Origin of the sequence: Sphingopyxis bauzanensis (genome assembly GCF_002205675.1) — a bacterium.
GTDB lineage: Bacteria > Pseudomonadota > Alphaproteobacteria > Sphingomonadales > Sphingomonadaceae > Sphingopyxis > Sphingopyxis bauzanensis.
Genome location: NZ_NISK01000004.1, coordinates 112901 through 561192, shown reverse-complemented (window position 1 = coordinate 561192; position 448292 = coordinate 112901). Strand labels below are relative to the sequence as shown.

Annotated in this window: 452 protein-coding genes, 1 tRNA gene, 5 pseudogenes and 1 riboswitch (2 of these 459 running past the window's edge); of the genes and pseudogenes, 241 read left to right on the top strand and 217 right to left on the bottom strand. The window is 64.7% G+C overall.

The annotated features are described in order from the left end of the window. Positions 1-1129: the 3' portion of an epoxide hydrolase family protein gene (locus tag CDQ92_RS18220; RefSeq protein WP_088443310.1), read on the top strand. The gene continues 14 nt to the left of window position 1, outside the view; the window shows 1129 of its 1143 coding nt (coding positions 15-1143); its start codon lies off the left edge, out of view; its stop codon occupies positions 1127-1129. 7 nt (positions 1130-1136) lie between these two features. On the opposite strand, the gene CDQ92_RS18215 is transcribed toward CDQ92_RS18220, so the two are convergent. The 3 genes from CDQ92_RS18215 to CDQ92_RS18205 all read right to left on the bottom strand — a co-directional run bounded on the left by CDQ92_RS18215 (position 1137) and on the right by CDQ92_RS18205 (position 3559). Further along, a complete protein-coding gene (locus CDQ92_RS18215) occupies positions 1137-1457 on the bottom strand; it encodes an MliC family protein (RefSeq protein ID WP_088443307.1) in 321 nt (106 codons plus the stop codon). A gap of 11 nt (positions 1458-1468) precedes the next feature. Further along, positions 1469-2080 carry a beta/gamma crystallin-related protein gene (locus CDQ92_RS18210; protein WP_088443469.1) on the bottom strand — a complete coding sequence of 204 codons (612 nt, stop codon included), beginning with the start codon at positions 2078-2080 and terminating at the stop codon, positions 1469-1471. Between the two features lie 105 nt (positions 2081-2185). After that, on the bottom strand, positions 2186-3559 hold the full coding sequence (locus CDQ92_RS18205) for a NupC/NupG family nucleoside CNT transporter (protein WP_088443304.1): 1374 nt from the start codon (positions 3557-3559) through the stop codon (positions 2186-2188). 115 nt (positions 3560-3674) lie between these two features. Here CDQ92_RS18205 and CDQ92_RS18200 point away from each other — a divergent pair, with 115 nt between their 5' ends. The 6 genes from CDQ92_RS18200 to CDQ92_RS18175 are packed head-to-tail and all read left to right on the top strand — an operon-like array spanning position 3675 to position 7806. Beyond that, entirely contained in the window at positions 3675-4352 is a 678-nt protein-coding gene (locus tag CDQ92_RS18200; protein ID WP_088443302.1) for a queuosine precursor transporter, read from the top strand. A gap of 5 nt (positions 4353-4357) precedes the next feature. Continuing rightward, positions 4358-5257, top strand: coding sequence for an acetylglutamate kinase (gene argB, locus CDQ92_RS18195; RefSeq protein ID WP_088443466.1), 900 nt, complete (start codon positions 4358-4360; stop codon positions 5255-5257). 44 nt (positions 5258-5301) lie between these two features. Beyond that, positions 5302-5601, top strand: coding sequence for a YggT family protein (locus CDQ92_RS18190; protein WP_088443299.1), 300 nt, complete (start codon positions 5302-5304; stop codon positions 5599-5601). Continuing rightward, positions 5601-6506, top strand: a complete 906-nt coding sequence (folD, locus tag CDQ92_RS18185; RefSeq protein ID WP_088443297.1) for a bifunctional methylenetetrahydrofolate dehydrogenase/methenyltetrahydrofolate cyclohydrolase FolD — start codon at positions 5601-5603, stop codon at positions 6504-6506. The genes CDQ92_RS18190 and folD overlap by 1 nt, the downstream gene beginning before the upstream one ends. Beyond that, complete coding sequence (locus CDQ92_RS18180; protein ID WP_088443295.1) at positions 6506-7180, top strand: hypothetical protein; 675 nt, start codon at positions 6506-6508, stop codon at positions 7178-7180. Before folD ends, CDQ92_RS18180 begins: the two co-directional genes overlap by 1 nt. Further along, a complete protein-coding gene (locus CDQ92_RS18175; protein WP_088443293.1) occupies positions 7177-7806 on the top strand; it encodes a MarC family protein in 630 nt (209 codons plus the stop codon). Before CDQ92_RS18180 ends, CDQ92_RS18175 begins: the two co-directional genes overlap by 4 nt. 53 nt (positions 7807-7859) lie before the next feature. On the opposite strand, the gene CDQ92_RS18170 is transcribed toward CDQ92_RS18175, so the two are convergent. Further along, positions 7860-8549 (bottom strand): YiaD family glycine zipper/OmpA-like lipoprotein, encoded by a 690-nt coding sequence (locus tag CDQ92_RS18170; protein WP_088443291.1) that lies wholly within the window; start codon positions 8547-8549, stop codon positions 7860-7862. Positions 8550-8762: 213 nt separating this feature from the next. Here CDQ92_RS18170 and CDQ92_RS18165 point away from each other — a divergent pair, with 213 nt between their 5' ends. Beyond that, positions 8763-10088, top strand: coding sequence for a hemolysin family protein (locus tag CDQ92_RS18165; RefSeq protein ID WP_088443289.1), 1326 nt, complete (start codon positions 8763-8765; stop codon positions 10086-10088). Between the two features lie 120 nt (positions 10089-10208). Here CDQ92_RS18165 and CDQ92_RS18160 read toward each other — a convergent pair whose 3' ends face one another. After that, a complete protein-coding gene (locus CDQ92_RS18160; RefSeq protein ID WP_088443287.1) occupies positions 10209-10904 on the bottom strand; it encodes a hypothetical protein in 696 nt (231 codons plus the stop codon). Positions 10905-10966: 62 nt separating this feature from the next. Beyond that, positions 10967-12244 (bottom strand): phosphoribosylamine--glycine ligase, encoded by a 1278-nt coding sequence (gene purD / locus CDQ92_RS18155; protein ID WP_088443285.1) that lies wholly within the window; start codon positions 12242-12244, stop codon positions 10967-10969. Here purD and xseA point away from each other — a divergent pair. The 4 genes from xseA (at position 12243) to CDQ92_RS18135 (ending at position 18343) form a co-directional block, all read left to right on the top strand. Beyond that, on the top strand, positions 12243-13667 hold the full coding sequence (xseA, locus tag CDQ92_RS18150) for an exodeoxyribonuclease VII large subunit (protein WP_088443283.1): 1425 nt from the start codon (positions 12243-12245) through the stop codon (positions 13665-13667). The two genes, purD and xseA, sit on opposite strands and share 2 nt — an antisense overlap. Before the next feature lie 76 nt (positions 13668-13743). Next, positions 13744-13956 (top strand): DUF2093 domain-containing protein, encoded by a 213-nt coding sequence (locus CDQ92_RS18145; protein WP_088443281.1) that lies wholly within the window; start codon positions 13744-13746, stop codon positions 13954-13956. Beyond that, positions 13953-14891, top strand: coding sequence for a M23 family metallopeptidase (locus CDQ92_RS18140; RefSeq protein ID WP_088443279.1), 939 nt, complete (start codon positions 13953-13955; stop codon positions 14889-14891). Before CDQ92_RS18145 ends, CDQ92_RS18140 begins: the two co-directional genes overlap by 4 nt. A gap of 266 nt (positions 14892-15157) precedes the next feature. Next, positions 15158-18343 carry a TonB-dependent receptor domain-containing protein gene (locus CDQ92_RS18135; protein WP_088443277.1) on the top strand — a complete coding sequence of 1062 codons (3186 nt, stop codon included), beginning with the start codon at positions 15158-15160 and terminating at the stop codon, positions 18341-18343. Positions 18344-18703: 360 nt separating this feature from the next. Here the strand turns inward: CDQ92_RS18135 and CDQ92_RS18130 are convergent, their stop codons facing one another. Further along, entirely contained in the window at positions 18704-19729 is a 1026-nt protein-coding gene (locus CDQ92_RS18130; RefSeq protein WP_088443463.1) for a hypothetical protein, read from the bottom strand. Positions 19730-19773: 44 nt separating this feature from the next. On the opposite strand from CDQ92_RS18130, the gene CDQ92_RS18125 reads away from it, so the two are divergent. From CDQ92_RS18125 to CDQ92_RS18110, 4 genes are all read left to right on the top strand, one after another. Then, positions 19774-20958 (top strand): aspartyl/asparaginyl beta-hydroxylase domain-containing protein, encoded by a 1185-nt coding sequence (locus CDQ92_RS18125; RefSeq protein WP_088443275.1) that lies wholly within the window; start codon positions 19774-19776, stop codon positions 20956-20958. Positions 20959-21074: 116 nt separating this feature from the next. After that, complete coding sequence (locus CDQ92_RS18120; RefSeq protein WP_088443273.1) at positions 21075-21401, top strand: hypothetical protein; 327 nt, start codon at positions 21075-21077, stop codon at positions 21399-21401. 15 nt (positions 21402-21416) lie between these two features. Continuing rightward, positions 21417-21767, top strand: coding sequence for a hypothetical protein (locus tag CDQ92_RS18115; RefSeq protein WP_088443271.1), 351 nt, complete (start codon positions 21417-21419; stop codon positions 21765-21767). Positions 21768-21783: 16 nt separating this feature from the next. Beyond that, a complete protein-coding gene (locus tag CDQ92_RS18110; protein ID WP_088443269.1) occupies positions 21784-22098 on the top strand; it encodes a hypothetical protein in 315 nt (104 codons plus the stop codon). Positions 22099-22152: 54 nt separating this feature from the next. Here CDQ92_RS18110 and clpB read toward each other — a convergent pair whose 3' ends face one another. Beyond that, complete coding sequence (gene clpB, locus CDQ92_RS18105; RefSeq protein WP_088443267.1) at positions 22153-24732, bottom strand: ATP-dependent chaperone ClpB; 2580 nt, start codon at positions 24730-24732, stop codon at positions 22153-22155. Positions 24733-24901: 169 nt separating this feature from the next. After that, entirely contained in the window at positions 24902-26473 is a 1572-nt protein-coding gene (locus tag CDQ92_RS18100) for a leucyl aminopeptidase (RefSeq protein WP_088443265.1), read from the bottom strand. Positions 26474-26618: 145 nt separating this feature from the next. On the opposite strand from CDQ92_RS18100, the gene CDQ92_RS18095 reads away from it, so the two are divergent. The 4 genes from CDQ92_RS18095 (at position 26619) to CDQ92_RS18080 (ending at position 33455) form a co-directional block, all read left to right on the top strand. Continuing rightward, positions 26619-28775, top strand: coding sequence for an acylase (locus CDQ92_RS18095; RefSeq protein ID WP_188682391.1), 2157 nt, complete (start codon positions 26619-26621; stop codon positions 28773-28775). Between the two features lie 101 nt (positions 28776-28876). Continuing rightward, the gene (locus CDQ92_RS18090) at positions 28877-31762 is read left to right on the top strand and encodes a M16 family metallopeptidase (protein ID WP_088443458.1); all 2886 of its coding nucleotides are present in this window, start codon (positions 28877-28879) and stop codon (positions 31760-31762) included. A gap of 26 nt (positions 31763-31788) precedes the next feature. Next, entirely contained in the window at positions 31789-32088 is a 300-nt protein-coding gene (locus tag CDQ92_RS18085; protein WP_088443263.1) for a hypothetical protein, read from the top strand. A gap of 122 nt (positions 32089-32210) precedes the next feature. Next, positions 32211-33455 (top strand): multidrug effflux MFS transporter, encoded by a 1245-nt coding sequence (locus CDQ92_RS18080; RefSeq protein WP_088443261.1) that lies wholly within the window; start codon positions 32211-32213, stop codon positions 33453-33455. Between the two features lie 95 nt (positions 33456-33550). On the opposite strand, the gene CDQ92_RS18075 is transcribed toward CDQ92_RS18080, so the two are convergent. From CDQ92_RS18075 to CDQ92_RS18055, 5 genes are all read right to left on the bottom strand, one after another. Continuing rightward, a complete protein-coding gene (locus CDQ92_RS18075) occupies positions 33551-35110 on the bottom strand; it encodes an amino acid permease (protein ID WP_088443259.1) in 1560 nt (519 codons plus the stop codon). 104 nt (positions 35111-35214) lie between these two features. After that, complete coding sequence (gene pbpC / locus CDQ92_RS18070) at positions 35215-37344, bottom strand: penicillin-binding protein 1C (RefSeq protein ID WP_088443257.1); 2130 nt, start codon at positions 37342-37344, stop codon at positions 35215-35217. 167 nt (positions 37345-37511) lie between these two features. Beyond that, positions 37512-43355, bottom strand: coding sequence for an alpha-2-macroglobulin family protein (locus tag CDQ92_RS18065; protein ID WP_088443255.1), 5844 nt, complete (start codon positions 43353-43355; stop codon positions 37512-37514). A gap of 139 nt (positions 43356-43494) precedes the next feature. Next, positions 43495-43872 (bottom strand): histidine triad nucleotide-binding protein, encoded by a 378-nt coding sequence (locus CDQ92_RS18060; RefSeq protein ID WP_088443253.1) that lies wholly within the window; start codon positions 43870-43872, stop codon positions 43495-43497. Between the two features lie 8 nt (positions 43873-43880). Then, the gene (locus CDQ92_RS18055; RefSeq protein WP_088443251.1) at positions 43881-44213 is read right to left on the bottom strand and encodes a phosphoribosyl-ATP diphosphatase; all 333 of its coding nucleotides are present in this window, start codon (positions 44211-44213) and stop codon (positions 43881-43883) included. Positions 44214-44386: 173 nt separating this feature from the next. Here CDQ92_RS18055 and CDQ92_RS18050 point away from each other — a divergent pair, with 173 nt between their 5' ends. The 6 genes from CDQ92_RS18050 to CDQ92_RS20945 all read left to right on the top strand — a co-directional run bounded on the left by CDQ92_RS18050 (position 44387) and on the right by CDQ92_RS20945 (position 50079). Further along, positions 44387-47467, top strand: a complete 3081-nt coding sequence (locus tag CDQ92_RS18050) for a TonB-dependent receptor plug domain-containing protein (protein WP_088443249.1) — start codon at positions 44387-44389, stop codon at positions 47465-47467. A 121-nt stretch (positions 47468-47588) separates the two neighbouring features. Beyond that, positions 47589-48302, top strand: coding sequence for a uracil-DNA glycosylase (gene ung / locus CDQ92_RS18045; RefSeq protein WP_088443247.1), 714 nt, complete (start codon positions 47589-47591; stop codon positions 48300-48302). Further along, the gene (locus CDQ92_RS18040) at positions 48299-49057 is read left to right on the top strand and encodes a sulfite exporter TauE/SafE family protein (RefSeq protein ID WP_088443245.1); all 759 of its coding nucleotides are present in this window, start codon (positions 48299-48301) and stop codon (positions 49055-49057) included. Before ung ends, CDQ92_RS18040 begins: the two co-directional genes overlap by 4 nt. A 78-nt stretch (positions 49058-49135) precedes the next feature. Further along, entirely contained in the window at positions 49136-49267 is a 132-nt protein-coding gene (locus CDQ92_RS21860; RefSeq protein ID WP_268239169.1) for a hypothetical protein, read from the top strand. 13 nt (positions 49268-49280) lie between these two features. Next, positions 49281-49736, top strand: a complete 456-nt coding sequence (locus tag CDQ92_RS18035) for a YaiI/YqxD family protein (RefSeq protein ID WP_088443243.1) — start codon at positions 49281-49283, stop codon at positions 49734-49736. A 157-nt stretch (positions 49737-49893) separates the two neighbouring features. Then, complete coding sequence (locus CDQ92_RS20945; protein ID WP_144035819.1) at positions 49894-50079, top strand: hypothetical protein; 186 nt, start codon at positions 49894-49896, stop codon at positions 50077-50079. A gap of 105 nt (positions 50080-50184) precedes the next feature. Here the strand turns inward: CDQ92_RS20945 and CDQ92_RS18025 are convergent, their stop codons facing one another. After that, positions 50185-50406, bottom strand: coding sequence for a hypothetical protein (locus CDQ92_RS18025; RefSeq protein WP_088443239.1), 222 nt, complete (start codon positions 50404-50406; stop codon positions 50185-50187). A gap of 111 nt (positions 50407-50517) precedes the next feature. Between CDQ92_RS18025 and CDQ92_RS18020 the strand changes: the two genes are divergently transcribed. The 3 genes from CDQ92_RS18020 to CDQ92_RS18010 all read left to right on the top strand — a co-directional run bounded on the left by CDQ92_RS18020 (position 50518) and on the right by CDQ92_RS18010 (position 52301). After that, complete coding sequence (locus CDQ92_RS18020; RefSeq protein WP_088443456.1) at positions 50518-50850, top strand: Mpo1-like protein; 333 nt, start codon at positions 50518-50520, stop codon at positions 50848-50850. Positions 50851-50896: 46 nt separating this feature from the next. After that, the gene (locus tag CDQ92_RS18015; protein WP_088443237.1) at positions 50897-51325 is read left to right on the top strand and encodes an OsmC family protein; all 429 of its coding nucleotides are present in this window, start codon (positions 50897-50899) and stop codon (positions 51323-51325) included. Positions 51326-51419: 94 nt separating this feature from the next. After that, the gene (locus CDQ92_RS18010) at positions 51420-52301 is read left to right on the top strand and encodes an arylamine N-acetyltransferase family protein (RefSeq protein ID WP_088443235.1); all 882 of its coding nucleotides are present in this window, start codon (positions 51420-51422) and stop codon (positions 52299-52301) included. Here the strand turns inward: CDQ92_RS18010 and CDQ92_RS18005 are convergent, their stop codons facing one another. Together CDQ92_RS18005 and CDQ92_RS18000 are read right to left on the bottom strand one after the other, a co-directional pair. Next, a complete protein-coding gene (locus tag CDQ92_RS18005; RefSeq protein ID WP_088443233.1) occupies positions 52302-53120 on the bottom strand; it encodes a ThuA domain-containing protein in 819 nt (272 codons plus the stop codon). Between the two features lie 73 nt (positions 53121-53193). Further along, positions 53194-53640, bottom strand: a complete 447-nt coding sequence (locus tag CDQ92_RS18000; RefSeq protein ID WP_088443231.1) for a glycine zipper 2TM domain-containing protein — start codon at positions 53638-53640, stop codon at positions 53194-53196. 175 nt (positions 53641-53815) lie between these two features. On the opposite strand from CDQ92_RS18000, the gene CDQ92_RS17995 reads away from it, so the two are divergent. After that, positions 53816-54532 carry a GGDEF domain-containing protein gene (locus CDQ92_RS17995; protein ID WP_088443229.1) on the top strand — a complete coding sequence of 239 codons (717 nt, stop codon included), beginning with the start codon at positions 53816-53818 and terminating at the stop codon, positions 54530-54532. 95 nt (positions 54533-54627) lie between these two features. Here CDQ92_RS17995 and thiC read toward each other — a convergent pair whose 3' ends face one another. Beyond that, positions 54628-56520 carry a phosphomethylpyrimidine synthase ThiC gene (gene thiC / locus CDQ92_RS17990; RefSeq protein ID WP_088443227.1) on the bottom strand — a complete coding sequence of 631 codons (1893 nt, stop codon included), beginning with the start codon at positions 56518-56520 and terminating at the stop codon, positions 54628-54630. A gap of 45 nt (positions 56521-56565) precedes the next feature. Next, a riboswitch (TPP riboswitch) is annotated at positions 56566-56677 on the bottom strand. 253 nt (positions 56678-56930) lie between these two features. Between thiC and CDQ92_RS17985 the strand changes: the two genes are divergently transcribed. Beyond that, positions 56931-57374, top strand: coding sequence for a DUF6265 family protein (locus tag CDQ92_RS17985; RefSeq protein WP_088443225.1), 444 nt, complete (start codon positions 56931-56933; stop codon positions 57372-57374). Here CDQ92_RS17985 and CDQ92_RS17980 read toward each other — a convergent pair. Genes CDQ92_RS17980 through CDQ92_RS17965 form a run of 4 tightly spaced genes read right to left on the bottom strand, consistent with a single transcriptional unit; the run spans position 57371 to position 59293 of the window. Continuing rightward, positions 57371-57826 carry a DMT family transporter gene (locus CDQ92_RS17980; protein WP_088443223.1) on the bottom strand — a complete coding sequence of 152 codons (456 nt, stop codon included), beginning with the start codon at positions 57824-57826 and terminating at the stop codon, positions 57371-57373. The genes CDQ92_RS17985 and CDQ92_RS17980 overlap by 4 nt on opposite strands. Beyond that, a complete protein-coding gene (locus CDQ92_RS17975; protein ID WP_336596122.1) occupies positions 57823-58035 on the bottom strand; it encodes a tautomerase family protein in 213 nt (70 codons plus the stop codon). The genes CDQ92_RS17980 and CDQ92_RS17975 overlap by 4 nt, the downstream gene beginning before the upstream one ends. Before the next feature lie 20 nt (positions 58036-58055). Beyond that, positions 58056-58664 (bottom strand): glutathione S-transferase family protein, encoded by a 609-nt coding sequence (locus CDQ92_RS17970; RefSeq protein ID WP_158213889.1) that lies wholly within the window; start codon positions 58662-58664, stop codon positions 58056-58058. 2 nt (positions 58665-58666) lie between these two features. Then, on the bottom strand, positions 58667-59293 hold the full coding sequence (locus CDQ92_RS17965) for a pyridoxamine 5'-phosphate oxidase family protein (RefSeq protein WP_088443217.1): 627 nt from the start codon (positions 59291-59293) through the stop codon (positions 58667-58669). 142 nt (positions 59294-59435) lie between these two features. On the opposite strand from CDQ92_RS17965, the gene CDQ92_RS17960 reads away from it, so the two are divergent. Beyond that, positions 59436-60326: a LysR family transcriptional regulator gene (locus CDQ92_RS17960; protein ID WP_088443215.1), complete on the top strand. Its 891-nt coding sequence runs from the start codon at positions 59436-59438 to the stop codon at positions 60324-60326. Positions 60327-60492: 166 nt separating this feature from the next. On the opposite strand, the gene CDQ92_RS17955 is transcribed toward CDQ92_RS17960, so the two are convergent. Then, positions 60493-61518 (bottom strand): MipA/OmpV family protein, encoded by a 1026-nt coding sequence (locus CDQ92_RS17955; RefSeq protein WP_158213888.1) that lies wholly within the window; start codon positions 61516-61518, stop codon positions 60493-60495. 203 nt (positions 61519-61721) lie between these two features. On the opposite strand from CDQ92_RS17955, the gene CDQ92_RS17950 reads away from it, so the two are divergent. Beyond that, positions 61722-61946, top strand: coding sequence for a hypothetical protein (locus CDQ92_RS17950; protein WP_088443211.1), 225 nt, complete (start codon positions 61722-61724; stop codon positions 61944-61946). A gap of 77 nt (positions 61947-62023) precedes the next feature. Next, complete coding sequence (gene dxs / locus CDQ92_RS17945) at positions 62024-63952, top strand: 1-deoxy-D-xylulose-5-phosphate synthase (RefSeq protein ID WP_088443209.1); 1929 nt, start codon at positions 62024-62026, stop codon at positions 63950-63952. Here dxs and CDQ92_RS21465 read toward each other — a convergent pair. From CDQ92_RS21465 to CDQ92_RS17935, 3 genes are all read right to left on the bottom strand, one after another. Next, the gene (locus CDQ92_RS21465; RefSeq protein ID WP_201792072.1) at positions 63949-64041 is read right to left on the bottom strand and encodes a type II toxin-antitoxin system RelE family toxin; all 93 of its coding nucleotides are present in this window, start codon (positions 64039-64041) and stop codon (positions 63949-63951) included. The genes dxs and CDQ92_RS21465 overlap by 4 nt on opposite strands. Before the next feature lies 1 nt (position 64042). After that, entirely contained in the window at positions 64043-64210 is a 168-nt protein-coding gene (locus CDQ92_RS21460; RefSeq protein WP_201792071.1) for a type II toxin-antitoxin system RelE family toxin, read from the bottom strand. Between the two features lie 83 nt (positions 64211-64293). Then, complete coding sequence (locus tag CDQ92_RS17935) at positions 64294-64728, bottom strand: PaaI family thioesterase (RefSeq protein ID WP_188682393.1); 435 nt, start codon at positions 64726-64728, stop codon at positions 64294-64296. A gap of 77 nt (positions 64729-64805) precedes the next feature. Here CDQ92_RS17935 and CDQ92_RS17930 point away from each other — a divergent pair, with 77 nt between their 5' ends. Further along, entirely contained in the window at positions 64806-65165 is a 360-nt protein-coding gene (locus tag CDQ92_RS17930) for a winged helix-turn-helix transcriptional regulator (RefSeq protein ID WP_088443207.1), read from the top strand. A gap of 15 nt (positions 65166-65180) precedes the next feature. On the opposite strand, the gene CDQ92_RS17925 is transcribed toward CDQ92_RS17930, so the two are convergent. The 9 genes from CDQ92_RS17925 to purE all read right to left on the bottom strand — a co-directional run bounded on the left by CDQ92_RS17925 (position 65181) and on the right by purE (position 74810). Then, positions 65181-65600, bottom strand: coding sequence for a DUF3035 domain-containing protein (locus tag CDQ92_RS17925; protein ID WP_088443205.1), 420 nt, complete (start codon positions 65598-65600; stop codon positions 65181-65183). 41 nt (positions 65601-65641) lie between these two features. Then, positions 65642-66163, bottom strand: a complete 522-nt coding sequence (gene lspA / locus CDQ92_RS17920) for a signal peptidase II (RefSeq protein ID WP_088443203.1) — start codon at positions 66161-66163, stop codon at positions 65642-65644. Then, positions 66160-69105, bottom strand: a complete 2946-nt coding sequence (gene ileS / locus CDQ92_RS17915; protein ID WP_088443201.1) for an isoleucine--tRNA ligase — start codon at positions 69103-69105, stop codon at positions 66160-66162. The genes lspA and ileS overlap by 4 nt, the downstream gene beginning before the upstream one ends. Before the next feature lie 155 nt (positions 69106-69260). Continuing rightward, the gene (locus CDQ92_RS17910) at positions 69261-70310 is read right to left on the bottom strand and encodes a glycerophosphodiester phosphodiesterase family protein (protein ID WP_088443199.1); all 1050 of its coding nucleotides are present in this window, start codon (positions 70308-70310) and stop codon (positions 69261-69263) included. A gap of 204 nt (positions 70311-70514) precedes the next feature. After that, complete coding sequence (locus CDQ92_RS17900) at positions 70515-71441, bottom strand: bifunctional riboflavin kinase/FAD synthetase (protein ID WP_088443194.1); 927 nt, start codon at positions 71439-71441, stop codon at positions 70515-70517. A 118-nt stretch (positions 71442-71559) separates the two neighbouring features. After that, the gene (locus tag CDQ92_RS17895; RefSeq protein ID WP_088443193.1) at positions 71560-72741 is read right to left on the bottom strand and encodes a dipeptidase; all 1182 of its coding nucleotides are present in this window, start codon (positions 72739-72741) and stop codon (positions 71560-71562) included. Positions 72742-72745: 4 nt separating this feature from the next. Further along, positions 72746-73237, bottom strand: coding sequence for a dihydrofolate reductase (locus CDQ92_RS17890; protein ID WP_088443189.1), 492 nt, complete (start codon positions 73235-73237; stop codon positions 72746-72748). Continuing rightward, positions 73234-74313, bottom strand: a complete 1080-nt coding sequence (locus CDQ92_RS17885) for a 5-(carboxyamino)imidazole ribonucleotide synthase (protein WP_088443185.1) — start codon at positions 74311-74313, stop codon at positions 73234-73236. Before CDQ92_RS17885 ends, CDQ92_RS17890 begins: the two co-directional genes overlap by 4 nt. Continuing rightward, positions 74313-74810 (bottom strand): 5-(carboxyamino)imidazole ribonucleotide mutase, encoded by a 498-nt coding sequence (purE, locus tag CDQ92_RS17880; RefSeq protein WP_088443451.1) that lies wholly within the window; start codon positions 74808-74810, stop codon positions 74313-74315. The genes CDQ92_RS17885 and purE overlap by 1 nt, the downstream gene beginning before the upstream one ends. A gap of 207 nt (positions 74811-75017) precedes the next feature. Between purE and CDQ92_RS17875 the strand changes: the two genes are divergently transcribed. From CDQ92_RS17875 to CDQ92_RS17860, 4 genes are all read left to right on the top strand, one after another. After that, a complete protein-coding gene (locus tag CDQ92_RS17875) occupies positions 75018-75662 on the top strand; it encodes a GGDEF domain-containing protein (RefSeq protein WP_088443182.1) in 645 nt (214 codons plus the stop codon). A gap of 51 nt (positions 75663-75713) precedes the next feature. Further along, positions 75714-76043 (top strand): hypothetical protein, encoded by a 330-nt coding sequence (locus CDQ92_RS17870; RefSeq protein ID WP_088443179.1) that lies wholly within the window; start codon positions 75714-75716, stop codon positions 76041-76043. Between the two features lie 32 nt (positions 76044-76075). Further along, entirely contained in the window at positions 76076-76645 is a 570-nt protein-coding gene (locus CDQ92_RS17865; RefSeq protein WP_088443175.1) for a TMEM165/GDT1 family protein, read from the top strand. A gap of 115 nt (positions 76646-76760) precedes the next feature. Next, positions 76761-77216, top strand: a complete 456-nt coding sequence (locus CDQ92_RS17860) for a Dps family protein (RefSeq protein ID WP_088443448.1) — start codon at positions 76761-76763, stop codon at positions 77214-77216. A 116-nt stretch (positions 77217-77332) separates the two neighbouring features. Here CDQ92_RS17860 and CDQ92_RS17855 read toward each other — a convergent pair whose 3' ends face one another. After that, positions 77333-77674 carry a hypothetical protein gene (locus CDQ92_RS17855; RefSeq protein WP_088443172.1) on the bottom strand — a complete coding sequence of 114 codons (342 nt, stop codon included), beginning with the start codon at positions 77672-77674 and terminating at the stop codon, positions 77333-77335. Between the two features lie 96 nt (positions 77675-77770). Next, positions 77771-78571: a cold-shock protein gene (locus tag CDQ92_RS21855; protein WP_088443170.1), complete on the bottom strand. Its 801-nt coding sequence runs from the start codon at positions 78569-78571 to the stop codon at positions 77771-77773. Between the two features lie 262 nt (positions 78572-78833). On the opposite strand from CDQ92_RS21855, the gene CDQ92_RS17845 reads away from it, so the two are divergent. The 18 genes from CDQ92_RS17845 to CDQ92_RS17765 all read left to right on the top strand — a co-directional run bounded on the left by CDQ92_RS17845 (position 78834) and on the right by CDQ92_RS17765 (position 95490). Next, positions 78834-79451 (top strand): ribonuclease D, encoded by a 618-nt coding sequence (locus CDQ92_RS17845; protein WP_088443168.1) that lies wholly within the window; start codon positions 78834-78836, stop codon positions 79449-79451. 18 nt (positions 79452-79469) lie between these two features. Then, positions 79470-80108: an LPS export ABC transporter periplasmic protein LptC gene (lptC, locus tag CDQ92_RS17840; RefSeq protein WP_088443165.1), complete on the top strand. Its 639-nt coding sequence runs from the start codon at positions 79470-79472 to the stop codon at positions 80106-80108. Then, the gene (locus CDQ92_RS17835; protein ID WP_088443162.1) at positions 80105-80683 is read left to right on the top strand and encodes an LptA/OstA family protein; all 579 of its coding nucleotides are present in this window, start codon (positions 80105-80107) and stop codon (positions 80681-80683) included. The genes lptC and CDQ92_RS17835 overlap by 4 nt, the downstream gene beginning before the upstream one ends. A 104-nt stretch (positions 80684-80787) precedes the next feature. Next, a complete protein-coding gene (locus CDQ92_RS21235; RefSeq protein ID WP_158213887.1) occupies positions 80788-80937 on the top strand; it encodes a hypothetical protein in 150 nt (49 codons plus the stop codon). A 325-nt stretch (positions 80938-81262) separates the two neighbouring features. Continuing rightward, the gene (locus CDQ92_RS17830) at positions 81263-83077 is read left to right on the top strand and encodes an ABCB family ABC transporter ATP-binding protein/permease (RefSeq protein WP_088443159.1); all 1815 of its coding nucleotides are present in this window, start codon (positions 81263-81265) and stop codon (positions 83075-83077) included. Positions 83078-83186: 109 nt separating this feature from the next. Next, positions 83187-83531 carry an ArsR/SmtB family transcription factor gene (locus tag CDQ92_RS17825; protein ID WP_088443157.1) on the top strand — a complete coding sequence of 115 codons (345 nt, stop codon included), beginning with the start codon at positions 83187-83189 and terminating at the stop codon, positions 83529-83531. Next, entirely contained in the window at positions 83528-84007 is a 480-nt protein-coding gene (locus CDQ92_RS17820; RefSeq protein WP_088443154.1) for an ArsI/CadI family heavy metal resistance metalloenzyme, read from the top strand. Before CDQ92_RS17825 ends, CDQ92_RS17820 begins: the two co-directional genes overlap by 4 nt. A gap of 1 nt (position 84008) precedes the next feature. Continuing rightward, positions 84009-84518 carry an arsenate reductase ArsC gene (locus tag CDQ92_RS17815; protein WP_188682395.1) on the top strand — a complete coding sequence of 170 codons (510 nt, stop codon included), beginning with the start codon at positions 84009-84011 and terminating at the stop codon, positions 84516-84518. 35 nt (positions 84519-84553) lie between these two features. Further along, a complete protein-coding gene (arsB, locus tag CDQ92_RS17810; RefSeq protein WP_088443151.1) occupies positions 84554-85609 on the top strand; it encodes an ACR3 family arsenite efflux transporter in 1056 nt (351 codons plus the stop codon). Between the two features lie 67 nt (positions 85610-85676). After that, on the top strand, positions 85677-87317 hold the full coding sequence (locus CDQ92_RS17805; protein ID WP_088443148.1) for a cation:proton antiporter domain-containing protein: 1641 nt from the start codon (positions 85677-85679) through the stop codon (positions 87315-87317). Between the two features lie 129 nt (positions 87318-87446). Continuing rightward, on the top strand, positions 87447-89228 hold the full coding sequence (gene recQ / locus CDQ92_RS17800) for a DNA helicase RecQ (protein ID WP_088443144.1): 1782 nt from the start codon (positions 87447-87449) through the stop codon (positions 89226-89228). A gap of 147 nt (positions 89229-89375) precedes the next feature. Continuing rightward, positions 89376-89681, top strand: coding sequence for a UrcA family protein (locus CDQ92_RS17795; protein ID WP_158213886.1), 306 nt, complete (start codon positions 89376-89378; stop codon positions 89679-89681). Between the two features lie 70 nt (positions 89682-89751). Then, positions 89752-90822, top strand: a complete 1071-nt coding sequence (locus CDQ92_RS17790) for an AraC family transcriptional regulator (RefSeq protein WP_088443140.1) — start codon at positions 89752-89754, stop codon at positions 90820-90822. A gap of 77 nt (positions 90823-90899) precedes the next feature. Continuing rightward, entirely contained in the window at positions 90900-91712 is an 813-nt protein-coding gene (locus CDQ92_RS17785; RefSeq protein WP_088443138.1) for a sterol desaturase family protein, read from the top strand. 45 nt (positions 91713-91757) lie between these two features. Next, positions 91758-92192, top strand: a complete 435-nt coding sequence (locus CDQ92_RS17780; RefSeq protein WP_088443136.1) for a protein tyrosine phosphatase family protein — start codon at positions 91758-91760, stop codon at positions 92190-92192. Continuing rightward, positions 92189-92596, top strand: coding sequence for a hypothetical protein (locus CDQ92_RS17775; protein WP_088443134.1), 408 nt, complete (start codon positions 92189-92191; stop codon positions 92594-92596). Before CDQ92_RS17780 ends, CDQ92_RS17775 begins: the two co-directional genes overlap by 4 nt. Next, positions 92589-93503, top strand: a complete 915-nt coding sequence (locus CDQ92_RS17770; RefSeq protein ID WP_088443132.1) for a sterol desaturase family protein — start codon at positions 92589-92591, stop codon at positions 93501-93503. The genes CDQ92_RS17775 and CDQ92_RS17770 overlap by 8 nt, the downstream gene beginning before the upstream one ends. Before the next feature lie 400 nt (positions 93504-93903). After that, entirely contained in the window at positions 93904-95490 is a 1587-nt protein-coding gene (locus CDQ92_RS17765) for a GMC family oxidoreductase (RefSeq protein WP_088443130.1), read from the top strand. A 28-nt stretch (positions 95491-95518) separates the two neighbouring features. Here CDQ92_RS17765 and CDQ92_RS17760 read toward each other — a convergent pair whose 3' ends face one another. Beyond that, positions 95519-96061: a winged helix-turn-helix transcriptional regulator gene (locus tag CDQ92_RS17760; protein WP_088443128.1), complete on the bottom strand. Its 543-nt coding sequence runs from the start codon at positions 96059-96061 to the stop codon at positions 95519-95521. Between the two features lie 62 nt (positions 96062-96123). Between CDQ92_RS17760 and CDQ92_RS17755 the strand changes: the two genes are divergently transcribed. Next, positions 96124-96498, top strand: a complete 375-nt coding sequence (locus CDQ92_RS17755; RefSeq protein ID WP_088443126.1) for a VOC family protein — start codon at positions 96124-96126, stop codon at positions 96496-96498. Continuing rightward, positions 96495-96980, top strand: coding sequence for a hypothetical protein (locus CDQ92_RS21230; protein ID WP_088443124.1), 486 nt, complete (start codon positions 96495-96497; stop codon positions 96978-96980). The genes CDQ92_RS17755 and CDQ92_RS21230 overlap by 4 nt, the downstream gene beginning before the upstream one ends. Before the next feature lie 243 nt (positions 96981-97223). On the opposite strand, the gene CDQ92_RS17745 is transcribed toward CDQ92_RS21230, so the two are convergent. The 12 genes from CDQ92_RS17745 to CDQ92_RS17690 form a co-directional block, all read right to left on the bottom strand. Then, positions 97224-99593 carry a TonB-dependent receptor gene (locus CDQ92_RS17745; RefSeq protein ID WP_088443122.1) on the bottom strand — a complete coding sequence of 790 codons (2370 nt, stop codon included), beginning with the start codon at positions 99591-99593 and terminating at the stop codon, positions 97224-97226. Between the two features lie 289 nt (positions 99594-99882). Further along, a complete protein-coding gene (locus CDQ92_RS17740) occupies positions 99883-101247 on the bottom strand; it encodes an ammonium transporter (protein ID WP_088443120.1) in 1365 nt (454 codons plus the stop codon). 17 nt (positions 101248-101264) lie between these two features. Then, on the bottom strand, positions 101265-101603 hold the full coding sequence (locus CDQ92_RS17735; protein WP_003043080.1) for a P-II family nitrogen regulator: 339 nt from the start codon (positions 101601-101603) through the stop codon (positions 101265-101267). A 268-nt stretch (positions 101604-101871) separates the two neighbouring features. Further along, positions 101872-102567: an endonuclease/exonuclease/phosphatase family protein gene (locus CDQ92_RS17730; protein WP_088443118.1), complete on the bottom strand. Its 696-nt coding sequence runs from the start codon at positions 102565-102567 to the stop codon at positions 101872-101874. A 131-nt stretch (positions 102568-102698) separates the two neighbouring features. Continuing rightward, complete coding sequence (locus CDQ92_RS17725; RefSeq protein ID WP_088443116.1) at positions 102699-102911, bottom strand: putative signal transducing protein; 213 nt, start codon at positions 102909-102911, stop codon at positions 102699-102701. Beyond that, entirely contained in the window at positions 102911-103477 is a 567-nt protein-coding gene (locus CDQ92_RS17720; protein WP_088443114.1) for a pyridoxamine 5'-phosphate oxidase family protein, read from the bottom strand. The genes CDQ92_RS17725 and CDQ92_RS17720 overlap by 1 nt, the downstream gene beginning before the upstream one ends. Positions 103478-103511: 34 nt before the next feature. Continuing rightward, positions 103512-104075, bottom strand: coding sequence for a DUF924 family protein (locus CDQ92_RS17715; RefSeq protein WP_088443112.1), 564 nt, complete (start codon positions 104073-104075; stop codon positions 103512-103514). Positions 104076-104197: 122 nt separating this feature from the next. Then, positions 104198-104602 carry a hypothetical protein gene (locus CDQ92_RS17710; RefSeq protein WP_188682397.1) on the bottom strand — a complete coding sequence of 135 codons (405 nt, stop codon included), beginning with the start codon at positions 104600-104602 and terminating at the stop codon, positions 104198-104200. An 81-nt stretch (positions 104603-104683) separates the two neighbouring features. Continuing rightward, on the bottom strand, positions 104684-105910 hold the full coding sequence (locus CDQ92_RS17705) for a hypothetical protein (protein WP_088443108.1): 1227 nt from the start codon (positions 105908-105910) through the stop codon (positions 104684-104686). 209 nt (positions 105911-106119) lie between these two features. Continuing rightward, positions 106120-107562, bottom strand: a complete 1443-nt coding sequence (tldD, locus tag CDQ92_RS17700; RefSeq protein ID WP_088443106.1) for a metalloprotease TldD — start codon at positions 107560-107562, stop codon at positions 106120-106122. Positions 107563-107604: 42 nt separating this feature from the next. After that, positions 107605-108123 (bottom strand): DUF4402 domain-containing protein, encoded by a 519-nt coding sequence (locus CDQ92_RS17695; RefSeq protein ID WP_088443104.1) that lies wholly within the window; start codon positions 108121-108123, stop codon positions 107605-107607. A 157-nt stretch (positions 108124-108280) separates the two neighbouring features. After that, positions 108281-108478 (bottom strand): zinc-finger domain-containing protein, encoded by a 198-nt coding sequence (locus CDQ92_RS17690; protein ID WP_088443102.1) that lies wholly within the window; start codon positions 108476-108478, stop codon positions 108281-108283. 141 nt (positions 108479-108619) lie between these two features. Between CDQ92_RS17690 and CDQ92_RS17685 the strand changes: the two genes are divergently transcribed. Then, positions 108620-109765 carry an ISAs1 family transposase gene (locus CDQ92_RS17685; RefSeq protein WP_088440109.1) on the top strand — a complete coding sequence of 382 codons (1146 nt, stop codon included), beginning with the start codon at positions 108620-108622 and terminating at the stop codon, positions 109763-109765. 118 nt (positions 109766-109883) lie between these two features. On the opposite strand, the gene CDQ92_RS17680 is transcribed toward CDQ92_RS17685, so the two are convergent. Next, complete coding sequence (locus CDQ92_RS17680; protein ID WP_229667650.1) at positions 109884-110444, bottom strand: DUF4402 domain-containing protein; 561 nt, start codon at positions 110442-110444, stop codon at positions 109884-109886. A 112-nt stretch (positions 110445-110556) separates the two neighbouring features. Between CDQ92_RS17680 and CDQ92_RS17675 the strand changes: the two genes are divergently transcribed. From CDQ92_RS17675 to nadB, 3 genes are read left to right on the top strand one after another with little or no spacing between them, the layout of a single operon-like run. Next, on the top strand, positions 110557-111480 hold the full coding sequence (locus CDQ92_RS17675; RefSeq protein WP_088443100.1) for an ABC transporter ATP-binding protein: 924 nt from the start codon (positions 110557-110559) through the stop codon (positions 111478-111480). After that, on the top strand, positions 111473-111787 hold the full coding sequence (locus tag CDQ92_RS17670) for a hypothetical protein (RefSeq protein ID WP_088443098.1): 315 nt from the start codon (positions 111473-111475) through the stop codon (positions 111785-111787). The genes CDQ92_RS17675 and CDQ92_RS17670 overlap by 8 nt, the downstream gene beginning before the upstream one ends. Beyond that, positions 111780-113357, top strand: coding sequence for an L-aspartate oxidase (gene nadB, locus CDQ92_RS17665; RefSeq protein WP_088443097.1), 1578 nt, complete (start codon positions 111780-111782; stop codon positions 113355-113357). The genes CDQ92_RS17670 and nadB overlap by 8 nt, the downstream gene beginning before the upstream one ends. Here the strand turns inward: nadB and CDQ92_RS17660 are convergent. The 3 genes from CDQ92_RS17660 to CDQ92_RS17650 form a co-directional block, all read right to left on the bottom strand. Next, positions 113354-113599, bottom strand: coding sequence for a GlsB/YeaQ/YmgE family stress response membrane protein (locus CDQ92_RS17660; protein WP_088443096.1), 246 nt, complete (start codon positions 113597-113599; stop codon positions 113354-113356). The two genes, nadB and CDQ92_RS17660, sit on opposite strands and share 4 nt — an antisense overlap. After that, entirely contained in the window at positions 113596-114804 is a 1209-nt protein-coding gene (locus CDQ92_RS17655) for a M20 metallopeptidase family protein (protein ID WP_088443094.1), read from the bottom strand. Before CDQ92_RS17655 ends, CDQ92_RS17660 begins: the two co-directional genes overlap by 4 nt. A 78-nt stretch (positions 114805-114882) precedes the next feature. Continuing rightward, positions 114883-115497, bottom strand: coding sequence for a ferric reductase-like transmembrane domain-containing protein (locus CDQ92_RS17650; protein ID WP_088443092.1), 615 nt, complete (start codon positions 115495-115497; stop codon positions 114883-114885). A 74-nt stretch (positions 115498-115571) separates the two neighbouring features. Between CDQ92_RS17650 and CDQ92_RS17645 the strand changes: the two genes are divergently transcribed. Both CDQ92_RS17645 and CDQ92_RS17640 read left to right on the top strand, forming a co-directional pair. Beyond that, on the top strand, positions 115572-115898 hold the full coding sequence (locus CDQ92_RS17645; protein ID WP_088443090.1) for a PadR family transcriptional regulator: 327 nt from the start codon (positions 115572-115574) through the stop codon (positions 115896-115898). Beyond that, a complete protein-coding gene (locus CDQ92_RS17640) occupies positions 115895-116488 on the top strand; it encodes an HAAS signaling domain-containing protein (protein ID WP_088443088.1) in 594 nt (197 codons plus the stop codon). The genes CDQ92_RS17645 and CDQ92_RS17640 overlap by 4 nt, the downstream gene beginning before the upstream one ends. Here CDQ92_RS17640 and CDQ92_RS17635 read toward each other — a convergent pair. Next, positions 116485-117660: an acyl-CoA dehydrogenase family protein gene (locus CDQ92_RS17635; RefSeq protein ID WP_088443086.1), complete on the bottom strand. Its 1176-nt coding sequence runs from the start codon at positions 117658-117660 to the stop codon at positions 116485-116487. The genes CDQ92_RS17640 and CDQ92_RS17635 overlap by 4 nt on opposite strands. 336 nt (positions 117661-117996) lie before the next feature. Here CDQ92_RS17635 and CDQ92_RS17625 point away from each other — a divergent pair, with 336 nt between their 5' ends. Further along, on the top strand, positions 117997-119253 hold the full coding sequence (locus CDQ92_RS17625) for a dipeptidase (RefSeq protein WP_088443440.1): 1257 nt from the start codon (positions 117997-117999) through the stop codon (positions 119251-119253). 21 nt (positions 119254-119274) lie between these two features. Here the strand turns inward: CDQ92_RS17625 and CDQ92_RS17620 are convergent, their stop codons facing one another. Together CDQ92_RS17620 and CDQ92_RS17615 are read right to left on the bottom strand one after the other, a co-directional pair. Continuing rightward, positions 119275-119679, bottom strand: coding sequence for a DoxX family protein (locus CDQ92_RS17620; RefSeq protein WP_088443082.1), 405 nt, complete (start codon positions 119677-119679; stop codon positions 119275-119277). Continuing rightward, the gene (locus CDQ92_RS17615) at positions 119676-120968 is read right to left on the bottom strand and encodes an FAD-dependent oxidoreductase (RefSeq protein WP_088443080.1); all 1293 of its coding nucleotides are present in this window, start codon (positions 120966-120968) and stop codon (positions 119676-119678) included. Before CDQ92_RS17615 ends, CDQ92_RS17620 begins: the two co-directional genes overlap by 4 nt. A 156-nt stretch (positions 120969-121124) precedes the next feature. Between CDQ92_RS17615 and CDQ92_RS17610 the strand changes: the two genes are divergently transcribed. The 10 genes and pseudogenes from CDQ92_RS17610 (at position 121125) to CDQ92_RS17570 (ending at position 127303) form a co-directional block, all read left to right on the top strand. Then, a tRNA-Gln gene (locus CDQ92_RS17610) sits at positions 121125-121198 on the top strand. A gap of 889 nt (positions 121199-122087) precedes the next feature. Next, positions 122088-122411: a hypothetical protein gene (locus CDQ92_RS17605; protein ID WP_088443078.1), complete on the top strand. Its 324-nt coding sequence runs from the start codon at positions 122088-122090 to the stop codon at positions 122409-122411. Positions 122412-122452: 41 nt separating this feature from the next. Beyond that, a complete protein-coding gene (locus CDQ92_RS17600) occupies positions 122453-123112 on the top strand; it encodes a fumarylacetoacetate hydrolase family protein (protein ID WP_229667652.1) in 660 nt (219 codons plus the stop codon). A gap of 79 nt (positions 123113-123191) precedes the next feature. Next, a complete protein-coding gene (locus tag CDQ92_RS17595; protein ID WP_229667653.1) occupies positions 123192-123578 on the top strand; it encodes an aldehyde dehydrogenase family protein in 387 nt (128 codons plus the stop codon). After that, complete coding sequence (gene kynU, locus CDQ92_RS17590; protein WP_088443074.1) at positions 123568-124839, top strand: kynureninase; 1272 nt, start codon at positions 123568-123570, stop codon at positions 124837-124839. Before CDQ92_RS17595 ends, kynU begins: the two co-directional genes overlap by 11 nt. Beyond that, positions 124836-125075 carry a hypothetical protein gene (locus CDQ92_RS21455; RefSeq protein ID WP_188682490.1) on the top strand — a complete coding sequence of 80 codons (240 nt, stop codon included), beginning with the start codon at positions 124836-124838 and terminating at the stop codon, positions 125073-125075. Before kynU ends, CDQ92_RS21455 begins: the two co-directional genes overlap by 4 nt. Next, positions 125041-125388 (top strand): annotated as a pseudogene (locus CDQ92_RS17580) (4-hydroxy-2-oxovalerate aldolase); the annotation flags it as partial. The gene CDQ92_RS21455 and the pseudogene CDQ92_RS17580, both read left to right, overlap by 35 nt. Before the next feature lie 457 nt (positions 125389-125845). Further along, complete coding sequence (locus CDQ92_RS21225; RefSeq protein ID WP_158213885.1) at positions 125846-126448, top strand: hypothetical protein; 603 nt, start codon at positions 125846-125848, stop codon at positions 126446-126448. Then, complete coding sequence (locus CDQ92_RS17575; RefSeq protein WP_268239245.1) at positions 126354-126983, top strand: RNA polymerase sigma factor; 630 nt, start codon at positions 126354-126356, stop codon at positions 126981-126983. The genes CDQ92_RS21225 and CDQ92_RS17575 overlap by 95 nt, the downstream gene beginning before the upstream one ends. Continuing rightward, entirely contained in the window at positions 126980-127303 is a 324-nt protein-coding gene (locus CDQ92_RS17570) for a hypothetical protein (protein WP_088443070.1), read from the top strand. Before CDQ92_RS17575 ends, CDQ92_RS17570 begins: the two co-directional genes overlap by 4 nt. Here CDQ92_RS17570 and CDQ92_RS17565 read toward each other — a convergent pair. Genes CDQ92_RS17565 through CDQ92_RS17555 form a run of 3 tightly spaced genes read right to left on the bottom strand, consistent with a single transcriptional unit; the run spans position 127300 to position 130257 of the window. Further along, on the bottom strand, positions 127300-128019 hold the full coding sequence (locus CDQ92_RS17565; RefSeq protein WP_229667654.1) for a hypothetical protein: 720 nt from the start codon (positions 128017-128019) through the stop codon (positions 127300-127302). The two genes, CDQ92_RS17570 and CDQ92_RS17565, sit on opposite strands and share 4 nt — an antisense overlap. A gap of 2 nt (positions 128020-128021) precedes the next feature. Continuing rightward, complete coding sequence (locus CDQ92_RS17560; protein WP_088443066.1) at positions 128022-129233, bottom strand: toxic anion resistance protein; 1212 nt, start codon at positions 129231-129233, stop codon at positions 128022-128024. A 52-nt stretch (positions 129234-129285) separates the two neighbouring features. Continuing rightward, on the bottom strand, positions 129286-130257 hold the full coding sequence (locus CDQ92_RS17555) for a bile acid:sodium symporter family protein (RefSeq protein WP_088443064.1): 972 nt from the start codon (positions 130255-130257) through the stop codon (positions 129286-129288). Positions 130258-130523: 266 nt separating this feature from the next. On the opposite strand from CDQ92_RS17555, the gene CDQ92_RS17550 reads away from it, so the two are divergent. Next, on the top strand, positions 130524-131174 hold the full coding sequence (locus tag CDQ92_RS17550; RefSeq protein ID WP_088443062.1) for a 5'-methylthioadenosine/S-adenosylhomocysteine nucleosidase family protein: 651 nt from the start codon (positions 130524-130526) through the stop codon (positions 131172-131174). A gap of 25 nt (positions 131175-131199) precedes the next feature. Here CDQ92_RS17550 and CDQ92_RS17545 read toward each other — a convergent pair whose 3' ends face one another. From CDQ92_RS17545 to CDQ92_RS17530, 4 genes are all read right to left on the bottom strand, one after another. Beyond that, positions 131200-131898 (bottom strand): helix-turn-helix domain-containing protein, encoded by a 699-nt coding sequence (locus tag CDQ92_RS17545; protein ID WP_088443060.1) that lies wholly within the window; start codon positions 131896-131898, stop codon positions 131200-131202. A 147-nt stretch (positions 131899-132045) separates the two neighbouring features. Next, complete coding sequence (locus CDQ92_RS17540) at positions 132046-133053, bottom strand: cytochrome d ubiquinol oxidase subunit II (RefSeq protein WP_088443058.1); 1008 nt, start codon at positions 133051-133053, stop codon at positions 132046-132048. Further along, complete coding sequence (locus tag CDQ92_RS17535; protein ID WP_088443056.1) at positions 133050-134435, bottom strand: cytochrome ubiquinol oxidase subunit I; 1386 nt, start codon at positions 134433-134435, stop codon at positions 133050-133052. Before CDQ92_RS17535 ends, CDQ92_RS17540 begins: the two co-directional genes overlap by 4 nt. Next, a complete protein-coding gene (locus tag CDQ92_RS17530) occupies positions 134422-135057 on the bottom strand; it encodes a GbsR/MarR family transcriptional regulator (RefSeq protein ID WP_229667655.1) in 636 nt (211 codons plus the stop codon). The genes CDQ92_RS17535 and CDQ92_RS17530 overlap by 14 nt, the downstream gene beginning before the upstream one ends. 183 nt (positions 135058-135240) lie before the next feature. On the opposite strand from CDQ92_RS17530, the gene typA reads away from it, so the two are divergent. The 7 genes and pseudogenes from typA to CDQ92_RS17495 all read left to right on the top strand — a co-directional run bounded on the left by typA (position 135241) and on the right by CDQ92_RS17495 (position 144050). After that, complete coding sequence (gene typA, locus CDQ92_RS17525) at positions 135241-137073, top strand: translational GTPase TypA (protein ID WP_088443054.1); 1833 nt, start codon at positions 135241-135243, stop codon at positions 137071-137073. An 86-nt stretch (positions 137074-137159) separates the two neighbouring features. After that, a complete protein-coding gene (locus CDQ92_RS17520) occupies positions 137160-138773 on the top strand; it encodes an NAD(P)/FAD-dependent oxidoreductase (RefSeq protein ID WP_088443052.1) in 1614 nt (537 codons plus the stop codon). Between the two features lie 28 nt (positions 138774-138801). Next, positions 138802-139163, top strand: a pseudogene (locus CDQ92_RS17515) (pseudouridine synthase); the annotation flags it as partial. A gap of 160 nt (positions 139164-139323) precedes the next feature. Further along, positions 139324-139752, top strand: coding sequence for a hemerythrin domain-containing protein (locus tag CDQ92_RS17510; protein ID WP_088443050.1), 429 nt, complete (start codon positions 139324-139326; stop codon positions 139750-139752). 122 nt (positions 139753-139874) lie between these two features. Next, positions 139875-142154, top strand: coding sequence for a TonB-dependent receptor (locus CDQ92_RS17505; RefSeq protein WP_088443048.1), 2280 nt, complete (start codon positions 139875-139877; stop codon positions 142152-142154). A gap of 129 nt (positions 142155-142283) precedes the next feature. After that, the gene (locus CDQ92_RS17500) at positions 142284-143309 is read left to right on the top strand and encodes an IS110 family RNA-guided transposase (RefSeq protein WP_088439574.1); all 1026 of its coding nucleotides are present in this window, start codon (positions 142284-142286) and stop codon (positions 143307-143309) included. 453 nt (positions 143310-143762) lie between these two features. Then, positions 143763-144050 (top strand): DUF3297 family protein, encoded by a 288-nt coding sequence (locus tag CDQ92_RS17495; RefSeq protein ID WP_088443046.1) that lies wholly within the window; start codon positions 143763-143765, stop codon positions 144048-144050. A 191-nt stretch (positions 144051-144241) separates the two neighbouring features. Here the strand turns inward: CDQ92_RS17495 and CDQ92_RS17490 are convergent, their stop codons facing one another. From CDQ92_RS17490 to CDQ92_RS17480, 3 genes are all read right to left on the bottom strand, one after another. Continuing rightward, on the bottom strand, positions 144242-144817 hold the full coding sequence (locus CDQ92_RS17490) for a CHAP domain-containing protein (RefSeq protein ID WP_088443044.1): 576 nt from the start codon (positions 144815-144817) through the stop codon (positions 144242-144244). 164 nt (positions 144818-144981) lie between these two features. Next, a complete protein-coding gene (locus tag CDQ92_RS17485; RefSeq protein ID WP_229667548.1) occupies positions 144982-147324 on the bottom strand; it encodes a putative bifunctional diguanylate cyclase/phosphodiesterase in 2343 nt (780 codons plus the stop codon). Between the two features lie 121 nt (positions 147325-147445). After that, the gene (locus tag CDQ92_RS17480; protein ID WP_088443436.1) at positions 147446-149197 is read right to left on the bottom strand and encodes a fatty acyl-AMP ligase; all 1752 of its coding nucleotides are present in this window, start codon (positions 149195-149197) and stop codon (positions 147446-147448) included. A gap of 181 nt (positions 149198-149378) precedes the next feature. Between CDQ92_RS17480 and CDQ92_RS17475 the strand changes: the two genes are divergently transcribed. The 4 genes and pseudogenes from CDQ92_RS17475 to CDQ92_RS21920 all read left to right on the top strand — a co-directional run. Further along, positions 149379-149951 carry a regulatory protein RecX gene (locus CDQ92_RS17475; protein ID WP_088443040.1) on the top strand — a complete coding sequence of 191 codons (573 nt, stop codon included), beginning with the start codon at positions 149379-149381 and terminating at the stop codon, positions 149949-149951. Positions 149952-149997: 46 nt separating this feature from the next. Further along, positions 149998-150447 carry a DUF192 domain-containing protein gene (locus CDQ92_RS17470; protein WP_373289669.1) on the top strand — a complete coding sequence of 150 codons (450 nt, stop codon included), beginning with the start codon at positions 149998-150000 and terminating at the stop codon, positions 150445-150447. A 71-nt stretch (positions 150448-150518) separates the two neighbouring features. Beyond that, complete coding sequence (locus CDQ92_RS17465; RefSeq protein WP_088443036.1) at positions 150519-150902, top strand: NADH:ubiquinone oxidoreductase subunit NDUFA12; 384 nt, start codon at positions 150519-150521, stop codon at positions 150900-150902. Then, positions 150902-151303 (top strand): annotated as a pseudogene (locus tag CDQ92_RS21920) (DUF2155 domain-containing protein); the annotation flags it as partial. The gene CDQ92_RS17465 and the pseudogene CDQ92_RS21920, both read left to right, overlap by 1 nt. A gap of 35 nt (positions 151304-151338) precedes the next feature. Here the strand turns inward: CDQ92_RS21920 and aat are convergent. Then, complete coding sequence (gene aat / locus CDQ92_RS17455; RefSeq protein WP_088443034.1) at positions 151339-152115, bottom strand: leucyl/phenylalanyl-tRNA--protein transferase; 777 nt, start codon at positions 152113-152115, stop codon at positions 151339-151341. Then, positions 152112-152942 (bottom strand): class I SAM-dependent methyltransferase, encoded by an 831-nt coding sequence (locus CDQ92_RS17450; protein ID WP_088443032.1) that lies wholly within the window; start codon positions 152940-152942, stop codon positions 152112-152114. The genes aat and CDQ92_RS17450 overlap by 4 nt, the downstream gene beginning before the upstream one ends. Positions 152943-153010: 68 nt before the next feature. Between CDQ92_RS17450 and CDQ92_RS21385 the strand changes: the two genes are divergently transcribed. Continuing rightward, complete coding sequence (locus CDQ92_RS21385) at positions 153011-153184, top strand: hypothetical protein (protein WP_169714579.1); 174 nt, start codon at positions 153011-153013, stop codon at positions 153182-153184. 88 nt (positions 153185-153272) lie between these two features. On the opposite strand, the gene CDQ92_RS17440 is transcribed toward CDQ92_RS21385, so the two are convergent. The 6 genes from CDQ92_RS17440 to CDQ92_RS17415 all read right to left on the bottom strand — a co-directional run bounded on the left by CDQ92_RS17440 (position 153273) and on the right by CDQ92_RS17415 (position 159909). Further along, positions 153273-154769, bottom strand: a complete 1497-nt coding sequence (locus CDQ92_RS17440) for a TadA family conjugal transfer-associated ATPase (RefSeq protein WP_088443028.1) — start codon at positions 154767-154769, stop codon at positions 153273-153275. Positions 154770-154961: 192 nt separating this feature from the next. Next, the gene (locus CDQ92_RS17435) at positions 154962-155219 is read right to left on the bottom strand and encodes an ATP synthase F1 subunit epsilon (RefSeq protein WP_088443026.1); all 258 of its coding nucleotides are present in this window, start codon (positions 155217-155219) and stop codon (positions 154962-154964) included. A gap of 45 nt (positions 155220-155264) precedes the next feature. Continuing rightward, positions 155265-156803, bottom strand: coding sequence for a F0F1 ATP synthase subunit beta (atpD, locus tag CDQ92_RS17430; protein ID WP_088443024.1), 1539 nt, complete (start codon positions 156801-156803; stop codon positions 155265-155267). A gap of 24 nt (positions 156804-156827) precedes the next feature. Further along, complete coding sequence (locus CDQ92_RS17425) at positions 156828-157703, bottom strand: F0F1 ATP synthase subunit gamma (RefSeq protein WP_088443022.1); 876 nt, start codon at positions 157701-157703, stop codon at positions 156828-156830. A gap of 70 nt (positions 157704-157773) precedes the next feature. Beyond that, positions 157774-159303: a F0F1 ATP synthase subunit alpha gene (gene atpA / locus CDQ92_RS17420; protein WP_088443020.1), complete on the bottom strand. Its 1530-nt coding sequence runs from the start codon at positions 159301-159303 to the stop codon at positions 157774-157776. A 39-nt stretch (positions 159304-159342) separates the two neighbouring features. Next, on the bottom strand, positions 159343-159909 hold the full coding sequence (locus tag CDQ92_RS17415) for a F0F1 ATP synthase subunit delta (RefSeq protein ID WP_088443018.1): 567 nt from the start codon (positions 159907-159909) through the stop codon (positions 159343-159345). Between the two features lie 270 nt (positions 159910-160179). On the opposite strand from CDQ92_RS17415, the gene CDQ92_RS17410 reads away from it, so the two are divergent. Genes CDQ92_RS17410 through CDQ92_RS17400 form a run of 3 tightly spaced genes read left to right on the top strand, consistent with a single transcriptional unit; the run spans position 160180 to position 162188 of the window. Beyond that, positions 160180-160848: a dienelactone hydrolase family protein gene (locus tag CDQ92_RS17410; RefSeq protein WP_088443434.1), complete on the top strand. Its 669-nt coding sequence runs from the start codon at positions 160180-160182 to the stop codon at positions 160846-160848. Further along, positions 160845-161372 carry a P-loop nucleotide/nucleoside kinase family protein gene (locus CDQ92_RS17405; protein WP_088443016.1) on the top strand — a complete coding sequence of 176 codons (528 nt, stop codon included), beginning with the start codon at positions 160845-160847 and terminating at the stop codon, positions 161370-161372. Before CDQ92_RS17410 ends, CDQ92_RS17405 begins: the two co-directional genes overlap by 4 nt. Before the next feature lie 3 nt (positions 161373-161375). After that, on the top strand, positions 161376-162188 hold the full coding sequence (locus CDQ92_RS17400) for an alpha/beta hydrolase (RefSeq protein ID WP_088443014.1): 813 nt from the start codon (positions 161376-161378) through the stop codon (positions 162186-162188). On the opposite strand, the gene CDQ92_RS17395 is transcribed toward CDQ92_RS17400, so the two are convergent. Then, entirely contained in the window at positions 162185-163714 is a 1530-nt protein-coding gene (locus CDQ92_RS17395; RefSeq protein ID WP_088443012.1) for a S1C family serine protease, read from the bottom strand. The genes CDQ92_RS17400 and CDQ92_RS17395 overlap by 4 nt on opposite strands. Positions 163715-163817: 103 nt before the next feature. Between CDQ92_RS17395 and CDQ92_RS17390 the strand changes: the two genes are divergently transcribed. From CDQ92_RS17390 to CDQ92_RS17380, 3 genes are read left to right on the top strand one after another with little or no spacing between them, the layout of a single operon-like run. After that, complete coding sequence (locus CDQ92_RS17390) at positions 163818-164288, top strand: DUF1203 domain-containing protein (RefSeq protein WP_088443010.1); 471 nt, start codon at positions 163818-163820, stop codon at positions 164286-164288. Then, a complete protein-coding gene (gene ada, locus CDQ92_RS17385; RefSeq protein ID WP_088443008.1) occupies positions 164285-165322 on the top strand; it encodes a bifunctional DNA-binding transcriptional regulator/O6-methylguanine-DNA methyltransferase Ada in 1038 nt (345 codons plus the stop codon). The genes CDQ92_RS17390 and ada overlap by 4 nt, the downstream gene beginning before the upstream one ends. Beyond that, the gene (locus CDQ92_RS17380) at positions 165322-166080 is read left to right on the top strand and encodes an isocitrate lyase/PEP mutase family protein (protein WP_088443006.1); all 759 of its coding nucleotides are present in this window, start codon (positions 165322-165324) and stop codon (positions 166078-166080) included. Before ada ends, CDQ92_RS17380 begins: the two co-directional genes overlap by 1 nt. Here the strand turns inward: CDQ92_RS17380 and CDQ92_RS17375 are convergent. The 7 genes from CDQ92_RS17375 to CDQ92_RS17345 all read right to left on the bottom strand — a co-directional run bounded on the left by CDQ92_RS17375 (position 166074) and on the right by CDQ92_RS17345 (position 177407). After that, the gene (locus CDQ92_RS17375; RefSeq protein ID WP_144035817.1) at positions 166074-167618 is read right to left on the bottom strand and encodes a hypothetical protein; all 1545 of its coding nucleotides are present in this window, start codon (positions 167616-167618) and stop codon (positions 166074-166076) included. The two genes, CDQ92_RS17380 and CDQ92_RS17375, sit on opposite strands and share 7 nt — an antisense overlap. A gap of 73 nt (positions 167619-167691) precedes the next feature. Then, positions 167692-169860, bottom strand: a complete 2169-nt coding sequence (locus CDQ92_RS17370) for a primosomal protein N' (RefSeq protein ID WP_088443002.1) — start codon at positions 169858-169860, stop codon at positions 167692-167694. Positions 169861-169904: 44 nt separating this feature from the next. Continuing rightward, positions 169905-170585, bottom strand: a complete 681-nt coding sequence (locus tag CDQ92_RS17365; protein WP_088443000.1) for a response regulator — start codon at positions 170583-170585, stop codon at positions 169905-169907. Next, on the bottom strand, positions 170582-171991 hold the full coding sequence (locus tag CDQ92_RS17360) for a DUF4118 domain-containing protein (protein WP_229667550.1): 1410 nt from the start codon (positions 171989-171991) through the stop codon (positions 170582-170584). The genes CDQ92_RS17365 and CDQ92_RS17360 overlap by 4 nt, the downstream gene beginning before the upstream one ends. A 30-nt stretch (positions 171992-172021) precedes the next feature. Continuing rightward, positions 172022-173920 carry a potassium transporter Kup gene (locus tag CDQ92_RS17355; protein ID WP_088442996.1) on the bottom strand — a complete coding sequence of 633 codons (1899 nt, stop codon included), beginning with the start codon at positions 173918-173920 and terminating at the stop codon, positions 172022-172024. Positions 173921-174028: 108 nt separating this feature from the next. Beyond that, positions 174029-175114, bottom strand: coding sequence for a PepSY-associated TM helix domain-containing protein (locus CDQ92_RS17350; protein WP_088442994.1), 1086 nt, complete (start codon positions 175112-175114; stop codon positions 174029-174031). Positions 175115-175268: 154 nt separating this feature from the next. Further along, positions 175269-177407, bottom strand: a complete 2139-nt coding sequence (locus tag CDQ92_RS17345; protein WP_088442992.1) for a TonB-dependent receptor — start codon at positions 177405-177407, stop codon at positions 175269-175271. A 209-nt stretch (positions 177408-177616) separates the two neighbouring features. Between CDQ92_RS17345 and CDQ92_RS17340 the strand changes: the two genes are divergently transcribed. After that, positions 177617-179920: a patatin-like protein gene (locus CDQ92_RS17340; protein WP_088442990.1), complete on the top strand. Its 2304-nt coding sequence runs from the start codon at positions 177617-177619 to the stop codon at positions 179918-179920. Positions 179921-180027: 107 nt separating this feature from the next. Here the strand turns inward: CDQ92_RS17340 and dnaJ are convergent, their stop codons facing one another. Then, positions 180028-181146 carry a molecular chaperone DnaJ gene (dnaJ, locus tag CDQ92_RS17335; RefSeq protein WP_088442988.1) on the bottom strand — a complete coding sequence of 373 codons (1119 nt, stop codon included), beginning with the start codon at positions 181144-181146 and terminating at the stop codon, positions 180028-180030. Between the two features lie 152 nt (positions 181147-181298). After that, positions 181299-183206: a molecular chaperone DnaK gene (gene dnaK / locus CDQ92_RS17330; protein ID WP_088442986.1), complete on the bottom strand. Its 1908-nt coding sequence runs from the start codon at positions 183204-183206 to the stop codon at positions 181299-181301. 153 nt (positions 183207-183359) lie between these two features. On the opposite strand from dnaK, the gene CDQ92_RS17325 reads away from it, so the two are divergent. The 5 genes from CDQ92_RS17325 (at position 183360) to CDQ92_RS17305 (ending at position 186825) form a co-directional block, all read left to right on the top strand. Then, entirely contained in the window at positions 183360-183890 is a 531-nt protein-coding gene (locus tag CDQ92_RS17325) for a copper chaperone PCu(A)C (protein ID WP_088442984.1), read from the top strand. 6 nt (positions 183891-183896) lie between these two features. Beyond that, on the top strand, positions 183897-184373 hold the full coding sequence (locus CDQ92_RS17320; protein ID WP_088442982.1) for a vgr related protein: 477 nt from the start codon (positions 183897-183899) through the stop codon (positions 184371-184373). Next, positions 184370-184942 (top strand): hypothetical protein, encoded by a 573-nt coding sequence (locus CDQ92_RS17315; protein WP_088442980.1) that lies wholly within the window; start codon positions 184370-184372, stop codon positions 184940-184942. The genes CDQ92_RS17320 and CDQ92_RS17315 overlap by 4 nt, the downstream gene beginning before the upstream one ends. Before the next feature lie 15 nt (positions 184943-184957). After that, positions 184958-185401 (top strand): PH domain-containing protein, encoded by a 444-nt coding sequence (locus tag CDQ92_RS17310; RefSeq protein WP_088442978.1) that lies wholly within the window; start codon positions 184958-184960, stop codon positions 185399-185401. Positions 185402-185469: 68 nt separating this feature from the next. Then, positions 185470-186825, top strand: a complete 1356-nt coding sequence (locus CDQ92_RS17305) for a DNA recombination protein RmuC (RefSeq protein WP_088442976.1) — start codon at positions 185470-185472, stop codon at positions 186823-186825. Positions 186826-186857: 32 nt separating this feature from the next. On the opposite strand, the gene CDQ92_RS17300 is transcribed toward CDQ92_RS17305, so the two are convergent. The 8 genes from CDQ92_RS17300 to CDQ92_RS17265 form a co-directional block, all read right to left on the bottom strand. Further along, positions 186858-187568 (bottom strand): META domain-containing protein, encoded by a 711-nt coding sequence (locus tag CDQ92_RS17300; RefSeq protein WP_088443432.1) that lies wholly within the window; start codon positions 187566-187568, stop codon positions 186858-186860. A gap of 162 nt (positions 187569-187730) precedes the next feature. Then, positions 187731-188543 (bottom strand): TrmH family RNA methyltransferase, encoded by an 813-nt coding sequence (locus CDQ92_RS17295; RefSeq protein ID WP_088442974.1) that lies wholly within the window; start codon positions 188541-188543, stop codon positions 187731-187733. Positions 188544-188547: 4 nt separating this feature from the next. Next, on the bottom strand, positions 188548-188826 hold the full coding sequence (locus tag CDQ92_RS17290; RefSeq protein WP_088442972.1) for an HPr family phosphocarrier protein: 279 nt from the start codon (positions 188824-188826) through the stop codon (positions 188548-188550). Next, positions 188823-189227 carry a PTS sugar transporter subunit IIA gene (locus CDQ92_RS17285; protein WP_088443430.1) on the bottom strand — a complete coding sequence of 135 codons (405 nt, stop codon included), beginning with the start codon at positions 189225-189227 and terminating at the stop codon, positions 188823-188825. Before CDQ92_RS17285 ends, CDQ92_RS17290 begins: the two co-directional genes overlap by 4 nt. Before the next feature lie 38 nt (positions 189228-189265). Next, positions 189266-190204 carry an RNase adapter RapZ gene (gene rapZ / locus CDQ92_RS17280; protein ID WP_088442970.1) on the bottom strand — a complete coding sequence of 313 codons (939 nt, stop codon included), beginning with the start codon at positions 190202-190204 and terminating at the stop codon, positions 189266-189268. Continuing rightward, positions 190201-190647 carry an HPr kinase/phosphorylase gene (locus tag CDQ92_RS17275; RefSeq protein WP_088442968.1) on the bottom strand — a complete coding sequence of 149 codons (447 nt, stop codon included), beginning with the start codon at positions 190645-190647 and terminating at the stop codon, positions 190201-190203. Before CDQ92_RS17275 ends, rapZ begins: the two co-directional genes overlap by 4 nt. Positions 190648-190702: 55 nt before the next feature. Then, positions 190703-192334, bottom strand: a complete 1632-nt coding sequence (locus tag CDQ92_RS17270) for a sensor histidine kinase (RefSeq protein ID WP_088442966.1) — start codon at positions 192332-192334, stop codon at positions 190703-190705. Further along, complete coding sequence (locus CDQ92_RS17265; protein ID WP_088442964.1) at positions 192300-193010, bottom strand: response regulator transcription factor; 711 nt, start codon at positions 193008-193010, stop codon at positions 192300-192302. Before CDQ92_RS17265 ends, CDQ92_RS17270 begins: the two co-directional genes overlap by 35 nt. Positions 193011-193256: 246 nt before the next feature. On the opposite strand from CDQ92_RS17265, the gene CDQ92_RS17260 reads away from it, so the two are divergent. After that, the gene (locus CDQ92_RS17260) at positions 193257-194858 is read left to right on the top strand and encodes a phosphoenolpyruvate carboxykinase (protein ID WP_088442962.1); all 1602 of its coding nucleotides are present in this window, start codon (positions 193257-193259) and stop codon (positions 194856-194858) included. 50 nt (positions 194859-194908) lie between these two features. After that, a complete protein-coding gene (locus tag CDQ92_RS17255) occupies positions 194909-195358 on the top strand; it encodes a hypothetical protein (RefSeq protein ID WP_088442960.1) in 450 nt (149 codons plus the stop codon). Here CDQ92_RS17255 and CDQ92_RS17250 read toward each other — a convergent pair. The 3 genes from CDQ92_RS17250 to CDQ92_RS17240 all read right to left on the bottom strand — a co-directional run bounded on the left by CDQ92_RS17250 (position 195355) and on the right by CDQ92_RS17240 (position 198785). Further along, complete coding sequence (locus CDQ92_RS17250) at positions 195355-196290, bottom strand: DUF2268 domain-containing putative Zn-dependent protease (RefSeq protein WP_088442958.1); 936 nt, start codon at positions 196288-196290, stop codon at positions 195355-195357. The two genes, CDQ92_RS17255 and CDQ92_RS17250, sit on opposite strands and share 4 nt — an antisense overlap. After that, complete coding sequence (locus tag CDQ92_RS17245; RefSeq protein WP_169714583.1) at positions 196290-198131, bottom strand: DUF885 domain-containing protein; 1842 nt, start codon at positions 198129-198131, stop codon at positions 196290-196292. Before CDQ92_RS17245 ends, CDQ92_RS17250 begins: the two co-directional genes overlap by 1 nt. 255 nt (positions 198132-198386) lie before the next feature. After that, positions 198387-198785 (bottom strand): DUF3597 domain-containing protein, encoded by a 399-nt coding sequence (locus tag CDQ92_RS17240; RefSeq protein ID WP_088442954.1) that lies wholly within the window; start codon positions 198783-198785, stop codon positions 198387-198389. 176 nt (positions 198786-198961) lie between these two features. Between CDQ92_RS17240 and CDQ92_RS17235 the strand changes: the two genes are divergently transcribed. Further along, positions 198962-199597 (top strand): DUF937 domain-containing protein, encoded by a 636-nt coding sequence (locus CDQ92_RS17235; RefSeq protein ID WP_088442952.1) that lies wholly within the window; start codon positions 198962-198964, stop codon positions 199595-199597. Between the two features lie 52 nt (positions 199598-199649). Here CDQ92_RS17235 and CDQ92_RS17230 read toward each other — a convergent pair whose 3' ends face one another. The 3 genes from CDQ92_RS17230 to rplU form a co-directional block, all read right to left on the bottom strand. Continuing rightward, a complete protein-coding gene (locus tag CDQ92_RS17230; protein ID WP_088442950.1) occupies positions 199650-200264 on the bottom strand; it encodes a GNAT family N-acetyltransferase in 615 nt (204 codons plus the stop codon). A gap of 237 nt (positions 200265-200501) precedes the next feature. Then, entirely contained in the window at positions 200502-200771 is a 270-nt protein-coding gene (gene rpmA / locus CDQ92_RS17225) for a 50S ribosomal protein L27 (RefSeq protein ID WP_088442948.1), read from the bottom strand. Between the two features lie 48 nt (positions 200772-200819). Then, positions 200820-201341: a 50S ribosomal protein L21 gene (rplU, locus tag CDQ92_RS17220; protein WP_088442946.1), complete on the bottom strand. Its 522-nt coding sequence runs from the start codon at positions 201339-201341 to the stop codon at positions 200820-200822. 229 nt (positions 201342-201570) lie between these two features. On the opposite strand from rplU, the gene CDQ92_RS17215 reads away from it, so the two are divergent. After that, the gene (locus CDQ92_RS17215; RefSeq protein ID WP_088442944.1) at positions 201571-202092 is read left to right on the top strand and encodes a hypothetical protein; all 522 of its coding nucleotides are present in this window, start codon (positions 201571-201573) and stop codon (positions 202090-202092) included. Between the two features lie 98 nt (positions 202093-202190). On the opposite strand, the gene pspF is transcribed toward CDQ92_RS17215, so the two are convergent. Then, on the bottom strand, positions 202191-203228 hold the full coding sequence (pspF, locus tag CDQ92_RS17210; protein WP_088442942.1) for a phage shock protein operon transcriptional activator: 1038 nt from the start codon (positions 203226-203228) through the stop codon (positions 202191-202193). 179 nt (positions 203229-203407) lie between these two features. Between pspF and CDQ92_RS21220 the strand changes: the two genes are divergently transcribed. The 10 genes from CDQ92_RS21220 to CDQ92_RS17165 all read left to right on the top strand — a co-directional run bounded on the left by CDQ92_RS21220 (position 203408) and on the right by CDQ92_RS17165 (position 207023). Then, positions 203408-203578, top strand: a complete 171-nt coding sequence (locus CDQ92_RS21220) for a hypothetical protein (protein ID WP_158213883.1) — start codon at positions 203408-203410, stop codon at positions 203576-203578. Positions 203579-203675: 97 nt separating this feature from the next. Continuing rightward, positions 203676-204341: a phage shock protein PspA gene (gene pspA, locus CDQ92_RS17205; protein ID WP_088442940.1), complete on the top strand. Its 666-nt coding sequence runs from the start codon at positions 203676-203678 to the stop codon at positions 204339-204341. A gap of 12 nt (positions 204342-204353) precedes the next feature. Beyond that, the gene (pspB, locus tag CDQ92_RS17200; protein ID WP_088442938.1) at positions 204354-204629 is read left to right on the top strand and encodes an envelope stress response membrane protein PspB; all 276 of its coding nucleotides are present in this window, start codon (positions 204354-204356) and stop codon (positions 204627-204629) included. 1 nt (position 204630) lies between these two features. Beyond that, complete coding sequence (pspC, locus tag CDQ92_RS17195; RefSeq protein WP_088442936.1) at positions 204631-205011, top strand: envelope stress response membrane protein PspC; 381 nt, start codon at positions 204631-204633, stop codon at positions 205009-205011. Between the two features lie 32 nt (positions 205012-205043). After that, positions 205044-205343, top strand: coding sequence for a hypothetical protein (locus CDQ92_RS17190; RefSeq protein ID WP_088442934.1), 300 nt, complete (start codon positions 205044-205046; stop codon positions 205341-205343). 11 nt (positions 205344-205354) lie between these two features. Beyond that, positions 205355-205672 carry a hypothetical protein gene (locus tag CDQ92_RS17185; RefSeq protein ID WP_088442933.1) on the top strand — a complete coding sequence of 106 codons (318 nt, stop codon included), beginning with the start codon at positions 205355-205357 and terminating at the stop codon, positions 205670-205672. A gap of 11 nt (positions 205673-205683) precedes the next feature. Continuing rightward, the gene (locus CDQ92_RS17180) at positions 205684-205932 is read left to right on the top strand and encodes a hypothetical protein (RefSeq protein WP_088442931.1); all 249 of its coding nucleotides are present in this window, start codon (positions 205684-205686) and stop codon (positions 205930-205932) included. A 38-nt stretch (positions 205933-205970) separates the two neighbouring features. Further along, complete coding sequence (locus CDQ92_RS17175) at positions 205971-206237, top strand: hypothetical protein (protein ID WP_088442929.1); 267 nt, start codon at positions 205971-205973, stop codon at positions 206235-206237. A 27-nt stretch (positions 206238-206264) separates the two neighbouring features. Continuing rightward, positions 206265-206522: a hypothetical protein gene (locus CDQ92_RS17170; RefSeq protein ID WP_229667551.1), complete on the top strand. Its 258-nt coding sequence runs from the start codon at positions 206265-206267 to the stop codon at positions 206520-206522. Positions 206523-206612: 90 nt separating this feature from the next. Continuing rightward, the gene (locus CDQ92_RS17165; protein WP_088442925.1) at positions 206613-207023 is read left to right on the top strand and encodes a SufE family protein; all 411 of its coding nucleotides are present in this window, start codon (positions 206613-206615) and stop codon (positions 207021-207023) included. A gap of 101 nt (positions 207024-207124) precedes the next feature. On the opposite strand, the gene CDQ92_RS17160 is transcribed toward CDQ92_RS17165, so the two are convergent. The 6 genes from CDQ92_RS17160 to CDQ92_RS17135 all read right to left on the bottom strand — a co-directional run bounded on the left by CDQ92_RS17160 (position 207125) and on the right by CDQ92_RS17135 (position 215782). Beyond that, positions 207125-209599: a TonB-dependent receptor gene (locus tag CDQ92_RS17160; RefSeq protein WP_088442923.1), complete on the bottom strand. Its 2475-nt coding sequence runs from the start codon at positions 209597-209599 to the stop codon at positions 207125-207127. A gap of 274 nt (positions 209600-209873) precedes the next feature. After that, complete coding sequence (gene clpX / locus CDQ92_RS17155; protein WP_088442921.1) at positions 209874-211145, bottom strand: ATP-dependent Clp protease ATP-binding subunit ClpX; 1272 nt, start codon at positions 211143-211145, stop codon at positions 209874-209876. 255 nt (positions 211146-211400) lie between these two features. Continuing rightward, entirely contained in the window at positions 211401-212051 is a 651-nt protein-coding gene (locus CDQ92_RS17150; protein ID WP_088442919.1) for an ATP-dependent Clp protease proteolytic subunit, read from the bottom strand. A 151-nt stretch (positions 212052-212202) separates the two neighbouring features. Continuing rightward, positions 212203-212541: a ferredoxin FdxA gene (gene fdxA, locus CDQ92_RS17145; RefSeq protein ID WP_088442917.1), complete on the bottom strand. Its 339-nt coding sequence runs from the start codon at positions 212539-212541 to the stop codon at positions 212203-212205. 113 nt (positions 212542-212654) lie between these two features. After that, complete coding sequence (locus tag CDQ92_RS17140; protein WP_088442915.1) at positions 212655-213014, bottom strand: RNA-binding S4 domain-containing protein; 360 nt, start codon at positions 213012-213014, stop codon at positions 212655-212657. Next, the gene (locus CDQ92_RS17135) at positions 213014-215782 is read right to left on the bottom strand and encodes a helicase-related protein (RefSeq protein WP_088442913.1); all 2769 of its coding nucleotides are present in this window, start codon (positions 215780-215782) and stop codon (positions 213014-213016) included. The genes CDQ92_RS17140 and CDQ92_RS17135 overlap by 1 nt, the downstream gene beginning before the upstream one ends. Before the next feature lie 298 nt (positions 215783-216080). Between CDQ92_RS17135 and CDQ92_RS17130 the strand changes: the two genes are divergently transcribed. The 4 genes from CDQ92_RS17130 to CDQ92_RS17115 all read left to right on the top strand — a co-directional run bounded on the left by CDQ92_RS17130 (position 216081) and on the right by CDQ92_RS17115 (position 221532). Then, the gene (locus tag CDQ92_RS17130) at positions 216081-217595 is read left to right on the top strand and encodes a M23 family metallopeptidase (protein WP_229667552.1); all 1515 of its coding nucleotides are present in this window, start codon (positions 216081-216083) and stop codon (positions 217593-217595) included. A gap of 109 nt (positions 217596-217704) precedes the next feature. Next, positions 217705-218703 carry a porphobilinogen synthase gene (gene hemB, locus CDQ92_RS17125; protein WP_088442911.1) on the top strand — a complete coding sequence of 333 codons (999 nt, stop codon included), beginning with the start codon at positions 217705-217707 and terminating at the stop codon, positions 218701-218703. 22 nt (positions 218704-218725) lie between these two features. Then, positions 218726-220981: a fused MFS/spermidine synthase gene (locus CDQ92_RS17120; RefSeq protein WP_088442909.1), complete on the top strand. Its 2256-nt coding sequence runs from the start codon at positions 218726-218728 to the stop codon at positions 220979-220981. After that, positions 220978-221532 carry a gamma carbonic anhydrase family protein gene (locus CDQ92_RS17115; protein WP_088442907.1) on the top strand — a complete coding sequence of 185 codons (555 nt, stop codon included), beginning with the start codon at positions 220978-220980 and terminating at the stop codon, positions 221530-221532. The genes CDQ92_RS17120 and CDQ92_RS17115 overlap by 4 nt, the downstream gene beginning before the upstream one ends. 88 nt (positions 221533-221620) lie before the next feature. Here CDQ92_RS17115 and CDQ92_RS17110 read toward each other — a convergent pair whose 3' ends face one another. The 6 genes from CDQ92_RS17110 to CDQ92_RS17085 form a co-directional block, all read right to left on the bottom strand. After that, positions 221621-222193, bottom strand: coding sequence for a urate hydroxylase PuuD (locus CDQ92_RS17110; protein WP_088442905.1), 573 nt, complete (start codon positions 222191-222193; stop codon positions 221621-221623). Positions 222194-222271: 78 nt separating this feature from the next. Next, a complete protein-coding gene (locus CDQ92_RS17105) occupies positions 222272-222955 on the bottom strand; it encodes an inner membrane-spanning protein YciB (RefSeq protein ID WP_088442903.1) in 684 nt (227 codons plus the stop codon). Beyond that, positions 222952-223878 (bottom strand): signal recognition particle-docking protein FtsY, encoded by a 927-nt coding sequence (gene ftsY / locus CDQ92_RS17100; protein ID WP_088442901.1) that lies wholly within the window; start codon positions 223876-223878, stop codon positions 222952-222954. The genes CDQ92_RS17105 and ftsY overlap by 4 nt, the downstream gene beginning before the upstream one ends. Then, positions 223875-225197 carry a MiaB/RimO family radical SAM methylthiotransferase gene (locus CDQ92_RS17095; protein ID WP_088442899.1) on the bottom strand — a complete coding sequence of 441 codons (1323 nt, stop codon included), beginning with the start codon at positions 225195-225197 and terminating at the stop codon, positions 223875-223877. Before CDQ92_RS17095 ends, ftsY begins: the two co-directional genes overlap by 4 nt. Beyond that, on the bottom strand, positions 225194-226000 hold the full coding sequence (gene dapF, locus CDQ92_RS17090; RefSeq protein ID WP_088442897.1) for a diaminopimelate epimerase: 807 nt from the start codon (positions 225998-226000) through the stop codon (positions 225194-225196). The genes CDQ92_RS17095 and dapF overlap by 4 nt, the downstream gene beginning before the upstream one ends. 148 nt (positions 226001-226148) lie before the next feature. After that, complete coding sequence (locus CDQ92_RS17085; RefSeq protein WP_088443426.1) at positions 226149-227792, bottom strand: putative bifunctional diguanylate cyclase/phosphodiesterase; 1644 nt, start codon at positions 227790-227792, stop codon at positions 226149-226151. A 248-nt stretch (positions 227793-228040) separates the two neighbouring features. Between CDQ92_RS17085 and ffh the strand changes: the two genes are divergently transcribed. From ffh to CDQ92_RS17065, 4 genes and pseudogenes are all read left to right on the top strand, one after another. Further along, positions 228041-229471, top strand: coding sequence for a signal recognition particle protein (ffh, locus tag CDQ92_RS17080; protein ID WP_188682430.1), 1431 nt, complete (start codon positions 228041-228043; stop codon positions 229469-229471). Positions 229472-229511: 40 nt separating this feature from the next. Further along, positions 229512-229985: pseudogene (gene rpsP, locus CDQ92_RS17075) on the top strand (30S ribosomal protein S16); the annotation flags it as partial. Between the two features lie 204 nt (positions 229986-230189). Further along, complete coding sequence (gene rimM / locus CDQ92_RS17070) at positions 230190-230684, top strand: ribosome maturation factor RimM (RefSeq protein WP_088442891.1); 495 nt, start codon at positions 230190-230192, stop codon at positions 230682-230684. A gap of 77 nt (positions 230685-230761) precedes the next feature. Continuing rightward, a complete protein-coding gene (locus CDQ92_RS17065; RefSeq protein WP_088442889.1) occupies positions 230762-232267 on the top strand; it encodes a serine hydrolase domain-containing protein in 1506 nt (501 codons plus the stop codon). A 9-nt stretch (positions 232268-232276) separates the two neighbouring features. Here CDQ92_RS17065 and CDQ92_RS17060 read toward each other — a convergent pair whose 3' ends face one another. After that, complete coding sequence (locus CDQ92_RS17060; RefSeq protein WP_088442887.1) at positions 232277-233521, bottom strand: GGDEF domain-containing protein; 1245 nt, start codon at positions 233519-233521, stop codon at positions 232277-232279. A gap of 200 nt (positions 233522-233721) precedes the next feature. Next, entirely contained in the window at positions 233722-233901 is a 180-nt protein-coding gene (locus CDQ92_RS17055) for a hypothetical protein (protein WP_088442885.1), read from the bottom strand. 103 nt (positions 233902-234004) lie between these two features. On the opposite strand from CDQ92_RS17055, the gene CDQ92_RS17050 reads away from it, so the two are divergent. The 7 genes from CDQ92_RS17050 (at position 234005) to CDQ92_RS17020 (ending at position 239427) form a co-directional block, all read left to right on the top strand. Continuing rightward, positions 234005-234925 (top strand): LysR substrate-binding domain-containing protein, encoded by a 921-nt coding sequence (locus CDQ92_RS17050; protein WP_088442883.1) that lies wholly within the window; start codon positions 234005-234007, stop codon positions 234923-234925. Continuing rightward, positions 234922-235659, top strand: a complete 738-nt coding sequence (gene trmD, locus CDQ92_RS17045) for a tRNA (guanosine(37)-N1)-methyltransferase TrmD (RefSeq protein WP_088442881.1) — start codon at positions 234922-234924, stop codon at positions 235657-235659. Before CDQ92_RS17050 ends, trmD begins: the two co-directional genes overlap by 4 nt. A 4-nt stretch (positions 235660-235663) precedes the next feature. Then, on the top strand, positions 235664-236041 hold the full coding sequence (gene rplS, locus CDQ92_RS17040; RefSeq protein WP_088442879.1) for a 50S ribosomal protein L19: 378 nt from the start codon (positions 235664-235666) through the stop codon (positions 236039-236041). A 114-nt stretch (positions 236042-236155) separates the two neighbouring features. Continuing rightward, positions 236156-237181, top strand: a complete 1026-nt coding sequence (locus tag CDQ92_RS17035) for an aspartate-semialdehyde dehydrogenase (RefSeq protein WP_088442877.1) — start codon at positions 236156-236158, stop codon at positions 237179-237181. Positions 237182-237289: 108 nt separating this feature from the next. Then, a complete protein-coding gene (locus tag CDQ92_RS17030; protein WP_088442875.1) occupies positions 237290-238072 on the top strand; it encodes a dimethylarginine dimethylaminohydrolase family protein in 783 nt (260 codons plus the stop codon). 125 nt (positions 238073-238197) lie between these two features. Next, entirely contained in the window at positions 238198-238818 is a 621-nt protein-coding gene (locus CDQ92_RS17025) for a DUF2238 domain-containing protein (protein ID WP_088442873.1), read from the top strand. A 3-nt stretch (positions 238819-238821) separates the two neighbouring features. Further along, positions 238822-239427: a hypothetical protein gene (locus tag CDQ92_RS17020; protein ID WP_144035816.1), complete on the top strand. Its 606-nt coding sequence runs from the start codon at positions 238822-238824 to the stop codon at positions 239425-239427. Positions 239428-239724: 297 nt separating this feature from the next. Here CDQ92_RS17020 and CDQ92_RS17015 read toward each other — a convergent pair whose 3' ends face one another. Then, positions 239725-240411, bottom strand: a complete 687-nt coding sequence (locus CDQ92_RS17015) for a hypothetical protein (RefSeq protein WP_229667553.1) — start codon at positions 240409-240411, stop codon at positions 239725-239727. A gap of 267 nt (positions 240412-240678) precedes the next feature. On the opposite strand from CDQ92_RS17015, the gene CDQ92_RS17010 reads away from it, so the two are divergent. Next, on the top strand, positions 240679-241824 hold the full coding sequence (locus CDQ92_RS17010; protein ID WP_088440109.1) for an ISAs1 family transposase: 1146 nt from the start codon (positions 240679-240681) through the stop codon (positions 241822-241824). Between the two features lie 121 nt (positions 241825-241945). On the opposite strand, the gene CDQ92_RS17005 is transcribed toward CDQ92_RS17010, so the two are convergent. From CDQ92_RS17005 to CDQ92_RS16995, 3 genes are read right to left on the bottom strand one after another with little or no spacing between them, the layout of a single operon-like run. Then, positions 241946-243535 carry an MDR family MFS transporter gene (locus tag CDQ92_RS17005; RefSeq protein ID WP_088442869.1) on the bottom strand — a complete coding sequence of 530 codons (1590 nt, stop codon included), beginning with the start codon at positions 243533-243535 and terminating at the stop codon, positions 241946-241948. Between the two features lie 56 nt (positions 243536-243591). Further along, the gene (locus CDQ92_RS17000; RefSeq protein ID WP_088442867.1) at positions 243592-244710 is read right to left on the bottom strand and encodes an HlyD family secretion protein; all 1119 of its coding nucleotides are present in this window, start codon (positions 244708-244710) and stop codon (positions 243592-243594) included. Next, the gene (locus CDQ92_RS16995; protein ID WP_088442865.1) at positions 244710-245159 is read right to left on the bottom strand and encodes a MarR family winged helix-turn-helix transcriptional regulator; all 450 of its coding nucleotides are present in this window, start codon (positions 245157-245159) and stop codon (positions 244710-244712) included. The genes CDQ92_RS17000 and CDQ92_RS16995 overlap by 1 nt, the downstream gene beginning before the upstream one ends. Before the next feature lie 143 nt (positions 245160-245302). Between CDQ92_RS16995 and CDQ92_RS16990 the strand changes: the two genes are divergently transcribed. From CDQ92_RS16990 to CDQ92_RS16975, 4 genes are all read left to right on the top strand, one after another. Continuing rightward, the gene (locus CDQ92_RS16990) at positions 245303-245950 is read left to right on the top strand and encodes a 2-hydroxychromene-2-carboxylate isomerase (protein WP_088442863.1); all 648 of its coding nucleotides are present in this window, start codon (positions 245303-245305) and stop codon (positions 245948-245950) included. A gap of 42 nt (positions 245951-245992) precedes the next feature. After that, entirely contained in the window at positions 245993-246745 is a 753-nt protein-coding gene (locus CDQ92_RS16985) for an alpha/beta fold hydrolase (protein ID WP_088442861.1), read from the top strand. Positions 246746-246821: 76 nt separating this feature from the next. After that, positions 246822-248669, top strand: a complete 1848-nt coding sequence (locus tag CDQ92_RS16980; RefSeq protein WP_088442859.1) for a M2 family metallopeptidase — start codon at positions 246822-246824, stop codon at positions 248667-248669. Next, positions 248666-249502: a hypothetical protein gene (locus CDQ92_RS16975; protein ID WP_144035815.1), complete on the top strand. Its 837-nt coding sequence runs from the start codon at positions 248666-248668 to the stop codon at positions 249500-249502. Before CDQ92_RS16980 ends, CDQ92_RS16975 begins: the two co-directional genes overlap by 4 nt. A 1-nt stretch (position 249503) precedes the next feature. Here the strand turns inward: CDQ92_RS16975 and CDQ92_RS16970 are convergent, their stop codons facing one another. Next, complete coding sequence (locus CDQ92_RS16970; RefSeq protein ID WP_088443422.1) at positions 249504-249830, bottom strand: ArsR/SmtB family transcription factor; 327 nt, start codon at positions 249828-249830, stop codon at positions 249504-249506. 48 nt (positions 249831-249878) lie between these two features. Here CDQ92_RS16970 and CDQ92_RS16965 point away from each other — a divergent pair, with 48 nt between their 5' ends. After that, positions 249879-250361 (top strand): SRPBCC family protein, encoded by a 483-nt coding sequence (locus CDQ92_RS16965; protein ID WP_088442855.1) that lies wholly within the window; start codon positions 249879-249881, stop codon positions 250359-250361. A gap of 100 nt (positions 250362-250461) precedes the next feature. Next, positions 250462-251283 (top strand): hypothetical protein, encoded by an 822-nt coding sequence (locus CDQ92_RS16960; RefSeq protein WP_144035814.1) that lies wholly within the window; start codon positions 250462-250464, stop codon positions 251281-251283. A gap of 134 nt (positions 251284-251417) precedes the next feature. Here CDQ92_RS16960 and CDQ92_RS16955 read toward each other — a convergent pair whose 3' ends face one another. After that, positions 251418-252905 (bottom strand): AMP nucleosidase, encoded by a 1488-nt coding sequence (locus CDQ92_RS16955; RefSeq protein WP_088442851.1) that lies wholly within the window; start codon positions 252903-252905, stop codon positions 251418-251420. Positions 252906-253073: 168 nt separating this feature from the next. Next, a complete protein-coding gene (locus tag CDQ92_RS16950) occupies positions 253074-253556 on the bottom strand; it encodes a peroxiredoxin (protein ID WP_088443420.1) in 483 nt (160 codons plus the stop codon). 236 nt (positions 253557-253792) lie between these two features. Here CDQ92_RS16950 and CDQ92_RS16945 point away from each other — a divergent pair, with 236 nt between their 5' ends. Further along, the gene (locus CDQ92_RS16945; protein ID WP_088443418.1) at positions 253793-254356 is read left to right on the top strand and encodes a YqgE/AlgH family protein; all 564 of its coding nucleotides are present in this window, start codon (positions 253793-253795) and stop codon (positions 254354-254356) included. Here CDQ92_RS16945 and CDQ92_RS16940 read toward each other — a convergent pair. Next, on the bottom strand, positions 254353-254751 hold the full coding sequence (locus CDQ92_RS16940; RefSeq protein WP_088442849.1) for a hypothetical protein: 399 nt from the start codon (positions 254749-254751) through the stop codon (positions 254353-254355). The genes CDQ92_RS16945 and CDQ92_RS16940 overlap by 4 nt on opposite strands. 403 nt (positions 254752-255154) lie before the next feature. Between CDQ92_RS16940 and ahcY the strand changes: the two genes are divergently transcribed. After that, positions 255155-256570: an adenosylhomocysteinase gene (gene ahcY, locus CDQ92_RS16935; RefSeq protein ID WP_088442847.1), complete on the top strand. Its 1416-nt coding sequence runs from the start codon at positions 255155-255157 to the stop codon at positions 256568-256570. A gap of 155 nt (positions 256571-256725) precedes the next feature. Then, positions 256726-259857 carry a TonB-dependent receptor domain-containing protein gene (locus tag CDQ92_RS16930; protein WP_088442845.1) on the top strand — a complete coding sequence of 1044 codons (3132 nt, stop codon included), beginning with the start codon at positions 256726-256728 and terminating at the stop codon, positions 259855-259857. A 59-nt stretch (positions 259858-259916) separates the two neighbouring features. Here the strand turns inward: CDQ92_RS16930 and CDQ92_RS16925 are convergent, their stop codons facing one another. Then, a complete protein-coding gene (locus CDQ92_RS16925) occupies positions 259917-261011 on the bottom strand; it encodes a TIGR03032 family protein (protein WP_229667378.1) in 1095 nt (364 codons plus the stop codon). A 238-nt stretch (positions 261012-261249) separates the two neighbouring features. Between CDQ92_RS16925 and CDQ92_RS16920 the strand changes: the two genes are divergently transcribed. The 7 genes from CDQ92_RS16920 (at position 261250) to trxA (ending at position 272914) form a co-directional block, all read left to right on the top strand. Then, complete coding sequence (locus CDQ92_RS16920) at positions 261250-263607, top strand: PAS domain-containing sensor histidine kinase (protein WP_088442843.1); 2358 nt, start codon at positions 261250-261252, stop codon at positions 263605-263607. 121 nt (positions 263608-263728) lie between these two features. Further along, positions 263729-264178, top strand: coding sequence for a tRNA (adenosine(37)-N6)-threonylcarbamoyltransferase complex ATPase subunit type 1 TsaE (gene tsaE, locus CDQ92_RS16915; RefSeq protein WP_088442841.1), 450 nt, complete (start codon positions 263729-263731; stop codon positions 264176-264178). Next, complete coding sequence (locus CDQ92_RS16910) at positions 264163-265143, top strand: aminoglycoside phosphotransferase family protein (protein WP_373289638.1); 981 nt, start codon at positions 264163-264165, stop codon at positions 265141-265143. Before tsaE ends, CDQ92_RS16910 begins: the two co-directional genes overlap by 16 nt. After that, positions 265143-265862, top strand: coding sequence for a nucleotidyltransferase family protein (locus tag CDQ92_RS16905; RefSeq protein WP_088442839.1), 720 nt, complete (start codon positions 265143-265145; stop codon positions 265860-265862). The genes CDQ92_RS16910 and CDQ92_RS16905 overlap by 1 nt, the downstream gene beginning before the upstream one ends. Positions 265863-266045: 183 nt before the next feature. After that, positions 266046-269060 carry a double-strand break repair protein AddB gene (gene addB / locus CDQ92_RS16900; protein ID WP_088442837.1) on the top strand — a complete coding sequence of 1005 codons (3015 nt, stop codon included), beginning with the start codon at positions 266046-266048 and terminating at the stop codon, positions 269058-269060. Continuing rightward, positions 269057-272530 (top strand): double-strand break repair helicase AddA, encoded by a 3474-nt coding sequence (addA, locus tag CDQ92_RS16895; RefSeq protein WP_088442835.1) that lies wholly within the window; start codon positions 269057-269059, stop codon positions 272528-272530. Before addB ends, addA begins: the two co-directional genes overlap by 4 nt. A gap of 63 nt (positions 272531-272593) precedes the next feature. After that, positions 272594-272914 (top strand): thioredoxin TrxA, encoded by a 321-nt coding sequence (gene trxA / locus CDQ92_RS16890; protein WP_088442833.1) that lies wholly within the window; start codon positions 272594-272596, stop codon positions 272912-272914. Between the two features lie 81 nt (positions 272915-272995). On the opposite strand, the gene argJ is transcribed toward trxA, so the two are convergent. From argJ to CDQ92_RS16865, 5 genes are all read right to left on the bottom strand, one after another. Further along, positions 272996-274222 (bottom strand): bifunctional glutamate N-acetyltransferase/amino-acid acetyltransferase ArgJ, encoded by a 1227-nt coding sequence (argJ, locus tag CDQ92_RS16885; protein WP_088442831.1) that lies wholly within the window; start codon positions 274220-274222, stop codon positions 272996-272998. A gap of 203 nt (positions 274223-274425) precedes the next feature. After that, the gene (locus tag CDQ92_RS16880; protein WP_088442829.1) at positions 274426-275862 is read right to left on the bottom strand and encodes an aldehyde dehydrogenase family protein; all 1437 of its coding nucleotides are present in this window, start codon (positions 275860-275862) and stop codon (positions 274426-274428) included. A 98-nt stretch (positions 275863-275960) separates the two neighbouring features. Then, a complete protein-coding gene (locus tag CDQ92_RS16875) occupies positions 275961-277271 on the bottom strand; it encodes a M20/M25/M40 family metallo-hydrolase (RefSeq protein WP_088442827.1) in 1311 nt (436 codons plus the stop codon). A gap of 56 nt (positions 277272-277327) precedes the next feature. Next, positions 277328-278797 carry a PQQ-dependent sugar dehydrogenase gene (locus tag CDQ92_RS16870; RefSeq protein WP_144035813.1) on the bottom strand — a complete coding sequence of 490 codons (1470 nt, stop codon included), beginning with the start codon at positions 278795-278797 and terminating at the stop codon, positions 277328-277330. Positions 278798-278904: 107 nt separating this feature from the next. After that, positions 278905-279423, bottom strand: coding sequence for a hypothetical protein (locus CDQ92_RS16865; protein ID WP_144035812.1), 519 nt, complete (start codon positions 279421-279423; stop codon positions 278905-278907). A gap of 140 nt (positions 279424-279563) precedes the next feature. Between CDQ92_RS16865 and CDQ92_RS16860 the strand changes: the two genes are divergently transcribed. Further along, complete coding sequence (locus CDQ92_RS16860) at positions 279564-279770, top strand: helix-turn-helix transcriptional regulator (RefSeq protein WP_088442821.1); 207 nt, start codon at positions 279564-279566, stop codon at positions 279768-279770. Between the two features lie 4 nt (positions 279771-279774). Further along, positions 279775-280443, top strand: coding sequence for a hypothetical protein (locus CDQ92_RS16855; protein ID WP_088442819.1), 669 nt, complete (start codon positions 279775-279777; stop codon positions 280441-280443). 83 nt (positions 280444-280526) lie between these two features. On the opposite strand, the gene glnA is transcribed toward CDQ92_RS16855, so the two are convergent. The 6 genes from glnA to CDQ92_RS16825 form a co-directional block, all read right to left on the bottom strand. Continuing rightward, positions 280527-281939 (bottom strand): type I glutamate--ammonia ligase, encoded by a 1413-nt coding sequence (gene glnA, locus CDQ92_RS16850; RefSeq protein WP_088442817.1) that lies wholly within the window; start codon positions 281937-281939, stop codon positions 280527-280529. A gap of 71 nt (positions 281940-282010) precedes the next feature. Next, the gene (locus tag CDQ92_RS16845) at positions 282011-282349 is read right to left on the bottom strand and encodes a P-II family nitrogen regulator (RefSeq protein ID WP_037518110.1); all 339 of its coding nucleotides are present in this window, start codon (positions 282347-282349) and stop codon (positions 282011-282013) included. A gap of 384 nt (positions 282350-282733) precedes the next feature. Next, positions 282734-284917 (bottom strand): PQQ-dependent dehydrogenase, methanol/ethanol family, encoded by a 2184-nt coding sequence (locus CDQ92_RS16840; protein ID WP_088442815.1) that lies wholly within the window; start codon positions 284915-284917, stop codon positions 282734-282736. A 199-nt stretch (positions 284918-285116) separates the two neighbouring features. Beyond that, positions 285117-285956, bottom strand: coding sequence for a type I methionyl aminopeptidase (gene map, locus CDQ92_RS16835; RefSeq protein WP_088442813.1), 840 nt, complete (start codon positions 285954-285956; stop codon positions 285117-285119). 173 nt (positions 285957-286129) lie between these two features. Further along, positions 286130-288481 (bottom strand): ATP-dependent Clp protease ATP-binding subunit ClpA, encoded by a 2352-nt coding sequence (gene clpA / locus CDQ92_RS16830; protein WP_088442811.1) that lies wholly within the window; start codon positions 288479-288481, stop codon positions 286130-286132. A gap of 441 nt (positions 288482-288922) precedes the next feature. After that, positions 288923-289192: a hypothetical protein gene (locus CDQ92_RS16825; RefSeq protein ID WP_088442809.1), complete on the bottom strand. Its 270-nt coding sequence runs from the start codon at positions 289190-289192 to the stop codon at positions 288923-288925. Positions 289193-289433: 241 nt separating this feature from the next. On the opposite strand from CDQ92_RS16825, the gene CDQ92_RS16820 reads away from it, so the two are divergent. Further along, positions 289434-290906 carry a helicase HerA domain-containing protein gene (locus CDQ92_RS16820; protein ID WP_188682359.1) on the top strand — a complete coding sequence of 491 codons (1473 nt, stop codon included), beginning with the start codon at positions 289434-289436 and terminating at the stop codon, positions 290904-290906. A gap of 150 nt (positions 290907-291056) precedes the next feature. Here CDQ92_RS16820 and CDQ92_RS16815 read toward each other — a convergent pair whose 3' ends face one another. Next, the gene (locus tag CDQ92_RS16815) at positions 291057-291254 is read right to left on the bottom strand and encodes a DUF1192 domain-containing protein (RefSeq protein WP_088442805.1); all 198 of its coding nucleotides are present in this window, start codon (positions 291252-291254) and stop codon (positions 291057-291059) included. Between the two features lie 97 nt (positions 291255-291351). Here CDQ92_RS16815 and CDQ92_RS16810 point away from each other — a divergent pair, with 97 nt between their 5' ends. The 4 genes from CDQ92_RS16810 (at position 291352) to CDQ92_RS16795 (ending at position 294946) form a co-directional block, all read left to right on the top strand. Then, on the top strand, positions 291352-292353 hold the full coding sequence (locus tag CDQ92_RS16810; RefSeq protein WP_088442803.1) for an NAD(P)H-quinone oxidoreductase: 1002 nt from the start codon (positions 291352-291354) through the stop codon (positions 292351-292353). A gap of 65 nt (positions 292354-292418) precedes the next feature. After that, positions 292419-292985, top strand: coding sequence for a hypothetical protein (locus CDQ92_RS16805; protein ID WP_088442801.1), 567 nt, complete (start codon positions 292419-292421; stop codon positions 292983-292985). 179 nt (positions 292986-293164) lie between these two features. Further along, on the top strand, positions 293165-293812 hold the full coding sequence (locus CDQ92_RS16800) for a DUF1013 domain-containing protein (RefSeq protein WP_088443412.1): 648 nt from the start codon (positions 293165-293167) through the stop codon (positions 293810-293812). A gap of 3 nt (positions 293813-293815) precedes the next feature. Next, complete coding sequence (locus CDQ92_RS16795) at positions 293816-294946, top strand: MBL fold metallo-hydrolase (protein ID WP_088442799.1); 1131 nt, start codon at positions 293816-293818, stop codon at positions 294944-294946. Between the two features lie 119 nt (positions 294947-295065). On the opposite strand, the gene CDQ92_RS16790 is transcribed toward CDQ92_RS16795, so the two are convergent. After that, complete coding sequence (locus CDQ92_RS16790) at positions 295066-295341, bottom strand: hypothetical protein (RefSeq protein ID WP_088442797.1); 276 nt, start codon at positions 295339-295341, stop codon at positions 295066-295068. A 131-nt stretch (positions 295342-295472) separates the two neighbouring features. Here CDQ92_RS16790 and CDQ92_RS16785 point away from each other — a divergent pair, with 131 nt between their 5' ends. After that, positions 295473-296651 (top strand): DUF481 domain-containing protein, encoded by a 1179-nt coding sequence (locus CDQ92_RS16785; RefSeq protein WP_229667379.1) that lies wholly within the window; start codon positions 295473-295475, stop codon positions 296649-296651. Here CDQ92_RS16785 and CDQ92_RS16780 read toward each other — a convergent pair. From CDQ92_RS16780 to CDQ92_RS16770, 3 genes are read right to left on the bottom strand one after another with little or no spacing between them, the layout of a single operon-like run. Next, positions 296648-297106 carry a VOC family protein gene (locus CDQ92_RS16780; RefSeq protein ID WP_088442795.1) on the bottom strand — a complete coding sequence of 153 codons (459 nt, stop codon included), beginning with the start codon at positions 297104-297106 and terminating at the stop codon, positions 296648-296650. The two genes, CDQ92_RS16785 and CDQ92_RS16780, sit on opposite strands and share 4 nt — an antisense overlap. After that, positions 297103-298650 carry a M20/M25/M40 family metallo-hydrolase gene (locus tag CDQ92_RS16775; protein WP_373289639.1) on the bottom strand — a complete coding sequence of 516 codons (1548 nt, stop codon included), beginning with the start codon at positions 298648-298650 and terminating at the stop codon, positions 297103-297105. The genes CDQ92_RS16780 and CDQ92_RS16775 overlap by 4 nt, the downstream gene beginning before the upstream one ends. After that, positions 298634-299137 (bottom strand): SAM-dependent methyltransferase, encoded by a 504-nt coding sequence (locus CDQ92_RS16770; RefSeq protein WP_088442793.1) that lies wholly within the window; start codon positions 299135-299137, stop codon positions 298634-298636. The genes CDQ92_RS16775 and CDQ92_RS16770 overlap by 17 nt, the downstream gene beginning before the upstream one ends. A 67-nt stretch (positions 299138-299204) precedes the next feature. On the opposite strand from CDQ92_RS16770, the gene CDQ92_RS16765 reads away from it, so the two are divergent. Further along, the gene (locus CDQ92_RS16765; protein WP_088442791.1) at positions 299205-300014 is read left to right on the top strand and encodes an SDR family NAD(P)-dependent oxidoreductase; all 810 of its coding nucleotides are present in this window, start codon (positions 299205-299207) and stop codon (positions 300012-300014) included. A 6-nt stretch (positions 300015-300020) separates the two neighbouring features. Here CDQ92_RS16765 and CDQ92_RS16760 read toward each other — a convergent pair whose 3' ends face one another. The 5 genes from CDQ92_RS16760 to CDQ92_RS16740 all read right to left on the bottom strand — a co-directional run bounded on the left by CDQ92_RS16760 (position 300021) and on the right by CDQ92_RS16740 (position 304002). Next, on the bottom strand, positions 300021-301544 hold the full coding sequence (locus CDQ92_RS16760) for a fumarate hydratase (RefSeq protein WP_088442789.1): 1524 nt from the start codon (positions 301542-301544) through the stop codon (positions 300021-300023). 84 nt (positions 301545-301628) lie between these two features. After that, a complete protein-coding gene (locus tag CDQ92_RS16755; RefSeq protein ID WP_088442787.1) occupies positions 301629-302387 on the bottom strand; it encodes a hypothetical protein in 759 nt (252 codons plus the stop codon). Positions 302388-302421: 34 nt separating this feature from the next. Further along, entirely contained in the window at positions 302422-302886 is a 465-nt protein-coding gene (locus CDQ92_RS16750) for a Fur family transcriptional regulator (RefSeq protein WP_088442785.1), read from the bottom strand. A gap of 139 nt (positions 302887-303025) precedes the next feature. Next, complete coding sequence (locus CDQ92_RS16745) at positions 303026-303478, bottom strand: MerC domain-containing protein (RefSeq protein ID WP_229667380.1); 453 nt, start codon at positions 303476-303478, stop codon at positions 303026-303028. A 62-nt stretch (positions 303479-303540) separates the two neighbouring features. Then, positions 303541-304002, bottom strand: coding sequence for an RrF2 family transcriptional regulator (locus tag CDQ92_RS16740; protein WP_088442781.1), 462 nt, complete (start codon positions 304000-304002; stop codon positions 303541-303543). An 82-nt stretch (positions 304003-304084) separates the two neighbouring features. On the opposite strand from CDQ92_RS16740, the gene CDQ92_RS16735 reads away from it, so the two are divergent. The 3 genes from CDQ92_RS16735 (at position 304085) to CDQ92_RS16725 (ending at position 305305) form a co-directional block, all read left to right on the top strand. After that, entirely contained in the window at positions 304085-304552 is a 468-nt protein-coding gene (locus tag CDQ92_RS16735; protein WP_088442779.1) for a group III truncated hemoglobin, read from the top strand. A gap of 1 nt (position 304553) precedes the next feature. Beyond that, positions 304554-304877, top strand: coding sequence for a hypothetical protein (locus CDQ92_RS16730; RefSeq protein WP_088442777.1), 324 nt, complete (start codon positions 304554-304556; stop codon positions 304875-304877). 104 nt (positions 304878-304981) lie between these two features. Then, entirely contained in the window at positions 304982-305305 is a 324-nt protein-coding gene (locus CDQ92_RS16725) for a TehB-like domain-containing protein (RefSeq protein ID WP_088442775.1), read from the top strand. Here CDQ92_RS16725 and CDQ92_RS16720 read toward each other — a convergent pair. Continuing rightward, a complete protein-coding gene (locus tag CDQ92_RS16720) occupies positions 305295-306977 on the bottom strand; it encodes a long-chain-fatty-acid--CoA ligase (RefSeq protein WP_088442773.1) in 1683 nt (560 codons plus the stop codon). The genes CDQ92_RS16725 and CDQ92_RS16720 overlap by 11 nt on opposite strands. A gap of 137 nt (positions 306978-307114) precedes the next feature. Here CDQ92_RS16720 and CDQ92_RS16715 point away from each other — a divergent pair, with 137 nt between their 5' ends. The 14 genes from CDQ92_RS16715 (at position 307115) to CDQ92_RS16650 (ending at position 322766) form a co-directional block, all read left to right on the top strand. Beyond that, positions 307115-307651 carry a hypothetical protein gene (locus CDQ92_RS16715; RefSeq protein ID WP_088442771.1) on the top strand — a complete coding sequence of 179 codons (537 nt, stop codon included), beginning with the start codon at positions 307115-307117 and terminating at the stop codon, positions 307649-307651. A 35-nt stretch (positions 307652-307686) separates the two neighbouring features. Beyond that, on the top strand, positions 307687-309525 hold the full coding sequence (gene pabB, locus CDQ92_RS16710; RefSeq protein ID WP_188682361.1) for an aminodeoxychorismate synthase component I: 1839 nt from the start codon (positions 307687-307689) through the stop codon (positions 309523-309525). Between the two features lie 133 nt (positions 309526-309658). Next, the gene (locus CDQ92_RS16705; RefSeq protein ID WP_088442769.1) at positions 309659-310870 is read left to right on the top strand and encodes a pyridoxal phosphate-dependent aminotransferase; all 1212 of its coding nucleotides are present in this window, start codon (positions 309659-309661) and stop codon (positions 310868-310870) included. A gap of 333 nt (positions 310871-311203) precedes the next feature. Then, entirely contained in the window at positions 311204-311893 is a 690-nt protein-coding gene (msrA, locus tag CDQ92_RS16700) for a peptide-methionine (S)-S-oxide reductase MsrA (protein WP_229667381.1), read from the top strand. A gap of 127 nt (positions 311894-312020) precedes the next feature. Then, positions 312021-313178 (top strand): serine hydrolase, encoded by a 1158-nt coding sequence (locus CDQ92_RS16695; RefSeq protein ID WP_088442765.1) that lies wholly within the window; start codon positions 312021-312023, stop codon positions 313176-313178. A gap of 6 nt (positions 313179-313184) precedes the next feature. Further along, positions 313185-313490: a hypothetical protein gene (locus tag CDQ92_RS16690; protein WP_088442763.1), complete on the top strand. Its 306-nt coding sequence runs from the start codon at positions 313185-313187 to the stop codon at positions 313488-313490. 102 nt (positions 313491-313592) lie between these two features. Further along, entirely contained in the window at positions 313593-314798 is a 1206-nt protein-coding gene (gene sucC, locus CDQ92_RS16685; protein WP_088442761.1) for an ADP-forming succinate--CoA ligase subunit beta, read from the top strand. Between the two features lie 166 nt (positions 314799-314964). Next, on the top strand, positions 314965-315714 hold the full coding sequence (locus tag CDQ92_RS16680; protein ID WP_088442759.1) for an electron transfer flavoprotein subunit beta/FixA family protein: 750 nt from the start codon (positions 314965-314967) through the stop codon (positions 315712-315714). Beyond that, positions 315711-316640, top strand: a complete 930-nt coding sequence (locus CDQ92_RS16675) for an electron transfer flavoprotein subunit alpha/FixB family protein (RefSeq protein WP_088442757.1) — start codon at positions 315711-315713, stop codon at positions 316638-316640. The genes CDQ92_RS16680 and CDQ92_RS16675 overlap by 4 nt, the downstream gene beginning before the upstream one ends. Before the next feature lie 13 nt (positions 316641-316653). Beyond that, entirely contained in the window at positions 316654-318018 is a 1365-nt protein-coding gene (locus CDQ92_RS16670) for a DUF389 domain-containing protein (protein WP_088442755.1), read from the top strand. A gap of 78 nt (positions 318019-318096) precedes the next feature. Next, entirely contained in the window at positions 318097-319089 is a 993-nt protein-coding gene (locus tag CDQ92_RS16665; protein ID WP_158213882.1) for a cupin-like domain-containing protein, read from the top strand. Positions 319090-319131: 42 nt separating this feature from the next. After that, positions 319132-320043: an energy transducer TonB gene (locus CDQ92_RS16660; protein ID WP_088442751.1), complete on the top strand. Its 912-nt coding sequence runs from the start codon at positions 319132-319134 to the stop codon at positions 320041-320043. A gap of 82 nt (positions 320044-320125) precedes the next feature. Further along, entirely contained in the window at positions 320126-321463 is a 1338-nt protein-coding gene (locus CDQ92_RS16655) for a phosphotransferase family protein (protein ID WP_088442749.1), read from the top strand. A gap of 13 nt (positions 321464-321476) precedes the next feature. After that, positions 321477-322766: an acyl-CoA dehydrogenase family protein gene (locus CDQ92_RS16650; protein WP_088442747.1), complete on the top strand. Its 1290-nt coding sequence runs from the start codon at positions 321477-321479 to the stop codon at positions 322764-322766. A gap of 29 nt (positions 322767-322795) precedes the next feature. Here the strand turns inward: CDQ92_RS16650 and CDQ92_RS16645 are convergent, their stop codons facing one another. Together CDQ92_RS16645 and CDQ92_RS16640 are read right to left on the bottom strand one after the other, a co-directional pair. Next, positions 322796-323101: an alkylphosphonate utilization protein gene (locus CDQ92_RS16645; RefSeq protein ID WP_088442745.1), complete on the bottom strand. Its 306-nt coding sequence runs from the start codon at positions 323099-323101 to the stop codon at positions 322796-322798. Between the two features lie 7 nt (positions 323102-323108). Continuing rightward, positions 323109-323858 carry a class I SAM-dependent methyltransferase gene (locus CDQ92_RS16640; protein ID WP_088443404.1) on the bottom strand — a complete coding sequence of 250 codons (750 nt, stop codon included), beginning with the start codon at positions 323856-323858 and terminating at the stop codon, positions 323109-323111. A gap of 125 nt (positions 323859-323983) precedes the next feature. Here CDQ92_RS16640 and CDQ92_RS16635 point away from each other — a divergent pair, with 125 nt between their 5' ends. Together CDQ92_RS16635 and CDQ92_RS16630 are read left to right on the top strand one after the other, a co-directional pair. Then, positions 323984-325723 carry an N-acyl-D-amino-acid deacylase family protein gene (locus tag CDQ92_RS16635; RefSeq protein WP_088442743.1) on the top strand — a complete coding sequence of 580 codons (1740 nt, stop codon included), beginning with the start codon at positions 323984-323986 and terminating at the stop codon, positions 325721-325723. A 182-nt stretch (positions 325724-325905) separates the two neighbouring features. Next, the gene (locus CDQ92_RS16630; RefSeq protein WP_088442741.1) at positions 325906-326913 is read left to right on the top strand and encodes a zinc-dependent alcohol dehydrogenase family protein; all 1008 of its coding nucleotides are present in this window, start codon (positions 325906-325908) and stop codon (positions 326911-326913) included. A gap of 108 nt (positions 326914-327021) precedes the next feature. On the opposite strand, the gene CDQ92_RS16625 is transcribed toward CDQ92_RS16630, so the two are convergent. The 3 genes from CDQ92_RS16625 to nhaA form a co-directional block, all read right to left on the bottom strand. Continuing rightward, positions 327022-327786, bottom strand: a complete 765-nt coding sequence (locus CDQ92_RS16625) for a tryptophan 2,3-dioxygenase family protein (protein WP_088442739.1) — start codon at positions 327784-327786, stop codon at positions 327022-327024. A 257-nt stretch (positions 327787-328043) separates the two neighbouring features. Next, a complete protein-coding gene (locus tag CDQ92_RS16620) occupies positions 328044-329393 on the bottom strand; it encodes a hypothetical protein (RefSeq protein WP_229667385.1) in 1350 nt (449 codons plus the stop codon). After that, complete coding sequence (gene nhaA, locus CDQ92_RS16615; protein WP_088442735.1) at positions 329390-330676, bottom strand: Na+/H+ antiporter NhaA; 1287 nt, start codon at positions 330674-330676, stop codon at positions 329390-329392. Before nhaA ends, CDQ92_RS16620 begins: the two co-directional genes overlap by 4 nt. Before the next feature lie 178 nt (positions 330677-330854). On the opposite strand from nhaA, the gene CDQ92_RS16610 reads away from it, so the two are divergent. The 5 genes from CDQ92_RS16610 to CDQ92_RS16590 all read left to right on the top strand — a co-directional run bounded on the left by CDQ92_RS16610 (position 330855) and on the right by CDQ92_RS16590 (position 334966). Next, positions 330855-331100: a hypothetical protein gene (locus tag CDQ92_RS16610; RefSeq protein WP_144035811.1), complete on the top strand. Its 246-nt coding sequence runs from the start codon at positions 330855-330857 to the stop codon at positions 331098-331100. 51 nt (positions 331101-331151) lie between these two features. Next, positions 331152-331436: a hypothetical protein gene (locus tag CDQ92_RS16605; RefSeq protein WP_088442731.1), complete on the top strand. Its 285-nt coding sequence runs from the start codon at positions 331152-331154 to the stop codon at positions 331434-331436. A gap of 51 nt (positions 331437-331487) precedes the next feature. Beyond that, complete coding sequence (locus CDQ92_RS16600; protein ID WP_088442729.1) at positions 331488-332396, top strand: sulfite exporter TauE/SafE family protein; 909 nt, start codon at positions 331488-331490, stop codon at positions 332394-332396. Then, positions 332393-333166: a TIGR02186 family protein gene (locus CDQ92_RS16595; protein WP_229667386.1), complete on the top strand. Its 774-nt coding sequence runs from the start codon at positions 332393-332395 to the stop codon at positions 333164-333166. Before CDQ92_RS16600 ends, CDQ92_RS16595 begins: the two co-directional genes overlap by 4 nt. An 87-nt stretch (positions 333167-333253) precedes the next feature. Beyond that, entirely contained in the window at positions 333254-334966 is a 1713-nt protein-coding gene (locus tag CDQ92_RS16590) for an ATP-binding protein (RefSeq protein ID WP_188682363.1), read from the top strand. A 40-nt stretch (positions 334967-335006) separates the two neighbouring features. Here the strand turns inward: CDQ92_RS16590 and CDQ92_RS16585 are convergent, their stop codons facing one another. Continuing rightward, positions 335007-335396 carry a VOC family protein gene (locus CDQ92_RS16585; protein WP_088442727.1) on the bottom strand — a complete coding sequence of 130 codons (390 nt, stop codon included), beginning with the start codon at positions 335394-335396 and terminating at the stop codon, positions 335007-335009. Between the two features lie 43 nt (positions 335397-335439). Continuing rightward, entirely contained in the window at positions 335440-336591 is a 1152-nt protein-coding gene (locus tag CDQ92_RS16580; RefSeq protein WP_229667388.1) for a cell wall hydrolase, read from the bottom strand. A gap of 194 nt (positions 336592-336785) precedes the next feature. Here CDQ92_RS16580 and CDQ92_RS16575 point away from each other — a divergent pair, with 194 nt between their 5' ends. Further along, positions 336786-337283 (top strand): hypothetical protein, encoded by a 498-nt coding sequence (locus tag CDQ92_RS16575; protein ID WP_237246131.1) that lies wholly within the window; start codon positions 336786-336788, stop codon positions 337281-337283. Here CDQ92_RS16575 and CDQ92_RS16570 read toward each other — a convergent pair. The 3 genes from CDQ92_RS16570 to CDQ92_RS16560 all read right to left on the bottom strand — a co-directional run bounded on the left by CDQ92_RS16570 (position 337280) and on the right by CDQ92_RS16560 (position 338592). Next, positions 337280-337483 carry a hypothetical protein gene (locus CDQ92_RS16570; RefSeq protein WP_088442723.1) on the bottom strand — a complete coding sequence of 68 codons (204 nt, stop codon included), beginning with the start codon at positions 337481-337483 and terminating at the stop codon, positions 337280-337282. The two genes, CDQ92_RS16575 and CDQ92_RS16570, sit on opposite strands and share 4 nt — an antisense overlap. Before the next feature lie 92 nt (positions 337484-337575). Continuing rightward, complete coding sequence (locus tag CDQ92_RS16565; RefSeq protein ID WP_088442721.1) at positions 337576-337782, bottom strand: cold-shock protein; 207 nt, start codon at positions 337780-337782, stop codon at positions 337576-337578. A gap of 291 nt (positions 337783-338073) precedes the next feature. Further along, complete coding sequence (locus tag CDQ92_RS16560; RefSeq protein ID WP_088442719.1) at positions 338074-338592, bottom strand: hypothetical protein; 519 nt, start codon at positions 338590-338592, stop codon at positions 338074-338076. Positions 338593-338793: 201 nt separating this feature from the next. Here CDQ92_RS16560 and rimP point away from each other — a divergent pair, with 201 nt between their 5' ends. The 10 genes from rimP to CDQ92_RS16510 all read left to right on the top strand — a co-directional run bounded on the left by rimP (position 338794) and on the right by CDQ92_RS16510 (position 348156). After that, positions 338794-339339, top strand: a complete 546-nt coding sequence (gene rimP / locus CDQ92_RS16555; protein ID WP_088442717.1) for a ribosome maturation protein RimP — start codon at positions 338794-338796, stop codon at positions 339337-339339. Further along, positions 339339-340976 (top strand): transcription termination factor NusA, encoded by a 1638-nt coding sequence (gene nusA, locus CDQ92_RS16550; RefSeq protein WP_088442715.1) that lies wholly within the window; start codon positions 339339-339341, stop codon positions 340974-340976. The genes rimP and nusA overlap by 1 nt, the downstream gene beginning before the upstream one ends. Then, positions 340957-341727 carry a DUF448 domain-containing protein gene (locus CDQ92_RS16545; RefSeq protein ID WP_088442713.1) on the top strand — a complete coding sequence of 257 codons (771 nt, stop codon included), beginning with the start codon at positions 340957-340959 and terminating at the stop codon, positions 341725-341727. Before nusA ends, CDQ92_RS16545 begins: the two co-directional genes overlap by 20 nt. A 17-nt stretch (positions 341728-341744) precedes the next feature. Further along, positions 341745-344285 carry a translation initiation factor IF-2 gene (infB, locus tag CDQ92_RS16540; protein WP_088442711.1) on the top strand — a complete coding sequence of 847 codons (2541 nt, stop codon included), beginning with the start codon at positions 341745-341747 and terminating at the stop codon, positions 344283-344285. Positions 344286-344321: 36 nt separating this feature from the next. Continuing rightward, complete coding sequence (locus CDQ92_RS16535; RefSeq protein ID WP_088442709.1) at positions 344322-344879, top strand: DUF1697 domain-containing protein; 558 nt, start codon at positions 344322-344324, stop codon at positions 344877-344879. After that, entirely contained in the window at positions 344876-345274 is a 399-nt protein-coding gene (gene rbfA / locus CDQ92_RS16530) for a 30S ribosome-binding factor RbfA (RefSeq protein WP_088442707.1), read from the top strand. The genes CDQ92_RS16535 and rbfA overlap by 4 nt, the downstream gene beginning before the upstream one ends. Positions 345275-345641: 367 nt before the next feature. Further along, the gene (locus CDQ92_RS21690; RefSeq protein WP_229667390.1) at positions 345642-345890 is read left to right on the top strand and encodes a hypothetical protein; all 249 of its coding nucleotides are present in this window, start codon (positions 345642-345644) and stop codon (positions 345888-345890) included. Beyond that, positions 345884-346204, top strand: coding sequence for a DUF2793 domain-containing protein (locus CDQ92_RS21995; RefSeq protein ID WP_419722528.1), 321 nt, complete (start codon positions 345884-345886; stop codon positions 346202-346204). The genes CDQ92_RS21690 and CDQ92_RS21995 overlap by 7 nt, the downstream gene beginning before the upstream one ends. A 130-nt stretch (positions 346205-346334) precedes the next feature. Then, positions 346335-347450: an OmpA family protein gene (locus tag CDQ92_RS16515; RefSeq protein ID WP_088442703.1), complete on the top strand. Its 1116-nt coding sequence runs from the start codon at positions 346335-346337 to the stop codon at positions 347448-347450. A 280-nt stretch (positions 347451-347730) separates the two neighbouring features. After that, on the top strand, positions 347731-348156 hold the full coding sequence (locus CDQ92_RS16510) for an ExbD/TolR family protein (RefSeq protein ID WP_088442701.1): 426 nt from the start codon (positions 347731-347733) through the stop codon (positions 348154-348156). A gap of 23 nt (positions 348157-348179) precedes the next feature. On the opposite strand, the gene CDQ92_RS16505 is transcribed toward CDQ92_RS16510, so the two are convergent. Beyond that, on the bottom strand, positions 348180-348716 hold the full coding sequence (locus tag CDQ92_RS16505; RefSeq protein WP_188682367.1) for a DUF1993 domain-containing protein: 537 nt from the start codon (positions 348714-348716) through the stop codon (positions 348180-348182). A 25-nt stretch (positions 348717-348741) separates the two neighbouring features. After that, positions 348742-350541, bottom strand: coding sequence for an ABC transporter transmembrane domain-containing protein (locus tag CDQ92_RS16500; RefSeq protein ID WP_088443395.1), 1800 nt, complete (start codon positions 350539-350541; stop codon positions 348742-348744). Positions 350542-350763: 222 nt separating this feature from the next. On the opposite strand from CDQ92_RS16500, the gene CDQ92_RS16495 reads away from it, so the two are divergent. From CDQ92_RS16495 to CDQ92_RS21215, 4 genes are all read left to right on the top strand, one after another. Then, positions 350764-351984, top strand: a complete 1221-nt coding sequence (locus tag CDQ92_RS16495; protein WP_088442697.1) for a polyhydroxyalkanoate depolymerase — start codon at positions 350764-350766, stop codon at positions 351982-351984. A 58-nt stretch (positions 351985-352042) separates the two neighbouring features. Next, complete coding sequence (locus tag CDQ92_RS16490; protein ID WP_144035810.1) at positions 352043-352222, top strand: hypothetical protein; 180 nt, start codon at positions 352043-352045, stop codon at positions 352220-352222. Then, positions 352222-352422 carry a hypothetical protein gene (locus CDQ92_RS16485; RefSeq protein WP_088442693.1) on the top strand — a complete coding sequence of 67 codons (201 nt, stop codon included), beginning with the start codon at positions 352222-352224 and terminating at the stop codon, positions 352420-352422. Before CDQ92_RS16490 ends, CDQ92_RS16485 begins: the two co-directional genes overlap by 1 nt. Before the next feature lie 82 nt (positions 352423-352504). Further along, a complete protein-coding gene (locus CDQ92_RS21215) occupies positions 352505-352660 on the top strand; it encodes a hypothetical protein (RefSeq protein WP_158213881.1) in 156 nt (51 codons plus the stop codon). A 32-nt stretch (positions 352661-352692) separates the two neighbouring features. Here CDQ92_RS21215 and CDQ92_RS16480 read toward each other — a convergent pair whose 3' ends face one another. After that, a complete protein-coding gene (locus CDQ92_RS16480) occupies positions 352693-353088 on the bottom strand; it encodes a YkvA family protein (RefSeq protein WP_088442691.1) in 396 nt (131 codons plus the stop codon). 24 nt (positions 353089-353112) lie between these two features. Between CDQ92_RS16480 and CDQ92_RS16475 the strand changes: the two genes are divergently transcribed. Then, a complete protein-coding gene (locus CDQ92_RS16475; RefSeq protein ID WP_088442689.1) occupies positions 353113-354105 on the top strand; it encodes a dipeptide epimerase in 993 nt (330 codons plus the stop codon). A gap of 144 nt (positions 354106-354249) precedes the next feature. Here the strand turns inward: CDQ92_RS16475 and CDQ92_RS16470 are convergent, their stop codons facing one another. Both CDQ92_RS16470 and CDQ92_RS16465 read right to left on the bottom strand, forming a co-directional pair. Next, positions 354250-354714: a pyridoxamine 5'-phosphate oxidase family protein gene (locus CDQ92_RS16470; RefSeq protein ID WP_088442687.1), complete on the bottom strand. Its 465-nt coding sequence runs from the start codon at positions 354712-354714 to the stop codon at positions 354250-354252. A gap of 64 nt (positions 354715-354778) precedes the next feature. Continuing rightward, the gene (locus CDQ92_RS16465) at positions 354779-355174 is read right to left on the bottom strand and encodes a VOC family protein (protein ID WP_088442685.1); all 396 of its coding nucleotides are present in this window, start codon (positions 355172-355174) and stop codon (positions 354779-354781) included. 104 nt (positions 355175-355278) lie between these two features. Here CDQ92_RS16465 and soxR point away from each other — a divergent pair, with 104 nt between their 5' ends. Beyond that, entirely contained in the window at positions 355279-355752 is a 474-nt protein-coding gene (gene soxR, locus CDQ92_RS16460; RefSeq protein WP_088442683.1) for a redox-sensitive transcriptional activator SoxR, read from the top strand. 106 nt (positions 355753-355858) lie between these two features. On the opposite strand, the gene CDQ92_RS16455 is transcribed toward soxR, so the two are convergent. From CDQ92_RS16455 to CDQ92_RS16435, 5 genes are all read right to left on the bottom strand, one after another. Next, positions 355859-358021: a S9 family peptidase gene (locus CDQ92_RS16455; RefSeq protein ID WP_088442681.1), complete on the bottom strand. Its 2163-nt coding sequence runs from the start codon at positions 358019-358021 to the stop codon at positions 355859-355861. A 160-nt stretch (positions 358022-358181) separates the two neighbouring features. Beyond that, a complete protein-coding gene (locus tag CDQ92_RS16450; RefSeq protein WP_088442679.1) occupies positions 358182-358685 on the bottom strand; it encodes a hypothetical protein in 504 nt (167 codons plus the stop codon). A 111-nt stretch (positions 358686-358796) separates the two neighbouring features. Further along, positions 358797-359978: a GGDEF domain-containing protein gene (locus tag CDQ92_RS16445; protein WP_088442677.1), complete on the bottom strand. Its 1182-nt coding sequence runs from the start codon at positions 359976-359978 to the stop codon at positions 358797-358799. Positions 359979-360077: 99 nt separating this feature from the next. Then, a complete protein-coding gene (locus CDQ92_RS16440; protein WP_088442675.1) occupies positions 360078-361094 on the bottom strand; it encodes a LacI family DNA-binding transcriptional regulator in 1017 nt (338 codons plus the stop codon). Between the two features lie 61 nt (positions 361095-361155). Further along, on the bottom strand, positions 361156-362793 hold the full coding sequence (locus tag CDQ92_RS16435; protein WP_088442673.1) for a CHASE domain-containing protein: 1638 nt from the start codon (positions 362791-362793) through the stop codon (positions 361156-361158). A 172-nt stretch (positions 362794-362965) separates the two neighbouring features. Between CDQ92_RS16435 and CDQ92_RS16430 the strand changes: the two genes are divergently transcribed. Both CDQ92_RS16430 and CDQ92_RS16425 read left to right on the top strand, forming a co-directional pair. Then, positions 362966-363616 carry a glutathione S-transferase family protein gene (locus tag CDQ92_RS16430; protein ID WP_088442671.1) on the top strand — a complete coding sequence of 217 codons (651 nt, stop codon included), beginning with the start codon at positions 362966-362968 and terminating at the stop codon, positions 363614-363616. Positions 363617-363620: 4 nt separating this feature from the next. Further along, positions 363621-363803 carry a hypothetical protein gene (locus CDQ92_RS16425; protein ID WP_088442669.1) on the top strand — a complete coding sequence of 61 codons (183 nt, stop codon included), beginning with the start codon at positions 363621-363623 and terminating at the stop codon, positions 363801-363803. On the opposite strand, the gene CDQ92_RS16420 is transcribed toward CDQ92_RS16425, so the two are convergent. Further along, positions 363781-364752: a magnesium and cobalt transport protein CorA gene (locus CDQ92_RS16420; RefSeq protein ID WP_088442667.1), complete on the bottom strand. Its 972-nt coding sequence runs from the start codon at positions 364750-364752 to the stop codon at positions 363781-363783. The two genes, CDQ92_RS16425 and CDQ92_RS16420, sit on opposite strands and share 23 nt — an antisense overlap. Positions 364753-364957: 205 nt before the next feature. Between CDQ92_RS16420 and CDQ92_RS16415 the strand changes: the two genes are divergently transcribed. From CDQ92_RS16415 to CDQ92_RS16385, 7 genes are all read left to right on the top strand, one after another. Next, the gene (locus tag CDQ92_RS16415) at positions 364958-365335 is read left to right on the top strand and encodes a BlaI/MecI/CopY family transcriptional regulator (RefSeq protein ID WP_088442665.1); all 378 of its coding nucleotides are present in this window, start codon (positions 364958-364960) and stop codon (positions 365333-365335) included. Next, entirely contained in the window at positions 365332-367047 is a 1716-nt protein-coding gene (locus CDQ92_RS16410; RefSeq protein ID WP_088442663.1) for a M56 family metallopeptidase, read from the top strand. The genes CDQ92_RS16415 and CDQ92_RS16410 overlap by 4 nt, the downstream gene beginning before the upstream one ends. A gap of 111 nt (positions 367048-367158) precedes the next feature. Continuing rightward, entirely contained in the window at positions 367159-367890 is a 732-nt protein-coding gene (locus tag CDQ92_RS16405) for a hypothetical protein (RefSeq protein WP_088442661.1), read from the top strand. After that, entirely contained in the window at positions 367887-369980 is a 2094-nt protein-coding gene (locus CDQ92_RS16400) for a TonB-dependent receptor plug domain-containing protein (RefSeq protein ID WP_229667392.1), read from the top strand. The genes CDQ92_RS16405 and CDQ92_RS16400 overlap by 4 nt, the downstream gene beginning before the upstream one ends. Before the next feature lie 119 nt (positions 369981-370099). Next, a complete protein-coding gene (locus tag CDQ92_RS16395) occupies positions 370100-370474 on the top strand; it encodes a reverse transcriptase-like protein (RefSeq protein WP_088442659.1) in 375 nt (124 codons plus the stop codon). Between the two features lie 95 nt (positions 370475-370569). Beyond that, positions 370570-371046, top strand: coding sequence for a hypothetical protein (locus CDQ92_RS16390; RefSeq protein ID WP_088442657.1), 477 nt, complete (start codon positions 370570-370572; stop codon positions 371044-371046). A gap of 223 nt (positions 371047-371269) precedes the next feature. Further along, positions 371270-372310, top strand: coding sequence for a rod shape-determining protein (locus tag CDQ92_RS16385; RefSeq protein WP_088442655.1), 1041 nt, complete (start codon positions 371270-371272; stop codon positions 372308-372310). Between the two features lie 66 nt (positions 372311-372376). Here the strand turns inward: CDQ92_RS16385 and CDQ92_RS16380 are convergent, their stop codons facing one another. From CDQ92_RS16380 to CDQ92_RS16365, 4 genes are all read right to left on the bottom strand, one after another. Then, entirely contained in the window at positions 372377-373408 is a 1032-nt protein-coding gene (locus CDQ92_RS16380) for an adenosine deaminase (protein WP_088442653.1), read from the bottom strand. Further along, the gene (locus tag CDQ92_RS16375) at positions 373401-373976 is read right to left on the bottom strand and encodes a phosphoribosyltransferase (RefSeq protein WP_088442651.1); all 576 of its coding nucleotides are present in this window, start codon (positions 373974-373976) and stop codon (positions 373401-373403) included. The genes CDQ92_RS16380 and CDQ92_RS16375 overlap by 8 nt, the downstream gene beginning before the upstream one ends. 297 nt (positions 373977-374273) lie before the next feature. Beyond that, a complete protein-coding gene (locus CDQ92_RS16370; RefSeq protein WP_088442649.1) occupies positions 374274-374807 on the bottom strand; it encodes an SRPBCC family protein in 534 nt (177 codons plus the stop codon). Positions 374808-374809: 2 nt separating this feature from the next. Further along, complete coding sequence (locus tag CDQ92_RS16365; RefSeq protein ID WP_088442647.1) at positions 374810-375187, bottom strand: ArsR/SmtB family transcription factor; 378 nt, start codon at positions 375185-375187, stop codon at positions 374810-374812. Between the two features lie 190 nt (positions 375188-375377). Here CDQ92_RS16365 and CDQ92_RS16360 point away from each other — a divergent pair, with 190 nt between their 5' ends. The 12 genes from CDQ92_RS16360 (at position 375378) to phhA (ending at position 388774) form a co-directional block, all read left to right on the top strand. Beyond that, entirely contained in the window at positions 375378-376097 is a 720-nt protein-coding gene (locus CDQ92_RS16360) for a peptidylprolyl isomerase (RefSeq protein ID WP_169714578.1), read from the top strand. Between the two features lie 62 nt (positions 376098-376159). Further along, a complete protein-coding gene (locus CDQ92_RS16355; RefSeq protein ID WP_088442645.1) occupies positions 376160-376951 on the top strand; it encodes an outer membrane protein assembly factor BamD in 792 nt (263 codons plus the stop codon). Positions 376952-376998: 47 nt separating this feature from the next. Continuing rightward, complete coding sequence (gene recN / locus CDQ92_RS16350) at positions 376999-378666, top strand: DNA repair protein RecN (RefSeq protein ID WP_088442643.1); 1668 nt, start codon at positions 376999-377001, stop codon at positions 378664-378666. Further along, positions 378663-379325: a hypothetical protein gene (locus tag CDQ92_RS16345; protein WP_088442641.1), complete on the top strand. Its 663-nt coding sequence runs from the start codon at positions 378663-378665 to the stop codon at positions 379323-379325. Before recN ends, CDQ92_RS16345 begins: the two co-directional genes overlap by 4 nt. 4 nt (positions 379326-379329) lie before the next feature. Then, positions 379330-380016 (top strand): GNAT family N-acetyltransferase, encoded by a 687-nt coding sequence (locus tag CDQ92_RS16340; RefSeq protein WP_088442639.1) that lies wholly within the window; start codon positions 379330-379332, stop codon positions 380014-380016. Next, positions 380013-380414: a putative quinol monooxygenase gene (locus CDQ92_RS16335; RefSeq protein WP_308423617.1), complete on the top strand. Its 402-nt coding sequence runs from the start codon at positions 380013-380015 to the stop codon at positions 380412-380414. The genes CDQ92_RS16340 and CDQ92_RS16335 overlap by 4 nt, the downstream gene beginning before the upstream one ends. Beyond that, a complete protein-coding gene (gene ligA / locus CDQ92_RS16330; protein WP_088442635.1) occupies positions 380411-382540 on the top strand; it encodes an NAD-dependent DNA ligase LigA in 2130 nt (709 codons plus the stop codon). Before CDQ92_RS16335 ends, ligA begins: the two co-directional genes overlap by 4 nt. Before the next feature lie 166 nt (positions 382541-382706). After that, positions 382707-383876, top strand: a complete 1170-nt coding sequence (locus tag CDQ92_RS16325; protein WP_088442633.1) for a sterol desaturase family protein — start codon at positions 382707-382709, stop codon at positions 383874-383876. An 83-nt stretch (positions 383877-383959) separates the two neighbouring features. Further along, positions 383960-384415, top strand: coding sequence for a hypothetical protein (locus tag CDQ92_RS16320; protein WP_144035809.1), 456 nt, complete (start codon positions 383960-383962; stop codon positions 384413-384415). Positions 384416-384486: 71 nt separating this feature from the next. Next, complete coding sequence (locus CDQ92_RS16315; RefSeq protein ID WP_088442629.1) at positions 384487-386496, top strand: TonB-dependent receptor family protein; 2010 nt, start codon at positions 384487-384489, stop codon at positions 386494-386496. A gap of 15 nt (positions 386497-386511) precedes the next feature. Beyond that, a complete protein-coding gene (locus CDQ92_RS16310; protein WP_088442627.1) occupies positions 386512-387864 on the top strand; it encodes a PepSY-associated TM helix domain-containing protein in 1353 nt (450 codons plus the stop codon). 40 nt (positions 387865-387904) lie between these two features. Then, positions 387905-388774, top strand: a complete 870-nt coding sequence (gene phhA / locus CDQ92_RS16305) for a phenylalanine 4-monooxygenase (protein ID WP_088442625.1) — start codon at positions 387905-387907, stop codon at positions 388772-388774. 34 nt (positions 388775-388808) lie between these two features. On the opposite strand, the gene CDQ92_RS16300 is transcribed toward phhA, so the two are convergent. From CDQ92_RS16300 to CDQ92_RS16285, 4 genes are all read right to left on the bottom strand, one after another. Further along, complete coding sequence (locus CDQ92_RS16300; protein WP_088442623.1) at positions 388809-389777, bottom strand: 50S ribosomal protein L11 methyltransferase; 969 nt, start codon at positions 389775-389777, stop codon at positions 388809-388811. 3 nt (positions 389778-389780) lie between these two features. Further along, positions 389781-390473 (bottom strand): SDR family NAD(P)-dependent oxidoreductase, encoded by a 693-nt coding sequence (locus CDQ92_RS16295; protein ID WP_088442621.1) that lies wholly within the window; start codon positions 390471-390473, stop codon positions 389781-389783. Positions 390474-390643: 170 nt separating this feature from the next. Further along, on the bottom strand, positions 390644-391996 hold the full coding sequence (locus tag CDQ92_RS16290; RefSeq protein ID WP_088442619.1) for a methyl-accepting chemotaxis protein: 1353 nt from the start codon (positions 391994-391996) through the stop codon (positions 390644-390646). A gap of 129 nt (positions 391997-392125) precedes the next feature. Then, positions 392126-392596: an Lrp/AsnC family transcriptional regulator gene (locus CDQ92_RS16285; RefSeq protein ID WP_088442617.1), complete on the bottom strand. Its 471-nt coding sequence runs from the start codon at positions 392594-392596 to the stop codon at positions 392126-392128. A 159-nt stretch (positions 392597-392755) separates the two neighbouring features. Here CDQ92_RS16285 and ald point away from each other — a divergent pair, with 159 nt between their 5' ends. The 6 genes from ald to sdhA are packed head-to-tail and all read left to right on the top strand — an operon-like array spanning position 392756 to position 397259. Next, on the top strand, positions 392756-393871 hold the full coding sequence (gene ald / locus CDQ92_RS16280; protein ID WP_088442615.1) for an alanine dehydrogenase: 1116 nt from the start codon (positions 392756-392758) through the stop codon (positions 393869-393871). Positions 393872-393891: 20 nt separating this feature from the next. Next, complete coding sequence (locus CDQ92_RS16275; protein ID WP_088442613.1) at positions 393892-394134, top strand: hypothetical protein; 243 nt, start codon at positions 393892-393894, stop codon at positions 394132-394134. 37 nt (positions 394135-394171) lie between these two features. Next, the gene (locus CDQ92_RS20935; protein ID WP_144035808.1) at positions 394172-394591 is read left to right on the top strand and encodes a hypothetical protein; all 420 of its coding nucleotides are present in this window, start codon (positions 394172-394174) and stop codon (positions 394589-394591) included. Positions 394592-394610: 19 nt separating this feature from the next. Beyond that, the gene (gene sdhC / locus CDQ92_RS16265) at positions 394611-395054 is read left to right on the top strand and encodes a succinate dehydrogenase, cytochrome b556 subunit (protein ID WP_088442609.1); all 444 of its coding nucleotides are present in this window, start codon (positions 394611-394613) and stop codon (positions 395052-395054) included. Continuing rightward, complete coding sequence (gene sdhD, locus CDQ92_RS16260; protein ID WP_088442607.1) at positions 395054-395455, top strand: succinate dehydrogenase, hydrophobic membrane anchor protein; 402 nt, start codon at positions 395054-395056, stop codon at positions 395453-395455. The genes sdhC and sdhD overlap by 1 nt, the downstream gene beginning before the upstream one ends. Before the next feature lies 1 nt (position 395456). Next, on the top strand, positions 395457-397259 hold the full coding sequence (sdhA, locus tag CDQ92_RS16255) for a succinate dehydrogenase flavoprotein subunit (RefSeq protein ID WP_088442605.1): 1803 nt from the start codon (positions 395457-395459) through the stop codon (positions 397257-397259). Positions 397260-397390: 131 nt separating this feature from the next. Here sdhA and CDQ92_RS16250 read toward each other — a convergent pair whose 3' ends face one another. From CDQ92_RS16250 to leuC, 6 genes are all read right to left on the bottom strand, one after another. After that, positions 397391-397678, bottom strand: a complete 288-nt coding sequence (locus CDQ92_RS16250; RefSeq protein WP_088442604.1) for a hypothetical protein — start codon at positions 397676-397678, stop codon at positions 397391-397393. 76 nt (positions 397679-397754) lie between these two features. After that, positions 397755-397964, bottom strand: coding sequence for a DUF167 domain-containing protein (locus CDQ92_RS16245; RefSeq protein WP_088442603.1), 210 nt, complete (start codon positions 397962-397964; stop codon positions 397755-397757). Positions 397965-398032: 68 nt separating this feature from the next. Continuing rightward, a complete protein-coding gene (locus CDQ92_RS16240; protein WP_088443389.1) occupies positions 398033-399028 on the bottom strand; it encodes an NADPH:quinone oxidoreductase family protein in 996 nt (331 codons plus the stop codon). Positions 399029-399038: 10 nt separating this feature from the next. Next, entirely contained in the window at positions 399039-399632 is a 594-nt protein-coding gene (gene leuD, locus CDQ92_RS16235) for a 3-isopropylmalate dehydratase small subunit (RefSeq protein WP_088442601.1), read from the bottom strand. Position 399633: 1 nt separating this feature from the next. Then, entirely contained in the window at positions 399634-400476 is an 843-nt protein-coding gene (locus CDQ92_RS16230) for an N-acyl homoserine lactonase family protein (RefSeq protein WP_088442599.1), read from the bottom strand. 25 nt (positions 400477-400501) lie between these two features. Beyond that, positions 400502-401932, bottom strand: coding sequence for a 3-isopropylmalate dehydratase large subunit (leuC, locus tag CDQ92_RS16225; protein WP_088442597.1), 1431 nt, complete (start codon positions 401930-401932; stop codon positions 400502-400504). A 157-nt stretch (positions 401933-402089) separates the two neighbouring features. Between leuC and CDQ92_RS16220 the strand changes: the two genes are divergently transcribed. Beyond that, positions 402090-402608 carry a sterol desaturase family protein gene (locus CDQ92_RS16220; RefSeq protein ID WP_088442595.1) on the top strand — a complete coding sequence of 173 codons (519 nt, stop codon included), beginning with the start codon at positions 402090-402092 and terminating at the stop codon, positions 402606-402608. A gap of 102 nt (positions 402609-402710) precedes the next feature. Here the strand turns inward: CDQ92_RS16220 and CDQ92_RS16215 are convergent. From CDQ92_RS16215 to CDQ92_RS16185, 7 genes and pseudogenes are all read right to left on the bottom strand, one after another. After that, positions 402711-403393, bottom strand: a pseudogene (locus CDQ92_RS16215) (glutathione S-transferase family protein). Further along, on the bottom strand, positions 403381-404358 hold the full coding sequence (locus CDQ92_RS16210; RefSeq protein ID WP_088442593.1) for an NAD-dependent epimerase/dehydratase family protein: 978 nt from the start codon (positions 404356-404358) through the stop codon (positions 403381-403383). The pseudogene CDQ92_RS16215 and the gene CDQ92_RS16210 overlap by 13 nt, the downstream one beginning before the upstream one ends. Positions 404359-404430: 72 nt before the next feature. Beyond that, on the bottom strand, positions 404431-405738 hold the full coding sequence (locus CDQ92_RS16205) for a serine hydrolase domain-containing protein (protein WP_229667394.1): 1308 nt from the start codon (positions 405736-405738) through the stop codon (positions 404431-404433). A gap of 50 nt (positions 405739-405788) precedes the next feature. Beyond that, a complete protein-coding gene (locus CDQ92_RS16200) occupies positions 405789-406238 on the bottom strand; it encodes a hypothetical protein (protein ID WP_088442589.1) in 450 nt (149 codons plus the stop codon). 4 nt (positions 406239-406242) lie between these two features. Then, a complete protein-coding gene (locus tag CDQ92_RS16195; protein ID WP_088442587.1) occupies positions 406243-406878 on the bottom strand; it encodes a CoA transferase subunit B in 636 nt (211 codons plus the stop codon). Next, on the bottom strand, positions 406878-407756 hold the full coding sequence (locus CDQ92_RS16190; protein WP_229667396.1) for an HAD family acid phosphatase: 879 nt from the start codon (positions 407754-407756) through the stop codon (positions 406878-406880). Before CDQ92_RS16190 ends, CDQ92_RS16195 begins: the two co-directional genes overlap by 1 nt. Next, positions 407756-408466, bottom strand: coding sequence for a CoA transferase subunit A (locus CDQ92_RS16185; RefSeq protein WP_088442583.1), 711 nt, complete (start codon positions 408464-408466; stop codon positions 407756-407758). The genes CDQ92_RS16190 and CDQ92_RS16185 overlap by 1 nt, the downstream gene beginning before the upstream one ends. A 91-nt stretch (positions 408467-408557) precedes the next feature. On the opposite strand from CDQ92_RS16185, the gene CDQ92_RS16180 reads away from it, so the two are divergent. Then, positions 408558-409451 (top strand): LysR family transcriptional regulator, encoded by an 894-nt coding sequence (locus CDQ92_RS16180; RefSeq protein ID WP_088442581.1) that lies wholly within the window; start codon positions 408558-408560, stop codon positions 409449-409451. A 90-nt stretch (positions 409452-409541) separates the two neighbouring features. Here the strand turns inward: CDQ92_RS16180 and CDQ92_RS16175 are convergent, their stop codons facing one another. From CDQ92_RS16175 to CDQ92_RS16165, 3 genes are read right to left on the bottom strand one after another with little or no spacing between them, the layout of a single operon-like run. After that, the gene (locus tag CDQ92_RS16175; protein WP_088442579.1) at positions 409542-410189 is read right to left on the bottom strand and encodes an HAD-IA family hydrolase; all 648 of its coding nucleotides are present in this window, start codon (positions 410187-410189) and stop codon (positions 409542-409544) included. A 16-nt stretch (positions 410190-410205) separates the two neighbouring features. Continuing rightward, positions 410206-410610, bottom strand: coding sequence for a hypothetical protein (locus CDQ92_RS16170; protein ID WP_088442577.1), 405 nt, complete (start codon positions 410608-410610; stop codon positions 410206-410208). A gap of 48 nt (positions 410611-410658) precedes the next feature. Beyond that, complete coding sequence (locus tag CDQ92_RS16165) at positions 410659-411762, bottom strand: DUF2855 family protein (protein ID WP_088442575.1); 1104 nt, start codon at positions 411760-411762, stop codon at positions 410659-410661. A gap of 57 nt (positions 411763-411819) precedes the next feature. Between CDQ92_RS16165 and CDQ92_RS16160 the strand changes: the two genes are divergently transcribed. Next, positions 411820-412128 (top strand): DUF488 domain-containing protein, encoded by a 309-nt coding sequence (locus CDQ92_RS16160; protein ID WP_201792069.1) that lies wholly within the window; start codon positions 411820-411822, stop codon positions 412126-412128. A 70-nt stretch (positions 412129-412198) separates the two neighbouring features. Here the strand turns inward: CDQ92_RS16160 and CDQ92_RS16155 are convergent, their stop codons facing one another. From CDQ92_RS16155 to CDQ92_RS16145, 3 genes are read right to left on the bottom strand one after another with little or no spacing between them, the layout of a single operon-like run. After that, positions 412199-412888, bottom strand: coding sequence for a VIT1/CCC1 transporter family protein (locus CDQ92_RS16155; RefSeq protein WP_088442573.1), 690 nt, complete (start codon positions 412886-412888; stop codon positions 412199-412201). A gap of 12 nt (positions 412889-412900) precedes the next feature. Then, a complete protein-coding gene (locus tag CDQ92_RS16150) occupies positions 412901-413287 on the bottom strand; it encodes a type II toxin-antitoxin system VapC family toxin (RefSeq protein WP_088442571.1) in 387 nt (128 codons plus the stop codon). Then, positions 413284-413541: a type II toxin-antitoxin system Phd/YefM family antitoxin gene (locus CDQ92_RS16145; RefSeq protein WP_088442569.1), complete on the bottom strand. Its 258-nt coding sequence runs from the start codon at positions 413539-413541 to the stop codon at positions 413284-413286. Before CDQ92_RS16145 ends, CDQ92_RS16150 begins: the two co-directional genes overlap by 4 nt. A gap of 143 nt (positions 413542-413684) precedes the next feature. Here CDQ92_RS16145 and CDQ92_RS16140 point away from each other — a divergent pair, with 143 nt between their 5' ends. Further along, positions 413685-414830, top strand: coding sequence for an ISAs1 family transposase (locus CDQ92_RS16140; protein ID WP_088440109.1), 1146 nt, complete (start codon positions 413685-413687; stop codon positions 414828-414830). A 40-nt stretch (positions 414831-414870) separates the two neighbouring features. Here the strand turns inward: CDQ92_RS16140 and CDQ92_RS16135 are convergent, their stop codons facing one another. Both CDQ92_RS16135 and CDQ92_RS16130 read right to left on the bottom strand, forming a co-directional pair. After that, positions 414871-415335: a GlcG/HbpS family heme-binding protein gene (locus CDQ92_RS16135; RefSeq protein ID WP_088442567.1), complete on the bottom strand. Its 465-nt coding sequence runs from the start codon at positions 415333-415335 to the stop codon at positions 414871-414873. Between the two features lie 26 nt (positions 415336-415361). Next, on the bottom strand, positions 415362-416282 hold the full coding sequence (locus CDQ92_RS16130) for an SMP-30/gluconolactonase/LRE family protein (protein ID WP_088442565.1): 921 nt from the start codon (positions 416280-416282) through the stop codon (positions 415362-415364). A gap of 46 nt (positions 416283-416328) precedes the next feature. On the opposite strand from CDQ92_RS16130, the gene CDQ92_RS16125 reads away from it, so the two are divergent. Together CDQ92_RS16125 and CDQ92_RS16120 are read left to right on the top strand one after the other, a co-directional pair. Continuing rightward, a complete protein-coding gene (locus CDQ92_RS16125) occupies positions 416329-416928 on the top strand; it encodes a TIGR02466 family protein (protein WP_088442563.1) in 600 nt (199 codons plus the stop codon). Positions 416929-417053: 125 nt separating this feature from the next. After that, complete coding sequence (locus CDQ92_RS16120) at positions 417054-418487, top strand: NAD-dependent succinate-semialdehyde dehydrogenase (RefSeq protein WP_088442561.1); 1434 nt, start codon at positions 417054-417056, stop codon at positions 418485-418487. Positions 418488-418532: 45 nt separating this feature from the next. Here CDQ92_RS16120 and CDQ92_RS16115 read toward each other — a convergent pair whose 3' ends face one another. Then, positions 418533-419294, bottom strand: a complete 762-nt coding sequence (locus CDQ92_RS16115; protein WP_088442559.1) for an SDR family oxidoreductase — start codon at positions 419292-419294, stop codon at positions 418533-418535. Beyond that, the gene (locus CDQ92_RS16110; protein ID WP_188682379.1) at positions 419291-419662 is read right to left on the bottom strand and encodes a dihydroneopterin aldolase; all 372 of its coding nucleotides are present in this window, start codon (positions 419660-419662) and stop codon (positions 419291-419293) included. Before CDQ92_RS16110 ends, CDQ92_RS16115 begins: the two co-directional genes overlap by 4 nt. 108 nt (positions 419663-419770) lie before the next feature. Here CDQ92_RS16110 and CDQ92_RS16105 point away from each other — a divergent pair, with 108 nt between their 5' ends. The 4 genes from CDQ92_RS16105 to CDQ92_RS16090 all read left to right on the top strand — a co-directional run bounded on the left by CDQ92_RS16105 (position 419771) and on the right by CDQ92_RS16090 (position 422792). Beyond that, positions 419771-420256 (top strand): GNAT family N-acetyltransferase, encoded by a 486-nt coding sequence (locus CDQ92_RS16105; RefSeq protein ID WP_373289650.1) that lies wholly within the window; start codon positions 419771-419773, stop codon positions 420254-420256. Positions 420257-420430: 174 nt separating this feature from the next. Beyond that, positions 420431-421015, top strand: a complete 585-nt coding sequence (locus CDQ92_RS16100) for a DUF1285 domain-containing protein (protein ID WP_088443387.1) — start codon at positions 420431-420433, stop codon at positions 421013-421015. Then, positions 421015-421599: a CoA pyrophosphatase gene (locus CDQ92_RS16095; RefSeq protein WP_088442553.1), complete on the top strand. Its 585-nt coding sequence runs from the start codon at positions 421015-421017 to the stop codon at positions 421597-421599. Before CDQ92_RS16100 ends, CDQ92_RS16095 begins: the two co-directional genes overlap by 1 nt. Beyond that, positions 421596-422792, top strand: a complete 1197-nt coding sequence (locus tag CDQ92_RS16090; protein WP_088442551.1) for a CCA tRNA nucleotidyltransferase — start codon at positions 421596-421598, stop codon at positions 422790-422792. The genes CDQ92_RS16095 and CDQ92_RS16090 overlap by 4 nt, the downstream gene beginning before the upstream one ends. Here the strand turns inward: CDQ92_RS16090 and CDQ92_RS16085 are convergent. Continuing rightward, positions 422765-424447, bottom strand: a complete 1683-nt coding sequence (locus CDQ92_RS16085) for a putative bifunctional diguanylate cyclase/phosphodiesterase (protein ID WP_229667428.1) — start codon at positions 424445-424447, stop codon at positions 422765-422767. The genes CDQ92_RS16090 and CDQ92_RS16085 overlap by 28 nt on opposite strands. 89 nt (positions 424448-424536) lie before the next feature. Then, positions 424537-426837, bottom strand: coding sequence for a DNA topoisomerase IV subunit A (gene parC / locus CDQ92_RS16080; protein ID WP_088443385.1), 2301 nt, complete (start codon positions 426835-426837; stop codon positions 424537-424539). Between the two features lie 99 nt (positions 426838-426936). Between parC and CDQ92_RS16075 the strand changes: the two genes are divergently transcribed. Further along, entirely contained in the window at positions 426937-428274 is a 1338-nt protein-coding gene (locus CDQ92_RS16075; protein WP_088442547.1) for an acyltransferase family protein, read from the top strand. Between the two features lie 216 nt (positions 428275-428490). On the opposite strand, the gene CDQ92_RS16070 is transcribed toward CDQ92_RS16075, so the two are convergent. Then, positions 428491-429897, bottom strand: coding sequence for a M20/M25/M40 family metallo-hydrolase (locus tag CDQ92_RS16070; protein ID WP_088442545.1), 1407 nt, complete (start codon positions 429895-429897; stop codon positions 428491-428493). A 126-nt stretch (positions 429898-430023) separates the two neighbouring features. Between CDQ92_RS16070 and CDQ92_RS16065 the strand changes: the two genes are divergently transcribed. From CDQ92_RS16065 to CDQ92_RS16055, 3 genes are read left to right on the top strand one after another with little or no spacing between them, the layout of a single operon-like run. Further along, positions 430024-430662 (top strand): lysophospholipid acyltransferase family protein, encoded by a 639-nt coding sequence (locus tag CDQ92_RS16065; protein ID WP_088442543.1) that lies wholly within the window; start codon positions 430024-430026, stop codon positions 430660-430662. Continuing rightward, the gene (locus CDQ92_RS16060) at positions 430659-431477 is read left to right on the top strand and encodes a DUF1295 domain-containing protein (RefSeq protein ID WP_088442541.1); all 819 of its coding nucleotides are present in this window, start codon (positions 430659-430661) and stop codon (positions 431475-431477) included. Before CDQ92_RS16065 ends, CDQ92_RS16060 begins: the two co-directional genes overlap by 4 nt. Then, positions 431453-431881, top strand: coding sequence for a ribose-phosphate pyrophosphokinase (locus CDQ92_RS16055; RefSeq protein WP_088442539.1), 429 nt, complete (start codon positions 431453-431455; stop codon positions 431879-431881). The genes CDQ92_RS16060 and CDQ92_RS16055 overlap by 25 nt, the downstream gene beginning before the upstream one ends. On the opposite strand, the gene CDQ92_RS16050 is transcribed toward CDQ92_RS16055, so the two are convergent. Together CDQ92_RS16050 and CDQ92_RS16045 are read right to left on the bottom strand one after the other, a co-directional pair. Beyond that, complete coding sequence (locus CDQ92_RS16050; RefSeq protein WP_158213880.1) at positions 431867-432919, bottom strand: alpha/beta hydrolase family protein; 1053 nt, start codon at positions 432917-432919, stop codon at positions 431867-431869. The two genes, CDQ92_RS16055 and CDQ92_RS16050, sit on opposite strands and share 15 nt — an antisense overlap. 18 nt (positions 432920-432937) lie before the next feature. Further along, entirely contained in the window at positions 432938-433867 is a 930-nt protein-coding gene (locus CDQ92_RS16045) for an isopenicillin N synthase family dioxygenase (protein ID WP_088442535.1), read from the bottom strand. Positions 433868-433991: 124 nt separating this feature from the next. On the opposite strand from CDQ92_RS16045, the gene CDQ92_RS16040 reads away from it, so the two are divergent. Continuing rightward, positions 433992-434417 (top strand): EVE domain-containing protein, encoded by a 426-nt coding sequence (locus CDQ92_RS16040; RefSeq protein WP_088442533.1) that lies wholly within the window; start codon positions 433992-433994, stop codon positions 434415-434417. A gap of 136 nt (positions 434418-434553) precedes the next feature. Here the strand turns inward: CDQ92_RS16040 and CDQ92_RS16035 are convergent, their stop codons facing one another. From CDQ92_RS16035 to CDQ92_RS16005, 8 genes are all read right to left on the bottom strand, one after another. Next, positions 434554-434883: a PilZ domain-containing protein gene (locus tag CDQ92_RS16035; protein ID WP_158213879.1), complete on the bottom strand. Its 330-nt coding sequence runs from the start codon at positions 434881-434883 to the stop codon at positions 434554-434556. A gap of 88 nt (positions 434884-434971) precedes the next feature. Continuing rightward, the gene (locus CDQ92_RS16030) at positions 434972-435562 is read right to left on the bottom strand and encodes an SOS response-associated peptidase family protein (protein WP_088443383.1); all 591 of its coding nucleotides are present in this window, start codon (positions 435560-435562) and stop codon (positions 434972-434974) included. A 51-nt stretch (positions 435563-435613) separates the two neighbouring features. Further along, complete coding sequence (locus CDQ92_RS21210; RefSeq protein ID WP_158213878.1) at positions 435614-435787, bottom strand: hypothetical protein; 174 nt, start codon at positions 435785-435787, stop codon at positions 435614-435616. 57 nt (positions 435788-435844) lie between these two features. Beyond that, a complete protein-coding gene (gene arfB, locus CDQ92_RS16025) occupies positions 435845-436246 on the bottom strand; it encodes an alternative ribosome rescue aminoacyl-tRNA hydrolase ArfB (protein WP_088442529.1) in 402 nt (133 codons plus the stop codon). Continuing rightward, positions 436239-436922 carry an RluA family pseudouridine synthase gene (locus CDQ92_RS16020; protein ID WP_088442527.1) on the bottom strand — a complete coding sequence of 228 codons (684 nt, stop codon included), beginning with the start codon at positions 436920-436922 and terminating at the stop codon, positions 436239-436241. The genes arfB and CDQ92_RS16020 overlap by 8 nt, the downstream gene beginning before the upstream one ends. Positions 436923-436946: 24 nt before the next feature. Then, entirely contained in the window at positions 436947-437753 is an 807-nt protein-coding gene (locus CDQ92_RS16015; RefSeq protein ID WP_088442525.1) for a DODA-type extradiol aromatic ring-opening family dioxygenase, read from the bottom strand. A gap of 1 nt (position 437754) precedes the next feature. Then, complete coding sequence (locus tag CDQ92_RS16010; RefSeq protein WP_088442523.1) at positions 437755-438351, bottom strand: FMN-dependent NADH-azoreductase; 597 nt, start codon at positions 438349-438351, stop codon at positions 437755-437757. Positions 438352-438482: 131 nt separating this feature from the next. Further along, entirely contained in the window at positions 438483-439178 is a 696-nt protein-coding gene (locus tag CDQ92_RS16005; protein ID WP_088442521.1) for a pirin family protein, read from the bottom strand. A 186-nt stretch (positions 439179-439364) separates the two neighbouring features. On the opposite strand from CDQ92_RS16005, the gene CDQ92_RS16000 reads away from it, so the two are divergent. Next, on the top strand, positions 439365-440291 hold the full coding sequence (locus tag CDQ92_RS16000; RefSeq protein WP_088442519.1) for a LysR family transcriptional regulator: 927 nt from the start codon (positions 439365-439367) through the stop codon (positions 440289-440291). 140 nt (positions 440292-440431) lie between these two features. After that, entirely contained in the window at positions 440432-441139 is a 708-nt protein-coding gene (gene ctrA, locus CDQ92_RS15995) for a response regulator transcription factor CtrA (RefSeq protein WP_088443381.1), read from the top strand. 71 nt (positions 441140-441210) lie between these two features. Here the strand turns inward: ctrA and CDQ92_RS15990 are convergent, their stop codons facing one another. The 7 genes from CDQ92_RS15990 to CDQ92_RS15960 form a co-directional block, all read right to left on the bottom strand. Continuing rightward, complete coding sequence (locus tag CDQ92_RS15990; RefSeq protein WP_088442517.1) at positions 441211-441669, bottom strand: PilZ domain-containing protein; 459 nt, start codon at positions 441667-441669, stop codon at positions 441211-441213. A 114-nt stretch (positions 441670-441783) separates the two neighbouring features. Further along, complete coding sequence (locus tag CDQ92_RS15985; protein WP_088442515.1) at positions 441784-443106, bottom strand: M28 family peptidase; 1323 nt, start codon at positions 443104-443106, stop codon at positions 441784-441786. Between the two features lie 67 nt (positions 443107-443173). Beyond that, a complete protein-coding gene (locus tag CDQ92_RS15980) occupies positions 443174-443698 on the bottom strand; it encodes a hypothetical protein (RefSeq protein WP_088442513.1) in 525 nt (174 codons plus the stop codon). 200 nt (positions 443699-443898) lie between these two features. After that, positions 443899-444432 (bottom strand): hypothetical protein, encoded by a 534-nt coding sequence (locus tag CDQ92_RS15975; RefSeq protein WP_088442511.1) that lies wholly within the window; start codon positions 444430-444432, stop codon positions 443899-443901. Between the two features lie 187 nt (positions 444433-444619). Then, positions 444620-445453, bottom strand: coding sequence for a glycine zipper 2TM domain-containing protein (locus CDQ92_RS15970; protein ID WP_088442509.1), 834 nt, complete (start codon positions 445451-445453; stop codon positions 444620-444622). A 261-nt stretch (positions 445454-445714) separates the two neighbouring features. Continuing rightward, complete coding sequence (locus tag CDQ92_RS15965; protein ID WP_088442507.1) at positions 445715-446200, bottom strand: GAF domain-containing protein; 486 nt, start codon at positions 446198-446200, stop codon at positions 445715-445717. Continuing rightward, positions 446200-448292: the 3' portion of a prolyl oligopeptidase family serine peptidase gene (locus CDQ92_RS15960; RefSeq protein ID WP_188682381.1), read on the bottom strand. It continues 58 nt past the right edge of the window; the window shows 2093 of its 2151 coding nt (coding positions 59-2151); the start codon falls outside the window, past its right edge; it ends in the stop codon at positions 446200-446202. Before CDQ92_RS15960 ends, CDQ92_RS15965 begins: the two co-directional genes overlap by 1 nt.

The window sequence follows — 448292 nt, the reverse complement described above, 5'->3', positions numbered from 1 at the left end:
TATCCGTGCGTTCGTCATCGATGTGCCGCAATCGGCGCTCGATGACCTGCAAGACCGCCTGGCGCGGACGCGCTGGCCCGAGAAGGAAACGGTCGACGACTGGGATCAGGGCATCCCGCTCGCCTATGCGCAGGAACTCGCGGCCTATTGGCGCGAGGGTTATAATTGGCGCACCGTCGAAGCGCGGCTGAATGCGTTGCCCAATTATCTCGCGGCGATCGACGGACTCGACGTGCATTTCCTCCATATCCGTTCGGCTAATCCGGCGGCGCGCCCCCTGGTCCTGACCCACGGCTGGCCGGGGTCGGTGCTCGAATTTTTTGACGTCATCGAACCGCTGGCGGCCGACTATCACCTCGTGATCCCCTCGCTGCCGGGCTATGGTTTTTCGGGCAAACCGACCGCCGCGAAGTGGAGCGTCGAGCATATCGGCGCGGCGTGGGACGCGCTGATGGTTGCGCTCGGTTACGAGCGCTATTTCGCGCAAGGCGGTGACTGGGGCAGCGCGGTGACCTGTGCGATCGGGATGAACCACGCCGATCATTGCGCGGGCATCCACGTCAACATGGTCGTCGGTGCGCCACCGCCCGACCTGATGAGCGACCTCACCGATGCCGAGCAGCTCTATCTGGCGCGCTTCGGCTGGTATCAGGCGAAGGACAGCGGTTATTCGACCCAGCATGCCACCCGGCCGCAGACGATCGGATATGCCCTCACCGATTCACCCGTCGGACAGATGGCGTGGATCGCCGAAAAATTCCATGGCTGGACCGATTGCGGGCACCAGCCTGGCGGTCAGTCGATCGGCGGGCACCCCGAAAAGGCGTTATCGAAGGATGCCATGCTCGACACGATCAGCCTGTACTGGCTGACCGCGAGCGCCGCCTCGTCGGCACGGCTCTATTGGCACAGCTTCCGCAATTTCGCCGCAGGCGAGATTTTGGTGCCGACCGGGTGCAGCCTGTTTCCCAGCGAGATCATGCGGCTGTCGCGGCGCTGGGCCGAGCGGCGCTACAAGAATATCGTCCACTGGAACGAGCTGCCGCGCGGTGGCCATTTCGCGGCATGGGAGCAGCCCGAGCTGTTCGCCAGCGAGGTTCGCGCCGCGCTGGCGAAGATGGACCTTTGACCAGGCCCTAGCGCGGCACCACCACCTGGCGACAGGTTTCGGGCGACGAACGCAGCGCGGTGTTCCACATCGCCTCATCGCCCTTGGTATGCAGGCGCCAGCCCGCACGATTTTCATAGATCGCGCCGCTGGCCGCGGGCGTGGAACGCATCGTTTCAGCGCGGCCGCCATTGACGCTCACCAAGGCGCGGTCGCCCATGAAATCGACCTTCAGCCGCGTGCCGCGGTCGCATTCATAATAGGTGCTGACCCCCGGCCCGCCGACCGACATGCAGGCGGGCAGCGCCAGCGCGGCGCCGCCAAGGGCGACGAATTTTATCCTGTCCATCGCAACCTCCCTCAATAGCCCGAACGGACGCACAGCACGTCGGCCAGATAGACCCGGTTGCTGACCGTTTCTATATGCTCGCGCGCCGATCCGTTCCAGCCGATCGAGCGGCAATATTTGTCCGCCGTCTGCGCCGCGCAGTTCGCCGTCGCCGATCCATACTCGCAGGCAAGGACGCGGCGGTTGCCTTGCGCGGGCTGGGTGTGGAATTCGGCAAAATTGCCGCGCGCGACCTGGTCGTTGGCGGGCGGCGCGGGATCCCAGCCGCCGCCGCTGCCGACCGGACGGATCGACTGGATGGTCAGGCCGCGCAGGACGTTGTTGAGCATCGGCGTGTCGCGCTCGACCGTGCGGCAGGTGCCGCGAAAGCGCGTTTTCTGGCACAATTCCCAGCGGCCGCTGGCGACGCGCACCGAATTGACCGGCCATGCCAGACCCAGATTGGATTTCGCCTCGCCGATGAACACTGCGGGGCCGCGATAAGCGGCGTCGCGATAGATCGTCGCTTCGGGCGGCCTCGCCATGCGGTCTTCGGGAGGCTGTGCGCTGGAGGTGGCGAGCATAGCCGCCCCCATCGATACGGCAGCGGCGGCGAGGATCGACACACGATGGGCGATTTTCATGGCAAACTCCCTCTTGGTGAACGCGACCCGGGGTTCGTTATCGTCCAGCAGATTATGCCATTTCAGACCGGCTTGCAAATTCTCCCAAGCGCCGCGTCGGGCCGGTCAGGGGGCTTTGGTTGCTTGGGCCGGGGCCGGGGTTGCTTGGGCCGGGGCCGGGTCGGGGGTCGCTACGGGCGCCTCGGCGGGGGCCGCAACCGCCTCGACTGCGGGCGCAGCAGGCGGCGGCGCGACGGGCGGTGCGATCCCCAGCATCAATCCGGCCAGCGCCGCCGACATCAGGTTCGAGAGGCTGCCCGCGAGCAGCGCCTTCAGGCCCAGCTTGGCGATCATCGGACGCTGGTTGGGGGCAAGTCCGCCGGTCACCGCCATCTGGATCGCGATCGAGCTGAAATTGGCGAAACCGCACAGGGCAAAGGTGGCGATGGCGACCGCGGCCAGCGACATGTCGCCCTGCACCCTGCCGAGGTCAATGAAGGCGACGAATTCGTTGAGCACGATCTTGCTGCCGAACAGCCCGCCGACGACTGCGCTTTCGTCCCACGGCACCCCCATCAGCCACATCACCGGGCGGAACAAGGTGCCGATGATCGCCTGGAACGACAGGTCGGGATAGCCCAGCCAGCCACCGATCCCGCCGAGCAGGCCGTTGGCGAGCGCGACAAGCGCAACGAAAGCGAGCACCATAGCGCCGACCGCGACCGCGAGCTTGACGCCGGTCTGGGCGCCCTGCGCGGCGGCCATGATGATATTGGCGGGCTTTTCGTCGTCATGGCTCGCCTCGGGCATGATCACCGGTTCAATGCCCAGATCCTTGGGATCGTCGGGCATCATGATCTTGGCCATCAAGATGCCGCCTGGCGCCGACATGAAGCTGGCGGCGAGCAGATAGGGCAGCAATTGTTCGCCGATCATGCTGGCATAGGCGCCCAATATGGTGCCCGCGACCCCGGCCATGCCGACGGTCATGATCGTGAACAGCTGCGGCGGGGTCAGCCCGGCGAGATAGGGACGGATGACGAGCGGTGATTCCGACTGGCCGACAAAGATGTTCGCCGCCGCGCCCAGGCTTTCGACCTTGGTGATGCCGGTGATTTTCTGGATGCCGCCGCCAACCCATTTGATCACCAGCTGCATGATGCCGAGGTAGTAGAGGATCGAGATCAGCGAGGCGAAAAAGACGATGACCGGCAGCGCCGCAATCGCAAAGCTGTTGGCGCCGATTTCGGGCGAGGCGAGCGGGCCAAAGATGAAATCGGTCCCCGCCTTGGCATAGCCCAGCAGGTTCGACACCCCGTTCGACATCGCCTGAATGATATTGCGCCCCCACGGGGTGCCGATCACCAGCAAGGCAAAACCGGCCTGGAGCAGGAAAGCGGGAATGACGATGCGCAGGCGAATCCACCGGCGGTTGGAAGAGAATAAAACGGCGATCGCGAGCAGCGCGACGATGCCAACTAAACCAATCAGTCGTTCCATATTCTTGTGCGTCCCCCGCAAATTGTTGCGCCTTGTCTAGCGGGCTTTGGCGGGGGGGCAAGTGTTGCTGCCGCGCGCATCTTTCCACGCTGCGCAAAAGCGACTATCGGGCGGCATGACCGACACCACATCGACGGCGCTGCCGCGCACGCTCTCGCCCTCCCTGTTCCTTTTTACCATCATCTATGGCGGCATGGTCGTGCTCGCCGGGGTGCTGGGGAACAAGCAGGTCGCCCTGTTCGGGGGGCTGGCAGTCGAGGCCGGGATTTTTCCGTTCCTGATCCTTGTCGCGCTGTCGAGCGCCGTGTCCGAAGTGCAGGGCCAATCGACCGCGAACAAACTGGTGCTGTGGGGCTTTGTCCCGCTGGTGATGTCGATCATGCTGACATCGCTTGTCTATGCGCTCCCGGCAGCACCCGAGATGGATCCGGCGCGGCTGGCATCGTTCGAAATGATCCTGGGCCAGACCCCGCGGCTGATGGCGGCGGGGATCGTCGCCTATGGCACCTCGCAATTTTTGAACGTTACGATCTTTAGCAAGCTGCGCGGGCGCGAAGGCGCCGGGACCGGGACGACCTGGCTCGCCATCCGCGGCGCGATCGCCAGCGCGCTCAGCCAGATCGTCGACACCCTGCTGTTCGTCACCATCGCCTTTTACGGCGTCTTCCCGATCGCCAACCTGATGGGCGGACAGATGCTGGCGAAGGTCGCGCTGTCGATCCTGGTCATCCCCTTTGTGATCACCGGCCTCGTCGCGCTCGGCCGAAATCTCGACGCCAAGAACGACGGATGATGACGATGACCGACCCGTCGAAAATGCCCGACCTGCTCGCGAAGGCCGAAACGCTCGTTGAGGCGCTGCCTTATCTGCAGCGCTACGCCGGCGAGACGTTCGTGATCAAATATGGCGGCCACGCGATGGGCGATGCCGAGGCGCAGCGCGATTTCGCCGAGGATATCGTGCTGCTCAAAGCCGTCGGGATCAACCCGGTGGTCGTTCACGGTGGCGGGCCGCAAATTGGGGCGATGCTGAAAAAGCTCGGGATCGAATCCTCCTTTGTCGGGGGACTACGCGTCACCGACGCCGCGACTGCCGAGGTCGCCGAGATGGTGCTGGCGGGCAAGATCAACAAGGAAATCGTCGGCTGGCTCGCCGCGCTCGGCGGGCGTGCGGTCGGCATTTCGGGCAAGGATGCCAATCTGGTGCTTGCCGAAAAGGTGCGGCGGACCCAGCCCGACCCCAATTCGGGGATCGAGCGCCATGTTGACCTCGGCTTTGTCGGCGAGCCGGTGGCGGTCGATCCGACGATCCTGTTCAACCTCACCAAGGATAATTTCATCCCCATCGTCGCCCCGGTCGCGCTAGGCGCCGATGGGGCAACCTACAATATCAATGCCGACACGATGGCGGGCGCGATCGCCGGGGCGCTCGGCGCCAAGCGCTTTTTCCTGCTCACCGACGTCGCCGGGGTGCTCGACAAGGCGGGAGCGCTGCTCACCGACCTCGACCAGACGGCGATCGAGGCGCTGAAGGCCGACGGGACGATCACCGGCGGTATGATCCCCAAGGTCGAAACCTGCGTCGCCGCAGTCGATGCCGGGGTCGAGGCGGCGGTCATCCTCGACGGGCGCGTTCCGCACGCGATGCTGCTGGAAATTTTCACCGCAAGGGGTGCAGGCACGCTCATTCACCGCTAAGAGACGCGGCAACACCCTATTTCGGAGAAATCGCCTTGGTTCTCATGCTCCTCCAGATCGTCCACATCATCCTGACGGTCCTGTGGTGGTTCATCATCGCGCAGGCGGTGATGTCGTGGCTGATCGCGTTCAATGTGATCAACACGCACAATGATTTCGTCAATCAGCTGTGGACCGTGCTCGACCGGATTACCGAGCCATTGTACCGGCCGTTTCGCCGCATCATGCCCGATTTCGGCGGGCTCGACCTGACTCCGATGCTGGTGCTGATCATCATCATCATTCTCGACGGGCCGGTGCTCAATTATCTCGGGCGCCTCGCTTATGCGAACGGCATGGCGTGATGACGGTTGAGACCGCCGCGCAGGTGATCGACGGCAAGGCTTTTGCCGCCGGTCTGCGCGGTCGGATTGCCGACGCTGTCCCCGCCTTTGTCGCCGCAACCGGGCGCGCGCCCGGGCTTGCGGTCGTGCTGGTCGGCGACGATCCGGCGAGCGCGGTCTATGTCGGGTCGAAGGGCAAGGCCACCGTTGCCGCGGGTATGGCAAGTTTCGAGCATCGCTTGCCCGCCACCGCGACGCAGGACGAGGTCGAAGGATTGCTCGCGCGATTGAACGCCGACGATGCGGTCGATGGCATCCTGCTGCAATTGCCGCTTCCCGGTCACCTCGACGAACAGGCGGCGGTCGCGACGATCGACCCCGACAAGGATGTCGACGGGCTGACCCCGGTCAGCGCCGGGCGGCTGGCGCTCGGCATCCCCGGCATGGTGCCGTGCACCCCCTGCGGCTGCTTGCTGCTGCTGCAGGACCGGCTCGGCGACCTGTCGGGCAAGGACGCGATTGTGGTGGGGCGCTCGATCCTGGTCGGCAAGCCGATGGGACAATTGCTGCTCGCCGCCAACGCCACCGTGACGATGGCGCACAGCCGCACCAAGGATTTGCCCGCGCTGGTCCGCCGCGCCGATATCGTGGTGGCGGCGGTCGGGCGCGCCGAAATGGTCAAGGGCGACTGGATCAAGTCCGGCGCGATCGTCATCGACGTGGGGATCAACCGCCTGCCGCCTGCCGACGGCGCAGTGAAGGGGCGATTGGTCGGCGACGTCGACTATGCCGAGGTCGCGGCGGTCGCCGATGCGATCACCCCGGTTCCGGGCGGGGTCGGGCCGATGACGATCGCCTGCCTGCTCCGCAACACCCTCGTCGCCGCGCACCGCCGTGCGGGTCTGGCCGATCCGGAAGGCTTTTGATGCGCATCCTGTTCACCGCTTCGCTCGCCCTTTCGCTGCTCGCCGGTTGTGCCGGTAACCCCAACGACGTCCGCAATCGCCCGCTGGGGCCGAACCCCAGCGCCTTTGTCGCTGCCGAAATCGGCTTTTCCCGGCTGGCGCAAGAGAAAGGTCAGTGGACCGCGTTTCGCGAAACATCGCATCCCGACGCGGTGATGTTTGTGCCGCAGCGGGTAAAAGCGCGCGACTGGCTCAGGACGCAGAAAGACCCCGCCGAAGCGGTAAAGTGGGAACCACATGCGGTTTATGTCAGCTGTGACGGCAACAGCGGTGCGACGACCGGCGCGTGGCAGAAGGGGCCGGCGCACGGCTTTTTCACCACCGTCTGGATGCGCGATCCCAAGAGCGGCAAGACGAACTGGATCCTCGATCATGGTGATGGCCTCGCCGCCCCACGCGAGGCGCCCGAATTTATCGAATCGAAGCAGGCAGTGTGCGGATCGCGCCCCGCCGTTCCAATCGAAGCGGCCGCCGAGGGTGACGATATGGCGGTCGGTCTGTCGCCCGACCAGACCTTGAGCTGGACTTCGACCGTTCGGCCTGATCAGTCGCGCCGTGTGACGATCCGGTTGTGGGACGGCAGCCAGATGGTGACCGCGATCGACGATCAGGTCGCGGCGCCGAAACAGCCATGATTGACCTGTTCATCTCGGCCTTCGTGACGCTGTTCGTGGTCATCGACCCCCCGGGTTGCGCGCCGATCTATGCCAGCCTGACCACCGGCGCCAGCGCGCAGCAGCGCCGGTCGATGGCGATCCGCGCGACGGTGATTGCGGGGTGCATCCTCGTCTTTTTCGCGATGTTCGGTGAAGCTTTGCTCAGCTTCCTGCACATCGACCTCGACAGTTTCCGCATCGCGGGCGGCATCATGCTGTTCATCATCGCGATCGATATGGTATTCGAAAAACGCACCGAGCGCCGCGAACAGCGCGCCGAAAAGGTGATGGCGACCCCCGAGATTGAGGATGTTTCGGTGTTCCCGATGGCGATGCCGATGCTGGCCGGACCGGGGTCGATCGCGTCGGTGATGCTGCTGGTCGCGCAGAATAACGGGCTCGACCGCGCGTTCGTGATCTTCGGCGCGCTGCTGCTGGTGCTGCTGATGACGCTCGGCGCGTTGCTCGCGGCAGGGCCGTTGATGCGCTTTATCGGCAACAAGGGCGAGGCTGTGATCACCCGCCTGCTGGGCGTGTTGCTCGCCGCGCTCGCCGCGCAGTTCGTCATCGACGGCCTCAAGGCGAGCTTCCCCAGCCTGACATAGATAAAGGGCGCCGCCTGCCGGCGACGCCCTTTCCTATTCCACGGGAATGGAATTTAGCGGGCGGAGTTGACGTCCGCCTGCGTCACCGGCGCGATGCGGATCTCGACGCGGCGGTTGCACTGATAATCGGCCTCACCGCGCTCGGGCGAGCATTTCAGCTGCGTTTCGCCATAACCCCTCGTGGCCATACGCGCGCGCTGGATGCCGCGGCCGCCGAGGTAATCGGCGACCGACGACGCACGGCGTTCGGACAAGCCCTGATTATAGCTGTCGCTGCCGGTCGAATCGGTGTGGCCGTACACGTCGATATAGGTGCTGGGATATTCGGCCAGCGTCGAGGCGACATTGTCGAGCGCGCTGCGGAACTGCGATTTCACCAGCGCGCTGTTGTAATCGAAGGTCACGTCGCCGGGCATGTTCAGCACAAGCTGGTCGCCCTGACGCTCGACGTCGATGCCGGTGCCGGCAGTGCGCTCGCGCAGCTTCTTTTCCTGCTCGTCCATGTAATAGCCGACGCCAGCGCCCGCGACCGCGCCGATGCCTGCGCCGACAATCTCCTCGGTGCGGCTGTTCTTGCCGCCGATCAGGTCGCCCAGCAGATAACCGCCGAGCGCGCCGCCGAGACCGCCGATCGCAGCATTCGAAATGCGCTTCTCGCCGGTATTGGGATCGGTCACACAGCCGGTCAGCGCCATAGCGCTGATCGTGGCAAGCGTTGCGAGTTTGATCGTTTTGATATTCATTGGTCGCTCCCTTTGTGGGCGGCCGCAAGGGTTGTGCGCGTACCGCCGTACCTGCCGATAACTTTTGGCTGGCGATCTAGTTCCCGAATCTGGCTGAATGCTCGCTGAGGCGCTTATTCAGCCGCCATTGTGCAATGCCGCGGCTTTGTCCTATAAGCGCCCTATGACCGACGCTGACAGGGGCCGGGCGCCGACGCGCCGCACGACCGCCCAATGACCCCTTTCCCATGGTCCGACGTGGCGATCATCGCTGTCCTGATCCTTTTGAATGGCGTCTTCGCGATGTCCGAACTCGCGATCGTGTCGGCGCGCGCGCCGCGCTTGCAGGCCGCCGAAAAGCGCGGCAGCCGCGGCGCCGCGGTCGCACGCCAATTGACCGCCGATCCAGGGCGCTTCCTGTCGACCGTACAGGTCGGGATCACGCTGATCAGCATTCTGGCCGGCGCCTATTCGGGGGCCAGCCTGGGCGGCCCAGTGGGCGAGCGGCTGCAACTGCTGTTCGGTTTCGACGATGAAACCGCGCTGACGGTCGGGTTTGCGGTCGTGATCGCGGTGACGACCTATTTCTCGCTGATCGTCGGCGAGCTGGTGCCCAAGCAATTTGCGTTGCGCGCGCCTGAACCGATCGCGATCTTCATCGCGCTGCCGATGCTGTGGCTGTCGAAAATCGGCGCGCCGCTGGTGTGGCTGCTCGACCGCAGTTCGGCGCTGGTGTTCCGCATCCTTGGCCTCAACCGCGAATCCGAAGACCGGGTGACCGCCGAAGAATTGCACCTGATCGTCGCCGAGGCGTCGAAATCGGGGCTGATCGAGGAAAGCGAACGCGCGATCATTTCGGGCGTGGTGCGCCTCGCCGACCGCCCAGTGCGCGAAGTGATGACGCCGCGCAAGGACGTCGACTGGATCGACGTATCGCTCGACGCGCAGGGGGTACGCGACAAGCTGGTCGAATCGCCACACAGCCGCTTGCCGGTGGCGCGCGGATCGGTCGACGACATTGTTGGCGTGGTGCAGGCGCGCGACATTGCCGCGGCGCTGTTCCGCGGCGAAGCGCTCGACCTTGCGCAGCTGATGCGATCGGCCAAGGTTATCCACGACCAGATCGATGCGATGGACGCGCTGGAAGCCTTGCGTGTCGCCGACGTGCCGATGCTGTTTGTCCACGACGAATATGGTCATTTTGAAGGCCTGGTCACCCCCGCCGACCTGCTGGCGGCGATCGCGGGCGAATTTGCATCCGATCAGGATATCGGCAGTGAGCCGTTCGTCGTCGAGCGCGACGACGGCAGTCTGCTGATCGCAGGATCGATGCCCGCCGATCAGATGGCCGAACGGTTGGGGATCGAGCTCGACGACGACCGCGACTATGCGACCGCGGCAGGTCATGTTTTGGCAGTTCTCAAGCACCTGCCGAAACTCGGCGAGAAATTCAACGACAAGGGCTGGCGTTTCGAGATCGTCGACATGGACGGGCGCAAGATCGACAAACTGCTGGTGACCGAGATCAGCCGACCAAAGGTTGATGCGGACGCGGGCTGAGGCTGGCGCTACTGTAGAGCAGCAGCTCTCGAGCGACTGGCTGGTGCCGATTTCGAGGTGGGGGGCGGACATAGCCGATCCTCGCCTCGCTGACAGTCGCAGCCGATCGTTAGCGACCGCTCAGAGTTCGCCGCTAAGCGCGCCATATTTCGCTTCGAAGCCCCCCTTGTCGCCGCGCGCCAGATAGCTTGCCTGATCGACGATATTGTCACGCGCGATGCGGCCCTGAAAGGCACCGAGCTGGGGGTCGATGGCGGCGACGTCGGCGTCGGTCCAATTGGCGATCTGCTGAAAGCTGGTGACGCCAAGGCCGCCCAGGAGCGCGACCATCTTTGGCCCAACGCCTTTCAGCAACTGCAGATTGTCGGCTTTGGCTTCGGTGACTTCGGGCGCCGGTGTCGGGGCAGGCTGCGGCGCGGGTGCCGGTTCAGCCGCTGCTGTCGGCGCAATCGGTTCGGCGGCAACAGGCTCCACTGGCGCGGGCGCTGTCGGCTCGGGCGGCGGCGCGGGTTCCGGGGCCGGTTCGGGCTCGGCAACCGGAACGGCGACGGGGGGCGGGGGCGGGGTTTTTGCTATCGGTGGCGGCGTCGGCGTGACAACAGGCGTCGGGGCCGGTTCGATCGGTTTGAAGCGCGCGGGTTCAGCAGCGACAATCTCGGGTTTGACGGGTTCGAGCGGCTTGGCGGGCTTGGCCGGTTCGATCGATGGCGGCGCGATCTCTTCGGGCTTGGCGCGTCCGAACAGCCACCAAAGCAGCACGACCGCGACCACCAGCCCGACAACCGCGATGATCCAATTTTCCTGAAGCCACGTCATGATTGTCTCCCTGATTTCCCGTCAGCCTATTCGGGCTCGCAGCCGATCTCAAGCTTGTCGGCTCACTCAGCTTCGCGCGCGACTTCCCTCCAGCCAATGTCACGGCGACAAAAGCCGGTCGGGAAATCGAGCTTGTCGACAGCGGCATAGGCGCGCATCTGCGCTTCGGTGACGGAGCGGCCGGTGGCGGTGACATTGAGCACCCGCCCGCCCGCGGCGACGATCTGGTCGCCGCCGCGCGCTGTGCCAGCATGGAAAACCCGCACGCCGCCACTTTCAGCATCGGCGATGCCATGGATCGCGCCGCCCTTTTCGGGAGTGGCTGGATAGCCGTTGGCGGCCATGACGACGGTGAGCGCATAGTCACTCGCGAAGGCCGGCGGGGTTGCCGACGCCAGCGCTCCGGTCGATGCCGCATAAAGCAGCGCGGCGAGGTCGCCTGCGTAGCGCATCATCAGCACCTGGCACTCGGGATCACCGAAGCGCGCATTATATTCGATCAGTTTCGGCCCCGCGCCGGTCAGCATCAGTCCGGCGAACAACACCCCGACATAGGGCGTGCCTTCGGCGGCGAGAGTCGCGACGGTCGGACGGATGATGCGGTCCATCACCTGCGCTTCGAGGTCGGGCGTCAGCACGGGCGCCGGGCTGTAGGCGCCCATGCCGCCGGTGTTCGGACCGACATCGCCGTCGCCGACGCGCTTATGATCTTGCGCGCTGCCGAATGCCATGACGTTGCTGCCGTCGGAGAGCGCAAAGAAGCTCGCTTCCTCACCCGACATAAATTCCTCGATCACCACCTCGGCGCCCGCGCTGCCGAACGCACCGTCGAACATGTCCGCTATTGCGGCGTCGGCATCCTCGCGCGTTTCGGCAATCACGACGCCCTTGCCCGCGGCAAGCCCGTCGGCCTTGATCACGACGGGGATGCTAAAGCCGCCCAGGACGGCAAGCGCTTCGTCGGCCGAGGTGCAGCGGACATAAGCGGCCGTCGGGATCCCGGCGCGCGCGCACAGATCCTTGGTAAATCCTTTCGATCCTTCGAGCCGCGCCGCCGCGGCGCCGGGGCCGAAGGTCGCGATGCCCAGCGCGCGCAGGCGGTCGGCGAGTCCGGCGACGAGCGGTGCCTCGGGGCCGACGACGACAAAATCGATGCCGCGTTCGGTGCAAAAGGCGATGAGGCCATCGAGATCGTCGGCGGCAGTCGCGACACATTCGGCATGCGCCTCGATCCCCGGATTGCCGGGTGCGGCATAGAGCTTGGCGCAGCTTGGCGATTGTGCCAACTGCCAGCTGAGCGCATGTTCGCGGCCCCCCGATCCGACCAGCAGGATATTCATGGCAGTCCCTTTTCCCGATCCGGCGTCCGAAACCGACCCCGCGGCGCGCCTGTTAGCCGAGGCGGCGCCGGGCGACAATGTCCCGCCGCTTTCGGTCAGCCAATTGTCGGCGGCGATCAAGCGGACGGTCGAGGACGGCTTTGCCCGCGTTCGCGTGCGCGGCGAGCTGTCGGGCGCGAAGCGCGCGGCGTCGGGGCATTTCTATGCCGCGCTGAAAGACGATAATGCGCTGATCGACATGGTGATGTGGAAGGGGCAGGCGTCACGGCTGGCTTTCCGGCCCGAGGACGGGATCGAGGTGATCGCGACCGGCAAGCTCACCACCTATCCGGGGCGCTCGAAGTACCAACTTGTCGTCGATACGCTCGAGGTGGCGGGCGCGGGCGCGTTGATGCTCCTGTTCGAAAAGCTCAAGGCGCGGCTTGGCGCCGAGGGGCTGTTCGACGGCGAGCGCAAGCAGGAACTGCCGCGCCTGCCGCGGATCATCGGGGTCGTGACCTCGCCGACGGGCGCGGTGATCCGTGATATTCTCCATCGCCTTGCCGATCGTTTTCCCACCCATGTCATCGTCTGGCCGGTGCTGGTGCAGGGCGACGGTGCCGCGGCGCAGGTCGCCAACGCCATTCGCGGTTTCGATGCGATCGAACCGGGTGGCGCGGTGCCACGGCCCGACCTGGTCATCGTCGCGCGCGGCGGCGGCTCGATCGAGGATTTGTGGGCGTTCAACGAGGAAGTGGTCGTACGCGCCATCGCCGAGTGCCGCATCCCGACGATCAGCGCGGTCGGCCATGAAACCGACACGACGTTGGCCGACTATTCTGCTGACCGCCGCGCTCCCACCCCGACCGCGGCTGCGGAAATGGCGGTGCCGGTGCGGGCCGAGCTGCAGGAATTGCTCGCGACGTGGAACGGCCGGATGATCGGCGCCGCGAACCGGCACCAGGCACTGGCAGCCGAGCGACTGATCGCGCTCGCGCGCCATTTGCCGAAGCGCGAGGCGCTCTATGCGCCGCAGCGCCAGCGGCTCGACGACAGCGGCGACCGGCTCGACCGCAGTCAGCGCCAGCGACTGGCGGTGGTTGCCGAGCGGCTGGCGACGCGCGGCGGGTCGCTGCGGCCATCGTTGCTGGCGCGGCGATGGGATCGCGACCGCGCGCGGCTCGAAGGACTGGGGCGGCTGCTCGATAGCCTCGACCCGCGCGCCTTGCTCTCGCGCGGCTATGCGATGGTGCGCGATGCGGGTGGAGCGATCGTCACCACCGCCGCCCGTGCGCACGACGCCGGGCACCTGCGATTGCAATTCGCCGATGGTGAGGTTCCGGTGGCTATTGCGGGCAGCGAGGTTCCGCCGCCTGCCCCGTCCACGCCACCTCCGGCGCGTAAGTCGCCACCGCCCAAAAGAGGGCAGGGAGAGCTGTTCTGAGGTCGCCGGGGCTGGTCCCGTCGCACACGGCTGCTATAGTGGCCGCAATTGCCGACCCTCAGATGGACACCGAATCATGTTGATCGCCAGCCGTAACCGCCTTGCCCGCCTGCAATATGGCCCCAATGGTTTTCGCGTGCTCGAACCCGGCGATCATGTGCTGTGCGCGGTGACGCACGTGGCAATCGGGCTCGACGAGCTGCGATACTGGTCGGTCGCGCGGCAGGAACCCTATGCCACCGCTGCGATTTCGGTGCAGGCCGCACTGGACGCCGCGCGCAGCGAATGACGGGTCGGCGATACCGGGGGCGATTGGCCGCCGCCCTGCCTCTGCTGACCCTTGTCGCAAGCTGCGTTTCACCGGGCGAAGCGCCGGTACGGCCCACCCCATCGGTAGCCACGCCCGAACTGGCTGCACCTGCACCGTCAGTGGCGCACGTGCCGCCCGCGCCATCGCTGCCGCGCGAGTTCGTTCTGCGCGGCACGGCTGAGCAGGGCGGCGTGATGATCGGGCAGGCGCCGGGCGGGACGCAGATGCTGGCGCTGGATGGGCAGGTGATCCCGCTGGACCGGGGCGGCGGCTTTCTGATCGCCTTCGATCGCGATTCCGCGCCGGTCGCGCGGCTGGTAGCTACGGTTACCGATGGGCCAAAACTTGTCCGCGACATCGCGGTTGCACCCGGTGTGTGGCGGATAGAGCGGATTAATGCGCCCTATCGTGGCAGCGCCGCCAACGACGCTGAATTCGCGCGCCGTCGCCCGGCCGAACTAGCGCAGATCGCGGCAGCGCGCGAGATGCCGGTCGAATCGGGCGGCTGGAAACAGCGTTTCCGCTGGCCGGTGACCGGGCGCTTGTCTGGGGTGTTCGGATCGCAGCGCGTCTATCAGGGCAAGCCCGGCAGCTATCACAGCGGCACCGACGTTGCGGTGCCCGCAGGAACCCCCTTCGTCGCACCCGCCGATGGCGTTGTCACGCTGGCGGCAGAAACCCCTTTTACGCTCGAAGGCCATTTGCTGATCGTCGATCATGGCATGGGTCTGAGCAGCGCTTTTCTCCATTGTCAGCAGCTCGACGTGAAGGTTGGTGACAGGGTGAAGCAGGGACAGCTGCTGGGCACGGTCGGACGCACCGGCCGTGCGACGGGGCCGCACATGCACTGGGGGCTTAAATGGCGTGACGCGCGCCTCGACCCGGCAAAACTGGCGGGGGCGATTGGCGGCTAAGGCGAATTTCGCTCGGCACCATCTGGTTTCCAGTGAAACAATATGTCGTCAACGCGGTGTTTAACCATATAGTATTTCAGCAAAAGTCACGGCTGTTGCAAATACGTCACAATGCGTCCTGAAACGGCGGATTGGTTGGCAAATTGCCTTTACTCGCCACCCGCGAAGGATCATTCCGCACGCTATCAGGGTGTTTGCGCGTCGTCCCAAGGGTCGTCGAAGCAGGGGCTCGGGTATCCAATCCACCAGTAGCAAGGGACTGCACTGTGAAGAAAACCCAATTTTCCAAGCTGAAGCTAGGCGCCGCGCCGCTCGTACTGAGCGTGGCCCTGGTTTCTGCTCCTGCCTATGCGCAGGACGCCGAAGATGGCGCGGCAACCGGCGGCGAAATCGTCGTGACCGGTACGCTGATCCGCAATCCGAACCTCGAGCAGTCGACGCCCGTCAACGTGACGACGTCCGACACGATCGAACTGAAGCAGTCGAACACCGCCGAAGAAGTTTTGCGCGAACTGCCTGGCGTCGTCGCCAACATCGGTTCGGCCGTCAATAACGGTAACGGCGGCGCTTCGTACGTCGATCTTCGCGGTCTTGGCTCGACCCGCAACATCGTCCTGTTGAACGGCAATCGCGTCGCTCCGTCGGACGTCAACGGCCGCGTCGACCTTAACAATATTCCGCTCGCGCTGATCGAGCGCGTCGATGCGCTGACCGGCGCTGCCGTGACCACCTATGGTGCCGACGCGATCACCGGCGTCGTCAACTTCGTCACCAAGCGCGATTTCGCAGGTCTCGAAGTCACCGCTTCGCAGCAGATCACCGAACAGGGTGACGGCAACGTGTTCCGCGTCGATGCCACGATCGGGGCAAACTTCGACGACGGCCGTGGCAACGCAGTCCTCAGCGTCGGCTACCAGCAGGCCGATGCCGTTTATCAGGGCGCGCGGCCGTTTTCGGACAATACGCTCGACAGCTATTCGAACACCTTCATTGGCTCGGGCACCTCGGTACCTTCGCGCTTCTCGGGCACCCGCCCGCTCGGCGCTGGCGGTGTTCCGAACACGACGCCCGAATCGATCTTCACCGGTACATTTGATGCCGACGGCAATCCGATTTACGTAGCCAACCCCGGCGGTGCGGCCAATGGCGGCGTGCGCCAGGTCAATGCAGCTGGGCAGGCCGTAGGCACTTTTGCAACCTACAACTTCAACCCGGCCAATATTTTCCAGACGCCATTTGAGCGCTTCAACATCTATGGCCAGGCCAATTATGAAGTGTCGGATGCGATTGAGGTCTATACCCGCGGCATGTTCTCGAAGAACACCGTCTCGACGATCATCGCACCGTCCGGATCGTTCGGTGGTTCGGTGCCTATCAACCTCAACAATCCGTTCCTGCCCGCTGCTCTGCGCAATCAGTTCTGCGCATTCGACGTCAACCCGCGTCCCGACGTTTACACGCCGCGCTTCACGCAGGCGCAGTGCGACGCGGCTGCAGCATCCACGGGCCCCGGTACCCCAGGCTATCAGGTGATCGGCGCTGGCGGTTTTGTTCCTTTCGACACCAATAACGATGGCGTGATCGGCGCTGACGAGGGATATAATCCAAACCCGGCCGTCACCCTCAACCGCCGTACGCCTGAAGTCGGGCCGCGTATCAGCGACTATCAGACGACCTTTTTCGATTACCGCGTCGGCGCGCGCGGCGGCATCACCGACACACTCGAATGGAGCGTCGAGGGTGCTTACGGCGAGTCGGAAAATATCCAGACGATCAAAGGCTACACGCTTCAGTCGCGTTTCCGTGATGCCGCGCTGTCGAATGACGGCGTCACCTGCATCAGCGGCAACGCGGGTTGCGTCCCCGTTAATCTGTTTGGCCCGGAGGGTTCCATCACTCCTGCCGCGGCCGATTATCTTCAGGAAAACAGCACGACGGTGAACCGCACGTCACTGGCGCAGGTTCGCGGGATTATTTCTGGCGATCTCGGCTTCGCGTCGCCAGGTGCCGTTCAGCCGATCGGCTTCGCAATCGGTGGCGAATATCGCAAATACTCGGCGCAGCAGTCTTCGGACCTTCTCGCCAAGACGCCAGGCGAACTTGGTGGCGCAGGCGGTGCCGCACCTGACATCGACGGCCAGTATGACGTTTATGAGGCCTATGCCGAAATCGTCGCACCGCTGATTGAGGACAAGCCCTTCTTCGAAAGCCTGACGCTCGAAGCCGGCGTGCGTTACTCGGATTACAGCATTCGAGGTGCTGGCGGCTACGATACTTGGACCTGGAAAGCCGGCGGTAGCTGGGAACCGGGCGCGGGCGTCAAGTTCCGCGGCAATTACAGCCGCGCGGTTCGCGCACCGAACATCGGTGAATTGTTCACACCGCAGACGGTCGGCCTGACCAACCTGGGTATCGATCCTTGCGCCGGCAGTGCGCCCAATTCGGATGCCAATCTGCGGGCTATCTGTATTGCTCAGGGTGCGCCGTCGGGAACGATTGGCTCGATTACCAATCCGACCGCGGCACAGGCAAATATCACCGTTGGTGGCAACCTCAACCTGCAGCCGGAGAAGGCAGATACCTGGACCTTGGGCGTGGTGTTCCAGCCTGACTTCCTGCCGCGTTTCAACATGTCGCTTGATTATTACAACATCAAGATCAACGACGTGCTGGGCACGCCGTTGCCGGGCGATATCATCAACGCCTGCTTTGGCAGCAACGGAGCGAATAGCGCGACGGATCCTGCCTGTACTTCGATCCGCCGTAACCCGCTGACCGGCGGCCTCGATGGTGACCCGGCGACCACCCCGGGCTTGTTCGGGCTGACCAATAACCTTGGCCGCTTGTACACTGACGGTTTTGATCTGTTGATGAACTACAACGCCGATCTTGGGTTTGGGAACCTTGCCTGGTCGTTTGTCGGCAACTGGACTCGCCACTCGAAGTACAACGCCAATGTCGCCGATCCCGCTTCGCTGAACCGCGAATGCGTTGGCTACTACAGCGTGAACTGCTCGTTTACCGGTTCAATTCAGCCTGAGTTCCAGTTCTCGAACCGCTTCACTCTCGGCCTCGACGCCGTTGACGTGTCGCTGCTCTGGCGCTGGCAGGACGCTGTAACGTTTGAGCCCGCGCAGCTGCAGGCCGATATCGACGCTGCACTGGGTGCGCCCGACGATTGTCCTGATCCGACGGGCGCCGACGCGGGTGGCTGTGTGGTCGATCCGGTATTCCGGAAGATCAAAGCTCAGCATTATTTTGATCTGACGACACGTTTTAACGTCAGCGAAAATCTGGTGTTCACCGCAACCGTCCAGAATCTGCTCGATAACAAGCCGCCGATTGTCGGTAACTCGATCGGTTCGACGACTTACAACAGTGGCAACACCTATCCGTCGTCCTACGACGCGCTGGGCCGCCGTTTTGCGGTGTCGGCAAAGCTGAAGTTCTAGTCCTTCAGTTCAACCGAAAAGAAAACGGGGGCGGGCAGCAATGTCCGCCCCTTTTTCTTTGCGTTCAAGGGCGAGAGTGGGTGGCGGTTTTTGGGTGGGGAGCGGGCATCGCTGGCGGCGGAGTTCTCTTTCCATTATGCGTGGCCATGATCTGGAACATCGTTGATCGAAGAACGCGGCTTTTTCGCTGGAGGGCTGTAAACGCGGTTATCGAAGCCGTTGAAAACGACGATAGTTGTTCCGATGCAGACCAAGCTCCGGAAGCCGGCGTATCGATCGCTCTAAATTAGGAGCAATCGGGGGGCCTGTCGGTCTGGCAAGCCGCAGCTTGGGCCAGCCAACAAAAACGGCCCGTCAGCCTTACCGGGGCAGCAGCGGCTGCGGCAAGGTAAGAGCGATCCCCGCCTGTCCGGCGACCACTTCGGCCCAGCCCACCACCTGCTCGATCTCTTCGCCATAGGCCGCTTCGGCGGCGATAAGATCTCGCTGGCGCTCGCCGGGCGCGAAATCCGCACCCGACTTGCTGTTCCGCCCGAGCGCGGGTTGCGCGGTAAGCCTTGCCGCGTCGACCGCGAGCCCCAGATGCGCCATCGCCGCGCTCGCCGCCGCGACCGGATCGACGGTCAGCGTTTCGCTGTCGAGTGTCGCGATGCGGTCGGGGGCCCAGGCGAGCAACGCCGCGAAGGCCTGTTGTTGCGCCAGCCAGCCGATCGCCGCGACCTGCAGGTCCGACTGGCGGAAATATTCGCGCGGTTCGAACCCCAATTGGACGAAACCGTCGGCAAGATAGCCTTCGAGCAGCTCGCGGCACCACAAGCGGCACCACATGCCTTTGCGCGCCACCGACAGCAGGAAGGCGCGCAGCGGCGCGTGAAGCAGGATGGCGCGGGCTTCGGGACGGAGGGTCAGCACGCCGCGCGCCAGCGGATTGAAGATATTCGACGGCTTGATCACTACCGCCTCGCTCGCCTCGAACCCACGCCCCAGCAGCGCGAGCGCGTCGTCCATCACCCGGGCATGGTCGCCCGGCACGGCGCCGCGCCGCCGCCAGCCGACCATGTCGTTGAGCAGCACGGGTTCGGACAGGCTCGTCGCGACGCCGCGCTGGTCGAGCAGCTGCGCGAGCATGGTCGAGGCGCAATAAGCCGAATGAAAGAGGAAATGCAGCGGCGGCCTGTCGTTGCCCACCGCGGCCCGGCAATCGGTGCGGCGGAGGATGACCGGCGCCTCGTCCTCGCCGAGGTGGAGGTCGGTGAGGAACGGAACAAGGGTGCGGCGGTCGCGCGCGACGCGGCGAAAATGGAAGGCGTCGTGCCCCGGATCGTAGCGGTGCGCGAGCCATTCGGCGTCGCGCACGATGGCCGAAACGGAAGGGGTCTCGCTCATCGATCGACCTTGCCCATTGCCCTTCGCAATGGCAAGCATCGGGCATGGCCACAACCTCTCCACCTGCATCGGCGGTCGAAGCCAATCGGCGCGGCATGGGGGCGCTGCAGGCGGGCGACCCCGCCGCCGCGATCGAGCATTTTTCTGCAGCGGTTGCTGCCGATCCTGCGTCGGGCGCCTTGCAGCGCAACCTTGCCTCGGCTTGGCGCGCGCTCGGCGATGCCGCGGGCGAGCTGGCCGCGCTCGACGCCGCGCTCGCGATCGATCGCCGCGACGTCATCGCCTGGATTCGCAAGGCTGAACGCCACGAAGCACTGGAGGAAAAGGGTGCCGCGCTCGCCGCGTGGAGCGCTGCGGTGGCGCTCGGGCAGCAACTCGATCCATTGCCGACGACGCTTGCGCCGTTGCTCGCGCACGGTCAGGCCTTCGTTGGCGGGGCCACCGACACGATGTTCGCCGTGGTCACCGACGCTCTTACACCGCTGCGCAGCACATTGTCCGAAACCGAGGTCCGCCGCGGCGACGCCTTCGTCGCGAGCGCGCTTGGGCGCCGGCAAATCTATCGCAACGAATGCGCCGGGGTCTGTTACCCCTTCCTGCCTGCCGACGAATTTTTCGACCGCCAACACTTCCCGTGGATGACGGCGATCGAAGCGCAGACCGACGCGATCCGCGCCGAACTGCTCGCGCTTCTGGACGATCCGGGCGAGGCGCTGCGCCCCTATGTGCGGATGGAAGCGGGCACCCCCGATACCATCTGGGCGCCGCTCGACGGCCAGCTCGACTGGGGCGCCTGCTTCCTGTGGGAATATGGCGAGCCGAACCAGCCGGTGCTCGACCGCTGCCCGGCAACCGCCGCAGCACTCGCGGCGATTCCGGGCGCGCGGATTCCGGGGCGGGCGCCAAGCGCCTTTTTCTCGATGCTGAAACCGCGCACGCGCATCCCGCCGCATACGGGGGTCACCAACACACGCGCCATCGTCCATCTGCCGCTAATCGTCCCGTCCGGCTGCGGCTTTCGCGTCGGCGGCGAGACGCGGCAATGGCAGGAGGGAAGCGCTTTCGCCTTCGACGACACGATCGAACATGAGGCGTGGAACGACAGCGATGCGTTGCGCGCGGTCCTGATCTTCGACGTCTGGAACCCGCATCTGAGCGCCGGTGAGCGCGAGCTGCTGACGCGTTATTTTGCCGCCGCCGATGCGTCGGACTTCGCTATCCCGCGGTGAACCGTCGCCGGTCGGCAACCATCGCCATTGCCCGATTTTCCGCTTGGCGAAGGCGGTCGGGAGGACATATGATGCAGCCATGTCGCCGCCCCGTGCCGGGTGGCATGGAGGAACCAATGACCAGAATATTCCCGGCGTTGATCGCCGCCGCCCTGATCGCCGCCCCCGCGGCGGCCGACGATGGCGCGGCCATCGATCGCGCGCCGCCGACCCAGCCGCCCTCGGCGATGACGCCGACAGAGATCAAGGCGTATAACGAGGGGCTGGCGCAGACCCACCCCTATTATATCAAATGCCGCAAGACGTTCGAGATCGGGTCGCTGGTGAAGAAGAACCGCGTCTGCCACACCAACCAGCAGTGGAAGGTGGTGACCGAAAAGGGCAACCAGAACGCCCGCGATACGGCCGAGGCGATGACGAGCAAGGCGGGCAATTCGAACTGAGCCGGGGAGGGGGCGATGCGCAAGACGGTGATGCTTTTGGTGTTGGCGGGGCTGGTCGTGACTCCCGCGCTGGCGCGCGACGATATGCCGCTCGCGCGTACGCCGTCGGAGATGACGGGGGACGAAATCGACGCGCATAACAGCGGCCTTGCAATGTCCGACCCCGGCTATATCCGGTGCCGTCGGATCGAGCAGATCGGCTCGCTCGTCAGGAAGTTGCGCGTGTGCAACACCAACCTCCAGTGGAAGCGGATTGCCGACAAGGGCAACCAGGACGCGCGCGATTCGATGGAGACGCTGGCGCGCGGCTGGAGCAATTCGCAGGAACCCCAGGAACAATTGATGCCGGCGAACCAGCCGCAATAACGAAAGACCTTTCCCGATGCTGCATATCCTGACCGTTCTCGCGCTCGCGGCCACTCCGGCGGCATCCGTCCCGGCCGACGATCGCACGCCGCCCGACAAGGCGCCCTCGTCGATGACGAACAGCGAGATCAAGACGTATAACGAGGGGCTGGCGATGACCCACCCCTACTACATAAAGTGCCGCAAGATCGAGGAAAGCGGCTCTTGGGTGAAAAAGGCGCGCGTGTGCCGCACCAACGAGCAGTGGAAGCAGGCGTGGGCCCAGGGCAATCAGAATGCGCGCGACACCGCCGAAGCGATGACGCGGGCCCCCGTCAATTCGAGCAACTGACCCGACTGGCTGAACCGCGCACCGGCTGATTTTTCAGTCAGCCGGTGCGGATGGTTATTCTGCGATCAGTACCAGGGCGCCGTCGCCTTCATCGACCTTGATCGTCGATCCGTCCTTCACTTCGCCCTTCAGAATGAGGTCGGCGAGCGGGTCCTGCAGATATTTCTGCACCGCGCGCTTGAGCGGGCGCGCGCCATAGACGGGGTCATAGCCGACGCGGCCAAGCCACGCGCGGGCGGCATCGGTCAGGTCGAGCGTGACCTTGCGGTCGGTGAGGAGTTTTTGAACCCGCGCGACCTGGATATCGACGATGCCGCCCATATGTTGCTGCGCGAGGCGGTTGAAGAGCACGATCTCGTCGAGCCGGTTGAGAAACTCAGGCCGAAAATGCGCGCGAACGACTTCCATCACCGCAGGTTCGGCCTGATCGATCGGCGCGTCGTCGGGCAGGGCGGCGATCGCCTGGCTACCGAGGTTCGAGGTCAGAATGATCAGGGTGTTGGTGAAATCGACGGTGCGGCCCTGCCCGTCGGTCAGGCGCCCGTCGTCGAGCACCTGCAGCAGCAGGTTGAAGACGTCGGGATGCGCCTTTTCGACCTCGTCGAACAACACGACCTGATAGGGGCGGCGGCGCACAGCTTCGGTGAGCGTGCCGCCTTCCTCATAGCCGACATAGCCCGGGGGCGCACCGACGAGCCGTGCGACGCTGTGCTTTTCCATGAATTCGGACATGTCGATGCGGACCATCGCATTGTCGTCGTCGAACAGGAACCGCGCGAGCGCCTTGGTCAGCTCGGTCTTACCAACCCCCGTGGGGCCGAGGAAGAGGAAGCTGCCGAGCGGGCGGTTGGGATCCTGCAAGCCCGCGCGCGAGCGACGCACCGCAGTTGAGACGGCATGGACGGCATGGTCCTGGCCGATCACCTGCTTCGCGATCGTGCTTTCCATCGCGAGCAATTTCTCGCGCTCGCCTGCCAGCATGCGATCGACAGGAATGCCGGTCCATTTGCTGACCACCGCTGCGATGTCGTCGGCGGTGACTTCCTCGCGCAGCATCGCATTGCCCGCCGCGGCCTCGGCGTCGGCGAGCTGCTTTTCGAGGCCGGGGATGGTGCCATAGGACAGCTCGCCCGCTTTCGCGAGATCGCCGGCGCGCTGCGCCTGTTCGAGCGCGCTGCGCGCAGCATCGAGCTCTTCCTTGATTTTCGCCTCGGCGTGGATCTTGTCCTTCTCGGCCTGCCATTTCTGGGTGACTTCGGCCGACTGTTGCTCAAGGTTGGCAAGCTCGGCGCGCAAGGTTGCCAGCCGGTCTTTCGACGCGGCGTCGGTTTCTTTGCTCAGCGCCGATTCCTCGATCTTCATCTGGATGATCCGGCGGTCGAGCGTCTCAATCTCTTCGGGCTTCGATTCGACCTCCATGCGAATGCGGCTCGCGGCCTCGTCCATCAGGTCGATCGCCTTGTCGGGGAGGAAGCGGTCGGAGATGTAGCGGTTCGACAGGGTTGCCGCGGCGACGATCGCGGCGTCGGTGATCCGCACCCCGTGGTGCAGTTCGTATTTTTCCTTGAGCCCACGCAGGATCGAGATCGAATCCTCGACCGTCGGCTCGCCGACGAACACTGGCTGGAAGCGCCGCTGGAGCGCGGGGTCTTTTTCGACATGCTTGCGATATTCGTCGAGCGTGGTTGCGCCGATGCAATGCAGCTCACCGCGCGCCAGAGCGGGCTTGAGCAGGTTCGACGCGTCCATCGCGCCCTCGCCCTTGCCGGCGCCAACGAGCGTGTGCATTTCGTCGATGAACAGGATGATCTCGCCCTCGGCGGCCTTCACATCGTCGAGCACGCCCTTCAGCCGCTCTTCGAACTCGCCGCGATATTTGGCCCCTGCAATCAGCGACCCCATGTCGAGCGAGAGCAGGCGGCGATCCTTCAGGCTGTCGGGGACGTCGCCATTGACGATGCGCAGCGCGAGTCCTTCGGCGATCGCGGTCTTGCCGACCCCGGGCTCGCCAATCAGCACCGGATTGTTCTTGGTGCGGCGCGCGAGGATCTGGATCGTGCGGCGGATTTCCTCGTCGCGGCCGATCACCGGGTCGAGCTTGCCCTCGCGCGCGACTTCGGTGAGGTCGCGAGCGAATTTCTTGAGCGCTTCATAGCGGTCTTCGCTGCTCGCAGTGTCCGCAGCGCGGCCGCCGCGCAGGTCGTTGATCGCGGCGTTGAGGGCGTCGGCCTTGAGCCCCGCGTCGGCAAAGGCTTTGCCGACGGGTGTCGCCGCCGACAGCACCATCGCGAGCAGCAGCCGCTCGACGGTGACATAACCGTCGCCCGCCTTGGTCGCGACCTGTTCGGCCTGGTCGAGCAGGCGCACCGCGTCATTGTCGAGGCCGGGGGTGGCCTGCGCACCTGAACCCGATACGGCGGGCACTTTGGCGAGCAGCGCGTCGATGCCAGCGACTGCGCGCGGCGCATCGCCGCCGCTCTTGGCGATCAGGCCCGCGGCCATGCCTTCGCTGTCTTCGAGCAGTGCCTTCGCAATATGCTCGGGCGAAATCCGCTGATGGTTCATGCGGATCGCGATCGTCTGCGCGGCTTGCAGGAAGCCCTTGGCGCGGTCGGTAAATTTTTCGAGGTTCATGGAGGATCAGCCCCTTTCTTGTCTGGCAAGATAGTGTTGCTATTTGGCAACACAAGGGGTTGTTACCCGTTCCCGTTCCCGTTCGCATTGACCGACATCAAGATGTCCGCGGACGCGCGCGCCTTCAGGGTGTCTCGATGTCGCTCGACCCGAACGGGATCGGAGATCGCTATTCCCCGCTGCGCGCCAGTTGATCGAGCAAGCGCACGCCGAAGCCCGTCATGCCTTTCGGCGTCAACGGGTTTGTCTTTTCGCTGCGATTGACTCCGGCGATGTCGAGATGCGCCCACGGCATTGCATCGTCGACGAAGAAGCCGATGAAATGCGCACCGGTACTGGCGCCCGGACCGTCACTGCCGCCATTGCGGATATCGGCGACGTCGGATTTCAGCCGATCGAAAAAATTCTTGTGGAGTGGCATGCGCCATAGTTCCTCGCCGCTTGCAGTACCTGCGGCCAGAAGCTTTGCCGCGAGCGCCTCGTCGCGCGAGAAGAGTCCGGCATATTGATCCGATAGCGCCCCGACGATCGCACCGGTCAGCGTCGCAATGTTGACGATCGCGCGCGGCTTATAGGCTTGCGCGACATATTCGTTGGCATCGGCGAGGACGAGGCGTCCCTCGGCGTCGGTGCTGACGATCTCTACCGTCTTGCCCGACATGGTGCGGATCACATCGGCGGGACGCATGGCGTTGCCGTCGGGCATGTTTTCGGCCAGCGCTGCAACGGCCACGACATGCACCGGCGCGCGCGACTTGGCCAGCGACAGCGCGGCGCCCATTACGGATGCGGCGCCCGACATATCGCCCTTCATATTGCCCATATTCGCCGACGGCTTGATCGAGATGCCGCCGGTATCAAAGGTGATGCCCTTGCCGACCAGCGCCAGCGGCGCGGCGGGAGCGCCGCTGCCGCGATAGCGCACCAGCATCATGCGCGATCCGCGCGGACTGCCCTGGCCGACGCCGACGATATTGCCCATGTTCAACCGCCGCATCGCGGCTTCGTCGAGAACCTCGATGCTGACGCCTGCAACACCGGTGAATGCCTTGCGTACTTCGGCGACGAAGCTTTCGGGATAGATGACGTTGGCGGGCTCGTTGGCAAGGTCGCGCGACAGGCGGACGCCGTCGGCCAGCGGTTTCCACCGCGACGTAAAGGCGGCTTCGGCCGCCGCAGGATCGGCGCCGACCAGGGTGACCGCACCGGTCGGCGGTGCCTTTTTGTCGACGGTCTTGTACCGGTCGAAGCGATACTGACCAAGCGCGAAGCCATAAGCGACGTCGGCGGCTGACGTGTCGCCGAACGCTCCCGCGATCACGACCGGCTGGGCTTCGCTTTTCAGTTCCTGCGCCGCTTTGCCGCCTGCTTCGGCGAGGGCGAGCGATGTCGGGGTGGCGCCAGTGCCGACGAGCAGGATGCGCGAATGCGCGCCGATCCCGCGCAGCGACAGCGTCGATCCGGCCTTGCCGTCAAATGTCGCTGCCGCAATCGCAGCGGCCACGGCCTGGCGCTCGGGGGCGCTGAACGCGACGCCATCGAGCAGCGGCAACGTCGCGTCGGTCATTACGATGACGAGCGCGCCGCTCGCTGGCGCGTTGGCCGCAAAGCCGATCGCGCGTTCGGCGCTGTTAGCGGCGGTCGCCGGAACGACGCCCGACCCGGTCACTGTCTGTGCAAAGGCGGGCGGAGCGAAGGTCAACGACAGGCACGCGGCAAGAAGCAGGCTTTTGTGATTCATGGAAATTTCCCCGTTCAATACGATGACAGGTTGCATAGCCTGCCGACGACAGTTCGCAAATTCTGCTCGACGAACGACAGTCGCTTGCCATCGGACGACATGGCGGTCAGACAGACGCGGATCGGGCGCATGAAGAGGACCAGAGATGCTGCGACGGATTTTGCTGGGAATTCTGCTGTTGCTGATCGTCACCGCCGCGTCGCTGGCGCTGTGGGAGCCGCTGATCGCCGAGGCGCCTGCTGCGCCAGCATATAAGCCGCAGGATGTTCGCATCGCGCGCGACAAGTTCGGGGTGCCGCATATCTTTGGCAAGACCGACGCCGACGTCGCCTATGGCGTCGCCTACGCCCACGCCGAGGATGATTTTGCGACCTTGCAGGAAGTGCTCGCGATGACGCGCGGGCGCGCCGGGGCGATGCTGGGTGAGGATGGCGCGAAGGTCGATTATGCTGCGGCGCTCCTCGATGTCCGCGCGACGACCGCGCGCGACTGGCCGCGCCTGCCCGCCGATGTGAAAGTGCTGTTCACCGCTTATGCGGCGGGACTCAACCGTTACGCCGACAAGCATCCCGGTGAAGTGCGACTGTCGGGGCTGTTCCCGGTGACCGGCGAAGATGTCGTCGCGGGCTTTGTGCTGCGCTCGCCCTTTTTCTTCGGGCTCGATTCGGTGCTCGGATCGCTGGTCGAGGGCAAGCCGCTGAACCGCGAGGGCGGTCCGGCGCTCGACGCGACGGGCAAGATCGTGCCGCGCGCTGACACGCCGGTGGGCAGCGACCCGGCGTCGAACGGATCGAACGCGATGGCAGTGGCGCCAGCGCGCTCGACCGATGGCGCGACCCGGTTGGTGTCGAACTCGCACCAGCCGTGGACCGGCGGCGTCGCCTGGTACGAGCTGGTGGTCCATAGCGAGGAAGGCTGGGATTTCGCGGGCGCGAATTTTCCCGGTTCGCCCTATCCTTTCCTGGGGCATAACAAATATCTCGGCTGGACCAACACGGTCAATCGCCCCGACCTGATCGATGTGTACGAGCTCGTGCTGAATGAGAACGGCGACCAATATCGCTACGACGGCGCGTGGCGGCCGCTGGAGGAAAAGCGCGTCTGGCTGAAGGTGAAATTCGGTCCGTTCGTGCTGCCGATCCCGCGCTCCATCTATCGCTCGGTCCATGGCCCGGTGGTCAAGAATGAGAAGGGTGCCTTTGCGATCCGTTACGCAGGCATCGACCAGTCGGCGATGGTCACCCAATATTACCGGCTGAACAAGGCAAAGGATTTCACCGAATGGCGCGCTGCGATGGCGGGTCAGGGCGTGCCCGCGACCAATTTCATCTACGCCGATGCCAGGGGCAATATCGGCCTGTTCTATAACGCGATGTTCCCCGATCGACCCGACGGGTTCAACTGGCGCGGCGTACTGCCGGGTGACACATCGGCGGCACTATGGACAAAAACGCTGCCGTTCGACCGCGCCCCTGCGCTGGTCAATCCGCGCTCGGGCTATGTGATGAACGCCAACAACACGCCATGGGTCGCAGCGGGACCGGGCGACGAACTTGACGCGGCGGCCTTCTCGCCGCTGCTCGGGGTCGAGGATGACATGACCAATCGCGCGACGCGGCTGATCGACCTGTTCGAAGCATCGGGCCAGATCGACGAGGCGCGATTAAAGGCGATCAAATATGACACCGCTTATGCAAAGACCGGTTACGCGAAGTCGTGGATGGATCGCTTGCTGGCGCTGAACGTCAAGAACGACCCGGCGCTGGTCGACGCGCAAAACCTGCTGCGCCGCTGGGACTGGAACCTCGACGGCAAGGGGAAGGGCGATGCGCTGGCACTGATGGTGCTGCGCCCCGCGAACGGCAGCCATTACCAGCGCCGGGCCGGTCCCGATCCCCGCACAGTGCTGGCCGAGACCGTGACGCATTTGCAGACACATTTTGGCGGGCTCGACCCCAAACTCGGTACCGTCCTGCGGTTGCGCCATGGGGAAGGCGCCTACCGGATCGACCTGCCGCTTGATGGCGGCAATGATACAGTGCGCGCGTCGACCCTGTGGGATGCCGAACCCGACGGCCGGTTGAAGGTACGCCACGGCGACAGCTTCATCATGTTCATGACCTGGGACAAACAGGGGCGGGTCCGCTCGGAATCGATCCAGCCCTTTGGTTCGGCGACGACGCGGCCCGAAAGCCCGCATTATAACGATCAGGCACCGCTGTTCGTGCGCCATCAGGTCAAACCCGTGCTGTTCGATCCAGCGGCGCTGAAAGCCAGCGGGGCGCGCTTCTATCGGCCTTGAAAGCTCCGAAAGCCTGTCCTAGACCGTTGATACAGTGCCGTCCGGCACCCGCTCGTAAGCAGGCCATATCGCGTCTGCCACAATTATCCCAGAGGATGCCCATGCCACGTTTCCATCGTTTCGCCCTTGCTCTGGCGGTGACTACCTCGCTCGTCGCCGCCGGCCCCGCGCTCGCCAAGGCCAAGGCCGCCGATCCGGCGCCGATCGCCGATCTGGTGAAGGCGGTCGACATTCCCTACGAGGCCTTCACCCTCAACAACGGCCTGCGCGTGATCGTGCACGAAGATCGCAAGGCGCCCGTCGTCGCGGTGTCGGTATGGTACCGCGTCGGGTCGAAGCATGAGCCCAAGGGCAAGACGGGCTTTGCTCATCTGTTCGAACATCTGATGTTCAACGGGTCGGAGAACGCCCCCGGCGATTTCTTTGAACCGCTGCAACAGGTCGGCGCGACCGACAGCAACGGCACGACCAGCGTCGACCGCACCAATTATTTCGAGACCGTGCCGACCGGCGCGCTCGACCGCGCGCTGTTCCTCGAAAGCGACCGCATGGGGCATCTGCTCGGCGCGGTGACGCAGGAAAAGCTCGATAACCAGCGCGGCGTCGTCCAGAACGAAAAGCGCCAGGGCGACAACAACCCCTATGGCCTGTTGCGCTACGAGATTTTCGAGAACCTGTTCCCCAAGGGTCATCCCTATCACCACAGCACCATCGGTTCGATGGCCGACCTCAATTCGGCGAGCCTTGACGATGTGAAGAAGTGGTTCACCGATAATTACGGCCCGAACAATGCGGTGCTGGTGCTGGCGGGCGACGTCGACGTCGCCACCGCCAAGGCCAAGGTGGAGGAGTGGTTCGGCGACATCCCGCGCGGTCCCGAAATCACTGCACCCCAGACGACCGTCCCGACCTTGCCCGCGCCGCTGGCGAAGGAGGTCAAGGATCTCATCCCGACCCCGCGCATCTATCGCATGTGGGCGATCCCCGGGCTGAACGATGCCGAAGCCGTGCCGCTCCAGATGGCGACCGCCGTGCTCGGCGGCCTGTCGTCGTCGCGGCTCGACAATGCGATGGTCCGCACCGACCCCGTCGCGGTAAGCGTTGCTGCCTTTGCCCAGCCGTTTGAAGATGCCGGCATCCTGATCATCCAGGCCGATGTGAAGCCCGGAACCGATGTGGCGGCGGTTGGCAAGAAGCTCGACGAAGAAATCGCCAAATTCCTTGCAACCGGCCCGACTGCCGACGAACTGCAGCGCGCCGCTGCGAGCTATCTGGGCGGCACCATCTCGGGGCTCGAATCGGTTGGTGGCTTTGGCGGCAAGGCGGTCACGCTGGCCGAGGGGGCGCTCTATTCGAACGATCCGGGCTATTACAAGGTCGAGCTCGACCGGATGGCCCAATCGACCCCTGAACAGGTCGCAGCGGTGGCGCGCAAATGGATGTCGCGCCCGGCCTTCTCGCTGACCTATACCCCCGGCGAACGCACCGAAGGCGGCGAGAACCGCGGCGGCGCGGTGACGGCGGGTAAGATCACCGAGGCCGTGGCGCCTGATCGGTACTGGAACGCGGCGCTTGGCGATGTCGGCCCCGATACCGGTGTCGGCGCGGCGACCTCGATTGCCGACCGCTCACAACTGCCCGCGGTCGCCGATCTCACTGCGCTCGACTTCCCGGCGATCGAACGCACCAAGCTCAAAAACGGCGTCGAGGTCATCTTCGCCCGCCGTACGACGGTGCCGACGGTCAACGTCGCGGTCAGCTTTGACGCGGGCTATGCTGCCGATCCGCACAGTGCGCTCGGTACCCAATCGCTGATGCTCAGCCTGATGGACGAAGGCACGACCAACCTCAATTCGATCGCCTTTGCTGAAGCGAAGGAACGGCTCGGCGCGCAGATCGATGCGACCGCCAACGCCGACGAAACGGTGTTCAGCCTGTTCGCCTTGAAGCCCAATCTGGGCGCGTCGCTGTCGCTGCTCGCCGACTATATCCGCAACCCGGCGTTCGATGCCAAGGAGCTGGAGCGGGTTCGCGCGCAGCAGCTCAACCGGCTGAAGGCCGAACTCAACAATCCGAACGCCATCGCATCGCGGCTGATGGCGCCGATGCTCTATGGCGCCGAGCATCCTTATGGCATTCCGCCGTCGGGGCTGGGCGACGCCAAGGCTGTCGAAGCGGCGACGCGTGATCAGTTGGCGGCGTTCCATGGTGCGTGGATCCGCCCCGACAATGCGCGGGTCTTCGTCGTCGGCGACACCACGCTGGCCGAGGTGAAGAAGCAGCTCGACGCGACGCTGGGCCAGTGGAAGGCGCCGAAAACGGCGAAACCGGTCAAGAATTTCGACATCGCAATCCCGGCGCCCAAGCCGCGTATCGTGCTCTTCGACCGCCCCAAATCGCCGCAGTCGGTGATCCTGGCGGGCAAGGTGCTCGACGCGAAGGGTGGTGACCAGCTGGAAGTGCTGCGTTCGGCGAACGATATTTTCGGCGGCAATTTCCTGTCGCGCTTCAACACCAATTTGCGCGAGACCAAAGGCTGGTCCTATGGCGTGCGCAGCCGCATTTCGGGTGAAACCGACCGGCTGAGCTGGGTCGCTGTCGCGCCGGTGCAGGCCGACCGGACCGGCGACTCGATCAAGGAACTGCAAAAAGACCTCAAGGGCTTCCTCGCCGACAAGGGGGTGACCAAGGAAGAGCTGGAGCGCACGATCAACGGCAGCGTGCGCGAATTGCCGGGCAGCTTCGAAACTTCGGCCGATGTGCTCGCCGGACTGCGGCAGATCGTCAAATTCGGTCGCCCCGACAATTATTACGAGACGCTGCCCGCCACTTATGAAGCGATGACCACGGCCGAAATCGACGCGGCGGCGCGCAAGGCGCTGAGCACCGACGATCTTGTCTATGTCGTCGTTGGCGATGCGGCGGTGGTCAAACCGCAGCTTGACGGATTGGGTTTGACGGTCGAAACAGCGACTCCGATTAACTAACATTGATTTCAGTAAGGAGAGCTTCGATGTCCGTAGACGGCAGCTATGATTGCGTAACGAAGTCGCCGATGGGCGACCAGAAGTCGGTGTTCACGGTCAAAAGCGATGGCGACAGCTTCACCGGATCGAATGCCGGTGCCATGGGAGCGCTCGACGTCCAGAACGGCAAGGTCGATGGCAACAAGCTGACCTGGACCATGGACATGAAGGTGCCGATGCCGATGACGCTCGAATGCGAAGCGACGATCGACGGTGACGCGCTGACCGGTACGATCAAGGCCGGGGCTTTCGGTTCGATGGCGATGACCGGTACCCGCCAAGGCTGAACCATGCGCTAGAAAAACGCGAGGGGGCCGTTCCGCGAGGAGCGGCCCTTTTGCGTTGCATAGCAATGCTCTTTGCCTTGGGGGGTGTTCAAAGCTCCGGCTTGGGACCATAGGCTGCTGCGATGCACAACCCGGCCCCACCCTCCAAGCGGACCCTGCCGGGCGAACGCGAAATGGTGGTCATGATGGCGATGGTGATGGCGCTGAACGCGCTCGCCATCGACGCGATGCTGCCCGCGCTGCCCGCGATTGGCAAAGGCCTTGGCGTCCTTGTCGCCAACGACCGGCAATATGTCATTTCGATCTATCTGCTCGGGATTGGCTTCGGCTCGCTGATCTACGGCCCGCTCGCTGACCGTTTCGGGCGCAAGGGCGTGCTCGTCCCGGCGCTGTTCGCCTATGTCGTCTTTTCGATCGGTTGCGGGCTGGCGACCAGCTTTCCAATGCTTCTCGCGCTGCGCTTTGGTCACGGGCTGGTCAGCGCCGCGCTCGGCGTGATTGTCGTCGCGGTGATCCGCGACCTGTTTTCGGGCGATGCGATGGCCAAGCGGCTTTCGCTGATCTTCCTCGTGTTCATGATCGTGCCGATCATCGCGCCGACGATCGGTGCCGGGGTGGAAGCGGTCGCCGGCTGGCGCGCGATCTTCATCGTCTTGGCGGTGATGGGCCTCCTCATGGTTGCGTGGCTCCGCCGTCTGCCCGAAACGCTCGAGCCCGCCGACGTCCGCCGGCTCGACTGGCGGACAATGGTCAGCGGCTGGGCTACGGTGACGCGGCATCGGCGCGCCGCGGGATATATGATCGCGTCGGGCATGATGCAGGGCGCGCTCTATGGCTATCTCAACAGCAGCGAGCAGATCATCGACGAGGTGTTTAACGCGCAAAGCTGGTTCCCGCTGATCTTCGCCTGCGTCGCGGTGGGGATCGCGATCGCCAATTTCTCGAACGCCGCGATCGTCGAGCGTTTCGGTGCGCGGCGGGTATCGCAGACCGCGGTCTTTGCCTTCATGGCGACATCAATGGCGCAGATTGCTGCGGCGCTGAGCGGCGCCGAGACTTTATGGATGTTCACTGCGCTGATGATGGTCAATGTCGGGCTGATCGGTTTTATCGGCAGCAATTTCGGATCGATCGCGATGGAAGATTTCGGCCATATGGCCGGGGTTGCTTCGTCGTACCAAAGCTTTGCCAAGACGCTGCTCGCGGCGGTTGTCGGCGCGACGATCGGTCAGCAATATGATGGATCGACCTTGCCGCTTGCCTATGCCTTTCTGATCAGCGCCGTCGTTGGTTTGGTCCTGGTGTTCTGGGCCGAGCGCGGCAAGCTGTTCACCCGGCCGGGAACGGCACCCAGAACGCCGTACTGACGAAAGAGCCGTCGCCCAGACGGGTCAATCCGAATCGAAAAGGGCCGCCGCGGCATCTGCCGCGGCGGCCCTTCTTACTGGTCGATCCGGCCAGATCAGTTGATCGGGCTATGCGGTTCCAATTCATCCTCATGGACTTCGACGATCCCGCGGCCCAGATGGCTGCGGCTGCGACTATAGAGGAAGTAGAAGATCAGGCCGATCACGGCCCAGACGGGGAGCACGATCATCGCTTCAAACGGAAGGTTGAGGAACAGGAACACGGTGCCCGCGATCGTCAGCGGACCGATCAACCACAACACCGGCGTCTTGAAAGCGCGCGGCGTATTTGGCGCGGTTTTGCGCAGGACCATGACGGCAATCGCGACCATCATGAACGCATAAAGCGTTCCCGCATTGGCGATGTCGGCCAGCTTGCCAACCGGCAGGAAGGCCGCCGCAAAGGCAACAGCGACGCCGGTGATCGCGGTGATCACATGCGGGGTTTTCCACTTCGGATGCACCTTGCTCCACGATTCGGGTAGCAGGCCGTCGCGGCTCATCACGAACGCCACGCGGGTCTGGCCGAACAGCAGGATCAGGATGACCGACGGCAGCGCAACGAATGCCGCGATGCCGAGCATGTTGCCAACCCCCGACCAGCCAATCTGGCGCAGCACATGCGCCAACGCCTCGTTCGAGCAGACCAGCGGCAGTTCGTTTGCGGCGAAGGTGGCGCACTGCCGCGCCAGTTCTTCCGAACCGGCGGGGAAGGGTATGCCGTTCGGCCCCATGATCGGCTGACCGCCAACGGTGCCGACTGCGCCCGCAGCAACGAGAATGTAGAAAACGGTACAGAAAAGCAGCGAACCGATCAGGCCGATCGGCACGTTGCGCTGCGGGTTCTTGGTTTCTTCAGCCGCGGTCGAAACCGCGTCGAAACCAACATAGGCGAAGAAGATCGTCGCCGCCGCGCCGACCGCGCCGAGTCCCGAACCAAAACCGCCGAAGACGCCAGCGGGCAGGAAGGGGTTGAAATTGTCGGTCGAGAAAGCCTCGCTCGGCAGCGTCAGGGCAATGAATGCGGTCAGCGCAGTGACCTTGATCGCGACCAGCACGGCATTGACGCGCGCGCTTTCGGTGGTGCCGATCATCAGCAGCCAGGTCATGAGCAATGCGATGAACACCGCAGGCAGGTTAATGATACCACCCTCGATGCCGCCCAGTGCCAGCGGCGCGCCCGCGAGGGCAGCGGGGAATTGAAAGCCGAAAAACTCCATCAACAGTCCGTTGAGATAGCCCGACCACCCGACCGATACGGCGGATGCGGCGACTGCATATTCGAGGACGAGCGCCCACCCGACCGTCCAGGCGAGTACCTCGCCCATCGTCGCATATGTATAGGTGTAGGCGGAGCCAGCGACAGGGATCATCGCGGCGATTTCGGCGTAGCAGAGCGCTGCGACGATGCAGATCAACCCGGCAATGGCGAAGGCGAGCATCAGCCCTGGCCCGGCCTTTTGCGCCCCGGCGGCGGTCAGGACGAAAATCCCGGTGCCGATGACGCAGCCGATGCCGAACAGCATCAATTGAAAGGCACCGAGGGTGCGGTGAAGCGATTTCTTCTCGGCAGTCGCCAAGATGGCGTCGAGCGATTTAACGCGGCCAAATATCATGAATGTTGATCCCCTTGTCGGCGGCTTTGCCGCCATTCTCCTGGCGCGCAGACTAGCCGCTTCGCGCGGCAGCGCAACTTAATTTCAGGGTTGTGACACGCGCTTTATCGCACTGTGAAACGCACCCGGTCGATCATCCGTCCGCCGGGGTCGACGAGCGCGAGCATATGGCTGCCCGGGCGGGGCAGGATCTGTTGTCCGGCGTCGGCGTCGCCGAGCGGTTTCTTGTCGAGGATCAGGCGATATCCGGCGACTGAGCCGCTTACGGTCACCGCCAGCCGCTGGCGATCGATCGGGATGTCGGGGTCGAGTGCATAGACGCTGCCGCTGACCGGGCTGGTGATGCGCGGACGGCGCGCGAATTGCGGCGCGGCCGCCATTTCGGTCTGAGCGGTGCCGCGGAGGAAATATTCGCGGCGCGGCGGTTCGCGGGTGCCGGGGAGCGCGATCTGGCGCGCTTCGACGCCGTCGGGCATCGTCGGCGCCATGCCCGGATTTCCGACATGGAGGGCGAGCATCACGTCGCGCCAGACGGGCGCCGCGCCCGAGGTGCCCGAAACGGCACGCATCGAATCGCCCTCCAGATTTCCGATCCAGACCGCGACGGTGAAGCGGTCGGACCAGCCGATGCACCAATTGTCGCGCATGCCTTTGGAGGTGCCGGTCTTGGCGGCGGCCCAGAAGGGGAGGCGCAGCGCGCTGTCGGCGCCGAAGGCGTCGGTGCGCGCGGCGGCGTCGGCGAGGATGTCGCCGACGATGAAGGCGGCGGCGGGGTTCACAATCTGGCGCGGCGAAAGTTGGCGAAGCTGCCGCGTAGCGTCGAATATGACCGGCGACCACTTTCCGAAATTTGCGAATGTTCTGAAAGCGTTTGCCTGTTCGACGAGTGAAACTTCGGCCGATCCGAGCGCCAGGGAGAAGCCGTAATATTCACCGTCCTCGACGAGGCCGTGATAGCCGAGCGCCCAGAGGCGGTCGCGGAACTGCTGGACGTCGTCGATAACGAGCGCACGGACCGCGGGGACGTTGAGCGACGATGCGAGCGCGTGGCGGACGCTGACCGGGCCTTTGAAGCTGCGGTCGTAGTTTTTCGGGACGTAGAGGCCTGAGGCGGTGTCGAGCTGGACCGGGCTGTCGTCGAGGATCGAGGCGGCGGTGAGCCAGCCATGTTCGATCACCTGCGCATAGAGATGCGGCTTGAGCGTTGACCCGGCCTGCCGCCGCGCATTGGCACCATCGACTTGCGATGCGGTCGATTTAAGGCCGACGCCGCCGACATAGGCGAGGACTTCGCCGGTCGCATTGTCGAGGACGACCACGGCGCCGTCGCGGACGCGGTCGGAACCGAGCCCGGCGAGCTGGCGCCGCAGCGCGACGATCGCGGCGGTCTGGATGCGGCGGTCGATCGTCGTGGTGACGCGCTTGCCGGGTTTGTCGAGCAGGCGGACGGCGAGATGCGGGGCGAGCGCGGGGTCGAGCTGCGCGGCGCGGTCGCCCGAGACGAGCGTCGCGGCGGCGGCGCGGATCGCGGTGCAGTCTCTGGTTCGGGCCACGCGGCAGGCGCGGCGGCCGAGCGCGTCGGCGCTCGCGGTGGGATTGGGGAGCAGGCCGGCGAACAGCGCAGCGTCGGTGCGGGTCATGTCGGCGGGGCGCTTGCCGAACAGCGCGCGGGCGCCCGCGCCGATGCCCTGCGCCTCGCCGCGCAGCGGGACGAGGTTGAAATAGGCCTCGAGCATTTGGTCGTGCGACCAGTCTGCGGCGAGCGCTTGTGCGGCGCGCATCTGGCTAAGCTTGGTGCGCCAGTCGCGCTTGCCGGGTTGGGCGAGGCTTGGGTCGAGGAACGCGGCGAGCTGCATCGCGAGGGTCGAGGCGCCGCGCGAGCGGTCGCCGGTCCAGCGCGCGCGGACGGCGCTGGCGACCGCGAGCCAGTCGACCCCGCCGTGCGACCAGAAGCGGCGGTCTTCGCTTTGTACCACGGCGGCGCGGACGGCGGGGCTGATGGCGTTCAGCGGTACCCACGCGAGGCGGCGGCGCTCGAAATTGACGCGCTCGCTGTCGAGGAGTTGGCCGTCGCGGTCGTAGAGCCACGCTTCGCTGGGCTGCCAGTCGGCGCGGACGGCGGCGTAATCGGGCATGGCAGGCGGCCTGGTGGCGAGGTGGGCGGTGGTGGTGAGGATGAGCAGGGCGAGGGCGAGCCAGGCGAGGATGTCGCGGATGCGGTGTCGGGCGTCCATGGATGGCGAAATCTAATCGATCCTCCCTGTGGCGAAGCCCTGGGGAGGGGGACCATCTGCAGGATGGTGAAGGGGCCGCGACGGCAGCGCAAATGCCCCGCCGTCAACGCTTCGCGCTGCCACCTCCCCATCGCTGCGCGACAGGGAGAATTTTCCGTAGCCGATCGTCACTGCCCCACGCTCGCCACCGTCAGCGTGCCATTCGGCCACTGGCCGCGGATCGCGGGCGAGTACATCGCCTCGACGCGCGTCGGCGGCAGCGAGAAGCGGCCCGAGCCGTTGAGGCGGACGACATATTCGACCGCATGGGTGCCCGCGGGCATCCAGCCGAAATAGCCGCGCCAGCTGTCCTTGCCGCGCTCGACATAGCTCGGCTGCGCGCCCGATCCGCCCGCCTGATCGGCAAGCATTTCGGACTGGCCGCCGAGGTTGCCGACGATCGTCGCGCCGGGGGCGATCGGATCGTTGATCACCACCCAGGTCCGGCCCGCGGCCGCAACGACCTCGATCCGTATCTTGATCACGTCGCCGCGCGTCAGGCGATCCTTGTTCGCCGCCTTGACGATGCTGACCGAGCGCTTGATCCGGTAACCGGCGTTGAGCGGTTCCTTCAAAGGCACCGCGGCCTTGACGCTGACGGTGGCCCAGGGCGCGCCGGTGCCGACGTGCTTCAGGCTCATCGTCGCGGCATTCAGCGCGACGCGCAGCGGCGAGGGCGTTTCGGCGGGAAGCGGCCAGCTTTGCGAAGCGCTGGCGCCCGCGAGGCTGATGTTGGTGATCCCAGTGATCGCGCTTGCCGGATAGAGTTCGGCGAAGCGGCGGACGGTGACCGCGCCCCAAGCGTTGGCGGGGGTGGTGTCCCAATGGCCCTTGCGCTGGCGCTGCGCGACGCCGACCATCAGCTTGCCCGCGTCGTCTTCCCAGCCCTTGCGGCCGAGCACGGCTTCCAATACCTTGATCGCCATTTCGTCGCCGCTGGTCATCATCCACCAGGGCGCCCGCGCGTCATCGACGAGGTCGAGGCGGGTGCCTTCGTAAACGAGCCGCTTGCGCAGCTCGGCTTCGGCCGCGGTGCGCAGCGCGGGGGCTCCGCGGACGCCCGGGGTGCGTTCGATCGCGACCAGCCAGTCGGAGAGCGTGCCGGTGGTCATGTCGATCGGCGCGATGTCGTTGGCGGCGACCAGCTGCGCGCTCGATGCATTATTGCGGGCGAGCGCCGCGAGTGCGGCGATGCGGACCGGGCGGATGTCGTAGGGGCCATACCCTTTGCGGGTGAGCCGTCCTTCGACAGCCGCTTGCAGCGCCGCCACCATCTTCGCCTTGGGCGCATCGGGGATCGCAAAGCCGTTCGCGGCGGTGATGCTGAGCACATAGGCGGTCAGCTCGATCGAGCCTTCGAGCCGCTCGTTCGGCCAGTAGCGGAGCAGGCCGCTGCTATCGAGATAGGTCGGCAGGGCCCCGGCCAGCGCCTGCCAGCGGCCGAGATCGCCGAGCGCGACGGCGCGCGACGTTTCCTGTTCGAAGCAGGTGTAGGGATAGGCGCTCATATAGTCGCGCACCCCGGCGAGCGGCGGCGCGAGCGTTCCCGCGAGCGCGACATCGACATAACCGCCGGGCAGCGCGCCCGCGGGGATGCCGATCGGCAGCGTCGTGCCGGGGCCGACGCGGAACAGGCTGGCGGCCCAGGTTTCGACCGGCACCGCGGGTTCGACCACCTGCGCATAGACCAGCCGGTCGCGCTGCTTGCCGCCCTTCGCCACCGCCTCGACCGTCCATTCGATGGGGCCGGTCTGTTCGGGCGCGGTCATCGACCAGCTGATCGGCACCGCGCCGCCCGCGGGGATGGTGACGGTGAGCGGCGGCGCGGTCGCAACGGCGGGCGACAGCGTCGGGGTCGCGGTGACCTCCATCGCCTGATCGGTGCCGTTGCGCAGCGTGAATCGTGCGTCATAGGTGTCGCCGGTGCGCACCAGTTCGGGCATCCCGGCAAAGATGCCGAGATCCTGCACGGTACGGACGCTGGTTTCGCCGGTGCCGAAAAATTGGGCGCCGTCGGTCGCGATCGCGACGAGGCGGAAGCCCGACAGATTGTCGCTGAGCGGCACGTTGACCGTCGCGCGGCCCTTGGCATCGAGCGGAACATTGCCCTTCCACAGCAGAACCGGACGGAAGTCTTCACGGGTCAGCCCCGACAGGTCACCGCCGCCACCGCCGCCGGGTTCGAGCGCCTTGCGGCCATAATGCCGTTTACCCACCACCTGCATCTGCGCGGTCGAGGTTAGCACGTCGAGGGTGCGTTCGCCCATCATCGCGTCGATCAGCTCCCAGCTTTCGTTGGGCGCGAGCTGGAGCAAGGCTTCGTCGACCGCGGCAAAAGCAACGTCGGCGTTTTTCGGCGCCTTGCCGCCGGGGGTCTTGACCTCGATACTGACCTTGGCGGTCTCGCGAACCGAATATTTTTCCTTGTCGGCCTTGACCTTGACGCCGAGTTGGTGGCCTTCCCAGCCGACCCTGATGCGCGCGATGCCCATGCGGTAGGCGGGTTTGGCGAGGTCGACGAGCGCAGTCGGCGGGGCGCCTTCGCTATTCTCGATCTTGAAACCGACCGCACGCTTCATCTTGCGGAACCAGCTTTCATCGCCGGTCACGCGGCCGCGCACCGCCATCACCGAGACATAGACGTCAGGGGCGTAGGTTGCGGGTAGCTTGACCTTGACGACGGGGTTGGTGCCCTTGAGCGGCACGACAAAGCTGGAGAGCACGCCTTCGCGTTCGACGGTGACCAGCGCGGTCGCTTCGCGGAACGGCATGCGGACCTGGAAGCTGGCGGTGTCGCCTGCGGCGTAGCGCGGCTTTTCGGCGATCACGTCCATACGGTCGCCATTGTCGCCGCCGAACCACCATTCATTGTCGCCCGCGAGCCAGACCGAGCGGACGGCGCGCGCTTCATTGCCATCGGCGTCGAGTGTGGTTGCGACCACCGTCACTTCGCCCGACACGCCGGGCGCCATTGCGCAGCGCGCGCGGCCGAGCTTGTCGGTCGTCGCGGTGCAGCTGGCGGCGAGCTTCGTCGTGCGCATCTGGTTGTCATAGGCGTAGAAGCCGCCGATCAGGCGGCGCCGCGCAGTGATGATCTCGCGGTTGTAGAGCGCGACCGAGACGCGCTGGCCCGAAATCGGCTTGCCGTCAATGTCGAGTGCGATGAAATTGAGCTTGAGGTCGTTGTCGCGCATCAGCCAGCCGTCGGTCTTGAGCCCGAGGCGGACGGCGGAGGGGTAAAGGGTGATGCGGCGGCTGGAGGTCAAAGTTTCGCCATTGGCGTCCTCATAATCCATTTCGGCCGCCATCACCGTCGGTTCGGTGATCGGCTGGTCGACCGCGACGCTGGTCGTGGCAGCGCCATTGGCGTCGAGCTTGAGCGGCACCGAGCGCGCGAGCGGCAGGTCGGCGGCGGGCTCGTCGCCGCTGTCGTCGAGCTGGATCAAGCCTTCCTTGACCGGCTGGCCGTCGAAATCCCAGTCACGGTAATCTTGCGGCGGCGACCAGCTGGAGCGGAAATTGGTGCGCAGTTCGACCGGGATATTGGGGGCGGGGCCCCCCGACAGATAGCCGACGAACAGCGACAGCGGCACCGCGGTCGGGCGCACCGGCGATGTCTTGGGCCCGGTGACGGTCGCCTTCATCGTCGGCAGGCGATATTCGTCGACCTTGACTGACTGGCCCGACCAGATCGTCTTGTCCTCGCCATCCTTGTCCTTGGTGACGAACACCAGTTCATAATCGCCCATCGGCGCCGAGGCGGGGACGTTCCACACGCTGTCGCCGCTGCCGCTCGTGGCGATCGCGAAGGGCATTTCGAATTCGGTGTCCGAGCCGCGGTGGACGAGGCGGAGTTTGCCCGCGAGCGGCTGCGGCGTCATGAAGCCGGTGCCGACCGGGCGGCGCAGGATATGCTTCATATGAACGGTCTCGCCCGCCTTGACGAGTGAGCGGTCGAAGACGGTGTGGAGAATATCCTCGCGTTCCGACCAGCCATAGGGGAGGTCGAAATCATAGGGGCGAATGCCGCTGCCCCAGTCGGTGAGGGTGAAGCTGAAATCGTCTCCCGAGCGCGCCGAGACCATCAGCGCATGGCCCTCGCTCTTGGTCGGATCGGGGGTTTCCTCGCAGCTTGAATAGGTTTCGGGCTGGGGCAGTCCGCCCGCAAAGGCGAGGCGGCCTGCCTTGTCGGCGGTGCCGCGCGCGAGCAGGCGGCCGGTGCAGCTGTCCGAGACGCGTATTTCGGCGCCCGCGACGGGGAGGCCGGTGTCGAGCGCGGTGACCCAGGCGAGCGAGCCTTCGCGGCCCCATTTGAAATGCACCGCCATGTTGGTGACGAGCGCGGCGGTCGCGACATAGCGTGTTGCCTTGCGCCCGAGCAGCGCGGCGCCGAGTTCGGGGCTGGCGATTTCGACGACGTGGAAGCCCTTTGCGGTGAGCGGGATGCCGACGACCTCGAATTCCTTGCCGCCGCCGGGCGGGGTCAGTTGCATGTCGCGTCGCTCGCCGCCCGCGGGGGCATCGGCAAACACCGATTTGGTGCCGGTGTAGTTGACCCGGATATCCTTGCCGGTGCGGTCCTTTTCCTCGCGATAATCGGTGTCGTCGGCGTCATCGACGCGTTTCAGCCAGCGCGCGATCGCCACGTCGTCGTCGCCGACCCGAAGCGCGGTGGCCGGCATCTTGAGGTTCTTGCTGACCATTGTCCCTTCGACCCCGCGCACGGTGACGGGCAGGACGCCGCCCTCGCCGGCCTCGAGGATGCCAAATTCGGCGGCGAATTTGACCAGCGGCGGGGCGCGGTCGATATGGAATTTCAACGGGAAGTTCGACTGGTTCTGTAGTTTGCGGCCGCTCTGGTCGGTGACATCGGCGGGCAGGATCAGCGTCGCGTCGACATTCTGCGGCAGCGGGCCGGTGAAGCGGACGCTGGTGAGGTACGCGTCATTCTTGTCGTCGTCGTCGACCTTTGGCGTCAGCTTCTTGCCGTCAGCGGTATTGAGCGTCGCCGCGAGCACGGTCTCGCGCGCGACCGGTGAGGCGAAGCTGAGCGTGACGTCCTGGACGGGGTTGCAGCCCGCTTGCGGATTGACGCGGCGGCACGACATTTTGGCAGTGAAGGCGGGGCGGACGTCAAAATCGAAGCGCTGGTCGCGCCCGGCGGTGCGGCCGGGGACTCCGGCTTGCGAGATGCGGGCGTCCCAGACGAGCGCCATCTCGCGCCCCGGGGGCAGCGGGCGGCGGCATTTGACCGGGACGACGCGGTCGATCAGTGCCTCGCGGTCGGCGCCCGCGGCGGGGAAGCGCTGCGGCAATCCGGCGTCATAGGTGAAGGACTGGCGCGACCAGTTGTTGTCGCCGAGCCCGGTCAGGATTTCGGTCGCGGTGCCGCGCGGCAGGACGTCGAGCGGGATTTTCTCGCCGATGCCGTCGACCGCGCAATAACCGTAGCGCGCGACCGAGGCGCGCTCGGCGGCGACGTTGGTCGCGACGAGGAAAATCTGCTCTTCCTCAACATCGCCGTTCATCCCGCCCGCGAGGATCGCGCGCGCCGAGGGGCCGCCGGTGTCGAGCGCGAAGCGGTCGTTGCCCGCGACGGTGATGCCGCGCGCGGTTTTGAGGCCATTGCGGAGTTCGACATGGCAGCGCAGCCCGCCGGGGAGCGGTTTGTCGAATTCGAGCACCCAGGTGCGGGTATCGACCCAGCGGGATGACGCGGGGAGTTTGCAGTCGTTGGTCGCGGCGGCCGGGGCGCGGGGATCGCCGAGCGGTACCATGTCTTCGGAAAAGCGCAGCGTGAAGCGGGTGATCGTGCCATCGCCGGTCCCCGAACTGCCCGGGGTGGCGAGCGTCACCTGCGGCACCGTATCAGCGGTTGCGGTCGCCGCCATCGCGAGCGAAAGGGGGAGGATCAGCGCCAGTTTGGCCTTGCCGGCAAACCGTGCCGCGAGCCCCTGCCATCGCATATTCATCGCCCCGTCTCCCCGCTTGAACCCGCGCCGCTATCCTGCTGGAAACAGGGGCTGCTGTCCACCCGTCGCCGCGTACCGGGAACGCTTAGCCGCGTTTCAGGAAAAGGCTGTGCTCGCGGTCATAGACAACGGCCAAACATCAGCGCGCGAGCATCGGGCCGAGCTTTTGGCCGGCGAAGATATGGACGTGGAGGTGCGGGACTTCCTGGTGGCTGTCGAGCCCGGTGTTGGCGAGCAGGCGGTAGCCGGGGGCGACGAGCCCCGCGTCGCGCGCGACCTGACCGACCGCGCGGACAAAACCCGCGATTTCGGCGTCGCTCGCGCGCGCCGAAAAATCGTCCCAGCTGACATAGGCGCCCTTGGGGATCACAAGGATATGGAGCGGCGCCTGCGGGTTGATGTCGTGAAAGGCGAGCGCGAACTCGTCGTCATAGACGGTCTTCGACGGCAACTCGCCGCGCAGGATGCGCGCGAAGATATTGCTGTCGTCATAGGGCTGGGTGGCGTCGATCGGCATTGTGGCTCCTAGGACTGGCGGCTGGCTTTTTCGGTGTGGCCTGAGGTGCCGTGGCGGCGAGCCAGTTCGGCGGCGATGGCGTCCCACGCGATGCCACGTTCGGCGAGCAGGATCGAGAGGTGGAAGACGAGATCGCTCGCTTCGCCGATCAGCGCCGGGTCATCCTCGCTGACCGCGGCGATCACCGCCTCGACGGCCTCCTCACCTAGCTTCTGCGCGATCTTGCCGCGGCCCTTGGCGGCGAGGCTGGCGACGTAGGAGGCTTCGGCCTCGCCCGCGGCGAGCCGGTCGTGGATGACGGCCTCGAGCCGCCCCAGCGCTTCACCCATTGCCTTGCTCATCCGCGCGCTCCCTTTGCGAGCGTGACTAGCGGCGCGGGCGCACGGCGACAAGCTGTGGCGCGAAGGACGCAAATTGAGATTTTTATCCGCCGGTAACCATATCGAAACGGGGTTTGCCGTATCTTTTCCGCGCCGGGGGGCAGGTTCAACGCTAGTAAGTCGGAAAAAATATCATGAAATCAGGCACCCGCCCCCAGGTGTTTCTGGCCGCAACGGCCTCGGTTATCGCCTTGATGGCGGCGCCCGCCGCGGCGCAGAGCGGTGAAGACGACATTGTCGTCACCGGTTCGCGGATCGCGAAGAGCGAATTTACCAGCGCTGACCCGATCCAGATCATCGATCCCGACAGCGCCAAACTGCAGGGACAGGTCCAGCTGGCCGACATCCTGCAATCGACCCCCGCAGCGCAGGGATCGATCCAGATTACCTCGGCGATTTCCAACCGCTTCGTCGCCAATGGCGGCAATGACGTGCAGAGCGTGTCGCTGCGCGGGCTCGGCGCGGAACGGACGCTGGTGCTCATCAACGGCCGCCGCGCGGGGCCAGCGGGGATCCGCGGGTCGGTCGCGCCCTTCGACCTCAACGTGCTGCCCCTGTCGGTGGTGCGCCAGGTCGAGGTGCTGAAGACGGGAGCCTCGTCGATCTATGGCTCGGATGCGGTCGCGGGGGTGGTCAACATCCTGACCCGCAACGAACTCAACGGGTTCGAGGGCGGCGGTTTTTCGTCGATCACCGAACATGGCGGCGGCGAAAGCTATGGCGTCGATGCAAGTTTCGGCAAGACGTTCGACCGCGGGCATATCTTTGCGACGGTCGACTATTTCCGCCAGCAAAACCTCACCCGCCGCGACCGCGGTTTCCTGTTCTGCTCGGAAGAATATCTGAAGCGCGAGGCCGATGGCAGTCGCGCCGACATCGTCGATTTTCGGACCGGGCGGCCCGCGTGCAGCAGTACCGTGGGCAATGCGATCATATTCAGCGACTTTTCGGGGGTTGATCAGGACGGTTTTCCGACCTTTGGCCCCGGGCTGATCGCCCCGAACGGGCAGGCGGTCTTTGCCGGCCAATATGGCGCCGAATTTGCGGCGGTCGGCATCCCGATCAATGCCTATAATCCGATCGGCGTGTTCGGCCCCGATGATTTCTTTGGTGTCAATTTTGACGGCCCATCGGCCGGTGCGCTCAACCAGTTCGAGCCGGTCGAGCAGGATTCGGACGTCTTTTCGGGGGTGAGCCGGATCAGCGCCTTTGCCGACGCGGCCTATGACATCACCGACAGCATCACCCTGTATGGCGAGGGGCTGTTCAGCAATCGCAAGTCGCGGAACAATAGTTTTCAGGTGCTGACGCTCGAGCAGTTTACCGGCGCGTCGATGCTGCCCTTTTTCCTTTGCAACCCGGCAGCAAACAACTGCGACCCGTTCGACATGGGCGATCCGTTCAACGGCGAATTCGGCGGCAACCTCATCCTGCGCCCGCGCGTGCTGGTGAAGTCGCAAAGCCGCGCCGACATCGACTATTACCGCGGCGTGCTCGGGCTGCGCGGCACATTCGGCGGCGGCTGGAAGTGGGACGTCCACGGCCAGCACAGCCGGTCGGACGCCAGCTATACGCAGGATGTCATCTATCAGGATGCGCTCGCGTCGCAGACCTTGCGCACCCGCTCGTGCGTCGGCACCACGACCGCGATCCGCGGCGTGCCGTGCATCGACATCGACTTCACCGATCCGCGCGTGCTGCGCGGCGATTTCACGGCTGCCGAGCGCGCCTTCCTGACGGGGCGCGAAACCGGGCGCACCTTGTTCAAGCAAACCTCGGCCGAGGCGCTGCTGACCGGCAAGCTGTTCGCGCTGCCCGCGGGGCCGGTCGGGGTCGCGCTTGGCGCCAATATCCGCCGCGACGAAATCAACGACACCCCGGGCTCAGCGACGCTGGCGGGCAATGTCGCGAACTTCACGACTTCGGGAATCACCGCCGGCCGCACTGCGTCGAAGGAGCTGTTCGGCGAGGTCGAGGTGCCGTTGCTCGCGGATGTGCCGATGATCGAGCGGCTGACCTTGTCGGGCGCCGCGCGCTATACGCATGTCGACGCGACCCGGCGCGACGGAGTGCAGGATAGTTTCAGCGACGCGACGTGGAAGGTCGGCGCCGACTGGGCGGTGACCGACTGGCTGCGCTTTCGCGGCACCTGGGGCACCTCGTTCCGCGCCCCGGCGCTGTTCGAGCTGTTCCTCGAAAATCAGACCGGTTTCCTTGGCCAGCAGGCGATCGATCCGTGCATCCAGACCGCAGCGCGGCTCGCGGTGGGGGCGATCAGCCAGCGCGTCGCCGACAATTGCGCCGCTGACGGCATCGGACCGAATTTTGCGGGCGGGATCGGCCCGGCGACGATAGTGTCGGGTGGCGGGATTGGCCAGCTCAAGCCCGAAACCTCGACCGCAAAAACCGTGTCGGTGATCCTGACCCCCGATCTGTCGGGGGCGCTGTGGGGCGGGCTGCGGACCAGCCTCGCGGTCGATTATTTCGATATCAAGGTGAAGGACGAGATCACCTTGCTCGGCGCCGGAAACATATTGAGCGGCTGTTATGATTCGGACACCTTTCCCGACGAGCCGCTGTGCGCGCTGTTTACCCGCGCGGCGGCTGGCCCCGACGCACAGAGCGTCGCGGGGGTCACCGACCGCTATGTCAACATCAGCCGCCAGCGCAATCGCGGCGTCGATCTGTCGCTGGCGATCGAACAGGATCTCGGCAAATTCGGAGCGCTGGCGTTCCGCGCCCAGATGACCTGGCAGATCGAAGACAAGGTCGCGTTGTTCCCCGGCACGGTGATCGATGACAATGGCAAGATCGGCAATCCGAAATGGGTCGGCGATTTCAACCTCGGCTGGATGAAGGGCGGCTGGACCTTGTTCTACGGGCTGGACGTCACCGGCGGCGCGTCGAACATGGCCGATTTGCTGCGCGCGCAGGGCGGCGATCCGTGCCGCACGTCGAGCTTCCGCCCCGGCGGGCGCTTCTGCCCCGATGTCAGCGTACCCGCGACCTTCTATCATTCGCTGTCGCTGAGCCGCGATGTTGCCGAGCGGTTCCGGATTACTTTGGGGCTTGCGAACCTGTTCGATACGCCGCCGCCGCGGGTGTCGACGGTCGTGACGGCCACCCCGCCGGTGATCGGGCAGGCGCCGGCGTTCGGGACGCAATATGATTATCTGGGACGGCGGGTGTTTTTGAGCGTGCGGGGGAAGATGTAGGGGGCAGTCGTTGCCAATCCTCCCCATCGCAAGTCGATGGGGAGGATTGTTTTTGGTATCGGCCGGTTGACGTCAGACCAACGGGCTGGACAAGCCCGCGCCCCTCTGGTGAAGCGCCGACATGACCGAGGTCAAACTGCATCCCGATTGGCTCGCGCGCATCGGCGGCGAATTCGCGCAGCCCTATATGGCGGCGCTCAAGGCTTTCCTTGCTGCCGAGCGCGACAAGGGCAAGACCATCTATCCGCGCCCGCGCGACTGGTTTGCGGCGCTGGATGCGACACTGCCGCATGATGTCCGTGTCGTCATATTGGGGCAGGATCCCTATCATGGGCCGGGGCAGGCGCATGGGCTGTGCTTTTCGGTCCAGCCGGGGGTGCGGGTGCCGCCGAGCCTGGTCAATATCTACAAGGAAATGCAGAGCGATCTGGGCATTCCCCGCGCATCGCACGGGTACCTCAAGCATTGGGCAAGCCAAGGCGTGCTGCTGCTCAACAATTGCCTGACGGTCGAGGCGGGGATGGCGGCGTCGCATCAGAAGCGGGGTTGGGAGACCTTCACCGACGCGGTGGTCGCGGCGGCCGCCGCCGATCCGGCGCCGAAGGTGTTCATCCTGTGGGGCAGCCATGCACAAAAGAAGGCGGCCAATGTCGCGGGGCTGGGTGCGGGCAGTCCGCACCTGATTCTGCGCGCGCCGCATCCTTCGCCGCTGTCGGCGCACAACGGCTTTTTCGGGTCGCGGCCGTTCAGCCAGACGAACGAATTTCTGGCGGCGCAGGGGCGCGGGACGATCGACTGGGCGTTGCCGGAACATCCGGAAGCAGGCGCCGCATGAGTTTTTTGAGCGATCCGCTGACGCTCGCGGTGCTGGCGCTCGCGGTGATATTGCTCGGACTGGCCAAAGGCGGCCTCTCGGGGGTTGGCGCGCTCGCGACCCCGATCGTCGCGCTGGTGCTGCCGCCGACGCTCGCCGCGGCGCTGCTTTTGCCGATCCTGATCGTGCAGGATGTCGTCAGCGTGTGGTCGTTCCGCAAGACGTGGGACGGGTGGATCATCGGCTGGATGCTGCCCGGCGCCGCGGTCGGCATCGCCGCGGGTTATTTTTTCGCCGAGCAGGTCGATGAGGCGAAGCTGATGGCAGCGCTCGGCGCGATCACGCTGGCGTTCGGGTTGTACCGGCTGTGGGTTGAGCGCGGCGGGCGCGTCGTCGCAGCATCGACGTCGCCGGGATGGGTCGGCAGTCTGTTCGGGGTCGCGACGGGTTTCACCAGCCAGATCGCGCATGCGGGCGGCCCGCCGTTCCAGATGTGGGTGACGCCGCGCCGCCTGCCGCATCTGGTCTTCGTCGGCACCAGTTCGGTGCTGTTCGCTGCGATCAACTGGATCAAGGTGCCCGCCTATATCGCGCTCGGCGCCTTTCCGCACGAGGTGCTGGTCGCCGCGGCACTGCTGATGCCGCTCGCGATCGTTTCGACCTTGCTGACGGTGCGCTGGCTGAAACGGATCGACGGCGCGCGTTTCTATGTCCTGATTTATCTGCTCATGGTGTTGCTCGGCGCGAAGCTGATGTGGGACGGGCTGGCGGGATAAGGGGCGACTTGCGGCGCCAAAAGGCGTAGGCTGCGCCGCGACGGGCACAGGCGTCCGCCCCCTTTCAAGGTATTGACCATGGCCAAAGGCCAAAAGAAGACGAGCCGCGAAGTCCGCAAGCCCAAGGCCGAAAAGCCCAAGAAGCCGAACGCCAGCAATCCGTCGACCAAGGTCGGGGTGGTCGCCGGCCTCGATAATATGAAGAAGTAACCGCAACGCCGCTATGCCTACCCTGACGATATTGGTCGATGCCGACGCCTGTCCGGTGAAGGACGAAATTTATCGCGTCGCGTGGCGGCACGAAGTGCCGGTGAAGGTGGTGAGCAACAGCCGGTTGCGCGTTCCCGAGCATCCGCTGATCGAGCGGGTGGTGGTGTCGGATGGCTTCGACGCCGCCGACGACTGGATCGCCGAAGCGGCGGATGCGGCGGGCGTGGTGATCACCGCCGACATCTTGCTCGCCGACCGCGCGCTCAAGGCGGGAGCGATCGTGCTTGGCCCCAATGGCAAGCCCTTTACAATGGCGTCGATCGGCCCCGCGATCGCGACGCGCGCGATCATGGCCGATCTGCGCGCCGGGGGCGACCAGATCGGCGGCCCACCGCCGTTCACCAAGGCCGATCGCTCGCAATTTTTGCAGGCGCTCGACAGCGCCTTGGTACGGCTGAAGCGCGGGTAGCGTTTTTCTTTCATTTCATTTCAACGCGTTGTGAATTTTTTCGTGGCCAGTGACGGAGATCACGGCGGCGCTCGGCATCGCGCGCCATAACTCGGTGCATCGGGAGCGTCCCGAACGAAATTCAAAACGGAATGACAGCAATCGAAAGGAAGAGACGATGACCAGGAAGATGCTTCTCGCCCCCGCGTTCGCGCTGACCCTCGCGCTGACGGCGACCCCGGCAATGGCGCAGTCGGCGCAGCCCGCGCAGGGCAGCATGACGATCGCGACCAATCCGGTGCAGATCCTGATCGGCCTGCTGCTGCCCGCAGTGCAGAAGGTCCGCGAAGCCGCGGCGCGCTGAACCGACGGAATATTCATCTCCGGACCGGCGCACCACGCCGGACCGGCACCAACCCTTCCGCCGAAGCGACCCCGGCGGGAGGGTTGCTGTTTTATGCGGTTTGCGTCAGTTGCCGGCGCGGCGGTGCACGACGAAAGCGAGCAGCAGCACCGCGGTGACGACGCCGACGATCATGCCTGCGGTCGTGGTAATCATGCTGATCGATGCCGCAGGATCGGGCGCGATCCATGCTCCGCTGCGCGTCTGTTCGACCACCCACCAAGCGCCGATAATCACGGCAAGGTCGAGACCGATCATGCCGACCAGCGCACGCGTCGATTTTTTCATGGCTCCACCCCCTTGTCGCCTGGCGCGCCAGCCTATCACCATGCGCCGCCGACCAAAGTCAAAATCGCGCCGCGTCTTGACCGTGCCGCTCGCGCGCCGCATCTTCCCTCGATGCCGCGACTCTACACCAGCTTTGCCGAATTCTGGCCCTTTTACCTCCGCGAGCATAGCAAGGCGTCGACGCGGGCGCTGCACTATGTCGGGACCAGCCTGGTCGTGTTGATCGCGGTGGCCGCGGTGGTGAGCGGGCGGTGGGGGTGGCTGATCTTCCTGCCGTTGGCGGGCTATGCCTTTGCGTGGGCGGCGCATTTCGGGGTCGAAAAGAACCGGCCCGCGACCTTTACCTATCCGCTGTGGAGCCTGGCGGCCGATTTCAAAATGTGGGGGCTGTGGCTGACTGGGCGCCTCGGCTCCGAGCTCGACAAGGCGGGGGTGGCGCGTTGACGTCCCAACGTTTGATTTCTTCATTTCCAGCCAAGGAGACACCAGCATGACCGTCAACCGCGCATCCGCCCGCTACGAAGGTTTCGGCAAGGAGGGCAAAGGGTCGATCACGACCAAGTCGGGGGTGCTCGACAAGCAGCCCTATGGGTTCGGGACTCGGTTCGAGGGGCTGCCGGGAACCAACCCCGAGGAGCTGATCGCGGCGGCGCACGCGGCGTGCTTCACGATGGCGCTGTCGTTCGGGCTGGCGCGCGCGGGCTATGCGGGCGACACGCTGGAGACGAGCGCGGCGGTGACCCTGGATCAGATCGACGGCGGGTTTGAGATCAGCCAGTCGGCACTCACGCTGGTCGCCAAAGTGCCGGGGATCGGCGCCGACAAATTCGCCGCGATCGCCAAGGAAGCCGAAATGAACTGCCCGGTGTCGAAGCTGCTCGATTGCGAAATCACGCTGGAGCACAGCCTGGAAAGCTGAGCGTGGCGGTGGCGAGCGCGATTGGTGCTTGATCTCAACCGCGCTTGAGCTTTCATAAGTGTCGGCAGTTGATTCGTGAACGGAGTCCTTGCCGATGTTGCACTATCCCGCTGCTCCCTCTTACAGCGCCGACGATGGCGATCCCGCGCCGTCCGAGCGAGCTCCGCTGCTGACGCGCTATCTGGCGCGGATCGGGTACACCGGTCCGGTGGCGCCGACGCTGGAGGTGCTGGCGGCGTTGCAGGCGGCGCATATCGCTGCGATTCCGTTCGAAGCGATCGATGCGCTGACCGGCACCGGGATCGACATCGGCGCCGACGCGGTCGAGGCGAAGCTGATCGACCGGCGGCGCGGCGGTTATTGCTTCGAACAGAACGGCCTGTTCCTGCGCGTCTTGCAGGCGATCGGATTCGAGGCCGAAGCGATGCTGGGGCGGGTGCGCTGGATGCTGGCCGACGATGCCCCCGCGACCCCGCGCACGCACCAGGTGGTGCTGGTGACGCTCGATGGGCGGCCCTGGCTCGCCGATGTCGGGTTCGGTGCCGCGGTGCCGCCGCAGCCGCTGGCGATGGACAGCGAGGCACCGCAGCCGACGCGGCACGAAAGCTATCGCGTGCGGCGCGGCGGTTTCGGATGGGAAGTCGAGGCGCAGATCGGCGACGAGTGGAAGCCGCTGTACCGGCTCGACGATGCCGCGGCGCCGCCGGTCGATTGCGTCGTCGGCAATTGGTACACATCGACGCACCCGGAGTCGCATTTCCGCCACCAGCTGATCGCGGCGCGCACGACCGCCGAGGCGCGGTATGGGCTGCGCGACAACCGGTTGACGACGCGGCTGGCCGACGGACGGATCGACCGGCGCTATTTGACTGCCGACGAGATCGAGCGGACGTTGGCCGAGATTTTCCTGCTGCCCGTACAGCGCAGCTGGCGTTCCGCAATCGAGCGCGCGGCGACGGCGGAGATTGCGAATTAGCTAATCGCAGCCGGTGCCTTCCTGCCGCGCAGCCCAGCCGATGGCGCCGTCCAGCATTGTCAGGTGTGCGGGATCAGCCCATGCCTCGGCCCGATGGCCCAGCGCGGAATAAAAGATGCGCGCGCGGCCTTCGCAGCGCCACCAGATCAGCGCATGATCGCCGCCCATCTGCAGCTTGGGCTCCAGCCGTAGGCTCGCTTCGTCAAGCTTTGCCAGCACGCGCGCGTCGGCAGTCGGCGGGGCGTCCCAGCTGTAATATTCGTCGGTCCAGCGCCAGCGTTCGGGCAAATGCGCGGTCGCGGGGTGGGTGCGGTCGGTGACGACCAGGTCGCCGGCCTGAAACTGGTCGGCGCCGCCGGGATGGCCGGTGAAATTGCCGTTGCCGCGCATACGGACAAACCAGCTGGGGTGGCTGCCGTCGCCTGCGCTATGCAGCCCGACGAAGCCGCCGCCGTTTGCGAGCCACGCCCGAAAGGCGGCGCGCTGATCGGGGGTATAGATGTCGCCGCTGGCATTGGCGAATACGACCACGTCGAATTGGGCAAGTTGTCGCGGGTTAAAGACCGCGGCGTTTTCGGTGGCAAAGCTGCGCCACCCGCGCACTTTTACCAGCCTCTCGATCGCGGGTACCGCTTGGGCGATGCTGTCGTGGCGATAGCCGTTGGTCTTGCTGACGATCAGCACCGCAGGACGCGTCAGCGCGGGCAGTTTGGGCGCCACATTGTCGAGCGTCGGCGTCGGCCGCCGCGGATCGGGGGCGGCCTGCGCCGCCCCCAAAGTCAGCAGAAGCGCGGCGGCAAGTTTGGCGGCGGCGATCATGACAATCTCCCGATCATTCTCGGTCGATTGCTAATGACCGTCGGCACCGTACACAAGCCGCCGTGCGATTCGTTTAGCGGCAGCGCACGTCGTTGTTGTTACCACTGCGTTCGATTGCGCGTCCGGCAACGGCGCCGCCGATCGCGCCGAGGATGGTGCCCAGCGTTTCCGACCCGCCCGGCGCGATGACGTTGCCCGCCACGCCGCCAGCGATACCGCCGACAATCAGCCCGGTCGAACCATCGTTGCGGCGGCAGTAAAATTTGCCGTCGCGGCCGCGATAGACGCGGTCATTGTTCGACAGGCGACGTTCGCGGTAACGGCGGTCGGAGCGGTAATAATTGTCGGCATAATAGCCGCCGTGGCGCGGATCGGGACGGTTGTAGTCATAGTTGCCGTACTGGGTGTAGGTGTTGCGATCATAATAGCCATAGCCGCCGTCGTCATAACTGCCGGTCGAGGTGCAGCCGCCCGCGAGCGCGGTCACGGCAGCGAGGGGGATCATCATCATCTTTTTCATCGAAGTCTCTCCAATGGGGCCGCGTGCCAGGCACGCCGGGTCGTATGTTTACCCCTCTGGTAGATAGACACCCGGTGGCGCGCATGGTTCCGCGCAGGCGCGAGCGTTGCGGGCGTTGAAGGGCGCGACCAATTTCGCTTAATAGAAATTTACTACGCTCCGTTATAGCGGGTTGATGGACGTTCCCCGCAAAAACCCTGCCACGCGCCTGATCATGGGCGGCCTGCTGGTCGTCGGCGGATCGGTCGCGGCGTCGATGCTGTTCACCCATCTGAGCTTCGTGCAGTTTGGTGACTTGGAATATCGCGGCGCGATGTGGGCGGCGGCGATCGTGCCGCTGCTGGTCGCGCCGACCGCCTATGGCTGGGTCGCGCTGCTGAGCTGGCGGCTGCACCTGGCGAATGACGCGCTCGACACGCTGGCGCGGCGCGACGCGCTGACCGGGCTGGACAATCGCCGCGCCTTTGTAGAGGCGGCGCGCGCGCGGCTGGCGGCGGGCGAGCCGCTGCAATTGCTGGTCGCCGACATCGACCATTTCAAGCGGATCAACGACAGCATGGGGCATGCCGCGGGCGACGAGGCGCTGGTCCATGCCGCGGGGGTGCTGACACAGGCGGCGCCGCACGGCAGCATCGTGGCGCGGATCGGCGGCGAGGAATTTGCGCTGCTGGTCCCCGCCGCAACCGACCCCACGGCGCTGGTGGCCCGGATCGCCGCCGAACTGGCGCATATGCCGGCACCCTCCGCCGCGGGGCTGAAACGGATGACGTGCAGTTTCGGGGTCGCGGCGGCGCACCCTGGCGAACGGCTGGACAGCCTGCTGTCGCGCGCCGACGCCGCGCTTTACGCGGCAAAGGACGGTGGCCGCGACCGGATGGCGCTGGCAAGCTGAACCGCTCGCTGCCGCGGCGGCGGCGGCGAATTTGTCAAACTTGTCACTCTATCGACCCCGCAAAATCGGGCGGAAAGCTGCGTTCCTTCCGCTCATCAGTCATGTTCGCGCCCGCCGGAGCCGAGATAGAGTTCGCGGCCCGATTCCTCATAAACTTCGCTCATCTGCGCCATGCCTTTTTCGGCTTCCTCGACGGCGATGAAGCCTTCGGTGTCCTGATTTTGCAAGCGGGCGAACTCGCGCACTTCCTGGCTGATCTTCATCGAGCAGAACTTCGGGCCGCACATGCTGCAGAAATGCGCGGTCTTGGCTCCCTCCGCGGGCAAGGTCTGGTCGTGGTACTGCTCCGCCGTGTCGGGGTCGAGCGAAAGGTTGAACTGGTCGCGCCAGCGGAATTCGAAGCGCGCTTTCGATAACGCGTCGTCGCGGACCTGCGCGGCGGGGTGGCCTTTGGCGAGGTCGGCGGCGTGGGCGGCGAGCTTGTAGGTGACGACGCCGACCTTCACATCGTCGCGGTCGGGCAGGCCGAGATGCTCCTTGGGCGTGACGTAGCAAAGCATCGCGGTGCCGTACCAGCCGATCTGCGCGGCGCCGATGCCGCTGGTGATATGGTCATAGCCCGGCGCGATGTCGGTGGTGAGCGGCCCCAAGGTGTAGAAGGGCGCCTCGCCGCATGCTTCCAGCTGCTTTTCCATATTCTCCTTGATCTTGTGCATCGGGACGTGGCCCGGGCCCTCGATCATCACCTGGACATCCTGCGCCCAGGCGCGCTTGGTGAGTTCGCCCAGCGTGTAGAGCTCGGCGAACTGCGCCTCGTCGTTCGCGTCATAGATGCTGCCGGGGCGGAGGCCATCGCCGAGGGAGTAGGCGACGTCATAGGCCTTCATGATCTCGGTAATCTCGTCGAAGCGTTCGTAGAGGAAGCTTTCCTTGTGATGCGCGAGGCACCATTTTGCCATGATGCTGCCGCCGCGCGACACGATGCCGGTCATGCGCTTGGCCGCGAGGGGGACGTAGGGCAGGCGAACCCCGGCGTGGATGGTGAAATAGTCGACGCCCTGTTCGGCCTGTTCGATCAAAGTGTCGGCAAAGATTTCCCAGGTCAGGTCTTCGGCGACGCCGCCGACCTTTTCCAGCGCCTGATAGATGGGGACGGTGCCGATCGGGACGGGCGAATTACGGATGATCCATTCGCGGGTGTCGTGGATGTTGCGCCCGGTCGACAGGTCCATGACGGTGTCGGCGCCCCAGCGGATCGACCAGACCATCTTGTCGACCTCGGCCGCGACGTCGCTGGCGACCGCGCTGTTGCCGATATTGGCGTTGATCTTGACCAGGAAATTGCGGCCGATCGCCATCGGTTCCGATTCGGGGTGGTTGATATTGCTGGGGATGATCGCACGGCCGCGGGCGACCTCGTCGCGGACGAATTCGGGGGTGACATAGTCGGGAATGCTGGCGCCAAAGCTTTCGCCGTCGCGCTTGTACTCGGCGAGGCGCGCGCGGCCGAGATTCTCGCGCTCGGCGACATATTCCATCTCGGGCGTGATGATGCCGCGCCGGGCGTAATGCATCTGGCTGACGTTGTGCCCCGGCTTGGCGCGGAGCACCTGGCGGCGGACGTTGGGGAAGGCGGGGACGCCGCCTGAGCGATCCGGGCCGAGCTGGCCGTTATCCTCAGGCTTTACCTCGCGCTGGGTGACCTCTTCGACGTCGCCGCGGCCGCGGATCCACTGGCTGCGGATCTCGGGCAGGCCAGCATTGATGTCGATCGTCGCGTTGGCGTCGGTGTAGGGGCCGCTGGTGTCATAGACGCGGACGGGGGGCTCGCCGCTGTGCGGGTCGAGGTCGATCTCGCGCATCGCGACGCGGATGCCGCTCCCGGTCTGGGTTGCGACGTGGATCTTGCGGCTGCCGCGGATCGGACCGGTGGTGACGCCGATGGGCTGGGCTTGCGCCTTTTCGAGGCGGGATTCGATGTCGGCCATGTGCAGTCGCTCCGTTGGTTATCGGAGCGAAAGACGGTTTCCCGGTTGGGGAACGCCGACCCTCCCTCCGCCGGTATTATCCGGATCAGGTTCAACGGGTCGCGGTGTATTCCGCTCTCAACCTGCGTTTGCGCGGCAGGCTCCCCGGGGATGACAAAGGTGTAGCGGGCCGTAGCGTCGCTGTCGAGCGGCGCGGCACCATTTCGCTGCGGCAGCGAGGAAGTCGTGCACGAACTGGCCGGCGACGCGGCTGTCGTAGCTGCGCTGCTCCTAGAAGCGGCGCTTGCCGGCGCCATAACTGTGGCGGCGGGGTCTCGCGATAATCCATCGCTGCGGTTAGACGATGATTGTCGCGTCGGTTCAAGACAACATGCCGCGATGTTGGCAGGCGGGGGTTGCAGGAGGCGGGTATGAAAGCAATTTTGGCGATGGCCGCGGCCGCGGTACTGCTCGCGGCCAGTCCGGCGGCGACGGTCGATGATCTGGCGTGGCTGGCGGGGCGGTGGAGCCGCGAGGAGAGCGAGCGCTGGACCGAGGAAAGCTGGACGGCGCCGCGCGGCGGGGTGATGCTGGGGCATAGCCGGTCGGGGCGCGGCGACAGCTTGCGCGACTTCGAGTTTCTGCGGGTGCAGGCGGGTGCCGACGGCATCCCCGCCTATATCGCGCAGCCGGGTGGGGGCGCACCGGTGGCGTTCCGGCTGGTGCGGCGCGATGATACGAGCGCGACGTTCGAGAACGCTTCGCATGATTATCCGCAGCGCATCCAATATGCCCGCGATGGCGAGACGCTGACCGCGACGATTTCGCTGATCGACGGGTCGAAACAGATGCGCTGGGTTTACCGGCGCCGCTAGCCCGTCCGGCGCGCCAGATACACCCCCGCGACCATCAGCGCGATGCCGGCGAGGCGCTTCGCGTCGACCGGAAAAGGCATCGATCCGAACAGCGCGAAATGGTCGATTACGGCGGCGCTGACCAGCTGGCCGACGAGGACGAAAAAGATCGCGTTGCCGACCCCGAATTTGGGCGCGATGAAGGTCACCGCGATCACATAGAAAGCAACGAACAGCCCGCCGAAGTAGAAGTGAAACGGGATGTCGCTGGTGAAGCGGATCTGGCCGACCGACCCGGTGACGAGCGCGCCGGTGGTGGCGATCAGAAAGGCGAGGCCGAACAGGATCATCGACGCCGCCATCGGGCTGCCAAGCCGCCCGCCAAGCCCGCCGTTGAGCGCGGCGAGGATCGGGATGCCTATGCCGGTCAGCAGCATGATGATCGCAAAGGTCGGGGCGTTGTTCGCGGTCATTGCGGCGGCGCTTTTGCAGCCTGCGCGGCGCGAAATTCGGCGACCGGCAGCCCGCCGATGCCCCAATTGTCGAGATCGACCTCGTCGATGGTCACGACGGTTGTCGCGGGGTTCTTGCCCAAGATGCGCTGGAGCAATTCGGTGACGCCGCCGATCAGCTCGGCCTTTTGTTCGGGCGTCGCGCCTTCGCGGGTAATCTTGATGTTCACATAGGGCAATGGTGGGCTCCTTAGCTGGCGGTTTGCGCGGGCCAGCCCGGCATCGCGGGAAATCTCGGCAGCGCGGCGATTCGGTCTGTCCATTCGCCGATTGCCGGCCAGCGGGCAAGATCGATGTCGGCCTCGCCCGCCAGCGCCAGATAGGGGCTGGCGGCGAGGTCGGCGATGGTCAGCCGGTCGCCGACGAGCCAGCGGTGGTCGGACAGGTGAGCGTTGATCACCGGCAGGATGCGCGCGGTGACTGCCTGCGCCTGCGCCTCGGCGATAACCGCGCCGAACTGGCGCGCGAGGCGCAGCATAGCCGGGCCGTTCGCGATTTCGTTGGCGGCATGCGACAGCCAGAGCGCGATTTCGCTGCGTTCCTCGGGCCTATGGCCGTCCCAGTCGCCGGGGCGGTGGCGCGCCGCGAGATAGGTCAGGATCGCCTGGCTGTCGCGCAGCTTGCGGTCGGCTTCGACATAGACGGGGATCTGGCGCATCGGGGTGATCGCGGCGAAAGCGTCGGACTGGCGCGCGGCGGCGTCGGTCAGCTGCTCGTCCCACGGCAGGTCGAGGAAGGCGAGCGCCATGCGGACCTTGTGGGTATTACCCGACCGCGGGCTGCCATAAAGCTGGATCATCGTCATTCTCCGGAAAGCTGGGTACGAAGCGCGGCGTTTTCGGCGCGCAATTGGTTGAGTTCGGCAGCTATCGGCTGGATCGCGGCGGAAATTTCGGCCTCGGTAAAGCGCGGGGTGATGTGCTGCGAGCAATTCCACTCCCAGCCGATCACGTCGATCAGGAAGGCGCGTTCGGGGACGGCGCGATAACCCTCGGGCATCAGCGACGTCACGAGCGCGGGATCATCGGCGAGTTCGATGCTGTGCGCGTGGCCAACGAGCTTCAAACGGTCCTTGTTCGGATAATCCATCAGGAACAGCGAGACGCGGTCGTTACCGGCAAGGTTCGCTGTGCTGATATATTGTTTGTTGCCGCGATAGTCGGCGAAACCGATGCGGTTGCCCTCGATATGACGCAGGAAGCCCGCGGGGCCGCCGCGATGCTGCATATAGGGCCAGCCGTCGGCGTTGACGCTGGCCATGTAAAAGCTGTCGCGCAGTGCGATGTAGCCCAGTTCCTTGGCGGTGAGCGTGTCGGGGGTGCCATCGGCGCCCGCGTCCATCTTGAGATAGGCGGCGCGCGAGCCGTGACGTTCCTGCAGGACCTTGACCGCGTCGTTGAACAGGGTGTGACGGTAGTTGCGCGCCATGATGCCGATCCTTTGCAAAGGGAGCGAACGAAGGCCGAGAGGGGGGACATACCTCCGTTCGCCAGACCGCATTTAGATCGTTGTGCTGAATGTGATAACAAGCGAAGATTGAACAACTCTGTTCCTATAAGTGGAATAATCAATGGACCGGTTGCTGACCCTGGAAATGTTCGTCGCGGTGGCGAGCGAAGGTGGGTTCGCTGCGGCGGCGCGTAAGCTGGGCAGCTCGCCGCCCGCGGTGACGCGCGGGATCGCGGCGCTCGAGGCGCGGCTCGGGACGGTGCTGTTCCATCGTTCGACGCGCGCGGTGGCGCTGACCGATGCGGGGGCGGCGTTTCTCGAGCAGGCGCGGCGCATCCTGGCCGACCTCGCCGGGGCCGAGCGCGAGCTCCGCGGCGCAGCGGCGGAGCCGCGGGGGCAGCTGTATGTGACTGCCCCGGTGATGTTCGGGCGATTGCATGTGCTGCCCGTCGTCGGCGCGCTGATGGCCGAGCATCGCGAGCTGATGGTGCGGATGATGCTGATCGACCGCAATGTGCGGATCGTCGAAGAGGGTATCGACGTCGCGGTGCGGATCGGCGCGCTCGCCGATTCGGGGCTGAAGGCGGTGCGGATCGGCTGGGTGCGCCAGATGCTCGTCGCCAGCCCGGCCTATCTGGCGCGCCGCGGGGCGCCGCAGACGATCGCCGAGCTGGCGGGGCACGACCTGATCGGAACGATGGGGCCGCGCGCGGCGGGCGAGTGGCAGCTGGCGAGCGCCCGGTGGCGACTCGACCCGCGGCCGCGGCTGGTGCTCAACACGGTTGACGGGGCGCTGGCGGCAGCGGAGGCGGGGCTGGGGATCGCCAATCTGCTGAGCTACCAGCTCGCCGATGCGCTGGCGGCGGGGCGGTTGATCGCGTTGCTGTCAGGGGAAAAGCCGCCCGCGTTCCCGGTCCACCTGCTGTTCGAGTCGTCGCGCGCCGGGTTGCCCGCGGTGCGGTCGTTTGTCGAGGCGATGAAGGGGCGCGCGCGGGTGGCGGGGCTGGGATGATCCCGTCAGATCCAGCGCAGCAAGTAAACAATCCTCTCCGTGGCGAAGCCATGGGGAGGTGGCAGCGCGAAGCGCTGACGGAGGGGCGTTGGCGCCGACGTCGCGGCCCCTCCACCCCTCCCCATGGCTTCGCCACAGGGAGGATCAACGCTCGCAGCGCAACCGCTTAGAACTGATACGCCAGCCCGCCACCCAGCAGCCATTGGTTCGCGCTGCCGACGTCCTTGATGATCGGCGAATCGGCGTAGCGCGACCCCATGCGGGCATATTGGGCGCCGCCGATCAGCACGAAGCCCTTGCGCAGGTCGCCCGACAGCGCATAGGCGCCCGCCAGCCCGAGCGTATATTTGCCCGCGGTCGCCTTGCGCCCGGCGCCGGTATAGACGGGCAGGCCACTCGCGGCGCTGCCCAGCGCATCAATGTCGTAATAATAACGGCCGAAACCCTTGCCGTAAAAATTCACCGACGCCGATACGCCCAGATAGGCGCGTTTCGACAGCGGGGTGCCATAATCGATCGTCGGCGATGCGGCCCAGCTGCCGTGGCGTCCCGACACGTCTTTCAGCGCGACAAAGCGAAAGCCGATCTGGTCGTAATCGCTGGTGATGACCCCGGTGTGGGTGACCCCGGTGAAAAAGCCGACTTCGACCGCGAGCTTCTTTTCGCCGAGCGCCTCGACCTGCGGATCCTTGATGCCGCTGGTGCGGTCGCCGCGCAGGTTGATGATCGGGCCGAACTTATAGTCGGTCGTCTGGCCGCGGCGATGGCGGATCAGGTCGACCTGAAAATTGGTGCCGCGGGTCGAGAAGGAATAGCCGTCGTAGCGGCCGCGCACATAGAAAGCGGGCAGGAGGCGGCGCTCGTCGGAGCCGTTGTAGCTGGGGGTGCTGAGCACGCCGGCGGCGACCGAGATATAGTTGCGCGACCATTTGCGGTCGGGATCGTCATCGTCGTCGCGCGCCGCGGGGAGCAGGATGTCGTCGTCGATGTCGCTGACGTCCTGCATATATTGCGCGGGCTGTTCGGCGCCGGGGGCCAGCTCTTCAAAGCCGTTCGCGACCGGAGCAGCGGGGACCGCCGCCTCTTTGGCCGCCGCTGGTGCTGCAGCGAAGCCGATGAAGGCCAGCGCGGCGAGAAGCGAAAACGAACACTTCGGACGAACAGGGCGGAAAAGCGGGGTTAACGTGGGCATGTTCGTCCTATAATTTTGCCCCTCTTGCCGAGGTTTAAGCGATGGTCCGGGCATTGCAAAGGCTTCGCCTTGCCCAAAGATGGTTTTGGCCGCATCGTGCTTTTCATGCATCACCGCTGCCTTGCCGCTTCCCTATCGCGCCGCTTCGCCATTGGTTCCCGGCGAAGCGCTATCCTGTTTGTCCAACCCATGCTGTCACAGGCATGAACCGCACGCCGCGCCTGATCGGTTACGCGCTGATGGCGACCGCAGCGGCGCTCGCCTTGGCGCTGCGGCGCGGGGCGATCGACAGCATCGGGCCGTTTCCGGTCGCCGCGGCCGCGCTGCTGGTCGGGATGGTCGGGGTGATGCTGGTGTTCACCGACCTGATGGTGCGCGGGCTTTACGCGCAGGTGGACGCGGCAAAACGCGACGAGGAGGATGACTAGCTCCCCTCCCGCTTGCGGGAAGGGATAAGATTGGCTTTTCATTCGACAGTATCGCGGGTTACCATTATGACCGTGCGATGACCGATCGACCGTCAACGCCGCTGCTCGACACGGTGGATGTCCCCGCCGACCTCCGCAAGCTGAAGCCCGAAGACCTCCGCCAGTTCGCCGACGAGCTGCGCGCCGAGATGATTTCGGCGGTCGGGACGACCGGCGGGCATCTGGGCAGCGGGCTCGGGGTCGTCGAACTGACCACCGCGCTCCACTATGTGTTCGACACCCCGCGCGACAAGATCGTGTGGGACGTCGGGCACCAATGCTATCCGCACAAGATCATCACTGGGCGCCGCGACCGCATCCGCACCCTGCGTACCGGCGGCGGCCTGTCGGGCTTCACCAAGCGCAGTGAGAGCGAGTACGACCCGTTCGGTGCTGCGCACAGCTCCACCTCGATCAGCGCCGCACTGGGCTTTGCGATCGCCAACAAGCTGAAGGACCAGCCCGGCCGCGCGATCGCCGTGATCGGCGACGGCTCGATGTCGGCGGGCATGGCCTATGAGGCGATGAACAATGCGAAGCAGGCGGGCAATCGGCTGATCGTTATCCTGAACGACAATGACATGTCGATCGCGCCGCCGGTCGGCGGATTGTCGGCGTATCTCGCCAAGCTGGTGTCGTCGCGGCCGTTCATTGAGCTGCGCGAAATTGCTCGGCGCTTTGCGCGCAAATTGCCCGAGCCGCTGCACAAGGCGGCGAAAAAGACCGACGAGTTCGCGCGCGGCATGGCAATGGGCGGGACGCTGTTCGAGGAGCTCGGCTTTTATTATGTCGGGCCGATCGACGGGCATAACCTCGACCATCTGATCCCGATCCTGGAAAATGTCCGCGACAGCGACCATGGCCCGGTGCTGATCCATGCTGTGACGATGAAAGGCAAGGGCTATGCCCCCGCCGAGGCCGCCGCCGACAAATATCATGGCGTGCAGAAATTCGATGTCATCACGGGCGAACAGGCGAAAGCGCCGCCGGGACCGCCGGCGTATCAGAATGTGTTCGGCGAGACGCTGGCGAAGCTGGCCGACACCGACCCGCGCATCGTCGCGATCACCGCGGCGATGCCGTCGGGGACGGGCGTGGACAAGTTCGCCAAGGCGCATCCGACACGCAGCTTCGACGTCGGCATCGCCGAACAGCATGCGGTGACTTTTGCCGCGGGGCTGGCGGCGCAGGGGATGCGGCCGTTCTGCGCGATCTATTCGACCTTCCTCCAGCGAGCCTATGATCAGGTCGTGCATGACGTGGCGATACAGAACCTCCCGGTGCGCTTTGCAATCGACCGCGCCGGGCTGGTCGGCGCCGATGGATCGACGCATGCGGGGTCGTTCGACGTTACTTATTTGGCGACGCTGCCCAATATGGTGGTGATGGCGGCGGCCGACGAGGCCGAGCTGGTCCATATGACCTATACCGCCGCCGAATATGACGCGGGGCCGATCGCTTTCCGCTATCCGCGCGGCAATGGCACCGGGGTGGCGCTACCCGAGGTTCCGGTGAAGCTGGAGATCGGCAAGGGGCGCGTTGTGCGCAGCGGCAAGACCGTCGCGATCTTCTCGCTCGGCACACGGCTCGCCGAGGCGCTGAAAGCCGCCGAAACGCTGGAGGCGCGCGGTCTGTCGACGAGCGTCATCGATTTGCGCTTTGCCAAGCCGCTCGACGAGGAGTTGATCCGCAAGACGCTGGCCAGCCACGAAGTGTGTGTGACGGTCGAGGAAGGCAGCGTTGGCGGCCTCGGCGCGCATGTGCTGACCCTCGCGAGCGACGAGGGGCTGATCGATGCGGGGCTGAAGCTGCGCACTTTGCGCCTGCCCGATATGTTCCAGGATCAGGACAAGCCCGAACTGCAATATGACGCCGCGGGGTTGAACGCGCCGCAGATCGTCGATTGCGTTCTGAAAGCGTTGCGGCACAACAGCGCGGGTGTGGAAGAGGCCGGGGCGCGGGCTTAGCGATAGACTTCGCGGCGATGGGTGAGCGTGAGAACGAGAACCACCAGCTGCTCGTCGTAGATATGCACGACGATACGATAGTCTTCCAACCTATACCGCCAAAGCCGTTTGACTTCCAGTCAGCGCTTTGCCGCGCTGTCGCGGGTCATCGAGGGTGGTGAGTTCCTCCAGATAGCTCGTGATGCGATCGGCCTGTTCGCGAGCAATCTTGCGGAAGGCGCGGCGCGCGCCGTCGTCGAGCTCAATCGTCCAAGCCACCGGATACTGGCGCGCCGCGGGCCATGCGTCGCGGGCGATGGTCGAGGCGCTGGTGCTGTTTACCGCGGTGTCGCTGCTCTTCGTTAGCCAACAGGGACGATCGTCGCCTGCGCGATCGCGCAACGGCGCGGTTCTTCGCCCTCGCTTTCGGCCCAGACATCGGCGCGGACGATCGCCTGCCGCCTGCCCGCCTTAATCACCGTTCCGCGCGATCGCAAATGGCTGCCCATCGCGGGGGCGAGGAAGTTGATCGTATAACTTCCGGTGACGACATCGCCGATTACGCTGCTGGCGGCCCAGGCGCAGGCGTTGTCGGCCATCAGCCCGACAATCGCACCATGGGCATAGCCGTGATGTTGGGTCATGTCGGGGCGCAGCGCGAGTAGCAGTTCGGCCTCACCCTGGAAACAGCGCAGCGGTTCGACGCCGAGGAAGGCGGTGAAGCCCGACGCATCGACCGCGACGCTTTTCATAAAGGCGACGGCTTCGTCGTTGCTGGCGAAGGTCTGACCGCGCATGTGCTATCCTTTTAAGTCTGCATTGCAGACTAAATACTGCTTGCGCCGGGCAGCCGTCAAGTCTTAAATCCAGACCTGTGAAAGATTATACCGCCTCTCGCTCGCCCTGCGCCGTCGGCCGCGCGTCGCGCCTGCTCGGTGACCGCTGGGTCTTGCTGATCCTGCGCGAGGCGTTTCTGGGCTTTGACCGCTTCGAGGATTTTGTCGCGCGGCTCGACATATCGCGCGCGGCGTTGACCTCGCGGATCGGTTGGCTGGTCGATGCCGGGGTGATGGAGCGAGTGCCGCCCGATGCGAAGCGTGCGGCCTATCGGCTGACCGATGCGGGGCAGGCGCTGCGCCCGACATATGATGCGATCAAGGCGTGGGGCGACGAATGGCTGCCGCGCGCGCCCAAAGAAAACGGCCCGGGCGATGCCGGGCCGGGGATTTATTGACCTGGAAACGCTAGCTTAAGCGCCGGGAATGGCTGCCTGTGCGTCGCGGCCGTCGCCTTCGGGGGCGGCCAGGATATCGCGGACGACCAGACCCTTGTCGACGACCTGGGTGTCGGGGCTGCCGACCTGGCTGCGGATGCCGGGGTCGGCGCGGGCGCCGTCGGCGCTGCTGATCACCGCCGCTTCGTTGGGGCTGCGGGCCGAGGGGCCGCCGAACAGCGCGCGCAGCGTCTGCTCCGCGGTCGTTTCCCCGCCGGGACGTGCGGTGCCGGGGGCGGGCGGGGTCAGCGAAAAGTCTGGCGGCACGACGAGCGGCGCCTGACGCGACACCGCAAATTCATCGGGCCGGTCGCGGTTGAACAGATTGTTCGACCCGCAGGCCGACAGTGTGGTTGCGAAAATCGAGGCGGCCAGGATGGCGGTGGTCCGGTTCACTTGAATATTCTCCTATGCGCCCCGTTAATCGGCGCCCCCGTTTAGTCGGTGGACGGCTGACCGTCCGTGCTGGCTGCCTTTTCGCCGAAGAGCAGCGCGCGCGCAACCAGCAAAAGCACCCCGAGCGTGATGCAGGCATCGGCGACGTTAAAGATCATAAAGGGGCGGAAATCGCCAAAATGCAGGTCGGCAAAATCGACGACATAGCCATAGCGCACCCGGTCGACGATATTGCCGAGCGCGCCGCCCAGGATCAGCGCAAGCGCAATGACGTCGCCCCTTGCCTGTTCGCGCGTCATCCAGATGCCGACCGCCCCCGCGACCAGCGCGGTGACCGCCACCAGCGTCCAGCGCGTCGTATCGGTGCAGTTGGCGAACATCGAGAGCGAAATGCCGCAATTTTCGGCCCAGCGAAGGTCGAAGATGCCGACGATCTCGACCACCCGCTTCGCTTCCAGCGACAGCGGGGTGATGATGACCCATTTGGTGACCTGATCGAGCAGGAAGGCGAAGGCGGCAATCAACAGGCCGAAACGCAGGTGCGGCGAACGAGAGCTTGTCATGCGGGTTTCAATACTGTTTCGCAGCGATTGCACAAGTTGCCGTCCTCGGTAACTTCGGGGAGGTGACGCCAGCAGCGGCCGCATTTGTGGTCGGTGGTGGGGCTGACGGTTACGCTTTCGCCGCCGTAGGTAACGGCAGCGGTAATGGCGATTTCGGCCATGGCTTGTTCGCTTAGATTTGGTACCGCTGGCATCGAAACTTTCGCTTCGAGGCTCGAACGAACGATCTTTTCGCGGCGCAGCGGCTCGATGGCCGCCGTCACGACTTCACGATGCGCGCGGGCCTTGTCCCAACGGGCGGCGAGTTCACCGTCGATAAGCGCACCGACGTCAAGCTCCGGCCACTCGAGCAAGTGGACCGATGATGCGTCGGGATAGCGCGTGCCCCAAACCTCTTCGCTCGTGAACACCAAGACCGGCGCGGCATAGCGAACGAGAGCTTGGAAAATCGTGTCTAGGACCGTGCGATAGGCGGCGCGCTCCGCAGTTTGCACCCCGGTCGCGAGATTGATGTCGCAATAGAGTCGGTCCTTGCGGATATCAAAGTAGAAGGCCGATAGGTCTTCGTTGCAAAAATCGGCGAGCAGACGCGTATAGCTGTTGAAGTCGAAATCATCGACCGCCTCGCGCAGATGCTGGTCGAGATGCGCAAGTTGATTGAGCATATAGCGCTCCAGCTCGGGCATCTTCGACACGTCTTCGATACGCTCTTCATCGGTGAAGCCCTCGAGCGCGCCCAAGAGATAGCGGAAGGTGTTTCGCAGCTTGCGATACTGGTCGGCGACTCCGGTCAGGATTTCCTTGCCGATGCGGTGGTCTTCGGTGAAATCGACGCTCAATGCCCACAGGCGCAGGATGTCGGCGCCATAGTCGCGCATCAGGTCGATCGGGCTGATCGTGTTGCCGAGCGACTTCGACATTTTGAAGCCCTTGGAATCCATCGTGAAGCCGTGGGTCAGCACCGCCTTGTACGGCGCCTGTCCGCGCGTGCCGCAGCTTTCGAGCAGCGACGACTGGAACCAGCCGCGATGCTGGTCGCTGCCTTCGAGGTAAAGGTCGGCGCTGTGAGTGCCGCCGTCGTGGCGGACGAGCGCGGGCCAGCGGCCGCTTTCCAGGACGAAGGCGTGGGTGCAGCCCGAATCGAACCAGACGTCGAGAATGTCGACGATGCGTTCGTAGTCGGCGGCGTCATAGGCGTCGCCTAGATATTCCGGCGCGCGCGCGTCGCTCCATGCGTCGACGCCGCCTGCCTTTACCGCCGCGACGATGCGGTCGTTGACGATCGGGTCGTTAAGATATTGGCCGGTCTTGCGGTCGACGAACAGCGTGATCGGCACGCCCCACGCGCGCTGGCGGCTCAGCACCCAGTCAGGGCGGTCCTTGACCATGCTGCTGATGCGGTTGCGGCCCTTTTCGGGGACGAAGCGCGTCTCGTCGATCGCCTGCATCGCTGCCTGCCGCAGCGTCGGCGCGGCGCAGAGATCCTCTTCATGCGGGTTGATTGCGCCGCCCTCATTCTCCCAGCGCTTTTCGCGCGGGGTCTTGGGCTCGATGTGGGTCATCACCCGGTCCATCGGTACGAACCATTGCGGGGTGCAGCGATAGATGACCTTCGCCTTCGAGCGCCAGCTGTGCGGATAGCTGTGCTTGTAGTCGGCCGAGGCCGCAAGCAGGCCACCGGCTTCGCGCAGGTCGGTGCAGATCGGGCCGTCGGGGGCATTGAACTTGGGGTTGATGACAGATCCCTGACCGCCCAGCCAACCCCAGTCCTCGCGATATTTGCCGTCGCCCTCGACCGCGAACACGGGGTCGATGCCGTTCGCCTTGCAGAGGTCGAAATCATCCTCGCCATGGTCGGGCGACATATGGACGAGCCCGGTGCCGCTGTCGGTGGTGACGAAATCGCCGGGCAGGAAGGGGCGCGGGCGCGCGAAGAAGCCGCCGAGCGCGTGCATCGGATGGCGGGCGATGGTACCGGCGAGGTCGGCGCCTTTGATGGGGTCGCTGACCTTGGTTTGAAGGACGAAGCCACCGCGGCGCATGAACTCGCCGAGTAGAGGTTCGGCGACCAAGAATTCGCGGAATGATGCGCCTTCGTCCACTTCGCTCTGTGTTGCGGCCTCTACGAGAACATAGTCGACATCCGGCCCATAGGCCAAAGCCTGGTTGACCGGGATCGTCCACGGCGTTGTCGTCCAGATCACCGCTTTCGCGCCGACCAGCTCGGGGATGGGACTCTCGACGATCTCGAACGCGACATCGATCTGGGTCGAGACGATATCCTCATATTCGATCTCGGCCTCGGCGAGCGCGGTCTTTTCGACCGGCGACCACATCACCGGTTTGGCGCCGCGATAGAGCATGTCGTTGGCGGCGAATTTGAGCAGTTCGCGGACGATCGTCGCTTCGGCCTCATAATCCATCGTCAGATAGGGATGGTCCCAGTCGCCGCCGATACCGAGGCGCTTGAGCTGCTCGCGCTGGGTGTCGACCCAATGCTGGGCATAGGCGCGGCATTCGGCGCGGAATTCCTCGACCGGAACCTCGTCCTTGTTGAGCTTCTTCTTGCGATATTGCTCCTCGACCTTCCACTCGATCGGCAGGCCGTGGCAGTCCCAGCCGGGGACGTAAGGCGCATCCTTGCCCTTCAGCGTCTGGGTGCGGACGACCATGTCCTTGAGGATATGGTTGAGCGCATGGCCGATGTGCATGTCGCCATTGGCGTAGGGCGGGCCGTCGTGGAGGATGAACTGGTCGCGGCCGGCGCGGCTGGCGCGAATCTGGCCTTCGAGATTGCCCTCGAGCCATTTGGCGAGAATCAGCGGCTCCTTCTGCGGCAGGCCGGCCTTCATCGGGAAGTCGGTCTTGGGCAGGAAGACGGTATCGCGGTAATCGCCAGTATCTTTGGCGCGCGTTTCGGCGGCGGAGGGCGTATCGGTCATGGGGGCGGCGCTTAGCGTAACAAAAGGGGATTTTCACCTTTTAAGTGGTGCGTCCCGTTTGAGGTGATTTTGTGCCGCATGGGCCCCGGCTTCCGCCGGGGAGCAATTACGGTTCACGCCAAAACTGTTCCCCGGCGAAAGCCGGGGCCCATCACTCACCGTTGCCGCGGCCGCAACGCCGGGCCCACCGCGCGGATGTCTTCGACCCAGATATAGCCGTTGAAGCTGGCGGGGATTTTGGCGAGTTGCTGGGGGGTGGAGAGGCCTTCGTTCGATTTGCCGCTTTCGTAAGGGCCGAAGACGATGACGCGCGCGCCGACGCTGTCCATGCGGGCAACCAGGCGGTTGGGCCAGCCCGAGAACGCCCATTGATAGTTGATCGGGATCGCGATCACGCCGTTGCGGCAGCTTTCGGGGACGATGCCGGTCCAGCCGTAGGTCACATACTCCTTGGAGCAGGCCAGCGCCTCGCGCTTGAGGTCGAACGACCAGTTGTCGGGGAGCAATTCGCGCATCCGTTTGACAGGACGTTCGGCGCCGTAAAAGGCGTCGCCGAGTTTCTTGCTGTCGCGGCCCGAGACTTTGAGGATCGCGAACAGCTGGTCGGCCTCGCGCGGGTTTTTCGATTTGAAGTTGAACAGGATCGGGTGGACGGGCAGCGCCGCGAGTCCTTCCTCTACGGTCGGCAGCTTGCCCACGCCCTTGCCGCGCAGCGGGAAGGTTTTCCCGCCATCGGCGGTGTAGCCGTAACCGATGTCGAGCGCTTTCAGTTCGGCCAATGTCAGGTCGCGGGTCTCGCCCTCGCCGTCGGTGCGGCAATCGACGGTCCAGTCGTGGAATAACACCATCCGGCCGTCCTTCGTCGGCGCGACGTCGATCTCGACCATATTGGCGCCGAGCCCGACCGCCCAGCGCATCGACTCGGGGGTGTTTTCGAACACGTCATGTTCGGGCGGATAGGCGTGAACGGCGGTGCAGGTGTCGCGGCCGACTGCGGCGCGCTTGTCATAGAGGTGATAGACGCCGCGGTGGGCGATAAGTTTGGGTTTGCCTTCGGGTGCGGGGGCGAGCCAGCTGGCGTTGCTGAGGGTGAGCCAAGCGATGAGCGCGGCGAAGAGCCACAGCGCGATTTTGGTGCGGCGCTTCATCGGCTTTTTCTCAGGGCCTTCGAGCGCGTCGGCCCAGTCGGTGTTTGCCTCGGTCACGGTGTTTCGATCACCCCCAGAAAGTCGTGGTCAAAAACACGCGGAGACGCGGAGTCGCGGAGGAAGAAAGACGATCGGGTTCGCGCAGAGACGCAAAGTTCGCAGAGGAAGCGGGAGAAGGGCGGCAAAGCCGCCAATCTTTCTTCTCCGCGGCTCCGCATCTCCGCGTGAACCGATTTCCTCGGCGCCGCCGCGCGCATCATTCTAAACCCCGGCCAGCAGCGCCTTCGCGGCGTCGCAATCCTTGGCAATCTGCGCCATCAGCGCGTCCATGCTGTCATATTTCGCCTCGGGCCGGACGAAGGCGTGGAAGGCGACGTCGATTTCCTGGCCATAAAGATCCTCGGCAAAATCGAAAAAATGCGGTTCGAGCAATTCCTTTGGCGGGTCGAAGCTGGGGCGGATGCCGAGGTTCGCGGCGCCTTTGCGTTCGCGTCCGTCGGGCAGGCGGCCGGTCACCGCGTAGATGCCGTAACGCGGGCGGAGGTAGTTGCCCATGTCGATATTGGCGGTCGGAAAGCCGAGCAGGCGGCCGTTCTTGTCGCCATGCTCGACGCGGCCGCGCACGGTGAAGGGGCGGGTGAGCAGGCGTGCGGCGGTCTTGCAATCGCCCGCGTGCAGCGCCTCGCGGATGCGGCTCGATGAGATGACGGCATCGTCCTCGACCGGGGCGACCATTTCGGTGAAGAAGCCAAGGCGGCGGGCATGGTCGGCCAGCGTGACGACATCGCCGCCGCGGCCCTTTCCGAAGACGAAGTCGCTACCTGTGACGACCCCCGCGGCGCCGTAGCGTGTCAGCAGCAGGCCGGTGATGAAATCCTCCGCCGTCGTCCCCGCGAGCGCGGCGTCGAAGGGCAGGACGAGCATCGCGTCGGCGCCCGCCGCGGCGAACAATTCCTGGCGCTGGTCGAGCGTGGTGAGGCGGAAGGGCGGGACGTCGGGCTTGAAAAAGCGCACCGGATGCGGATCGAAGGTCGCGACGATCGCCGGGCGGCCTTCATCGCGGGCATGGCGGACGGCGCGGCCGACCACCGCCTGATGCCCGGCGTGGAAACCGTCGAAATTGCCGAGCGCGATGACCCCGCCGCGTAGCGGGTCGGGGATGCGGGCGTGGCCGTCGAGGCGGATCATCTCCGCCCCCTCTTCCGTTCGTGCTGAGCTTGTCGAAGCGCTGTTCTTCTTTCTTGCGAAGCCAATCGAAAGAACGGCCCTTCGACAAGCTCACGGCAAACGGGCTGGAAGACACGCTTCATGGCGCTGGCGGCGTCAGCGGGACCAGCCCCGCCTTGAGTACACGAACCGCATTGCCGCCCATCGCGGCACGGATTTCGTCGTCGCTGAAGCCCGCGTCGATCAGCGCCTGCGTCACTTGCGCTAGCTTCGACGTATCAAAGCGGACGGTGGTGGCGCCGTCATAATCGCTGCCGAGCGCGACATACTCGATGCCGACGAGGTCGCGCACATGCTTCATCGCCTTCGCGATGCTGGCGGGCGAGGTGTCGCAGATCGCGGCGTCCCAATAGCCGATGCCGACAAGGCCGCCGGTCGCCGCGACGCCGCGGATTTGTTCGTCGCTGAGGTTGCGGTTGACCTTGCACGTCGCCTGCACGCCGCCATGGCTGGAGACCACGGGGCGGCGCGCCAGTCTGAGGATGTCGGCGACGCACGCCTCGCTGCAATGCGCGAGGTCGACGATCATGCCCTTCGCCTCCATCGCCAAGACGACCTGCCGCCCGAACGGCGTTAGTCCGCCTTTCTTGAGGCCGTGCATCGATCCGGCGAGATCATTGTCGAAGAAATGGGCGAGCCCCGCCATGCGGAAGCCCGCGGCGTAGAGCTTGTCGAGATTGGCGATCTTGCCTTCGAGCGGGTGCAGGCCTTCGATGCTGAGCAGGGCGCCGGTGGTCAGCGGCTTGCCCTTGCGCGCCGTAAGCAGCGCGTCGAGATCGGCGGCGGTGGCGACCGCGCGCAGCTTGCCGTCTGATGCCGCGACCGCGCGGTGTAGCTTTTCGGCATGCCAGAGCGAGCGTTCGAGCAGCGAGTTCCACGTGCGGACCGGCTGGAGCTGCGCGATCACCAGACTGGTGATATTGTCGGTATCGCCGCTGTTGGCGTCGTAATTCTGCCCCTTGGGCGATTTGGTCGTGCTGGCAAGGATCTGCAGCGCGACATTGCCGTCCCGGAGTCGCGGCAGGTCCATATGGCCGCGTGTCGCGCGGTCGAGGATGTCGCGTTTCCAAAGCAAGGTGTCGCTGTGCAGGTCGACGATGGTCAGCGTCGCGTGCAGCGCCTTGGCGCGTCCGCTGACCGCGGGGAGCGGCTTGCCGTCGATCTGGTTGGTGCCGCGCTCGATGATGCCCGGGGCGAAAGCGAAAAAGGCGAGCGCGACGAGGGCGATAACAAGCAGGATAGCGATCAGCCAGCGGCGCATGCGTCTAAACCCTTGTCAGCGTGACGAAGCTGTACGCTGGGCGCCCGGCGTCATCGGCGGGATGATCCTCGCGCGCCGCCTCGCGCCACGCGGCGGGGTCGGGGTAATCGATCACCGCGTCGCCTTTGGGTTCGAGTCCGACTTCGGTCAGTTCGACGCGGTCTGCGAGGGGCAGGAACAGGCGATAGATTTCGGCGCCGCCGATCACCATCACATGCGGGGCGTTGGCGCGTTTCAGCGCCGCCTCGACGCTCGCGACGGGTTCGGCGCCCTCATCCTGCCAGTCGGCATCGCGGGTGAGGACGATATGGCGGCGCCCTTCGAGCACCGCGGGCAGGCTGTCGAAGGTCTTGCGCCCCATGATCATCGGGCGCCCCATCGTCAGCTGCTTGAATCGGCGGAGATCCGCGGGCAGATGCCAGGGCATCTTGCCGCCGGCGCCGATCACGCCATTGGCGGCGCGCGCGAGGATCAGGGTGATTTCGGGGTGGTTCATGCGGGGTTGGTTCCCACCCACGTCGCGTGGCCGAGCTTGCGGCCGGCGCGGACGTCGGTCTTGCCATAATGGTGAACGTGGCACGCGCCGTCGGCGAGCAGCGCAGGCACGGTGGTGATATCGGAGCCGATCAGGTTGCGCATGGTGACGGGGAGTGCAGTGGTCGCGGTGCTGCCGAGCGGAAGGCCCGCGACGGCGCGGATATGGTTTTCGAACTGGCTGGCCACCGCGCCTTCGATCGTCCAATGGCCGCTGTTGTGGACGCGGGGTGCCATCTCGTTGAAAATCGGGCCATCTTGGCAAGCGAAAAATTCGCCGGTGAGGACGCCGACATAGTCAAGATCGTCGGCGATCCGCGCCATCAGCGCGCGCGCTTCATCCTGCTGGTCGCGGATGATCTGCGGCGGGGGAAGCGCCGAGGTCGCGAGAATTCCGTCCTTGTGGACATTGACGCTGCTGTCCCAGAAGCGCGTCTCGCCGTCGATGCCGCGCACCAGCAGCACCGAAAATTCATGCGCGAAGGTGACGAAGCCTTCGAGGATCGCGGCGTGGCGGTCGATCGCCTCCCATGCCGCATCGGCGTCGGCGGGGGTGGCGAGGCGCGCCTGCCCCTTGCCATCATAGCCCATGCGCAACGTTTTCAGGATCGCGGGGGCGCCGATGGCGGCGAGCGCGGTGTCGAGCGCGGCGCGGTCGGGAACTGCGGCAAAGGGGGCGGGGCGGCCGCCGAGTCCAGTGACGAACTGCTTTTCGGTCAGCCGGTCCTGCGCGATTTCGAGCGCCTGCGCGCCGGGGCGCACCGCGACATGCCCCGACAGGAAGCGCACCGTATCGACGGGGACGTTTTCGAACTCGATCGTGACCCTGTCGCACGCCGCGGCAAAGGCGGCGAGTCGCGATTCGTCGTCCCACGCCGCCTGGACATGATGCGCCGCGACCTGCGCCGCGACACTCTCACGCTCGGGGGCGTAGCTGTGCACCTGATATCCGAGCTGCGCCGCGGCGACCGCGAGCATGCGGCCGAGCTGGCCGCCGCCCAGGATACCGATCGTCGAACCGGGTGCGAGCAACGCGATCAGCCCTCGCGCACGGGGTGGGGGGCGACGCTGTTGGTCTGTTCGGCGCGCCAGGTGTCCAGTTTTTGCGCCAGATCGGAGTCATTGTTGGCGAGCAGCGCGGCGGCGAACAGGCCCGCGTTGGTTGCCCCCGCCTTGCCGATGGCAAAGGTTGCGACGGGGACGCCGCCGGGCATCTGAACGATCGAATAGAGACTGTCGATGCCGCTGAGCGCCGCCGACTGGACGGGAACGCCGAGCACCGGCACCCGCGTCATCGCGGCGACCATGCCGGGCAGGTGCGCCGCGCCGCCAGCACCAGCGATGATTGCCTGTAGCCCCCGCTCCGCAGCGCTTTTGGCATAAGCGACCAGGCGGTCGGGGGTGCGGTGGGCCGAGACGATCTGCACCTCGTGTGCGATGCCGAATTGTTCGAGGATCTGGACCGCATGCGCCATCGTCGGCCAGTCGGACTGGCTGCCCATGATAACCCCGACCTGCGGCGCGCTGTCGCCCATCACCAAACCCTCCACAAAGCGGCTGCGGTTCACCAAGTGAATCGCCGCCGCACCTCCCCTAGCGACTGCACCGTGCGCGGGCAACGCCGCCCGTTGTGCGATACTGACTCGGGCGTTTACCGATTGGTATCAAGTCGCAGCTAGGGTTGCCGCGCAATATCCGTCGGCATTGGGCCGATGATTAAGGTTCGTGTGCGGGGACGTTGAATGGATAGCGTAGGGGGGGCACGGATCGCGGTCGACCAGTTCGGCTCCGTCGCCGTTGACTCCATCGAAGACCAGCTGCGGGAAATCCGCCGGGAACGCGACGCGCTGCGCCGCGAGAACCGCGTATTGAAGATCGCCGTCGCCGAGCTGGAGCGCGTGTCCGAACGCGACACGCTGACCCCATTGTTCAACCGCCGCTATTTCCTGACCGCCATCCATCACCGGATGGCGCGGTTCGAGCGCCACGCCGAACGCGCGGCGGTCGTCTTTGTCGACGTCAACCAGCTGAAATTGATCAACGACAGCTTTGGCCATGCCGCGGGCGACTTTGCGCTGATGGAGATTGCCAAGCGGCTGGCCGAATCGATCCGCGCGACCGACGTTGCTGCGCGTATCGGCGGTGACGAATTCGGGCTGATCCTTGATCAGTCGTGCGAAGATGGCGCCCGCGCGCAGATCGCGCGGCTTGGCGATGTGCTGACCGCGGCGCCAGCCGACTATGACGGGCATCAGATCGCGCTGTCCGCCTGTTTCGGGATTGCGATGCTCCAGTCGGGGATGACCGAATCGGACATTTTGGCCGCCGCCGACCGCGATATGTATCGCAACAAGCAAGGGCAGGGTTCGGCCCCCGGCCACCGCTAACCCACCATTAACCAAATGAGCGCATCGTCCCCAAAGGACAGGGGGTGAGTGATGCGTACCCAAGCCGACCCATATCATGACATTCAGGACCGGATCACCGGCCAGATCGGCGCACTCGCCGAAGCGCTGCCGCATTGCGCGCTGGCGCAGATCGTCCAGGGCATCGACGACATCCGCTGTCTGGCGCGCGACAACGGCTTTGCCGCGGTCGAAACGCTGGCGAGCCGGCTCGAATCGGCGGTCGCGGGCGGCGGCTATCGCGCCGCGATCCTGACCTATCTCGATGCGATGAGCGACGCTGCGAGCGTGCCGCGCGGACCGCTGCCCGCCGCCACGCACGAAGCCTGGCTGGCCTCGGTCGCCATGCGCTTGGGGCATTGACCGCCTCCGTCTGACGATCCAGACCAGTTTCCATGGATGCGATCATGCTTGCGCTGGTGGCGGTGCTGCTCGCCAATGCCGACGGGCGTAGCGGGATATTGCTGTCGCGGCTGCTGAGCGCGCGGCCGGACCGGCGAATGGTCGTCGGCATCGCCTTTGGCGCCTTCCTTATCAACGCCATCATTGCCGCCACAGCGGGGGCGATCGCGAACCGGATGATCGGGCAGGGGGTCGCAGCATTGCTCGTGGCGCTGGCGATGCTGTCGGCGGCCGGGGCGCTGTTGTGGCGCGGGCAGCCCTCGCTGTTCGATGACAAGGTGCTGACCGCGACCCCGACGATGCTGGCGGGACGGATGCTGGTCGCGCAGTTTGGCGACCGCAGCCATTTCCTGATCGGGGCGCTCGCGGCGACGAGCGGCGCCGGGCAATGGGCCGCTGCAGGCGCACTGGTCGGCTGGACGCTGGCGATGCTGCCGCTTCTGGCATTCGGTCCGGTGCTTGCCGATCGGCGCGCGGCGCATATGCTGCGCTGGGCCAGCGCGGCCATCTTGGCGATGTGGGGCATTGTCACCGCGATGGGGGCATTTGGCTTGGTCGCTTGAATCTTCCGAACTTGCGCAGAACCATCGTTTTTGTCGATGACAGCGACCGACAGCTTTCATGGGCAAAACTTGTCGCGACGCGCTATATGGTGGCGAAGCAGAAAGGATATTTCTCATGTCCCAGAAGAACCAGCCCGCCGTCGCCGATGCGCTCAACGCGCTGCTCGCCGACAGTTTCGCGCTCTATTTGAAGACCAAAAACTATCATTGGCACGTCCAGGGGCCGCGCTTTCGCGAGCTCCACCTGCTGTTCGACGAACAGGCGGCGCAGATTTTCGCGACCACCGATCTGATCGCCGAGCGGGTGCGCAAAAATGGCGCGCGGACGCTGCAATCGATCGGCGACATTGGCCGCCGGGCGTCGATCCGCGACGATGATGCGGCGGGCGCCGATGCCGAGGCGATGATCCGGGCGTTGGCCGACGACAACAAGACGTTGCTCGGACAGCTCAAAGAAGTGAAGGCGGCGGCCGAAGCCGACGGCGACATCGCGACGAGCGGGCTGGTCGATGGATGGGCTGACGAGACACAGCAGCGGATCTGGTTTCTGGAAGCGACGCTGGGGTATTGAGGCGGCCGAAATCGCTCACGGCGTGAGCGTGATATGGTGTGACGCGGATATACACGTCGCCCGACGACGGCACGGGCCCCGAGCCGCCCTTGTCGTTTTCCGGTTGTCCTGCCTGCTCAGCGCTGCTTCTTCGCCGTGGTTGCGTTGAAATCGGGGTCTTTTTTGGCCACCCAATCCACGAATTTGCGCACATTGGGGTTGGCGAGCAGGCCTTCGACATCCATCCCATGACGCTGCAGTTCCGAATTGGTGAAATTGGCGATCAGCGTTTGCTGGCAAATGGGGTGCATCGGCACGACGTCGCGCCCGCCCCGGCTCTTGGGTATGGGATGATGCCAGACAATCGTCTTGCCGGTGGGCCGGGCGCACAGCCAGCACGGCGGCACGGGGATCGCCGGAGCCTCGTCCTCGCGATGCCGGTCGCCATAGGGATCATGCTTCGAATGTTTGCGGGCCATGCTGCTACCTGAATTGCCGGAGATTGGGCGCGCGTCGATTGCCAAATAAAAAGGGCGGCCCGAAAGCCGCCCTTTTCCTTTTTGCTGTCCTGCCGATCAGTCCTGATGCGGCTGAATGTTCACCGCGGCGAACTTGCCGCGGTCGTCGACTTCGATGTCGAAGGCGACGCGGTCCCCTTCGTCGAGGCCGGTCATGCCGGCGCGCTGCACCGCGCTGATGTGGACAAAGGCATCGGCCTGTCCATCGTCTCGCGCGATAAAGCCGAAGCCCTTCGTCGTGTTGAAGAATTTGACCGTACCCGACGTGCGTTCGCCGGTCAGCTGACGCCGACCGCGCGCACCGCCGGGGGCCGCGCCGGGCGCGCCACGATCGTCGCGGCGCGGGCCGCTGTCTTCGATCGGCATCGGCTCGCCCTCGATCTTGATATCGATCGCCGACACTTTGCCGTTGCGTTCGACGAGGGTGAAACCGAGCGGCTGGCCCGAAGCGAGACCCTGCAGTCCTGCCTGTTCGACCGCGCTGATGTGAACGAACACATCTTCGCCGCCATCGTCGCGCGCGACAAAGCCGAAGCCCTTCGCCGCGTTGAAGAATTTCACGGTGCCATTGCCTTCGCCAACGACCTGCGCCGGCATGCCGCCGCCGCGTCCGCCGCCGAAGCCACCGCCGCGATCACCGCCGCCAAAGCCGCCACCACGATCACCGCCGCCGAAGCCGCCGCCGGGGCGGTCACCACCGCCGAAGCCGCCGCCGGGGCGGTCGCCGAAACCGCCACCGCGGTTACCGCCGCCATAGCTGTCGCCGCCATAAGGTGCAGGTTCGAAGCTGTCGAAATTGCCGAAATCATCGCGCTTGCCGCGCCCCCGCTGGCCGCGGCGATCCTTGTTGAAACTCATTGTCTAATAGTCGCTTTCGGTTCGTCCATACCCCATTCGATCGGCGCCTTGCGTCGGACGGGGACGCACTTCACCACGGGCACAGACTCGCCCCATGCCGCTAACGACGCAATATATAGCTTAAAGCGCTTTCATCTGCGAACGGAAAATTCAAAACGGCGATGCGGTCTGTCGCAGAGTTTTTGCCATGGCGGCGGCGTGCCGGCCGGGACCGCGAAAACCAGTCATTGAGCGGCAAGGCCGCTTCGCCTAAGGCGAGCGGATGACCGTATATTTCCACGAAGAAGATTTGCCCGCGGGCGCGCTGGGCCCTGGCGCCGTCGCCGTCGACACCGAAACCATGGGCCTGAACCCGCTGCGTGACCGGCTGTGCCTGGTGCAGATCAGCGACGGTTCGGGCGACGAGCATCTCGTCCGCTTTGCACCTGGCAGCCTCTATGACGCACCGGTGCTAAAGGCGATATTGTCCGATCCTAACAGGTTGAAATTGTTCCATTTTGCGCGGTTCGACATTGCGGCCTTGCAACAGGCGCTCGGCGTTGTGACCGCGCCCGTCTATTGCACCAAGATTGCCTCGAAGCTGATCCGCACTTACACCGACCGCCACGGCCTCAAGGAACTGGTGCGCGAATTGCTGGGGCAGGACGTGTCGAAACAGCAGCAGTCGAGCGACTGGGGCGCTGCCGAACTGAGCGACGCGCAGCGCGATTATGCTGCGAGCGACGTGCGCTTCCTGCACGCGATGAAAGACATTCTCGACATGCGGCTGGCGCGCGAGGGGCGCACCGAATTGGCGCAGGCCTGTTTCGATTTCCTGCCAACGCGCGCCGCGCTCGACCTGGCCGGGTGGCCCGAGGTCGATATTTTCGCGCACAGCTGAGGGGCGATTCGCAGCAGCATGTCCGAACGCGCCGATCTTGACCGCACGATGCGCCGCCTCTGGGCGGCGAGCGGGTCGAGTCACGACCGCGTCGTGCGCATCCTGCGCTTCGGCCTGCCGCTTGTGATCGGGGTGGTCGCCGCGGTGCTGGTCTTTTCGCCCTTTACCCAGCGTTCGGAAATCAGCTTCCTGCTCGCCAAGGACAAGGTCGATATGGCGACCGAGCGGATGAAGGTCACCCGCGCCGAATATCGCGGCCAGGATGCCAAGGGCCAGCCCTTCGCGCTGCTCGCGGGCAGCGCGGTGCAGAAAAGCTCGGCCGAACCGATCGTGCGGATGACAGACCTGTCGGGGGCGATCCGCCTGACCGACGGACCGGCGACGATCGTCGCCCGCGACAGCGCCTATAATATGGAGACCGAAAAGGTCGCGGTGCCGGGATTGGTGCAGGTCAAAGGCGCCAACGGTTACCGCATTGACGCCAGCAATGTGTCGATCGACCTCAAGACCCGTACCTTGACCGGGCAGGGCGGCGTCGACGGGACGTTGAACATCGGCAATTTTTCGGCCAACCAGCTGCGCGCCGATCTCGACCAACGGATCGTGCGCTTGCAGGGCAATGCGCGGCTGCGGATCAATCAGGGAGTGATCAAATGAACCGCCTTTGGACCATGAAAAGCATGGCGTTGGCCGGTGCAGGCTTTGCATTCACCAGCCTGGCTTTGTTGTCGACCGGTACCGGCGGCGACGCCGCGCAGGCACAAGCGCTCGCCAATCACAACAGCAATGCCCCGGTCGATTTTGCTGCGAACAGCATCGAAGTGCAGGATCGCGCCGACCGGGTCGTGATTTCGGGCAATGTCCGTGTGACGCAGGCAGGCATGACTTTGACCGCGGCGCGGATGACCGTCGCCTATAGCCGTCAGGGCGGCACCGACGTGAACCGGCTCGACGCGACCGGCGGCGTGGTGGTGACCAAGGGTGACGAGCGCGCGTCGGGCAATGTCGCGATCTATGACCTCGACCGCCGCCTGATCACGATGGTCGGCAATGTCGAGCTCCGCCAGCGCGGCAATAATCTGCGCGGCGGGCGGATGGTGATCGACCTCAACAGCGGTCGCGCGACCGTCGACGGGCGCGGCGCGGCGCGCGGTCCCGACGGCAATCCGATCGCAGGCGGCACCGGCGGGCGCGTCACCGGCACCTTCACGGTACCGGAAAGAAATCAGTAACCAGCGCTTTAAACCATTCTGCAACCATGCGCCTTCACCATGGGCGCAGGGACCAGAACCAGTGCGGTGCCGGGGGGTGACGCCGCGTTACGAAAGTACGCCCCATGCGCTTCTCCCCGCTTGTTCCACCGCGCCGCCCGCTGTTCGGGCGCCGTATTGAGCCGCCCGCGGCGATCATCCCGACCCCGACATCCGAAGAACGGCGCCTGATCGAGCGGATCGTGCGGCATGTGAACCCAGGTGAGCGGCGTTAGAAAAGAATATCTCACGCAAAGGCGCAAAGGCGCGAAGAAGAGAGAGATATTCTCGCACAAAGACACAAAGAGGTCGGCGCGCGCCACAGGCGCAGCCTGAGGCTAGCGCGAGGCGCAATTGGATGGGTACCTGCGGCGGCAGGCGGATGCCAGCCGACCCGGTGCAGCCCTTTTGTGTCTTTGTGCGCGTCTCCTTCTTCTTTCTTCTTTGCGGCTTTGCGCCATTGCGTGAGATCAAATCGGCGCCGCGCACGAAGGCATCACCCAGTCCGTCGTCATTAAGCCCGCTTGGCCTTCCGCCCCCGCGCCCCTACATGGGGCGCGCATGCCGCCTGATACCCTCACTTCCGCCGACGCGGCCAAAGAACCGCCCGTTCTCGATACGCTGAGGCGTTTCCTGCCCTATTTGTGGCCTGCGGGGCACAGGGGGCACAAGGTCCGCATCGCCGGGGCGGGGCTGATTGTGCTGGCGTCGAAGGGCGTCCAGCTGTCGATGGGTTTCCTTTATGGTGCCGCGATCGACGCGATGGTGCCGGGGATGGAAGAAGGCGTCGCGCTCGCCATTGGCCTTGTCCTCGCTTACGCTGGCGCGCGATTTTCCGGGGTGCTGTTCGATAATTTGCGCAACGTCGTGTTCGAACGCGTCGGGCAGGATGCGACGCGTGAGCTGGCGATCGCGACCTTCAGCCACCTGCACGCGCTGAGTCTGCGCTTCCACCTCGCGCGGCGGACGGGCGAAGTGACCAAGGTGATCGAGCGCGGGACCAAGAGCATCGACACAATGCTCTATTTTCTGTTGTTCAACATTGCGCCGACGATCATCGAATTGCTCGCGGTGCTGATCATCTTCTGGACCAAATTCAGCTTCGGTCTCGCCAGCGCGACCGCGCTGATGGTCGTCGTCTATATCATCTTTACCCGCAAGGTGACCGACTGGCGCAACGCGCTGCGCACGCAGATGAACGACCTCGACACGCTGACCATCGGGCGCAGCGTCGACAGCCTGCTCAATTACGAAACGGTCAAATATTTCGGCGCCGAAGACCGCGAGGCGGCGCGTTACCGCGACGTTGCCGATCGTTATGCGCGCGCCGCGGTGAAGAGCGAGAATAGCCTGGCTTGGCTGAACATCGGGCAGAGCCTGATCACCAACGCCGCGCTGGCGGGCGCCATGGCCTACACCGTGTGGGGCTGGTCGACGGGCGAATATAAGATCGGCGACGTGGTGCTGGTAAACACCTTGCTCGCGCAGCTGTTCCGCCCGCTCGACATGCTCGGCATGGTCTATCGCGTCATCCGCCAGGGGCTGATCGACATGGAGGCGATGTTCCGCCTGATCGACACTCCGCCGGAGATTTCTGACGCGCCGGGCGCGGAGCCACTGGTGGTCAACGGCGGCGCGGTGGCGTTCGACAATGTCGTGTTTGGTTACGAGCCCGACCGGTCGATCCTGAACGGCGTCAGCTTCGCGGTTGGCGCGGGCGAGACGCTGGCGATCGTCGGGCCGTCGGGGGCGGGCAAATCGACGATCGCGCGGCTGCTGTTCCGTTTCTACGACCCGCAGGGCGGGCGGATCACGATCGACGAGCAGGATATTGCCGCAGTGACGCAGGCCAGCCTGCGCGGCGCGATCGGCATCGTGCCGCAGGACACGGTGCTGTTCAACGACAGCATTGGCTACAACATCGCCTATGGCCGCGAGGGCGCGGGCGCCGACGAAGTGGCGGCCGCGGCGGAAGGTGCGGCAATCGACGGCTTCATCGCCATCCTTCCGCAGGGGTACGACACCGAGGTCGGCGAGCGCGGGCTCAAGCTGTCGGGCGGCGAGAAACAGCGCGTCGCCATTGCGCGGACGTTGCTCAAGAACCCGCCGGTGCTAATCCTCGACGAAGCGACGAGCGCGCTCGACAGCCGCACCGAGGCGGCGATCCAGGACACGCTCGAACGCATCGCCGAACGCCGCACGACCTTGGTGATCGCGCACCGCCTGTCGACGGTGACTGGGGCGGACCGGATCATCGTGCTCGATCATGGCCGGGTGGCGGAGACGGGGACGCACGACCAGCTGCTCGCGATGCGCGGGCTCTACGCCGATATGTGGGCGCGGCAGCAGGCGGAGAAGGAAGAGGGGACCGTTTAAGACCGGCCCAATGACGAGGCGCAAAATCATTTCGAATATTATCGAAATATCTGTTGACGCCTCATTCTAATTTCCATATTTCGACAATCATCGAATCACGGAGGTGGCGATGGAGTCGGAAACGGTTGTTCGCGCGCTGAGCGCGCTGGCGCAGGAGCATCGACTGGCGCTGTTTCGGCTGCTGGTGCAGGCGGGGCCGGATGGGCTGGCTGCGGGCGCGATTGCGGAGTCGCTGGGGGTGCCAGCGTCGTCGCTCAGCTTCCACCTCGCGCAACTGACCAACGCCGGCCTGATCGCGCAGCGGCGCGACGGGCGGTCGCTGATCTATACCGCCGACTATGGCGCGATGACCGCGCTGCTCGGCTTTCTGATGGAAAATTGTTGCGGCGGGGCGGTGTGCGTGCCTGCCGCGCCCGGTGACACCAAAGACAAGAATGAAAGGACTGCAGCATGAGCCGTTTTCACATGCACGTCGGGGTCAGCGACCTCGACAAATCGATCGCCTTTTACGCGGGGCTGTTCGGCACTCCGCCGAGCGTGACCAAGCCCGATTATGCCAAATGGATGCTCGACGATCCGCGCATCAATTTCGCGATTTCAGTGCGCGAGGGCGCGCATCGCGGGATCGAACATGTCGGCTTGCAGGTCGAGGATGAAGCCGAGCTCGCGGCGGTCTATGGGCGTCTGAAAGATGCCGGGGCGCCGGTGCTGGAGGAAGGCGCGACGACCTGCTGTTACGCCAAGTCCGAAAAGAGCTGGATCGCCGACCCCGACGGCGTCGTCTGGGAAGCCTTCCTGACCAATGGCGAATCGACGGTGTATGGCGATAGCCCTGATTTTGCGCCGCTGGCGTCGGACAATGCCGCCGAGGGCGCGTGCTGCGTTCCGACAATGCCGCAGGCCGCGCCCGTCAAGGTCGGCTGCTGCTGACATGACCGTGGGGGAGGGGCTGAACATATTGGTGCTGTGCACCGGCAATTCGGCGCGCAGCATTTTGGGCGAAGCGCTGATCGCCCGCAAGGGCGCCGACCGGGTCCGCGCGTTCAGCGCGGGCAGCCAGCCGAAAGGCGTGCCGCACCCCGGCGCTCTCCGCCTGCTGGAGCGCGAGGGCTATGACATTTCGGCTTTCCGCTCGAAAAGCTGGGACGAATTCGCGGCGCCCGATGCGCCGCGCATCGACATTGCGATCACCGTGTGCGGCAATGCGGCGGGCGAAACCTGCCCGCTGTTCATCGGCGCGCCGGTGCGCGCGCATTGGGGGCTACCCGATCCCGCCGATGTCGTAGGCGACGAGGCGGCGGTCGATGCGGCCTTTGCCGAAACATACCGCCTGCTCGATTTGCGGGTGCGCGCGATGTTGACGCTGCCGCTCGAAGCCATGACTCCGGCGGAGCGGCGCGATGCGTTGAACGCCATTGGCGCGATGGCGGGCGCGGCCTGACTGCCCCCGCCGATTTCCAACCAAGGACCGACCCCATGCAACGCAGCCGCCTCGGCTTTCTCGACCGCTTTCTGACGCTGTGGATTTTCCTTGCGATGGCGCTGGGCGTCGCGCTGGGCACGCTGTTTCCAGCGCTGCCGGCGGGGATCGATGCGATGAGCGTCGGTACGACCAACCTGCCGATCGCGATCGGCCTCATCCTGATGATGTACCCGCCGCTGGCGCGGGTGCGATACGCTGCGCTGCCGCAGGTGTTCGAGGATCGGCGGGTGCTTATGCTGTCGCTGGTCCAGAACTGGCTGATCGGGCCGGTGCTGATGTTCGTGCTCGCGGTGACCTTCCTGCGCGACGAGCCCGCTTACATGACCGGGGTCATCCTGATCGGGCTGGCGCGCTGCATCGCGATGGTGCTGGTTTGGAACCAGCTGGCGAAGGGCGACAATCAATATGTCGCGGCGCTGGTCGCGTTCAATTCGCTGTTCCAGATCCTGTTTTTCAGCGCCTATGCGTGGTTTTTCCTGACCTTCCTGCCGCCGCTGCTCGGGCTGGAGGGCCAGTTGATCGCGATCGATACCTGGATGATTGCCGAGGCGGTGCTGATCTATCTGGGCATCCCGTTCCTCGCCGGGTTCCTGACCCGTACCCTGCTGGTCCGGACCAAGGGCGAAGATTGGTACGAAAGGCGCTTCCTGCCGCGTATCGCGCCGATCACGCTGGTCGCGCTGCTGTTCACCATCGCGGCGATGTTCAGCCTGAAGGGCGGCGAAATCCTGACGCTGCCGTTCGACGCGCTGCGCATCGCGGTGCCGCTGACGATCTATTTTGTCCTGCAATTTGTGATCAGCTTTGCGATGGGTAAGTGGATTGACGCCGATTATCCGCGCACCACCGCGGTCGCCTTTACCGCGGCGGGCAATAATTTCGAGCTGGCGATTGCGGTCGCGATTGCGGCGTTCGGGCTGGCGTCACCGGTGGCCTTTGCCGCGGTAATCGGCCCGCTGGTCGAGGTGCCGGTACTGATCCTGCTCGTCAACCTGGCCTTCTGGTTCGGGCGGCGCTGGTTTCCGGAAAGCGTGCCGCGCGATAGCTGAGGCTTTTCACAACGAAACTGATTGGGTTGGGTTGACCCGCCGCGTGCCCGCCCCCTAGGCATGAACCATGCCGCATGACACCACACTGATCGGTACCATCGTGGCCGGGCTTGGAGTTGCGTTCCTGATGGGGGCGCTGGCGCACCGGCTGCGGATTTCGCCGATTGCGGGCTATTTGCTCGCCGGGGTGCTGGTCGGACCGTTCACGCCGGGGTTTGTTGCCGACACCGGGCTGGCGATGCAGCTCGCCGAGATTGGCGTCATCCTGCTGATGTTCGGGGTCGGCCTGCATTTTTCGATGAAAGACCTGCTGTCGGTGCGTAAGATCGCGGTGCCGGGGGCGATTGCGCAAATTGTGGTGGCGTGGGCGCTCGGGATCATGCTCGGGCTGTGGCTCGGCTGGACGATCGAGGGCAGTGCCGTGTTCGGGCTGGCGCTGTCGGTCGCGAGTACCGTCGTGCTGCTGCGCGCGCTGCAGGCGCGGGATATGGTCGAGACCGAAAAGGGGCGGATCGCGGTCGGCTGGCTGATCGTCGAGGATCTGGTGATGGTGCTCGCGCTCGTGCTGCTGCCCGCGATGTTCGGCAATCGCGGCGATGAGGGCGGCAGCGCCGGACTGCTCCAATCGGCGGCGATCGTCCTGCTCAAGGTCGTCGGCTTCGTCGCCTTCATGTTCGTGGTCGCGCGCCGCATCCTGCCGTGGGTGCTGCACTGGGCCGCGCATACCGGATCGCGCGAGCTGTTCCGGCTCGCGGTGCTGGCGATCGCGCTGGGGGTGGCATTCGGCGCCGCGGTGATTTTCGACGTATCGTTTGCGTTAGGCGCGTTTTTTGCGGGCATGATACTCGGCGAAACGCAGCTCAGCCGCCGCGCCGCCGAAGAGACGCTGCCGCTGCGCGATGCGTTCGCGGTGCTGTTCTTCGTGTCCGTCGGCATGTTGTTCGACCCCAATGTGCTGGTCGAGCAACCGGGACCAGTGCTGGCGACGGTGGCGATCATCGTCGTCGGCAAATCGCTTGCCGCCTTTGCGTTGGTCCGCGCCTTTGGTCACACGTCGCAGACGGCGCTGACGGTGTCGGTCAGCCTGGCGCAGATCGGCGAATTTTCGTTCATTTTGGCGGGGCTGGGGGTCGGCTTGGGTGTATTGCCCGAAACGGGGCGTGACCTGATCCTGGCCGGTGCCTTGCTGTCGATCCTGGTCAACCCGATCCTGTTTACGCTGGCGGTGCGGCGCATCCGTGCCGACGCGGGACCCGAACCGGTCGACACGGCAAGCGAGGAGGCTGCCGCGCTGTGCAACGCGGGCGTGGTGCTGATTGGCTATGGTCGCGTCGGCAGCCATATCGGCGGCCTGATCTGCGGGCGTGGCGAGGGGTTGACGGTGATCGAGGACCAAAAGGATATGGCGGCAGCCGCCCGCGCCGCGGGCGCGACGGTGATTGTCGGTGATGCGACCAAGGAAAGCATTTTGCGGCAGGCGGGACTCGACACCGCATCAACCTTGCTGATCGCGATTCCCGAGGGCGTCGAGGCGGGGGCGATCGTGCGGCGGGCGCGGGCGATCAATCCGAAGCTGGTGATCGTCGCGCGCGCACATTCGGACGAAGAAGTCGACGATCTGGTGCGACGCGGCGCTGACCATGTCGTGATGGCCGAGCGCGAGACGGCATCGCGGATGGCGGAGCGGGCGATGCTGGTGCGGGCTTAGCCTGGCGTTGCCCCCGTGAAGGCGGGGGGGCGCTGGAAAGCCGGTGCCAGGCCGACGGCGGTCCTCGCCTTCGCGGGGGCGAGGATGGGGCTTCCCTCCCCTTGCCATCTTCCCTATCGCCCCCTCACAATGTCCGCCGACGCCCTCCTCCCCCTCCTCAAATCCACCTTCGGTTTCGACCATTTCCGTGGCCGTCAAAGCGACGTCGTCGACCGCGTCATGGCGCGCGAGCGGACGCTGGCAGTGATGCCGACGGGCGCGGGCAAGTCGTTGACGTACCAGCTGCCCGCGGTCGCGCTCGATGGCTGCGTCGTTGTCGTGTCGCCGCTGATCGCGCTGATGCACGACCAGCTGCGCGGCGCCCGCGCGGCGGGGATTCGCGCAGCGAGCCTGACCAGCGTCGATGCCGATGGCGCCGAGACGCGGCAGCGGTACCGCGACGGCGAGCTCGACCTGCTCTATGTGGCGCCCGAGCGCGCGACGGGCGAGGGGTTTCGCGCGTTGCTCGAGGCCAAGACCCCGGCGCTGTTCGCGATCGATGAGGCGCATTGCGTCAGCGAATGGGGGCATGACTTCCGCCCCGATTACCGCCTGCTGCGCCCGTTGCTCGATGCCTTTCCGGTGGTACCGCGGCTCGCGCTGACCGCCACTGCCGACAAGCACACACGCGAAGATATCCTTTTCCAGCTCGGCATTCCCGACGACGGGCTGATCCTTGCGGGCTTCGACCGGCCGAACATCCGCTACGCGATTCGCCCGCGGGTGACCGCGGCGCGCCAGCTGGTCGAATTCATCGCTGCCAATCCGGGGCCGGGGATTGTCTATTGCCCGACGCGCAGCGGCACCGAGCGGCTGGCGGAGCAATTGGCGAAGGCGACGGGGCGGCGGGTCGCGGCCTATCATGCCGGACTCGATGCCGAGGTGCGGTCGCGCGTCCAGCATGATTTTGTCGCGTCGGAGGACGGCATCGTCACCGCGACGGTCGCGTTCGGGATGGGGATCGACAAGCCCGACGTGCGCTTTGTCGCGCACGCCGCGCTGCCCAAATCGATCGAAAGCTATTATCAGGAAACCGGGCGCGCCGGGCGCGACGGTGACCCCGCCGAGGCGATGATGTTGTGGGGCGCCGACGATTTCGCCAAGGCGCGGATGCGATTGTCCGAATTGCCCGAGGCGCGAGTGCCCGGCGAGCGGGTGCGGCTCAACGCGCTGGCGGCGCTGGTCGAAACGGTCGAGTGCCGCCGCGCGCAGTTGCTGCGCCATTTCGGCGAAAGTCCGCCGGGCCGCTGCGGCAATTGCGACAATTGCCTCGACCCCGCGGCGCAGGTCGACGCGACGGTGCTCGCGCAAAAATTGCTCTCGGCGGTCTATCGCACCGGCCAAAGCTATGGCGCGGGGCATATCGAGGCGGTGCTGACCGGGCGCAGCGACGAACGGATCGTGGGGCGTGGCCACGACAAATTGTCGGTGTTCGGGATTGTCGCCGGCGACGAGGCACGGCTGATCAAGCCGCTGGTGCGCACGCTGGTGGCGCGCGAGGCGCTCGAGACGACCGAGCATGGCGGGCTGATGCTTGGCCCCAGCGCGCGCGCGATGATGAAGGGCGAGGCGCCGGTGCTGATCGCCGAGCCGCCGGTCAAGCGCACCAAGCGCGAGGCGCGCGGCGGCGCTGGTGCCGGGGCCGCCAACCCGATCGGCGATCCGCTGTTCGACGCGCTGCGTAGCGTCCGGCGCGAGTTGGCGGCCGAAGCCAATGTGCCGCCCTATGTGATCTTTCACGACGCGGTGCTGCGCGCCATGGCGATCGAAAAGCCCGCGACGCTGGACGCGATGGGAACGATTCCGGGGGTTGGCGCCAAGAAGCTGGAGGCGTGGGGCGATGCGTTTCTGTCGGTAATCCGTCACTTCTGACCCTGCGGGCTGCCGCGCGGCTGGTCGATTTCGCAAATGGCTAGTCGAATTCGGAACGCGGCGCGACCGGCGCTGCCGTTGTCGCCACGTCGCCTTTCATCGGGCCGCTTCGCCTTTGCGGTGCCGATCAATGAAAGGATTATGACCATGAGCTCTCCCCTCATCCGCGCGCTTGTCGCGGCCTGTCTTGCCGCGCTGCCGATGACCGCACAGGCGTCCGACGCTCACACGAGCGTCCGCGTCGATGTGCGCGCGCTCGATCTCAGCGCGCCCTCCGACGTGACGACCGCGCAGCGCCGGATCGCGCGCGCCGCGAAGGCGGCGTGCCGCAACGATGTCGAACATCTGACGGTCAAGGCGCGCCGCGCGGCGCGTGAATGCCGCGACACGATGCGCGGGCTGGCGCTGCAAAAGCTGCGCGCCCGCCAGCAGCAGCAACTCGCTTCGCAATGAGCCCCGCTGCCCGATGGCGGACGCGTCGTCGACGGTGGCGCGCCAGCATCGGTTGCAGTAGCAAGATGTGATGACGGCGTTGCTGATCCTCGATCCGATGATTCGCGGCGGCGCCATCGCGCTGTTCCTGCTGTGGATCGCTATCCTGGCGCGCGATCATCATGATGTGCTGGCCGCGCGCGTCGCCATCGCGATGAACCTGTCGATCATTGCCTATCTGCTGGTGCCGATCTTCCGGATCGATGATGCCGCGCGGTTGCCCTATGCGATCTGCGATGCGCTGTCGGTGATGGTGCCCGCCTGGTTCTGGCTGTTCGTGCGGCTGTGGTTCGACGACCAGCAGCGGATTGGCTGGCGCAGCTGGTTGCTCGTTGCCGCCTTTGGAATGCTGCCGTTGATCCAGATTGCGTTGGTCGCTAGCCTGGACTGGTTCAGCGTCGAACTCTGGGTGCTGGTGCGCATCGGCATGTTCGCCTTTGCGGTGGCGGGCATGTGGATCGCATGGCGCGGGCGCGCCAATGATTTGATCGAGGCGCGGCGGGGGTTTCGCGTGGCGCTCGTCTGCGCGATTGGCGGCTTCATCCTGCTCGCGACCTTTATCGAGATGTTTCACAACCGCGACGCCAGTCCCGACCTCGGGCGATCATTGATCCTAATTGCGATCGTGATCGCCACCTTCATCGTATCGGTCGGACTGTATCGCTTTCGGCTGGCCGAACTGTTTGCTGCGCCGGGGCCGCAGCCCAAACGCGCCGAACCGGCCGCAGCACCGTCGCCGCTCGCGCAGCGGCTGCGCGCGGTAATGGCCGAGGAGCGTGCTTACCGGGCCGAAGGCTTTTCGATCGCGATGCTCGCGGCGCGGCTGGGCGAGCCCGAATACCGCGTCCGCCGCGCGATCAATGGCGAGATGGGGTTTCGCAATTTCACCGCCTTTCTGAACGGCTTTCGCCTCGACGAGATCCGTGCGGCGCTGGCGGATCCGGCGCAGCGCGAGGTGCCGATCCTGACCATCGCGCTCGACGCGGGCTTCGGCTCACTTGGCCCGTTCAACCGCGCCTTTCGCGATGCCGAAGGAATGACCCCGACCGATTATCGCGCCCGGGCCGCCGCGGCGCGACTGGGCGATTCCGAAATCGGCTAGCTGATTTCTACCATTGCGGAGCGGGGACGCGGCGGGCGTGCTCAACCGCAGCATCCGCCACCGACAGGATTACCCCGATGCTCGACGCCCTTCCTCCGCTTCACATCCTGCTGACCAAGGGGCCGTTTGTCTTTGCGTTCGACTTCGGGCGCTATCTGATTGCGGCCGCGGCCGTCGCGGCGATCGTGTGGGGGCTGCGCCGCACGACGCTTCGAACGCGCAAGATCCAGGCGCGCGAGGCGACGCTGGCCGACCAACGCCGCGAATTTGCGCAGTCGGTGCAGACGGTGGGAGTCTATACATTGGTGTCGGCGTTCATCATCTGGGGCGTCGACACCGGGGTGCTGCACCGGTTCGAGGGCAGCTATGGCTGGGCCGGCGATCTGGCGCTGCTCGCGGCGATTATCGTCGCGCACGACGCCTATTTCTATTGGGTTCACCGCGCGATGCACCATCCGCGCTTGTTCAAGACCTTTCACCGCGCGCATCATCGCTCGATCACCCCGACGCCATGGGCCGCGTACAGCTTCGCCGTTCCCGAAGCCTTTGTGATGATCGCCTTCGTGCCGATCTGGCTATTCTTCGTCGCGACTCCGGGGTGGGTGATGCTGACGTGGATATTGTTCCAGATCGTTCGCAACGCGATGGGGCATGCCGGGTTCGAGCTGCACCCGCGCTGGTGGCTGTCGACTCCGCTGACCCGCTGGATCAACACGACGACGCACCACGACCTGCACCACAGCGGCGGCTTCAACCGCAATTACGGCCTCTATTTCACCTGGTGGGACCGGATGATGGGGACCGAGCATCCGCATTATGTCGAGCGCTTTCACGCGGTCGTGGCGGAGTCGGCGATGCGTGATAGCGAGGCAGCGCCCGCGGCCGCATAGCTTTCACGCTTGTCAGTCAAACCGCGCGTCCTATACATCGCGGCCATGAGCGATTTTCGTACCCTGTCCGCCGACTATAGCGTCGCCCCGCAGATTTCCTTTGAGGATGTGGTCGAGGCGAAGGCCGCGGGCTTTGCGATGATCGTCAACAACCGCCCCGATGGCGAGGAGCCCGACGCGCCGCAGGGTGACGATATTGCCGGGGCTGCCGCTGCCGAAGGGCTGGCCTATGCCGCGATCCCGATCGGCCATGCAGGATTCAGCCATCCGCAGCTCGATGCGCTCGACGCGGTGCTGGCGGGGGCGACGGGGCCGGTGCTGGCCTATTGCCGCTCGGGGACACGCTCGACGCATCTGTGGGCGCTGACCCGCGCGCGCGCGGGCGACGATGTCGATGCGATTTGCGAGGCCGCGGCGAACGCGGGTTATGACTTGTCGGGACTGCGCCCGATGCTCGACGCGCTGGCGGGCGAGCGGTGACCCTCGCCGAACTGGCCCAGCTCGGCGGATCGGTAGCCGCGGTGCTGTTTATCGTGTGGCTGGTTAAGCGGATGGGGCTGGGCGCAGATCCACGGATCGAGGATGACGCGCATGCGATCCGGCTTGCCGAAGAGGCGGAGGCGGGCTTTCGCGGCATCGAGGTGGCGCGCGACCGTGCGGGCTTTGCCGCGATCGTCCGAAATGCCGCGGGGCGTCAGATCTTGGTGCGCGCGCATGGCAATCATTTCGCGGCACGGCCGATCGACGCCAGTGTGATGGGGCGGCTCGACAAGGATTTCCTGACCCTGACGATGCCCGAAAAGACGTTTGGCGCGGTGACGCTGCACCTGGGCAAGGAAGCCGGCCTGTGGGCGAGCCGGATGCGGGATCTGAATTGTGGATAAGCTGCCCGATCCCGTCACCTATGCAGTGCCCGCTTTCATCCTGCTGCTGATCGCCGAGATGATCATCTCGCTGCGCGCCGACAAAAGCCGGTACGAGACGCGCGATACGCTGACCTCGCTGATGCTCGGCACCGGCAGCCAGGTCGCGGGGGCGCTGGTCGGCGCCGGGGTGATCGCGGCGTCGGTGTGGGTGTATCAGTTCCACTTGTTCGACATCGGCATTGAATTTTCCAACTGGTGGTGGGCGTGGATCCTCTGCTTCTTCCTCGACGATCTGGCCTATTATGCCTTTCACCGCAGCGCGCACCGGGTCCGCTGGTTCTGGGCGAGTCATGTCATCCACCATTCGAGCCAGCATTATAATCTGTCGACGGCGCTGCGGCAGACATGGACGGGCTTTTTCAGCCTGACCTTCCTGTTCCGCCTGCCGCTGTTCCTTATCGGCTTTCCGCCCGCGATGGTGTTCTTCTGTGCGGGGCTGAACCTGATCTATCAATTCTGGATCCATACCGAGGCGATCAAGCGGCTGCCCAAATGGTTCGAGGCGGTGATGAACACCCCGTCACACCACCGCGTCCATCACGGGGTGAACCCGCGTTATCTCGATGCCAATTATGCCGGAGTGTTCATCATCTGGGACAAGATGTTCGGCAGTTTCGTTCCCGAACGCGACGACGAACCGGTGCGCTATGGGATCGTCAAGCAGCTCGGCAGCTTCAACATCTTGTGGGCGGCGGTGCATGAATGGGTCGGGATCGCGAAGGATGTGTGGGCGGCGCCGTGGAAGCACAAGCTGTCCTATATTTGGCGCGAACCGGGTTGGAGCCACGACGGCAGCCGCGCGACGAGTGCTATGATCAAGGACCGCTGGGCGGCCGGGCGAGCGAGTGAGGACGCGGCCGAGTGAGCCTGCGGTCGGCGCTAAGCCGCGCTGCGTGTTCCAAATATTGGGACGTAGTTGCTTTCGTCGCGGGCAGTATTCCGCCGGTCCTCCTTCTGGTTGCTTATTATGGCGGCAAGCCTTTGAGCGGGCTGTCGGGACCGGTCGTTCTGGCTGCCGCGCCACTTTAGCTACTGAGCGCCACTCTTGCTTGGCGGCGCGGTGACGGACGGCTGATCGCCGGGGGCTGCGCGATGCTGATGATCGCGCTCATTTTGATCCTGCCCGTCATTCTGGCGTCGGCGTTTCTCTTGGCCACATGCTTCACAGGCGATTGTGTCTGACACGCATACCCCTTGCCACGTCGCTTAATGACATTCATGTAAGTCCCGATTGACCACCGAACGGGTGGCGAGGGGAGCGGGACATGGATCAGTTCGACATCATCGTTATCGGCGGCGGCAGTGCGGGGAGCGCCGCGGCGGGAAGGCTCGCCGAGGATGGGAGGCGGACGGTGTGCCTGGTCGAGGCGGGCGGGACCAATGACATTGTCCGGGTCAAGACGCCGGGGTTCATGCCCTTCATCCCGAAATCGTCCAACTATCGTTATGACACGCTGCCGCAAAAGGGGCTGAACGGGCGCACGGGATACCAGCCGCGCGGACGCGGGCTGGGCGGGTCGAGCGCGATCAACGCGATGGTCTATATCCGCGGCCACCAATTCGATTACGACCAGTGGGCGGCGCTCGGTGCGACGGGGTGGAGCTATGCCGATGTGTTGCCGTACTTCAAACGCAGCGAAGGCAATGAGCGTGGCGGCGACGCATTTCATGGCGGCGACGGACCGCTCAATGTGATGGACCAGCGCTGGCCCAATGTAACGAGCCGGCGTTTCATCGAGAGCGCTGCGGCGCTGCAATTGCCGCGCACTGCCGATTTCAATAAGCCGAACAATGAGGGCTTCGGGCTGTATCAGGTGACGCAAAAGGCCGGCGAACGCTGGTCGGCGGCGCGCGCCTATGTTGAACCGCTGCGCGGGCGCGCCAACCTCGACATTCGCACGAAGGCATTGGTTGAAACAATTTTGGTCGAGGATGGGCGCGCCACCGGAGTCGTGATCCGCCGCGGTTCGCAGCGCGAAACATTGCGCGCGCGCGGCGGCGTGGTGCTGTCCGCGGGGGCGTTCGGGTCGCCGCAGATCCTTCAGCTATCGGGCATCGGTCCGGGGACGCATTTGCAGGACATGGGGATCGACGTTGCCCTCGACCGCGCCGCAGTCGGCGACAATCTGCAGGACCATATCGACTATGTGTCGAGCTGGGAAACGCGCTCGGGCGATCCGCTCGGCGACAGCCTTGCCGGCACCTGGCGAATGGTGAAGGCGATCTTCGAACATCGCACCAAGCAGACGGGGATCATGACGACCTGTTTCGCCGAGGCGGGGGGCTTCTGGAAATCACACCCCGACTTGCCCGCGCCCGACATCCAATATCATTTTGTCCCCGCGATGCTCGAGGATCATGGCCGGACCAAGGTCAAGGGCCACGGCTTTTCGTGCCACGCCTGCGTGCTGCGCCCCGAAAGCCGCGGCACCGTGCGGCTGGCGTCGGGGGACGCGGCGGCGGCACCCGCGATCGATCCGGGCTTTTTGACCGACGATCGCGACATCGCGACGTTAAGGGCTGGCGTGCGGATGATGCACCGCATCGTCGCGGCGCCGCCGCTCAGCGACTATGCGGGGAGCGACCGGCATCCGGTCGATCTCGATGACGATGCCGCGCTCGACGCGCTGATCCGTAGCCGCGCCGACACCGTCTATCATCCCGTCGGCACGTGCCGGATGGGCAGCGACGCCGATGCGGTGGTCGATCCGACGCTGAAACTGAACGGCGTCGACGGGATGTGGGTTGCGGACGCGAGCATCATGCCGCGGCTGGTGTCGGGCAACACCAATGCGCCGAGCATCATGATCGGCGAACGCGCGGCGGATTTTGTGAAGGCGGCGTTGGCCTAGGTTCGCCCTCCTCCGAAGGGAAGGGGCTTTAGACTGCGCAAGCCTCCGCCAGCAATTTCCCGCTCCGCGTCAGGTCATAGCGACTCGTCGGCGGCCGCATATCGATCACCTCGCGCCGCACCAACCCGCACTTGCCGAGCGCCGACAGCCCCTGCGACAACGCGCGCGGCGTGGCGGGGACGAGCAACCGTGAGAGCGCGTTGAAGCGGTCGTGCCCCGCGCCGATCCCTGCCACCAGCGGCAGGCTCCAGCGCGTCGCGGCGCCCGGGGGCAGGCCGATCGCGGTTTGCGCCGTAGCAATTTTCGCCGCGCGCGCGGCCGCGGCGGCGCCGGTTTCCGTGAGGATATATTCGGGGCGCAGCGGGTGGCCGTGGCCGGGGTTGCGCAGCACCCAGCCGATCGTCGCTGCGGCTTCCAGCGTGCGCGTCAGGCTGTCGCGCGGCAGCCCCAGCCGATGGATCAGCTCGACAAAGCGCGCGCCGCGATGCGCCGCCAGATCGGCGAGCAACGGCACCAGCCAGCGGTGGCTGCCGAGCTGGAGCAGGAGCGGATCGGGCTGGCTTGACGGCATTTGCAAGTAACTATACAAACCAGACTATTGATGCAAGGGCGTTGACAAAGAGGGGCTGCGAGATGGCATTGGAAATCGGATCCGAACTCACCTGTTCGATGGGGGTGACCGACATGACCGCGGCGATCGCCTGGTACGAGCGCGTGATGCACTGCAAACTGCTCTACCGCGTTGACGAGATCGGCTGGTGCGAACTCGCGACCCCGATGGCGGGGGTCAATATCGGCCTCAGCCAGGTCGAGAGCGTGGTGCCGGGCGGCGGCGCGACCAATGTGTTCGAGGTTGCCGACATCGACGCGGCCAAAGCCCATCTCGACGCCGAGGGGGTACGGCAGGATGGCGAAATCCAGCATATCCCCGGCATGGTGAAACTGATCACCTTTTACGATCCCGACGGCAACGCCTTCATGTTCTCGCGCTCGGAAATGGCCGCATGACGGCGCGGTGGGGGATCGCGGCGCTGCTGGCGATCGCGGCCCCCGCTGCGGCGGAAGATCCGGCGCTATCGCTCGCCGCCTGGCTGGGGACATGGACCGGCGAGGGGTTCGCGTTCGGCAAAGCGGCGACCGCGACGCTGGTGATCGTCGCAGCGCCCGATGGCAGCGCGACGACGCTTGCCTATCGGCTGGCGGTGCCGGGAACGCCGCCGATCAACTATGCGGCCGAGGCGATTTACCACGTCAATGGCAAGGGCCGGGTGCGCGGCAGCTGGACCGACAACAGCGGCCGGACGCGGCCGATTGGCGGGCGTGTCACCGGGTCGGAATGGCATAATCTTTGGGGCAGCGCCGATGTCGAAATCGGTCGATCGACCTATGTGCTGGAAGCGCCCAATCGGATGATCGTCACCGATTCGGTGCTAAAGGATGATGGTAGCTGGCGCGTCTTTGCGGCGCTGCGCTTTCAACGAAAGCCCTGAAATCAGGCGCTTTTTTGCGGAGCCTATATTGCGCACAAAAAAAGAGGGCCGGGACTTGCGTCCCGGCCCAGCCTTTCAGGCTCTCCCCTCCTGAAACTGTTGACGCAATGAATGCCATATTAATGTCATGTTGGGAAGGCCTAAATTTGCGGCAAGCCTGCCTAATTGTTGTGCAGTGCAGCGTGCAGCAAAAAGGGGCCGGTTCGTCGCCGAACCGACCCCTCCTTTTGCTCCTGTTGACGATCAGAAGGTCTTGCGCGCGGTAATGCCAAAGGTGCGCGGCTGGCCGACCGTATAGCCGAGCCGCGCCCGCCCGCCGCGTTCGCGATCGAACGACAGCAGCGCATTTTCGTCGAACAGGTTGTTGACGTAAGCGATCAGCGACAGGCCATTGTCGAAATCGACCCCGGCGCTGAGATTGACCAGCTGGTAGTCGGGCAATTGCAGGTCGACGGTCGTGGACGAACCCGCCGGAGCGCCGCCGAACGGCAGGCCATGGACGAATGTGCGCGGGTTGTTTTCCTGGTCGGCGGGCTGGGTAAAGCGGGTGCCGACATGCTGCACCGACGCTGCAACATACATGTTCGCGGTATCGCCGATCGGCCATTCATAACTGCCCGAAGCCGACAACTGGAATTTCGGCACCGACGGCAGTCGATTGCCTTCGCGGATACCGGTCGTGGCAGCCAGCACGCCAGGCAGCGTCGAATCGAATTCGGCCTCGATGAGGCTGCCCGACAGGTTGAGGTCGAGACCGTCGGTCGGCGATAAGCCGAGTTCGAATTCGACGCCCATCGAATGCGCCTTCGGCACGTTGAATACGACACGCGACGAACAGCTTCCGGCATCGAGCGTAACCTGCAGGTTCTTGATGTCGTTGTAGAAGCCCGCAGCATTGAATGTGAAACCGCGGCCCTGCGATTTTACGCCGAGTTCGTAGTTCCACAGCGTTTCGTCGTCATAGTCCTGGAAACCGCCGAACAATGCGGCATCGGCGGGCGAACAGAGCGGCAGGTTGAGCGGGTCGTTGACCCCGCCGAGGCGGAAGCCCTTCGATGCCTGCGCATTGACCGTCACCGCATCGCTGAGGTCGTAGGACAGCAAGAAGCGCGGGGTGAAACCGCTCGACTTGGTGCTGTCGGTGCGGTTGTCGCCATTGGCGAACAGCCCGCCCGAGACGAAGCTGCGCGTTTCTTTGAAGTCGTAATAGCGCCCGCCCGCGGTCGCGGTGAAGGCGTCGCTGAGGTCATAGCTGACCTCCCCGAACAGCGCGAACTGCTTGATGTCGTAGGGCAAGAAAGCGTTGTATGGCGAATTGGCGCCAAAGCCGTTGGCGACCGCCGCCGACGTTCCGGCGCCGAGCGTCGCATCGGTGACCGCGTCATAACCGGGGGTCGGCAGTGTCTGCGTATAGACGCGGTCGACCTTGGAATAAAAACCGCCGATCACCCACTGGAACGGGCTGTCATTGTCCGACGCCAGCCGCAGCTCCTGCGACCAGGTTTCGAGGTCGGTTGTGTCGACCAGGTTCGACGGCAGCAACACCCCGGCATCGGGATAGCCCAAGTCGACCGACACCGATCCGGTCAGCGCGCTGGCGTCGCGGCTGACCAAAATGTCGCGGTTGATATAGCTCGTCACCGACGTCAGCTTGGCACCGCCCAGTCCGACATTGAGGTTGAGGTCGGCGATCAGCGTTTCATCCTCGAACCCTTCGCGTAGCAGCAGATACTGCTCGCGCTCGTCATAGGTGACCTGCGGGCGCGTCGTCGTGAACTGGTTGCCGTAGAGGTTATAGATGTCCTGGCGGTTGAAGCCGTCGGCGGTGACCTTTTGATAGACGACGCGCGGGGTGATCGAGAAATTGTCGCTAGGTTCAAAGGTCAGCGCGAGGCGACCGCCATAGCGTTCGCCGCTGTTGACGTCGTCGCCGCCCGCCGGGCCGACGGCGTTGATGAAGCCGCCATAACGGGTGTAATAGCCGACCGCCCGGATCGCCGCGGTGTCGCCCATCGGGATGTTGACCGCACCCTTCAAATGGCCGCCAATGTCGTCGCCGTCGACGAGGTTGAGGTTGGCCTCGACGCTGCCCTCCATCACCCCGATCTTGGGCTGGTTGGTGATGTAGCGGATCGTCCCGCCGACCGAACCCGACCCGAACAGGGTGCCCTGTGGCCCGCGCAGCGTTTCGACCCGGTTGAGGTCGTACAGGTCGATGTCGGGGGTGAACAGCGAGAGCGAGATGACGCTTTCGTCGAGGTAGACCCCGACCTGTTCCTTGACCCCGGGCTGGTCGCGGACGACCTGCCCCGCGGAGACGCCGCGCACCGACACCTGGCTCTGCCCCGGCCCGAGGTTCTGGACCGACAGGCCGGCAACGTTGCGCGACAGATCTTCGAGCGTCACGGCGCCCGATTTCCGGATATCCTCGGCCGTCTGGGCGTTGATCGAAAAGGGAATGTCCTGAAGATTGGCGTCGCGTTTCGTCGCGGTGACGATGATGATGTTGCTGTCGTCTTCGGCGGCGCCGGCCTCCTGGGCGAGCGCGGGCGTGGCAACAGGAACCAGCGCGAGCGTGGAAAGCCCGGCCAGCAGCATAGTGCGAACATGCATGGTGATATCCTCTCTTGTAACGCGCGTGGCTATGTTGCCGCGTCGCGCCGCAAAAGCTGCCTCTTTTGTCACAAATCCGCAATGACGCATGAATCTTGCGCGACGAATCGCAGCGTTATGTTGCGCGACGGCCACAGTCCGGAAGCGCTCGGGCAAAGGGGCACCACCAAAAAAATGGCCGGGACAAATATGTCCCGGCCAGTGGTTCGCAGGAGGAACCTGGTGAGGATCCCGCCGCCGTCTTTTGAAAGGAGAGAGACGTGCGGCGACGGGTATCCTGTCTCGTGGATCAATAGTTGTAGGCGCGCTCTCCATGCTCGCCGAGGTCGAGGCCTTCGCGTTCGACCTCTGCCGAGACGCGGCCGCCGGTGACGGCTTTGGCGATGTAGAAGGCGATGGCCGAACCAACCGCCGACCAGAGGACGGCGACGCCGACCGACTTGATCTGGATCCACAGCTGGCTGCCAAGGACATAGTCCTCGCCGGCCGGACCGCCGAGCGCGGGCAGCATGGTGACCGCGGTCAGGATCGAACCGATCAGGCCGCCGACGCCATGGATGCCGAACACGTCGAGCGAGTCGTCAAAGCCGAGCTTGGCTTTCAGCTTCATCACGACCCAGCAGCAGACGACACCCGCGACGGCGCCGAGCAGGATCGCACCGAACGGACCCGAATTGCCCGCTGCCGGAGTGACCGCAACCAGACCGGCGATCGCCCCCGAACAGGCGCCGAGCAGCGACCCCTTATGACCGAGAGCGCGTTCGGTGAGCATCCAGAACAGGATACCGGCGGCGGTGGCGGTGAAGGTGTTGATCAGTGCGAGGCCGGCCGAGCCATTGGCTTCGAGCGCCGACCCGGCGTTGAAACCGAACCAGCCCACCCACAGCAGACCGGTACCGATCAGGGTCATGGTCAGCGAGTGCGGCGCCATGACGTCTTTCTGATAGCCGTTGCGCTTGCCGATGATCAGGCAGCCGACCAGCGCCGCAACGCCCGCGTTGATGTGGACGACGGTACCGCCGGCAAAGTCGAGCGCGCCCCAGCCGAAGATCAGGCCGGTGGCTTCGTCGGTGCCGCCCAGATACCAGACCATGTGCGCGATCGGGTAATAGACGATCGACAGCCAGACGATCGCAAAGACCATCACTGCCGAGAATTTCATGCGCTCGACAAGCCCGCCAAGGACCAGCGCGACGGTGATTGCCGAGAAGGTCATCTGGAAGGCGATGAAGACGAATTCGGGGATGACAACGCCGTCGGTAAAGGTTGCGACGGTCGAATCCGCCGTAACCCCGGCCAGGAAGAGTTTGCCCGCCGATACGAACTGGTTGGCGTCGCCGCCAAAGGCGAGGCTGTAACCGAACATCACCCACATGATCATCGCGAGTGCGGCGACCGCGATAATTTGTGTGAGGACTGACAGCATATTCTTGGTGCGGACGAGGCCGCCATAGAACAGCGCGAGGCCGGGGACGATCATCGCCATGACCAGCACGGTCGCGGTCATCATCCATGCGGTGTCGCCCTTGTCGGGCGTCGGCGCTGCGGCTTCGGCGACGGCGGGCGCCGCTTCCTGCGCCCAAGCGGGCAGTGCGGCGAACAGCGAAAGGCCCACGGCCCCGGCGCCCGCCGCAAATTTATTTGCGAACGTCATAATTTCCCCCTTCGTCATTACAGTGCCGCCTCGCCGGTCTCGCCGGTGCGGATGCGCACGGCCTGACCCACGTCGAGAACGAAAATCTTGCCATCGCCGATCGACCCGGTTCCAGCGCTTTGCTGGAGCGTTTCGACCACCCGCGGTGCGAGCGCGTCGTCGCAGACGAGCTCGATTTTTACCTTCGGCACCATGTTGGTCGCATATTCGGCGCCGCGATAGATTTCGGTCTGCCCCTTTTGCCGACCGAACCCCTTGACCTCGGTCACGGTCATGCCAGCGATACCCAAGCCCGTAAGCGCTTCGCGCACCTCGTCGAGCTTGAATGGTTTAATGATTGCCAGGATCAATTTCATGATGCCCCCTTTTGCCCAATAGCATCATGCTGCACTGCAACAGCCGTGCCAGATTGCGCGGGGGCCGGAAAAGTTAACATTTTGTGACGGTCTGAGGCGCACACGGCGAATATTCGGTCGTTTTCTGGGCAGAGGAGGCAGGGGGGCTGCCTAAATTTTGGGCAGGTTAACGCTCGCCGCCCCCGCGACGACGGGGGCCGCCAGAGGCTAAGCCTGCCCCGATGCAGAACGATGACAACGGCCCCCACCTTCGCGGCGGCGACGGTTCTTATCCCGCCGTTTTAAACCGTGCCCAGATCGGCAGGTGGTCCGACGCCCGCGCCGCCAGCGCGCTGCGGTGCACCCCGGCGTCAACGGCTTCAAGGTCGGGCGACGCGAAAATGCGGTCGAGTTTCGCAACTGGACGGCGGCTGTGAAAGCTGTGACCGGTATCGACCAGCCGGTGGCGCTCGCCGAAGTCGTGCAGGCAGCCGCCCTGGTTGCGCCATTCGTTGCAGTCGCCCATCAGGATCGTCGGCAGATCCTCGCCCTCGGCGACATGGTTCAGGATCGCTCGCGCCTGATGGCGGCGGCGCAGCCCCGAAATGTCGAGGTGCATGCCGACAACGCGCAGCCTTGTGTCACCGATGCGGATCGTCGCCGCGACCGCGCCGCGCGGCTCGAGCGTCGGCAGGTGCAGCGCATGGCTTTCCTCGACCTCGGCGCCCTTGCGGACCAGTAGCGCGTTGCCGTGCCAGCCGATGCTGTGCGGGCGATTGTCGAGGGTGACCGCGACATAGTCGCTATGTTCTTCCAGCATATGCGGCGGGATCGCACTGGCGCGGGTGCCGAATCGGCGGTCGGCCTCCTGCAAAGCGACGATGTCGGCGTCGAGTTCGCCGAGCACCGACAGCACTCGCCCGGGATCGCGGCGCCGGTCGAGCCCGATGCCCTTGCGCATATTGTAGCTGGCGACTTTGATCATGGGAGCGTTCGAATACAACCTATCTGCCGTTCGTGCTGAACTTGTCGAAGCACCGTTCTTGTCTAACCGATTAAGTGGAAAAACAGTCCATCAACACGCTCAGGACGAACGGATGCGGGGTTGGGTTGCAGCTAGCCCGCCTCAAATTCCGCCAGCAACGCCCGTGCTTCTTCCAGATCCTCGTCGAGCACCATGATCCGCACCGGGATCATCAACCCGACGCTTTCGGCGATGTTCATGCCGGCGTCGAAACACACCGCATGGACGCCGGCGCTTTCGATCCGCCCGCGCAGCAGTTCGGCTTCGGCGCCGTTCGGGATTCGCACCAGTTCGACCAGCGGCATCAGGCGGACTCGCCTTCGATGAAGCGGTCGGTCGGGCGCGTCGGCAGGCCGTCGATGCTCTTGGTGCGCCCCAAAGTCTTTTCGACCCACAGCGTGGGGTCGGCTTGGCGGTGATATTTTTGCAGCGTGTCGCGTTCGTGCTGCAGGTCCATCATCGGCACCCCCCAGCCGCAGCTGGTTTGGACGCTCTCAACGTCAATGACGAAAATCTGGCGGGTACCCGGCAGCAGGGTGAAATGTGCCGCGAGCGCGTCCCAGTCGGCGTCCTGGGGCAGCACCGGGCGCCCGCGGCCATAGATGCGCAGGATAAGCGCGCTGCGGTCGAAAGCGCAGAACATGATGGTGATGCGCCCATCGGCGGCGAGATGTGCGTGGGTCTCGTTGCCCGATCCGGCGAGGTCGAGATAGGCCACCTGGCTTTCGGACAGAACGCGAAAGCTGTCGGCATAGCCCTTGGGTGACAGGTTGATCCGCGCATCGGCGGCGGCGGTGGCGGTGAAATAGACCGGCTGCCTTTCGATAAAGGCGATGTGCTTTTCGGTCAGTGTGTCGGTGAAGTCGGCCATGGCTGCGCTCCGCGGATGGAATGCGCCCGCCCTATCACCAATTCTTCCCTTCCTCCACCGCCGCTTCTTCCTCGGCGCGCGTTACCCGGCCCAGCGCGGCGTTGCGGTGCGGAAAGCGACCGAAACGGTCGATGATGTCGAAATGCTGCTGCGCATAATCGTGGAACATCGGATCGGCGAGTTGGGTCATCAGCCGCAGCGATTCGCGCTGGTCGGCGATGTCTTCGCTATGCTCGAACGGCAGATAGGCGAACTGGCGCCGTTCGTCGGGCCATTGCTGTTCCCAACCCTTCTCGACGATGCCGCGCGCAATGGCGCGGGCAAGGCTGTCGGTGGCAAAGGCATCGGCATGGCCGCGAAAGCTGTTGCGCGGCACCTGATCGAACAGGATCGCCGCGGCGAGCGCGGTATCGGGATCGGTGAGGAAGGTTTCGGCGGGCTGCGCGCGCAGTGCTTCGTGCCAGCCCTCCGCAAGGTCGCGCACCTCGGCGTCGAAATCGGCGCCGCCACCGTACCAGTCGTTGATGCCATGCGCGTCGAACCAGAAGCTCAGTAACCGCTGCGGCCAGTTAATGGGCGGAGTGTGGTTTTGCGTCACGCGCGATCAAATCCTCAGCCAGAAACATTCGTCATCCCGGCGAAATCCGGGAACTCAACCCAACGCATGGGCGCGCCGGCGAGATCCCGGCCTGCGCCGGGATGACGGATGCGAGGATCCGGCTATTCGCCCTTAACGCGCCGATACGGCACAAATTTGCCGAGCGAGACAAAGCCGCTGTACATATGACTGCTGCGATCGTGCAGCTGCACCGCGTCGATGCTGCACAGCTGGCTGCCCGACAATTTGGTGACCAGGATGTCATCGTCGTCGAGCGACGACGCGCCGCCCTCGGGCCGGTTGACCCACAGGGTGCTGCCGACGCGATAGACGATGGCGGTCTTGTCGATCACCTGGCTGCTGCGCGCCATCGACAACGGGATGCAATTTTGCGGTTCGCCCGCGACGCGGCCCTCCAGCAGCTTGGCCAGCTGATCTTCGGGCGCAAGTTTTTCACGCGCGCTGGCGGTAGCGGGGATTGCGGCCAGCGCCGCAACGGCAAAAATCATTGGAATGTGCAGACGCATGGTTCGACTCCTGTCTTCAACATACCCTACCCGCCGCTCCTATGCGCGCGCCCGCGTGAACAGAGCCTGACCGGGCGCCGATCAGCACGCCCCGTCGGGCAGTGGGATACCGAGCGGGCCTTTGCACTTCTTCTTTTTCGCCGGTTCCGCCGGTTTGGTGCTGGCACCCGATCCGCCCATGCCGCCGAAATCGGCACCGATCAGCAGGCTGGTGTGCGAGCGGAAGCGGACTTTTGCAGTCCAGTCGATATTCCACACCGTATTGCCCGCGGGCTTGGGCGGATAAGAGAAATTGGCCTCGGGGCCGAAGGCGTTGAGGTTGCCGAACATCATCTCGCCCGACGCTTTTTTGACCTCGGCCGGGATCGCGCAACTCGTCTGCGCGGGCGGCATCACGACCTTTTTCGCCACAAGCCCCGCGACCGTCGACGGAGGTAGCCAGTCCCACAGCCCGCCGCCGAACTCGCGCGCGTTGCTGCTCGTCCACCACACCATGTCGCCGTTCCCGCCGCCGCGGTCCATGCCGCCGAACGCCCAGGCGACATAGCCGGTCGCCGGAACCAGCTGGTTCCAGCGGATCATCACCGAGCCGTCGCCCTGCATCGTCGTCGATGCGTTGAGCCCGGGCATATAATCCTGCGCGAGGGTGAAATTGATCTCCGGCCCGACATTGCCCGCAATCCGGTGCGTGCCGAGCAGCGAGGATCCCGACGAAGGCTGTTTCGACGATTTGCTGTTCGGCCAGTCGGCATAGGATTTGCTATTGGTCGTCATCACCTCGCGGATGCGCGGCACGGTGGTGGTGTAAAGGTTCGGCGGCATCTGCCCCGCAGCGAGTTTCGCGAAATCGATGATCACCGGCTGCCCCGGCCCGGCCTTCGCGCCGCAGCCCCAGAACAAGAGCAGGCGGCCCTTGGGACGCTCGAAATCCTTGGGCATTTCATTGCCGTCTTCGCGCTCGCGCGGCTTGCCGGGTTCGGGGCCGAGCAGCGGTACCGATTTGCCGAGCTTGGCCTGCGGCAGGAAGAAATGATCGGCCTTCACCGGCGGCGCGGTCGGCGCCTGCGTCGATCCCAGCCGCAGTTCCAGCGTGTGCGCGACCTTGCCCTCGGGTCCGCCGCCGAACATCATCCCCATCATGTTGCCGACCCCGCGCCCGCCCGCCGCCATCGCGGCAAAGCCGGACGCGGTCGCGACGTCCATTTCATAGCGTTCGACAGGACCGGTGGTTTTTTGCGCCGAACCCGGCACGGCGGCGAGCATCGCGGCGATGGCGGCGACGGAGATGAAACGCAGACTCGAACGCATGAATATCCTCCCTGTTGCCGGGGAAGACCCGGCGGACAATGCGGCCCGATTTCTTTTCTGTTTGGCAGACTATAGGCGCGGGAAAGCGGCTCGCCAAGTGAGGTAGGTCACAGGTTTTTCGTCATTGCGAGCGAAGCGAAGCAATCCAGGGTGGCGTAACCCGCTCTGGATTGCTTCGCTTCACTCGCAATGACGCGTGTATTAAGGCGCTACGCCGTCCCGCCCACCGTCAGCCCGCTCACCAGTAGGGTCGGCTGGCCGACGCCCGCGGGGACACTCTGGCCGCCCTTGCCGCAGATGCCGATGCCTTCGTCGATCGCCATGTCGTTGCCGATGCCCATGACCTTGGTCAGCACGCTCGGCCCGTCGCCGATCAGCGTCGCGCCCTTGATCGAATCGCCCAGCTTGCCATTCTCGATCTTGTACGCCTCGGTGCAGCTGAACACGAATTTTCCCGACACGATATCGACCTGTCCGCCGCCGAAGCTTTTCGCGAAAATGCCGTTCTTGACGCGCGACAACAGCTCGGCGGGATTGTCACTGCCACCCTTCATGAAGGTGTTGGTCATCCGCGGCATCGGCGCGTGCGCGAAGCTTTCGCGGCGCCCATTGCCGGTCGGTTCGACCCCCATCAGGCGGGCGTTGAGGCGGTCCTGCATATAGCCTTTGAGAATGCCATCCTCGATCAGCACCGTCTCGCCGGTCGGGGTGCCTTCGTCGTCGATGCTGAGCGAACCGCGACGGCCGCCGCCGACCGGGCTGTCCATCGCGCCGTCGTCAACCACGGTGACGCCGGGCGCGGCGACGCGTTGACCGATGCGGCCCGAAAAAGCGCTGGTGCCCTTGCGGTTGAAATCGCCCTCGAGCCCATGGCCGATCGCCTCATGCAGCAGCACCCCGGGCCAGCCGGGGCCAAGCAGCACGGTGAATTCGCCCGCCGGGGCATCGACCGCGCGCAGATTGACGAGCGCCTGCGCCAGCGCTTCGTCGATCGCGCGGTTCCACTGCGCGGCTTCGAAAAGATGGTCGTACATATACCGCCCGCCGAGGCCGAACACCCCGGTTTCGCGGCGGCCATTCTCCTCGACGACGATGCTGACATTGAGCCGGACGAGCGGGCGGATGTCGGTCGCGAGGAAACCGTCGGCGCGGACGATCTCGACCACCGACCAGCTGCCCGCAAGGCTCACGGACACCTGTGCGATGCGGGGGTCGCGCGCGCGCGCCGCGGCGTCGATTTCCTGGCACAGCGCGACCTTTTTCGCGAAGGGGATCAGGTCGAGCGGGTTTGCTTCGTCATACAGATGGCGGTTGGTGCGCGGCGGCGGCGCGGCGTGCGGCTGGCTGGCGGGATCGAGCAAGGCGAGCGTTTCGGCGGCGCGGCGGATCGCCCCGGCGCTGATGTCGCTGGCATGGGCAAAGCCCGTCATCTCGCCAGACACGGCGCGCAGGCCGAAACCGGCATCGGTCGAATAATCGGCGGTCTTGAGCCGCCCGTCGTCGAACCCGAAGCTCTCGGTCGCGCGATACTGCAGGTAAAGTTCGCCGTCGTCGGCTTTCGCCAGCGCTTCGCGCGCGAGTGCCTGCGCGAGGTCGGGATCGAGCGCGTCGGCGCGATAGAGGAAGCGGCGGGGGTCGGTGGGACTGGTCATCCGCCCGATATAGGCACGGCACGCCACACGCGCAAACCGCTGTCAGAGATAATTGACGGTGAGGGTAAAGGTGCCGCTGTAATCGCCCGCGGGCTGGTTCGCCGGGACGGAGAGAGTGCCGCCGATATAATAGGTCTGCAAGCCGCTGGGGAGCAGTGTTGCGTTGATCAGAGTGACGCCACCGCCACCCGTGCTTGCAGCGCGGGTTAGACTGGCGGTCATGTTGGGTGAGCCGCCCCCGGAGCGCGTCAGCGTCACCGACGTGCTGCCCGAAACGAAGATCAGAAAGATACCGCCCGTTCCCAGAAATTCGGCGCGGCGCGCACTGCTGCCGACCATAGTCACGCCGCCGCCCGACGTGCGCGCATTGGTCACCGGGTTGACCGTCACGGTGCCGCCGGTCGCACCGCTGATCAGCGATCCGAAATCGAGATCATCGGTCTTGATCAGCGTGTTGGGGCGAACAATCGCGGCATTGGCGGTCACATTGGTGTCGGCCGCATGAACCGGCGCGCATAGCATCGCGCTCGCCGTCGCGACGGCGATGGTCAGGGCGCGCAATGCATCCCGACAGTGTCCGGTCCCTCGAATCCCCACAGATTCTGCTCCTGTCTGGCAAATCTATGCCAGCGGGGCGTGAGTCGAAGATGCATGGGCGTGGTAAAGCGGCTGTTTACGTCTGACCGAAGTCAGGCCCGATCGGTGGCTCCGCCACCGCTTAACTTTTGTCGGCCACTCCGCCGATCAGAATGAAACGCCGGTCGCAATAGCCGCAATCGGCGAACCCCGCGTCGGGGTCGATTTCCAGCCACACGCGCGGGTGGCCGAGCGCGGCATCGGCAAGGCCGTCGCCGGTGCCGTCGCAGGCGATGCGGGTTTTGGGGGTGCGGATGGTTTCGGGCGAAGGCTGGGTCATCGACCGCGCCCATAGCAAGCGCGCGGGATGGGAGCAATCCGGGTCTGCGCCGCCCAGGGCAATCGGGTGAAAGAAGAGGCGACAAACGCGTGAATTGCTGAATCTATGCAAATCCTCAGATTTGGACGCGGGGATATTGTGATGGACAGTGGTGATCAGTCGAGCGGAGCGCTTGGCGAGGCGGTGGTTTTTCTGGATCATTTCCGTGAGTTGGTCGATGGTCGCCAACTGGCGAAGGTGATGTATCCGCTTGAGGAGATATTGCTTTTGGCGCTGCTGGGCGTTTTGGCGGGTGCGGAGACATTCGTCGACATCGCCCGCTTTGGAGAGAAAAAGCTGGATTTTCTGCAGCGATTTCGTCCCTTTGCTGCCGGCACGCCCTCGCACGATCACCTTGGTGACATCTTCGCGACGCTCGATGCCGAACAGTTCCAGCAGTGCTTTGTGAAGTGGGTCGCCTCGCTCACCGGGACCTGTGCCGAGGTCATTGCAATCGACGGCAAGACATCGCGTCGTTCGCACGACAAGGCGGGCGGCAAGGCAGCGATCCATATGGTCTCGGCATTTGCCGCTCGCCAACGGTTAGTGCTGGGCCAGGTCAAGATCGACGAGAAGTCGAACGAGATCACTGCTATCCCCCGATTACTGGCCATGATGGATATCGAGGGTGCCGTCGTGACAATCGACGCTATGGGCTGCCAACGCGTGATTGCTCAGACGATCCTCGACAAGAAGGCCGAGTATGTCCTGGCGCTCAAGGGGAACCAGGCGGCTCTGCACGAGGATGTCGCGCTGTTCGTAGCCGAGCAGAAAGAGCGCAACTTCCATGAGTGCAAGATCAGCCAAAACACGACGGTCGATGGCGACCATGGCCGCATCGAGACCAGGGCGACCACCGTCATCCACAATCTCGACTGGCTTCCCAAGGACCATGGATGGCCCGGCCTGAAGGCCGTCGTCATCGTCGACAGTATCCGCGAGACAGGCGACAAAGCCACCCACGAAACCCGCCTCTACCTAACCTCGGTGCAGCTGCCCGCCGAGCAGCTTGGTGCCATCGTGCGCCATCACTGGGCGATCGAAAACAGTCTCCATTGGGTTATGGATATGGTCTTTCGCGATGACGAATGCCGGGTGCGCACGGAGCATGCACCTGCAAACTTCACCACCATAAAGCACATGGCGCACAATCTACTGCGATCCGCTCCGGGAAAAGACTCGATGCGGCTCAGAAGAAAAGTCGCAGCTTGGGATGATGACTTCCTCGCCGCAATTATCTCACGATGACTTGTTCACCCGATTCCCCTGGCGCCGCCGGGTGAGCGGGTGGGGTCATGCGGCACCGGCAAGCATTCACATGAATACAGGTGGTCATCCGGTGCCGCTTCTTCCCCCCACAGAAGCTCTAAAGATAGTTGAGTGTGATCGTGAACGTACCGCTGTAGTCGCCCGGCGCCTGGTTGGCGCCAACCTCGAGCGTCGCGCCGACCGGAAAATTATAGTTGCCGAGCGGCGCGGTAATCCGGAAGCGTGTCGGCGATGTCGACAGCAGCGCGGTCGGGGTGCTGCCGATTTCAAAGGTGCGGGCGCGCATTCGCACTCCCGGCCCGGTTAGCCAGATCGTGTTCGACCCTAGCGAGATATTGACCTGACGGTTGAAGCTGCCGAGCCCGGCAAAGCGCGCCGGTTCGCCGCCGTTGCCGACCAGCGTGACGCCGCCGGTGCGCGTGCGCGACCCATCGGGTTCCAGCGTCACCGTTCCCGCCGCGTTCGACGGGATGATGTCGCCAAAACTCAGGTCGTTGACCTTGAAGAAAGAGAGCGGGCGCAGCACGATGGCTTCGCTTTGCGCCTGCGCCGTTTGCTGGGCATGGGCCGGCGCTGCGATGGCCGGGGCCATCATCAGCGCGCAGGCGGTGATGCCGCGCAGCAGGGGCTGCGGGTTTTGGGTGTGTCTGGTCCTCACACCCCTGGTCCTAGCGGTGAATTTCCAACATAGCGTTAACGGGGTGCTGGGCAAAAGGCGGCGCGTTGATGGGGGCTTTTACACGCGCTGGCGCGCGTCTATGGCACGGGCCATGACAGAAGCCGCCATCCGTATCGACGCCGTCTCGAAAACCTATGCCGGCGGCAAGCAGGCGCTCGACAATGTCAGTTTCGACGTGCCGCGCGGCCAGATTTTCGGGCTGCTCGGGCCGAACGGCGCGGGCAAATCGACGCTGATCAATATCCTTGCGGGGCTGGTCAACAAGACCGCCGGGTCGGCGCGCATCTGGGGCTTCGACATCGACGCCGACCCGCGCAACGCCAAATATTCGATCGGCATCGTGCCGCAGGAAATTGTCTTCGACCCCTTTTTCACGCCCTATGAGACGCTCGAGAATCAGGCGGGGCTATATGGCGTGCCGCGGGCCAAGCGCATTTCGGACGACCTGCTCGCGGCGGTGCATCTGACCGACAAGCGCGACGCTTATGCGCGCACCCTGTCGGGGGGCATGAAGCGCCGCCTCTTGGTCGCCAAGGCGATGGTCCACTCGCCGCCGATCATTGTTCTCGACGAGCCAACCGCCGGGGTCGACATCGAACTGCGCCAGCAGCTCTGGTCCTATGTCCAGTCGCTCAACGACCGCGGCGTAACGGTTGTGCTGACGACGCATTATCTCGAAGAGGCCGAAGAGCTGTGCGACCGGATTGCGATCATCAACCATGGCAAGCTGATCGCGAACAAGCCGACGCGCGAGCTGGTCGACATGGCGCGCGAGAAGATCGTCGTCGTGACCTTGGACGAAGACATCACCGACCTGCCGACCCACCCCGCCTTCGACAAGATCGAGCGCGAGGGGACGCGCGGGCTTGCGATCAGTTACAACAAGGACCGCATGAACGCAGGCGAAGTGCTCGCCGCGGTGAATGCGATGGGCCACGGCATCGTCGATGTGTCGACGCGCGAGGCCGACCTGGAGGATGTGTTCCTGAATCTGACGCGCGCGGCGAATGGTTGAACCGAACGACCCGCAGGAAGGGATGGCGTTCAATGAACGGCATTTTGCCCGGGGTCTGTTCGATCGCTTCGACGCGGCGCGGGCCAGCCGAAATCGCGACGCGTTGCGGCTGATTTTGACCGAAATCGAAATCTTTGATGTTGAAGGGACGATCGACAGGCTTTTCGATCCGCCGCCATCGGTCGCCGGCGATCGGGCTCCGCCGCCCAAGCCCGGCTTTATTCATGACGACAATTCCCCTTGGCGGCGGCCATCGATCCCCCCTGTCACGGGGCGCCATGCTGTGCGACAGAGGCGCCATGAGTGAATATGATGTCATCATTGTCGGGTCCGGCGCCGCCGGGCTGACCGCAGCGATCGCGCTGGCCGACCATTGCAAAGTGTTGGTACTGGCCAAAGGCGAGCTGACCGGCGGATCGACCGCCTGGGCGCAGGGCGGAATTGCCGCGGTGCTCGACGCGGGCGACACCTTCGAAAATCATATCGACGACACGATGGTCGCGGGCGCCGGGCTCAACCGGCGCGAGACGGTCGAGTTTGTCGTCGAGAATGCGCCCGCCTCGATCGAGCGGCTGGTCGAAATGGGTGTCCCGTTCAACAAGGATGCCGAGGCGTTGCACCTGACGCGCGAGGGCGGGCATTCGCACCGCCGCATCGTCCATGTCGACGACGCGACCGGCTGGGCGGTGCAGGCGGCGCTGCTCAAGACCGCCGATGCGCATCCCAACATCACCCTGTTGCCGGGGCAGGCGTGCGTCGACCTGATCACCGGGCGGCACGAGGAGCGCTATTCAGGCTCGGGCCGCGTGTGGGGCGTCTATGCGCTCGACGAAAAAACCGGCACGGTTCACGCGCATGTCGGCCGCGCGACGATCCTGGCAAGCGGCGGGGCGGGGCGCGTCTATCAGTTTTCGACGGCCCCCAGAGGCGCGACCGGGGACGGCATCGCGATGGCGTGGCGCGCCGGCTGCCGCGTGTCGAACATGGAAATGATGCAGTTCCATCCGACCTGCCTGTTCAACCTCGATGTCAAGAATTTCCTGATCACTGAGGCGGTGCGCGGCGAGGGGGGCATATTGAGGCATCCCGAGACCGGGCACCGTTACATGCCCGATTATGACGCGCGCGCCGAACTCGCGCCGCGCGATGTCGTGGCGCGCGCCAACGACGACCAGATCAAGCGTTCGGGGCTCGATTATGTCCATCTCGACATCAGCCACCTCGCCCCCGATTTCGTCGCGGGGCATTTCCCGAACATCCATGAAAAGCTGCTGACGCTGGGCATCGACATGACCAATCAGCCGATCCCGGTGGTTCCGGCGCAGCATTATACCTGCGGCGGCATATTGATCGACCTTGCCGGGCGCACCGACCTGCCGGGGCTATATGCCGCGGGCGAATGCACCGAAAGCGGGCTGCACGGCGCGAACCGCCTCGCGTCGAACAGCCTGCTCGAATGTTTCGTGTTCGGCGAAGCGGCGGCAAAGGACATCATCGCGCGCTGGGACCAGCTCGAACCGCCCCCCGCGATCCGTCCATGGGACGAAAGCCGCGTCACCGACTCCGACGAAGAGGTGATCATCAAGCAGAACTGGACCGAGATCCGTCGCTTCATGTGGAATTATGTCGGCATCGTGCGCACGACCAAAAGGCTGGAGCGCGCCCAGCACCGGATCAACATGATGACGGGGGAGGTCGAAGATTATTACGGCCATTTCCGCGTCACCACCGACCTGATCGAACTGCGCAACCTGCTGCAATGCGCCGACCTGATCGTGAAAAGCGCCCTGCACCGCAAGGAAAGCCGCGGGCTGCACTACACGCTCGATTATCCCGAGATGTTGCCGCAGGCGGTGGATACGGTGCTGGTGCCCTAGCTGCCGACGCCCAGCAAACGCCCAACCAAGATCAATATAATCGCGCCGATCACCGATGCCAGACACCCCGCGCGGTGGAAGTCGCCGCGGCCGCGCGAGGTCGCCAGGCCTGCCAGCAGCGAACCGCCGATGCCGAGCAGGATCGTCGCGATCCACCCCATTTGCACTGCGCCGGGATAAAAGAAACGCGCGAGTGCGCCGATGATCAGGCCCGAGATGATCGCGCCGATAATGTTGATCATGTGCCAAATCCTTCATGCAAAAACCGCTCCGCCAGCGCCGCGTGCAGCGCCGCGCCGCGCGCCATCACCTTTTCGTCGAGCACCATGCGATTACTGTGCAGCCCGCAGCAGGCGCGCCAGTCGCTGCCCTCGGCGCTCGCGCCGAGCCAGAACATCGCGCCGGGGACTTTTTCGAGCACGTAGGAGAAATCCTCGGCACCCATCACCGGATGGTCCATCGTCAGCCAGGCCGCCTCACCGAAAGTCTCTTCGACGACCGACTGGCCGAACGCGACCGCGCGGCTGTCGCAGATGGTGACGGGGAAACCCTCGTCGATCTGGACCTCGGCGCTGCAGCCATGCGCCTCGGCGATCGCGGGCGCGAGGCGTTTCAGTTCGCGCGCTACCATTGTGCGCCGCTCCGGAGAGAGCGTGCGAATTGTGCCAAGCAGTTCGGCGGTTTCCGGAATGATATTGTTCGTCGTCCCCGCGCTGATCTTTGCGATGGTAACGACGGCGGGGTCGAAGACCGAGACGCGCCTCGTCACCATCGTCTGGATTGCGGTCACAATGGCGCAGGCGACCGGAATCGGATCGACCGCATCATGCGGCATCGACGCATGGCCGCCCGCCCCCTTGACGATAATCGACAGCACGTCGGACGAGGCGAGCAGCGGCCCCGCGCGCGACGCGAAAATCCCGTGCGGCGCATTGGGCATGATGTGCAGCGCGAACGCTGCATCGGGCAGCGGGTCGATGATCCCGTCGTCGAGCATGAAGCGCGCGCCATGATGCCCCTCCTCGCCCGGCTGGAACATAAACATCACCGTACCGGGCAAACGGTCGCGCGCCGCGCACAGCAGCTTCGCCGCGCCGACGAGCATCGCGACATGGGTGTCATGCCCGCACGCGTGCATTGCGCCGCTGGTTTCAGAGGTGAATTCGAGCCCGGTATCCTCGACGAGCGGCAGCGCGTCCATGTCGCCACGCAGCAGCACGGTGCGCCCGTTGGCCGGGCCGCGCAGGATAGCGATCAGGCCCGTCGTCGACGGCCCCTCACGAAATTCGAGCGGCAGGCCGGCCAGTGCGTCCTTGATCTTCGCCAGTGTCTTGGGATTTTGCAGGCCCAGTTCCGGCTCGCGGTGAATCGCGCGGCGCAGGTCGACAAGGTCGTCGAGCAGCGTTTCGGCCTCGGCGGGCCAGATACTGGTGGTGGTAAGCGTCATACGCGGCCTCTCGTTCGCGGGAGTGGCCTGCACCCTGCCGCCGATCCGCCGCGAAGTCGAGGGGGCCGCCGCCGTGCGTTAGGCCAGCGCCGCCGCCCGGCGCTGTTTCCGCCCCGCCATCATCCGCAGCACGATCACGGCAACGACCAGCGCGACCGGCAGTGCGTACCAGCCGCTCACCGGGATGCGCTTGCCGTTGGTGAAGATGAAACTGAGTGCGACGATCCACACGCCCCACCAGTGCAGCCGACCCCACGCTTTCAGGCCGAGCGCCTTGACCATGCGGTCGAACGAGGTCGCGGCGAGCAGCACGATGAACAGATAGGCGGTGCCGCCGGTGACGATCGATTTGGGGTCGGTCAGCACCCAGAAGACGCCGGGGTCGGTCTGCCACAGCGCGATGATCGCCAGCGCATGGACGAAGTGCGACATCGCAAAGCCCAGCCCAAGCTGGCGCCGGTTGCGGCGCAGCCAGCGGGTGAAGGGGGTGGGCCACAGTTTGAAGGCGGCGGACGCGGCGAAGGCGGCGAGGAACAGGACGAGCGAGGTGCGTGCGGTGGCGCGGATCACCATGCGATAACCGTCGGTGTCCCAGCCAAGGACGAAGAGGAAGCCGAGCGACATCGCCGCCAGCGTCAATGTCAGCGTCCAGAACAGCCCCCAGCCCTCGGTCCAGCCTGTTGTCGCGGTCATCACATCCTCCGTTTAAGCCTAGTGATGCTAGGTATAACTTGCATACCTAGCATTGCAAAGCTAAATCGACGAGCATGTCTGCCGAAATGCTCAAAGGGCACCTCGATGCCGTGCTGCTCGCCACCATCGGCGACGAGGCCTTGCACGGCTATGCGATCATTGAGGCAATCCGCGCGCGCAGCGGCGGCCATTTCGATTTGCCCGAAGGGACGATCTATCCGGCGCTGCACCGGCTCGAACTCGCGGGGCTGCTCGCCAGCCGCTGGGTCCAGCCCGACGGCGGACGCAAACGCCGCGTCTATACGCTGACCGACAGCGGCCGGCGGTCGCTGGTCGAGCGGCGCGCCGGCTGGCAAAGCTTTGCCAGCGGCATCGATCTGGTGCTGGGGTCGCGCGCATGAGCGGACCGATCGCCACCTATCTCGACGAACTCGACGATGTGCTGGCGTTCGATCCGCGCCTGTCGCGGCGGGTGCGCGACGAGATCGAATCGCATTTGTGCGACACCGCCGCGCAGGTGGGTGAAGCCGCTGCAGTGCGGCGCTTCGGGCGCCCCGCCGAAATCGCACGCGCTTATGCCGAGGCGGCGCTGCCCGACCGGCTGCGGCGCTCGTGCGTCGCCGCGGCGCTACTCGGTGGCGCGACCCTGTTGCTGATGCAGCTGCGGTCGGTCATCCTCGACATTCCGGGCGGCACCGATCCGCTGACCTGGTTCGATCGCGTCGGACTGGTCGCGGCGCTGGTGTGCATTGGCGCCGCGTGGCGAATGGCATCGCATGGTCAGATCGCGGCGGTGCGGCGCTGGCTGCATTTTGCCGCTGGCAGCCTGGCATTGTCGGTCGGTGCCAGCCTGCTGCGCGCTTACGCCGCCAGCGGCGATGCGGCCTTTGTCCTGATCGGTGGCAGTGCGCTGGTCGAACTGCTGCTGCTCGGCGGCTTGATGGCGCAGCTGGCCAGACTCGACCGCTATGCTCGCCGGCTGGCGGTTTAGCGCTTGCCCCCGAACAATTGCCGCCCCGCCAGGTCGAGCATGATCTCCTCGCTGCCCCCGCCGATCGCATTGACGCGCACCTCGCGGTAGATGCGTTCGACCTTGCTGCCGGTGATATAGGACGCGCCGCCCAGCACCTGCGCCGCCTCGCGCGCCACGGCCTCCAGCATCCGCGTCGCCTGCACCTTCAGCATCGCGAAGTCGGCGGGGCGGTCCTTGCCGTTTTTGACCTGCCAGGCGCACAGGTCGACCCACGCCTGCGTTGCCTCGATCTGGCGCTCCATGTCGGCGAGCTTGATGCGGATCGACTGGTGGCCGACGAGTGGCTTGCCAAAAGTCTCGCGGTTCTGCGCCCACTCCGCCGCCTCGGCCATCGCGACGCGGGCATAGGCGCAGCAGCCCATCGCCATGCCGAGTCGTGCGCTGTTGAAATTGCGCATGATACCGATGAAGCCGCCGTTTTCTGGCCCGATCAGGTTGGCGGTGGGGACGCGCACGTCGCTGAAGTGGATCGCTGCGGTATCGCTGCACCGCCAGCCCATCTTGTCGAGCCTTGTGCGTTCGACGCCGGGGCTGTCCATGTCGATCAGCAGCAACGAGATGCCCGCCGCGCCCGGCCCGCCGGTGCGCACCGCGCAGGTCAGCCAGTCGGCTCGCATGCCCGACGTGATGAACATCTTGCCGCCGTTGACCACATAGTGGTCGCCATTCCTGACCGCGGTCGTCTTGAGGTTCGCGACGTCGCTGCCGCCGCCCGCCTCGGTGATGCCGAGCGCTATGATCTTGTCGCCCGCGAGCACCGGCGGCGCGACGCGCTGTTTCAGCTCGTCGGAGCCGAGCGCGAGGATCGGCGGCAGCCCGATACCATGCGTCATCAGCGACGCACCCAGCCCGCCCGCGCCGACCGCGGCGAGTTCCTCGGTCAGCACCAGCCCGTGGAAATTGTCGAAGCCTTCACTGTGCCCGCCATATTGTTCGGGGTAGCGCAGCCCGAGGATCCCCGCCTCGGCGGCCTTTTTGTGCAACTCGCGTGGCAGTTCGCCGTCGGCCTCCCAGCGGTCGATATGCGGCGCGATCTCGCGGCTGACGAAACGGCGGACGCTCTGCGCCAGCGCCTCATGGGTTTCGTCATAATAGGGCGAACGGGCGCGCCAGTCGTCAAAGGCTGTCATGGCGAGGATGCTGCGCGTGGTTGACGTAAACGTCAAGCCGGGTTTCGGACGCCGCGAAGCCGAAAGAAAGTCTCACGCAAAACTGCGAAGGCGCGAAGAAGACACCCAGCCCCTTCGTGCTGAGCTTGTCCAAACCCCGCTCTTTTTTTGTGGCGCCCAAAAACAAGAGCAGCCCCCTTCGACTGTCTTGCAGGCGCTCCGGACAGGCTTCGACAAGCTCAGAGCAATTGGTTTGGCAAAGATCTTCGCGCCTTTGCGCCTTTGCGTGAAACAATATGGCGCGACCTCGCGGCCTCATGCTTGCGCTGCGCGAACAAGCGGTTAGGGTCGCGCGCCATGCACAAACCTTCCCTGCTCGCCGGCCTCGCCGCTCTCGCCCTCGTCGTCACCCCCGCTGCGGCGCAGAAATCGCCCGAGGCGGTCGCCGAAGCGGCGCTCCAGCGCGCGCCGGTGTTCGATGGCCATAATGACGTACCGTGGGAACTCCGCGGGCAAGTTGGCAATGTGATCAACGACTTCGACTTTCGCGACACCACCAAACCGAAGCCCGACGGAACGGTGATGCACACCGACATCCAGCGGCTACGCAAGGGCCGCGTCGGGGCGCAATTCTGGTCGGTCTATGTTCCGTCGAACACCAATGAGGCCCAATCGATCCAGCAGACGATCGAACAGATCGACGTCGCGAAGCGGCTGATCGCGCGTTACCCTGCCGACCTGTCGTTGGCGTATAACTCGGCCGAACTGCAAAGCCAGATGAAGGCGGGCAAGGTCGCCGGGATGCTGGGGATCGAGGGCGGCCAGTCGATCGGCTCGTCGCTCGCCGTGCTGCGCGAGATGTTCGGCATGGGGGTGCGCTATATGACGCTGACCCATGGCAAGAACGTCCCCTGGGCCGACAGCGCCACCGACGCGCCGAAGCACGACGGGCTCACCGATTTCGGACGCCAGGTTGTGCAGGAAATGAACCGCCTCGGCATGATCGTCGACCTCAGTCACGTCAGCGAAGCGACGATGAAGGATGCGCTGGAGGCGACCAAGGCGCCCGTGATGTTCAGCCATTCGGGGGTGCGCGCGGTCAACGACCATCCGCGCAATGTGCCCGATTCGGTGCTGCCCGCGGTCAAGGCTAACGGCGGCGTGATCATGGTGGTATTCTATGCCGCCTTCGTCGATCCCAATTTGCGCGAGCATGGGCTGAAGCGGACGGCGGAACGGGCGCGCCTCGATGCGCTGTATCTCGGCAATCCGGCGGGCGGCGCCGCAGCGCTGAAGGCGTGGGATGCCGCCAACCCGCCGCCGTCGACCCCGCTCGGGCTCGCCGCCGACCATATCGACCATATCAAAAAGACGATCGGCGTCGATCATATCGGGATCGGCGGCGATTATGATGGCATGGACGCGACCCCCGTCGGGCTTGAGGATGTCACCGGCTATCCGGCGCTGTTCACCGAACTGGCGCGCCGCGGCTATACGCAGGCCGAGCTGGAAAAGATTTCGAGCGGCAACATGCTGCGGGTGCTGAAGGCGGCGGAATTTTATTCGGCGAGTCAGAAGGGGCAGCCGCCGATCGAGACGCCGGTGGTGAAGTAGCCCCGGCTTCGCGGGGCGACGCTATTTGTCGCGCTCGCCAAACGGCCATTCCACCGCTCCGCTCGACCATAGCGCCCACCAGATGATCACGGGCTGCAACGCCAGCCGTGGCCCATGATACCACCAGCTCAGCGTCTCGCCGCCGATCGCGATATTGGCGAAGGCATGGTGGATATTCGCGGGCCACACGCACAGCGCATAGAGCGCCAGTCCCCAGCCCGCCACTTTGCGTGTCGCGGGGATCAGCAGCCCGATCGCGCCCAGCAATTCGGCAACACCCGTCGCCGCGACGACCAACTCGGGCTGCGTCACCCACGGCGGCGTGATCGCGAGAAAGGCCGCCGGGCGCACCAGGTGCAGATACCCCGCATAGCCATAGGCGAGCGCGAGCAGCCAGCGCAGCACAGTCTGGATGCCGTCCTTCAACGCCCGATGGCTTCGAGCATCGCCTCAACGCTAACGAACTTCTCACGCGGGTTGCCGTCGAGCGCGGCGGCGACCTCGGCCGCCTCGATCCGGCGCCAGTCGGCGAAAGTCACCGGCGCCACCCCACGGCTCGCCAGCAAAGCGTCGAGCCCCGGCCGCCCCGCCTTGCCCGCGCCGCGCCCGACGTCCTCCAACACCATCTCGGCGATCCTTGCGCCGTCGGGCTTGTTCGTGCCGATCGTCCCCGACGGGCCGCGCCGCGCCCAACCGACGCAATACAGTCCGGGCAGGATCCGCCCGTCGTCATTGGCGAACCGTCCGCGCCCATGCTCATAGGGAACGCCGGGGATTGGCGGCGTCTGATAGCCGATGCAGCTGATCACCAGCCCAGCGTCAATCGCATAGGTTTCGCCGGTGCCATGGCTGCGCAGCTCGGCATCGAGCGTCGTGCGTTCGACGATGATCCGCTGGGCATGTCCCTCGCCCTCGATCGCCACCGGCATCGCGAAAAAGTCGAAATCGATCGTCACCGGCTTGGCGACCGGGTTGGCGGCAAAACTGCGCAAATGCGTCACCGACTTGCGCATCCCGGGTTCGAGCAGCGCGTCGTCGCCCTCGGGGGGCAGGTCGGCAGGATCGACGCGCGGGCTGGCGCGTTCGAGATGGCCAAGCTCGCCGAGCTCCTTCGGGGTCATCGCGATCTGGTGCGGGCCGCGGCGACCGAGGATATGGATATGCCGCACTGCGCTGCCCGCAAGCTGCTCGCGCGCATGCGCGACGATGTCGCTGCCGGTGAATTCTTGCGCCGTCTTGGCCAGAATGCGTGCGACGTCGAGCGCGACATTGCCATTGCCGATCACCGCCACGCCGGCGGCGCCCAGCGGCGGATTCAGATCGGCGAAATCGGGATGGCCATTGTACCAGCCGACAAAGGCGGCGCTGCCGATCACCCCGGGCAGCTCGGCGCCGGGAATGTCCAGCGGCCGGTCGTTCGGTGCCCCGGTTGCCAGCACCACCGCGTCGTATAATTCGATCAGCTCGTCGATCGACACATCGGTGCCGACCGACACATGGCCGACAAAGCGGACGTTGTCGGCCAATGCAGTCCCCTCATAGCGCCGCGACACCGCTTTGATCGATTGATGATCGGGCGCGACCCCGGTGCGGATCAAGCCATAAGGGACGGGCAGGCGGTCGATGACATCGACCGCAATATCATCGGCTTTCTGCAGTGTTTCGGCGGTGTAATAGCCCGCGGGGCCGGACCCGACGATCGCGACGTGACGCATCAACCCACTCCTCCGGGTGTCCGCGCGGGCGCGCGGCCCCTTGTCTGTTATGCCGCGATGCTAGCGGCGAAATGCGGCAGGGCAAGCGACCTTGTGCGGACAGCACGGCGGCCTTGACAGCGCGGCCTCGCAATCATATTGCGCCCGCCTCACGATTGCCCTGTCGTCTAATGGTAAGACTGCGGTTTCTGATACCGCCTATCGAGGTTCGAATCCTCGCGGGGCATCCAAATTTACCAACTAAAGCGTTGATTTAGTTGAATAATATCAGCTTCTGGTGAAGCTCCTCCCCCATTTCCTCCCTCAGTTGGTTCCGCCAGTCATGGCGTAGAAAAGCGGCCATTCGGCAAGGATTTCCGGCATTCCGGCAGAATCTCGGTCGATCCTTCGTGATCTGGCGACGAGATCAAGCACGGTGCCGCCCCAGCCAGCCGGTGCTTCCAGAGCGTCCCAAGGACGCTCGGCACGTCTCTATCAACTCAATGAAAACAATGAGTTATTTTGAGACGGAATCGCGCTTTGGCTCAGGCGCTCCCCTTGTAGCTCGGCCCATTTTTGCCCAAATTGTTGGTAGCAATTTTGCTCCTACCAACAAATTTCAGCGCTCAGGATCCGAACCCGTTCACGTGGGGAAAGGGTACCAACATGCTTACCAACATCGCAATCAAGGCGCTCAAGACTGCGAGCAAGGGTCGTGTCCCACGAGGTGGTGTAACTGGGGGGGGTGAGGTGGCCACGGTGATTTTCGGATAGATTTGGGTTGCAAGACTCGAACCTGACGGAAGAAATCACGATGACCGATCCGATGATGTACATTACGATATTCCCGACCGGGAAGATCTAGACCAATTTGGTGCTTTCTCAGATTATTATTCCCCTGGCACTAGACATAGCTGTGCGGGCAACGGCTGTAAGCGAAGACTTGGCCGAGACCGGTTGCGATCCAAACATCCTTAGCGCGTTGGTGGCGATTGTTGAAGGTCGCGCGGCCCTAATTCGCAGTGCTCTTTAGCAGGCTGTTGAAAAAGTGTTAGCGCGAGGGCTCATCGCGATTCACTTTCCGGGAGCTGAGAGACCGTCGCGATCATCGGCGATGTCGAACAACGCGGCGCCGCGGCGGTGGCTGACGTCAGCGGCGTCTATTCACACGAATATGGACCGATCATGCTGCGCCAGCGTGGCATCGAAATATGGGGCTGCTACAACAGCGGCCTCGGCACGCTGCGCGGCACGCTGTTCGGCCGGATCATGCGGCTCGCCTGGTTCTCGAACGAGGAGGGCAGCATCGGTGCCGAAACGCTGGTCGCGGCGAACGACAAGCTCTACGGCTTTTGGTATCGGCCCGAGGACAAGATGGGTAGCCCGCGGAACGCCGACAAGCAAAGCGGCATCGATGGTACCGATCTGGGCAAGTGCCGCGCGGTGCTCTATCCGCCGGTCTGAACTTTAGAGGGCGCATCATGAATCCCGTTTTTCCCGTCGCAATGCCATCCGCCGAAATTGCCGGCAGCGATCAGCGTTTTCCGATCCGGCGTATATTCTGCGTCGGCAAGAATTACGCCGATCATGCGCGCGAAATGGGCGGCGACCCCGACCGCGAACCGCCCTTCTTTTTTTCCAAGCCCGCCGATGCAGTCATTACAGGGACGGCCGATATTGTAATGCCGCCGCGCACGACCAACCTGCATCACGAGATCGAGCTGGTCGTGGCGCTGGGCGGCGGCGGCACCAATATCGGCGAGGATGACGCGCTGGCGGCGGTGTTCGGTTATGCGGTTGGTAACGACCTGACCCGCCGCGACCTGCAAGCCGACGCCAAGGCCGGCGGGCGACCATGGGATATGGCCAAGGGTTTCGACCATAGTGCGATCCTGTCGCCGATCCTCCCGGTGGTCGACGTCGGCCATCCTTCGTCCGCGCGCATCTGGCTGTCGGTGAATGACGAGCTGCGCCAGGACGGCGACATCGCCGATATGATCTGGCCGGTGGCGGACATCATCGCCGAACTGTCGACCTATGTCGAACTGAAGGCGGGCGATGTGATCTATACCGGCACCCCGGCGGGCGTCGGCCGGATCGTCGCTGGCGACCGGGTTGCGGGCGGCATCGACGGCATTGGCACGATCGCCAATCGCTTCGTCTGATTCAGACTATATAACTTCTGGCTGTTGCTCGCGGCGGGGCTACCCGACGGCGCATTGCAGCTGCTGACCGGGCGCGACCTTGCGACCGGCCGGTGAACGCGCGGGATCGCTGGTACGCCCAACCTTGCTGGCGAATGTCGCCGATACTGCGCGCGTCGCCTGTCACGAAGCCTTTGGGCCGGTCGCCAGCCTGTTTCGTTTCACCGAACTCGACGCGGCCATCGACGCCGCCAACCGCGCCGATTATGCCATTCACGCAGCGTTCTTCACCGAATCGATCAGTCACGCGCGCCACGCGGCGCGGCGCTTGCGGGTCGCCGGGGTGATGATCAATGATTCGACCGACTACCGGCTCGACGCCATGCTGTTTGGTGGCGCCGGGCGGGGCAATATGGGGCGTGAAGGCGTGCGCTTTGCGATGCGCGAAATGTCCCAGACAAAGGTGATATGTTTCCATGACGCTTGATGCCGCCACGATAGAAATTCCCGCAACACCCGGCCGCGCCTGGTGCGAAGACATGGACCGCGCCGACGCGCTGGCGCCGATGCGCGACCAGTTCGACCTGCCCGACGGGATGATCTATCTCGACGGCAACTCGCTGGGTGCGATGCCAAAGGCGGCGAGCGCGCGGGCGCAGACGGTTGTGACGCACGAATGGGGCACCGATCTGATCAAGAGCTGGAACAGCGCCGGCTGGTTCGACCTGCCGGTGCGGCTGGGCGACAAGCTGGCGCCGCTGATCGGTGCCGATGCGGGCGAGGCGATCGTCTGCGATTCGACAAGTCAGAATTTGTTCAAGGTCTTGTCGGCGGCGGTGGCGATGCGGCCCGATCGCAGCGTGCTGATCCTTGAGGGCAGCAATTTTCCGACCAACAATTATATCGCCGAAGGCGTCGCCGCGGCGACCAGTGGGCGCGTGTCAGTGCGATTGTGCGAAAAGGACGAGATTGCGGACGCGATCGACGAAAACACCGTCGCGGTCGCGATCACCCATGTCCATTACAAGAGCGGGCATGTCCATGACATGGCGGCGATCACCGCCCGCGCTCACGCCGCGGGGGCGCTCGCGATCTGGGATCTGTGCCACAGCGCGGGGGCGATGCCGGTCGACCTGAATCGCTGCAATGCCGATTTTGCGGTCGGCTGCACCTATAAATATCTCAACGGCGGCCCCGGTTCGCCCGCCTTCTTATTTGCGGCCAAGCGGCATCAGGGGCAGGCGCTGCAGCCTGTGACGGGATGGTGGGGCCATGCCGCGCCCTTTGCCTTCGAGCCGGGTTACCGCCCGCAGCCGGGGCTGCGCCAGTTTCTGATCGGCACCCAGCCGATCCTGTCGATGGCGCTCGTCGAAACCGGGCTTGATATTCATTTGCAGGCCGACATGGCGGCGATCCGCACCAAGTCGATGGCGCTGACCGATCTGTTCATCCACCTGGTCGAGCAGCGTTGCGCCGGACACGGCTTTACGCTGGCTTCGCCGCGCGAAGCGGCCGAACGCGGCAGCCAGGTGTCGTTTGCGCACGCCGAGGGTTATCCGATCATGCGCGCGCTGATCGCCGCCGGGGTGATCGGCGATTTCCGCGCCCCTGACACGGTGCGCTTCGGCTTTACCCCGCTCTACGTTGGCTATGCTGATGTCTGGGATGCCGTCGACCGGCTGGTGACGATCATGGATCAGGGCGTCTGGAAACGACCCGAACATCAGGAACGCGACGCCGTCACATGACCGACAGGCAGGGGGAAATGGCGATGGACGAACAGGCCTATCTGGACCTTGAGGCGGCGCTTGAGCGCGGCTTGACCAAGGCGCCGATCATCACGATCGGCTTGGGCGGGGCGATCAGCACCGGCCTGTTCATTGGGTCGGGGTGTAGGACTGTACGGACTCGCGGGACATCTTTCATATTGCCGATAGGGAACCGGATGGATGGATCAGTATGCGGCGCGGTTTGCGGCCTATGACCGTGTCCGGACGCCTGAGACCTAGCGCCGCGTTCACGCCCACCACAACCTTAGCCTCGGCATCGCGAACAGCATCGTCGCGGTGCAAAATGGCGCGATCCGCGTCGATGCCAGCCTTGCCGGGATGGGGGCAGGGGCGGGCAACGCCCCGCTCGAAGTCTTCATCGCCGCCGCCGCCGACCATGGGCTCGACTCCCGCGCGATCCTCGTCGAGCTCGGCTGGCGCAAGATGGTGGGCGGGCAGGAAGACATGATCGTCGACGTCGCGCTCGACATGCTGGCGGCGGAACATCGAAAGAGTAAGCGAATATAGAATGTCGTCGCAGCAACATCTCGTCTCGTTGTTCGTCCATTCGTGAACAAACAACCGGATCGGCGATCAATTCATATTTGAGCAGGAGATTTGCTGGATCTCCAGAGGGGGGAGCGGGGGCCGCGGCCAGCGCCGCCGGTGATAAATCCGCCCCCTTGATCGAGCAATATCCGGCGCATCTCAAGAAAAGTTGCGCGCTGACAGACTTTGACAACCTCGTCGCCGTTGCGATGCGACGAACCGCGTCTTTTTGCGGGCCCGCGCAAATTTTCTCGTCGCCATGCATCTATACACCACCGCCGCGCCGTCTAGCTGATGATCGGCCCTTGCGCCGGTCCGGGCGGCGGCTTCGCGCGGCGGTTGATATGTGCTCCCCGGTGCAGTTCATCCCCGCCTTGCGGGAAGCCGTCGCCTGTGGTTTCACCATGCCGGTGCGGTATGACGGAGAGATATGTCGATGGATTTTTTGATTGCCGCCGCGGCCGCTGCCGCCACCGTGCCCGCCCCCGCGGCGACGCCGCCCGCCCCCACGACAGTATCGGTTCCGGTCGCGGAATCGATCAGCGCCGAAGATATCGCGGCCTATATCAGCCCGCGCGAAATCGCATCCTATATCCCGGCGCCGCCGCCGACGACCGAACTGGTTGCGATCAGCGACCAGTTGTTCAGCCTGCTGGAAAATTTAACGGTCGTCGCGCTGTTTGTCGTCGGCTTCTTCCTGCTCGCACGGCTGCTCCACGCGTGGATGCTCCATCGTTCGATCCGCCGCGCGCTCGAAGCCAAGTCGGATTCGGTCGGCCCGCTGATCGAAAAGCTCAACAAGCCATATGAGCATGTCGGCGGCAGCCGCGAGGCTGAGGCGCCGGGTGATGACCGCAATGCCCTTGTCTTGTTGGCGATCGGCCTCGCGATGGCGGGCTTCGGGCTGATCCAGGGCAATGAACAGATCATCCGCACCGCTGCGGGTGCGTCACTCTTCCCGATCTTTGTCGGCATCGCCTTGCTCGTCCGCCGCCGCCTCGCGCGCGCCGCGGCTGCCGAGGAGCGCGCCGCTGCGTGATGGTGGGAGCGCCGATGAAGATTGGGCTCTCAACCAGCGGGTTGCCGGGGGGGATCGTGCCGCTTTCCAGCTCCTCGTGCTGCGGCACGAAGGGCGGTTGCGGGCATTCCTTGCGCGCGCCGCGGGATGCGACGCCGACGATCTGGCGCAGGAAGCCTTCGTCCGCGCGTGGCAACGCGCCGACGATTATCGGGGGCAGGGGAGTTATGCGGCCTGGATCATGGGGATCGGCTGGCGGTTGTTTCTCGACCAGCGGCGCACCGCGCGGCGGCGCGAGGGACTGGCGGGCCGCGATGACGACGCGCCGACGTCGACCGATCCGCGCGGCGCAAGCGATGCGGCGATCGACGCCGACCGCTTGCTCGCCGTACTCTCGCCGCAGGAACGCGCTGCGCTCACTTTGTGCTTCGGCCATGGCTGGTCGCACGGTGAGGCGGCCGAGATCATGGGGGTGCCGCTCGGCACGCTCAAATCCCTGGTCTTGCGCGGGCGCGCCAAGGCGCAGAAGATGATCGGCGAAGGAGCGGACGCATGACGGCCTCGAATCAGACGGACATCGATGCGATGCTGACCGCGATGTTGGCACCGCCGACGCGTCCGGGCGACCGCGCCTTTACGCTTCAGGTCGAACGCGCGAACGACGCGCAGGCCGCCTACGCCCGCGCCCGCGCGCGCTTCTGGCGCAGTTTTGCGTTCGAAGCGCTGGCGGTCGGCGCGCTGCTCGCGGCGCTATGGCTGCTGTCGTCGGCACCGCTGCTCGCGCCGCTGGCCGGATCAACGCATTGGGGCCTCGCGCCGCCGCTGCTGCTCATCCTGCTGCTGTGGTTCGGGGTGCAACGCTGGCGGAGCGCCTAGCTGGCGGGCGAATCCTCGCCGTCGATGCCCTGATATTTGAGCTGGAGATAGCGTTCGCGCGTTGCCAGTTTGTCGAGTTCGCCCGCGGCCAGGCTGCGCGCCGCGCTGCCAATCTCGGCCTCCAGCATCTTGAGCCCGCCGACCAGCGTCTCGTCGGGAGTCCGACCGGCATGGGCTTCGCCGCGCAGCCCCGTGGGGATGCGCTGGTAACCCGCGACGAGTTCGGGCAAATCCTCGCCGACCAGCTTGCGGATATTCGCCGCCGCGGGTTCGCTGGGGTCGAGGGTCTGGAGCTGCGGCGCGAGCAGGTCGAGCTGGACGCCGATGCCGTCGACCAGCGTGCGTGCGGGTGCGGGAAGCGCGGGACGCTGCGCTTCCAGCCAGATTTCGGTGCGCCCCGCGAGCTGCTTCAAATCGGTCTTGGGCAAATCGGCCTGACGTGGTTCGGGAAAGGGCGAGCGGCCGAACAGCACTGCGACGCCGATCAGCAGCACGAACAGCGCCAGCAGCCCGGTGAAGCCGAGCGGCTGAATCAGCGCGCCGAACAGCGCGGCGCCGAGCAACACGATACCCCCCGCGATCAGCACCCGGCCCAGCTTTTTGTACAGATGCTGGCGGCGCAGCGCGACGCTCTTGGTCCCGATCGGGCGGCGGCGCTCGCGCGATCGTTCGATCGCTGATGCCGCGGACATCCGGACCTTGTCGACCTCGCTCATCGTCATCCTTCGAGCGACGCGAGCGGGCTGTCGGCGCCACCGACGCTCGCCTGCGCCTGGCTCGCACCCTCGGCGCGCGCGATATAGCCTTTCGACTTGGCGACCTCGCCCTCCAGCGTGTTGACCGTCGTCTTCATGCTGTCGAGCGCTTTGAGCTTGAAGGTGTCGATCGCGTCCATCGTGTCATAGATATTCTGGAACGCACGCTGCAGCGTCTCCATCGGGATCGTGCTCGACGCCGCCTGTTCGTGGATGCGCGCAGTATTGTCCTTCAGCATCTTCGACGTGCCGTCGATGATGTTCGCGGTCGTCGTGTTGAGCGCGGTGATCTGTTCTAGCACCAGCTTCTGGTTGGTCATCGCCTGCGCGACGGTGATCGCGGTTTTCAGCGCGCCGACGGTGGTCGTGCTGGCGCGGTCGACCCCCTTTACCAGCTCGACATTGTTCTTTTTGACGAGGTCGAGCGCGAGATAGCCCTGCACCGTCACCGCCATTTGGGTGAGCAGATCCTGCGTCCGCTGGCGCGCATAGAAGAGCGCATTTTCGCGCAGCACCTTGGCTTTCGCCGGGTCGCTACTGTCGAGTTCTTCGGCTTTTGCTTCGAGTTTGGCATCGAGCGTCTGGGCGATATGGACCATCTGCTCCAGCTTGCCCATCGCCTCCCACAGCTTGCGGCGTTCGACGTCGATGGCGGCATTGTCCATCAACAGCTCGTCCTTGCCGTTTGCCAGCGCGTTGAGCACTCCCGAGATATGCGACTGGGCGCTGCGATATTTGGCGAAATAATTGGTGACGCTGCTGCCGAACAATTTGTCGAGGATGCCGCGTTTCGACATCAGCTTGCCGTTCGATGACGGGTCGAGCCGCTCGACGGTGTTGCGCAATTCGATCAGGTTCAGGCCGATGTCGCTGTCGCGGTCCATCGCCTTGATCGGGCGGTCGAGGAAGCGGTTCGACTGGTTAGCCGCCTCCAGCATTTCCTTGCGGCCCATGTTGGTGATCTGGTCGACCTTTTGCCCGAACGCGGGCGAGTTGACGTCCTGCGCGACCAGGTCGTCGATAAAGCCGTCAACGCGTTCTTCCAGCTTCGACTTCTGCTCGGTCGACAGCGGGACCAGCCCGGCGGCTTTTTCGGGCGACACCGCCGGCACCGGGTCGGGCGGGGTCAGCTTCAGTTCGTCAGTTGCGGTCGCAGTGGCCGTCACTTCGCTCATTCGTCTTCCTTCCAACCCCGTGCCGCCTGTCTATATGGCATGCAGCTCTGTGTTATTCAAGCACTACACCTGTCGGTTGCCGAACCAAAGCCGGTGCGATCCACGCCGACAGGATCAGCTGCGCCATATGATAGACGAGGATCGGGACCAGCACCATGCCCGCGGTGGCGGGCGGGAACAGCGTCGCGGCAAGCGGCGCCCCGACCGCGATGCTTTTCTGCGCGCCCGCGAACAGCAGGGTGATGCGGTCGGGCCGTGCGAGCTTCAGCAGCGCGCCAAAGGCCCACGCACCGCCGAACGACAGCGTCAGCAGGATCGCAACGGCGCCGAACACGATGCCGATCTCGCGCCCGTCAAGCTGGTCCCAGATCCCCGCGACCACCGCGGCGGAAAAAGCGACATAGACGGCGACGGCGATCGCGGTCCGGTCCATCGCGGTTGTCAGTCCCTTGTGCATCAGCACCCAGGGCCGCAGCCAGTTCTGCGCGAGCTGGCCGACGATGAAGGGTAAAAGCAGGATCGCGACGATCCGCAAGGCGGCGGCCCCGCTGATCTCGCCCGCGCTGCCCGCGAGGGCGGCGAACAGCAGCGGCGCGGCGATCACGCCCACCAGGTTGAGCAGCGCCGCGGCGACGACGCTGGCGGCGACATTGCCTCCTGCCATCGAACTCGCCGCGGTCGCCGACTGGACGGTCGAGGGGAGGATGCCAAGGAAGAGAAAACCGAGCGCGAGCGTCGCGGGCAGCAGCGCCACGGCCGCGAGCTGCGCGCCGAGCCCCAGTAACGCCATGACGCCAAAGCAGAACATCAACGCGCTGCCCTGCAATTTCCAGTTGCGGATGCCATGCAGGACTTCGCCCCGCGGCAAGCGGACACCGTTGAGAAAGAACAGCAGCACGATCGCCGCGGTCGATACCCCTTGCGCCACCGGCACCGCCGCGCCGCGCACCGGCAGAAAGCTGGCGAGCAGGATCGTCGCGAGCAGGATTGGGACGAAGCGGTCGGGGAAAATGCGGGCGAGCATAATGGGGAGCGATGGCGGGGTGAGGGTGGTTTGGCAAGATTATCGTCGCCCCGCGAAGGCGGGGGCCGCCATCGGTTTACGCAGCGGCGTAGGATAATTGCGGCAGCGGCCACCGCCTTCGCGGGGGCGACGAACTTGATTCCGTTCGCATCGAGCGCAGTCGAGATGCCCCTCGGTGGAGCTTACCCTCACGGTGTCTCCACCGCCTCGACGGGCTCGGGATAGACTTCGCTCGACACGAACGAGGGGGGAGCTAGATAGCAGGCATGCCCAACCTCCTCATCCTCGCCGCGCTTCCCGAAGAGGCCGACGCCTTGTTCCCCAACACCGGCACCCGCGACGCTGGTCCAATCCCGCTCCGCCACCTAACCACCCAAAACCATAATCTAACCATCGCTACCTGCGGTCTCGGCAAGGTCAACGCCGCGCTCGCTGCCGGCCTGTTCGGCGCCTCCGCCGACCTCATCCTGATGACCGGCACTTGCGGCGCGCTCGGCGCTGCACCCGGCGCCTACTGGATCGCCGAGGCGCTCCAGCATGACTATGGCGCGGTCCACCCCGGCACCTTCCGCCGCTACCGCGCGGGCGACTGGCCGATGGGCGAAGCGGCAGAGGCGCATTTCACCGCCATGCCCGACCCCGGCCTCGGCCTGCCGCATGCGCGCATCGCCAGCGGCGACAGCTTTATCGCCTGCCCGCAAGCTGCCGTCGACCTGCAATCGCTCGGCGCGACGCTCGTAGATATGGAGGTCGGCGCGGTGGCGCAGGCCGCGGCGCGGCTCGGCAAGCCATGGGCGGCGATCAAGGCGGTGACCGACGAGGCCAATGACGCCAGCGGCGGCGATTTTCAGGCAAACTTGCTACGCGCTGCGCGAAGTGCGGCGGTCGATATCGAACGGTTCTTGTTGATGCTGTGACGCCTGACCGACGGCGATTGAACCGCTAATAGTCGATGGTGATCCGGACCCGGTCGGGGCTGACCCCAGCGGCATGGGCAATCTGTTCGCGGCTGCGGTCGACAAGCTCCTGAAATTCCTCGGGCGCCGCATGATCGAGTAGATCAGAGGTCGGGACACGCAGAATGGCGGCGAGCTTCACGACCCGGCCGCGCGTCGGGCGCGCCCGACCCTTTTCCCAGCCGGACACCGACGGCGCGCTGACACCCATGCGTTTGGCAACCTCGGCCAGGCTGAGCCCGGCGCTGGTGCGAAGCCGCTGCAACCGGTCGCCAAAGGCTTCATCGCTCGCCGGATCCGCGTCAACTTCGTTCATGCCGGGCGGCGGCGCGATGGCCGGCATGGGTTCGGGCGTTGGGGCCACCGCGCTCTTCAGCTCGACCGCGCTCAGCGTCGCCGGTGAAACCGGACCTTCGAACTGGCAACCGAACAGCCGCCCGCTGGCCCAGATGACGACCGCCGTGATGTCGCCGGCATGCGGCAGTTCGATTTCGATCCTGTCGCACGCCGCCAGCTTGATGTCGCTTTCGAACAGCAGGCCCGTTCCGGAGATATTGTGGATCTGCACCTCGATACCGGTGCCATCATGCTGCACGCCCTTGGCAAGCAGGCTGAGCTTCCGGCGCGCGTCCTGACGCTGGTCGGTGCCCGGCGCCGCTGGCAGAAAATGTCCAAAAACAGCCATAGGCTGTTGTGGGAGTCCGCTGGTTAAAAGAAGGTTAGCGCGGGCCGCGAAAGATGACGCGGGCGAGGGGGTGGAGGCCGTCAGAAGTAATCCTCCCCCAACGGGGAGGATCGGCTCCGTCCACTACCTATGCCAAACGGTCCTCATTCACTCATAACTTAAATGCGTCGCCTTCCCCCGGAAGATCCAGTGCGACAGGATCGAATATCCCAAAATCACCGGCAGCACGAACAGCGCCCCGATCAGGATGATGCTCAGCGCCTCGGGGCTCGCCGCCGCCTGCCAGATGTCGAGCCGGTCGGCGATCAGATAGGGGTAAAAGCTGTACGCGATACCGACAAACCCCAGCGCGAAAAGGATGCCCGCGGTCGCCAGCGGCACCCATGACAGTTCGTCTTTCGCCCGCAAGGGGCGACGCAGGAAGATTGCGAGGCCGATAAACAAAGTCGCGGCGGCGATCGGAATCGGCAGCAGCGCGATGATCTCGGGCAGGCGGAACCAGCGGTCGAAGATGCGCTCCGACAAGAGCGGCGTCGCGATCGAGATGATCGCCATAGCCAGCGCGGTCGCCCACAGGCTGACCTCGGCCCAGCGCACCGCGCGTTTCTGCAAATCGCCCTCGACCTTGTAGATCAGCCAGCAGGCGCCGACGAAGACATAGCCCGCGACCAACCCGAGCGCCGCGAGCAGGCAGAACAGCACCGCCGCGAAGCTCTGGTCGAACCCCAGCACATAGGCGCCGAGCATATAGCCCTGGCAGAGCGCGGTCAGCAGCGACCCCGCGAAGAACGCATGGTCCCAGCGCTGTTTGTGCTCTGGCGCCGCCTTGGCGCGAAATTCGAAACTGACCCCGCGCAGGATCAGCGCGACCAGCATGAGCACGACGGGCAGGTATAGCTGGGTCAGGATCAGCCCGTGCGCGAGCGGAAAGGCGACGAGCAGCAGTCCGATGCCGAGCACCAGCCACGTTTCGTTCGCGTCCCAGAACGGCCCGATTGACGCGACCATCAGGTCGCGATTCTCGTCCTTCTCCAGCCGCGTCAGCATCCCGACGCCAAGGTCATAGCCATCGAGGATGACGTAGAGCAGGATCGACAGCCCCATCAGCCCGGCAAAAATGACTGGCAGCCACCAGGGATCGATGAAGGCGGTCATGCCGGTTCTTCCTGCGGGGCGGCGGGGCCGGGGGCGATGGTCGGTACCGGGAACATCGGCTTGTCGTTCGGCGCTGCCTTGCCGAGCCGCGCGAGGCGGTACAGCACCGCGATATAGGCGGTCAGCAGCACCGCATAGACGATCAGATACAGCGTCAGCGAACTCGCGACCATCGCACTGCCAACCGGGCCGACCGCATCGGCGGTCTTGAGCACGCCGGTCACCAGCCACGGCTGGCGGCCGATCTCGGTGACATACCAGCCCGCGAGCGTCGCAATCCAGCCGCTGAAGGTCATCGCGACCAGTCCATAAGCCAACCAGCGCGGCATCGCATCGACCCCGCGGCGGCGGATCGTCCATGCCGCGAACCACGCCAGCGCCAGCATCGCGACCCCGATCCCGACCATGATCCGGAAGCCCCAGAACAGCGGCGCGACCGGCGGGTGGTTGCCTTGGTAATCGTTGAGACCGGGGACGACGCCCGCCGCCTCATGCTTCAGGATCAGGCTGGCGCCCGAGGGAATGGCCACTTCCAGATGATTGGTGCGCGCGTCTTCATCGGGGATCGCGAACAGCACGAGCGGAACATTGCCGCGCGTTTCCCAATTCGCCTCCATCGCCGCAACCTTTTGCGGCTGATGCTCCAGGGTGTTGAGCCCGTGCATGTCGCCGACAAATATCTGCACCGGGATCAGTAGCGCGGCTGCATAGACCGCGGCCTTCAAGGTGCGCCGCACCCCTTCGCCGCCGCCATCCTTCAGCCAGCGCCATGCCGACATGCCCGCGATCAGGAAGGCGACAGTCAGCGCCGAAGCGATCAGCATATGGATCAGCCGGTACGGCATCGACGGGTTGAAGATGATTGCCCACCAGTCGGTGGCATGGACGACGCCGTCGCGGATTTCATAACCGACCGGGGTCTGCATCCAGCTGTTCAGGACAATGATCCAGAAGGCCGACAAGGTCGTGCCGCCTGCGACCAGCAGCGTCGCGGTCGTGTGGACCCAGTTCGGCACCCGGCTGAACCCGAACAACATGATGCCCAGGAACACCGCTTCCAGGAAAAAGGCGGTGAGCACTTCATAAGCGAGCAGCGGCCCCGCGATATTGCCGACCTTTTCCATATAGCCCGGCCAGTTGGTGCCGAACTGGAAGCTCATCGTGATGCCCGACACGACCCCCATCGCAAAGCTCAGCGCAAACACTTTCACCCACAGGCGATACGCGTCCATCCACGCCCCGTCCTTGGTGCGGTTATACGCGAGCTTGAAGCCGAGCAGCGCCCAGCCGAGCGCGATCGTGATCGTCGGGAACAGGATGTGGAAACTGATGTTCGCGGCAAACTGGATGCGCGCAAGGATCAGCGGATCAAGTGCGTCCATTGTCGTTCTCCGTCGCGGCCGGGGTCTTGCCGCGGCCGAGCATGCGGTCCTTGAACTCGAGTGCTTTTACTACCCGTTCGCCGAGACGCAAAAGCTGGAGCAGCCGCTCATTGTCGAGCCGCCGCATCTCGGCATACCAGTCGGTGAGCAGCTCGATCTGCTCGTGCATCGCGCCGATCCGTTCCTGCGCGAAGCGGTCCGACGCATCGGTCGCGGGTTCCATCAACAGGGTGCGCAGCTTCGTCAGCGTCGGGTCGATCTCGCGCTTCTTGCGCTCTTCGACCAAGGTACGAAAGATCGCCCACACATCGCGCGGCGTTTCATAATAATCGCGTCGGTCGCCCGGAACATGACGCAACTGCACAAGGTTCCAGCTCGCCAGCTCCTTCAGCCCCATCGACACGCTGCCGCGCGACAGGGAAAGCGCCTCGCTGATCTCCTCAGCGTGCCGCGGCGCGTCGGCCAGAAACAGCATTGCGTAAATCTGTCCGACCGTCCGGTTGATCCCCCAGCGGCTCCCCATCTCGCCGAAATGCAGGACAAAGGCCTGCGCAAGCGGGGAGAGCCGGAACGGCGGGGACGGCGAAGCCGCTGGAGAATCGGGGGCGAGGGACATATCCATGGCCGCGCCATACGCTCTAATTTCTGAAGTTTCAATAATTATTGAAACTTCAATAGGCAGAGGTCGACCCAGTGACAACTTTGCCAACTTCGGCAATCATGTTGCGCCGCAGCACCCATTCTGTTAGGGGCGCGGCGTTTCGCGGCGCTCCCGGCGCTGCCCCCTCCCATCAAGGCTCTCCGCATGTCTTTGCGCAATATTGCGATCATCGCCCACGTCGATCATGGAAAAACCACCCTCGTTGACCAGCTGTTCCGTCAGTCGGGCACCTTCCGAGACAACCAGCGCGTCGAAGAGCGCGCGATGGATTCCAATGACCTGGAAAAGGAACGCGGGATCACCATCCTGGCGAAATGTACCTCGGTCGAGTGGGGCGAGGGAGCCGATCTGACGCGGATCAACATCGTCGATACCCCGGGTCACGCCGATTTCGGCGGCGAGGTCGAGCGGATCCTGAGCATGGTCGACGGCGTCATCCTGCTCGTCGATGCCGCCGAAGGTCCGATGCCGCAGACCAAGTTCGTCACCGGCAAGGCGCTCGCGCTTGGCCTGAAGCCGATCGTCGTCGTCAACAAGATCGACCGCAGCGACGCGCGCGCCGCAGAGGTGCTCGACGAAGTGTTCGAACTGTTCCTGACGCTTGAAGCCAATGACGAACAGCTTGATTTCCCGATCCTTTATGCGTCGGGCCGCGGCGGTTACGCGTCGGAAGATCCCGAAGCGCGCGAAGGCACGCTGGAACCGCTGTTCAAGACCATCGTGTCGCACGTCCCGACCCCTGGCCTGCCCGAAGACGGTCCGTTCACCTTCCTCGCCACCCTGCTCGACCGCGACAATTTCATCGGCCGCATCCTGACCGGGCGCGTCCAGTCGGGGACGATCAAGGTCAACCAGCCGATCCACGCGATCGACATGGACGGCAAGGTCATCGAAACCGGCCGCGCGTCCAAGCTCCTGGCGTTCCGCGGGCTCGAGCGCGTTCCCGTCGAGGAAGCGCGCGCCGGCGACATCGTTGCGATCGCCGGCCTGGCGCTGGCGACCGTCGCCAACACCATCGCTGACACCAGCGTCACCGAGCCGATCGCCGCGCAGCCGATCGATCCGCCGACGCTGTCGATGCGCTTTGCCGTCAACGATTCGCCGATGGCGGGCCGCGAGGGTAGCAAGGTCACCAGCCGCATGATCCGCGACCGCCTGTTCCGCGAAAGCGAAACCAATGTCGCGATCCGCGTTACCGAAAGCGCCGACAAGGACAGTTTCGAAGTCGCCGGCCGCGGCGAGCTTCAGCTGGGCGTGCTCATCGAAACGATGCGCCGCGAAGGCTTCGAACTCGGCATCAGCCGCCCGCGCGTGCTGTATGGCGAGGACGAGAATGGCAAGCGCACCGAACCCTATGAAACCGTCGTCATCGACGTCGACGACGAACATAGCGGCACGGTGGTCGAGAAGATGCAGGTCCGCAAGGCCGACCTGACCGACATGCGCCCGTCGGGCGGCGGCAAGACGCGCATCACCTTCAGCGGCCCGTCGCGTGGCCTGATCGGCTATCACGGCGAATTCCTGTCCGACACGCGCGGCACCGGGATCATGAACCGCCTGTTCGAAAAATATGGCCCGTACAAAGGCAATATCGCGGGCCGCCAGAACGGCGTGCTGATCAGCAACGGCAATGGCGAAGCCGTCGCCTATGCGCTTGGCCCGCTCGAAGAGCGCGGCATCCTGTTCGTGTCGCCCGGCGAAGCGCTGTACGAGGGCATGATCATTGGTGAAAATGCCAAGCCCGACGACCTGGAAGTTAACCCCATGAAGTCGAAGCAGCTGACGAACTTCCGTTCGACCGGCAAGGACGACGCGATCCGCCTGACCCCGCCGCGCCGCATGACGCTGGAACAGGCGATCGCCTATATCGACGACGACGAAATGGTCGAAGTGACCCCGAAAAACATCCGCATCCGCAAGGCGCTGCTCGATCCGCACGAGCGCAAGAAGGCGTCGCGCAAGAAGGAAGCGGCCTAAAGATCAGGGGGGCGGTCAGCGGTGACCGTCCCCTTTTCTTTTCGAACAGCGTTCCCCCCGGCTGGGTTGGGCCGTAAAGGCGTCCCATGCTTCGCCTGACCGAACTCACGCTGCCGCTGCACCATGCGCCGGAAGAGCTGCCCGCCGCGATCTGCAAGCGGCTGCGGATCACCCCGCGCGAGCTGGTCCGGCATGTCATCGCGCGACGTGCGCATGATGCGCGTGACAAGACCAATATCCAGCTCGTCTATTCGGTCGACGTCAATGTGAAGGACGAGGGCGCGGTGCTGGCGCGCTTTCGCAAGGACCGCAATGTCCAGCAGACCCCGAACACCAGCTATAAATTGATTACCCAGGCGCCGAAGGGGATCAAGCGCCCCGTCGTCGTCGGCGCCGGGCCGTGCGGACTGTTCGTCGGGCTGATCCTCGCACAGATGGGGTTCCGGCCGATCATCCTCGACCGCGGCAAAGTGGTGCGCGAGCGGACCAAGGATACGTGGGATCTGTGGCGGCGCGGGGTGCTCCACCCCGAATCGAACGTCCAGTTCGGCGAGGGCGGCGCGGGCACCTTTTCCGACGGCAAGCTTTACAGCCGGATCAAAGATCCCCGCCACCTTGACCGCAAGGTGCTGACCGAATTCGTGAAGGCGGGCGCCCCGCCGGAAATCCTGACCGAAGCGCATCCGCATATCGGCACCTTCCGGTTGGTGACAATGGTCGAAAGCCTGCGCGAAACGATCGAGGGGCTGGGCGGCGAATATCGCTGGCAGCACAAGGTCGACGGGATCGATATAGCCACCGACGGCGCGGGCAAACGCCGCGTTCAGGGGCTGCACCTGACGGGTGGCGGCTATATCGAGGCCGACCGCGTCGTGCTGGCGGTGGGCCACAGCGCGCGCGATACCTTTGCAATGCTCCACGCCGCGGGGGTGCATGTCGAGGCAAAGCCCTTTTCGATCGGCGTCCGCATCGAGCATCCGCAATCGTGGATCGACACGTCGCGTTTTGGCGCCGATGCGGGCAACCCGATCCTTGGCGCCGCCGAATATCATATCTCGCATCACTGCAAGAATGGGCGCACCGTTTACAGTTTCTGCATGTGTCCCGGCGGCACTGTCGTTGCCGCGACGTCGGAGGAGGGGCGCGTCGCGACCAACGGCATGAGCCAATATTCGCGCAACGAACGCAACGCCAATTCGGGCTTCGTCGTCGCGATCGATCCCGAACGCGACTATCCCGGCGACCCGCTCGCGGGCCTCGCGTTTCAGCGGCACTGGGAATCGCTCGCCTATGTTGCGGGCGGATCGAACTATCGCGCCCCCGCGCAGCGCGTCGGCGATTTTCTGGCGGGACGTCCCTCGACCGCGCTGGGTAGCGTCACCCCGTCGTACCGCCCCGGCGTGACCCCGACCGACCTCGCGGCCTGCCTGCCCGATTTCGCGGTCGAGGCGATGCGTGAGGCGATCCCGATGTTCGGACGCCAGATCAAGGGATATGACCATCCCGACGTCGTGATGACCGGGGTCGAGACGCGCACCTCGTCCCCCGTGCGCTTCACCCGCGGCGAGGATTTTCAGAGCCTGAACACCGCCGGCCTGTTCCCAGCGGGCGAGGGCGCGGGTTACGCCGGGGGCATTTTGTCGGCGGCGGTCGACGGGATCAAGGTCGCCGAGGCGGTGGCGCGGAGCTTGATGCCGTGACGGTGATCCTGCTCAACAACCCTGCGGCGTGCTCAGCCAGTTCACCGATCGCGGCACGCTTGCTGGGGGCGGGGAGGCGCGCGCGACGCTGTCCGACTATATCGACGTCCCCGGCGCCTGTCCGGCGGGGCGGCTCGATCGTGACAGCGATGGCCTGCTGATCCTGACCGATGATGGCGCGCTGCAGGGGCGCATTTCGTCGCCAAAGCACACGACGCCCCAAACCTATCTGGCGCAGGTCGAGGGCGAACCCAACGTCGCGAGCCTCGACCGCCTGGGTGCCGGGGTCATGCTCAATGACGGCCCGACCCGCCCCGCAACCGTCCGCCGCATCGACCCGCCCAGACGTGGGACCGCGACCCGCCGGTGCGATACCGCCAGAGCGTGCCCGGCAAGCATGGATCGAGCCGTCGCGTTATCGCGCCAATATGGCCTAATCCGCCATCTCGGCGTGCAGACGGGGCCAATCAAGGCTAATGGGCGTTTACCGTCTTTTCACGCCCGGTGCCTATGGCAGCGATGAAGGGACCGAATTTTAGAGAGGCGACCCATGCCTATTGGTCCCGAGATGCGGCGGCTGCGCGCCGAACATGCCGCGCTCACCACGCTGTCACAGCTTTTGCTGGACCTGATCCGCACCCCCGAACGGCCGCGTCCGACCGAGCTTGAATCGGTGCGCGGGATGCTGCGCGATACGCTGCTGCGCCATTTGAAGTGCGAGGACTGGATCCTCTATCCGCGCTTGAAGGCGAGCGGCAATGCCGAGGTCGTCGCGATGGCGAGCGAGTTTGTGCGCGAGATGGGGCATATCGCGCAGGATTTTGCGGCTTACGACGCGAAATGGACCGCCGAACGGATCGCCGACGACTGGCCGGGCTTTTGTAGCGAAACCGAGGTTGTGCTCGACGTATTGGGATTGCGGATCGAGCGTGAAAATTGCGATCTTTATCCGGTCGCCGAGCAACTCGATCTGGCGTGACGCCGAAGCTTCTTTTTATCGTCATCGCTGCGTCACCCCTTCGCCGCAGCGCAGCAATATCGCCTCCCTAAAGCCCCCGCGACCACCGCGCCATTTCGGCGACGGGACAAGGGGGATTGACGATGACAAGCAAGTTCAGGAACCGGCTGCGGACCGGGGCCGCTTTGATGGTGGCATTTGCTGCGACGCCGGTGTTTGCTACCGAAACCGCGGTCGATGCAGCGGTCGACGGGGGCGATGTCGCAGAGATTGTCGTGCTCGGCCAGGGGCAGGCGCGGCAGGTGCAGGAAATTGGCGCCGCCGACATCGCGCTCGAAGTCGCGGGGATCAGCCCGCTTAAAGCCATCGACAAGCTGCCTGGGGTGAATTTCCAGTCGGCCGATCCGTTCGGCACCTATGAATGGTCGTCGCGCATCTCGATCCGCGGCTTTTCACAGCAGCAATTGGGCTTCACCCTCGACGGCGTGCCGCTCGGCGACATGAGCTATGGCAACCACAACGGGCTGCACATCAGCCGCGCGATCATCAGCGAAAATGTCGGCCGGGTCGAAGTTGCCCAGGGCGCGGGTTCGCTGTCGGCGGCCTCGACGAGCAATTTGGGCGGGACGATCGAATTTTCGGCGCGCGAACCCGCCGAGACGTTCGAGGTTGAAGCGTCGGGAACCTACGGCAGCGAAGACACCAAGCGCGCGTTCGTGCGGATCGACAGCGGTGAAATTGCCCCCGGCGGTCCGCGCCTCGCGCTGAGCTATGCGTGGCAGGATGGCGACAAGTGGAAAGGCGACGGGGTCCAGCGCCAGCATCAGTTCAACGGCCGTATCGTCCAGCCGGTCGGCGACGGCCAGTTCTTCGGCTTCGTCAACTATTCGGACCGCCGCGAGAATGACTATCAGGATCTGAGCCAGGCCATGATCGATCGGCTGGGTTATGACTGGGACAATTTCGCCAAGGATTGGGATCTGGCAGTGCGCGTTGCGCATATCGCGCACAATCGCGGCGACACCGGCGTTGCGCCGACCAACCCCGCGGCCGGTACGGTCTATCCGACCCCGATCCAAACCGTCGACGATGCCTATTATGACGCCGCCGGTCTGCGCAAGGACTGGCTGGCCGGGGTCGGGGTCGAGGCGCCGTTGAACGCGTTCTGGACTCTGAACGCGATGGGATATTACCACGGCAACGAGGGGCGCGGCATGTGGTTCACCCCCTATGTCGCAACCCCGGGCGGCGCACCGATGGCGCTGCGCACGACCGAATATGAAATCGAGCGGTACGGCATCGTCGCCAACAGCTTGTTCACGCTGGGCGCGAACCGCGTCGAAATCGGCATGTGGTACGAAGACAATGATTTCAATCAGGCGCGCCGCTTTTACGGTCTGGGCAACACCGCCGGCGCACCCGATCGCAGCAGCCTGAAATTCCCCACCGATCCGCTGCTCACCCAATGGGAATTCGATTTCAACACCCAGACGCTGCAATATCACGTGCAGGACACGCTCGATCTGGGGCAGGTCCAGATCAACGCGGGGTGGAAGGGACTGCGCGTCACCAACCTGGCGACGCCGATCGTGCGCGGCAGTCTGGCGGCGGGGCGGACCGAGGCGAAGGACTGGTTTTTGCCGCAGGCGGGACTCCTCTTTCGTCTGAGCGACGATAATGAGGCGTTCGCGAGCTACACCCAGAATATGCGCGCGTTCGAAAGTTCGGCGACCGGCGGGCCGTTCGCGACGACGCAGGCGGGTTTCGACGCGCTCGACCTGAAACCCGAAACCTCGACTACCTATGAACTCGGCTTCCGCACCAAATCGCCGCGCTTTCAGGGGGTGATCGCAGGCTATTATGTCGATTTCAAGGATCGCATCATCGCCTTTGCCAATGGCTCGGGCATCCAGGGCAATCCGGCGATCCTGCAGAATGTCGGCGACGTGCGTTCGTGGGGCGTCGAGGCGGCGGGGACGTTCCGTGTTACGACTGACCTGTCGCTGTTTGCCTCCTACGCGTACAACGACTCCGAATATCAGGACGATGTTGTCAACGCTGCGGGCACGATCATCGCGGCGACCGCGGGCAAGACCGTGGTCAATTCGCCGCGCCATCTGGCCAAGGGTGAAATCACCTGGGACACCGGCAGCTTCTTTGCGCGCGTCGGCGCCAACTACACCTCGAAGCGCTATTATTCGTTCGAAAATGACGCCGAGGTCGGCGGCTTTGTCATTGTCGACGCGAGCATCGGTTACCGGTTCAACGAGCGGATCTCGGTGCAAGCCAATGCGACCAATTTGTTCGACAGGGACTATGTATCGACGATCGGCACCAACGGTTTTGCCAACCGCGGCGACAGCCAGACCTTGCTGGCGGGGGCGCCGCAGCAGTTCTTTGTGACGGTGAAAGCCGGGTTCTAAAACATAGGGTAATCGCGGGGCGGTGATCACCGTTGCGGTTGCGATGCGTAGGCAGGGTGGTTGCCCCCCGATAGGTTGAAAAACGGGCTCACGATTGACACCGGGCCCAGCAACAAACGGGAGACAACCATGAAGCAGTTTATCGGCCTCGACGTATCTTTGAAAGACACATTTGTATCGGTGCGTGAAGACGGCGAACGGATCTGGCGCGGCAAATGCCCGTCTGATCCCAAATTGATAGCAGAGCTTGTCCGCAAGCGAGCTGCGAATGTGGAGCGTGTCGTGTTCGAGACGGGGCCTCTGTCTGTCTGGTTCTATCATGCGCTGAGACAGGAAGGATTGCCCGCTATCTGCATTGATGCCCGCCATGCCAAAGCGGCGCTCGATATGGCCCGAAACAAGACCGATGCGAATGATGCGGACGGCCTGGCGCATCTTGCGGAGGTTGGCTTTTACCGCGAGGTACGCGTGAAGAGCTTTGACAGCATGCTGACCCGCACGCTGATTGCGGCGCGCAATCAGCTGCTGAAGGCGACGACCCAGATGTTGAACCAAATCCGTGGTCTGATGAAGACGTTCGGCCTGATTGTTCCCAAGGGGGCTGGCCGTGTGTTCGAGGGCCATGTGCGCAGCCTGCTGGCGAGCAACGCAGGGCTCGAACAGATCCTCCTGCCGGTTCTTGAGGCCTGGCGAGGCATGCGCGCCCGCGCTGCAGAGTTGAGCAAGCAGCTCGTTGCATCCGCTCGCGCGAGCGAGCAATGCCAATTGCTTTCGTCGATTCCGGGGGTCGGCACGGTGACCGCCTCTTCGTTCGTTGCGGCAATCGAGGACCCGAAAAACTTTCGGAAGTCGCGTTCGGTTGGTGCTTGGGTCGGCTTGACGACCAGGCGTTACCAGTCGGGCGAAGTCGATTATGACGGTCATATATCCCGGCGCGGCGACAGTCATCTGCGCGGGCTGCTGTACGAGGCGGCAGTCGTGATCCTCACGCGCACCACGGCGGACAGCGCGCTGCGGATCTGGGGCCTCAAACTCAAGGAAAAGATCGGCTTCAAGCGCGCGGCCGTCGCGGTCGCGCGCAAGCTCGCTGTCATCATGCATACTATGCTTCGTACGGGTGAACTGTTCGACCGTTCGATCGCTGCCGAGGTCTGACATGAGCAATATGACAGCAAGGACCATTATCCGATAAGCTGAACTTCCCTATCGTTTGCGCCCATGCTGTGGGCGCGCCGATCCGTCCCTGTCGGGACGCGGACAGAATCATTCCGTTAATGAGGCTGCACCGCCATCATCTCAATGGCGCAGTGCGTCTAAAACATTGGAAGATTCCGGCCCACGAAGACCTATCCTGCGGCGGGCATGACTCGACCGCGTAAACGACCCTGTACCCGACAAACGGAATGACCGGCGCGGCCGAAGCTGAAGGCTCTGACAACTTCTCTCACTATATCACCTGCGATGACCTCATCGCAGATCGAAGATTTGTGTTCAAAATTATACTTGACCGGGGCGCGATTAAACGACCCCTAAGTCCAATCGCCTTTCCGTTGACGATGGTGGCGCGGTCCCGCTAGGGCCGCGCCATCATTTTATGGGAATATAGTTATGACCGATACCCCCCCCGACCATATGTCGACCAACCCGCGCTCGCCTCATTTCGACATGGAGGTGCTGCAGCGCGGCATCGGCATCCGCTTCAAGGGCAAGGAGCGCACCGACGTCGAGGAATATTCGATTTCCGAAGGCTGGATCCGCGTCGCGGCGGGCAAGTCAAAGGACCGCTTTGGCCAGCCGATGACGATCAAGCTGTCGGGCGAGGTCGAGGCGTGGTTCGAGGATACGGCCGCGGCCGGCGAGGGTGAAGCGCCCAAGGATGCGGGCGACGAAGCCTAGAAAGTCGCGCGCTAAATTTCCCGTTTGTGCTGAGCGTGTCGAAGCACCGTCCTTCTTTCTTCGACGCTGGAAAGAAAGAACGGCCCTTCGACAAGCTCGGGGCGAACGGATTTAGGGGGCGGCAGTCGCTACGCGGCTTCGCGCCGACGGCACCAATTCCTTACGACTCTAACGGGGATTGAATTGTCGGTTTACTGGCCGAGCGACGCGGCCACGACTTCGAGGCCGTTGCCGGGCTTCCAGTCGTTCTGCGCCCACACCGGCGCCTTGAAGCTCGGCGCCTTGTTCGGGGTGCCGCCGGCATAGATGAAACCTTGGACCGGGTTGGCGCGCAGCCCGAGGTCGCCGATCGGGGCGTACCACACGCGGACCATGCTCCAGTCGCCGGCATCGCTGACATCGACGACGCGGACATTGCGCTCGATCTGGCCGCGGCGGCCGTTGATCGGCGACCAGTTGGCGTGGTCGATACGGATTTCGCGGTCGCTGACGATTTTCTTGACCACTGCGACATGGCCCATCGGCATGCCGCGGGTACCGGCAAACGCCATCACCGCGCCCTCGCGCGGTTCGCCGCCGCGGGCATAGTCGCTGGCGGCCTGCGCCCACCAGGTCTTGGCATTGCCGCGAATGTCGACGCCCGATTCGGCGCGGGCAAAAGGCACGCATTGGAGATAGGCCTGCGCTGCGGCGGGGGCGCTGACGAGCAGACCGGTGAGCGTCAGTACGGACGCGATGGCGGCAGTCAGAAAGCGACGATAGAGCATGAAATGCGACCCCCAATGCTTGTGTTCAAGCGTTGCAGCGTCATTGCCATGGATTTTCCGCGCCACCACCCACCGCGCGACGAGTCGCGCCGACGCTGCGGTGAGCGGCGGAACCTTTTGTTAAGCCTGTCAATTCGTCGTGTGAGCGGTTCGACTGGTCGCGGTCAGGCGGCGGCGCTGGCCGACGAATCGGTCGCGCGAAACAGCGTCCGCACGTCGGTGGCAGGCATCGGGCGGCCATAATAATAGCCCTGGATGTTGCTGCATCCCATGTTGCGCAGCGTTTCGACCTCGAGCTCGGTTTCGGCACCTTCAGCCGTGGTCGACATGCCCAGGCTGTCGGCGAGTGCGACGACGGCGCGGATGATCGCGATCGATTCGATGCTGCCCTTGGCGGCGCCGACAACGAAGCTGCGGTCGACCTTGATCGTCGAAAATTGCGTCTTGCGCAGATAGCCGAGTGACGAATAGCCGGTGCCGAAATCGTCGAGCGACAGGCGGATGCCGAGCCCGATCAGCTGATCGAGCAATTGCGCCGCGCCGCCGCCGTCGCGCAGAAACACGCTTTCGGTAACTTCGATCTCCAGCCGTTGTGGCGGCAGCCCGCTTTGCGCCAGCGCCGAGACGACAACCGAGGCGAAATTGGGATCGGTCAGCTGGTCGGCCGACACGTTGATCGCGACCTTCAAATTCGATGGCCATTTCATCGCTTCGTGGCACGCGGTGCGCAGCACCCATTCGCCGATCGGCGAGATCAGCCGCGCATCCTCTGCCAAGGGAATGAACCGTCCCGGCGACACATTGCCGAGCTTTTGGTTCTGCCAGCGGATCAGCGCTTCGAAGCCGTTGAGCGTACCGTCGGCGGCGGTGACTACCGGCTGGTAATAGAGTTCGAATTCGCGGCGTTCGAGCGCGCCGCGCAATTCCTGTTCCATAACGCGGCGCTCTTCGGCTTGCGCGTGCAGCGAGGCGACATAGCCGGCGACGACGTTGCCGCCCTTGTCCTTGGACTTGTAGAGCGCAAGGTCGGCGTTGCGGGTCAGTGTTTCGACGGTCGCGCCGTCTTGCGGCCCGATCGCAAAACCGATGCTGGCGCCGACGAACAATTGGTGGTTGTCGACCACATAGGGGCGGCTGATCGTGGCGATCAGCCGTTTCGCCAGATCCTCTGCCGAATCGGCGGACGCGACGTTGTGCAGCACGACGGCAAATTCGTCGCCGCCGAGGCGCCCGCAGGTCATGCCGCGCTCCATCAGCCCTTTGAGCCGCGCGGCAACCTGCGCCAGCAGCTTGTCGCCGACGGGATGGCCAAGCGTATCATTGACCGCCTTGAAGCGGTCGAGGTCGATGATCAACAGCGCGCAGCGTGCCTTGGCATCGAGCGCGTGGGCCAGCGCGCGCGCCAGATCCTCGTTGAGGCTGAGGCGATTGGGCAGACCGGTGAGGTTGTCGAAGCGCGCCATTTTGGCGATCTGTTCGGCGGTCGCGCGCTGTTCGGTGACGTCCGAACCAACGCCGCGGAAGCCGAGGAACTTGCCCGCTTCGTCGAGGCGCGGCGACGCCGACAGCTCCCACCAGCGCGGCGCGCCACCGATCGTCACGGGGACGATCAGGTTCGAAAAGCTTTCGCGCCGCTTCATCCGTTCGGCCATTTCGTGCAGACTTTTCGGGAACAGCCCGGTGTCCCACGCATCGCCCGACAGCGCCTGCAGCAACGGGACGCCTTCGAGCGCGTCGGCCGGGGCGCCGAGCGCATAGGCCAGTCGCGGCGAGACATGGACCAGGCGGCGGCTGTTGTCGGTCTGCCAAAGCCAGTCGGCCGAGGTTTCTTCGAATTCACGCAGCAGCAGGCTTACCGTCTCGGTCTTTTCGTGCAGCGTTTCTTCGGCATGGCGGAACCGGATATGGCTTTGCGCAAAGCGGACGCAGAAATTGCAGAGCAAGAGGCCCGCAACCACCGCGACCGCCGCGAGTTGGGGCGCGTCGGCGCGCACCAGCGCAGCGGCTGCCGACAGGGTGACGGGGGCGATGAACAGGATGCATGCCATCGGAACGCTGTGAGCGACGATCGCCAGTGTGACCATCATCAACACCGCGATCGTCCACATCGACAGGACATGGTCGAGCGGCGGCGACAACCCGTGGAGCCAGAACGGCGTGCTCCAGAACAGCGCCGAATAGAGCGCGTGGCGATTGCACATCCGATACTCGGTGATTCCCGACAATTTGGGATCGCCCAGCGGTAGGCGGCGGAACTGGCTGTACGACCACAGGCTGAAGACCAGGCCGGCGCCGAGCCAGCCGCTGGCGATCGCGAGCGGGACGCTGAGAATCATCGTGAATGTGGCGACCAGCGCCATGCCGAGCCCCATGAACAAGCGCAGCGATCCCTGACCGCGTAACGGCGCAAGCTGCAATTGGCGGAGGTTGCCGGTGTCGGCATCGCGCGGCCCCAGCCCCAACAGGGTCCGCGCAGGAATCTCTGCGGCAACGATCTGGTCAGTCAACAGGCTTTTCACCGTGCCTGTTTAGCGGCGGGGTGTTACCCGAAGGTAACCAGCGCCTTCATTTGGCGTGTTATTTGTCCAGCAGCGGGACAAAATTTGCGGGCAAGGTCGCTGCCTCGTGTCAGGCGGCCATCGCAAAGGGTTGAATTTCCCCGGCAAGATATTGCGCGCGCGCTTTCGAGCGGCTGAGCTTGCCCGAACTGGTGCGCGGCAGGGTGCGCGGCGGGATCAGCTCGATCAGGCAATTCATGCCGGTAATCGCGCGGACGCGGTCGCGAATCGTTTCACGCAGGGCGATGCGTTCGGCCTCGTCGCTAGTGCGGCACTGGACGAGCACCGCGGGGGTTTCCTCGCCCCCCGGTGCAGTGATCGCGAACGCCGCAATGTCGCCCGATTTGAACCCTGGCAATTGCTCGACCGCCCATTCGATATCCTGCGGCCAGTGGTTCTTGCCATTGATGATGATCATGTCCTTGGCGCGGCCAACGATGTAAATGTAACCATCGGACAAATAACCCATATCGCCGGTGTCGAGCCAGCCGTCGACGAGGCAGGCGGCGGTTGATTCGGGGTCGCGATAATAGCCGGTCATCAGCGACGGACCGCTGCACCAAACCTTGCCGACGGTCTGGTCGGGCAGCGCATTGCCGAGTTCGTCGCGCACCTCGATCACCATGTCGCGCGCGGCGCGGCCGCAGTTGACGATGGCGCGGTATCGCGTCGGGCGGCCCGCATCATTGGCGGCGCCCGACAATTCGGTTTCCTCGACCAATTCGACAACGATCCCCTCACCCGGGGGCATGATGCTGACCGCGAGCGTCGCTTCAGCAAGGCCATAGCTCGGCAGGAAGGCGCTGGCGCTGAAACCCGCGTCGGCAAAGGCATCGACAAAGCTTTGCATCACATCGGGGCGGATCATGTCGGCGCCGTTGCCGGCGACGCGCCAGCGCGACAGGTCGAAACGGTCGGCGACATGCGTCTGGCTCGACACCCGGCGGGCGCAGATGTCGTAGCCAAAGGTCGGCGAATAGCTGAGCGTCGTTCCCTCGTTGCGGCTGATCAGGTCGAGCCAGGCGAGCGGGCGGCGCGCAAAATCTTCGGTCTTGAGATAATCGACCGACACCTGGTTCGCGACCGGCGAGAGCAGGCAGCCGACGAGGCCCATGTCGTGATACCAGGGCAGCCACGAGACGCAGCGATCGCTGTCCTGCACTTCCATGCCGTGTGAATGCGCGGCGAGGTTGTTGAGCAAAGCGGCGTGGGTGACCGCGACGCCGTGCGGGAAGCGCGTCGAACCGCTGCTGTACTGAAGATAGCAGGTTTCGTTCGACTGCTGCGCGGGCAGGTCGGTCACCGGCGCGGGTTTGGCGGCAAATTCGCTCCAGTCGACCGGCAGCACATTCTGCGCTTCGGCGGCTTCCACGGCCATGGCGGCGATTTCGGGCGGGAAGAACAGCATCGTCGGGTCGCAGCTGGTGAGCTGGACGACGAGCTGGCCGACATAGCTATCGCGGCCGCCAAAGCTGGTCGGCAGCGGCAGTGGGACGGGCCAGGCGCCGGCGTAGATGGTGCCAAAGAACAGCGCAGCGAATTCGGCGCCGGTTTCGGCGATCAGCGCGATGCGGTCGCCTGGTTTTACCCCCGCCGCGATCAGCCGATAGGCGGTCAGGAGGGCGTCGTCGCGCAGCTCGCGATACGGATAGGGGCGCACCAGCTTGCCGCGCGGATCGTGGAAATTGAGCCCGCGCGTCCCATTGGCGGCATAATCGAGCGCTTCGCCGACGGTGGCGAAGTCCGAAAAGCGGCGGGGCTGGGCGCAGAAGGTCGGCGTCGGCTGGAGCTCGTCCGCCGGAACGGCAATATTATCGGTCATAAGGGGTGCGACATCCCGCGAAACGGGCCGCGCGGCAACAAGCATGTCATCTTTGCGTGTCATGGTGCCTGGCGCGATCCCTGAGCAGTTGGAACAAATTCGCCCGTTTTCGGGCTATATTGCCCGATATGGCGGCGCTGATCGTTCTCAATCAGGCCCGACTGTGGCATAAACATGGCACATGCCCAAGCATCGCGCTCCACCCGACCGTACAAAAAGACCTTTGGGCGCGGCGCGGCTAGACGAGCTGGCGCTGGCTTATGTGGCGCGGTTCGCGACCAGCCGCGCCAAGCTGACGCGCTATCTGTCTCGAAAAATTCGCGAATCCGAGTGGACCGACGAGGTTGACGCGGTGGCGGCGTGCGAAGCGGTGGCCGACCGGATGGAGCGGTTGCAGTTCCTCGACGATCGCCAATATGCCGTGATGCGCGCGGGGGCGATGACGCGCCGGGGGCTCGGGGTGCGTCGGGTCAAGGCGCAGCTGTATGTCGACGGCATCGCCGCGGCGGACAGCGGCGAGGCGATCGAGACCGCTGAGGCGTCGGCCGAGGCATCGGCGGTCGGCTTCGCGCGGCGGCGGCGGTTCGGGCCGTTTGCGAGGCGTCCCGCCGACGATCCAAAACTGCGCGAGCGGCAGATTGCTGCGTTTCTGCGCGCCGGGCACAGCATGACGCTGGCGCGGCGGATCCTGGCGATTACGCCGGGGGACGAGGCGGCGCTGGCGGCGCTGGACGATGATGCGGGGCTGGACTAGGGCTGGCCCAAATTGCCGGAATGAGGATCTACCGATGCGTGCTATTTTGACCGCTCTTGCCCTGACGCTGGCCGTGCCGATGGCGGGGTGCAACCAGGACGCCAGCGAGGTGGAGAGCGTCGCGACGATCCCGGTGACGATCACCGCCAAGGACCAGACGCACCGGTTCAACGTCGAAGTCGCGCGGACCGATGCCGAGCAGGACAAGGGGCTAATGTTCCGCACCAGCCTGCCCGCCGATAGCGGCATGTTGTTTCCGTTCGACAAGCCGCGGATCGGCAGTTTCTGGATGAAGAACACGTTGATCCCGCTCGACATAATCTTCATTCGCGCCGACGGCAGCATCGACCGGATTGCGGAAAACACGATCCCCGAATCGCTTGAGCCGGTGGTCAGCGGGGGTGAGGTCAGCGCGGTGCTGGAACTTGCGGGTGGCACCGCAGCGCGGCTCGGGATTGACGAGACTGCCAAGGTGGCGTGGAAAGATGGGAAATAGCGCCGCGAAAGCGGGGCGATCGACCGTTTGACGCTTGCGAAGCGCGCACCCTTGGCTGTAAACGCCTCGCCATGAGTATCCTCGGCAAGATTTTCACCTGGTGGGACGGTGCGACCGTCGGCACGCTGCTGAACAGCTGGAAAACCGGCGAAAAGGTTGGCGAGGACGGCCTTGGCAACACGTATCATCGGGCGCGCAAGGGCAATCGCCGCTGGGTGATCTACAACGGATCGAACGATGCGAGCCGGGTCCCGCCCGAATGGCACGGCTGGTTGCACTGCACTTTCGACGAACTGCCGACCGATATGCTGCCCGCGCCGCGCACGTGGGAAAAAGAACCGACCGCCAACTTGACCGGCAGCACCGGCGCGTACCGCCCTGCCGGGGCGCTCGAGCGCGGCGGCCAGCGGGCTGCGGCGACCGGCGATTATGAGGCCTGGCGGCCCGGCGAATAATGTCGCGCCGAATTTCGACCGCGCTGTTCGCGCTGCTGGCCGCGACCGCGCTGACCGCCTGCGATCGGACGCCGTCCAAGGGCAATGGCAGCGCGACAGTGCCGACCGTCGCCAAATCCGAACGCGTCCCGCAGGAAGTCGGCGGCATCGAGGGCGCGACCCCGATGGCGGAGCGCGTCGCGATTGTCGGCCTGCTCAATAAGCGGAATGGGCTGGTCCGCGAACTCGAAATGAAGCCCGGCGAATCTTCGCGCGTCGGGCGCGCGATCGTCCGACTGCGTGCGTGCGAGCAAACCGCACCGTGGGAAGACCCGCCTGAAACGGGCGCGTTCGTGCAACTGACGGTTCAGGATCAACGCGACGACAAATGGCGCCGCGTCTTTTCGGGCTGGATTTTCCGCGAGCGGCCCGACCGCAACATCATCCAGCACCCGATTTATGATGTCTTCGTCAAAAGCTGTGCGATGACATATCCCGGCGGCGAGCCGGTGGCCCCCGCGGCGACGAAATCGGGTGCGGCGGCGGTGCCCAAAGCGTCGAGCACGCCCCAGTCGCCCGCGACAAACGGCGGCGAAGGCGGCGATACGCCCGCCGCGCCTGCTCCTGCGCCCGCCGCTGCACCGTCGCCGCCCGCCAACACCGAATAGAGCCGCGCCAGATAGTCGGCCTGGCGGATTTCGATCGCGCCGAGGCTGGCGAGGTGCGGGGTGATGAACTGGCAGTCGAGCAATTTCCACCCCCCCGCGCGCAAGCGCGCGACGAGGTGCGCGAGCGCAACCTTGGACGCATCGCGCGCCCGGCTGACCATCGATTCGCCGAAAAAGGCGCTGCCGAGCGAGACGCCGTAGAGGCCGCCGACCAGTTCGCCATCCTGCCAGCATTCCACGCTATGCGCGTGGCCGATCTGGAACAGCCGGTCGTAACTCGCCTTGATCACCGGATTGATCCACGTCGTGGGCCGGTCGCGCGCGGGCTCGGCACACAGCGCGACCATGTCGGCAAATGCGCGGTCGGTGGTGACGCGAAAACGATCGGCGACGATCGTCTTTTTCAGGCTATGCGACAGCCGGAAGCCATCCAATGGCAGGATCGCCCGCAGCCGCGGCTCAACCCAATGGACCGACGGGTCATCCGCCCCGTCGGCCATCGGGAAAATACCCTGCGCATAAGCACTGAGCAGCAGCGCAGGGTCGATGGTTTCAAAATGCTTCAGGACGCGGGCTTCACGAACTTCAGCGTCATCCGGTCCGATTCGCCGATTGCGACATATTTGGCGCGATCGGTTTCGCCTTCGCGCAGCGCCGGCGGCAGGGTCCAGACGCCCTTTTCATAATCCTTCGTATCCTGGGGATTGGCGTTGATCTCGCTGCGGCCCGCCAGCTTGAAGCCCGCGGCCTCGGCAAAGGCGATGATCGAGCTTTCCTTCATATAGCCAGATTTTTCTTCCTTCGCGGCATCGTCGCTTTCGTTCAGCCGGTGCTCGACGACGCCCAGCGTGCCGCCGGGCTTGAGCATCGCGAAAATCTGTTTGAAGGCATTGGCGGTGTTGTCGGCGCCGCCAAAGCGCCAGTTGTGGACGTTACGGAACGTCAGCACGACGTCGGCGCTGGCGTCGGGGACTTTGGGGTTGGTCCCGGCATTGGGGAATTCGGCGAGCTTGATGCCGCCATAAAGGTCGGCGTTTGCGCCTTGCCATTCCTTGATGCGGTTGAGACCGCGCTCCCAAGGCGCGGCGGCGTAGAGCGTGCCGCGACCTGCCTTTGCCAGCGGCGCGAGGACTTCGGTGTACCAGCCGCCGCCGGGCCACAGTTCGACCACCGTGTCACCAGGCTTGACGCCAAAGAAGGCGAGCGTTTCGGCGGGATGGCGATATTGGTCGCGCGCGATGTTGGCGGGGGTGCGGGTCGGTGCGGCTACGGCCGCGGCGATCGCTTCTTGCTCCTTATGCGCGGCATGACCGCCGCCATGATGGTCGGCAAAGGCCGCTGCGGGGACGGTGAGGGCAAGCGCAGTACTTGCAACAATCAATAACGGACGCATATGGGCAACCTCTCTCTTGGGGGGACGTCCCCCTGTTTGCGAAGGTGTGCGCCTCAATGCAAGGGTCGATGCTGATTGTCAGTGTTGCGGGCGCCGCGGTTGCCGTCGCCGCCGAGGTCGCCGACTATCGCCGCCGCAACCGGCGCGACGTCGACGCGGTCGGGTTCATGCCGTGGCGCGGGATCGCGCTGGTCGGAGTGGCGGTCGCGGTTTTGGCGGCAGCGCTGGCGTTGAAGCCTTGAGTTGACCATCGCCCCCGCGAAGGCGGGGCTGCCAGAGATGTTGCGCGAGGCCGACAGCGGCCCTCGCCTTCGCGGGCGCGACGAAAGGTTACAGACACGCCTCAAGATACGGCTGATCGAACCCGTATTGCCTCGCTTTTTCCAGCGTGTACGGGCGCAGACCCATGGCGCGATATTCGCCGACGATCTTGCCGTCCTTGTCCTCGTCGAGATATTCGAACTTGAACAATTCCTGGGTGACGATGACGTCGCCTTCCATACCGATCACCTCGGTGACGTTGGTGACGCGGCGCGACCCGTCGCGTAGGCGCTTGATCTGGATAACCATGTCGACCGAATCGGCGATCTGTTTCGAAATCGCTTCCTTCGGTATCTTTACGTCGCCCATCAGCACCATATTTTCCATACGGCCCAGGCACTCGCGCGGGCTGTTGCTGTGCAGCGTACACATCGATCCGTCGTGACCGGTGTTCATCGCGGCGAGCAGATCGAAACACTCGGCGCCGCGGACCTCACCCATGATGATGCGGTCGGGGCGCATACGCAGCGCGTTCTTGACGAGGTCGCCCATGTGGATCGCGCCATTGCCTTCGAGGTTCGCGGGGCGCGTTTCGAGCGGCAGCCAGTGCGGCTGTTGCAGGCGAAGTTCGGCGGCGTCTTCGATGGTCAGCACGCGCTCGCCGGGGTCGATCATTTTCGACAAGGCGTTGAGCATCGTCGTCTTACCCGAACCGGTACCGCCCGAGATGACGATGTTGAAGCGGCTGGCGCCCGCGATTTTCAGCGCGGTACACATCTTCTGGCTCATCGCGCCCCATTGGCACAGCATGTCGAGTGTGATCGGCTTGGCCGAGAATTTACGAATCGAGATCGCGGTGCCGCGCAAGGACAGCGGCGGGACGATCACATTGACGCGGCTGCCGTCCTTGAGGCGGGCGTCGGCGAGCGGGGTGGTCTGGTCGACGCGGCGGCCGACGAGGTTGCAGATGCGCTGCGCGATCTGGAAAAGATGCTGTTCGTCACGGAACTGGATCGGTGCGAGGACCAGCTGGCCCTTTTTTTCGATATAGGTTTGGTACGGGCCGTTGACCATGATGTCCGAAATGTCGGGGTCGGCGAGCAATTCTTCGAGCGGGCCGAAACCGAGCAGTTCGTCGACCAGCACCTTTTCGAGCGCAAATTGTTCGCGGCGGTTCAGCGTGATGCGCAGCTCGGCGAGCACTTCGAGGATGATCGGGCGGAATTCTTCGGTCAGCTCGTCCTTCGACAGCGTCGCCGCGGCTTCGGGATCGACGCGTTCGAGCAGGCGCGGCAGCACCTGTTCCTTGATCTTATGAACGCTGGCTTCGAACCCTTGCGCCTTTTCGGGCTCGGCCATATCGGCGGTCGAGCGCAGGTTCAGCCGCTCCATCGCCTCTTCTTCGGGCGACAGGTGCGACGGCATTTGCGGGATTTCGATCGCGGGCGGCGTGTCGATGGCTGGGAATTGCGCGCCGCCACCCATGCCCGATCCACCCTGCATCGGCTTGGCCACGCCAAAAGCGGGGCGGCCAGCGGTTCCGGGTCGGCGTCCGAATGCACTCATTCGCTTTGTCCTGTTTTCCAAATCCTGTCAAAGGCATCGCCGCCAATGGCTGACGCACCCCCATCCGACACGGTGAATAAAGTGGAAACTTTGACATTGTCCTAATGCGCGGGGTGATTGTGACGCGGACATAAAAAAGCCCGCATCCGATGGAGATGCGGGCTTTGCTTCTGCCGTGGACGGCGGAAAGGATCAGCTGGCGATATGCTCGGCGAGGACGGTCAGACCCGACTCGTTGACCTCGGCAAAGCCGCCTTCGACTTCGATCACCTCGGGCGCGGCGCCTTGCGTGGCATAGATGGTCAGCGGCGCGTTGCGCAGCGTTGCCATGAACGGTGCATGGCCTTCGAGCACCGAAAAATCGCCCTCGGCGCCGGGCACGGTGACCATATAAACCTCGATCGACCGCTCGAGGCGGGCCGGGGTGACGAGTTCGAACTTCAGAGCCATGATATGTCCTTAAACCCCTCCCGCGCGGGGAGGGGTGTAGGTTTGTTACGCGTCTTCGGCGAGCTTTGCGGCCTTGGCGACCGCTTCGTCGATGCCGCCGACCATGTAGAAGGCCGCTTCCGGCAGATGGTCATATTCGCCGTCGACCACCGCCTTGAACGACTTCACCGTGTCTTCGATCGCCACGAACTTGCCGGGGATGTTGGTGAAGACTTCGGCGACGTGGAACGGCTGGCTGAGGAAGCGCTGGATCTTGCGCGCGCGGGCGACAACCAGCTTATCTTCTTCCGAAAGCTCGTCCATGCCGAGAATGGCGATGATGTCCTGCAGCGACTTGTACTTCTGCAGCGTTTCCTGAACGCGGCGGGCGGTTTCATAATGCTCCTGCCCGACGATCGCGGCGGTCAGCACGCGGCTGGTCGAATCGAGCGGATCGACCGCCGGATAGATGCCAAGTTCCGAAATCGCGCGGTTCAGCGTCGTCGTCGCGTCCAAGTGAGCGAACGAGGTCGCAGGCGCCGGGTCGGTCAAGTCATCCGCGGGAACGTAAATGGCCTGCACCGAGGTGATCGAGCCCTTGTTGGTCGAGGTGATGCGTTCCTGCAGCGCGCCCATGTCGGTCGACAGGGTCGGCTGATAACCCACGGCCGAGGGAATACGGCCGAGCAGCGCCGACACTTCCGAACCCGCCTGGGTGAAGCGGAAGATGTTGTCGACGAAGAACAGCACGTCCTGGCCTTCGACGTCGCGGAAATATTCGGCGATCGTCAGGCCCGACAGCGCGACGCGGGCGCGGGCGCCCGGGGGTTCGTTCATCTGGCCGAATACCAGCGCCACCTTCGAACCCTCGGGGGTCGGGTTGCCATCGGCGTCCTTGGCGATAACGCCGGCATCGAGGAATTCGTGATAAAGGTCGTTGCCTTCGCGGGTGCGTTCACCGACGCCCGCGAACACCGACGTACCACCATGGCCCTTGGCGATGTTGTTGATCAGTTCCTGAATGAGAACGGTCTTGCCGACCCCGGCGCCGCCGAACAGGCCGATCTTGCCGCCCTTGGCGTAAGGCGCGATCAGGTCGATGACCTTGATGCCGGTGACGAGGATGCTCGATTCGGTAGACTGGTCGACGAACTCAGGCGCCTTGGCATGGATCGGCGAGCGGAGGTCGGTGACGACCGGACCGCGTTCGTCGATCGGCTCGCCGATGACGTTGAGGATGCGGCCGAGCGTCTGCGGGCCGACGGGTACCGAAATCTGCGCGCCGGTGTCGCGAACCGGCTGGCCACGGGTCAGGCCGTCGGTGGCGTCCATCGCGATGGTGCGAACGGTGTTTTCACCGAGGTGCTGTGCGACTTCGAGAACGAGGCGGTTGCCGTTGTTGTCAGTTTCCAGCGCGTTCAGAATCGCGGGCAGGGTGCCGGTGAACTGCACGTCGACGACGGCGCCGATGACCTGCGCGATGCGGCCGGTGGCGATGCCGATGCTGGCGGTTTTGGGCGCAGCAGCCTTCTTCGGCGCAGCAGCCTTGGGCGCGGCGGCCTTCTTGGCCGGAGCCTTCTTCTCGGGAGCGGGAGCGGTTGCCATGGTCTTCTTCCTTGGGTTGATCGATTAGAGCGCTTCGGCGCCCGCGATGATTTCAATCAGTTCAGTGGTAATCGCCGCCTGACGCGTGCGGTTGTAAATGATGGTCAGCTTGTTGATCAGGTCGCCCGCGTTGCGCGTCGCATTGTCCATCGCGGTCATCGACGCGCCCTGTTCGGACGCGGCGTTTTCCAGCAGACCCTTGAAGATCTGGATCGTGATATTGCGCGGCAACAGGTCGGCGAGGATCGCTTCCTCGTCGGGTTCATATTCGACCGCGGCGCCGCTCGATGCCGGAACATCGACGGGGGCGGGAACCGGGATCAGCTGCTGGCCGGTCGCTTCCTGCAGCAGCGCCGACCGGAACTTGGAATAGAAGAGATGCGCGACATCGAATGCGCCAGCTTCGTACATCTCCATCACCTTGGCGGCGATGTCCTGCGCCTGTGCAAAGCCGATGTCGCGGATGCCGGTCGTCTCGTACTGCTCGACGATTTGGCCCGCGAACAGGCGCGCGATGACCGGACGGCCCTTGCGGCCGACGAGGAAGAAAAGGACTTTCTTGCCCTGGGCTTGCAGGTCGAGCGCCTTGTCGCGCGCGGCGCGGACGATGTTCGAGTTGAACGCGCCCGCGAGGCCGCGGTCGCTGTTGAGCACGACGAGCAGATGCGTGTCGCTCTTGCCGGTGCCCGCGAGCAATTGCGGCGCCGAATCGGACCCGCCGACCTTCGACGCTAGGCTTGCAACGACGCCCTCAAGCCGTTCGGCATAGGGGCGCGCGGCTTCGGCGGCCGCCTGCGCGCGGCGCAGCTTGGCCGCGGCGACCATTTTCTTGGCCTTGGTGATCTTCTGGGTCGATTTGACCGAGCCGATCCGCCCTTTGAGTTCCTTCAGACTGGCCATGAAGCCCTATCCTTGTGTCCCGGCGAAAGCCGGGATCTCTGTGGGCCCCGGCTTGCGCCGGGGAACAGTTTTAAGCGAAAATCTTGCCGAACGCTTCGAGCGCCCCGACCAGACCCTTTTTGGCGTCGTCGCCCAGATCCTTGGTGTCGCGGATCGTCTTGAGCACATCGGCGTGGTCGCTGCGCAGATAGGCGAGCATCGCCTGTTCGTAGCGGTTGACGTCGGTGGTCGCGACATTGTCGAGGAAGCCGTTGGTGCCGGCAAAGATCGACGCGGTCTGCTCTTCGAACGGCATCGGCTGGAACTGCGCCTGCTTGAGCAGCTGGGTCAGGCGCGCGCCGCGGTTGAGCAGCTTCTGCGTCGACGCATCAAGATCCGAACCGAACTGGGCAAAGGCTTCCATTTCGCGATATTGCGCGAGCTCGAGCTTGATCGAGCCCGACACCTTTTTCATCGCCTTGGTCTGCGCGGCCGAGCCGACGCGGCTCACCGACAGGCCGACGTTGATCGCCGGGCGGATACCGGCATTGAACAGGCCGGTTTCGAGGAAGATCTGGCCGTCGGTGATCGAAATCACGTTGGTCGGGATATACGCCGAAACGTCGCCTGCCTGCGTTTCGATGATCGGCAGCGCGGTGAGCGAACCCGAACCATTGTCGCTGTTCATCTTTGCGGCACGCTCGAGCAGGCGGCTGTGCAGATAGAAAACGTCGCCCGGATAGGCTTCGCGGCCCGGCGGGCGGCGCAGCAGCAGCGACATCTGGCGATAGGCGACGGCTTGCTTCGACAGATCGTCATAGACGATGACGGCGTGCATGCCGTTATCGCGGAAAAATTCACCCATCGTGCAGCCGGTATAGGGCGCGAGGAACTGCAGCGGGGCGGGTTCCGACGCGGTCGCGGCGACGACGATCGAATATTCCATCGCGCCATTTTCTTCGAGCTGGCGGACGATCTGCGCGACGGTCGAGCGCTTCTGGCCGACGGCGACATAGATGCAATACAGCTTCTTCGACTCATCATCGCCCGCGTTGGCGGCCTTCTGGTTGATGAAGGTGTCGATCGCGACGGCGGTCTTGCCGGTCTGGCGATCGCCGATGATCAGTTCGCGCTGGCCGCGGCCGACGGGGACGAGGGCGTCGAGCGCCTTCAGGCCGGTCTGGACGGGTTCGTGAACCGAGGTGCGCGGGATGATCCCCGGTGCCTTCACTTCGACGCGCATGCGCTTGTCAGCCTTGATCGGGCCCTTGCCGTCGATCGGGTTGCCGAGGCCATCGACGACGCGGCCGAGCAGGCCTTTGCCGACGGGGACGTCGACGATCGTGCCGGTGCGCTTCACCTGGTCGCCTTCCTTGATCTCGGCGTCGCTGCCGAAGATCACGATGCCGACGTTGTCGGCTTCGAGGTTGAGGGCCATGCCCTGCACGCCATTGGCGAATTCGACCATTTCACCGGCCTGGACATTGTCGAGCCCGTGAACGCGGGCGATGCCGTCGCCGACCGACAGCACCTGACCAATTTCGCTGACCGTGGCGTCGGTGCCGAAATTGGCGATCTGGTCCTTGATGACCTTGCTGATTTCAGCGGCGCGGATTTCCATTGTTTAGCCTTTCATCGGGGCAATTGGGCGTACGGGCTTTCAGCCCTTCATCGCCTGGGCGAAACTATTGAGACGGGTACGGATGCTGCCGTCGATCAGCTGGCTGCCCAGCTGGACGACGAGGCCGCCGAGGATGGCGGGATCGACGGTCGTCGCGACGGAAACGTCGCGCCCGACACGGGATTTGAGGTTCGCGGTCAGCTCTTTGAGCTGCGCGGCGGAAAGCGGGTGCGCGCTGGTGACCTTGGCGGTCACTTCGCCGCGATGGTTCGCGACGATCGCGTCGAACGCGTCGATCATCTTGGGCAGGTCAGCCAGACGGCGATTCTCGGCGAGCACGCCGAGAAATTTGGCGGTCAGCGAATCGATCTGCATCGCTTTTGCAACGGCGCCGATGGCATTGGCGGCATCGGTGCGTCCGACAACCGGGCTGGCGATCAGCGCCGACAGGTCAGCCGATTCGGCGAGGCCTGCGCGCAGGTCGCTGAGGCTTTTGGCGACCGCGTCGATCGCGTTCGATTCGCGCGCTAGATCGAACAAAGCGACCGCATAGCGGCCCGCGAGGCCCGCCGTGATGTTGCCTTGAATGCCGCCGGAATTCTCCACGCGTGAAAGTCCTTTGCTACGATCCCGTGGGGGATGGGCCGCGCGGGTTTTAAGCGGATATTCGGAAATATCCCCCGCAGCGAAGTCGCGGCGCGCCTAGCAACGATTTTGTTGCAATGCAAGGCGGGGGTGGGGCGAATCAGAGTCCGTCCCCAAAGCCGTTTGCCCTGAGCTTGTCGAAGGGCCGCTCTTTCTCCAAAAGGCGCCCAAGAAGGACTGCGCTTCGACAAGCTCAGCGCGAACGGACGAGGGGTGAAGCCTGTGGGTGAAATGATTCGGATGACGATGGACGATGGCGCCGAAATCGCGGTCTATCATGCCCGGCCGACCGGCGAGCGCTGCGGCGGGCTCGTGCTGGTGCAGGAAATCTTCGGGGTCACCGATCATATCCGCGAGCTGTGCGACGAATATGCCGCCGACGGTTATGAGGTGCTGTCCCCCGCACTGTTCGACCGCGAACATCCCGGGTTCGAGAGCGATTATTCGGGGCCGCAGTTCCAGCGTGCGGTCCAGCTGGCGCGCGAGTTGCACCCGTTCGAGCAGAGCCTGAAGGATGCGCAGACGTGTGTCGACGCGCTGAAATCGAAAGGGCCAGTGTTTATCACCGGCTTTTGCTATGGCGGATCGGTCGCGTGGCGGATGGCGCAGATCAGCCCCGATGTCGCCGCGGCCAGCGCCTATTACGGCAGCCTGGTCCCGACGATGTTCAAGGACGAGGCGCCGCGCTGCGCCGCGATCGCCCATTTCGGCCGCTTCGACGGCGGCATCCCGATGGAGGGGGTCGAGGCGCTGATCGCGAAGGAGCATCCGACCGCGCAGATCTTCGTTTACGAGGCGGGCCACGGTTTCAACAGCGACCGGCGCAAGGATTATCACGAACCAAGCGCCGAACTGGCACGCGAGTGCACGCTGATGCTGTTCAAAGCGTGCGGCGGATGAGGCTTGTCTTCATCCACGGCCCCGCAGCGAGCGGCAAGCTGACGGTAGCGCGCGAGCTCGCTGCTCTCACCGGACTACCGCTATTCCACAATCACCTTGTCGTGGATGCGCTACTCGCGGTCTTTCCGTTCGGGAGCGATACCTTCATCCAATTGCGCGAGGCGATGTGGCTCGATGTCTTCCGCGCGGCAGCGACGGAGAAGCGCTCGCTGATCTTTACCTTCCATCCCGAAGCCAGTGTTGCTTCTGATTTTCCGCAGCACGTCGCAGCGCTGGTCGAGGCTGCGGGTGGGCGGGTCGATTTCGTGGGCTTGCGCTGCGCGCCCGAAGTCGTCGAATCGCGGATCGAAGCAGAGTCGCGGCAGGCGAGCGGCAAGTTGTCGTCGCTGACTTTGCTGCGCGACCTAGAGGCAAAGGGCGCCTTCACCTATCCGCCGATCGCTGCGGCAATCGAGATCGACACAGGGGTTGTCGCGCCCGCGGATGCGGCGGTCCACATCCGCGATGGCCTCGGCCTTCGATAACAAATGAAGAGCGCAATCAGACTGCTGGTTTTCGCGCTCATTCTCATGATTGCTGCGACGGCGCTGCTCTACACGCAGCAGCGGCGGCTGATCTTTCCGGCGCCGAGCCAATATCCGCAGGCGCCGCCGCCGGGTTTCCGGCTGGTCCACACGCAGACCGGCGACGGGTTGCGGCTTTCCGCATTCCACCGCCCCGCGCAGCCGGGCCAGCGCACCATCCTCTTCTTCCATGGCAATGGCGACAATCTGCTCGGCGCGATCGAGGCGACGCGCGGGCTTGCGGCGAACGGCAACGGGCTGATGCTCGTCGAATATCGCGGCTATGGCGGCAATCCCGGATCGCCGGGGGAGGCGGGGCTGTATCGTGACGGCGACGCCGCGATACGCTGGCTGTCGGCGCAGCGGATCGCGGCGCGCGACGTCATTATCGTCGGCAATTCGATCGGGTCGGGACCGGCGACCGAAATGGCGCTGCGCCACGATGTTGCGGCGCTGATGCTGGTGTCGGGCTTTTCCAGCCTGCCCGACGTTGTCGGGGAGGCGATGCCTTTCGTCCCGCGATGGCTGGTGCGCGACCGCTTTGACAATGTCGGCAAGCTGGCGCGGGTGAAGGTGCCTGTGTTCCTGATGCACGGCGACGGCGATACGCTGGTCAGGCCCGCCAATCTGGCGAGGCTGCGACGCGCGCGGCCCGATGCGACGGTGGCCTTGGTCGCGGGCGTTGGGCATGAGCTGGCCTACTCTGCGGCGGCGCAGGCAATCTTTGCCGACTGGGTCAACGCGTTGACCGACCGCCCGCTACGCTCGGGAGACTAACTTCCCACGCCGCCGCGCGCCGCGGGCTGGCAACGATAGACGAGCCGTTCGTTCGGGCTGGCAGGCAGCGCGCTGCGGATGGCGTCCTGTTGTGCGGCGAGGCCTGCGAGCGCGTCGGGGTCGGCGGTGCAGCTTTTGAGCGTTACCCCGGCGCGGATCTCGCGCGCCTTGGTCATCGCTTCGGCATCGAGCAGATAGCGGTCGACGCGATAATCGCGCCCGGTCGCATCGATCGACGCGACAGTGACGGTCGCTTCCTCATTGGGGACCAGAATGCGCTGCCAGCGGTCGTCGGCGCCCTTGGTATATTGGGTGCGGTCGTTAACGCAGCCCCCCGCGCCAATCGTCACCGGCACGTCGGTGGTTGCCGACACGGTGATCCGGCTGCGATCGGTGCGGATCGTGCAGAGAAAATTGCCCTCGGCCAGCCTGGGTTCGGTAGTAGCGGGCGGCGACGTGCTGTCCGCCGCAAGCTCGGCGCGTGCGTCGGGGCGGGTGACGAACAGCATCGCGGCGCCGAGCATCAGCACCGCCCCTGCGCCGCCTGCGATTTTCGCATTGCGCATATTCTGCTGGCTATAGAAAAGCAGCCCGGCACCCGCTGCCAGCGCGCCGATCACGAACATTACTCCGGCAAGCGCAATGCGGTTCTCGCGCGACGCCAGGGCTTCTTCCTCGGCGCGCGCCTGTTTCAGGTCACGGTCGAGTTTTGCGGCGGCATCCTTGGCGGCGTTGGCCTCGGCGCTCGCGCGCTGTTCAGCGTCCATCGCGGCGCGGTCGCGCGCATCGGCCTCGGCAAGCGACAGGCAGGGGGTGCCGACGCTGGTATATGGCTGGTTTGCGTCGGTCAGGAAGCGGGTGAGCTCGCGCCCCGCGATCGCAAAGGCAAAGGGCGAATCGCCATCGTCGGCGCGGGTGATCGCGGTGTTGATCCCGGTGATCCGCCCGCACGCATCGACGAGCGGGCCGCCCGAATTGCCGCGTGAGATCTTGGCGGTGTGGATCAGCATCGCGACCCCGTCGACGCTCTGCGTGTTCGACAGATTGCCCTCGCTGCGCGTCGGGGTGCGCGGGGTGATATAGTCGTTGGCGCTGCGCGCGGTCGCGAGATCGACATTGCCCGGATAGCCGAGCGCGACGATATCGGCGCCCGATTCGAGCGGGCCGGTGTAGATCGCGGCGGCAGGCAGGCGGGCCTCGGTGATTTCGATCAGCGCCAAGTCGCGCGCCGTGTCGATCGCGATCAGTTTCGCGGCATAGCTTTTCTGCCCCTCCGACGGGACGACGCCGAGCGCGACATTGTTTGGATATTTGACCGCCGATTCGACGACATGCGCGTTGGTGACGATGCGTGTCGGCGAAATTGCGATGCCACTGCCATGGCCGAAACCGACGACCTCGCCGTCGACCATCGCGACGGTGACGACGCGCACGACGCTGCGCGACGCAGCGCTGATGTCGTCGGCGGCGTGCGCGGGAACGGTGACGGTCAGAAGGGCGAGCAGCAACGCGAGGAGGCGGGTCATGGCGCGCACCCTAGCCCCGCCAACTTTGAACGCAAGCATCGGGACGCACCAGTGGGCGCGGTGGTGGCAAGACTGCGGCGACCGCAGAAGAAGGAAAGACCCGATGACCTATTCGATCCAGGGACTCAGCCCCGACGGCTTTGCCCCGCTGTTCGCGCTCGATGACGCCGAACTCGCCGCGATCAACGCGCGCCGCGTCACTGCAACCGCTAACAGCGGCTTTCCGTGCCGGATCAGCCTGCAGGATGCGCGTGCCGGAGAGGAGCTGATCCTGCTCCACCACACCAGCCACGATGTCGAAACGCCGTATCGCAGCGCCTATGCGATCTATGTGCGGCCGAGCGTCGACGCGGCAAGCTATCGCGATACCGTACCGCCGGTGTTCGAGGGTCGGCCCATCGCGCTGCGTGCGTTCGCTGCCGACGGCATGCTGCAAACCGCGCGGCTCGCGGGTCCGGGCGAGGCCGATGGCGCGATCCGCGACCTGTTCGCCGACGCTGGCATCGCCTATATCGACGCGCACAACGCCGCGCATGGCTGTTTCGCGGCGCGGATCGAGAGGGACGGGGTATGAGCGCCGCCGAGACCATGACCGACGATGCGCGCTGGGCGGCGGTGCTCCGCCGCGACCGCGCGCTCGACGGGCGGTTCGTCACCGGGGTGCTGACCACCGGTATCTATTGTCGGCCGAGCTGCGCGGCGCGCCACCCGCTGCGCGACAATGTCCGCTTCTTTGCCGATGGCGCCGCGGCGCGCGCGACCGGCCTGCGCCCGTGCAAGCGCTGCCTGCCCGACGATGTCGCGCGCGACGAAGGCGCGGTGCTCGCGGCGATCCACGCGATCAAGGCAAGCGAGGAGCCGCTCGCGCTCGCCGATCTGGCGGGGCGCACCGGCTATTCGCCGACGCATTTCCAGCGCGTCTTTACGCGCCATACCGGCCTGTCGCCCGCCGCTTATGCCCGCGCACTGCGCGAGGAACGCGCGCGGCAGGCGCTGAGCGAGGGCGGCCGGGTGACCGACGCGATTTACGACGCGGGCTTTTCGGGGCCATCGCGATTCTATGACAATATGGAGGGACGGATGGGGATGACCGCTTCGGCTTGGGTGAACGGCGGCAAGGGGGTGACGATCCACTGGGCGGTGGTGCCGACGAGCCTGGGCGATATGCTGGTCGCCGCGACCGACAAGGGGGTGTGCCGCCTGTCGTTCGCTGAAGGCCGCGAGGCGCTTGAAGAACGCTTCTCCGCCGCCGATCTGGTCGAGGGAGGCGACGAGTTTTCGGCGCTGCTGAAGCAGGTCGTCGCGGCGGTCGAAGCCCCTACCGACGGGTTCGACCATATCCCGATCGACGTCAAAGGGACGGCCTTTCAGGAAGCGGTGTGGCGCGAGCTGCGCAAGATCCCCGCGGGCGAGACGCGCAGCTATGCCGATATCGCCGCCGCGGTCGGCAAGCCGAAGGCGGTGCGCGCCGCGGGCAGCGCCAATGGCGCCAATAATGTCGCGGTACTGATCCCGTGCCACCGGGTGGTGCGCAGCGACGGGACGCTCGGCGGCTATGCCTATGGCCTGACGATCAAGGAAGAGTTGCTGAAAAGGGAGAGCTTTTGATGTCCGACAAAATTGCGGAGTTCCGCGCACTGCATGTCCCCGGCGACCCGTTGATCCTCGTCAACATCTGGGACGCGGGGAGTGCCAAGGCGGTCGCCGCGGCGGGCGCCAAAGCGATCGCGACGGGCAGCTTCGGCGTCGCGGGCGCGCAGGGCCGCGCCGATGGCGAGGATTTTCCGCTCGAAGATGTGTTCGAGAACCTCTCGCGCATCCTGGCGGTCACCGACCTGCCGGTCACCATCGACATGGAATCGGGCTATGGTGCCGACCCGGCGGCGGTCGGCGCGTCGGTCGGGCGCGCAAAGGATGCGGGTGCGGCGGGGATCAATATCGAAGACCGGCTGCCCGGCCAATCGGCCCTGCTGCCCGTTGCCGAAGCCATCGCGCGTTACCGCGCCGCGACCGATACCGGCATCTTCGTCAACGCCCGCTGTGATATCTTTCGCGGCGCCGATGGCGCGCAGCACGGCGAGGCGCTCGTCGCCGCAACGATTGAGCGCGCGCATGCCTACGCCGACGCGGGCGCAGGGTCGCTGTTCGTGCCCTTCTTGCTCGACCCCAAATGCATCGCCGCGATCTGCGACGCCTCTCCGCTGCCGGTGAACATCCTGCGCGGCAAGGGCGGGCCAACGCACCGTGAGCTGGCGAACCTCGGCGTCGCGCGGATCAGTCATGGGCATCAGCCGTGGGCCGCGGCGATGGCGTGGGTCACGGGGCAGGCCGAACAGGTGCTGGGCGGCGCCGAACCCGATTATTGATTGGCGTCGGCCTCTTCCGACGCGTCGTCGCCTTCGCTGGCGGCGGCATCGTCCGCTTTGCGCATTGACTCGATCTGGGCGAGGATATGTTCGCCCTGTCCACTGTCGTGCGGATCGAACGCCACGACTTTGGCGAGCCGCGCGGCACGATCGAAGTCGCCGTTGCGCGCGAGTGCGAAAGCATAGGCGATGCGCGCGCTGGCGCTTTCGGGACCGAGCGCGAAAGCGCGTTCGAGCCCGGTGACGGCAATTGCGGGCGGCGTGATGCCTTGCTGGAGAAAGCTGTTATAATAAGCGTAAAGCGGGACGGGATCGTCCGGATCAGTGCGGTTGGCGAGGATGATCGGCTGGCGCGCGGCTGTCCAGTCCGCGCTCGTGACCGTGTCGCGCTTGCCGAGGTCGTGGATCATCATTTCGCCCAATACTATATTGGCGCGAACATGCTTCGGCTCGATGGCCAGAACCTTGTCGGCCGAGAAGCGCGCCGCCGCGGCGTCGCGCTTCTCGTCGCCCAGATCCCATTCCGCGCGTGCCAGTTCGTACCAGACTTGGGCGTTGTCGGGATATTCGGCAGCGAGCCTTTTCAATCCGTCCCGCACCTCTGTCAAATGTTCGCCGCCGCGCGCGCTCCGTCGTTTGAGTTGCCATTGTACTAGCGCATCCTCGGCATGGGGAAGCGGCGTTATCGTGATCGATCCTGGGATAGGGATGGGGTTTACCGAGGTTAGATAGCTGAGCGGACGGCCAAGATAGCGCTGGAGGTCGCGGTCGAGCGCAGGCAGGTCGCCGAAAGCCGCGACCGCCGCCTCTTCGCCGTTTTCGCCACGATTGATGGCTTCGATATAGGCGGTGAGCTGTCCCGCGCGATCGGAATTATAATAGAGCATATGCGTCAGCAGCCACGCGCGGCCGTAATAAACGTCCATCTGGCCCGAGGACCGCATCTCGCGCGGTTGTTGCAGGAGCAGCTTCTCGACCGGAATGCGGGGCATGTTGATCAACCCGTGTGCCCGGAAATAGGCAGGACGGCCCACCTGCGACTGGCCTTTGCCCGTGAAGTCGGTCGTCGAGTAAAATTCGGCGAATCCCTCGATGAACCACGCCGGAAACGCCGCGCCGAAATAGCGTTTCATGAAATGATGGGTATATTCATGAAACAGCGTTTGCTGGGATGAGGACGCCCCTTTGAATTCGATCACCTCGCGATGTGACACCGCATAGCTGCCGTCGAGGTCGGCGCTGTAGAATCCGGCGATCGACGACCCGGCCTTGCCCGTCGCCAACCGCCCCGCATCGGCCGCGCGGGGGACCAGATAGATGGTCAGCCGGTTCGGTTCCTTGCCGCCCGGCACCGCGAGCCGCAAGCGCAGGGTGGCGTCGAAGCGCTGCAAATTTTCCGCGAAGCTGCGCAGCGACCGTTCGCTGCTTTCGCTGTAGATGATGAAATTATCGGTGTCGGCACGCAGCCATTTGGCGTGCGCCGGGCTAACCATCGCGGCCAGCGTAACCGCAATTGTAAACAGGCGAATTCTGTGCATGCCGCTGCTCCCCCGGTTGGCATCGTGCCTCCTTGCTGCCAGCGCTTCGGCTTACAGTAAAGGTCTGTCAGACCTATACAAAGCTATATGGATCAATATCGATCGCCAGCCGCGCCTTGCTGGGCCAGTCGATGCTGGCGACCCAGTCGCGGATTGTGCCTTGCAGGTCGAAACTGCGCGGCGCGTGGAGGAGCAGGCGGAAACGGTGGCGGCCGCGCAGCATCGCGAGCGGGGCGGGGGCGGGGCCATAGACCGCAAGCCCTTCTGCAACCGGGGCTTTCGCCCCAAGCCGCTGGGCGACGCCGCGGGCGACTTCGATGTCTTCGGAAGAGATGACGAGCGCGGCGAAGCGGCCATAGGGCGGGGCGCCCGCCTGTTTGCGCGCCGCGGCTTCGGCGGCGTAGAAACCGTCGCGGTCGTTGGCGACCAGCGCCGCCATGACGGGCGCATCGGGCACGCGCGTCTGGATCAGAACTTCGCCGGGCTTGACCCCGCGCCCGGCCCGCCCCGCGACCTGCGCGATCTGCTGAAAGGTGCGCTCGGACGCACGCAGATCGCCACCGTCGAGGCCGAGGTCGGCATCGACCACCCCGACGAGGGTGAGGTTGGGGAAATGATAGCCTTTGGTGACGAGCTGGGTGCCGATGATGATGTCGACCAGCCCGCCCTCGACATTGTCGACAAACTCGGCGGCTTTCGCGGGCGACCAGAGCGTGTCCGAGGTGACGATGGCGACGCGCGCCTCGGGAAAGCGCAGCGCGATCTCGTCGGCGACGCGCTCGACCCCTGGCCCGCAGGCGACCAGGCTGTCCTCGTCCTCGCACTCGGGGCACAGCCGCGGCGGCGGCATGACATGGCCGCAATGATGGCAGGCGAGGCGGTGGACGAGGCGGTGTTCGACCATCCACGCGGTGCAATTCGGGCACTGAATGCGGTGGCCGCAGGTGCGGCAGAGCGTCAGCGGCGCAAAGCCGCGGCGGTTGAGGAACAGCAGGCTCTGCTCGCCCTTGGCGAGGCGGTCGGCGAGTGCGTCGACGAGCGGCGGGGCGAGCCAGCGGCCGCGGTCGGGCGGGTCGCTGCGCATGTCGATTGCGGCGAGGTCGGGCAGGGTGGCGCCGCCGAAGCGCGCGGGCAGGACAATGTGGCGATAGCGCCCCGCCTCGACCATCGCGAGGCTTTCGAGCGCCGGGGTCGCGCTCGCCAGCACCACCGGCAGCCCCTCGAAATGCCCGCGCATCACGGCAACGTCCCGCGCGTGATAATGGACGCCGTCCTCCTGCTTGAAGCTCGTCTCATGCGCCTCGTCGACGACGATGACGCCGAGCCGGGCATAGGGGAGGAACAGCGCCGAGCGCGCGCCGACGATGATCTTCGCCTCACCCGCGGCAATCGCGTGCCAGGCGCGGCGGCGCTCCGTCGAGCGGAGGCCCGAGTGCCAGGCCACCGGTTCGCAGCCGAAGCGCGCGGCGAAGCGCGTCAGCATCGGTTCGGTCAGCGCGATTTCGGGCAGCAGGACAAGCGCCTGCTTGTCTGCGTCGATCGCGGCGGCGATCGCCTCCATATAGACTTCGGTCTTGCCCGACCCGGTGACCCCGTCGAGCAGCAGCGTCTCGAACTTCTCTGCGGCGACCGCATCGGTCAGCTGCGCGGCGGCGGCGGTCTGTTCGGCGGACAGGTCGGGCGGCGCGAACGCGGGATCAGGGTGGGGGTATGGCTGATCAGCCGATACCGTCACCGCTTCGAGCGCGCCGGTGGTCACGAGGCCGCGGATCACTGCGTCGCTGACCTCGGCGAGCGCGGCGAGTTCGCGCACCATGCCCTGCCGGACGCCGATCTTTTCGAGCGCGACGCTACGCTGCGGAGTCATGCGCGCGGGCAATTCGCCGGTGGCGCGATATTCGACAATCGGGCGCCTGGCGTCGGCAAAGGCGACCCCGGGCAGCACCATCCGCAGCACCGACCCCGGCGGGGCGAGATAATAGTCGCTGGTCCATTCGACGAGGCGGCGTAGCGCCGCGCCGATCGGCGGGACGGCGACGATTTCGTAAAGATTGCGCAGGCGATTGTCGCCGACTGCCTCGGGCGCGCCGAAACTCGCATCCTCCCACACCACCCCGCCCATCCGCCGCGGCCCCAGCGGCGCGATCACGACGCTGCCGAGCGGCGCGTCGCTGCCCTGCGGGACGCGATAATCGAGCGGGCCGAGGGCGGCGGTCAGGAGGAGGACGCGGGCGCGGGTCATGGACTGCGCAGGATATAGGGCGGCGGGTAAAATAGGAAAGCGCGCTAAACCTCGCCGAGCCGATACCCGATGCCGGGTTCGTTGCGGATCAAGGTCGGCGCCGACGGATCGGCTTCCAGCTTCAGCCGCAAAGCCCGGACGACGACGCGCAAATAATCGCTGTCGCCGACATGTGCCGGTCCCCACACGCGGCGCAGCAGGTCGGCATGGGTGACAAGGCGGCCGCCCGCGGCGATCAGCGCCTCCATCACCGCAAATTCGCGCGGGGTCAGCGTCACCCGCTCACCCCCCAGCCGCAAGTCATGCCGCGCCGGGTCGATTGCGAGCGCGCCGTGACGCAGCACGCCGTCGGCGGCGATCGCGCGCCCGGCGCGGCGCAGCGCCGCGCGCAGCCGCGCGAGCAGCTCGTCGCCTTCGAACGGCTTGGTGACATAATCGTCGGCGCCCAGGTCGAGCGCCGCGATCTTGTCGCTGGTCGCTTCGCGCGCGGTCAGCACGATCAGTGGCCCGGTCATCCGCTGGCGCAGCGCCGCGACCAGCTCGACACCATCCATGTCGGGCAGGCCGAGATCGATCACGGCGGCGTCGGGCGCGGCGCGATCGGCTTCGGCCAGCGCGGCCCGCGCGCTTGAGACCGCGACCGGGGTGAACCCACCGCGATCGAGGACTGCTGCGACCAGCCGCAGGATGGCAGCCTCGTCATCGACGATCAGGACGCGGGTCATGCGGTCACGACCTGCCGCTCGGGCAGGAAGAGCGTGAAGCGCGCGCCGCCTTCTGGCGCGCGGTGCGCTGCAACGCCCAGTGCCATTGCGTCGGCAAAACCCTTGACGATGGCGAGACCCAGCCCAGTGCCGCCGTCACGGTCGCTGCCCGCCCCGCGCGCGAACCGGTCGAAAATCCTCTGGTGCAGATCGTCGGCAATGCCGGGGCCATCGTCGTCGATGTGCAGCGAGATCCGGCCCTTGTCGGTGGTGGCCGAGATCGCGATCCGCGTTCTGGCATGGCGCGCGGCATTGCCGATCAGGTTGACGAGGATGTGGGTCAGCAGCACCGGATCGGCAGCAACCAGCGGCAGGTCGGCGGGCAGCGCCCGTTCGACCTGATGGGCAGCGAGGGCGCTCGCCAGCCGAGCGCACGCGGCGTCGATGCAATCGACCAGGTCGACCGCTTCGATCTGCGGGTCGAGCGCGCCGCCCTCGATTCGGGCCGCGCCGACCAGATCGTCCATCATCGCACTAAGCCGGTGAACCTGGGCGAGCGCGCAATCCTTTGCCGCCAGATCTCCATCCAGCGCCGCCACTTCCCCCGTCAACACGGTCAGCGGGGTACGAAAATCATGCGCCATTGCTGCGAGCAGCGTCCGGCGCAACGCATCGCGATCCTCCAGCCGCTCGCGGCTCTGGCGTTCGTCCGCCAGCGCCAGCCGGTCGCGCGCCTGCCCGATCAGTCGCGCCAGCGCTTGTAGCTGGGTCATTTCCTCCGGCCTTCGTGTCGTGCCCGACATCGGTCGGGCTACCGCGAGCATCCCGCTGCCGCCCGGATGCCCCGGCGCAAAGGGCAGAAAGCTCCAGTCGCTCGCCGGCATGGTGTCGCTGCCATGTCCTGCCGCTTCGGCCCCCTGCAGCGCCCAGCCCGCAGCCGAAAGGTCAAGGCTGGACAACGCCGGATCCTCGGAGGGCATGGCGTCGCGGTCGATCAGCCGCGCGGCGCCGTATCGCGCCGTGATCCACGCGAGCGCCCGCGTCAGCACGTCGGGGGTGTCGCCGGAGAGCAGGGCGGCGAATTCGGCCTGTTCGGCGTTCGCCGCGGCGCGGGCATTGGCCTCGGCCTCGCGGGCGCGCAGCTCGGCGGCCAACCGGCTCGTCACCAGCGCGACGGCCAGGAACACGGCGACCGAAACGACATGGTCGAACCCGTCGATGCGAAAAGTGAAACGCGGCGGCAGCAACAAAAAGTTGAAGGCGAGCGCGCCGCTGGCCGCCGCGACCAGCGCCGGACCGGTGCCGAAGCGGACCGACGCTGCGAGCACCGGCAGCAGGAACAGCAGCGCCGCCGAGGCAAGCCCCAGGTGCGCGAGCGCCATATGGGTGACTAGTGCGACCAGCGCGACCCCGATGAGGGCGATCATGTATCCGGCAAAGCTGACGCGCATGGCCCGCTATAGCTCGATTTGCGACCCAAGTTCCACCACGCGGTTCGCCGGGATACCGAAGAAGGCGGTCGGATCGGCGGCGTTGCGGTGGAGGAAGCGAAAGATCAAGAGCGGGATCAGCGGCATCCCCGGCCGGGTCGCGGCACGTATCGCGTTGCGCCCGACGAAGAAGGACGCGCCGCCCGTTCCCGCGAGCAACCCCGCGGCGCCGAGGTCGCTCGGCACGTCGATGCGGTCCATATAGCCATAGGTCAGCCTTGCCGCTACGAAACCGCCGGTCAGCGGGAGCTGCTCCAGGCGCTCGGTTGGCGGTACATGCGGATCGGATGCGGTGGTGACGGTCAACAGGATGTTCCGGGCGTGCAGCACCTTGTTGTGCTTGAGATTGTGGAGCAGCGCCGACGGTGCATGGTCATTGTCCTGCGTCAGATAGATGGCGGTACCTTCGACCGTCTGCGGCGGACGCTTCGCGAGCGAGGGGGCGAGGTCGGCCATGACGATCCCCTGCTCGCCGCTGCGCCGCTGGGCCACCGCGCGCCCGCGCCGCCATGTTGCGATCAGCGCGATAATCGCCACCCCGATCAGCAACGGTACCCAGCCGCCCTCGATCACCCGCAGGATATTGGCACCAAAGAAGATCAGGTCGATCGCAACGAAGGGCAGGAACAACAGCGAAGTCCACACCGGCTCCCATTTCCAGCCGCGCCACGCGACGATGAAGGCCAGCATCGTCGTCACCACCATCGTGCCGGTCACTGCGATACCATAAGCGGCGGCCATGCGGCTGCTGCTCTGGAAACCGAAGACGAGCAGCAGCACCCCGGCGAGCAGCAGCCAGTTGATTACGGGCATATAGATTTGCCCGCGCTGGTCGGCCGACGTCTGGCGGATCGTCATGCGTGGGAACAGCCCGAGCGCGATCCCCTGTTGCGCCAGCGAGAAGGCGCCGGTGATGACGGCCTGACTCGCGATGATCGTTGCCAGCGTGGCCAGGATGACGAGCGGTGCGCGCAAGGCATCGGGCGCCATGATGAAGAACCAGTCGGCGTTGACGAAAGGCTGTCCGGACGCCTCTGCTGTGGCCAACGTCTTGAGCGCCAGCGCTCCTTGGCCCAGATAATTCAGCGAGAGGGACGGCCAGACAAAGCCCAGCCAGCCAAGCTGGATCGGCTTTCGCCCGAAATGGCCCATGTCGGCGATCAGTGCCTCGGCTCCGGTTACCGTCAGGAACACCGCGCCGAGCACGAACAGCCCGGTGGTGCCATGGCCGGCCAGATATTGCGCGGCATAAAAGGGGTTGAAGGCGAGCAGGATCTGCGGCGCGCCGGCGATATGGTAAAGCCCTAGCGCGGCGAGTGTCACAAACCACAAGGCACAGACCGGGCCGAACAGCCCGGCGACGCGCGCGGTCCCGCGCGACTGGATCGCGAACAGCGCGACGAGGATGGCGAGTGCCAGTCCCAGAATGACCGGCAGCGTCATCAGCGGCCCGACCCCCGGCACGGTTTTTAGCCCCTCGACCGCCGACAACACCGACAGCGCGGGGGTGATGATCGCATCACCAAAGAACAGCGCGGCGCCGATAGCCCCCAAGATCAACACGATTGGCCAGCGCCCGTCGGTCGCGCGGTGCGCCAATGCCATCAGCGACAGCACGCCGCCCTCGCCATGATTGTCGGCCCGCGTCAGGAATAGTACATATTTCAGCGTCACGACGATGATCAGCGCCCACAGCGCCAGCGACAGCACGCCGATGATATCGCTCGCGCCGATGTCGCTGCCGTTCTGGGTCAGCGCCTCGCGAAACGCGTACAGCGGGCTGGTACCGATATCGCCATAGACGATCCCGAGCGCGCCGAGGGTCAGCGCAGCAAGGGTGGCGTTCTTTGCAGTGGTTGCGGTCATGCGGAAAATCCTGTCGCGAGAGAGGATCCGGCATGTGCGGCGGCGGCGCATTACGGCGCCATGTTGATCGGGGGTTAGCGCCGTTAAATCAGCATTAAAATCATGCCGTCAGGTTGCCGCGAGCGACGGTCGTGCGAACCGTTTTGCGGGATTTGGCCGCCGGAACCAGAAGGTCCACATCGTCAAGCTGCCGAGCAATGCCAGCGCCAATCCCGACGCGGTCAGCAAAAGGCGATACGGCAGGCCGCCGACTTTCCCGGCATGCAGCGGATAGGCCATGTTGAACGCCTGCGCCCCCGCAGGCATCGTCAGCGCGTCGCGCGCGCCGAGCAATTTGCCCGTTTCGGCATCGAACCACAGAGTGGAGCGTCCGTTGGGCAGCCATTCGCCGCGCTGTTTCATCCGCAGGCTGATCGGGTCGCCGGGCTGGCGTGGTTTGCTGAGGATGCGGAATTCGGCATCGGGAAAGCGCGCGCGGGCAGTGTTCAGCATTGCGGTCCAGTCAGGATCGGCGGCCAGCGGCCCACCCCTATATTTCGGCGGCTCGAGCGCCTTGGCCGTCTCCGCAACCGGGGCGAACGGCGCGACGACGATCGCAGCAAAGGGTCGGAAGATCATCATCGTCCCGGTGACGACCGACAGCAGCAGGAGCGGCGCGACAACGATGCCGAAGTCGCGGTGCTGCGTGACGATCGCCGGGCGGGTCATCCGTTTCGGCCACAGCCGCAGTTTGAAGGTCTTGCGGGTGCGCCACCACAGGATCACCCCCGAGATGACAAAGAACAGCCCGGCGAGGCCCGCGATCCCGATCACCCATTCGCCCGCATCGCCGGTGAACAGATGGTGGTGGAAATCGAACAGCCAGATTTCGGGGCGCTCCCACTGGCTCGCCCAGCGCGCCACGACCTCGCCCGACTGGCTGGCGTAAAGCCCGGCGCCCTCGTCGAACCGCATCTGGTGCAGCCCGAGACGCTGGCTGGCATAGATGATTCCCTGCGGATCGCCGGGCATCGCCATCAGCTTTTCGGTCGTCGCCGCAACGGTCGCGAGATCGGTGACCTGCGCGTCGCGCGCATGTGGCAGGCCGATCCACTCTTCCTTATGAACGAGGATCGCGCCCGACAGGCCGAGCAGCGCAAGCACGAGGCCAATCAGACCCCCGGCCCAGCGGTGCAGCGTGTCGAGCAGTTTCATCACTTTGCCAGTACTATTGTAGCATCATAAACCGCCCGTTCCCCCGCGAAGGCGGGGGTCCATTTCCGGTCGGCACCATGTCGTGCCGACCGGTGACGGGTTCCCGCCTTCACGGGAACACGCGCCTCTATTGATGGCTGGCTTAGCGGCATCATCAGAAGCGAGAATCCCAGCCGAGCGTAAACGTCCGTCCGCGGCCGGCGAAATTAAAGAAATTATCGGTCGGGCGCTGGGTGTCGCTCGCGTAGCTGACATACTGTTTGTCGAACAGATTCTGCACCGCCAGGCTGATGCCACCGATGCCGGTCTGGTAGCGGACGATCGCGTCGGTCAGATTATAACCGCCGAAGTCGTTGCGCGGGTCGCGGTTCGGGCCTTCGAAGCTGCGCGACAGATAAAACTGCGTCTGGACGCGCGACGATAGCGGCCCGTTAACATAGGATGCGGCAAGGTTCAGGCGATCAGGCGAGATGTTGGCGCCGTCGAGGTCGGTTTCAACCACACCATCACCATCGTCGTCAAAGCGCCCGACGATATGGGCGTAGCCCGCCGACAGCGTCAGCCCGTCGATCGGCATCTTGACCGCCAGGTTGATTTCCAGCCCCTCGATCTCGACGCGCTGGCGCACGACGTCGAAAATGCCGTCGGGGCGGGCGATGAGCAATTGTCCCTTGGTGCTCGACGACCAGAAATAGCTGGCGCTGGCATCGAGCGGACCGCGCTTGACCTCGAACCCCAGTTCGCGATTGTTGGAAATGATCGGTGAGATGTCGAGGAAATTGTCGATATCGACCCCGGGGGTGCGCACTGCGCGCGTGATGCGGCCGACGTCGGGGACGGTGTAGCCTTCGGCATAACTGGCGTAGGCGCGGATCCCCTTGATCGGCTCGACGATGACGCCGCCGTTAAGCAGGATATCGTCAAAGGTCGGGCTGCCGCCCGCGACAAAAGTGCTGCCCGACGAGGCGAGCGTCGTATAATCGTCGATAGTGATCTTCACATTTTCGTAGCGCGCGCCGCCGGCAAGACGGACGAGGCCATCGAACAATTTCAGGTTCGCCTGCCCGAACGGCGCGAGGCTGCGGAAATCGGTCGGCGGCACCCAGGCGCGATCAGTCGCGATCAGCCGTTGTTCGGTCGTGTCCCACAGCGCATCGAAGCCGGCGATCAGCGTCAGCGCCTCGAACCCCGGCATTTCGCGTTCGTAGCTAAGCTTGCCGCCGATCTTGCGGCTGCGATTTTGCGACTGGTCGAACAGCGTGCCGACGGGCGCGATCGAGGCGTCCTGAAAGGTCGCGATCGGGTTGGGTTCGCCGCCAAAGGTATCGCGGCTGCGGTTCCAGAAAATCTGGCTGACCAGATTGCCGCCGCCCAAATCGGGGTCGGTCAGCGACAGCGCAATGCTTTCGGTGCGGCCTGTCGCGGGGATGCCCGGCGGGGTGCCGCGGCGCTGGCTGGTCGGCAGCCCGGTCGCACGGCTGCCCGAGACGACCTCGTAATTGCCGTCGCCTTCCAGTTCGAAGCGGCTGGCGATCAGGTCGAGCCGCATCGTGTCGGTCACTTCATAGCCGAAGCGCCCGAACAGCGAGAGCGTTTTTGAATCCATGGTCTCGCCCTGCGTCAGGTTGATCCCGACCGGGCGTCCCTCACCATCGCGAAAAATGCCGCGCAGTTCGTAGGTTGCGCCGACCGAGGCGTCGAAGCGCCCCGCCTTATACTGGACCAGCCCCGCGAGCTTGCCGCCCATACCCGCCTTGGAGAAATCATTGTCGGCGGTACCCTGCAGCAACGTCCGCCCGCTGATGCCTTCCTGGGTCGGTGCGCCAACCGTGACCTGGTTGACGATGCCGCCGGTGCCGCCGATCCCCTGCAGTGCGTTCGACCCGAAGATCAGCTCGACGCGGTCGACGAAAAAGCCGTCGATGGTGAAGCCGTCGCGGCTGCCGTCGCGCAGCGGGGTCGATTGCGCGATGCCGTTGATCGCATAAAGCGGCGAACGCCCGCGCAGCGTCTCGCCCGCGCCCGAAAGCTTCTGGCGCGTCGGCGAAAAGCTGGGGGAAAGCGTCGCCACCGCGTCGGTGACCGATCCGGAAATCGCGAGCTGCTGGTCGAGCGCATCCTTGTCGATGATGTCGATCGTCAGCGGCAATGCGCTCGGCGGCAAGATGGTGCGCGCCGCAGTGACGATGATCGTGCTCTCGCCGGTGGTGGCGTAATCGGCGCCTTCCTGCGCAAAGGCGGGGGCGGACAGCGCGGTGGAAGCCAGCGTAGCGACGAGCAATTTGCGAATCATTCTTAACTCCTGTTCGGAGCGCCGCTAATGCGAGCGATTTGCATATGCAAGAGCTTTCGTGCCAAAGCTGGGCGCTAGCCGTATCGGTTGACGAAGCTTATCCACTTCGCTCGACACGAACGGAAATTGAGGGCGACGCTTTTACTTCCAGCCAGACTTCTCGGCGGAGAGGGTGACGTCGCACCCCAAACCGCGCTATCACCGCTCGCATGCGGGAAAAGGAACTGCGCTTCGCCCTGATTTGCTACGGCGGAATCAGCCTCGCCGTCTATATGCACGGCATCACCAAGGAAGTGTGGCGCCTCGCCGCGGCGTCGCGGGCCTTTCATGACGGCGCCCCCCAACAAGGCTCGGGCGCGGTCTATGGCGAACTGCTGACCGCTATCGCCGCGCGCAGCAATGTCCGGCTGCGCGTCCTTGCCGACATCGTCGCGGGGGCGAGCGCGGGCGGGATCAACGGCATTTTTCTCGCGCGCGCGCTCGCGAACGGGCAGTCGCTCGACCCGCTCACCGACCTGTGGCTGGACAGCGCCGACGTCGACAAGCTGATCGACCCCGACGCGCGGCCGCTGTCGGCGGCGACCAAATTCTGGGCGGTGCCGATCGCTGGCTGGATGATGAAAAAGCGCGGCAATGTCATCGACCGCACCGTCGGGCATGGCGCGCAGGACGAGGTGCGCGCGAAGCTGTCGCGCTTCGTGCGCGCGCGCTGGTTTGAGCCACCGTTCGGCGGCGAGACCTTTGCGAACCTGCTGCTCGATGCCTTCGACGCGATGGAGCAGGGCCCGCGCGGGCCGGTGCTGGTGCCCGATGGCCAGCCGGTCGACCTGTTCGTGTCGGTCACCGATTTTGCCGGGCACAGCGTGCCGTTGGCGCTCAACAGCCCGGCGCGGGTAACGGAGGACGAACATCGGCTGATGCTGCACTTTCGCGAGGACAGCCGCACCGGCGCGCGGCTTGATGATGTGCCTGGACTGACCGCCGCGGCGCGCGCGACCGCCAGCTTTCCAGGTGCCTTTCCGCCCTTCACGCTGCGCGAGCTCGACAGGGTGCTGGCCAAGCGGGAGATTGACTGGCCGGGCCGCGATACCTTCATCCGCACCCAGCTACCCGCGACGGCCGAGGGCGATCCTGCCGACCGGGTGCTGATCGACGGCTCGGTGCTCGCTAATGCGCCCTTCCGTCCCGCCATCGCGGCGCTGAAACAGCGCCCGGCGCGGCGCGAGATCGATCGGCGTTTCGTCTATATCGACCCCAAGCCCGATTATCGCTCGATCAGCTTCGGCAAGCCCGCAGCGACCGAAGAGGCACGGCTGCCGGGTTTCCTGCCGACGATCCTCGGCGCGCTCTCCGAAATCCCTCGCGAACAGCCGATCCGCGAGAATGTCGAAGCGATCGAAGGCATGTCGCGCCGCATCCGCCGCATGCAGCATATCGTCGACGCGATGAAGGTCGAGGTCGAGGAACAGGTCGCGGCGCTGTTCGGCAGCACCTTCTTTCTCGATACGCCGACGGTGGCACGGCTCGAAAAATGGCGGGCGAAAGCGCAGGATCAGGCTGCGGCGCGCGCGGGCTTTGCCTATGCGCCTTATGGCCATCTCAAGCTGTCGGCGGTTATCGAGGAACTGGCCTCCCTGATCGACCGGCTGCTCCCGCCCGAGGGCGCGGTGCATCAGGCGAACCGGCGGCTGGCCTTATGGGACGAGGCGCGGGCGCGCGGGCTCGACCGGATCTCGGGCAAGAAGGGCGCGGGGGCAAGCGGCGATGCCATCGCCTTTTTCCGCACCCATGACCTCGGTTTCCGCATCCGCCGCCTGCGCTTCCTGGCGCGCGAACTCGATACCTCGGTCGAGGCGACGCGCGATGGCCGCGATCCGGTGTGCGAGGATATGCGCGAGGCGATCTTTACTGCGCTCGGGCTCTATCTCGATCGGCAGGGCGATGCGTGGCTCGCGGGTCTCGACCTGCCCGCCGACGCGGGGCCAGGCGACTGGATCGACGCGGTCGCGGCGCGGCGCGACCTGACCGCGATCGACGGCCAAGCCGATACGCTGATCGCCGCCGCGCTGGCGGCGATGCCGAAGGATGATCGGCGGACGCTGCTGCTCGCCTATCTTGGCTACCCCTTTTACGATATCGCGACCTTGCCTTTGCTGCAGGGCGAGGGGTTCGACGAATATGACCCGATCAAGATCGACCGCATCTCGCCATCCGATGCGACCGCGATCCGTACCGGCGGCGCCGCGGCGATGCTCAAGGGCATCGAGTTCAACAGCTTCGGGGCTTTCTTCAGCCGTGCCTACCGCGAGAATGACTATCTGTGGGGCCGCCTGCACGGCGCCGACCGGCTGATCGACATCGTCGCGAGCAGTGTAGGCGGCGACAAGGGGTTGTCGGCGGAAGAGTTGAAGGCAATCAAGCGCCGTGCGTTTCACGCGATACTAGATGAGGAGGAGGGGCGGCTGCCGAAGGTTGCGGGGTTGATCGCGGAGTTGAGGGGAGAGATTGGGTAGCGTATCCCGTCATTGCGAGCGGAGCGAAGCAAACCAGAGCGGTTTACGCCTACTCTGGATTGCCGCGTCGCTTCGCTCCTCGCAGCGTTAAGGGAGCGACGAGCTACCTAATCCCGTAAATCGTCCCACATATCCTTGATTCGCCCGAAAAAGCCCTGGCTCGCCGGGCATTCGTCGCCGGTCTCGGTCTCGCGAAATTCGGCGAGCAATTCCTTTTGGCGGGCGCTGAGCTTCGTGGGGGTTTCCACATCGACCTGCACGACCAGATCGCCATGGCCGCGGCCATTGAGCACCGGCATCCCGGCGCCGCGCTGGCGCAATTGCTTGCCCGACTGGATGCCCGCGGGAATGTTGATGTCGTGCTTGGCACCGTCGAGGCCGGGAATGCTGATCTCGCCCCCCAAGGCCGCCGTGGTGAAGCTGATCGGCGCGCGGGTGAAGAGCGTGGTGCCTTCGCGCTCGAACACCTTGTGCCGCGCCATGTGCAGGAAAATATAAAGGTCGCCCGGCGCCGCGCCGCGCGCGCCGCTCTCCCCTTCGCCTGACAGGCGGATGCGGGTGCCTTCGTCGACCCCTGCGGGGATGTTGACGGTCAGCGTCTTGCGCCGGTCGACGCGGCCTTCGCCATGGCATGAGTTGCAAGGGTCGGCGATGACCTCGCCCGCGCCCTGACAGGTCGGGCAGGTGCGCTCGACCATGAAGAAACCCTGTTGCGCGCGGACCTTGCCGTGACCGGCGCAGGTCGCGCAGCGGCTGGTCTGGGTGCCGGGCTTGGCGCCTGATCCGTCGCACGCGTCGCAGCGCGCCGCGACATCGACCTGGATCTCGCGGGTGATCCCGGTGAAGGCATCCTCCAGCCGGATTTCCATGTCGTAGCGCAGGTCAGCGCCGCGCGCGGGACCGCGTTGCTGCCGCCCGCCGCCGAACGCCGAGCCGAAGATCGATTCGAAAATATCGCCAATGTCGCCGAAATCGCCCCCGGCCCCCGGCCCGCCGCCGCGCACGCCATCCTTGCCGAACCGGTCATAGGCGGCGCGCTTTTGAGGATCACGCAGGCAGTCATAGGCTTCGCTGATCGCCTTGAATCGGGCTTCGCTGTCTTTGCACCCTGGATTCTTGTCGGGGTGAAATTTCATGGCCAGCTTGCGGTAGCTGGTCTTCAGCGTTGCTTCGTCGGCGGTGCGATCGCATTCGAGCAGTTCGTAATAGTCGATGTCGAGACTCATGGTCGGCTCATGCCCCTGAGGGTGCAGCCCTTCGAGACGGGCCTTGGACTTCGCTCAGTCCCTCCTCAGGGCGAACGGATAAAGATACACCGTTCGCCCTGAGGAGCCATTGAGCTTGTCGAAATGGCGTCTCGAAGGGCATGCCCTAACGCTTATTTCTTGTCGTCTTCGACTTCGGAGAATTCGGCATCGACGACATCTTCGTCGGTCTTTGCCTCGCCAGCATCGTCGGCGCCGGGGGACGCGGCGGCCTGCTGTTCCTTCTCGTAAATCGCCTGGCCCAGCTTCATCGCGACCTGCGCAAGTGCCTGGCTCTTTTCGGTCATCGCGGCGCTGTCGCCGCCTTCGACCGCGGTCTTGGCTTCGGCCACCGCCGCTTCGATTTCGGCCTTCAGCGCAGCGTCAACCTTGTCGCCATGCTCGACGAGCTGGCGTTCGGTCGAGTGGATCAGGCTTTCGGCGTTGTTCTTCGCTTCGGCAGCTTCGCGGCGCACCTTGTCCTCTTCGGCGAACTGCTCGGCGTCCTTGACCATCTGGTCGATGTCCGCGTCACTGAGGCCGCCGCTGGCCTGGATCTTGATCTGCTGTTCCTTGCCGGTGCCCTTGTCCTTGGCGTGAACCGACACGATGCCATTGGCGTCGATGTCGAAGGTCACTTCGATCTGCGGCACGCCGCGCGGGGCGGGGGGAATGCCGACCAGGTCGAACTGGCCGAGCATCTTGTTGTCCTGCGCCATTTCGCGCTCGCCTTGGAACACGCGGATCGTCACCGCCGACTGGTTGTCGTCAGCGGTCGAATAGACCTGCGACTTTTTAGTCGGGATCGTCGTGTTGCGGTCGATCATCTTGGTCATGATGCCGCCCAGCGTCTCGATACCCAACGACAGCGGGGTCACGTCGAGCAGCAGCACGTCCTTGACGTCGCCCTGCAGCACGCCGGCCTGGATCGCGGCGCCGATTGCGACGACTTCATCGGGGTTCACGCCGGTGTGTGGTTCCTTGCCAAAGAAGTCCTTCACGACTTCGCGCACCCGCGGCATGCGGGTCATGCCGCCGACGAGCACCACTTCGTCGATCGCGCTCGCCGAAATGCCGGCGTCCTTGATCGCCTTCTTGCAGGGTTCCAGCGTGCGCTTGACCAGCTCTTCGACCAGCTTTTCGAGGTCGGCGCGCGTGATCGTCTTGACCAGATGCTTCGGCCCGTTGGCGTCGGCGGTGATGAAGGGCAGGTTGACCTCGGTCGTTGCCGCCGACGACAGCTCGATCTTCGCCTTTTCGGCGGCTTCCTTCAGGCGCTGGAGCGCGAGCTTGTCGCCGCGCAGGTCAATGCCTTCGTCTTTCTTGAAGGTATCGGCGAGGAATTCGACGACCTTGCTGTCGAAATCTTCGCCGCCCAGGAAGGTGTCGCCGTTGGTCGACTTCACTTCGAACACGCCATCACCCACCTCGAGGATCGAGATGTCGAAGGTGCCGCCGCCGAGGTCATAGACCGCGATCGTTTTGTTCTCGGTCTTGTCGAGGCCGTAGGCGAGCGCTGCCGCGGTCGGCTCGTTGATGATGCGCAGGACTTCAAGGCCGGCGATCTTGCCGGCATCCTTGGTCGCCTGCCGCTGCGCGTCGTTGAAGTAGGCGGGAACAGTGATCACCGCCTGCGTCACGGTTTCGCCCAGATAGCTCTCGGCGGTTTCCTTCATCTTCTGCAGGATGAAGGCGGAAATCTGCGAAGGCGAATAATCCTCGCCGCCTGCCTTGACCCACGCGTCGCCGTTGGTGCCCTTGACGATCGTGTAAGGGACGAGCTCGGTGTCCTTCTTGGTGATCGGATCGTCGAAGCGGCGGCCGATCAGGCGCTTCACTGCGAACACGGTGTTTTCGGGGTTGGTGACCGCCTGGCGCTTGGCCGGCTGGCCGATCAGGCGTTCGCCATCCTTGGCAAAGGCCACGATCGACGGCGTCGTCCGCGTGCCTTCGACATTTTCGATAACCTTGGGCTTGCCGCCTTCCATCACCGCGACACAGCTGTTGGTGGTGCCGAGGTCGATCCCGATCACTTTTGCCATTTGTTACTCGTCCTTGTTGCTTCTGCGGCGCCCTGAAAAGGCACGCCTGACATGGGGTTCTGGGCGCGATATAGGTGCGCTAATCCTTGGCACAAGGGCTTTGAAGGCTTATCGGGGATGCGAAATCATGCACCGTCACGGAGTCCTCCCGAAATGAAACCTTTTGCCATTGCCGCCCTCGCCGCTACCGCGCTCACTATGACGGCGTGCGGGGAAAAGCTGGGCGCGGCCAAGCCGCTCAATGTCGTCAGCGGCCATATCGTGATGGGTGCCACCCCTGATCGCCCCGCCGTCGGCTATTTCCGGGTTCAGGGCGGGCCGCAGCCGGTCGAACTGGTCGCGGTGACCGCCGACCTCGCGCAGCGGGTCGAAATGCACGAAAGCGTGCGCGAAAACGGCATGATGACGATGAAGCCACTGGCACGCGCCGCTGTCCCGGCCAAGGGCGAGCTGGTGTTCAAGCAGGGCGGCAAGCATCTAATGATCTGGGGCATCAACGGCGCTGCGGTACGTGCAGGCAAGCTGCCGATGGCGTTTGTGTTCACCAACAACAACAATGAACGCATCCTGTTCGACATGGTGATCAAGCCGGCCGATGGCGCGGCGGGTGGCGAAGCGGCGATGGACCATGACGCAATGGGGCATGGCGAAGACAAGGCGGCGCCGGACGCAGCCAAGAAGTAAGCGCGGGTGCCGCGCACCTCGCGCCCCCTGACCAGCGGCGAAATAGCGCTCGCCCGGACCGTGTTCGGCGACGCGATTGCTTATGACCTCGTCCGCATCTGCCATCACAAATGGATATTCTTCCAGCCGCGCGGCGTTGTGATGGCGCCGATGGGCAGCCTGCATTTCAACCCGCATGGCGAGCTCTATTGCGACGATTTCAGCGCCGCGTCGCAGCGGCTGCAAGGGCTGTTCGTCCACGAAATGACGCATGTCTGGCAGGCGCAAACGCGTGGGCGCTGGTATCTGGTGCTGATGCGCCACCCGTTCGCGACGTACAGCTACAGCCTCAAGCCCGGCTGGCTGCTCGAACGATACGGACTGGAGCAACAGGCCGAGATCGTCCGCCACTACTGGCTGCTGACACAGGGCATGGTCGTCGGCGGCGGTCCGGGGGTCGAGGCGTATCGCGCAATATTGCCCGAGGAATGGGGCACAGCATGAGCGATTTTGAATTCGTCTTCGTGCTTTACAGCCTGCTGCTCGGCCTCTCGATGGTCGAGCTGCTCGGCGGATTGGGCCGCGCGCTCGAGGTGCGCTTTGCGGCGCAGGCGGAGCGCGAGACGTTTTCGATCGGCTGGCTGACACCGCTGCTCGCGATCTTTGTGATGCTCGACCTCCTGTCCTTCTGGAGCGCGGCGTGGGTCGCGCGCACCAGCATCGCGGTGTCGACCACCACGCTGATGGCGGTCGCCGCCTTTGCCAGCGTGTATTTCCTCGCGGCGCGCTTGGTCTTTCCCTCGCATCCCGAAGGGTTTGGCAATCTCGACGTCCATTATTTCCGCGTCCGGCGGATCGTGCTGGGGTTGTTGCTCGTGCTGCTGGTGGCGCAGCTGGGCTACTATCTGTCGCTCCCCGATCTGGCGGCAAGTCTGGCGCGCCCGATCGCGTGGATCATGACCCTCGTTCTCGTGGCGCTGATGGCGGCCGCGATGGTCGTGAAGGATCGCCGCTGGAGTATCGCGATCCTGTCGCTGCTGGTCGCGCGCTATGTTGTGATCTATCTCATCTGAACGAAGGAGACGCCCATGCCTGAAGTCCTCGACCGCTTTCGTTCCTCGACCTGGGGCTGGCTGCGCGGAACGCTGCTCGGGTGGCTGACCTTGCTCCTGTGCCTCGTCGGCATCGGCTTCCTGATCATACTCGTCCAGTGGATCCGCTTTCTCGACGTCACCTATGAATTGACCGAGGACCGGCTGATCCTGCGCAAGGGCATTTTCGTCAAAAGCATCGACGAAATCGAGCTGTACCGCGTCAAGGACGTGCGGATGGATTTCACCATGATCAGCCAATGGGCTGGGATCGGTACGGTCGGCATCGATTCGAGCGACGAGACGACGCGCAAGGGCGCGCTGGTCATGCCCTATATCGAGCGCGCCGCCGAGCGCCGCGAGGAGATGCGGCGGCTGGTAGATGCGGCGCGGCAAAAACGCCGGGTGCGCGAACTCGATGTTTCGAGCGATTTGCTCTGACCGGGCAATTGGCGGCGCGGGCAATTACGGGCTAGCCAGCGGGGCGGCGTTCGTCCTATGTTCCGCTGATGGATGGAATGTCGCTTCTCATCGCCCTTGTCGCCCTCGCCATCGGCAGTCTGATCGGCTGGCTTTTCGCCGGTCGCCAATCGGGCGCGCTCAAGGCTGAACGCGACGGGTTGTCCGAGCGGTTCAAGGTTGCGGTCACCGACCTGACCGCCGAGGCCGAGGCACGCAAGGCAGCCGACATCCAGCTCGCCTCGCTGCTCAGCGAACAGCGCGCGCGCGACGCCGCGCATGACGCCCAGATCGCGCAACTGAAGGATGCACAGGCGGCGCTCACGACGCAGTTCCGCGAAGTCGGGCAGGTGATGCTCGACGGCGCGCAAAAGGCGTTCCTCGAACGTGCCGAGGCACGCTTCAAGGAAAGCGAAGCGACCGCCGGACAGAATCTGAAGGCGCTGCTGTCGCCCGTCCACGAGCGGCTCCAGAAATATGAGGAAGCGGTCGGCAAGGTCGAGGCCGAGCGGCGCGACGCTTTTGGCCTGCTCCACGGCCAGATCGCGGCGATGCGCGAAGGCACCGAACGCGTGTCGAGCGAGGCGGCGAAGCTGGTCAACGCGCTGCGCAACGCGCCCAAGGCGCGCGGGCGCTGGGGCGAGCAGCAGCTCAAGAACGTCCTCGAAAGCTGCGGCCTGTCCGAACATGCCGATTTCCAGACCGAGGTCAGCGTGACCGATGGCGACGGCGGCCGACTGCGCCCCGATGTCGTCGTCAAGGTGCCGGGCGGGCAGAGCTTGGTGATTGACGCCAAAGTATCGCTCAACGCCTATCAGGATGCGTTCGGCGCGGTCGAGGAGCGCGAGAAAGCGCTGCATCTCGTCGCCCACGCGACGGCAATGAAGGCGCATGTCAACACGCTGGGCGCCAAGGCCTATTGGAACCAGTTCGACGACACCCCCGATTTTGTCGTGATGTTTGTGCCGGGCGAACATTTCCTCGCCGCGGCGCTCGATCAGGATCCGACGCTGTGGGACTATGCGTTCGAGCGCAAGGTGCTGCTCGCGACCCCGACCAACCTTATCGCAATAGCGCGAACCGTCGCGGCGGTGTGGCGGCAGGAAAAGCTCGCCAATCAGGCGCGCGAGATCGCCGCTCTCGGCAAGGAGCTGTACGCGCGCATGTCGGTGATGGGGTCGCACATCGCCAAGGTCGGGCGCAATCTCGACCAGGCGACCGGCGCGTACAACGCCTTTGTCGGCAGCTTCGAATCGCAGGTGCTGACGCAGGCGAAGCGATTCGAGGCGCTCGATATCGAGACGGGCGACAAGGAAATTGCCGTGCTGCCGGTCGTCGAACAGGCGGCGCGCCCGCTCGCGAAGCTGGCGGCGGCGCCGGCGGCGGTCAACGACGCGGGTGAGTAACCGAACCCACGAACAGAATAAATGGACGGGCTTTAGATCACCCGCTTCAAGACCGCCGTCCGCCCTTCGCTCCCGGTCAAGATCAGCGACCCGTCATCGGTAAAAGTCAGGCTGACCGGCGCCGCCATCAATAGGAAGAACGTCGCTTCCTGCGTCATGCCCGGACCGGGACAGGCCATCTCGGTTGCCATCAGCGGCCCCGCGGTCAGATTGCCGTCCGCGGCCGCATAACCCCCCGAAAAGCGGTTGCACCCCGCGCTACCGCTCAGCCGCGCGCCGTCAAACTGGAGAGACGTCGGCCGATCCTTCGCCACCGCGACCCCGCCGATCGACACAAAGATCCAGCTCGTTCCGGCGAGCGTGTTGGGGGGCAGGATCTTGCCGCCGCAGCCTTGCAGCGTCTTGCCGCCGGCAACGACGCGCACCGTATCGGCAAAGCGGCGATCGCTCATCCCGTCGCTGCACGGCGCGGTCTTGATCACCACCGATAGCCGGTCGGTAACATAGGTGCGGCCGTTCAGCGACGGTTTGGCGCCAGGGTTCGGCACCATGATCTTGGTCGAGCCATAGTCGCCGTCATAGTTGAGCCGCGCCGGGGTGATCTCGAGCGTCCAGCCCGGCTCGGTGCCGAGCGCCAGATAGGCGGCGGCGGGAGCTCCGCCGGGGCTCTGCGGCGGCGATTGGGTCGCGGGCGCGCAGGCGGCGAGCGCGGGAAGGGTGAGCAGGGGCAACATGCGGATCATCACAAGCTCCTTTACTCCGTTCGTGTCGAGCGAAGTCGAGACACCCGTCGGCATCGTGCAAGGTCGAAAGGCAACTCGACGTCGCTCGATGCGAACAGGAAGAGAGGGTTTTGATAATAGCATGATGTTGGCGGGCGGCTGAACAGAAATGCCGTCCACGGTTCAGCGTCGTCGCTGGTTCAGCACCTCATACGCCATCACCGCAGTCGCGACCGCAGCGTTCAGGCTGTCGGCCTTGCCCAGCATGGGCATCTTCACGCGCACGTCGGCGGCGGCAGCATAGGCGGGCGGCATTCCTTGCGATTCATTGCCGGTGAGGATGAAGGTCGGCGCCGTATAGCGCACCGCCTGATAATCCTGCGTGTCATCGCCGAGCCACGTCGCGACGAGCTGCCCTGGCTCCTGCCGCAGCCAGGGCAGGAACTCGTCCCAGCGCGCCTGCACCAGCGCTTGCGTAAAGATTGCCCCCATGCTCGCGCGCACCGCCTCGACCGCATAGGGATCGGTGCTCTCGTCGAGCAGGATCAGCCCGCCCGCGCCGACCGCATCGCCGGTGCGCAGCATCGTACCGAGATTGCCGGGGTCGCGCAGGCGCTCGGCAACGAGCCAGATCGGTGCGGTGCTGCGGTCGAGATCGGCGAGAGTGGTTTTGGGTTCGGCGTAGATGCCGACAACGGTCTGGGCATTGTCCTTGCCCGACAATTTGGAGAGGATCGCGGGGGTCGTGTCGATCGCTTCGCCGCCCGCGGACAGCGTGTCGGCAACCAGCGCCGCGGCGAGCGGATGTGCGTCGCCTTCCGGCCCGAGAAACAGCCACAACGGCAGAACCCCCGCCTCGCGCGCCTCGGTCGCGATGCGCAGCCCTTCGGCCAGGAACAGTCCCTCGGCGCGGCGATGGCGTTTCTCGCGCAACAAGCGCATCCGCTTGATCAGCGGGTTGGAGAGACTTTCGATTTGGGAGCGGCGACCGGTCATCCGGTCAATCCTCGCCGAAGCTGTCCTTGACCAGCCCGACCAGCTTGAGCAGCGCGGCATCGGCGCCGTCGCCGCTGGTGTGGATCGTTATCGTATCGCCTTTCGCGGCGCCCAGCATCATCAGGCCCATGATCGATGTGCCGTTGACGCGCGATCCGCCCTTTTCGACCTCGACCGCCACCGTTTCGGGCAGGCGGCTGACAAAGGTGACGAATTTGGCGCTGGCGCGCGCGTGGAGGCCGCGCTGGTTGGTGATCTCGACGGTCTCCGAAACCGCGGTCACGAACCAACCCCCAGCATTTCGGAGGCAACCGAAATATATTTCTGCCCGGCTTCCTTCGCCGCGATCACCGCGGCGCGCAGTTCCATCGACTTGCGCGCGCTTTCCAGCCGGATCAGCATCGGCAGATTGACCCCGGCGATCACTTCGGTGCGCCCCGATTCGAGCAGGCTGATGGCCAGGTTCGACGGGGTGCCGCCGAACAGGTCGGTCAGCATGACGACGCCGCGGCCTTCATCGACCTGGCGAATCGAGTCAGCAATTTCCTTGCGGCGCATTTCCATATTGTCGTTGGGGCCGATGCAGACGGTCGCGATCGCGCGCTGCGGCCCGACGACATGCTCCATCGCACGCACCATCTCCTCGGCCAGACGGCCGTGGGTGACAAGGACCATTCCCAGCAACGGCAAGGCTTTATCGGTGGGCATGAACTGCGAGACCCTTATGTTTTTCCAGTCGCTGCGGAAGGCGCAGGCGGGGGCTTGCCCTCAAGCCCATCTTGCGGGGCAGAGTCAAGGTTGCGGTGGGTGAGCACTGGCTCATATCCGGACGCGCGCAGCTTTTGGGCCACACGCGCGGCGACATGGACCGAGCGGTGGCGGCCGCCGGTGCAACCGAACGCTATCGTCACATAGCTTTTGCCCTCGACGCGGTAGCGCGGCAGCAACGTCAGGATCAGCTTTTCGATCTGGGCGACGCTGTTTTCATAGGCCGGATCGGCCATCACATAGGCGGCGACGTCGGCATCGAGCCCGGTGCCGGGTTTCAATTTCGCGTCCCAATGCGGGTTGCGCAGATAACGCATGTCGAACACCAGGTCGGCATTGCGCGGCAGTCCGCGCGCGAAACCAAAGCTCAGGATGTTGAGCACCGGCTCATCATGATTGCTATCGCCAAAGCGCTGGCGGACTTCTTGTTGCAAGTCGTTGCTGCTGTAGTTGGTCGTGTCGATGACATGCTCGGCCCAGCGGCGCAGCGGCTCCATCATCTCGCGCTCGCGCGCGATGCCGTCGGCAGCGGGGCGATCCTCGGCCATCGGATGGCGGCGGCGCGTTTCGGAAAAGCGGCGTTCGAGCTCTGCCCCCGCGCAGTCGAGGAACAGCGTCTGGACGTCGCGCCCGCCGATCTCGCGCAGCGCCTTGATCCGCTGCACCAGCAATGCGGGACGAAACCCCCGGCTCCGGCTGTCGATCCCGACAGCCAGCGGACGCCCAGCCTCGCTGCGCTTCACCGGCGCGTCGATCAGCGTTTCGAGCAGCGCGAGCGGCAGATTGTCGACGACTTCCCAGCCCAAATCCTCAAGCACCTTGAGCACGGTCGATTTGCCCGCACCCGACAGGCCGGTGACCAAGAGCAGCCGCGGATCGGCTGCGTCCTTCATGCCCCGTTCGCCAGCCGGTCGAGCGCCAGCATGACCTTGATCGGCGCCGAACCCTCGAAGGCCGACAGCGTGACCGACGGCAAGTCGTGCCCGGCAATCCTTTCGGCCGCGCGTTCGGGGGGCATGCGTTCATACCGATCGGCAAGGCGCACCGCGATTGCCAACGGCACCGGCGCGACCCATGCCTTCTCGACGATCCCCAGCCCGCGCACTTCCAGCTTGCCCGCCAGCTCGGCGGGCGGGCGGCACCACAAACGGTCGCGTTCGAACCAGATGTCGCAGCGATCGTCGGCGACCAGCCGCGCACCGCGATCGATCAGCCGCAGCGCCAGGTCGGACTTGCCCTGTCCCGACACGCCAAGCAACAAAATGCCGCGGCTGCCCGCGGCGACGCAGCTCGCGTGGATATTGACGATATCGGGTCTGGTCCGGCTGGGCAGCATCGGCGCAGGCTTACCGGCGACGGGGCGGTGCTGCAAGGCGATAGGCTGCGCGGCCTCAACTGTCGGTCGTACCATTCTCGTGTGCGGGCAGCGTGATCAGCAGGCTCGCCCCGGATCGGCCGTCGTCGCGGTCCTTGGCGCTGATCGTGCCGTTATGGCCCTCGATGATTGTGCGGGCGATTGCGAGACCCAGTCCGCTGTGGCGACCAAAGGCCTCGCCCGGGGGACGTTCGCTGTGAAAGCGGCGGAAAATCGCCTCGCGCTGGGCAGGTTCGATCCCCGGGCCGTCGTCGTCGACCCGAACATGCACCTCGTCGCCCAGCCGCGTTGCGGCGATACAGACCAGCCCCGCTGCTGGCGAGAAGCTGATCGCATTGTCGATCACATTGTCGATGGCGCGTTCCAGCCGGTGACCGTCGCCCATCACCAATGTCGTGCCTTTGCGCGGGCGGGCAAAGGCGAGGCGCGGGTGCGGCATGTCGGCGTCGATGCGCGCCTGGCGCGCGGCGAGCATCGATTCGATCATCATCCCGACGTCGATCGGTTCGAACAGGGTGCGCGACAATTGGGCATCGACGCGGCTCGCCTCGCTAATGTCGTTGACCAACCGGTCGAGTCGCCGCACATCCTCGTCGGCGATCGCCAGCAATTGTGCGCGCTGCTCGTGATTGCCGACGCGCCCCAATCCCTCGATTGCCGACCGCACCGACGCTATCGGGTTCTTGAGTTCGTGGGTGACGTCGGCGGCGAAATGTTCGCCTGCGTCGATCCGCTGCCGCAATGCCTGCGTCATGTCCGACAGCGCGCGCGCCAACGTGCCGATCTCGTCGCGGCGGCTTGGCAGGCGCGGGACAACGACCTCGCGCGCCCGGCCCAGACGCACGCGCACCGCTGCGCGGGCCAGACGGCGCAGCGGCTGGACGATCGTGCGGGCGAGGAACAGCGACAGCAGGATCGAGGTGATAAGGACCATCGCGACGACCACGGCCAGGCGGAATCGTTCAGCGCGCACGGTACGCGTGATGTCGCGGGCGTTGAGCGTCATCAACATGACCTGTTGCGTGTCCAGATCGAGCAAGGCCGCGGCGCTCAGCAGCGGGGTCCGTTCGGGTGCGTAGCGGAAGCGTGCCGCTACCTTGCCACGTTGTTGCGCCTCAATGACTTCAGGCCATGCCGCAGCGCGGTCGATCGCGGGTTCGCGAAAGTCGGGATAGGACGGCGCGCCGACGATCCAGTCGATGCCGCGGTCCATCGCGCGCGCAGCGTCGCGCTGCCACGCCTGCAAATTGGGATCGCGGAGCGTATAGGTCGCGGGGCCGGTCGCAAAGCTGTCCGAAAGCAGCCGACCGTCGGCAGCATAGAAACGCAGGCGCGATTCGGTCGCCGCCGTGAATTCGGCGATCAGCCGGTCGCGCTGGTCGGGGCGTGCGGCCTCGAGCGCGCTATCGAGGAGCGCGAGCTGGTCCGTCATCACCTCGATGCGCGTATCGACGAGGCGGCTGCGATAGGTGTCGAGATAATAAAAGCCGCCCGCGAGCAGCGCGACCGCGAGGATATTGACCGCGAGGATGCGCGTCGTAAGCGACCATCGCGCCGACCAGACGAGCGGCGATTCCTCCTGCTCGGCGATGCTCGCGTCGGGTTTGAGGGTGTCAACTGTCGTCGGCAAAACGATACCCCGCACCATAGAGGGTCGCGATCGCGTCGAATTCGGGATCGACCTCGCGAAACTTGCGGCGCAGGCGTTTGATGTGGCTGTCGATCGTGCGGTCGTCGATATAGACATCGTCCTGATAGGCGGCGTCCATCAACTGGTTGCGGCTGCGCACGATGCCGGGGCGTGCGGCGAGCGTTTCGAGGATCAGGAATTCGGTGACGGTCAAGGTCACACCCTTGCCGTCCCACGCGACCTTGTGCCGCGCTGGGTCCATGCTCAGCCGCCCGCGGGTGATCGGCTCGGCCACCGGCTCGTCGTCAGCTGCGGGCGCATTCTGGTTCAGCTCGACGCGGCGCAGGATCGCCCGGATGCGCGCGATCACTAAGCGCTGGGAAAAGGGTTTGGCGATATAGTCGTCGGCGCCCATCGCCAGCCCCAGCGCCTCGTCGATCTCGTCGTCCTTGCTGGTCAGGAAGATAACGGGAAGCTGGCTTTTTTCGCGCAGGCGGCGGAGCAGTTCGAGCCCGTCCATGCGCGGCATCTTGATGTCGAACACGGCGAGGTCGGGGGGATTGTCGAGCAGCGGCTTCAGCGCCGCCTCGCCATCCGAATAGACGCGCGTTACAAACCCCTCGGCCTGGAGCGCGATGGAGAGCGATTGCAGGATGTTGCGGTCGTCGTCGACCAGCGCGATTGTTGCCGTCATGCTCTTTCCGTTGGGCGGGGCCGGGTGCAGAGCTAGCCTATCCCGCCGCGACCGACAACCGTCACAGAACGGCACGGGCGCGCGCGGGAATCTTTTGACCTCGTCCGGCATCCTCGCTAACGCGACCCTTAATTTACGGAATCGGCGTCACGTCGGCACCCATGGTAATGCGGGCCTGCCCTTATGCGCGGCATCCTCTGCATACCTATGCAATCGGGGCCGACGGACATGGGAAAGGCTTGAACGATGACACAGGTGGCGATCGGCAATCAGACCGTCGAAACGCAGGCGGAGGTCGCCGAAAACTGGGGTACCTCGGCGCTGATCGAGGATGCCATTCGGCACGGCGAAGGCCTGCTCGCCAAGGATGGCCCGTTGGTCGTCGAAACCGGCAAGCACACCGGCCGGTCGGCGAAAGACAAGTTCATCGTCCAGGACGACGAGACGGCAGGCACCATCTGGTGGGGCAAGACCAACGTCCCGATGACCCCCGATCATTTCGCCGCGCTCAAAGCCGATTTCTTCGCGCACATGGCGGCGCGCCCGCGACTGTTCCGCCAGCAGCTGTTCGGCGGTTCGCAGCCCGAGCACCGCGTCGCGGTGCAGGTCGTCACCGAATTCGCCTGGCACAGCCAGTTCATCCGCACCTTGCTCGTCCGCCCGAGTGCCGCGGAGCTGGCGGCGTTCGCGGCCGAATATACGATCATCGACCTGCCGAGCTTCCGCGCCGATCCGGCGAAGCACGGCACGCGCACCGAAACCGTGGTTGCGGTGAACTTCACCGAAAAGCTCGTGCTGATCGGCGGCACCGCTTATGCCGGCGAAATGAAGAAGTCGGTGTTCGGCATCCTCAACTATCTGCTCCCTGTAAAAGGCGTGATGCCGATGCATTGCTCGGCGAATATGGGTCCGAACGGCGACACCGCGGTATTCTTCGGCTTGTCGGGTACCGGCAAGACGACGCTGTCGGCCGATGCGTCGCGCACGCTGATCGGTGATGACGAGCATGGCTGGTCGGACACCGCGGTCTTCAACTTCGAAGGCGGCTGTTATGCCAAGATGATCCGCCTGTCGCCCGAGGCCGAGCCCGAGATTTTCGCGACGACGAAGCGTTTCGGCACTGTGTTGGAAAATGTCGTGATCGACCCGGTCACGCGCGAGCTCGATTTCGACGATGCCAGCCTCGCCGAGAACAGCCGCGGTTCGTACCCGATCGACTTCATTCCGAACACGTCGGAACAGAATATGGGTCCGGTGCCGCAGAATATCATCATGCTGACCGCCGATGCCTATGGCGTGCTACCCCCGATCGCGAAGCTGACTCCCGATCAGGCGATGTATCACTTCCTGTCGGGCTACACCGCGCGCGTGGCCGGGACCGAAATCGGCGTGACCGAGCCCGAGGCGACCTTCTCGACCTGCTTCGGTGCGCCGTTCATGCCGCGTCATCCGTCGGTGTACGGCAATCTGCTGAAGGAACGCATCGCCAAGGGCGGCGTCCAGTGCTGGCTGGTCAACACCGGCTGGACCGGCGGCATGGCGACGATGGACGGCATCAAGCGGATGCCGATCAAGGCGACCCGTGCGCTGCTCAACGCCGCGATCGAGGGCAGCCTCAACGACGCCGAATTCCGCAAGGATCCGAACTTTGGCTTCATGGTTCCGGTCGCGGTGCCGGGGGTCGACAGCGCGCTGCTCGACCCGCGTGAGGCGTGGGCCGACAAGGCCGCCTATGATCGCACCGCGCAGGTGCTGGTCGGCCAATTCATCGACAATTTCGCGCAATTTGCGGACCATGTCGACGAAGGCGTCCGCCAGGCGGCACCGCAGGCCGCGGTCGCCGCGTAACTTGCCCGGAAAACTTCCGGGTGCTCAATCACCCGGAAGGACCGGACCAAATGACCACCGACTATTCACCGCGCCTGTTCGAGCGCGACACCGACATCCGCGCGCTGGGCGAAAGCCTGCTCGCCTGTACCCTGCCGCGCGAAGCGTGGACGCACGAGGCGCATCTGGGCGCGTGCCTGTGGCTGCTCAGCGAGCGGACCGACATCGATGTCGATGCCCAGATCGGCACCATCATCGGCCGCTTCAACGAGAGCGTCGGCGGGGTCAACGACGACACGCAGGGTTATCATGACAGCATCACGCGCGCGTATGTCGCGGGGGTGCGATTGTTCCTGTCGGAGACGGAGGAGACCGAACTGGCGGCGCGCGTCAACGCAATGTTGCGGTCCGATGTCGGAAGGCGGGACTGGCCGCTGCGCTTCTACAGCCGCGATCTGCTGTTTTCGATCGCGGCGCGGCGGCGGTTCGTTGACCCCGACCTCGCGCCGCTCCCCGCCTAAAGCTTCATTCCCGGCGTCCAGCCGCTTGCCGCGAGGAAAGCGGCTGGATCGCGCATTTCGATGATCGCCTTGAGCGCCGCCGCCTTGTCGGGCGCGCGGCTGTAATAGCTTTTGACGATCCGGTAGCCGACCCAATAGCCTAGGTCTCCCGGCCAATCCGGGGTGCCGAGCTGGTTGTAAACCCAGCGCGAATCATTCGCCTTGCCGTCCTTTTCCGCCGAAAAATCGCGTTCGACCGCGGCCTCGCGCCCCGCAGCCCAGCGGTGCAGATGGGTGTAAGCGACCCAACCGCCGATCTGTTCGGCAACAAATTCGGCGGCGCCCTCGACGAGCGAGGCGTGGAGCACGCTGTCGCTATCGCTTTCGACCTGCGCGAGCGGTTGCTGGGCATGGACATATTCGTGCGCGATGACATGGACGAACCGGTCTTCGTCATCGGCTTCGAAGAATTTCGCCGCGCATAGCGCTTCAAGCGAGACGTACAACCCCTTGCCATCCGCCGCCGCGACAGGCGTGCCGCGGCTCATTGCGATGGTGATCGGCGGAAAAATCGCCGGCGGATAGAGTTCCGCCAGCCGATCGGTCGCGGCGGTCAGTCGGCCCCGGACATTGCCGAGCGTTTTGGCGCAACCCCGCGCGTCGCGATAAAGATCGGGCTTCTCGCGCAGGGCCTTTGCCACGCGTTCGGGCGTGATCCGGCGCATCGCCATGAACTCGATCAGCCCCGGTGACGCATCGGCGAGGTAGCGCGTCGCCAGCACATCGGGCTGCGCGGCGATCGCTGGGTCGTCGTACAAGGCATAGAAGCGATCGACGTCCGACGTCACGATCGCGACGCGTGCGCTTCCCGGGGCCGGGGCGTCCGCGGCATGGCCGCCGCTGCTCGCTAGCAGCGCCGCACCTAGTGTCGACAAGGCGATCCGCCACCGCATCAGCCCTTATTCTCCGCCACATAGGCGGCAACATTCTGCGCCAGCACGTCGAGCGGCACATTGCCGCCCTCGACGACGACATTGTTGAAATCGCGCAGGTCATATTTCGTCCCCAGCGCCGCCTGCGCCAGCCCGCGCTGGCGGACGATCTCGCTGTGGCCGACCTTGTATCCACATGCTTGCCCGGCCCAGCTGCAATAACGATCGACCTCGCTCGCGACCTCGAGCGGGTTCGAGCCGTTTTCCTTGACGAAAAACTCGACTCCCTGCTCGCGCGTCCAGCGTTTCGCATGCAGGCCGGTGTCGACGACAAGGCGGCAGGCGCGGAAGGCGAGTGACTGGAGGTAACCGAGCCGCCCGACCTCGAAATCATCGAAGAGGCCGAGCTCGTCGGCAAGCTGCTCGGCATACAGCGCCCACCCTTCAGAATAGGCATTGAACGCCAGCATCGTGCGGATCAGCGGCATCTGGTTGGCATATTCGCCCTGCCACACATGCCCCGGGATCGCCTCGTGAAAGGTCAGGTCGGGCAGCGAATATTTGCTGTGCAGGTCGGTGGTGTGCAGGTTTATCCAGAATTTGCCGGGAATGCTGCCGTCGATCGACCCGGCGCCGCCATAGGCCGCAGGCGCGCCCGGTTCCTCGGCCAGCGGCAGTCGTTTCACCTCGACATTGCCGCGGACCAGGGTGCGAAAGGCGCGCGGCATTTCAGCGCGGATCTTGCCGAGCCAGGTCTGGATATAGGCCATGATCTCCGCGCGGCCCGTGTCATTGTTCGGAAACTGGAAGCGCGGATCCTTGGCCAGCGCGTTCATCCGGTCGCCGACCGACCCCTGCGTATAGCCAAGCCGCTTCAGGATCGGGTCCATCTGTCCCTGCAACTCGGCCAGTTCCGCGCGCCCCATGCGGTGGATTTCGTCAGGGGTCATCCGCGTTGTGGTGCTGGCGCGCAGGCCCCACGCATACCATTCGTCGCCGCCGGGCCGCGCCCACATCCCTGCGTCCATCGTGGCGCGGGGGCGCTGTGTCTTCAGTTCGGCGATCTGGCGTGCGAGCGCCGCGCTGACCGGACCGCGGGCAATGGCGCCCGCACGGGCGCCCCAGTCGCCCGCCAGCCCCGCGTCGCGCGCTTTCGTCGCCAGCGCGTCGGCCAGACTGCCGCCGCCGCGGGCGTCGGCCAGCGTTGCCTCGATCTGCGGCAGCGCCTTGTCGATCAGGAAGGCGGGGGCGATCATTCCCTGTGCGCCCCCCGCCTTGAGCCGCTCGGTTTCGCCATCGAGGACGCCGGCAAATGCCCCAAGTCGCGCCAGATAGGCCTCAGCATCGGCGCTCGTTTTCACCGGCTGGTCGCTGGTCAGCAGGCGGGGCACGTCGAGATAGGCGCCGACATTCTGGATCACGACATAGGGCGTGTTGCGCCAGCCGCCGACCGCGACATCGCCATAGGGCAGGGCGAAGCCGTCGAGCGCGACGCCATAGGCGCTCTCGACAACCGCCAGGCTGGTGCGCGTCTTGTGATCGATGCGGTCGACGCCGCCCGCTTCCGTAAAGGTGCGGACGCGTGCGACGTCGGCCTTCAGCGTGTTTGCGACGGCTTGTTGTCCGGCGGCCGAGCGGTCGGACAGCTTGCCGCGCTCGGCGGCGCGTGCGCCGGTATCGATGCCGAGCGAGGTCGCGCCCTCGGGCGACAGCGCGAGCAGATTGTCGGCGATCGACGCTAGCAGCGCCTCGGCAGCGGCCTGCGGCGTAGCAGTGGCTGACGACAGGGCTGCGATCCCTGCTGGCCCGCGGCTGCACGCGGTCAGCGCAAGGCTCGCCGCGCCGGTACCGAGCGTGGCCATCGTTTGGCGGCGGGTGAACGGGGTGGACAGGTTCTGATGCACGCGGCGGCTCCCTTGCGACTTTGTTTCTTCTGAAACCTGTCTAAGCGGCGCGGCGTTACGGTCAATGGGAACCATATCCGCCCTGCGGCGAGGCCGTGGGGAGGGGGACATCCGAAGGATGGTGGAGGGGCAGCGACGACGCTTCATGGCCCCTCCGTCAGCCCTGAGGGCTGCCACCTCCTCATGGCTTCGCTACAGGGAGGATCGACGATGTCAGTCGGTCAGGTCGGCGGGCACCTTGCCGCCGTTCGCGGCGAGTTCGCGCATCACCGCCTTGTGCAGCCAGATGTTCATCTCGGCGCTGCCGTCGAGCTCGCCAGTATAGCCGAGTTCGGTCGCCAGCTCCTTGCGGTTGGCAAGGCTCGAATCGATACCGAGCAGTTTCATAAGGTCGACGATCGAGGTGCGCCAGTTGAGGTCTTTGCCCGCCGCTTCGGCGGTCAGGATCGCGTCGACATCGACTTCGGCAGGCGGAGCCGTGGCGGCGGCCGCCATCGCGCTGGTCGCGGCGTCGAGCGCGCTGCCGACCGGGTTCGGCGCTGCCGGTGCGGGCTCTGCCGCGACCGCCTTCTTGCCGAAAATCGCGTCTTTGATGCTACTGAAAATGCCCATGATTTTACTCCCACTACGGCGCGGCCCAACCCGGAAAGGGTGAGTCGGTTGTTCGCAGGCTAGGACTATGCATCTGAAAATGACAGCCAAATGAACGACTCGTCCTCCGCGCCCGCACTGTTATAGTCACGCGGGTGGGCGTAGTCCGATCTGCGCCGGAGTGGGAGATTAGCGACATGAACCTGACCGACATTTTGGCGCAGGCCGGCGGCATCGAATCGATGGCAAAAGACCTGGGCATTCCACCCGCCATGGCCAAGCAGGGCGCCGAGGCGCTGCTGCCCGCGATCCTGGGCGGGTTCAAGAAACAGGCGCAATCGGGCGGGATCGAAGGGCTGGGCGGGCTGCTCGGCCAGCTTGGCGGTGGCGGTCTGCTCGATTCGGTGCTGGGATCGCAGCCGACCCCGGTGGCACCCGGCAACGAGGTGCTCGGCCAGATTTTCGGATCGAAGGACGTCAGCCGCACCGTCGCCGGACAGGCGGCGACCCAGTCAGGGCTCGATTCGGGGTTGCTCAAAAAAATGCTGCCGATCCTCGCGATGATGGTCGCGGGCTATATGGCCAAGCAGAGCGGCCAGGCGCAGGGCGGCGGCGGTCTGGGTGACCTGATCGGCGGCGTGCTCGGTGGTTCGGGCGGCAGTGGCGGCCTCGGCGGGATGCTCGGTAATGTGCTGGGCGGCGCAGTCGGCGGCGGCGCAGCACCGGCGGCGGCCGGCGGCGGGCTGGGCGGCCTTGCCAACATGCTCGACCTGAACGGCGACGGCAATCCGCTCGACGACATCATGGGCATGGCGAGCAAGCTGGGACGCTGAGGCGCTCAGCTCAGCAGCCCCTCGGTATCCGAGGGGCTGCGGCTGCGCCTGTTCACGCCGCCTGCAATCGCCAGTCGTCGCGCATTTCGGCGGGCCATCGCGGTTTGCCTAGCGTGGCGACCGGGTCGTCGGCGTCATCCTTGTCATTTCCCGGCGCAGCGATGGAGCGCGCATATTCGATCGTCGGGGCAGGCGTGCCGCGCCCCCGGCTGGCGCGAACGATTTCGCGTCCGGTCGGCCGAAAGCCGAGCTTGCGGAGCACCGATCCTGAGGCCGGGTTGTCGACGAAATGCGACGCCATCAGATTGCGGATGCCCATGGTGCGCGCCAGATCGATCATGTGCCGACCGGCCTCGGTCGCATAGCCGAGCCCCCAGAACGGCCGCGCGACCCAATAGCCGAGCTCGACCAAGCCATCCTCCATATGGTCCATGCCAATGCAGCCGATGATGCGCGGGCTGCTGGCGGTGCGCTGGACCATCAGAAAGCGGCTGGGGTTGGCGCTCGACCACCCCGCCAGGAACGTCCGGGCATCGTCCTCGCTATAGGGCCAGGGCGCGCTGGCGAGGTTGCGGACGATCATCTCGTCGCCGATCGCACGGGCCAGCGCCGGGGCATCTTCCTGCCAGCCGGGCCGCAGCAACAATCTTTCGGTACGCGCAAACATCTTATCACTCCCAATTGTCGTCGCCATGGCGCCAGATGGTGACGCTTTGACGACATTCGATATGGAGGGAGATGGATGGCCCGATTTTCACGCCTGCCCGCCAAGTCGCGGACAATGGGCGAGAAAAAAGGGAGTCCGGGGATGACCCGTCTCCCTCTTTTCGAACTTTTTTTCCGCCTCAAGCGGAAAGGACCGTTCCGGGTCATCCCTTGCTGGGCGACCCGTGCAGATCGCTCTTTATTCGGCTGCTTCCGCCATGACGTCGACCGACACAAATTTGCGGCCAAGCTTACCGTCGTGGAATCGCACATGGCCTTCGGCGGTTGCGAACAGCGTGTGGTCCTTGCCCATGCCGACGTTGGCGCCCGGGTACACCTTGGTGCCGCGCTGGCGCACGATAATGTTACCGCCGATCACTTCCTGACCGCCGAACTTCTTCACGCCAAGGCGGCGGCCGGCTGAGTCGCGACCGTTGCGCGATGAACCGCCTGCTTTCTTATGTGCCATGACTGATGCTCCTTAATTCGTTTCAGGGGCCGAGCCGCGTTGCCGCGCTCAGGCGTCCTTCTTGGGGGCTGCCTTCTTGGCAGCGGGCTTCTTGGCGGGGGCGGCCTTCTCGGCAGCTTCGGCCTTGGGCGCAGCAGCCTTCTTCGGTGCGGCTTCCTTGGCGGGTGCGGCCTTGGCCGGTGCTTCCTTGGCGGGCGCAGCAGCCTTGGCTTCGGTCGCCGGAGCGGCTTCGGCCTTCGGTGCAGCTTCCTTCTTCGGCGTCGCCTTCTTGGCTTCGCCGACGGCCAGAATGCGCAGCAGCGTCAGCGACTGACGATGACCATTGCGACGGCGATAATTGTGCCGACGGCGCTTCTTGAACACGATGACCTTTTCGCCGCGCGTCTGCGCGATGATTTCGGCCGAAACCACGAGCCCATCGGCGCTCTTCACCTCGCCGCCGTCACCGGCCAGCAGGATGTCGCCCAGCGACACGGTGTCGCCAGCTTCGCCGTCGATCTTTTCAACGGCGATCTTGTCTCCGGCGGCGACGCGATACTGCTTGCCGCCCGTGCGCACGATTGCGAACATGGTCTTCCATCCAATCAAAAAACTAAATCACCCGCGCACCAGTCACCCACCAAGGCAGGCGATTTTTCCGGCATGCGGGAAAGTCAGCGCCACTAGCGAGCCAGCGCTTCGCTGTCAACCGCCAAATCCCGTGCTTTTCGAGCGAAAAGCGGGTCAGAAGCCGAATGACACGGCGCACCGCCGATTCGGTACTTGCTGCCTTGCGCCCGCACCCATATCAGAGGCGGCGATGAAGCGCACCCTTCTTACTCTGTCATTGGCCGTTGCCGCCTCCTTGTCGCTGTCGGCCTGCGCCGCGGCGCAGAATACAGGCGCGCCGTCGCTCGCCAAACGGCCGGTCGAGGGGCGATTCGACGTGGCGCCGCCCGCGGTGGTTGTTGCCCCGCCGGGGCCGCTCCCTGCCGACCTTGGCGGACGCCTCGCGCGCTGGGAAGCGGACGCTGCGGGTGCGCAGCAGGCCTTTGCCGCCGAGCGCAACGCGACTGCGTTGCTTGTGTCTGCTGCCGCAGGCGCCCCGGTCGCCAGCGAGCGCTGGGTCGTCGCGCAGCAGGCGATCTCGCGCCTCACCGCCACCCGCGCGCCGCTCACCGCCGCGCTCGCCGATATCGACCGGCTCTATCTTGACCGCAGCGTCGAGAATGCGATCGACGGCCTGCCCGAAATCTACGCGCTGCGCGACCGGCTCGCGGATACCGTATCGACGCAGGATGGCGTGCTGGAGGCGCTGAACGATCAGTTGCCGGGGCAGTAATCACGTCGCCCCCGCGAAGGCGGGGGCCGTTTGCAGCCTAGAACCGCCGCGTCGTAATATGCCGATTGCGGCCCCCGCCTTCGCGGGGGCGACGATGACTATTGCTGATTCAGCCCATGTTTCTTCAACGCGTGGCGGATCTGGTCGTAGCTCAGCCCCAGTGCCTCGGCCGCGACCTTCTGGTTGAAACGGCAGCGGGCCATCGTGTCGGACAATATCTGCCGCTCATAGGAGTCGACCGCCGCGCGCAGGTCGCTTACCGGGCCGGTGGGCATCGCGGTCGATTTGGCCGAAGGCTCGGCGGGCGCGGCCGATGCGGCGCCATCGGCCACCTTCGCCGCCAATTTGCGCACCGCCGGCTGCCAGGGGCTGGCGAACGGATCAAAGCTGAGGGCATCCACGGGCTTTTCCGAGTCGGCCCAGCGATAGATCGCGCGCTCGATGACGTTGCGCAGTTCGCGGACATTGCCCGGCCAGTCATGGCCTTCCATCGCGGCGAGCGCGCGCGGGCCGAAGCCCGGCCATTCTTCCCAGCCGAGGACGGTCGCCATCCGCTGCCCGAAATAGGTGGCGAGCACTTCGATATCGCCCTCGCGCGCGCGCAACGGGGGCAGGGTGATGACCTCGAACGAAAGGCGGTCGAGCAAGTCGGCGCGGAAGCGGTTTTCGTCGACCAGCGCGGGCAGATGTTCGTTGGTGGCCGCGACGATGCGGACATCGACGCGGATCGGGCGCGACGATCCGACGCGGGTGACCTCGCCATATTCGACCGCGCGCAGCAACCGTTCCTGCGCGCCCATCGACATCGTTGCCAGCTCGTCGAGGAACAAGGTGCCACCGTCGGCCTCCTCGAAGCGCCCCGCTCGGGTGCGCGTCGCGCCAGTGAAGGCGCCCGCCTCGTGCCCGAACAATTCCGACTCGATCAGCGTCTCGGGCATCGCGGCACAGTTCAGGATGACATAGGGGCGGTCCCAGCGCGTCGACAGGCGGTGGAGGCGTTCGGCGATCAGTTCCTTGCCGGTGCCGCGCTCGCCGATCACCAGCACCGGCCGGTCAAGCGATGCGGCGAGGCTCGCGCGTTCGACCGCGTCCTGAAACGCCGCTGACTGGCCGATAAATTGGGTCTCGCGCTCCATTCCCAATCATTGGCAAATTTTCCCGCTCGATGGCAAGTCAATTCGAGCGCGGAAGCGCTTTGCGCGTGAAGTTGCGCGGATTTGCGTGGCTTGGCGCAACTGGCACGGTGTCTGCATTGTTGGATACGAACCGGGCAAAATTGTTCCGGTGCAGCGAAAGACCACAGGAAGGTTAGACCATGAAGTCGATGATTGCCCAAGCCGCCACTTTCGTGCTGAGCACGGCCGGAGCGCTGGCCATTCTCGTCGGAGCGATCGACCAGCCGCAGGTTGCGGCCAGTGCCACCGGCGTCCACGCCGGCCCGCTGGTTGCCGCTGTCATGTCCCCGGCGGTCAGCGCTTTGGCCTGACCGGCACTGGTGCCGGGGCACTCTCCCCCTTGCCCCGCCCCGGCACCAGCCTTTTATAAAAGACCAAGGTCTCCAGATTTCGACAGGAGTTTTTCAAATGGGTATTTTTTCACGCACCCGCGACATCATCGCCGCCAACGTCACCGACCTGCTCGACCGAGCCGAAGATCCCGAAAAGATGATCCGTCAGATCATCTTCGAGATGAACGAAACGCTCGTCGAAGTCCGCGCTTCCGCCGCCCGCACGATCGCGGACCAAAAGGAAATGCGCCGCCACATCGCCAAGCTGGAAAGCCTTCAGGACAGCTGGAAGGAAAAGGCCGAACTCGCGCTGTCGAAGGACCGCGAAGACCTTGCCACCGCCGCGCTGGTCGAAAAGCAGAAAGCCGGCGACATGGCCGAGCGTCTGAAGGCTGAAATCGCCGTCCTTGACGACGCGCTCAAGGGCTATGAAGACGACATCGCTAAGCTGCAGAAAAAACTCAGCGAAGCGCGCGCCCGCCAGTCGAACGTCTCGACCCGCCTCGAAAGCGCCGAGAACAAGTTTAAGCTGCGCGAAATGACCAACGGCGACCGCGTCGAAGATGCCTTCTCGCGCTTCGACATCCTCGAACGCCGCGTCGACGAAGCCGAAGGCCGCGCCGATGCACTGAGCCTGGGCTACAAAAAGTCGCTCGACGAAGAGATCGCCGAACTCCAGGCCGCCGACAAGGTCGCCGACGAGCTTGCCGCGCTCAAGGCCGCGCACGCCAGCAAGCAATAAGGAGCCAGACCGATGGAAGAAATCATCATCGTCCCGATCGTTATCGGAACGCTCTTCCTCGGTCTGCCCTGGCTGATCCTCCACTACATCACCAAGTGGAAGCAGGCCAAGACGCTGACCGGAGAAGACGAGCAGCTGCTCGACGAACTGTACGACACCGCGCGCCGGCTGGAAGGCCGCCTGCACACCGTCGAACGCATCATCAGCGCCGACCATCCCGACTTCCGCCCTGCGGTGCGTAGCGATGAAGAACTGGCGCAACTCGAAAATACCAGCCGGAGGAACTGAGATGTCTGCCAGCCGCACGAAATTCTACCTCGACAAGCAGAACGCCAAATGGAGCGGCGTATGTGCCGGGATTGCCGATTACAGCGGCGTCGACGTCCTCTGGGTCCGCGTTGGCGCGGTGCTGCTGACGCTGATGGGAGGCTTCCCCTGGACGCTGATCGCGTACTGGATGGTCGCGTGGATGGGCACGCCGAAACCCTTCGCGCTCTATGGCTCGAACGAAGAAGCGAAATTCTGGCAGGGGGTGCGCAGCAATCCGACCGCATCGACCCGCGATATCAAGTCGCGCTTTCGCGACATCGATCGCCGCCTTGCCGACATCGAACTCTACTACACCAGCCACAACCGTCGGCTCGCCGACGAGATTGAAAGCCTGCGCTGAGCGGCGGCTGACACGCAACAGGGAGAAGACAGATGAATTTCGGTGGTACCGGTTTCGTCCTCGCCATTATCGCATTGTCGATCGGCGGCTGGATGTTCACCACCTGGATCCGCGCCAAGCACGGCTATCCGGTTGAAAATGAATGGGGTGGTACGGTTCATCGAACCGACCCCGACGCTGATCGAAAAATCGCGCTGCTGACCGACGACAATGCCAAGCTGGCAGGCCAGGTCAGCCGTCTCGAAGAACGAATTTCGGTTCTCGAACGCATCGCGACCGAAACCAACGGTCAGGCGGCGCAGCTCGCCGACCAGATCGACCGCCTGCGCTGAGGGGAATAATCATGAATTTCGACACCATCAACGCCCTCGCTCCCGTCGCCGCCATCATCGGCATCATGGCGGTCGGTGGCTGGGTCTTCACCACTTGGCTCCGTGTCAAAAACGGCTATCCGCTCGACGGTGCCTGGGGTCAGGCGGTCTATCCCAAAAGCAGCGATGAGGCGATGGAACGCGTCAAGCTGATCAGCCAGGAAAATGCCCAGCTGCGCGCCGAACTCGGTTCGGTGAAAGATCGCCTCGCGGTGGTCGAACGCATCGTCACCGACGAGGGCAGTCGGCTCAGCCACGAGATCGAGGCGCTGCGGCGCCCGGCGAACTGAGGAGACCTGTCATGGGCGATACCATCTGGATTCTGATCCCACTGGCCCCCTTCCTGCTCGCCGGTTTCATCTTCTGGTCGAAGCATCAGCAAAAGATGATCGAGAAACAGTCCGAAATGACCGCCGAGAAGGCCGCCCAATATGCGGCAGCGACCGAACGACTGGAGCAGCGGGTGCGCGTTCTGGAACGGATCGTTACCGACAAGGGAATTGACGTCGCCAACGAGATCGAAAAACTGCGCGACACTCCGCTGAACTGAATTGAAGCAACGATAAGAAAATACGGAAGGATCCCCCCATGAACCCGTTTGAAATGGTTATCGGCATCGTCCTGATCGTCACCATCGGCAGCGTCGTCCGCGCCAAATATGGTGTCCGCCGCGACAACAAGGGCAACGAGTTTTTCGCTGCCCCCGCCGACAATGCCGAGACCAAGGCGCTGCAATCCGAAATCCGCGCGCTCAAGGACCGCATCCAGGTGCTCGAACGCATCGCTACCGACCACAACCGTGCCGTGACGCTCGATGAGGAAATCGAACGGCTGCGCGACCGGTCGCCCTCCTGACGACCGTGACGAAGAAGGAGCCGCATCATGGCCACCATTACGTCTGACCTTGCCTCCAACCTGATGGTCAGTGCCGTCGCGCTGACCGCCCTGACCATCATGAGTCTGGCCGCACTGCGCGGCTGGCGCGACTGGATCCAGCTCAAGCGTGAAGAACTCGCTGCAGGGCATGTCGCCGTCACCCACGACGCCACCGTCCCCCACGCTGGGTCGCGGATCGAGATTGCCGATCTGAAAGAACGACTGCGCAAGCTTGAGGCGATCGCTGCTGGGGTGGATCTATAAGATTCCGTCGCCATCGTGAAGGCGGGGGCGACGAAAGGAGGGAGGCTCCACCCCCTTCCAACCATTGGCAAAATCTGCCACTGCGCCGCCATGCGCAGCCTGACCGACATCCACGACGAATATGACTTCCTCGACGGCGACGATCGTTATCGCCTGCTGATCGAGTTGGGGCGCGAGCTGGAGTCGATGCCCGACGCGCTCAAGACTGACGCGACGCTGGTCCGCGGTTGCAGCGCCAGCGTCTGGGTCTATCCGGTGCCGCAGGCCGATGGCTGCCTGCACTTCCTCGCTGACAGCAACGCCGCGATCACCAAGGGCATCGTCGCACTGGTGCTGGCCGCAGTGCAGGACAGGCCCGCCTCCGAGGTCGCCGCGATGAACGTTGCAGCCGCGCTGGCACCGTTTGAGCTGACGCGCCAGCTGTCATCGAACCGCACCCAGGGCGTTCCCAACATGATCGCGTTGGTCCAGGACACCGCAAGGCGCATCGCCGCGGGCTGACCCGCGGGCGGGCATTCTACGGCGCACCATATTTCGAACGCCCACGAATAAGGGCGCAGGAGTTACCTCCCGCGCCCTGTTTTCGTTTTTGATCGTGCGCCTTAGAAGCCGACGGTCAGCGTACCGCTGATCGTGCGCGGCGCACCGATCTGGGCGTTCGGTGCCGACGTACCTTGCGACAACGACGAGTTAAAGTTGCCGACATAGAGCGCGTCGAACAGGTTGTAGACGTTGACCTGGAAGAAGGTCTTGTCGTTCAGCCCGAGGAACTCGAGGCTCATCCGAGCGTCCAAGTTGACCAGCCAGTAGGCATTTGTCTTGGCCGGATAGACTTGCGAACCGCCAAAGACCAAGGGCAGATTGGTGTCATAGAGATACCGGCCGCCCGTGCGCTTGGCCGTCACACCCAGTTCAACAGGACCGAGCGTACCGCGCGCTGAACCGCCGAAGGTGTAGGCGGGAGCACCGCCTTCACGCTTGCCGGCAGTGGGCAGGAACGCGTTGGCGCCCGACTGCACGTCATTCTTGATTTCCGATTCCAGATAGGAGCCGAAGACATAGAGCGCGAGCTCGGGGATCGGCTGATAGGCGATGCTGCCGTCGATGCCATATTTGTCGACCCGGCCGAGGTTGCGATACAGAGTGCGCTGCGTTTCTTCATCGAAAGCCGAAGCAAGACGGTCCTGATAGCGAGTATACCAGGTCGAAACCTGCGCCTGAACCTTGCTGGAACGATAGCGAATGCCGAGGTCGAAGTTGTTGGTCGTTTCGGGGCTCGGGCGCGCCGAGGGGGTATTGGCCGGGAAGAAGAACGCGTTGTACAGTGCGTCCGTACCCGGAACCTGCAAACCCTTCGAATAGTTACCGAACACCGAGATCTGGTTGCTGATCTTGTACAGCAGGCCGACGTTCGGCAGAATTTCGTCATATTTCAGCACGCGCTGCTGCGGACCCTGAACGGTGGGATTTGCAGCTTGATAGGTGGCATTGCGCGGATCATCCTTGCCGAAGCAGTCAACGAAGCCCGTGTCGCTGGTGGTGAAGCAATAATTGTTCAGGTCGCGCTTGAAGAAAGGCGCGCGAATGCCGAGCGTCGTGACGAGGCTGCCGTCCAGGAATTCGCCGCGATATTCGCCCGATACCTGCGACAGAATTGCGTAGGAGAGACGATCACGTTTTTGCAGAACGGCTCCGGTGACATCGGTCTGCGGGTCGTTGACTGGGAACACGTCGAAAGGCTCGCCGTTAAACTGGAGCAGGCCGACTTCACCGGTCTGCCGGTGGCGGGCGCGGTCATAGGTGAAGCCGACGCGCACGGTATGGTTGTCGGCGATATCCCAGCGCAGGTTGGCGATCACGCCATAACGATGCGTCTGCGTCTGGCTGGGGGCCAACATCGAGACTTCGTCCAGCAGATCGCCGTCGCCATTGAGGTCCATACCGAAATAGGGACGGCCGCCGATATAGCCCGAAAGTCCATTCTGAAGCCGTTCGCGAACGTTAACCGTGCCGCCGCCATTCGCTTTGACATATTGATAGCTTGGATCAACCGTCAGGACGACTCCTTCGGTCAGCGTGAACTTCGACGCGCCGCGGATGTTGCCCGTGTTCGACGGGTTGTAGCGGCGGTCGAACTCGGTGCCGCAGCCGTTGGTCAGCTGTGCACCGGGACCCGATGCGGTGCTGACCGTGCAAGGGAAGTTGATCAGGTACTCGCGTTCATCATTGTCGAGCGGGAAGCGATTGCCCGGACCCGAACCGACGACACGGTTGGCATCGAGACGCAGCGGCACCGAACCGAAGAAATTGTTGCGGTTTTCGTTGTAATGACCGGCGACTGAAATGAAGTCGCCATTGTCGCCGAGGGGTTGCCACACGCGGCCGTTGAATTGCTTCTTACGAACGCGGCCATAATTGTTGAACGGATTGTTGTTGGATGCCGTCGAGGCCGCGAAAAAGGCGCGGGTGCCAAAAGGCGTGAATTCGCCGGTATTCACCATGCCGAAGATACGGAAAAATTCGAACTCGCCAGCCGAACCCGACAGGTTGACGCCGAATTCTTCGGTTGGGACCATAGTACGATAGTTGACGGTCGAACCCGTCGCTGCGGCGGTCGGGCTGTCGACGTCGGTGGTGCCAAGGTTGACGTTGACCTGTTCGATCAGTTCGGGGTCGAGCTGCTGGTTCGAATAGATGGCATAGTTACCCGAGTCATTCAGCGGCACGCCGTCGAAGGTTAGGCTGATGCGGTCCGCCGAAAAGCCGCGGATAGTGAGCTGGCCACCCGACGAACCATAGGCGTCGTTGTTCGTGAAGCTCACACCCGGCACCAGATTGATCGTGTCGAGGATCGTCTGGCCAGGGTTCTGGCGAGCGATCACTTCCTGACCAAGAACCGACTTCGCTTTCGAGGTGTCGGGCGACTGGATGCCGGCCACGTCGGTGGCGCGCGCGCCGGTTACGACGATTTCATCGTCAAAATCGACCGACCCGGTCGACTGGGCAAAGGCAGGCGCGGAAAGCAGCGCGACCGGGATCAGCGCGCAGCTGGCGGCAAGCGTGTGACGGAAGTTCATGTCAGGATGTCCCCTTGGTGTGATGTCGTTCGGCAGGCGCGCAAAAATGGGGCGCGCAAGTCCTGCGAGCGCCCCTGAAGCCCGCGTGTGGCACGATTGTGACAGCAAATGTGACAGTGCAAGCGGCGCGCGCAAAAAGTGGGACGCAAAGATCAGAAAAGCGCGGATTTCCGTAACGCTGCGCTATTTATCCACGGGCTGAGTTGCGTTTTTCTCGGCAACTGTTGCTGCAATGCAACATTAAAGAGTCGCGCGCGCCGCGCGCGACTCGGGGTCAGGCTGCGTCGCCTGCCACTTCCTTTGCCTTGTCGGCATAGACGCGGACTGGATCCTTGCGGCCCTCGACGACATCCTTGTCGACGACGATCTCGACCACATCGGTCAGATCGGGCAGGTCGAACATCGTGTCGAGCAGGATCGCCTCGACGATCGAGCGCAGCCCGCGGGCGCCGGTCTTGCGTTCGATGGCTTTCTTGGCGACCGCGACCAGCGCATCGTCGGTAAAGGTCAGCACGACCTCTTCCAGATCGAACAGCTTGCGATACTGCTTCACCAGCGCGTTCTTGGGCTCGCCCAAAATCTTGACCAGCGCATCGATGTCGAGATCCTCGAGCGTCGCGATGACGGGCAGACGGCCGACGAATTCGGGGATCAGGCCGAATTTAAGCAGATCCTCGGGCTCGATGCTTTTCAGCACTTCGCCCATGCGGCGTTCGTCCGGTCCCGCAACATGCGCGCCGAAACCGATCGACTTGCCCTGCAAGCGGTCGCCGATGATCTTTTCGAGGCCCGAAAACGCGCCGCCCGCGATGAACAGGATGTTCGTCGTGTCGACCTGCAGGAATTCCTGCTGCGGATGCTTGCGGCCGCCCTGCGGCGGAACGCTCGCAGTCGTGCCTTCCATCAGCTTGAGCAGCGCCTGCTGCACGCCTTCGCCCGACACGTCGCGAGTGATCGACGGATTTTCGGCCTTGCGGCTGATCTTGTCGATCTCGTCGATGTAAACGATGCCACGCTGCGCCTTCTCGACATTATAGTCGGACGACTGGAGCAGCTTGAGGATGATGTTCTCGACGTCCTCGCCGACGTAACCGGCCTCGGTCAGCGTTGTCGCGTCAGCCATGGTGAAGGGCACGTCGAGGAAGCGTGCGAGCGTCTGCGCCAGCAACGTCTTGCCGCTGCCCGTCGGGCCGACCAGCAGGATGTTCGACTTCGCCAGTTCGACCTCGTCACCGCGGCCGCTGTTTGCAAGGCGCTTGTAATGATTGTGGACCGCGACCGACAGCACCCGCTTGGCCTTGTTCTGGCCGATCACATAGGCGTCGAGATGCTGGCAGATCTCCAGTGGCGTCGGCACCGCGCCATCCTTGCGCGCGGCAACCCCGCCCTTGATCTCTTCGCGGATGATGTCGTTGCACAGTTCGACGCATTCGTCGCAGATGAACACGGTCGGGCCGGCAATCAGCTTGCGGACTTCGTGCTGCGACTTGCCGCAGAAGGAGCAATAGAGGGTGCTCTTGCTGTCTGAGCCGCTCAATTTCGTCATATTACTTCCTTTGGCAGGCGCCGAAATGGCGGTGCCGTTCTTATCCTAGCCCGCAGACACCCAATTACAATATGGCAATTGGGTGACATCGCGGCAATGTCCCGCCTAGCATCAAGACGCCAAGCGGGCGTCAACAAATGCGGTTACCAATCCCGTCTTTCGTCATGCCGGATTTGACCCGGCATCCATCGTCGCTTTGTGACAACGGACCCCGGATCAAGTCTGGGGTGACGATCTTTGGGATCGGCAGCGCAATCAGGGCGTCGGCCCTTCGCCGAGATCCTTCGCGGCATCGCCTTCGACCGCGCCGGGGCGGCGGTCATAGACATGATCGACCAGCCCGAATGCCTTCGCTTCGTCGGCCTCAAGGAAGGTGTCGCGGTCCATGGCCTTTTCAATGTCTTTCAGCGACTTGCCGGTATATTTGACATAGAGGTCGTTCATCCGCTTGCGGATGCGCAGGATTTCGCGCGCCTGGATTTCAATGTCCGACGCCATGCCGCGCGCGCCGCCCGACGGCTGGTGGACCATGACCCGCGCGTTGGTCAGCGCAACGCGCATTCCGGGCTCGCCCGCGGCAAGCAGGAAGCTGCCCATCGAAGCGGCCTGGCCGATGCACACGGTGCCGACGCGGGGACGGATGTACTGCATGGTATCGTGGATCGCCATGCCCGCCGTCACGACGCCGCCCGGCGAGTTGATGTACATGTAAATGTCCTTCTTCGGATTCTCCGATTCGAGGAACAGCAGCTGGGCCGTGATCAGCGACGCCATATTATCCTCGACCTCACCGGTGACAAAGATGATCCGTTCGCGCAGCAGGCGTGAGAAAATGTCAAAGCTGCGTTCGCCGCGGCTCGTCTGTTCGACGACGACGGGGACAAGAGCGGCGAGCGGGTCGATCATTGGGAATGCGTCCTTATGCTGTTGGAGCGCCGCGCCGAGAACCGGCGGGCTGGCCCCTCGGTCACCTACATCGTCGCCAAGCGAGAGGGATTCAAGGGGGCAAAAGAAAGGGGCGGGAAAGTCCCGCCCCACTAATTTGTCAGATTTGGGATCAGTCGCCGGTGCCAGGCTCGGGCGAAAACAGCGTCTCGAACTTACCTTCGACGCCCTTATATTCGTCGGCGTCGGCGGGGCTTTCCTTCTTCACCGTAATGTTCGGCCATTCGGCGCTGAACTTGGTGTTCACTTCCAGCCATTTTTCGAGGCCGCTTTCGGTGTCGGGCAGGATCGCTTCGGCGGGGCATTCCGGCTCGCACACGCCGCAGTCGATGCATTCGTTCGGGTTGATGACGAGCATATTCTCGCCCTCATAGAAACAGTCGACGGGGCACACCTCGACACAGTCCATATATTTGCACCGTACACAGGCATCGGTGACGACATAGGTCATGGTTTCTGGCTCCCTCAGGTGACGACAACCGGGCCGTCAATCTCTCACTTGGCTCGCCTCTATGCCGCCGGACGGCGGTGCGTCAACGGCTAGCGAGCAGTTGCGAATCACTCTCATTGGATAGGGCCCGGCGCTCGATTTGGATGCACAGCTTTTCCATCGCCGCTGATAGCCGAAATGCCGATGACGGGCGAACCGGGATCGAGATTCCGATAGCAGGCCCGCGCTTCGCTCGCCGATCCACGGCGGACGGGCAGCGCCAGCAGCCGCACCACCTCGATCCGCTCGCCGACGGGCAGCACCAGTGTCTGCCCGACGTGGACCGCGCACGAGGGCCGCGAAACGCGCCGCCCGTCGAGCCGGATATGCCCCGCCGCGACCACCGCCTGCGCCAGGCTGCGGGAGCGCGCAAAGCGCAGGAACCACAGCAGCTTGTCGAGCCGGATGCTGCCCGCGGCGCCGGGGCTCGCCATCAGTCTTTGCGGCTTTCGGCGAGCAGCGCGGCAAGACCAGCAAACGGGCTGTTCGGCGACGGGCTGCGCCGCGCCGAGCGATCCGCGCGCGGGGGATCGGCGCGGGGTTTGTCGGCCCGCGGCTTACCCGGCGCGCCGCGTTTGCCCTTGGCCTGATGGACCGGCGTCCGCCGGACGTCGCCGTTCGCCACAGCGCGCGGCGGGCTGTCGGCGCTCTTGCGCGGCGGTTTACGGCGCGGGCGCTTGTCGGGCTTGCGCAGCCCCAACCAGCGCCAGCGTTGCAGCGCGGGCTCGCCAACGCTGCGGAACCCGAAGCTGCCGAGCAGCCCGCGCCGTGTTTCTTCGTCGAGCCCGAGCGAGGTAGCGAGCGCGGGGTCGATCACAAAGCCGGGCGGTGCCGCAATGTCGGCTTCCGCGCCGATCGGATGGTCGTGATGATGATCGTCGCTGCCTGCGATCGGCGCGGTTGGCGGCGCCGACGCCTGCATCCGGGCGGAATGCGCCTGCCGAGCAAGCTTTTCGGCCATGTCGATGCGCAGCCAGCCGGTGGCGCAGCGACGGAATCCGGCGATTGTCAGTCCGGTGTGGCTGCCCGTTTTTTGCAGCACCGCGCCGTGCGGCGGCAGCGCCGGAACCGGCACGCCCTGCTGCGCCGCGATCAGCGCCGCGCGCCAGCGCACCGCCTCGGGCTTCAGCAACGTCGGATGGAAGACGTCGAGCGAGCCAATGGTGAAGCCCAGTTTGCGCAGCTGCGGTCGCTCGTCGACGGCGAGCGCGTTCAGCTGATCCTCGACCGCAGCGCGGCCGATCATGCCGCTGTTGTCGGTCAGCGCCGCGAGCAGCGCGCGGACGCGCGGCGGGGTGAATAGGTCGCCCGCCGCCTCGCCCATCGCGGCGAGCGGGCCGGCGTGACGCGCCAGTTGCGAGGCGATGAAGCGGTGCAGCCGCTCGGTAATCGCCTGCACCTGGACGGGTTCGAGCCGCCGCAGCGACGGGTCGACCTGGATCATCGGCTGGACCAGCGTCGGCCCCTTGGCGAGCGTCGCAATAGGATGGCCGTGCCAGGCGAGTCGGGGCGCCGCGCCCGGTTCGGCAATCAGCGACAAGGCACTGTCGTCGCCCTCTGCCAGCGCGGTGGCGCGGCGCGCCAGCTCGGCGCGCAGATGTTTTTCAGCGGCGGCGAGCAGCATCCGGTGGTCGCTCGCCTTGGCGACCGGATCGACCTTGAACTGAAAACCCTTGAGCGTGCCGATCGCTTCGCCATCGACCGCGACCGTCCCGTCGGGTCCGACCGCCACCGGCAGCGCGGCGTGCCGCTGCCCGGCGTCACGCAGCAGCAGCGCGAGCCGCCGGTCGACGAAGCGCTGCGCCAGCGCCACGTGCAGCGCGTCGGACAGGCGCGATTCGAGCACCTGCGTCGCTTCGGTCCACCCCGCCGCGCCCGCGATCCAGTCGCCGCGCTGCGCGATGAAGCACAGGGTCCGCACAGCGGCGATGCGGCTCGCGAGCTGATCGATATCGCCCTCGACGTCGTTAAGCTTCGCCAGCCGCCGCGAAAACCAGTCGGGGTCGATCATTCCGTCGCCGCTGGTGCGCCATTGCCACAGTTTGAAAATCGTCCGGCTGTGATGCTCGGCGCCCAATTGCTCGAAATCGGGCAGCCCGCAAATGTCCCACAGGCGCTGGACCGCGTCGAAATCGCCGCCGAGCGCGCGCACCTCCATGTCCCCTGCCAGATGCTTGAGCACTGCGATGTCGACCGCTTCCGGGGCGGGGCGCAGCACCGGCTGCGTCGGCGGCTGCGCCAGGTCGGACAGCAGCTGGTCGAGCGAGCCGAAACCGGGGGTCGGATTGCGCCAGAACATGCTGGGCAGCGGCGGGAAATGATGCCCCTCGATCGCCGCGACTTCCTCGGGGGTGAAACCACCCTGCGGCAAGCCAACGGTGCCGAAGCTGCCGTCCTGCTGATGCCGCCCGGCGCGCCCGGCGATCTGCGCCATTTCGGAAATCGTCAGACGGCGGAGTCGTCGCCCGTCGAATTTCTGCAAACTGGCAAAGGCGACATGCTGGACGTCGAGGTTCAGCCCCATGCCGATCGCGTCGGTGGCGACAAGGTAGTCGACCTCGCCCGCCTCGAACATCGCGACCTGCGAATTGCGCGTCTTGGGGCTCAGCGCCCCCATCACCACCGCGGCGCCGCCCGAAAAACGGCGCAGCATTTCGGCGATTGCGTAAACCTCCTCGGCCGAGAAAGCGACGATCGCCGAGCGTTTGGGCAGGCGCGACAGTTTGGATGACCCGGCGTAGCTCAGGGTCGAGAAGCGCGGCCGGGTGACAATCTCGGCTTCGGGTACCAGCGCTTTCACCAGCCCGCGGATGCTCGCCGATCCCAGGATCATCGTCTCGTCGCGGCCCCGCGCGCGCAGCAGGCGGTCGGTGAAGACATGGCCGCGCTCGGGGTCCGCGCCCAGCTGGGCTTCGTCGATCCCGACAAAGGCGACGTCGCGCTCGATCGGCAGCGCTTCCATCGTGCCGAGCAGGTAGCGCGCGTCGGGCGGGATGATCCGTTCCTCGCCGGTGACCAGCGCGACCTGCGGCGCCCCCTTGATCGCGACGACGCGGTCGTAAACTTCGCGCGCCAGCAAGCGGAGCGGAAAGCCGATCATGCCGCTCGAATGGGCGGTCAAACGCTCGACCGCCAAATGGGTTTTGCCGGTGTTGGTGGGGCCAAGGACAGCCTTGACCGGCTGGGAAGAGGATGACGTCATTATCTTGGGCACCAAGCTGGCATGGCGGCGAGCGCTGCGCAACTGTCGATCGTCGAACGGTGGAGCAGCGGCTCATTTTTCCGTACGGCTTGCACAATATCCCACCCTCACCACGGCTTGCCGCAGCCGATGGCAGCAAAACCGCCATTAAATTGACTTTAACGAACTTTCTTTACAGACAGGTGGTCGAATATCATTCGGCGGCCGGGTTTTGGGAGGTCCGTCGAGCGGGGGTGGCAGTTTGTTTCAGCGTCATGAACCCATCGCGGGGATGTCCGGCAATGCGGCTGCGCTTGCGATGTCGCAGGCGATCCCGCTGCGGCGCGCCGATGCCGATTTGCACTTGCTTGGCTGGCGTGACCGGCTGGCGCAGCTCGATCTGGTTTCCGACCTTGGCGGCAATATCGGCTCGGTCGAATGGTGGCGCGGGCTGGCGACATTAACCTTGCTCTGCGGCACCGCCATAGCTTCTTTCCCCGGAATTCAGCCGCTTAGTGTCGGCGGCGCCACGGCGCTCGACACCGCCGATTTCAACGAAGCGCGCGCGCAGATGATCGTTCCGCTCGCGCTCGGCGGCGACACCGGGCGGCATATGGCGGCGACCGACGCAGTGCGTCCGCTGACCCAGACCCCCGAGCGCCCGCAGATCGAACTCACCGCGACGTTGGGCCGCGGCGACAGCTTTGCGCGCCTGCTTGAACGCTCGGGCGTCGGCAGCGGCGAGGCGCAAGCGCTGGCGAATCAGGTATCGAGCGCAGTGCCGCTCGCCGACATCGCACCCGGAACGCGAATTGACCTTATTCTCGGACGCCGCGCCGCGCGCACGATGCCCCGCCCCGTCGACGCGCTGGCGATGCGCGCGCGCTTTGATCTGCGCATCGAAATGGAGCGCGAGGGCGACCGGCTGGTAATGCGGCGCATCCCGATCGCGGTCGACAATACACCGCTGCGCATCCGCGGCCGCGTTGGCGACAGTCTTTACCGCTCGGCGCGTGCCGCCGGGGCCCCCGCAACCGCGATCCAATCTTATCTGCGGGTGATCGGCCGCCAGATTTCGGTCGGCAGCGACATTCGCGCCAATGACGAGTTCGACATCATCGTCGACTACCGCCGCGCCGAGACCGGCGAGAGCGAAACCGGCAAGCTGCTCTTCGCGGGGCTGGTCCGCGGCGGCAAACCCAGGCTGTCGATGCTCGAATGGAATGTCGATGGCCGCACCCAATGGTTCGAAGCATCCGGCGTCGGCGAACAGCGCGGCGGCATGGCGCGGCCGACCAATGGCCGCATCACCTCGACCTTCGGGATGCGGCGGCACCCGATCCTCGGCTATCGCCGCATGCACAGCGGTATCGATTTCGGCGGCGGTTATGGCGCGCCGATCTATGCGGTGACCGATGGTGTCGTGTCGATCGCCGGGCGCCACGGCGGTTACGGCAATTTCGTCAAGCTCAACCACGGCAATGGCCTCGGCACCGGCTATGGTCATATGAGCCGCATCGCGGTCCGCCCCGGCCAGCGCGTCAATCGCGGCCAGGTGATCGGCTATATCGGCTCGACCGGCCTCTCGACCGGGCCGCACCTCCATTACGAACTCTATCGCAACGGCCGCGCGGTGAACCCGTCGTCGGTGACTTTCGTCACCCGCGCGCTGCTCGAGGGCAAGCCGCTCGCCGACTTCCGCGCGCGCATCCGGACGCTGACTGCGGTCGCGCCCGGCGCGGCACTGACCCCGATTGCCGCGAAACAGGTCGAGGGGCCCAAGCTCGGCAGCCTCGCCGATGTGGCATCGAAACGCGCCGAGGGCGGGATATAACTCCCTCGAGCGAGCATCCCCTAAATCCGGTCGTGTCGAGCGTAGTTGGGCTTGCTTGAATCCGCCAATATCCATTTGCCCCGCGCTCGCGCCCCGCTATGCACGCCGCATGACCCAAGCTGCCTTTCCCGACCTCCGCCTCCGCCGTACCCGCCGCACCGGCTGGAGCCGCGCCATGGTGCGCGAAACGACGCTGTCGCCTTCGAACCTTATTTGGCCGCTGTTCGTGTGCGACGGTGCGGGCGCCGAAGAACCAATTTCGAGCCTGCCCGGCGTGTCGCGCTGGTCGGTCGACCGCATCGTCGATCGCGCCCGCGATGCCGTGGCGGCGGGCATCCCCTGCCTTGCGCTCTTTCCTTATACGCAAGCCGACCGCCGGACCGAGGATGGCAGCGAGGCGCTCAATCCCGACAATCTCATGTGCCGCGCCACCGCCGCGATCAAGCAGGCGCTCGGTGACGATATCGGAGTGCTCACCGATGTCGCGCTCGATCCTTATACCAGCCACGGGCAGGACGGGCTGATCGATGCGACCGGCTATGTCCTCAACGACGAAACGGTCGATGTGCTCGTCGGACAGGCGCTCAATCAGGCGCGCGCGGGCGCCGACATCATCGCGCCCAGCGACATGATGGACGGCCGCATCGGTGCGATCCGCGAAGCGCTGGAGGTCGAAGGCTTTTGCCACGTCCAGATCATGAGCTATGCCGCCAAATATGCGTCGGCCTTTTACGGCCCCTTCCGCGATGCGGTCGGCTCGCGCGGGCTGCTCAAGGGCGACAAGAAGACCTATCAGATGGACCCCGCCAACGCCGAAGAAGCGCTGCGCGAAGTCGCGCAGGATCTGGCCGAGGGTGCCGACAGCGTGATGGTCAAGCCGGGACTGCCCTATCTCGACATCGTCCGCGCGGTTAAGGATCATTTTGCGGTGCCGGTCTATGCGTATCAGGTGTCGGGGGAATATGCGATGATTGAAGCTGCCGTGGCAGCGGGCGCGGGCGACCGCGACGCGCTGGTGCTCGAAACCCTGCTGGCGTTCCGCCGCGCCGGGGCATCGGGGGTTTTGACCTATCATGCGCTGCACGCGGCGCGGCTGCTGAACGAATAATCGGATAAGGGGTGGGCGTTTTATGACTGCGTTGCCGCGGCGCTGGCTGTTTGTGCTGACCATCCTGGTCGGCAGTTTCCTGCTTTTTCAAGTCCAGCCGATGGTGGCGCGGATGGTGCTGCCGAAACTCGGCGGCGCCCCAGCGGTGTGGAACAGCGCGATGCTGGTCTATCAGGCACTGCTGCTTGCGGGCTATGCCTATGCCCATTGGCTCGGCCGGTTCACGGTGCAGCGGCAGGCGATGATCCACATCGCGCTGTTTCTGGCCGCCGCTTTATGGCTCCCGATCGGCATCGCGCAAATCGCGGCGCCTGGCCCTGGCCAAGAGGCGCTGTGGGTGCCGTTGCTGCTGCTCGCGTCGATCGGCCCTGTATTCTTTGTGGTCTCGGCGCAGGCGCCGCTGATGCAGCGCTGGTTCGCGGCCGACACGCGCGCGGGCGATCCCTATTATCTCTACGCCGCATCCAACCTTGGCAGTTTTGCCGGGTTGATCAGCTACCCCGCGCTGGTGGAACCGAACTTACCGCTGGCGGCGCAAAGCTGGGGCTGGACTGCGGGCTATGCGCTGCTCGTGCTGCTGGTGGCGGCGAGCGCCGCGGCGCGCTGGCATGGCCGCGCGGTTGATACGGCGGGCGAAGCCGCTGTCGCCGACGAACCGCGCCCGTCCTGGCGGCGCCAGCTTCACTGGCTGCTCATCGCGGCGGTGCCGTCGGGGCTGATGCTGTCGACGACGACGCACCTCACCACCGATATCGTCGCGATGCCACTGCTCTGGGTGCTGCCGCTCGGCCTCTATCTGCTCAGCTTCGTGATCGCCTTTTCGACGATGAGCCGGTTGACCGAGGCTTTTGTTTTCATCGCGCCGACAGTGTTGCTGATGGTCGGTGCGCTGGCGCTGCTCAGTTCGGGCGGCGGGTCATTGATGGTCGCGCTCGCCAGTCTCGCGATGCTGTTTGTCGTCGCGACCGCGCTCCACGGCTATCTGTACCATCTTCGCCCCGCGCCGCAGCATTTGACGCTGTTCTACCTCATCATGTCCGCGGGCGGGGTGCTCGGCGGACTGTTCGCGGCGTTGCTCGCACCGCTGGTGTTCGACTGGGTTTACGAACATCCATTGCTCACCCTCGGGGCGGCGATGCTGCTGCCGCTTCCCACGCTGCTGCCGTGGGACAAATGGCTGAAACTGCCGAGGACAACCGCGCGGCTGGTTGTCGGGCTGCTCGTGGTAATCGCCGCCTTTGCCAGCTGGCGCATGGTCAGCGGATGGTCGGGTCGGCTCGATGGCGATGTGGCGATATGGGGTTTCGCCATCCTTGTGATCGGGTTGCTGGTGATCGGCTGGCGCTGGGCCTATGTCGCCGTACTCGCACTGCTGATGATCGGGGTGGGAGGCTGGAATACCGTGCAGAACAGCTTTACCGGCGACCGCGTGCGCAGCTATTTCGGCGTCTATACCGTCACCGATTATCCGGCCCAGGGACAGCGGCGGCTGGCGCACGGCACCACGCTCCACGGCCTGCAACGCACCGATCCCGCGCACCGGCGCGAGGCGACAACCTATTATGGCCCGAAATCGGGCGTCGGGTTGGCGCTCGACAAGGCGGAAGTGCTGGCCGGACCGAATGCGGCGGTCGGCATCGTCGGGCTGGGGGCGGGGACGCTCGCCTGTTACCGGAAACCCGGCCAGCAATGGACGATCTTCGAAATCGATCCCGTGATGGTCGACATCGCCCGCGATCCCGCCAAATTCACCTTCCTGTCCGATTGCGCTGCCGACGCCCCGATCGTGATCGGTGATGCCCGGCTCAAGCTCGCCGAGCAGCCGCCGGGGCGTTTCGACGTCCTTGTCATCGACGCCTTCTCGTCCGACGCGATCCCGCTCCATCTGCTGACCGAGGAAGCGATCGGCATTTACGCCCGCGCGCTGAAACCCGATGGCATTTTGCTGATCCATATCTCGAACCGCTTCTTCGGGCTCGAACCGGTGCTGGCTGAAGAGGCCAGGGCGCGCGGCTGGACGGCGGCGATCCGGCTCGATCCGGGGCCGCCCGAAGAAGGCATCGACGACCTCACCCCATCGAACTGGGTTGCGCTGACCGCGACGCCGCAGCGGATGGCGCAATTGACTGGCGGCCTGCGTCCGCGCGAAAAGTCCGGCGAAGATAATGCCTGGGTCGCGCTTCGATCGACCGCGGGCTTCGAACGCTGGACAGACGATTATGCCTCCACCCTGCCCGTGCTCATGTGGGGCAGCCTGATCGGAAAGCGTGCAGAATGACTCATAGCGACGTCAGCATAATCACGGTCAACGGCAAGACGCCGACGATCCACCCCAGCGCCTTCATCGCGCCGGGGTGCCGGATCATCGGCGATGTAACGATTGGCCCCGACGTCAGCATCTGGTATAATTGCGTGCTGCGCGCCGATGTCAGCCATATCATCGTCGGCGCCCGCTCGAACATCCAGGACGGCAGTATCGTGCACTGCGATGGCCCGATGCCGCACCGTCCCGAGGGCTTTCCGACGATCATCGGCGAAGATGTGCTCATCGGCCATATGGCGATGGTGCATGGCTGCACATTGGCCGACCGTGCATTCGTCGGGTTGAAAGCAACCGTGATGAACGGCTGCCGCATCGGCAGCGACGCGATGCTCGCCGCGGGCGCGTTGCTGACCGAGAACAAGGAAATCCCCGACCGCGAATTATGGGCGGGCGCCCCCGCACGGCGGGTGCGCGACATCGACGATGCACAGGCGGCGGGGATGCAGATGGGCGTCGCGCACTATGTGATGAACGGACGACTGCACAAGACGGCGGTGGAGGGTTAATTACCAAGCCGACCTACGACACGAACGGCAAATGAAAAGGGCGCCCCGGTTTCCCGGCGCGCCCCTTTTCTAAACGTCGCTGGCTAACTTAGCTGAAGTTCACCATGGCATAGAGCATCGGAATCGACAGCAAGGTGTTGGTGCGCGAAAAGATCATCGCGGTCTTGGCTGCCTTGGCCTTGGTCGCATCGTCGGCCTCGACGATGCCGAGCGCCTTCTTCTGGTTCGGCCAAATCACGAACCATACATTGAACGCCATGATCAGCCCGAGCCACATGCCGACACCGATCAGCTTGTACGGATCCTGCAGTCCCAGCGCAGGCGCCAGATATTGCGCATGGCCCGCGATCGCGACGCCTAGCACAACGGTCGCCAGCGCCGCCCAGCGGAACCAGAACAGCGCGGCGGGGGCGATATGCTTGCCGACCGCGGGTTTCAGTTCGGCCGGGATTTTCGGCATCGTCGGAATCTGGACGAAGTTGAAATAATAAAGCAGGCCGATCCACAGCACGCCAAAGAAGGTGTGCAGCCAGCGCATCACCGCATTGGCGGCGGCCATGCCGTCCTCGAAATTCTGGCCGTTCAAACCCAGCATCAGGACGATCGAAAGCACCAGCCCTACGCCCAGCACCGCGTGCAGATTGCCGAAAAATTTATCCATATTCATTCCCCCTCGTTATCCGGCAGGGCCGCGACCCCGAACCGATGGCGCCCGCTATGCCAGCGTTGGGGGTCGGACTCAACTTTTGTCGGTCGCCGGTTCGTCGGGGATGGCGAGCCCGTTCTTCAGCATCACCGGCACCTGGGTCAGCGTGAACAGGAACGACAGCGCGGTGATCCCCCACACCTTGACCGTCAGCCACAGGTCAAAACTCATCTGCTTCGCCTGGATCATCTCGTACATCACATGATTGACGACGCCGAGCGCGGCAAAGAACAGACCCCAATTGCGCGACAGCAGCAACCAGCCGCGGTCGGTCAAACCCTCCAGCGCCGATTGCAGCAGATATTTGAGCATCGGTTTCTTGAACCACCAACCGCCCAGCAACAGCACGGCAAAGGCGCCATAGATGATCGTCGGTTTCATCACGATAAAGCGTTCATCGTGAAACCAGATCGTCAGCGCGCCAAAGCCGATGACGAGGATGCTCGACATCCACAGCATCGGCGAAATCTTGCCCAGCTTCCACTTCGACACCACCATCGCGATGACGATCGCGACCATGAAGGCGACCGTCCCCTTGATCGCCGCGGCGGTCGCGGCAAAGGCGCCTTCGCCGTCCGACGAGAATTTATAGGCGAGGAAAAAGACGAGCAGCGGCCCGAAGTCGATCACGAAATTCAGCCAGCCATGCTTGGCGGGCGGCGCTACGGGGATCGCCTCGGGGCCGCTTGGGGGAATGTCGACGGGGGCGGCGGTCATCGGATGTTTCCTGCAATAATGGCGGCGATCTCGTTCGCATCGAACGGACGAAGGTCGTCGATGGTTTCACCGATGCCGATCGCGTGGATGGGAAGGCCATGCTGCTCGGCCGCCGAAACGAGCACCCCGCCGCGCGCGGTGCCGTCGAGCTTGGTCATCACCAGCCCCGTGACCCCCGCGACCTCGCGGAACACGTCGATCTGCGCCAGCGCATTCTGCCCCGTCGTCGCGTCGAGCACCAGCACGACATCGTGCGGCGCGGCGGGATTGAGCCGCCCGAGCACGCGCTTGATCTTGGCGAGCTCGTCCATCAACTCGCGCTTGTTCTGAAGCCGCCCGGCGGTATCAACGATCAGGACGTCGATGCCGGTTGCGGTCGCCTTTTTTACCGCGTCGAACACGATCCCGGCGCTGTCCCCGCCCTCCGGCCCGGTCATGATGGGCACGCCCAGCCGTTCGGCCCACACTTTCAGCTGGCCGATCGCCGCGGCGCGAAACGTGTCGCCCGCGACCAGCATGACGCCATAATCCTGTTCCTGGAACAGGTGCGCCAGCTTGGCGATGGTGGTGGTCTTGCCCGACCCGTTGACCCCGATCACCAGGATGACCTGCGGACGCGGAAAGGCGTCGATGTCGAGCGGTTCGGCCACCGGGCGCAGCACCGCGGCGATTTCTTCGGCGACGATCTTGCGCAACTCCTCGACCCCGCCCGCCACCGCATCGCGCCGCGCGGTGAGGCGCTCGCGGATACGGGCCGCCATGGCGGGGCCAAGGTCGGCGGTGATCAGCGCTTCCTCGATGCGGTCGAGATCATCCTCGTCGAGCCGCGCCTTGCCGGTCAGCCCGGCAAGATTCTCGCCCAGCCGCTCCGACGTGCGTTTGAAGCCGCCAAGCAGCCGGTCGCTCCAGCTTTGCCCGCTCATGCTGCAATCTCCGTGGCGGTCAGCCGGTCGCCCTCGCGCGCCCCGATTTGAACCGGAACGATCATACCCGCGGCAGCAGGCGCACTCAGCGTCAGCGCGGCAAAATTCGCGGCATGACCGCTCAGCCCGTCGCGTTCGACCAGCATGCTCGCCGTCGTTCCCGCTTGGGCGTCAAGCCAGGCGTGGCGCCGCCGCATATTGGATGCCCGCAGTATGGCCGCCCGGTCGCGCGCCACCGCCCGGCCGACCTGCGGCATGCGCGCGGCCGCGGTTCCGGCGCGCGCGCTGTACGGAAAGATATGGCCAAAGACGATGTCGCAATCGTCGATCAGGGCCAGCGAATTGGCGAACATGGCATCATCCTCGGTCGGAAATCCGGCGATCAGGTCGGCGCCAATCGCAATTTCGGGCCTTGCGGCTTTCAGCCGCCCGACGAGCGCCACGGCGTCGGCGCGGCGGTGCCGGCGCTTCATGCGGGTCAGCACCATATCGTCGCCCGCCTGCAGCGACAGGTGGACGTGCGGCATCAGGCGCAGTTCCTGCGTCAGCAGCGCGAACAGGCGGTCGTTGATGCGATTCGGGTCGAGTGACGACAGTCGCAGGCGCTCGATCGGCAGGGCGAGCAACGCTTCGACCAGCGCCGCCAGCGTTGTACCGCTGTCGTCGCCATAGCTCGCCAGATCAACCCCGGTCAGGATGATTTCACGCTGGCCGCGGTCGATCGCGATGCGCGCGGCATCAGCCACCGCGTGAACCGTCGCCGACCGCGCGGTCCCGCGCGCCATGACGGTCGCGCAAAAGGTGCAGCTGTGCGAGCAGCCCGTCTGGACGCCAAGAAAGGCGCGGGCGTGGGCGGCGCCGGAGAGCGCGGGCGTGTAAGGCAAGCTGCGCCCCTGCGAAGGCAGGGGCCGATCGCCTACGCTCTCGTCTACCCGTCGCCCTTCGTTTGCTGACGCGATGGCAGGAGATGGACCCCCGCCTTCGCGGGGGAACGGGGGAGAAGTGGGAAGATAGCTCTCAACCAATCCCTTGGCATCGTTGCGCACAACCCGCGCGTCCATGTCCGCAAAGCGCCCAGCCTCCAGCTCCGCCGCACACCCCGTCACGACCACATCCGCGCCGGGGCGCTCACGCAAGGCCCGCCGCACCGCCTGCCGCGCCTGCCGCACCGCTTCGTCGGTCACCGCGCAGCTGTTAAAGATAATCGTATCGCGCGCTCCAGCTTCACGCGCCGCGCCGAGGATCGCCTCGCCCTCGGCAATGTTCAACCGGCAACCAAAATTGACGACTTCAACGCCGTCGATGACCGCAGCGCTCATCCGAACTGCGCCCAGTCGGTTTCGCCCTCATACACCCGCGTCGCCGCGCCGCTCATCACGATTGGCTCGCCCGGCGCCCAGCGGATGACCAGGTCGCCGCCGGGCAACGCCACGGTGACCGGCGATTCGACCAGTCCGGCGCGGATCGCGGCGACCGCGGTGGCGCAGGCGCCGGTCCCGCAAGCTTGCGTCAGCCCAACGCCGCGCTCCCACACGCGCAGTTGCAACTGGTTGTCACCGTCGAGGCTGGCGACATTGACGTTGACACGCTCGGGGAACAGCGGGTCGGTCTCGATCCGCGGACCCAGCTCGTCGAGCGCGACGGCGTCGGCCTCGGGGACAAAAAACACAATGTGCGGATTGCCGACATTGACCGCGGCGCCATGCTCCAGCTCGTCCCAAGCCACGGGCATGTCGCGCGTATCCATTGGCATCGCGAGCGGAATCAGCTCCCAGTCGAACATCGGTTCGCCCAGTACGACCTCGGCGCCGCCGTCCGCCGGGGTGACACGGAGCATGCCGCCCAGCGTTTCGATCACCGCGGGCTGGCCGATCAGCGTTGCGACACAGCGCGTCGCATTGCCGCACGCTTCGACCTCGCCGCCGTCGGCGTTGAAGATGCGCATCCGCACATCGGCCTTGGTCGATGGTTCGAGCAGGATCAGCTGGTCGCACCCGATGCCATGACGCCGGTCGGCGATCGCATGCGCGCGCGCCGGGGTCATCTCGACCGCGCTGGTGCGCGCGTCGATGACGACAAAATCATTGCCGAGGCCATGCATCTTGGTGAAGCGGTCCGCCATATCCCGCGCATGTAAGGGGGCAGGGCAGGGAAGTCTAGCGAGGCCGTTTCCGTCGCCCCCGCGCAGGCGGGGGCCGCTAGAGGGTTACGTAGCCACGTAGGGTAAGGCCGACAGCGGCCCTCGCCTGCGCGGGGGGCGGCGGTGCGAGCTAAGCCGTCTTGCGCAGCGGTTCTGCGCCCCCCGTGTCCGACCCCGTGTCGGGGCTCGTCGGCGGCAGCATCGACGTGCGGAGCAGCCCCCGGTCGGCGAGCAGGCGTTCGGTGTCGGCGGCGGACGCGGCGCGGCCGAAATACCAGCCCTGGCCCTTGGCGCAACCGAGCCGGGTCAGTTCGATCGCGGTTGCTTCGTCCTCGACGCCCTCGGCGGTGATCGGCATCGCCAGGCTTTCGCCCAGCCGCACGATCGCGACGACGATCGCCTGCGCATCGGGGCTGCCGCGCATCGCGGCGACAAAGCTGCGGTCGATCTTGATCCGGTCGAACGGCAGCGCGCGCAAGTGCGACAGCGAGCTATAGCCGGTGCCGAAATCGTCGAGGCTCAGCGATACGCCCTGATTCTTCAGGCTGGTGACGATCGAGCGGACGAGCGGCAGATTCTCGAACAGCGAACTTTCGGTAATCTCGACCTCAAGCTGGCTCGCCGGAAAACCGACCTCGACCAGCAGCTTGGTCAGCTTCTGGCTGAACCACGGGTCTTTCAACTGCTGCGGCGAAATATTGACGGCAAGCAGGATCGACGGATCCCAGCTTTTGGCGATCTCCATCGCATGCCGGATAACCTGCAGCGACAATTCGCCAATCAGGCCGCTTTCCTCCGCGACCGGGATGAAACGCTCGGGCGGAATCATGCCATATTCAAGCGATTCCCAACGCATCAGCATCTCAAAACCGACCAGACGGCCACTGGCGATGTCGACCTGAGGTTCGAAATGCGGCACGAATTCACCGCGCGGCATGCCCTCGCGGATGCCGGTTTCGATCTGGTTGCGGACCTGCACCGCCATTTCCATGCCGGGTTCGAACCAGCAGAAGCGGTTCCGCCCTTCGTCCTTGCAATTGTACATTGCGATGTCAGCCTGGCGCACCATGGTCTCCATCGTCACGCTGGCATCGTCGGCGAGCGCGATGCCGAGCGAGGCGCCAATGCGAATTTGCTGTGCATCGTGGGTCACCGAAGTTTCGAGCGCGGCGACCAGTTCGGCGGCAAGCGCGTCGATCGTTGCGCGGGCTGATGGTTCGAACGCCAGCATCGCGACGAACTCGTCGCCACCCAGCCGCGCCTTGGTCGCATTGGGCGGCAGGATCGCCGACATGCGCTCGGCGGCCACCTGCAGCACGCGGTCGCCGGCGGCATGGCCGTGGATGTCGTTGACCGTCTTGAAATGGTCGAGGTCGAGCAGGAACAGCGCGACGTGGCGCTTGTCGGCAATCGCCTTTGCGATCTGCTGCTGACCGGTGGCGAGCAGCGACCGGCGATTGAGAAAGCCGGTCAGTGGATCGGTATCGGCCAGATAGCGCGCCCGCTGTTCGGCTTCGGTGCGCTCGCGGATCTCGCGGTTCAGGTCTTCGTAACGGCGCCAGCCGAACAGGATCAGCGCGACATTGAGCACCATCGCCGCGGCCAGCGCGCGATCGGGTCCGCCGCCGATCCCGATCATCGTATTGACGACCGCCTGCATGACCGTGCTGCCGGTGCCGACGAACAGCAGGATCGCGGCGACCACGATGCCGCCGGCGACGACGTCGCGCTTGGCTCCGGTGCTGCGGTCCGACTGTTTGAGCGTTTCGATCATTTGGCTTTTCCCCACCATCGACGCCCTCATGCACGCCAAGCGGTGAAATTTGGGTTAAGTCGGCGCCGGTTTCGCTCGCTTGCCTTTACCGGGGGATCGGTGTAATGGCGCCCCGTTCGGCCGCATCTTGCGAACGAACATATCGATATCCGCGACGGAAGTTGTGTCCACGGATAACCGCTGGTTGGCGAGGTTTCGCTCACCGGCGTGTTTTGCGTTGCGGGCGTCGAAACAAAGGATTTGTGGCGGTGTTCGATAGTCTGAGCAATCGGCTGGGCGATGTTTTCGGAAAGCTCCGCGGTCGCGGCGCGCTGACCGAGGCCGACGTGCGCGCCGCGATGCGCGAAGTACGAATCGCGCTGCTCGAGGCCGACGTCGCGCTGCCCGTTGTGCGCAGCTTCGTCGATCAGGTCACCGACCTCGCAATCGGCCAGAACGTCCTGCGCTCGGTCACCCCGGGGCAGCAGGTCGTCAAGATCGTCAGCGACGCGCTGACCGAAATGCTCGGCTCCGAAACCGCCGAGCTCGACCTCAACGTCGCGCCCCCGGCGGTCATCATGATGGTCGGCCTGCAGGGCTCGGGCAAAACCACGACCACCGCCAAGATCGCGAAGCGGCTCAAGGAAAAAGAGCGCAAAAAGGTGCTGATGGCGTCCCTCGACGTCAATCGTCCCGCCGCGCAGGAACAGCTCGCCGTCCTCGGCACCCAGATCGACGTCGCGACTTTGCCGATCATCGCGGGCCAGGGCCCGGTCGAGATCGCCCAGCGCGCGATGCAGGCCGCTAAGCTGCAGGGTTTCGACGTTCTGATGCTCGACACCGCGGGCCGTCTTCACGTCGACCAGCAGCTGATGGACGAGATGCAGGCGGTGTCGCGCGCCTCGACGCCGACCGAAACCCTGCTCGTCGTCGACAGCCTGACCGGGCAGGACGCGGTGCAGGTCGCGCAGCGGTTCAGCGATCAGGTGCCGCTCACCGGCGTCGTGCTCACCCGCATGGACGGCGACGCGCGCGGGGGCGCGGCGCTGTCGATGCGCGCTGTAACCGGTAAACCGATCAAATTTGCGGGTACGGGCGAGAAGCTCGACGGGCTCGAACTCTTCCAGCCTTCGCGCATCGCCGGCCGCATCCTGGGCATGGGCGACGTCGTCAGCCTCGTCGAGCGCGCCGCCGAAACGATCCAGGCCGACGAGGCCGAGGCGATGGCGGCGAAGATGGCCAAGGGCCAGTTCGACCTCAACGACCTCAGAACCCAGCTCAACCAGATGCGCCGCATGGGCGGCCTCGGCGCGCTCGCGGGCATGATCCCGGGGATCAAAAAGGCGCAAGTCGCGATGGCGCAGGGCGCCGCCGACGACAAAATGCTCATCCATTTCGATGCGATCATGGGGTCGATGACCCCCAAGGAACGCGCGAAGCCCGAAATCCTGACCGCGAAGCGCAAGATCCGCATCGCCAACGGCTCGGGCACCACGGTGCAACAGGTCAACAAGGTGCTGAAGATGCACCAGGAAATGGCCGGCGCGATGAAAAAGATCCGCAAGATGGGCGGGCTGAAAGGCCTCGGCGCACTGTTCGGCAAGGGCGGCGGCATTCCCGGCATGGGCGGCATGCCTGGCCTTGGCGGCGGCGGATCCATTCCGCCAGAACTTGCGAATTTTATGAATAAAAAGAAGTAATTACACCCAAATTTAGGTTTACAGACAAAAGGAAAATATCATGGCTACTGCTATTCGCCTTGCACGCGGCGGTTCGAAAAAACGTCCTTATTACAAGATCGTTGTTGCTGACTCGCGCAGCCCGCGCGACGGCCGCTTCATCGAACGCATCGGCAGCTACAACCCGCTGCTTGCCAAGGACAATCCCGAGCGTATCAAGCTCGACACCGATCGCGCGAAGCATTGGCTGAGCGTCGGCGCCCAGCCCAGTGACCGCGTCGCCCGATTCCTCGACGCCGCTGGTGTCCAGGAACGCGCCGCGCGCAACAACCCGAACAAGGCTGTCCCCGGCGAAAAGGCCAAGGAACGCGCCGAAGAAAAGGCGCAGAAGCTGGCTGACGCCGAAGAAGCCGCCGCTGCAGCTGCCGCCGCTCCGGCACCCGAACCGGAAGCGGTTGAGGAAGCTGCTCCGGCTGAAGAGGCTGCTGCCGAAGCGCCCGCCGCTGAAGAAGCTGCTCCCGAAGCTGCTGAATCGGATGCGACCGGTTCGGTGAAGAGCGAAGACACTGCCGAAGCCGTTGCCGAAGCCGTGGCTGACGACGTTCCCGCCGACGCGACCGCCGAAGACGCGACCGCGATCGCCGAAGAAGTTTCGGAAGGCGGCCCGGTTGCCGAAGAAGCTGCTACCGAAGAAGCGCCCGCTGAAGAAGCTGGCGAAGAAGCAGCCAAGGCCTAAGCCTTGGCCAACGCTGACCGCCCCGTCACCCTTGCCGCCATCGCCGGCGCGCACGGGGTGCGGGGCGAGGTCCGCCTCAAGCTATTCGGTGAAGGCGCGGAAACCCTCCGCGCCTTTTCCGTTTTTGCGGCGGGCGACCGCAAGCTGACCCTGAAGTCGATCCGCCCCGCCAATCAGGGCGCGGTCGCCACCTTTGCCGAAATCACGGACCGCAGCGGCGCCGAGGCGCTGCGCGGTACAGTGCTGACCGTGCCGCGCTCGGCGCTGCCACCGCTGGGCGAGGGCGAATATTACCATCACGACCTGCTCGGGCTGCCGTGCGTGTCGACCGATGGCAGCGCGATCGGCGAAGTCGTCGCGATCGACAATTTCGGCGCCGGCGACATCCTCGAAATCGCCAGACCTGACGGCAAGCGCTTCATGGTGCCGATGAATGTGCGCGCGGTGCCGATATGGACCGACGACGGCGTGACGATCGACGCCGCGTTCGTCGAATAAACCAACCGGCATCTTATCGCCCGTTGTCGCTGCTTTGGCGCGCTGATAGCATCCTCGCATCCTAGGGGAGGCAGAATATGCGTTGGACATTGGGCTTGGCTTTGACATTGTTGCTGGCGCCGCTTCCGGCGCAGGCTGAGGATCCTGCGCCCAAAACGCTCGACCAGATCGCCCCCGAAATCGACGCGCTGTTCGCGAAATATCAGGCCGACGCGCATATCCCCGGCATGGTTTATGGCGTCGTCAAGGACGGCAAGCTCGCCTATGTGAAAGGCGTCGGCCTCCAGGATCTGACCGAAAAGCGCGCGGTCACGGCCGACAGCCGGTTTCGCATCGCGTCGATGACCAAGGCGTTCACCGCGCTGGCGATTCTCAAGCTGCGCGACGACGGCAAGCTGCGCCTCGACGACCTCGCCGAACAGCATGCCCCTGAAATGGAGCGCTGGGTCTATCCGACCAAGGACAGCCCGCGCATCCGCGTCCGCGACCTGCTCCACCACCTCGGCGGACTCGTCACCGACGACCCATGGGGCGACCGGCAACAGATTTTGTCGCAGCAGGACTTCACAAAAATGATCGCCGCCGGGGTGCCGTTCAGCCGCGCGCCGCAGTCTGCGTTCGAATATTCCAACTATGGCTATGCGCTGCTCGGGCGGATTATCGCCAATGCTTCGGGCATGGCTTATGCGGACTATGTCCGGCAGGCGATCCTGACCCCGCTCGGCATGACGAGCAGCGGCTTCGATGTGACCAAAACCCCGAAGGCCCATTACGCCCGCGGCTATCGCTGGGAAAATGATGCCTGGGCGCCCGAGCCCGAGATGATCGACGGCGCGTTCAACGCGATGGGCGGGATGCAGGTCAGCGCGAATGACTATGCCAAATGGGTCGCCTTCCTGCTCTCGGCCTGGCCGGCGCGCGACGACACCGACACGGGTCCGGTCAAGCGTGCGACGGTACGCGAAATGGTGCAGGGGCTTAATTTCATGGCGGTGGCGAACCGCATCGGTGCGAGCGGCGCCGCTGCGTGCAAGCAGGCGGCGGCCTATGCGATGGGCTGGCGCGTCGCGCAGGATTGCGACCTCGGGCTGACGCTGGCGCATGGCGGCGGCTATCCCGGCTATGGCAGCCATGTGATGCTGATGCCTGATCATGGCGTCGGCGTATTTGCATTGTCGAACCGCACCTATGCCGGGCCGTCAGCGCCCGCGTGGGACAGTGCCGTGGCGATGGACAAGGCGGGGTTGCTGACCGGCCGCGCGGAGCGGCTGACGCCCGCTGTGACAGATGCTTTTGCCGCGATCCGCGCTGCTTACGACACCGGGACGCTCGTCCCCCTCGACGGCAAGCTGGCGATGAATTTCCTGCTGGACCGATCGGCGGAAAGTTGGGCGGCCGAACTGGCAAAGCTGAAAGCCGAAGTCGGCGATTGCCCAATCGCCGAACCGCTGGCGCCGACCGGCGCGCTGTCGGCGGCGTTTCGCCTCAATTGCGCGAAGGGCAAACTCGACGGGTTGTTGTTGTTGGCGCCGACGACTCCGGCGACCATTCAGGCGCTGCGCCTCCGCGTTGCGGTACCCTGATGTCCGCCCTCAAGCCGCCTCGATAAACACCACCCGATTGCGCCCGCTTTCCTTGGCGGCGTACAGGTTGATGTCGGCCGACTTCATCGCGGCGCCGAAACTCGTGTCGCGGCCGATATGGACCAGTCCCATGCTCGCGGTCACCGGACGTTCCAGCAGCGGCACCATCTGTTTGACATAGGCGCTGATCCGCTGGCGCAGCCGTTCGGCCTCGATCGCGACGGCGGCTGGCGCGCCGCGGAACAGTAACGCAAATTCCTCGCCGCCAACCCGCGCCGCCAGCGCCGATCCCGATCCCAGCGCCACCCCGGCGGCAAAGATCACCCGGTCGCCGACGTCATGGCCATGATGATCGTTGATCGCCTTGAAATGGTCGAGGTCGACCAGCGCAATCGCGACCGGCGGTTCGTCGTTGTAGCTTTCTTCGATTGCCCGCCGATTGGGCAGCCCGGTCAGCGGATCGGTGTGCGCGATGATCCGCATCGCCTCGGCCTGCGCGCGCGCCTCCTGCCGCTCGCGGCGCAAGCGCATCAGGCGATCGAGGATGCCGAACGCGGTGAGCATCACTTCCAGCCCGAGCGCCGGGAACAGTAAGAACAGAAAACTGTCGAACGGCTGCCCCAACACGATGTCGTAGAACAGGCTGACACCATAAACCCCGCCAATGCCGCTCCACGCTGCCGCCTGATAGCGTGCGGTGCGGCTGCCGCGCTTCAGCGCGATCACGACCGCCGCCGCGCACAGCGCCAGCATCGCGACCAGCACGGCACTGCGCAGCATCATATAGGTGTCCGCGTCGGGCATGACCGTCGCCGGGGTCGTCAGCAGGATCAGGGCGGGCGGCCAGCCGAGCCAGCGATAAAGCCGCGGGCCGACCATCCCCGGCTCGAGATAGGATCGCAGAAATACGCCCGATACGACCAGGCTCAGGTCAAAGAAGATGGTGATCCACACTTGGCGCGCAAAACTGTCGGGCGCCAGCCACGGCCCCATCGCCAGCGGCGACAGCGCGACCGTGAGCGCAAAATAGGACAGCGCGCGCACGCTCTGCCAGATCAGGAAGCGTTCGCGCAGCAGGCGATAGAATACCGCATTATAGGCAAGCGAGAACAGCAGCAGGCCCAGGAAGATGCCGGTGAGCACTCCGTCCCAGGTCATGCTGGTCGCATCGGCGAACGAAGATTGCGCACGCGCTGGCGCAGCGGCGGCCAACAGCCCCGCGCCCAACGCCAAAATTCGCGCACCTTCCGCCATGCGACCCCCGTCATGTTTAACGGCGGACGCTAGGCGCGCAGCGGCTGATTTTTGGTTAACGGTGCGTTGGGGAAATGGGCTTGATGCCAAACCATAGCCGCGAGCTGGTCGAAGGGCGCCCAGGGGGCGGGGACTCCCTTCGACCAGCTTGCGGCTATGGCTTGTCCGTTTTCATTATTAACTGGCCTTGTGGTACAGGGTCATGTTGCATCGCGCTGGGTCACCGGCAAAGGCATCGTTTCCGCAACGGGGGCAGGTCGCGCAATCCGGACACCGATACGCCGGAACCGGGCGACCAGCCACAACAGGCCATAGTGCAAATCATCGCTGAAACGGGGATGGCCCTCGGCCCAGGTCCGCATCCAAAGTTCGTCTTTCATCACACATCTCCTGCTGATCCGATGCTTGCCAGATGCGCCTTTGCCGTGCGCTCCGCCAACAAAAGCTTTGCGTCATATCATAAGTTAAGCTTATAGACTGGCGATGCCGAAGCTGCCGCCCCTCGCTGCGATCCGGACCTTCGAAGCCGCGGGAAGACTGGAAAACTTCTCGCGCGCCGCCGAGGAGCTTGGGCTGACGCAGGCGGCGGTCAGTTATCAGGTGCGCCAATTGGAAGATCGGCTTGGCCGCGCCTTGTTCGTGCGCGCCAAGGGGCGGGTGCGGCTGTCCGAAACCGGCAAGCGGCTGCTTCCTGCAATCTCCGGCGCCTTTGGCGCGATGGGCGACGCGTTTGCCGCGCTGGGCAATGACGAGGCCGATGTGCTGACGATCAGCGCGATGACGACCTTTGGCGGCACTTGGCTCAGCGCGCGGATCGGCGGGTTCCAGCTGGCCTATCCCGACCTTGCAGTGCGCATGCTGATGAACAATGATTTGGTCGATTTCAACGCCACCAATGTCGATGTCGCAATTCGGGTGGGCCTTGGCGGATGGTCCGGCCTGCGGGCCAATTTTCTCTACCGCAGCCATGTGACCCCGATCTGCGCGCCTGGCTTTCTGAACGTCAATCACATCGCGTCGCCCGCCGATTTGCTGAACGTCGACCGACTGGCGCCCAACGACCCTTGGTGGGCGGGCTGGTTCGCCGCCGCGGGCGTCGCTACCGTGCCGCCGCCTCAGCGCAGTGGCATCGAACTCGACAGCCAGTTGCAGGAGGCGAGCGCGGTGCAGAGCGGTTACGGTATCGCGATGATGACGCCGCTGCTGTGGCGCGTCGAACTCGACGCCGGGCGACTGGTCCAGCCGTTCGACACGCTCTTTCTGCCCGGCACCGCGCATTATCTCGTCCACCGCGAAAACCGCGTCGGCGTCCGCAAGATCGAACGCTTCCGCGAATGGCTGCGCGTCGAACTCGCGAAGGATCGTCATCTGTTGCCCGAGGCGCTATGGCATCCGCTGCCATGACCTTCACTGTCGTTCCCCTTACGCTTTATCCCGATATCTTCCCCGGCCCGCTGGGACACAGCATGGCGGGGCGCGCGCTCGAGAGCAGGACGTGGGCGTGCGCACCGGTGCAGATCCGCGATTTTTCGACCGACAAGCACCGCACCGTCGACGACACGCCCGCGGGCGGCGGAGCGGGGATGGTGCTCAAGGCCGATGTGCTGGCGGCGGCGCTCGACCATGCGGTCGCGGCGCATCCGGGCCTCCCGATCCTCGCCATGACTCCCCGCGGCACGCCGATCACCCAGCGCCGCGTGCGCGACCTCGCGGTCGGGCCGGGGGCGATCATCCTCTGCGGCCGGTTCGAGGGTTTCGACGAGCGCATCTTCGACGCGCGGCCGATCGAACAGGTGTCGATGGGCGACATCATCCTATCGGGCGGCGAGATGGGGGCGCTGTTGCTGCTCGACGCTTGCATTCGGCTGCTTCCCGGCGTAATGGGCGCGGCTTCTAGCGGGGACGATGAGTCGTTTGAAAACGGCTTGCTCGAATATCCGCACTATACCCGGCCCGTCGAATGGGAAGGGCGCACGATCCCCGAAGTGCTGCGATCGGGGGATCATGCGAAGATCGCGGCCTGGCGGAAACAACAGGCGGAAGATCACACACGGTTACGCAGGCCGGACCTTTGGGAGCGTCATATCGATGCTCGGGCCCGACCTGCCTCTGGCGCGCGGCGAAAAGAAAAGGACTAGAGGCATGAACCTCATCCAGACGATCGAAGCCGAAGAAATTGCCAAAGCGGCAAAAACCATTCCGACCTTCCGCCCCGGCGACACGCTGAAAGTCGGCGTGAAAGTGGTCGAAGGCGAACGCACTCGCGTCCAGAATTTCGAAGGCGTGTGCATCGCGCGCTCGAACAAGGGCATGGGCTCCAACTTCACCGTGCGCAAAATGTCGTTCGGCGAAGGTGTCGAGCGCGTGTTCCCGCTGTACTCGCCCAACCTCGACAGCATTACTGTCATCCGCAAGGGTGCCGTGCGTCGTGCGAAGCTTTATTATCTTCGTGGCCGCACTGGTAAATCGGCGCGTATTGCGGAGCGCCGCGACTACCGGCCGGAAGCCAGCGAGGGCTAAGGGAGACTTTCCCAACCCCAAGCGAAAACAGCTTTCCAAAACGACCGGTTCCGCCAAAGCGCAGAACCGGTCGTTTTTCGTTTCAGCACATCATCTTCAGAACGGGATTTCATCATGGGTTATCGGATCGTTGTCGCCGGCGCGACGGGCAATGTCGGGCGCGAAGTGCTCGCCATCCTTACCGAGCGCGAATTCCCGATCGACGAACTGGCGGTCGTCGCCTCGTCGCGCAGTCAGGGGACCGACGTCGAAATCGGTGACACTGGCCGTACGCTGAAATGCCAGAATATCGACAATTTCGACTGGGCCGGCTGGGACATGGCGATCTTTGCGATCGGCAGCGAAGCGACGAAGGTCCACGCACCCAAGGCCGCGGCGGCAGGCTGCGTCGTGATCGACAATAGCTCGCTGTACCGCATGGACCCCGACGTGCCGCTGATCGTGCCCGAGGTGAACCCCGACGCGATCGACGGCTATACCAAGCGCAACATCATCGCCAACCCCAACTGCTCGACCGCACAGATGGTCGTCGCGCTGAAGCCGCTCCACGACGCCGCCACGATCACCCGCGTCGTCGTCTCGACCTATCAGTCGGTCAGCGGCGCCGGCAAGGCGGGCATGGATGAACTGTGGAACCAGACGCGCCAGATCTTCGTCGGCGACGAAAAGGACATCCAGAAGTTCACCAAGCAGATCGCCTTCAACGTCATCCCGCACATCGACAGCTTCCTCGACGACGGGTCGACCAAGGAAGAGTGGAAGATGGTCGTCGAGACCAAGAAGATTCTCGATCCCAAGATCAAGGTCACCGCGACCTGCGTCCGCGTCCCCGTCTTTGTCGGCCATTCGGAAGCAATCAACATCGAGATGGAGCGCGAACTGTCGGCCGAGGACGCCCAGCGCATCCTGCGCGAAGCCCCCGGCGTCGTCCTCCACGACAAGCGTGAGGACGGCGGCTACATCACCCCCGTCGAATGCGTCGGCGACTTCGCGACCTTCGTATCGCGCGTTCGCGAGGATCCGACGGTCGAGAACGGCCTCAACCTGTGGTGCGTCTCGGACAACCTCCGCAAGGGCGCGGCGCTCAACGCGGTGCAGATCGCGGAATTGCTGGGGCGGCGGCATCTGAAAAAGGGCTAATCCCCCTTCCGAATTCCGTTCGTGTCGAGCGAAGTCGAGACACCCATCGTCGGTGCGCGCCCTCGCGGCATCTCGACTTCGCTCGATGCGAACGACTAAGGGAGGCAGATGAATTCTGCCCCCTGCATATTCACCCACGCGCTCTGCCGCGCCCCCGCCCCCTCGGCGATCCACGGCATCCGTGCCGACGGCGGCCCCGATCCCGTCTTCGCGGGTCTCGCCGCCGAGCATGCCGCCTATGTCGCGACCCTGCGCGACCTCGGCCTGACCGTCGACGTCCTCCCGCCGCTCGATGACTTCCCCGACGCGCTCTTCACCGAAGACGTCGCGCTGACTTTTCCGGAGGGCGCGATCCTGCTCCGCCCCGGTGCCCCCACTCGCGCGGGCGAGGTCGCGCATATCCGCGCCGCGCTCGGCTTCCATCATGCACAGCTGCTCGAAATGACCGGCCCCGGCTACGCCGACGGCGGCGACGTGCTGCGCCTCGCCGACCGGGTGATCATCGGCCTGTCCGACCGCACCGACCGCTCGGGCGCGACCGAACTGGCAAAGCTGCTCGAAACGCTCGACTACCGCGCCGAAATCGCCGAAACACCGCCCGGCGTCCTCCACTTCAAGACGGGCTGCGGCCTGATCGACGCAAACACGATCCTCGCGGTCCCCGAAATGGCGAGCTGCCCGCAATTCGCTGGGCTCGAAGTCGTGCTCACCCCGCTTGGCGAAAACCCCGCCGCCAATATCCTGCGCGTCTGCAGCACCGTTCTCGTCGGCGCCCGCTGGCGCGCAACGCGCGCGATGCTCACAGCGCGCGGCATCGATTGCCGTCCGCTCCCGACCGACCAGATTGCGCGCATCGATGCCGGGCTCAGCTGCATGTCGCTGCGCTGGTGACCGCCTATAAACTCCTGCTCAGCTCTCAAATTCCCTTTGCACCGAGCGAAATCGACATGCGTCCCGTTCGTGCTAGTCTTCACGGAGTCTCGACTTCGCTCGACACGAACGGATAGGGGGACGGGATGACCGAAGCCGCTTCCACGACCCAGCGCGCCCAGCGCCGCCTGCTCGGCGTCCTCCTTATCCTGCTGCTGCTCGTGCAAATCGAGCAACCCTATCCCGAAATCGCGCTACTCCAGCATATTCCGACAATGCTGCTGCTCGTCGCCGCCCCTGCGCTGCTCCGCAGCTGGCCGCTATCCACCCCCGCAGTTGCTTGCATCGTCGCCTTCATGGCGCTCCATACCCTCGGCGGCCGCTATGCCTACAGCAGTGTCCCTTACGACGCCTGGTCGCGGGCATTGACCGGCACCAGCCTGTCCGACGCCTTCGGCTGGACCCGCAACCATTATGACCGCCTCGTCCATTTCGCCTTTGGCGCGCTGTCGGTGATCCCGGTGGCGGAGATCGCGCGGCGGTGGGGCGGGCTCGGCAAGCGCGGCGCCGCGTTAACCGTGCTGGGTTGGGTCTTGTCCACTTCCTGCCTTTACGAAATCTTCGAATGGCTGCTGACCATCGTCGCCGCAGGCGAGACTGCCGACCGCTACAATGGCCAGCAGGGCGACATCTGGGACGCGCAAAAGGATATGGCGCTGGCAGTGCTGGGTGCGATATTGGTGCTGCTGGTCCGGCGGAGGAGATAGGCGATGCGTAGTATGATGACCCTCGCGATGGTGGCGCTGCTCGCCGCCTGCAAACCGGCGCCTGAAAAGACCCCCGCCGCGAGCGAGATCACCGCGCCCCCGGTCCCCGAAGCGAAAGCCGACGGCCCCGCCGCCGCAACCACCGCGGTCAGCCTTGATGGCGAGGGGCTGCGCTTTATCGACAAGACCAGCGGCAAGGCCAGCCTGCTCGCATTCGGCGTCCCGCGCGCGCAGGCCGAGGCGGCGCTGGCGAATGTTGCGGGCAAGGAAGACGATCGCAGCACCAATGACGAATGCGGCGCCGGCCCGATGCAATTCACCCGCTATGACGCGATGACGCTGAATTTTCAGGACGACAAATTCGCCGGTTGGTTCCTCGGCAACGAACCCGGCGCAGCCGCCTATTCGACGGCGAGCGGCATCGCCATCGGCACGACGCGCGCCAAGGCGGGCGAGTCGGTGTCGATCATCGCCGTCGAGGACAGCACGCTGGGCGAGGAATTCAGCATCGGCACCGGCGAGAATGTCGTCGGCGGCATATTCGCCTCGCCGGGCGACGCGGCAAAGATCGATGCACTGTTCGCGGGCGTGAATTGTTTCTTTCGGTGACGAGCGGACGCGGGCCTCTCTTCTCCCCTCCATACTAGGGAGGGGCTTGGGGTAGGTAGCCCCCGAAGGTGGAGCTCTGCCTCGGCTCGCTATCGCTCGCACCCACCCCTCACCCCAACCCCTCCCTCTCAGGGGCCCCTTTGGAGAGGGTTGGGTGAGGGTGTTTGCAGTTAGTTTTTTTAGACGATGGGTGATCCCCTCACCCAACTTCGGCTAAATTGCTGCGGAACCAAGCCTTCGTATCCCTCTCCCGACGGGAGAATGGCAAGATCGCTCCCCGGCTTCAATCAGCTCTAACTACCGCCGCCGGAGCCCATAATCGATCCGGATCCGAACCCACGCCCCCACCATCGGCTTCCCGCCCAGCCGCGGCGGCCGGACCCGGAATTGCCAGGCCGCGGCGAGCACCGCGCGCATGATCCGCGATCCGGTCGGATATTCGTCCAGCCCGACGCAATCCTCGACGCGGAAATCGGGCGCGGTTCGGCAGGCGATCAGGCCCCAGCCGGGGCCGTCGGCGGTCGATAAATAGCCGCGCAATTCGTCGTTGCTCGGCTCGCGGTACCAGGCGGCGGCATAGAGCGGCTCGCCATTCGGCGCCGTCCCCACCCGTTCGGTGTCGCGAGAGGATGAGGACGTCCCCCCTGTATTGGGCGGTCCGTAGACCTGCCCGCCCGGCGGGCGGGCCCCGATCCGGGGGACCGTCGTCGGCGGCAGTGGGGGCTGGGGCGGTGCGGGCGGTTGCGGTGCAGTGAGCGGCTCGGCGGCTTTTGGCGGCACCGGTTCGTTGGGCGTTGGTGGCTCAGGCAGAGGCTCGGTCTCGGCTCGCTGGCTCTCGCGCGGGCTCGCTTCGGCGGCCTCTTCGGCCGCCTGCGGCGCGGCGATGCTGACCACACTGACCCACTCCTCCTTGACCACCGGCGGCTCTTCCACGCCAAAGGTCAGCAGCATCAACAGCAGCAGCGCCGGGATCAGGACAGACAAGCCGATGGCAAGCGAACGCCGCCCCGCCCCGATGCTGAGCTGTTCGACATAGGGCGTGGCTGGGAGAGGGCTCAGCGGAAGCGATCTTTGGTGGCGGCACCCGGCAGCGGGCACCCGAAGGCACGGTTCGCGGGGATAGGGGGAGGCCGGGTCTTTGACAAGGGCGGGGGCATAGAAGGGCAGGGCAATCGGGTGAAAGAAGAGGCGACAAACGCGTGAATTGCTGAATCTATGCAAATCCTCAGATTTGGACGCGGGGATATTGTGATGGACAGTGGTGATCAGTCGAGCGGAGCGCTTGGCGAGGCGGTGGTTTTTCTGGATCATTTCCGTGAGTTGGTCGATGGTCGCCAACTGGCGAAGGTGATGTATCCGCTTGAGGAGATATTGCTTTTGGCGCTGCTGGGCGTTTTGGCGGGTGCGGAGACATTCGTCGACATCGCCCGCTTTGGAGAGAAAAAGCTGGATTTTCTGCAGCGATTTCGTCCCTTTGCTGCCGGCACGCCCTCGCACGATCACCTTGGTGACATCTTCGCGACGCTCGATGCCGAACAGTTCCAGCAGTGCTTTGTGAAGTGGGTCGCCTCGCTCACCGGGACCTGTGCCGAGGTCATTGCAATCGACGGCAAGACATCGCGTCGTTCGCACGACAAGGCGGGCGGCAAGGCAGCGATCCATATGGTCTCGGCATTTGCCGCTCGCCAACGGTTAGTGCTGGGCCAGGTCAAGATCGACGAGAAGTCGAACGAGATCACTGCTATCCCCCGATTACTGGCCATGATGGATATCGAGGGTGCCGTCGTGACAATCGACGCTATGGGCTGCCAACGCGTGATTGCTCAGACGATCCTCGACAAGAAGGCCGAGTATGTCCTGGCGCTCAAGGGGAACCAGGCGGCTCTGCACGAGGATGTCGCGCTGTTCGTAGCCGAGCAGAAAGAGCGCAACTTCCATGAGTGCAAGATCAGCCAAAACACGACGGTCGATGGCGACCATGGCCGCATCGAGACCAGGGCGACCACCGTCATCCACAATCTCGACTGGCTTCCCAAGGACCATGGATGGCCCGGCCTGAAGGCCGTCGTCATCGTCGACAGTATCCGCGAGACAGGCGACAAAGCCACCCACGAAACCCGCCTCTACCTAACCTCGGTGCAGCTGCCCGCCGAGCAGCTTGGTGCCATCGTGCGCCATCACTGGGCGATCGAAAACAGTCTCCATTGGGTTATGGATATGGTCTTTCGCGATGACGAATGCCGGGTGCGCACGGAGCATGCACCTGCAAACTTCACCACCATAAAGCACATGGCGCACAATCTACTGCGATCCGCTCCGGGAAAAGACTCGATGCGGCTCAGAAGAAAAGTCGCAGCTTGGGATGATGACTTCCTCGCCGCAATTATCTCACGATGACTTGTTCACCCGATTCCCCTGCATAGAAGGGTAGCGACCGATTGCGGACATGGCCGATCCTCCCCTCCCCGTTCCGGGGAGGATCGGCTACGCTGGCTTCCCACCCCAAAGCAGCCTCAACCTAATGCCCCAAATCCGCCACCGACGCCACCGGCCCACCCGGCCTCGGCGGCCGCAGCAACAGCACCAGTGGCACCGCCGCCAGCGTCATCCACATCATCGCCCAGAAGTTGTCGATATAGGCGACCATCGCCGCCTGCCGGTTGATCTCGGCATTGACCATCGCCAGCGCTGTTTCGCCCGCGATGCCGAACCGGTCGGCGGTCGACGGGTCGAGTATGCTGACCGAACTGTTGGTGACATGCGCCGACAGGTCGGCGTGGCTCGTCTGGATATTCGACCCCAGCAGGGTGGTGACGATCGAGATGCCGATCGACGCGCCCAGGCTGCGGAACAGGTTGAGCAGGCTCGATCCGTCGGTGCGATATTGCGGCGCGATCGTCGCGAACGCCATCGTGTTGAGCGGGATGAAGATCAGCCCCATGCCCAGCCCCTGCACCAGCCCGCTGACGATCACCGGTTCCATGCCCATCGCCAGCGACCAGTGGCTCATCTGCCACAACGAAAATGCGGCGATCGCGAGGCCGGTACCGACCAGCCAGCGCGGATCGACCTTGCCGAGCAGGCGCCCGGCAACCGCCATGCTCATCAAAATGCCGATGCCGCGCACCGCCAGCGCCAGCCCGGTGTCGATCACCGGCCAGCCGAACAGATTCTGCAACATCGGCGGCAACAGCGCCATCGACGCGAACATCACCACCCCGACGACGACCATGAATCCCATCGCGGTGACCAGATTGCGGTCGGCCAGCATCGCGCGACTGAACAGCGGCGCGTGCGCGGTAAACATATGCACCACGAACATCCACAAGCACGCGACCGCGACGCCGCATTCGATCCAGATTTCGACGCTGTCGAACCAGTCGGCATGCGCGCCGCGGTCGAGCATCAATTGCAGCGCCGCCAGCCCGAGCGCGAGCATCGAAAAGCCGAACAGGTCGAACCGGCGGCTCGTCTTTTTCGTCGCCGGCAGCAGCGCCCACATCAGCGCCAGCGTCAGCAGTCCGAACGGCAGGTTGACATAAAAGACCCAGCGCCAGCTCGCCTGCTCGGTCAGCCAGCCGCCCAGAACGGGGCCGACGATCGGCCCGATCATGATTCCCATGCCCCAGATCGACATCGCGCGCGCATGGCGCTCGGGTGGGTTGATGTCGAGCATTACCGCCTGCGACAGCGGCCCGATAAAGGCCGCAAAAACGCCCTGCAAAAAGCGAAACGCGACCATCTGGTCCAGCGACTGTGCCGCGCCGCAGGCCATCGACGCGACGATGAAGCCGAAAATCGCGATCAGGAACAGCTCGCGCCGCCCGATCCGATCGGCCAGCCAGCCCGTGATCGGCATCGCGACCGCGCTCGCCAAAATATAGCTGGTGAGCACCCACGTCACCGTCTCGCTCGTCGCGCCCAGCGCCGATTGCATATGAGGGATCGCGACATTGGCGATCGTCGTGTCGAGGATCTGCATGACCGACGCCCCCATGACCGCGACGGTCAACAGCGCGCGGTGGCGGACACGTTCGTGAAGCGGGATGCTGTCGTCGGCGGGCAGCGCGGTCGCGGCGGGGCGGTGTAGGAGAGAGCGCGAGGCCATGGCCGACTCAACCCCTGAAGGGGAGGGATGCGGTTGCGTAAAGCTGCACGGGCACCCTACTTCCCCGCCACCGCACCACTGCTGGTAAACACCCGAACATCCGCCGACAGCCCCGCGATCATCTCGCGCGCTGGCTTCTCGTCGAACGCGATCCGCACCGGCACCCGCTGCGTTACCTTGACCCAGTTGCCGGTCGCATTCTGCGCCGGCAGCACTGAAAACTCGCTGCCCGTCCCGGCGCCGATCGTCAGCACATGCCCGCGCACGTTCAGCCCCGGATAGGCGTCGAAGCTCACCTCGGCGCGCTGGCCGACGCGCATGTTGGCGAGGTCGGTTTCCTTGAAATTCGCCTCAACCCACGGGTGCGCGGTGTCGACCAGCGTCACCGCGGGCAGCCCCGCGACCATCATCTGGCCGACCTGCAACCGGTCCGATTGCGCGACGCGCCCGGCACTTGGCGCGCGGACGGTGGTGCGGGCGAGGTTCACTTGCGCTTGCGACCGCTGAACCCGCGCCGCCTCGACCTGCGGGTTGACCCCGCTCGCCGGACCCGTGGCCAGCTTGGTACGCGCTTCGACCGCGGCGGCCTCGGCCTGCCGCACCCGCTCGCGCGCCTGCGCGACCGCGTGGCGCGACGCGTCATAGGCGGCCCGGGTGGTGAAACCTTTTTCCATCAGCGCGGCCTGCCGTTCGAAATTGACCTGAGCGAACGCGACATCCTCGCGCGCCGCGGCAATGTCGACGCTCGACGTATTTGCGCTCGCCGACAGATTGCCGACCTCGACCTGCGCCGCGTCGATCGCCGCGGTCGCCTGCGCGACGTTCAGCGCATAGGGTTCGCCGTCGATGCGGAACAGCAATTGCCCCGCGGCGACCTGCTGGCCGTCGCGCACGGCCACTTCGGTGATCCGGCCGCCCACTTCGGCGGCGACCGACACCTTGTCCATCTGGACATAGGCATTGTCGGTCGACACCGACCCGCCGCTGGTCAGCCAATAATATCCGCCGACTGCGATCAGGATCGCGGGCAGCCCGAACATTAGCAGGCGGGTGCGCCACTTCGGCGCGTCCTTTTGCTCGGTCGCGGTCGCCGGACTGAAGGGCGGCAGCGGATCGGCCTTGGGCGCGGCTATTGAATTGTCGGCCGCGGGGCGGGTGGGGGACAGCTGGTCCATCAGGCGGCCTCTTCTTTTTCTTTCTGGCAGATGCGGCGCGACAGATTAGCGCGCACGCGCTCGACCAGGTCGTTCAGCTGCTCGCGCTCGGCGGCGCTCAGCCCTTCGGTCGCTTCGGCGGTCAGCGCATCGATCGTGCCGCGCATCCCGTTGAGCAGCTCAGCCGCGCGCGGCGCCAGATACAGCTGCCAGGCGCGGCGGTCGGTCGGGTCGGCGCGGCGCTCGACCAGATCGGCCTCGACCAGCCGGTCGATCATCCGCGACAGCGTGATCGGCTCGACCTCGATCAGCTCAGCCATCGGCCCCTGCCGAATCCCCTCGTTGCGCCGGAGATAGGTGATCAGCCGCCATTGCAGCGCGGTGATCCCCGTGTCGCGGGTGCGCGCGTTGAACGCGCGGCGGAACAGCCGCGCGCTGTCGTTAAGCAGGAATCCGATCGTTTCACTCATGGCATTCGATATAATAGCAATAGCTACTACCTGCAAGGGATCGACCTGATGGCAACTTTGCCAACTTCCGCAAATCCATCCAGCTTGGTGAAAACTCCCCCGACAAAGCTTGCAAAGCGGCGCCATTTCCGCAGGATGACGTCATGACATTGACCGCAGACCTCTTCTGGTCGTTCCGCTCGCCCTACAGCTATCTCGCCATCGCCCGCTACCGCGCGCTCGCGGCGAGCCACGACCTGTCGATCAACCTCCGCCCTGTCTATCCGCTCGCGATCCGCCAGCCCGATTTTTTCGACCGCAACCACCCCAATTGGCTCAGCTACACGATGCGCGACATGATCCGCGTCGCGCAATTCCACGGCATCCCGTTTGGCCCGCCGCGCCCCGATCCGATCGTGCAGGATATCATGACGCGCGAGATCGCTGCCGAGCAGCCCTATATCTATCGCCTCACCCGACTCGGACAGGCGGCATCGCGGCGCGGGAAGAGCCTGGCGTTCGCACATGAAGCGGCACAACTGATCTGGGGCGGCGCGCGCGACTGGCATCTCGGCGACCATCTGGCGGGCGCGGCGCAGCGCGCCGGACTCGATCTCGCCGAGCTGGACGCCGAAGCCGTGAAGGATGCCCAGACGCTCGACAATGAAATCGCCGCTAACCAAATCGCGTTGGAGATGGCCGGGCATTGGGGGGTGCCGACTTTGGTTTTCGAGGGCGAACCTTTCTTCGGGCAGGACCGGATCGAGATGGCGAAGTGGCGGATGGAGCAAAAGGGGCTGCGCCCGCGCTGAACATCCTTGCCCAATCGGCCGCCGCGCGGGCATAGCGTGAATATGACGAGCGAACCCCAATATTTCGAGGCGCGCGACGGCGTGCGGCTGGCGTGGCGCGAAACCGGCGAGGGCAGGCCGCTTGTGCTGCTCCACGGCCTGTTTTCTAGTGGTGAAGTCAACTGGATCAAGTTCGGTACCGCGGTGCGCATCGCCGCTGAGGGCTATCGCATTATCATGCCCGACCTGCGCGTCCACGGGTCGAGCGAAGCGCCGCACGAGGCAGAATTTTATCCGCCCGACGTGTTGGTGCGCGACCTCGAGGATCTGGTCGCGCATCTCGGCCTGGCTGACTACGACCTCGGCGGTTTTTCGCTCGGCGCGCGGACGAGCGTGCGCGCGGTCGTCGCCGGGATGGCCCCGCGCCGGTTGATCCTGGGCGGCATGGGGCTGGCTGGCCTCGCCGGCTGGCAGCGACGCGGGGCGTTCTTCCGGCGCGCGATTGCCGAATATGAATCCGCTAAACGCGGCGACGACACTTGGCTGTCGATCCAGTTCATGAAGACGATGAAGGTCGACCGCATTGCCGCGGGGCATTTGCTGAACAGCTTCACTGACACCCCGCCTGAGGCGCTTGCGGCGCTGACGATGCCCGTGCTCGTCGTGTGCGGCGCAGACGATCACGACAATGGTTCGGCGCCCGAGCTGGTCGCCGCGCTTGCCGATGCCGAGCTCGCGACGATTCCCGGCACCCATATGTCAAGCGTGACCCAGCCCGAGCTGGGTGAGGCGATCGCGGCGTTCCTGATCGCTTGACCCTGCCGCTACCGCGCGCCAAGCTATCTTCATTGCGCCAAAGTGCGCCATGAGAACAATCCAGAGGACGCACCCCATGAAAGTCATGATCTCTAGCCTGTCGCTTGCCCTTTCGCTCGCCGTCGCCGGCCCCGCCGTCGCGGCGGAGCAGAAGCCCGCAGCCTCCACCGCAAAAGCAGCGAAGCCCACCGCCGCCGACGCCGAAGCCTTTATCGCGGCCGCCGAAAAAGACCTGTTCGACTATACGGTCGAGGCGAGCCAGGTGAACTGGGTCAACAGCACCTATCTGACCGAAGACACCGACGCGATGGCGGCGCGGATCAACGCCGTTGGCACCGAAAAATCGGTCAAATATGCGCTCGAAGCCGCGAAGTATAAGGATGTTCCGGGGCTGAGCGCCGACGCCATGCGCAAGCTCGACATCTTGCGCACCGGCCTCGTCCTGCCCGCGCCGACCAAGCCCGGTGCCGCGACCGAACTCAATCAGATCGCGACCGACCTGCAGTCGCAATATGGCAAGGGCCGCGGCACGCTGAATGGCAAGGAAATCTCAGGCTCCGACATCGAGGAGCAGATGGGCAATATCGAGCGGACGCCCACCGAACTCGCTGAAATGTGGACCAGCTGGCACGACAATGTCGGTGCGCCGATGAAGGACGACTATGCGCGAATGGTCGGGATCGCCAACGAGGGCGCCAAGGAGCTCGGTTTTGCGAACACCGGCGCGATGTGGCGTTCGGGGTACGACATGTCGCCCGAAGATTTCGCCAAGACGACCGAGCGTTTGTGGCAGGAAGTGAAGCCGCTCTATATGGCGCTGCACACTTACACGCGCTGGAAACTGAACGAGAAATATGGCGATGCGGTGCAGCCGAAGACCGGGCCGATCCGCGCCGACCTGCTCGGCAATATGTGGGCGCAGGAATGGGGCAATATCTACCCGCTCGTCGCGCCCGCGGGGTCGGGCGACCTGGGCTATGACGTCGGCGAGCTGCTGACCGCGCAGGGCAAGTCACCGCTCGATATGGTCAAGATCGGCGAAAATTTCTATTCGTCGCTCGGCATGGCGCCGCTGCCCGACACCTTCTGGAAGCGGAGCATGTTCACCAAGCCCGCCGACCGCGAAGTCGTGTGCCACGCGTCGGCATGGGACGTGGACAACAAGGACGACATCCGCATCAAGATGTGCATCAAGGTCAACGCCGACGACTTCACGACGATCCACCACGAGCTGGGCCACAATTATTATCAGCGCGCCTATAACAAGCAGCCGTTCCTCTATCTGAACGGCGCCAACGATGGTTTCCACGAAGCAATCGGCGATTTCGTCGCGCTGTCGATCACCCCACAATATCTGGTCGATATTGGCCTGCTCGACACGGCGAAGGTGCCGAGCGCGGACAAGGACACCGGGCTGCTTTTGCGGCAGGCGATGGACAAGGTTGCCTTTCTGCCCTTCGGCCTGCTCGTTGACCGCTGGCGTTGGGGTGTCTTCGATGGCACGATCAAGCCTGCCGATTACAACAAAGCGTGGACCCAGCTACGTACTCAATACCAGGGTATCGTGCCGCCGGGTGATCGACCGGCGAACGCCTTTGACGCGGGCGCGAAGTTTCATATCCCCGGCAACACCCCCTACACACGCTATTTCCTCGCTCGCATCCTGCAGTTCCAGTTTTATGAGGCAGCGTGCAAGCAGGCGGGCTGGACCGGGCCGCTCCACCGCTGTTCCTTCTATGGCAACAAGGAGGTCGGCGCGAAGCTGAACGCGATGCTCGAAATGGGCGCGTCGAAACCCTGGCCCGAAGCGCTGGAGGCCTTTACCGGCAGTCGCGAAATGTCGGGCAAGGCGATGGCGGAATATTTCGCGCCGCTGAAGACGTGGCTGGACGAGCAGAACAAGGGCAAACCGCAGGGTTGGTGAGGCGCGGCGCCCTGATGCTGTTGGCGTGCGGGGCGGCGGCGGTTTCGTCCGCCGCTGCCCCACCACCACCGCCGGTCTATCCAGATGATTTGCCGCGGATGCTCGACGGTTACGACTTGGGCGTCGTCTATTCGCGATACAGCTTCTGGATCGAAGGGCAGAAGGGTACGGTGATCGATGCGATCATGGCTGAGCCGACCGAGGTGGCCGGTTATCGGCCGCAGTTCGCGGCGCCCATCAGCTTCAGGACATTTTCCGATTATGGGCATGTCCAGTCGGGCGATATCCGAAGCTATTGCCGGACGGTGAGTGCGACGCAGGTGGACCGCAGCGACTGCCGGTTCGTTTTCAGGTCTGTCACGATTCCCGCTGCCGCAATCAACCGCACCGGTCCTGTCGGATCCTTCATGCGGGAAACTTTCGATCCGGCCGCCGTGGTTGCGAACATGAAAGCGAACGGCGTCGCCCCCGATGCCGATATGTGGCGGATCGAGGGTCACCGGATATTTGCAACCCTGCCGTCGCCGACCAAGCTGCTGCGCGACAATGCAAAGGTCGACACGATTGATTCGCACCAGTGTCCAGCGATGCGACGTGCGCTTGGTGCCATCGAGGGGCAGGCGCTGCCGCAGCGGATCGATATTCCGCTCATCGGCGAAGACGGGTGGGTGCCACCGCCCCGGCCCCATGCCGCCCAACGCGAAGACAAGCTGAACTTTGTCGCGGACGGAGGTGCCATGACCTTGACCGGTTGGCGCTTGCTCCAACCGCTGCTCGGACCGGTTTATGCGGCTGCCGATGCCTGCATGAGCGGGCGCTTGATGTCCGGATAGACTATTTCGTTTCGGCCGACTGTTTGAACCGCGCCAGCCGCGCGCTTGCTGCGGCCGCGTGCGGGCCGATCCAGCGGTCGTGGATGTCCTGAATCGGCATCGCGTTGAGGTGGTTCCAGCGTTCCCGGCCGCGACGTTCGGCGATGATCAGCCCGGCGTCCTCCAGCACCTTCAGATGTTGCATCACGGTGCAGCGGTCGATGTTGGCGAAGTTGCCGCACAGCGTGCCTGTGGTCAGCGGCTGATCCTTCAGATTATCGAGAATCTGACGGCGGATGTGCGACGCCAGTGCTTTGAAAATCTTGTCATATTCGGCGTGGATTGACATGTTATAAATATATAACATAATGACAGGCGAATCAAGCGGAGAGGGTCAATGGAGCTTAAGTTTCGAGTGGCGGCGCGGATCGCGAAGCCGGTCCACCGTGTATTCGAGGCGGTTGTCGACCCCGCGCAGCTGTCGGAATATTTCACGACTGGGGGCGCGCAGGGGCGACTGCAGGCGGGGGCTACGGTGACGTGGGACTTCCACGACTTCCCCGGTATCTTCCCGGTATATGTGATCGAGGTTGTCCAGGATGAGAAGATCGTCCTCGAATGGCAGGCGAGCGAAGGCGAGGCGCCGAACGTCGCGGACGGCGAGCTGGCGGAAGCCGATTACCGCACCCGGGTAACGATGAGCTTCACCGCGCTCGACGATGGTCGGACGCTGGTCGAAATCGCCGAGGAGGGCTGGCGCGAAAATCAGGGGGCGCTGGGTGCCAGCTATGGCAATTGCCAGGGCTGGTCGCAGATGCTGTGCGCACTGAAAGTATGGATCGAGCATGGCATCCACTTGCGCAACGACATGTATCGCTGAACGGGCGTGTCGGCGACGAGATACCCGGTACATCTTTGCGGTGGCATTCGGCCATCGGGGCGGCAATGAAACGCGTTCCGATGCAACGAAAGGCAACCGTGTGAAGCGCGTATTCCTGGCCGTCTCTGGCCTGCTTCTGGGCGCCGGGACGGCGCAAGCAGCGACGTGCGAAGATAGTTTTGTCAAAAAAGGCAATCCCCTCACCGGGTTGCGCTTTGTCGCGACGACCACCGTGCCGAACATGAGCAAGAAAAGCGCAATCGGGCAGCTCAACGGCATCATCGCTTCCAAAGGCTATGCGATCCTGGCCGTCGAGCCCGATGGCGGCGCAATGCTGGTCGAACCGCCGCCGACCGGAAAGTCGCGACCCTTTCCGATCGAGATTGCCGCCGACGGTGCAGGGACGGTGCGCATGGAGGCCAAGCTGCGCGCCGGGATGGGCATTCCCGATGCCGCGGCCAAGGCCGAAATGTGCGGCATCCTGACCCAGCTGAAAGGCGGAAAAGCGGGCGACGCGCTCGCGGCGAAGGGGCTGGGCGCGACCAGCGCTCCCGGCGCCCCGGTTCGCATGAGCGTGCTGCGGTTCTCGCAGGACATCACCGGGCAGGCCGACAAGAATAATGCCGCGGTTCAGAAGCGTTATGAGGGGCGGCAATTCACCCTTTACGGGCCGGTGTCCTATGTCGGACTGGTCGGCGACAGCTACCGCGTCGAATGGAAACTGCTCGCCAATGTGCTGACCGACATCATCCCTGGTCGTGCGTCGGCGGGCCTTTCGGTCAACTGCGTCCTGGCCAAGGGGCAGGGGGCGTATGCATTGCAGTTGAAGCCCAACAAGCATGTTGAGCTGACCGGGACGTTCGATCAGCTGGATTACGGCCTGTCGTCGGTGTGGCTCAAGGATTGCCGACCGGTGAAATAGGGCGCTGGGGCGCGAACATTAGCTGCACCGAAACAAATTCGGCGCCCCCGTGGAGGCGGGGGCCACGAGCGGCTCCTTCCCGCGTCGCCGCGTAAGCCGACAGCGGCCCCCGCTTCGCGGGGGCGGCGAATCGATTAGCGGAACGGGGGCTCGTTGAACGCGCGTAATTTGCGGCTATGCAGCTTGGCGCCCTCGTCGCGCATCGTCTCGCACGCGCGTATGCCGATCTGGAGGTGCGCGGCGATCGCTTCTTCGTAGAAGCGGTTTGCCTGTCCGGGCAGCTTGAGTTCGCCGTGCAGCGGTTTGTCGCTGACGCAGAGGAGCGTCCCATAGGGGACGCGGAAGCGGTAACCCTGCGCGGCGATCGTCGCCGATTCCATGTCGATGCCGATCGCGCGCGATTGCGAGAAGCGCAGCGCGCTGTCGGTGTAGCGCAGTTCCCAGTTGCGGTCGTCGGTGGTGACGACGGTGCCGGTCCGCATGCGTTTTTTAAGGTCGGCGCCGGTCGCGCCGGAGACCGACTCTGCGGCGCTCGCCAAAGCCTGTTGGACCTCGGCGATCGGCGGGATCGGGATGGCCACCGGCAGCACCGCGTCGAGGATATGGTCGTCGCGCAGATAGGCGTGGGCGAGGACATAGTCGCCGATCCGCTGGCTGGGGCGCAGCCCACCGCAGTGACCGATCATCAGCCACGCCTCGGGCCGCAGCACCGCAAGATGGTCGCAGATCGTCTTGGCGTTTGACGGGCCGACGCCGATGTTGACGAGCGTGATGCCGCCGCCGTCGGGGGCGATCAGGTGGTAGGCGGGCATCTGGTGCCGTCGCCAGGCGCTGTCGGCAACAAGCGCGCTGGCGTTGACGCCGGGCTGGTCGACGTAAAGCCCCGCCGCGCCCGCGAGCGCGATGTAGCGCCCTTGCCCGACCTGCGCCCCCGCCCAGGCGACGAATTCGTCGACATAGCGGTGGTAGTTGGTGAACAAGATGTAGCGCTGGAAATGTTCGGGCGCGGTGCCGGTGTAGTGGCGGAGGCGCGCGAGCGAAAAGTCGGTGCGCAGCGCGTCGAACAGTGCGAGCGGCTGCGACGCGGTTGGATCGGCGCCGAACAAGCCGTCAGCGAGCTCGTCGCCGATGTCGGCAAGCTCGGTGGTCGGGAAGTGGCGCGCGAGTTCGAGCGGGGTGACCCCGCCCATGTCCGACCCATCGCTGGCGTCAAGCACATAGGGGAAGGGGATCTGCTGCCCGGTGCGCGTGACCTCCAGCGTGATGTCATAATGACGCGCGAGCAGACCGAGCTGGTCGCGCAAATAATCGGCGAACAGGTCGGGGCGCGTCACGGTGGTGACAAATACGCCCGCGCGCTCGAACTGGCCAAAGGCGAGGTTATGCCCCTTCTGCCCTTCGCGCTGTTCGCCGGTGGTGGTCAGGCGGATCGCCGGATAGTCGAACAGCCCGGTGGCTGCGGCATCGGCTGGCGGCAAGGTGCGATCGCGGACATAGGCGGCGATGGCGGATTTGAGGTTGGAGACCGAGGCGCGGAACCTGTCTTGCAGTTCGGCGATGACCTCTTCGACGAGAGCAGTGGGGTCAGCGATGTCGGATGGGTGCGATGCGTCTGATGTCATCGCGACGCTGTTGCACGAAATTGTGACAAAAGGGAAGGGGTGGGCATAAATCTCCCCTCCCTCTCAGGGAGGGGCTGGGGGTGGGTGGCCCCGTCAGGCGCCGGGCCCGTGCTCGCTTCGCTCGCACCCACCCCTAACCTCTCCCTGGAAGGGAGGGGGATTATCGACTTACAGCTGCTCGAGCATATGGTCCGCGCTCGATACCTTGAATTCGCCGGGCGCCTCGACGTTGAGCTGTTCGACGACGCCGTCGTTGACGATCATCGAGAAACGCTGGCCACGCTTGCCCATGCCAAATGCCTTGCCGTCCATGGTCAGCCCTACCGCTTCGGCGAAATCACCGTTGCCGTCGGCGAGCATGGTGACGGCGTCGCCAGCATTGCCGCTCTTGCCCCACGCGCCCATCACGAACGCGTCGTTGACCGCGGTGCAGACGATTTCGTCGACGCCCTTCGCCTTCAGCTCGTCGGCCTTTTCAACGAAGCCCGGCAGATGCTTGGCCGAGCAGGTAGGGGTGAAGGCGCCGGGGACCGAAAACAGCGCAACCTTGCGGCCCTTGAAATAATCGGCGGTGCTGACCTGCTCGGGACCGTTTTCGGTGACCTTTACAAAGGTGGCGTCGGGCAGCTTGTCGCCGGGCTGGATCGTCATGGTCGGCATCCTTTTCGTTGAGGGGATTTCTAGTCAGCGAGACATTGGGTCGGGCGGGGCGGGAGTCAAGGTTGGTAAGAGGGGTGGGGGTAGGATTTTGGGAGGAAAGAGCCGCTTGCGGCCCACGCCTTAGCGGGGGCGACGTTAGGGGACGAATGACAGCTCCCCACCCCAAAGGCGTGTCCCGCTCGCCAAAGGTGCTGGACCGCCCCGTCCCGCCGCTGCATGATGGCGCGATGGAGACAGACCCCATTTGGTTCACCGGCCAGTTGCTGCTCGCGCTGCCCGGGATCGGCGATCCCCGCTTCGAGCATTCGGTGATCGCGATGATCAGCCATGACGAGGAAGGCGCGATGGGGATCGGGATTTCCGACCCGATGGCCGGGATGACCGTGGGCGCGGTGCTCGATCAGCTCGACATCGCGCACGACGATCCGCTCGAACAGCCGGTTTTCGTGGGCGGACCGGTCGAGCCCTCGCGCGGGTTCGTGCTGCACAGCATGGATTGGGGCGGGCAGGAGGCGGTGCAGGTCAGCGATCGCTGGATGGTATCGAGCTCGCACGACATTTTGCGCGCGATCGGCGAAGGGCGCGGGCCGTCACGCTGGCTGGTGGCGCTGGGCTATGCAGGATGGTCGGCGGGGCAGCTCGAGGGCGAGATGGTGCGCCACGGGTGGCACGTCACGCCGGGCAGCGACGCCTTGTTGTTCGACACGCCGCCCGCCAAACGCTGGCAGGCTGCGTTTGCCGAAGCGGGAGTGGACGCCCGCTTGCTGACAACCGAGGGTGGCGAGGCTTAGCGCGCCAGCGCCAGCTGCGGACGCCCCGCCGCGAGGTTCGCACGCGCGGTGCGGGCGGCCCAGCGCGAATCGACATAACGCCCATCGGCGAGTTCGAGGTCGTAGCGGATCGGGCTGGCGAGGGCCGCGTCATAGGCGGCGGCGGCGTCACTGGTGCGACCCAGACGAGCATAAGCGGTGCCGAGGTTGATCAGCCGCGACGGGTCACGGGCGTCGAGATCGGTATCGCCGGTCAGCTTGGCGACCGCGGCGTGATTTTCACCAGCGCGCAGCTCGGCATAGGCGACGGGCAGCGCCGTCGACTCGGCTTGCGGTCCGGTCACGACGATGATCGATTGCGCAGCAGCCGGGGTCGCAAAAGCCAATGCGATCAGCGGCAGCAATATTTTTTTCATCTCTCTATCTCCCAGAAAACTTTAGCCGATTTTCTGCTCCATCAGCTGGAAAGTCAATGTTTTCGGTATATTGTAACACTCGTGTCACAATAGCTAATTATGCTCTTCGCATGGCGCATTATAAGTCAAGACTTTCAGAATCTTGGCTTGGCCGACTCGGTGTCACAATTTTGCGGCCCCGACTGTCACAATTACGCCCGTTGAAAATAAATTTTCGCCCCGGTGCATTTTGCGCCTGCAATTCGCGCGTTCGCGGCCCCCGGCGGAGCGCCCGGCAATTGCGATATAAAGAAAAGTTTATATTTGATCCGAAGAGCGCTTTGAGCTAGGGCGCGCAACATAATTACCTGACTTTTCGTGGCCGCTCGCCTGCGGCCGATACTCGCCTACAGGAGATTTAGCCGTGGCCACTCTCGCCGCCGATACCCGTGATTATGTCGTTGCTGACATTGCGCTTGCCGACTTCGGTCGCAAGGAAATCAACATCGCCGAAACCGAAATGCCCGGCCTGATGGCGCTGCGCGCAGAGTTTGGCGCGTCGCAGCCGCTGAAGGGTGCGAAGATTGTCGGTTCGCTGCACATGACGATCCAGACCGCGGTGCTGATCGAGACGCTGACCGCATTGGGCGCCGAGGTCCGCTGGGCGACGTGCAACATCTTTTCGACGCAGGACCATGCCGCAGCCGCGATCGCCGCGACGGGTGTGCCGGTGTTCGCGGTGAAGGGTGAAAGCCTCGCCGATTACTGGGACTATGTCGGCCGCATCTTCGACTGGGGCATCGAAGCGGGGGAAACCTGCAACCTGATCCTTGACGACGGCGGCGACGCGACGATGTTCGCGCTGTGGGGCGCGAAGCTCGAAGCCGGACAGGAGATGCCCGCGCCCGAGAATGAAGAAGAGATCGAGATGCAGCGCGCGCTGAAGGCGTTTGTTGCCGCGAACCCCGGCTACCTGACCAAGACGGTCAAGGCGATCAAGGGCGTGTCGGAGGAAACGACGACCGGCGTCCACCGCCTCTACCACATCGCCAAGAAGGGCGAGCTGCCCTTCCCCGCGATCAACGTCAACGACAGCGTCACCAAGTCGAAGTTCGACAACCTCTATGGCTGTAAAGAGTCGCTCGTCGACGCGATCCGCCGCGGCACCGACGTGATGCTCGCGGGCAAGGTTGCCACGGTTGCGGGCTTCGGCGACGTCGGCAAGGGCAGCGCCCAGTCGCTCCGCAACGGCGGCGCGCGCGTCCTCGTCACCGAAATCGACCCGATCTGTGCCTTGCAGGCGGCGATGGAAGGCTTCGAGGTCGTGACGATGGACGAAGCCGTCAAGCGTTCGGACATCTTTGTCACGGCGACCGGCAATGCCGATGTGATCACCGCCGAACATATGGCGGCGATGAAGAATATGGCGATCGTCTGCAACATCGGCCATTTCGACAGCGAGATCCAGATCGCGGCGCTCGCGAATTACAAGTGGACCGAAGTGAAGCCGCAGGTCGACCTGGTCGAATTCCCCGACGGCAAGCAGATCATCATCCTGTCGAAGGGCCGCCTCGTGAACCTCGGCAACGCGACGGGTCACCCGAGCTTTGTGATGTCGGCGAGCTTCACCAACCAGACGCTGGCGCAGATCGAGCTGTGGACGCGCGCCGAGCAGTACGGCAACGACGTGTACGTCCTGCCCAAGCACCTCGATGAAAAGGTTGCAGCGCTGCACCTGGACAAGCTGGGCGTGAAGTTGAGCCAGCTGAGCCAGAAGCAGGCCGATTATATCGGCGTGCCGGTGGCGGGGCCGTTCAAGCCTGACCATTATCGGTATTGATCATCTGCATGGCTTGCGGCGGCGGCAGTGTCGTCGCCGCAACACTTGCGCAGAAAGAGACGGGGCGAGTGACTTTTTAATAGAAACTTGGGCTTTGAGTCCTATTCTGGCCGGAAGGGTGGGTTTAAACTCCTAGACAACCGGGGAATATTACGATGATCAAAGTCTCGAAAGCCGCTTTCAGCGTCTGTGTATCCACGCTCGCGTTAACCATATCGGCCACGGCAGCCCAAGCGCAGGAAAGTGGCGCAGCGGACGGCAGCGTCGCGCCGCAAGAGGTCGCCGCAGCAGATGATGGCAGCGCGATCATCGTGACCGGATCTCGAATCTCGCGCGCCAATTTCGATACCGTCGAACCCTCGGTCGTCATCAGCGGCGACCAGATTGAATCGCGGGGCTTTGAGACGCTCGGGCAAGCACTCAATGAACTGCCGGCCTTTGGTGTTCCGGGAAGCAGCCCGGTTGGTGCGCAGTCGAGCTTCGGCCCCGGGCAAAGTTTCGTCAACTTTTTGGGTCTTGGGTCGGAACGCACCCTGACATTGGTCAACGGGCGCCGCTTCGTCGGTTCGAACACCGCATCGATTTTTGGCCCGACGGGTCAGGGTGGCAACCAGGTCGACCTGAACGTCATTCCGACCAAGCTTATCGATCGCGTCGAAACGATCGTCATCGGCGGTGCGCCGATCTATGGTTCGGACGCGATCGCGGGTACGGTAAACGTCGTTCTGAAGCGCGACTATGAAGGCCTCGAGATTGACGGCCAATATGGCATTTCCAGCCGCGGCGACGCGGCCAACTATCGTTTCCGCGGCCTCGCCGGCAAAAACTTCCTCGATGGCCGAGCAAACATCACGATCTCGGGCGAATATAACAAGGGCGAGGGGCTGCTACAGACCGCCCGCCCACGCCTTTACGATGGCGGTTTTTATGGTCGGCCCAACGATCCGGATTCGCCGTTCGACAATGTCATCTTTCGTGATCGCCGTATTCCGACGATTTCCGAATTCGGTATCCCGACCATATTCGATTTCATCCCGGTCAGTCAGGGGCAGGCGAATAATCTTGGCTTCCCGCAAGGCGGTTTTGTTGATGCCCAGGGCAATGCTCTGCGCTTCGATGCGACGGGCAATCTGATTCCGATCGATTTTGGGACGTCGTTTGGCCCGCTTGATGAAAATGGCGATCCGACCTCATTCAGCATCGATGCGTCGGGCGGCAACGGCTTCAGCCTTGTGCCGCTGTCCAACCTGCTGACGGAAACCGAACGCTATAGCGGCAACTTGCTGCTGAGCTTTGACCTCACCGACAAAATTCGTTTGTTCGGCGAGGGCTGGTACAGCCGTAGCCGCGGCGTCAATCTTCGCGATCAGCCGGAGTACAATAGCTATTTGTTCGGCTATGCCGGCGACCCCGCAGGCGCGATTGTGATGAGCACTGACAATCCGTTCCTGACACCGCAGGCGCGAGCGATCATTCAGGCGCAGGCGATCGACGACACCTTCCTGTTGCAGCGTGCCAATACCGATGTGATATCGGGGCGCGCGACCGGTAATGTGGAAATTCAGCGTTATGTGTTGGGCCTCGATGGCAAGTTCGACGGGCTCGGTGGCCGCGAATGGTCCTTCGAAATCGTCGGAAACTATGGTCGATCAAAGACGACCGGCAAGGTGCCCGCGATCGCTACGCAGAATTTCTTCAACGCCGTGGACGCGGTCGACGAAGGCTTGTTCAATGGCGGGGCGGCGAATGGCAATATCATCTGCCGTCCAGGTGCGGTGAATTCGCCGGCGGAAACGATTAGCTCGACCTGTGCCCCGCTCAACCTCTTCGGGATGCAGACCTCGCAGGCGGCGCGTGATTATGTCACTGCGATCACGCGGCCGGTGTCGGTCAACAAGCAAAAGATCTTCACGGCTTCGCTGGCGGGGCCGCTGTTTGCGTTGCCCGGTGGCGATCTCTCATTTGCGATCGGTTACGAGCATCGCGCCGAATCGCAGGATTTCGATCCCGGTGCATTCCTTGCTGGTGGCGACGATCCCGATCCGCTGACCGATGCTGACGGTGATGGCGATCCGACAAACGATCGCGTTGCCTTTGGGCAGTCGGTGGTCATCCAGCCGCTCAACGGCAAGTATAACACCGACGAGATATTCGGCGAACTCCGGGCTGGGCTGGTGAGTCCGTCCAACAATGTGCCGCTGATCTACTCGCTCGAGTTGCAGGCGGCCGCGCGTTATGTCGATCATTCGACGGCAGGCGGTGATCTGACCTGGACGCTCGGCGGCAGTTGGCAGCCGATCCGCGATATCACGCTCCGCGGCAATTATACCCGAGCGATCCGTGCGCCGTTCATCACCGAGGCGTTCAACCCGTCGAGCAGCTTCTTTGGGTTTGCCGAAGATCCCTGCGACCAGTTCAATCAGGATGAAGGACCGGCTCCCGCCACGCGCGCTGCCAATTGCGCGGCGGACGGAATTCCAGCCAATTTTGATGCGACCTCGGATGATGCCAGCATCCTTCAGGCCGTCGTGGGCAATCCGAACCTGCGGAACGAAAAGTCGAACGCTTTCACAATCGGTGCGGTGCTGCGGCCCAGCTTCATTCCGAGGTTCTCGCTGTCGGTCGACTATGTCGACATCAAGGTGAAGGACGTCATCACCCAGTTGGCGTCGGACGATATCGTCGAGAATTGTTATGATTCAGCCGATTTCCCCAATTCGCCGTTCTGCGAGCTGTTTACGCGCGATGCCACCAATCAGCTCGATTTCATCTCCACCGGTTATTTCAACGCCGCAGAGTTGCGGTACAAGGGCATCCTGGCCGCGCTCGATTTCCGCACAGCAACGCCTTTCCTTGGGGCGGATTCGAATATCGGGTTGAATGCCAGCTATCAGTATCTCGATACGCTGACGTCGCGCGCCGATGCCAATTCTGCGATTGAGACCGACAATGGCGAGGTGGGATATTCGCGGCATCAGGCGGTTGGGACGATTGATTATAACAACAAGGGCTTCAGCACCTTCCTGCAGGTCAATTACACCGGACCGGCAAAGTTCGATGCCGATGCCACGCCAACGGCTCGAAATCCGAATGGGGTCGGCAGCTTCGTCTATTTCAACACGGGTATGACCTACCGCATCGACAAGAGCTTCAGCGTCCGCTTTGTGGTCGATAACCTGTTCGACCGTAAGCCGCCGTTCCCCTCGCCGACCGGCGGCGGAACGCTCACCTATTTCCCGGGTGTGCTGGGCCGCTACTTCCGCGTCGGGGCCAGCGTCGGCTTCTGATCGCCGACAAATCGAATAGCATGGGGTCGCGTCGGCAACGGCGCGACCTCTTTTTTTGGCTAAATTTCGTCGCCGATGCTGACGGCGCCAATCATCTCGACCGTTGCAGGTCCAATAGTCATCGGGTTGCGCACCCCGGGAAGGATCGCGACGTCAAACATTTCGGTGAATTTCCCGCCCAGCAGGATGGAATGAACCGTCTGCCCGGTGCGCGTATCGACGATCAGGATGCCACATTGAGCTTCCAGATGACGCTCCTCCAACCCCGCCTGAATCGCAAGATCTTTGAACTTGTCTTCGCGTGCCATGGATACAGTAACGATGGCAAAATTATTGTGAAATGCGAGACCGCGGAGGAAGCCGGGACAAAAGGCGATATCTTCGCGGTTCCCGCTGCCAATATCGACGCGGACAATCTGGCCGCGTCCCGAATCGAGCAGCCAAAGCGCGCCGTCATGCACGCGCGGGCTGTGGGGCATTGTCAGGCCGCTGACGACCACCTCATCGCTGACAATGTCGATCACCGCCCCGCCACCCTGGCGATCGGCGCGCCAGCCATCTTTTTCATCCGATATGCCAGCGACAGTCACAAAGCGGGGTACGCCGCAATCCATCGCCAGACCGTTGAGATGGCAGCGATCCTCGGGCGCCAGCGCTGAAATAAAGCGGGGCCGCCAAACGGGTCGAAAGCTGTGAACCTCGTCGATCGTCGCCAGGCAGGAATATCGTGAATTGATGAAGATGATCCGATCATCGGCGTCGAAGGCAAGCTCGTGCGTATCGACGTAGCCCACGGTGTGCGCGGTGCGGGGTACCAAGGCCATGTCAAAGGCATTGTTGGCATAATGGCCGGGGCGCAGCATGTTTTCCAAGCGCCATATCTGAAACATTGACCCAACCAGCAAACGTCCGCGGTCGTAAAAGAGGCCAGTCGCGCGGGCATATTGCTGCTGGTTAAAGGACAGGCGCATGTCCGGACCGACTCCGGCGACGATCAATTGGCCTGTCTGATAAGAGGTAAAGGCAAGCGAGATACCTTGCGCCAGCAACCAATCGGCCAAACCGGCCGATATCGAAATTGGCGCGTCGCCGGGGTCGTGGCCTGCGGGGTCGTCTAAGGCGGCAGCCAAGGCCAAAAGCTTCTTGTCCTGCACGCGACCTCCTCAAGGCGATGGAGCTGTCCGGTCACACATCCATTCCAAGTGTCGAACTACTTCAGGGCCGCAGCCGCTGCAAAGGATTATGGACCCAAGCCATGCCTACCGTCGCGGCGGGGCCACCGATCGGCGCCCCCCGACGCCTAGCGATTGAAACCCTCGGGGACAGTCGATAGGGCGGGCTGATGGCCCACCGCCCCTCCCTTCATTCCCCGCACGGCGCGGCGTTCGCCTGATGACGCTGTCGTCAGGCGCGCTCTTTGCTCTGGGTCTGTTCTCTGCGCTTTGGCTGCTCGCCGGATTGTGGGCGGTCGGGCGCGGCATAGCGATGCAGCGGCGTGCGGCGTTTGTTGCGGGGCAGGCCGAACGGCTTGGCAGTCTTGTCGAGGCGTCGCCGCAACTGCCGGTGATCGTCCGCGCCGACTGGCGGATCGAGGCGAGCGAGAAATTGGGGCGCTGGCTGGGCCTGGAGCAAGGGCCGCGCAATTTCGACGAGCTGCGCGGGCTGGGCAGCGGGCTCGATCTCGACGGCCATGACGCGCTGCGTCAGGCGATCCTCGGCGCGCAGCGCGGCGCCAAACCCTTTACGCTGAGCCTGAAACCGCAGGGGAGCCAGCGCACGATCATCCTGCACGGCGCCCCGGCGCCGCAGGCGGTCGGCGGGCCGGGCAGCGTGCTGCTGTGGCTGAGCGATGCGACCGACGGCCAGCACGCACTGGCGCAGGCGCGCAGCGAGCGCGACGAGGCGATGGCGGCGTTCGAGGCGCTGTCGGGGCTGATCGAAGCCGCGCCCTTCCCGATGTGGTTCCGCGACACCGACCTCAATCTCGCGCTCGTCAACAGCGCCTATGTTCGCGCGGTCGAGGCGAAGAGTGCGGTGGCGGTAATCGATGGCGGCATTGAGCTGTGCGAAACCGTCGCCGGGGTCAGCGCCGCCGAAGCCGCCGACGAAGCGCGCATTGCGGGTTCGGCGCAAATCCGCACGATCCCGGTGACGATCGAGGGTGAGCGCCGGATCATGCGCGTCGTCGATGTGCCGCTGGCGCCGACCGGCGGGCGGGTGATCGGCATCGCGGGCTATGCGATCGACATTCAGGAACTGGAGAGCGAACGCGGCGCGCACCGCCGCTTTGTCGACACGCAGCGCGAACTGCTCGACCGATTGTCGGCGGCGGTGGCGCAATTTGGACCTGATCAGGGGCTGGCCTTTGCCAATCTGCCGTTCCGCCGCCTGTTTGCGCTCGAGGCCGAGGATGTAAGCGAGGCGCGCGCTTTCGCGCGGCTGCTCGATGCCTGGCGTGAGGGCGGGCGGACGCCCGAGGTGCGCGACTATCCCGAATGGCGGCAAGTGCATGTCGACTGGTTCGCGCAGGCGGGGGCGAGCGAAGAGGATTGGCTGCTGCGCGACGGCACTCACCTGCATGTGGTGGCGCAGCCGACCCCCGATGGCGGACTGCTGCTTATCGCCGAGGACAAGACCGAACAGGTGCAATTGGCGGGCGCGCGCGATACCCTGCTGCGTGTCCGCACCGCGACCTTTGACAATCTGTTTGAGGCGATCGCGGTGTTCGCCCCCGACGGGCGGCTGCATCTGTGGAACCAGCGCTTCCGCCGCCTGTGGGGGATCGAAGAGGGGACGCTGGCGGCGCATCCGCGCGTCGATGCGCTGATGGGTGGGCTGGCCGACCGGTTGGTGAAACCGAACCAGATCAGCATCGTCCAGGAAGTTATCCGCGCCGCGACCCTGGAACGGCAACAGCGCGGCGGCGAAATCGGCTTTGCCGATGGGCGTTATTTCGATTTCGCGTCGATCCCGCTGCCCGACGGCAATGCGCTGCTCATCATGCTCGACATCACCCCGAGCCGGAAGATGGAAGGCGCGCTGCGCGAACGCAACGAGGCGCTGGAGGCTGCGGACAAGGTCAAGACCGCGTTCCTGTCGCGGATGAGCTACGAACTGCGCACGCCGCTGACCTCGATCGGCGGGTTCGGCGAGATGTTGCAGGCGGGCTATGCCGGCAAGCTGAGCGAGCAACAGCAGGGCTATGTCGACGCGATCATGGATTCGGTCGCGGTGCTGGGGCGCCAGATCGACAATGTTCTCGACCTGGCGCAGGGCGAAGCGGGGTCACTGGTGGTCGAGCGGGCGCCGGTCGATGTGCGCAAGCTGCTCGACGGCGCGCTGACAGACGCCAGAGCGATTGCCGCGGCCGAGAAGGTCGAGCTGGTCGGCAATATTTCCCCCGATCTGGGCCGCATCGACGGCGATGCGCCGCGGCTGTCGCGGCTGGTCGCGGGGCTGCTCGACAATGCGGTCCGCTACACTGCGCCGACCCGCAAATCGGGCGGCCGCGTGCTGCTGCATGCGACGGGTGACGCGCACGGGATCGACATCATCGTGTCGGACAATGGCCCGGGAATGCCCGAGGCGGTCGCCGCGGTGACCAAGGGGCAACAGGCGGGGACCGCGTCGGGCGGCATCGGCCTCGCGCTCGCACGCCAGCTCGTCGCCGCACATGGCGGGTCGATGGAGGTGCTGAGCGAGGCTGGGCAAGGGACGCTGGTGCGGATCAGTTTGCCGCGGCGCGTATGACGACGCTGGTCGCCATCTTTTTTGCTTGTTTCCCTGCGAAGGCAGGGATCCATCTTCCGACACCTCAACATGGCACTGACCGGAGATACTCCCCTGCCTCCGCAGGGGCGCGGCGATTTATATGAATTTCACTTGTTCCTACAATCTCACCGCGGCCGACCGCATTGGCGCGGCGATTGGCGCGGCGTTGATGCCGGGTGATGTCGTCCTGCTGTCGGGGGATCTTGGCGCGGGCAAGACGACGCTGGCGCGCGCGATGCTGAAGGCGCGCGGACTGGTCGGCGAGGCGCCGAGCCCGACCTTTGCAATCGTCCAGCCCTATGCGCCGCCCGAGGTCGACCTGCCGATCGCGCATGTCGATCTGTACCGGATCGAGGAGGAAGACGAGCTCATCGAGCTCGGCCTCGACGATTATCTGTACGACGGTGTGCTGCTGATCGAGTGGCCCGAACGGCTGGGATCGCAGGGTTGGCCCGACGCGCTGTCGATCACGATTTCGGAGAGCGGCGACGCGCGCGTCTTGACAGCCGACGTGCCGACGTCTTGGGGGAGCCGATGGCCGCTCCGATGATTCCGCCCGCCCATGCCCCGGCGTTCCTTGCCGCGCATGGCTGGGGCGATGCCCAGATTTTGCCGCTTGCCGGCGATGCGTCGTTCCGGCGCTATTTCCGCGTCGTCGACGGCGCGCGGCAGGCGGTGCTGATGGACGCGCCGCCGCCGCACGAGGATCCGCGCCCATTCATCGCGGTGGCCGAATATCTGTGCGAGCAGGAGCTGACCGCGCCGACGATCTTTGCCCGCGACCTGGCGCAAGGGCTGCTGCTGATCGAGGATTTCGGCAATGTCCGCCTGCGCGAAACCGCCGATGCGGCGCTGCACCGCGAGGTGGATTTATATGCCGGGGTGACCGACCTGCTCGTCCACCTCCACACGCGCCCGCCGATGCCCGGACTGCCGGTGCTGGGGCTGGAGCAGTGGCTCGACGAGGTGATGCTGTTCAGCGACTGGTATTGCCCAACGCAGGGCATCGACGTTGACCGTGATGCCTTTCGCGGCGCCTGGGAAGCGGTGCTGACCGCGGTGGAGCATGACGGCCTGCCGCGCGTCACCGTGCTGCGCGATTATCATGCCGAAAATATCATGCTGGTGCCGGGCAAGGCGGGGGTGGCCCATTATGGCCTGCTCGATTTCCAGGATGCGCTGATCGGGCACCCGGCCTATGACCTCGCCTCGGTGCTCGAGGATGCGCGGCGCGATGTCACCCCGGCGGTCGAGGCGGCGATGTTGGCGCGTTATCAGGGCGCGACGGGGCACGACATCGAAAATGCCTATTGGGCGCTCGCGGCGCAGCGCAACACGCGCATCCTGGGGGTGTTCGTGCGATTGTGGAAACGCGATGGCAAGCCGGGGTATCGCCAGTTCCAGCCGCGGATGTGGGGGCTGCTCGAACGCGATCTGGCGCATCCGGGGCTCGCGCCGGTGCGCGCATGGTTCGACGCAAATATCCCCGCCGATAAACGCGCGGCAGCGTGGTGATGGACGCCAGGATCGACAGCGCGATGGTGATGGCGGCGGGGCTGGGCAAGCGCATGCGCCCGCTCACCGCCACACGGCCCAAGCCGCTGGTGCGCGTTGCTGGCAAGCCGCTGATCGACCATAGCCTCGACCGCATCGAAGCGGCGGGGATCGGGCATGTCGTCGTCAACGTCCATTATCTGGCCGACGCCCTCGAAGCGCATCTCGCGGCGCAAAAGCGGTCATTCACGATCGGCATTTCGGACGAGCGCGACCTGTTACTCGAAACCGGCGGCGGGATGGTCAAGGCTTTGCCGCAGCTCAGCGGCGATCCCATCCTGATCGTCAACAGCGACAACATCTGGACCGACGGGCCGCAGGACAGCATCCGGCACCTGGCGCGGCACTGGGACGGGGCGCGGATGGACGCACTGTTGCTGCTGATCCGGCAAGCGAGCGCGACCGGCCATGGCGGACGCGGCGATTTCCATATGGACCCGTCGGGATTGTTGTCGCGGCGCAAGCCCGGTCGCATCGCGCCGTTCGTCTATACCGGCGTCCAGCTGATCTCGCCGCGCCTGCTTGACGATGCGCCCGCGGGACCGTTCTCGACCAACATCCTGTGGGACCGCGCGATTGCGGCGGGGCGGTTGTTTGGTCTGTCGCATATGGGGCAGTGGTTCGATGTCGGATCGCCCGCGAGTATTGCGCCGACCGAAGCGGCGCTGGGTGAGGTTTAAACGCTTGATCCTCCCTGTCGCGCAGCGATGGGGAGGGGGACCCCCGCCGCAGGCGGTGGTGGAGGGGCAGCAACCTCGCGTCATGGCCCCTCGGTCAGCGCTTCGCGCTGCCACCTCCCCATGGCTACGCCACAGGGAGGAGCGGCTTGCGTATCTTTGGCAAGCCTTGAATAACCAGTCGGCATGACCGCGCATCCCACCGTCTTTTCGATCCCCGTCCAACGGGCGTTTGCTGACGCGCTCGCCGCTGGCCTGATCGACCGCTTTGCCGATGGCGCACTTGGGCTCGCCGAAGGGCTGATCCTGCTGCCGAGCAACCGCGCGCGCAGCGCGGTGCAGGCGGCGTTTGTGCGCGCCAGCGGGGCGGGGTTGCTGATGCCGCGGCTCGCGGTGATCGGCGACGCCGACCTTGATGAAAGCGTCGCGCTGGCGCTCGATGCGATCGACGCTGCCGACCCGATCCCGCCCGCGATCGACGCATTGCGGCGGCGGCTGATGCTGGCGGCGCTGATCGAGCGGCACAATCCGGCGGGCGAGGAAGCGATCACCGGCGCCGCGGCGTTCCAGCTGGCCGAAGGGCTGGGGCGGGTGATTGACCAGCTGCATTATGAGGAGATTGCCCCCGCGCGGCTCGGCGACATCGAAGCCGCGCTCGGTGATCTTGCCGGGCATTGGCAGGCATCTTGGCAGCGCCTGCGCCTGCTTATCGACCATTGGCCCGCGATGCTGGCCGCGACGGGGCATATCGACCGCGCCGACCGGCGCAACCGCCTGCTCGCGCGCGTCAGCGATGGATGGCGCGCCGCACCGCCAGCGCGCTTTGTTGTCGCGGCGGGGGTGAGCACCGCGGCCCCCGCGATCGCGCGGCTTCTGCGCACCGTCGCCCACCTGCCACAAGGGATGGTGGTGCTGCCGGGGCTCGACTTGAGCATGGCCGCGGAGGAATGGGACGCGCTGGGTCCGGTCAAGCCCGATCCCGATAAACCGGGCGAGCGCCCGCTCGAAACGCATCCGCAATATCATCTGAAACTGCTGCTTGGCCGCATGGGCATCGCGCGTGCAGAGGTCGGCGCATGGGCCGCGGCGTCGCCGTTCGACGGCCCCGATGCGCGTGGGCCCTTTCTGTCGCTGCTGTTCGCGCCCGCCGCCTATACCGCGCGTTGGCAGGCGGCGGACGATGTTGCGCCCAGCCTGATCGGGGTCAGCGCCGCAACCTTCGCCGATGACGGGCAGGAGGCGCAGGGCATCGCGCTGATGATGCGGCGAATGCTGGACGAGCCGGGACGCACCGCCGCGCTGGTGACCCCCGATCGTTTGCTCGCCGAACGTGTCGCCGCGGCGCTCGCGCGCTGGGACATTGCGGTCGATGACAGCGCCGGGCAGCCGCTGGGGCAGACCCCGCCGGGCGCGCTGCTGTTGCTGCTCGCCGACTTTGCCGCGGCGATCGATCCGGTGCGGCTGATCGCGTTGCTCGGGCATCCGCTGGTGCGGGCGGGCGAGGGTCGGCTGGACTGGCTCGATCAAGTGCGGCGGCTCGATCTGGTGCTGCGCGGGCCGGGGCTGGTACCGGGCTGGGCGGGGGTGTCGGCGCGGATTGACGAGATTGCGACCGACAGCGATCGGCGCGGACATGGCGCGGCGGTGGCGATTGGAGATTGGTGGGCTGAGGTGGCGGCGGGGCTGAGCACCGCGCTCGCGCCCTTCGCCGCGGGTGTGTCGGCGCCGCCGTCGATGCTGCTCGGTGCGTTGCAAGACGCGCTCGGCTGGCTGACCGGCGAGGGCGCATGGACCGGGCATGCGGGCCGCGCGATGTCCGACCTGTTCGACCGCTGGGCGATGGCGAAGGGTGACGGCCCGGCGCTGGTCGCGCCCGCCGATTTCCCCACCATGCTCGCCGACCTGATGAGCGGCGAGAGCATCCGGCCACCCTATGGCGGGCATCCGAGGCTGTTCATCTGGGGCTTGCTGGAGGCGCGTTTGCAGCGCGCCGACCTGATGATTTTGGGCGGTCTCGACGAAGGGCGCTGGCCGCCGCAGCAAAGCCCCGACCCCTGGCTGGCTCCCGGCATCCGGCGGATGCTCGGCCTCGCGGCGCCCGAGCGCCAGCAGGGGATGGCGGCGCATGATTTTGCCGGCGCCTTTGCCGCGCGCGAGGTAGTGGTAACGCGCGCGATGCGCAGCGGCGGCGACCCGGCGGTGGCATCGCGCTTCTGGCTGCGGCTGGCGGCGCTGGCGGGCGAATTGCCCGCAGCGACGCTCGACGGCCAGCCGGTGACCGCGCTCGCGGCAACGCTCGATGTCCCGCCGGGGAGGAGCGAGCCCGCCGACAAGCCGCGTCCCGCCCCGCCACAGGCGGCACGTCCCAACCAGATTAGCGTCACCGGGGTCGACCAACTGGCGCGCGATCCCTTTGCCTTTTACGCGGCGAAGATCCTGCGGCTGAGCGAACTCGAGCCGCTAAGCAGCGGTCCCGACGCCAAATGGTTCGGGACGCGGGTGCATAAATTCCTGCAGGACTGGCAGGCGGCGGGGCTGACCGAGGCGGCCTTTGCAGCGGAACTCGCCGCTTTGCGCGCCGATCCGGCGCTCGATTCATTGGGTCGTGCCTTCTGGTTGCCGCGGGTCGAGCCGTCGCTGCGCTGGGCGGCAGAGCGGGTGTGGGCGGCGCGCGACGAACGCTGGCCGGTCGCCAATGAAGTGAGCGGCAAGCTGCTGACAGGCGGCATCATGCTGCGCGGCACCGCCGATCGCGTCGATCAGGCCGCCGACGGGACGCTGGCAATCGTCGATTACAAGACCGGCGCGGCGCCGTCGGCCAAATCGGCGGGCGAGGGGCTGAACAGCCAGCTCGGTTTGCTGGGGCTGATCGCCGAGGAAGCGGGGCTGGGCGATCTGGCGCCCGAGCCGGTCGGGGCGTTCGAATATTGGGAATTGAAGCGCGACCGCAAAAAGGGCGTCGATGGCGCGGTCAAGCCGATCAAAGGGCAAAAGCCGAAGCCATCGACCGCAGCAGCGGTGATCGAACGCGCGCGCGAAGCACTGGCGGAGCTGAGCGCGCGCTTCCTGCTCGGGCAGGAGCCATTCGCCCCCGGCGACAGCGCCAAACGCTACGCCGATTTCGACCAGCTGATGCGCCGCGACGAATGGTTCGGGCGCGGCGACCCCGATCCGGGCATGACTGATGGGGGTTCGGCATGATCGATCCCGACAAGCTGCTCAAGACGCTCGACGGCGGGCAACGCGCCGCGGCGCAGCCGCACGATCATGTCTGGCTGGGTGCGTCGGCGGGGACGGGCAAGACGCAGGTGCTGTCGGCGCGCGTGCTCCGCCTGATGCTGACGGGTGTGTCGCCCGAGGCGATCCTGTGCATCACCTTTACCAAGGCGGGCGCCGCCGAAATGGCGCATCGTATTCACGAGCGGCTGGCGATGTGGGTGCGGATGGCCGACGGTGACCTGCGGCTCGACCTTGCCGCGCTGGGCGCCGACTGGGGCGAGCCGGGCACCCTAGACCGCGCGCGGTCGCTGTTTGCCACGGTGATCGACAGCGCCGGCGGCGCGGTGCGGGTGCAGACGATCCACAGTTTCTGCCAGACTTTGCTCGCGAGCTTTCCGCTTGAAGCGAAGATCTTGCCGGGATTCCGCGCGCTGGAGGACAGCGAGGCGAGCGCGTTGCAGCGCGAGGTGCTGGGCCAGTTGCTGGCGCGCGGCGATGCCGACGGCGATGCGATGCGGACGATCGCGGCGATGCTGTCGCAGCGCCTGGGGCAGGATGCGGCGAGCGCTTTCCTGACGCGCTGCGCGAGTAGTTTCACCGCCGCGAATGCGCCGCGCCTTGCGCCTAAAGGCCATGATCTGCGAACCGAACTGGGCCTGCCGCAGGGCGACCCGCTGACCTGGCAGGCGACGGCGCTGGCCGGTGGTGCGGTTGCCGATGCCGACATCACGGCGGTCGCCGCCAGCGGGCGCGGCTGGGGGACCAAGACCGGCGACGGCCGCGCCGACATCATGGACGACTGGTTTCGCGCCGACGCGCATGGCCGCGCGGCGATGCTTGCGGCGGTGCGAGGCTGTTTTCTGACCGGCACCGGCGATATGCGCACCGATTACACCAAGGACAAGGGCGGCATGCGCAGCTGCCTCGCCGCCGCCGAACGCATCGTCGCCGCGGCCGATGACCTGCTCGCGACCGCCACCGCGATGGCGGTCGCAGACGATCTTGCGGCGGCGTGGGATCTGGGCAGCCGCTTCGCCGAGGCGTATGCGCTGGCCAAGCGCGAGCGCGGGCTAGCCGATTTCGACGATCTGATCAGCATCGCGGGGCATCTGCTGGCGCAGGGCGATTTTGGCTACTGGGTGCGCTTCAAGCTCGACCAGCGCATCGACCATATATTGGTCGACGAGGCGCAGGATACGAACACGCGGCAGTGGGCGATCGTCGCCTCGCTGGCGGGCGAATTTTTCGCCGGGGTGGGTGCCAAGGACGACCGGGTCCGCACGATGTTCACTGTCGGAGACCGAAAACAGGCGATCTTCGGCTTTCAGGGTACCGAGCCCGCGGCGTTCGAAGCCGCGCGGCTGAGTTTTGCCAAACGGGCAGCGGAGGGCGACAGGCCGTTCGAGGATGTCGATCTCGACACCAATTACCGCTCGAGCCCCGCGGTGCTCGACGTCGTTGATGCGTGGATCGCGGCGGGCGCGCCCGAACTGATGGGGCTGGAGAGCGACGAGCCGCCGCACATCCCCGCCGAGTTCAACCGCGATCGCGCCGGGCGCGTCGAACTGTGGCAGCCGTTGCCGGTCGGCAAGGCGCTTGAGGCTGACGCGGACGATGAAAGCGGTGCCGAAGGTGACGACGGTGATGAGGGAGCCGGACCGCGCGACACCTCCGCCGCGGCAAGCGACCCCGCCAGCCTGCGGCTGTCGCGCGCGATCGCCGACGAGGTGCAGGACTGGATCGCGCACGGCAAGGACGGGCGCAGCGTCGCGCCGGGTGACATCTTGATCCTCGTCCGCCGCCGCCGCGATCTGGCGGCGCGGATCGTCGCGCGGTTGCAGTCGCTGCACGTCCCGGTCGCGGGGGTCGACCGCTTTTCGCTGACCCAGTCGCTCGCGGTGCAGGATCTGCTCGCGGCGATGCGCTTTGCGGTGCAACCGCTCGACGATCTCAATCTCGCCAGCTTGCTGGTGTCGCCGCTGTTTGGCTGGACGCAGGAGAATCTGTTCGCCTTTGCCAATGGGCGCCAGAAACGCGCGCTGTGGGAGCAATTGCGCGCGCGAGCGGAAGAGGCGAAGCCCGAGACGATGGCAGCGCTGCGCGCCCTGCTCGGCATGGGCGATTTCACAACGCCGTTCCGGTTTCTGGAGCGTATCTTGTCTGGCCCGCTTGATGGGCGGCGCAAGCTGTATCACCGGCTGGGGCGCGAGGCGCGCGACCCGATCGACGAACTGCTCGCGCAGGCGCTGGCGTTCGAGCGGCAGGAAGCACCGTCGCTGCTCGGCTTCCTCTCACACATCGCCGCGAGTACGGCGGAGATCAAGCGCCAGAGCGAAGCGCGCAGCGATGTCGTGCGGGTGATGACGGTGCATGGGTCGAAAGGCTTGCAGGCGCCGATCGTGATCCTGGCGGACGCGACCGACGATCCCAGGCCGGGGCGGGTTAGCTTTGGCCTGTCCATGGGCAATTGGGAGAAGTTGCCGGTGTTTGCGCTCGGCAAGGACGAGCGGCATGGCGCGATCGCGAATGCGCACGACGCCAAGGAACGCGCCGAGCGCGAGGAGCATTGGCGATTGCTCTACGTGGCGATGACGCGCGCCGAGGAACTGCTCATCGTCACCGGGACGCGGAAGGCGGACGAGCTTCCCGAGGGCAACTGGCACAGCGCGGTCGATGCGGTGATGGCCGATATGGGCGCCGAATGGCAGGACGCCGGGCCGCGCTGGGGGCAGAAGCGCGTCCATGCGGTGACCGGCAAGGCACGCGCGGCGAAGGACAAGGCGCGGCCCGTCGCTCCGCCGGTGGTCGTGCCCGCGTGGGCGCGGCAGGCTGCGCCCGAAGAAGCGCGCCCACCGCGTCCGCTCGCGCCCTCGGCGCTGGGCGAAGATGACGTCGCGGCGGCGCCGCAGGGCGCTGCGCGGGCGGCGGCGGTGAACCGTGGGCTGCTGCTCCATGCGCTGTTCGAGCGGCTGCCGCCGGTGGCGCCGGAGCTTCGGCGCGCGGCGGCGCTGCGCTGGCTGGGGGTCCAGGCAGCCGATTTCGAAGCGGCGGCGCGCGGTGCGATGGTCGACGAGGTCCTCAGCGTGCTCAACGATACCGCACATGCGGCACTGTTCGGGCCGGGGTCGCTTGCCGAGGTACCGCTTTCGGCAGTGGTCGACGGGACGGTCGTCGCGGGAATCGTCGACCGGCTACTGGTCACCGCCGACGCGGTGACGGTGATCGATTACAAGACGGGGCGGCATGTGCCGGAGAGTGCCGCCGCCGTGCAGCCCGCCTATCTGCGCCAGATGGCGGCATATCGCGGCGCTCTGGCGGCGATTTTTCCTGGGAGGCGGATCGATGCGGCGCTGCTCTATACCGCCGGGCCGCGGCTGATCGGGCTGGGCGATGCGCTGCTCGATGCGCACAAGCCGGGCTTGGCGGCAACCAAGGCGAATTTGGGCGGTTGAGGTCTTGAGCCGGAGGCTATGACGTCTTAGCTTGAGGACAACCGAATTTCAGGAGTTTGTAACATGGGTACCAAGGCCATCACCGACGACAGCTTTCAGGCTGACGTCCTCGACAGCGACACCCCCGTGCTTGTCGATTTCTGGGCTGAATGGTGCGGCCCGTGCAAGATGATCGGCCCGTCGCTCGAAGAAATCGCCAATGAGCTGGGTGAAAAGGTCGTGATCGCGAAGCTGAACATCGATGATCACCCGAACGCCCCCGCCAAATATGGCGTGCGCGGTATCCCGACGATGATCCTGTTCAAGAACGGCGAGGTCGCCGACACCAAGGTCGGCGCGGCACCGAAGAGTGCTCTCAAGGGCTGGCTCGAAGGCGCGCTTTAAAGAACCCATTCCCCGGCGAAAGCCGGGGACCATTCCAGCGCCATGGGCCCCGGCTTTCGTCGGGGAACAACAAGCTAGCTCCTAGCTTCGATAATCGGCGTTGATGCTGATGTAGCCGTGCGTAAGATCACACGTCCAGACGGTCGCGCGGCCTTCACCGAGGCCGAGGTCCGCGCCGACCCGGATTTCCGGACCCTTTAGATGCGCCGCGACCGGCGCTTCGTCGTAACCGTCGACGGGCAGGCCATCCTTGGCCACCCAATGATCGCCGAAGCGGATCGCGAGCCGGTCGCGGTCCGCGGGTTCGCCCGCTTTGCCCACCGCCATCACGACGCGGCCCCAGTTGGCGTCTTCGCCCGCGATCGCTGTTTTCACCAGCGGCGAATTGGCGATCGCCAGCGCGACGCGCTTCGCGCTGTCGTCGCTGACCGCGCCTGACACCTGTATCTCGATGAATTTCGACGCGCCTTCGCCATCGCGCACGACCTGCTGCGCGAGGTCGAGCGCAACCTGGCGGATTGCGGCGTAAAGGGCATCGGCGCCGGGATCGTCGCGGGTGGTCAGCGAGGCGTTGCCCGCCTGTCCGGTCGCAAAGAGCAGTACGGTGTCGCTGGTCGAGGTGTCGCTATCGACGGTGATGCTGTTGAACGTGCCGCCAGTCGCCTCGCTCAGCATATTTTGGAGCAGCGCGGGGGCGACCGCGGCGTCGGTGAAGATATAGCCGAGCATTGTCGCCATGTCGGGGGCGATCATGCCAGAGCCTTTGACGATGCCTGCAACATGGACGGTGCGGTCGCCCACAATTGCGCTGGCGGCCGAGCCTTTGGCGAAGGTGTCGGTTGTGCAGATCGTTTCGGCGACGGCTTCCCATGAACAGGGCTGTGCGGTCAGCGCCGCGGAGACCCCGGCGCGTGCCTTGTCTTTGGGAAGGGGAACCCCGATGACGCCGGTCGAGCTGACGAACACTTCGCTGGCATCGCAGCCGAGATGCTCCGCGACCTGCGCCATGATTTGCTCGACCGCTTCGCGCCCGCGATAGCCGGTGAAGGCGTTGCTGTTGCCCGCGTTGACGATCAGCGCGCGACCCGCGCCGCCCTTGACCTGCTCGCGGCCGAGCTCGACTTCGGAGGAGCAGCAGACATTGCGGGTGAAGACGCCCGCGACCGTCGTCCCAAGCGCCAGCTCGACATAGGTGAGGTCGCAGCGATCCCAATTCTTGTACTGCGCGCGCGCGACGCGGCGCGTCACCCCGGCGATGTCCGGGAGGGTGGGGAAGGCGGCGGGAGCGAGAGGGGAGCGGGTGGTCATGGGGGTGCGCATAATCGCTATCGGCTCAAAGCAAAACCCCCCCGCAAGCGAGAGGGGCCTTTGATCCTCCCCGTCGCGAAGCGATGGGGAGGTGTCAGCGCGGAGCGCTGACGGAGCGGCAATGGCGCAACGTCGCTGCTCCTCCACCACCGCTTCGCGGCGGTCCCCCTCCCCATGGCTTCGCCACAGGGAGGGTTTGGATATCAGCCCGGAATGCCGCTGATCGACTTCACTTCCATGAAATCCTTCAACCCGAACACGCCGCCTTCGCGGCCGTTGCCCGATGCCTTGTAGCCGCCGAATGCCGCGCCCGGTCCTGGCCCCCAGGCGTTGACCGCGACCATTCCGGCGCGCAGCTTCGGTGCCAGCCCGGCGGCTTGCGCCGGATCGCCCGAGATTACCGCCGACAGGCCATATTCGGTGTCGTTGGCAATATCGACCGCCTCGTCGAGGTCGCCATAGGCCATGATCGTCGCGACCGGACCGAAAATTTCTTCGTTGGCGATCCGCATGTCGCGTGTGACGCCCGAGAACACCGTCGGCTTGATGTAATAGCCGCGATTGACGTTGCTCGGTAAGCCGGTGCCGCCGGTTTCCAGCGTCGCGCCTTCGTCGATCGCCGACTGGATCAGACCCTGGATCTTGTCGAACTGCGCCTTGTTGACGACGGGGCCGATATGGCCGCCTTCGCTCATCGGGTCGCCGACCGCCGTTCCGTCGAACATCGCCTTGATGACGCCGACCGCTTCGGCCTGACGCTCTTTCTGGACCAGAATGCGCGTCGGGGCGATGCAGCTCTGCCCGGTGTTGACCAGCACGCCCTGCACCGTCGGCGGCAGCACCGCGGCGAAATCGGCGTCGGGCAGGACGATGTTCGGCGACTTGCCGCCGAGTTCCTGATGGACGCGTTTGACGGTGTCGGCGGCGGCCTTGGCAACAAGAATTCCGGCGCGGGTCGAGCCGGTGAAGCTGACCATTTCGATGCCGGGGTGCGCGCTGATCGCGTTGCCGACGGTCGGGCCATCTCCCTGAACGAGGTTGAACACGCCCGGCGGGACGCCCGCGGCGTCGAGGATTTCGGCAAAGATCGTCGCGTTGCCGGGGCATTCTTCGGAGGGCTTGAGAACCATCGTGTTACCCGCGGCGAGCGCCGGAGCGACCTTCAGCGCGATCTGGTTGAGGGGCCAGTTCCACGGCGTGATCATGCCGACGACGCCGATCGGTTCGTAAGCGATGACGCCCGCGGCATATTTTTCGGTGAAGTTGAAGTCTTTCAGCGCGGCGATCGTGCCAAGAAAACCGCCGATGCCCGCTCCGACCTGTGCGGTGCCCGCGAAGCTGACCGGGGCACCCATTTCGCTTGCCATTGACTTGGCAAGATCGGGCGCGCGCCTCTTATATTCCTCGACGATGCGATTGAGCAGGTCGAGGCGCTCTTCGCGCGTCGTCTGCGACCAGCTTTTCAGCGCCTCGCGTGCTGCGGCGACGGCATCGTCAACGTCGGCGGCGGTGCCGAGAACGATCGTCGAGGCGGCTTCTTCGGTCGCCGGGTTAATGACGTCGTGCGGCTTGCCGCCCTTGCTGTCGACCCACTGGCCGCCGATATAATTCTGCTTGAGGTGCGTTGCGGTGTCGCTCATTTTTTCTCTCCCAATCGGCGTGTCTGAATACGTCTCGGATTGCTACCTAATCACTGTGGCGGATGAATCAAGCAACGCCAACTGACAAAGGTGACGGCTCAGCGTTTTTCAGCACTCAGCCGTGACATCAATATGGCAGCGCGCGTCGCTTGCCGCGCGATGCTGGGCAGGTCGACGGTCTCTTCGGGGCCATGATCGCCGGTGCTGTAAGCGCCAAGACCCGCGAGTGAATCGACGAAGGGGGCGACAAAGCTGATGTCGGCGGCCCCACGCTTCAGCGGGTCGAGCGCTGCCATTTCGGGCAGGTCAAGGTCGCGGTTTACCGCGTTCAGCCGGACGAGAAGCGCGCGGTTGCCATCGGTCGGCGCCATCGCGGGATAGCCGCCGGGGTCGAAGTCAAGGGTCGCTGAAGTTCCGGGTGCATGGTCGGCGATGATCGCCGCCATCTTGTCCTTCACCCGCGTTGCCTGTTCGCCCGACAGCGTGCGAAGGTCGCCACGCGCGACGGCAGTGGCGGCGATTATATTGGTCTTGCCGGTGGCATTGGCGCGGATTTTGCCCTCATCGAGTATCGCCTGCTCGCCGCCTGCGACCAGTCCGACGTTGAAGGTCAGATTGGGTTCGGGCAGCTCGGTGCGGAAACGGTGGATGATCCGCGCCAGTTCATAGATCGCGCCGTCGCCGGTATTAGCGCTGAAAATGCCCGAGCTGTGCCCGGCCTTGCCGGTGGCGGTGACAGTCCAGCTTTCGGACGAGCGGCGTGCGATCGAACTCATGTCGGCGCCCGCATCGCGGATCAGCCCTTCGAAACATAGCGCGACATCGCTGCGCTTGCCCGCGGCGATCAGGTCGGCGCGTGCGATCTCGATCGGGTCTCCCGCATCCTCCTCGTCGCCGGTCATGTGAAATTCGATATTGGCGTCCTTCAGCGTCCCCGTCGCGTGCATCGCGCGCAGCGCCGCGAGCGCGACGACCATCCCGCCCTTATCGTCACCCGCCCCCGGTCCCTTGGCGACGTCGCCCCTGCGCTCGAAGCGCTGGAACGGCGAATCGGGTTCGAAGACCGTGTCGAGATGCGCGATGAGGAGCAGGCGCTTGCCGTCCCGCTTGCCCTTGTGCGTCGCAATCAGGTGCCCGGCGCGGCCGGTCTCGCGCATCGGTTTCCAGGTCACCGTGAAGCCCAGCGGTTCGAGCTCGGCGCGCATCATCGCCCCGACCTTTTCGACGCCCTCGAGGTTGAGCGAGCCGCTGTTCTGGTTGACCAGCTTTTCAAGCAGCGCGATCGAGCGCGGTTGCTCGGCCTCGATCATTTTTGCCATCGCGCTTTCGGCCATGCTAAGCTCTGCCTGAGCCGCAGGTGCGAGTGCGAGTTGAAGCGCGATCAGGGCGGCAAATGTCAGCGATTTCATGGAGGACTCCTCTGGACGTCCCCATTGTGCCGCTTGCACGGACTGCGGGCAAGCGATCAGCCGGGGCGGACCATGAAAATGCTGCCGCCGATGCTGACGATGAACAGATTGCCCGCGCTGTCTTCGCCGAACGAGGCGATCGAACTGAGCGTCCCGGCGTCGGGGGAGAAATCCTCGTTGCGCCGCGCGAAGCGCGACGACGGGAGCGTCTGTCCGGCGATCATGCTGGAAAAAGGCACCGACCAGATATTACCAGAGATAAAGTCGCCAAAAACATACTGACCCTGTAGCGATGTCACCGGGCCGCGATAGACATAGCCGCCGGTGACGGTCCGGCCCTGCCTTGGGCCGCTGCCATGGCCATATTCGAGCACGGGATTGGTCAGCCCCGCGGGGGCGGTGCCGGTATAGGGCTGGGTGCCCTCGAGGAAGCGCCAGCCGAAGTTCAGCCCCGGCTGAGAGGTTGTCACCATGTCGACTTCTTCGACCGCGCTTTGGCCGACGTCGCCGATCAGCAGCGTTGAGCCCGAAAAGGAAGCGCGGAACGGGTTACGGAGGCCAAAGGCAAAGACATAGGGGTCGCCGCCGCTCGTGATAAATGGATTACCGGGTGCAGGAGCAAAGCTGCTGCCGCCTGCGCCGACGGCAAAGCGCAGGATCTTGCCAAGCTGCACATTGCGGTTCTGTGCATTGTTGTTGGGATCGCCGCCGCCGCCGCCGTCGCCGACTGCGACATAGACATGACCGTCGGGACCAAAGCCGATCCAGCCGCCATTATGATTGTCGAACCCGGGGTGCGGGATGTCGAGCACGGTATCGTAACTGGTCGAGCTGTTCGGCTGCCCCAGCGTATAGCGCCGCACCTGGATATTGCCGTTGGTCGCGGTGGCGACCGCGAACACGCGCTGCGACGTCGCATGGTCGGGATAGGCGGCGAGGCCGAGCAGGCCGCGCTCGCCGCTGGTCGAAATGTCGGAGATGTCGAGCACGAGCGTACGGCTGCCATTGGCGGGATCGAAGCGATAGACGTTGCCGCCCTTTTCGACGACGTAGACGCTGCTGCTGCCGGGTATCGGGGCGACATAGAGCGGCTGGCTGAAGCCGGTGCCGACGCGCGCTACCGATATGCCCTCGCGGCTGTTGGTGACCGTGATGTTGACCGCCTGCGTCACGCTCGCCTGACCGTCGCTGACGCGCAGCACAACCGCATAGACATTGTCGCCGTCGGCGTCCCCGGGCAGATCGAAATCGGGCGCCGCGCCAAAGCTGAGTGCGCCAGCACCTGTGATCGCAAAACGCGCCGCGTCGGGGCCGCCGTCGATCGTGAAGGTCAGGGTGTTGCCATCGGGATCGGTCGCGGTCGCCTGATAGGCGGCGGTGCTGTTTTCGGCGACGCTCACGGTTTGCAGCGAGGTGAAGCTGGGCGGGGTATTGGCCGCGGGCGGGGTGCCGCCGCCGCTACTGCCACCGCCACCGCATGACGCGAGCAACAGGGACGTGAGGAGGAGGGAGACGCGCTTCCGCATGGCCAAACTGCCTTTCGCGATCAAAGCCACCCCGCTCGCAACCTGCCACGGGTCGATTGCGGCGGCAACCCCGGCGGTTTACCATAGAGTCCTTGCGCCGGGCGGCGTCAGTCGGGCTCTTTGGCCTCGTCGAAATCGTTGAGCTTGCCCAGTGCCTCTTGCGCGATTTTTCGCAGGACCACACGATTGACTGTCAAGCCTTTCGCACCGTCGCCGGCCAGGTCGTCGATGGCAAAATCGACGCGGGTGCGATCGGGCGCCAGCTCTTCGAAGGTGAATTTGAGCCCCGTTATAAGCGCGCCGTCATCGACGTTGTAGATCAGATGCGCTTCGCGGGGGATTTCCATCGCGACCGCTATCTTGATCTTATAGGCGTCGGGCCGCTCATCGGGGACCATCTTCTCGAAACCCGGATCGCGCTTTTCGGCGACCAACTCATAGAGGCGCGTCGATCCGCCGTTGGTCACCAGCGGCATCCCGGTAAAGGCGCTGCCATCGCCAAACATTTTCGCAAACACCTCTTCGCGTGGCGCCGCGACCGTGCGAGTCTGGTTTGCCAGCTCGGCTATTTTGCCGCAGCTCGCGGTCAGCAGCATGAAGGCAACCAAGACTGTGGAGCGTAGCATCGGGATCCCCCTGAAAAGCGGAGTCAGTATAGCGATGGCGATTTACCAAAGCGTCAATGGCTGCCGCTTTCGCATGTAAAGAGTGTTTGACAGGCCAGGCGCCTCGCTGTAAAGAGCTCTTGACAGGCAAGGGAGTGGCTGTGGAAAATCGGGTCCGCGAATATCGCGAAGCGGCGGGGTGGAGCCAGGGCGAATTGGCCCGGCGCCTGGGGGTATCGCGCCAGACGATCAACGCGGTCGAAACCGACAAATACGATCCCAGCCTGCCGCTCGCGCTCCGCATGGCGGGGCTGTTCGCCCTCGAAGTGCGCGAGCTGTTTATCGATCATTGGACGGCGAAGGAGTAGCGGGATGACGACGCAGGCAAGCAAGGCCGCCGGATGGCGCAAGATGGCGATGCAGGCGGCAATCGGCGCGGCGGCGGGCGCCGGAGGCATGTTCGCGGGGTTGCAGCTGGTCGAGGGGCAGGGCGGTTTCGACTGGACGGGATCGTCGATCATCCTGTTCGGCATCGGGCTGGTTTATGCACTGATGGGGGTGTTCGTCGGGATCGGAACGGTAGCGCCGCGTCTGTTCGGCCAGCGGCTGCTCAACGTCGCCGATGCCGAAGAAATCGTCGAGGAGCGCGCGAACATGGCTGGCAGCGCTGTCGGCTGCCTGATTCTGGGCGCAGCGGTCATGTTGCTGGCGCATGCGGCGGCGGCTGACGCCGCGGGCGTTGCGGCGCTGGTCACCCCAGCGCTCGCTTTCTGCATTCTGCTGACGGTTCTGGTCGGCTTTACGGCGATATCGGTGTGGATGTGGCGGGGTTTTGACGAGCTGTGGCGCCAGTTGATGGTCGAAATATCCGCGATCACCGGCAATCTTCTTCTGTTGATCGCGATCATCTGGGGCGGCGCCGCCGCGGTGGGGCTGGCCGCCGGGCCGCACCCGCTCGATCTGGTGTCGGTCGCATTCGGATCGCTCCTGTTCGCCTGTTTTGCAGGCGCGGGATGGCGCGGGATGATGGCGCCGCGCTAGCGCTTTCGTTGGACGAAGGAACAAAAAAGGCGCCCGGTTCCCCCGAACCTGGCGCCTTCCTTGGCGTCGCTGACCCTTGCGGATCAGGCGCTGTAGTACATGTCGAATTCGACCGGGCTCGGGGTCTGTTCGACGCGATATACTTCGTCCCACTTCAGCTCGACATAGGCTTCGATCTGATCCTTGGTGAACACGTCGCCCTTGAGCAGGAAGTCATGGTCGGCAAGCAGCGCGTCGAGCGCCTCGCGCAAGCTGCCGCAGACGGTCGGGACTTCGGCAAGTTCTTCGGGCGGCAGGTCATAGAGGTTCTTGTCCATCGGATCGCCCGGGTGGATCTTGTTCTGGATGCCGTCGAGGCCCGCCATCAGCAGCGCCGAGTAGCAGAGGTACGGATTGGCCATCGCGTCGGGGAAACGGAATTCGACGCGCTTCGCCTTGGCGCCCGCACCATAAGGGATACGGCACGAGGCCGAGCGGTTGCGGCTCGAATAGGCGAGCAGAACCGGCGCTTCGAAACCGGGGACGAGACGCTTGTAGCTGTTCGTGGTCGGGTTGGTGAAGGCGTTGAGCGCCTTCGCATGCTTGACGACGCCGCCGATGAAATAGAGGCACATGTCGCTAAGGCCCGCATAGCCGTTACCCGCGAACAGCGGCTTGCCCTTTTCCCAGATCGAGATGTGGGTGTGCATGCCGCTGCCGTTATCGTCTTTGATCGGCTTGGGCATGAAGGTCGCGGTCTTGCCATAAGCATGTGCGACCTGATGCACGACATATTTGTAGATCTGCATGCGGTCGGCGGTCTGCGTCAGCGTGCCGAAGGTCAGGCCAAGCTCATGCTGCGCGGCGGCGACTTCGTGGTGGTGCTTGTCGCAGGGCAGGCCCATTTCGAGCATCGTCGACACCATCTCGGCGCGGATGTCGACGGCGCTGTCGACCGGCGCGACGGGGAAATAGCCGCCCTTGGCGCGCGGGCGGTGGGCGAGGTTGCCGCCTTCATAGCTGCGGCCGGTGTTGGTCGGCAGTTCGATGTCGTCGATCTCGAACCCCGACTTGTTGTAGCCGGTCTCGAATCGAACATCGTCGAACATGAAGAATTCGGCTTCGGGGCCGACATAAACGGTGTCGCCGACGCCGGTCGAGGCAACATAGGCCTCGGCGCGCTTGGCCGTCGTGCGCGGATCGCGGGCATAGCCTTCGCCGGTCGACGGCTCGACAATGTCGCAAAAGATGACAAGCATCGGGGTCGCCGAGAAGGGATCGTCATAGACCGCGTCGAGGTCGGGCATCAGGATCATGTCGGACTCGTTGATCGCCTTCCAGCCCTCGATCGACGAGCCGTCGAACATCAGGCCGTCTTCGAGCGCGTCTTCGTCGATTACACCGGCGCACATCGTCAGATGCTGCCACTTGCCCTTGGGATCGGTGAAGCGCAGGTCGACCCACTCGATGTCGTTTTCCTTGATCCGGGCGATGATATCCTTGGGCTTCGTAGCCATGGTCTGAACTTCCTTCTTGCGATGATGACCGGCTCGGCCGGTTTCGTTGAACAGGGTGGGGAGCGGATGTCTTAAAGGGCGTCCTCGTTGCGCTCGCCGGTGCGGATGCGCAGCGCGGTTTCGACCGGGATGACGAAAATTTTGCCGTCGCCGATGCGACCGGTCTGCGCGGCGGCGGCGATCGCCTCGACGACGCGTTCGGCCATGCTGTCCTCGACGATGACTTCCAGCTTCACCTTGGGCAGGAAATCGACGACATATTCGGCACCGCGATACAGTTCGGTATGGCCTTTTTGCCGGCCAAAGCCCTTGGCTTCGGTGACGGTAATGCCGCTGACGCCGACTTCGTGCAGCGCTTCCTTGACCTCGTCGAGCTTGAACGGCTTGATGATCGCCTCAATCTTCTTCACGCTTTTCGTCCCCCTTGGGCATTTCCTATCGCTCGCAGCCAGAGCCGGATCAGGCCTGCCTGTCCGGTTCGCACCCGTGAGTCGCTGCGAGGCCCCGTCATCTTGCACCAATCAAGAGCCGTGCCAATTGGCGAATCGCAAGCTTTCGGTAAGATTTGTGACACGATGTTGCGCGGTTGCTTAAGGGGTGAGCAACGGGTGCGATGCAGTGCCTAAAAAAGTGGCAGGTTCGTACCATATCCTTCCTTGTCGCGCAGCGATGGGGAGCGGGACTGTCGCCGCAGGCGCTGGCGGAGGGGCCGCGACGTCACGCCATGGCCCACTCCGCCAGCGGCTACGCCGCTGCCACCTCCCCATGACGTCCTCACAGGGAGGATCGGGATATTACCGGCCCATCGGCGCCGCGCTGTGGGCGAGATTCGCCTTGGTCCAGTTCGACCGTTCGATGACATAGGCGCGGATCGCTTCGGCGTCCTGCGGCGTGAGCACTTTCGCGAAGCTGACCATGCCGCGATCCTTCAGCGCGCCCTCGATCACCACGCCCTTCCATGCCATGGCATTGGCCAGCGTGCCCGAGACGCGGAGGTCGGGGGTGAAGCCGTTGCCGATCGCGCTGTCGCCGTGGCAGACCATGCAATAGCGCCCGAACTGCGCCTTGCCCGCCATGACTTGCGTCGCGCTGGCGGTCATCGGCGGCGGGTCCCACGCCAGCGTTGTCGTTGTGGGCGGCGCAGGCAGTTTGCCGGTGCCGCCAATCGTGAGCACCACCAGCCGCGGGATGTTCGGGATCTTGCGCGTGGCACCGCCTGCAACCCCGGCGACGAGCGGGAAAGCGCCGCCTTTGCTCGTCATGAAGGCGACGTACTGGATGCCGTCGACGCGAAAGGTCGAGGGCGCGCTGACGATGCCCGACTGCATGTCGAGGTCGAGCAATTGCTTGCCGGTGTCGGCGGTGTAGGCGCGGAAGCGGCCGAGGCTGGTACCCTGGAACACCAGATTGCCCGCGGTCGTCATCGTGCCGCCATTCCACGCCGCGGGATGATCGACCGCCCAGGCGACCTTACCGGTGCGCGGGTCGAAGGCGACGAGGCGCCCGGTGGTCGCGGCGACCGCGGCGCGGAAGGCCGCCTTGTCGTCGGGGAGCAGCGTGCCGGTGAGCGAGGTCCCCACGTTGAAGCCGAGCACCTTGCGCTTGTCGAGCTCATTCATGTCGGCGAGATAGCCCTGCGGGATCTGCTGCGCCGGAATATAGACCAGCCCGGTCGCTGGATTATAGCTCATCGGGTGCCAGTTATGCGCGCCGAGCGCCCCGGGGATCGCGATGAAGGGCTTGCCGGTCTTGTAGAAACGCGCCTCAGGATTTTCGATCGGGCGCCCGGTGGCGAGGTCGTAGCCCGTGGCCCAGTTGATCCCGTCGACGAAGGGCTTGGCGTCGATCAGCTTGCCGTTGGTGCGGTCGATGGTGAAGAAAAAGCCATTCTTCGGCGCATGGTACAGCACCTTGGTCGGGGTGCCGTTCACGGCCTGCTCGGCGAGGATGATCGGCTGGGTCGCGGTGTAATCCCACGTCTCGCCCGGCGTTTCCTGATAGTGCCATTTATAGGCGCCGGTCGAGGCGTCGAGCGCGACGATCGACGAGAGGAACCAGTTGTCGCCTTCGCCGTTCGAGCGCGTGCCGTGGTTCCACGGATTGCCGTTGCCGACACCCAGATAGACCTGATCGAGATCCTTGTCGTACACGATGGCGTCCCACACGGTGCCGCCGCCGCCGGAGGTCTGCCACTCGCCCGTGTCGGACCAGGTGGCGTTGGCCTTGGTCGCAAAGATTTCGTCCGACGCGGCGCCGTCCTTCGCTTTGGTCGGGTTCGGCGCGGTGTAGAAGCGCCAGCGTTCCTTGCCGGTATCGGCTTCGTAAGCGGTGACATAACCGCGCACCCCGAATTCGGCGCCGCCGTTGCCGATCAGCACCATGTCCTTCACAACGCGCGGCGCGCCGGTGATCGTGTAGGGCTTTGCGGGGTCGACGGTGAGCGTCGACCACACCTCCGTGCCGGTCTTGCGGTCGAGTGCGATCAGGCGGCCGTCGATCGTCCCGACGAAAACCTTTTCGCCCCACAGCGCAACGCCGCGGTTGACGACGTCGCAGCAGGCATTGACCGCGCTCTCACCGGGGACTTTGGGGTCAAATTTCCACAGCGGCTTGCCGGTCGCGGCATCCCAGGCGCTGACCTTTGACCAGGCGTGGGTGACATACATCACGCCGTCGACGACGACGGGGGTGGCTTCCTGCCCGCGTGCGTCTTCTAGGTCGGCGGTCCAGGCAATGCCGAGTTCGCCCACATTCTTTTCGCTGATGTCGGTGAGCGGACTGAAGCGTTGTTCGTCGTAATTGAAACCGATCGCGCCCCAGTCGTCGCCATTGCCACCGGTCTTGAGCAGGGTCTCGCTGGCCTTTTCGGCATCGTCGAGCGATCCGCCGGTGATGCTCTCATTCTTCGATGCGTTGCACGCCGCCAATGCCAGCGCCGCGCAGCTCAGCAGCGCGGCCTTCAAGACCCGTTTCGCCATTCATGCTCTCCCGTTCGACGCCTATGCTTGACGTTAACGTCAAGTCTGCGCGCGATAGGGCGCGCGTGCAAGGGAGAATGTGGGCTCCCTCTTATCGTCACCCCGGACTTGATCCAAGGTGCACCAAGGCCAGCGCGGCATCGGAAGTCGTGGTTCCGGGATCAAGTCCGGGATGACGAAGTGTAAACCGCTGTTTCGATCAGGCCCAAGGTGGCGCGTTCAAGCCCTTCGGACTCGCGGTGAAAATCTCGCAGCCGGTTTCGGTGATCCCGATGCTGTGCTCGAATTGCGCCGATAGCGAACGGTCGCGGGTCACCGCGGTCCAGCCGTCGGGCAGCATCTTCACCGCAAATTTTCCGGTGTTGATCATCGGCTCGATCGTGAAAAACATGCCGGGGCGTAGCTCGGGTCCGGTGCCGGGGCGCCCGGCGTGGACGACTTCGGGGGCGTCGTGGAACATCTGTCCCAGTCCGTGGCCGCAGAAATCGCGGACGACCGAATAGCGATGGCGTTCGGCGTGGGTCTGGATCGCGTGCGCGACGTCGCCCATGCGGTTGCCGGGTTTTGCCTGCTCGATACCGAGCATCAGGCATTCATAGGTAACCTCGACGAGGCGCTTCGCCTTGATCGGCACATCACCGACCAGATACATGCGGCTGGTGTCGCCGTGCCAGCCGTCGATGATCGTCGTCACGTCGATATTGACGATGTCGCCCTCGCGCACCGGCTTGTCGTCGGGGATGCCGTGGCACACGACATGATTGATGCTGGTGCAGCAGCTGTGCGTGAAGCCGCGATAGCCGAGCGTCGCGGGGATTCCGCCGCCGTCGAGCATCATCGTGCGGACAAGATCGTCGATCGCCGCGGTGGTCACGCCGGGCTGGACGAAGGGGACCAGCGCGTCGAGGATTTCGGCCGACAGACGGCCTGCTTTGCGCATGCCGGCAAAGCCCGCCTCGTCGTGCAGCTTGATGGTGCCGTCGCGGACGGGGGTGGGGGCGCCAGCGTCGGCGGTGGTTACGGAGACATAGTCGTACATCAGACCAATATACTCACTGGAGGCCGAAAAAGCGAGGGGCGGTTAAAATCCCTCCCGCTTGCGGGAGGAGTTTGGGGAGGGGCTGTAGCCTTGCCAAGCCCTGCCCGCTGCGACCAGCGGGCAAGCCCGCAAGTCTCGCTGCCCCTCCCGCGCAGGCGGGAGGGGAGCACGTTCTATTCCGCCGCCTTCTTCGCCTTGTCGGCCTTGGGTGGCTTCGCCTTGCCCTTGCCCGCTTTCGGCGGTGCCGAGACGATTTCGAACGCCAGCGGATTGCCGACCTTGGCGTCGTCGCCGGTCTTCATCTTCACCTTGACCTCGCCGCCATGGACCAGCTTGCCGAACAGCAGTTCCTCAGCGAGCGGCTGCTTGATCTTTTCCTGGATCAAGCGGCCCATCGGGCGGGCGCCGTACAGCTTGTCATAGCCCTTGCCGGTCAGCCACTCGCGCGCCGCATCGTCGAGCTGGATGTGGACGTTGCGGTCGGCAAGCTGCAATTCGAGTTCAAGGATGAACTTGTCAACGACGCGCGCGACAACCTCGGGCGGCAGATAGCCGAAGGGGACGATTGCATCGAGGCGGTTGCGGAATTCGGGGGTGAACATGCGCTTCACCGCCTCTTCCTGCACATCCTCGCGCGTCGACTGGCCGAAACCGATCGACTCGCGCGCCATGTCACTGGCGCCCGCGTTGGTCGTCATGATCAGGATGACGTTGCGGAAATCGACCGTCTTGCCGTGGTGGTCGGTCAGGCGGCCATTGTCCATCACCTGCAGCAGGATGTTGAACAGGTCGGGGTGCGCCTTTTCGATTTCGTCGAGCAGCAGCACGCAATGCGGGTTCTGGTCGATCGCATCGGTGAGCAGCCCGCCCTGATCATAACCAACATAGCCCGGGGGCGCGCCGATCAGGCGGCTGACCGAGTGGCGCTCCATATATTCGGACATGTCGAAGCGCTGGAGCGGGATGCCCATGATCGACGCGAGCTGTTTGGCGACCTCGGTCTTGCCGACGCCGGTCGGGCCGCTGAACAGATAGTTGCCGATCGGCTTTTCGGGATCGCGCAGCCCGGCACGGCTCAGCTTGATTGCGGAAGACAACACTTCGATCGCGGTGTTCTGGCCGAACACGACGCGCTTGAGGTCGGTCTCCAGGCTGGCGAGGGTCGCCTTGTCGTCGCTCGACACCGATTTGGGCGGGATGCGCGCCATCGTTGCGATCACGGCCTCGATTTCCTTGGCGGTGATCGTCTTCTTACGCTTCGAGGGGGCGACGAGCATCTGCATCGCGCCGACCTCGTCGATCACGTCGATCGCCTTGTCGGGCAATTTGCGGTCGTTGATGTAGCGCGCTGACAGCTCGACCGCGGCATTGATCGCATCGGGGGTGTAACGCACCTGATGATGCGCCTCGAACGCGCTGCGCAGACCCGCGAGGATCTTCTTCGTGTCCTCCAGCGTCGGTTCGACCACGTCGATCTTCTGGAACCGGCGCAGCAGTGCGCGGTCCTTTTCGAAATGGTTGCGGAACTCCTTGTACGTCGTCGAGCCGATGCAGCGGATGACCCCGCCTGACAAGGCGGGCTTGAGCAGGTTCGACGCATCCATGGCGCCGCCTGAAGTGGCACCCGCGCCGATGACGGTGTGGATTTCGTCGATGAACAGGATCGCGTGCGGCAGCCCTTCGAGTTCGGTCACGACCTGTTTCAGCCGTTCCTCGAAATCGCCGCGATAACGCGTGCCCGCCAGCAGTGCGCCCATGTCGAGCGAATAGATGACCGCGGGCAGCAGCACCTCGGGCACGTCGCCCTCGATAATCTTGCGCGCGAGGCCTTCGGCGATTGCGGTCTTGCCGACGCCGGGATCACCGACATAGAGCGGATTGTTCTTTGACCGGCGGCAGAGGATCTGGATTGTGCGATCGACCTCGGCACCGCGGCCGATCAGCGGGTCGACCTTACCGATCTTGGCTTTCTCGTTGAGGTTGACGGTGAACTGGTCGAGCGCAGTTTCTTTCTTGTTCTTGCCGCCGCTGTCCTTGTCCTTCGTCTCTTCCTTTTCCTCGGGCTCGGCCTGCGGCGAGGGTTTGCCGCCCTTGCCGACGCCGTGGCTGAGGTAGGAGACCGCGTCGAGGCGGGTCAGATCCTGCTGCTGGAGGAAATAGACCGCATAGGATTCGCGTTCGGAGAAGAGTGCGACGAGAACGTTGGCGCCGGTCACCTCATCCTTGCCCGACGACTGGACGTGCAGGATCGCGCGCTGGACGACGCGCTGGAAGCCGCTGGTCGGCGACGGATCGCTGTGCCCTTCGACCTTCAGGCTGTCGAGTTCGGTATCGAGATAGTGAACGACCGCCGATTGCAGGTCGTCGACCGCAACACCGCAGGCGCGCATGACTTCGGCCGCATGGTCGTCGTCGATCAGCGCGAAGAGCAGATGCTCCAAAGTCGCATATTCGTGGTGACGCTCCGATGCGGCTTTCAGCGCATTGTGCAGAGTCTTTTCGAGGCTCTCCGAAAAGGACGGCATGGACTTTTCTCCTTGCGAGGCCCGCCGGGGGAGAGAGGCGGCCCCTAGGAACACAAGGTGGCGATGCCGCCGCCGCCCTGCAAGGGAAAAGCGGATGGCGTTTGTGAAATTACGATGACGGGGTTGCAGTATGGTTAAGGGAAAGTTGATATTTTCGTTCGCGCTCGCGCAGCTTTCATCCGAAGTTGTCAAACTTATCGATACAACGACCCCGCATGGGGGCGGGGATGCGCGTCGGCGGAAGATCGGTGATCTATGACTGTGGCAGCCTTTGCGGGTGTAATTTTGTAGGAAAGCGCTTTTTTGATTTCGGCTTCCGGGTGGATGAAGGTCATCACCAATAGTCGTCGCCGTCGCGAAGGCGGGGCCGTCATCAGCCTCTTTCTGCGTCGTAGCGTAGACCGCAGCGGCCCCTGCCTGCGCGGCGGCTAGTTTTGGTCGTTAGCCGCCGTCCCCTTCACCCGCTTTATCCACCATATCCATGAAGTCGCGCGCGGTGTTGCGCTCGCCTTCATCCTTGAACGCGACATCGAGAGCGGGCGCCACGCCGAGCATGTACATCAGCGTCCATAAAGCGAAGCGGCGGCCGGGGTTGGCCTCTAAGCCGAAGTCGACGCGCATGCGTTCGGTGCCTGAAGCGTGCGCCTCGGGGTGGATCGCCGACAGGTCGGCGGTGCCAAAATAGCGGCGGAGTTGGTCGTCGAAATCCATGGAGGTTCTTTTGGCTTGATTTGCTCGATTGGCAAGTTGTCCCGTCGAACACATCCCCAGACCCGTTCGTGCTGAGCTTGTCGAAGCACCGTTCTTCTTCCTGCGACGCCGAGAGAAAGAGCGGCCCTTCGACAAGCTCAGGGCAAACGACTTATGGGTTTGCAATATGCCTGAGGAAAAATCGGCTCGCCCGAACCCGGCTCGGTTGTCATTCATACGGTCGCCCGATAGGGCGGCGCCTGTGAAGACCAGCATCGACATCGGGACCGACGCCGCGGGGCAGAGCGTGCGCATCGACGTGCAGGAGCTGCTGGCGACACGGCTGCTTGTCCAGGGCAATTCAGGGTCGGGCAAGTCGCATCTGCTGCGCCGCATCCTAGAGGAAAGCGCCGTGCTGGTTCAGCAGATCGTGATCGATCCCGAGGGCGATTTCGTGACGCTGGCCGATGCGTACAGCCATGTCGTGATCAACGGCGGCGATTATAATGAGCGCGAGATTGCGGCGATGGGGGCGCGCATTCGCGAACATCGCGCGTCGATCGTGCTCAGCCTCGAATCGCTCGACATCGAGGCGCAGATGACCTGCGCCGCGGCGTTCCTGAACGCGCTGTTCGATGCGCCGCGCGAGCATTGGTTTCCGGCGCTGGTGGTGGTTGACGAGGCGCAGATGTTTGCGCCGAGCGTCGCGGGCGACGTGTCCGACACCGTCCGCCGCGCCAGCCTGTCGGCGATGACGAACCTGATGTGCCGCGGGCGCAAGCGCGGGCTGGCGGGGGCGATCGCGACGCAGCGACTGGCGAAACTGGCGAAGAATGTCGCGGCCGAGGCGAGCAATTTCCTGATGGGGCGCACGTTCCTGGACATCGACATGGCGCGCGCCGCCGACCTGCTCGGCATGGAGCGGCGGCAGGCCGAGGCGATCCGCGATCTGGAGCGCGGGCATTTCCTGGGGCTCGGTCCGGCGATTTCGCGCCGCCCACTCAGCATCCGTATCGGCGCGACGCAGACCGCGACGCGGATGGGGACGCACAGCCTGATGCCGCTGCCGGTGGCGGGCGGCGCCGACATGCGATCGATGCTGTTCACCGAGATGGAAGCACCGGTGGCGCCGCGGATGTTCGCGCCCGAGCCCGAGCCGGTCGCGGCGAGCGAGGTGCTCGATCGCATTGCAGCGGTCGAGGGACTGCACGAAGACCGCGACGCCCCGGTGGTGCTCGACATCGTCGCCGCGGTCCAAGAGGCCGAGCAGAGCGACGCGGTGGTGGTCGCGATGCTCGCAGAGATGCTGGCCGACCCCGACAGCGCGTTTCAGCCCGAAGCCTTTTTGTATCAGGATTTTTCGGTGCGCTGCCGGATGGCGAAGCTGAAGAAGGTGCCGCTCGATCTCGCGGCGTTTCGGCGCCGCTTTGCGCTGGCCAAGGGCGGGGTGTTCGACCCGGCGGAGCCACGCTGGGCGGAGGCATTGCGCGTCGCCGAGCGGCTGCCCGACGATATGCTCGCGCCGTTTTTACAGATTGCGCGTGCGGCGATCGACGGCGAACCCTGTCCCGACGACGATGTGCTGGGGCGTGCTTATGGCAGTCACTCGCCGGGGCGCATCCGGCGGCTGGTGGAATATATGGAAAAGCAGGGCGCGATCGTGGTGCGATCCGATTTCGGGGGGCGGCGGTCGATCGGTATTCCCGAGTTGGGGCTGAGTACCGAGGCGGAATAGGCGATCCTCTCGTCGCCGCGGCTGTCATTTAAACCGTTCGTGCTGAGTTTATCGAAGCACCGTCCTTCTTCCCGACGCGGAAGGGAAAGAACGGCCCTTCGACAAGCTCAGGTCGAACGGATGAGCGGAACGGGCGTCAAGTGCGCCGCCTTACCCCTTTTTGAACAGCGCGTCCGCGATCGCCTTGTGGCTCGTCGCGGCGGCGCGGTGCGCCTTGATACGTTCGATTTCGGTCTCGAGCGTCGCGATACGGTCATCGAGTTCGCTCACCGACAGCGGGTCGAGCGGTTGCCGGGTCAGCGCCGCGAGAACATCGTCGCGGCGGCGGGGAAGGTCGTCATCGTCCATGGCGGTTCCTCCTGAACAGCCTCGCGACTGTTGACCCGGTGCGCCACGCTGTCAATAAGGTGGCCGTAGGGCGAAGTAAAATGTGGGGAAAATCAACGTGACCAGCCTGCCAGCGAGCATGACCGCGATCGCCATCAGTGCACCCGGCGGACCCGAAGTCCTGGTGCCGCAGCAGCGCCCGGTTCCGCAGCCGGGGCCGGGCGAGGTGCTGATCCGCGTCGCCGCCGCGGGGGTCAACCGCCCCGATGTGCTGCAACGTATGGGTTTTTATCCGCCGCCGCCGGGGGCATCCGACCTGCCGGGGCTAGAGATCGCGGGGACGATTGTCGCGGTCGGCCCGGGCGGCGATCACGAATTGCTGGGGCAGGCGATGTGTGCGCTGGTCGCGGGCGGTGGCTACGCCGAATATTGCACCGCGCCGGTGGGCAGCTGCCTGCCGGTGCCGAAGGGCTTTTCGATGGTCGAGGCGGCGGCGCTGCCCGAAACGGTGTTCACCGTGTGGCACAATCTGTTCGAACGCGCGTGGATCGCTGAGGGAGAGACGGTGCTGGTCCACGGCGGCACTAGCGGCATCGGCACCACCGCGATCGGTTTGTGCAAGCTGTTCGACATCAAGATCATCGTGACGTGCGGCAGTGCCGCTAAATGTGCTGCTGCTACGGCGCTCGGCGCCGATCTGGCGGTCGATTATTCGAGCGAGGATTATGTCGGAGCGGTCAAGGCGTTCACGGGCGGCGAGGGCGTTGATGCGGTGCTCGACATGGTCGGAGGCGATTATGTGCGCCGCAACCTGGACTGTCTTGCCGAAGATGGCCGCCACGTCACCATCGCGTTCCAGCGCGGCGCGAAGGTCGAGATCGACATCAGCCAGCTGATGCGGCGGCGGCTGACGATGACCGGATCGACGCTGCGGGCGCGCAGCACCGACTTTAAGGCGGCGCTGGCGGACGAAATCCACCGCACCTTGTGGCCGCGGCTGGCCGAGGGCGGGTGGAAGCCGGCGATGGACCAGATTTTCCCGCTCGCCGACGCCAGCGCCGCGCACGCGCGCATGCAGGCGGGCGAGCATGTCGGGAAGATTGTGCTGGCGGTCAGGTGATCGGCGGAACGAAAGAGGGGCCTGGCGGTTTGCTAAGCAAGCTGACCATAAGGATATTCCCTCAAATGAATTTGCCGAACCCCATGCGGGCGTTGTTCGTTCCTGTTGCCGCCATCGCATTTTCTCTGGCCGCTTGTTCATCGCCGTCGGACAATGAGGCATCGACGGCGACGTCCGACAAAAGCAGCGGTGCGGCCGCCAATGGCGGACTGCCCCAAATCCAGCCGGCCGACGAGCCGACGCGCGGTGGTGACGGGACGCCCATCGAGCTGGCGGCGCTTGGCGAAGCCGATTTGGTCGGCGCGCGGCTGAAGGGCGAGCTGGGGTGCAGCTTTGCCGCCGATGCGGCGACGCCGCCGATCCTGTTCGCCAAGGGCAATGTCGCGACGCAAGACCCGGCGCGCGGAATCGTCAAGGTTGGCGATACGATCGCACCGATTGCGGTGACCGGCGGCTATGATGCGATGGTCGATGGCGCCAATTTTTTCTCCGAAGGCCTGCAGCTTCGCGTGGCGCTGACCGGTGCGGCGCAAGGTGGCGGCGAATCGCCGCCGCGTCCCGCAACGCTGACGCTGAATCGGGCCGACGGCGCGCGGCGTGTCATCGCCGGGCTGTGGCAGTGCGGTCCGTAACGCTGGCCGCGTGATACCCAGCCGGATCCCCCGGCAATGAACCCCTGAGATTCCGCCTCTTGCCCTTGTGCGCAGCAGGGTTTACAGCCGCGTCCAATGTCTGGCCGCCCCGCGAGGGGCGGCCCTTATTATTTCCGCTTGGAGAAATCGCCATGGCCACCGCCGACGCCACCCCGCTGATGCCGCATGCGACCGCCGCTTGGCTGGTCGACAACACCGGCCTGACCTTTATCCAGATCGCCGAATATTGCGGCATCCACATCCTGGAAGTGCAGGCGATCGCCGACGAGACCGCCGCGACCAAATATACCGGCCGCGATCCCGTCCGCGCGCACGAACTGTCGATGGAAGAAATCGAAAAGGGTCAGAACGACCCGAACTACAAGCTCAAGATGAGCAAGCAGGCGCAGGACACGATCCGCCGCACCCGCGGTCCGCGCTACACCCCGGTCAGCAAGCGCCAGGACAAGCCCGATGGCATCGCGTGGATCCTGAAGAACCACCCCGAGGTTTCGGACGGCGCGATCGGCAAGCTGATCGGCACCACCCGCAACACGATCGGCGCGATCCGCGACCGCAGCCATTGGAATAGCGCCAATATCGTCGCCAAGGATCCGGTGACGCTGGGCCTGTGCTCGCAGCGCGAACTCGACGCGCTGGTCGCCAAGGCGGCGAAAAAGGCAGGGATTGAAGCGCCGACCGACAACCGCTTCGAAGGCGACCGCGAAGCGTTGCTCGAAGAGCTGCGCGCCGAACGTACCGCCGCGAACGAAGCGCGTGCGGCCGAAGAGGCGGCTGAAACCGCAAGCGACGCGGCGGCAGACTGACGCGTGGTATCGGGGCAGGATGACGACAATATACCGGCAGCCAGCGGCTCGCCGGACGCCTCGCTGACCCAGGACGACAGTTTTACCGCGACCAGCCATGCCGGCCTGACCTACCCGTGGGGCGACGCCGCGCCGGGGGCGGGCGAGACGATCCGCATTGCGGGTGGGATCAGCTGGGCGCGCATCCCGATGCCGGGGTCGCTGGGGCATATCAACAGCTGGCTGCTCGACGACGCGGACGATGGCGTCGCGATTGTCGATACCGGCATATGCCTCACTATGTGTTCCGACGCGTGGAAGGCGCTCTATGCCGGGGCGCTGAACGGCAAGCGCATCACGCGGGTCATCGGCACCCACCTCCACCCGGACCATATCGGGCTGGCCGGCTGGATCGCCAAAAAGCAGGGCGTGAAGCTGTGGATGACGCGCGGCGAGATGCTGACGGCGCGGGCGATCGTGGCCGATTCATCCGAAACCGCCCCCGACGAGGTGCTGGCGCAATCGCGCGCCGCAGGCTGGGACGAGGGGGCGATCGAGGCGCAGCGGTCGCGCGGCTGGAATATGTTCCAGCGGATGATCTTCACCCTGCCGCGCAGCTATGTGCGGATCGAGGATGGCGACCGGCTCGGTTTTGGTGTGCATCAATGGCGCGTCGTGGTGGGGTCGGGGCATAGCCCCGAACATGCGTGCCTGTGGAACGAGCGCGAGGGCGTGCTGGTGTCGGGCGATCAGGTGCTGCCGCGGATCAGTTCGAACGTGTCGGTCAACATCACCGAACCCGACGCCGATCCGCTGGGCGAATGGCTGGCGTCGATCGACAAATTGCTCGCGACGGTTCCCGCCGACGTCACCGTCTGCCCCGCGCATGGCGAGCCGTTCAAGGGGCTCCACGTCCGGCTGATGGCGCTGCGCGACGAGCATCGCATGCGGCTCTATAATCTGGCCGAGGCCGCGGCGAAGGCGCCGATGCGCGCGGTCGACAGTTTTCCGCTGCTGTTCAACCGACCGATCGGCGAGCATAATCAGGGGCTGGCGACCGGCGAAGCGCTGGCGCATCTGAAGCGGCTGGAGGTCGAGGGCCGGGTGCAGCGCGAGAACCGCGACGGCGTCTGGTGGTTCCACGGGGCGGCGTGAAGCCCGCCTTGCCAATGTCGGCTTTGGGGTCGTGGGTTCAACTGGTCATCGCAACACTTTAGTCTTTCAGGAAAGATGGAGTGCAAGCCATGGCCGAAGCTGGCCGAAAGTGGCTCCCCTCAATCCCGCCGTTGCATGATCCAGCTGAACGCCATCGCGTTGAACATCGTGTAGAGCCCATAGAGCATCAGCGCGGTGAACCAGCCGCGCGTCGCGATCGCCATCGCGCCGACCAGCAGCAGGAATTCGAAGATGTATGTGATGTGCGGCCCCGCCTTGTCGGCGAGCGGTTTAACCATCTGCTGGATCAGCGGGTCGTCGCTTTCCATGAAGGCGCGGTGCATCGCGAAATTGCCGACGCCGGCGCAAAAAATGGCGATGAGGGCTATAACCATAGGTTTGCAAATGGGGGAGGCAGGGTGGAAATGCCAGCCTCTTTCGGGCTATAGCGAGGCATCGGACGCGCCAGGGCGGCGCCAATGATCGAACGAACCCGGCTTCTGCCTCCCCAGAGAAGGACTCTTCGATGGCATCTTTCCCCCGCTCGGCGGCCATCGGCCTGCTAGCCCTCGTAATTCAGCCTGCGCACGCCGCGCAGGAACCGGCGAACCCGCCGCAGCCCAACCCCGCGCTCGCCGATCCGGTGCTGGCCAATCCGGTTCCCACCTTCCAGGTGCCGCTCGATCCGCCGTTGCCAGACGCGGTGCGCGCAATGATCGACGCCGCTTTTGCAAGCGGTCAGAACGACGATGTCGAAGCCGTCGCCAAGTTCGCGCGAATGACCCACCCGCGCAATGTCGGGGAAATCGACGCGATGCTGGCCTTTTATCGCAGCGGGCATCCGCCGATCGTGCCGGCCGACCCGGTGCGCAACATGCTCGCCGCCGCGATCGCCAGCGGCAAGGATGCCGACGTCGAGGCGGTGGCCAAGCTGGCGATGGATACCCACCCCCATGACGCGGCGGAAATCGAGGCGCGGCTGGTCGCCTATCGCGCCGAACGCCAGCGGCTGAGGGACGAAGCGGCGGCGGCGGCGCGCGCGAAGCTGGCGGCGGCCAAAATCTGGGAGAACTGGAAGGGTGAAGGCCAGATCGGCGCGTCGCAGAGCAGCGGCAACACAAAATCGGCGGGGCTGAGCGCGGGGCTGGCCTTGTCGCGCCAGGGGATCGACTGGACGCATAAATTGCGGGCGCAGGCCGATTATCAACGCACCAACGGGCGGACGTCGGTCGAACGCTATCTGGTCGAGCTTGAGCCGCAGTACCGGATCAGCGACCGCGCCTTTGGCTTTGGCTTCGGACGGTGGGAGCATGACCGGATACTGGGGTATGACACGCGCTGGAACGTGTCGGGTGGGCTAGGCTACAAGGTGATCGACGGCAAGACGATGTCGCTGAGCCTGAAGGGCGGCCCGGCGTGGCGCCAGACCGATTTCATCAGCGGCGCGCGCGACAGCGAACTGACCGCGCTGGGCGGGCTCGATTTTGGATGGCAATTGTCGCCGACCCTGCGGCTGACGCAGGTCGCCTCGACGATCATCGGTGAAGCGAACAGCTCGACCAACTCCCTGACCGCTCTCAACGCCAAGCTTAGCGGAGCGCTATCGGCGCGCATCGCCTATTCGGCGCAGATCGACACCACCCCGCCGCCGGGCATCGAAAGCGTCGATACGCAGACACGGTTTACATTGGTGTATGGGTTTTAGTCAAAGGCGTCAGCGCCGCCGATGTCCTGCCCGTCGACGAGCAAGCCACTCCCCGGGACATGGTTGAACTCGATCCGAATGCCGTCGGGGTCTTCGAACAGCACCGAATAATAGCCTGGCGCCCAGGGCTCCTCCTGCGGCGGGTGGACGATTTGGATGTCGGTGCGCTTCGCCAGAAAGGCATGGACGGCATCGACTGCGGCGCGGTCGCGCATCCGGAAGCAGGCGTGGTGCAGTCCCGGCGCGCCCTGGTCGAAGCGTTTGCCGACATTCTCTGCGCTCGGGGTACGGATCCCGATCGCCGTGCGCCCACCGACGCCATAGAGCATCGCGTCGCTGTCGAGCACGAGCTTGAGGCCCAGGTAGCCGATCATGTCGCGCCAGAAGGCGGTCGAGCTGGCAAAATTCCCCGCGGTCAGGATGACATGCGCGACCCCGTTGAGGCCGCCCGTCATTTGATCGCCGCCAGCGTGTAGAGAAATTCGGCAAAGCCCATCGTCGCGTCGACCAGCCCTGCGACTTTGGGATTGGTCGAATCGACCAGATAATATTCGTCGGGTGCGTGCGCGCCCGACCCGTGGCCGATGCCGAAATGCGCCGCGGGGATCGACACCGGCGGCGCGGTGAAGGTCGCGCCCGGCCAGCTGCCCGCCATGCGCGGGTTGAGGCTGGTCGCGATGCCGAGCTGTTCGTAGGTCGCGAGTTCGGAGCGGACGAGGCGGCTGTCCTCGGCGACCTCGGTCGGGTCGTAGCCGCCCGAAACATTCACCCCGACGTCCTTGAAGCCATGTTTGTCGAGATGCGCGCGCAATTTCTGTTCGGCCTCGGCGCGGGTCTGGTCGGGGACGAGACGGAGGTCGAGCTTGGCGACCGCGCGACCGGGCAGGATCGTCTTTCCGCCGGGGCCGGTGTAGCCGGCGACCAGCCCCTCGATATTCACCGTCGGTTCCTGCGCCAGCCGGATCAGGGCGTCGTCATAGGCCAGGTTGTCGATCCAGTGGGTGACGCCGAGCGCGGCCTTTTGCTGCGCCTCGTCGCCAGCCTTCGCCGCTTCGCGGATCAGCGTCTTCTCTCGCTCGGTCAGCGGGCGGACATTTTCGAACCAGCCCTCGATCGCGGGCTTATTGCCGTCGGGGGTGACCAAAGTCTGGAGCGCCTGGACCAGCCGCCAGGCGGGCGAATCGACCATCGCCTTCAGGCTGGAGTGGACGTCGCCCTTGGGCCCGCGGCCCCATTTTTCGCCGCTCGCGACGAGTTCGAGTTCGATGATGCCTTTCGAGCCGAGGTTGACGGTGACGTTGCCGGTCCTGCCCTGCGAGGCGAAGGGGATGAAGATGCCTTCGCACTTCCTGAGCGCGGCGAGCACATTCGGCTTGGTCGCGATCTGGCGGAAATGCGGCGAGCCGATCTCCTCTTCGCCCTCACAGACGAGGACGATGTTGACCGGCAATTTCGCTTTGGCGGCGCGGATCGCGTGGAGCGCGGCGAGGAAGGCGGCTTCCGGTCCCTTCTGGTTTACCGCACCGCGGCCCATGATTGCCTGGCCGAAGCCGGGGCGTTCGACCATCCGCCCTTCGAGCGGCGGCGACGACCATTCGGCCGGGTCGAACTGTTTGACATCGTACATGAAATAGATGCCGAGGGTGCGCGGCGCGCCGACGTCGATCGTCCCGAACACGCCGGGATGGCCGTCGGTGGGGACAATCTCGACATTGCTGAACCCTGCGTCGCGCGCGAGATCGGCCATATAGGCCGCGCCCTCGGCCATATTGCGGTTTTCGGCGGCGATCGAGGGGAGCGCGATCCAGTCGCGGATGCGTTTGATCGATGCGTCCTTGCCCGCCTCGGCGGCTTTGCGGATCGCGGCGGACTGGCTGCTCGCGGCGAGGACGGGGAGGGGGCTCATCACCGCCGCGCCCGCGCCGAGCATGGCAGCGCCGCGCAGCAGACGGCGCCGTTCGAGCATCATCTGAAAAGCCTGATCATCGTTGCGCATCATAAACCCCTTTTGGTTGTTGCGGACTTTCCCAATATCCTTGCATCAATTCGCGCGACCAATCGGGTTGTCGCACCTGCCCTCGCGGAAGAAACTCCACCATCACGGGCTTGATGTCGAGTACCGGGGTGCCGTCAATCGCATCGAGTCCCTCAACCTCGACATTCAGACCATTGACTGCGACGATCCGGCAGGTGGTAAGGCCAATGCGGTTGGGGCGGTTCTTGCCACGCTGCGCGAAAATGCCGACGAGTGGCCAGTCGGCGCGATTGCGCGGGTGACGAGCCCCGGTCTCGATCTTCGCGTCAGGTACCTTGTCGAAGAGGAAGATCACCTCGGCATGGCTGAAATCGGCGAGGCCTGCGAGCGCGTCGCCGGAGAATTTTGCGGCGTCGAGCATGATTGTCGCGCGGCTTGCGCCCCAGTCGTCGTCGATCGCGTCGACGCGGCCACCACGGACATGGCCGATCGGGGTGAGGGTAAAGGTCATTGATGTCCCCTGCTGCGTTGACGCTGATGGCGCAGCGCGCCTAGCCTTGCAAGGAAGGAGAGGGGCCATGGACTTTCGAGGCAAGAGCGTCGTCATAACTGGCGGCGCGACGGGGATTGGTTTTGCGCTCGCGAAACGGATCGGCGCCACTGGCGCGCGGATCATCCTGTTCGAACCGCGCGAGAAGAAGCTGGCCGAAGCGGTCGGTGCGCTGGGCGCGCTCGGGATCGATGCAAGCTCGTTCGCAGGCAACGTCACCGACGGGGCGGCCGTCGAAGCTCTTGCCGATTTCGCCTGGCGTCAACATGGCCGCGCCGACGTCATCATCGCCAACGCGGGAGTGGGCGGTGTCCGCACCGAGATACTCGACACCGACGATGACGCGGCGCGCGCGCTGATGGAGGTGAATGTCTGGGGCGTGTGGAATTGCATCCGAACCTTCGGGCGGCGCTTTCGCGACGACGGACGGCCGTCGGCGATCTATGCGACGGCGTCGGAGAATGGCCTGTTTAACGCTGTGCGCCGGAATGGCGGCATCTATGTCGCGAGCAAACACGCGGTGGTCGGCCTGATGGACACGCTACGTAACGAGGCTCCGGCAACTATCGAGGTGGGTGTTATCATCCCCGGCTGGGTGAAGTCCGACATGACGCGCCATGCCGACGCCGCGATGGACGCCGATACCTTTGCGAACCGCATCGTGCCGCAAATGGAGGCGGGGCAATTCTACCTCGTCAGCCACCCCTACAATGTCGTGCGGATGGAAGAGCGCTGGGCCGAGGCATATGCGGCCTTTGCCAGCTATGCGCCGCGCGAGCCCGGCGACGAGGCGATGGACGTCGCGCTGTTCGTCGAACGGATGCGTGCCGAACGCTGACGTCGGCTACGCCTTCTCGAGCAACCCCTCGTCCCTGATCCGCTTTTGCCACAGCATCGGCGCGGTGACGTGGACGTTTTGGCCTTCGCTGTCGACCGCGACGGTTACCGGGAAATCCTGCACCTCGAACTCGTAGATTGCTTCCATGCCGAGATCGGCAAAACCGACGACCTCGCTGCCCTTGATCGCCCGCGACACGAGGTACGCGGCGCCGCCGACCGCCATCAGATAGGCGCTCTTGTGCCTGGAGATCGATTGCGTCGCGGCGGGGCCGCGTTCGGCCTTGCCGACGCAAGCGAGCAGGCCCTGGTCCAGCATCATGTCCATGAACTTGTCCATGCGCGTGGCGGTGGTCGGGCCGGCGGGGCCGACGATTTCCTCGCCGACCGGATCGACCGGGCCGACATAATAGATGACGCGGTCGCGAAAGCTGACGGGCAGCTCCTCGCCCTTGGCGAGCATCTCGGCGATGCGCTTGTGCGCGGCGTCGCGGCCGGTGAGCATCTTGCCGTTCAGGAGGAGTCGGTCGCCCTGTTTCCAGCTCGCGACGACGTCCGGGGTCAGAGTGTCCAGGTCGACGCGGATCGCGGCCTGATCGGGTTTCCAGTCGATCTGCGGGTAATCGGAGAGCACCGGCGGTTCGAGGAAGGCCGGGCCGCTGCCGTCGAGCGTCACATGCGCGTGGCGGGTCGCGGCGCAGTTCGGGATCATCGCGACGGGCTTCGACGCGGCGTGGGTCGGCCAGTCGGCGATCTTGACGTCGAGCACGGTAGCGAGGCCGCCCAATCCCTGCGCGCCGATACCGAGCGCGTTGACTTTTTCATAAAGCTCGATGCGCAGCTCTTCGGTCGGGTTCGACGGCCCGCGCGCGAGCAGTTCGGTCATGTCGATCGGGTCCATCAGCGATTGCTTGGCGAGCAGCATCGCCTTTTCGGCGGTGCCGCCGATGCCGATGCCCAGCATCCCGGGCGGGCACCAGCCGGCGCCCATCTGCGGCACCATGTCGAGCACCCATTCGACGATGCTGTCGGACGGGTTCATCATCTTGAACTTCGACTTATTCTCGCTGCCGCCGCCTTTCGCGGCCACGTCGATCACGACCTTGTTGCCGGGGACCATCTCAACATTGAGAACCGAGGGAGTGTTGTCCTTGGTGTTGACGCGGCTGAACGCGGGGTCGGCGAGGATCGAGGCGCGGAGCTTGTTTTCGGGGTGGAGATAGGCGCGGCGCACGCCTTCATCGACGACCTGTTGCAGGCTGCGCGGGCTGTCGAGGCGGCAATCCATGCCCCATTTGATAAAAACGGTGACGATACCGGTGTCCTGACAGATCGGGCGATGCCCCTCGGCGCACATGCGGCTGTTCGACAGGATCTGCGCCATCGCGTCCTTGGCGGCGGGCGAGACCTCGCGCTCATAGGCAGCGGCGAGCGCGCGGATATAGTCCATTGGGTGGAAATAGCTGATGTACTGGAGCGCGTCGGCGATGGTTTCGACCAAATCGTCCTCGCGAATGATGACGCTATTCATGGGTGCAGCCTTTCGCCCTGTTTGCGGGATTCGGGGTTTCCCTAGACCCGCATCGCCGGAGTGGGAAGGGGGTCAGGCGTGGCCTTAATCGACGAGCGGGCGTTTCTGGACCAGCGCGCGCCAGCTTCCCGTTGCGGCCAGCGCGAGCAGCAACAGCCAGCCGCCTGCCGCGGAGGGGATCAGCGCCCAAGCGAAGGCGGCGGGGGTGATCAGCGCCATAACGGTCGGGATCGCAGCGAGGATCGCGATCGTACCGAACAGCGCCCACCAGCGGCCCAGCTGCGTCGCCGCGGCGCCGATGACGACATTGGTTACGGCAAGGAGCAGGAATTTCGCCGCGACCGGATAGGGCAGGCTGGCCATCGCGGGCGAATAGTCGCCCGCGGTAAAGGCGGCCTGGATGTCGAAGAGCAGCCGATTTTCATAAGCATCGCACAGCGCCGCGGCGACTGGGAGCGCCGCCGCGGCGAGCAGCGGGCGCAGGCGAAGCTCGCGCCACAGGGCGAGACAGCCGCTGGCGAGGAAACCCGCGTAGAGCAGCATATAGAGATAATCCTGCTCGTTACCGGCGCGCATCGCCGCGAGGCGGGTGCCCTGCTGCGGGTCGGTAAAAAAGCCGAAGACCGCTTCAAGATCGGTTTGACTGCCTGCGAATTCGAAGGCGAGGACGGGCGGCCCATAGCCGGGGGCGACGTCATACCCGGTTTGTGGGAAGACCTGCCCGAGATAGAGGCCGAACAGCACCACGGCGATGCCAAAGAGCAAGGTGGCGACCCACCAGCGCGTCGGTGCCGGCGGGCGCTCGCGCTGCGCTTCAATCCAATGCTGAAGCCCCCCGACCATTTTCTAGCGGTCCGGTGGAGCGCGCTCACTCACCTTATTGGCACTCGGAGCATTTGCCGCGCACTTCGATCACCGGCCGCTCGGCAGCAAAGCCGGTGGCGTTGGCGGCGGCGCGGACACCGGTCGACAATTTGTCGTCATCGACATGCACCGCGCTGCCGCAGCTGTCACAGATCAGGAAGATGCAGTCGTGGAGGCAGCCGGGGTGGCTGTTGGCAACAAAGGCGTTCGCGCTTTCGACGCGGCGCACCAGGTTGTTGGCGACGAACAGGTCGAGGATGCGATAGACGCTGTTCGGCGCGACGCGCTTGCCGCGCGCTTTCGACACCATATCGGCGATTTCATAGGCGCTGGCGGGCTTGCCGATGGCGGCAACGGCGTCGAAAATCTGCGCGCGCATGTCGGTCCACGCTTCGCCCGCGCCCTCGAGCGCGGTCTGCGCTGCCTTGGCGAGCGAGGCGCCGCTGGCCTCGACGTGCGGATGATCATGCTTGCCCATTGGCTGTTCCTCGCGCGCGGGAAATCCCGCGCCAACTATCATCGCAATGTAGGCTGTTTACCGGATGTCCGCAAGTTGCGGACCCGTCCATTCCGGCGCCGGCATCACATCAGTGGCGTCTTCAGTGTCTGGCGCGGCTTCAGTGTCTGGCGCGGCGGTTGAGGTCGTGGCCGAGTGCGACGACGGCGACGCCGATCATGGTCGCCAGCACTTCGCTGCCATCATGTGGCTGCGACAGTGCGCCCGCCATCATGCCGAGCCCGAAGCTGCCCACCGCGAACGGCATCATATAGCCGTGGCTGAGCACGCCCGAGACGAGGGTGATCAGTGCAAAGCCGATTGCAATGATCAGGCCGATTTCGTGGAACAGATGATTATCGAATGCGACCCCGACCGAAGCGATTGAGGCAAACAGCACCGTGCTGGCGAGGCAATGGACGAGGCACAGCCCCGACAGGCCCATCGCCAGCTGGTCGCCCGACAGCGATGTAAGTGGCCGCGAATCGCGCGCAGCCCGAAACATCGCGGCCCACCGCCCCAAGAAAGGGATGGCGCGCGTTGATACATGGGCAGGGCTGGCGACTTGGGTCACCCGATTCTCCGTTGGGGCAATTGCGGTTGTAGATATGGCATAACATGACAGAGGTTACAACATTACATTGCCCGCGATGGTCGCTTTACGGCGATGTCCCGGGCGAGCCGCGCGGCAAAAAGCTGGCGATTGGGGACCAGATCTGCCAGCGAATAGCCGTCGAGGCGGTTCAGGAAGTCACCGAGCGCCAGCGACAGCGCGCCTTGCAAACCACAAGCCCCTGCCACTGCGCAGCTGTTGGTTTTAGGGTCGAAGCATTCGACGAAGACGTCGAAAGCCTCGATCGAGCGCACGACCGATCCGATGTTAATCTCTGCGGCGGGTCGCGCGAGCGTCAGTCCGCCGCCGCGCCCGCGGCGCGCGACGACATAGCCAAGCTCCGCCAGCTTGCCCGCCACCTTCATCAGATGATGCCGCGAAATTCCGTAGGCATTGGCGATCTCGTCGACCGAGATCTGACCGCCCCGGGTGGCCAACATCATCAAGGTGCGAAGGGCGTAGTCGGTTTGGAGGTTGAGCCGCATTAAAACGGCATATGAAATATTGCTTTAAAAGGCAAAGCGCTTTAAACGGTATTATAAATACCACTAATAGGGCCAATGCGCGATGATTTCCAATCCCCACGCCGCCGCGGCGCGCCAATCGAAGCGCGAGGCGGCTGAGGCGTTGAAAATCGACCCACTCTTCATCCGGCAGATGGTCGAAGAATTTTACGCCGCGATCCGCGGCGACGACCGGCTCGGCCCGATTTTTGCCGCGCGCATCGCCAACTGGGATGAACATCTGGACCGCATGACCGCCTTCTGGTCGTCGGTGCTGCACGAAAGCGGCGGCTTTCGCGGCAATCCGATGGCCAAGCACATCGCGATCCCGGGCATCGAGCGCGATGATTTCCTCCATTGGTTGGCGCTGTTTGGCGCGACGCTCGACCGGCTCGAACGCGACCCCGCCGCGACCCGGCTGATAATCGAGCGCGCGCGAATGATTGCCGACAGCCTGTTGACCGGCATCCGCATCCACCGCGACGGACGCACCGATCTTGGCGCCATGAGAGGATTGGACGAGGCTGGATGAAATGAATCTGTATGCCGCGATCGAAGCGCCGGGGCATGGCGATAGCGACACGGCCGAGCGCCGATCGCTATCGATCCCGGCCCATCCGGCGCATAACGCATTGCAGGTTCCGGCGTCGATCTGGCGCGTGATGTCTGGCTGGTACGGCATTTTTCTGGGCGGGCTGCTCTGTGCCACCGGACGCGATGGCGAGGCGCTGTTCATGATCGCGATCAGCGTGGCCTACATCATCCTATATTTCGGATTGAGCGGGGTGCTGATCGGGCTCGATGGCCATGGCGCGCGTGATGGCCGGATTGGTACAGGCGGCGATCTCGACACCTAGACCGGGCCGATGTCGCCCGGCGCGGTGGCGGCGCTAATCCTGACCAATCCGATCTGTCTAGCCTTCTTTGGCGTTGCAGTCGCCGTGATCCGGGGGCTGGTCGGATGAGAGGCGCGCGCCTGCCAGATGATTGCGCAGCCTATCGGCGGCTCGGCCCCTTTACCACGGCGACGCTGCCGCCGGGACTGCTCCGCGCGCACGCGCTGAAGCCAGGGTGCTGCGGTTTGGCGACGATCGCGGCGGGTCATATCGGCATTGTCTGGGAGGATGCGCCCGACAGGTCGATCCGGCTTGGCGCGGGCGACAATATCGTGATCGCACCCGAACGGCGTCACCACATCGCCGTCGATGGCGAATTCACGCTGGAGATTGGCCTGAACCGGCAATCGGAATCGGCGGTGGTGGAGTCCGCCGCTGCTAAGGCGTAGCAGAGGCACCGTCTTCCTCCGCCCGCAAAGCCTTGCGATCCAGCTTGCCGATCATGGTCTTGGGCAGGTTCAGCCGCACTTCGACCGCATTGACCCGTTCATGCTTGCCGAGCTGGGGGTTGAGCCACGCGGCGAGCGCTTCGCCGGAAATCTCGAAGCCTTCCTCCAGCGTCACAAAGGCCTTCGGCGCCTCGCCGCGATAGGCATCGGGGATGCCGAGCACGATCGCTTCCTTCACCGCAGGATGCTCGTAGAGGTGCGCCTCGATGACGCTCGGATAGACTTTGAAACCGCCGACCGCGATCATGTCCTTCAACCGGTCGACGATGCGGATATAGCCGCCGTCCTCGACCACCGCGACGTCGCCGGTGCGCAGCCAGCCGTCAGTGGTAAAGCTGTCGAGATCGGCGTCGGGGCGGTTCCAATAGCCCTGCATGATTTGCGGCCCCTTAACCGCCAGCTCGCCGGGGTCACCCGCCGGGGCGGCCTTCGTCGGGTCTTCCTTGTCGAGCAGGCGGATGTGGGTCGCGGGAAGCGGCTGGCCGATCGTGCCGGGGCGGACGGGGCCGTCATAGGGGTTGGTCGCGACGACCCCCGAGCTTTCGGTGAGGCCATAGCCTTCGACAAGCGAGGCGCCGGTCGCCGCAGTGAATTTTTCGCGCAGTTCGGCCGGCATCGGCGCGCCGCCCGAAATGCAGATGCGCAGCGAAGAGAAATCAGTCTTGGCCAGATCGGGATGGTCGAGCAGCGCCTGATACATCGTCGGCACGCCGGGCAGTGCGGTCGTCTTGGTGCGGGTGATCGCTGCAAGTGCCTGCTTCGCATCGAAGCGCGGCAGCATTGTGATCGTGCCGCCGTTCAGCACGGTGCGGTTGAGGACGCAGGTGTTGGCGAAAACGTGGAAGAAAGGCAGCACGCCGAGGATGCGGTCGTCGGCGTCATGGTCGGGATCGATCGCATTCACCTGCCGCGCGTTTGCGGTCAGGTTCTGGTGGGTGAGCTTCGCGCCCTTGGGGGTGCCGGTGGTGCCGCCGGTGTACTGGATCAGCGCGACGTCTTTTTCGGGATCGATCGCGACGGCTTCCGGGCGTCCGTCGTTGGCGATCAGCGCCGAGAAGCGGATGACGCGCGAGTCGTCAGGGATCGGTGCGATTTCGGCATGTTTGAACAGCCGGTAGAGGAGCGCCTTGTGGCAAGCCAGCCCGCCCGCCACCGAGCCGACCACGAGCCGCCGGAGGCTCGACCCATCGAGTACCTTGAGCGCGGTGGGCAGCAGCGCCGCGGCGCTGACGGTGAACAGCGTGTCGGTACCCGAATCCTCGACCTGATCTTCCAGTTCGTGCGCGGTGTAGAGCGGCGAGAAATTGACCACCGTCGCGCCGATCACGAGCGCGCCATAATAGGCCGCGACATAATGCGGGACGTTGGGGAGGAACAGGCCAACGCGGCTGCCCTTGCCCAGCCCGAGCTGCTGGAGCCCGCGCGCCACCCGCGCCGCGCCGCGGGTGACTTCGGCATAGGAAAAGCGGCGGCCCATGAAATCGAGCATCGCCGCATCGCCGCGTTGTGCAGCGCTATCGGCGAGCATATCGGGGAGCGACAGCGGCGCGAAACACTGATCCCAGGCCGTTGGGTGCTGATAATCGGTCGACCAGGAAAATTCGCTGTCCATCGCGGTGGCTTGATCCTTTTGTGCAGGTGCGGGTTCCTGACACTAGGGTCAGTAAGCCGACATCGCAACCGGGCCGCGCTTGCGGCGTGCGGCCGCCGCCGCTAGGCAGGGCCATCTTTCTCGCCAGGGGTTTTATCATGTTGCAACTGTCGTCGCGCGTCGCCGTCCCGCTTGCCCTTCTTGCCTGCGTCGTTGCAGCGCCGGCTGCGGCAAAGGATAAAGATGCACCGGTCCGGCCGGCACAAATTCAGGAGCTATATGCGTGTCGGGACATCGCCGATCCCGCCGCGCGCCTCGCCTGTTTCGACCGCGAGGTCGGCGAGTTGTCGGCGGCCGATACAGCGCGCGAGATCACTTTTACCGACAGGGAGACCGCCAAAAAGGCGCGGCGCGGCCTGTTCGGTTTTTCCTTTCCCAAGCTTGGCGGCATATTTGGCGGTGACGAGGACGAGGTCAAAGAAATTGAAACCACGATCCGCTCCGCCAGCGTCGATCGATCAGGCAAATATACGCTGGTGATGGAAGATGACGCGGTCTGGGTCCAGATCGATACGACCAGACTGCCGCGCCAGCCCAAACCGGGTCAGAAGGTCAAGATCAAGGTCGCAACGATGGGCAGCTATTTTGCCACGATCGACGGCGGTCGCACGATCCGCATGAAGCGCGACCGCTGATCTCGGCGCGCCGCGGCGCACGCGAGCCGTCGAGTATGACAGCCAAAGCTGCGATACCGGGGGCGGCGGTGGGGTCGCCGCCGTTTGTGCTGCTTGACGATGCACGCATAAATGATGCCGCGGCGGCGCGGCTGTTCGTCGATCCGGTGGACACGCTGGTCGCACGGTCGGCGGCCGAAGTTCCGGACTTGCTGACGGCGGTCGAAGCAGCGACGGCGCGCGGGCTCCAGGCGGCGGGCTATCTGACCTATGAAGCGGGGCGGGGCATGCCCTCGGCATGGCGAGGGCCGATCGAAGAAGCAGCCGACCGCGAGCGTGGAGCGCCTGCCGGTTGGTTCGGCTTGTTCGAGACCGTCGAGCGGATTGACGCCGATGCGGTTGCGGACCTGCTGCCCGATCCGGCAAGCGCGTGGGTCGGTCCGGTGGCCCCGCGGATCACGCGCGCTGATTATATCGCTGCGGTCGAGGCGGTGCTCGCCTATATCGCGGCGGGCGACATCTATCAGGCGAATTTGACCTTTCGTGCCGAGGTGCCGGTGCTGGGCAATCCGCTGGCAATCCACGCGCGGCTGCGGCAAACCGCGCGCGCGGGCTATGGCGGGTTGATCTGGACCGGCGAACAGGCGATTGTGTCGCATTCGCCCGAGTTGTTCTTTGCGCTGCGCGATGGTCAGGTGATGGCACGGCCGATGAAGGGCACCGCGGCGCGGCTGGCTGATACTGAAGCTGACGCGGCGGCGGCGCGCGCGCTTGCCGACGATCCCAAACAGCGCGCCGAAAATCTGATGATCGTCGACCTGATCCGCAACGACCTTTCGCGCGTTGCGGTGCCGGGGTCGGTCGCAGTGCCCGACCTCTTTCGTGTCGAGAGCTTTCCGACGATCCACCAGCTCGTTTCCGACGTCAGCGCGCGGCTGCCCGATGGCGTCGGCGCGGTCGACGTGCTGCGCGCCGCCTTTCCCTGCGGCTCGATCACCGGGGCTCCCAAGGTGCGGGCGATGGAAATCATCGACGAAATGGAAGCCGATGCGCGGGGGATTTACACCGGATCGATCGGTTTCATCGAACCCGGGGGCGACGCGGCGTTCAATGTTGCGATCCGCACGCTGGTGCTTCCGCGCGCCAACGGCTTGCAACGCGGCGCAAATCGCGCCACGCTGGGATTGGGTTCGGGAATTGTCGCCGACAGCCAACCGGCTGACGAATGGCGCGAATGTCTGGCGAAGGGGGAGTTTGTGGGGGCAGCGGGGGCGCGTTTCGACCTGATCGAAACCATGTTCTTTGATCCCGTCGAGGGAGTCCAGCGGCTGGAGGGGCATCTGGCGCGGATGAAGGCGAGCGCCGAAACGCTCGGATTTGCGTTCGACCGGCACGGCGCGCGAAACAGTTTGCAATCGGCGACCTTCCGCTTGCGCCACGCGGCGCGGGTGCGGATGCGGCTCGCGCCGTCGGGCGCGCTCGCGGTCGAGGTCTCGCCAATGCCGCGGCTGGCTGAACTGCCGGTGCCCGTCGCGGTCCGCCCTGCGCCGATGACGGCGGACGATTTTCGCCTGGCGCACAAGACCAGCCAGCGCGCCGGCTATGACGCGGCGCGTCTGGACAGCGGCGCGGCCGAGGTGGTGTTCGTCGACGAGCCGGGCTTTGTTACCGAGGGCAGCTGGAGCAACATCTTTGTCGAACGCGACGGCCAGTTGCTGACCCCGCCGCTGGCGCTAGGGCTGCTGCCCGGGGTGCTGCGCGCCGAGCTGATCGACAAGGGCCGCGCGGTCGAATCGCATCTGCGGCTCGCCGATCTGGCGGACGGTTTCTTTATCGGCAATTCGCTGCGCGGGCTGATCCCTGCACGGTTGCTCGACGCTACGGCAACGGGATAGCCTGACCTGCACGCTGCATAGGTAAATTATCTCCACAGCCGCTTGCGAAGATCGAGCGGAGGCTTTAGGCGCGGCCCCGCGCAATTTCCTGTCAGATCGCCGCCTGTCCGCGCAAGCCACGGAAAGTAGTCCCATGTCGCTGAAGCCGCATATCTCCGCCGCCCTCAACCGCATCCAGCCGTCGGCGACGCTCGCGATGACCGCGCGCGTTTCGGCGCTGAAAGCCGCGGGCGTCGATGTGATTGGGCTCAGCGCTGGCGAGCCCGATTTCGACACCCCCGATTTCGTCAAGGAAGCGGCAATCGAGGCGATCCGTAATGGCCAGACCAAATATACTTTGGTCGACGGCACGGTGGCGTTGAAAGAAGCGATCCGCGGCAAGTTTCGCCGCGACAACGGGCTCGATTTCGGGCTCGACCAGATCACGGTCAATGTCGGCGGCAAGCACACCTTGTTCAACGCGCTCGTCGCGACGGTGGACAAGGGCGACGAGGTCATCATCCCGGCGCCCTATTGGGTGAGCTATCCCGACATCGTCGCCTTCGCGGGCGGCACCCCGGTGGTCATCGAGGGCAGTGCGGCGCAGAATTACAAGATTACCCCCGTACAGCTTGATGCGGCGATCACGCCGAAAACGCGCTGGGTGATGCTCAATTCGCCGTCGAACCCCTCGGGCGCCGCCTATTCGGGCGAAGAGCTCGATGCGCTGGGCGAAGTCATCCGCCGTCACCCGCATGTGATGGTGATGACCGACGATATGTACGAGCATGTCTGGTACGCCGATTTCGAATTTTCGACCTTCGCGCAGCGCTGCCCCGACCTGATCGATCGCATCCTGACAGTGAACGGCTGTTCGAAAGCCTATGCAATGACGGGATGGCGGATCGGCTATGCGGGTGGTCCGGCTTGGCTGATCAAGGCGATGGGCAAGCTCCAGTCGCAATCGACGTCGAACCCCTGTTCGATCGCTCAGGCCGCCGCCGCCGCCGCGCTCGGCGGACCGCAGCAATTCCTCGACGATCGCAACGCGGCATTCAAAAAGCGCCGCGACAAGGTCGTCGCCATGCTCAACGATGCGCCGGGGCTGAACTGCCCGACCCCCGATGGTGCCTTTTATGTCTATCCCGATGCCAGCGGCTGCATGGGCAAGACCACTCCCGACGGCCTGCTGATCGACACTGATGAAAAGCTGATCGACTATTTCCTCGACAGCGCGAAGGTCGCGGCAGTGCATGGCGCGGCCTTTGGGCTGTCGCCCGCGTTCCGCGTTTCTTATGCAACATCGGAGGCGGTGCTGAAAGAAGCGTGCGTGCGTATCCAGCAGGCGTGCGCGGCGCTACGTTAAAGCGTCACTCGCCCCGCGCATAGGAATTCTGTACCGACCGGTCTTGTAATGCCGGCGGTGGAACCTATCTGGACCTGAACGGCGGTTAAGCGCCCGGTTCACCGGATAGTAAGCCATCCTGTTTAGGGTGACGGTCATCACTGCACGGTTGGTCGGGGCGCGCCATATCGTCGGTGTAACCAAAGCGGTTTTGGCCGCGAACCATAACAGATGAAAAAAGAGGCTCCCCATGCTCAACCTTTTCCGCTCCGACTGGTTTTTGTCGATGCTCGCCGGTTTCGCGATTGGCGCGACCTATATCGTGCTCAACCAGCCCGCGCTGCCGATCCCCGCGTGACACAAGTCCGCGGCGCACCGTTCAGCCGTATCATCGCGACAATCGTCGCGGGGGCGATCGTGGCGCAATGCACCCCGGCGCAGGCCGAAAGTGTCGTCAAGCTGCCCGCCGCCGCCGTTGATCCGGCGGTCAAGGCGAAGCGCGCGACAGCGGTGCTTGCCGGCGGCTGTTTCTGGGGTGTCGAGGGCGTCTTTGCCAATGTGAAGGGCGTGATCTCGGTCGAATCGGGCTATCATGGCGGGAGCGCCGCGACCGCCAAATATGAGCTGACACACGACGGCAAGTCGGGCCATGCGGAGGCGGTGCGGATCGTTTATGATCCGACGCAGGTCAGCTATGGCACCTTGCTCCGTGTCCTGTTTTCGGTAGTCGCCGATCCAACCTTGAAGAATCGTCAGGGGCCGGACGTCGGGTCGCAATATCGCGCTGCGATCGTCCCGCTCGACGCAACCCAGCGCCAGGTCGCGACGAGCTATCTGGCGCAGATCGGCAAGGGCAAATATTTCGCGCGGCCGATCGTCGTCCCGGTCGAAAGCTACAAGCGCTTTTACCGCGCCGAGGCCAATCACCAGGATTTCATGCGCCGCAATCCGTCGAACGGCTATATCGTCCGCTGGGACGCGCCGAAGCTCGCGGCGTTCAAGCGGCTGTTCCCGGCGATGGTGCGCGCGACCCCGGCACCCTGACGGTTTCACCCTTCCCCCACTCGTCGCGCCTGAGGAATCATTCGTCGCAAACTGCTGGTCCCCCCAGCCCACGTGCGAGAGCAGATGGCTCGGGGATTTTGTACAAGTCGAAGGTTGCGGGGTTTTCATGAAGTTTGCGTTATCGGGCCGGCCGCTCCTCGCCATCACGATGAGCGCCGCCGTGCTCGCGGGTTGCGTCAGCAGCGCCGCGGTCGTCCCGACGCCGCGCACGCAGACCGCGACGCCGCGCCCCGCCGTTCTGCCGCGACCCGCGGGATCGGTGACCGTCCCGATCGGCCAGCCGGTACGATCGACGATGCCGCGCCCCGCCGGCCCGCTCGATCCCGGCTTTCGCCGCCCCCCAGCCGGGCTCAGCGAGCGCATCCATTTCCTGTGGCGCGCCTTTCCGGGCAAAACCGGCATCGCTGTGCAGCGCATCGACGGCGAATGGGCGCTTGCCGAGCGCGGCGGCGACCTTTTCCCGCAGCAGAGCGTGTCGAAATTTTGGGTCGCGCTGACCGCGCTCGATGCGGTCGATCAGGGTCGGCTGCGGCTCGACCAACAAGTGCGGATCGGTCCCGAAGATCTGACCTTGTTTTACCAGCCGCTCGCCGCGCGCGTCCGTGCGCAGGGGTCGGTGACCATGACCGTGCGCAGCCTGATCGAAACCGCGATCACGCAAAGCGACAATACCGCTAACGACAGCCTGCTGCGCACCATCGGCGGGCCGGGTGCAGTGCGCGCCTATCTGTCCAAGAAAGATCTGGGCGCGATCCGTTTCGGCCCCGGCGAACGCTTGCTGCAAAGCGGCATCGCCGGAATGTCGTGGCAGCAAAGCTATTCGGTCGGCCGCAATTTCGAGGCTGCGCGGTCGGCGCTGTCCCCCGCGACCCGCCGCGCCGCGATGGACAATTATCTCGCCAATCCGATCGATGGCGCAAGCCCGACGGCGATCGCCAGCGCGCTTGCGCGGCTGGCGCGCGGGACGTTGCTCTCACCCGAATCGACCGAATACCTGCTCGATGTGATGAGCCGGACCAAAAGCGGGCCGAGGCGGCTCAAGGCCGGTCTGCCGCCCGGCTGGAAATTCCTGCACAAGACCGGGACGGGGCAGAATCTGGGCGGGATGACCGCGGGTTATAACGACATCGGCATCGCCACCGCGCCCGACGGCACCCGCTATGCGATCGTCGTGATGTTGGGGACTACCACCTCGCCAATCCCCGCGCGGATGGCGTTGATGCAGGCGGTGTCGAGCGCGGTTGCCGAATTTCATGGAAGATAATCTCTGATGCGGATCGCTGTTCTGTCGTTGCCGCTACTCGCGCTGGTAGCCTGTGCGACCCCCGAAGCGCGGCTGCGCACCGGTCTGGTCAATGCAGGCCTGTCCCAATCGATCGCATCGTGCATGGCCGAACGGATGGTCGACCGGCTGTCGCTGGTCCAGCTGCGCCGCCTCGGCTCGCTGTCGAGCCTGAAGGACAAGCGGATGAGCGATTTGTCGCTCAACCAGTTCCTCCACAAGGTCCGCGCGCTCAAAGACCCCGAGATATTGACGGTGACGACCAGCTCGGCGGCGCTCTGCGCTTTTCGCTAGTCAAGAATATCTGGGGCGCTGCGGGGTAGCCTTGCCCGCCAACTTGTGCTTAGGCGGCGGCAATTCTCCCCGCCCCAAGACTCGAAAGGCCCGGCAGACCTCATGAACATCCACGAATATCAGGCGAAAGAACTGCTCGCGAAATATGGCGTCGCGGTGCCCAAGGGCATTGCCGCGATGAGCGTCGAAGAAGCCGTCGCCGCGGCAAAGCAGCTCCCCGGGCCGCTTTACGTCGTGAAATCGCAGATCCATGCAGGTGGTCGCGGCAAGGGCAAGTTCAAGGAGCTCGGTCCCGATGCGAAGGGGGGCGTCAGGCTCGCCAAGACCATCGAAGAGGTCGAAGCGCACGCGAAAGACATGCTCGGCAACACGCTGGTGACGATTCAGACGGGCGAAGCGGGCAAGCAGGTCAATCGGCTTTACATTACCGATGGCGCCGACATTAAGCAGGAATTCTACCTTGCCCTGCTCGTCGATCGCGGTTCGAGCCGCGTGGCGGTCGTCGCGTCGACCGAGGGCGGCATGGACATCGAAACCGTCGCGCACGACACGCCGGAAAAGATTCACACGATCACCATCGACCCCGCCACCGGGCTCCAGCCGCACCATGGCCGCAGCGTCGCCGCGGCGCTTGGCTTGTCGGGCGATCTGGCGAAACAGGCCGCCAAGGTTCTGGCCGGTTTGTACGCCGCATTCCTGGGAACCGATGCCGAACAGATCGAAATCAACCCGCTCGCCGTGTGCGAGGGCAAGGACGGCGACGAGCTGCTTGTGCTCGACGCCAAGGTCGCGTTCGATGGCAATGCGATGTTCCGCCACAAGGATCTGGCCGAGCTGCGCGACCTGACCGAAGAAGACCCGGCCGAGGTCGAGGCGTCGGAATATGACCTGGCGTATATCAAGCTCGACGGCAACATCGGCTGCATGGTCAATGGCGCGGGCCTTGCGATGGCGACGATGGACATCATCAAACTGAACGGCGAATTCCCTGCCAACTTCCTCGACGTCGGCGGCGGCGCGAGCAAGGAAAAGGTCACTGCGGCGTTCAAGATCATTCTGAAAGACCCCGCGGTGAAGGGCATCCTCGTCAACATCTTTGGCGGGATCATGAAGTGCGACATCATCGCCGACGGCATCGTCGCGGCGGCGAAGGAAGTGAATCTGTCGGTGCCGCTGGTTGTTCGCCTCGAAGGCACAAATGTGCAGCAGGGCAAGGACATCCTGGCCAATTCGGGGCTGCCGATCGTCGCGGCAAACGATCTGGGTGATGCGGCGAAGAAGATTGTCGCCGAAGTCCGCGCGGCTTGATGTATCTCCCTCTCCCCTTGGGGAAAGGGCTGCGAAGACTTGCGGACAGGCAGCAAGCTGCCAAGTCTCCCTGTCCTCTCCCCCCAGGAGAGAAGAGCCAGGTTGACGTTTACGTAAAGCGCAATTATGGCGCAGTGCACAATTTGCTGAGAGGAGCCAAGAGCCCATGAAAATCCTCGTCCCCGTGAAGCGGGTGCTCGATTATAATGTGAAGCCGCGGGTCAAATCCGACGGCACCGGCGTCGATCTGGCGAACGTCAAAATGTCGATGAACCCGTTCGACGAGATCGGTATCGAAGAAGCGATCCGCCTGAAGGAAAAGGGCGTCGCGACCGAGGTTGTGGCGATCAGCGTCGGCCCGCAAAAGGCACAGGAAACGCTGCGTACCGCGCTTGCTATGGGCGCCGACCGCGCGATCCTGGTCCAGACCGACGACGACGTCGAACCGCTCGCGCTCGCCAAGATTTTCAAAGCCATTGCCGACGCCGAAGCGCCGGGCCTTGTCATCCTTGGCAAGCAGGCGATCGACGGCGACAACAACCAGACCGGCCAGATGCTCGCTGCGCTCACCGGCTGGGCGCAGGGCACCTTTGCCAGCGCGGTCAACGTTGATGGTGACCATGTGTCGGTCACCCGCGAAGTCGACGGCGGTCTCGAGACGGTGAAGCTGAAGCTTCCCGCGATCGTCACCACCGACCTCCGCCTCAACGAGCCGCGCTATGCGTCGCTGCCCAACATCATGAAGGCGAAGTCGAAGCCGCTCGATACCAAGACCCCCGCCGATTACGGCGTCGATACGACGCCGCGGGTCAAGACGGTCAAGGTTTCGGAGCCGCCGGTCCGCTCGGCGGGCGTCAAGGTCGCCGATGTCGATGAACTGGTTGGCAAGCTCAAGGCTATGGGAGTGCATTCATGAAAACGCTCGTTTGGGTCGAACATGACGGCAAGGCCGTCAAGGACGCCACGCTCGCAGTAGTCACCGCCGCGTCGAAACTCGGCGAAGTCCATCTTCTCGTCGCTGGTAGCGGCGTCGATGCGGTCGCCAAGGAAGCCGCGCAGATTGCCGGTGTGGGCAAGGTGCATGTCGCCGACAACGCCGCCTTCGATCATAATCTGCCCGAAAATGTCGCGCCGCTCGTCGCCGAGCTGATGGCGTCGCACGACGCGTTCCTCGCGCCCGCGACGACGACCGGCAAGAATATCGCGCCGCGCGTCGCGGCGCTGCTCGACGTGATGCAGATTAGCGAGATCCTGTCGGTCGAGGGTCCGAAGACCTTCACCCGCCCGATCTACGCCGGTAATGCGATCGCGACCGTCGAAAGCTCGGACGCGAAGCTGGTCCTCACCGTTCGCGGCACCGCGTTCGACAAGGCGGCGACCAGCGGTGGTTCGGGTACGGTCGAAGCCGTGGGCGCGGGCAGCGATGCCGGAATCTCGAGCTTCGTCGGCGCCGAAATCGCCAAGTCGGAGCGACCCGAGCTGACCTCGGCGAAGATCATCGTGTCGGGCGGCCGCGCGCTGGGCTCATCTGAGAAGTATCAGGAAGTGATCGTCCCGCTCGCTGACAAGCTGAACGCCGCGCTCGGTGCCAGCCGCGCTGCGGTCGATGCCGGCTATGTCCCCAACGACTATCAGGTCGGTCAGACCGGCAAGATCGTTGCGCCGCAGGTCTATTTTGCGATCGGGATCTCGGGCGCGATCCAGCATCTTGCGGGCATGAAGGATTCGAAGACGATCGTCGCGATCAACAAGGACGAAGACGCGCCGATCTTCCAGGTCGCCGACTTCGGCCTCGTCGCCGACCTGTTCAATGCCGTCCCCGAACTGACCGGCAAGATCTAAAACGGTCCTGTCGGTGGCCGGCAACCATCCTGGAGTCCCCGGCCTCGGCGACGCCCCGTTCAATGCCGGGGGTCGCCGGTCGGCGCGTCCGGGGATAGGCCTCGAAGTCGACGACGACGAGGATGATGGCGCCGCGGAAGACGTCCATGGCCGCGCGCTGGTCCTCGCCAGCGTCGCGCGCGATGCGCGGCTCAACCAGAAATTCCTGCTGCTGATTACCCTGTCGTCGGCGATCGCGACACTGGGCCTGCTGCAAGGCTCGGCGGCGGTGGTGATCGGCGCGATGCTCGTGTCGCCGCTGCTCGGTCCGATCATGGGGGTTGGCTTCGGGTTAGCGACGCTCGAAAGCAATTTGATCAAACGGTCGCTGGTGACGATGGCGGCCGGGATGGCGGTCGCGATCATCGTTGCGATGCTGATCATCTGGGTGTCGCCGATCCAGGATGTCACACCCGAATTGCGCGCGCGCACCCAGCCGACGCTGCTCGACCTGGGGGTCGCGGTCGTCGGCGGGATCGCCGGGGTCTATGCGATCATGCGCAAGCTGTCGGGGGTGATGGTGGGCGTTGCGATTGCAACCGCATTGGTGCCGCCGTTGTCGACAATCGGTTTTGGTCTGGCAACGGGCCGCTTCGACTTCGCATTGGGTGCGGCGCTGCTGTTCCTCACCAATACGCTGGCAATTGCGTTTGCGGCGACCGGCATCGCACGGCTCAACCGTTTCGGGCCGTCGCTGACGCCGCAGCACACGGCGATGCAGGTGATCGGGATCATCGTCACCCTGGGCATCCTGTCGATCCCGCTCGCGCTGTCGCTGAATAACATCGCGCGCGAGCTGCGCGCGCGCACGACGGTGCAGGCGAAACTCGATAGCCTGCTGGGTGAGGGCGATCGCATCGATACGCTGACCGTGCGCGTCGAAAATGACGACATCGCCGTGGACGGCGTCGTGCTTGTCGATCAATATGCTTCGCAGCTCAATCAACGGCTGGCGCGCAATGTCCGCAGTGAACTCGACCGCAATGTGCGCGTCAATATCGTCCAGCTGCGCCAGCAGACCAACGCTGCGGTGCAGTTTGAGGAGCGGTTGAACCAGCGTATCGCAACGCTGGAGCAGCGCGAAGCCGACAGCGGCACGATCTTGGCCAGCTTGACCGTCGGCGAGCTGGTACGCCGCGACCGCGTGTTGATCGACGCGCAGGCGCGCCGCGTCGTCGTCCAGCGCGACCGCGAGGCCGAGGGCGACCAGGTTGCGGCGGCGGTCGACCGGATTATGGCATCGGTGCAGGCGGACCACCCGCAATGGCTGATTCAGAACGGCGCGCTGACCGCGGCGGAGGCATCGGAGCCGGAAACGGAAGCCGCAGACGCGCCTTAGTCACCGTGGCGTGGGGCGCGCCGATATTGTCATTCTTTTGACATCATGATGCCCTTGAGCAGGTGCAAGGAGTCGATCATGCCCCAAGCCGACAAACGCACCTTGCTGGCCGAAGGCCTGGCGGCCGGTGATGATGACGCAGCGCTGCACGCGCGGCTGGTGACGGCGGGGATATCGGCGGCGGCGGCGAAATATGAAATTGACCGGTTGGCCAAGGACCCGATGGCGGCCCAACTGCGTCGTCAGGCGGCGCGCATGGCCAAGCAGCGCTGGCTGTTTGCCAATCTGAAGCGGTTGGCCCTGGAAGCAGACGAGGGTTTTTCCCTTAACACGCTCGGCGCGCCCGATCCCGATCATTTCTATCGCCATTATTATGAAGCGAACCGACCGGCCAAAATGGCCGGGATCGTCGATCATTGGCCGGCGCTGACCCGCTGGTCGCTCGATCATTTTGCCTCCGTTGCGGGCGATGCCGTCGTCGAAGCGCAGGTCGAGCGTAACCGCGATCCCGATTATGAAATGGCCAAGGACGATCACCGCCGCCTCGTTCATTTCGGCGAATTGCTCGACTGGCTGCGCAAGGACGAGGCGAGCAACGACATTTACCTGACCGCCTACAACAGCGGCACCAACGCCGCGGCGCTCGCCCCGCTGTGGGACGATATGGCGCCGATCGCGCTGCTCGACGACAGCCGGCCTCGCGACGGTTTTTTCTGGCTGGGGCCGCGCGGCACACTGACCCCGTGGCATCACGACCTGACAAACAATCTGCTGGTCCAGGTGATCGGCCGCAAGCGGGTAAGCCTGGCGCCGCCCTGGGCCTCTGCCCGGATGCGCAACAGTCGCCATTGCTTCTCCGATTGGGGCAATGCGGCACTACCTGCGGGACCCGGCGATGACGACACGCCGCCGACGCTCGAAACGATTATCGGCCCCGGCGAAGCGATCTTCCTGCCAGTCGGCTGGTGGCACCAGGTCGAAGCGCTCGACCTGTCGGCGAGCATGAGCTTTACCAGTTTTCGGCGATCGAACGCGCATGTGGAGGATTATGGATCTTATGGGTCATTGTAACGTTTGCTTGCATGGTCATGCGTCGCAGGTAACATTCGGCCAATGAAAACAACGGTGCGCAACGCGGTGATGGCAGCCCTTGGGATAGCCTGTGCATCGTCGGGCACCGTCGTAGCCAAAGAGCCGATCCGGCTGGCGCCGAGTTCCAAATGGAACGTCCATTATGGTAACGACAATTGCAGCATGGGCCGCAGTTTTGGCGAAGGCGATCACAAGGTCGTGCTGGTCGCCAATCGTTATCAGCCGGGCGATCCATTGCGGTTGAGCTTTACGGGCAAGCCCGCCTACACCAGCCGCAGCGACGGGTCCGTTCAGATCCGGTTCGGCCCGGCCGAGGCGGCGCAGGAGGTCGAGTTTTTTCCCGCGGCGACGGCCGACAAGACGCCGGCGCTGATCATTCGCGACGCGGTGCGCATTGCGGCGCGCTCACCAGAAGAGGTGGCGGCTTATGAGGCCGCGCTCAAGGCGGGCAACTATTCTTTCAAATTTTCCAACATCACCCCCGAACAGGAAGCCGCGGCAGCCTATGTCGAGGTGACCAAAGGTCTCCGCCAACCCTTTATCCTGGAAACCGGACCGTTGAGCGGGCCGCTGGCGGCGATGCGAAAATGCACCGACGAACTGCTCTATCATTGGGGGATCGATGTCGCAAAACACGCCAATCTGACGCGAGCGGCGACGCCGAAATCCGATCCGCGCCAATGGGTCAAACCGCGCGATTATCCGCCTGCCATGATCATGGACGGCAAGCGTGCGATCGTTCATTTCCGGTTGAACGTTGGAACCGACGGCCAACCCACCGCATGTCATATCCAGCAATCGACACGGCCCAAAGCGTTCGACGATGCCGTCTGCAAAGCGATTATGCGCAATGCCGAGTTCGAATCGGCGCTGGATGCGGATGGAACGCCCGTTGCCTCCTATTGGCTGAACACCGTAACATTCATCTTATAATCCGCCGTAGAAGCTTAGCTTTCTTAGCAATGAAGAAATTGGCGGGTTGCACTACCCGTTTTTCACCCGCATCGGTCTTTGAATGACCGAACTTGCTGCGCCATTGTCCACGTTCATGGCCAAAGCCGTCGGCCCCGGCGACCTGTCGGGCCTCACCCGCCTGTCGGGCGGTGCAAATATGGAAAGCTGGGCGTTCGATTGGGCGGGCGGCGCTTATGTGCTGCGCCGCGCGCCGTCGGCGGATTATATGGTGGGGCGACCCTATGGCCATGCTGACGAGGCGGCGCTGGTGATCGCGGCGCATGGCGCGGGGGTGAGAGCGCCCGAGGTTGTTGGAGTACTCGCGGATAACGACGGCATAGGTACCGGCTATGTGATGCGGCGGGTGATTGCCGAAGTGAATCCGGCGAAGATATTGGCCGATCCGCCGCCGTCGATGCTGGCCGATCTCGGGCGCGAGCTGGCGCGTATTCATGCCATTCCGGCCGCGACGATTCCTGCCGCGATCCCGTTGATGGATACCGCTGCGGCGCTGGCCGAGCTCAAGACGCGGTTTCTGGACTACGGCGGCGATCGGCCGGTCATCGCGCTGGCGATCAAATGGTGTGAAGAGCATCTGCCGACGCCTGCCGAGCCGGTGCTGGTGCATGGCGATTACCGCATGGGCAATATCATGGTCGATGCGGACGGGCTGGCCGTCGTGCTCGACTGGGAGCTTGCGCATCGCGGCGATGCGCATGAGGATCTGGCGTTCGGGTGCATGACGGTGTGGCGGTTCGGGCGGATCGATCACCCCGCGTTCGGCGTCGGCAGCCTCGACGATTATTTCGCGGCCTATGAAGCAGCTGGCGGTGCGAAGGTCGACCGCGAGCGCTTTCATTTTTGGCTCGTCTATCGCACTCTGTGGTGGGCGCTCGGCTGTTTGCAGATGGGGCAGGCGTGGCGAAGCGGCGCCGATCCGACGGTCGAACGCGTCGTCGTGGGGCGGCGGACGGCCGAGCAGGAGCTTGACCTGCTGTTGCTGCTTGAGGCCGAAGCGCCAGCGGCCGAGCGCGATCGCGCGCTGCCGTCGCCGTCTTCTGTTGCTCCGGCGCCAATCGGCGAGCCGACCAACGGCGAGATAGTGCAGGCGGTGCGCGACTGGCTGGCGGATGCGATCAAGCCCGACGCCGAGGGTCATGCGAAGTTTCAGGTTGCGGTGGCGATGAACGCGCTGGGGATCGTGAAGCGCGATCTCGACGCCGGTGTGCGCGCCGAGCACCGAGCTTTGGCTGATGCCCTGCTAAGCGGCGCGACCACCCTCGCTCAGCCCGGCCTGATCGCGAAACTGCGGCGCGCGGTGCTCGACAAATGCGCGGTCGACAGCCCCAAATATGCTGCGCTCGCCCGCGCCCGAGAAACGTGGGGCGGTCAAGAATAACAGGGAGAGAGACATGGATTTTGCGATGCCCGCCGACTTGCAAGCGTATCTGCATGAACTCGATGCGTTTATCGAGGCCGAGATCAAGCCGCTCGAGGACGCCGACGACAATATCCGCTTCTTCGACCATCGCCGCGAACATGCGCGCACCGACTGGGACAATCAGGGGTTGCCGCGGCACGAGTGGGAGCAATTGCTGCGCGAAGCCACGCGCAAGGCCGATGCCGCGGGGCACTGGCGTTTCTCGGCGCCGAAGAAATATGGCGGGCAGGACGGGTCGAACCTATGGATGGCGGTGATCCGCGAGCATTTCGCCGCCAAGGGGCTGGGGCTGCACAACGACCTGCAGAATGAGCATAGCATCGTCGGCAATTTCCCCTTCGTCGAGATGTTCGAACAATTCGCCACGAGCGAGGAGCAGAAGCAGGAGTTCATCCTCGGCGGATTCGAGGGCAAGCGGCGCACCGCGTTCGGCCTGACCGAACCCGACCATGGATCGGACGCGACGCATATGGAAACGCGCGGGGTGCGCAAAACGCGCGACGGCGTCGACGGCTGGCGGATCGACGGGCGCAAGATGTGGATCACTGGCATGCACGTCGCGACCCACTGCGCGACCTTTTGCCGCACCGATGGCCAGGACGGCGATGCGAAGGGGATCACCTGCCTGCTCGTGCCGACGGGGACGCCGGGGATGACGGTCGACGAATATATGTGGACCTTCAACATGCCGACCGACCATCCGCGGATGACCTTCGACAATGTGTGGGTACCCGACAGCGCGCGGCTCGGTCCGGTTGGCGGCGGGCTGTCGATCGCGCAGAGTTTCGTCCACCAGAACCGCATCCGGCAGGCGGCGTCGTCGCTGGGCGCCGCGGTCTTCTGTATCGAGGAAAGCGTCAAATATGCCCGCCAGCGCAAGCCGTTCGGCGAGGCGCTAGCGCGCAATCAGGCGATCCAGTTCCCGCTCGTCGAGCTGGCGACGCAGGCGGAGATGCTGCGGCTGCTGATCCGCAAGACCGCGTGGGACATGGACAACACGCCGCACAAGGAGATCGAGCACACGCTGTCCGACAAGGTGAGCATGTGCAACTATTGGGCGAACCGGCTGTGCTGCGAAGCCGCCGACCGCGCGATGCAGGTGCATGGGGGCATCGGTTATTCGCGCCACAAGCCGTTCGAGCATATCTATCGCCACCACCGGCGGTACCGGATCACCGAGGGGGCGGAGGAGATCCAGATGCGCAAGGTGGGCGCGTATCTGTTCGGGTATCTGGGGCCAAGGCGGGGGACGCTAGGGTAAGCTTCCCCTCCCTTGCAGGGAGGGGAGGGCTACCGCTTTCTTACAAACTCCGCCCGCAGCACCAGCCCCTTGATCCCCTCGTGACGACAGTCGATTTCCTGATCGTCGCCGGTCAGGCGGATCGACTTGATCACCGTGCCGACCTTCAATGTCTGCCCCGCGCCTTTGACGGTCAGATCCTTGACCAGCACCACGCTGTCGCCGTCCGTGAGCAGATTGCCGACCGCGTCGCGCACCTCGGGTCCGGCGGCATCGGCGGCATCGCGCGCAGCGATGTCGCCCGCCGCCATCCATTCGCCGCTCGCCTCGTCATAGACATAATCATCGTCGGCCATGCTGGTCCTAACTCGGTTTGCGGAAGCGCAAAGTGAACTGGTCCGTCTTGCTGCGGATTGCGGGATCGAAGACGTTCGTCGTGCGCGGATCGTCGGCGAGACGGTAGAGATCGCTTTCGGCTTCAAGTTTGAATCCGGCCTTGGTCAGCGCCGCGACCACCGCCGCCTTGTCGATGCGGTGCAGGCTGTCGGCCTGCGTCGTGCCGGTGCCGTCGGCGGCGCTATGATCGACGATCACCAGCGTCCCGCCGGGTTTCAGCGCCGCGAACAGCGCCGCACTCGCCTTGTCGCCGGTGCCTTCGGGAAAGGGTTTCAGATAGAGGTCGTGGAAATTCTGCACTGTGATGATCGTGTCGAGCGGTGTGGCAAAGGCGGGTGCGGCGAACGGACTGGCGACGGCATCGACATTGGCATAGGCGGCGTCGACCGCGGCCTGATCATCGCCATATTGTTTGCGAAAGGTGATGAACTCGGCGGGCTGGAAGGCGTGGACCTTGCCCGTCGGGCCGACCGCCGCGGCGAGCAGGCGCGTGACATAACCACCGCCCATCACAAAATCGCCGACCTGTTCACCCGGCGCGATCTGCGCGAACGCCAGCAGCTCGGCGGGCTTGCGCGCCGCATCGCGTTCGCGGTCGGCGGCGGGGCGCGCCGGATCGGCGAGCGCTGCGGCATAGTCCGTCGGCGCGGCAACTTTGGCGGCTAGTGGGGTCGCCGACAGGGCGAGCAGCAGGGCGAGGGTAAGCGGACGGATCATGGCATCGACTCCCGTGGTGTATCGCATCGGTATAACAGCATCGCAGCGGCTTCGCCCGTTTATTTGCATATCGCAATTTTGATGATAGGTTTCTCCGTGAAACTAAAAAGATCGGGAGAGTCGGGATGTTTGATCTGGTGATACGCGGCGGCACTGTCGTCGATGGTTCGGGCGGCACCCCCTTTGTCGCGGATGTCGCGGTCGATGGCGATCGCATCGTCGCGGTGGGCGAAAATCTCGGCGCCGGGCGCGACGAAATCGACGCGAGCGGCAAGATCGTCACCCCCGGCTTCGTCGACGTCCACACGCACTATGATGGCCAGGCGACATGGGACGCCGAAATGGCACCATCGAGTTGGCACGGTGTCACGACCGTCGTCATGGGCAATTGCGGCGTCGGCTTCGCGCCCGCCAAGCCCGACCGCCACGAATGGCTGATCAGCTTAATGGAAGGCGTTGAAGACATCCCCGGCACTGCGCTCGCCGAGGGTATGGCGTGGGACTGGGAGACTTTCCCCGAATATATGGACGCGCTGGAGAAACTGCCGCGCACCGTCGACGTCGCGTGCCACGTCCCGCACGGCGCAGTGCGCGCCTATGTGCTCGGCGACCGCGAGAAACCCGGCGCGATCCCGACCGAAGCCGACATCGCCGAAATGTCGCGCATCGTCGAGGAGGGCATCCGCGCCGGTGCGCTCGGTTTTTCGACCAGCCGGACCGTGCTCCACAAATCGATCGACGGCGAACTCGTCCCCGGCACCACCGCGACCGCCGAGGAACTGATAGCGATTGGCCGCGCGATGGGGCGCGTCGGTTATGGTGTGTTCGAAATGGCGAGCGACCTGAAGCGCGAGTGGAACGAATTTCAGTGGATGGGCGATCTCAGCCGCGAAACCGGGCTGCCGGTGACCTTCGCCGCGCTCCAGTCGATCGCCAAGGAACTGCCGCTAGAGGAGCAAATCGAGGAAATGCGCCGCCAGAATGCGACCGGTGCCAACATCGTCGCGCAGATCGCGCTGCGCGGCAACGGCATCATCATGGCGTGGCAGGGGACGGTCCACCCGTTCCGCTTCAAGCCGGCATGGAACGAAATCATCGACCTGCCGTGGGAGCAGCAGCTCGCAAAGCTGCGCGATCCGGCGTTCAAGGCGCGCATGATCGCTGAGAAGAATGTCTGGCCCGAAAGCGACATCATCGACTTCCTGAAAATCGTCGCGCTCGGCTGGCCGGTGCAGTTCGAAATGGACCCCGACTTCAATTACGAGCCGAAGATGGACGAAAGCATCATGGCGCGCGCCACCGCGGCGGGCGTTTCGCCCGACGAATATGCCTATAACCTGCTGATGAAGGACGAGGGCAAGGGCTTCATCTATTTCCCGATCCTCAATTACCGCGACGGCAACCTCAATTTCCTCGAGGATTTGCAGCATGCCGACGACACGGTGAATAGCCTGTCCGATGGCGGCGCGCATTGCGGGACGATATGTGACGCGGCCTCGCCGACCTTCATGCTCCAGCATTGGGTGCGCGACCGCGCGGGCAAGCGGATTGCACTCGAACATGCGGTCAAGCGCCAGTGCCGCGACACCGCCTTGCTCTACGGGCTTGAGGACCGCGGTGTGCTCGCGCCCGGCTATCTCGCCGATCTCAATGTCATCGACATGGACGCGATCAAGCTTGGCAAGCCGTGGCTGGCGTTCGACCTGCCCGCGGGCGGCAAGCGCCTGCTGCAAAAGGCCGACGGCTATGTCGCCACGATCAAGTCGGGCGAAGTGACCTTCCGCGACGGCGCAATGCAAGGACCAACCCCTGGCGGGGTGATCCGCGGACCGCAGCGCGTCGAAATGGCGATGGCGGCGGAATAGGTTGGCTGAACCAAAGCTTCATTCCCGCTTCGTCATGCTGGACTTGTTTCAGCATCCATGACCCGAACTATCGGCCTGTGCTGCGCCGGTTTCGAGGGCAGGCCATGGACCCTGAATCATCTTCAGGGTGACGAGATTTGGGCGGAGGGTCCGCCGCACGCAACTCACTGAAGGAAAATGCCATGAAAGCAATGCGACTGCGCGCCCCCGCCTCGCTCGACAATCTGACGCTGACCGATCTGGCCGACCCCGGTGATCCCGGGCCGGGCGAGATCCGCGTCCGGCTGAGCGCGTCGTCGCTCAATTTTCACGACTATGCCGTCGTCGTCGGGATGATCCCCGCCGCCGACGGACGCATCCCGATGTCCGATGGCGCCGGGACGGTCGAGGCGGTGGGCGAGAGGGTCACGCAGTTCAAACCGGGCGACACGGTGGTGTCGATCTTCTTCCCCGACTGGATCGACGGCGCCCCGCCCGCGACCGCGTTTCGTGGCGTTCCGGGCGATGGCATCGACGGTTATGCGCGCGAAGTGGTGGTAACCCCGCAGCATTGGTTCACGCGCACCCCGCGGGGGTATAGCGCCGCCGCGGCTGCGACTTTGACCTGCGCGGGGCTGACCGCATGGCGCGCGCTGTTCGTCGATGGCTCAACCCAGCCGGGATCGACGGTGCTGGTGCAGGGCAGCGGCGGGGTGTCGGTGTTCGCGCTGCAATTCGCCAAGGCTGCGGGCGCGCAGGTGATCGCGACCAGCTCGTCCGACGCCAAACTCGAGCGGCTGAAAGCACTCGGCGCCGACGAACTGATCAACTACAAGGAGGTGCCCGCGTGGGGTGCCAAGGCGCTTGAGCTCACGGGCGGGGCCGGGGTCGATACCGTCGTCGAAATCGGCGGCGCGGGAACGCTCGACCAGTCGATGATGGCCACCCGCGTCGGCGGCCATGTTGCGCTGATCGGCGTCCTCGCGGGCTTCGCCGGACCGGTCCAGACCGGTCTGCTGATGGCGAAGAACCTGCGCGTGCAGGGTCTGACCGTGGGCAGCCGCCGGCAACAGCTCGACATGATCGCCGGGATCGAGGCGAACGGCATCCGCCCGATCATCAGCGACCATTTCCCGCTCGACTGCCTCGCCGATGCGTTTCGGCATCAGGCCGCGAACGGGCATTTCGGGAAGATTGTCGTCGATATCTGACCCTCGTCCTTGCGAGCACAGCGACGCAATCCAGAGCCTGCGTAAACCGTCCTGGATTGCTTCTCCCGGCTTTCGCCGGGATCGCAACGACAACTACTTGGCGAGTCTCTAAACCCCGCTGCCATGCCCCGCGTCGCCGTGACGGATGCTGTCGCGCTTGACGCCATATTCGGCGCCCCAGCGGTCGGTCATCTGGGCGCGGATGGCCCATAGTTCGGGGAAGAAGCGATGCCGTGCGCCGGCATCGAGCAGGTCGACGGCGCGCCCGCTGATCGCTTTCGATCCCATGCCGATCGAGCGATGGACGAGGTAGATGTGGTGGGCGCGGAATTTCTGGAACAGCTCGTCGAATTCGATCAGCGCCTCGGCGACCATATAGGCTTCGTCGTGGGTATAGCCGGTGTCGTAGATATCGGTGAGGGCGCGGCCCTGTGGCTCGAGATATTTGGCGCGATAGGTGTCCCATAGCCCGGCGGGCAGCGTCAGTAGCAACTGGAACCCCGGGCTTTCCTGCCCCGATCCGTTGCCCAGTTGGAGCCGGATCGCCTGATAGTCATAGGGGCTCATCGTCTCGATCAGCGCCAGCTGGTCGGTCATCATGCGCAGCAGCATATGGACTCGCCCGAACAGGGTGATGGCGCGCATTATCTGGCCGCCGCGCAGATGCTCGTCAACTTCCGCGAGCGTGAAGGCAGCGAGCTTCATCCACAATTCCTCGACCTGATGGACGATCTGGAATTGCAGCTCGTCGGGGGTGACAAGGTCGGCGAGCGGCTTCTGGCAGGCGAGCAGGCGATCGACCGCGAGGTAAACGCCATAGTCCTTGAGGACCGGGGCTTCGAGACGGCTGTGGATATCGGATTTGTCGAGCATGGTTTTGCTCCTTGTCGGGTTTGACGCGGCAAGCCCCTCTCCTTCAGGGGAGGGGCAGTGAGACTTGGTCCGGCTTTTGCCAGGCTTTGGTCGAGCGGGGTGGGAGCCAGCGGCCTTGCGCAATCTCGCCAGCCCCGACCCCAACCCCTCCCCTGAAGGGGAGGGGCCTTTTTTTGCTCAACCCCGCGGGTACACTCCCGCGGGCGGACGCCGCGGCGATCCTGACTGGCCGAGCCACAAGAGCGTCGCGGCCATGGTCACCGTGCGAGCAGGTCCGATGGCAGCGTCGGTTCGCTGACCAGCTTCGCCATCCGCCGCCACATCTCGTCGCGGCTGGGCTTTCCGCGTTCGACATGCGCACGGACCATCGTTTCGCCGAGGCCGTAGTTGATGACATAGCTGCGATATTGATCGGTGAAGCTGACCGATTGTTCGGCGCGCTTTCCCGACACCAGCAGATATTTCTGGGTCAGCGCCACTGCGGTCGGCCGGTCAATCACGCCGTCGAGATATTGCTGCGCGATCGTCAGTCGTGCGCCGCCCAGCGCATCGATCGCTTTGAGCAGCTGCCAGTAGCGATCGTCCGACGGCACCGCGATTTCGGCGAGCGGCATCAGCACGTCGCGTTCGGTCTCGGCCTTGCTGGCTTCAGGGAAAGCGAGGTCGATGCCGTAATTGGCGGTTCCTTCGGCGATCAGGCTTTGCGGGCTGTAGAGCGGATAAACGCTGAATTCGGTCCAGCCACGCTCTTTGACCAGCTTTTCCTCAAGCTTCATGTTGAGCAGATGGTGGCCCGGATAGCCTTCGTGGCAGCCAAGATCGAGCGCGCGCGACAGACGGATCGGCAGGTCGGTGTTGACCTGGATCAGACTGTGATACGCGCCCTGATAATAATTATAGCCGCTCCAGCTTTTGCCGGTGACGAACTCGAGCCGGAAGCTCTCGCCGTCGGGCATCGGGATATGCGCGAGGCTGCGACCGCGGCAGCGCGCGATCGCGACGTCGAACACCTTTTGCAACCGATCCTTGGGGATGGTGAAGGCGTCGAGATAGGCCTCGACGCGCGTCGCCAGCGGGCCGTCGCCGGGGACGAGCGCCTCGACCGCGGCGAGGTGCCGGTCGTAGCTGGCGAAGGGTTTGAGCTGCGGGCGGACGCCGAACAGGCGTTCGGCCTCGTCGGCGAAGGTGAAGCGGGTGCCCTCCATCATCATCAGCCGCGTTTCGGCAGCGCGCAGCTGGGCGCTGAGGAAGGCGGCGCGGCGGCGGTCGAGCGGGTCGGACAGGCGGCGCGCGGTCGCGTTGAGCCGGGCGGTCAGGTCGCGCGTCGCGGCGAGCAAGGTGGGCTTGTCGCGCGGGGCCGCCTCGGCTGCAGTCTTGAGTTCGGACGGGCCATAATAGGCGTCGATATAGCCGTCTTCATGGGTGCCGATTTCGAGTGTCAGCCGGAGGTACGTCGCGGCAATGTCGTTCAGCGCCTGCGCCGAGGCCGGGGCGCGGCGCACGTCAATGGCGGCGACGTCGGCCGTGCCGCGCACAGTTTGGTTCGCCGCGCAGCCCGACAATATGGAGGCGGCCGCCAGCACCAAGATTATCGACCGGAGCATCATGCGGTAACCGGATCGTCGTCTTCGGAGGTGTCCTCGACATCGCCGTCAGCGGCGATTTCGGCGGCGGATTCGCGTTCGACAGCATCATGCTGGTGATGGAGCGGGGCGAAGCGTAGCACGGCAAAGCCGACCAGCGCCGCGGCGAGCGATCCCATCAGGACGCCGATCTTGGCCTCTTCGATCAGCAGCGCATTGCCGGGGAAGGCGAGGCCGCCGATGAATAGGCTCATCGTGAAGCCGATCCCGCACAGCATCGCAATACCATAGATCTGGAGCCAGGTCGCGCCGCGCAGTTTGCCGGCGATGCCGAATTTGACCGCGAGCCAGACGCTGCCGAAAATCCCGATCTGTTTGCCGAAGAAGAGGCCGGCCGCGATACCCAGCGGCAGTGGCGCGAAAATCTGTTCGATCGTCAGCGCGCCAATATCGACCCCGGCGTTGGCGAAGCCAAACAGCGGCACGATGGCAAAGGCGACCCAGGGATGGAGACCGTGTTCGAGCCGGTGAAGCGGCGAGGTCTGGCTGTCGGGGGTTCCAGGGGTGCGCTCGAACGGGATCGCCATCGCAGCCAGCACCCCGGCGATCGTGGCGTGGACGCCCGAGAGCAGCATCGCGTACCACAGGAACAGGAACATCAGCACGTAGAGCGGCAGGCTTTTCACCCCTTGCCGGTTCATGACGAACATCGCGCCCAGGATCGCGGCAGCGGCGGCGAGGGCCATCATGTTGATCTCGGCCGTATAGAAGAGCGCGATGATCGCGACCGCGCCCATGTCATCGACAATGGCAACGGTGACGAGGAAGAGTTTGAGCGACGTCGGCGCGCGCTTGCCGAGGAGCGCCAGCACGCCCATCGCAAAGGCAATGTCGGTCGCGGCCGGGATCGCCCAGCCTTGCGCCAGTCCCGGCGTCGACCCGGCGAATATTAGGTAAAGTGCAGCGGGTACCGCCATCCCTGCTGCCGCCGCGATAAAGGGCAAGCGCCGCCGGTCCCAACTCGCCAGCCGTCCGTCGACAAACTCACGCTTGATTTCAAGCCCGACGAGCAGGAAAAATACCGCCATCAACCCGTCGTTGATCCATAGATGAACCGTCATCGGGCCGAGCTTGTCGGTGAGCACAGGTCCGGTCACCGCATGGATTAGATGGTGATAATCATCGCCCAACGCCGAATTGGCGATAATCATCGCCATTATGGCGGCGAAAATCAGCAGCATTCCTCCGGCGCTTTCGCTCTCTAGAAAGTCGCGCAGCGCGGAACGGGGCGGATTTCTGCCGGTCATGGGTCGGTGATTCCTCTTGTTGCCCAGGGATGGCCGGTGTCCTAGCTCTATGCGCTCAGCTTTACAAATCCGCCTTGCGTCCTAGCAATATCGGGGGGGCTGGCGCGATATCACGGTGGCACGAGGCTGGTGGGTGGCGCTATCGACCGCATGGCTGGGGCGGGACTACGGCTGGGCTGTGGCTTTGGCGATACGGGCCGCGCGCGCCTATCGTCGCGCGACGATCGCGGTGCGGCGTCCCGCGCAGCGCGAGCTGGCCCTTGGTCTCGCATTCGCCCCGCTGGCGCATTGGCCGGTCGACGTCGCTGTCGAGCAGCGGGTTGCCGTGGGGAGAGCGGGGCGCATGGCGCTTGCCGCGATGGTCAGCGGCGGGGTCGGCGACGTTGCGCTGCCGCACGGGTTCCGGCTCGAAGCCTATGGGTAGGCCGGTATCGTCGGGGCGCGGCGGCACGACAGGTTTGCCGATGGGGCGATTGTGATCGACCACAGGGTCGGTGCTGACGATAGTTCGCCGCTGCGGGTCGGCGCGCTGGCGGCAGGCGCTGTGCAGCCGGGTGCGGCGCGCGTCAATGTCGGACCGCGGTTGTCTTTGCGCCTGCCCGATGTCAGCGAAGGCAGCCGGATCGTGCTCGATCGGCGCCAGCGCATCGCGGGCGACGCGCGTCCCGCCAGCGGGCTTGCGCAGACGCTCGCGAGCGACTTTCAAACCGCGGCAAAAATAGCGGTTCAGCCGATTCCCCGCCCCGGAAAAATGGTCTAGGGTCAAGGGACTCGGCGCAGTTTTACGCCGCAGACGCATGTTTTGAGGCCCATGGACCTTTACCTTCCTGTCGCCAATCTGTCGGTCAATGCACTGGTCATCGTCTTGTTGGGCGGCGGCGTCGGCTTTTTGTCGGGCATGTTCGGGGTCGGCGGCGGGTTCCTGACCACGCCGCTGCTGATCTTTTACGGCATTCCGCCGACCGTTGCGGCGGCATCGGCGGCGACGCAGGTCACCGGCGCGAGCGTATCGGGGGTGATGGCGCATCTTGAACGCGACGGGGTTGATCTGCGCATGGGGGCGGTGCTCGTCGCGGGCGGCCTGCTCGGGTCGTTGATTGGCGCCGGATTGTTCGAACTGCTCACCGCCTGGGGCCAGATCGATACGGTGATTTCGATCCTTTACGTGGCGCTGCTCGGCACCGTCGGCACGTTCATGGGCCGCGAGGCGTGGGGCAGCTTTCGCGCCGCGCAGGCCGGATTGCCCGCCCCGGCGCGCAAACGGCGCCACCATCCGATGGTCGCCAACCTGCCGCTGCGCTGGCGCTTCTATCGTTCGGGTCTGTACATCTCGCCGCTCGCGCCGCTGCTGCTCGGGATGATCGGCGGGGTGCTGACGATGCTGCTCGGGGTCGGCGGCGGGTTCATCATGGTCCCCGCGATGCTTTACCTGCTTGGCATGGGGACGCAGGTCGTTGTCGGCACGTCGCTGTTCCAGATCCTGTTCGTGACGATCGCGACAACGATGGTGCATGCGCTGACGACGGGGGCGGTCGACATCGTGCTCGCGGCGCTGCTGCTCCTGGGTAGCGTGGTGGGAGCGCAGTTCGGGGCGCGCTTTGCGCAAAAGGCGCGGCCAGAATATCTGCGGCTGGCGCTGGCGGTGATCGTGCTGTTGGTGGCGCTACAAATGGCGGTCGGGTTGTTCATCCGCCCCGATGAAATTTACTCGGTGCAATGACCGGTTGGCGCGCCTCGGTTCTGATGCTCGTCGCGCTGATCTTCGCGCCGGTCACGGTGCAGGCGGCCGATCCGCGGCTGGTTCCCGATGTGTCGAGCCGCGCGATCGACATCCAATACAGCTTTACCGGCGAGGAATTGCTGTTGTTCGGCGCGATCCTCTATCCCGGCCAGCGGCTGCCCGACGACCGTGCGGACATCGTCGTGGTGCTGAAAGGGCCGGTGCGCCCGATCGTGCTGCGCGAAAAGCGCCGCGTTGCCGGGATCTGGGTCAACGCCAGCAGCATCCGTTTGCGCACCTCGCCGGGATTCTATGCGATCGGATCGTCGCGCCCGATTGACAAGCTGGTCGACGAACGCACCGCAGCGATCTTCGAACTTGGGCTCGCCAATCTGTCGATGTCGCCGACCGAGTTTTCCGAAGCGAGCAAGCTCGAACGCTTCGAAGCCGGGCTGACCGACCTCTATCGCCGCCTTGGCCTGTTCTATGAAAATCCGGCGGCGGTCGAGATTACCGAGGGGGTGCTTTATCGCGCGCGCATCCCGGTACCCGCGCGCGTTCCGGTCGGTACCTATCGCGCCGAAACCTTTTTGATCAGCCGCGGCCGCGTGCTCGCGGTCGCGTCGCGCGACGTCCAGATCCGCAAGGCAGGGTTTGAGCGTTTTGTCGCGCTGGCGGCGGAGCGTCACGGCTTTCTCTATGGCCTGACCGCGGTGATCCTATCGTTGCTGCTCGGCTATGCCGCATCGGCGATTTTCCGCCGTCGTTGACCCAAGTTCCGGGGCGGACGCCTTTAGCCAATATTTACCCTGACCTGCGATACCGAAGTACGGGACAATTTTAGGCGGGGCATTTTGATGGATATGCAGGGTGGCGGATTTCCCGCCGGTGATTCGACCGCGGCGCAGCATGTTCGGCTCGCCGGTGGCGGCGTGGCCGCTTCGGTGGCGCCGGTGATCAATCATCATCGTGACGATCTGATGATCGGCGAAGTGATCGATATTTCGGGTTCGGCCTCGCGCATCCTGCTTGATGCGGTGACGATCGGCAAATTGTCGGCGTCGACCGATGCCGCCGTCGCCATGGCCGGGCAGGTCGGGGCGCAGGTCAAGGTTCGCGTCGGCAATATCTGGCTGATCGCCAGCATCCGCGACCAGCAATTGCACGAGCGCGGCGAAGGGCTGATCGTTGCGACGATCGACTTCCTGGGCGAAGGCGAAGAAGAAAAAATCACCGGCCGGATTTCGAATTTCCGCCGCGGCGTCACCCGTTATCCAATCCCGGGCAGCCAGGTGTTCGCGGCGACCAGCGCCGACCTCAAACAGATTTATGCTGCTGACGAGCGCGCGCATGTCGAAATCGGCACCGTCTATCCCACTAAGGATATCCGCGGCTCGCTCTATGTCGATGCGATGCTCGGCAAGCATTTTGCGCTGCTGGGGTCGACCGGTACCGGTAAATCGACCAGCGCGGCGCTGATCCTGCACAAGATCTGCGAACTGGCGCCGCAGGGTCATATCGTGATGATCGATCCGCACGGCGAATATTCTGCGGCGTTCAAGGGCATCGGCGCGCTGTTCGACGTCGACAACCTCGCTATGCCCTATTGGCTGATGAACTTCGAGGAACATTGCGAAGTGTTCGTCACCGCTGAAGGCCGCGACCGCCAGTCCGACTGCGACGTGCTGTCGCGCTGTCTGTTGCAGGCGCGGACGAAGAACCGGCTCGCCGAAGGCATGACCAAGATCACGGTCGATTCGCCGATCCCCTATCTGCTGTCCGACCTGCTGAACATCCTGACCAACGAGATGGGCAAGCTCGACAAGGCGACGTCGAGCGCGCCGTTCATGCGCATCAAGGGCAAGATCGAGGAAATGCGCGCCGATCCGCGCTATAATTTCATGTTCTCGGGCATGCTGGTCGCCGACACGATGGCGACCTTTCTCGGCAAGATTTTCCGTCTGCCTTCCGACGGGCGCCCGATTTCTATCATCGACGTGTCGGGGGTGCCGTCGGACATCACCGGGGTTGTCGTCGCGGTCCTGTCGCGACTGACGTTCGACTATGCGATCTGGTCGCGCGGCGAGCCGCAGCGCCCGATCCTGCTCGTCTGCGAAGAAGCTCACCGCTACATCCCGTCGAAAGACACGGGGCAGGGCCAGGCGGTGCGCAAGATCCTGGAACGGATCGCCAAGGAAGGCCGCAAATATGGCGTGTCGCTGGGGCTGATCACCCAGCGCCCCTCCGATCTGGCCGAAGGCGTGCTGTCGCAGTGCGGCACGATCATTTCGATGCGTCTGAACAATGAGCGCGACCAGCATTTCGTGAAAGCCGCGATGCCCGAAGGCGCGCGCGGTTTCATCGATTCGATCCCGGCGCTGCGTAACCGCGAATGTATCGTCTGCGGCGAAGGCGTGTCTATCCCGATCCGCGTCTATCTCGATACGCTGGAGGAAGATAAGCGGCCCGCGTCGAGCGATCCGCTGTTCTCGAAGCTGTGGCGCGAAACCGGCGGCGAGGCGGAGATTCTGGAGCGCGTGGTTAAGCGCTGGCGTAGCCAGGGGCGGTGAGATTTCTCCCCTCCCTGCAAGGGACGGGAGAAAAACGGGGCTATTTGGTCGCGGGCGGTTCCCACAGCTCGATCGGATTGCCTTCGGGGTCGTGGACGCGCGCGAACCGGCCGGTCGCGGGGTCGTTCCATTCTTCCTTGATGATCACATCGTCGCCCGCCGCATAAAATGGGGCGAGCACGGCTTCAAGATCGTCGACGCGCAGGTTGATCATATATTGGCGGTCGGCGGCGAAATAGTCGGTGTCGGCCTTGAACGGCGCGAACACCACCGGACCCGCGGCGACATTCCATGTCCATTCGTCGATCGGGCCGGTGTCGTCGGCGTTGCACCCGGCTCCGATGCCCAGCCGTTCCTTGTACCAGGCGTTGAGCGCGTCGGGATCGCGCGCCCGAAAAAATAGCCCGCCGATGCCTTTGACATGTCCCATATCCGCCTCCTTGCCGCGTGGCAGGCAGGCTAGCCCGATTGGCTCAGCGTTTCCACTCTCCGCTGCCGCGGAATTCTTCGCGGATCTGACCCGACTGGTTTAGCCGGGGGTCGGTGTAGGTCGGCGCCGGAATCGGGGCGGCTACGGGCGATGATATGACAGGAGCGGTCGGTGCCATGGTGCTAGGTAGCGGCGCGGCGGCGACATCGGGGAGCGGGGCGCCGACGCCGCCGAGCATCGGGGCCGGACCCGCACCGGGCGGCAGGCCCTGACCTTTCAGGATCGCGAGTTGCTGCGCCAGCGGCAGATAGGGCCCGGGGACTGGCTCGCGGCCGAGGTACGGGGCGCGGAACGCGTCGGGCATGCCCCAGCGACCGCGCCAGCGGTGGAAGATATGCGCGCCGACGATATTGGTCATCACCAGGCTCTTGCCCCAGCGCGGCCAAATCGCCTGGGTGTGATAATGGGTCGCGAGGCCGACCTTGGGGAACACGAATCCGCCGAGAGCTGCCGAAGCGACACGGCTGGCGCGCAGCCAGTTGGGCTTGCTCGGCGCCCGCGCCATCGCGCCGTCGCAGCTGAAGGTGAACTGGCAGACCCCGGCGCGCTGCGACCCCTGAAACACAACGCCGCACACGGTGTTGGGGAAACTCGGGTGGCGGACGCGGTTGATGACCGTCTGCGCGACGCCGCGCATGCCGTCGTCAGTCTCCGACGCTGCCTCGTAGTAGATGGCCGACGTCAGGCAATAATGCGCGCGTTCGCGGTCGAGCGCGGTGACGCCGCGAAAGACATAGGGTTTGGCGGGCGGCCCGACAAAGGCTTCGTCGCGCAGCAAGGCCGGGTCGGCGGGAGGCAGCGCCGCAGCGTCGCCAAAGCCGATGCTGGCCGGATCGGGCAGCGTCGGGTCGATCTTGAGCGCTTCCTCATAATCCTCGGCATTCATGATCGCCCAGCGCGCGGGGTCATAGGCGCGAAAATCGAGCGGTACCGAGACGCTGTAGGGGCCGAACACGGCGGGCGGGCGAAGCTGCCCGCTCGACAGCAGAAACGCCAGACACGCGACGGCCATCACCGCAACGATCGCCGCCCAAAAGGCACGCCCCGGCCCCGCCGGTTTTTCCGGCGCCGGGTCGCGCCAGGTCGAGCGGGCGGTCAGGTTGAGTTCGGGCTTCATCAATCGCCAAATTCCCATCGCCGCGCCCGCGCCGATTCGCGCGATCGGGGTGCCAATCTGCCTTATACGGCAAACGCCAATAAAATGTTGCAGTGCGCGCGCGCTGTGCCGCGGCGCCACGGGCAGGGCGGTGGGGACTGACCCGGAAAGGCCAACGAGCGGCCGTTAGCGACCTGTTGACGCCGTTCGGGTAAAGCCTTGCCATGACCGACGTGGGAATTCCAACCTACCGCCGCAGCGCGCGCACCGATTGGCGCATGTGGTTGCTGCTGGCTTTTGGGCTGGTGTTTCTGTGGGCCGGATCGGTCATCGATCCGGCCGACAATTGCAGCGATGACGGCCGCGAATGTGCGCCGTGGCTGGTGCCGCTGGCGCAGGGGTTCGGAGCGCTGGTCGCGCTGGGCGCGGGGCTCAACATGCTTGCCAATCCGAACCGCGGCAGCTTCATCGATCCGGCTACGGGCGAGCTGGTGTGGTGGCAAGGGCGCATCGGACGCAGCGGCGGCGACGAAGGGCGCATCCATCCCTCACAAATAGCCAAAGTGCGCATCGTGCGGCAGGAGGATAGCGATGACGAAGTGCATCTTTACGATCGCGCTGGCGCGCGGCTGTTCTGGCTCGATCAGGAAGTGATTCCGTGGCCCTATGAGCGCTGGGCCGGACGGCTGAAGGCGCGCTGGCCGCATATCGTCGTCGAAAGGGTCGACTAACCGATCTTGGGCGTCTCGGAATGCGGGGGGCCGGCGAAATATTGGCGCATGCCGCGCTTGGCGCGATAGGCATCGATGCGCTGGGCGTAATGGCCGGGCAGGTCGAAACGCGCATGGCGGGCGCTGGCGCCGCGGCCGCGCGGCTGGCCCGATGCCATCAAGGCCATCTGGTGATGGTAGAAAAGCTCGTTCATATCCATCGGGCAGTCCCTTGGCGCTGGAGCGAGCTGGATGCCGAATGATCGGCGAATGGTCCGGCCCGGCGCCCCAGGGACGCCAGGCCGGAGTTCATTCATGCAGGCTGAAGATTGACAGCCGAGGTCTTGCCGCGCTGGTCGGTTTCCAGCTCGTAAGAAACGCGCTGTTCCTTGTTCAGCGTCGACATGCCGGCGCGCTCGACGGCAGTGATGTGGACGAAGCTGTCGCCCGAACCATCTTCATTGGCAATGAAACCATAGCCTTTGTCGCTGTTGAAGAATTTTACGGTGCCGATAGGCATAAGATGTTTCCTTTCACGAAAACAGATAATCAACCGGCAAAAGCGCCGGAGGAGCTGGTAGCGCGTGAAGGGAAGTCTCAGCCGTAGGCATCAAATTTCCGTCGCAGGCGACGTTAGCAATGGTAGATTGCAACAAATTGGCAAAAAGTCAAGCTTTTGCGCAATTCGTCCGACGGCGGGTGCGTCGGCTGTCGGGGCGAGAGCGACTTTAGGTGAAGCGCGGGAACCTCGATGCGAACGCGCTGTGCTGGCTCGACGAGGTAAGGATTCCGTGACCCAATGAGCGCCGGACTATTGCTGGTCGTTGCCGACGGGCGATTGTGGTGCGCGCACGACGGGCGTCTGGCGGGGACGGTGGATCTTGTCCGCGTCCTTTTCTCCGCAATCATTTTCGAGTTGCCCGTCGGCCGGTTCGGCCATGATATGGGCCCGGGTGGCTTCAAGTGCATCGGCAGGAATGGCCTTGCCGACGTCCTCTCCGGCCGTGCAGCGAAAGGTATAGACCACGCGCGCGCATCTGCGGCCCGACCCGCGCCGCGTTTTGAACCATTGAACGTCGCGGCGAACGGCGTAACGAAATCCCGTGCACAGCGACCCGGCCGCGGATTGCATACGCGCGAACTCCCAGCTCGAAACGCGCATCTGGGCCGGCGTGAAATAGCCGATGCTGGCAACATAGCCATATTGATCGGCCATCGCATGCCAATCGGCGGCCAGATTGTAGGGCGGAGCAGGGAGCGACGTGCAGGATGTGGCGAGCGACGCCGTGGCGCAGGTGCAGACGAGCGAGATAAGCCTATTCTGGCGCATGCTGGTTTCTAGGAGCAAATGGGTTAACAAGGGGATGTGCGCCCACATCGTCCGTCGATCGGCATTCCCCCTTGCCGACTCACCCGGTGCGGCCTATATGCGGCCTACTTCTTGACATGGTTAGCCAGTTGGGACGTCGGGGCCGCGGGCCGCGGCGGCTATACCCACTTGCTTGCCGGTCATCCGATTTGAAAGACTGACTTGGCCGATCTTGACGTCCTCAATGCGATCATCGCGCCCGAAGCCGAGGCGATGGGCCTGTTGCTCGTGCGCGTCGCCTTTTTTGGTGGTGAGAGTGATCCGACCTTGCAGGTGATGGCCGAGCGCCCCGAAACGCGCCAGCTGACGATCGACGATTGCGCCGACCTGTCGCGCCGCATTTCGGTGCAGCTCGACGCGCTGGAGGAAGCGGGCAAGGATCCGATCGAGCAGGCGTATCGGCTGGAAGTATCGTCGCCGGGGATCGACCGGCCGCTGACCCGCCGCAGCGACTTCGCCGACTGGGCGGGGCATGAGGCGAAGGTCGCGCTGAAGGAAAAACTCAACGGCCGCCAGCGCTTTAACGGCCTCTTGGTCGGGATCGACGGCGATGTCGTCACGATTTTAGACAAGGAAGAGGCCCTGCATAAGCTGCCGTTCGACGCGATCGATACGGCGAAGCTGGTGCTCACCGACAAACTCATTGCTGCAACCGTCCCGCTTTCAGCCGAAGGCGCCGACGAACTGGAAGAAGAAGGACAGGACTGATGGCCACTGCCATTTCTGCCAACCGCGCCGAACTGCTGGCGATTGCCAACAGCGTCGCCAGCGAGAAGATGATCGACAAGACGATCGTCATCGAGGCGATCGAAGAAGCGATCCAGCGTGCGGCGCGCGCCCGTTATGGCGCCGAGAACGACATTCGCGCCAAGCTGGACGTCCAGACCGGCGACCTGCGCCTGTGGCGCGTCGTCGAGGTGGTCGAGACGGTTGAGGATTATTTCAAGCAGGTCGACCTGGCCGCGGGTCAGAAATTGCAGAAGGACGCTCAGCTGGGCGACTTCATCGTCGATCCGCTGCCCGCCGTGGATCTGGGCCGCATCGACGCGCAGTCGGCGAAACAGGTGATTTTCCAGAAAGTCCGCGAAGCCGACCGGGCGCGGCAGTTTGAAGAATTCAAGGACCGCTCGGGCGAACTGATCACCGGTGTCGTCAAATCGGTCGAATTCGGCCATATCGTCGTCAACCTCGGCCGCGCCGAGGGGGTCATCCGCCGCGACCAGCAGATCCCGCGCGAACTGATGCGCGTCGGCGACCGCGTCCGGGCGCTGATCCTGTCGGTGCGCAGCGAAACGCGCGGGCCGCAGATTTTCCTGTCGCGCGCCCACCCCGACTTCATGAAAAAGCTGTTCGCGCAGGAAGTCCCCGAGATTTACGACGGCATCATCGAGATCAAGGCCGCTGCCCGTGACCCGGGTTCGCGCGCCAAGATTGGTGTCATCAGCTATGACGGCAGCATCGACCCGGTCGGCGCCTGCGTCGGCATGAAGGGCAGCCGCGTCCAGGCGGTTGTGCAGGAAATGCAGGGCGAAAAGATCGACATCATCCCCTGGTCCGAAGACACCGCGACCTTTGTCGTCAACGCGCTCCAGCCGGCAACGGTCCAGCGCGTCGTCATCGACGAAGATGACAGCCGCATCGAAGTCGTCGTTCCCGACGACCAGCTGTCGCTCGCCATCGGTCGCCGCGGCCAGAATGTCCGTCTAGCAAGCCAGCTCACCGGCAGCCAGATCGACATCATGACCGAGGCTGACGCGAGCGAAAAGCGCCAGCGCGAATTTGTCGAGCGCTCGACGATGTTCCAGGAAGAGCTGGACGTCGACGAAACGCTGGCGCAGCTGCTGGTCGCCGAGGGCTTCACCGAACTTGAAGAAGTCGCTTATGTCGGCATCGAGGAACTCGCCGGGATCGAAGGGTTCGACGAGGAACTGGCGCAGGAACTGCAGAGCCGCGCGCTCGAGGGGCTGGAGCGCCGCGAAGAAGCATCGCGCGCCGAACGCCGCGAACTGGGCGTCGAAGACGATCTGGCTGCGATACCGCACTTGACCGAAGCGATGCTGGTCGTGCTGGGCAAGGCGGGGATCAAGACGCTCGACGATCTTGCCGACCTCGCCACTGACGAGCTGATCGCCAAGAAGCGCACCGATAACCGCCGCGGCCCGCCGCGCAGCGAGCGCGCCGAGGACAGGGGCGGCGTGCTGGGCGAATATGGCCTGAGCGAAGAGCAGGGCAACGAGATCATCATGGCGGCACGCGCCCACTGGTTCGACGACGAAGAGTCGAGCGAACCGGTGGAAACCGCACCGCAAGCCGGGGAGGCCGCTGATGCGGACCCCGCACAATGATCAGCTGAGCGAACCAGACCGCGCTGGTCGGCGCGGCCAGCATGTGCCTGAACGGCGCTGCGTCATCACCGGCGAGGTTTCGCCGGCCGAAAGGCTTGTGCGCCTGGCGCTCAGCCCTGACGGAGGTATTGCGCCCGACGTGCTCGGCAAAGCGCCGGGGCGCGGAGCGTGGATCGGCGTCGACCGCGCGACGCTCGAAGCGGCCCAAACGAAGGGCAAGCTGAAGAGCGGACTCGCGCGGGCGTTGCAGGACGGCAATTTTACCATCCCCGACGATCTGGGCGCGCGCATCGAAGCGCAGCTGGCGCGGGCGACGCTCGACCGGCTGGGGCTGGAATCGCGGTCGGGCACCTTGCTGAGCGGCAATGAAAAGATCGAAACCGCGGCGCGCAAGGGACAGGTTCGCTTGCTCCTCCACGCCAGCGATGCCGGCGAGGATGGCCGCAAGAAACTGGCGCAGGCCTGGCGCGTCGGCGAAGATGCGGAAGGCTCGGGGCGCGAGGGACTGGTCTTGCCGGTGGACCGCAGCACCCTATCTATGGCATTGGGCCGCGAGAATGCGGTGCATCTGGCGTTGACCGACGCCCGCGCTGCGGCGCGGGTGCTGGCGCATTTGAGCCGCTGGCAGTTTTTTACAGGATGGAGTAGGGACGCGGCCAACCGCGATTCCGACCCGCATGCCCCGCCGCTTGCTGGCGAGGACAAAATTGGGGCGGCGCCGACAGGCTCCGCCGCTTCGGACGCGTTTTGAAGGAATGATGAGTTTCGATGAGTGACGAACAGGACAAACCGACCCTGACCCGCAAGCCCCTGGGGCTGAAGCGGACGGTCGAGGCCGGACAGGTGCAGCAGCAATTCAGCCATGGTCGCCGCAATACTGTGGTGGTCGAGGTGAAGCGTCGCCGCGTGCTCGGTCGTCCCGGCGATCCTGCGCCCGAACCGGTGGTGGAAGAGGTCGAGGCCGCTCCGGCGCCCGCGCCCGTTGCTGCTCCTCCGCCCGCGCCGAAACCCGCAGCGCCGCGCGTGAGTGAGAATGACAGCCTGATGTCGCGCCAGGAGCGCCAGGCGCAATTGCTGCGCGAGGCCGAAGAGGCGCGCATGTCGTCGCTCGAGGACAATCGCCGCCGCGAAGAGGCTGCACGCGCCCGCGCTGCCGAAGAAGAAAAGCAGCGTGCCGAACAGGCGGCCGCCAAGCCCGCCAAGCCCGCCGAGCCGACGCCCGCACCGGCGCCTGCCGCCGCTGCCGAGCCGGTTGCCGAGGCTCCCGCAGCCGAGGCGCCGCAGCCCGCAGCCGCCCCGCGCGCGCCAACCAGCGCCGCTCCGGCGCCGCGCCGCTTTACCCCGGTCGAGGCACCCAAGCGCCCCGAGCCGAAGCGTCCCGAGCCCAAGCCGAGCCGCGGTGGCGATACGCGTCGCCAGTCGGGCAAGCTGACCGTCACGCGGGCGCTCAACGAAGATGAAGGCGCCCGCGCCCGCAGCCTGGCGGCGCTGAAGCGCGCTCGCGAAAAGGAAAAGCGTTCGCACACCGCATCGTCGGGACCGCGCGAAAAGCAGGTCCGCGAAGTCGTGGTGCCCGAAAGCATCACGGTTGCCGAACTCGCGAACCGCATGGCCGAAAAGACCGGCGACCTGGTCAAGGCGCTGTTCAGGATGGGCAGCCCGTCGGCGAGCACGGATACGATCGATCAGGACATCGCCGAACTGCTGGTCACCGAATTCGGGCATGAGATCATCCGCGTCAGCGAAGGCGATGTCGATATTCGTCACGACGAAGATATCGACGACGCCGAACATCTGAAGCCGCGCGCGCCGGTGGTCACGATCATGGGCCATGTCGATCACGGCAAGACCAGCCTGCTCGACGCGCTGCGCGGCGCCAATGTCGTTGCGGGCGAGGCCGGCGGCATCACCCAGCATATCGGCGCCTATCAGGTGAAGACCCCCGACGGGTCGCTGGTCACCTTCCTCGATACGCCGGGCCACGAAGCCTTTACCGAGATGCGTCAGCGCGGTGCCAATGTCACCGACATCGTCATCCTGGTGGTGGCGGCCGACGACGGGCTGAAACCGCAGTCGATCGAGGCGATCGCGCATGCGAAGGCGGCGGGCGTGCCGATCATCGTTGCGATCAACAAGATCGACAAGGAAGGCGCCAATGCCCAGCGCGTCCGCGAACGCCTGCTCGAACATGAGTTGGTGGTCGAGGAAATGGGCGGCGACGTGCAGAATGTCGAAGTGTCGGCGCTGAAGAAGACCGGGCTCGACAAGCTGCTCGACGCGATCGCGGTGCAAGCCGAAATCATGGAGCTGAAAGCCAACCCCGACCGCGCCGCCGAAGGCACGGTGGTCGAGGCAAAGCTGGACAAGGGCCGCGGCCCGGTGGCGACGATCCTCGTTCGCCGCGGGACGCTCAAGGTTGGCGACATCTTTGTCTGCGGCGCCGAAAGCGGCCGCGTTCGCGCGCTGATCGACGATCAGGGCAAGCAGATCAAGTCGGCGACCCCGTCGATGCCGGTCGAAGTCCTCGGTCTGGGCGGTGTCCCGATGGCGGGCGATACGCTCACCGTCGTCGAAAATGAAGCGCGCGCCCGCGAAGTCGCGACCTATCGTCAGGAACAGGCGACGCGCAAGCGCACCGTGCAGGCGCCGGTCAGCCTGGAAGGGATGTTCGAGGCGCTGGCCGACAAGACCAACGTCATCCAGTTCCCGGTGATCATCAAGGGCGATGTGCAGGGTTCGGTCGAAGCGATCGTGAACGCCCTGAACAAGCTGTCGACCGACGAGATCCGCGTCCGCGTGCTCCAGTCGGGCGCCGGGGCAATCACCGAAAGCGATGTGACGCTGGCGGCGGCAACCAAGGCGCCGATCATCGGCTTTAACGTCCGTCCGAATCCGAAGGCGCGCGACATCGCGAAGCGCGAAAATGTGCGCTTCATGTACCATGACGTGATCTATCACCTAACCGACGAAATCCGGAAGGAAATGGCGGGCGAGCTGGGTCCGGAGCGGATCGAAACCGTTGTCGGGCGTGCCGAGGTCAAGGACGTATTCCCGGCCGGCAAGCGCGACAAGGCCGCGGGTCTGCTCGTGCTCGAAGGCATCATCCGCAAGGGGCTGCATGCACGCCTTACGCGCGACGATGTCATCGTGTCGGCAACGACCATCGCGTCGCTGCGCCGCTTCAAGGACGACGTCGCTGAAGTGCGCGCCGGGTTGGAATGCGGTGTCGTGTTGTCGGATACCAACGACATCAAGGCAGGCGACAATCTGGAAGTCTTCGAAGTCGAAATGCGCGAACGGACGCTGTAACAGGCGTTCGCCGAGCGCGGATCAGGAGGCGTCGGCATGGCTCGCTATGTGGCCTTATTCGGCAGCATCAATGTCGGCGGCAACCGATTGACGATGGCCGATCTGCGCGCGGCGTTCGCGGCCGAGGGGTTCGCCGATGTCGAGACGGTGGTGGCCAGCGGCAATGTCATTTTCTCGCACCCCGCGCGGCCGACGCGCGGGCTGGAGGAAAAGCTGACGTTGATGGTCGATGACCGGTTTGACATGCAGTGCGCGGCGCTGGTGCGCGATCGTGACGAGCTTGCCGCGGCGATCGTCGACAATCCGTTTGCGGGAACCAATGAGGATAAATTTGTCCATACTATGTTCCTCGACGGGCAGCCAACGCAGGCGCAGTTTGATGCGCTGGCGGCCGACAAATGGATCAAGCCGAACGAGCGCCTCGCGCTCGGCGACCGTGCACTCTATATCGATTATGGGGACGGCGTGGGCGAAAGCAAATTGACTGCACGCCTGATCGAGCGGCGGCTGGAGCATAAGGGTACGGCGCGCAACTTGCGCTCGATCGCGCGGATTGTCGCGAAGCTGGATGAATTGGAGATGGGTGCGGCATGAAAGCGGCAGACACCAAGGGCCCCACGGTCCGCGCGCTGCGCGTTGGCGAACAGGTGCGCCATATCCTGTCCGAAATCCTCGCGCGCGGCGACGTGCATGACGATCAGCTGACCAAGCACCCGGTGAGCGTCACCGAGGTTCGCATGTCGTCGGATCTGCGCCATGCGACGGTGTTCGTAAAGTCGCTGCTCGGCAAGGAAGAAGAAGCGGTGCTGAAGGCGCTGCGCACCAACACTGCCTGGCTGCAAAAGAGCGTCGCCGAACGGATGGCGATGAAATATGCCGCGAAGCTGAAATTCCTGTCGGATGAGAGCTTTGACGAGGCGAGCCATATCGAAAAACTGCTGCGGGATCCCAAGGTCGCGCGCGACCTGGCGGGCGGCGAGAGCGAGTGAGCGCGCAGTTCAAGATTTGGTGAGATAGCCATATAGGTTATATCTTTTGATACCTTGACGCTGATATGGCACAAGTTCCACATCATGAAGAATTGCGAGTCGGGCCGGTGGCCTTCCGTTTGGCGGAAGGCTGTTCCGGCCCAACTGGCGTTTGGGGAGGTCGGTCCATGGCGCAGATCGGCAAGGCGGCGACCCGGGATGCGCGCAGCGTGCGTCCGGGGGCCGCGCAGATGACCCTGTATCTGGAATCGATGGCGGAGTCTTCGAACGTCGCCGCATCGGCGCGCGCGGCGGAGGTGACGGGCAATGCGATGTATCGGGAACGGCGGCGCAGGGCCGGATTCTCGGCGGGCCGGCGCGAGGCGCTGTGCGAAGGGATCGCGCGGCTGACCATGTCGACCTGCCGATCGCGGGGCAGGAGGCGTGGCGGATCACCTTGTCACCGCCGGTCCCCGGTTTTGCGCCTTGGGAACGCACGAGCCCGGATTTGCATATCGCGGCCGCTGCTCTGGCGGCGCTGCCGCCCGATACGATGATAGCGATTCGCCAGGTCGGCGACTTTGGACTGTCGCTGTCCTTGTCGTTGTCCATGCCACGGTCGAAGACGGGCTGCTGAACGATCCGCCCGCGGAACCGGAAGCGGGGCAATGCTGGCTCGTTGGCGAGGCCCCGACGAGCGATTGGTCCGGGCAGGGGAATGTAATCGCGATCTGGACGGCCGGCGACTGGCGATTTGTCGCGCCACAAGTCGGGATGGTGGTCGTGCGGCTGGCCGTTGGGGCGAGGCTCCGATTCGACGACGGCGAATGGGTTGCACCGGTAACCATCGTCGCCCCATCTGGCAGCTCGACAATCGATGCCGAAGCGCGTAGCGCGCTAGGTGCGTTGATCCAGCACCTAGTGGCGCAGGGTCTTCTGATTTCAGGCTGAATTTCCTCTCGTTGGTTTTAAAAGTGCGACTTTTTGGCAACAGATTAGCGATTTGTTCACTTGCACGGAACCAAAGCGGCGAGTAGGACGTCTGCCGAGACGTATATCTCAATTTGAAAGGGGAATTACTATGAGGAAGCTTGCCTTAGCTGTGGCGTTAGCCTCCACTGCCCTGGCGTCGCCCGCTCTGGCCCGCGATGGCTCGTGGTACGTTGGCGTCGGCGGCGGTGTGATGATCGTCGAAGATCTGGATCTCGACATCGGGACCTTTAACAATGCCGCATCGTTGGACCATCGCACCGGTTATGATTTCGAAGGTACGGTTGGTTATGATTTCGGCGGTTTCCGCGCAGAAGTCGAAGTCGGCTATCGCGAAGCCGACATCAAGTCGGGTCGCTTCGGCGTTCCGGGCATTCCGCAGTCTGCGTCAGGAGCCGGTGCGCTCTACACGGGCGGCACGGCGCTTAACGGCGATACTAATGCGCTGAGCTTCATGGTCAACGGCATGCTCGACTTCGGCGACGACGACGGCCTGCAGGGCTTTGTCGGCGGTGGTGCCGGTGTCGCCCGCGTGTCGGTCGAACCCGTCTTCGCTGGTGCGTTCCTCGACGATTCGGACACGGGCTTTGCCTGGCAGGCGATTGCCGGCGTTCGCGCGCCGCTCAGCAGCAACTGGGATGCCGGTCTGAAGTATCGTTTCTTCAACGTCGACAATATCGATCTGGTTGATCAGGTCGGCCGTGACGTTTCGACGCGCTTCCGCTCGCACTCGATCCTGGGTACGCTGACGTACAACTTCGGTGGTGCACCGGAGCCGGTTGTGGCGCCGCCGCCCCCGCCGCCCCCGCCGCCCCCGCCGCCCCCGCCGCCTCCCCCGCCGCCGCCGGTGGTGTGTGAGCCCGGACCGTACATCGTGTACTTCGACTGGGATCAGTCGAACATCACGCCGGAAGCGGCTTCGACGCTCGACAACGCGATCAGCGCCTACAACCGTGGTTGCACGGGTACGCAGGTCATGCTGGCCGGTCACGCCGACCGTTCGGGTGCGGCCACGTACAACGTCGGCCTGTCGAACCGTCGTAACGACGCAGTTCGCAGCTATCTGACCGCTCGCGGTATCTCGGATAGCTCGATCGGCGCTGAAGGTTTCGGCGAAAGCCGTCCGGCCGTTGCTACCGCCGATGGCGTCCGCAACGACCAGAACCGTCGCGTGGAAATCACTTACGGTCCGAACTCGGGCATGTAAGACCGGTTTCCGCTCCCGATCGGGACTGGAAGAAACAAGTGAGGGCGGTACCGCAAGGTGCCGCCCTTTCTTTTCGGGACGTGTCGATCCCGGCCTTGCTCGCGCAAGACGCAGACGATTCTAAACGCGCGAGTTTTGCTTGCCAGATCAGAAGAATGTTATATTATCACATAACGATTGTGCGGTCGCCTGATCGAGGCAGGGCGCAAGGTCGCAACATGCGCCGCTGTTTGCCGGTCAGGAAAGACAGCATCGGCTGCGCCCTATGGGGAGAAAGACTATGCGCCGACGCCGCAGCATTTTTCGCACCGATCCCAATGCCAGTCCGCTGATCAATACGACGCCGCTGATCGATGTCATGCTGGTGATGCTGGTAATGTTTATCATCACCATTCCGCCGCCGACGCATAGTGTCGATGTGACTTTGGCGGGCGTTGACGCTGGCCCCGCCGAGGTGCGCGAGGAGAACCGCATCACCATCGACACTGCAGACGTGATCCGCTGGAATGGTCAGGCGATCGACCTCGCACAGCTTGGCGAACTGGTGAAGGTGGCATCAGGGCAGCGCGATCCGGCGACGCTGATGTTCGAGCCAGAAGCCCGGGCGCGGTACCTACGCGTCGATCAGGCCATCGGTGAAATCCGGCGCAACGGGGGCTCAGCCATCGCTTTTCCAGGTATCGAGCGATATGCCGTGACCATCTGATCGCTAGCTGCTCCCAGCCCCGTTCAGACAGACGGCGTGGTACCGGGGCGGAGATACGCCATCATATAGCCAACATAGTCGACTTTGCCGAGCGGGATGCCCATGTGGCGCAGGATCGAATAGGCCGCGACAAGGTGGAAGTAAAATTGCGGCTGCGCCCAGTCGCGGACATAGGTGCGCGCGGTCATGTCGAAGGCCATGCCGTTGGGCAGATCGAAGCTGACAGCCCGGTCCGGGTCGGCGTCTAGGGTGGCCGCGTCGACGGTGTCGAGCCATGTCAGTGTTGCAGCAATCTGTGCCTGAAGGCCTGCGAAGTCGGTCGCGTCGTCGGTCAGCGTGGGCGCGCCGATTGCGCCGAGACGCGTCGGCGGCTGGATGGCCTGGAGGCAGCTGAAGCGAACCTGCGAGGCGAGGGGAAACATGTCGGGCGCGAGCCGCGCGACGATCAGCTGCATTTCGCCGACGCCGTTCTCCGCGCCCCTTGCGAGCGCCTTGTCGAGCTGCGCGGACAGCGCGCCCAAGCCGTTCTTATAGGCCGGAACGGTCATATCATAGAGCATCGTCATATCCTTTGAGGGCGGGCGATCAGGCGGGAGCGAGATTGTCCTGGAACTGCAGGCGGGCGAGGCGGGCATAGAGTCCATCGGCGGCGACGAGCACGTCGTGTTTGCCCTCCTCGACGATACGGCCGTTATCCATGACGATGATGCGGTCGGCGGCACGCACGGTCGCGAGCCGATGCGCGATGACGATCGTCGTGCGGTCGTGCATCAAGGTTTCGAGCGCGTCCTGCACCAGCTTTTCGGATTCGGCGTCGAGCGCCGAGGTTGCTTCGTCGAGCAGCAATAGCGGCGAACGGCGGAGCAGCGCGCGGGCGATGGCGACGCGCTGGCGCTGGCCGCCCGACAGGCGGGCACCGCCTTCGCCCATGAAGGTGTCGAGACCGTCGGGCAGCTTGCGGAGGAATTCCTCGGCATTGGCGGCACGCGCGGCGTCCCACAGTTGCTCGTCGCTGGCGTCCCAGTTTCCATACCGCAGATTGTCGCGCGCCGAGGCGGCGAAGATCACCGTTTCCTGAGGCACCATGGCGATGCGGGTGCGGATGTCGGCGGGGTCGGCTTCAACGAGCGGGACGCCGTCGAGCAGGATCTGCCCCGCCTGTGGATCGTAAAAACGCTCGGCAAGCTGGAACAGCGTCGATTTGCCGGCGCCCGAGGGGCCGACGATTGCAACGGTTTCGCGCGGCTGAATCGCGAGGCTGAAATTGTGAAGGGCCGGGGCGTCGGGGCGCGTCGGATAATGGAACTCGACGTTCGCGAATTCGAGCGTACCGCGTGGCGGTTCGGGGAACGCGCGCGGCTGCGCGGGCGGGGCGATGCTCGCTTCCGCATTGAGCAGTTCGCTGAGCCGCTCGGCGGCGCCTGCGGCGCGTAGCAGGTCGCCATAGACTTCGGTCAGCGCGCCGAACGCGCCCGCGACGAGCCCGCCGGTGAGGACGAAGGCAGCAATGGTGCCGCCGGTGATCGTTCCCGCGGCAACCCCCTCGGCCCCATACCAGAGCAGAGTGGTGATCGCGCCGAATAGCAGCCCGATGACGATCGCGGTCATGATCGCGCGCAGGCGGATGCGGCGTTTGGCGGTCGCAAAGGTCGCTTCAACCGCGCTCGAGAAGCGCGCTGCTTCACGGTCTTCCTGGCCGAATGCCTGGACGATCTTCATGGCGCCCAATTGCTCCGACGTCGTCGCGCCGATGTCGGCGACGCGATCCTGGCTCGTCCGCGAGACATTTTGCAGGCGGCGACCGAGCAGGACGATCGGCATGATGATCACCGGGATACCGAGCAGGATGCCGCCGGTGAGCTTGGGCGACAGGGTGAAGAGGTAGGCAATGCCGCCGATTCCCATGACCATGTTGCGCAGCGCTACCGATACCGTCGTGCCGACGACCTGTTCGATGATCGTCGTGTCCGACGTCATTCGCGAGGCGATCTCGGACGGGCGGTTTTCCTCGAAAAAACCCGGTGCGAGGCGGAGCAGGTTGCGCTGTACCGCCTGGCGGATGTCAGCGACGGTGCGCTCGCCCAGCCAGCTGACGAAATAGAAGCGCAGCGCGGTGGCCAGCGCCAGCGTCAGCACAATGCCGTAGAACAAGCGGAAATGCGGCGCGACATCGCCGCCACCGGCGACAAAGCCGCTGTCGATCATTTCCTTAAACTGCCACGGGATTGCCAAGGTCGCGAGCGCTGCGACGCCGAGCGCGACCGCGGCGATGACCAGCTGCAGCGGGTAGCGGCTGGCATAATGCCAGATCATCCGCAGGCTGCCGAGCTTGCGGCGGGGTTCGGTGGGAGCTTTCGCAGCGGAAAGGTCGGGGGTGCTGGCCATCGCAGCGGCCCTAGCAGTGGTGGCGCCCGCGCTCAACGGCGCAGAATTGCGCTCTGCTTCATGGATTATGAAGCCGGACTGCATAGTTGGACGCATAATTTCGGACAAAGATGAGGGCGATCTGCGTTTATGACGCATTGCACAATAGATTGGATGCCCTAGACTGGCGCTAACGAACAGACGCCCAAAGAGCGTCGGGGCTTGCCAAGGAACGTATCGATCATGCTGTATCACGCCTTTGAAATGCAAAAGAGCTGGCTGGCGGGCGCGAGCGCGCTGGCGACCGCGGGGGCGCAGGTGATGCAGCACCCGGCAAACCCGCTGGGCTATTTTGGCGGCAGTCCGCAATTTGCATCGGCGCTGGAAGTATTCGCGCATGCCGCGGCGCCGCGCGGCAAGCCCGCGTTCGACCTTTACGAGACCGCCGTCGGTGGCCAAGTGGTGCCGGTGACCGAGGTCGTTGAGGCGCGCAAACCGTTCGGGCAGCTCAAGCATTTCAAGCATAAGGGTACGAAAGACGCGCCCAAGCTGCTCATCGTCGCACCGATGTCGGGCCATTATGCGACCTTGCTGCGCGGCACGGTCGAGCGAATGCTGCCCGGGCATGATGTGTGGATCACCGACTGGCGCGATGCGCGCAACGTGCCGCTTGAGGCGGGCAAGTTCGACCTCGACGATTATATCGATTATCTGATCGGCTGGATGGAGCATATCGGCCCCGACGCGCATATGCTGGCGGTGTGCCAGCCGTCCGTTCCGGCGCTTGCCGCTGCGGCGATCATGGCCGCCGACAAGAATAAATGCCGTCCCAAAACGCTGACGATGATGGGCGGCCCGATCGATACGCGCAAGGCGCCGACCGCGGTCAACCAGCATGCGATGACGCGCCCGCATGCGTGGTTCCAGGAAAATGTCATCGCGACGGTCCCGGCCTATTATCCGGGCGCCGGTCGGCGTGTCTATCCGGGGTTTTTGCAACTCGCGGGCTTCATGTCGATGAACCTTGGCAATCACATGATGAGTCACTGGTCGATGTTCAAACATCTGGTCGACGGCGACGGCGAAGAGGCCGACAAGACGAAGGAATTCTACGACGAATATCGCTCGGTATGCGATATGACCGCCGAATTCTATCTGCAGACCGTCGATGTCGTGTTCCAGCGCCACGCGCTGCCCAAAGGCGAGATGCTGCATCGCGGCAAGCCGGTGGACCTGAATGCGATCGAGGATATTGCCCTGCTTGCGATCGAAGGCGAGCGTGACGATATTTCGGGGATCGGCCAGACGAAAGCGGCGCTGACGCTGGCGAAGAACCTGCCGGCCGAACAGAAGAAATATCTGATGGCGAAGACAGTCGGTCACTACGGGATCTTCAACGGCCGCAAATGGCGCGAGGATATTGCGCCGGTGGTCGAAAAATGGATACGGAGCAACGGCGGATAACGTCCGCCGCCATCGGCATGGGCCTTTATCGCGGCCGATTCGAGCAGGAATGATCCAAGTGACCAACCGCATCGGGGCCACCTTGGCTGCTGCAATGCGCGCGGCGAGCGACCAATGGCTGTCGATCGGCGTCGGCGCGGACGCGTGGATGTTCGTGACGCTGGCCAGCGCGGCTCAAGGCCAGCGTTTTGCAACCTATCACGGCCGCGAACCAGCATCGAAAGCCCCTATATCCTGATGGGCCATCCGCAGCCGGTCAATGAGACGGGTCTCGCGTTCGGATACAATGGTGCGCCGAGCAGCTTGGAGCAGGCGGTGAATTATGCATTTATCCAGCTTGGGGCCGGCGCGGTGCGGGCCACCGTCGATGATTTGTTGCGCTTGATGCGGCGCGCAGCGCCGGAAAGATCGTTTCGCGCCGGTCGCTCGAAGACATGATGCGGATACCTGCGGACCGGCCGGAGAGCGGGGTCAAGGCGATGAGCATGGCGTCTTCGTTGGCGAAGTGTCTGGAGTCAAGATGCACGGCCATACCGGCGGGACCAACGGGTATATCAGCGATTTCAAACGCTATGCCGACGACGACGCCATGCTCATCGCCTTGACCGACCGCGGTTTTGTCAAGACGCGATGGCTTCGCGAGGCGGTGGCAAAAATGCTCTACGAGGCGCGCTGACCGACCGTGGCGATTGCGACGTTGCCCCGGCCCTAGTGCCAAGGAGAAGTGCGCACGCTCCAATAGGCGACATAGAGCAGCCCCGCCCATAACAGCAGGATGAACGCCATACCGGCGCGGCTCGACGGGCGTTCGCTTGCGGCCTCGGCCGCGGCGTGGAGTTCGGTCCAGAGCGGCGCAGGGATCAGGCGGCGCACGAGGATCAGCCCGAGCGGGACGATGATCAGGTCATCGAGCCAGCCCAGCACCGGAATGAAATCGGGGATCAGGTCGATCGGCGACAAAGCATAGGCGGCGACTGCGATCGCAAGGATGCGCGCAAGGATCGGCACGCGTGGGTCGCGGGCAGCGAGCCACGCGGCGTGCGCCTCGACCGCGAGGCGGCGGCCAAGGTCGCCGATGCGTTCGGAAAGGGATTTGCCGGTCATGCTTTGCACCCTTACTATCCCCGCATGGCTATCCAACTGAAAAGCGCGCGGGTCGAGCGTTGGGCGGTGGCGGGATCATTTGTGATCGCGCGCGGCGCGAAGACTTATGTCGATGTCGTGGCGGCAGAAGTTGAGAGCGAGGGCGCGATCGGGCGCGGCGAAGGCACGCCGGTCTATTATCTGGGCGAGGATGCAGCGAGGTGCCGCGATCAGATATTGCTGGCGGCGCCGCATATCGCCGACCTGGATGCCGCCGCCGCGCGGGCGTTGGTGCAGGAATTAATGGCGCCGGGCGCCGCGCGCAACGCGCTCGACTGCGCGCTATGGGATCTGGAGGCGAAGCAGCGCGGGCTGCGGCTTTGGCAGCTGGCGGGCTGCGATGGCGCGCCGACGGCGCGGGTCACCGCCTTTACCATTTCGCTTGGATCGCCGGGGGCGATGGCAGAGCAGGCCGCGACCGCCGAGGCCGACGGCTATCGCCTGCTCAAGATCAAGCTGACCGGCGAGGATGATCGGCTGCGCGTTGCCGCGGTGCGCACAGGCGCGCCCGAAGCGCGGCTAATCGTCGATGCCAATGAAAGCTGGGGGCAGCTCGACATATTGGCTGAGGCCGAAGCACTTGCCGATTTCGGGGTCGAGATGATCGAGCAGCCGGTCGCGGTCGGCACTGACGCGTTGCTCGATCCGATTTATGCACCGATCCCGTTCGTTGCCGACGAAAGCTGCCAGACCGCCGCCGACGTCGCGCGGATCGGCGCCTTCTACGATGGGGTGAACATCAAGCTCGACAAGGCGGGCGGGCTGACCGAGGCGTTGCGTATCGCCGATGCTGCCGACGCCGCCGGGCTGTCGATCATGGTCGGATGCATGTTGTCGACCAGCCTAGCGATCGCACCGGCGTTCGTACTGGCGCAGCGGGCGCGATGGGTCGACCTCGACGGCCCCGCACTGCTGGCGCGGGACCGTGAGGGTGGGTTCGAGTTTCGCGAGGGACGGATTGGGCCGCCGGTCCTTTGACAAATCCTCCCTGTCGCGCAGCGATGGGAAGGGGGACCGCTCATCGCAGATGAGCGGTGGCGGGGCGGCAGCGTTTCGCCATAGCCTCCGCCAGCCCTTCGGGCTGCCACCTCCCCATGCCTGCGGCACGGGGAGGAACTGGAGTTACAGCGCCACCTCGGCGTGCTTGCCGAGATCGCCTTCGTTCATCTTCATGCCGGTCATCAGTTTGAAAACGCCCTTTATCCCTGGATCGGCGGTCCAGATTTCGGCATCAGCCAGATCGAAGCGCAGCAGAACAAGTTTGGGATCATCCTTGCCGCCGTCATACCACGCCGCGACGCCGTTGCTCCACAGCCTGTCGAGCACGGCGCGGTCGTTTTCGACCACCAGCGTTCCTGCGATGCAGGCGAACAGCTCGTGGCCCTTGGACGCGAACTGCGCCATCGCTGGACCGCCATTTGCAAGGCGGTTGTCGGTCGAGGTAAAGAACCAGAAAGCGCTGTTGGCATCCTTGTCGAGTTGCGCGTTCATCGGGATGTGATGCTCGCGGCTGCCGGTGGTGCCGACCATCACATAGGGGCTGTCGGCGAGGGCTTTCCAGAACTGCTTTTTGATATCGTCGCTCATCGGGGGGGGGCTCCTTTTCTCTTGATGAGTCACCAACGCGGCAGCCGCTCCATTGTTGCCCGGCTTAGCGTCGCTGCGGCTCGACATAGCTGACGACCTCATATTCGATGCCGTCGGGATCGAAGAAATAGAAGCGGCGGCCGGGGTCATAATCGTCGTGGTTGAAGGGGGTGAGGCCAGCCGCTTTTACGCGCCCTTCAATGGCGTCAAGATCGTCGACCTGCACCCCGACATGGTTCAGCGGCTCGCCCTTGGGATAGCGGATGCCTGCATGCTGTCCGTCCGGCCCGGTGTAGAGCGCGACATAGGCGGCATCGCTGCCAAGGTGGATCGTGCGGCCGCCGTCGCGCGCCGGGCCGCGCCAACGCTCGTGCCAGCCAAAGATGGCAGCGAGAAGTGTGGCGGTGCGATCGGGATCGCTGACTGTCAGATTGATATGCTCGATAAAGGGATACGTCACGGATTGGCTCCTGATTCGGGTTGACGCAGCGATTTATGAAAGCTGAAGTAAGGTTTAGGTCAAGCGACGATCATACGGATGGTGATCGAGCAGGGGAGGGCGCGTTGAAGCAACGGACGGATTTTATCGCCATCGGCGAACTCGCGGCGCGCACCGGCGTCGCAGTGTCGGCGATCCGCTTCTATGAAGCGAAGGGGCTGCTCGATGCGCTGCGCACCGGCGGCGGCCAGCGCCGCTTCCTGCGCGCCGACATCCGCCGCGTGTCGTTCATCCTGATCGCGCAACAGATGGGATTAAGCCTGGAGGAAATCGCCGCCGAACTGGCGCGCCTGCCCGCCGGACGGACCCCGAATGCCGCTGACTGGACGCGGATCAGCACCGGGCTGCGCGCGCGCATCGACGCGCAGATCGCGGCGCTGACCCGGACGCGCGGCTTGCTCGACCAGTGTATCGGCTGCGGTTGCCTGAGCCTGAAAAAATGCGGGCTGTACAACGCGCAGGACAAGGCCGCGCAGCGCGGCGCGGGGCCGCGTTACGTGCTGGGCGACCGGGCAGGAGATATTGCGGAGGTTGGGTAAGGCGCGCGAGTGTGTTTCGGCTTTGGGGTCGTTAGCGGGCGCTCCAGCCAACGAGGAAAACTATGCGCCGGAAAAACCGCCGGTGGACTCGCGACGCCGCCGCGCGTCAGTCGGACGGGCGCGGGGCGGCGGCACGGGTCCAGCCTTTGCGATATTTGGCGAACCAGGCGAGGATCGCGGCGGCCTTGGCGGCTGATTGCGACGGGCGCGCGGCGATGCCGCCGTGACTGGCGCCGGGGATGGTGACGAGCGCGGTGGGGACGCCGCGCAGGCGGAGCGCGGTGTAATATTGTTCGGATTCGCTGACCGGGGTGCGATAATCCTCGGCGCCGACGACGACCAGGGTCGGGGTTTCGACATTCCCGACAAGCGACAGCGGCGACAGAGACCAGTAAAGTTCTGGCTTTTCCCACGGCATCGCGCCGAGCCAGTAGGGGCCGAAAAAGGCGGGGCCGTCGGCGGTGAGTGCCTGCGTGGTCCAGTTGATCACCGGTTTCTGGGTGACCGCGGCCTTGAAGCGGCTGGTCTTGCCCACGATCCAGCTGGTGAGCACGCCGCCACCCGAGCCGCCGGTGACGAACAGCGCGTCGGGATCGGCGACGCCGAGTGCGATGGCGCGGTCGACGATGCTGATCAGGTCGAAATAATCATTGCCCGGATAGGCCTTGTCAATTTCCTGCGCGAACGCCTCGCCATAGCTGGTCGAGCCACGCGGGTTGGCCGAGAGGACGGCGTAGCCGCCCGCGGCATAAAGCTGGTTGTCAGTTGAAAAATGCGGACCATAGGCGGTGAAGGGGCCGCCGTGGATTTCGAGGATCAGCGGCACGCGTTGACCCTCGACATAGCCGGGGGGTAGGGTCAGCCAGCCTTCGATCTCTTTGCCGTCATGGCTGGAGGGGGTGGTGATCTTGCGAACTTCGCCGAACGCTTTGACTTCACGAAGCGAGCGGTTGAGATCGGTGAGGATGCGCGCCGATCCGCCCCGCGCGAGCTGAACCTCGGCTGGGCGGGTGGCGGTGCCGCCAGTGAAGGCAATCGCGTCGCCGTCGGACACGGTGAAGCTGCCGCCGGTATAGGGGCGGTCCATGCCACCGCCCGACAGCCCCTTGGCGACGTCGCGGACCGATCCGTCGAGGCCGATGCGCGCGATTTTGGTTTCGCCATGATCGTCATATTGCGCGTAGAGCGCGCGGCCGCCGTCACCCCATAGGATCGCGTCGACGCTGTAATCCCAATTTTCGGTGAGGTTGCGGCGGCCTGAGCCGTCGCGGTTCATCACGTAGAGGTGGGTGTTTTCATAGGCGCGCCCGGCGTCGTCGAACCCGAGATACGCGATCTTGCTGCCGTCGGGCGAGACGAGCGGGTTCGCGTCGGGACCGTTGCGGTCGGTGAGCGCGGTGATGCGGCCGCTGGCGACGTCGAGCGCGTGGACCTCGCTTTCGAGCGGGTCGGTTTCCCAGTCGGGCTTGCGATTGGCGGCGAAATACAGCGTGCGGCCGTCGCGCGACCAGCTGAGCGGGCCATTGTCGTGATAGGGGCCAAAGGTTAGCTGGCGCGGGGCGCCGCCGGTGGCGGGGACGAGGAAGATTTTTTCGAAGCCCGGTTCGACATAGCCCTGTCCGTCGGCGCGATAGGTGAGGAGGTCGCGGACTTCGAGCGGTTCGGCCCAGGTCGCGCCCTTCGGCTTGTTGGCGGGCGCCTCGCCGAGCTTGAGCCCCTCATCCTTGACCAGCATCGTGTAGGCGATCGAACGGCCGTCGGGCGCCCAGGCGAGCGATGAGGGCGCGGTCGGCAGGCCGGTCAGCCGCACCGCCTCGCCGCCCTGCATCCAGCGCACCCACAGCTGGGCGCTGCCGCCGTCGGTCGAGGCATAGGCAAGGCGCTTGCCGTCGGGCGACCAGCGCGGGGCAAAGGCGCCGCCTTGCCGTCCCGCCAGCGGGGTTTCTTCGCCGGTCGCAGTGTCGATCAGCCATATCGAGCTGACCGCTCGGTCGGTCATGATGTCGTTCTGGCGCCTGACATAGGCGATGTGGCGGCCGTCGGGGCTGATCTGCGGATCGGCGGCGATAGCGAGATCGAACAGGTCGGCGCCCGTCAGCCGGCGTTCGGGCGCTGTGCGCGCGCTGCCGACCGCCGATCCGGGTGTTGCGGCGGGGGTGGGGGTGGCGGTTTCTTGCGTCGCTGGCGCGGGGGACGGCATATCCTGCGCAAAAGTCAGATGCGAAGAAAGTGCGAGCAGGCTCGCACCGAGAATTACCAGTTTGCGCATGAAAACCGTCCCTTTTTTTGCCAGACGGTGCAGGTCTGTCGCTTTCGGGACGGCGCGTCAACTACGTCCGGTTGCGTGCGGCGGACTGCGCACGACCGCTATCCCGCAGCGATCTCGGCGGCCGGATAATCCTCTGCCGCCGATGGGCAGTCGCCTTGTTTCATCGCGGGCGACTGGCCGGGATGTGCCAGGTCGCGAACCACAGTTCGGGATCGTCGACGACGGCTTCGAAAATGCACACCTCGCCCTTCATCCCTTCTGGGGCAATGACCACCGCCCGGTTATAGCGGTCTTCGGCGCGGCGGGCGCCGCGCCAGGTGAGGATGCGCCCGCCCGTGACGCGGACGATCGGCACGCCGAGGACATTGTCGGCAAAGACGACCTGCGCGCGAGCGTCAGAGCCGGCGATCGCTGCGGCGATCGCGGCCTTAACTGCGGGATGATCGAGGAAGCGGTGGCCACCCACGACTTCGAACGGATATTTGCCGATGTACGGCGTCAGGTCGACCGGGCGGCGATAAGCTTCCTTGACGTTGACCGGGATGGATGGGCTGATTTTGGGTTCACTGGCGACGGCTCTGGCTGGTTCGGCGTTCGGGGTTTCAGCCTCGGCGCACGCTGACAGGGGGAGCCGCGCGACGAGCGTGGCGGCGACCAATTTCATATCTTCCCCTGTTCCTTGAAGGTCATAGCCGCGCCCAGCGACGCCGTCGGCGATGTGAACCCGCTATCGCACCGATGCCATTGCCGCGGTGACCGGGATCAAAAAATTGCGTCAGCCGCCGCCTGCGGCCTGTCGAACCGATATTGGGGTGAAGGTGCGGACGCGGTTGCGGCCGGTACGCTTGGCCTCGTAGAGCGCCTGATCGGCCTCGTGCATCAGCGCCGACAGATTGGCGCCGGGGGTGCCGATGGTCAGTCCGATGCTGGTCGTTGGCACGAGGGTGGACGGGATGCGGTCGGCGGCGGCGGGGGCGAGGCCGATGCGCACCGCTTCGGCAAATTGGCGCGCCGTCTCAATCCCCGCGCTTGAGATGAGAAGCGCAAATTCCTCGCCGCCGATGCGGCCGGCGATCATTTCGGCGGGGCCGATGGCGCGAACATGCGCGCCGAACGCCGCAATGATCGCGTCGCCGACCGCGTGGCCATAGCTGTCGTTGATCTGTTTGAAGCGGTCGAGGTCGGCGATCATCAGCGCCACCGGGCGATCGTCGTCGAGATAGCGGCGGAGCGCCGATCCGGCCTTTGCCTCGAACCCGCGGCGGTTAAGCAGGCCCGAGAGTTTATCGTCATCGACTTGGCGGCGCAGCTCGCTGATCTGGTCGATTGCGACCGCGACCATCAGGCTGATCGCCGCCGTGATTGACACCATCGCCTGGGTAAACTGCACCGTTGTCCAATAGACGGACTGCTGGAAACCGTCATAGCTGTCGAAGCCGCCGCCGAGCGACATCAGCACAATCGGCCGCGCGATCAGATTGAGCGCGGAGAGCGCCGCGACCCAGAACAGCACCCGGTCGATAACATAGCGTTTCTTGATCGGCCATAGCGCGCGGACGACCATCGCCGCGATGATCCCGGCGCCAATGCTGATCGACAGGATACGGCCGCCGATGCTGAGCGAGCCGAGCAGGAACCACAGGAAGAATGCCATCGAAACCGCGCTGGTCACCGCCATCGCGCGCCAGGGGACCGGCAATCCGTAACGCCGGATGATCGCCGCCGCGAACAGCGCGCCGGTGGCGAGGAAGCCGATATTGGCGGGGATGCGGTGAAGCTCGTAGGGCAGCGCGGGGCCGACGTCGAGGATCAGGAAGGCGATCGCCGAGGCCGTATAGGCGCCCGCGGCATAAGCGACATAGCGGTCGCGGCGGTTCAACCACAGCAGGAAAAAGGCGACCGCGAACAACAGGCCGATGCCCGGATTTAGCAACTGGATGAAAAACTGACCCGACAAAATGCTCGCCTCTCGGCCCCCGAAGGTAGCAGCGCTATGGATAACGAATTGTTACTTTTCTGTGCGTTAGGTCACAGTAGATTTAAAAGGCACGAACCGTCAGGCGGTTCCGCGTACGACCAGATGCACCGGGATCCGCGTGCCACTGCGGGTGCGTTCGTCATCCTCGAGCGCCATCGCGACGAGCGCCTCTCCGGCGGCGTCGAGATCGGGTTCGAGAGTGGTGAGCGCGGGGTCGGCAAGGGTGCCGGCACGGATGCCGTCGAAGCCGATCAGCGCGACGTCCTGCGGCACGCGGCGCCCGGCGTCCTTGAGCCCTTGCAACACGCCGAGCGCGAGCATGTCGCTGGCGGCGAAGATCGCATCGGTGTCGGGGTGATCGGCGAGCAGCGCATGGGCCGCGGCAACGCCCTGCGCGTGGCGGTCGACGGCGGCGGGAGGCTCGGCGATGATCGGCGTCAGCCCGTGCGCGGCCAGTGTCGCGGTGAAGCCGTCGCGGCGCTCGTCGAACTGGCGCTGCGGCGATTGCTGCGGCCCGACAAAGGTGATGCGGCGGCGGCCGAGTTTGACGAGATGTTCGGCGGCAAGCTGGCCGCCCTCGTCATTTTCGCTGCGCATCCAGTGGAAGGGGCTGCCTGGGCTGCCCCAGCAGACGAAGTCGAGGCCCGACGATTGCGCCGCGGCGAAATAGTCCCATGCGGCGTGGTTGCTGGTGGTGCCGATGACGATCATCGCGTCCGCTAGCCCCGACGCGACAAAATCGGCGCGGAAATTTGCTTCGCTTTCTTGGAACGAGACGAGCAGGTTGAAGCCGCGCGCGGAGGTCGCGGCGGCGATGCTGCCGAGCAGCGCGAAATAGAAAGGGTTGATCGCGCTGCGGTCTTCGCCGGGGCGGCAGATAGTGACGAGGGCGATCGTCTCGCTGCTCTTGAGGCGCAGTGACGAGGCGTGGCGGTCGACGACATAGCCAAGCTCGCGCGCTGCCGCCGAGACGCGGGCGCGGGTTTCGGCGTTGACCCCGGGGGAGTTGCGCAGCGCGCGCGAGACGGTCGATTGCGACACCCCGGCGCGCTCGGCGACGTCGAACGATGTCGGGCGCAGCATCTTTGCGGTCATGACGGCCTCTCTCCCCTCGGCGCGTTCTCTCGCCGGGGGGGCGGGGGTTGTCAATCGGATGCTACGGAAGGCTGCGTTGCGGGTCAGTGTTTCGACGGTCGGGCCAGCGGATGGTGATGCAAAGGCGGTGGTCGGCGGCGCTGCGGTCCCAGCTGCCTTTCAACTGGCGCTCGATCAGGGTGCGGATGAATTGGGTGCCAAAGCTTTCGCTGTCGATCTGCGGGGTGGCGGGCAGATTGCTTTCGGTCCAGTTCAGTTCGATGTCGCCCTCGTCGCGGCGCCAGCTGACCGCCAGGTCGCCGTGTCCTGAGAGAACGCCATATTTGATGCTGTTGGTGACGAATTCGTGGATCGCGAGCGACAGCGCCTGCGCGCCTTCGTCGTCGAGGCGGACGTTGGGACCGGTCACCGCGGCCATCTGTTCGGGCGAGCGTCCGGCGAGTTCAAGTTCGCGGCGGACGATCTTGCCAAGTTCGACGCTGTCGACCGCGCCGGTGACCAGCATCTGCTTGGCGTCGGACAGCGCGCGCATGCGGCCGTCGAATTTGGTCTCGAATTCGTCGAGGCTGGCTGATTCGCGCAGGGTGATGCGCGCGAGCGCGCCGATGCGCGCAAAGGCGTTTTTCATTCGGTGCGCCATTTCGCCGATCATCAGCTCGCGGTCCTCGGCATGGCGCGCCTTTTCGGCGGCGAGCGCCTGAAAGGCGTCGATGCGCCGCCGCTGGACGCGGTGAAGCTGGGTCGCGAGCAGCGCGACGGCGATCCCGAAAATCATGATGGCGAGCGGCCGCCCGAGCCGTTCGAGCAGGCGGCCATAGGATATGCGCATCGTCCATTGCCGGTCGGCGACGCGTAGCACCTGTTCCTGTGCGTCCCAGCCCATCTTTCCCTTGCGAAAGACGAGCGGCGCCGCCGGGCCTTCGCCGGCGTAGATTTCGATGCCGTCGATCGTGTCGAGCTGCGTTCCGAGCACGGCTTTGATCATGTCCGCCGAACGGAAAGGCGCATAGACGAAGGCTTCGACTGCGCGGGTTCCGGGCGCGGTGGCAAGCGTATCGGGAGTCGCGCCGAATGCGGTGCGGGCGTAAACGGGCAGGTAGATCAGAAAGCCCGGCTGTTTTGTTGCCACGCCCTTTTCCTGGGCGAGCTGGACGATGCCGCTCGCCGCGGGCTGACCCGTCTGCCAGGCGCGGCGCATCGCGGCGCGGCGGGTCGGCTCGCTGTACATATCGAAACCGAGCGCGGCATTGCGGCGCGGGGTGTAAGGTTCGACGAGGACGATGGGAAAGCCGATCGGCTGGTCGGTTGCGGGCCACACCTTGATGTCGCGGCCGTAATTTTCGCGCAGCTTGGCCTCGACTGCGGCGGGGGTATCGGCGCGCATTGCGGCGGCGATACCGACCCCCTCCATCCCGGGCGCCTGCACCTGCGGCTGGAGCGCGGCGAGATAGGCGCGAATGCCCGGGCCGCTGGCGGCGGCGTCCGATTGATAGAGCGCGCGTACACCCTTGAGCACCGCGACATGATCGTGCAGGCGCATGTTGACCTGCGCCGCGACGCGCCCGGCGCGGTCGGCCTCTTCCGATTGATTATACAGGAAACTTGCAGTGGCGGCGGCGAGCGTTGCCAAGAGGATGACCAGCCCGACAAACCGGACCAGCAGCGCCAACAGCCGATCTGCCCAAGAATTAGGGCGCATTCATACTTCCTGCCTGCTGGCTGCCGCAGCAGCACCCCCCTCGCGCTCCGGATGTTCCACGCGGCGCGGGCGTTGGCAAGAATATTTCGCGGGGCGGCGATATTGCGGCGAATGGGTTGCGGAGCGCAACCTTTCGCTTATGCTGCGAGCGCAAGAATAGGAGCGTGGCGGGATGATTATTTACGGGTCTTTGGTGTCGCCGTTCGTGCGCAAATTGCTGGCGTATCTGGGCGAAAAGGGGATTGATTTCGAACTGAAGGGTGTCGGGATCGGCGATCCTGATCCAGGATTCCGCGCGGCGTCGCCGCTGGGCAAGATGCCGGCGATGGAGGACGACGGCTTCACCCTCGCCGATTCGAGCGCGATCATCCATTATCTGGAGGCCAAATATCCCGACCCGCCGCTGATCCCGACCGACGCGCAAGACCGCGGGCGGGTGATCTGGTGGGACGAGTTTGGTGACACGGTGCTGGCGGCTTGCGGCGGCAAGATGTTCTTCAACCGCATCGTCGCGCCGAAATTCCTCGGGCGCGAGGGCGATCTGGCGGCGGCAGCGCTGGCGGAGAGCGAGGAACTGCCCAAGCTACTGGCGTATCTGGAAAGCGCGGTCCCAGCGTCGGGGTATCTGGTCGGCGACCGGCTGACGCTGGCCGACCTGGCGGTCGCGTCGCCGCTGATGAACCTGCGCCATTGCGGATGCGGCGTCGATGCAGCCGCCTATCCCAAGGCCGCGGCGTGGAGCGAGGCGATCCTGTCGCGCCCGAGCATTGCGCCGTGGATTGCGAAGGAAGAGCGGATGATTGCCAAGGTAATGGCGAGCTGACGCCATGCGGACGCGGCAGAGCGTCTGCGCGCGCAAGGCGCGCTATGCGTCGGCCGCTGTGGCACTCGATGCGGCAAAGGTCGCCGGGCTGGCGCTACGGCCCTATCGCTGCGACCGCTGCTGGCAATTTCATCTGACCAGCCGGACAAAGGGCAAATGGATGCCTATAACCAGCCTATACTCTTGAAACGCCAGAAGATGAGCGCCGAGCCGCCGAAGATCAGGGTCAGCGCGAAGGGATAACCGAGCGCCCAGTCGAGTTCGGGCATGAAGTCGAAATTCATGCCGTAAATACCTGCGATGGCGGTCGGCACCGCGAGGATCGCGGCCCAGGCGGCGAGCTGACGGGTGATGACGCCCTGGCGTTGCTGTTCGAGCATGCCGTTGGTTTCGATCACCGATGCGGCGACATCGCGCAGGCCGGTGAGGCGGAATTCGGCGCGCTGGACATGGTCCCACACGTCGCGGAAAAAGGGGCGTACTGCGGGGTCGATGCACGGCAGGTCATCCTCTCCGGCGAGGCGCCCGGCGACGTCCTTCATCAATCCGGCGAGCCGCTGGAAGCGGATGACTTCGTGGCGCTGGGCATAAAGCTGGCGGATGGAGGCGGCGTCGAGCGGGGTGTCCATGACGCTGTCCTCGACCAGCAGCATGCGGTCCTCGATCGCGTCGATCAGCGGGAAATAGCCGTCGACGATGAAATCGAGGATCGCATAGAGGACGTAGTCGGGGCCGTGCGCGAGCTTGGCCGGCAAGGTTTCGAGCCGCGCGCGCACCTCACTGTGGGTGCGCGCCGAGCCGTGGCGGACGGTGACGATGAAATGGCGCCCGACAAAGATCGCGGTCTCGCCCGACTGGATCGTCCCCGCCCCCAGATTGCCCGTGCTGGCGATGATGAACAGCTGGTCGCCATAGACTTCGACTTTGGGCAGCTGTTTCGCCTTGGTCGCATCCTCGACAGCGAGTGGATGGAGGCCGAAGCGTTTGGCGATCCCTTCGAGTTCGCCGGGGGTTGGCTCGTAGAGCCCGAGCCAGAAGAAATCTCCCTCGGCGCAATCGTCAGGTAGCTCCTCATTGGGACCGATATCGCGGACGAGCCTGCCATCATGATAAACGCGGGCGGCCATAATCGGCATTGGCGGAAACTCCTTCTGGCTGGGCACAGGGGCCAGCGCCGCTATAATCGGGGCAGCGGGGAAGGGAAATCAATGTCGCGGGTTTGGGCATCGGCGCCAGTCGCGAGGCTGCGCCTGCCCGACTGTGTTATCCCAACAAAACCCTCTTGCCAAACCCGCGCTACAAATGTAGCACGCTACAAATGTAGCGCATGAGGTGAGTCGCATGTTGTCCAGTTTGCCGCCGCGGGAACGCGAGATTGTCGATATTCTCTATGAGCGCGGCGCGTCGACGGTGACCGAGATCGGCGAGGCGCTGTCCGACGAATTGTCGGGGTCGGCAATCCGCGCGATGCTCAAACGGCTGGAGGCGAAGGGTTTCGTCGTGCGCGAAGCGTCGGAGAACGGCTTTGTCTATGCGCCGAGTGTGTCGGACAAGACCGCGCGGAAATCGGCGTTGAGCCAGGTGGTGCGGGTGTTTTTCAACGGATCGGCGACGAGCGCCGCCGCGGCGTTGCTCGGCATGCAGGATGAGATGAGCGCGGACGAACTCGACGAGCTGGAAAAGCTGATCGGGCAGGCGCGCGAAGGGAGAGCGAAATGATGATCACCACGGCCTTGCTGATCGGGCTCGCTTGGAAATCGGCGCTGATCGCCGGACTGACGCTGGGATTGCTGCGGTTGGCGCGGACGCGTTCGGCGGGCGAGCGATCGCTGGTCGCCCATGTCGGCCTGCTCGCGCTGCTCGTGCTGCCGGTTGCTTCGCTGGTGCTGCCGCAGTGGCAGCCGCTGCCCGCAAGCTGGGTTGCCGAGGAGGCGCCGAAGGCCGCCGCCATCACCGATACAGGGGGATCGGCGGTCGATCCGAACGTTGCCGCGGCTTCAGTCCCTGCCGTGGCCGACACCGCCGGATCGCCGCCGATCAGCCTGTCGGAGGGGGCCGACCTTGCCCCCTTTCTCTATCTTGTCCCGCTCGCGCTGCTGTTTGGAGTGATGCTGCTCGCGGTGCTGCGGTTGTTCGCGATGCGCGGGCGTGCCGAGGTGCTGGTCGAAGGATCGTGGTTGTCGGCGCTGGCCGAGGCGCAGCGGCGGATGGGGTTCAAACATGGCACCGCATTGCTGGTCAGCGACGAATTGCGCTCACCGATCAGCTGGGGTCTGCTGCGCTCGACGATCGTGCTGAGCCCGAAAGCGGTGCAGGCGGTTGGTGAGGCCGAGGCGATTATTGCGCATGAACTGGCGCATATTGCGCGGCTCGACTGGGCGAAGCTGCTCGCGTCGCGCGTCGCTTGCGCGGTCTTCTGGTTCAATCCCCTGGTATGGATGCTCGCGCGCGAGAGCCATCAATTGCGCGAGGAAGCCGCCGACGATGCAGTGCTGATGGCCGATATCGACGGTCCCGATTATGCGACATTGCTTGTGGGTGCGGCGCGGCATGACAATAAGGCGGCGCTGATGGCGGCGCACGGCGTCGCGCCGTCGAAGAATAGCCTGAAGCGCCGGATCACCCGTGTCCTCGATGCCAGCCTGAAGCGCGGGCCGGCGAGCGCGAGCTGGGTGTTGATGAGCCTGGTCGTGCTGGCGGGGGTGACCGCGCCGCTCGCAGCCTTCTCGGCCACCGCGGCGGAAGAGAAGATGACCGCGAAAGCGGCGCCGGCCGCCGCCATTGCCGCGCAAAAGTCGGCGATCGCGTCAGCCCGGTCGGCGACGGCAACCAAAGCGCAAGGGCAAGCGGCGGATGACGTCGCCGCCACATCGACGACCCGGCAGCTGAGCGCCGAGCAGTTGATCAGCCTGCGCGCGGTCGGGGTGACCGCCGAATATGCCGCCGAGATGCGCGCCGAGGGTGCGTCAATGGATGCGGACAAGCTGATGTCAGCGCGGGCGAGCGGGGTCGATCCGGCCTATATCCGGTCGATGCGGCAAATCTTCCCGGGGGTCGATATCGACGAATTGATCGGCGCGTCGGCACTGCACATCGAGCCCAACTTTGCCCGCGACATGAAATCGCACTTCCCCGACATCGGCATCGACGACGTTGTCGCATTGCGCGCGATGGGGGTCGACTGCGACTTCGTCACTGACATGCAAAAGGCGGGCGTGAAGATGCGCAGTGCCGATGACGCGATCGAACTGCGCGCCACCGGGATGTTCCGTCCGGCCGCAAAGCCGAAACCCGCGGCCGCGAGGTCGCAGCATGGCGCGGCGGTCCGCATCGGCCCCGGTGGGGTGATGGAAGCGCGCAGCGGCGATGGCCGCGTCGCGCGAATCGAGTTTACCGAACCACCGGAACCGCCGGTGCCGCCGACGAACTGACGTTCGGACGCTCGTCCAAGCCTGAATATCGTTGATCGAACCATAGTTTCGAAACGCCGCTGCGGGGGCGAGCGATGACGCTCGTCCGGCGCCGGCACCAGGAGTGACTTCATGAAAACCCCCATGATCGCCGCGGCCGCCGCGCTGCTGACCGTTATTGCCTGCGCCGCGCCGAGCAATGCTGCCGACCCGTTGGTGATGACCGATATCGAATGGAAGGCGACCCCGGGCAAAAACCAGCCGCATTTTCGGGTGAGCCACAAGAGATCGAGCAGCGCTCTGTCGCTCGATAGCGCCCGCGCCGCGCTGGCGCCGGCCCGCACCGCGCTACGGGGCGATGCCGGGCCGGTGGCGTTCACCGTGGTACATGAGACGGGAACGCTCGCCTGCACCGGAACGCTGATGCGTGCGCTCGAAGGGACGGGCCGCTGCCGCTTCACGTCCGACCCCGCGTTCGAGGCGGCGCTGGCGGCGCGCGGGCTGGCGCCCGAGCGGCGCAGCGACGTGCTGGCGATGCTGCTGGTCGATGCGACGGTCGCGTTGGCCGACGGGCTGACCGATGCGGGGGTGAAGCCCGATGACGCCGACGATCTGATTTCGGCGGCAGCGCTGGAGGTGACGCCGGCCTATGTCCGCGAGTTGCAATCCGAAGCGCTGGTGCTGACCGACGTCGAGGACGTGATCGCGTGCAAGGCGCTCGGCGTCGACGGCGCCTATGTGCGCGGGCTGGCGGCAGCGGGGTATCGCAAGCTGAGCGCCGATGATGTCGTCGGAATGAAAGCACTGGGGGTCACCGGCGAGTACGCCGTGGCGATGAACCGCGCGACGCAGGGAAGCGAATGATGCGGCTGATCAGCCTTTTCGCGCTTTCCGCCGCGATCGCGCTACCGGCGCTGGCGCAGGAATCGCCGGCCACCGGTGAAGCGCCGCTGCCAGCTGCGACTGAGGGTGCGGCAAGCGGCAACAGCGCCGGGCGGCAAGTCTTTACTCCCGCCGATTTTGCCCGCTATGCGCCGACAAACGCCTATGACATGCTCAATCAAGTCCCCGGCTTTTCGATCCGCGACAATGAAAATCTGCGCGGGTTGGGGCAGGCGACGGGCAATGTGTTGTTCAACGGCGAACGCCCGTCGAACAAGGGCGACACGATGTATACCCAATTGTCGCGCATCCCCGCGGGCAATGTCGAGCGGATCGAGATCGTCGACGGCGCGACGCTGGACATTCCGGGATTGTCGGGGCAGGTCGCCAATATTGTCTATCGTGCCGCCGCCGTTTCGGGGCAGTTTTCGTGGAAACCCGAATTTCGCGCCCATTATACCGACCCGCTGCTGACCCGCGGCGATGTGTCGGTTCGCGGGCGGTCGGGCAAAATCGAATATGAGGCAGCGCTGAGCAACGACGATTCGGCGCGCAGCGGCGCGGGCGGGCCGACGCTGATCAGCGATGGCGCGGGCAATATCATCGAGCGCCGTGAGGATAGCTGGAACACCCATTATGACACCCCGAAACTGTCGGGCCGGATCACTTGGGATCCCGCGGGCGATAGCGTCGCCAATCTGGGCGGGCATTATCAGCGCAAATATGACCGCTATTATGAGGATGGCGTCCGGGTCTCGCCCGGCCAGCCCGACCGGGCGCGGACCTTTTACGAAGATGCCGACAGCTGGAACTACGAGATCAGCGGCGATTACCAGTTCCGCGCTGGACCAGGCAAGCTGAAGCTGATCGGGCTGCGGCGGTTCAGCCACGAGCCCTACAAGCAGGAAACGGTCACGACGCCAGTAGGCGGCATCGCGACGGGTGACCGCTTCGCGCAGACCGGCGATCTGGGTGAAACGATCGGGCGCGGCGAATATCAGTGGAAGATGCTTGGCGGCGACTGGCAGCTGTCGGGTGAGGCGGCGTTCAACACCTTAGACAATGTCGCGTCGATCGCTGTGCTCGACCCGAGCGGCGTGTTCGTCGACCAGCCATTCGCGGGCGGCACTGGCGGGGTCAGCGAGGATCGCTACGAAGGGCTGCTGAGCTTTGGCCGCAAGCTGACCGACAAGCTGAATTTCCAGATCATCGCCGGCGCCGAACATTCGACGATTACCCAGACCGGGATGAACGGGCTGACGCGGAGCTTTTTCCGGCCGAAGGGGTCACTCTCGCTGGCCTGGACCCCGTCGGCCAATTTCGATGTTTCCTTCAAATTGCGTCGCCGGGTGCTGCAACTGTCCTTCTATGATTTTTTGGCGCGCGCTTTCCTGAACGACGGCAACCAGAATGAGAGCAACAACGACCTGCGCCCGCAGCAGGACTGGAGCTATGAGGCCGAGATCAACAGGAAGTTCGGTGCGTGGGGGTCGACCAAGCTGATCCTGATCTATCGCGACGTCGAGGACCGCGTCGATGTCGTGCCGGTCGGCGCCAATGGCGAAGCGGTTGGCAACATCGCAAAGGCGAAAGCGGGGGCGATCGACTGGACTGCGACGATCAACCTCGATCCCGCGGGGATCAAGGGGATGAAGGTCGAAACGCGCGCGTTGCTCCAGAAATCGTCGCTGCGCGATCCGTTTACCGGCGAGAAGCGGCAGTGGAGCGGCTTCACCGACACGGTGATCGAGGCGAGTGTGCGCCACGATATTGCAGGCAGCGAATGGGCGTGGGGCCTTGGCGGCAACTATGCCCACTACCAGCCCGGTTATCGCCGCAGCCAGGTCGACAAGCTCTGGGAAGGGCCGGTGTTCGCCAATGTCTATGCCGAGCACAAGAATGTGAAGGGCCTGACGGTCCGCGCCACCATTCGCAACATCGCCAATGCGCGATCGAAGCGTGACCGCGTCGTTTACACCGGACTACGCGGCGAAAGTCCGATTGCCTTTGTCGAAGCGCGCAATCGGATGATCGGGCCGATTTTCTCGCTTTCGGTGCGTGGAACGTTTTGATCTGCGCAACTCTGCTCCACGGCGAAAGCCGGAGTCCAGGACGCAAAGGCACGGCGTCGGTCATGTGACGCCCTGGCCTCTGGCTTTCGCCGGGGAACGGGATCGGGCATAGCGGCACTATGAAGCCCCGCCGGACCAAAATCTATTTCGATGGCGGATGCCGCCCCAACCCCGGCGCGATGGAGATTGCCGTGGTGATCGGTGGGGTCGCGACCATCGACCACGAGGCGGGGACGGGCAGCAGCATGGATGCCGAATGGCTGGCGCTGATCGCGGCGCTGCGGCTGGCGCAGGCGCGTGGGATCACCGATTTTGTCCTGCTCGGCGACGCGGCGGCGGTGGTGGCGCAGGCCAATGGTGAAATGGCGGCGCGCGGTCGTGCAAGCGCGCATTTGGAAAGCTTTCGGGTGCTGGTAGGCGCCAGTCCAGCGCCGCGCGTGCGGCATATCAAGCGTACCCAGAATCTGGCGGGAATTGCGCTGGCACGCCGCTGACGGCAACGAGGTTGTTCGTCGGGTTGCAAGTCTGTACTAGTCCTTGCAGAGAGTGGCGCAGCTATCTCCATGCAATATAACGAAAGACCGGTGCGTTGAAACCGACCCATCCCTTGCCCGTCCACCACAGCTGGCCGCTGTACGAGCGCGAACGCTATTTCGAGCTGGGGCAGCTGCACGGGGCCGGCACGCTCGATGCCGTGGCCGACATGACCGACCTAGTCGCGCATGGCCGATCGGTGCGTGCGCAGGCGGGCTGGTGGGAATGCGACCTCGAAAACAACAACCGGCTGAGCTGGTCGAGCGAAGTCTATGATATTTTCAGCTTGCCGCGCGGGGCCGCAGTGACGCGTGAGGAAACCGTCGCGCTGTACGAAGATGGGTCGCGCGCGGCGATGGAAAAGTTGCGCGCCTATGCGATCAAACACCGCCGCGGATTTACGCTCGATGTCGAAATCCGACCTCCCAGCGAGGCGCCGCGCTGGATGCGCCTGATTGCCGAGCCGCTGTGCGTAGATGACAAGATCGTCAAATTACAGGGCCTGAAATTTGTTGTTCCGGAACGCGAGTAACGAAGCGCGCGCTGTCGATGAATGGCGGCTCCAGACGGCGAACCGTTCGTTAGCGGCGGTAAATGACGCCTCTGGCTCGACCGGGCCTGATAAACCAACGGTCTGCGCCACCGCCGTTGACGCGATTTAACCATCGTCACAAGCCGAAATCCAAGGGTGTTGCGGGCGTCGATCACGCGCGTCCCCGATTCTCCATCAGCATGACTAGGGGCGTTCGGCGCATATGAAATTCTTTAATCGGTTCGGTTCGGCCGCGCACGACATGGCCATCGATCTGGGTACCGTCAACACCGTCGTCTATGTCCGCGATAAGGGCATCGTCCTGAACGAACCCTCGGTCGTCGCGCTGGAAACGCGCGACGGGGTACGGCGCGTTAAGGTCGTCGGCAACGAGGCCAAGCTGATGATGGGCAAGACGCCGAGCAACATCCAGGCAATCCGTCCGCTGCGCGACGGGGTGATCGCCGACATCGACGTCGCCGAACAGATGATCAAGCATTTTATCGACAAGGCGCTCGGCGGGCCGAGCCGCCTGCGCCAGCGCAGCAACGTCGTGATTTGTGTGCCGTCGGGATCGACGATGGTCGAACGCCGCGCGATCCGCGACGCCGCGTCGAACGCTGGCGCAGTTTCGGTACAACTGATCGAGGAATCGCTCGCCGCCGCGATCGGCGCCGGGTTACAGGTCACCGCGCCGATGGGCGCCATGGTGGTCGACATCGGCGGCGGCACGACCGAGGTCGCGATCCTGTCGCTCGGCGGCATCGCCTACAGCAATTCGGTGCGGGTTGGCGGCGACAAGATGGACGAGATGATTTCGTCCTACATTCGCCGCAAACATAATCTGATGATCGGCGAAATGACCGCCGAACGCGTCAAGCTGGCGATTGGCTGCGCAGTGGCGCCCGAGGGCGACGGCATGATCATCGGCGTCAAGGGGCGCGACCTGGTCAACGGCCGCCCGTCGGAGGTCCAGGTGTCGGAGGCCGAGATCGCCGAGGCGCTGGCCGAGCCGGTCGGACAGATCGTTGCGTCGGTACGCGCCGCGCTGGAACAGACGCCGCCCGAATTGTCTGCGGACATTATTGACGAGGGGATCACGCTGACCGGCGGCGGCGCGCTCCTGCGCCGCATGGACGTCGCGATCGCCGAGGCGACGGGATTGTCCGTGCGGGTGGCGGAAAATGCGCTGATTTGCGTCGCGATGGGCGCCGGGTTGGCGTTTGAGGACCGGACCTATCATGGGGTGCTGATCGCGGCGTGAGTTTCAGTTGAGCGGGTGACCGGTAATAGTGGGTGCGGTCACCCCCTATCGTCGCCCCTGCGACGGTTAGCGCTGCGTGTAAGCGTCGATCGTCGCGAGCTGCTTTGCCTTAGCGGCATCGTCCAAAAAAGAGCCGGTGAAGCTGTTCCGGGCAAGGGTGAGCAGCTCGGCTTTCGACAGGTCGAGCGCGTCGGCGACAGCCTGGTAGTTGGCGTTGACATACCCTCCGAAATAGCTGGGATCGTCGCTGTTCACCGTGGCGTGAAGCCTTGCGCTCAGCATGATTTTCAGCGGATGCGCCGCCATGTCGTCGACGACGCACAGCTTCAGGTTCGACAGCGGACAGACGGTGAGCGTCATGCCCGCAGCGGCGAGGCGCGCGACGAGGGCAGGGTCTTCGAGGCTGCGGTTGCCATGGTCGATGCGGTCGACTTTGAGCAGATCGAGCGCTTCATAGACATAGGCCGGCGGGCCTTCCTCGCCGGCGTGCGCGACGATTTTCAGGTCGAGGCTGCGGGCGCGGGCAAAGACGCGCTCGAACTTGGACGGCGGGTGGCCGACTTCGGAGCTGTCGAGGCCGACGCCGTCGATGCGGCCCAGATACGGCAGGGCTTCGTCGAGCGTTGCGTCGGCTTCGGCTTCGCTGAGGTGGCGGAGGAAACACATGATGAGTTTCGAGGTGATGCCATAGCGCGCTAGCGCATCATCAAGTGCGCGGCTGATGCCGAGGACCACGGTCGCGAACGCGATGCCGCGTTCGGTATGCCCTTGGGGATCGAAGAAGATTTCGACGTGGCGCACCGCGTCGGCGTGCGCGCGGGCGAGATAGGCGGTGGTGAGGTCGAAGAAATCCTGCTCGGTGTGGAGGACGCCCATCCCCTGATAATAAATGTCGAGGAAATCCTGGAGGTTCGAGAAGGCGTAGGCGGCGCGGACCTCTTCGACATTGGCGAATGGGATTGCGACATTGTTGCGCTGCGCCAGCTCGAACATCAGTTCGGGTTCGAGCGAGCCTTCGATATGCAGGTGCAGCTCGGCCTTGGGTAGCGCGGCGATGAAGGTAGCGCGGTCGTCGGCCGAGGCGAAACCATCATGCATCGCCGGTGCCTTCTTCGCGCAGGATGATCACCGCCTCGGGCTTGTGCTCGCGGATCTCGTCGATCGTCAGCCCGTCGATTTCGTGCGGGAAAATTAGCCACTGGTCGGTTTCATGGACGAAGAAATCGGGGCGCAGGTCGGTGACGTTGCGCCCGGGCTTGAACCAGACAGTCGCGATGCGGATGTCGCGCGGCATATTGTGGCGGCAGCGCGCCTTCAATTCGGCGATGAAGGCGCGGATGCTGCGGCCGCTGTCGAACACATCATCGATGATCAGCAGCCGATCGTCGGGATCGAGCGTGTCGATCAGATAACCGAGCGCAAACACCTTTACCTCGGGATCCTGTCGGTCAATGCCGTGATAGGACGAAGTGCGGATCGCGATGTGATCGCAATGCTGGCCATGATAATCGAGCAATTCCTGCACCGCGATACCGACCGGCGCCCCACCGCGCCAGATGCCGACGAGGTGGGTCGGTTTGAAACCGCTGTCGATCACCTGCATGCCCAGCCGCAGCGAATCGGCAAGAAGGTCGTTGGCGCTGATGAAGATTTTGTCCGCGGGCATGCGGAAGGGGTAATCGGGTGCGGGGGGGATCGCAAGTTGATGGGTGGATGGGGCGTTGCGGTAGGAAGCTGCCGAAGCCGATCCTCCTTGTGGCGAAACGATGGAGAGCGGGACCGTCGCCGCAGGCGATGGTGGAGGGGCGGCGACGTTGCGCCATGGCCCCTCCGTCAGCGGCTAGGCCGCTGCCACCTCCCCATGGCTTCGCCAAAGGGAGGATAAACGGCTAGAACCGGTCGCCGCCAGAAGTCGGTAAGGGGCCACTCGCGCCGCCCCCACCGTCCTTTCGCAATGGCTCGATCAGCCCTTTAGCCGAGCCGCATATTCACCGCGCAGGCGCACAAAATTGTCCCAGTGCGGCGTGGGTGAGGTACCGCGCAGCGTTGCCTCCAGCACATCGACATGCGAATGCCAGCCGGCGCTGACGTTCAGCAGCACCGTGGCATCGGCGACGCGGCGGTGGGTGATGGTCAGCAACACATGGGCACCCTGCTCGCGCAGCGTGAAGGTCACGCCGCCGGTGCTGCCCCAGCTGATCGCCAGCCGGTGCGGGGCGTCGAATTCGAGGACTTCGCACGTCATGCGATGCTCTTCGTCCATGCCGTCGGGGCGAGTGCCGGGCGGGTCGGTCAGTTCGTCGTTGCGCCAGACCAGGTCGACCGGGGCGCCGACCCGTTGCTCCATCGCGCCCGCAGCGAGCCACTGGCGGCGCAGATCGCTGTTGACAAGATACGACCAGATGCGGTCGATCGGCCCGGGCAGCAGGCGTTCGAGCGTTAGGGTCGCGTCCTCGCTGACCACGCCATATTTGTCGGCCGTCGTCATGAAATTCATCGTCATTCTCCTTCTTTTCTGGGGAGGGTTGGCTTGGGGGGCGGCGGTGCGGCGTCGTCGGCGCGCAGCAGCTGTTCGAGGGTATCGAGGCGGTCGGTCCAGAAGCGGCGATAGACGCCGAGCCACTCGTCGGCGGACATCAGCGGAGCGGGGTCGAGGCTACAGACATGCGTGCGACCGCGGATGTCGCGACGGATCAGTCCCGCAGCTTCAAGCACCTTGATATGTTTCGAGGCCGCCGCCAGCGACATCGCGAAGGGCTGGGCGAGCTCGCCCACCGTGCGTTCTCCGGCGGCAAGGTCGCCGAGCATGGTGCGCCGCGTGGCGTCGCCAAGGGCGTGGAAGATAGTGTCGAGTGCGTGCGAATCATGTTCAACCATGTGGTTTAATATGATCCATCGGCGAATATTGTCAACCTTATGGTTGAATTATTTTCTCGGGCGTCGCGTTGCAACGACCCGCAAGGTTGGCATCGAACGTGTGGAACTGGTTCGCTTTGGTGGCACCTGGCAATGGCGTGCCGAAAATTCCGGCTTTCTTGGGCGTAAGGAGCGGGTCATAAGCAGAGCCATGCTGACCCTGATCCTCTCGCTCGCCCTGGCAGCCCAGGCCGCTCCGGCCTCGCCGCCCACTACCCCCTCGCCACCGCGGCCGCGACCGACCTTTGCGCCACCACCACCACCCCCGCCGCTGCCGGTGCCACCCGATGCCGCGACGACCGACCCGCGCCCGCATGTCGCGCTGGTTACTGACCTGGGCACGATCGTGGTGCGGCTGGAAAACGAGCGGGCGCCGGTGACGGCGGCCAATTTCCTGCGTTATGTCGATGCCAAGCAGATGGACGGGTTCAAATTTTATCGCTCGACCAAAAGCTGGGGGCCCGGCAATCAGCTGATCCAGGCGGGCAATCGCGGCGATGCGCGCAGGAATTTTCCGCCGATCGCGCACGAGCCGACGAAGGCGAGCGGGCTGACCAATTGCAAGGGCGCATTGTCGATGGCGCGGCTGAACCCCGGCGATGCGACGACCGATTTTTTCCTGCTGCTCTCCGATATCAAGGGGTTCGACAGCGATTCGCCGGGCGGTGACGGTGCAGGCTTTGCGGTGTTTGGCGAATTGGTTGCGGGCACCGCGGTAGCTGAGGCGATCTTCAATGCGCCCGTCTCGCCGACCGCGGGGCAGGGCGTGATGGTCGGCCAGATGCTCGAGCCGCAGGTGACGATCAAGACCGCGCGCCGCGTTCCCGCGCCCGCGGATGCGCCCAAGGGGTGTGTGGTGAAGGCGCCGTAAATCTGCGCTGAGCCGTCCATCATTTATTTTGCGTTCATCCCCGCTGTGGCTATACCGCGCGCATGACTCAGCGTTTTCCCTCGCGCGCCATGACGCGCCTGCTCGCCGCCGCCCTGATTATCACGCCGCTCGCGGCTTGCGCCGGCGGTGGCGGGTCAAAGCCCGATACGCGCTATGTCGCGCGCGACGTCAACACACTGTACCGCGCGGCGCAGGACCGGCTCGATCGCCAGCAATATGGCATTGCGGCGGCGCTGTTCGACGAGGTCGAGCGCCAGCATCCCTATTCGCCCTGGGCGCGCCGCGCGCAGCTGATGAGCTCGTTCAGTTACTATATGGACCGCGAATATACCCCGGCGATCGAAGCCGCGCAGCGGTTCCTGGCGATCCATCCGGGCAACAAGGATGCGCCCTATGCTTATTATCTGATCGGTCTCAGCTATTATGAGCAGATCAGCGACGTCACTCGCGACCAGAAAATCACCCAGCAGGCGTCCAACGCGCTCGGTGAAGTGATCCGCCGCTATCCCGACAGCCGCTATGCGTCGGACGCGCGGCTAAAGGTCGATCTGGTGCAGGACCATCTGGCGGGCAAGGAAATGGAAATCGGCCGCTTCTATCAGCGCAGCTCGAACTGGCTGGCGGCATCGATCCGTTTCCGCGAGGTGGTCGACAAATATCAAACGACGAGCCATGCGCCCGAAGCGCTTTACCGCCTGACGGAATCCTATCTCGCGCTGGGCATTCCCGTCGAAGCGAAGAAGTCGGCCGCGGTGCTGGGTGCCAACTATCCGGGTAACGAATGGTATGACCGCGCCTACAAGCTGATGCAGAAGCACGCGCCGAGCGTCTGATCGCGCCGGGAATAGATTCTGCCTTTGTTCTGCGGTAAGGACGGCTCGTGCTAACCGCTTTATCCATCGCCAATATCGTTCTGATCGAACGGCTCGACCTTGATTTCGCGGCCGGATTGGGTGTGCTCACCGGCGAGACAGGAGCGGGCAAGTCGATCCTGCTCGACGCGCTGGGGCTCGCGCTGGGTGCGCGCGCCGACAGCGCATTGGTGCGGCAGGGTAGCGGGCAGGCGCAGGTGACCGCGAGTTTTGACGCGCCGGTGGCGGGTACACCGCTCGCCGCGCTGCTCGCCGGCAACGAGATCGCGCTGGAGCCGGGCGAGCCGCTGCTGGTGCGCCGCACGCTCAAGGCCGACGGCGGCAGCCGCGCGTTCCTGAATGACCAGCCCTGTTCGGCGGCGCTGCTGCGCGAGGTTGGTGGGCATCTGGTCGAGATCCATGGTCAGCACGACGATCGCGGGTTGCTCGCGCCGGCGGGGCATCGCGCTTTGCTCGACGCCTTTGCGCGCGCCGACACGGGCGCAGTGGCAGCGGCGCATATGGCGTGGCGCGGCGCCGAAACAAAGCTGGCGGCGGCGCGCAGCGCGCTCGATGAGGCGACGCGCGACCGCGAATGGCTGGAACATTGCGTCGCCGAACTGCAGGCGCTCAGCCCGCAGCCTGGCGAGGATACCGAGCTGTCCGAAGCGCGCGCGGCGATGCAGAAGGGCGAAAAGATCGCGGGCGATTTGGGCACGATCCTGGAGGCGTTCGAGGGCAGCGACAGCGGTCCGGCGCTGTTGCGCGGCGCGGCGCGGCGGCTCGACCGGGTCGCGGGCGATCACCCGCTGCTTGCCGAAGCGCTCGCCGGGCTCGATCGGGCGATTATCGAGGCCGACGAGGCCGAGACGCGGCTGCGCGAAGCCGCGCGGGCGATGGAATATGACCCCGAACGGCTTGACGCGACCGAGACGCGCCTGTTCGAACTGCGGGCGATGGCGCGCAAGCACAATGTCCAGCCCGACGAGCTCACGAAGCTCAGCGGCACGCTCGCGGCCCGGCTCGATGCGATCGAGGGCGGCAGCGCCGGGCTCGCGAAGCTGGAGGCCGCAGTGGCGGAAACCGCCGCCGCCTACACCCATACTGCGAGCGCGCTGTCGGACCTGCGCACCAAGGCCGCGGCGCGGCTCGATGCCGCGGTGGCGGGCGAACTGGTGCCGCTGAAGCTCGACGCGGCGCGGTTCCAGACGCTTGTCGAGCGCTTGCCCGCCGAACGCTGGGGGCCGGATGGCATCGACCGCGTCGAATATCTGATTTCGACCAACCCCGGCGCGCCCTTTGCGCCGCTGGCGAAGATCGCGTCGGGGGGCGAATTGTCGCGCTTCATCCTCGCGCTCAAGGTCGCGCTCGCCGAAGAGGGTGGAGCAGACACGATCATCTTTGACGAAATCGACCGCGGCGTGGGCGGCGCGGTCGCGTCGGCGATCGGCGAGCGGCTGGCAAGGCTGGCGGGCGCGGGCAAGCAATTGCTGGCGGTGACGCACAGCCCCCAGGTCGCGGCTAAGGGCGTAGGGCATTTCGTCATCGCCAAGTCGAGCGAGGGCGTGGTGACGCGCACGAGCGTTCACGTGCTTGACGAAGCGGGCCGCCGCGAGGAAATCGCGCGGATGCTGTCGGGCGCCGAGGTGACCGCCGAAGCGCGGGCGCAGGCGGAAAGGCTGCTGGAGACGATATGACCGACGACCGGAGACAGGATTACCGCGAACAGGGTTATCTTGCGTTGCCGGGGTTTGTCCCGGCCGATGTGACGCACGCCTTCCTCGCGACGCTGAAATCCGACCTGATTCGCGGCGGGGTGTCGTTCGACGCGCTGAAACGAGGCTCTGCGTTGCTCAAGACCGAGGCGGTCGAGGTGTATGGCCAGCAATATCCGCCGATGGCGACGTTCCTGTGGGGGATGACTCCCGCGATCAGCACGCTGGTCGGCCATGACCTGCGCCCGACCTATTGCTATTTCCGTATGTACCGCGCGGGCGATATCTGCCGTGTCCATTCGGATCGCCACGCGTGCGAACATAGCTTGTCGCTGCTGCTTGCGGCGAGCGACGATAAGGCCTGGCCGCTCGAGGTCGGGTCGCAGCATATCGAAACACCGCGCGAACGTGCCGATGCCGATTTTGGCGACGAAGCCTATGGGTCGGTGCCCATGCTGGCCGGCGATGCGGTGCTGTATCAGGGCGTTCACCGCCTGCACGGGCGGATGATGCCCAATCCCAACCGCTGGTCGGCGCATCTGTTCCTGCACTGGGTCGATCCCGCCGGACCTTATGCGGCGCAGGCGTTCGAGGGGATGCAGATCCCCGCGACCGAGGCGCTGGCGATGGAAGGGCGCTGAGCCCATGACCGCGCACCCGCTCGACCGGCCAGTGTGGAGCATGCTCACCGGACGGCAGGCGCATCTGGCGGAGGGGGATGCGCGCGCGCTGCGGCTCGACCGCGGTTATGGCGTGTTTGGGGTCGCCGCCGATACTGGCGCCGAGGCGCAGGCCGCGCTCGCGGCGCTGATTCCCCAAGGTAAGGACTTGTGGATCGTCGAGGGCGAGCGCTGGCCGGTGCCCGCCGGGGTGCGCGAGGTGAAGCGTGCGGTGCTGACGCAGATGGTCGCCGAAGGGGCGCCGCCGACGGCGCGCGACGGCGAACCCGCGATCATCGGTCTGGGCGAGGCGGATGCGCCGGAGATGGCGGCGCTGGCCGACCACGCCAAGCCCGGGCCATGGGGGCCTAAAACGCATCGCTATGGGCCGTTCTTCGGGATTTGCGACGATGATGGCCGCCTGCTCGCGATGGCAGGGCAGCGGATGCTGATGCCCGGCATGGCCGAAGTGAGCGGGGTCTCGACCTGGGCCGATTGCCGCGGCCGCGGCTATGCCCGGTCGCTGATCGGCCATGTGATGCGCGACATGGTGGCGCGCGGCGAACAGCCGTTTTTACACAGCTATGCCGACAACGCCGGGGCGATCGCGCTGTATGAATCGCTGGGCTTTCGTATCCGGCGTGCGGTGCATGTGCTGGTCATTGCGGAATGATGGATCGGCGTGCGCATCTGGCCGGGTTGCTGGCGATGGCGGCGATGGTGCTGCCTGCGCGGCAATCGCAAGCAATGGAGGATGTTATGGCGGACAAGATCGTTCCCCAATATGGCGTGATCGGGCAGATGAACGCCAAGCCGGGTCAGCGTGCCGCGCTTGCCGCGATCTTGCAGGAAGGCACGGCGGACATGCCCGGAAACCTGGGTTATCTGGTCGGCAACGATATGGCGAATGCGGACGCCTTGTGGATCGTCGAATTCTGGACGGACAAGGATGCGCACGCGGCGTCGCTTGCCTTGCCGCAGGTACGAGCGGCGATCACCAAGGCGCGCCCGATCATCGCCGGCTTTGGCACTCGCGCCGAGTTTAAACCCCTGTTCGACGAGAGCGAATGACCGACATTTCAGACTTGACCGAGGCCGATGCTGCCAACGAACTGATGCGGCTGGCGAAGGCCATCGCGTATCACAACCGGCTGTATCATGCCGATGACAGTCCAGAGATTTCGGACGCGGATTATGACGCGCTGGTGCGCCGCAACAATGCGCTGGAAGACGCTTTCCCGCACCTGATCCGCGCCGACAGCCCGAACAAGCTGGTGGGCGCCGCAGTCGAGGCGTCGCCGCTCGCCAAGGTCACCCACGCCCAGCGGATGATGAGCCTCGACAATGCGTTCGGCGACGAGGATGTCGCCGAATTTGTCGCGCGGGTGCGGCGGTTCCTGAACCTGTCCGAAGACGCCGCGGTTGCGCTGACCGCGGAGGACAAGATTGACGGGCTGTCCTGCTCGCTGCGCTATGAGCAGGGCGTGCTGGTGCAGGCGGCGACGCGCGGGGACGGGAATGTTGGCGAGGATGTGACGCCGAATGTCCGCACCATATCGGATGTACCGGAAAAGCTGGCCGGAAACGTGCCGGACGTGTTCGAAATCCGCGGCGAAATCTATATGGCCAAAGCGGATTTTGCTGCACTCAATGCTGCGCAGCAAAAAGCCGAGGCGAAGGTCTTTGCCAACCCGCGCAACGCTGCCGCCGGATCGCTGCGGCAGAAGGATGCGAGCGTCACCGCGGCGCGACCGCTGCGCTTTCTGGCGCATGGCTGGGGCGAGGTCAGCGAGGTGCCTGCGGCAACGCAACATGGCATGATGCGGTTGATCGAAAGCTGGGGGGTGCCGGTGTCGTCGCTGCTCGGTCGTTTCGACAGCGTGGCCGACGTGTTGGCGCATTATCGCGATATCGAGGCGCGGCGCGCCGAGCTGCCTTACGACATCGACGGCGTGGTCTATAAGGTCGATCGGCTCGACTGGCAGACGCGGCTGGGGTTCGTGGCGAAGGCGCCGCGCTGGGCCATCGCGCATAAGTTTCCCGCCGAACGCGCGCAGACGACGTTGGAGGCGATCGACATCCAGGTCGGGCGCACCGGCAAGCTAACCCCAGTCGGGCGGTTGACTCCGGTGACGGTTGGCGGGGTGGTGGTGTCGAACGTCACGTTGCACAACCGCGACGAGATTGGGCGGCTGGGCGTGCGCCCGGGCGATCGGGTGGTCGTGCAGCGCGCGGGCGATGTGATCCCGCAGTTGGTTGCGAATCTGACCCGCGATGAGGCACGCGACGCCTATGTCTTTCCCGATCATTGCCCGGTGTGCGGCAGCGAAGCGGTCGCCGAAGAGGGCGAGGTCGATGTGCGCTGCACCGGCGGGCTGATCTGCGCGGCGCAAAAGTTCGAGCGATTGCGTCATTTCGTCAGCCGCGGGGCGCTCGATATCGAGGGACTGGGCGAGAAAAGCATCGCCGAATTTCTGGAGCTCGGCTGGCTCGACAAGGGGCCGGCGGATATTTTCCGGCTGCATCGGCACCGCGACGAACTGCTGGCGCGCGAGGGGTGGAAGGAAAAGTCGGTCGACAATCTTTTCGCCGCGATCGAGGCGAAACGCGCGCCCGACGCGGCGCGACTGCTGTTCGGGCTGGGCATCCGTCACATCGGTGCGGTGACCGCGCGCGATCTGTTGAAAGGTGTGGGTGACATCACGCTGCTTCCCGCCAGGGCAACCGAGATCAACGCTTATGTCGAGGCAAACCCGCGCGGCGAGGGCGAATCCGACGGCAAATATGTGACGCGCAAGATGGAGGCGGTCAAGACGATCCTCGACGTCCGCGCCGACGGTATCGGCCCTGCGGTCGCCGAGGCGCTCGGCGATTTCTTCCACGAACCGCACAACCGCGCGCTGTGGGACGATTTATTCTCCGAGGTGTCGCCTCCGCCCTTTGTCGTCGAAACGCGCGCGAGCGAAGTGTCGGGGATGACGGTGGTGTTCACCGGCAAGCTGGAGACTATGAGCCGCGACGAGGCGAAGGCGCAGGCGGAGGCATTGGGCGCCAAGGCGGCGGGATCGGTGAGCGCGAAGACCGACCTGGTCGTCGCGGGGCCGGGGGCGGGGTCGAAGCTGAAGCAGGCGGCGGCGCTGGGAATACGGGTGATTGACGAGGCCGCGTGGGCGGCAATTGTCGTGGCGGCAGGGTAGGATGATCCTCCCCACTTGTGGGGAGGTGGCAAGCCGCAGGCTTGACGGTGGGGGTTTGCTTCATCAAGCCTCGCTTTCAGGACGAAAGCCCCCTCCACCATGCTTCGCATGGGCCCCTCCCCGCAAGCGGGGAGGATTTGGGCGGGGCAAATGGGGTGGGGACCATATGGCGAAACGCGACTATCTGAACCATCTGATGCGCGATCTGGAATCGCATACCGAGGTGCGGCGGTTCGGTAGCGGGTGGTTGTCAGGTTTTTTCGCCTTGCTGTTCGCGATCGTCGGGTTCGGGATGGTGATCGCGTTGCGCTTTCCCGACTGGTTTGCGACGCCCGAACTCGCAATCATCAAGGATTGGGGCGGGTTTCGCGGGGTGGTGCATCTGGTGCTGCTCGCGAGTTACGGGCTTGCGCTGCTCAGCCTGTTGCTCCGCCCCCGCAAGGTGCTGGGCGCGACTGCGCTTATCATCGCACTGGCCGCGACGCTGATCGGCGGCGCCAATGTCCAGCCCGCTGAGACGCGCAGCTGGGGGATTTTCTTCGGGCTCGACTTTTTTGTCGTCAATCTGCTGATCACCGGTTTCATGTTCGCGCCGCTCGAACGGCTGTTCCCGCATCGCCGCGCGCAGCGCCTGTTCCGCACCGAATGGCGCGAGGATCTATTCTATTACCTCGTCAGCACGATGTTTGTGCAGGTGCTGGGCTTCCTGGCGCTCGCGCCGTCGACGATCATCAATGAGAATACGTCGAACTGGCAGGCATTTCGCGCCGGGATCGCGTCGCTGCCCTGGCTCGTCCAGTTCGCGATCGTGCTCGTCGCGTCGGATCTCGCCCAATATTGGTATCACCGGTTGTTCCACAAAGTGCCGTTCCTGTGGGGGTTCCACGCGATCCACCACAGCGCGAAGTCGATGGACTGGCTGGCGGGATCGCGGATGCATTTTGTCGAGATCATCCTGCTGCGCTCGATCACCTCACTGCCGCTGTTCACTCTGGGTTTCAGCCCGTCGGTGATGCAGGCCTATATCGGCTTTGTGTACGTGTGGTCATCATTGCTCCACGCGAATGTCGGGGGAAATTTCAACCAGCTGGGCCACTGGATCGCGACGCCGCGTTTTCACCATTGGCACCATGGGCTGGAACGCGAGGCGTTTGATGTCAATTTTGCGATCCATTTCCCATGGCTCGACAAGATATTCGGGACGTTCCATCTGCCGAAGGACCGCTGGCCCGAGAATTACGGGATTCCCGAGGATGTGCCGAAACACTACTGGGGGCAGTTCCTGTATCCGTGGAAACGCACCGGCAAGAAGATCGACGAGACGCCGACAGAGTAAACACCGTCATTGCGAGGAGCCGAAGGCGACGCGGCAATCCAGAGTGTGCGTAAAACGCTCCCGATTGCGTCACTTCGCTCGCAATGACGAGTGGGTGGAACGATGTCAGCTTGTCAGTTGGCGTAGTGCGCCATAAAGCCCGCGGCGTGAGCCTGCTCGCCGCCTTTCGCCGTCCCGGCATTATGCTGCTGTTGCCGCTGCTCCTCGCCCTCGGCGCGCGGGTGCTGGTCGCGCCGGGGTGGATGATCGAGAGCGATGCGGGCGGGTCGATCACCGTGCGCATCTGTTCGGACCCGACCGATCCCGGCAAGACGGTAACCGTCCCGCTGGAAAAAGCGGGCATCCACGACGCGGGCGAGACGCAGCAGCATTGCCCGTGGGGCGCGCTCGCCAATGCGCCGATCGTCCCCGCTGAACCCGTGTTGCTTGCCGCACCGATGGTTGCGGTGGCGACCCCGGTTGCGGTGCTGTCGCTGGGCTATGCGCCGGGTATTGCGTCACCACTGCCGCCCAGTACCGGACCGCCCGCTTTCGCCTGAACCAGATTAAACGGCCGCCCGCGCAGATGCGCGGCGCGGCGCTTTGCTGACTTCACGCGAAAGATTGAACCATGATACCTCACGCCTATCGGGCGGCGCCCTTGCTGGCGCTCGCCTTCTCGCTCGTCCCTGTCGCGGCGCACGCCGCCGAGGCCGAAGCCGATCCGACGATCATCGTCACCGCGCCCGAACTGACCAACGACGCCGAAGCGCGCGTCGCCAAGACCGCGGGCGGTGCCGATGTCGTCAGCCATCAGGATTATGCCGACAAGTCGATCGTCAGCTTGCGCGATACGCTCGCCTTTTCGCCCGGCGTCTATCTCCAGCCGCGCTATGGGCAGGAGGTCCGCATCTCGATCCGCGGATCGGGGCTGTCGCGCGGGTTCCACATGCGCGGGCTGACGCTGCTCCAGGACGGGGTGCCGATCAACCTGGCCGACGACAATGGCGATTTCCAGGAACTCGAGCCGATCTTTTTCGACCATCTCGAAGTGTATCGTGGCGCGAATGCACTGCGCTTCGGGTCGGGGACTTTGGGTGGCGCGGTCAATGGCGTGACGCCGACCGGGCGGACGGCCGAAGGCTTTTACCTGCGCGGCGATGTCGGCAGTTTCGACAGCTATCGCGGGCTGGTGTCGGCGGGCGTTGCCAGTGAGCGCGTCGATGCGTGGGCGGCGGTCAGCGCCGACACGTCGAGCGGCAACCGCGATCATGTGAACCGGCGCAGCTTTCGCTTTCACGGCAATGTCGGGCTGAAGCTGAGCGACGTCGTTTCGACGCGATTCCATGCCAGCTATAATGACCTCAGGCAAGAAATCCCCGGGGCGCTGACCTTCGATCAAGCGCTGACCACGCCGCGCGTCGCCAGCGCGGCAGCCGTCGCGGGCGATCAGGCGCGCGACATCGTGTCGCTGCGGCTCCAGAACCGCACCACGTTCGACTGGGGCGCGTTCAAGCTTGATGTGGGCGGCTTCGTCAATGCGAAGTCGCTCTATCACCCGATCTTTCAGGTGATCGATCAGGACTCGCTCGATCTTGGCGGCTTTTTCCGCGCCGACTATGCCGCGGGGCCGCTCGAGGCCACGCTCGGCGGCGAGCTGCGTCGCGGCAGCACCGACGCGCGGCAATATGTCAATGTCGCGGGGCGGCGCGGCGCGCTCGTGTTCGATGTCGACCAGACCGCGCGCACCGCCAATATCTATGGCGAGGTGCGCGTGCGACCGGTCGAGCAGCTGACCTTGATCGCGGGCGGCGTCTCTGCCGACGGCTTCCGCAAGCGGCGGGTCAATGTCTCGACGTCGCGCGACGGCCGGATCGAATTCGACTCCTTTTCACCCAAGGCCGGCGTGCTGTTCGAGCCGAACGAAAATGTGCAATTCGTCGCCAATTATAGCCGCTCGGCCGAGTTTCCCGGTTTTGGTGAAGTGTTCCAGACCATCGGCACTCCGCCGATCAGCCAGGTCGTCTTGGCCATCCGCCCCCAGCGCGCGTGGACGGCCGAGGTCGGAACGCGCGGCAAGACCGGGATCGTCAGCTGGGATCTCGCGCTCTACCGCTCGACGCTGAAGGGCGAATTGCTGCAATTCACCACCAATGTCAGCATTCCGGCAGCGACCTTCAACGCCGACCGCACGCTGCATCAGGGGATTGAGGCAGCGCTGGAAATCGCGCCGACCGACTGGCTGCGGCTACGGCAGGTCTTTACTTACAGCGACTTCCGCTTTCGCGGCGACGCTAGCTACGGCGACAACCGCCTGCCGGTGGTGCCAAAGCATGTCTATCGGGTCGAGGTGCGGATCGGGAGCGACGCGCTGCATATCGCGCCGAATGTCGAGTGGGTGCCCAACGGTCCCTACGCCGATTACCGCAATCTGGTGCAAACGCCGGGCTATGCTTTGCTGGGCGTGACCGGCGGGGCGCGGATTGCCGAAGGGATCGACGCCTTTGTCGACGTCCGTAACGTCACGGGCAAGAAGGCGATCGGCGACATCAGCGCCGTGATCGCCGCCATGCCGTCATCGGCAATTTTTTATCCGGTTGAGCGCCGCGCGGTATCCGCGGGCATTCGCTCGCGCTTCTAAGCGAAAGGACAGGGGATGACCGACATCAACCGGATTCCGCTCTATCGCACGATCTGGCGCTGGCATTTCTATGCCGGGCTGTTCGTCATCCCCTTCATCCTCATGCTGTCGGTGACGGGGGGGGCGTATCTGTTCAAGCCGCAGCTCGACCGGTGGCAGGAAAGCGCGTGGCGCGACCTGCCGACCGCCGAGCGGGTCGATGCCGACGCGCAGGTGAAGGCAGCACTGACCGCCTTTCCCGGCGCGAGATTTCATTATTACCGCGTGCCGGAGGCGCCCGGCGATGCGGCGATCGTTCACGTCGGTCTGCCGAGTGGCGGGATGCGCGACGTCGCGGTGTCGCCGCGGGGTGAGGTGATCGGCAGCGCCAATCCTGACGACCGCATTTCGGCGTGGCTGGCGAAGATCCACGGCAGCCTGTTGATCGGCAAAGCGGGCGGGATTATCGTTGAGCTAGCAGCGAGCTGGGCGATCGTGATGATCCTGACCGGGCTGTATCTGTGGTGGCCGCGCGGGCGCGGGATCACCGGGGTGATTTGGCCGCGGCTGGGGCTGGGCGGACGGATTGCGCTGCGCGATTTGCATGCGGTGACCGGATTCTGGGTGTCGGGGCTGGCGCTGGTGCTGCTGCTCACCGCGCTGCCGTGGACTGATGTCTGGGCGCAGGGCTTTCGCGCCGTGCGCGCCGAGATGGGGTGGGTACAGGGCGCGCAGGACTGGAAAAGCGGTGCGGCGGATCATCATGCGGCGCATGATCATAGTGCGATGGCCAAGGCGATGCCCGGGCCGGTCGCGGTCGGCGATGCGCCGCGCGTCCTGCTCGACCGCATCGTGCTGCGCGCGCGGAACGAGAATTTGCCCGCGCCGGTAATCATCCAGCCGCCGGGGGCGCCGAACATGTTCGGGCCGCCCAGTGGCGACACCTGGACGCTGACCACCCAGACGCAGAACCGGCCGCTGGTGCGCAAGGTGAGTTATGACGTCGTCACCGGGATCGAGGTGTCGCGCAGCGGCTTTGCCGACAAACATGTGATCGACCGCGTCGTCGGGATCGGCGTCGCTTGGCATGAGGGGGCCTTGTTCGGGATCGTCAGCCAGCTGATCGGGGTGCTCACCGCGTTGATGCTGATGATTCTCGCCGTCTCCGGATTTCTGATGTGGCGCCGCCGCAAGCCCGACGATGCGCTGGGCGCCCCGCCGCTGCCGCGCGATCCGGCGAAGCTTAAAGGGGTTGCGGCGATCATCTTGGCGCTGGCTGCGCTGCTGCCGTTGCTCGCGGCCTCGCTGATCTTGCTATGGATCGTCGATCGGCTCATCATCCCGCGCCTGCCGCGCGCCGCGCGTTGGTTGGGAATGGCGCGCGCGTAAGTGGTTTCTTTTGAAACCAGTTCATGTTAGGTCGCAGCTTATGAAAGACGGCTTTACCCATGTCCACGCAACGCCGCCGCCGGGTGCCGCGGCCGACTGGACGATTTCGCAAAATTGGGACGCGTTTACCGCCGCCGAACATGCGATGTGGGACAAGCTGTTCGCGCGCCAGTCGGCGATGCTGCCCGGACGCGCGTCGGACGCGTTCCTGCGCGGGATCGACGTGCTGAAGCTCGAAAAGCCGGGGATTCCGGACTATCGCGAGCTCAACGCGCGGCTGATGGCGGCGACGGGGTGGCAGGTGGTGGCAGTGCCGGGACTGGTTCCCGACGATGTGTTTTTTGACCATCTGGCGAACCGGCGCTTTCCCGCGGGAAATTTCATCCGCACGCCCGAGCAGCTCGACTATTTACAGGAACCCGACGTGTTCCACGACGTGTTCGGCCATGTCCCGATGCTCGCCGATCCGGTCTTCGCCGATTATATGGTCGCTTATGGCGAAGGCGGACTGCGCAGCCTGAAGTTCGACGCGCTGAAACAGCTGGCGCGGCTTTACTGGTACACAGTCGAATTCGGGCTGATTCGCGAGGCGGGCGGCCTGCGCATCTATGGCGCTGGGATCGTATCCTCCTATGCAGAAAGTGTGTTCGCGCTGGACAGCGACAGCCCGAACCGGATCGGGTTCGACCTCGCGCGGGTGATGCGGACCGATTACCGGATCGACGATTTTCAGCAAAATTACTTCGTCATCGACAGTCTGGACCAGCTGCTCGACACGACGGTGAACACCGATTTTGCGCCGCTTTACGCCGCCAATGACGCGCTGCCGCCGATTGCGATTGCGGATATCTTGCCGGATGACGAAGTCGTCACGCGTGGCACGCAGGATTACGCGACGGCGAAAGCCTGACGAACCATCTCCTCCCGCAAGGGGGAGCGGAATGCTACCAGCTCCCGAAACTCGCATCCGCCGGGTCGGCGCGGTGGAAAGCGCGTTCCTTGCGGCGCCAGCCATAGCGGCGGCGTTTGACCAGCAGCAGGCATGGCCATTCGGAGCTGCCGCCGCGCGCGGCGAGGCGGAAACCTTGCGTCCGGTAGGCCGCGAGTACCGGTTCCATCTGGCGCGCTATCAGTCCGGCGAGAATCGCATGGCCGCCGGGCGCGGTGGCGACCGCAATGTCAGGGGCGAGGGTGATCAGCGGTCCGGCGAGGATATTGGCGATGACGAGATCATAGGGCGCGCGATGGCGGATCGCTGGATGGTCGGTCCCCGGCGCAACCGCGAGCGTCAGCGCGCCGCTGCCGCGGCCGAGCGGCATACGGTTGATCGCGGCGTTATCGCGGGTGACGAAGATGCTGGCGGGATCGATGTCCGATGCGATCGTTCGCGCGCTGGGCCATAAGGCCATTGCCGCAAAGGCGAGTAGCCCGGTGCCGGTGCCGATGTCGGCGATATTGCGCGGGGTCGTGCCTTTGCGCTTCACTCGGTCGAGCATCTCGAGGCAGCCGGCGGTGGTGTCGTGGCCGCCGGTGCCAAACGCCTGACTCGCGTCGATCAGGAACGGGGTCGTACCCGGAGGGATGCGGTCGGCATAGCTGCTGGTGTGGACGAAAAAGCGGCCCGCCTGCACCGGTTCGAGCCCTTGCTGGCTCAACGTGACCCAATCCTGCTCGACCAGCTCGTCGACGGTTGGCTGCTTGCCCTTGGCGCTTGGCACCAGCGCGTGGATCATGGTCAGCAGCGCGGGTGCGGGCTTGTCGTCGACATAGGCGTCGAGCTGCCACAGCCCGGCATCCTGGTCGATTTCGCGCGTCACCACCACCGGTGGTTCAGCGAGCGCGTCGAGCGCCGATCCGTTCGACACGGCTTCTGCCTCGGCGCGGGTGCAGGGGAGCGAGACGATCCAGCTCATCGATCAGCGCACATAGCTGGCGCCATTGACGTCGAGAACCGCGCCGGTCATCGACGGCGGCGCATCGAGCGCGCACCAGCGCGCCATCTCGGCGACCTCGGTGGGCATCGCGACGCGGCCGAGCGGAATGTCGGCGAGCAGCTTGTCGCCGCCGCGGCTGGCGAGATAGTCGTCGGCCATGCCGGTCATTGTGAAGCCGGGGCAGATAGCAAAGGCGAGGATGTTATCTGCGGCATAGGCGCGCGCGATCGTTTTGGTCATCGCGACCATGCCCGCTTTGGAAGCAGCATAATGCCAGTGCGCGGGGCTGTCGCCGCGGTGCGCGGCGCGGCTGGCGATGTTGACGATGCGGCCTGGGGCTATGCGATCCTGCCAGTGCAGGACGGCGCGGCGGCAGAGGTCGGCGCTGGCGGTCAGATTGATCTGCTGCGTGCGGTTCCAGTTCGTGAGCCAATCGGCGTCCGCGCCATCGAGCGGGTTGGCCTCGAATACCCCGGCGTTGTTGATCAGCACGTCGATGCAACCGTCGAGTTGGTCGAGGCTGTGCTGCCACAGGCGGACCGGGGTCGTCGGGTCAGCGAGGTCGCCGTCGGCGCTGGACAAGGCGACAATTCTTGTGGCGTCCGAGGTCAGCGCGGCGGCGATCGCGGCGCCGATGCCGCGGCTGGCGCCGGTGATCAGGATGTTCTTTGACATACGACGGCTCTAGCGAGACTGAGGCGTCAGTCCAACCGCCAAACCTTCCCAAATAGCGGGAGAAGATTCCTCATTCCGTTCGTGTTGAGCAAAGTCGAGACATCCATCTCGGTAACGCAGTCCTTACAGGTGTCTCGACTTCGCGCGACACGAACGGGTCAGGGGCATGTTTACGCCACCCGGCGGCTAAACTCGCTCGCGGCCTGTTCCAGCTGCTGCAAACGCCCGCCCATCTTGCCGAATTCCTGGCTGAGTACGCTGATTTCGCTCGCGACCATGCCCGAATCGTTGCGGATGCTGGCGATTGTCGACGACATCGAATCGGCGGCGAGCGCGGTTTCGTCTACGGCGGCGGTGATCGAGGTTACCGTCTGTGCCTGCGCATCCATCGCGTCGCGAATGCGCTGCGCCGATTGCTGGACCTCGACGATCGTCGCCTGGATCGACTGGTTGGCCGAAACCGACCCGCGCGTCGCTTGCTGGATCGCGGTGATCTTGCCCGCAATGTCGTCGGTCGCGCGGGCGGTTTCGTTGGCGAGGCTTTTGACTTCCTGCGCGACGACAGCAAAGCCGCGGCCCGACTCGCCCGCGCGGGCGGCCTCGATCGTGGCGTTCAGCGCGAGCAGGTTGGTCTGGCCCGCGATCTCGCGGATCAGGCCCAGGATCGATTCGATCGATTCGGCGTGGTGCGACAGCGTCTCCGACATCGCGACCGCTTCGCCTGCTTGTTCGGAGGCGCGGGTGGCGACGCTCGCCGATGCCTCGACCTCGCTGCGTGCATCCTCGATCGCGCGGATCAGTCCGGCGGCGGTCGAGGCGGCTTCGCGCATCGCCATCGCCGATTGTTCGGATGCGGCGGCGACTTCGCTCGTCTTGGCGATCATGCCTTTCGCCGCCTGGTCGGCGGAGGCGGCCTGTTTGGCGAGCTGTTCGCGCACCCCGTCGGTGTCCTGCACCAGCGAGGCGATCGAGCGGTCGAAATCGCCCGCAAGCGACTGGCGTTCGCTGGAGATCACTGCGCGGTCGAGCTTTTCAGCATAACGCTGCATGATGTCGAATTCGAGCAAGGCCAGCCGGTTGACCGCGCTGGTCAGCCGCGTCAGGCGCGCCGCATCGTCGATGCAGGCGGCAACAACATATTCGATGGTCAGGCGCTGGCTTTCGGCAATGCACGACATGACCGAGGCAAGCGGCAATTTGACCCGCCGCGCCATATGCGCGTTCTGGCACGCGATCGTTGCGACTTCCTGTCCGGCGGCGTCGGCATATTTGACTTCGGAGTGGCGCGCGCTGCCGCGCACATAGGATTCGAGCAGTTCGCCTTCGACTGCGCGTTCGACACTGGGCAGCGCATTGAACGCGTCCCAATAGGCACGGGCGACGGCTTCTTCGCGTCCGGCGATGATCGTGTAGATCTCGGCGGCATTGGCGGCAAGCTGGCCGTCGAGGTCGTAATAGGGAAAGCGGTCGGCCATCGAAATCGGATCGATTTGCTGCTTATGAATCGGATTTTCCTTCACCATGATCCTGCTTCCCTGATCAATCCCGACGCACGAGTCTGGCGCCCGCCTGTCGTCCGCAAAACATATGACCCGGCTATGCGATGCTTTTGGTAAATTGCGCGTTAACCAGCGCCGCGTTTTTCGCGGCTATTACGCCTCGCCCGCAGGAACCGGATAGCCCTCGAACGCCTTGATCGTGCGCAATGCAAAGGCGCTGTGCATTGCCGCGACCCCGGGCAGGCGCGAAAGGCAGTGGCGGTGCAGCCGGTCGAAATCGGCGACGTTTCGCGCCGCGACGCGCAGGCGGTAATCGGACGCGCCCGACAAAAGCTGGCATTCGAGGATCTCGTCGAAGCTTTTGACCGCGCTTTCGAACGCGGTCAGCGCCTCTTCGCTCTGCGACGTCAGGCTGATGTCGACGAACACATCAAGCCCGAGCCCGATGCGCTCGGGCGCAAGGCGCGCGGTATAGCCGGTGATGATCCCCGCCGCCTCCAATGCGCGGATGCGGCGATGGCACGCCGACGCCGACAATCCGACCGCTTCGCCCAGTTCGGCGGCGGGGCGCGGACCACCGCGTTGCAGCAAGTCGAGGAGCTTGCGGTCGATTCGATCAATCATTGTGCGTCCTTGGCAAGTTTAGCGCAAAATTTGTGCGCGTTTGTCGCGAAACCAGCGACGATATGCAAGCACCTCGCGCACTGTTTCTGCTATCAGGCGCAGCATGAACGACGCGCCGCCGGGACAGCGCGACCGGCGGCGAACCAATGGAGAGCGACCATGATCATCGGCACCCCCAAGGAAATCAAGAATCACGAATATCGTGTCGGGTTGACCCCCGAAAGCGCGCGGGAACTCAGCGCACATGGCCACCGCGTGCTCGTGCAGTCCGGCGCCGGCGAGGGCATCGGCGCACACGACCGCTATTATGTCGAGGCGGGCGCCGAGATCGTTAAGACGGCCGAAGAGATTTTCGCGACCTGCGACATGGTGGTAAAGGTCAAGGAACCGCAGTCCGGCGAGCGCGCAATGCTCCGCGAGGGGCAGATCCTCTATACCTATCTCCACCTTGCGCCCGATCCCGACCAGACGCGCGACCTGATGAAATCGGGCGCGGTGTGCATCGCCTATGAAACCGTCACCAGTCCGCACGGCGGCCTGCCGCTGTTGAAGCCGATGAGCCAGGTTGCGGGGCGCATGTCGATCCAGGCCGGCGCGACCGCGCTCGAAAAGGCGCATGGCGGTCGCGGCGTGCTGCTCGGCGGCGTTCCCGGCGTCGCGCCGGGCAAGGTGTGCGTGATCGGCGGCGGCGTCGTCGGCTTCAACGCGGCGCAGATGGCGGCGGGCCTCGGCGCCGACGTCACCATCCTCGACCGCGACCCCGAAGTGCTCGAACGCGTCGGGACCTTCTTTGAATCGCGTGCCAAGACGCGCTTTTCGAACCGTGCCAATCTGGCCGAGTGCGTCGCGGAGGCCGATCTGGTCATTGGCGCGGTGCTGATCCCCGGCGCCGAAGCGCCCAAGCTCGTCACGCGCGAGATGCTCGGCACGATGCAGGCGGGCTCGGTGCTCGTCGACGTCGCGATCGATCAGGGCGGCTGTTTCGAAACCAGCCATGCGACGACCCACGCCGACCCGACCTATGTCGTCGACGGTATCGTTCACTATGCGGTCGCCAACATGCCCGGCGCGGTCGCGCGCACCAGCACCTATGCACTCAACAATGTCACTTTGCCGCACGCGCTGCGCATTGCCGATCTGGGCTGGAAGGAAGCTTTGCGACGGGACGTGCATCTTGCGCAGGGTTTGAACGTATGGAATGGCAAGGTGACGTTCGAAGCCGTAGCGGAAGCGATCGGAACCGATTATGTGTCTGTTGAGCAGGCACTCGCCTGAATACAAGGACATAAGCGATAATGACCGACCAATATCCCCCACCGCCGCCACAGGACGACGAACCCGAAGAAAATGAAGTGCTGCGCGCGGCGCGCGAGCAGCGTCAGCAGAAAGAAGCCGCCGACGCGGCCGAGGCTGCGGATCGCGAAGCGGCTAAGGGTGGCAAGCGCGGCTGGAAAACTGCGGCCGCGGCGGGGCTGGGTATCGGTTCGGCGGCGGTGATTGCGGCGCTGCTTTACGCGAACCGCGACAAGATTAAGTGATGGATCAACCCGTTCGGCTGCCCTGAACGGAATGGCAATGCGTGATCCCGGCGAAAGCCGGGATAAAGGTAAAGAAGAACGGTCGAGAGTCGCCCTTATTTTGCGACAGAATGGCTGCCTTGGGTTGGGAAGCGCCCATTTCCAACTTCGTCATGCTGAACTTGTTTCAGCATCCATGGCCCGACCCCTCGTTCCACGCCGCGCCGACGGAAATGGCAGGCCATGGGCCCTGAAACAAGTTCAGGGTGACGGGATAAGCAATGCCCGACCTTCGTCCTTGCCGAGCGAAGTCGAGAACCCATCGATAACGAAGCAAGCCGAATTGCATCCCAATGTCGATAGCGGTCAGCACGCCAACATAAAGCGGCGCTGCCCCCCCGATTTCTTCCCGCTCACGCCCGCTAAGCAATTGCATATCGCGGCCATGGCGCTAAACCGGCGCCCATCGACCGAATAGAGTCAGAAACGGGGCTGATATGGCTGGCAACGAACCGAATGCGCGCCCGCGCGCGCCGCACTTGCAAGTGTATAAATGGGGGCCCGCGATGGCGGTCTCGATCCTTCACCGCGCCAGCGGCGACGGGCTGGCGATTGTCGGCGCGGGCCTGTTCCTGTGGTGGCTCGGGGCGATTGCGGCAGGACCCGAGGCTTATGCGGCGTTTGTCGCGTGCATCTGGCATGATCCCAACCCCGAAATCAGCCTGTTTCACCAGATCACCAATATCCTCGGCAAGGTCGTGCTGATAGGGCTGACTTGGGCGTTTTTCCAGCATCTGTTTTCGGGACTGCGTCACCTCGTGCTCGACACGGGCGCGGGTTATGAACTCAAGACCAACAAGCTGTGGTCGACCGTCGTGATCGCGGCGGGTGTGTTCGCGACCGCCGCGACCTGGCTTTATATCTTGGCGGGGGCACTCTGATGGGCGACGGCTCGCATCTCGGCAAGGTCCGCGGCCTCGGCTCGTCGGGGCATGGTTCGCACCACTGGCTCCAGCAGCGGCTGACCGCGCTCGGCAATATCCTGCTTGTCGGTTTCCTCTTCGTCTCGCTGATCCGGCTGCCGCTTGGCGATCATGGCGCGGTGCTGCGCTGGGCGACGAACCCGATGGTCGCGCTGGCGCTGATCCTGATGGTGGTCAGCGTCTTCTGGCATCTGCGGCTGGGTTTGCAGGTGCTGATCGAAGATTATGTGCATGGGCCGATGCGCCTTCTCGCGCTCGTGCTGCTCAATTTCTACGCCATCGGCGGCGCCGCCTACGGGATCTTCACGATTGCCCGCATCGCGCTGGCACCCGTCGTGGCCGGCCCGGGGGGCATGTGACATGACCGAAGCTTACAAGATCATCGACCATATCTATGACACCGTCGTCGTCGGCGCCGGTGGTTCGGGCCTGCGCGCCACGATGGGCTCTGCCGAAGCGGGGCTGAAGACCGCGTGCATCACCAAAGTGTTCCCGACCCGCAGCCACACCGTCGCGGCGCAGGGCGGCATCGCCGCGTCGCTTGGCAACAATTCGCCCGACCATTGGCAATGGCATATGTACGACACCGTCAAGGGTTCCGACTGGCTCGGAGACCAGGACGCGATCGAATATATGGTCCGCGAAGCACCGCAGGCGGTGTACGAGCTTGAACACGCCGGGGTGCCCTTCTCGCGCAATGCCGACGGCACGATCTATCAGCGTCCGTTCGGTGGCCATATGCAGAATATGGGCGAAGGCCCGCCGGTCCAGCGCACCGCGGCCGCCGCCGACCGTACCGGCCACGCGATGCTCCATGCGCTCTATCAGCAGTCGCTGAAATATGACGCCGACTTCTTCGTCGAATATTTTGCGCTCGACCTGATCATGGAAAATGGCGAGTGCCGCGGCGTGATCGCGCTGTGCATGGACGACGGCAGCATCCACCGTTTCCGCTCGCAAGCCGTCGTGCTCGCGACCGGCGGCTATGGCCGCAGCTATTTCACCGCGACCTCGGCGCACACCTGCACCGGCGACGGCGGCGGCATGGTGCTGCGCGCCGGGCTGCCATTGCAGGACATGGAGTTTGTTCAGTTCCACCCGACCGGCATTTACGGCGCCGGCGTGCTGATCACCGAAGGTGCGCGCGGCGAGGGCGGGTATCTGACCAATTCCGAGGGCGAGCGGTTCATGGAACGCTATGCCCCGTCGGCCAAGGATCTGGCGTCGCGCGACGTCGTGTCGCGCTCGATGGCGCTCGAAATTCGCGAAGGCCGCGGTGTCGGCCCGCACAAGGACCATATTTTCCTGCATCTCGACCATATCGATCCGGCGGTGCTCGCCGAGCGCCTGCCCGGCATTACCGAAAGCGGCAAGGTGTTCGCAGGCGTCGACCTGACCCGCCAGCCGCTGCCGGTCGTGCCGACGGTCCATTATAATATGGGCGGCATTCCGTGTAACTATCATGGCGAAGTCGTGACGCTCGGCAAGGATGGCCCCGACACCGTCGTCCCCGGCCTGTTCGCGGTCGGCGAAGCCGCGTGTGTGTCGGTGCATGGCGCGAACCGTCTCGGCTCGAACAGCCTGATCGATCTCGTGGTGTTCGGCCGCGCGACCGGCCACCGCCTGCGCGACATCATCAAGCCGGGTGCGGCGCAGCAGCCGCTGCCGACCGACAGCGCCGATCTGGCACTCGGCCGTCTCGACCATTTCCGCCACGCCAAGGGCGGGTCGCCGACCGCGGATATCCGCACCGAAATGCAGCGCGCCATGTCGGCGCACGCCGCGGTGTTCCGCACCGACGAACTGATGGCCGAGGGCAAGGAAAAGCTGACCAAGACCTATCAGCGGATGAACGACGTCGGGGTTACGGATCGCAGCCTGATCTGGAACACCGACCTCGTCGAAACGCTCGAGCTCGACAATCTGATCAGCCAGGCGACCGTGACGATGCATTCGGCGTATAACCGCAAGGAAAGCCGCGGCGCCCACGCGCACGAGGATTTCCCGAACCGCGACGATGCGAACTGGATGAAGCACACTGTCGCATGGTTCGACGGCTGGGGCGGAAAGGGTGGCGGCGTCCGCCTCGATTACCGGCCGGTTCACGAATATACGCTGTCCGACGATGTCGAATATATCAAGCCGAAAGCGCGGGTTTATTGATTGGCAGGAGCGTAACGCTTCTGCCGCTCAAGAAATCCCATGCTAGCGGTGATGACCGTGCAATTGTACGGGCGTCGTTTCGGTTAGTTCGGCGTGCGGATCGAACTTCGTCCGCTGGTGGACGAAACGGTCTAGAACCAGCTTTCGATCGGGTTGATGTCCGAGAAGGGCTGATCGACATCTTGCCCCATGATCCACAGTTTCTGGCACGCGATGGCGAAAAAGATCAATGCGACGGTCCAGACGATGAAGGTCTTGCGCGCGATCCAGCGGCGCTCGGCCTCGGCGGCCGCAGCGCGGGCTTTATAGTCGATACCAAGCTCGCCCTCGAACTCGGCAACCAGCTGCGCGCGGCGGGTGCGCGAAATATTCGCGAGACTCGCGTTACTTTCATCAGCCTTTGCGCGACGAGTCGCCATTGTTGCACCCTGACCCAGATAGTCCTGCCGCCGGACATAAGGCACAGCCCCTGCGAAAGCGTTAACTTGAGGCAAATCAATCGGGCGCGATCGCGATGAGTTTGATCCGACCCGTCGCGCCCCGCAGAAGGGTGAGGTCGCGGCGCGGGCGGCCCAAAGCGGCGGCGAGCAAAGCGAGCACGGCACCGTTCGCCGCGCTGTCGGCGGGCGGGGCGGTGACGCGCAGACGGACGCTTTGACCGTCGATCTGCACATCGTCGCGCGCCGCGCCGGGCGTGACCCGCACCTCCAGCCTGCCGGTCGGCGCCGCGAGATCGCTCAGCGCCGCCGTCAGGACGGGATCGGGCCGATATTTCAGATCGTGACGACCAGCTTGCCGACCGCGCTGCGATCGCCAAGCTTGGCGATCGCCTTGCCGCCATCGGCGAGGGCGTAGGTGCCGGTGACGCGCGGCTTGATCTTGCCCTGTTCCCACAGCTGAAACAGGCGCGCGACATGCGCACGGTTGCGCTCCGGCTCGCGAGCGACAAAGGCGCCCCAGAACACGCCCGCGACGTCGCAGCTTTTGAGCAAGGTCAGGTTGAGCGGCAGGCGCGGGATGCCCGCGGGGAAGCCGACGACGAGGTAGCGGCCTTCCCATGCGATCGAACGCAGCGCGGGCTCGGCATAATCGCCGCCAACGGCGTCATAGATGACATTCGCGCCGCCCGGTCCGACCGCTTCCTTAAAGGTGTTCGCGAGTGCCTTGGACTGATCCTTGTCGAACGGCTGGCGGCCATAGATCACCACCTCGTCCGCGCCCGCCTGCCGCGCGATTTCGGCCTTTTCTTCGCTCGAGACCCCGGCGACGACGCGCGCGCCGAACGCTTTGCCCAGTTCGACCGCGGCAATACCGACGCCGCCCGAGGCGCCGAGGACGAGCAAAGTCTCGCCTTCCTGAATGTGACCGCGATCGACCAGCGCGTGGATGCTGGTGCCATAGGTCATCAGTAGTGACGCGCCCTCGGCGAAGTCATGGCCTTCGGGCAGGTGATAGACGTTGTGGACGCCGACCGCTACGGCTTCGGACATGCCGCCATTGCCGCACCCGGCGATGACGCGGTTGCCGACCTTGAACCCGGTCACGCCTTCGCCGACTTCGGCGACGAGGCCCGCGACTTCGCCGCCGGGGGCAAAGGGGCGCGCGGGCTTGAACTGATATTTGTCCTCGATAATCAGCGTGTCGGGGAAATTGACCGCGCACGCCTTGACGTCGATGACGATCTGGCCAGCGCCCGCGGTCGGCCGTGGCAATTCACCGAGAACCAGCGTTTCGGGGCCGCCGGTGGCGGTCGACAAGAGAGCCTTCATCATCTTCTCCTTATGCCAGCGTCGGCGTTAGCCAAGGCTGGGTTTTTGCTATCATTTGTTCATGCGCGGCGATCGCCGCATCGCTTTTTTCGGTGAGTGAAATCTCGTCGAGCCCGTTCAGCAGACACATTTTGCGGAACGGGTCGATGTCGAAAGTAAAGCGGTCCTGAAACGGCGTCGTCACCGTCTGGGTGTCGAGATCGACATGAATCGGATCGGTCGCCGCGACTTCCATCAACCGGTCGATGGCCGATTGGGGAAGCACGACGGGGAGGATGCCGTTCTTGACCGCGTTGCCCGAGAAGATGTCGGAATAGCTGGGCGCGATCACGACGCGGATACCGAGGTCACCAAGCGCCCACGCGGCATGCTCGCGGCTCGACCCGCAGCCGAAATTGTCGCCCGCGATCAGGATCGGTGCTTGCCTGTACTCGGGCTGGTCGAACAGATTGTTGGGGTCGGCACGCAGCGTTTCGAACGCACCCTTGCCCAGCCCTTCGCGACTGATCGTCTTCAGCCATTTCGCCGGGATGATGACGTCGGTGTCGACATTCTTCAACCCGAACGGGATGGCGCGGCCTTCGACTTTTTCGATCGGTGCCATGCTATTCGGCGGCCTTCGGAAAAGCAGGCAGCTTGCCGACGTCGCGCGGTTCATGCTGGATGATCACCGTCGCCTTCAGATTTTTGGCCAGCGCCTTGAAGCGGCCGAAAGACGCGAGCGTGTCGGCGCGATTGGTGTTAAAGGTCGGCACGCCTTCGCTGTCGTAATTTTCCTGAAAATGCGCCTGATCGCCGGTCAGCAGCACCGTCCCCATTCCCGCCAGCCGCACCAGCAGCGTATGATGGCCCGGGGTATGCCCCGGCATGTCGAACATCACCACGCTGCCATCGCCGAAAACATCCTTGTCGCGAGCGACCGGCTCGACCTGGCCGCCGCCGCTGATCCAATGCGCGAAAGGTGTCGGATCGACAAACGCAGGTGGAGGGCTCTGGGTCAGCAAGTCCCAGTCACTCTTGCCGATAAAAAGCTTCGCGGTTGGGAAATCGGGCAGCTGGGCGATATGGTCGAAATGGAAGTGGCTGATCCCGACGATGTCGATGTCCTCGGGCTTGAGGTCAAGCTCGGCGAGCTGCTCGACGAGGGTGCGGGTCACTGACGCCGACATGTCGCCGTCTGAACTGAAGTCCGCGCCTTTCAGCGCAGACGGCAATCCCAGATCCCACAGCATCAGCTGGTCGCCGTGGCGGATGAGGTAGCAACCGACCGTCAGATCTCGGCTCTGCCCCGGGTAGGCCTCGGTGTCCGAAAAGGCGTTGAGCCGGTTCACCCGCACCGTGCCGCAATCGAGGCGGGTCAGGCTGACCTTGGCCGCCGCAGGCTTGTCCTGCGCGATCGCGGGGGCGGCGAGTGCCAATGCCGCTGATGCGATAGCTTTCCAGATCATGCTCTTGGCTCCCTCCGTCACGCGCTCAATCGATCAATTCCCGCACGTCGGTGAGCCGCCCGGTCACCGCCGCCGCCGCCGCCATCGCGGGGGAGACGAGGTGGGTGCGGCTGCCCGGCCCTTGACGCCCGACGAAATTGCGGTTGCTGGTGCTGGCGCAGCGTTCGCCCGCGGGTACCTTGTCGGGGTTCATGCCGAGGCACGCTGAGCAGCCCGGCTCGCGCCACTCCAGGCCCGCGTCGGTGAAGATGCGGTCGAGCCCCTCGGCCTCGGCCTGTGCCTTCACCAGCCCCGATCCGGGGACTACGATTGCCCATTTGACGTTGGCCGCCTTGTGGCGACCTTTCAGCACGGCGGCGGCGGCGCGCAGATCTTCGATCCGGCTGTTGGTACAGCTGCCGATGAAGATATTCTCGATCCGTACGTCTTGCATCCGCGTACCGGGCTCCAACCCCATGTAGGCGAGCGACTTGGCGGCGGCGGCCTGTTTCGACGGGTCGGCAAAGCTGTCCGGCGCGGGTACGGTGCCGGTGATCGGCACGACATCCTCGGGGCTGGTGCCCCAGGTGACGCTGGGCGCGATGTCGGCGGCGTCGATGACGACGGTCTTGTCATAGGTCGCGCCCGGATCGGTCGCGAGGCTGGTCCAGTAAGCGACCGCGGCGTCCCAGTCGGCGCCCTTCGGCGCATAGGGACGCCCCTTGAGATAGGCGATGGTCGTTGCATCGGGCGCGATTAGCCCGGCGCGCGCGCCGCCCTCGATTGCCATGTTGCTGACCGTCAGGCGGCCCTCGACGCTCAGCGCACGGATTGTGCTGCCGGTATATTCGATGACATGGCCGGTGCCGCCGGCGGCGCCGATGGTGCCGGTGATGTGGAGAATGATGTCTTTCGCGGTGACGCCGGGACCGACTTCGCCCTCGACGCGCACTTCCATCGTTTTCGCAGGCTGGAGCAGCAAGGTCTGCGTGGCGAGCACATGCTCGACCTCGCTGGTGCCGATCCCGAATGCCAGCGCGCCGATGCCGCCGTGGCACGCGGTGTGGCTGTCGCCGCAGACGATCGTCGTGCCGGGCAGCGAAAAGCCCTGTTCGGGGCCGACGACATGGACGATGCCCTGCTCGGCGGCGGTGGCGTCGATGTAGCGGATGCCGAAATCGGGGGCATTGGTTTCGAGCGCGGCGAGCTGCGCCGCGCTTTCCATGTCGGCAATCGGCAGCCGGTTGCCCGCCGCATCCTTGCGCGCCGTCGTCGGCAGGTTGTGATCGGGTACCGCCAGCGTCAGGTCGGGGCGGCGCACCGTGCGCCCGCTCGCGCGCAGCCCGGCAAACGCCTGCGGGCTGGTGACTTCATGGACGAGGTGGCGGTCGATGAAGATCAGGCAGGTACCGTCGGGGCGCTGTTCGACAACATGCGCGTCCCAGATTTTTTCATACAGGGTGCGGGGGCGAGTCATGCCGCTGCCTTAGATCAGCGGCACAACTTTGCAAGCTGGTGGCGATAAGAAACGCAATTTTCGGTCGTGACGGTTGCCGTTGATCCTTGGTCGCGATTTTGCCGTCACCCCGGCGAAGGGAGTGGCGTGACTGATTGGCCGCGCCTATATTCACTCCATGTCGCTGCCCGCCATCTTCGCGCTCATTCTCGCCACTGTCTTCGCGATGGAGTTCGTCGCCTGGGCGAGCCACAAATATATCATGCATGGTTTCGGCTGGGCATGGCACCGTGACCATCATGAACCGCACGACAAGATGCTGGAAAAGAATGATCTGTTCGGGCTGTTCGGCGCGGCGCTCAGCATTTCGATGTTTGTGGTGGGCAGCCAGATGATCATGGGATCGTCGGCGTGGGAGCCGGGGACGTGGATCGGGCTGGGGGTGCTGTTTTACGGGATCATCTATACCGTCGTCCACGACGGACTGGTGCATCAACGCTATTTCCGCTGGGTGCCGCGGAGCGGCTATGCCAAGCGGCTGGTGCAGGCGCACAAGCTGCACCATGCGACGATCGGCAAGGAAGGCGGGGTCAGTTTCGGCTTCGTCTTTGCGCGCGATCCGGCGAAGCTGAAGGCGGAGTTGAAAGTCCAGCGCGAGGCCGGGATTGCGGTGGTGCGTGAAGCTTTGAACGATTAAGTTTCGTCATTGCGAGGAGCGAAGCGACGCGGCAATCCAGAGCCTGCGTCAACCGGCCTGGATTGCTTCGCTGCGCTCGCAAAAAAGACGAAGATAGTGGAGCTACCCCGTCCGGTAATCCGCCGTAATCGCTCCGCAGGCGCGCAGTTCTTCCTCATGTCCGACCTCGCGCCAGCTTTCGGCGAGCGCCTGCCGCTCCCAATCGAGCATCGCGGGGTGCGCGAGGATGTGGTCGACCCACGCCTGCCCGGCGCCGACGTCGAGGCCATAGGCGCGGATGCGAAACGCGACCGGGGCGAAGAAGGCGTCGACCGCGGTAAAATCCGGCCCGGTTAGCCAAGGGCCGCCGAATTTCGCCAGCCCCTCCTCGAACAATTCGCGGATCCGCGCGATGTTGGCTTTGAGCGCGTCGGACATCGGCTTCGGGGTGACGCGCACCCCGACATTCATCGTGCAATCGTTGCGCAGCGCCGCAAAGCCGCTGTGCATTTCGCACGCCGCGCACTGCGCCCAGGCGCGCGCGTCCGGCTCGAGACCGGCCACACGCCCTCGTGCCGGTCGGCGAGATACAGCGTGATGCCGAGCGAATCATAGATGGTGCGCTCCTCGTGGAGCAGCGCCGGAACCTGTCCGGTCGGCGAGAAGCTGCGGAAATCGTCGTAATTGGCGGGCTTGGTGAACGGCTCGATGCGGTCGCGAAACGCGATACCGAGCGCGGTCATCAGCACCCATGGACGCAGCGACCAGCTCGAATAATTGCGGTTGGCAGTGATCAACTCGTACATGCTTCGCGCTCCTGTGCGACGATGGGGGAGGTGTAGGCGGGGTCGTGCGCGAAAGGCAGCGCGCTGCCCTCGCGCAGCGCCGCCAGTACGCTGGCGAAGTCGCTGCGGGCGCGCCAGCCGAAGCGGTGCGCGGCGTGCGACGGGTCGTAAACGCGGTCGATCGTCTCGGGAAGAACCCAGCCCGCCGCTGCATAGAGCTCGGCGGCATCGGGGTGGGCGCGTGCGATGACCGCGCGGGCGTCGCGGGCAAGCTCCTCGGCATCGTCGCGCGCGAACGGCGGCGGCGCGGAGAGGATGAAGGTGTCGCAGCCGATCGTCGGCGCCGCCTCCAGCGCCGCGAGATGGGCGGACGCAGCATCCTCGACGGTCAGACGGCGGTGGAGCATCTCGTTCGCCTTGAGGTTCGGCCCGCTCGGTACCGCATGAGTGTCGTCATCTTCGGGAAAGAAGCGTCCGGTGCGCAGGATCGCCACGTTGATGCCATGCTCGCGGTGGACGAGGCGGCACGCCTGCTCGGCAGCGAGCTTGGTGATGCCATAGATGTTGCGCGGCTCCAGCGGACCGAAATCCTCGTCCATCCACCAGGCGCCGGTGTCGCCTGCGCCGGCCCGGACCTCGGCGCGCACCATCAGCGAGGTGGTCGAGGTGAACAGGAACCGATCGTTGCCCGCCGCAACCGCCGCCTCGATCAGGTTCAGCGTGCCGCTGACGTTGACGTCGATGAAGGCCTGGCGCGGATAGCGGATGATGTCGGGTTTGTGCAGCGCGCCGCTGTGGATGATCACTTCGATGCCATGCTCGGCCATTGTCCGATCGATTAGCGCGCGGTCGGCAACGGTGCCGATCACCTGCGTCCAGGCGCCGGGCACGACATCAAGGCCGGTGACCGTATGACCATATTGTCTGAGCAAGGGAACGAGATAGCGGCCAAGCCAGCCGGACGATCCGGTAAGCAGCACGCGCATCAATGATTCTCCTCTCGCTCTCGGACGCGCGCTTTAACCAAGCAGCGGTCCCCGCAGCAAGCGTCCCGCGCGTTACCCTTTCGCCGCGCCCGCAACCGGGGTGGGCGCCGCCGCCACGCCTGGCGCGGGCGGCAGCTCGCTGAGGTCGAGCCAGCCGGCATCGGCGCGCTTGTGGTAGCTGTCGATCGCGGCAAACGGGATGCGGAAGGGGAAGCCCCAGTCGCTGTTCCACATCGCGACGACGCCCGTCCGCGTTGCGGGTTCGAAAATCATGGTCGCGCGATATCCCGAAACCGCGCCCGAATGGCCTTCGAGCCGGTGGCCGCCATAGGTGAAGCTGCGCCAACCGAGGCCATAGGATGCATCGCCCATCGCCTGACGCAAGGCGCCGCCATAGAGTTTCGCAGTGCCGACGCGGGGGCGGTGGGCGAGCTGCAACACCGATTGCGGCAGCACATCGGGGCGCGTCCCCATCATCGCCTGCATCCATTTGGCGAAATCGACGATGTCGCTTTCGACGCCCGCCGCCGCAGGAACACGCCAATAGGCCTCCTTGACGGGAAGGATATGGTTACCCCGGTGCGGTTTCGCCCAGTCATTCGAGCCGGTCAGCCGCTCCATCCCGAAACCGGCGCTGACCATGCCGAGCGGAAGGAAAAAGCGATCTTCGACCGCGTTGGAAAAGGGTTTGTCGGCCGCCGCCGTCAAGATTTCGGTCGCCGCGTCGAAAGCGATGTTCTGATAGGTGTGGCAGGTGCCGGGGTCGCATTGCAGCGGTGCGGCGGCGAGTCCGGTCCGGATCAGCTCGGGGTTCTGCCCTTCCTCCAGTTTCTCGTCATAAGCATTTTTGGTGAGGCCGGTGCGCTGCGCGAGGAGGTCATCGAGGGTCACCTGCGCTTCTGCGCCGCGCGGCAGGCGCAGCGATGTGGACCAGTCGGCGACTGGACGGTCCAGATCGAGCGTGCCGTCCTTGGCGAGCGCCGCCGCCATCACACCGGTCGTTGTTTTAGAGACCGACGCCCAGCGGAACATGGTCTGCGCAGTGACCGGCGTACCGGTCGACACGTCGGTGACGCCATAAGCGCGCACGAAGCGCAATTCGCCGTCCTCGACCACCGCCACCGCCAGCCCGGCCATTTCGGGCCGCTGCGCGAGGTCGGCGAGTTGCCGGTCGAGCGCACGATAGTCGATCCGGCCGCGCCATTGCGCGGGGGTGTCGGGCAGGTTTTCCGGCGCCATGATCGGGATGGGAACGCTGGCAAGCGGCTGGTTGCCGCCAAAGGCATGAATGCCGAACCAGCCCGAAACCCCCAGCGCGGCTATCGCGACAAGGAGAAGGACAACGCGCGGCATCGAAGCGGGATTAGACTGCGACCTCATAGTTGACGCCGTCTTAGCCGCGCCTGCCGCCGCCGTCACCCCCGGAAGCGTTAGGGGACCAGGTGGCGCCAGGCTTTGACGGTGCCGATGGCGTAAACCGCGCCAAAAATCAGGACGATCAGCGATGACCAGATTGCGAAGCTGTCCGTATATTGGCGGCTGGCAAAGTTCACCGGCACGAAGGCCAGCGCGCGGATAAGATAGATAGCGGTGATCGTCACCAATCCGATGCGCAGCAGGGGCAGGCGGGGAAGGGCGCCCGCGCCCGAAAAGGCGAAAGCGGCCCAGATCAGCAGGACCGCAGCGACGCACAGGGTGATGATCGTCGGTTGCCAATCGCCCCGCGCCGCCGCCCGCGCCATGCCTTCGCCTGCGCCAAAGAAGCGATACCATTCGGGGCCGCCAAAAATGCACGCGATATGGAGCAAGGCCGCCGCGGCCGACAACGCGCCGCCGATCATCAGCCAGGTCGAACCGGGGTTGGCGGCGACGCTAGTCATCGATTCAGGCGATATAATGCGCGGTAGTTTTTTCGGCGACCTCTTCTGCGGTTACCCCGGGGGCCAGTTCGATCAGTTTGAACGGGCTGGCGTGATCGTCGCGCCGGAACACCGCCAAGTCGGTGATAATCATGTCGACGACATTCTTGCCGGTCAGCGGCAGAGTGCATTCGGGGATGAATTTCGGGCTGCCGTCCTTGGCGTTGTGCTCCATCACGACGATGATCTTCTTGACCCCGGCGACGAGGTCCATCGCGCCGCCCATGCCCTTGATCATCTTGCCCGGGATCATCCAGTTGGCGATGTCACCATTTTCGGCGATCTCCATCGCGCCCAGGACGGTCAGGTCGATATGGCCGCCGCGGATCATCGCGAAACTGTCCGACGAGCTGAAATAGGCCGAATTGGGTACTTCGCTAATCGTCTGCTTGCCCGCATTGATCAGGTCGGCGTCCTCTTCGCCCTCAAGCGGGAAGGGGCCGATGCCCAGCATGCCGTTTTCCGACTGGAGCGTCACCGTCATCCCGGCGGGGATGTGGTTCGCGACCAAGGTCGGAATGCCGATCCCGAGATTGACGTAATAGCCGTCCTGCAGTTCCTTTGCGGCGCGCGCCGCCATGTCATCGCGGGTCCAGGGCATTATTTCGGCTCCCAATTTTTGTCGGAGGGGAAGGTGTCGTCCCAGCCCAGCTTTTCCCATGGGCCATAGACGGGGTTGGGGAACAGGAACCAGCCCTTGTCCCACAGCGCCGCAGCGGTGGGGCCGGTGGCGAGCGCGGTGCGGGTTGCGGCGGGCAGATCCCTGACGTTGAACTGCTGGCTGAAATCGCCGAGCTGGTCGCCGGCGAGGATGATGACGCAATATTTCGCCGCGATCGCGGCGCGGCGCATGTCCTTGCTCGATCCACCGACATCATCGCCCATCAGGAACAAGGTCTCGCCATGTTTGAAGTCGCCCAGCCCGGCCGCGCGCAGCGTATCCTCGCTGCCCTTCGCATTGGCGGCGGTGCGGTTGGTGTTGGCAATAACCGCGATGCCCGCGGCGCGCAGTTTGCCGACCATCTCGACCGTGCCGGGCATGGCGACCGCCTTGCCTGCACCGGTCTTTTCCCACTGGTCCCAGATTTTCGGATCGAAGGCGGTGCTCTTTTCGGCGAACCAGCGCATTGGGCCAAGGTTCCAGATCAGCGTCTCGTCCGCGTCAAACACTGCGGCGAAGGGCTTGTTGCCGCAAGGTTCGAAGCGCGGCACGTCCATCGTCGCACCGGCGGCGAGGATGACGCCGTCGGTCGGACGCTGCTTGATCCGCCACACCCCATAATCGGCGATCCGCGCGTTGGTCGCGCGAACCGCAATCGCAGCTTCGGCTGATCCGTAGAGATATTGCAACGCGACTGGCGGCTTGGCGGCTTCCGTGGGGCTCGCAGCGGACGGCGGCGTTGGGGTCGTTGCGACCTCAGGAGGAGTGGCTGCGCAGCCTGCAAGGAGTAGCGAAGCGGCGAGCGGAAGCGCGCGCATCACGCCGCCTCGCGCGGACGCGTCGTGCGGAATTCGATTTTCTTGTCATAGGGCGCGCCGATGATCATGCGCTTCACATAGATGCCGGGTAGGTGGATCGTGTCGGGGTCAAGGCTGCCGACTGGGACGATTTCTTCGACCTCGGCAACGCAGATTTTCGCCGCGGTCGCCATCGGCGCGTTGAAGTTGCGCGCGGTCTTGCGGAAGATGAGGTTGCCGCTCTCGTCGGCTTTCCAGCCCTTGATGATCGCGAGGTCGGCAAAGATGCCGCGCTCCAGGATATAGTCCTGCCCGTCGAAGCTCTTCACTTCCTTGCCCTCAGCGACCGCAGTCCCGACCCCGGTTTTGGTGTAAAAGCCGGGGATGCCCGCGCCGCCGGCGCGGCAGCGTTCGGCGAGCGTACCCTGCGGGCAGAATTCGACCTCGAGCTCGCCCGCCAGATATTGGCGCTCGAATTCCTTGTTTTCCCCGACATAGGAGCTGATCATCTTCTTGACCTGCTGCGTGCGCAGCAGCTTGCCGAGCCCTTCGCCGTCGATCCCAGCGTTGTTGCTGGCGATTGTCAGGTCTTTGGTCCCCGCATTGCGGATCGCATCGATAAGCCGTTCGGGGATGCCGCACAGGCCAAAGCCCCCCGCGCAAATCTGCATGCCGTCAAAGAGCAAGCCTTCCAGCGCGGCGGCGGCGGTGGAATATTGCTTCTTCCTCATGGGACGGCTCTCCTAACAGTGTTGGCGCGCGGACCTTGGCGCATTTAATTCATCAATTCTAATTGTTCTAATTTGTGTTTATACATAAGCAATGTCGATCAATCGCGTCGCGCTTTATCACCTCGAAACCTTGCTTTGGATCGATCGGCTCGGCACGTTCTCGGCCGCCGCCGAGCGGCTGAACACCACCCAGCCAACGGTGTCGGCGCGGATGCGCGAGCTGGAGCAGCGTCTGGGGACAGCGCTGTTCCGGCGCGACGGCCGCACGATGTCGCTCACCGCGGCAGGGCGCAAGCTGGTGCGCGATTGCGATCCGCTGCTGCGCGACATGCAGTATGCGCTGCTCGGCAGCGGCGGTTATGGCGAAGCGAGCGGGGTAGTACGGATCGGGGCGGGGGAGATCGCGGCGGCAAGCTGCCTGCCCGCCTTCGTCGCGGGCCTGAAGGCCGACATGCCCCAGGTCGGGCTCGAGATCGAAATCGACTTAACCGCCAACCTGATCCAGCAGCTGCTCACCGGGCGCACCGACATCGCCTTTGCCGCGGGACCAATCGCGCATCCGGCGCTCAAGACCAGTCCGATCGGTGAGGTGGAGTTGGTGTGGCTGGCCAGCCCCGCGGCCGCGGCGGCGTTTGCGGGCGGCGACATCCGCTTGCCCGTCTGGTCGCTTGCCAGCCATTCGCCGATCCACGGCCGGATGCGCGAAGCGATTGAAGCGTCGCGCATCGCGCAAAAGTCGCTCAACCTGTGCAACAATGCGCGCACGATGATCGACATTGCGAAGGCGGGCGGGGGGATCGGCATTTTCCCGCAGCCGATGGTGCGCGGCGAGGTGGCGAGCGGCGCGCTCCTCGAAATCGGGGGGATGCCAGCACTCGCGCCCGTCGAGTTTCAGGTCGCGATGCGCGTCGCGGACACCGAGCCTGTGCTGACGCAGATTTTTGCGCGTGCTGCGAAACTTAACCTTGGCGAGGCGGGTGTCTGAACTGAGCGGTGGGTATTGATCGACCGCTAATGGGAAAGGGCAGCTCGCTACCCCAAACCATCATTCACCGGTCGGCCGAAACCTCGGTCATCAGGGCAATGCCAACCCCAGCGCCGCCGACAGGTCGGCCAGCGCCTGCTCGCCGCTGGTCACCTTGATCGCATGCATGCCCAGCTGCGCGGCGGGTTTGCAGTTGATGCCGAGGTCGTCGAGATAGATGCAGGCGGCGGGTTCAACCCCGAGCGCGTCGCACATCATTTCGTAAATCCGCTGGTCGGGCTTGCGGACACCGACCTTGCTCGATTCGATGACATGGTCGAAGCGTGCCATGATCGCAGCGACTTCTTCGGCCTTGGCAAAGCTGCGCGCCATGCCTGCCCCCTGGCCCGACGGGACATTGTTGGTGATGCAGCCGATCGTGAAGCTCTTGGCTTTCAGCGTGTCGAGCGCCGCGACCATCACCGGGCGCACCGCACCGGCGAGCACCGCAAGCACCGCTTCGCCCTCCAGTTCATGTCCCAGCGCGCGCGCTTCTGCCGCGAACAGCGCGTCGAACGCCGCGGCATCGATCTCGGCCCGCTCGAACTTCGCCCAAGCGTTGCTGTCGGGATCGGCAGCGTTGACGCGGCGGACGAAGTCGCGCGGTAACCCGCGCTCGTCCTCGAGCCGGTTAAAAGCCTCGAACGGCGACGAGGTGATGACGCCGCCGAAATCGAAAATCACGGTGCTGTAGATCATGGAAGAAGGGGCAACCTTATTTGGGGGCGTGGATGGAGACGCGGGTGCCCGACCAGCTGGCATCGTCGATGGTGAGGTCGAGCCGATCGGGCGAACGCACCGTGTCGAGCAGGAAAACATGGGGGCCACGGGCGGCGAGGATGGCATCCATTGCCTTTTCAAGTGGAATGGTGACCGTCGGGATTCGTGCATAGGCGGATTTGATTTCGACCTTGTTCGCGCTGACGCGCGTGACTGTGATCGTGACATTGTCGCGCGATGAGCCGCGCGCGTCGGAAATGACGGCACCCTTGTAGGTGCCGGCGACGCGATCGGCGAGGTCGGCCTTGCGCGCCGTGGTGGCCTTGGACGTTTCGGCATGAGTGGTGGCAATCGGAAGCGACAAGGCGAGTGCCGTGGCGACGATCACGGTACGGGGCATGGATCTATCCTTTCCGGCGCGGACAGACGGGATGCTCGCTCACGTCCCTCATGGGACGACGACGATCCCCGTTCTGGGGTCGGCCTGTCCCGAAAGCATTTCCCGATAGGCGGCGAGCGCCGCGTCGCCGCCGCAGCGCTTATCGACCGATGCCAGCCGCGGGGCAATATCCATGAAGGCCAGCCATGCTTCGGCGATCTTTTGCCCAAACACCGCGCCGCCCCAGTCGGCGATGCGTTTCTGGCTGCGGCCGGGGGCAAAGAATCCCTGGCGTTCGGGGCCGGGCAGGCCCTCGACATCGGCCTGCGCGTCCCAATGCGATTTGCCGACGATGATCGATGCGAGCAGCTGGCTGCCGAAATGGCTGTGGACGACGCGCGTGACCGCGCCATTGCCGGCCATGTCGACCAGCGCGGCGGGGGTGGAGGCATTGAGTGTCATGATCTGATCGTAACTGATCACCCGGTCATAAATTCCCTGCGCGGCGAGCGCCTCGACATTGGCGGCGCTGGTCAGTCCGATCGTTTCGGGGCGGTCGGCGCGCTGTTTGAGCGCAAAGCCCAGCCCGATCGCGGTCTTGCTCGACGCGCTGGCGATCAAAATCTGCTGGACGCCATAATCGCCCTCATCCTCGAACTGGTCGGCGATCAGCCACCCGGTGAGAAACAGCGGGCGGAAGACCGGCCAATAATCATGGTCGGCGGCGCGATAGTCGGGCAGCGCATCGATCCGCTGATATTGGTTATAGATCGGCGGCAGGGTGGTGCGGCGCGGGGTGATGTCGGTGAAGCCGCCCGGCCCGGCCTTGCCGACGGTCAGCACGGCATCGCTCGCCATCGGGTAATAGCCGTAGAAACGGTCGCCGACCGCCAGGCCCTCGGCGGCGCTTTCGGTCACCGTGGCGAAACCCCAGACGGGCAGGCGTCCGGGCGCACCCGGCTCCGAAAAGAAATCCCAATAGCCCTGATCATTGCCGAACAACCCGGCGGGCTTGCCGAACACGGCATAGGTGATGTTGTTCGCGGTCATCGCATAGCTGTCGATATGGACGCGCACCTGTCCCGCTGCGAGAGGCGTGTCGGGATCGGCGACCAATTGGTCTTGCGTGATATCGTCGCGATCGATGTCGATCGCCCAGCGCGTTGAACTCATTTACGGACCCCTCCGATTGTCTTGCCCGCCCACGCGGGATAGCCGATAGTCATACAGATGGGAACGGCGCTGACAATCGCGGTCAAACGCATTCATGAACCGGTCGGTCCCGGCGGCGGGACGTGCTTCCTCGTCGACCGACTGTGGCAGCGCGGGGTTTTGAAGGAAAAAGCGGCGCTGGCAGCTTGGCTGAAGCCGCTGACGCCGAGCGACGTCTTGCGCAAACTCTATCATGGCGAAACGGCGGAATCGGACGCCGCGTGGGATGCGTTTCGGTGCGCCTATGTCGCCGAACTTGATGCGGGCGGCGAAGAGGTGCGGGCGGCCTGTTCGTGCTTGATGCTGCCGCTGCGGCGGGGCCGGTGACCTTGCTGTACGCCTCAAAAAGCGCGGAGCGAAACAACGCCGTCGCGCTGCGTGAATGGTTGCTCCAGCGTTAGTTGACCGTCGTCCCGAACAGCGATCCGATCGCTATCGTCACCGCCATGGCCACAGCGCCCCAGAACCCGACGCGCATGACGGCGCGCGCGATCGGCGCGTTCCCCGCCCACGCGCCAAGCGCGCCCAGGATGGCGAGGAAGATCAGCGACGCAGCTGAGACGATCCATGGCAGCGATGGGCCGGCGACCAGCAGCACGATCGCCAGCGGCAGGGCGGCCCCGACGGTAAAGCTCGCCGCCGACGCGGCCGCCGCCTGAATCGGGCGCGCCGCCAGTTCGCTGGTTAGGCCCAGTTCGTCGCGCAAATGGCTGTCGAGCGCGTTGTAGGCGGTGAGCTGCGCCGCGACCTGTTTGGCAAGCGGACGGTCGAGCCCGCGCTGCTGATAGATTTGCGTCAGTTCTTCTAGCTCCAGTTCGGGAACGGTGGCGAGCTCGCGCTTCTCCTTGGCAATATCGGCCTTTTCGGCGTCGCCCTGCGAGCTGACCGAGACATATTCGCCCGCCGCCATCGACATCGCCCCGGCGACCAGTCCTGCGGTGCCGGTGACGAGAATCGTCGATGCGGACGCCCCCGCCGCGGCGACCCCGGCGATCAGGCTGGCGGTCGACACAATCCCATCGTTGGCGCCCAAGATAGCGGCGCGCAGCCAGCCGATGCGGCTTGCGGCATGGGTTTCGCGGTGCATGGGATGGCACTCCTACCAGAAACGGACGACGCCAAGCTGGTCGAACAGCTTTTCACTTGAGACGAACGCATATTGCTCTATCTGCGATTGAGCGATCAATATGCGGTCGAACGGGTCGCGATGATCGAACGGCAGCAGCCCCGCCAGACTGGCATGAGCAACCGAAATGGGCAGCTGGTCAAAGCCAAAACCCGCGATGACGGTCTCAAAGCGCGCGGCCAGTTCGTCGGCGCCTTTCAGCTTGCCGATGCGAAATTTGATCGCGACCTCAATGGCCGAAACGGCGCTTATCCAGATATGATTATCCGAGTCTTCGATGGCGGACCTCACCGCGTCTGGCAATTTCTGCGGTTCATTGGCAGCCCAGATCAGCGCATGGGTGTCGAGCAATAGGTTCATTGCGCCTCTGAGCTACCCTCGCCGTTCCACAGCGCCAGATCCTCTTCGGGCAGGGGATCCCAAAAGCCAGCGTCGAGATCGATCTTGCCTTTCAAGGTGCCCAAGATGCGTTTCGTCTGTGGCGGCGTGTTCACCGGCATCAGCTTCACCACCGGTTCCTTACCGCGCGCGATAGTCACCTCTTCGCCCGCCAGGACGCGGGCGATCAGGCGCGACAAATTCGTCTTCGCTTCGTGGATGGTCACGACTGTCATGTTGGCTAAACTTAGCTAAGCCGCTTAGCTAAGTCAATGCTATGGTGATGGACGGCCAGGGCAATCGGGTGAAAGAAGAGGCGACAAACGCGTGAATTGCTGAATCTATGCAAATCCTCAGATTTGGACGCGGGGATATTGTGATGGACAGTGGTGATCAGTCGAGCGGAGCGCTTGGCGAGGCGGTGGTTTTTCTGGATCATTTCCGTGAGTTGGTCGATGGTCGCCAACTGGCGAAGGTGATGTATCCGCTTGAGGAGATATTGCTTTTGGCGCTGCTGGGCGTTTTGGCGGGTGCGGAGACATTCGTCGACATCGCCCGCTTTGGAGAGAAAAAGCTGGATTTTCTGCAGCGATTTCGTCCCTTTGCTGCCGGCACGCCCTCGCACGATCACCTTGGTGACATCTTCGCGACGCTCGATGCCGAACAGTTCCAGCAGTGCTTTGTGAAGTGGGTCGCCTCGCTCACCGGGACCTGTGCCGAGGTCATTGCAATCGACGGCAAGACATCGCGTCGTTCGCACGACAAGGCGGGCGGCAAGGCAGCGATCCATATGGTCTCGGCATTTGCCGCTCGCCAACGGTTAGTGCTGGGCCAGGTCAAGATCGACGAGAAGTCGAACGAGATCACTGCTATCCCCCGATTACTGGCCATGATGGATATCGAGGGTGCCGTCGTGACAATCGACGCTATGGGCTGCCAACGCGTGATTGCTCAGACGATCCTCGACAAGAAGGCCGAGTATGTCCTGGCGCTCAAGGGGAACCAGGCGGCTCTGCACGAGGATGTCGCGCTGTTCGTAGCCGAGCAGAAAGAGCGCAACTTCCATGAGTGCAAGATCAGCCAAAACACGACGGTCGATGGCGACCATGGCCGCATCGAGACCAGGGCGACCACCGTCATCCACAATCTCGACTGGCTTCCCAAGGACCATGGATGGCCCGGCCTGAAGGCCGTCGTCATCGTCGACAGTATCCGCGAGACAGGCGACAAAGCCACCCACGAAACCCGCCTCTACCTAACCTCGGTGCAGCTGCCCGCCGAGCAGCTTGGTGCCATCGTGCGCCATCACTGGGCGATCGAAAACAGTCTCCATTGGGTTATGGATATGGTCTTTCGCGATGACGAATGCCGGGTGCGCACGGAGCATGCACCTGCAAACTTCACCACCATAAAGCACATGGCGCACAATCTACTGCGATCCGCTCCGGGAAAAGACTCGATGCGGCTCAGAAGAAAAGTCGCAGCTTGGGATGATGACTTCCTCGCCGCAATTATCTCACGATGACTTGTTCACCCGATTCCCCTGGATGGACGGCCCAAAGCAATCAGCGGGCGTGCTCCGACTTCAGTCCTGCTGCCGCGATCCCGGCGGCGGCGCAAGCAGCATCGTCGGCGGGCGCTTCGCCCGACGCGCCGACCCCACCGATGCGGGTGCGACCGTCCGCAGAAAAGACGGGAATTCCGCCCGCGACGGTGACGACATAGGCTGCGCCGGCGAAACCCGGTGTGCCTTTGGCTGCCTCTTCCATGCCGCTCGTCGGAAATCCCCACGCTGCGACGGCGCGCGCCTTTTGCAGTGCAAATTCCATCATGCCGTGGGTGTTGCCGTCCATCCGCCATGTCGCGACGATATGGCCGCCGCTATCGACGACGGCGATCGCGTGGCTTTGTCCTTTGGCGCGTGCGTGCGCGGCGCAGCCTTTGACGATCGCGTCCGCCATATTGGCGTTGAGCATCTGCGCGCTTGCGGGCGTCACCGCGAGCAGTGCCGCGGTCCACAATATCTTCATCCTCGCCTCCCTTTCGAAGCGCGGGGTCAGTACTGCAGTTGCAGCCCCGGTCTGGCCCAGCGCGTCTTTACCAGCCGACCCGTGCCCGACAGGGTGATGTAGGCATCCTGCCGGTCGGGGCCGCCGAACGCGATGTTGGTGGTAAAGATATCGTCGGTCGCGACAAATTCGACGAGCTGTCCATCGGGACCGACGACCGAAATCCCGCATTCGCCGATCGTCGCGACGCAAATATTGCCCGATGCCTCGACCGCCAAACTGTCGAAGAATTTATAGCCCGCGGGGCGATAGAGCGGGATGCCGGGGCCGCCTGGGCCAGCGTCGGGCGCGACCTTGCCGGGGGCGGTGATGTTGAACTTCATCAGGCGGCAGGTGTAGGTTTCGGCGGCGTAGAGCGCGTCGCCGTCGGGCGACAGGCCGACGCCATTGGGGTTGTTCGAGGGGAAGATGACTTCCTCGATATAAGTGCCATCGGCCTTGGCGTAGAAGATGCCGACGATGTCGTGGCAGCGTTGGGCATAATCGACCTTGCCATGGTCGGTGAACCAGAAGCCGCCATGGCCGTCGAACACGATGTCGTTGGGACCGCGCAGCACGACGCCATGATCGCCCGATTGATAGAGGATTTCGACCGCGCCGGTGTCGATGTCGATGCGCTCGATCCGGCCGCCCGAATAATCGTCGGCGATGCCGTGCGGCGCGAGGTAGCCATCCGCTTCGACATAGTTGAAGCCGCCGTTGTTGCAGCAATAGAGCTTGCCATCGGAGCCGATCGCAAGGCCGTTGGGGCCGCCGCCGGGGGTCGCGATGACCTGCTTCTTGCCGCCGGGCCAGCAGCGGGTGATGCGCCCCGCCTCAATCTCGACGACGATGACGCTACCGTCGTCCATCACGACCGGGGCTTCGGGAAAGCGCAATCCATCGGCGATCAATTCGAACTCGGCCATCCTCGACTCCCTTGCTTGTCCACATTGGCTGTGCTTTGCGGCCATCATGCCTGTTCGTTCGCTGTTCGCCACAACTTTCTACGAAGCCGATATTGGCACGCCTGATCTGCTCGCAGAGCTGGAGGACAGCAGCCGGATGTTTGCCGAGGAAGATGGCGCGGGACGCGCGTGGAGCCGCGGCCATGGCTACAAGGGCTATACCAGCTATGCGAGCCTGAACGACCTGCCCGAGCGTGATCCGGCGATTCACGACCTCAAACGCTTGCTCGACAAGGAGGTCAAGGCGTTTGCCAAGGCGGCGCATTTCGACCTCGCCAAGCCGCTGAAGCTCGACAGTATGTGGGTCAATGTCCTGAAACCCGGCGGCACCCACAGCGGCCACATCCATCCGCACAGCATCGTGTCGGGCACATTCTATGTTGCGGTTCCCCCGGGATCGGGCGCGCTCAAGCTGGAAGACCCGCGGCTCGCCATGCTGATGGCGGCGCCGGGACGCAGCGACGATGCGCCCGAACATTTGCTGCCCTTCGTCTATGCCGAGCCCGCGGCGGGGCGGGTGTTTCTGTGGGAAAGCTGGCTGCGCCACGAAGTGATGCCGCACAGCGGTAAGGGCGAACGGATCAGCATCAGCTTTAACTATCGCTGAGCGCGACTATATCGCCATCGTCATTGCGAGGAGCGAAGCGACGCGGCAATCCAGAGCCTGCGTCAACCGCCCTGGATTGCTTCGCTTCGCTCGCAATGACGAGGCTCTAGAATGAAGGCTCCACCATGACCGCGACCTACGACGCCGACCTCCAGCTTTTTATCAACGGCGCTTGGCGGAGCGGTGAGGGGCGCGAAGCGCGGCCGGTCTATAACCCCGCGACCGCAGGCGCGATCGCCGAACTGCCGGTCGCGACGGCCGCCGATCTCGACGAGGCGCTGGCGGCGGCGGCGCGCGGCTGGCCCGCTTGGCGCGCCAAGACCCCTGACGAGCGCGCAGCGCTGATGCGCAAGGCCGCCGGGCTCATCCGCGAACGCGCCGACCTTATCGCGACGCTGCTGACGCTCGAACAGGGCAAGCCGATCGCCGAGTCTCGCGGTGAAGTATTGTCGGCGTCGTCGCTACTCGAATATTTCGCGGAGGAAGGAAAGCGCGTGGAGGGCCGTATTGCGCCGCGTCCTGCTGGCCAGCGCGCGATGGTACTGCGCCAGCCGGTTGGTCCGGTCGCGGCGTTCAGCCCGTGGAACTTCCCGGTCAATTTGATGGTCAAGAAAATCGCCCCCGCGCTCGCCGCGGGCTGCGTCGTGATCGCGAAAGCGCCCGAGGAAACACCGGGCTGCACCAGCGCGATCATGCGCTGCCTGGCCGATGCGGGCATTCCCGGCGACGTCGTTCAGCTCGTTTACGGCAATCCCGACATGATCAGCCGTCATCTGCTCGGCAGCGAGGTGATCCGCAAAGTCAGCTTCACGGGATCGACCGCGGTCGGCAAACATCTGATGAAACTCGCCGCCGATCGGGTGCAGCGGATCACGATGGAGCTTGGCGGCCATGCGCCGGTGCTGATCTTTGATGATTGCGATCTGGAGAGCACGCTCGACCGCGTCGTGATGCAGAAGTTCCGCAATGCAGGGCAGGTCTGCGTCTCGCCGACGCGCTTCTACGTTCAAGAGGGGATCTACGACGCCTTCGTGGCGGGGTTTGCCGAGCGGACGAAGAAGGTGAAGATCGGTAGCGGGTTCGACGCCGACACCCAGATGGGACCACTCGCCAATGCGCGCCGCGCGCCGGCGCTCGAGGCGATGATCGCCGACGCGACCGCCAAGGGGGCGCGCGTGATCGCGGGCGGCGCGGCGACGGGGGACGGCTATTTCTTCCAGCCGACCGCGCTTGCCGACGTGCCGCTCGATGCCGATGCGATGAACAACGAACCCTTTGGCCCGATGGCGCTGATCCGGCCCTTCGGGACTGAGGATGAGGCTTTGGCGCAGGCGAACCGACTGCCGTATGGCCTCGCCGCTTTTGCGTTCACCGAGAACGGCCGCCGCATCAACCGCATCGCCGACGGCATCGAAAGCGGGATGGTCGGGATCAACAGCTTTGTAATTTCGGCGAACGACATGCCGTTCGGCGGGATCAAGGAATCGGGCTTTGGCAGCGAGAGCGGGCCGGAGGGGCTGGATGGGTATCTGGTGACCAAGGCGGTGCATATTTATTGAAGGTGACGATCCTCCCCATCGCTTCGCGACAGGGAGGATTGTTTCTCAATCCCGCTCCAGCGCCACGAAATCCCTGCCCATCGGCGCAAGATGCGCGCCGCCGTCGACAAAGATCGTCTGCCCGGTCACCGCTTCGGCGCGCGCCAGATAGACGACCGCATCGGCAATCTGTCCGGGCGTCGGCAGTGCTCCGAGCAGCATCCGCCCCGCCAGCCGCTCGACCTGCGCCTCTGAATAGTCGTCGGTCGCCAGCGTCAGCCCCGGCGCTACGGCATTGACGCGCGCGCGGCTGCCGAACGCCACCGCCAATGTCGCGGTCGCCTGCCACAGCGCCGATTTCGACAGGCTGTAGGCGAGCTGGTCGGGTACCGGCTGCATGACGCGCTGGTCGACGATGTTGACGATCGCCGGACGTGTGCCCTCGCTGGCGGCGACAAGCGCTTTCGTCAGCATCACCGGCGCATGATGGTTTACCTGCATCATTTCCGCGAGCGCGACCGCCGACAGTTCGGCCCATTCGCCCTCGGCGAACAGCGCGGCGTTGTTGACGAGCAGATCGGGCGCGCGGCCGAATTTTGCGATCACCGCGGGGATCAGCGCATCGACCGCAGTGGGATCGGACATGTCGGCGGCGAAGCGATGGCTGAGTGTTCCGGTCTCGGCTAGCGCGTCGGCGAGCACCGGATCGGCATCGCCCGGGCTGCGCTTGTGGATCGCCAGCGCATATCCTTCGCGCGCCAGCCGCGCCGAAATCGCGGCGCCGACGCGGTGGAGGCCACCCGTGACCAGCGCCAGCTTTTGCGTCACTTGCGCGCCCGCCGCATCGTGATGCCAATCTCTTCGCCGTCCTCGGCGATCGCCAGCTTGACGATCTTCACCTCGACCTCTTCGACCTTGTCGTCCTGCAGGAACAAAGTGTCGATGATGTGGTCGGCGACGCTTTCGATCAGCACGAAATGGACATCCTTGGGGATGCCTTCGGTTGCCGCAAATTTCAGGTGCATGTAATTTTTGGAGGCGCTGAGCGGGGTCGTCGGATCATAATGACCGGCCATGCTCAGCCGCGCCCGCACGCCGATGCGCAGCGGCTGCGGCAGGTGGGTTTCTTCGGAGTAAATGCCGGTCAGCACCTGGGCGATCAGCCCGTCCACCTCCAGCCACAATGTATCGGTCACAAGAAATCCTGTTCCTGCCGCGGCGACATTCACCTTTGCAATGTCGGCCTCGGACCCTAAAGCGCCGCCGCATTAGCGAAAGGGCGCGCGTTGGTCGAGTTACTTCCATTGTCGGACATCGAACCGCAGGCGGTGGATGATCTCCTCGACGCCGCTTTCGGGGCCGACCGCTTTGGACGAACCGCGTATCGCATCCGCGAAGGCGTGGATGCGATCCCCCAACTCAGTTTCGCCCTGATCGACGATGGCGCGTTGATCGGCACCATCCAGTGCTGGCCGGTCGCGCATCGCGCGGTCGATGGTGCGGCGACGCCGCTGGTGATGGTCGGTCCGGTCGCGGTGCGTCCCGACCTCCAGCGTGGCGGTCACGGTCGGGTGTTGATGGCGCATATGTTGGATGCGGCGGAAAGCGCGGCCGACGGCGCGCTGATGATGATTGGCGATCCCGAATATTATGGGCGATTCTTCGGCTTTGACGCTGACGCGACGGGAGCGTGGGATTTGCCAGGGCCGTTCGAGCAGCGGCGTTTGCTGGCGCGCGCGCTGAATCGGCATGACCTGCCGACCGGCGCGGGGATGATCGGGCCGCGTTAGGCCCCCTGCCCCTGCGAAGGCAGGGGCCCATCACCTGAGTTTTCGCCCTGGCCAACCGCTCGATGGGGGACGCATAGGGCCGATGACGGGCCCCTGCCTTCGCAGGGGCACGGCCTAGTGGTTAGACCTACGCTGCGACTTGCACGATCCGTTGGCCCCCCTATGTCGGTTGCCATGGTCACCCCGGCGCCTTCACTCCCCAAAGACTTCTCGCAGCTCTCGCTCACCGAAGCTGCCGAACTGCTCGCGGCGCGCAAGCTGCCGCCGGTTGACCAATGGCACCCGGAGCGCAGCGGCGACAGTTTTATGGAAATCCGCGCCGACGGCAGCTGGTATCATGAGGGCGGGCGGATCAACCGGCCCGCGATGGTGAAGCTGTTCTCGACGATCCTGCGCCGTGAAGCCGATGGCAGCCATGTCCTCGTCACGCCCGCCGAACGGCTCCGCATCGCGGTCGAGGACACGCCGTTTCGCGCCGTCGAAATGAAGAGCGAGGGCGAAGGCGCGGCGCGCCAGCTCGTCTTCCGGCTCGACTCCGACGACCTTGTTATGGCCGGACCCGATCATCTGCTAACCTTCGGAAGCAATCCCGACAGCCCCGACCCGCGGCTGCATGTCCGCGGCGCCATCGGCAACGGGCTCGACGCGCGGATCGATCGCGCGCTTTATTACGAGATCGTCGAGATGGCGCTCGCCGACCAAAGCGATCCGCCCGCGATCTGGTCGAATGGCGCGCAATTTCCACTGGTCGATCGCTGATGCTGTCGGCGAAGCTGCGCGCTGCGCTCGACAATCTGCTGCCCGATGCGGGGGAGGATGAGGCATATCTGGGTACGCCCACCTTGCGCGATGCCGCGGTACTGGTCGCCTTTACCGATCGCCCCGACCCCGGCGTCATTCTGACCCAACGCCCGCAATGGCTGCGCAGCCACGCGGGGCAGGTCGCCTTTCCGGGTGGTAAGATCGACCCCGACGACCGCGATGCGATAGACGCGGCGCTGCGCGAGGCCGAGGAGGAGATCGGGCTCAACCCCCGCGACGTGATGGTGGCGGGGGTGACCGAACCCTATCGGTCTGGCAGCGGTTACATCATCACCCCGGTGCTGGGCGTCATCCCGCCCGACCTGCCGCTCGACCCCAATCCCGACGAGGTCGAGGACTGGTTCGAAGTGCCGCTCGACATATTGTTCGATCCCGCCAATTATGCGCGTCAGCAGGCGCATTGGCAGGGTCAGGACCGGCATTATTACGACATGGACTGGCAAGGACGCAGGATCTGGGGCGTGACGGCGGGGATCATCATCAATCTGGCGCGGCGGATGCCGGCGGGCTGGCACCGGTGAGCGTGCTGCCCGATGCCGAATGGCGGGTGAGGCCGGGGCTGCGCCGCATCGTCGCGGCGCTCGGCAGCGACGGCGGGGCGGTGAAGATCGTCGGCGGCGCGGTGCGCGACACGCTGCTGGCGCTGCCGGTGACCGACATCGACCTGGCGACGCCATTGTTGCCGGACGAGGTGACGCGGCGGCTGGAGACGGCGGATATAAAGGTGATTCCGACTGGCATTGCGCATGGCACCGTCACTGCGGTCGCGAGCGGCGATCATCACGAGATCACGACGCTGCGCCACGATGTCGAAACCGACGGCCGCCGCGCGATGGTCGCTTTCGCCAGCGAGTGGTACGACGATGCGGCGCGGCGCGATTTCACGATCAACGCGCTCTATGCCGATCCCGAAACCGGGGCAGTCGATGACTATTTCGGCGGCATTGCCGATCTGCACAGCGGCTGCGTGCGCTTTATCGGCGATGCCGCAACGCGGATCGCCGAGGATCATCTGCGCATCCTGCGTTACTATCGCTTTGCGGCGCGCTTCGGGCGCGGCGATCTTGATGCGGTCAGCCACGCCGCGGTGGTGACTGCGCGCCAGTCGCTCAAAAGCCTGTCGCGCGAACGCATCGCCGACGAGCTGATGAAGATTTTGACGTTGTCTGATCCGCGTGCGATTGTTGGCCAGATGGCGGTCGACGGCATTTTTGCGGTGCTGCTGCCCGAACTCGATCCGGATTTTGCCGTCACGTTCGACTGCCTGCTCGCCAACGAAGCCGCCGCCAGGGCCGATGTGGCGGCGCACCGCCGTCTTGCGGCGCTACTCCCCGCCGATCGCGCGATCGCCGAGCACGTGGCGAGCCGCCTGCGGCTATCGACGCGGCAGCGCAAATATCTGGGCGCCGTGGCCGAGCATCGCGGCGACGTCGCGCGGCCGATCCGGCAGCTTGCGCATACGATCGGGGTCGAGGCGGCGCGCGACGTGCATCTGATCGCGGGGGACGCTGCCGCGGTGCGCGATCTGACGGGATGGGCGGTGCCGCAGCTGCCAGTCAAAGGCGGCGACATCGTCGCGCGCGGGATTGCGGTCGGGCCAGAGGTTGCGCGCATCCTGAAGGATATCGAGGCGGCGTGGGTGGCCGAGGATTTTCCCGATGCGGCGCGCGTCGTGGAACTCGTCAATCAGAAGATCGGGCGCACCAGCGACTGACGCCAGAAATCGAGCGCCGCGGCGCCTTCCAGCGGCCGCGCAAACAAATAACCCTGCCCGAAATCGCAGCCGAGCGCCGACAGCAGTCGTGCCTGATCGGTGGTTTCGACCCCCTCGGCGGTGGTCTTCATCCCCAGCACTTCGGCGAGGCTCTGGATCGTGCGGACGATTGCCACTTTGTCGCGGTCGTCGACCATATGCTCGACAAAGCTGCGGTCGATCTTGAGCACGTCGAGCGGTAGACGCTGGAGATAGGCCAAGTTCGAATAGCCGGTGCCGAAATCGTCCATCGCAACGCGCGCGTCGAGCGCCTTCAGCTCGCTGAGCACCGACAGCGCGAGATCGGGGTCGCCGATGATTGCGCTTTCGGTGAGTTCGATCATCAGCCGCTCGCCGCCGATCTTGTGCTTTTCGAGCGCGCCCCGCACCACCGCAGCGACATCGTCGCGCAGCAACTGGATCGCCGAGACATTGACCGAGACATAGCAATCGACCGTCTCGCCACCATTTTGTTTGTCCCAGTCGGCGAGCACCGCCGCCGCCTTGCCGATCGCCCATTGGCCGAGCGGGACGATCAGCCCCGAATCCTCGGCGATCGGGATGAATTCGCTGGGCGAAATCGCATGCCCGTCCTGTTTGTCCCAGCGCGCAAGCGCTTCGAAGCCGGCAACCTTGCCGGTCGCAAGCTCGATCAGTGGCTGAAAAGCCAGATGGAGCCGGTCTTCCTCGATCGCATTGCGCAATTCGGTTTCGAGCCCGAAGCGATTGTCCGACAGCATTGCCGATTCGGGTTCGTAAATTTCGATGCGATCGGTCTGTTTGGCGCGTTTCAGCGCGATCTGGGCGTGGCGGATCTGGTCGGCGACGTCGATTTCGGTCGCGGGCTGGATCGCGCAGCCGAGCGCGCAATCGACGCTGACCTTCAGATCGCCGATCCGGAAAGGATGATCGAAACAGCCGCGGATACGACGCGCCATTTCGCGCACATCGGCGCGGCCACCCGCAACGCGGGTCGAAATGGCGAATTCATCGCCGCCGGTGCGGGCCAAAATGTCCCCGCTGCGCAAGGATGATTTCAGCCGTCGCGCGACGGTTATAATCAGCTCGTCGCCCGCCATCGGGCCGATATGTTCGTTGATGCGGCTGAAGCGCGCGAGGTCGAGCAGGAGGACGGCATGGTCGGTGCCGATGCCGTCGGTGACGCCGCGCTGTTCGACCATTTCTTCGAACCCGGCGCGATTTGGCAGGCCGGTCAGGCTGTCAGACACCAGTTCGCGGCGCAGGTTGCGCTCGGTCATCATTTCCTGGGTGCGGTCGATCAGCGTCAGCAGGAACAGGCTTTCGTCGCCCGATTCGGTGGGCAGCGGCCCGATCGATCCGCGCAGGTCGCGCGCCGCGACGCCATCGCCCAGCTGGCAGCTGAATTCCTGCGTGTCATCGGGGGATTGCGCCGCGCGTTCGACGGCGCGCAAGAGCTGGATCGGGGCGTCGGCCCCAGCGGGCGACAGACTCAGCCGGTCGAATGCAGCATTGCTGGCGTGCAGGCGAAAATTGCCGCGCGCGAGCGGGCGGATCAGCGCCGCTGGCACCGGGAGCGCGTCGATCCAGCCGACAAACAACAAGGGCCGGTCTTCACCGGTTCGATCAAGTGGCATAACAGCGGGTTTTGTGCGACCTTTCCCCATTGGCATATGCTTATGGGGCGGGGGGTAAAGAAGCTATTTACGGCAAAGGGAAAATGCGGTCAGCCGAAGCGATTGTTCCGCGGAAAGCCGGTCGGCGGCATCCGCCCCGCCGCGCCGCGCGCGACGCGCCACGGCACCAGATCGGTTTCGGTCCGCATCCGCCCCGTATCGCCGCCCATCGCCCAGCTTAGCCCGTCGGCAAAGGCAAAGCTGACTGCATCGGACAGGCCACCGTCGCGATAGCGTTGCAGCATGACCCCCTGACCCCTCGCCATCACCGGCACTTCGCTGATCGGGAAAACCACGAGCTTGCGATTTTCGCCGACAACCGCGAGGCTGTCGTCACTGGCGACGATCGGGCGCACGACCGCGAGCTGCGCGCCGGTCTTGAGGTTGACGACGTTGCGCCCCTTGCGCGTCTCTGCGACCACCTCCGCCATTTGCGCGATGAAACCATGGCCGCTTGTCGAGGCGAGCAGCAGGCGACCGTCGGCGCTCGCCGGGATCATCGCGACGATCTTAGCCTCCGGGTCGATGTCGACCATCAGCCGCAGCGGCTCGCCAAACCCGCGCCCGCCGGGCAGCTTGTCGGCGCCGATGGTGAAGAAACGCCCGTCGCTCGCCGCGATCAGAAGTTTGTCGGTGGTTTGCGCGTGCGCGGCGAACAGAAGCTCGTCGCCTTCCTTGAACTTGAACTCCGCCCATTGATTGGCCGCGACATGGCCGCGCTGGGCGCGGATCCAGCCGCGTTTCGAAAGGATGACCGTCACCGGCTCCTTCTCGATCATCGCGTCGAGCGGAATGTCGCGCGCCGGGGCAGCTTCGGCGATCGTCGTGCGGCGCGCACCGAGCAGCGTGTCGAGCCCGTAAACGGTGCGCAGCTTTTCCAGATCCTTGCGCAGCCGGGTGCGCTGGCGTTGCGGGCTTTCGACCAGTTTGACCAGCTCTTCGCGCTCGGCGGTGAGGTCCGCCTGCTCGCGCTTGAGCTCCATTTCCTCGAGCTTGCGGAGGCTCCGCAGCCGCATGTTGAGGATCGCCTCTGCCTGCCGGTCGGTCAGGATGAATTCTTCGATCATCACCGGCTTGGGCTCATCTTCGGTGCGGATGATCTCGATGATCCGGTCTAGGTTGAGGAAGGCGATGATATAGCCCGCAACCAGCTCCAGCCGGTCGTCGATCTTCGCGATCCGATGCTGCGCGCGGCGGACCAGCACGACGATCTGGTGCTGGAGCCATTCGGTGAGCAGCTGGTGCAGCCCCATCACCTTCGGCGTCCGCGTCGCGTCGAGGACGTTGAGATTGAGCGCGAAGCGGCTTTCGAGGTCGGTTAGCCGGTACAGGCTTTCCTTCAGAACATCGGGGTCGACGTTGCGGCTCTTGGGTTCGATGACGATGCGCAGATCCTCGGCGCTCTCGTCACGAACATCCTCCAGGATCGGCAATTTCTTGTCGGCGATCAGCTGCGCGATCTGTTCGATCAGCTTGCCCTTGGCGACCCCATAGGGAATCTCGCTGATCACCAGCTGCCAGGTGCCGCCAGGCAGTTTCTCGATCCCGCTGTCCTCCCAAGCGCCGTCGGCCTTGCCGGTCGAAAAGCGCGCGCGGACGCGGAAGCCGCCGCGACCGGTGGCATAGGCGTGGGCGATCGTCTCGGCGCTGTCGACGACGATGCCGCCGGTCGGAAAATCGGGGCCTTTGACATGCTCGAGCAGTTCGGACAGCTCGGCCTGCGGGTTTTCGATCAGCAGCAGCGCGGCGCCGATTACCTCGGCAGCATTGTGCGGCGGGATATTCGTCGCCATGCCGACCGCGATCCCGCTGGCGCCATTGGCGAGCAGGTTGGGGAACAGCCCCGGCATGATTTCGGGCTCTTCATCCTCGCCATTATAGGTCGGCTTGAAATCGACGGTGCCCTCGTCGAGCCCCTGCATCAGGTCGACCGCGACGCGCGTCAGCCGCGCTTCGGTGTAACGATAGGCAGCGGCATTATCGCCGTCGATATTGCCGAAATTGCCTTGGCCGTCGACGAGCGGATATCGGAGCGAGAAATCCTGCGCGAGGCGGACCATCGCATCATAGACCGCGACATCGCCGTGCGGGTGGAATTTACCGATCACGTCGCCGACGACGCGCGCGGATTTCTTGTAGCCCTGCGATGGATCGAGCCGCATCGCGCGCATCGCCCACAGCAGGCGGCGGTGGACGGGCTTCAACCCGTCGCGCAGATCGGGCAGCGAACGCGCGGTGATCGTCGATAGCGCATAGACCAGATAGCGCTCGGACAGCGCGCTGCCGAACGGCGTGTCGGTCATGCCGGGGACGGGTTCTGGATTGTCGGGATCGTCGGTGGTGGTCGCCATGGTCGCGGCGCGATAGCAAGGCTGGCGCGCCAAGGCAAAGGCTTGCGTTCGCGCCCGGCAACACTAGCTTGTTCGATCAATCGCAAGAGGGACGACAACTTGAACGAAACCACTGGCGCCGTTCGCAAAAACATCTGGTCCCGCGCGAAAGACATGGCGCAAAAGTCGCCACCCGAACGCAATCGCTACGTCGATTTCCTGCGCGCGCTGTCGATTTTGGCGGTCGTCGTCGGGCATTGGCTCGTCGCTGCGCCCTATATGAAGGACGGTGCGGTCGAGGGTGGGCATCTGCTCGGTATCTTGCCGTGGACGCAGTGGCTGACCTTGGGGTTTCAGGTGATGCCGCTGTTCTTCCTTGTCGGCGGTTTTTCGAACGGCTTGTCGTGGGCCGCGGCGCGGCGCAAGGGTGGCAGCTATGCCAGCTGGTACGGCGGGCGATTGCAGCGGCTGATCAACCCGGTGCTGCCGCTGTTCCTGATCTGGACGTTGGTCGCGATGTTCGGGACTCTGCTAGGGATCGAACGCGGCGTGGTCGCAATGGCGGCGCAGCTCGCGCTGATCCCGGTGTGGTTCCTCGCGGTTTATCTGATGGTCGCGGCGGTCGTGCCGCTGACGTGGATGGCGTGGCAGCGGCTCGGCTTCGCGTCTTTCTGGATGCTCGTCGCGGGGGCGGTGCTGATTGACGTCGCGGTGCTGCGCTTCGACGTGCCGTATGTGAATTTCCTCAACTTCGCTTTCGTGTGGCTGGCGATCCACCAGCTGGGTTTTGCGTGGAGCGAGGGACGGCTGGCGCCGAATAATGCGCTATGGTGGGGCGTCGGCGGACTGGCCGCGCTCGGCCTGCTCGTCGGTGTTGGCCCCTATCCGGTCGCGATGATCGGGGTGCCGGGGGCGGGGCTCAGCAATTCGATGCCGCCGACGCTCGCGCTGCTCGCGCTCGGCATCGCGCAAAGCGGCTTCGCGCTGGCGCTCGAACCCGCGGGGCGGCGGATGCTCGACAAGATTCGCATCTGGACCGCTGTGGTGCTCGTCAACGGCATGATCATGACGATCTATCTTTGGCACCTCACCGCGTTCGTCCTCGTCATGATCGCGGCCTGGCTGCTTGGCGGTATTGGGCTCAACGTTCCGCCGGGCAGTGCCGCGTGGTGGCTCGCGCGGCCGATCTGGTTTGCGCTCTATATCGCGGCGCTGTTTCCGCTGATCATGGCATTTGCCCGCTACGAGCGTGCGAGCGGCAGCGACAAGGCGGTTGCGCACTGGCGTCTAATCGCCGGGCTCCTACTCATCTGCGCCGGGCTCGGCGCGACCGCGGCGATCAGCATTGCGAGCCCCGAAGGCGTCACCGGAGTGAGGCTATGGCTGGTTGCGCTGCCGTTCGTCGGGGCGGCGGTTGCGCAGTTTGGACCGGTGCATCGGCTGGCGCGGTCGGGGTGAGGGTTGGTTTTTTAGCGTCCGCGATGACGATGAGGAGAAAATCCTCCCTGTCGCGCAGCGAAGCGAGGGGTGGAGGGGCAGCGACGTTTGCGCCTATTGACCCTCCGTCAGCGCTTCGCGCTGCCACCTCCCCATGGCTGCGCCATAGGGAGGATAAAAGGTGGTAAGCCGTCGTGCGCTGCACTTTTAAGATCCGGCCTGTCAGTTCCGCGGCCGCTAATCCGCATAAGCCTTCACCAGATCGAACATATAGTCGCGCCCGACATACACCGACTTGACCTCCATCCGCTCGTTCAGGCCGTGCGCGCCGTTGCCGTCGGGGTCGCCCCACATGCCCGGGATGCCATAGGTCGGGATGCCGACCGCGCCCAGGAAGGTCGCGTCGGTATAGCCGTTCGCCATCGACGGGATGACCTTCAGCCCCGGCCAATATTTGGCGACCAGCATTTCCATCGGGCCGGTGATCTTGGGATCGAGCGGGGGGGCGGGCGGGGCGGGGCGTTTGGGGGGCAGCTGGGTGATGGTGACGCCGGGGTCGCCGATCACCGTCGCCAGTTCGTCCCTGATCGATTCGATCCTGTGGCCCGGAAAGATGCGGCAGTTGATGTTGGCACCGGCGCGCTGCGGCAGCGCGTTGGCGGCGTGACCGCCATCGAGCAAGGTCGCGACGCAGGTGGTGCGTAAATTGCTGTGCAGGAACGGATCCTTGTTGACGATCGCTTCGGCATCCTTGTCGGCGTTGTTCTTGGCCAGCGCGACCATCGCGTTACCGATCGCATCGCCGCGCACCGCGCCTGCCTCGGCAAAATAGCGCCGCGTCGTGGCGGTCATTTCGAGCGGAAAGCGATAATCCTCGATCTTCGTTACCGCGCGCGCCAGTTGATAGATCGCGTTGTCAGGCACCGGCGCCGAGCTGTGACCGCCGGAGTTGCGGGTCTCGAGGCGGAAATTGGCGAAGGTCTTTTCGCCGACCTGCACCGACTGGCCGATTACCTTGCCCTTGCCGTCGCTGTCACCGCCGCCGCCTTCATTGAGCGCAAATTCGGCGTCGATCAGGTCGCGTTTGTTCGCCGCCAGCCATTCGATACCGTTGAACGCGCCATTGGTTTCCTCGCCGCATGTCAGCGCCATCTTGACGGTGCGTTTGGGCTTATAGCCCTGCTGCTGGAACCGGATCAGCGTGTCGACCCACACCGCCGCCTGCGATTTGATGTCGGCGGTGCCGCGGCCGTAAAAATAGCCATTTTCCTCGACCATCACGAACGGGTCGCGCTCCCAATCCTCGCGCTTCGCCTCGACGACGTCGATATGCGCGATCAGCAGGATCGGTTTCGCGGTTTTCGAGGTGCCGGGATAGACGGCGACAAGCCCGCCTTCCTTGGGCTTTTCGGGGATCGCGAACAGGTTCAGCTGGCTGTCAGGGATACCCGCCGCCCGCAATCGCGTCGCCATGCGTTCGGCGGCCAGCGTGCAGCTCCCCGACGACAGCGTCGTGTTGGTTTCGACCAGTTCCTTGTAAATCTCGCGAAACGCCAGCTGGTCGGGGCGCGGCGCCGGATCGGCGGCGAGCGCGGGCGTGGTGACCGCCAGTGTGGACAGCAGCAAAGACGCCAGCATTTTCATCGAATTTCCTTCCCCGCATCGTCTTGCGAAGGGAGCAGAAAGCGCTGCGGGCCGCAACCCGTCATCGCGCCCCCTTGCGAAGCCCCGCGCTTTCGCGCAAGCCGTGCGCCGGGTAGAGGAGAGCGCGTGACGACGATTAGCGATGTTCCACCAGGGCCGGTGGCACGGATGGTGCGGCGATTGCTGCTGGAGATGTACCGGGCGCGCGGCTGGCAGGCTTTGGGACAGGTGCCCGAACCGCGGCGTTTCATCCTGATCGCGGCGCCGCACACCAGCAACTGGGACTTCGTCAATTTCCTTGGGCTCACCGCCGACCTGGGGTTGCGCGCGCATTTCATGGGCAAATTGTCGCTGTTCCGCTGGCCGCTCGGCGGCTTCATGAAACAGATGGGCGGCGTGCCGGTCGATCGCCGCGGCGGCGGCAATGTGGTCGAGCAGATGGTCGCCGAGTTCGCGCGCCGCGCCGAATTCATGCTGACCGTCGCACCCGAGGGGACGCGCGGCAAAACCACGAAATGGCGCACCGGATTTTATCAGATCGCGCTGGCGGCCAAGGTGCCGATGGTCGTCGGCTTTATGGATTACGGGACCAAGACGGGCGGGCTCGGCCCGCTGATCTGGCCCAGCGGCGATTTTCGCGCGGATATGATGAAGGTGCTCGAGGTGTATCGCACCTGCATCCCCAAAATCCCCGAGCGCGCGGTGCGTTCGATCGACGATATCGTCGGCGACGACGGCCCGGACGAGATGGAGATGCGCGCATGACCGACCCGCTGATGCTGCTGGCGCTCAATTTCGCCGGATTGCTGGGGGTGATCCTGATCCTGTGGGCGATTTCGGTGGCGATCCGCGACGTGTCGTTCATCGACGCCTTCTGGGCGTTTGGCATGGTGCTGCTCGCATGGGGCGCGGCATGGCAGGCAGGATCGGACGCGTTGCACGCCAAGCTGCTGCTCGGGCTGACCAGCCTGTGGGGGCTGCGGCTCGCGATCCATCTGGGGCTGCGCTGGGTCAAGCATGGCGAAGATCCGCGCTACGCTAAAATCCTGTTGCGGACGATGGAAACGAAGAAATGGAGTTGGGGCAAGACGGCGCTGCTCACCGTGTTCCTGACGCAGGCGCCCTTGCTGTTCATCACCTGCTTGCCGGCGCAGATCGGCATCTGGGCCAGCGGTCGCGCGGCGGCGGACGGCGTCGGTATCCTCGCGATCATCGGCGTGATCGCGGCTCTGATCGGGATTGCGTTCGAGACGATCGGCGATGCGCAGCTCGACGCGTTTCGCAAAAATCCGGCGAACAAGGGGCAGGTGCTCGACACCGGACTGTGGCACTACACCCGCCATCCCAATTATTTCGGCGACGCGCTGACCTGGTGGGGATTGTGGCTGATCGCCGCCGATATCGGGCCGTGGGTCGCGTTGGCCAGCGTGATCGGGCCGGTCTTCCTGACCTTCACCCTCACCAAATGGTCGGGTAAGGCGCTGCTCGAAAAGGGGCTGCACAAGACGCGGCCCGACTATGCCGCCTATGTCAAGCGTACGTCCGGATTCATCCCATGGCCGCCAAAGACCAAGGCATAGGCGGCGCGGCGCTGGCCGCCGACGCCAGCGCGCTCGGCGACGCCCCGCGCATCCGCGCGATCTTGACCGAAGCCGCGCGCGAAGGGCGCGCGGTCAGCTATTCCGAACTGCTCGGCGACCTGGGATTCCGCTTCACCCGGCCCAAGATGCGCGCCGTGTGCAAGACCTTGGCCGAGGTCGATCGGCTTTGCGCGCTCGACGGCGAACCCGACCTCGCGGTGCTGGTGGTGCGCGAAAGCGACCGGTTGCCGGGGCAGGGCTGGTGGGTCGGCGGGACGGCGCTGCTGCTCGGCTATGACGGCCCGTGGGAGGGCCACGCGGCGGCGCGGTTTATTCGCGAGCAGCAGCACGCGGTGTTTGATTATTGGTCGGGCGGTAGGGTCGGCCCGTCAGCTTCCTACTAACCGCTGCGCGGCGAGCCAGCTCGACAATAGCGCAAAATATTCAGGCGAATCGGGCTGTTCGGTGCCGTCGTTCTTCGGGTCTAGCGAGGTTTTGAGGTCGGCCGACATTTCCATTGCATGGTCAGCTCCGGCGATCACATGGACCTGCACTTTTGGCATGCGCGATGCCACGATGTTCAGCCGCTGCGCCGAATCGGCGACCGGCACGACGGCGTCGTCGGCGCCGTAGAGGACGAGCGTCGGCACCGTCACGGCTTCCAAATTCTTTAGCGGATCATTCTCGATTTCCTTGCGCCAGCCGGAGACTTCGCGGTCACGGAAGGTTTCGCCCATATAGAGATATTTGAACCAGGGCTTGGTCTTGATCCCATCCAGCTTCTCTTGGGCATCGGCGCGGCTGACTGTGCCGCGCATATAATTGTCGACCGCCTTGCGCGCCGCAACCATCTGATCGATGTCGGCCTGCGAATAGCCATTGGCTTTCAAATGGTTCGTTGAGGAAAAGATCATCTGGACGTCGGCGGTGACGACCGGCGCCGACACCGCGATGACAAACGCGATGTCGCGGCTTCGCGACGCAGCGAGCGGCGAGATCCAGCCGCCCTGGCTCAGACCCCAAGTACCGATGCGCCGGGGATCGATGCGCGGATCGTTTTTGAGATGCAGGACGGCGGCGATCGCATCGTCGGCAAGGATCGTGAAATTGCCCCCGGCATTTTGCGTTCCCGACTCGCCCGATCCGCGCCGGTCATAAACAAACACAGCAATGCCGAGCGCGGGGAGGATCGTTTTGAGATGATCGTAGAGCGAGGCGGTACGCAGCGGCGACGATGCGCTGTGCGTCACGACGATCGCCGTGACCGGCCTACGGCTGGCGGGCATGTAGAGCGTTCCCGCAAGCTGGGCATCGCCGCTGGTGAATTTGCGATCCTCGACCACGACCTGCGTGGTTGCAGGCGCGCTCCACGGCAGGGTGACGGCCTTGTCCGCTGCCGCTGCGGGTTGGAGCGACTCAAGGCTCGCGACGAGCGCTAACAAGCGAGCGGACGTGCGCATCTACTTCTTCAACCCAATTTCGCGCAGCCGCTCCTGCAGATACTCGTCCGCCGTAATCGACATCGGATACAGGTTCGGATGCGCGTCACCGATGCAGCTCTCCAGCGTCTCAATCGGATAGTCCGAGCGGAAGTGCAGGAAAAAGGGCATCGAATAGCGCGCCACGCTCGCGCGTCCGGCGTCGGGGTTGCGGACGCGGTGTGTGGTTGAGGGGAGTTTGTTGTTGGTCAGCCGTTGCAGCATGTCGCCGACATTTACCGCCATCGCACCCCGCGGCGGGCTGACCGGGAGCCAGCTGCCGTCCTTGTCGAGGATTTCGAGCCCGGCTTCTTCAGCGCCCAAGAGCAGCGTAATCGTGTTGATATCCTCATGCGCCTCGGCGCGGATGCCTTTTGCGGGCGCTTCGACCGGCGGATAGTGGAGCAGGCGCATCACGCTGTTGCCGTCGAGCACCGTGTCGTCGAAGAAATCGGGTGCGAGGCCAAGGTAGCGCGCGATGCCCGACAGCAATTGGCGGCCGACGCGGTCGAATTCGGCGAAGAGTTTGTCGTAAACGGCGCGGAAGCCCTCGATCTCGGCGGGCCAGACATTGTTCGGCTGCTGCGCGGCGAGGCGGTGCCCCGCGGGCAGGTCGCGGCCGACGTGCCAGAATTCCTTGAGGTCGACTTCCTTGGCGCCCTTGGCGATCTCGGTCCCGAACGGGGTGTAACCGCGCGCCCCCCCGCCGCCGGGGATGTGATAGGCGCGCTTGACCTCCTCGGGCAGCGCAAAGAAATCCTTTGCCTTCGCCCAGGCGTCGTCGATCAGCGCTGGGTCGATGCCATGATCGGTGATCATCGCGAAGCCGAAGCGTTCGAAGGACGCGCCAAAGTCCTTGGCGAACTGGTCGGCGGGCAGCGACATCGAAATGGTCGGAACAGCGGCGGTCATATCATCATCCAATTTGGGGCGGGGCGTACGCCGCCGCGACTCTGTTTCCGCATGTAGGGGTGTCGGCGGGGCAGGGAAAGAGGCTCGCTCTTTTCAAACCGCCGATGCTTGCTAAGAGAGCCACATGGCAAAATCATATTGGCTGATGAAATCCGAACCAGACGCCTATCCGTGGGAGCAGCTCGTGCGCGAAGGCACCGGCATCTGGGACGGGGTGCGAAATCATACCGCGAAGCTCAATCTGAAAGCGATGCAGGTCGGTGACGAGGCGTTGTTTTATCACAGCAATATCGGCAAGGAATGCGTGGGGATCATGCGTGTGACCGAAACCTCATTTCCCGATCCGACCGCCGACGAAGGGTCGCCGTGGGTCGTGGTGCGCGTCGAACCGGTCCGCGCGCTCAACCATCCGGTGACGCTGGCGGCGATCAAGGACGATCCCAAACTCGCCGACATGGAATTGATCCGTCAGTCGCGGCTGTCGGTCGGGCGGGTGACGCCCGAGGAGTGGAAGCATATCTTGAAGAAGTCGGAGACGGCGGAGCGCTGATCCTCCCTGTCGCGCAGCGATGGGGTGGTGGCAGCGCGAAGCGCTGACGGAGGGCCATGACGCTAGGGAGCCGCCCCTCCAACACCGCCTGCGGCGGCGGTCCCCCTCCGCACGGCTACGGCACAGGGAGGATTTTTCAGCTCTGGCGCAGCTTCACCTGCAAATGTTTCGCCACCGACGGGTGCAGCGGGTCGACGAACTCGCACCCATAGCTGTTGCCGTCGGCGCGGCGGACGACCGCCTCGAGCGGCTGCAACCCCGGCAGGTTGACCCAGATATGCTTGCCGATCTTCGGGCGGAAAAAGGTCACCATGCGAAATCCGGTCGATGACAGGTCGAACAATTCGACATCAAAGGGGTTCAGCCCCGGTTCGCGATAGCGCGCGCGCCCCTTCACCGGAGCGCGCTCGGCGCGGCGGCCGGTGACGGCGGGTCGTTTGGTTTCGATGACGAAATTGCCCAACACTGCTTTGGTCCCAGTTCTTATATGGTCATTCCCACGCTTTTAACGTGCCGGTGGTTACCTCGAAGTGAAGAGACATGGTGAATTTCGCCTACATCGGCGGGGTGTCGCTGACCGTCATCAACTGGTCGGGAAAGGGGGCGGCGAGCGCCACCGCGTCGCGCCATTCGCCGCTGAGCCAGGCGGCATGCTGGTCGGGGTGCAGGATCACCGGCATTGCGTGCGGCTGATAGCGACCGACCGGCCGGTTGGGGTCGGTGGCAAGCATCGCAAAACAGGACCAATCCTCGTCCTGGCGGTGAATCCCGGCAAAAGCGAAGATTGGGAGTGACGGCACCGAAAACCAGTGCTGGCGCCGCGCACCCTCCGGCCCCGACCAAATGGAAAAGGCGGTGGCGGGGATCAGGCAGCGCAATTCGGCGTGGCGCAGCGTCCCGATCCAGAACGGGCTTTGCAGGTTGCGGACGTGGGTCACGGGGCGATCGCCGCGCGGCGGTGGCGGCACGCCCCAAAGTTTCGGGCGCAGAAACCGGCGCGCGCCGCCGCGACCGTCGCTGACCACCACCGGTGCGGGGCGGCCGGGGGCGACATAATCTCCGGACCATGGATCGGCGCCCGCGTCGGCGCCAAAGGCCGTGGCGATTGCGGCTGCGGGGGCGTCGAGACGGTAAAGGCTGGTCATCGCACCGCGATCGCGATACGCCAAGCGTCTGTCAATTGGCGGTTCGTGTGGCTATTTGTCCCACGGCGATTTTTGTCCATTTTCAGAGCGTTGGTCGTCGCGCGCGGCGTCGACGGCGCGGTCGGCGGCGACCATCACCCCGGCGCCCATCATGCTGCAGCCGACAAAGCCCATGATGCTGAGGCAGCCGAGCCCCATCAAAACCGATTTCACGATTTCGCCCATATATCGCTCCGCTCGCTTGTCGCGGATGGCCCTAGCGCCCGAATGTAAATATGCCGTTTACTCTGCGCCGCGCACTCGTCCGCGCCCGGCTTTGACGTTGCTGCGAGCCTTCTTGCTGTCGACGCGGCGCGCCTTTGCGGCCTTGCTCGGCTTGGTCTTGATGCGGCGTTCGGGGCGAACCAGCGCAGCATCGATCAGCGCCGACAGGCGCTCGCGCGCATCGGCGCGGTTGCCTTCCTGGGTTCGGTACCGCCGTGCCAGAATGATCAGTTCGCCATCGGTGGTCATTCGGCTGCCCGCGAGCGTTTTCAATCGGTTGAACGCATCGGGGGTAAGCCCCAACGCATAGACGTTGACGCGCAGCTGGCACGCGGTCGCGACCTTGTTCACATTCTGCCCGCCCGGCCCGGTGCCGGCGAGAAACTTCTCCGAAATCGCGCTTTCCGGAATGTCAGCCACCGGTCGGGGCGGCTCCCTCCGGCGCGGTAAAGCCCAGCGCGATGAAGCTGTCGGGAAAGGGCGCTTCGGCGAATACTGACGGCTTGACGTCACGTTTTACCACTAGCCGTTCGGCGTGGAGCAAGGTGCGGGTCTTGGTGCCGCCGCGCCCGTAAACCGGATCACCGACAAGTGCGAAGCCGAGCCCTTCGAGCGCATGGACGCGGATCTGGTGCGTGCGGCCGGTTTCGGGGCGAAAGCGCAGCAAACTCCGCTCGCCCACGACCGCCAGCCTTTCCCAATGCGAAATCGACGGCTTGCCTTTCGGGTCGCCGACCATGCGCCAGCCCTCCTCGGCGGTCGATACCTTGCTCAGCGGCAGGTTGATCGTGCCGCTGTCGGCCTCCGGCACACCATCGACGATCGCCAGATACTGTTTTTCGACCTCGCGGTCCTCGAACGCGCGGGTGAAGCGACCATGCGCCTTGGGATTGCGCGCCAACAGCAGGCAGCCCGACGTGTCGCGGTCGAGCCGGTGGACCGCGAGCGGCCAGCGCTTGAAACCAAATTTGAGCAGGTCGAGATGATTCTCAAGGCTGATGCTGCCGTCGCGCGGGGCGTCGACGGGCAGGCCAGCGGGCTTGTCGATAACAAGGGCCTCGCCATCGAGGAACAGGACACGGTCTGAAAGGAGCATGGCGCGCTATAGGCGGGCTGGCGTTCAGTCGAAAGCGTAAACGTCCATCGCAAGCAGACCATAGGTCGTGCTGTGGTGCAACCGCTCGGCGCGGAGCGGCGTCCCACCCGCGCCCATCGCGACGTAAAGCGGGAGGATATGGTCGGGAGTCGGGTGGTTGTCGGCGCCGTGCGGGGCGCGTTCGACGCTATGCAGGACGTCGTCGACCGCGCCCGCTGCCATGCGATCGGCGATCCAGTCGGTGAAGCCGGTAACCCATGGCGCTGCGGGCGCGTCGATCGGCAGGCGCGCCGAGAATAGCGCGCGGAGATTGTGCGTGATGCTGCCCGACCCGATGATCAGCACGCCATCGTCGCGAAGCGGGGTCAGCGCCTGACCGAGCGTGAAATGCCATTCGGGCGAGGCGTTCGACGCGATCGACAGCTGGACGACCGGAATGTCAGCATTGGGGTAGATCAGCGACAGCGGTACCCACGCGCCATGGTCGAGCCCGCGGTCGGGGTCGGCGGTGACGGTCAGCCCGCGCTCCGCGAGCAGTCCGACAATGCGCTGCGCCAGCGCCGGATCGCCCGGCGCGGGGTAGCGCATTGCGAACAGTTCGTCGGGAAAGCCGCCGAAGTCATGAATCGTCGGCGGGGCCGGCGAGGCGGTGACCGTCGCCTTGCCGCCCTGATACGCCGCATCATGATGCGCCGACACGACCAGGATCGCGCGCGGGCGCGGCAAGACAATACCCAGCCTGGCGAGGAAATCCCGCGCCGGGCTGGGCTCGAGCGCCATCATCGGTGAGCCATGTGAAAGGAACAAGCTCGGCAGATGGCGCGTCGACATCTCAGGCGGCCTGCTTCAGCTCTTCGATGGCAGCAGTCGCGCGGCTCACTGCATCACCGTCCATCATCTGCTGGCCTGCCTCGATGACGGTCACATCTGTGATCCCGACGAAGCCGAGCACATGGCGCAGATAACCGGTCGCGAAATCATAGTCGCTGCCGACCGGCACACCGCCCGATGCCACGACCAGATACGCCTTTTTGTCCGTCAGCAGCCCTTCGGGACCGGTTTCGGTGTAGCGGAAGGTGCGGCGGGCGCGGGCGATCTGGTCGATCCATGCCTTGAGCGCAGCCGGGATAGCGAAGTTATAGACCGGGACGCCGATGACGACTGTGTCAGCGGCTTCGAGTTCGGCGATCAGCTCGTCCGATTGGGCGAGCACGGCGCGCTGGTCGTCGCTGCGGTCGGCGTCGTCGGTGAAATTAGCGCCGACCCAGCGTTCGGTCAGCAGCGCGGGCGGGGTGAGTGCCAGATCGCGGCGGGTGACGGCGCTGCCATAGCCCTGTTCGACGAGGCGGGTGACGAGCTGGTCGGCGAGCTGGCGGGTGGTCGAACCGCTGTGGCGGGCCGAGGCATCGATGCGTAGAATATGGGACATATGATGACTCCTATGATTTGCGTTGGACTTGAAGGGGGAGAGGAGGTGCCGCGAGCCGGGGGGAAACTCGCGGCACCAGGGTGGACCGCCGCCTCACGGGAGGGGACGAGGCGGCGGCCCAAGGGGTGTCGTCAGAGGCTATCGACAAGCACCAACTCGGCGTCGTCGATGGCCTCGACGGTGATCGTCCCGACATCGCGCAATGCGATGCCGTCGCGGGGGTCGGCATCGGTTCCGTTGACCCGGATGCGACCCTTGGCAGCGACCAGATAGGCGTGGCGCCCGGCGTCGAGGTCGTAGGAGACGCTCTCACCGGCATTCACCGTGGCCGCCGCGACACGGGCGTTGGCGCGGATCGGCAGGGCTTCATCGCCTTCAATTCCGCTGGCCAGCGTCACGAACTGACCCGAGCGATCATTTTTGGGGAACTGCCGCGCCCCCCAGCCGGGGTTGCCGCCATCCCGATCGGGCATGATCCAGATCTGGAACAGCGTCGTTTCCTCATCCTCGAGGTTGAACTCGCTGTGCGTCACGCCGGTGCCCGCGCTCATCACCTGGACGTCGCCCGCCGCGGTGCGGCCGGTGTTGCCCATGCTGTCACGGTGGGTGATCGCGCCGGTGCGAACATAGGTGATGATTTCCATGTCGCGGTGCGGGTGCGGAGGGAAACCCGACTGCGCCGCAATGGCGTCGTCGTTCCAGACGCGCAGCGCGCCCCAGCCCATCCGGCCTTCGTCATAATAGTTGGCGAAGGAAAAGTGATGGCGGGCGTCGAGCCAGCCGTGGTCGGCGTGGCCCAGCGTGTCGAATTTGCGAATGTCGATCATGGCCTTGTCCTTTCTGTCGCGCCGCCCTTGGCGGGGTGCCCGGCGGCGCTGCGGTGTTGAGGACAAGATAAGGATTTGGATCGTTTCGAAAATAGCGTAGATAGAAATCTATCGTTTCCATTTTTAAGATGATCTATACCATTTACTCCGTTCGCAGCACGAACGGAGTGAGAAAAGGAGGATTTGATGTCGCTACCCGATTACGAAGGGTGGGCCTGTTTCGTCGCCGTCGCCGACAGCGGCAGCTTTACCGCCGCTGCCGCGTCGCTCGGCATGTCAAAGGCCAGCGTGTCAAAGGCGGTGACCCGCCTCGAAACAACGCTCGGCATCGCGCTGCTCCATCGCAGTTCGCGCACGGTCACCGTGTCGACCGCGGGCGCGGGATTGCTCGGCGAGGCGCAGGCCATGGTAGCGGCGGCGACCGCAGCGACCGAGGCGGCGCGCGGCGACCGCGTCGATCTCGCTGGGCCGATCCGCCTCGCCGCGCCGATGAGCTTCGGGATCAAGGTGCTCGGAGCGCCGCTTGCCGCGTTCCTCGCGATGCACCCGGCGGTCGAGATCGAAGTGATGCTGAGCGATGCGCGCCACGACCTGATTGCCGAGGGCATCGACCTGAGCCTGCGCATCGCCAGCATGGAGGATTCGAGCCTGCTCGCGCGGACGATCGCGCCGGTCGCCGCGTCGGTGATCGCCAGCCCCGCCTATCTGGAACAACGCGGCACCCCGCGCCATCCGCTCGATCTCGGATCGCATCGCTTGATCGGTTACGGCCATCGCGAGCGTACAATGCCGCTGCATTTCCATCGCGATGGCGAGGAGGCGACGGTGATCGCGACCGGGCCGCTGTTCACCAACAATGGCGACATAATGATCCCGCTGCTGATCGCGGACGGCGGCATCGCGGTGCTGCCCGACTTCATCGCCGAGGAGGCGCTGGCGTCTGGCGCGCTCGTCCGTATCCTTACCGACTGGTCGATCCCGCAGGCCTATCTGCATCTGCTATCGCCGCCCTCACGGCTGCGTCCGGCGCGGGTACGGGCGCTGTCGGACCATCTGGTCGAGACGCTGAAGCGGTCGTGCATCGGCCGCGACTCGCCGGATTCCGCGGGTTAAATCAAAATTAACCTTTTCCCTTCATTAGTTTCGTGGTTAATGTTCCGGCAGTCCGCAAGAGGGGTCGGTCGGTGGCATCGCACGATAGCCAGGTGATCGAAAAGGCAGGGCTGTCGTGGGAAACAATCAAGGGGTGCCCAATGCGCGTATTGCTGATCGAGGACGAGCCGACGACCGCCAAGGCGATCGACACGATGCTCACGACCGAAGGCTTCAACGTCTATACCACCGACCTCGGTGAAGAAGGCTTGGATCTGGGCAAGCTCTATGATTACGACATCATCCTGCTCGACCTGAACCTGCCCGACATGCACGGCTATGACGTGCTGAAAAAGCTCCGCACCGCGAAGGTGCAGACGCCGGTGCTGATCCTGTCGGGCATTTCCGAAATGGATTCGAAGGTGCGCTCGTTCGGCTTTGGTGCCGACGATTATGTCACCAAGCCGTTCCACCGCGACGAACTGGTCGCCCGCATCCATGCGGTCGTCCGCCGGTCGAAGGGCCACAGCCAGAGCGTCATCAAGACGGGCAAGCTGGCGGTCAATCTGGACACCAAGACGGTCGAGGTCGACACGACCCGCGTGCATCTGACCGGCAAGGAATATCAAATGCTCGAGCTGCTTTCGCTGCGCAAGGGCACGACGCTGACCAAGGAAATGTTCCTCAATCACCTTTATGGCGGCATGGACGAACCCGAACTCAAAATCATCGACGTCTTTATCTGCAAGCTGCGCAAGAAATTGGCGCTGGCGTGCGAGGGCGAAAATTACATCGAGACGGTCTGGGGCCGCGGTTATGTCCTGCGTGATATCGACGATGAGGGTAATGAGGTGCGCCGCGTCGCCTGACGGTTTGCATTTCGCCAAGAGTTAACCGAGGGAACCCGGCGCGGAGCAATCCGCGCCGGTTTTCTTTTGTCTTATGACTGCGTGTTGCTCGTCCACACGCTGCGGCCAGCGTGCGCCGGCTGGGCGGCGCCAAGGACGAGTCCCGGGCGGCGGTGCCGCGCGACGGGCGGCGGCACGATCTCGAAACCCGACGCGGTCGCATGCGTGGCCATCGCCGAGCCGCCATGTACGGCACGCAGCAATGCGGTATCGACGGGCCGGTCCGTTTCGATGCCAAAACGATTGCCTGCGACCCAGCGTACCGTCCCCAGCATCGGTTCATGGCCGGGCAACAATATCGTGATTCTTTCGCCGATTTGTAAAGCGTCCGGCGACTGTCCGCCGATGCCGGTTTCAGACACATTGCGGACGGTGACGTCGAACTGGCCTAGGCGCGGACAGGCAAGCGCCGCTTTTACAAGGCGCGACTGACGCGGTTGGCGCTTTTCGTCTGGAGGTGGTGAGGCTGGGGGAGCCTCGAAATTCGACATGGTGCGACCCATTGTTGTCGCCCGACCCCCACGTCGACCGATGATTATGGTCCCTTTGCCGCTGTAAAGACGGAAGGTAAATTATCGTATAGCGTGTTCGGTAATATTTGCGGGTCAGGACGCAGGCGGCAGCCCGCCAAAGGTGACGATGCTTTCGCTGCCATCGGCCGCCAGCGCCGACACCCCAAAAAAATGATCGTCGATGACCACGCCGGGCAGCAGCAGTTCGGGCGCGGTGTCGCCCGCGACCTGCTTGCTATCGGTCCAGCCGAGCGTGTCGCTTCGGCGCCAATGGATGCGATAGGCCGCGGCATCCTTCACCGGCGACCACTTCACCGTCGTGTTCGAGCTGACCGCTCCGTCGATGCTGACGCTGGCGGGTGCGGGCGGGGCGGCGGCCAGGTCGCTGGCCAGCACGACGTTGAGCGCGGTGACGCGCGCCAGATAGGCAAAATCCATCTCGTCGACGGTGTCGCCGTATTTGCGGCCATTGTCGGTGCGCAGATCCTGATGCTGATGGTCATAATCTTCGATCCCGACTGTAAAACGGATCGCCGGATAGCCGAGTTCGAGCGACGGCAGATGATCGCCGCCGCGGCGGAAACGGTCGGGGCGGCGCACTGCCAGCACTTCCAATCCGATCGCCGGGCTCTGTTCTCCCGCCCTGATCGCCGCTTTGGCCAGCGCGCGCGACGGCCCGTCATCCTCGCCGCCGATCCCGCGCCGTGCTAGTTGCGCCGCGAGATCCTCCGACGCGCGGATCCCCTCGCTGAACACCCGCACCCGGTTATCGACGATGGCGCCGTCGGTCCCCTTAATGCCGCCGACGATGTCGTTATTCAGCATCGCCGCGACGGGCCAGTTCTTTTCCTTTGCATGACGCGCGAGCAGCCGCCCGCCCCACAGACCCTGCTCCTCGCCCGACAGCAGTGCATAGACGATCGTCGCGCGATGCTTCTGCCTGGAGAGCAGCCGCGCCGCTTCGATCACCAGCGCGGTGCCCGACGCATCGTCGTTGGCGCCGGGGGCATCGGCGGTGAAATTCATTACATCGCTGACGCGGCTGTCGATATGCCCCGCGATGATGATGACATGCGCCGGATCGCCGCTGCCTTTCTGGATCGCCAGCACATTTTCGACGATCACGCCTTCCGGCGCGCGCGGCCCGTCGAAGCGATCGGCGATACGTTCGACGGTCAGGCAGCCGCCGCAAGCCTTGGAAATGCGCCCGAACTCGGCGGCACCCCAATTGCGCGCTGCCCCGATGCCGCGTTTCGGATCGGTCGACGACGACAAAGTGTGGCGGGTGCCGAACGACACCAGTTTTTCGACGTCGGCTTTCAATCGCGCGGGGTCGGCGGCGGGGGTGGCATCCTTCGCATGCGCCGCCATGGGCGCGACGAGGAGCAGGGCTGCGAGCAGGCTGTGTTTGATCATACCCGCTTCATGCGGGGTTATGCGGGCAAAGAAAAGCCCCTCCCCGTTTGGGGGAGGGGCTGGATAATTAGCGCAGGCCAGAGAATTTCACGTTCTGCACCCGGCCATAACGGATGTCGCAGCTGAACTTGCCGCGGTCGAAATATCCACCACGGCCCCAGCGGCCGCCGTAGCCGTCGCGGACGACGACGCGGCCCTTCACCTTGTAGCCGTCGCGCTTGCGATCGATGCTCGTCACCTGGGTAACGTCAGTGTTGCCATAGCGGCGGCTGCCGCGTTCGACCGCGGTTACGCACTGGTTCACGGCGCTGCGGCTGTTGCCATAGCGGTTGTAATCATAGCCATAGCCATAGCGTGCGTCGTTATAGCGACCACGATAACGGTCGTCGTAACGGCCATAGCGGTCGTTGTTGCCGCTCGACAAAATGGCGGCGAGGCCGCCCAGCACGACGGCGCCGGCGATCACTTCGCCCGCGCTGATTCCGTCGCGGTCATACCGGTCGCGGGCTGCGGCGGGCGCGGCGCTCATCAACATCGCGCCAGCGGTGGCCGCACCAATCGCGGCCTTGGTCAGGTTGGTCTTCATAGCCATGGTTCGGTCTCCTTCAGGCGCAGGCGGCAGCGTTGCGGCCTGTTGGAGTTGTTCTACCGATTCGGGGGTGACGCGGTGCTGAACCCGTCGCTTATCTGGCGTTCAGCCTCGGTTTTGCTGGTGTTCAGCTTCAAAGCCAAGGGCCGCGCCCCCCCAAAGGTGACGCGAGCCCGCGTAAGCTGTTGATCCAGAGGGGAGGTTCAGCCGAAATTGACATCGACGACGCGGCCATTGCGATAGCTGCACCCGAAACTGCGCACTTCGCCGCCCAGCCGCGACGCGGTGCCGGTGACATACCAGCCGCCGTTATTGGCTTCGGTGCCGTCGATGCGGTCGACGCGCGCGTCGTCACCCATTTCGGCCTCGACCGCCCAGCTGCACGCATCGGCGGCGCGGGTCTGGGCGTCACTGTTGCCATAGGGGCGCGTATCGCCCTGCTCCACGGGCGGCACATAGTCACGGTCGCGCTGGTCATAGCGCTGATCGTCGCGATACGGCGGGTCGTAACGATAGTCGGGCGCGCGCTCGCGCCGGTCTTTGCTCGCGGCGCCGGCGATCGCGGCGATGGTGCCGATGATCAGCAGGCCGCCGAGCACGTCGCCGGTGCTGACGCGGTCGTGATGGCGATAGCCCCAGCCGCCATGACGTGACCGCGCTTCGGCGGGGACGACGCTGATCCCGACCGAGGTTACGACGACCGCGACTGCGGCGGCAAGGCTGGCGAATGTACGCATCGAGGGATACTCCCCAGGGGCGGGCAAAGGATGGTCCGGCCCGCGATGCTTTTGCGCTACGCGGTCAATGCTTTCGCGCGGCTGAACCGATGTTCTAGTACGATGGGGCGAGCGCAAAAATGGGAAGGGCCCGTCATCGCTTGGATGACGGGCCTTCGAACCTCAGGTGACCAGACCTGTCGGGTAATCAGCAGACGCAGCGCGGCTTGGGCCGGGGCTTCCACTTTTTCTTCGCCACATAGCGTTTCCGCACTGGCACATTCTCATAATAGGTCTTGGTCGTCGTCTCGATCGTTTCAGTGACGACCGGCGCGCCGTTGGTGATGATTGTCGTGACCACCACGCCCGGGGTGTAATAGCCGTAGCCATAGCCGCCATGATGGTATGTCGTGCTGCTGTGATGCGGACCGCGACTTGACCACCAGGCCTCGCATTTCTTCTTGTCCGACGCATCGCCGATCGCGGCACCGGCGAGCGCGCCAAGGCCGCCGCCAATCAGCGTCCCCGCGGTGCGGTCCCCGCGCCCGGCGATGCGGTTGCCGACGACGCCCCCCACGACTCCGCCGACAACCGCGCCGCCTGCTGTGCCCCCCCGGCCACAGCGGCGTTCCATTTCTGCGTCGTGCCGCGGGTCGTACCCGCCGCCGTAATAGTGATGCGGCGGCGGATAGCCGGCACCATGGCCTTCGACCGTGCCTTCATAGCTGCCGTCGTAACGGCGACCGTCGGGCGTTTCATAGGAGCCGTTCCAGGTTCCGGTCCAGCGGCCCTCGGCGTCGTAACCCGACACGCGCCGATATTCGACTTCGCTGGGGATCCGATCGGCGTGGCCGGTATAGACGCGCACGTCTGCATCGGCGGGCGCGCCATAATCGAGCGCCGGGCGCGGGTCATGATTATAGAGCACGCCGCTCACCAGGTCGGTCGCAGCGCGCGCGTCGATCATCGGCGCTTCGGCATGGGCACGCCCCGCCAGCAACAACGACCCCGCTGCCACTCCCAACAAAACGAACGTGCGCATGGCTAACTCCCTGTTCCCTCGGCCCGAACCGATTGGTTAACAGCTTGTTAGCAAAATCAGCGGCTTTTCGCGAATCCGTTAACCGTGAGCTTCGCGTCCCGATTTGGGTCAGAAGAGGCATTTAGACGACGGCGGTCGAGAATAGCCGTCGCCCCCGCGAAGGGCGTTTCGAGGTCACGTGCCTCCGAACGCGGACGCTGTCGGTTTGCGGGACGGTTCAGCGACAGACCCCTTACGGCCCGCCTTTGCGGGGGTGACGCGTTACGCCAGCGCCTCCGCAATTCGCGCCATTAGCGCCTCGGCACCCGCCTGATCTGCGGCCGAGAACCGCCCCGGCACCGGACTGTCAAGGTCGAGCACGCCGACCAGCCGGTCGCCCGCGATCACCGGTACCACCAGTTCGCTGCGGCTGTCGGCGTCGCACGCGATGTGGCCGGGGAAGGCGTGGACATCGTCGACGCGTTGGGTAGCGCCCAGCCGCGCCGCGGCACCGCACACCCCCTTGTCGAGCGGAATGCGGATGCACGCCGCCTTGCCCTGAAATGGGCCGAGCACCAGTTCCTGCCCGTCGAAGCGATAAAAGCCCGCCCAGTTGAGGTCCGGGATCGCCTGCCAGATCAGCGCCGCAACATTCGCCATGTTGGCGATACCGTCGGGCTCGCCCGCGACCAGCGCCGCGGCGGCGTCGCCCGCCTCGGCCCAGAGTTCAGCGGGCTCGGTCGCGGTAAAGGTGAGCGCAGTCGACATTATTCGACGTTCAGCCCGGTCCATTTCGCTGCAAACGCATATTTGTCGGCGGCTTCGGCGATGATCTTGTCGGTCGGTTTGCCCGATCCGTGCCCGGCGCGCGTTTCGACGCGGATCAGATGCGGCTTGTCACCGGCCTTCGCATACTGCAACTGCGCAGTATATTTGAAGCTATGCCCCGGTACGACGCGGTCGTCGGTATCGGCGGTGGTCACCAACACCGCAGGATAAGACACGCCCGACTGGATGTTATGATAGGGCGAATAAGCGAGTAGATTCTTGAAATCCGACTCTTTCGACGGATAGCCATAATCGTCGACCCAGTAACGCCCCGCGGTGAAGCGGTCGAAACGCAGCATGTCCATCACCCCTACCGCGGGCAGTCCGGCCGCGAACAGGTCGGGACGCTGGTTGACCACCGCGCCGACGAGCAGGCCGCCGTTCGATCCACCCTCGACCGCGACCTGGCCCTTGCCGGCCACACCCTCGGCGATCAGAAATTCGGCCGCCGCGATAAAGTCGTCGAAGACATTCTGTTTCTTGTCGAGCCGCCCGGCATCATGCCACGCCTTGCCATATTCGCCGCCGCCGCGCAGGTTGGCGATCGCCAGCACCCCGCCCTTGTCGACCCATGCCAGCCGCGTTGGGGAAAAGCCGGGAGTCATCGACACATTGAAGCCGCCATAGCCATAGAGCAGCGTCGGCGATCCCTTGCTGCGGTCGAGCCCCTTTTTCATTACGAGGAACATCGGCACCTCAGTGCCGTCCCTCGATTTGTAAAAGCGCTGCTCGACGCTGAAATCGTCGGGTTTGAAAGTCAGTTCCGGCTCGGCAAAAATCTCGCTCTTTCCGGTCGCTGTGTCGAGCCGATAGATGGTCGTCGGCCGCGCATAGCTGGAAAAGGCATAGAAGGTTTCCGGATCACTCGACTTGCCGCCAAACCCCGATGCTGATCCGATGTCGGACAGGTTGATGTTTGCCACCTTCTTGCCGTCGAGGGTGATCATCTCCGCCTGCGATTTCGCGTCGCCAAGATAAGACAGGATAATGCGGTCGCCGACGCGTGACGCGCCGACGAGCGTGACTTCACTTTCGGCGACCAGCTCGGTCAGCTTGCCGGGACTGCGGATGTCCATCGACACCAGCCGTTCGCGCGGCGCACCCTTGTTGGTGATGAAAGTGAACAGCGGCCCCTGGTTGGTGACATATTTCCAGTTATTCGCGAAATCGTTGATCAGCGTGACCGGCTTACCGACGCCGTTGGCGGCAACCGGATAAAGCGTCACGCCTAGCCGCGCGTCGGTTCCCTCGGACCCGAAAACCAGCAGATATTTGCCGTCGTCGCTCACCACCGCCGAATTGTTCAGCCTGGGCATTTCGGGCGTCGCGTGGATCAACACGTCGGCGCTCTGCGGGGTGCCGAGTTTGTGAAAATAGACGCTATGATTCTCGTTGAGCGACTGGAAAGCCTCACCCGCTTCGGGTTCGGGGAAGCGCGAATAATAAAAGCCGCCGCCGTCCTTTGCCCAGTCAAGCGCCGAAAATTTCACCCAGCGTACTTCGTCTGACAGATCCTGCCCGGTCGCGACGTCCTTGACCCGGACGATGCGCCAGTCGGTGCCGCCGTCCTGCACCGAATAGAGCAGATATTTGCCATCTTCCGACGGCCGCCATTCGGCAAGCGCGGTGGCGCCATCCGTGGCCCACAAATTGGGGTCGATCAGCACCCGGCCTTCGCCCTTCATCCCGTCGCGGACATAGAGCACCGACTGCGGCTGCAACCCATCGTTCCGGGTATAAAAGTACCGTGAACCTGCCTTGGTCGGCAGGCCAAAGCGTTCGAAATTATAAAGCTCGGTCATCCGCTTCTTGAATGTATCGCGGCCGGGCAGGGTGGCGAGATAGGCGTCGGTCACCTGGTTCTGCGCCGCCACCCATTCGGCGACCTTTGGATTGACGCGAACATCATCTTCCAGCCAGCGATAGGGGTCGTCGACATTGACGCCGAATTGCGGATCGACCGTATCGCCGCGCGCGGTGTCGGGATAATCGAGTGTCGGCGCGGGCGCCGCTGCCTCTGCATGCGCTGCGG

Bases quoted from the DNA above. Each gene is read 5' to 3' on its own strand.
- CDQ92_RS18215 (WP_088443307.1), bottom strand. From the start codon at position 1,457: ATGGACAGGATAAAATTCGTCGCCCTTGGCGGCGCCGCGCTGGCGCTG.
- CDQ92_RS18210 (WP_088443469.1), bottom strand. From the start codon at position 2,080: ATGAAAATCGCCCATCGTGTGTCGATCCTCGCCGCCGCTGCCGTATCG.
- CDQ92_RS18205 (WP_088443304.1), bottom strand. From the start codon at position 3,559: ATGGAACGACTGATTGGTTTAGTTGGCATCGTCGCGCTGCTCGCGATC.
- CDQ92_RS18200 (WP_088443302.1), top strand. From the start codon at position 3,675: ATGACCGACACCACATCGACGGCGCTGCCGCGCACGCTCTCGCCCTCC.
- argB (WP_088443466.1), top strand. From the start codon at position 4,358: ATGACCGACCCGTCGAAAATGCCCGACCTGCTCGCGAAGGCCGAAACG.
- CDQ92_RS18190 (WP_088443299.1), top strand. From the start codon at position 5,302: ATGCTCCTCCAGATCGTCCACATCATCCTGACGGTCCTGTGGTGGTTC.
- folD (WP_088443297.1), top strand. From the start codon at position 5,601: ATGACGGTTGAGACCGCCGCGCAGGTGATCGACGGCAAGGCTTTTGCC.
- CDQ92_RS18180 (WP_088443295.1), top strand. From the start codon at position 6,506: ATGCGCATCCTGTTCACCGCTTCGCTCGCCCTTTCGCTGCTCGCCGGT.
- CDQ92_RS18175 (WP_088443293.1), top strand. From the start codon at position 7,177: ATGATTGACCTGTTCATCTCGGCCTTCGTGACGCTGTTCGTGGTCATC.
- CDQ92_RS18170 (WP_088443291.1), bottom strand. From the start codon at position 8,549: ATGAATATCAAAACGATCAAACTCGCAACGCTTGCCACGATCAGCGCT.
- CDQ92_RS18165 (WP_088443289.1), top strand. From the start codon at position 8,763: ATGACCCCTTTCCCATGGTCCGACGTGGCGATCATCGCTGTCCTGATC.
- CDQ92_RS18160 (WP_088443287.1), bottom strand. From the start codon at position 10,904: ATGACGTGGCTTCAGGAAAATTGGATCATCGCGGTTGTCGGGCTGGTG.
- xseA (WP_088443283.1), top strand. From the start codon at position 12,243: ATGGCAGTCCCTTTTCCCGATCCGGCGTCCGAAACCGACCCCGCGGCG.
- purD (WP_088443285.1), bottom strand. From the start codon at position 12,244: ATGAATATCCTGCTGGTCGGATCGGGGGGCCGCGAACATGCGCTCAGC.
- CDQ92_RS18145 (WP_088443281.1), top strand. From the start codon at position 13,744: ATGTTGATCGCCAGCCGTAACCGCCTTGCCCGCCTGCAATATGGCCCC.
- CDQ92_RS18140 (WP_088443279.1), top strand. From the start codon at position 13,953: ATGACGGGTCGGCGATACCGGGGGCGATTGGCCGCCGCCCTGCCTCTG.
- CDQ92_RS18130 (WP_088443463.1), bottom strand. From the start codon at position 19,729: ATGAGCGAGACCCCTTCCGTTTCGGCCATCGTGCGCGACGCCGAATGG.
- CDQ92_RS18125 (WP_088443275.1), top strand. From the start codon at position 19,774: ATGGCCACAACCTCTCCACCTGCATCGGCGGTCGAAGCCAATCGGCGC.
- CDQ92_RS18120 (WP_088443273.1), top strand. From the start codon at position 21,075: ATGACCAGAATATTCCCGGCGTTGATCGCCGCCGCCCTGATCGCCGCC.
- CDQ92_RS18115 (WP_088443271.1), top strand. From the start codon at position 21,417: ATGCGCAAGACGGTGATGCTTTTGGTGTTGGCGGGGCTGGTCGTGACT.
- CDQ92_RS18110 (WP_088443269.1), top strand. From the start codon at position 21,784: ATGCTGCATATCCTGACCGTTCTCGCGCTCGCGGCCACTCCGGCGGCA.
- clpB (WP_088443267.1), bottom strand. From the start codon at position 24,732: ATGAACCTCGAAAAATTTACCGACCGCGCCAAGGGCTTCCTGCAAGCC.
- CDQ92_RS18100 (WP_088443265.1), bottom strand. From the start codon at position 26,473: ATGAATCACAAAAGCCTGCTTCTTGCCGCGTGCCTGTCGTTGACCTTC.
- CDQ92_RS18095 (WP_188682391.1), top strand. From the start codon at position 26,619: ATGCTGCGACGGATTTTGCTGGGAATTCTGCTGTTGCTGATCGTCACC.
- CDQ92_RS18090 (WP_088443458.1), top strand. From the start codon at position 28,877: ATGCCACGTTTCCATCGTTTCGCCCTTGCTCTGGCGGTGACTACCTCG.
- CDQ92_RS18085 (WP_088443263.1), top strand. From the start codon at position 31,789: ATGTCCGTAGACGGCAGCTATGATTGCGTAACGAAGTCGCCGATGGGC.
- CDQ92_RS18080 (WP_088443261.1), top strand. From the start codon at position 32,211: ATGCACAACCCGGCCCCACCCTCCAAGCGGACCCTGCCGGGCGAACGC.
- CDQ92_RS18075 (WP_088443259.1), bottom strand. From the start codon at position 35,110: ATGATATTTGGCCGCGTTAAATCGCTCGACGCCATCTTGGCGACTGCC.
- pbpC (WP_088443257.1), bottom strand. From the start codon at position 37,344: ATGGACGCCCGACACCGCATCCGCGACATCCTCGCCTGGCTCGCCCTC.
- CDQ92_RS18065 (WP_088443255.1), bottom strand. From the start codon at position 43,355: ATGAATATGCGATGGCAGGGGCTCGCGGCACGGTTTGCCGGCAAGGCC.
- CDQ92_RS18060 (WP_088443253.1), bottom strand. From the start codon at position 43,872: ATGCCGATCGACGCCACCCAGCCCTATGACGACAGCAATATCTTCGCG.
- CDQ92_RS18055 (WP_088443251.1), bottom strand. From the start codon at position 44,213: ATGAGCAAGGCAATGGGTGAAGCGCTGGGGCGGCTCGAGGCCGTCATC.
- CDQ92_RS18050 (WP_088443249.1), top strand. From the start codon at position 44,387: ATGAAATCAGGCACCCGCCCCCAGGTGTTTCTGGCCGCAACGGCCTCG.
- ung (WP_088443247.1), top strand. From the start codon at position 47,589: ATGACCGAGGTCAAACTGCATCCCGATTGGCTCGCGCGCATCGGCGGC.
- CDQ92_RS18040 (WP_088443245.1), top strand. From the start codon at position 48,299: ATGAGTTTTTTGAGCGATCCGCTGACGCTCGCGGTGCTGGCGCTCGCG.
- CDQ92_RS21860 (WP_268239169.1), top strand. From the start codon at position 49,136: ATGGCCAAAGGCCAAAAGAAGACGAGCCGCGAAGTCCGCAAGCCCAAG.
- CDQ92_RS18035 (WP_088443243.1), top strand. From the start codon at position 49,281: ATGCCTACCCTGACGATATTGGTCGATGCCGACGCCTGTCCGGTGAAG.
- CDQ92_RS20945 (WP_144035819.1), top strand. From the start codon at position 49,894: ATGACCAGGAAGATGCTTCTCGCCCCCGCGTTCGCGCTGACCCTCGCG.
- CDQ92_RS18025 (WP_088443239.1), bottom strand. From the start codon at position 50,406: ATGAAAAAATCGACGCGTGCGCTGGTCGGCATGATCGGTCTCGACCTT.
- CDQ92_RS18020 (WP_088443456.1), top strand. From the start codon at position 50,518: ATGCCGCGACTCTACACCAGCTTTGCCGAATTCTGGCCCTTTTACCTC.
- CDQ92_RS18015 (WP_088443237.1), top strand. From the start codon at position 50,897: ATGACCGTCAACCGCGCATCCGCCCGCTACGAAGGTTTCGGCAAGGAG.
- CDQ92_RS18010 (WP_088443235.1), top strand. From the start codon at position 51,420: ATGTTGCACTATCCCGCTGCTCCCTCTTACAGCGCCGACGATGGCGAT.
- CDQ92_RS18005 (WP_088443233.1), bottom strand. From the start codon at position 53,120: ATGATCGCCGCCGCCAAACTTGCCGCCGCGCTTCTGCTGACTTTGGGG.
- CDQ92_RS18000 (WP_088443231.1), bottom strand. From the start codon at position 53,640: ATGAAAAAGATGATGATGATCCCCCTCGCTGCCGTGACCGCGCTCGCG.
- CDQ92_RS17995 (WP_088443229.1), top strand. From the start codon at position 53,816: ATGGACGTTCCCCGCAAAAACCCTGCCACGCGCCTGATCATGGGCGGC.
- thiC (WP_088443227.1), bottom strand. From the start codon at position 56,520: ATGGCCGACATCGAATCCCGCCTCGAAAAGGCGCAAGCCCAGCCCATC.
- CDQ92_RS17985 (WP_088443225.1), top strand. From the start codon at position 56,931: ATGAAAGCAATTTTGGCGATGGCCGCGGCCGCGGTACTGCTCGCGGCC.
- CDQ92_RS17980 (WP_088443223.1), bottom strand. From the start codon at position 57,826: ATGACCGCGAACAACGCCCCGACCTTTGCGATCATCATGCTGCTGACC.
- CDQ92_RS17970 (WP_158213889.1), bottom strand. From the start codon at position 58,664: ATGATCCAGCTTTATGGCAGCCCGCGGTCGGGTAATACCCACAAGGTC.
- CDQ92_RS17965 (WP_088443217.1), bottom strand. From the start codon at position 59,293: ATGGCGCGCAACTACCGTCACACCCTGTTCAACGACGCGGTCAAGGTC.
- CDQ92_RS17960 (WP_088443215.1), top strand. From the start codon at position 59,436: ATGGACCGGTTGCTGACCCTGGAAATGTTCGTCGCGGTGGCGAGCGAA.
- CDQ92_RS17955 (WP_158213888.1), bottom strand. From the start codon at position 61,518: ATGCCCACGTTAACCCCGCTTTTCCGCCCTGTTCGTCCGAAGTGTTCG.
- CDQ92_RS17950 (WP_088443211.1), top strand. From the start codon at position 61,722: ATGAACCGCACGCCGCGCCTGATCGGTTACGCGCTGATGGCGACCGCA.
- dxs (WP_088443209.1), top strand. From the start codon at position 62,024: ATGACCGATCGACCGTCAACGCCGCTGCTCGACACGGTGGATGTCCCC.
- CDQ92_RS17935 (WP_188682393.1), bottom strand. From the start codon at position 64,728: ATGCGCGGTCAGACCTTCGCCAGCAACGACGAAGCCGTCGCCTTTATG.
- lspA (WP_088443203.1), bottom strand. From the start codon at position 66,163: ATGACAAGCTCTCGTTCGCCGCACCTGCGTTTCGGCCTGTTGATTGCC.
- ileS (WP_088443201.1), bottom strand. From the start codon at position 69,105: ATGACCGATACGCCCTCCGCCGCCGAAACGCGCGCCAAAGATACTGGC.
- CDQ92_RS17900 (WP_088443194.1), bottom strand. From the start codon at position 71,441: ATGATCCGCCTCGACGGCCACGCCCGCATCCCCGACCCGCTACGCGGC.
- CDQ92_RS17895 (WP_088443193.1), bottom strand. From the start codon at position 72,741: ATGCGCCGCTGGCTGATCGCTATCCTGCTTGTTATCGCCCTCGTCGCG.
- CDQ92_RS17890 (WP_088443189.1), bottom strand. From the start codon at position 73,237: ATGAACCACCCCGAAATCACCCTGATCCTCGCGCGCGCCGCCAATGGC.
- purE (WP_088443451.1), bottom strand. From the start codon at position 74,810: ATGGGCGACAGCGCGCCGCAGGTCGGGGTTATCATGGGCAGCCAGTCC.
- CDQ92_RS17875 (WP_088443182.1), top strand. From the start codon at position 75,018: ATGGATAGCGTAGGGGGGGCACGGATCGCGGTCGACCAGTTCGGCTCC.
- CDQ92_RS17870 (WP_088443179.1), top strand. From the start codon at position 75,714: ATGCGTACCCAAGCCGACCCATATCATGACATTCAGGACCGGATCACC.
- CDQ92_RS17865 (WP_088443175.1), top strand. From the start codon at position 76,076: ATGGATGCGATCATGCTTGCGCTGGTGGCGGTGCTGCTCGCCAATGCC.
- CDQ92_RS17860 (WP_088443448.1), top strand. From the start codon at position 76,761: ATGTCCCAGAAGAACCAGCCCGCCGTCGCCGATGCGCTCAACGCGCTG.
- CDQ92_RS17855 (WP_088443172.1), bottom strand. From the start codon at position 77,674: ATGGCCCGCAAACATTCGAAGCATGATCCCTATGGCGACCGGCATCGC.
- CDQ92_RS21855 (WP_088443170.1), bottom strand. From the start codon at position 78,571: ATGAGTTTCAACAAGGATCGCCGCGGCCAGCGGGGGCGCGGCAAGCGC.
- CDQ92_RS17845 (WP_088443168.1), top strand. From the start codon at position 78,834: ATGACCGTATATTTCCACGAAGAAGATTTGCCCGCGGGCGCGCTGGGC.
- lptC (WP_088443165.1), top strand. From the start codon at position 79,470: ATGTCCGAACGCGCCGATCTTGACCGCACGATGCGCCGCCTCTGGGCG.
- CDQ92_RS17835 (WP_088443162.1), top strand. From the start codon at position 80,105: ATGAACCGCCTTTGGACCATGAAAAGCATGGCGTTGGCCGGTGCAGGC.
- CDQ92_RS21235 (WP_158213887.1), top strand. From the start codon at position 80,788: ATGCGCTTCTCCCCGCTTGTTCCACCGCGCCGCCCGCTGTTCGGGCGC.
- CDQ92_RS17830 (WP_088443159.1), top strand. From the start codon at position 81,263: ATGCCGCCTGATACCCTCACTTCCGCCGACGCGGCCAAAGAACCGCCC.
- CDQ92_RS17825 (WP_088443157.1), top strand. From the start codon at position 83,187: ATGGAGTCGGAAACGGTTGTTCGCGCGCTGAGCGCGCTGGCGCAGGAG.
- CDQ92_RS17820 (WP_088443154.1), top strand. From the start codon at position 83,528: ATGAGCCGTTTTCACATGCACGTCGGGGTCAGCGACCTCGACAAATCG.
- CDQ92_RS17815 (WP_188682395.1), top strand. From the start codon at position 84,009: ATGACCGTGGGGGAGGGGCTGAACATATTGGTGCTGTGCACCGGCAAT.
- arsB (WP_088443151.1), top strand. From the start codon at position 84,554: ATGCAACGCAGCCGCCTCGGCTTTCTCGACCGCTTTCTGACGCTGTGG.
- CDQ92_RS17805 (WP_088443148.1), top strand. From the start codon at position 85,677: ATGCCGCATGACACCACACTGATCGGTACCATCGTGGCCGGGCTTGGA.
- recQ (WP_088443144.1), top strand. From the start codon at position 87,447: ATGTCCGCCGACGCCCTCCTCCCCCTCCTCAAATCCACCTTCGGTTTC.
- CDQ92_RS17795 (WP_158213886.1), top strand. From the start codon at position 89,376: ATGAGCTCTCCCCTCATCCGCGCGCTTGTCGCGGCCTGTCTTGCCGCG.
- CDQ92_RS17790 (WP_088443140.1), top strand. From the start codon at position 89,752: ATGACGGCGTTGCTGATCCTCGATCCGATGATTCGCGGCGGCGCCATC.
- CDQ92_RS17785 (WP_088443138.1), top strand. From the start codon at position 90,900: ATGCTCGACGCCCTTCCTCCGCTTCACATCCTGCTGACCAAGGGGCCG.
- CDQ92_RS17780 (WP_088443136.1), top strand. From the start codon at position 91,758: ATGAGCGATTTTCGTACCCTGTCCGCCGACTATAGCGTCGCCCCGCAG.
- CDQ92_RS17765 (WP_088443130.1), top strand. From the start codon at position 93,904: ATGGATCAGTTCGACATCATCGTTATCGGCGGCGGCAGTGCGGGGAGC.
- CDQ92_RS17760 (WP_088443128.1), bottom strand. From the start codon at position 96,061: ATGCCGTCAAGCCAGCCCGATCCGCTCCTGCTCCAGCTCGGCAGCCAC.
- CDQ92_RS17755 (WP_088443126.1), top strand. From the start codon at position 96,124: ATGGCATTGGAAATCGGATCCGAACTCACCTGTTCGATGGGGGTGACC.
- CDQ92_RS21230 (WP_088443124.1), top strand. From the start codon at position 96,495: ATGACGGCGCGGTGGGGGATCGCGGCGCTGCTGGCGATCGCGGCCCCC.
- CDQ92_RS17745 (WP_088443122.1), bottom strand. From the start codon at position 99,593: ATGCATGTTCGCACTATGCTGCTGGCCGGGCTTTCCACGCTCGCGCTG.
- CDQ92_RS17740 (WP_088443120.1), bottom strand. From the start codon at position 101,247: ATGACGTTCGCAAATAAATTTGCGGCGGGCGCCGGGGCCGTGGGCCTT.
- CDQ92_RS17735 (WP_003043080.1), bottom strand. From the start codon at position 101,603: ATGAAATTGATCCTGGCAATCATTAAACCATTCAAGCTCGACGAGGTG.
- CDQ92_RS17730 (WP_088443118.1), bottom strand. From the start codon at position 102,567: ATGATCAAAGTCGCCAGCTACAATATGCGCAAGGGCATCGGGCTCGAC.
- CDQ92_RS17725 (WP_088443116.1), bottom strand. From the start codon at position 102,911: ATGCCGCTGGTCGAACTGGTGCGAATCCCGAACGGCGCCGAAGCCGAA.
- CDQ92_RS17720 (WP_088443114.1), bottom strand. From the start codon at position 103,477: ATGGCCGACTTCACCGACACACTGACCGAAAAGCACATCGCCTTTATC.
- CDQ92_RS17710 (WP_188682397.1), bottom strand. From the start codon at position 104,602: ATGCGTCTGCACATTCCAATGATTTTTGCCGTTGCGGCGCTGGCCGCA.
- CDQ92_RS17705 (WP_088443108.1), bottom strand. From the start codon at position 105,910: ATGCGTTCGAGTCTGCGTTTCATCTCCGTCGCCGCCATCGCCGCGATG.
- tldD (WP_088443106.1), bottom strand. From the start codon at position 107,562: ATGACCAGTCCCACCGACCCCCGCCGCTTCCTCTATCGCGCCGACGCG.
- CDQ92_RS17690 (WP_088443102.1), bottom strand. From the start codon at position 108,478: ATGACCCAGCCTTCGCCCGAAACCATCCGCACCCCCAAAACCCGCATC.
- CDQ92_RS17685 (WP_088440109.1), top strand. From the start codon at position 108,620: ATGGACAGTGGTGATCAGTCGAGCGGAGCGCTTGGCGAGGCGGTGGTT.
- CDQ92_RS17675 (WP_088443100.1), top strand. From the start codon at position 110,557: ATGACAGAAGCCGCCATCCGTATCGACGCCGTCTCGAAAACCTATGCC.
- CDQ92_RS17670 (WP_088443098.1), top strand. From the start codon at position 111,473: ATGGTTGAACCGAACGACCCGCAGGAAGGGATGGCGTTCAATGAACGG.
- nadB (WP_088443097.1), top strand. From the start codon at position 111,780: ATGAGTGAATATGATGTCATCATTGTCGGGTCCGGCGCCGCCGGGCTG.
- CDQ92_RS17660 (WP_088443096.1), bottom strand. From the start codon at position 113,599: ATGATCAACATTATCGGCGCGATCATCTCGGGCCTGATCATCGGCGCA.
- CDQ92_RS17655 (WP_088443094.1), bottom strand. From the start codon at position 114,804: ATGACGCTTACCACCACCAGTATCTGGCCCGCCGAGGCCGAAACGCTG.
- CDQ92_RS17650 (WP_088443092.1), bottom strand. From the start codon at position 115,497: ATGACCGCGACAACAGGCTGGACCGAGGGCTGGGGGCTGTTCTGGACG.
- CDQ92_RS17645 (WP_088443090.1), top strand. From the start codon at position 115,572: ATGTCTGCCGAAATGCTCAAAGGGCACCTCGATGCCGTGCTGCTCGCC.
- CDQ92_RS17640 (WP_088443088.1), top strand. From the start codon at position 115,895: ATGAGCGGACCGATCGCCACCTATCTCGACGAACTCGACGATGTGCTG.
- CDQ92_RS17635 (WP_088443086.1), bottom strand. From the start codon at position 117,660: ATGACAGCCTTTGACGACTGGCGCGCCCGTTCGCCCTATTATGACGAA.
- CDQ92_RS17625 (WP_088443440.1), top strand. From the start codon at position 117,997: ATGCACAAACCTTCCCTGCTCGCCGGCCTCGCCGCTCTCGCCCTCGTC.
- CDQ92_RS17615 (WP_088443080.1), bottom strand. From the start codon at position 120,968: ATGCGTCACGTCGCGATCGTCGGGTCCGGCCCCGCGGGCTATTACACC.
- CDQ92_RS17600 (WP_229667652.1), top strand. From the start codon at position 122,453: ATGCCATCCGCCGAAATTGCCGGCAGCGATCAGCGTTTTCCGATCCGG.
- kynU (WP_088443074.1), top strand. From the start codon at position 123,568: ATGACGCTTGATGCCGCCACGATAGAAATTCCCGCAACACCCGGCCGC.
- CDQ92_RS21455 (WP_188682490.1), top strand. From the start codon at position 124,836: ATGACCGACAGGCAGGGGGAAATGGCGATGGACGAACAGGCCTATCTG.
- CDQ92_RS21225 (WP_158213885.1), top strand. From the start codon at position 125,846: ATGGATTTTTTGATTGCCGCCGCGGCCGCTGCCGCCACCGTGCCCGCC.
- CDQ92_RS17570 (WP_088443070.1), top strand. From the start codon at position 126,980: ATGACGGCCTCGAATCAGACGGACATCGATGCGATGCTGACCGCGATG.
- CDQ92_RS17565 (WP_229667654.1), bottom strand. From the start codon at position 128,019: ATGAGCGAGGTCGACAAGGTCCGGATGTCCGCGGCATCAGCGATCGAA.
- CDQ92_RS17560 (WP_088443066.1), bottom strand. From the start codon at position 129,233: ATGAGCGAAGTGACGGCCACTGCGACCGCAACTGACGAACTGAAGCTG.
- CDQ92_RS17555 (WP_088443064.1), bottom strand. From the start codon at position 130,257: ATGCTCGCCCGCATTTTCCCCGACCGCTTCGTCCCAATCCTGCTCGCG.
- CDQ92_RS17550 (WP_088443062.1), top strand. From the start codon at position 130,524: ATGCCCAACCTCCTCATCCTCGCCGCGCTTCCCGAAGAGGCCGACGCC.
- CDQ92_RS17545 (WP_088443060.1), bottom strand. From the start codon at position 131,898: ATGGCTGTTTTTGGACATTTTCTGCCAGCGGCGCCGGGCACCGACCAG.
- CDQ92_RS17540 (WP_088443058.1), bottom strand. From the start codon at position 133,053: ATGACCGCCTTCATCGATCCCTGGTGGCTGCCAGTCATTTTTGCCGGG.
- CDQ92_RS17535 (WP_088443056.1), bottom strand. From the start codon at position 134,435: ATGGACGCACTTGATCCGCTGATCCTTGCGCGCATCCAGTTTGCCGCG.
- CDQ92_RS17530 (WP_229667655.1), bottom strand. From the start codon at position 135,057: ATGGATATGTCCCTCGCCCCCGATTCTCCAGCGGCTTCGCCGTCCCCG.
- typA (WP_088443054.1), top strand. From the start codon at position 135,241: ATGTCTTTGCGCAATATTGCGATCATCGCCCACGTCGATCATGGAAAA.
- CDQ92_RS17520 (WP_088443052.1), top strand. From the start codon at position 137,160: ATGCTTCGCCTGACCGAACTCACGCTGCCGCTGCACCATGCGCCGGAA.
- CDQ92_RS17510 (WP_088443050.1), top strand. From the start codon at position 139,324: ATGCCTATTGGTCCCGAGATGCGGCGGCTGCGCGCCGAACATGCCGCG.
- CDQ92_RS17505 (WP_088443048.1), top strand. From the start codon at position 139,875: ATGACAAGCAAGTTCAGGAACCGGCTGCGGACCGGGGCCGCTTTGATG.
- CDQ92_RS17500 (WP_088439574.1), top strand. From the start codon at position 142,284: ATGAAGCAGTTTATCGGCCTCGACGTATCTTTGAAAGACACATTTGTA.
- CDQ92_RS17495 (WP_088443046.1), top strand. From the start codon at position 143,763: ATGACCGATACCCCCCCCGACCATATGTCGACCAACCCGCGCTCGCCT.
- CDQ92_RS17490 (WP_088443044.1), bottom strand. From the start codon at position 144,817: ATGCTCTATCGTCGCTTTCTGACTGCCGCCATCGCGTCCGTACTGACG.
- CDQ92_RS17480 (WP_088443436.1), bottom strand. From the start codon at position 149,197: ATGACCGATAATATTGCCGTTCCGGCGGACGAGCTCCAGCCGACGCCG.
- CDQ92_RS17475 (WP_088443040.1), top strand. From the start codon at position 149,379: ATGCCCAAGCATCGCGCTCCACCCGACCGTACAAAAAGACCTTTGGGC.
- CDQ92_RS17465 (WP_088443036.1), top strand. From the start codon at position 150,519: ATGAGTATCCTCGGCAAGATTTTCACCTGGTGGGACGGTGCGACCGTC.
- CDQ92_RS17450 (WP_088443032.1), bottom strand. From the start codon at position 152,942: ATGCGTCCGTTATTGATTGTTGCAAGTACTGCGCTTGCCCTCACCGTC.
- CDQ92_RS21385 (WP_169714579.1), top strand. From the start codon at position 153,011: ATGCTGATTGTCAGTGTTGCGGGCGCCGCGGTTGCCGTCGCCGCCGAG.
- CDQ92_RS17440 (WP_088443028.1), bottom strand. From the start codon at position 154,769: ATGAGTGCATTCGGACGCCGACCCGGAACCGCTGGCCGCCCCGCTTTT.
- CDQ92_RS17435 (WP_088443026.1), bottom strand. From the start codon at position 155,219: ATGGCTCTGAAGTTCGAACTCGTCACCCCGGCCCGCCTCGAGCGGTCG.
- atpD (WP_088443024.1), bottom strand. From the start codon at position 156,803: ATGGCAACCGCTCCCGCTCCCGAGAAGAAGGCTCCGGCCAAGAAGGCC.
- CDQ92_RS17425 (WP_088443022.1), bottom strand. From the start codon at position 157,703: ATGGCCAGTCTGAAGGAACTCAAAGGGCGGATCGGCTCGGTCAAATCG.
- atpA (WP_088443020.1), bottom strand. From the start codon at position 159,303: ATGGAAATCCGCGCCGCTGAAATCAGCAAGGTCATCAAGGACCAGATC.
- CDQ92_RS17410 (WP_088443434.1), top strand. From the start codon at position 160,180: ATGATTCGGATGACGATGGACGATGGCGCCGAAATCGCGGTCTATCAT.
- CDQ92_RS17405 (WP_088443016.1), top strand. From the start codon at position 160,845: ATGAGGCTTGTCTTCATCCACGGCCCCGCAGCGAGCGGCAAGCTGACG.
- CDQ92_RS17400 (WP_088443014.1), top strand. From the start codon at position 161,376: ATGAAGAGCGCAATCAGACTGCTGGTTTTCGCGCTCATTCTCATGATT.
- CDQ92_RS17395 (WP_088443012.1), bottom strand. From the start codon at position 163,714: ATGACCCGCCTCCTCGCGTTGCTGCTCGCCCTTCTGACCGTCACCGTT.
- CDQ92_RS17390 (WP_088443010.1), top strand. From the start codon at position 163,818: ATGACCTATTCGATCCAGGGACTCAGCCCCGACGGCTTTGCCCCGCTG.
- ada (WP_088443008.1), top strand. From the start codon at position 164,285: ATGAGCGCCGCCGAGACCATGACCGACGATGCGCGCTGGGCGGCGGTG.
- CDQ92_RS17380 (WP_088443006.1), top strand. From the start codon at position 165,322: ATGTCCGACAAAATTGCGGAGTTCCGCGCACTGCATGTCCCCGGCGAC.
- CDQ92_RS17375 (WP_144035817.1), bottom strand. From the start codon at position 167,618: ATGCACAGAATTCGCCTGTTTACAATTGCGGTTACGCTGGCCGCGATG.
- CDQ92_RS17370 (WP_088443002.1), bottom strand. From the start codon at position 169,860: ATGACCCGCGCCCGCGTCCTCCTCCTGACCGCCGCCCTCGGCCCGCTC.
- CDQ92_RS17365 (WP_088443000.1), bottom strand. From the start codon at position 170,585: ATGACCCGCGTCCTGATCGTCGATGACGAGGCTGCCATCCTGCGGCTG.
- CDQ92_RS17360 (WP_229667550.1), bottom strand. From the start codon at position 171,991: ATGATCGCCCTCATCGGGGTCGCGCTGGTCGCACTAGTCACCCATATG.
- CDQ92_RS17355 (WP_088442996.1), bottom strand. From the start codon at position 173,920: ATGACCGCAACCACTGCAAAGAACGCCACCCTTGCTGCGCTGACCCTC.
- CDQ92_RS17350 (WP_088442994.1), bottom strand. From the start codon at position 175,114: ATGAAACTGCTCGACACGCTGCACCGCTGGGCCGGGGGTCTGATTGGC.
- CDQ92_RS17345 (WP_088442992.1), bottom strand. From the start codon at position 177,407: ATGATTCGCAAATTGCTCGTCGCTACGCTGGCTTCCACCGCGCTGTCC.
- CDQ92_RS17340 (WP_088442990.1), top strand. From the start codon at position 177,617: ATGCGGGAAAAGGAACTGCGCTTCGCCCTGATTTGCTACGGCGGAATC.
- dnaJ (WP_088442988.1), bottom strand. From the start codon at position 181,146: ATGAGTCTCGACATCGACTATTACGAACTGCTCGAATGCGATCGCACC.
- dnaK (WP_088442986.1), bottom strand. From the start codon at position 183,206: ATGGCAAAAGTGATCGGGATCGACCTCGGCACCACCAACAGCTGTGTC.
- CDQ92_RS17325 (WP_088442984.1), top strand. From the start codon at position 183,360: ATGAAACCTTTTGCCATTGCCGCCCTCGCCGCTACCGCGCTCACTATG.
- CDQ92_RS17315 (WP_088442980.1), top strand. From the start codon at position 184,370: ATGAGCGATTTTGAATTCGTCTTCGTGCTTTACAGCCTGCTGCTCGGC.
- CDQ92_RS17310 (WP_088442978.1), top strand. From the start codon at position 184,958: ATGCCTGAAGTCCTCGACCGCTTTCGTTCCTCGACCTGGGGCTGGCTG.
- CDQ92_RS17305 (WP_088442976.1), top strand. From the start codon at position 185,470: ATGGATGGAATGTCGCTTCTCATCGCCCTTGTCGCCCTCGCCATCGGC.
- CDQ92_RS17300 (WP_088443432.1), bottom strand. From the start codon at position 187,568: ATGATCCGCATGTTGCCCCTGCTCACCCTTCCCGCGCTCGCCGCCTGC.
- CDQ92_RS17295 (WP_088442974.1), bottom strand. From the start codon at position 188,543: ATGACCGGTCGCCGCTCCCAAATCGAAAGTCTCTCCAACCCGCTGATC.
- rapZ (WP_088442970.1), bottom strand. From the start codon at position 190,204: ATGAAGGACGCAGCCGATCCGCGGCTGCTCTTGGTCACCGGCCTGTCG.
- CDQ92_RS17275 (WP_088442968.1), bottom strand. From the start codon at position 190,647: ATGCTGCCCAGCCGGACCAGACCCGATATCGTCAATATCCACGCGAGC.
- CDQ92_RS17270 (WP_088442966.1), bottom strand. From the start codon at position 192,334: ATGGTGCGGGGTATCGTTTTGCCGACGACAGTTGACACCCTCAAACCC.
- CDQ92_RS17265 (WP_088442964.1), bottom strand. From the start codon at position 193,010: ATGACGGCAACAATCGCGCTGGTCGACGACGACCGCAACATCCTGCAA.
- CDQ92_RS17260 (WP_088442962.1), top strand. From the start codon at position 193,257: ATGACACAGGTGGCGATCGGCAATCAGACCGTCGAAACGCAGGCGGAG.
- CDQ92_RS17255 (WP_088442960.1), top strand. From the start codon at position 194,909: ATGACCACCGACTATTCACCGCGCCTGTTCGAGCGCGACACCGACATC.
- CDQ92_RS17250 (WP_088442958.1), bottom strand. From the start codon at position 196,290: ATGCGGTGGCGGATCGCCTTGTCGACACTAGGTGCGGCGCTGCTAGCG.
- CDQ92_RS17245 (WP_169714583.1), bottom strand. From the start codon at position 198,131: ATGGCCACGCTCGGTACCGGCGCGGCGAGCCTTGCGCTGACCGCGTGC.
- CDQ92_RS17240 (WP_088442954.1), bottom strand. From the start codon at position 198,785: ATGGGCATTTTCAGTAGCATCAAAGACGCGATTTTCGGCAAGAAGGCG.
- CDQ92_RS17235 (WP_088442952.1), top strand. From the start codon at position 198,962: ATGAACCTGACCGACATTTTGGCGCAGGCCGGCGGCATCGAATCGATG.
- CDQ92_RS17230 (WP_088442950.1), bottom strand. From the start codon at position 200,264: ATGTTTGCGCGTACCGAAAGATTGTTGCTGCGGCCCGGCTGGCAGGAA.
- rpmA (WP_088442948.1), bottom strand. From the start codon at position 200,771: ATGGCACATAAGAAAGCAGGCGGTTCATCGCGCAACGGTCGCGACTCA.
- rplU (WP_088442946.1), bottom strand. From the start codon at position 201,341: ATGTTCGCAATCGTGCGCACGGGCGGCAAGCAGTATCGCGTCGCCGCC.
- CDQ92_RS17215 (WP_088442944.1), top strand. From the start codon at position 201,571: ATGAAGCGCACCCTTCTTACTCTGTCATTGGCCGTTGCCGCCTCCTTG.
- pspF (WP_088442942.1), bottom strand. From the start codon at position 203,228: ATGGAGCGCGAGACCCAATTTATCGGCCAGTCAGCGGCGTTTCAGGAC.
- CDQ92_RS21220 (WP_158213883.1), top strand. From the start codon at position 203,408: ATGAAGTCGATGATTGCCCAAGCCGCCACTTTCGTGCTGAGCACGGCC.
- pspA (WP_088442940.1), top strand. From the start codon at position 203,676: ATGGGTATTTTTTCACGCACCCGCGACATCATCGCCGCCAACGTCACC.
- pspB (WP_088442938.1), top strand. From the start codon at position 204,354: ATGGAAGAAATCATCATCGTCCCGATCGTTATCGGAACGCTCTTCCTC.
- pspC (WP_088442936.1), top strand. From the start codon at position 204,631: ATGTCTGCCAGCCGCACGAAATTCTACCTCGACAAGCAGAACGCCAAA.
- CDQ92_RS17190 (WP_088442934.1), top strand. From the start codon at position 205,044: ATGAATTTCGGTGGTACCGGTTTCGTCCTCGCCATTATCGCATTGTCG.
- CDQ92_RS17185 (WP_088442933.1), top strand. From the start codon at position 205,355: ATGAATTTCGACACCATCAACGCCCTCGCTCCCGTCGCCGCCATCATC.
- CDQ92_RS17180 (WP_088442931.1), top strand. From the start codon at position 205,684: ATGGGCGATACCATCTGGATTCTGATCCCACTGGCCCCCTTCCTGCTC.
- CDQ92_RS17175 (WP_088442929.1), top strand. From the start codon at position 205,971: ATGAACCCGTTTGAAATGGTTATCGGCATCGTCCTGATCGTCACCATC.
- CDQ92_RS17170 (WP_229667551.1), top strand. From the start codon at position 206,265: ATGGCCACCATTACGTCTGACCTTGCCTCCAACCTGATGGTCAGTGCC.
- CDQ92_RS17165 (WP_088442925.1), top strand. From the start codon at position 206,613: ATGCGCAGCCTGACCGACATCCACGACGAATATGACTTCCTCGACGGC.
- CDQ92_RS17160 (WP_088442923.1), bottom strand. From the start codon at position 209,599: ATGAACTTCCGTCACACGCTTGCCGCCAGCTGCGCGCTGATCCCGGTC.
- clpX (WP_088442921.1), bottom strand. From the start codon at position 211,145: ATGACGAAATTGAGCGGCTCAGACAGCAAGAGCACCCTCTATTGCTCC.
- CDQ92_RS17150 (WP_088442919.1), bottom strand. From the start codon at position 212,051: ATGATCGACCCGCTCGCCGCTCTTGTCCCCGTCGTCGTCGAACAGACG.
- fdxA (WP_088442917.1), bottom strand. From the start codon at position 212,541: ATGACCTATGTCGTCACCGATGCCTGTGTACGGTGCAAATATATGGAC.
- CDQ92_RS17140 (WP_088442915.1), bottom strand. From the start codon at position 213,014: ATGGCGAGCCCCGGCGCCGCGGGCAGCATCCGGCTCGACAAGCTGCTG.
- CDQ92_RS17135 (WP_088442913.1), bottom strand. From the start codon at position 215,782: ATGACGTCATCCTCTTCCCAGCCGGTCAAGGCTGTCCTTGGCCCCACC.
- CDQ92_RS17130 (WP_229667552.1), top strand. From the start codon at position 216,081: ATGTCGCAGGCGATCCCGCTGCGGCGCGCCGATGCCGATTTGCACTTG.
- hemB (WP_088442911.1), top strand. From the start codon at position 217,705: ATGACCCAAGCTGCCTTTCCCGACCTCCGCCTCCGCCGTACCCGCCGC.
- CDQ92_RS17120 (WP_088442909.1), top strand. From the start codon at position 218,726: ATGACTGCGTTGCCGCGGCGCTGGCTGTTTGTGCTGACCATCCTGGTC.
- CDQ92_RS17115 (WP_088442907.1), top strand. From the start codon at position 220,978: ATGACTCATAGCGACGTCAGCATAATCACGGTCAACGGCAAGACGCCG.
- CDQ92_RS17110 (WP_088442905.1), bottom strand. From the start codon at position 222,193: ATGGATAAATTTTTCGGCAATCTGCACGCGGTGCTGGGCGTAGGGCTG.
- CDQ92_RS17105 (WP_088442903.1), bottom strand. From the start codon at position 222,955: ATGACCGCCGCCCCCGTCGACATTCCCCCAAGCGGCCCCGAGGCGATC.
- ftsY (WP_088442901.1), bottom strand. From the start codon at position 223,878: ATGAGCGGGCAAAGCTGGAGCGACCGGCTGCTTGGCGGCTTCAAACGC.
- CDQ92_RS17095 (WP_088442899.1), bottom strand. From the start codon at position 225,197: ATGAGCGCTGCGGTCATCGACGGCGTTGAAGTCGTCAATTTTGGTTGC.
- dapF (WP_088442897.1), bottom strand. From the start codon at position 226,000: ATGGCGGACCGCTTCACCAAGATGCATGGCCTCGGCAATGATTTTGTC.
- CDQ92_RS17085 (WP_088443426.1), bottom strand. From the start codon at position 227,792: ATGATCGAAACGCTCAAACAGTCGGACCGCAGCACCGGAGCCAAGCGC.
- CDQ92_RS17065 (WP_088442889.1), top strand. From the start codon at position 230,762: ATGCGTTGGACATTGGGCTTGGCTTTGACATTGTTGCTGGCGCCGCTT.
- CDQ92_RS17060 (WP_088442887.1), bottom strand. From the start codon at position 233,521: ATGGCGGAAGGTGCGCGAATTTTGGCGTTGGGCGCGGGGCTGTTGGCC.
- CDQ92_RS17055 (WP_088442885.1), bottom strand. From the start codon at position 233,901: ATGAAAGACGAACTTTGGATGCGGACCTGGGCCGAGGGCCATCCCCGT.
- CDQ92_RS17050 (WP_088442883.1), top strand. From the start codon at position 234,005: ATGCCGAAGCTGCCGCCCCTCGCTGCGATCCGGACCTTCGAAGCCGCG.
- trmD (WP_088442881.1), top strand. From the start codon at position 234,922: ATGACCTTCACTGTCGTTCCCCTTACGCTTTATCCCGATATCTTCCCC.
- rplS (WP_088442879.1), top strand. From the start codon at position 235,664: ATGAACCTCATCCAGACGATCGAAGCCGAAGAAATTGCCAAAGCGGCA.
- CDQ92_RS17035 (WP_088442877.1), top strand. From the start codon at position 236,156: ATGGGTTATCGGATCGTTGTCGCCGGCGCGACGGGCAATGTCGGGCGC.
- CDQ92_RS17030 (WP_088442875.1), top strand. From the start codon at position 237,290: ATGAATTCTGCCCCCTGCATATTCACCCACGCGCTCTGCCGCGCCCCC.
- CDQ92_RS17025 (WP_088442873.1), top strand. From the start codon at position 238,198: ATGACCGAAGCCGCTTCCACGACCCAGCGCGCCCAGCGCCGCCTGCTC.
- CDQ92_RS17020 (WP_144035816.1), top strand. From the start codon at position 238,822: ATGCGTAGTATGATGACCCTCGCGATGGTGGCGCTGCTCGCCGCCTGC.
- CDQ92_RS17010 (WP_088440109.1), top strand. From the start codon at position 240,679: ATGGACAGTGGTGATCAGTCGAGCGGAGCGCTTGGCGAGGCGGTGGTT.
- CDQ92_RS17005 (WP_088442869.1), bottom strand. From the start codon at position 243,535: ATGGCCTCGCGCTCTCTCCTACACCGCCCCGCCGCGACCGCGCTGCCC.
- CDQ92_RS17000 (WP_088442867.1), bottom strand. From the start codon at position 244,710: ATGGACCAGCTGTCCCCCACCCGCCCCGCGGCCGACAATTCAATAGCC.
- CDQ92_RS16995 (WP_088442865.1), bottom strand. From the start codon at position 245,159: ATGAGTGAAACGATCGGATTCCTGCTTAACGACAGCGCGCGGCTGTTC.
- CDQ92_RS16990 (WP_088442863.1), top strand. From the start codon at position 245,303: ATGACATTGACCGCAGACCTCTTCTGGTCGTTCCGCTCGCCCTACAGC.
- CDQ92_RS16985 (WP_088442861.1), top strand. From the start codon at position 245,993: ATGACGAGCGAACCCCAATATTTCGAGGCGCGCGACGGCGTGCGGCTG.
- CDQ92_RS16980 (WP_088442859.1), top strand. From the start codon at position 246,822: ATGAAAGTCATGATCTCTAGCCTGTCGCTTGCCCTTTCGCTCGCCGTC.
- CDQ92_RS16970 (WP_088443422.1), bottom strand. From the start codon at position 249,830: ATGTCAATCCACGCCGAATATGACAAGATTTTCAAAGCACTGGCGTCG.
- CDQ92_RS16965 (WP_088442855.1), top strand. From the start codon at position 249,879: ATGGAGCTTAAGTTTCGAGTGGCGGCGCGGATCGCGAAGCCGGTCCAC.
- CDQ92_RS16955 (WP_088442851.1), bottom strand. From the start codon at position 252,905: ATGACATCAGACGCATCGCACCCATCCGACATCGCTGACCCCACTGCT.
- CDQ92_RS16950 (WP_088443420.1), bottom strand. From the start codon at position 253,556: ATGACGATCCAGCCCGGCGACAAGCTGCCCGACGCCACCTTTGTAAAG.
- CDQ92_RS16945 (WP_088443418.1), top strand. From the start codon at position 253,793: ATGGAGACAGACCCCATTTGGTTCACCGGCCAGTTGCTGCTCGCGCTG.
- CDQ92_RS16940 (WP_088442849.1), bottom strand. From the start codon at position 254,751: ATGAAAAAAATATTGCTGCCGCTGATCGCATTGGCTTTTGCGACCCCG.
- CDQ92_RS16930 (WP_088442845.1), top strand. From the start codon at position 256,726: ATGATCAAAGTCTCGAAAGCCGCTTTCAGCGTCTGTGTATCCACGCTC.
- CDQ92_RS16920 (WP_088442843.1), top strand. From the start codon at position 261,250: ATGACGCTGTCGTCAGGCGCGCTCTTTGCTCTGGGTCTGTTCTCTGCG.
- tsaE (WP_088442841.1), top strand. From the start codon at position 263,729: ATGAATTTCACTTGTTCCTACAATCTCACCGCGGCCGACCGCATTGGC.
- CDQ92_RS16910 (WP_373289638.1), top strand. From the start codon at position 264,163: ATGGCCGCTCCGATGATTCCGCCCGCCCATGCCCCGGCGTTCCTTGCC.
- CDQ92_RS16905 (WP_088442839.1), top strand. From the start codon at position 265,143: ATGGACGCCAGGATCGACAGCGCGATGGTGATGGCGGCGGGGCTGGGC.
- addB (WP_088442837.1), top strand. From the start codon at position 266,046: ATGACCGCGCATCCCACCGTCTTTTCGATCCCCGTCCAACGGGCGTTT.
- addA (WP_088442835.1), top strand. From the start codon at position 269,057: ATGATCGATCCCGACAAGCTGCTCAAGACGCTCGACGGCGGGCAACGC.
- trxA (WP_088442833.1), top strand. From the start codon at position 272,594: ATGGGTACCAAGGCCATCACCGACGACAGCTTTCAGGCTGACGTCCTC.
- argJ (WP_088442831.1), bottom strand. From the start codon at position 274,222: ATGACCACCCGCTCCCCTCTCGCTCCCGCCGCCTTCCCCACCCTCCCG.
- CDQ92_RS16880 (WP_088442829.1), bottom strand. From the start codon at position 275,862: ATGAGCGACACCGCAACGCACCTCAAGCAGAATTATATCGGCGGCCAG.
- CDQ92_RS16875 (WP_088442827.1), bottom strand. From the start codon at position 277,271: ATGAAATCGCTGACATTTGCCGCCCTGATCGCGCTTCAACTCGCACTC.
- CDQ92_RS16870 (WP_144035813.1), bottom strand. From the start codon at position 278,797: ATGCGGAAGCGCGTCTCCCTCCTCCTCACGTCCCTGTTGCTCGCGTCA.
- CDQ92_RS16865 (WP_144035812.1), bottom strand. From the start codon at position 279,423: ATGCTACGCTCCACAGTCTTGGTTGCCTTCATGCTGCTGACCGCGAGC.
- CDQ92_RS16855 (WP_088442819.1), top strand. From the start codon at position 279,775: ATGACGACGCAGGCAAGCAAGGCCGCCGGATGGCGCAAGATGGCGATG.
- glnA (WP_088442817.1), bottom strand. From the start codon at position 281,939: ATGGCTACGAAGCCCAAGGATATCATCGCCCGGATCAAGGAAAACGAC.
- CDQ92_RS16840 (WP_088442815.1), bottom strand. From the start codon at position 284,917: ATGGCGAAACGGGTCTTGAAGGCCGCGCTGCTGAGCTGCGCGGCGCTG.
- map (WP_088442813.1), bottom strand. From the start codon at position 285,956: ATGTACGACTATGTCTCCGTAACCACCGCCGACGCTGGCGCCCCCACC.
- clpA (WP_088442811.1), bottom strand. From the start codon at position 288,481: ATGCCGTCCTTTTCGGAGAGCCTCGAAAAGACTCTGCACAATGCGCTG.
- CDQ92_RS16825 (WP_088442809.1), bottom strand. From the start codon at position 289,192: ATGGATTTCGACGACCAACTCCGCCGCTATTTTGGCACCGCCGACCTG.
- CDQ92_RS16815 (WP_088442805.1), bottom strand. From the start codon at position 291,254: ATGGACGATGACGACCTTCCCCGCCGCCGCGACGATGTTCTCGCGGCG.
- CDQ92_RS16805 (WP_088442801.1), top strand. From the start codon at position 292,419: ATGAATTTGCCGAACCCCATGCGGGCGTTGTTCGTTCCTGTTGCCGCC.
- CDQ92_RS16800 (WP_088443412.1), top strand. From the start codon at position 293,165: ATGCCGCATGCGACCGCCGCTTGGCTGGTCGACAACACCGGCCTGACC.
- CDQ92_RS16790 (WP_088442797.1), bottom strand. From the start codon at position 295,341: ATGGTTATAGCCCTCATCGCCATTTTTTGCGCCGGCGTCGGCAATTTC.
- CDQ92_RS16785 (WP_229667379.1), top strand. From the start codon at position 295,473: ATGGCATCTTTCCCCCGCTCGGCGGCCATCGGCCTGCTAGCCCTCGTA.
- CDQ92_RS16780 (WP_088442795.1), bottom strand. From the start codon at position 297,106: ATGACGGGCGGCCTCAACGGGGTCGCGCATGTCATCCTGACCGCGGGG.
- CDQ92_RS16775 (WP_373289639.1), bottom strand. From the start codon at position 298,650: ATGATGCGCAACGATGATCAGGCTTTTCAGATGATGCTCGAACGGCGC.
- CDQ92_RS16770 (WP_088442793.1), bottom strand. From the start codon at position 299,137: ATGACCTTTACCCTCACCCCGATCGGCCATGTCCGTGGTGGCCGCGTC.
- CDQ92_RS16765 (WP_088442791.1), top strand. From the start codon at position 299,205: ATGGACTTTCGAGGCAAGAGCGTCGTCATAACTGGCGGCGCGACGGGG.
- CDQ92_RS16760 (WP_088442789.1), bottom strand. From the start codon at position 301,544: ATGAATAGCGTCATCATTCGCGAGGACGATTTGGTCGAAACCATCGCC.
- CDQ92_RS16755 (WP_088442787.1), bottom strand. From the start codon at position 302,387: ATGGTCGGGGGGCTTCAGCATTGGATTGAAGCGCAGCGCGAGCGCCCG.
- CDQ92_RS16750 (WP_088442785.1), bottom strand. From the start codon at position 302,886: ATGGGCAAGCATGATCATCCGCACGTCGAGGCCAGCGGCGCCTCGCTC.
- CDQ92_RS16740 (WP_088442781.1), bottom strand. From the start codon at position 304,002: ATGCGGCTCAACCTCCAAACCGACTACGCCCTTCGCACCTTGATGATG.
- CDQ92_RS16735 (WP_088442779.1), top strand. From the start codon at position 304,085: ATGATTTCCAATCCCCACGCCGCCGCGGCGCGCCAATCGAAGCGCGAG.
- CDQ92_RS16730 (WP_088442777.1), top strand. From the start codon at position 304,554: ATGAATCTGTATGCCGCGATCGAAGCGCCGGGGCATGGCGATAGCGAC.
- CDQ92_RS16725 (WP_088442775.1), top strand. From the start codon at position 304,982: ATGAGAGGCGCGCGCCTGCCAGATGATTGCGCAGCCTATCGGCGGCTC.
- CDQ92_RS16720 (WP_088442773.1), bottom strand. From the start codon at position 306,977: ATGGACAGCGAATTTTCCTGGTCGACCGATTATCAGCACCCAACGGCC.
- CDQ92_RS16715 (WP_088442771.1), top strand. From the start codon at position 307,115: ATGTTGCAACTGTCGTCGCGCGTCGCCGTCCCGCTTGCCCTTCTTGCC.
- pabB (WP_188682361.1), top strand. From the start codon at position 307,687: ATGACAGCCAAAGCTGCGATACCGGGGGCGGCGGTGGGGTCGCCGCCG.
- CDQ92_RS16705 (WP_088442769.1), top strand. From the start codon at position 309,659: ATGTCGCTGAAGCCGCATATCTCCGCCGCCCTCAACCGCATCCAGCCG.
- CDQ92_RS16695 (WP_088442765.1), top strand. From the start codon at position 312,021: ATGAAGTTTGCGTTATCGGGCCGGCCGCTCCTCGCCATCACGATGAGC.
- CDQ92_RS16690 (WP_088442763.1), top strand. From the start codon at position 313,185: ATGCGGATCGCTGTTCTGTCGTTGCCGCTACTCGCGCTGGTAGCCTGT.
- sucC (WP_088442761.1), top strand. From the start codon at position 313,593: ATGAACATCCACGAATATCAGGCGAAAGAACTGCTCGCGAAATATGGC.
- CDQ92_RS16680 (WP_088442759.1), top strand. From the start codon at position 314,965: ATGAAAATCCTCGTCCCCGTGAAGCGGGTGCTCGATTATAATGTGAAG.
- CDQ92_RS16675 (WP_088442757.1), top strand. From the start codon at position 315,711: ATGAAAACGCTCGTTTGGGTCGAACATGACGGCAAGGCCGTCAAGGAC.
- CDQ92_RS16665 (WP_158213882.1), top strand. From the start codon at position 318,097: ATGCCCCAAGCCGACAAACGCACCTTGCTGGCCGAAGGCCTGGCGGCC.
- CDQ92_RS16660 (WP_088442751.1), top strand. From the start codon at position 319,132: ATGAAAACAACGGTGCGCAACGCGGTGATGGCAGCCCTTGGGATAGCC.
- CDQ92_RS16655 (WP_088442749.1), top strand. From the start codon at position 320,126: ATGACCGAACTTGCTGCGCCATTGTCCACGTTCATGGCCAAAGCCGTC.
- CDQ92_RS16650 (WP_088442747.1), top strand. From the start codon at position 321,477: ATGGATTTTGCGATGCCCGCCGACTTGCAAGCGTATCTGCATGAACTC.
- CDQ92_RS16645 (WP_088442745.1), bottom strand. From the start codon at position 323,101: ATGGCCGACGATGATTATGTCTATGACGAGGCGAGCGGCGAATGGATG.
- CDQ92_RS16640 (WP_088443404.1), bottom strand. From the start codon at position 323,858: ATGATCCGTCCGCTTACCCTCGCCCTGCTGCTCGCCCTGTCGGCGACC.
- CDQ92_RS16635 (WP_088442743.1), top strand. From the start codon at position 323,984: ATGTTTGATCTGGTGATACGCGGCGGCACTGTCGTCGATGGTTCGGGC.
- CDQ92_RS16630 (WP_088442741.1), top strand. From the start codon at position 325,906: ATGAAAGCAATGCGACTGCGCGCCCCCGCCTCGCTCGACAATCTGACG.
- CDQ92_RS16625 (WP_088442739.1), bottom strand. From the start codon at position 327,786: ATGCTCGACAAATCCGATATCCACAGCCGTCTCGAAGCCCCGGTCCTC.
- CDQ92_RS16620 (WP_229667385.1), bottom strand. From the start codon at position 329,393: ATGATGCTCCGGTCGATAATCTTGGTGCTGGCGGCCGCCTCCATATTG.
- nhaA (WP_088442735.1), bottom strand. From the start codon at position 330,676: ATGACCGGCAGAAATCCGCCCCGTTCCGCGCTGCGCGACTTTCTAGAG.
- CDQ92_RS16600 (WP_088442729.1), top strand. From the start codon at position 331,488: ATGGACCTTTACCTTCCTGTCGCCAATCTGTCGGTCAATGCACTGGTC.
- CDQ92_RS16595 (WP_229667386.1), top strand. From the start codon at position 332,393: ATGACCGGTTGGCGCGCCTCGGTTCTGATGCTCGTCGCGCTGATCTTC.
- CDQ92_RS16590 (WP_188682363.1), top strand. From the start codon at position 333,254: ATGGATATGCAGGGTGGCGGATTTCCCGCCGGTGATTCGACCGCGGCG.
- CDQ92_RS16585 (WP_088442727.1), bottom strand. From the start codon at position 335,396: ATGGGACATGTCAAAGGCATCGGCGGGCTATTTTTTCGGGCGCGCGAT.
- CDQ92_RS16580 (WP_229667388.1), bottom strand. From the start codon at position 336,591: ATGGGAATTTGGCGATTGATGAAGCCCGAACTCAACCTGACCGCCCGC.
- CDQ92_RS16570 (WP_088442723.1), bottom strand. From the start codon at position 337,483: ATGGATATGAACGAGCTTTTCTACCATCACCAGATGGCCTTGATGGCA.
- CDQ92_RS16565 (WP_088442721.1), bottom strand. From the start codon at position 337,782: ATGCCTATCGGCACCGTAAAATTCTTCAACAGCGACAAAGGCTATGGT.
- CDQ92_RS16560 (WP_088442719.1), bottom strand. From the start codon at position 338,592: ATGCGCCAGAATAGGCTTATCTCGCTCGTCTGCACCTGCGCCACGGCG.
- nusA (WP_088442715.1), top strand. From the start codon at position 339,339: ATGGCCACTGCCATTTCTGCCAACCGCGCCGAACTGCTGGCGATTGCC.
- CDQ92_RS16545 (WP_088442713.1), top strand. From the start codon at position 340,957: ATGCGGACCCCGCACAATGATCAGCTGAGCGAACCAGACCGCGCTGGT.
- infB (WP_088442711.1), top strand. From the start codon at position 341,745: ATGAGTGACGAACAGGACAAACCGACCCTGACCCGCAAGCCCCTGGGG.
- CDQ92_RS16535 (WP_088442709.1), top strand. From the start codon at position 344,322: ATGGCTCGCTATGTGGCCTTATTCGGCAGCATCAATGTCGGCGGCAAC.
- rbfA (WP_088442707.1), top strand. From the start codon at position 344,876: ATGAAAGCGGCAGACACCAAGGGCCCCACGGTCCGCGCGCTGCGCGTT.
- CDQ92_RS16515 (WP_088442703.1), top strand. From the start codon at position 346,335: ATGAGGAAGCTTGCCTTAGCTGTGGCGTTAGCCTCCACTGCCCTGGCG.
- CDQ92_RS16510 (WP_088442701.1), top strand. From the start codon at position 347,731: ATGCGCCGACGCCGCAGCATTTTTCGCACCGATCCCAATGCCAGTCCG.
- CDQ92_RS16505 (WP_188682367.1), bottom strand. From the start codon at position 348,716: ATGCTCTATGATATGACCGTTCCGGCCTATAAGAACGGCTTGGGCGCG.
- CDQ92_RS16500 (WP_088443395.1), bottom strand. From the start codon at position 350,541: ATGGCCAGCACCCCCGACCTTTCCGCTGCGAAAGCTCCCACCGAACCC.
- CDQ92_RS16495 (WP_088442697.1), top strand. From the start codon at position 350,764: ATGCTGTATCACGCCTTTGAAATGCAAAAGAGCTGGCTGGCGGGCGCG.
- CDQ92_RS16485 (WP_088442693.1), top strand. From the start codon at position 352,222: ATGGGCCATCCGCAGCCGGTCAATGAGACGGGTCTCGCGTTCGGATAC.
- CDQ92_RS21215 (WP_158213881.1), top strand. From the start codon at position 352,505: ATGCACGGCCATACCGGCGGGACCAACGGGTATATCAGCGATTTCAAA.
- CDQ92_RS16480 (WP_088442691.1), bottom strand. From the start codon at position 353,088: ATGACCGGCAAATCCCTTTCCGAACGCATCGGCGACCTTGGCCGCCGC.
- CDQ92_RS16475 (WP_088442689.1), top strand. From the start codon at position 353,113: ATGGCTATCCAACTGAAAAGCGCGCGGGTCGAGCGTTGGGCGGTGGCG.
- CDQ92_RS16470 (WP_088442687.1), bottom strand. From the start codon at position 354,714: ATGAGCGACGATATCAAAAAGCAGTTCTGGAAAGCCCTCGCCGACAGC.
- CDQ92_RS16455 (WP_088442681.1), bottom strand. From the start codon at position 358,021: ATGCGCAAACTGGTAATTCTCGGTGCGAGCCTGCTCGCACTTTCTTCG.
- CDQ92_RS16450 (WP_088442679.1), bottom strand. From the start codon at position 358,685: ATGAAATTGGTCGCCGCCACGCTCGTCGCGCGGCTCCCCCTGTCAGCG.
- CDQ92_RS16440 (WP_088442675.1), bottom strand. From the start codon at position 361,094: ATGACCGCAAAGATGCTGCGCCCGACATCGTTCGACGTCGCCGAGCGC.
- CDQ92_RS16435 (WP_088442673.1), bottom strand. From the start codon at position 362,793: ATGCGCCCTAATTCTTGGGCAGATCGGCTGTTGGCGCTGCTGGTCCGG.
- CDQ92_RS16430 (WP_088442671.1), top strand. From the start codon at position 362,966: ATGATTATTTACGGGTCTTTGGTGTCGCCGTTCGTGCGCAAATTGCTG.
- CDQ92_RS16425 (WP_088442669.1), top strand. From the start codon at position 363,621: ATGCGGACGCGGCAGAGCGTCTGCGCGCGCAAGGCGCGCTATGCGTCG.
- CDQ92_RS16420 (WP_088442667.1), bottom strand. From the start codon at position 364,752: ATGCCGATTATGGCCGCCCGCGTTTATCATGATGGCAGGCTCGTCCGC.
- CDQ92_RS16415 (WP_088442665.1), top strand. From the start codon at position 364,958: ATGTTGTCCAGTTTGCCGCCGCGGGAACGCGAGATTGTCGATATTCTC.
- CDQ92_RS16410 (WP_088442663.1), top strand. From the start codon at position 365,332: ATGATGATCACCACGGCCTTGCTGATCGGGCTCGCTTGGAAATCGGCG.
- CDQ92_RS16405 (WP_088442661.1), top strand. From the start codon at position 367,159: ATGAAAACCCCCATGATCGCCGCGGCCGCCGCGCTGCTGACCGTTATT.
- CDQ92_RS16400 (WP_229667392.1), top strand. From the start codon at position 367,887: ATGATGCGGCTGATCAGCCTTTTCGCGCTTTCCGCCGCGATCGCGCTA.
- CDQ92_RS16395 (WP_088442659.1), top strand. From the start codon at position 370,100: ATGAAGCCCCGCCGGACCAAAATCTATTTCGATGGCGGATGCCGCCCC.
- CDQ92_RS16385 (WP_088442655.1), top strand. From the start codon at position 371,270: ATGAAATTCTTTAATCGGTTCGGTTCGGCCGCGCACGACATGGCCATC.
- CDQ92_RS16380 (WP_088442653.1), bottom strand. From the start codon at position 373,408: ATGCATGATGGTTTCGCCTCGGCCGACGACCGCGCTACCTTCATCGCC.
- CDQ92_RS16375 (WP_088442651.1), bottom strand. From the start codon at position 373,976: ATGCCCGCGGACAAAATCTTCATCAGCGCCAACGACCTTCTTGCCGAT.
- CDQ92_RS16370 (WP_088442649.1), bottom strand. From the start codon at position 374,807: ATGAATTTCATGACGACGGCCGACAAATATGGCGTGGTCAGCGAGGAC.
- CDQ92_RS16365 (WP_088442647.1), bottom strand. From the start codon at position 375,187: ATGGTTGAACATGATTCGCACGCACTCGACACTATCTTCCACGCCCTT.
- CDQ92_RS16360 (WP_169714578.1), top strand. From the start codon at position 375,378: ATGCTGACCCTGATCCTCTCGCTCGCCCTGGCAGCCCAGGCCGCTCCG.
- CDQ92_RS16355 (WP_088442645.1), top strand. From the start codon at position 376,160: ATGACTCAGCGTTTTCCCTCGCGCGCCATGACGCGCCTGCTCGCCGCC.
- CDQ92_RS16345 (WP_088442641.1), top strand. From the start codon at position 378,663: ATGACCGACGACCGGAGACAGGATTACCGCGAACAGGGTTATCTTGCG.
- CDQ92_RS16340 (WP_088442639.1), top strand. From the start codon at position 379,330: ATGACCGCGCACCCGCTCGACCGGCCAGTGTGGAGCATGCTCACCGGA.
- CDQ92_RS16335 (WP_308423617.1), top strand. From the start codon at position 380,013: ATGATGGATCGGCGTGCGCATCTGGCCGGGTTGCTGGCGATGGCGGCG.
- ligA (WP_088442635.1), top strand. From the start codon at position 380,411: ATGACCGACATTTCAGACTTGACCGAGGCCGATGCTGCCAACGAACTG.
- CDQ92_RS16325 (WP_088442633.1), top strand. From the start codon at position 382,707: ATGGCGAAACGCGACTATCTGAACCATCTGATGCGCGATCTGGAATCG.
- CDQ92_RS16320 (WP_144035809.1), top strand. From the start codon at position 383,960: ATGACGAGTGGGTGGAACGATGTCAGCTTGTCAGTTGGCGTAGTGCGC.
- CDQ92_RS16315 (WP_088442629.1), top strand. From the start codon at position 384,487: ATGATACCTCACGCCTATCGGGCGGCGCCCTTGCTGGCGCTCGCCTTC.
- CDQ92_RS16310 (WP_088442627.1), top strand. From the start codon at position 386,512: ATGACCGACATCAACCGGATTCCGCTCTATCGCACGATCTGGCGCTGG.
- phhA (WP_088442625.1), top strand. From the start codon at position 387,905: ATGAAAGACGGCTTTACCCATGTCCACGCAACGCCGCCGCCGGGTGCC.
- CDQ92_RS16300 (WP_088442623.1), bottom strand. From the start codon at position 389,777: ATGAGCTGGATCGTCTCGCTCCCCTGCACCCGCGCCGAGGCAGAAGCC.
- CDQ92_RS16295 (WP_088442621.1), bottom strand. From the start codon at position 390,473: ATGTCAAAGAACATCCTGATCACCGGCGCCAGCCGCGGCATCGGCGCC.
- CDQ92_RS16290 (WP_088442619.1), bottom strand. From the start codon at position 391,996: ATGGTGAAGGAAAATCCGATTCATAAGCAGCAAATCGATCCGATTTCG.
- CDQ92_RS16285 (WP_088442617.1), bottom strand. From the start codon at position 392,596: ATGATTGATCGAATCGACCGCAAGCTCCTCGACTTGCTGCAACGCGGT.
- ald (WP_088442615.1), top strand. From the start codon at position 392,756: ATGATCATCGGCACCCCCAAGGAAATCAAGAATCACGAATATCGTGTC.
- CDQ92_RS16275 (WP_088442613.1), top strand. From the start codon at position 393,892: ATGACCGACCAATATCCCCCACCGCCGCCACAGGACGACGAACCCGAA.
- CDQ92_RS20935 (WP_144035808.1), top strand. From the start codon at position 394,172: ATGCGTGATCCCGGCGAAAGCCGGGATAAAGGTAAAGAAGAACGGTCG.
- sdhC (WP_088442609.1), top strand. From the start codon at position 394,611: ATGGCTGGCAACGAACCGAATGCGCGCCCGCGCGCGCCGCACTTGCAA.
- sdhD (WP_088442607.1), top strand. From the start codon at position 395,054: ATGGGCGACGGCTCGCATCTCGGCAAGGTCCGCGGCCTCGGCTCGTCG.
- sdhA (WP_088442605.1), top strand. From the start codon at position 395,457: ATGACCGAAGCTTACAAGATCATCGACCATATCTATGACACCGTCGTC.
- CDQ92_RS16250 (WP_088442604.1), bottom strand. From the start codon at position 397,678: ATGGCGACTCGTCGCGCAAAGGCTGATGAAAGTAACGCGAGTCTCGCG.
- CDQ92_RS16240 (WP_088443389.1), bottom strand. From the start codon at position 399,028: ATGAAGGCTCTCTTGTCGACCGCCACCGGCGGCCCCGAAACGCTGGTT.
- leuD (WP_088442601.1), bottom strand. From the start codon at position 399,632: ATGGCACCGATCGAAAAAGTCGAAGGCCGCGCCATCCCGTTCGGGTTG.
- CDQ92_RS16230 (WP_088442599.1), bottom strand. From the start codon at position 400,476: ATGATCTGGAAAGCTATCGCATCAGCGGCATTGGCACTCGCCGCCCCC.
- leuC (WP_088442597.1), bottom strand. From the start codon at position 401,932: ATGACTCGCCCCCGCACCCTGTATGAAAAAATCTGGGACGCGCATGTT.
- CDQ92_RS16220 (WP_088442595.1), top strand. From the start codon at position 402,090: ATGTCGCTGCCCGCCATCTTCGCGCTCATTCTCGCCACTGTCTTCGCG.
- CDQ92_RS16210 (WP_088442593.1), bottom strand. From the start codon at position 404,358: ATGCGCGTGCTGCTTACCGGATCGTCCGGCTGGCTTGGCCGCTATCTC.
- CDQ92_RS16205 (WP_229667394.1), bottom strand. From the start codon at position 405,738: ATGAGGTCGCAGTCTAATCCCGCTTCGATGCCGCGCGTTGTCCTTCTC.
- CDQ92_RS16200 (WP_088442589.1), bottom strand. From the start codon at position 406,238: ATGACTAGCGTCGCCGCCAACCCCGGTTCGACCTGGCTGATGATCGGC.
- CDQ92_RS16195 (WP_088442587.1), bottom strand. From the start codon at position 406,878: ATGCCCTGGACCCGCGATGACATGGCGGCGCGCGCCGCAAAGGAACTG.
- CDQ92_RS16190 (WP_229667396.1), bottom strand. From the start codon at position 407,756: ATGCGCGCGCTTCCGCTCGCCGCTTCGCTACTCCTTGCAGGCTGCGCA.
- CDQ92_RS16185 (WP_088442583.1), bottom strand. From the start codon at position 408,466: ATGAGGAAGAAGCAATATTCCACCGCCGCCGCCGCGCTGGAAGGCTTG.
- CDQ92_RS16180 (WP_088442581.1), top strand. From the start codon at position 408,558: ATGTCGATCAATCGCGTCGCGCTTTATCACCTCGAAACCTTGCTTTGG.
- CDQ92_RS16175 (WP_088442579.1), bottom strand. From the start codon at position 410,189: ATGATCTACAGCACCGTGATTTTCGATTTCGGCGGCGTCATCACCTCG.
- CDQ92_RS16170 (WP_088442577.1), bottom strand. From the start codon at position 410,610: ATGCCCCGTACCGTGATCGTCGCCACGGCACTCGCCTTGTCGCTTCCG.
- CDQ92_RS16165 (WP_088442575.1), bottom strand. From the start codon at position 411,762: ATGAGTTCAACGCGCTGGGCGATCGACATCGATCGCGACGATATCACG.
- CDQ92_RS16160 (WP_201792069.1), top strand. From the start codon at position 411,820: ATGGGAACGGCGCTGACAATCGCGGTCAAACGCATTCATGAACCGGTC.
- CDQ92_RS16155 (WP_088442573.1), bottom strand. From the start codon at position 412,888: ATGCACCGCGAAACCCATGCCGCAAGCCGCATCGGCTGGCTGCGCGCC.
- CDQ92_RS16150 (WP_088442571.1), bottom strand. From the start codon at position 413,287: ATGAACCTATTGCTCGACACCCATGCGCTGATCTGGGCTGCCAATGAA.
- CDQ92_RS16145 (WP_088442569.1), bottom strand. From the start codon at position 413,541: ATGACAGTCGTGACCATCCACGAAGCGAAGACGAATTTGTCGCGCCTG.
- CDQ92_RS16140 (WP_088440109.1), top strand. From the start codon at position 413,685: ATGGACAGTGGTGATCAGTCGAGCGGAGCGCTTGGCGAGGCGGTGGTT.
- CDQ92_RS16135 (WP_088442567.1), bottom strand. From the start codon at position 415,335: ATGAAGATATTGTGGACCGCGGCACTGCTCGCGGTGACGCCCGCAAGC.
- CDQ92_RS16130 (WP_088442565.1), bottom strand. From the start codon at position 416,282: ATGGCCGAGTTCGAATTGATCGCCGATGGATTGCGCTTTCCCGAAGCC.
- CDQ92_RS16125 (WP_088442563.1), top strand. From the start codon at position 416,329: ATGCCTGTTCGTTCGCTGTTCGCCACAACTTTCTACGAAGCCGATATT.
- CDQ92_RS16120 (WP_088442561.1), top strand. From the start codon at position 417,054: ATGACCGCGACCTACGACGCCGACCTCCAGCTTTTTATCAACGGCGCT.
- CDQ92_RS16100 (WP_088443387.1), top strand. From the start codon at position 420,431: ATGGTCACCCCGGCGCCTTCACTCCCCAAAGACTTCTCGCAGCTCTCG.
- CDQ92_RS16095 (WP_088442553.1), top strand. From the start codon at position 421,015: ATGCTGTCGGCGAAGCTGCGCGCTGCGCTCGACAATCTGCTGCCCGAT.
- CDQ92_RS16085 (WP_229667428.1), bottom strand. From the start codon at position 424,447: ATGCCACTTGATCGAACCGGTGAAGACCGGCCCTTGTTGTTTGTCGGC.
- parC (WP_088443385.1), bottom strand. From the start codon at position 426,837: ATGGCGACCACCACCGACGATCCCGACAATCCAGAACCCGTCCCCGGC.
- CDQ92_RS16070 (WP_088442545.1), bottom strand. From the start codon at position 429,897: ATGAAAATGCTGGCGTCTTTGCTGCTGTCCACACTGGCGGTCACCACG.
- CDQ92_RS16060 (WP_088442541.1), top strand. From the start codon at position 430,659: ATGACCGACCCGCTGATGCTGCTGGCGCTCAATTTCGCCGGATTGCTG.
- CDQ92_RS16055 (WP_088442539.1), top strand. From the start codon at position 431,453: ATGGCCGCCAAAGACCAAGGCATAGGCGGCGCGGCGCTGGCCGCCGAC.
- CDQ92_RS16045 (WP_088442535.1), bottom strand. From the start codon at position 433,867: ATGACCGCCGCTGTTCCGACCATTTCGATGTCGCTGCCCGCCGACCAG.
- CDQ92_RS16040 (WP_088442533.1), top strand. From the start codon at position 433,992: ATGGCAAAATCATATTGGCTGATGAAATCCGAACCAGACGCCTATCCG.
- CDQ92_RS16030 (WP_088443383.1), bottom strand. From the start codon at position 435,562: ATGACCAGCCTTTACCGTCTCGACGCCCCCGCAGCCGCAATCGCCACG.
- CDQ92_RS21210 (WP_158213878.1), bottom strand. From the start codon at position 435,787: ATGGGCGAAATCGTGAAATCGGTTTTGATGGGGCTCGGCTGCCTCAGC.
- CDQ92_RS16020 (WP_088442527.1), bottom strand. From the start codon at position 436,922: ATGCTCCTTTCAGACCGTGTCCTGTTCCTCGATGGCGAGGCCCTTGTT.
- CDQ92_RS16015 (WP_088442525.1), bottom strand. From the start codon at position 437,753: ATGTCGACGCGCCATCTGCCGAGCTTGTTCCTTTCACATGGCTCACCG.
- CDQ92_RS16010 (WP_088442523.1), bottom strand. From the start codon at position 438,351: ATGTCCCATATTCTACGCATCGATGCCTCGGCCCGCCACAGCGGTTCG.
- CDQ92_RS16005 (WP_088442521.1), bottom strand. From the start codon at position 439,178: ATGATCGACATTCGCAAATTCGACACGCTGGGCCACGCCGACCACGGC.
- CDQ92_RS16000 (WP_088442519.1), top strand. From the start codon at position 439,365: ATGTCGCTACCCGATTACGAAGGGTGGGCCTGTTTCGTCGCCGTCGCC.
- ctrA (WP_088443381.1), top strand. From the start codon at position 440,432: ATGCGCGTATTGCTGATCGAGGACGAGCCGACGACCGCCAAGGCGATC.
- CDQ92_RS15990 (WP_088442517.1), bottom strand. From the start codon at position 441,669: ATGTCGAATTTCGAGGCTCCCCCAGCCTCACCACCTCCAGACGAAAAG.
- CDQ92_RS15985 (WP_088442515.1), bottom strand. From the start codon at position 443,106: ATGATCAAACACAGCCTGCTCGCAGCCCTGCTCCTCGTCGCGCCCATG.
- CDQ92_RS15980 (WP_088442513.1), bottom strand. From the start codon at position 443,698: ATGGCTATGAAGACCAACCTGACCAAGGCCGCGATTGGTGCGGCCACC.
- CDQ92_RS15975 (WP_088442511.1), bottom strand. From the start codon at position 444,432: ATGCGTACATTCGCCAGCCTTGCCGCCGCAGTCGCGGTCGTCGTAACC.
- CDQ92_RS15970 (WP_088442509.1), bottom strand. From the start codon at position 445,453: ATGCGCACGTTCGTTTTGTTGGGAGTGGCAGCGGGGTCGTTGTTGCTG.
- CDQ92_RS15965 (WP_088442507.1), bottom strand. From the start codon at position 446,200: ATGTCGACTGCGCTCACCTTTACCGCGACCGAGCCCGCTGAACTCTGG.